Origin of the sequence: Pseudomonas baltica (assembly GCF_014235765.1) — a bacterium.
Lineage (GTDB): Bacteria > Pseudomonadota > Gammaproteobacteria > Pseudomonadales > Pseudomonadaceae > Aquipseudomonas > Aquipseudomonas baltica.
In genome coordinates this window covers 288,358-639,889 of the sequence record NZ_JACMYH010000002.1, presented here as the reverse complement: position 1 = coordinate 639,889, position 351,532 = coordinate 288,358, and the positions used below count along the sequence as shown (strand labels likewise).

313 protein-coding genes, 3 tRNA genes and 8 pseudogenes (1 of these 324 cut by a window edge) are annotated in these 351,532 nt (G+C 62.3%); 143 read left to right on the top strand and 181 right to left on the bottom strand.

Going from position 1 to position 351,532, the window contains the following annotated elements; translation table 11 throughout:
- The first annotated feature begins 207 nt into the window (after positions 1–207).
- Complete coding sequence (gene rhtA, locus H7993_RS12370) at positions 208–1,089, top strand: threonine/homoserine exporter RhtA (protein WP_122475777.1); 882 nt, start codon at positions 208–210, stop codon at positions 1,087–1,089.
- 9 nt (positions 1,090–1,098) lie between these two features.
- On the opposite strand, the gene H7993_RS12365 is transcribed toward rhtA, so the two are convergent.
- On the bottom strand, positions 1,099–2,907 hold the full coding sequence (locus tag H7993_RS12365; RefSeq protein ID WP_185794552.1) for an aminopeptidase P family protein: 1,809 nt from the start codon (positions 2,905–2,907) through the stop codon (positions 1,099–1,101).
- Positions 2,908–3,062: 155 nt separating this feature from the next.
- The gene (locus H7993_RS12360; RefSeq protein WP_122475781.1) at positions 3,063–3,626 is read right to left on the bottom strand and encodes a helix-turn-helix domain-containing protein; all 564 of its coding nucleotides are present in this window, start codon (positions 3,624–3,626) and stop codon (positions 3,063–3,065) included.
- A 190-nt stretch (positions 3,627–3,816) separates the two neighbouring features.
- Here H7993_RS12360 and H7993_RS12355 point away from each other — a divergent pair, with 190 nt between their 5' ends.
- From H7993_RS12355 to H7993_RS12330, 6 genes are read left to right on the top strand one after another with little or no spacing between them, the layout of a single operon-like run.
- Entirely contained in the window at positions 3,817–6,735 is a 2,919-nt protein-coding gene (locus tag H7993_RS12355; protein ID WP_185794551.1) for a monovalent cation/H+ antiporter subunit A, read from the top strand.
- Positions 6,735–7,079, top strand: coding sequence for a Na+/H+ antiporter subunit C (locus H7993_RS12350; RefSeq protein WP_043186251.1), 345 nt, complete (start codon positions 6,735–6,737; stop codon positions 7,077–7,079). The genes H7993_RS12355 and H7993_RS12350 overlap by 1 nt, the downstream gene beginning before the upstream one ends.
- The gene (locus tag H7993_RS12345; protein WP_185794550.1) at positions 7,076–8,755 is read left to right on the top strand and encodes a monovalent cation/H+ antiporter subunit D; all 1,680 of its coding nucleotides are present in this window, start codon (positions 7,076–7,078) and stop codon (positions 8,753–8,755) included. The genes H7993_RS12350 and H7993_RS12345 overlap by 4 nt, the downstream gene beginning before the upstream one ends.
- Entirely contained in the window at positions 8,752–9,240 is a 489-nt protein-coding gene (locus H7993_RS12340) for a Na+/H+ antiporter subunit E (protein WP_185794549.1), read from the top strand. Before H7993_RS12345 ends, H7993_RS12340 begins: the two co-directional genes overlap by 4 nt.
- Entirely contained in the window at positions 9,237–9,515 is a 279-nt protein-coding gene (locus H7993_RS12335) for a K+/H+ antiporter subunit F (protein WP_122475789.1), read from the top strand. Before H7993_RS12340 ends, H7993_RS12335 begins: the two co-directional genes overlap by 4 nt.
- Positions 9,512–9,880, top strand: a complete 369-nt coding sequence (locus tag H7993_RS12330) for a Na+/H+ antiporter subunit G (protein WP_122475791.1) — start codon at positions 9,512–9,514, stop codon at positions 9,878–9,880. Before H7993_RS12335 ends, H7993_RS12330 begins: the two co-directional genes overlap by 4 nt.
- Here the strand turns inward: H7993_RS12330 and H7993_RS12325 are convergent, their stop codons facing one another.
- Together H7993_RS12325 and H7993_RS12320 are read right to left on the bottom strand one after the other, a co-directional pair.
- Complete coding sequence (locus H7993_RS12325; protein WP_185794548.1) at positions 9,881–10,897, bottom strand: ABC transporter substrate-binding protein; 1,017 nt, start codon at positions 10,895–10,897, stop codon at positions 9,881–9,883.
- A 70-nt stretch (positions 10,898–10,967) separates the two neighbouring features.
- Entirely contained in the window at positions 10,968–11,435 is a 468-nt protein-coding gene (locus H7993_RS12320; RefSeq protein ID WP_122475794.1) for a hypothetical protein, read from the bottom strand.
- A gap of 511 nt (positions 11,436–11,946) precedes the next feature.
- Here H7993_RS12320 and H7993_RS12315 point away from each other — a divergent pair.
- On the top strand, positions 11,947–12,183 hold the full coding sequence (locus H7993_RS12315; RefSeq protein WP_122475796.1) for a DUF2789 domain-containing protein: 237 nt from the start codon (positions 11,947–11,949) through the stop codon (positions 12,181–12,183).
- 21 nt (positions 12,184–12,204) lie between these two features.
- On the opposite strand, the gene H7993_RS12310 is transcribed toward H7993_RS12315, so the two are convergent.
- On the bottom strand, positions 12,205–12,609 hold the full coding sequence (locus H7993_RS12310; RefSeq protein WP_122475798.1) for a TraR/DksA family transcriptional regulator: 405 nt from the start codon (positions 12,607–12,609) through the stop codon (positions 12,205–12,207).
- A 298-nt stretch (positions 12,610–12,907) separates the two neighbouring features.
- Here H7993_RS12310 and H7993_RS12305 point away from each other — a divergent pair, with 298 nt between their 5' ends.
- Positions 12,908–13,552: a YceH family protein gene (locus tag H7993_RS12305; RefSeq protein ID WP_185794547.1), complete on the top strand. Its 645-nt coding sequence runs from the start codon at positions 12,908–12,910 to the stop codon at positions 13,550–13,552.
- An 8-nt stretch (positions 13,553–13,560) separates the two neighbouring features.
- Here the strand turns inward: H7993_RS12305 and H7993_RS12300 are convergent, their stop codons facing one another.
- The gene (locus H7993_RS12300) at positions 13,561–14,379 is read right to left on the bottom strand and encodes a shikimate 5-dehydrogenase (protein ID WP_185794546.1); all 819 of its coding nucleotides are present in this window, start codon (positions 14,377–14,379) and stop codon (positions 13,561–13,563) included.
- A 183-nt stretch (positions 14,380–14,562) separates the two neighbouring features.
- Here H7993_RS12300 and H7993_RS12295 point away from each other — a divergent pair, with 183 nt between their 5' ends.
- The 3 genes from H7993_RS12295 (at position 14,563) to pbpG (ending at position 16,373) form a co-directional block, all read left to right on the top strand.
- Complete coding sequence (locus H7993_RS12295; RefSeq protein ID WP_185794545.1) at positions 14,563–14,949, top strand: hypothetical protein; 387 nt, start codon at positions 14,563–14,565, stop codon at positions 14,947–14,949.
- A 112-nt stretch (positions 14,950–15,061) separates the two neighbouring features.
- A complete protein-coding gene (locus tag H7993_RS12290) occupies positions 15,062–15,250 on the top strand; it encodes a hypothetical protein (protein ID WP_122475803.1) in 189 nt (62 codons plus the stop codon).
- A 202-nt stretch (positions 15,251–15,452) separates the two neighbouring features.
- Positions 15,453–16,373 (top strand): D-alanyl-D-alanine endopeptidase, encoded by a 921-nt coding sequence (pbpG, locus tag H7993_RS12285; protein ID WP_122475805.1) that lies wholly within the window; start codon positions 15,453–15,455, stop codon positions 16,371–16,373.
- A gap of 9 nt (positions 16,374–16,382) precedes the next feature.
- On the opposite strand, the gene H7993_RS12280 is transcribed toward pbpG, so the two are convergent.
- Positions 16,383–17,348, bottom strand: a complete 966-nt coding sequence (locus H7993_RS12280; RefSeq protein ID WP_185794544.1) for a sensor domain-containing diguanylate cyclase — start codon at positions 17,346–17,348, stop codon at positions 16,383–16,385.
- A 75-nt stretch (positions 17,349–17,423) separates the two neighbouring features.
- The gene (locus H7993_RS12275) at positions 17,424–17,870 is read right to left on the bottom strand and encodes a hypothetical protein (RefSeq protein ID WP_244647028.1); all 447 of its coding nucleotides are present in this window, start codon (positions 17,868–17,870) and stop codon (positions 17,424–17,426) included.
- Positions 17,871–18,098: 228 nt separating this feature from the next.
- Between H7993_RS12275 and H7993_RS12270 the strand changes: the two genes are divergently transcribed.
- From H7993_RS12270 to H7993_RS12260, 3 genes are read left to right on the top strand one after another with little or no spacing between them, the layout of a single operon-like run.
- Positions 18,099–18,782 carry a response regulator transcription factor gene (locus H7993_RS12270; protein WP_122475810.1) on the top strand — a complete coding sequence of 228 codons (684 nt, stop codon included), beginning with the start codon at positions 18,099–18,101 and terminating at the stop codon, positions 18,780–18,782.
- Entirely contained in the window at positions 18,760–20,151 is a 1,392-nt protein-coding gene (locus tag H7993_RS12265; protein ID WP_185794543.1) for a sensor histidine kinase, read from the top strand. Before H7993_RS12270 ends, H7993_RS12265 begins: the two co-directional genes overlap by 23 nt.
- A gap of 2 nt (positions 20,152–20,153) precedes the next feature.
- A complete protein-coding gene (locus H7993_RS12260; RefSeq protein WP_185794542.1) occupies positions 20,154–20,816 on the top strand; it encodes a response regulator transcription factor in 663 nt (220 codons plus the stop codon).
- A gap of 15 nt (positions 20,817–20,831) precedes the next feature.
- Here H7993_RS12260 and H7993_RS12255 read toward each other — a convergent pair whose 3' ends face one another.
- Complete coding sequence (locus tag H7993_RS12255) at positions 20,832–21,935, bottom strand: DUF1615 domain-containing protein (RefSeq protein WP_122475816.1); 1,104 nt, start codon at positions 21,933–21,935, stop codon at positions 20,832–20,834.
- 102 nt (positions 21,936–22,037) lie between these two features.
- On the opposite strand from H7993_RS12255, the gene H7993_RS12250 reads away from it, so the two are divergent.
- The 3 genes from H7993_RS12250 to H7993_RS12240 all read left to right on the top strand — a co-directional run bounded on the left by H7993_RS12250 (position 22,038) and on the right by H7993_RS12240 (position 25,492).
- On the top strand, positions 22,038–22,436 hold the full coding sequence (locus tag H7993_RS12250) for a hypothetical protein (RefSeq protein WP_185794541.1): 399 nt from the start codon (positions 22,038–22,040) through the stop codon (positions 22,434–22,436).
- Between the two features lie 89 nt (positions 22,437–22,525).
- Positions 22,526–23,299, top strand: coding sequence for a YkgJ family cysteine cluster protein (locus H7993_RS12245; RefSeq protein ID WP_185794540.1), 774 nt, complete (start codon positions 22,526–22,528; stop codon positions 23,297–23,299).
- Positions 23,300–23,380: 81 nt separating this feature from the next.
- The gene (locus tag H7993_RS12240; protein WP_185794539.1) at positions 23,381–25,492 is read left to right on the top strand and encodes a TonB-dependent siderophore receptor; all 2,112 of its coding nucleotides are present in this window, start codon (positions 23,381–23,383) and stop codon (positions 25,490–25,492) included.
- A gap of 63 nt (positions 25,493–25,555) precedes the next feature.
- Here the strand turns inward: H7993_RS12240 and H7993_RS12235 are convergent, their stop codons facing one another.
- On the bottom strand, positions 25,556–27,448 hold the full coding sequence (locus tag H7993_RS12235; RefSeq protein ID WP_185794538.1) for a methyl-accepting chemotaxis protein: 1,893 nt from the start codon (positions 27,446–27,448) through the stop codon (positions 25,556–25,558).
- A 236-nt stretch (positions 27,449–27,684) separates the two neighbouring features.
- Here H7993_RS12235 and H7993_RS12230 point away from each other — a divergent pair, with 236 nt between their 5' ends.
- A complete protein-coding gene (locus H7993_RS12230; RefSeq protein ID WP_185794537.1) occupies positions 27,685–28,218 on the top strand; it encodes a cytochrome b in 534 nt (177 codons plus the stop codon).
- A 22-nt stretch (positions 28,219–28,240) separates the two neighbouring features.
- On the opposite strand, the gene H7993_RS12225 is transcribed toward H7993_RS12230, so the two are convergent.
- Positions 28,241–29,728, bottom strand: a complete 1,488-nt coding sequence (locus H7993_RS12225; protein WP_185794536.1) for a YdgA family protein — start codon at positions 29,726–29,728, stop codon at positions 28,241–28,243.
- Between the two features lie 325 nt (positions 29,729–30,053).
- Here H7993_RS12225 and H7993_RS12220 point away from each other — a divergent pair, with 325 nt between their 5' ends.
- Complete coding sequence (locus H7993_RS12220) at positions 30,054–30,419, top strand: response regulator (RefSeq protein WP_122475828.1); 366 nt, start codon at positions 30,054–30,056, stop codon at positions 30,417–30,419.
- 13 nt (positions 30,420–30,432) lie between these two features.
- Here the strand turns inward: H7993_RS12220 and H7993_RS12215 are convergent, their stop codons facing one another.
- The 3 genes from H7993_RS12215 to H7993_RS12205 all read right to left on the bottom strand — a co-directional run bounded on the left by H7993_RS12215 (position 30,433) and on the right by H7993_RS12205 (position 32,395).
- On the bottom strand, positions 30,433–31,125 hold the full coding sequence (locus H7993_RS12215; protein ID WP_185794535.1) for a GNAT family N-acetyltransferase: 693 nt from the start codon (positions 31,123–31,125) through the stop codon (positions 30,433–30,435).
- Between the two features lie 120 nt (positions 31,126–31,245).
- Complete coding sequence (locus H7993_RS12210; RefSeq protein WP_185794534.1) at positions 31,246–31,998, bottom strand: SDR family oxidoreductase; 753 nt, start codon at positions 31,996–31,998, stop codon at positions 31,246–31,248.
- Between the two features lie 22 nt (positions 31,999–32,020).
- Complete coding sequence (locus tag H7993_RS12205; protein WP_185794533.1) at positions 32,021–32,395, bottom strand: hypothetical protein; 375 nt, start codon at positions 32,393–32,395, stop codon at positions 32,021–32,023.
- 180 nt (positions 32,396–32,575) lie between these two features.
- On the opposite strand from H7993_RS12205, the gene fnr reads away from it, so the two are divergent.
- The 5 genes from fnr (at position 32,576) to H7993_RS12180 (ending at position 36,777) form a co-directional block, all read left to right on the top strand.
- Positions 32,576–33,310: a fumarate/nitrate reduction transcriptional regulator Fnr gene (gene fnr, locus H7993_RS12200; RefSeq protein WP_185794532.1), complete on the top strand. Its 735-nt coding sequence runs from the start codon at positions 32,576–32,578 to the stop codon at positions 33,308–33,310.
- A 76-nt stretch (positions 33,311–33,386) separates the two neighbouring features.
- Positions 33,387–33,935: an adenine phosphoribosyltransferase gene (locus H7993_RS12195; RefSeq protein WP_122475837.1), complete on the top strand. Its 549-nt coding sequence runs from the start codon at positions 33,387–33,389 to the stop codon at positions 33,933–33,935.
- A 107-nt stretch (positions 33,936–34,042) separates the two neighbouring features.
- The gene (locus H7993_RS12190; protein ID WP_185794531.1) at positions 34,043–35,104 is read left to right on the top strand and encodes an SDR family oxidoreductase; all 1,062 of its coding nucleotides are present in this window, start codon (positions 34,043–34,045) and stop codon (positions 35,102–35,104) included.
- A 52-nt stretch (positions 35,105–35,156) separates the two neighbouring features.
- Positions 35,157–35,879: a CatB-related O-acetyltransferase gene (locus H7993_RS12185; RefSeq protein WP_185794530.1), complete on the top strand. Its 723-nt coding sequence runs from the start codon at positions 35,157–35,159 to the stop codon at positions 35,877–35,879.
- A gap of 100 nt (positions 35,880–35,979) precedes the next feature.
- Entirely contained in the window at positions 35,980–36,777 is a 798-nt protein-coding gene (locus H7993_RS12180; RefSeq protein WP_122475843.1) for an SDR family NAD(P)-dependent oxidoreductase, read from the top strand.
- 76 nt (positions 36,778–36,853) lie between these two features.
- Here H7993_RS12180 and H7993_RS12175 read toward each other — a convergent pair.
- Positions 36,854–37,735: pseudogene (locus H7993_RS12175) on the bottom strand (manganese catalase family protein).
- A gap of 364 nt (positions 37,736–38,099) precedes the next feature.
- Entirely contained in the window at positions 38,100–38,999 is a 900-nt protein-coding gene (locus tag H7993_RS12170) for a DUF808 family protein (RefSeq protein ID WP_185794529.1), read from the bottom strand.
- A gap of 159 nt (positions 39,000–39,158) precedes the next feature.
- On the opposite strand from H7993_RS12170, the gene H7993_RS12165 reads away from it, so the two are divergent.
- From H7993_RS12165 to H7993_RS12155, 3 genes are all read left to right on the top strand, one after another.
- On the top strand, positions 39,159–39,764 hold the full coding sequence (locus tag H7993_RS12165; RefSeq protein WP_185794528.1) for a TetR/AcrR family transcriptional regulator: 606 nt from the start codon (positions 39,159–39,161) through the stop codon (positions 39,762–39,764).
- 86 nt (positions 39,765–39,850) lie between these two features.
- Entirely contained in the window at positions 39,851–40,666 is an 816-nt protein-coding gene (locus tag H7993_RS12160) for an ion transporter (RefSeq protein ID WP_122475850.1), read from the top strand.
- Positions 40,667–40,763: 97 nt separating this feature from the next.
- Positions 40,764–41,762: a sulfate ABC transporter substrate-binding protein gene (locus H7993_RS12155; RefSeq protein ID WP_122475851.1), complete on the top strand. Its 999-nt coding sequence runs from the start codon at positions 40,764–40,766 to the stop codon at positions 41,760–41,762.
- 42 nt (positions 41,763–41,804) lie between these two features.
- On the opposite strand, the gene H7993_RS12150 is transcribed toward H7993_RS12155, so the two are convergent.
- From H7993_RS12150 to ccmA, 10 genes are all read right to left on the bottom strand, one after another.
- On the bottom strand, positions 41,805–42,203 hold the full coding sequence (locus tag H7993_RS12150) for a hypothetical protein (RefSeq protein WP_185794527.1): 399 nt from the start codon (positions 42,201–42,203) through the stop codon (positions 41,805–41,807).
- Between the two features lie 9 nt (positions 42,204–42,212).
- Positions 42,213–43,412, bottom strand: coding sequence for a c-type cytochrome biogenesis protein CcmI (gene ccmI, locus H7993_RS12145; RefSeq protein ID WP_185794526.1), 1,200 nt, complete (start codon positions 43,410–43,412; stop codon positions 42,213–42,215).
- Entirely contained in the window at positions 43,409–43,894 is a 486-nt protein-coding gene (locus H7993_RS12140) for a cytochrome c-type biogenesis protein (RefSeq protein WP_244647046.1), read from the bottom strand. Before H7993_RS12140 ends, ccmI begins: the two co-directional genes overlap by 4 nt.
- Positions 43,895–43,896: 2 nt before the next feature.
- Positions 43,897–44,433 carry a DsbE family thiol:disulfide interchange protein gene (locus H7993_RS12135; RefSeq protein WP_185794524.1) on the bottom strand — a complete coding sequence of 179 codons (537 nt, stop codon included), beginning with the start codon at positions 44,431–44,433 and terminating at the stop codon, positions 43,897–43,899.
- The gene (locus H7993_RS12130; RefSeq protein WP_185794567.1) at positions 44,430–46,400 is read right to left on the bottom strand and encodes a heme lyase CcmF/NrfE family subunit; all 1,971 of its coding nucleotides are present in this window, start codon (positions 46,398–46,400) and stop codon (positions 44,430–44,432) included. The genes H7993_RS12135 and H7993_RS12130 overlap by 4 nt, the downstream gene beginning before the upstream one ends.
- Before the next feature lie 11 nt (positions 46,401–46,411).
- Positions 46,412–46,855 (bottom strand): cytochrome c maturation protein CcmE, encoded by a 444-nt coding sequence (gene ccmE / locus H7993_RS12125; RefSeq protein WP_122475863.1) that lies wholly within the window; start codon positions 46,853–46,855, stop codon positions 46,412–46,414.
- Positions 46,852–47,028: a heme exporter protein CcmD gene (ccmD, locus tag H7993_RS12120; protein WP_185794523.1), complete on the bottom strand. Its 177-nt coding sequence runs from the start codon at positions 47,026–47,028 to the stop codon at positions 46,852–46,854. Before ccmD ends, ccmE begins: the two co-directional genes overlap by 4 nt.
- Positions 47,025–47,789: a heme ABC transporter permease gene (locus H7993_RS12115; protein ID WP_185794566.1), complete on the bottom strand. Its 765-nt coding sequence runs from the start codon at positions 47,787–47,789 to the stop codon at positions 47,025–47,027. Before H7993_RS12115 ends, ccmD begins: the two co-directional genes overlap by 4 nt.
- 61 nt (positions 47,790–47,850) lie before the next feature.
- A complete protein-coding gene (gene ccmB / locus H7993_RS12110; protein WP_122475867.1) occupies positions 47,851–48,519 on the bottom strand; it encodes a heme exporter protein CcmB in 669 nt (222 codons plus the stop codon).
- Positions 48,516–49,148, bottom strand: coding sequence for a cytochrome c biogenesis heme-transporting ATPase CcmA (ccmA, locus tag H7993_RS12105; protein ID WP_185794522.1), 633 nt, complete (start codon positions 49,146–49,148; stop codon positions 48,516–48,518). The genes ccmB and ccmA overlap by 4 nt, the downstream gene beginning before the upstream one ends.
- A gap of 171 nt (positions 49,149–49,319) precedes the next feature.
- Between ccmA and fliK the strand changes: the two genes are divergently transcribed.
- From fliK to H7993_RS12090, 3 genes are all read left to right on the top strand, one after another.
- Positions 49,320–50,885 (top strand): flagellar hook-length control protein FliK, encoded by a 1,566-nt coding sequence (gene fliK / locus H7993_RS12100; RefSeq protein WP_185794521.1) that lies wholly within the window; start codon positions 49,320–49,322, stop codon positions 50,883–50,885.
- Complete coding sequence (locus H7993_RS12095; RefSeq protein WP_185794520.1) at positions 50,882–51,202, top strand: EscU/YscU/HrcU family type III secretion system export apparatus switch protein; 321 nt, start codon at positions 50,882–50,884, stop codon at positions 51,200–51,202. Before fliK ends, H7993_RS12095 begins: the two co-directional genes overlap by 4 nt.
- 186 nt (positions 51,203–51,388) lie before the next feature.
- A complete protein-coding gene (locus H7993_RS12090; protein WP_185794519.1) occupies positions 51,389–54,139 on the top strand; it encodes a dermonecrotic toxin domain-containing protein in 2,751 nt (916 codons plus the stop codon).
- 41 nt (positions 54,140–54,180) lie between these two features.
- Here the strand turns inward: H7993_RS12090 and H7993_RS12085 are convergent, their stop codons facing one another.
- The 56 genes and pseudogenes from H7993_RS12085 to H7993_RS11815 form a co-directional block, all read right to left on the bottom strand.
- Positions 54,181–54,573, bottom strand: coding sequence for a DUF2802 domain-containing protein (locus tag H7993_RS12085; RefSeq protein WP_049858773.1), 393 nt, complete (start codon positions 54,571–54,573; stop codon positions 54,181–54,183).
- A complete protein-coding gene (locus H7993_RS12080; protein WP_043186096.1) occupies positions 54,574–55,053 on the bottom strand; it encodes a chemotaxis protein CheW in 480 nt (159 codons plus the stop codon).
- Positions 55,054–55,093: 40 nt separating this feature from the next.
- Positions 55,094–55,957, bottom strand: coding sequence for a CheW domain-containing protein (locus H7993_RS12075; protein WP_185794518.1), 864 nt, complete (start codon positions 55,955–55,957; stop codon positions 55,094–55,096).
- Positions 55,957–56,745: a ParA family protein gene (locus H7993_RS12070; protein ID WP_122475877.1), complete on the bottom strand. Its 789-nt coding sequence runs from the start codon at positions 56,743–56,745 to the stop codon at positions 55,957–55,959. The genes H7993_RS12075 and H7993_RS12070 overlap by 1 nt, the downstream gene beginning before the upstream one ends.
- Positions 56,746–56,800: 55 nt before the next feature.
- Complete coding sequence (motD, locus tag H7993_RS12065) at positions 56,801–57,685, bottom strand: flagellar motor protein MotD (RefSeq protein ID WP_185794517.1); 885 nt, start codon at positions 57,683–57,685, stop codon at positions 56,801–56,803.
- An 11-nt stretch (positions 57,686–57,696) separates the two neighbouring features.
- On the bottom strand, positions 57,697–58,437 hold the full coding sequence (locus tag H7993_RS12060) for a flagellar motor protein (RefSeq protein WP_122475880.1): 741 nt from the start codon (positions 58,435–58,437) through the stop codon (positions 57,697–57,699).
- Positions 58,437–59,561: a protein-glutamate methylesterase/protein-glutamine glutaminase gene (locus H7993_RS12055; RefSeq protein ID WP_185794516.1), complete on the bottom strand. Its 1,125-nt coding sequence runs from the start codon at positions 59,559–59,561 to the stop codon at positions 58,437–58,439. The genes H7993_RS12060 and H7993_RS12055 overlap by 1 nt, the downstream gene beginning before the upstream one ends.
- Before the next feature lie 16 nt (positions 59,562–59,577).
- Entirely contained in the window at positions 59,578–61,752 is a 2,175-nt protein-coding gene (locus H7993_RS12050) for a chemotaxis protein CheA (protein ID WP_185794515.1), read from the bottom strand.
- 58 nt (positions 61,753–61,810) lie between these two features.
- Positions 61,811–62,599 (bottom strand): protein phosphatase CheZ, encoded by a 789-nt coding sequence (locus H7993_RS12045; protein WP_185794514.1) that lies wholly within the window; start codon positions 62,597–62,599, stop codon positions 61,811–61,813.
- Between the two features lie 19 nt (positions 62,600–62,618).
- A complete protein-coding gene (locus tag H7993_RS12040) occupies positions 62,619–62,993 on the bottom strand; it encodes a chemotaxis response regulator CheY (RefSeq protein ID WP_090362272.1) in 375 nt (124 codons plus the stop codon).
- Between the two features lie 213 nt (positions 62,994–63,206).
- On the bottom strand, positions 63,207–63,953 hold the full coding sequence (gene fliA / locus H7993_RS12035; RefSeq protein WP_342345044.1) for an RNA polymerase sigma factor FliA: 747 nt from the start codon (positions 63,951–63,953) through the stop codon (positions 63,207–63,209).
- The gene (gene fleN / locus H7993_RS12030) at positions 63,947–64,780 is read right to left on the bottom strand and encodes a flagellar synthesis regulator FleN (RefSeq protein WP_122475888.1); all 834 of its coding nucleotides are present in this window, start codon (positions 64,778–64,780) and stop codon (positions 63,947–63,949) included. The genes fliA and fleN overlap by 7 nt, the downstream gene beginning before the upstream one ends.
- 118 nt (positions 64,781–64,898) lie before the next feature.
- Positions 64,899–66,218, bottom strand: a complete 1,320-nt coding sequence (gene flhF / locus H7993_RS12025) for a flagellar biosynthesis GTPase FlhF (RefSeq protein WP_185794512.1) — start codon at positions 66,216–66,218, stop codon at positions 64,899–64,901.
- 11 nt (positions 66,219–66,229) lie between these two features.
- The gene (flhA, locus tag H7993_RS12020) at positions 66,230–68,359 is read right to left on the bottom strand and encodes a flagellar biosynthesis protein FlhA (RefSeq protein WP_122476754.1); all 2,130 of its coding nucleotides are present in this window, start codon (positions 68,357–68,359) and stop codon (positions 66,230–66,232) included.
- Between the two features lie 212 nt (positions 68,360–68,571).
- Positions 68,572–69,708 (bottom strand): flagellar biosynthesis protein FlhB, encoded by a 1,137-nt coding sequence (flhB, locus tag H7993_RS12015; RefSeq protein ID WP_122713695.1) that lies wholly within the window; start codon positions 69,706–69,708, stop codon positions 68,572–68,574.
- A 3-nt stretch (positions 69,709–69,711) separates the two neighbouring features.
- Positions 69,712–70,497 carry a flagellar biosynthetic protein FliR gene (fliR, locus tag H7993_RS12010; RefSeq protein ID WP_122475893.1) on the bottom strand — a complete coding sequence of 262 codons (786 nt, stop codon included), beginning with the start codon at positions 70,495–70,497 and terminating at the stop codon, positions 69,712–69,714.
- On the bottom strand, positions 70,497–70,766 hold the full coding sequence (fliQ, locus tag H7993_RS12005; RefSeq protein ID WP_043186065.1) for a flagellar biosynthesis protein FliQ: 270 nt from the start codon (positions 70,764–70,766) through the stop codon (positions 70,497–70,499). Before fliQ ends, fliR begins: the two co-directional genes overlap by 1 nt.
- Positions 70,767–70,793: 27 nt before the next feature.
- A complete protein-coding gene (fliP, locus tag H7993_RS12000; protein ID WP_122475897.1) occupies positions 70,794–71,546 on the bottom strand; it encodes a flagellar type III secretion system pore protein FliP in 753 nt (250 codons plus the stop codon).
- The gene (gene fliO, locus H7993_RS11995; protein WP_185794511.1) at positions 71,546–71,989 is read right to left on the bottom strand and encodes a flagellar biosynthetic protein FliO; all 444 of its coding nucleotides are present in this window, start codon (positions 71,987–71,989) and stop codon (positions 71,546–71,548) included. Before fliO ends, fliP begins: the two co-directional genes overlap by 1 nt.
- Positions 71,989–72,459 (bottom strand): flagellar motor switch protein FliN, encoded by a 471-nt coding sequence (fliN, locus tag H7993_RS11990; protein WP_122475901.1) that lies wholly within the window; start codon positions 72,457–72,459, stop codon positions 71,989–71,991. Before fliN ends, fliO begins: the two co-directional genes overlap by 1 nt.
- Positions 72,460–72,501: 42 nt before the next feature.
- On the bottom strand, positions 72,502–73,470 hold the full coding sequence (fliM, locus tag H7993_RS11985) for a flagellar motor switch protein FliM (protein ID WP_043186057.1): 969 nt from the start codon (positions 73,468–73,470) through the stop codon (positions 72,502–72,504).
- 9 nt (positions 73,471–73,479) lie between these two features.
- Positions 73,480–73,989 carry a flagellar basal body-associated protein FliL gene (gene fliL, locus H7993_RS11980; RefSeq protein WP_185794510.1) on the bottom strand — a complete coding sequence of 170 codons (510 nt, stop codon included), beginning with the start codon at positions 73,987–73,989 and terminating at the stop codon, positions 73,480–73,482.
- Between the two features lie 118 nt (positions 73,990–74,107).
- Positions 74,108–75,451 (bottom strand): flagellar hook-length control protein FliK, encoded by a 1,344-nt coding sequence (locus tag H7993_RS11975; RefSeq protein ID WP_185794509.1) that lies wholly within the window; start codon positions 75,449–75,451, stop codon positions 74,108–74,110.
- Between the two features lie 90 nt (positions 75,452–75,541).
- Positions 75,542–75,886: an Hpt domain-containing protein gene (locus tag H7993_RS11970; RefSeq protein ID WP_185794565.1), complete on the bottom strand. Its 345-nt coding sequence runs from the start codon at positions 75,884–75,886 to the stop codon at positions 75,542–75,544.
- A gap of 66 nt (positions 75,887–75,952) precedes the next feature.
- Positions 75,953–77,662, bottom strand: a complete 1,710-nt coding sequence (locus H7993_RS11965; RefSeq protein WP_185794508.1) for an ATP-binding SpoIIE family protein phosphatase — start codon at positions 77,660–77,662, stop codon at positions 75,953–75,955.
- Positions 77,662–77,985 carry an STAS domain-containing protein gene (locus H7993_RS11960; protein WP_122475908.1) on the bottom strand — a complete coding sequence of 108 codons (324 nt, stop codon included), beginning with the start codon at positions 77,983–77,985 and terminating at the stop codon, positions 77,662–77,664. Before H7993_RS11960 ends, H7993_RS11965 begins: the two co-directional genes overlap by 1 nt.
- 84 nt (positions 77,986–78,069) lie before the next feature.
- The gene (gene fliJ, locus H7993_RS11955; RefSeq protein WP_122475909.1) at positions 78,070–78,519 is read right to left on the bottom strand and encodes a flagellar export protein FliJ; all 450 of its coding nucleotides are present in this window, start codon (positions 78,517–78,519) and stop codon (positions 78,070–78,072) included.
- Positions 78,520–78,525: 6 nt separating this feature from the next.
- The gene (fliI, locus tag H7993_RS11950) at positions 78,526–79,884 is read right to left on the bottom strand and encodes a flagellar protein export ATPase FliI (protein ID WP_122475911.1); all 1,359 of its coding nucleotides are present in this window, start codon (positions 79,882–79,884) and stop codon (positions 78,526–78,528) included.
- Entirely contained in the window at positions 79,874–80,641 is a 768-nt protein-coding gene (gene fliH, locus H7993_RS11945) for a flagellar assembly protein FliH (protein WP_122475912.1), read from the bottom strand. The genes fliI and fliH overlap by 11 nt, the downstream gene beginning before the upstream one ends.
- Positions 80,642–80,740: 99 nt before the next feature.
- Positions 80,741–81,760: a flagellar motor switch protein FliG gene (fliG, locus tag H7993_RS11940; protein WP_043193255.1), complete on the bottom strand. Its 1,020-nt coding sequence runs from the start codon at positions 81,758–81,760 to the stop codon at positions 80,741–80,743.
- Positions 81,753–83,540 carry a flagellar basal-body MS-ring/collar protein FliF gene (gene fliF, locus H7993_RS11935; protein ID WP_185794507.1) on the bottom strand — a complete coding sequence of 596 codons (1,788 nt, stop codon included), beginning with the start codon at positions 83,538–83,540 and terminating at the stop codon, positions 81,753–81,755. Before fliF ends, fliG begins: the two co-directional genes overlap by 8 nt.
- Positions 83,541–83,554: 14 nt before the next feature.
- Complete coding sequence (fliE, locus tag H7993_RS11930; RefSeq protein WP_122475915.1) at positions 83,555–83,881, bottom strand: flagellar hook-basal body complex protein FliE; 327 nt, start codon at positions 83,879–83,881, stop codon at positions 83,555–83,557.
- A gap of 151 nt (positions 83,882–84,032) precedes the next feature.
- Positions 84,033–85,442: a sigma-54-dependent transcriptional regulator gene (locus tag H7993_RS11925; protein ID WP_185794506.1), complete on the bottom strand. Its 1,410-nt coding sequence runs from the start codon at positions 85,440–85,442 to the stop codon at positions 84,033–84,035.
- Entirely contained in the window at positions 85,439–86,656 is a 1,218-nt protein-coding gene (locus tag H7993_RS11920; RefSeq protein ID WP_185794505.1) for a sensor histidine kinase, read from the bottom strand. Before H7993_RS11920 ends, H7993_RS11925 begins: the two co-directional genes overlap by 4 nt.
- Positions 86,657–86,881: 225 nt before the next feature.
- Positions 86,882–88,363 carry a sigma-54 dependent transcriptional regulator gene (locus tag H7993_RS11915; RefSeq protein WP_122475920.1) on the bottom strand — a complete coding sequence of 494 codons (1,482 nt, stop codon included), beginning with the start codon at positions 88,361–88,363 and terminating at the stop codon, positions 86,882–86,884.
- A gap of 152 nt (positions 88,364–88,515) precedes the next feature.
- On the bottom strand, positions 88,516–88,809 hold the full coding sequence (locus H7993_RS11910; RefSeq protein WP_122475922.1) for a flagellar protein FliT: 294 nt from the start codon (positions 88,807–88,809) through the stop codon (positions 88,516–88,518).
- Positions 88,810–88,819: 10 nt separating this feature from the next.
- Positions 88,820–89,227 (bottom strand): flagellar export chaperone FliS, encoded by a 408-nt coding sequence (gene fliS, locus H7993_RS11905; RefSeq protein ID WP_122475924.1) that lies wholly within the window; start codon positions 89,225–89,227, stop codon positions 88,820–88,822.
- A gap of 204 nt (positions 89,228–89,431) precedes the next feature.
- Positions 89,432–90,898, bottom strand: a complete 1,467-nt coding sequence (gene fliD / locus H7993_RS11900) for a flagellar filament capping protein FliD (protein WP_206683022.1) — start codon at positions 90,896–90,898, stop codon at positions 89,432–89,434.
- A gap of 80 nt (positions 90,899–90,978) precedes the next feature.
- Positions 90,979–91,329, bottom strand: a complete 351-nt coding sequence (locus tag H7993_RS11895) for a flagellar protein FlaG (protein WP_185794504.1) — start codon at positions 91,327–91,329, stop codon at positions 90,979–90,981.
- A 71-nt stretch (positions 91,330–91,400) separates the two neighbouring features.
- Complete coding sequence (locus tag H7993_RS11890; protein WP_185794503.1) at positions 91,401–92,822, bottom strand: flagellin; 1,422 nt, start codon at positions 92,820–92,822, stop codon at positions 91,401–91,403.
- A gap of 530 nt (positions 92,823–93,352) precedes the next feature.
- Positions 93,353–94,279, bottom strand: coding sequence for a ketoacyl-ACP synthase III (locus H7993_RS11885; RefSeq protein ID WP_122475930.1), 927 nt, complete (start codon positions 94,277–94,279; stop codon positions 93,353–93,355).
- A gap of 270 nt (positions 94,280–94,549) precedes the next feature.
- Entirely contained in the window at positions 94,550–96,133 is a 1,584-nt protein-coding gene (locus H7993_RS11880; RefSeq protein ID WP_185794502.1) for a flagellar hook-associated protein 3, read from the bottom strand.
- Positions 96,134–96,146: 13 nt separating this feature from the next.
- Positions 96,147–98,189, bottom strand: coding sequence for a flagellar hook-associated protein FlgK (gene flgK / locus H7993_RS11875; RefSeq protein ID WP_185794501.1), 2,043 nt, complete (start codon positions 98,187–98,189; stop codon positions 96,147–96,149).
- 11 nt (positions 98,190–98,200) lie between these two features.
- Positions 98,201–98,953, bottom strand: a pseudogene (gene flgJ / locus H7993_RS20950) (flagellar assembly peptidoglycan hydrolase FlgJ); the annotation flags it as partial.
- Between the two features lie 195 nt (positions 98,954–99,148).
- Positions 99,149–99,238 (bottom strand): annotated as a pseudogene (locus tag H7993_RS20945) (rod-binding protein); the annotation flags it as partial.
- Between the two features lie 176 nt (positions 99,239–99,414).
- A complete protein-coding gene (locus H7993_RS11865; protein ID WP_122475937.1) occupies positions 99,415–100,524 on the bottom strand; it encodes a flagellar basal body P-ring protein FlgI in 1,110 nt (369 codons plus the stop codon).
- Positions 100,525–100,536: 12 nt separating this feature from the next.
- The gene (gene flgH, locus H7993_RS11860) at positions 100,537–101,232 is read right to left on the bottom strand and encodes a flagellar basal body L-ring protein FlgH (RefSeq protein ID WP_043186005.1); all 696 of its coding nucleotides are present in this window, start codon (positions 101,230–101,232) and stop codon (positions 100,537–100,539) included.
- 70 nt (positions 101,233–101,302) lie between these two features.
- Entirely contained in the window at positions 101,303–102,088 is a 786-nt protein-coding gene (gene flgG, locus H7993_RS11855; protein WP_043186004.1) for a flagellar basal-body rod protein FlgG, read from the bottom strand.
- 49 nt (positions 102,089–102,137) lie between these two features.
- Positions 102,138–102,875 (bottom strand): flagellar basal body rod protein FlgF, encoded by a 738-nt coding sequence (locus H7993_RS11850; RefSeq protein WP_122475939.1) that lies wholly within the window; start codon positions 102,873–102,875, stop codon positions 102,138–102,140.
- A 233-nt stretch (positions 102,876–103,108) separates the two neighbouring features.
- Positions 103,109–103,294, bottom strand: a complete 186-nt coding sequence (locus tag H7993_RS11845) for a hypothetical protein (RefSeq protein WP_185794569.1) — start codon at positions 103,292–103,294, stop codon at positions 103,109–103,111.
- Positions 103,295–103,307: 13 nt separating this feature from the next.
- Positions 103,308–104,618, bottom strand: coding sequence for a flagellar hook protein FlgE (gene flgE, locus H7993_RS11840; RefSeq protein WP_122475942.1), 1,311 nt, complete (start codon positions 104,616–104,618; stop codon positions 103,308–103,310).
- 28 nt (positions 104,619–104,646) lie between these two features.
- The gene (flgD, locus tag H7993_RS11835) at positions 104,647–105,348 is read right to left on the bottom strand and encodes a flagellar hook assembly protein FlgD (protein WP_122475944.1); all 702 of its coding nucleotides are present in this window, start codon (positions 105,346–105,348) and stop codon (positions 104,647–104,649) included.
- A gap of 15 nt (positions 105,349–105,363) precedes the next feature.
- Positions 105,364–105,807, bottom strand: coding sequence for a flagellar basal body rod protein FlgC (flgC, locus tag H7993_RS11830; RefSeq protein WP_122713719.1), 444 nt, complete (start codon positions 105,805–105,807; stop codon positions 105,364–105,366).
- Positions 105,808–105,810: 3 nt separating this feature from the next.
- Positions 105,811–106,218, bottom strand: a complete 408-nt coding sequence (flgB, locus tag H7993_RS11825) for a flagellar basal body rod protein FlgB (RefSeq protein WP_185794499.1) — start codon at positions 106,216–106,218, stop codon at positions 105,811–105,813.
- Between the two features lie 235 nt (positions 106,219–106,453).
- Positions 106,454–107,281: a protein-glutamate O-methyltransferase CheR gene (cheR, locus tag H7993_RS11820; RefSeq protein WP_122476757.1), complete on the bottom strand. Its 828-nt coding sequence runs from the start codon at positions 107,279–107,281 to the stop codon at positions 106,454–106,456.
- A 48-nt stretch (positions 107,282–107,329) separates the two neighbouring features.
- Complete coding sequence (locus tag H7993_RS11815) at positions 107,330–108,256, bottom strand: chemotaxis protein CheV (RefSeq protein ID WP_122475949.1); 927 nt, start codon at positions 108,254–108,256, stop codon at positions 107,330–107,332.
- A gap of 58 nt (positions 108,257–108,314) precedes the next feature.
- On the opposite strand from H7993_RS11815, the gene flgA reads away from it, so the two are divergent.
- The 4 genes from flgA to H7993_RS11795 all read left to right on the top strand — a co-directional run bounded on the left by flgA (position 108,315) and on the right by H7993_RS11795 (position 110,815).
- The gene (gene flgA, locus H7993_RS11810) at positions 108,315–109,067 is read left to right on the top strand and encodes a flagellar basal body P-ring formation chaperone FlgA (protein WP_185794498.1); all 753 of its coding nucleotides are present in this window, start codon (positions 108,315–108,317) and stop codon (positions 109,065–109,067) included.
- A 149-nt stretch (positions 109,068–109,216) separates the two neighbouring features.
- A complete protein-coding gene (gene flgM, locus H7993_RS11805) occupies positions 109,217–109,522 on the top strand; it encodes a flagellar biosynthesis anti-sigma factor FlgM (RefSeq protein WP_122475953.1) in 306 nt (101 codons plus the stop codon).
- Between the two features lie 49 nt (positions 109,523–109,571).
- Entirely contained in the window at positions 109,572–110,039 is a 468-nt protein-coding gene (locus tag H7993_RS11800; RefSeq protein WP_122713723.1) for a flagella synthesis protein FlgN, read from the top strand.
- Positions 110,040–110,068: 29 nt separating this feature from the next.
- Positions 110,069–110,815, top strand: a complete 747-nt coding sequence (locus H7993_RS11795; protein WP_122475956.1) for a flagellar regulator YcgR PilZN domain-containing protein — start codon at positions 110,069–110,071, stop codon at positions 110,813–110,815.
- Positions 110,816–110,851: 36 nt separating this feature from the next.
- Here H7993_RS11795 and H7993_RS11790 read toward each other — a convergent pair whose 3' ends face one another.
- Together H7993_RS11790 and H7993_RS11785 are read right to left on the bottom strand one after the other, a co-directional pair.
- Entirely contained in the window at positions 110,852–112,144 is a 1,293-nt protein-coding gene (locus H7993_RS11790) for an MFS transporter (RefSeq protein WP_185794497.1), read from the bottom strand.
- Positions 112,145–112,259: 115 nt separating this feature from the next.
- Positions 112,260–113,501 (bottom strand): glutamine synthetase family protein, encoded by a 1,242-nt coding sequence (locus H7993_RS11785; RefSeq protein ID WP_185794563.1) that lies wholly within the window; start codon positions 113,499–113,501, stop codon positions 112,260–112,262.
- A gap of 309 nt (positions 113,502–113,810) precedes the next feature.
- Between H7993_RS11785 and H7993_RS11780 the strand changes: the two genes are divergently transcribed.
- Both H7993_RS11780 and H7993_RS11775 read left to right on the top strand, forming a co-directional pair.
- Positions 113,811–114,536, top strand: a complete 726-nt coding sequence (locus tag H7993_RS11780; protein WP_185794496.1) for a helix-turn-helix domain-containing protein — start codon at positions 113,811–113,813, stop codon at positions 114,534–114,536.
- 108 nt (positions 114,537–114,644) lie between these two features.
- On the top strand, positions 114,645–115,085 hold the full coding sequence (locus H7993_RS11775) for a winged helix-turn-helix domain-containing protein (RefSeq protein ID WP_185794495.1): 441 nt from the start codon (positions 114,645–114,647) through the stop codon (positions 115,083–115,085).
- Here the strand turns inward: H7993_RS11775 and H7993_RS11770 are convergent.
- The 4 genes from H7993_RS11770 to H7993_RS11755 all read right to left on the bottom strand — a co-directional run bounded on the left by H7993_RS11770 (position 115,082) and on the right by H7993_RS11755 (position 139,073).
- On the bottom strand, positions 115,082–116,332 hold the full coding sequence (locus H7993_RS11770; RefSeq protein ID WP_122713729.1) for an HlyD family type I secretion periplasmic adaptor subunit: 1,251 nt from the start codon (positions 116,330–116,332) through the stop codon (positions 115,082–115,084). The genes H7993_RS11775 and H7993_RS11770 overlap by 4 nt on opposite strands.
- Before the next feature lie 14 nt (positions 116,333–116,346).
- On the bottom strand, positions 116,347–118,527 hold the full coding sequence (locus tag H7993_RS11765) for a type I secretion system permease/ATPase (protein WP_185794494.1): 2,181 nt from the start codon (positions 118,525–118,527) through the stop codon (positions 116,347–116,349).
- Positions 118,524–120,026 carry a TolC family outer membrane protein gene (locus H7993_RS11760; protein ID WP_425312004.1) on the bottom strand — a complete coding sequence of 501 codons (1,503 nt, stop codon included), beginning with the start codon at positions 120,024–120,026 and terminating at the stop codon, positions 118,524–118,526. Before H7993_RS11760 ends, H7993_RS11765 begins: the two co-directional genes overlap by 4 nt.
- A gap of 102 nt (positions 120,027–120,128) precedes the next feature.
- The gene (locus H7993_RS11755; RefSeq protein ID WP_185794493.1) at positions 120,129–139,073 is read right to left on the bottom strand and encodes a BapA/Bap/LapF family large adhesin; all 18,945 of its coding nucleotides are present in this window, start codon (positions 139,071–139,073) and stop codon (positions 120,129–120,131) included.
- 604 nt (positions 139,074–139,677) lie between these two features.
- On the opposite strand from H7993_RS11755, the gene H7993_RS11750 reads away from it, so the two are divergent.
- Both H7993_RS11750 and zapE read left to right on the top strand, forming a co-directional pair.
- Positions 139,678–140,820 (top strand): M14 family metallopeptidase, encoded by a 1,143-nt coding sequence (locus H7993_RS11750; protein ID WP_342345042.1) that lies wholly within the window; start codon positions 139,678–139,680, stop codon positions 140,818–140,820.
- A 46-nt stretch (positions 140,821–140,866) separates the two neighbouring features.
- A complete protein-coding gene (gene zapE / locus H7993_RS11745; protein ID WP_425312008.1) occupies positions 140,867–141,964 on the top strand; it encodes a cell division protein ZapE in 1,098 nt (365 codons plus the stop codon).
- 11 nt (positions 141,965–141,975) lie between these two features.
- Here the strand turns inward: zapE and H7993_RS11740 are convergent, their stop codons facing one another.
- Positions 141,976–143,853: an AMP-binding protein gene (locus H7993_RS11740; RefSeq protein WP_185794491.1), complete on the bottom strand. Its 1,878-nt coding sequence runs from the start codon at positions 143,851–143,853 to the stop codon at positions 141,976–141,978.
- A 157-nt stretch (positions 143,854–144,010) separates the two neighbouring features.
- Here H7993_RS11740 and H7993_RS11735 point away from each other — a divergent pair, with 157 nt between their 5' ends.
- Positions 144,011–145,297 carry a leucine-rich repeat-containing protein kinase family protein gene (locus H7993_RS11735; RefSeq protein WP_185794490.1) on the top strand — a complete coding sequence of 429 codons (1,287 nt, stop codon included), beginning with the start codon at positions 144,011–144,013 and terminating at the stop codon, positions 145,295–145,297.
- A 301-nt stretch (positions 145,298–145,598) separates the two neighbouring features.
- Here H7993_RS11735 and H7993_RS11730 read toward each other — a convergent pair whose 3' ends face one another.
- Both H7993_RS11730 and H7993_RS11725 read right to left on the bottom strand, forming a co-directional pair.
- On the bottom strand, positions 145,599–146,303 hold the full coding sequence (locus H7993_RS11730; protein ID WP_122475984.1) for a YebC/PmpR family DNA-binding transcriptional regulator: 705 nt from the start codon (positions 146,301–146,303) through the stop codon (positions 145,599–145,601).
- Between the two features lie 113 nt (positions 146,304–146,416).
- Positions 146,417–146,968, bottom strand: a complete 552-nt coding sequence (locus H7993_RS11725; RefSeq protein WP_122475985.1) for an NADPH-dependent FMN reductase — start codon at positions 146,966–146,968, stop codon at positions 146,417–146,419.
- 175 nt (positions 146,969–147,143) lie between these two features.
- On the opposite strand from H7993_RS11725, the gene H7993_RS11720 reads away from it, so the two are divergent.
- Together H7993_RS11720 and H7993_RS11715 are read left to right on the top strand one after the other, a co-directional pair.
- Positions 147,144–147,353, top strand: a complete 210-nt coding sequence (locus H7993_RS11720) for a hypothetical protein (protein WP_122713739.1) — start codon at positions 147,144–147,146, stop codon at positions 147,351–147,353.
- 61 nt (positions 147,354–147,414) lie between these two features.
- Positions 147,415–148,317: a LysR family transcriptional regulator gene (locus tag H7993_RS11715; RefSeq protein ID WP_185794489.1), complete on the top strand. Its 903-nt coding sequence runs from the start codon at positions 147,415–147,417 to the stop codon at positions 148,315–148,317.
- Here H7993_RS11715 and H7993_RS11710 read toward each other — a convergent pair.
- The 4 genes from H7993_RS11710 to H7993_RS11695 form a co-directional block, all read right to left on the bottom strand.
- Positions 148,300–148,884, bottom strand: coding sequence for a GNAT family N-acetyltransferase (locus H7993_RS11710; RefSeq protein ID WP_342345041.1), 585 nt, complete (start codon positions 148,882–148,884; stop codon positions 148,300–148,302). The two genes, H7993_RS11715 and H7993_RS11710, sit on opposite strands and share 18 nt — an antisense overlap.
- A gap of 6 nt (positions 148,885–148,890) precedes the next feature.
- Complete coding sequence (gene dnaQ / locus H7993_RS11705; protein ID WP_122713741.1) at positions 148,891–149,622, bottom strand: DNA polymerase III subunit epsilon; 732 nt, start codon at positions 149,620–149,622, stop codon at positions 148,891–148,893.
- A 105-nt stretch (positions 149,623–149,727) separates the two neighbouring features.
- Positions 149,728–150,192: a ribonuclease HI gene (rnhA, locus tag H7993_RS11700; protein WP_185794488.1), complete on the bottom strand. Its 465-nt coding sequence runs from the start codon at positions 150,190–150,192 to the stop codon at positions 149,728–149,730.
- A complete protein-coding gene (locus tag H7993_RS11695; RefSeq protein WP_122475993.1) occupies positions 150,192–150,962 on the bottom strand; it encodes a class I SAM-dependent methyltransferase in 771 nt (256 codons plus the stop codon). Before H7993_RS11695 ends, rnhA begins: the two co-directional genes overlap by 1 nt.
- Before the next feature lie 81 nt (positions 150,963–151,043).
- On the opposite strand from H7993_RS11695, the gene gloB reads away from it, so the two are divergent.
- The 8 genes from gloB to fabI all read left to right on the top strand — a co-directional run bounded on the left by gloB (position 151,044) and on the right by fabI (position 161,700).
- Positions 151,044–151,823: a hydroxyacylglutathione hydrolase gene (gene gloB / locus H7993_RS11690; protein WP_185794487.1), complete on the top strand. Its 780-nt coding sequence runs from the start codon at positions 151,044–151,046 to the stop codon at positions 151,821–151,823.
- 99 nt (positions 151,824–151,922) lie between these two features.
- Positions 151,923–153,368: a lytic transglycosylase domain-containing protein gene (locus tag H7993_RS11685; protein ID WP_185794486.1), complete on the top strand. Its 1,446-nt coding sequence runs from the start codon at positions 151,923–151,925 to the stop codon at positions 153,366–153,368.
- Positions 153,369–153,508: 140 nt separating this feature from the next.
- Complete coding sequence (locus H7993_RS11680; RefSeq protein WP_185794485.1) at positions 153,509–155,350, top strand: extracellular solute-binding protein; 1,842 nt, start codon at positions 153,509–153,511, stop codon at positions 155,348–155,350.
- Positions 155,347–157,179, top strand: coding sequence for an extracellular solute-binding protein (locus tag H7993_RS11675; RefSeq protein ID WP_185794484.1), 1,833 nt, complete (start codon positions 155,347–155,349; stop codon positions 157,177–157,179). The genes H7993_RS11680 and H7993_RS11675 overlap by 4 nt, the downstream gene beginning before the upstream one ends.
- Position 157,180: 1 nt before the next feature.
- The gene (locus H7993_RS11670) at positions 157,181–158,254 is read left to right on the top strand and encodes a microcin C ABC transporter permease YejB (protein WP_122476002.1); all 1,074 of its coding nucleotides are present in this window, start codon (positions 157,181–157,183) and stop codon (positions 158,252–158,254) included.
- A 1-nt stretch (position 158,255) separates the two neighbouring features.
- Positions 158,256–159,275, top strand: coding sequence for an ABC transporter permease (locus tag H7993_RS11665; RefSeq protein WP_185794483.1), 1,020 nt, complete (start codon positions 158,256–158,258; stop codon positions 159,273–159,275).
- A 1-nt stretch (position 159,276) separates the two neighbouring features.
- Complete coding sequence (locus tag H7993_RS11660) at positions 159,277–160,887, top strand: ABC transporter ATP-binding protein (RefSeq protein WP_185794482.1); 1,611 nt, start codon at positions 159,277–159,279, stop codon at positions 160,885–160,887.
- 18 nt (positions 160,888–160,905) lie between these two features.
- Positions 160,906–161,700 carry an enoyl-ACP reductase FabI gene (gene fabI, locus H7993_RS11655; protein ID WP_122476006.1) on the top strand — a complete coding sequence of 265 codons (795 nt, stop codon included), beginning with the start codon at positions 160,906–160,908 and terminating at the stop codon, positions 161,698–161,700.
- A 170-nt stretch (positions 161,701–161,870) separates the two neighbouring features.
- On the opposite strand, the gene H7993_RS11650 is transcribed toward fabI, so the two are convergent.
- From H7993_RS11650 to tig, 6 genes are all read right to left on the bottom strand, one after another.
- Positions 161,871–163,745, bottom strand: a complete 1,875-nt coding sequence (locus tag H7993_RS11650; RefSeq protein ID WP_185794481.1) for a SurA N-terminal domain-containing protein — start codon at positions 163,743–163,745, stop codon at positions 161,871–161,873.
- Positions 163,746–163,916: 171 nt separating this feature from the next.
- The gene (locus H7993_RS11645; protein ID WP_049858847.1) at positions 163,917–164,189 is read right to left on the bottom strand and encodes an HU family DNA-binding protein; all 273 of its coding nucleotides are present in this window, start codon (positions 164,187–164,189) and stop codon (positions 163,917–163,919) included.
- Between the two features lie 143 nt (positions 164,190–164,332).
- Positions 164,333–166,729: an endopeptidase La gene (lon, locus tag H7993_RS11640; protein ID WP_185794480.1), complete on the bottom strand. Its 2,397-nt coding sequence runs from the start codon at positions 166,727–166,729 to the stop codon at positions 164,333–164,335.
- Positions 166,730–166,880: 151 nt separating this feature from the next.
- Positions 166,881–168,167 carry an ATP-dependent Clp protease ATP-binding subunit ClpX gene (gene clpX, locus H7993_RS11635; RefSeq protein WP_122476011.1) on the bottom strand — a complete coding sequence of 429 codons (1,287 nt, stop codon included), beginning with the start codon at positions 168,165–168,167 and terminating at the stop codon, positions 166,881–166,883.
- 104 nt (positions 168,168–168,271) lie between these two features.
- Positions 168,272–168,913, bottom strand: a complete 642-nt coding sequence (gene clpP, locus H7993_RS11630; protein ID WP_122476013.1) for an ATP-dependent Clp endopeptidase proteolytic subunit ClpP — start codon at positions 168,911–168,913, stop codon at positions 168,272–168,274.
- A gap of 91 nt (positions 168,914–169,004) precedes the next feature.
- Positions 169,005–170,315 carry a trigger factor gene (gene tig / locus H7993_RS11625; RefSeq protein WP_185794479.1) on the bottom strand — a complete coding sequence of 437 codons (1,311 nt, stop codon included), beginning with the start codon at positions 170,313–170,315 and terminating at the stop codon, positions 169,005–169,007.
- A gap of 312 nt (positions 170,316–170,627) precedes the next feature.
- Between tig and H7993_RS11620 the strand changes: the two genes are divergently transcribed.
- A complete protein-coding gene (locus H7993_RS11620) occupies positions 170,628–172,796 on the top strand; it encodes a GAF domain-containing protein (RefSeq protein ID WP_185794478.1) in 2,169 nt (722 codons plus the stop codon).
- Between the two features lie 85 nt (positions 172,797–172,881).
- On the opposite strand, the gene H7993_RS11615 is transcribed toward H7993_RS11620, so the two are convergent.
- The 3 genes from H7993_RS11615 to H7993_RS11605 form a co-directional block, all read right to left on the bottom strand.
- A tRNA-Leu gene (locus H7993_RS11615) sits at positions 172,882–172,966 on the bottom strand.
- A gap of 57 nt (positions 172,967–173,023) precedes the next feature.
- A tRNA-His gene (locus tag H7993_RS11610) sits at positions 173,024–173,099 on the bottom strand.
- A gap of 41 nt (positions 173,100–173,140) precedes the next feature.
- Positions 173,141–173,217, bottom strand: a tRNA-Arg gene (locus H7993_RS11605).
- A 290-nt stretch (positions 173,218–173,507) separates the two neighbouring features.
- On the opposite strand from H7993_RS11605, the gene folD reads away from it, so the two are divergent.
- On the top strand, positions 173,508–174,362 hold the full coding sequence (gene folD / locus H7993_RS11600) for a bifunctional methylenetetrahydrofolate dehydrogenase/methenyltetrahydrofolate cyclohydrolase FolD (protein ID WP_185794477.1): 855 nt from the start codon (positions 173,508–173,510) through the stop codon (positions 174,360–174,362).
- A gap of 279 nt (positions 174,363–174,641) precedes the next feature.
- Here folD and H7993_RS11595 read toward each other — a convergent pair whose 3' ends face one another.
- Genes H7993_RS11595 through H7993_RS11570 form a run of 6 tightly spaced genes read right to left on the bottom strand, consistent with a single transcriptional unit; the run spans position 174,642 to position 180,579 of the window.
- Positions 174,642–176,387 carry an ABC transporter substrate-binding protein gene (locus tag H7993_RS11595; protein ID WP_122713755.1) on the bottom strand — a complete coding sequence of 582 codons (1,746 nt, stop codon included), beginning with the start codon at positions 176,385–176,387 and terminating at the stop codon, positions 174,642–174,644.
- Between the two features lie 46 nt (positions 176,388–176,433).
- A complete protein-coding gene (locus H7993_RS11590; protein WP_122476019.1) occupies positions 176,434–176,706 on the bottom strand; it encodes a DUF2160 domain-containing protein in 273 nt (90 codons plus the stop codon).
- A gap of 10 nt (positions 176,707–176,716) precedes the next feature.
- Complete coding sequence (locus tag H7993_RS11585; protein ID WP_122476020.1) at positions 176,717–177,517, bottom strand: carbohydrate ABC transporter permease; 801 nt, start codon at positions 177,515–177,517, stop codon at positions 176,717–176,719.
- A gap of 7 nt (positions 177,518–177,524) precedes the next feature.
- Positions 177,525–178,391, bottom strand: coding sequence for a carbohydrate ABC transporter permease (locus tag H7993_RS11580; protein WP_185794476.1), 867 nt, complete (start codon positions 178,389–178,391; stop codon positions 177,525–177,527).
- Positions 178,388–179,485 (bottom strand): ABC transporter ATP-binding protein, encoded by a 1,098-nt coding sequence (locus H7993_RS11575; protein WP_185794475.1) that lies wholly within the window; start codon positions 179,483–179,485, stop codon positions 178,388–178,390. The genes H7993_RS11580 and H7993_RS11575 overlap by 4 nt, the downstream gene beginning before the upstream one ends.
- Positions 179,485–180,579, bottom strand: coding sequence for an ABC transporter ATP-binding protein (locus tag H7993_RS11570; protein ID WP_122476025.1), 1,095 nt, complete (start codon positions 180,577–180,579; stop codon positions 179,485–179,487). The genes H7993_RS11575 and H7993_RS11570 overlap by 1 nt, the downstream gene beginning before the upstream one ends.
- Positions 180,580–180,835: 256 nt before the next feature.
- Between H7993_RS11570 and H7993_RS11565 the strand changes: the two are divergent.
- A pseudogene (locus H7993_RS11565) lies at positions 180,836–182,620 on the top strand (sigma-54-dependent Fis family transcriptional regulator); the annotation flags it as partial.
- Between the two features lie 24 nt (positions 182,621–182,644).
- Here the strand turns inward: H7993_RS11565 and H7993_RS11560 are convergent.
- Positions 182,645–183,475 carry an IclR family transcriptional regulator gene (locus H7993_RS11560; RefSeq protein ID WP_185794473.1) on the bottom strand — a complete coding sequence of 277 codons (831 nt, stop codon included), beginning with the start codon at positions 183,473–183,475 and terminating at the stop codon, positions 182,645–182,647.
- A 232-nt stretch (positions 183,476–183,707) separates the two neighbouring features.
- On the opposite strand from H7993_RS11560, the gene H7993_RS11555 reads away from it, so the two are divergent.
- The 7 genes from H7993_RS11555 to H7993_RS11525 are packed head-to-tail and all read left to right on the top strand — an operon-like array spanning position 183,708 to position 190,191.
- On the top strand, positions 183,708–184,733 hold the full coding sequence (locus H7993_RS11555; RefSeq protein ID WP_185794472.1) for an ABC transporter ATP-binding protein: 1,026 nt from the start codon (positions 183,708–183,710) through the stop codon (positions 184,731–184,733).
- A complete protein-coding gene (locus H7993_RS11550; RefSeq protein WP_185794471.1) occupies positions 184,730–185,575 on the top strand; it encodes an ABC transporter permease in 846 nt (281 codons plus the stop codon). The genes H7993_RS11555 and H7993_RS11550 overlap by 4 nt, the downstream gene beginning before the upstream one ends.
- A 3-nt stretch (positions 185,576–185,578) precedes the next feature.
- Positions 185,579–186,373 (top strand): ABC transporter permease, encoded by a 795-nt coding sequence (locus H7993_RS11545; RefSeq protein WP_122476031.1) that lies wholly within the window; start codon positions 185,579–185,581, stop codon positions 186,371–186,373.
- Entirely contained in the window at positions 186,373–186,663 is a 291-nt protein-coding gene (locus H7993_RS11540; protein ID WP_185794470.1) for a (2Fe-2S)-binding protein, read from the top strand. The genes H7993_RS11545 and H7993_RS11540 overlap by 1 nt, the downstream gene beginning before the upstream one ends.
- Positions 186,660–188,015, top strand: coding sequence for an FAD-dependent oxidoreductase (locus H7993_RS11535; RefSeq protein WP_185794469.1), 1,356 nt, complete (start codon positions 186,660–186,662; stop codon positions 188,013–188,015). The genes H7993_RS11540 and H7993_RS11535 overlap by 4 nt, the downstream gene beginning before the upstream one ends.
- A complete protein-coding gene (locus tag H7993_RS11530) occupies positions 188,012–189,154 on the top strand; it encodes an NAD(P)/FAD-dependent oxidoreductase (RefSeq protein ID WP_185794468.1) in 1,143 nt (380 codons plus the stop codon). The genes H7993_RS11535 and H7993_RS11530 overlap by 4 nt, the downstream gene beginning before the upstream one ends.
- Positions 189,151–190,191 carry an ABC transporter substrate-binding protein gene (locus H7993_RS11525; protein ID WP_122713767.1) on the top strand — a complete coding sequence of 347 codons (1,041 nt, stop codon included), beginning with the start codon at positions 189,151–189,153 and terminating at the stop codon, positions 190,189–190,191. Before H7993_RS11530 ends, H7993_RS11525 begins: the two co-directional genes overlap by 4 nt.
- 157 nt (positions 190,192–190,348) lie before the next feature.
- Here the strand turns inward: H7993_RS11525 and cysS are convergent, their stop codons facing one another.
- Positions 190,349–191,731 carry a cysteine--tRNA ligase gene (cysS, locus tag H7993_RS11520; RefSeq protein ID WP_185794467.1) on the bottom strand — a complete coding sequence of 461 codons (1,383 nt, stop codon included), beginning with the start codon at positions 191,729–191,731 and terminating at the stop codon, positions 190,349–190,351.
- Between the two features lie 29 nt (positions 191,732–191,760).
- Positions 191,761–193,458 carry a glutamine--tRNA ligase/YqeY domain fusion protein gene (locus tag H7993_RS11515; RefSeq protein ID WP_122713769.1) on the bottom strand — a complete coding sequence of 566 codons (1,698 nt, stop codon included), beginning with the start codon at positions 193,456–193,458 and terminating at the stop codon, positions 191,761–191,763.
- 229 nt (positions 193,459–193,687) lie between these two features.
- On the opposite strand from H7993_RS11515, the gene H7993_RS11510 reads away from it, so the two are divergent.
- Positions 193,688–194,191 carry a peptidylprolyl isomerase gene (locus H7993_RS11510; protein ID WP_122476043.1) on the top strand — a complete coding sequence of 168 codons (504 nt, stop codon included), beginning with the start codon at positions 193,688–193,690 and terminating at the stop codon, positions 194,189–194,191.
- Positions 194,188–194,922, top strand: a complete 735-nt coding sequence (lpxH, locus tag H7993_RS11505; RefSeq protein WP_185794466.1) for a UDP-2,3-diacylglucosamine diphosphatase — start codon at positions 194,188–194,190, stop codon at positions 194,920–194,922. The genes H7993_RS11510 and lpxH overlap by 4 nt, the downstream gene beginning before the upstream one ends.
- A 100-nt stretch (positions 194,923–195,022) precedes the next feature.
- Here the strand turns inward: lpxH and H7993_RS11500 are convergent, their stop codons facing one another.
- The 3 genes from H7993_RS11500 to H7993_RS11490 all read right to left on the bottom strand — a co-directional run bounded on the left by H7993_RS11500 (position 195,023) and on the right by H7993_RS11490 (position 198,390).
- Positions 195,023–196,555, bottom strand: coding sequence for a DHA2 family efflux MFS transporter permease subunit (locus H7993_RS11500; protein ID WP_122476047.1), 1,533 nt, complete (start codon positions 196,553–196,555; stop codon positions 195,023–195,025).
- 57 nt (positions 196,556–196,612) lie between these two features.
- Positions 196,613–197,845 carry an HlyD/EmrA/EmrK family protein gene (locus tag H7993_RS11495; protein WP_185794465.1) on the bottom strand — a complete coding sequence of 411 codons (1,233 nt, stop codon included), beginning with the start codon at positions 197,843–197,845 and terminating at the stop codon, positions 196,613–196,615.
- 71 nt (positions 197,846–197,916) lie between these two features.
- The gene (locus H7993_RS11490) at positions 197,917–198,390 is read right to left on the bottom strand and encodes a MarR family winged helix-turn-helix transcriptional regulator (protein ID WP_185794464.1); all 474 of its coding nucleotides are present in this window, start codon (positions 198,388–198,390) and stop codon (positions 197,917–197,919) included.
- Positions 198,391–198,657: 267 nt separating this feature from the next.
- Between H7993_RS11490 and dacB the strand changes: the two genes are divergently transcribed.
- Positions 198,658–200,118 (top strand): D-alanyl-D-alanine carboxypeptidase/D-alanyl-D-alanine endopeptidase, encoded by a 1,461-nt coding sequence (gene dacB / locus H7993_RS11485; protein ID WP_185794463.1) that lies wholly within the window; start codon positions 198,658–198,660, stop codon positions 200,116–200,118.
- 63 nt (positions 200,119–200,181) lie between these two features.
- Here the strand turns inward: dacB and rlmKL are convergent, their stop codons facing one another.
- Positions 200,182–202,458 carry a bifunctional 23S rRNA (guanine(2069)-N(7))-methyltransferase RlmK/23S rRNA (guanine(2445)-N(2))-methyltransferase RlmL gene (rlmKL, locus tag H7993_RS11480; protein WP_122476053.1) on the bottom strand — a complete coding sequence of 759 codons (2,277 nt, stop codon included), beginning with the start codon at positions 202,456–202,458 and terminating at the stop codon, positions 200,182–200,184.
- Between the two features lie 533 nt (positions 202,459–202,991).
- Between rlmKL and rmf the strand changes: the two genes are divergently transcribed.
- Entirely contained in the window at positions 202,992–203,207 is a 216-nt protein-coding gene (rmf, locus tag H7993_RS11475; RefSeq protein WP_008368461.1) for a ribosome modulation factor, read from the top strand.
- An 88-nt stretch (positions 203,208–203,295) separates the two neighbouring features.
- Here the strand turns inward: rmf and H7993_RS11470 are convergent, their stop codons facing one another.
- The 9 genes from H7993_RS11470 to ppsA all read right to left on the bottom strand — a co-directional run bounded on the left by H7993_RS11470 (position 203,296) and on the right by ppsA (position 212,621).
- Positions 203,296–204,324: a quinone-dependent dihydroorotate dehydrogenase gene (locus H7993_RS11470; RefSeq protein WP_185794462.1), complete on the bottom strand. Its 1,029-nt coding sequence runs from the start codon at positions 204,322–204,324 to the stop codon at positions 203,296–203,298.
- Between the two features lie 147 nt (positions 204,325–204,471).
- Positions 204,472–205,509 (bottom strand): OmpA family protein, encoded by a 1,038-nt coding sequence (locus H7993_RS11465; RefSeq protein ID WP_185794461.1) that lies wholly within the window; start codon positions 205,507–205,509, stop codon positions 204,472–204,474.
- Positions 205,510–205,612: 103 nt separating this feature from the next.
- On the bottom strand, positions 205,613–206,203 hold the full coding sequence (gene sigX, locus H7993_RS11460; protein WP_122476059.1) for an RNA polymerase sigma factor SigX: 591 nt from the start codon (positions 206,201–206,203) through the stop codon (positions 205,613–205,615).
- A gap of 103 nt (positions 206,204–206,306) precedes the next feature.
- On the bottom strand, positions 206,307–207,131 hold the full coding sequence (locus H7993_RS11455) for a mechanosensitive ion channel family protein (RefSeq protein WP_185794460.1): 825 nt from the start codon (positions 207,129–207,131) through the stop codon (positions 206,307–206,309).
- Between the two features lie 3 nt (positions 207,132–207,134).
- Positions 207,135–207,377 (bottom strand): CrfX protein, encoded by a 243-nt coding sequence (locus H7993_RS11450; RefSeq protein ID WP_122476063.1) that lies wholly within the window; start codon positions 207,375–207,377, stop codon positions 207,135–207,137.
- A gap of 84 nt (positions 207,378–207,461) precedes the next feature.
- Positions 207,462–208,457 (bottom strand): zinc transporter ZntB, encoded by a 996-nt coding sequence (locus H7993_RS11445; protein WP_185794459.1) that lies wholly within the window; start codon positions 208,455–208,457, stop codon positions 207,462–207,464.
- A gap of 27 nt (positions 208,458–208,484) precedes the next feature.
- Complete coding sequence (gene rraA / locus H7993_RS11440; RefSeq protein WP_122476067.1) at positions 208,485–208,970, bottom strand: ribonuclease E activity regulator RraA; 486 nt, start codon at positions 208,968–208,970, stop codon at positions 208,485–208,487.
- Between the two features lie 84 nt (positions 208,971–209,054).
- A complete protein-coding gene (locus H7993_RS11435; protein ID WP_122476068.1) occupies positions 209,055–210,041 on the bottom strand; it encodes an alpha/beta fold hydrolase in 987 nt (328 codons plus the stop codon).
- A gap of 204 nt (positions 210,042–210,245) precedes the next feature.
- Entirely contained in the window at positions 210,246–212,621 is a 2,376-nt protein-coding gene (gene ppsA, locus H7993_RS11430; protein WP_122800229.1) for a phosphoenolpyruvate synthase, read from the bottom strand.
- A 175-nt stretch (positions 212,622–212,796) separates the two neighbouring features.
- On the opposite strand from ppsA, the gene ppsR reads away from it, so the two are divergent.
- From ppsR to H7993_RS11400, 6 genes are all read left to right on the top strand, one after another.
- Positions 212,797–213,615, top strand: a complete 819-nt coding sequence (gene ppsR / locus H7993_RS11425) for a posphoenolpyruvate synthetase regulatory kinase/phosphorylase PpsR (RefSeq protein ID WP_122476071.1) — start codon at positions 212,797–212,799, stop codon at positions 213,613–213,615.
- Between the two features lie 194 nt (positions 213,616–213,809).
- Positions 213,810–214,361 (top strand): retropepsin-like aspartic peptidase RloA, encoded by a 552-nt coding sequence (gene rloA / locus H7993_RS11420; RefSeq protein ID WP_185794458.1) that lies wholly within the window; start codon positions 213,810–213,812, stop codon positions 214,359–214,361.
- A gap of 5 nt (positions 214,362–214,366) precedes the next feature.
- Positions 214,367–215,902, top strand: coding sequence for an osmotic stress tolerance membrane protein RloB (gene rloB / locus H7993_RS11415; protein ID WP_185794457.1), 1,536 nt, complete (start codon positions 214,367–214,369; stop codon positions 215,900–215,902).
- Positions 215,902–216,888 carry an alpha-L-glutamate ligase-like protein gene (locus H7993_RS11410; protein ID WP_185794456.1) on the top strand — a complete coding sequence of 329 codons (987 nt, stop codon included), beginning with the start codon at positions 215,902–215,904 and terminating at the stop codon, positions 216,886–216,888. The genes rloB and H7993_RS11410 overlap by 1 nt, the downstream gene beginning before the upstream one ends.
- 79 nt (positions 216,889–216,967) lie before the next feature.
- The gene (gene pabB / locus H7993_RS11405; RefSeq protein ID WP_185794455.1) at positions 216,968–218,311 is read left to right on the top strand and encodes an aminodeoxychorismate synthase component I; all 1,344 of its coding nucleotides are present in this window, start codon (positions 216,968–216,970) and stop codon (positions 218,309–218,311) included.
- Positions 218,312–218,394: 83 nt separating this feature from the next.
- On the top strand, positions 218,395–219,129 hold the full coding sequence (locus H7993_RS11400; RefSeq protein ID WP_122476079.1) for a phosphoadenylyl-sulfate reductase: 735 nt from the start codon (positions 218,395–218,397) through the stop codon (positions 219,127–219,129).
- Positions 219,130–219,177: 48 nt separating this feature from the next.
- Here H7993_RS11400 and cysB read toward each other — a convergent pair whose 3' ends face one another.
- Positions 219,178–220,152 carry an HTH-type transcriptional regulator CysB gene (cysB, locus tag H7993_RS11395; protein ID WP_043185743.1) on the bottom strand — a complete coding sequence of 325 codons (975 nt, stop codon included), beginning with the start codon at positions 220,150–220,152 and terminating at the stop codon, positions 219,178–219,180.
- A 121-nt stretch (positions 220,153–220,273) separates the two neighbouring features.
- Positions 220,274–220,774 carry a universal stress protein gene (locus H7993_RS11390; RefSeq protein WP_185794454.1) on the bottom strand — a complete coding sequence of 167 codons (501 nt, stop codon included), beginning with the start codon at positions 220,772–220,774 and terminating at the stop codon, positions 220,274–220,276.
- A gap of 214 nt (positions 220,775–220,988) precedes the next feature.
- Here H7993_RS11390 and H7993_RS11385 point away from each other — a divergent pair, with 214 nt between their 5' ends.
- On the top strand, positions 220,989–222,062 hold the full coding sequence (locus H7993_RS11385) for a 3-deoxy-7-phosphoheptulonate synthase (protein ID WP_122476765.1): 1,074 nt from the start codon (positions 220,989–220,991) through the stop codon (positions 222,060–222,062).
- Between the two features lie 66 nt (positions 222,063–222,128).
- Here the strand turns inward: H7993_RS11385 and H7993_RS11380 are convergent, their stop codons facing one another.
- Positions 222,129–222,410 carry a GNAT family N-acetyltransferase gene (locus tag H7993_RS11380; protein WP_122476082.1) on the bottom strand — a complete coding sequence of 94 codons (282 nt, stop codon included), beginning with the start codon at positions 222,408–222,410 and terminating at the stop codon, positions 222,129–222,131.
- Positions 222,411–222,879: 469 nt separating this feature from the next.
- Here H7993_RS11380 and H7993_RS11375 point away from each other — a divergent pair, with 469 nt between their 5' ends.
- Complete coding sequence (locus H7993_RS11375) at positions 222,880–223,131, top strand: Lpp/OprI family alanine-zipper lipoprotein (protein WP_122476084.1); 252 nt, start codon at positions 222,880–222,882, stop codon at positions 223,129–223,131.
- Positions 223,132–223,201: 70 nt separating this feature from the next.
- Here H7993_RS11375 and H7993_RS11370 read toward each other — a convergent pair whose 3' ends face one another.
- The 3 genes from H7993_RS11370 to H7993_RS11360 all read right to left on the bottom strand — a co-directional run bounded on the left by H7993_RS11370 (position 223,202) and on the right by H7993_RS11360 (position 225,218).
- Positions 223,202–224,170 carry a L,D-transpeptidase family protein gene (locus H7993_RS11370; protein WP_185794453.1) on the bottom strand — a complete coding sequence of 323 codons (969 nt, stop codon included), beginning with the start codon at positions 224,168–224,170 and terminating at the stop codon, positions 223,202–223,204.
- 92 nt (positions 224,171–224,262) lie between these two features.
- A complete protein-coding gene (locus H7993_RS11365; RefSeq protein WP_122476088.1) occupies positions 224,263–224,556 on the bottom strand; it encodes a hypothetical protein in 294 nt (97 codons plus the stop codon).
- 56 nt (positions 224,557–224,612) lie between these two features.
- The gene (locus tag H7993_RS11360; RefSeq protein WP_185794452.1) at positions 224,613–225,218 is read right to left on the bottom strand and encodes an arylesterase; all 606 of its coding nucleotides are present in this window, start codon (positions 225,216–225,218) and stop codon (positions 224,613–224,615) included.
- Between the two features lie 11 nt (positions 225,219–225,229).
- Between H7993_RS11360 and H7993_RS11355 the strand changes: the two genes are divergently transcribed.
- Together H7993_RS11355 and H7993_RS11350 are read left to right on the top strand one after the other, a co-directional pair.
- Positions 225,230–225,913, top strand: coding sequence for an ABC transporter ATP-binding protein (locus H7993_RS11355; protein ID WP_185794451.1), 684 nt, complete (start codon positions 225,230–225,232; stop codon positions 225,911–225,913).
- A complete protein-coding gene (locus tag H7993_RS11350; RefSeq protein WP_185794450.1) occupies positions 225,913–228,417 on the top strand; it encodes an ABC transporter permease in 2,505 nt (834 codons plus the stop codon). The genes H7993_RS11355 and H7993_RS11350 overlap by 1 nt, the downstream gene beginning before the upstream one ends.
- A 15-nt stretch (positions 228,418–228,432) precedes the next feature.
- Here the strand turns inward: H7993_RS11350 and H7993_RS11345 are convergent, their stop codons facing one another.
- The 3 genes from H7993_RS11345 to H7993_RS11335 all read right to left on the bottom strand — a co-directional run bounded on the left by H7993_RS11345 (position 228,433) and on the right by H7993_RS11335 (position 230,928).
- Complete coding sequence (locus H7993_RS11345) at positions 228,433–228,741, bottom strand: class I SAM-dependent methyltransferase (protein ID WP_122713797.1); 309 nt, start codon at positions 228,739–228,741, stop codon at positions 228,433–228,435.
- A gap of 219 nt (positions 228,742–228,960) precedes the next feature.
- On the bottom strand, positions 228,961–229,437 hold the full coding sequence (greB, locus tag H7993_RS11340) for a transcription elongation factor GreB (RefSeq protein ID WP_122476096.1): 477 nt from the start codon (positions 229,435–229,437) through the stop codon (positions 228,961–228,963).
- Between the two features lie 69 nt (positions 229,438–229,506).
- A complete protein-coding gene (locus H7993_RS11335) occupies positions 229,507–230,928 on the bottom strand; it encodes an MltF family protein (RefSeq protein ID WP_185794449.1) in 1,422 nt (473 codons plus the stop codon).
- A 121-nt stretch (positions 230,929–231,049) separates the two neighbouring features.
- Here H7993_RS11335 and H7993_RS11330 point away from each other — a divergent pair, with 121 nt between their 5' ends.
- Both H7993_RS11330 and H7993_RS11325 read left to right on the top strand, forming a co-directional pair.
- Positions 231,050–231,895: a TatD family hydrolase gene (locus H7993_RS11330; RefSeq protein ID WP_185794448.1), complete on the top strand. Its 846-nt coding sequence runs from the start codon at positions 231,050–231,052 to the stop codon at positions 231,893–231,895.
- Between the two features lie 174 nt (positions 231,896–232,069).
- The gene (locus tag H7993_RS11325; RefSeq protein WP_122476099.1) at positions 232,070–232,315 is read left to right on the top strand and encodes a hypothetical protein; all 246 of its coding nucleotides are present in this window, start codon (positions 232,070–232,072) and stop codon (positions 232,313–232,315) included.
- Here the strand turns inward: H7993_RS11325 and H7993_RS11320 are convergent.
- The 11 genes and pseudogenes from H7993_RS11320 to H7993_RS11270 all read right to left on the bottom strand — a co-directional run bounded on the left by H7993_RS11320 (position 232,284) and on the right by H7993_RS11270 (position 244,991).
- A complete protein-coding gene (locus H7993_RS11320) occupies positions 232,284–233,078 on the bottom strand; it encodes an acyl-CoA thioesterase (RefSeq protein ID WP_185794447.1) in 795 nt (264 codons plus the stop codon). The genes H7993_RS11325 and H7993_RS11320 overlap by 32 nt on opposite strands.
- A 112-nt stretch (positions 233,079–233,190) precedes the next feature.
- Positions 233,191–235,176, bottom strand: a complete 1,986-nt coding sequence (locus H7993_RS11315; RefSeq protein WP_185794446.1) for a transglutaminase TgpA family protein — start codon at positions 235,174–235,176, stop codon at positions 233,191–233,193.
- Complete coding sequence (locus tag H7993_RS11310; RefSeq protein ID WP_425312002.1) at positions 235,173–236,156, bottom strand: DUF58 domain-containing protein; 984 nt, start codon at positions 236,154–236,156, stop codon at positions 235,173–235,175. The genes H7993_RS11315 and H7993_RS11310 overlap by 4 nt, the downstream gene beginning before the upstream one ends.
- A pseudogene (locus H7993_RS11305) lies at positions 236,126–236,720 on the bottom strand (AAA family ATPase). The gene H7993_RS11310 and the pseudogene H7993_RS11305 overlap by 31 nt, the downstream one beginning before the upstream one ends.
- Positions 236,721–236,797: 77 nt before the next feature.
- Entirely contained in the window at positions 236,798–237,076 is a 279-nt protein-coding gene (locus tag H7993_RS11300; protein ID WP_122476107.1) for a hypothetical protein, read from the bottom strand.
- 105 nt (positions 237,077–237,181) lie between these two features.
- Entirely contained in the window at positions 237,182–237,904 is a 723-nt protein-coding gene (locus H7993_RS11295; RefSeq protein WP_185794445.1) for a response regulator, read from the bottom strand.
- Positions 237,905–237,906: 2 nt separating this feature from the next.
- Positions 237,907–240,543, bottom strand: coding sequence for a sensor histidine kinase (locus H7993_RS11290; RefSeq protein ID WP_185794444.1), 2,637 nt, complete (start codon positions 240,541–240,543; stop codon positions 237,907–237,909).
- Positions 240,544–240,558: 15 nt separating this feature from the next.
- The gene (gene kdpC, locus H7993_RS11285; protein ID WP_185794443.1) at positions 240,559–241,119 is read right to left on the bottom strand and encodes a potassium-transporting ATPase subunit KdpC; all 561 of its coding nucleotides are present in this window, start codon (positions 241,117–241,119) and stop codon (positions 240,559–240,561) included.
- Positions 241,120–241,135: 16 nt separating this feature from the next.
- The gene (kdpB, locus tag H7993_RS11280) at positions 241,136–243,190 is read right to left on the bottom strand and encodes a potassium-transporting ATPase subunit KdpB (RefSeq protein WP_185794442.1); all 2,055 of its coding nucleotides are present in this window, start codon (positions 243,188–243,190) and stop codon (positions 241,136–241,138) included.
- Positions 243,191–243,200: 10 nt separating this feature from the next.
- The gene (gene kdpA, locus H7993_RS11275) at positions 243,201–244,895 is read right to left on the bottom strand and encodes a potassium-transporting ATPase subunit KdpA (RefSeq protein WP_185794441.1); all 1,695 of its coding nucleotides are present in this window, start codon (positions 244,893–244,895) and stop codon (positions 243,201–243,203) included.
- Positions 244,896–244,901: 6 nt separating this feature from the next.
- Positions 244,902–244,991 carry a potassium-transporting ATPase subunit F gene (locus H7993_RS11270; protein WP_082223535.1) on the bottom strand — a complete coding sequence of 30 codons (90 nt, stop codon included), beginning with the start codon at positions 244,989–244,991 and terminating at the stop codon, positions 244,902–244,904.
- A 198-nt stretch (positions 244,992–245,189) separates the two neighbouring features.
- Here H7993_RS11270 and H7993_RS11265 point away from each other — a divergent pair, with 198 nt between their 5' ends.
- Together H7993_RS11265 and H7993_RS11260 are read left to right on the top strand one after the other, a co-directional pair.
- Positions 245,190–246,431, top strand: coding sequence for an exonuclease SbcCD subunit D C-terminal domain-containing protein (locus tag H7993_RS11265; RefSeq protein ID WP_185794440.1), 1,242 nt, complete (start codon positions 245,190–245,192; stop codon positions 246,429–246,431).
- Entirely contained in the window at positions 246,428–250,060 is a 3,633-nt protein-coding gene (locus tag H7993_RS11260) for an AAA family ATPase (protein WP_185794439.1), read from the top strand. The genes H7993_RS11265 and H7993_RS11260 overlap by 4 nt, the downstream gene beginning before the upstream one ends.
- A 57-nt stretch (positions 250,061–250,117) precedes the next feature.
- Here H7993_RS11260 and H7993_RS11255 read toward each other — a convergent pair whose 3' ends face one another.
- From H7993_RS11255 to H7993_RS11240, 4 genes are all read right to left on the bottom strand, one after another.
- The gene (locus H7993_RS11255) at positions 250,118–251,275 is read right to left on the bottom strand and encodes a lactonase family protein (protein ID WP_185794438.1); all 1,158 of its coding nucleotides are present in this window, start codon (positions 251,273–251,275) and stop codon (positions 250,118–250,120) included.
- A gap of 103 nt (positions 251,276–251,378) precedes the next feature.
- The gene (locus H7993_RS11250) at positions 251,379–251,660 is read right to left on the bottom strand and encodes a DUF5629 family protein (protein ID WP_185794437.1); all 282 of its coding nucleotides are present in this window, start codon (positions 251,658–251,660) and stop codon (positions 251,379–251,381) included.
- Positions 251,661–251,733: 73 nt separating this feature from the next.
- The gene (gene araD1, locus H7993_RS11245) at positions 251,734–252,723 is read right to left on the bottom strand and encodes an AraD1 family protein (RefSeq protein WP_185794436.1); all 990 of its coding nucleotides are present in this window, start codon (positions 252,721–252,723) and stop codon (positions 251,734–251,736) included.
- Positions 252,724–252,744: 21 nt separating this feature from the next.
- Positions 252,745–254,055 (bottom strand): MFS transporter, encoded by a 1,311-nt coding sequence (locus H7993_RS11240; RefSeq protein WP_185794435.1) that lies wholly within the window; start codon positions 254,053–254,055, stop codon positions 252,745–252,747.
- 206 nt (positions 254,056–254,261) lie between these two features.
- On the opposite strand from H7993_RS11240, the gene H7993_RS11235 reads away from it, so the two are divergent.
- A complete protein-coding gene (locus H7993_RS11235) occupies positions 254,262–256,001 on the top strand; it encodes an IlvD/Edd family dehydratase (protein ID WP_185794434.1) in 1,740 nt (579 codons plus the stop codon).
- A 184-nt stretch (positions 256,002–256,185) separates the two neighbouring features.
- Here H7993_RS11235 and H7993_RS11230 read toward each other — a convergent pair whose 3' ends face one another.
- Positions 256,186–256,755 carry an elongation factor P gene (locus H7993_RS11230; protein WP_049858924.1) on the bottom strand — a complete coding sequence of 190 codons (570 nt, stop codon included), beginning with the start codon at positions 256,753–256,755 and terminating at the stop codon, positions 256,186–256,188.
- A gap of 49 nt (positions 256,756–256,804) precedes the next feature.
- The gene (gene earP, locus H7993_RS11225) at positions 256,805–257,947 is read right to left on the bottom strand and encodes an elongation factor P maturation arginine rhamnosyltransferase EarP (RefSeq protein ID WP_185794433.1); all 1,143 of its coding nucleotides are present in this window, start codon (positions 257,945–257,947) and stop codon (positions 256,805–256,807) included.
- 122 nt (positions 257,948–258,069) lie between these two features.
- Between earP and H7993_RS11220 the strand changes: the two genes are divergently transcribed.
- Positions 258,070–258,534: a GreA/GreB family elongation factor gene (locus tag H7993_RS11220; protein ID WP_185794432.1), complete on the top strand. Its 465-nt coding sequence runs from the start codon at positions 258,070–258,072 to the stop codon at positions 258,532–258,534.
- A gap of 396 nt (positions 258,535–258,930) precedes the next feature.
- Here the strand turns inward: H7993_RS11220 and H7993_RS11215 are convergent, their stop codons facing one another.
- Both H7993_RS11215 and H7993_RS11210 read right to left on the bottom strand, forming a co-directional pair.
- Positions 258,931–261,354 carry a glucose/quinate/shikimate family membrane-bound PQQ-dependent dehydrogenase gene (locus tag H7993_RS11215; protein ID WP_185794431.1) on the bottom strand — a complete coding sequence of 808 codons (2,424 nt, stop codon included), beginning with the start codon at positions 261,352–261,354 and terminating at the stop codon, positions 258,931–258,933.
- 293 nt (positions 261,355–261,647) lie between these two features.
- The gene (locus H7993_RS11210; RefSeq protein WP_185794430.1) at positions 261,648–262,073 is read right to left on the bottom strand and encodes a cell wall hydrolase; all 426 of its coding nucleotides are present in this window, start codon (positions 262,071–262,073) and stop codon (positions 261,648–261,650) included.
- 287 nt (positions 262,074–262,360) lie between these two features.
- Between H7993_RS11210 and H7993_RS11205 the strand changes: the two genes are divergently transcribed.
- Entirely contained in the window at positions 262,361–264,475 is a 2,115-nt protein-coding gene (locus H7993_RS11205; protein ID WP_185794429.1) for an ATP-binding protein, read from the top strand.
- Between the two features lie 186 nt (positions 264,476–264,661).
- Positions 264,662–265,123 carry a PA2169 family four-helix-bundle protein gene (locus tag H7993_RS11200; RefSeq protein ID WP_122476136.1) on the top strand — a complete coding sequence of 154 codons (462 nt, stop codon included), beginning with the start codon at positions 264,662–264,664 and terminating at the stop codon, positions 265,121–265,123.
- A 94-nt stretch (positions 265,124–265,217) separates the two neighbouring features.
- On the opposite strand, the gene H7993_RS11195 is transcribed toward H7993_RS11200, so the two are convergent.
- From H7993_RS11195 to H7993_RS11185, 3 genes are all read right to left on the bottom strand, one after another.
- Positions 265,218–265,865, bottom strand: a complete 648-nt coding sequence (locus H7993_RS11195) for a S1 family serine peptidase (protein ID WP_185794428.1) — start codon at positions 265,863–265,865, stop codon at positions 265,218–265,220.
- A 493-nt stretch (positions 265,866–266,358) separates the two neighbouring features.
- The gene (locus H7993_RS11190) at positions 266,359–267,282 is read right to left on the bottom strand and encodes a LysR family transcriptional regulator (protein WP_122476139.1); all 924 of its coding nucleotides are present in this window, start codon (positions 267,280–267,282) and stop codon (positions 266,359–266,361) included.
- Positions 267,279–268,253, bottom strand: coding sequence for a quinone oxidoreductase family protein (locus H7993_RS11185; protein WP_185794427.1), 975 nt, complete (start codon positions 268,251–268,253; stop codon positions 267,279–267,281). Before H7993_RS11185 ends, H7993_RS11190 begins: the two co-directional genes overlap by 4 nt.
- A gap of 213 nt (positions 268,254–268,466) precedes the next feature.
- On the opposite strand from H7993_RS11185, the gene H7993_RS11180 reads away from it, so the two are divergent.
- The 15 genes from H7993_RS11180 (at position 268,467) to H7993_RS11110 (ending at position 284,659) form a co-directional block, all read left to right on the top strand.
- Entirely contained in the window at positions 268,467–269,486 is a 1,020-nt protein-coding gene (locus H7993_RS11180) for an AraC family transcriptional regulator (protein WP_185794426.1), read from the top strand.
- A gap of 219 nt (positions 269,487–269,705) precedes the next feature.
- Complete coding sequence (locus tag H7993_RS11175) at positions 269,706–271,094, top strand: MFS transporter (RefSeq protein ID WP_185794425.1); 1,389 nt, start codon at positions 269,706–269,708, stop codon at positions 271,092–271,094.
- A gap of 12 nt (positions 271,095–271,106) precedes the next feature.
- A complete protein-coding gene (locus H7993_RS11170) occupies positions 271,107–271,847 on the top strand; it encodes a nitroreductase (RefSeq protein WP_122476147.1) in 741 nt (246 codons plus the stop codon).
- Complete coding sequence (locus H7993_RS11165; protein WP_185794424.1) at positions 271,844–273,496, top strand: AMP-binding protein; 1,653 nt, start codon at positions 271,844–271,846, stop codon at positions 273,494–273,496. The genes H7993_RS11170 and H7993_RS11165 overlap by 4 nt, the downstream gene beginning before the upstream one ends.
- 488 nt (positions 273,497–273,984) lie before the next feature.
- A complete protein-coding gene (locus tag H7993_RS11160) occupies positions 273,985–275,223 on the top strand; it encodes an urea ABC transporter substrate-binding protein (protein WP_122476150.1) in 1,239 nt (412 codons plus the stop codon).
- Positions 275,224–275,233: 10 nt separating this feature from the next.
- The gene (locus H7993_RS11155) at positions 275,234–276,103 is read left to right on the top strand and encodes an ABC transporter permease subunit (RefSeq protein WP_185794423.1); all 870 of its coding nucleotides are present in this window, start codon (positions 275,234–275,236) and stop codon (positions 276,101–276,103) included.
- Positions 276,103–277,134 carry an ABC transporter permease subunit gene (locus tag H7993_RS11150; RefSeq protein WP_185794422.1) on the top strand — a complete coding sequence of 344 codons (1,032 nt, stop codon included), beginning with the start codon at positions 276,103–276,105 and terminating at the stop codon, positions 277,132–277,134. Before H7993_RS11155 ends, H7993_RS11150 begins: the two co-directional genes overlap by 1 nt.
- Positions 277,131–277,856 (top strand): ATP-binding cassette domain-containing protein, encoded by a 726-nt coding sequence (locus H7993_RS11145; protein ID WP_185794421.1) that lies wholly within the window; start codon positions 277,131–277,133, stop codon positions 277,854–277,856. Before H7993_RS11150 ends, H7993_RS11145 begins: the two co-directional genes overlap by 4 nt.
- Positions 277,849–278,553 carry an ABC transporter ATP-binding protein gene (locus H7993_RS11140; protein WP_185794420.1) on the top strand — a complete coding sequence of 235 codons (705 nt, stop codon included), beginning with the start codon at positions 277,849–277,851 and terminating at the stop codon, positions 278,551–278,553. Before H7993_RS11145 ends, H7993_RS11140 begins: the two co-directional genes overlap by 8 nt.
- A gap of 12 nt (positions 278,554–278,565) precedes the next feature.
- Entirely contained in the window at positions 278,566–280,086 is a 1,521-nt protein-coding gene (locus H7993_RS11135; RefSeq protein ID WP_185794419.1) for an amidase, read from the top strand.
- A complete protein-coding gene (locus tag H7993_RS11130; protein WP_185794418.1) occupies positions 280,083–281,207 on the top strand; it encodes a transporter substrate-binding domain-containing protein in 1,125 nt (374 codons plus the stop codon). Before H7993_RS11135 ends, H7993_RS11130 begins: the two co-directional genes overlap by 4 nt.
- A 16-nt stretch (positions 281,208–281,223) precedes the next feature.
- Positions 281,224–281,838: an ANTAR domain-containing response regulator gene (locus tag H7993_RS11125; protein WP_185794417.1), complete on the top strand. Its 615-nt coding sequence runs from the start codon at positions 281,224–281,226 to the stop codon at positions 281,836–281,838.
- 48 nt (positions 281,839–281,886) lie between these two features.
- Positions 281,887–283,038, top strand: coding sequence for an iron-containing alcohol dehydrogenase (locus tag H7993_RS11120; protein WP_185794416.1), 1,152 nt, complete (start codon positions 281,887–281,889; stop codon positions 283,036–283,038).
- Between the two features lie 188 nt (positions 283,039–283,226).
- Entirely contained in the window at positions 283,227–283,862 is a 636-nt protein-coding gene (locus H7993_RS11115) for a hypothetical protein (protein ID WP_185794415.1), read from the top strand.
- A 14-nt stretch (positions 283,863–283,876) separates the two neighbouring features.
- Positions 283,877–284,659, top strand: coding sequence for a DODA-type extradiol aromatic ring-opening family dioxygenase (locus tag H7993_RS11110; protein WP_185794414.1), 783 nt, complete (start codon positions 283,877–283,879; stop codon positions 284,657–284,659).
- A 66-nt stretch (positions 284,660–284,725) separates the two neighbouring features.
- Here H7993_RS11110 and H7993_RS11105 read toward each other — a convergent pair whose 3' ends face one another.
- Positions 284,726–285,016, bottom strand: a complete 291-nt coding sequence (locus tag H7993_RS11105) for a type II toxin-antitoxin system RelE/ParE family toxin (RefSeq protein ID WP_185794413.1) — start codon at positions 285,014–285,016, stop codon at positions 284,726–284,728.
- On the bottom strand, positions 284,979–285,242 hold the full coding sequence (locus tag H7993_RS11100; RefSeq protein ID WP_122476172.1) for a CopG family ribbon-helix-helix protein: 264 nt from the start codon (positions 285,240–285,242) through the stop codon (positions 284,979–284,981). Before H7993_RS11100 ends, H7993_RS11105 begins: the two co-directional genes overlap by 38 nt.
- Before the next feature lie 240 nt (positions 285,243–285,482).
- On the opposite strand from H7993_RS11100, the gene H7993_RS11095 reads away from it, so the two are divergent.
- The 5 genes from H7993_RS11095 to H7993_RS11075 all read left to right on the top strand — a co-directional run bounded on the left by H7993_RS11095 (position 285,483) and on the right by H7993_RS11075 (position 287,709).
- On the top strand, positions 285,483–286,094 hold the full coding sequence (locus tag H7993_RS11095) for a LysE family translocator (protein WP_185794412.1): 612 nt from the start codon (positions 285,483–285,485) through the stop codon (positions 286,092–286,094).
- Between the two features lie 201 nt (positions 286,095–286,295).
- Complete coding sequence (locus H7993_RS11090; RefSeq protein WP_122476176.1) at positions 286,296–286,550, top strand: AbrB/MazE/SpoVT family DNA-binding domain-containing protein; 255 nt, start codon at positions 286,296–286,298, stop codon at positions 286,548–286,550.
- Positions 286,547–286,894 carry a type II toxin-antitoxin system ChpB family toxin gene (locus H7993_RS11085; protein WP_185794411.1) on the top strand — a complete coding sequence of 116 codons (348 nt, stop codon included), beginning with the start codon at positions 286,547–286,549 and terminating at the stop codon, positions 286,892–286,894. The genes H7993_RS11090 and H7993_RS11085 overlap by 4 nt, the downstream gene beginning before the upstream one ends.
- Positions 286,895–286,991: 97 nt before the next feature.
- Positions 286,992–287,378, top strand: a complete 387-nt coding sequence (locus H7993_RS11080) for a hypothetical protein (protein ID WP_185794410.1) — start codon at positions 286,992–286,994, stop codon at positions 287,376–287,378.
- A gap of 106 nt (positions 287,379–287,484) precedes the next feature.
- Complete coding sequence (locus H7993_RS11075; RefSeq protein WP_185794409.1) at positions 287,485–287,709, top strand: YgdI/YgdR family lipoprotein; 225 nt, start codon at positions 287,485–287,487, stop codon at positions 287,707–287,709.
- Here the strand turns inward: H7993_RS11075 and H7993_RS11070 are convergent.
- Positions 287,687–288,604 (bottom strand): DMT family transporter, encoded by a 918-nt coding sequence (locus tag H7993_RS11070; RefSeq protein ID WP_185794408.1) that lies wholly within the window; start codon positions 288,602–288,604, stop codon positions 287,687–287,689. The genes H7993_RS11075 and H7993_RS11070 overlap by 23 nt on opposite strands.
- An 89-nt stretch (positions 288,605–288,693) precedes the next feature.
- On the opposite strand from H7993_RS11070, the gene H7993_RS11065 reads away from it, so the two are divergent.
- On the top strand, positions 288,694–290,025 hold the full coding sequence (locus H7993_RS11065; protein ID WP_185794407.1) for an aminotransferase-like domain-containing protein: 1,332 nt from the start codon (positions 288,694–288,696) through the stop codon (positions 290,023–290,025).
- Positions 290,026–290,113: 88 nt separating this feature from the next.
- Here H7993_RS11065 and H7993_RS11060 read toward each other — a convergent pair whose 3' ends face one another.
- Positions 290,114–290,419 carry a hypothetical protein gene (locus H7993_RS11060; RefSeq protein WP_185794406.1) on the bottom strand — a complete coding sequence of 102 codons (306 nt, stop codon included), beginning with the start codon at positions 290,417–290,419 and terminating at the stop codon, positions 290,114–290,116.
- Positions 290,420–290,771: 352 nt separating this feature from the next.
- Here H7993_RS11060 and H7993_RS11055 point away from each other — a divergent pair, with 352 nt between their 5' ends.
- Positions 290,772–291,512: an AraC family transcriptional regulator gene (locus tag H7993_RS11055; protein WP_185794405.1), complete on the top strand. Its 741-nt coding sequence runs from the start codon at positions 290,772–290,774 to the stop codon at positions 291,510–291,512.
- A 68-nt stretch (positions 291,513–291,580) separates the two neighbouring features.
- Positions 291,581–292,522 carry a DMT family transporter gene (locus H7993_RS11050; RefSeq protein WP_185794404.1) on the top strand — a complete coding sequence of 314 codons (942 nt, stop codon included), beginning with the start codon at positions 291,581–291,583 and terminating at the stop codon, positions 292,520–292,522.
- A 68-nt stretch (positions 292,523–292,590) separates the two neighbouring features.
- Here the strand turns inward: H7993_RS11050 and H7993_RS11045 are convergent, their stop codons facing one another.
- On the bottom strand, positions 292,591–293,100 hold the full coding sequence (locus H7993_RS11045) for an SRPBCC family protein (protein WP_185794403.1): 510 nt from the start codon (positions 293,098–293,100) through the stop codon (positions 292,591–292,593).
- A gap of 88 nt (positions 293,101–293,188) precedes the next feature.
- On the opposite strand from H7993_RS11045, the gene H7993_RS11040 reads away from it, so the two are divergent.
- Both H7993_RS11040 and H7993_RS11035 read left to right on the top strand, forming a co-directional pair.
- Positions 293,189–294,097, top strand: coding sequence for a LysR family transcriptional regulator (locus H7993_RS11040; protein WP_185794402.1), 909 nt, complete (start codon positions 293,189–293,191; stop codon positions 294,095–294,097).
- A 505-nt stretch (positions 294,098–294,602) separates the two neighbouring features.
- Positions 294,603–295,190 (top strand): LysE family translocator, encoded by a 588-nt coding sequence (locus H7993_RS11035; RefSeq protein ID WP_185794401.1) that lies wholly within the window; start codon positions 294,603–294,605, stop codon positions 295,188–295,190.
- Here the strand turns inward: H7993_RS11035 and H7993_RS11030 are convergent.
- Complete coding sequence (locus H7993_RS11030; protein ID WP_244647025.1) at positions 295,141–295,989, bottom strand: AraC family transcriptional regulator; 849 nt, start codon at positions 295,987–295,989, stop codon at positions 295,141–295,143. The genes H7993_RS11035 and H7993_RS11030 overlap by 50 nt on opposite strands.
- Positions 295,990–296,269: 280 nt before the next feature.
- On the opposite strand from H7993_RS11030, the gene H7993_RS11025 reads away from it, so the two are divergent.
- The 4 genes from H7993_RS11025 (at position 296,270) to H7993_RS11010 (ending at position 298,450) form a co-directional block, all read left to right on the top strand.
- Positions 296,270–296,530, top strand: a complete 261-nt coding sequence (locus H7993_RS11025; RefSeq protein WP_122713851.1) for a type B 50S ribosomal protein L31 — start codon at positions 296,270–296,272, stop codon at positions 296,528–296,530.
- A gap of 159 nt (positions 296,531–296,689) precedes the next feature.
- Positions 296,690–297,022, top strand: a complete 333-nt coding sequence (locus H7993_RS11020; RefSeq protein WP_185794399.1) for a hypothetical protein — start codon at positions 296,690–296,692, stop codon at positions 297,020–297,022.
- A 108-nt stretch (positions 297,023–297,130) separates the two neighbouring features.
- Complete coding sequence (locus tag H7993_RS11015) at positions 297,131–297,583, top strand: hypothetical protein (protein ID WP_185794398.1); 453 nt, start codon at positions 297,131–297,133, stop codon at positions 297,581–297,583.
- Between the two features lie 135 nt (positions 297,584–297,718).
- Positions 297,719–298,450, top strand: a complete 732-nt coding sequence (locus H7993_RS11010; protein WP_185794397.1) for a carbon-nitrogen hydrolase family protein — start codon at positions 297,719–297,721, stop codon at positions 298,448–298,450.
- Positions 298,451–298,523: 73 nt separating this feature from the next.
- Here H7993_RS11010 and yfcF read toward each other — a convergent pair whose 3' ends face one another.
- The 3 genes from yfcF to H7993_RS10995 form a co-directional block, all read right to left on the bottom strand.
- A complete protein-coding gene (yfcF, locus tag H7993_RS11005; protein ID WP_185794396.1) occupies positions 298,524–299,162 on the bottom strand; it encodes a glutathione transferase in 639 nt (212 codons plus the stop codon).
- Positions 299,163–299,617: 455 nt separating this feature from the next.
- Positions 299,618–300,061: a hypothetical protein gene (locus H7993_RS11000; protein WP_122476218.1), complete on the bottom strand. Its 444-nt coding sequence runs from the start codon at positions 300,059–300,061 to the stop codon at positions 299,618–299,620.
- Between the two features lie 262 nt (positions 300,062–300,323).
- Positions 300,324–300,581 carry a DUF3077 domain-containing protein gene (locus H7993_RS10995; RefSeq protein ID WP_185794395.1) on the bottom strand — a complete coding sequence of 86 codons (258 nt, stop codon included), beginning with the start codon at positions 300,579–300,581 and terminating at the stop codon, positions 300,324–300,326.
- Between the two features lie 114 nt (positions 300,582–300,695).
- Here H7993_RS10995 and H7993_RS10990 point away from each other — a divergent pair, with 114 nt between their 5' ends.
- The 6 genes and pseudogenes from H7993_RS10990 to H7993_RS10965 all read left to right on the top strand — a co-directional run bounded on the left by H7993_RS10990 (position 300,696) and on the right by H7993_RS10965 (position 305,741).
- Positions 300,696–300,941, top strand: a complete 246-nt coding sequence (locus H7993_RS10990) for a hypothetical protein (RefSeq protein ID WP_185794394.1) — start codon at positions 300,696–300,698, stop codon at positions 300,939–300,941.
- 417 nt (positions 300,942–301,358) lie between these two features.
- A complete protein-coding gene (locus tag H7993_RS10985) occupies positions 301,359–302,408 on the top strand; it encodes an amidohydrolase family protein (RefSeq protein WP_342345040.1) in 1,050 nt (349 codons plus the stop codon).
- Positions 302,405–302,965, top strand: a pseudogene (locus tag H7993_RS10980) (non-canonical purine NTP pyrophosphatase). The gene H7993_RS10985 and the pseudogene H7993_RS10980 overlap by 4 nt, the downstream one beginning before the upstream one ends.
- Positions 302,962–303,759: an SIR2 family protein gene (locus H7993_RS10975; RefSeq protein WP_185794392.1), complete on the top strand. Its 798-nt coding sequence runs from the start codon at positions 302,962–302,964 to the stop codon at positions 303,757–303,759. The pseudogene H7993_RS10980 and the gene H7993_RS10975 overlap by 4 nt, the downstream one beginning before the upstream one ends.
- 24 nt (positions 303,760–303,783) lie before the next feature.
- Positions 303,784–304,653, top strand: a complete 870-nt coding sequence (locus tag H7993_RS10970) for a DUF2971 domain-containing protein (RefSeq protein WP_185794391.1) — start codon at positions 303,784–303,786, stop codon at positions 304,651–304,653.
- 164 nt (positions 304,654–304,817) lie between these two features.
- Positions 304,818–305,741: an SMEK domain-containing protein gene (locus H7993_RS10965; RefSeq protein WP_185794390.1), complete on the top strand. Its 924-nt coding sequence runs from the start codon at positions 304,818–304,820 to the stop codon at positions 305,739–305,741.
- A gap of 225 nt (positions 305,742–305,966) precedes the next feature.
- Here the strand turns inward: H7993_RS10965 and H7993_RS10960 are convergent, their stop codons facing one another.
- Entirely contained in the window at positions 305,967–307,583 is a 1,617-nt protein-coding gene (locus H7993_RS10960) for an AAA family ATPase (RefSeq protein WP_185794389.1), read from the bottom strand.
- 528 nt (positions 307,584–308,111) lie between these two features.
- Positions 308,112–308,486: a MerR family transcriptional regulator gene (locus tag H7993_RS10955; RefSeq protein ID WP_185794388.1), complete on the bottom strand. Its 375-nt coding sequence runs from the start codon at positions 308,484–308,486 to the stop codon at positions 308,112–308,114.
- A 73-nt stretch (positions 308,487–308,559) separates the two neighbouring features.
- Between H7993_RS10955 and H7993_RS10950 the strand changes: the two genes are divergently transcribed.
- Positions 308,560–309,009: a hypothetical protein gene (locus H7993_RS10950; protein WP_185794387.1), complete on the top strand. Its 450-nt coding sequence runs from the start codon at positions 308,560–308,562 to the stop codon at positions 309,007–309,009.
- Between the two features lie 12 nt (positions 309,010–309,021).
- Here H7993_RS10950 and H7993_RS10945 read toward each other — a convergent pair whose 3' ends face one another.
- Positions 309,022–310,629 (bottom strand): PQQ-dependent sugar dehydrogenase, encoded by a 1,608-nt coding sequence (locus H7993_RS10945; RefSeq protein WP_185794386.1) that lies wholly within the window; start codon positions 310,627–310,629, stop codon positions 309,022–309,024.
- A gap of 76 nt (positions 310,630–310,705) precedes the next feature.
- On the bottom strand, positions 310,706–311,089 hold the full coding sequence (locus H7993_RS10940) for a tautomerase family protein (RefSeq protein ID WP_185794385.1): 384 nt from the start codon (positions 311,087–311,089) through the stop codon (positions 310,706–310,708).
- Between the two features lie 94 nt (positions 311,090–311,183).
- Here H7993_RS10940 and H7993_RS10935 point away from each other — a divergent pair, with 94 nt between their 5' ends.
- The 3 genes from H7993_RS10935 (at position 311,184) to H7993_RS10925 (ending at position 313,549) form a co-directional block, all read left to right on the top strand.
- The gene (locus tag H7993_RS10935; protein ID WP_185794384.1) at positions 311,184–312,026 is read left to right on the top strand and encodes a LysR family transcriptional regulator; all 843 of its coding nucleotides are present in this window, start codon (positions 311,184–311,186) and stop codon (positions 312,024–312,026) included.
- A 122-nt stretch (positions 312,027–312,148) separates the two neighbouring features.
- Positions 312,149–312,850 carry a glutathione S-transferase family protein gene (locus H7993_RS10930; RefSeq protein WP_185794383.1) on the top strand — a complete coding sequence of 234 codons (702 nt, stop codon included), beginning with the start codon at positions 312,149–312,151 and terminating at the stop codon, positions 312,848–312,850.
- A gap of 129 nt (positions 312,851–312,979) precedes the next feature.
- Positions 312,980–313,549 (top strand): TetR/AcrR family transcriptional regulator, encoded by a 570-nt coding sequence (locus H7993_RS10925; RefSeq protein ID WP_185794382.1) that lies wholly within the window; start codon positions 312,980–312,982, stop codon positions 313,547–313,549.
- Positions 313,550–313,569: 20 nt separating this feature from the next.
- On the opposite strand, the gene H7993_RS10920 is transcribed toward H7993_RS10925, so the two are convergent.
- The gene (locus H7993_RS10920; RefSeq protein ID WP_185794381.1) at positions 313,570–314,439 is read right to left on the bottom strand and encodes a helix-turn-helix domain-containing protein; all 870 of its coding nucleotides are present in this window, start codon (positions 314,437–314,439) and stop codon (positions 313,570–313,572) included.
- A gap of 156 nt (positions 314,440–314,595) precedes the next feature.
- On the opposite strand from H7993_RS10920, the gene pobA reads away from it, so the two are divergent.
- Positions 314,596–315,780, top strand: coding sequence for a 4-hydroxybenzoate 3-monooxygenase (pobA, locus tag H7993_RS10915; protein ID WP_185794380.1), 1,185 nt, complete (start codon positions 314,596–314,598; stop codon positions 315,778–315,780).
- Positions 315,781–315,849: 69 nt separating this feature from the next.
- Positions 315,850–317,412, top strand: a complete 1,563-nt coding sequence (locus tag H7993_RS10910) for a sensor domain-containing diguanylate cyclase (RefSeq protein ID WP_244647022.1) — start codon at positions 315,850–315,852, stop codon at positions 317,410–317,412.
- Positions 317,413–317,475: 63 nt separating this feature from the next.
- On the opposite strand, the gene H7993_RS20940 is transcribed toward H7993_RS10910, so the two are convergent.
- The 6 genes and pseudogenes from H7993_RS20940 to H7993_RS10885 all read right to left on the bottom strand — a co-directional run bounded on the left by H7993_RS20940 (position 317,476) and on the right by H7993_RS10885 (position 323,833).
- Positions 317,476–318,318: a methyl-accepting chemotaxis protein gene (locus H7993_RS20940; protein ID WP_425312007.1), complete on the bottom strand. Its 843-nt coding sequence runs from the start codon at positions 318,316–318,318 to the stop codon at positions 317,476–317,478.
- Positions 318,319–318,333: 15 nt separating this feature from the next.
- Positions 318,334–319,458, bottom strand: a pseudogene (locus tag H7993_RS20935) (HAMP domain-containing protein); the annotation flags it as partial.
- A 142-nt stretch (positions 319,459–319,600) separates the two neighbouring features.
- The gene (gene araD1 / locus H7993_RS10900) at positions 319,601–320,596 is read right to left on the bottom strand and encodes an AraD1 family protein (protein WP_185794377.1); all 996 of its coding nucleotides are present in this window, start codon (positions 320,594–320,596) and stop codon (positions 319,601–319,603) included.
- A 53-nt stretch (positions 320,597–320,649) separates the two neighbouring features.
- Positions 320,650–321,825, bottom strand: coding sequence for an L-rhamnonate dehydratase (locus H7993_RS10895; RefSeq protein WP_122476260.1), 1,176 nt, complete (start codon positions 321,823–321,825; stop codon positions 320,650–320,652).
- Positions 321,822–322,880, bottom strand: a complete 1,059-nt coding sequence (locus H7993_RS10890) for a 4-hydroxythreonine-4-phosphate dehydrogenase PdxA (protein ID WP_185794376.1) — start codon at positions 322,878–322,880, stop codon at positions 321,822–321,824. The genes H7993_RS10895 and H7993_RS10890 overlap by 4 nt, the downstream gene beginning before the upstream one ends.
- A complete protein-coding gene (locus tag H7993_RS10885; protein ID WP_185794375.1) occupies positions 322,877–323,833 on the bottom strand; it encodes an amidohydrolase family protein in 957 nt (318 codons plus the stop codon). Before H7993_RS10885 ends, H7993_RS10890 begins: the two co-directional genes overlap by 4 nt.
- A 398-nt stretch (positions 323,834–324,231) precedes the next feature.
- On the opposite strand from H7993_RS10885, the gene H7993_RS10880 reads away from it, so the two are divergent.
- From H7993_RS10880 to H7993_RS10820, 13 genes and pseudogenes are all read left to right on the top strand, one after another.
- Positions 324,232–325,248, top strand: a complete 1,017-nt coding sequence (locus tag H7993_RS10880; protein WP_185794374.1) for a tripartite tricarboxylate transporter substrate binding protein — start codon at positions 324,232–324,234, stop codon at positions 325,246–325,248.
- A 52-nt stretch (positions 325,249–325,300) separates the two neighbouring features.
- Positions 325,301–325,834 carry a tripartite tricarboxylate transporter TctB family protein gene (locus tag H7993_RS10875; RefSeq protein WP_185794373.1) on the top strand — a complete coding sequence of 178 codons (534 nt, stop codon included), beginning with the start codon at positions 325,301–325,303 and terminating at the stop codon, positions 325,832–325,834.
- Complete coding sequence (locus H7993_RS10870) at positions 325,831–327,360, top strand: tripartite tricarboxylate transporter permease (protein ID WP_185794372.1); 1,530 nt, start codon at positions 325,831–325,833, stop codon at positions 327,358–327,360. The genes H7993_RS10875 and H7993_RS10870 overlap by 4 nt, the downstream gene beginning before the upstream one ends.
- Before the next feature lie 69 nt (positions 327,361–327,429).
- Positions 327,430–328,371 (top strand): LysR family transcriptional regulator, encoded by a 942-nt coding sequence (locus H7993_RS10865; protein ID WP_122476272.1) that lies wholly within the window; start codon positions 327,430–327,432, stop codon positions 328,369–328,371.
- A 214-nt stretch (positions 328,372–328,585) separates the two neighbouring features.
- Positions 328,586–329,788 (top strand): pyridoxal phosphate-dependent aminotransferase, encoded by a 1,203-nt coding sequence (locus H7993_RS10860; RefSeq protein WP_185794371.1) that lies wholly within the window; start codon positions 328,586–328,588, stop codon positions 329,786–329,788.
- A gap of 52 nt (positions 329,789–329,840) precedes the next feature.
- On the top strand, positions 329,841–330,740 hold the full coding sequence (locus tag H7993_RS10855) for a transporter substrate-binding domain-containing protein (protein ID WP_185794370.1): 900 nt from the start codon (positions 329,841–329,843) through the stop codon (positions 330,738–330,740).
- Between the two features lie 98 nt (positions 330,741–330,838).
- The gene (locus H7993_RS10850; protein WP_122794977.1) at positions 330,839–331,567 is read left to right on the top strand and encodes an amino acid ABC transporter permease; all 729 of its coding nucleotides are present in this window, start codon (positions 330,839–330,841) and stop codon (positions 331,565–331,567) included.
- A gap of 3 nt (positions 331,568–331,570) precedes the next feature.
- On the top strand, positions 331,571–332,257 hold the full coding sequence (locus H7993_RS10845; protein ID WP_122476280.1) for an amino acid ABC transporter permease: 687 nt from the start codon (positions 331,571–331,573) through the stop codon (positions 332,255–332,257).
- The gene (locus H7993_RS10840; protein ID WP_185794369.1) at positions 332,254–332,982 is read left to right on the top strand and encodes an amino acid ABC transporter ATP-binding protein; all 729 of its coding nucleotides are present in this window, start codon (positions 332,254–332,256) and stop codon (positions 332,980–332,982) included. Before H7993_RS10845 ends, H7993_RS10840 begins: the two co-directional genes overlap by 4 nt.
- Positions 332,983–333,023: 41 nt before the next feature.
- Positions 333,024–333,272: pseudogene (locus tag H7993_RS10835) on the top strand (integrase core domain-containing protein); the annotation flags it as partial.
- A gap of 50 nt (positions 333,273–333,322) precedes the next feature.
- A complete protein-coding gene (locus tag H7993_RS10830; protein ID WP_185794368.1) occupies positions 333,323–334,309 on the top strand; it encodes a DUF2971 domain-containing protein in 987 nt (328 codons plus the stop codon).
- 70 nt (positions 334,310–334,379) lie between these two features.
- Positions 334,380–334,661, top strand: a complete 282-nt coding sequence (locus tag H7993_RS10825) for a hypothetical protein (RefSeq protein WP_122476287.1) — start codon at positions 334,380–334,382, stop codon at positions 334,659–334,661.
- Positions 334,662–335,371: 710 nt separating this feature from the next.
- The gene (locus H7993_RS10820; RefSeq protein ID WP_185794367.1) at positions 335,372–336,595 is read left to right on the top strand and encodes a tyrosine-type recombinase/integrase; all 1,224 of its coding nucleotides are present in this window, start codon (positions 335,372–335,374) and stop codon (positions 336,593–336,595) included.
- Positions 336,596–337,224: 629 nt separating this feature from the next.
- Here the strand turns inward: H7993_RS10820 and H7993_RS10815 are convergent.
- The 4 genes from H7993_RS10815 to H7993_RS10800 all read right to left on the bottom strand — a co-directional run bounded on the left by H7993_RS10815 (position 337,225) and on the right by H7993_RS10800 (position 341,768).
- Positions 337,225–338,385 (bottom strand): L-talarate/galactarate dehydratase, encoded by a 1,161-nt coding sequence (locus tag H7993_RS10815; protein ID WP_185794366.1) that lies wholly within the window; start codon positions 338,383–338,385, stop codon positions 337,225–337,227.
- Positions 338,386–338,705: 320 nt separating this feature from the next.
- Positions 338,706–340,226, bottom strand: coding sequence for a tripartite tricarboxylate transporter permease (locus tag H7993_RS10810; RefSeq protein WP_185794365.1), 1,521 nt, complete (start codon positions 340,224–340,226; stop codon positions 338,706–338,708).
- An 11-nt stretch (positions 340,227–340,237) separates the two neighbouring features.
- Positions 340,238–340,729, bottom strand: a complete 492-nt coding sequence (locus H7993_RS10805; RefSeq protein WP_185794364.1) for a tripartite tricarboxylate transporter TctB family protein — start codon at positions 340,727–340,729, stop codon at positions 340,238–340,240.
- A gap of 64 nt (positions 340,730–340,793) precedes the next feature.
- A complete protein-coding gene (locus tag H7993_RS10800) occupies positions 340,794–341,768 on the bottom strand; it encodes a tripartite tricarboxylate transporter substrate binding protein (protein WP_185794363.1) in 975 nt (324 codons plus the stop codon).
- Between the two features lie 850 nt (positions 341,769–342,618).
- Here H7993_RS10800 and H7993_RS10795 point away from each other — a divergent pair.
- From H7993_RS10795 to H7993_RS10765, 7 genes are all read left to right on the top strand, one after another.
- Entirely contained in the window at positions 342,619–344,037 is a 1,419-nt protein-coding gene (locus H7993_RS10795) for an FAD-binding oxidoreductase (protein ID WP_185794362.1), read from the top strand.
- 192 nt (positions 344,038–344,229) lie between these two features.
- Positions 344,230–345,186, top strand: coding sequence for a TAXI family TRAP transporter solute-binding subunit (locus tag H7993_RS10790; RefSeq protein ID WP_185794361.1), 957 nt, complete (start codon positions 344,230–344,232; stop codon positions 345,184–345,186).
- A gap of 77 nt (positions 345,187–345,263) precedes the next feature.
- A complete protein-coding gene (locus H7993_RS10785) occupies positions 345,264–347,291 on the top strand; it encodes a TRAP transporter permease (protein WP_185794360.1) in 2,028 nt (675 codons plus the stop codon).
- Positions 347,288–347,668, top strand: coding sequence for a DUF1850 domain-containing protein (locus H7993_RS10780; RefSeq protein WP_185794359.1), 381 nt, complete (start codon positions 347,288–347,290; stop codon positions 347,666–347,668). Before H7993_RS10785 ends, H7993_RS10780 begins: the two co-directional genes overlap by 4 nt.
- Positions 347,669–347,980: 312 nt before the next feature.
- Entirely contained in the window at positions 347,981–349,249 is a 1,269-nt protein-coding gene (locus H7993_RS10775) for a DUF2254 domain-containing protein (RefSeq protein WP_185794358.1), read from the top strand.
- A gap of 359 nt (positions 349,250–349,608) precedes the next feature.
- Entirely contained in the window at positions 349,609–351,489 is a 1,881-nt protein-coding gene (locus H7993_RS10770) for a DUF294 nucleotidyltransferase-like domain-containing protein (RefSeq protein ID WP_185794357.1), read from the top strand.
- Positions 351,486–351,532, top strand: the beginning of a protein-coding gene (locus tag H7993_RS10765) for a 3'-5' exonuclease (protein ID WP_185794356.1). The gene runs 673 nt beyond the window's last position; the window shows 47 of its 720 coding nt (coding positions 1–47); the start codon lies at positions 351,486–351,488; its stop codon lies beyond the right edge, outside the window. The genes H7993_RS10770 and H7993_RS10765 overlap by 4 nt, the downstream gene beginning before the upstream one ends.

The following is a 351,532-nucleotide window of genomic DNA, read 5'->3' as shown; positions in this document are numbered from 1 at the left end:
AAACGGCCAACTCATTGATTAACAAGGAGTTTATCGTTTCGGCTGCGCCGGAAGTGGGGCGAATTATAGAGTGATTCCGGCGGGCGTCAATAGCCAATACGGAGAAAGTTCAGCAAATATAAAAATGGGCAATATATTGCTCATTTCATCCGCCTTGGCCATGATACGCCGCACGCATGCCTTTCACACCTGCCAAGTAGCCGACACATGACTCCGCCTTCGCTGACTACCAAGCTCTACCCTATCGCTCTACTTCTTATAGCCATGGCGTCCATCCAGACTGGTGCCTCGCTGGCCAAGGGCATGTTTCCGTTGATAGGTGCACAAGGTACGACCGCCTTGCGTCTGATCTTCGCCAGCCTGTTCATGCTGGTACTGCTGCGCCCATGGCGCGCCAAGCTGACCTGGACAACGCTGCAGACGGTGATGATCTACGGTATCGCTCTGGGCTGCATGAACCTGCTCTTCTATATGTCGCTGCGCACCGTACCGCTGGGGATCGCCGTGGCCCTGGAATTCACCGGGCCGTTGGCGGTAGCCATTCTGGCTTCGCGCAAGGCTGTGGATTTTGCCTGGGTTGCCCTGGCAGTCGTCGGACTGCTGCTATTGATACCCATGGGAGAGGCGCAGGCAGGGCTCGATCCGGTCGGCGTCTGCTATGCGCTGGGGGCTGGCGTGTGCTGGGCGCTGTACATTCTGTACGGGCAGAAGGCCGGTGCCGACAATGGCGTGCAGACCGCCGCACTGGGTGTGATGATCGCTGCGGTGTTCATCGCGCCGATCGGTATTGCGCATGCGGGCAGCGCCTTGCTCGACATGGCATTGATACCAACTGCCATCGCCGTGGCAATCCTGTCCACGGCGCTACCCTACAGCCTCGAAATGGTCGCACTGACGCGCTTGCCTGCGCGAACCTTCGGTACGTTGATGAGCATGGAGCCGGCCATCGGAGCGCTGTCGGGGCTGTTGTTCCTGCATGAAGTGCTGAGCACTACCCAATGGCTGGCCATAGGCGCGATCATCATGGCCTCAGTCGGAGCCACGCTGACGATTCGTGCCGAACATGCACCTGCCGTGGCCGCCGACTGATCTGGCTCTTCACACGGGTAGAGTGCGCTCACGCAGCCACTCCAATGGGGCGCCTGCCAGCAACGGCGCCACTCGCCGGGCCACTTCGGCATGGTAGTCGTTGAGCCATCGGCGCTCAGCTGTCGACAATTCGTGAACATCTATGCAGCGCGTATCGATCGGGCATAGGGTCAAGGTTTCGAAGTCGAGGAACTGGCCAAAGTCGCTTTTGCCGGCTTCGCGGGTGAGGACCAGGTTCTCGATACGCACACCCCAAGACCCAGGACGGTAGGTCCCCGGTTCGATCGATGTGATCATCCCCGGCAGCATGGCCGTCTGCGGTGTCGTCGCGGCTTGATAGGCGATGACTTGCGGCCCTTCGTGAACATTCATGAAATAACCCACCCCATGGCCAGTGCCGTGCCCATAGTCGACCTGATCGGCCCAGATCGGCGCGCGTGCGATGGCATCGAGCAAGGGTGAAAGGATTCCCTTGGGAAAAGTGGCGCGTGACAGGGCGATCATGCCTTGCAGCACCCTGGTGCAATCCGCCCGCTGTTGCGCCGTGGGCGCACCGACCGGAATCATCCGGGTTATGTCGGTAGTGCCACCTAGATATTGGCCACCGGAGTCGATCAACAGCAGACCATCACCCTCGATCACGGCATGGGCCTGTTCGGTGGCGCGGTAATGCGGCATTGCACCGTTGGCGTTGAACGCCGCAATGGTCGAGAAGCTGAGCGAGACAAAATTGGGTCGACGCGCGCGCGCAGCCGTCAGCCGCTCGTCGATGGTCAATTCGGTTATACGTTCGCAGCCCCAGGCACCGTCCAGCCATGCGAAGAACTCGCACAGTGCCGCCCCGTCCTGCTCCATGGCATGGCGGATATGTTCCGCTTCGGGTGCGGTCTTGCGCGATTTGCTCAGGGTGGTTGGATTGAGTGCTTCTACCAGGGCCACACCCGTCCCGAGGTTTTCGATGATGCCAACGGTGACGCGGGCCGGGTCGAGCAACAGCTTTTCGTCTACCGGCACAGCGGCCAGCGCCGATGCGATGTCGGTGTAGTCGCGAACCTCGATGCCGTCCTGCTCCAGGCTGTCGCGCACGCTGCTATCGACCCTGGACAGCGCAGTGAACAGCGTGGCCGAGCGCTCGCCGATCAAGGCGAATGCGACGAATACCGGGTTATAGGGTACGTCCGACCCGCGCAGGTCAAACAGCCAGGCGATGTCGTCAAGGGTTGCCAGCAAGTGCCAATGGGCGCCGTGCGCCTGAATCTGCTCGCGCAGCGTCTTCAGTTTTTCGCCGCGCTCGCGCACAGCGTAGGGTGCGGCGTGTGCGTAGACCGATTGCGCTGGCAGTGCCGGGCGATCGAGCCAGGCCTGAGCGAAAAGGTCGGTATCGGTACGCAGTGACGCACCTGTCTGCTGGAGCTTTTCTCGCAACTGCCGTGCGGCGGCGATTGCCATGACCGCGCCGTCGACTGCGACCGTGCCGCCTGCGCGCACCTGAGTGCCCAGCCAATCCAGTGGGCCCGGTTGCCCGGCGATCAGCTTGACCAATTCAATGCCGCTGTCGGCGAGTTCGACCCGTGCCTGCTCCCAGTAGCGGCTGTCGGCCCAGAGACCGGCGAACTCGGCGGTCACGATCAGGGTTCCGACCGAGCCCTGGAACCCGGACAACCATTGGCGGGCCTGCCAGTGCTCCGGCAGGTATTCGGATAGATGCGGGTCCGCCGAAGGTACCAGCAAGGCATCTATGCCCTCGCGGAGCATGAGCGCGCGCATGTCGCGCAAGCGCTCGGCAACGGGTAAGCGGGCGGAAGGTGTCAGGCTCATTCGGGCTCCGGTTCGGGTGCTGGATCTTTTAGGCAGATGTTGGAGGCAAATCGTGTGGACGGATAATGGCGAAGGCAGCACCGCGGGGCAACCTCGAGAAAGGACGCTTCGCACCTGCTCGACGGCGTTGCGGTCACCTTGCAGCCTGGAGGAGTTCAGATGACGACGTTACGTACGAAGCGGACAGCCGTTTCGCTGTCGTTGCGGTACGCGTAGGGCTGATTGCTCGGGTAGACGAAAAACTCGCCGGCCGCGAGTTCGCGGGTGCGGCCCGCCAATATGATGGTGAGGCGTCCCTCGCAGACGTAGATCTGCTCGCTCCAACCTTCGGCGTCCGCCTCCGATGCATAGGATTCGCCGGGCTGCAGCAGCCATTCCCAGAGTTCTACCTCCTTGCTGGCCACCGTACTGGCCAGGAGTACAGCCCTGCTGCCCGGCAAGGTGCCGACCCACGCCAGCTCGTTGATACGGCTGGGGTCGCGGTTCTCGCCAGGCTGGATGAGGTCGCTGAAGGCAACCTCCAGCGCTTGCGCGACGCGATCCAGAGTGGTCAGGCTGACGTTGTTGTCGCCGGCTTCGATGGCCACCAGCATGCGGCGACTGACACCGGACTGTTCCGCGAGAGCCGCTTGGGAAAGTCCGGCGGCCTGACGCAAGCGCCGCACGTTATGGCTGACATGCTGAAGCACCGAAGCTTTGGAACTGGGGTCTTTGACCAAAGGGTTTCGCGCTCGCTGTGAGTAGTCCCGCTGATCGACGCAATCCTGGCGGAGCTAACGGTGGTAAAAATTTGTCATAAAAAAACAAGTCGTTACAGCATGCCTGTACGATTCTGCCACAGCTTGCGGGTTGGTGATCAACCAGTGACCCCGTATGATCGTTTTCAATATTCCTGCAGATTAGAAGCCTATGTCCTTGATAGTACTATTGCTTCTGCCCTTCGTAGGCAGTTGCGTGGCAGCCATTCTGCCGCACAACGCGCGCAACGCCGAATCGCTTCTGGCTGGACTGGTAGCCTTGGTCGGCACGGTACAGGTAGCCATGCTGTATCCGCAAATCGCCAACGGCGGTGTGATACGCGAGGAATTCCTCTGGCTGCCCAGTCTCGGGCTCAACCTGGTGCTGCGCCTGGACGGGTTTGCCTGGCTCTTTTCCCTGCTGGTGCTGGGCATCGGCACGCTGGTCGCGCTCTATGCGCGCTACTACATGTCGCCGCAAGATCCAGTACCACGTTTCTTCGCCTTCTTCCTGGCCTTCATGGGCGCCATGCTAGGCCTGGTGATCTCCGGCAACCTGATCCAGATGGTGTTCTTCTGGGAATTGACCAGCCTGTTCTCCTTTCTTCTGATCGGTTACTGGCATCATCGCGCCGATGCACGCCGCGGCGCCTACATGGCGCTCATGGTGACCGGCGCAGGTGGCCTGTGCCTGCTGGCCGGGGTGCTGCTGCTGGGTCATATCGTCGGCAGCTACGACCTGGACAAGGTGCTCGTGGCGGGCAACGTCATCCGCGCGCACGGCCTGTATCCGGTCATGCTGACTCTGGTCCTGCTGGGTGCGCTTACCAAGAGCGCACAGTTTCCGTTCCATTTCTGGCTACCCCATGCGATGGCCGCGCCTACACCGGTTTCCGCTTATCTGCACTCGGCAACCATGGTCAAGGCCGGGGTGTTTCTGCTGGCGCGGTTGTGGCCATCGCTTTCGGGCAGCGAGCAATGGTTCTGGATAGTGAGTGGGGCGGGAGCATGTACCCTCGTGCTGGGTGCCTATGCGGCGATGTTCCAGAACGACCTTAAAGGCCTGCTTGCCTACTCGACGATCAGCCACCTGGGCCTGATCACCCTGCTGCTGGGGCTCAACAGCCCGCTGGCAGCCGTGGCGGCGGTGTTCCACATTCTCAATCATGCGACGTTCAAGGCGTCGCTGTTCATGGCAGCGGGCATCATTGACCACGAGAGCGGCACGCGGGACATACGCCGCTTGAGCGGGCTTTTCCGTCTGATTCCGTTCACGGCCACGCTGGCCATGGTCGCAAGCGCGTCCATGGCCGGTGTGCCGTTGATGAACGGCTTCCTGTCCAAGGAAATGTTCTTCGCCGAAACGGTGTTCATAAGCTCCACCGCCTGGGTCGAGATCGCTCTGCCCGTGGTGGCGACGCTGGCCGGTATCTTCAGCGTCGCCTATTCATTGCGCTTCACGGTGGACGTATTCTTCGGTCCGAAAGCGACCGATCTACCCCATGTGCCCCACGAACCACCGCGCTGGATGCGTGCGCCGGTTGAGTTGCTCGTGCTGACCTGCCTGGTGGTCGGCATCTTTCCCGCGCAATCGGTGGCGCCGTTCCTTGCTGCTGCAGCATTGCCGGTAGTGGGCGGCGAGCTGCCCGAATACAGCCTGGCTATCTGGCATGGCTGGAACGCGCCGATGGTCATGAGCCTGATCGCAATGGGCGCGGGGGTGCTGCTCTACGTACTGTTGCGCAATCAGTTCCGTCATGGTCGCCTGCGTTATCCACCGGTGATCGAACGCTTCAATGGCAAGCGCCTGTTCGAGCGTTCGCAGGTGGTGATGATGCGGCTGGCGCGAAGGGCGGAGCTGCTGTTGACTACCCGACGCCTGCAGGCGCAGTTGTTCATGCTGGTGCTGGTCGCCGTACTGGCGGGGATGGCGCCGATGCTCTACAGCGGCCTGAGCTGGGGTGATCGACCGAAAATTCCAGGTTCGGGCGTGTTCGTGATTCTCTGGATGATTGCCATTGCCTGTGCGCTGGGCGCCGCCTGGCAGGCGAAATACCACCGGTTGGCTGCGCTGACCATGGTCAGCGTGTGCGGGCTGATGACCTGCGTCACCTTCGTCTGGTTCTCGGCGCCTGATCTGGCGCTCACTCAGCTGGTGGTGGAAGTGGTCACCACGGTATTGATATTGCTGGGCCTGCGCTGGCTGCCTCGGCGGATCGAGGAAGTCGCACCGTCACGAGCCACTCTCGACCGCGCCAAGCTGCGGCGCCTGCGCGATCTGGTGCTGGCCCTGGTCGTGGGCGGCGGCATGGCGCTGTTGTCCTATTCGATGCTCACCCGTGCAACACCCAACTTCATTTCCGAGTTCTACCTGAGCCGTGCCCTGCCCCAGGGCGGCGGGACCAACGTGGTCAACGTCATGCTGGTGGATTTCCGCGGTTTCGACACCCTGGGCGAGATCACGGTCCTTGCCGCCGTGGCACTGACCGTGTTCGCCCTGCTGCGACGCTTCCGCCCACCCAAGGAGAGCATGCAGTTGCCTGCGCAGCAGCGCTCGTTGGCACCCGACGTGGTTACCGACCTCATCAACCCACGTGGCGCGGACGATACGGCCCTGGGTTTCATGATGGTTCCAGCGGTTCTGGTCCGCCTGTTGCTGCCGGTGGCCGTGATCGTGTCGATGTACCTGTTCATGCGCGGACACAATCAACCGGGTGGGGGCTTCGTCGCCGGCCTGGTGCTGTCGGTGGCGTTCATCCTGCAGTACATGGTGGCAGGCACGCAGTGGGTCGAGGCCCAGATGCGACTGCGTCCCTTGCGCTGGATGGGTACCGGACTGCTGTTCGCGACCGTCACCGGATTGGGTGCGATTGCACTGGGCTATCCATTCCTGACGACGCACACCGCGCACCTGCACTTGCCGCTGCTGGGTGACTTGCACGTGGCCAGCGCGCTGTTTTTCGACATTGGTGTATTCACCGTGGTAGTGGGTTCGACCCTGCTGATCCTGACCGCCCTGGGCCACCAGTCGGTGCGTGGTCATCGCCCGTCGAGCCTGCCCAAGGGCATCGCCCCCAAAGGAGCCGTCTGATGGAAGAAGTGATTGCAATCGCGATCGGCGTCCTGGCTGCGTCAGGTGTCTGGTTGATCCTGCGTCCGCGGACGTTCCAGGTGGTCATGGGCCTTTGCCTGTTGTCCTACGGGGTGAACCTATTCATCTTCAGCATGGGCAGCCTGTTCATCGGCAAGGAGCCGATCATCAAGGAAGGTGTGCCGCAGGACCTGCTCAACTACACCGACCCCCTGCCCCAGGCACTGGTGCTGACGGCCATCGTCATCAGTTTTGCGATGACTGCGTTGTTCCTGGTGGTGTTGCTGGCATCGCGGGGCCTCACCGGCACTGACCACGTAGACGGCCGGGAGCCCAAGGAATGAGCTGGATGCCCCATCTGATCGTCGCGCCCATCGTGCTGCCGTTGTTCACGGCAGCAGTGATGATGCTGCTCGGAGAAAAACACCGTCCGCTGAAAGCGCGGATCAACGTCATTTCCAGCATGCTGGGACTGGCAATCGCCTGTTACCTGATGTGGTGGGTGCAGGACCAAGGCCAGGCCAGCTCGATTGGCGTGTACCTGCCCGGCAACTGGCAGGTGCCATTCGGTATCGTGCTGGTGGTGGACAGGCTCTCGGCATTGATGCTGGTGCTGACGGGCATCGTCGGGGTCTGCGCCCTGCTGTTCGCCATGGCGCGCTGGGATCGGGCCGGCGCCAGCTTCCATGCGTTGTTCCAGATTCAGCTGATGGGGCTCTACGGAGCGTTCCTGACGGCTGACCTGTTCAATCTGTTCGTGTTCTTCGAAGTGCTCCTGGCCGCGTCCTACGGCCTGATGCTGCACGGCTCCGGCAGGGCCCGAGTATCGGCAGGGCTGCACTACATCGCCATCAACCTGCTTGCCTCGTCGCTGTTCCTGATCGGCGCGGCGATGATCTACGGCGTCACCGGCACCCTGAACATGGCTGACCTGGCGTTGAAGATTCCGCTGGTGCCCGAGGCGGATCGCGGCTTGCTGCATGCCGGTGCGGCCATTCTGGCGACGGCCTTCCTGGCCAAGGCCGGCATGTGGCCGTTGAATTTCTGGCTGGTGCCGGCCTATTCCGCCGCCAGTGCCCCGGTTGCGGCCCTCTTTGCGATCATGACCAAAGTGGGTTTCTACACCCTGCTGCGGCTGTGGACACTGTTGTTCTCCGGACAGGCCGGGGCCTCGGCGCACTTCGGTGGCCAGTGGTTGATCTACGGTGGGCTGGCGACCATCGCCGTGGCCGCAGTGTGCATCGTTGCCGCGCAGCGCCTGGAGCGCATGGCCAGCCTGAGCATCATGGTGTCGGCCGGTATTCTGCTGGCGGCCATCGGTTTCGGGCAGAGTGGACTGATCGGCGCTGCGCTGTTCTATCTGGTCAGCTCGACATTGGCGCTCAGCGCCCTGTTCCTGCTGGCCGAGTTGATCGAGCGCTCGCGCTCGGCCAACGAAATCCCGCTGGAGTACGATGCCGACCCGCTGCCAGCAGCAGTCGAGGCCTTGCATCCACCCAAGGGCATCAACCTGGATGACGAGCAGAAAGCCGTGGTGGGTCAGGTGATCCCATGGACCATGGCCTTCCTGGGTTTGAGCTTCATTGCCTGCGCACTGCTGATCATCGGCATGCCGCCGCTCTCCGGCTTCATTGGCAAGCTGAACCTGATTTCCGCACTGTTCAACCCGCAGGGTCTGGGTGTTGCCAGCGAGCAGACCCTGAGTGCAACCGCATGGGCCTACCTGGCGTTGCTGATTCTCTCAGGGCTGGCGTCGTTGATCGCGCTGGCACGGGTCGGCATGCAGCGCTTCTGGACGCCCCACGAGCGGCCTTCGCCGTTGCTGCGACTCAACGAATGCGTGCCGATCATGGTCTTGCTGGGGCTTTGCGTCATGTTGGCGATGCGCGCCGAGCCACTGTTGCGGTACACGGCGGACACGGCGGCGATGCTCGACGATCCCAAGCAATACGTGATGACCGTGCTGGGCGCTCAGCCAATACCCAGCCCGACTGCTGCCAGCCTGGAGGGTGAACCATGAGCCGCCTGTTCCCCGCCCCTCTTTTGTCCATTGCCCTTGCCGCACTATGGCTGCTGCTCAATGTGTCCCTGAGCGCCGGGAACCTGTTGCTGGCCGCGCTGCTTGGGTGGCTGGCGCCGTTGCTGATGTCGCCCCTGCGGCCTCAGGCGGTACGGATCCGTCGGCCCATGGTGGTGCTGAAACTGCTGCTGCGCGTAGGTGGCGGCGTGCTGGTTTCCAACCTGCAGGTATTCTGGCGGGTGTGGACAATGGACGTTCGCGCGCCCCGCTCGGCCTTCATCGAGATTCCGCTGCAGTTGCACAATGCCAACGGCTTGGCCGCCCTCGCGGCCGTCGCCACCGTCATTCCCGGCACCGTGTGGTCCGAACTGGCTCTGGATCGCAGCGTCCTGTTGATGCATGTGCTGGATCTGGATGACGAGGCGCAGTTCATCAAGGAATTCAAAGACACCTACGAACGCCCGCTGATGGAGATTTTCCAATGAGCGCATTGCTGTCCAATGCCATTGTCGCGAGCCTGTTCATCTTTGCCCTGGCCATGTTGCTGACCCTGGTGAGACTGTTCCGGGGACCGTCGGCCCAGGATCGGGTACTGGCCCTGGATTACCTGTATATCCTGGCGATGCTGGTCATGCTGGTGCTGGGTATACGCTACGCCAGTGACACCTATTTCGAGGCAGCGCTGCTGATCGCCCTGTTCGGTTTCGTGGGCTCGTTTGCGCTGGCCAAATTCCTGCTGCGCGGAGAAGTCATCGAATGAATTCGGTACAGATACTGCCGTTCTGGGTGGAGGTGGCCACAGCGGTATTGCTGCTGGCCAGCAGCGTGTTCGCCTTCACCGGCGCCTTGGGGCTGCTGCGCTTCAAGGACTACTTCCAACGCATGCACCCGCCCGCGCTGGCGTCGACATTGGGCGCCTGGTGCGTGGCGCTGGCTTCGATCTTGTACTTTTCCTGGCTCAAGCACGGGCCAGTGGTGCATGCCTGGCTCATCCCGATTCTGCTGTCGATCACCGTGCCAGTGACCACGCTGCTGCTGGCTCGGGCCGCGCTGTTCCGCAAGCGTACCGCGGGGGAAGCGGTGCCTGCCGAAGTCAGCAGCCACCGCAGCGACAGTGGTCACTGACTACTTGAGGCTGGCGCTGACCTTGCTGGCGACCTCTTCGGGTAGCCATGCCTTCCACACGTCTGGATGATCTTTCATGAACGCCTCGCTGGCCTGGCGAGGCGATGTGCGGGCTTCGCTCATGTCGGCCAGGGCCTTGTTCAGGGGATCGATGGGAAGATCGACCTTGGCGAACAAGTCGACCAGCTGCGGATACTCCTGCTGGAACGCCTTCGACACCCCTATGGACAGCTTGGAAGGTAGAGAGCGGCTCGGCAGCGGCGCAGGGTTGTCGGCATCGGTCAGAGTGCCCCAGGCCTTGGCATCGAACGGCGGTTCTTCGAGCTGGATAAGCTTGTAACGCCCCAGCAGCGGCGTCGGCGACCAATAGTAGAAGAGCACCGGTTTGCCGCGACGGATCGACGACGCGATTTCGGCATCCAAGGCAGCGCCGGAGCCCGAACGGAAATTGACATAATCGTCAGTCAGCTTGTAAGCCTTGAGTTTCTGCGCGTTGACGACTTCGGACGTCCAGCCGATCGGGCTATTGAGAAAGCGGCCCTTGTCGGGACTTTCCGGGTCCTTGAAGACGTCCTTGTAGCGCGCCAGGTCGGCGACGCTGCGCAGCTCTGGCGCGAGCGGTTTGATGCCCTTGGCGGCGTCACCCTTGACCACGTACTCGGGAACGAACCAGCCCTCGGTAGCGCCCTTGACGGTATCGCCCACGCCGATAACCTTGCCCTCGGCTTCGGCCTTGACCCACACCGGGCTGCGCCCCGCCCACTCTTCGGCAATGACCTGGATGTCGTTCTTGGCCAGGGCCGTTTCCAGGGTGATGGTCGTGCCGGGCTGGGTGTCGGTGGGCAGATCGTAGCCCTTCTCGACGATGTAGCGCAGCAGTTCGGTGATGAAGCTGCCGCTTTCCCAGTTCAGATCGGCGAAGTGTATGGGCGCCGGCTGCGCGTGAGCCGGGATGGCTGCAGTCGATAGCCAGAAGCCGGCGCCACAAGCGGCCAGCCAGGCACGTAGTCCTTTCATGCGGGGTTCCTCGGTAAACAGTCGATGACTTGGGTAAGTCAACTTACTGTAGCGCAGGTTCCCCGAGGCGTTACTCGCTGGCCTTGAAGGCCAACTCACCCTTGCGCCACTTCGCCGCCTTGGCGGTTGCCGCCTTCAAGGTCTTGCCGAGGTTTTCCTCGATGCGCTCGTGGGCGGCGAATACCAGCATCACCGTCTGGCCTTCCTTGAACACGATGCCCTCGCCCTGCGCCATGCTGACGAAGGCATACTCGCCGAGCCCGTAAACGGTAAGCTTGATGTCGCGAAACTTGAGTTCGAACTTGCCACCTTCGCGACTGGGCAAGACCGCGGCGCGAAAATGGTCGCCTACTTTGAGTTCGAGCCTGGGTTTGTCATCGACCACCAGTGCGGACTCGGTATCGAGTTCGGCCATATAGATGCCTTCAGCGCTTTGTTCGGTGACATAGACGAAACGCGACTGAAAGAGTTTGACCAACTTCGCACGCAAGTCGCCGAGCACAAACAGTGCGTGCATATCCAGATTACTTACTGCCAATGAAGAATCCTCAAATCGAAACACAGACTACCGAACGCTGTTCGCGTGGTAATAACCTGAAGACGCGGGGAGCGCCGAACGGTCGGCGGCACGTGCAATGACTGCCACCGACCTGCTAACGAAAGACTAAAGGATCGAACCTTGATCCGGGATGCGCAGCGTCGACCCTGCTGCAGGGAAAATTGCCGATGACCGCGAAGGAAAAAGGCAGGCCTGGCCATGTGTGGCTGAGCGGCGCCGGAGCTGCATCGAGCAGCCGGCGACCAACATGATCCGAGCGATGATGCGCATGACGGTGATCTGCCGCGAATAGTACCGAATCGAACCCCGCCGCGGTCAAGAAGTTTGTTGCATGGCTGCGGCCTGGACGGAAAACGGTGCACAGGCCAGTGCTTCTGTCCGTCAGTACTGCAGACAAATCCGGCATCGCATGCGAACTCTGGCGAGGGCCTCGCCTCAGATACTGGGTAACCTTTCAATCATGGCCGGAAACGGCCGCAGAGGAGTCATCATGGATCTGCCGAACCCAAGCCTTACTGGCCTTTTCGATCAACTGGGCCTGGCCAGCGACGAGGCCGATATTCAGAAATTCATTGCCGAGCATCAGCTGGATCAAGACACCAAGCTGATAGATGCGCCCTTCTGGAGTGAACAGCAACGCAACTTCTTGAAAGAAGAGCTGCACAGCGACGCAGAATGGGCGCCCATCGTCGATGAGCTCAACGTGGCATTGCATCCGCAGGCGTAAGAGGTGCCTGCGCGGGCGTGATCATGCCTGACGCTGATGCTTGTCGATCTGCTCGTGGCGCTCTTGCGCCTCGATGCAGTATTTAGTGGTGGGGCTGATCAGCAGACGCTTGAGACCGATCGGCTCGCCACTGTCGTCGCACCAGCCGAAGCTGTCGTCGTTGATCCGGCCCAGGGCCATTTCCAATTGCGGCAGCAGGCGCTGGTCGCGATCGATGACATTGACCAGCCAGTGGCGCTCCTCTTCCACGGAAGCGGCATCGGCGGGATCGGCCGGCGTGTCCAGGCTTTCAATGGCTACACGGCTTTGCTCGATACGCTCTTGGGTCTCGATCTTCATGGCCTGCAACAGCTCGGTGAAGTAGGCCAGTTGCTCGGCGTTCATGTAGTCATCAGCCGGCATGGCCAGCAACTTTTCCTTTGTCATTGATTTCTCTGCAAACGAATAATGCGCTAGGGCAAAACAGGAAGCTCGCGACGCCGGAAGCGACGCAGGCAGAATTCTTCAAGCACCACAGGGCACATGGTCAAGAGGGGCGGCAGTCTAAGGCCGGTTTTGACGCGCAGCAACCCCAAATTTGGCGCCCGCCCGGGTGATGACGTGCCGTCGCGCGCATAGCCGCGCCACGGGCGGCGGCGGGCGGCCGGGCAGACGTCTTTTCGCGCGGCTTTTATAGCATACTGGCCGTCTATGATTGCCTGCGATGATTGCTTGGGGTTTCGCCATGACCGACGTTGAAACAAACGCTTCCGAACCACTGCAGCTCGACGCCATCGATATCCGCGTGCTGGGCGCGCTGATCGAGAAGCAGGCCAGCAATCCGGAAACCTATCCGCTGACGCTCAATGCGCTGGTACTGGCCTGCAACCAGAAGACCAGTCGCGAGCCAGTGAGCCAGTACACCCAGGGGCAGATCGGGCAGAGCCTGCGCGCACTGGAAGGCCGGCAGATGACCCGACTGGTGATGGGCAGCCGTGCCGATCGCTGGGAACACCGGCTGGACAAGGCACTCGAGCTGGTGCCCGCCCAGGTCATCCTGATGGGCCTGATGTTCCTGCGGGGACCGCAGACCGTTGGCGAGCTGCTGTCGCGCAGTGCCCGCCTGCACGACTTCGAGGACAGCGAGCAGATCTTGCATCAACTCGAGCGCTTGATCAGCCGCGGTTTCGCGGTGCATGTGCCGCGCCAGGCAGGCCAGCGCGAAGATCGTTACTCCCACGCCCTGGGCGATCCGGCTGCCATTGACGCAATCATGAACGCCCGTGCTGTGACACTCGAGCGCGTCGGTTCGCGGCCTGACGATACCCGCCTCGACGAGCTGGAGGCACGCATCGCCGCACTGGAAGAGCGCCTGTCGAGACTGGAGTGACGCGCTGATCAGGTGCGGGCGTACTCGGTTGCCAGACGCAGTTGCTCGGCCGTTGGCCGCACGCCGGTATACAACACGAACTGTTCCAGGGCTTGGATGGCAATGACTTCCAGACCGGTGATCACCGGTTTGTCCAGTTCGCCCGCAGCCTTGATCAATGGTGTCTGCCAGGGCAACGCGACCACATCGAATACCCGCTGCGCCGCTTCTATGGCGGCGGTCTCGAACGACAGCTCGTCGGCTTGCTCGCCGCCGGCCATGCCGATCGGTGTGACGTTGACCAGCAATTGCGGGCGCGAATCGCCCAGCTCGGCCTGCCAGGGATAACCGCAGGCGTCGGCCAACGCGCGGCCGGTTTCGTAGTTGCGAGCGATGATCAAGCCATTGCGCAGACCAGCGTCGCGAAATGCCGAAGCCACGGCCTTGGCCATCCCGCCGCTGCCACGCAGGGCAAAGGTGGTGTCGGGATCGACGCCGTGCGTGTCGAGCAGTTGGCGGATGGCCAGGTAGTCCGTGTTGTAGGCCTTGAGGTGGCCGTTGTCGTTGACGATGGTATTGATCGACTCGATGGCCGCTGCCGACGCATCCAGCTCGTCCACCAGGGGTATGCAGGCTTCCTTGAATGGCATCGACACGCCGCAGCCACGGATGCCCAGGGCGCGCATGCCGCCGATGGCGGCTGGCAGGTCGCGCGTGGTCATGGCCTTGTAGTAGTAGTCGAGACCCAACTGGTCGTACAGGTGATTGTGGAAGCGCACCCCGAACGTTCCGGGACGCGCGGCGAGGGACATGCACAGGGTGGTATCGCGGTTGGGAGAAATGGACATCGGTCGCCTCCGGGCGGCGTGTGACGTATGAAAGCGGGCTGACGACGCCATGCCCTTACACAAAATTTACCCATGGACAGGGACGCTTTCGACTGATTTTTTGTCATAGTCGTGTTCCCGGCGAAATGCTTTGGACCTATCGCAGGTTCGAACGCCAGGGGTGCGAAACACGAGGAATCTATCATGATGCGTCAACTTCCCAAGATCGCTCTGTTGATCGGCTCGCTGGCGATGGCCAGCCAGGCCTCGGCGCACGGCGGCGGCTGGCAGGGTGCCGGGCCGGGAATACTGGGCGCGGTATTGGGTGCGGCCGTGGTCGGCGCGGTGGTCACCTCCAATGCACCGCAGCGGGTCTATGTGGAGCAGCAACCGGTGTATGTGCAAAGCCCGCCACCGGTGTATGTGCAGCAACCTGTCTATGTACAGCAGCCGGTGTATGTCCAGTCGCAGCCGGTGTATGCACAGCCCTACCCCGTGTATGCAGCACCACCGCCGCCGCGTGGTTACTACGGGCCACCGCGCGGCTACTATGGGCCTCCGCCGGTCTACTACGGCCCGCCGCGCTGGTGAGTCGCGCGGTGTGAGCGCGATAGGGATTGTCGATGGTGACTATCGAGCAAGGTGATTTCTAAGGTGCGGGTCGATTTCGTAAGGTGGTCGGCAGGAACCACGGAGGTCTCTCATGCCTGTATTAAGAATCATGTCGGTAGTCGGCAGTGCAGTCCCGGAAAAGTTGCGCGATCTGGGTCTTCTGGCGTGCTGGTACGTAGTGCGCGACGGCGAGGCAATCAGCGGCCCCCTGCCCTCCCTGCCCCACGCCAAGCAAGCGTACGCCACACTCACTGCGGCGCAGCACCCTCAGTTGGCCTGAGTCATTGCGCTTGCGACAAAGCCCCGCCTTGCGGGGCTTTTCATCGGACATCGAGCTGGATGAGCTTTTCTTCACGCGGTGCATCCCGACAAGCGCGACAATCGGCAGGCGCTTTGCCATACTTCCGATGTGTGACATTCGACACTCTCGACCCCGCCTCGATCATCAGCCCGATCTACCTCTTTTTCAGTGAGCGCTCCGCGTGAAGACCCCGCTATCTCTTTTCAGCCTGTGGCTGGCCTTGACCACCTTCGTCGTCGCCCCGAACCTGCAAGCGGCGGAAAAAGCCGCCATCCCGCGTGACCCATCGCAGTTGCACCTGGCCTCGGGCAGTGCCCTACTGATCGATCTGCAGACCAACAAAGTGGTCTACGAGAACAACGCCGACCATGTGGTACCCATCGCGTCGGTGACCAAATTGATGACGGGCATGGTGGTGCTGGATGCCAAGCAGTCCATGAGCGAAGTGATTTCGGTGGACATCAGCCAGAACAAGGAAATGAAGGGTGTGTTTTCGCGGGTCAAGCTCGGCAGCGAGCTGAATCGCCGGGACATGCTGCTCATTACTTTGATGTCTTCCGAGAACCGTGCGGCGTCGAGCCTCGCGCATCACTATCCGGGTGGCTACGGTGCGTTCATTGCGGCGATGAATGCCAAGGCTCGCTCGTTGGGCATGACCCATACCCGCTATGTCGAGCCCACCGGGCTGTCCACCAGCAACGTCTCGACCGCACGCGACCTGACCAAGCTGCTGGTGGCGGCGCAGCAGTATCCGCTGCTGAGCGAGCTGAGCACCACGCGGGAAAAGACCGTGGCGTTCAAGAAACCCAGCTATACATTGGGCTTCCATAACACCGATCATTTGATCAACAAGGACGACTGGGACATCAAGATCACCAAGACCGGCTTCACCAACATGGCCGGCCACTGCCTGGTGCTGGTGACGCGAATGGGAGGTCGACCGGTGGCCATGGTGATCCTCGATGCTTTCGGCAAGTACACCCACTTTGCCGACGCCAGCCGCCTGCGCAAATGGGTGGAAACCGGCAAGAGCAGTGCACCGCCGGCGGTGGCGATGGACTACAAGGCGCAGAAGAAGCAAATGCGTCAGGCCGCGGACTGACCGCGCCGATCACGAACGCCGAGCGGCCTGCTTGCGGGCATACATGGCGCCGTCGGCATCGGCCAGCAGACGCTTTACGCTGTCGTGACGCCCGGGGTCGTACTCGATGCGACCCACGCTGTAGGTGATCGAATAGCGCCCTTGCAGCTCGGCGTTGGCGTCAGCCAGGGCTCGGCCCAGGCGCTCGATGACCGCATCGCCTGCGGCGGCATTGGAGCCCAGCAGCAGCGCGACGAATTCGTCCCCGCCCATTCTTCCGACGATGTCCATTTCCCTGAGCACTCTGCGCAATACCTGGGCGAACGTGACCAGGGCGCGGTCGCCTTCGGCGTGGCCAAAGGTGTCGTTGATGACCTTGAAGCGATCGAGGTCGAAGAACAGCAGCGACGCTGGCGTGCCCATGCGCCTGCACATGCTCAAGGCATGCTCGGCCAGGGCTTCGAACCCGCGCCGGTTGGACAGCTGGGTGAGGTCGTCGATGCTGGCCAGCTGCAAGGCGGCGATCTCGCGCTCGGCCATGCTCGCCAGGTCCAGCAGCAGGCCGCGTTCCTCGGCGTCGAGGACCCTCGGCCGGGTATCGAGCAGACACAACGTTCCGACGTTGCTGCCATTGCCCACTTTCAGCGGGCAGCCGGCATAGAAGCGGATCCGGGGTTCACCGGTCACCAACGGGTTGTCGTGGAAACGCTCGTCGCTGCCGGCATCGGGGATCATGAGGATCTGGTCGCTGAGGATGGCATGGGCGCAGAACGAGACATCTCGCGGCGTTTCAGTGGCGGCCATGCCCTGGCACGACTTGAACCACTGGCGGTCGCTGTCCACCAGGCTGACCAAGGCAATGGGCACGTCGAACAGCCGCCTGGCCAGGCGGGTAAGACGGTCGAAACGCTCCTCGGGCCGAGTGTCGAGAATGTTCAGCGCATGCAGGGCGTGTACACGCTCTTCTTCATGCACAGGCTTGGCAGGCGCCAGCATTGGGGAGCTCCTCGGTGATGTCTGCCCCTAGCCTAGCTCATGGACCAGGGGTTTATAAGTAGCCTGGGGTGGACGTCAAGCCGTGGTACTGACCATGGAACCGGCGGTGCTGCTGCCGGATTGCTGCATGGCCTGAAGCAGCCCAGCGGTGGCGGTCTGCAACGCCGCAGAGGTGGCGACCACCTGCGCCTGGATGGCGGCCACGGAGGCTGCCTTGCTTTCTTCGCTTTGCTGGCTGGCCTGGATGCGCGCCATCTCCTGCTGCTGTTCCTGAAGCTGCTTCTGCAACTCGGCAATCTGCTTTTGCAGCGCCTTGATCGTGTCCGATGTACCACTGCTGCCCTGGGCTGCGCCCGCGCCGCCAGCGCCACCGACCGGCGCACCTTTCTCGGTCGCGGCGGGCGCGGCAGCGGTCTGCGTCGCCTCGCTGTCGGCGACCGCCGTGGGCGCCGGCGCGGCAGTGTTGATGGGGGCAGACGGGCGAATGCTCAAAGTGCTGGCGATGTTGCTCAAGGCGTTCATGACGAGTGCGTCCCTATAGGCTGTGACCGTTGCATCGGCCGGACACGGCCAGGCTTTAGCAACACTGCACAGGAACCGTGCTATCCGTCGGCCTGCGGCCTTGGAAGCGCCCTGGGGTTACCCAGAAAGGATGAGGTGGCGCAAGATGAAAAAAACTTCAACGAGCCGTGCGTGGATTGTTGTCACAATGCCGCCATCCTCAGCAGACATCATCGGGTAGAGACCAACATGACGCGCGTACTGACCATCGAAGACGATGCCGTGACCGCCAGGGAGATCGTGGCGGAACTGAGCAGCCATGGCCTGCAGGTCGACTGGGTGGACAACGGCCGCGAAGGGCTGGTCAAGGCGGTGAGCGGCAACTACGACGTGATCACCCTGGATCGCATGCTGCCCGAGCTGGACGGCCTGGCCATCGTGACGACCCTGCGCACCATCGGCGTGAGCACGCCCATTCTGATGATCAGCGCGTTGTCGGATGTCGACGAGCGCGTACGCGGACTGCGTGCCGGTGGCGATGACTACCTGACCAAGCCGTTCGCCTCGGACGAGATGGCGGCTCGGGTCGAGGTGCTGCTGCGCCGCAACAACCCCGTGGCCGCCGCCGACAACACGCTGCGCGTCGCCGACCTGACCCTGGATTTGATGACACGCGAAGCACGCCGTGGCGAACAGGCGCTGAACCTGCTGCCCACCGAATACAAGCTGCTGGAATTTCTGATGCGCAATGCCGGGCAGATCCTGACGCGCATGATGATCTTCGAAGAAGTCTGGGGTTATCACTTCGATCCGGGCACCAACCTGATCGACGTGCACATTGGCCGCTTGCGCAAGAAGATCGACCCACCGGGCACCGCACCGTTGATCAAGACCGTGCGAGGCTCCGGCTATGTCATTGCCGAACCTGTCTAAAGGCTGGCGTTCTTCCAGCAGTCGGCTGCTGGCGCTCTACAGCTTTCTGTTCGTGGCCTGGAGCAGCATTCTCATGGGGGTGTTGTACTACGAGGTCTCGACCTACCTCGCCGACCTGGCGCGGCACTCCCTGATGCAGCGTCAACATCTGTTCTCGCGGTTCCACGGTGAAGCGCTGAACGAGGCGCTGGCTGCCAGCGAAGCATTCGATGATCGCACCTTCGATGCCTATGGCCTGTTCGACCTGCAACTGCGGCCGTTGTCCGGCCAGCTGCTGCAAGTGCCGCGGGGCCTGCCGCTGGACGGTCGCATCCACGACCTGGACAGCTGCCTGGACAGCGCCAACCCGCAGATGCCGCAGAACAGCTGCGACGCGGTGGCCATGCGTACACTCGATGGTCGCTGGCTAGTGCTGGTACGCGACAACGGTTCGTTGTTCGCGGTGACCCACATCATTCTGCGCGCACTGCTGTGGGGGATTTCGCTGACGATCATTCCCGGGATCGCCGGCTGGCACCTGCTGCGACGCAGGCCATTGCGGCGCATCCGCGCCATCGAGGCCCGTGCCGATGCGATCGTTGCCGGTGATCTGACCACTCGCCTGCCGCTCTCGGACCGCCGGGACGAATTGGACATGCTGGCGGCGATCGTCAATGCGATGCTCGAACGCATCGAGCAACTGATGATCGAGGTCAAGGGCGTCTGCGACAACATTGCCCATGACTTGCGTACCCCCCTGACCCGCCTGCGCGCCCAGTTGTATCGCATCCAGCAGGAGGCGCCGGCGGATTCGCGCCAAGCGTTGCAACTGGACGATGTGATCGCTGAAGCCGACACGCTGATGGCGCGTTTTCGTGGGCTGTTGCGCATCTCGGAAATCGAAGACCACCGCCGACGTTCCGGCTTCATTTCCTTCGACCCGCAACCGCTGCTGCACGAACTGCACGACTTCTATCTGCCTTTGGCCGAGGACGAGGGCATCAATCTGCGTCTGGACGTGCCCGACACGCTGCCGATGCTGAATGGCGATCGCGCGCTGCTGTTCGAAGCCGTGGGCAACCTGCTCAGCAATGCCATCAAGTTCACTCCGGCGCACGGTCTGGTGGTGCTTGGCGCCACGGCGGAAAACGGCGCCACACGTTTGGAAATCAGCGACAGCGGACCGGGTATCGCACCAGAGGAGCGCGAAGCGATCTTTCAACGCTTTTATCGTTGCGAAGCCGACGGCCAGCACAGCGGCTTCGGCCTGGGGCTGTCGATCGTTGCTGCGGTGGTCAAGCTGCATGGGTTTACCCTCGAAGTGGGCAGCAGCGAACAAGGTGGCACGCGGATGACCCTGTGGTGCCGACAAAGCAAGGCATTGGTGTGAACATGAACCTGCTCTATATCAGCGACACGCCCGACAACGCCCTGCAAGGCGCATTGGCGGAACACGCCACAACGCTGCACACGGTCGATACGGCCACAGCAGCGCAGGCGCTTGTGCCAGGCCAATATGGGTTCATCGTGCTGGCACTGGAACGCTCTGGCCAGGGCGCGCTGGAGCACTGCCTGGCACACCGGGGCAGCGCTGCACTGATGGTGCTGCTGGCCGGCGACGACCGTCAGGCCCGTATCGCCGCCCTGCGCGCCGGGGCCGATGCGTGCCTGGCGCAGCCGGTCGCCACAGCCGAGGTGCTGGCGCGTCTGCAGGCACTGTCCCGTGCGCGGCCGCGCGCCCCTGCCCTGCCGCCTTCACGCCTGTGGTTGTCGCCATCGCGGCTGATGGTCGGACGCGGCAAGCGCCAGCAGAGCCTGACCGTCAGCGAGCATCGCTTGCTGGCGATGCTGGCAAGCAACCCTGGCGCGGTCAGCCGGCAGTTCATCGAGCAGCAATTGTGGGGCGCAGGCCAGGCGCCGAAGACGGCGCTGATCGAGCGACACGTGTGCAACCTTCGTCGCAAGCTGGCCCAGCTCGATTGCCCCGAAGCCCTGCAGACCCTGCGCGGCTTTGGCTACAGCCTGGCCGAGCCGCTGCTGCTGCGCGCCGACTAAGCAAACCCGGGGCCCTCAGCGGGCGCGCAGCATGCAGCGGGCGTAGCGCTCGTCCACCCGTTGGGCAAACCAGGCCGTGGTCAGGTTGCGGGTGATCTTCGGGCTCTGCAGTTTGATGCCCGGAAGGATTGCCCGCGGAACCGGCTTGCCGGCAGCCTTGTCGGCCAGGGCGAAGGTACGCTCGAATAGCGTGGTCTTTTCGAAATCCAGGGTTTCACCTTCCTCGAGGGCACGGCGAATGTCGCGGTCGTTCATGTTCAAGCGGTTGCCAAGATTGCGTACCGCCAGCTCGGTGTTGCTGGCGGCGCTGGAGTCGTAGCGAATCAGGTCGCCGTCGAGCGCCAGACGGCCGCCGGACAACTGGTTCACGGCATTCTGGAACGCCGCATTGCGGCTTGCGTACCAGCCGGCGTTGAAATCGGCGAAGCGGTACAACGGACGTTCGTAGCTGGCCGGATAGCCAAGCAGATGGGCAATGCCGAAATACATGCCGCCGCGCCGGGTGAACACTTCGCGGCGAATCGAACCGTCCACGGTGTAGGGGTAGCGCGCGCGGTGCTTCTCGGCGAAGTCGATGCTGACCTGCATCGGCCCGCCGGTGCGGACTGGGTTGAACGTGCCGAACAGCTGCCTGCCCAAGGGCACCATGCCGGTGAAGTCGTCGAAGATTTCGCTGAGCTGTTTCTCCGAGCGCGCAGCCTCCAGTCGTTGCGCATAGGACTTGCCGTCGACCGAGCGAATGCCAAGCGCAGCGTCGACGAGAAAGCCCGGTACATGCACCCGACCGGCGCGGCGGTCGATTTCCTGGCGGGCGATCTTGCCCAGCCCCGGCACGCTGGGGTCGACCTGGAAGGTGGACTCCTGCTCGGCCACGGCCAGCACCGCGCACAGGTTTTCATCGCTGCCCGGGATGCCCTGCACGTTCAGGGCCGTTTCGATATCGGCAGCCCAGCCCTCGCGGTCGGTGACCTTGGCGGGCAGCAGCTGCACGAGCTTGGCACGCACCTGTTCGGGCGAAGGTGCCGGGGGTTGGTTGCTGCGTTGACTGGAACAGGCGGCGAGCAATACAAGGAGGATGCTCAGTGCGCCATGGCGCACGGCGAGCCGGCTTCTGGACATGTAAGGCCTTGGGAACGGATGGATTTGCGCCAGTATGGACGAGGCCCCGGCATGTCGACAGCCCCAGTGCAAATACCCCGCAGTCTGGCTATGCTTGCGCTCATGACCATGGCCCCTGCCACTCGCCAACCCTGCCCACCCGGCGCTTGCATCTGCGAGCGCGAACGCCTGCACGCGGTTCCCGATGCCGACCTGCGCATCCTGCGCCTGACCCGCGATGAAGAAAAGCGCCTGCTCGAACGGCTGGAGAACGTGGACAGCCTGGATGACCTGCGGCGCTTGCAGCAGCGTATCTTCGACCAGCTCGGCCTGCGTGTCGAAGTCACGCCTGGCTCGAGCACGGTGCGCAGCATGCGTGGCATCGCTATCCACCTCGACGCGCTGCCGGGACTGTGCCGCAAGACGCGGCAAGCGATCCCGGCCGCTATCCGTCGCGGCCTGGAAAAGAACCCCCAGGTGGCCTACCGGCTGCTCGACGCCCACGACCTGCTGGGCGGCTGAAGGGAGCTGGCACGGAATCTGCTCCGGTCCAGTTCATCAGTGTCGAAACGCCATGTTTTCGTCACTCTTTCCGAACAGACGGGGTTGGCATGGACACACGTTTTTCTTGCACCGGTTGTGGCAAATGCTGCAGTGACCATCACGTACCGCTGACGCTGTCCGAGGCGCGCCATTGGGCGGAAGACGGCGGCCAGTTGATCGTGTTGCTCGAAGCCTTCCTGGAAAACGGCCCCGGGCTGCACAGCCTGAACCTCAGCCACGCGCAACAGGAACATGCCAGACGGCGTTCGCTGCCCGTGCTGTGCGGCAGCGCGCCCGCCTACGTCTCGATCACCTTCGCCGCCTACAACGTCGGACCTTGCCGCAACCTGAATGCCGACAATCGCTGCGGCATCTATGCCGAGCGGCCGCTGGTGTGCCGGATCTATCCGATGGAGATCAACCCGCACATTCCACTGCGTCCGGACATGAAGGATTGCCCGACCGAAGCCTGGGCCACTGGCTCTGCGTTGATTGCCGGTGGGCATTTGGTCGACGCGCCGCTGGCGGCGTTGATCGAGCAGTCGCGTCAGGCCGACCGTGACGACATCGCTGCCAAGGCGCAGGTGTGCGCGCAGCTGGGCATCCACACTGCTGCGCTCAAGGGCGATGGCTTCACCACTTACCTGCCGCCGCCTGCCGCTTTCCTCGCGGCGCTGCGCGAGGTCGACACCATGCCGATGCTGACGAATAACTTGTTGACGCGCTGGGACCTGCACGTCCCGGATGAAGACCTGGCACGGCGCCTGGCCGAAACCGGCGCGATGATCGCCGCCATCCTGGCTGACGACGCCATGTTCATTTCGCTGCGCCGGGTGGCCTGAGCAGCGCAAACGCGCAGATGGGAGATGCACGTCGCGAATCATTACGTTATATTATAACTATAACATAATGGATCGTTGCACATGCGCTCACCTCGTTTTGCCCCCATGGCCGGCCTCGCCTTCAGCGTACTGGGGATGCCCGCCTACGCCGAAACCTCGCCCGAAACCCTCGAACTGGAAGCCATCAGCGTCACGGCGGGTGGCGATATGGAAACCGCGACCGGTCCGGTCACCGGCTACCGCGCGACCCGTTCGGGCAGCGCGACCAAGACCGATACCGCGATCAAGGACGTTCCCCAAGCGGTCAGCGTGATCCCGGTCCAGGTGCTTCAGGACCTGGGCAGCAGCAATGTGGAACGTGCCCTGCAATACGCCGGGGGTGTGTCCCAGCAGAACAACTTCGGCGGCCTGACGCTTTACGAATACAGCGTGCGCGGCTTCAGCACCTCGGAATTCTACCGCGACGGCTTCAGCGCCAACCGCGGCTACCCTGCGACCCCGGACGTTTCCAGCATCGAACGCATCGAGGTGCTCAAGGGCCCGGCTGCCAGCCTGTACGGACGTGGCGATCCCGGCGGCACGGTCAACATCGTCAGCAAGAAACCCCAGGCCGAATCCTTCGCGCGCCTGTACGGCAGCGCCGGCTCCTGGGACCGCTATCGCACCAGCCTGGACCTGAACACCCCGCTCGATGCCGAGGGCCAGGTGCTGAGCCGGGTCAACCTGGCGGTGGAAGACAACCACAGCTTCCGTGACCATGTGCAGAACGAGCGGGTGTACGTGGCACCATCGCTGAGCTGGCAGCTGGATCCGGACACCTCCTTGCTGGTGGAGGCCGAGCTGGTGCGCCACCAATCGGTGTTCGACCGCGGGGTGGTAGCGCCGGGCAATGGCTGGGGTGGAGGCTCGCGCCGGACCTTTCTCGGCGAGCCCAACGACGGCTTCATCGACAACGACAACAACCGCATCCAGGCCGCGCTGGAACACCGGCTCAACGACGACTGGCAACTGCGCGTGGCCAGCCACTACAAACAGGGCGAGCTGAGCGGCGATGCCAGTGAGGCACGCGCGCTCAACGCTGACGGCCATACGGTCAATCGGCGCTTTCGAGAGCGCGACATGGATTGGCACGACAGCATCAGCCAGGTCGAGCTGCGCGGTTTCCTCGACACGGCCAGGGTGCAGCATGAACTGTTGATTGGCAGCGAATATGAGGATTACCGCAAGAACGAACGGGTGACCGCCACCGCAGGTGCCTACCGAATCGACATCTTCGACCCGGTGTACGGCCAGCCCAAACCCACAGGCGCGCGGTCGGGCTCGGATTTTCGCGAGCATGTGCGCAGCCACGCGCTGAACCTGCAGGATCAACTGGTGTTCAGCGACAAACTGCGCGGCATGCTGGGCGTGCGCTATGAACATTTCGAACAGCGCATCGCCGACTACACTACCGGCAATCGCAACCTGCAGCGCCAGGATGCTTTCACCCAGCGCGCCGGGCTGCTCTACCAACTCACGCCGCAATGGGGGCTGTTCGCCAATGCCTCGACGTCGTTCAAGCCCAACAGCGGGCTGGATGCCGGCGGCAAGTCGTTCGACCCTGAAGAAGGCATGGGCTACGAGGCGGGGCTCAAGGCCGAGTTGTTCGACGAGCGCCTGAGCGCGACCCTGGCGGCGTTTCACATCGACAAAGAGAACGTGCTGGCGCTGGACCCGGCGAGCAACCTCAATCGCGCCATCGGCAAGGCACGCAGCCAGGGCGTCGACTTGCAGTTCAGTGGCCAGCTGACCGACTCACTACGCGTGATCGGCGCCTACGCCTGGATCGACGCCGAGGTCACCGAGGGCGACGCCAGCGTGCCCAAGGGCAGCCGCCTGCTTGGCGTGGCACGCAACAGCGCCAGCCTGCTGGGCGTCCATGAGTTTCAGGACGGGCCGTTGCGCGGTTCCGATATCGGCGCCGCGTTCACCTATGTAGGGGATCGGTCCGGCGAGTCCGGGGGCCGTTTCGAGTTGCCCGCCTATCACACGGTCGATTTGCTCGCGCATTACAAGGCCAGCGACAAGGTCACCCTGGGGGTCAACCTGAACAACCTGTTCGACGAAAAGTACTTCGAGCGATCCTACAGCAACTACTGGGCGATGCCCGGCGAGCCGCGCAACCTGACCTTGAGCGTTGCCGTGGATATGTAGAGGGCGGTTGCCCGTACGACGGCCTCATCCCTGAAGGCCGCCCTACCGGCGCACACCCAGGCGTCAGATGCGGAAACTACCGACCAGTTGCTTGAGCCGCAGGGCCTGCTGTTCGAGGTCGGCGCACGCACGCAGGGTGGACTGCAGGTTTTCCACACCTTCCTGGTTGAGGGTGTTGATCTCGGTGATATCGACGTTGATCGATTCCACCACCGCAGTCTGCTCCTCGGTAGCGGTGGCCACCGACTGGTTCATGCCATCGATTTCGCCGATGCGCTGGGTCACGCTGACCAGACGCTCACCGGCCTGATTGGCGATGGTGACGCTGGACTCGCTCTGGCCCTGGCTTTCGTTCATCAGGATGACCGCCTGGCGAGCGCCCACCTGCAACTGCTCGATCATGCCCTGAACCTGCTGTGCCGATTCCTGGGTGCGGTGCGCGAGGTTACGGACTTCGTCGGCGACCACGGCAAAGCCCCGCCCGGCTTCGCCGGCGCGCGCCGCTTCGATCGCCGCATTGAGCGCAAGCAGGTTGGTCTGCTGTGAAATGCTGGTGATCACTTCCAGGATCTGACCGATGTTGACGGTGCTGGCGTTCAGGCTTTCGATGTTGCTGCACGAGCCGCTGATCTTTTGCGACAGCACGTTCATGGCGCTGATGGTCTGGCCGACCACCGCCTGGCCATCGGCGGCCAGGCTGCGCGCGGCACTGGAGTGCTGCGAAGCCAGGGCGGCGTTCTGGGCAATTTCCTGCGCGGCGGCGCCCAGTTCGTTGATGGCGGCGGCCACGCTGCTGGTGCGGTTGACCTGCTGATCGGAGTTGAGCATCGAGGAGTTCGAGGCACTGACCACGCGCAACGCCACTTCGTTGACCTGGCCAGTGGCCGAGGCTACCTCGCGGATCGAGTCATGGATGCGTTCGACGAAACGGTTGAACGAAAGCGCCAGGGCGCCGAACTCATCGGCGCTGTGCAGGGTGAGCCGACGGGTCAGGTCGCCCTCGCCTTCGGCGATGTCGTGCATGGCCCGGCCCATTGCGTGCAAAGGCTGCATCAGCAGGCGAATGAGCATGCCAAGCAAGGCGATGGTAAGGACCACGGCAATGACCGTAGCGATCACCGCCGAGCTGCGAAACTGGCTGAGCATCGAGTAGGCCTTGGCCTTGTCCATGCTCAAACCGATGTACCAGTCGACCGAAGGCAGCCCCTCGACCTTGGCGAAGGTCACGATGGACGGACGGCCATCGCGTTCGACCTCGGTGACGTCGCTGCCGATGCGCGGTGTGTGCTGAGGGTACACGTCCTTGAGTGACTTCATCACCAACTGGTTGTCGGGGTGGACCAGGATCTTGCCGTCGGCGCTGACCAGAAAGGCGTAGCCACTGCCGTCGAAGTCCAGCGAGTTGATGGTCTTGACCAGCGTCTCGAGGCTCAGATCCCCGCCCACTACACCGACCGGCTGACCATTGGCGCTCAGCGATGGGGTGGCGATAGTGAGGATGGTCTTGCCGTTCGCGGCATCGACGTAAGGTTCGGTGAGGATGGTCCGGCGCGCGTTCATGGCGTCGGTGTACCAGGGACGGGTGCGCGCATCGTAGCCTTCGGGCATGGTATCGGGCGGCTCGAGGAAATAACCTCCCGAGACATTGCCCAGATAGGCAAACTCGAAGTTGGCCAGCAAGGTCTTCTGCTTGAGCAACGCGCCTATGGCCTCGGGACTGGGGTTGAGGGCAACGCTCTCGGCCAGGGTTTCGGCCAGCAGGATGCGTCCCGAGAGCCAGTGCTGGATGTTCGTGGCAGTGCCACTGCCCATTTCGTGCAGATAGCTTTCAAGGTCGGCACGAATGGCATTGCGCTGCAGGTAATCGTTATAGAACGTGAACAACGCGAAGGCTGCGGTCACGATGAGCGAAGCGGCCAGGAGAATCTTGTGGCTGAATTTCAGGGTTTTTTGCATGGCCGGTAGGTCCGCTGTGATGTTGCACGGGCTATCGGCAAATGTGTGACAGTATTTAGCGTGGATCCAATAATAGCCTGATGCCACTAGTTATTTCCGACTGTCGGTAGTTATTTCCATGACACGATGTGTCGGATTTGACTGACGGCTGGGCTTTGACCAACAGTGAGCAGCGCACGGGTCGATCGGTCCAACCGGGCACCGCAGGTGAGTGTCACGTCTTGAGGAGTGAGTGCATGGCTATCGAACGCTACAACGGCTTTGCCCAGGCCCTGCATTGGCTGACGGTCGCTGCGCTGTGCCTGGTGCTGCCGTGCGTGTGGGTAGCGGAGAATTTTCCGCCCGGTCCGGTACGGGTGCTCTGGTACCTGACACATGAATCCATGGGCATCAGTGTCGCCCTTCTGGTGCTGATCCGGCTGACCTGGCGCTGGCGCCACCGGGCGCCAGCCTATCGAGCGGAGATCGGTGCCGGTACGCGGGTATTGGCCCATCTGAATCATGGCTTGCTGTACGCCGTGTTACTGACCATGCCAGTGACCGGCTACCTGATGGCCGGCAATGGCCAGGACGTGCCGTTTTTCGGGCTGGTGTCGCTGCCTGGGTTCGTCCAGAACGAGGCGCTGGGTAAATTCGCCAACACCGTACATGTGTGGGGGCAATTCGCGCTGTACGGATTGATCATCATGCATGTCGCCGCCACGGTATGGCACGTGGCGGTGCGCCGGGACGGCATGCTCGAGCGGATGCTGCCGCCGCAACGCGACTGACGCGTACGGCGGCCGCCTGCCGTCAGCGCTGACCGATGCTGCTGAACTGTCCGAGCATCTGCGCGAACTGCGACAGGGGCATCTTCTGGCCGTTGAAATCCACCACGGCATCGCTGTAACGCAGGCTGGCACGTAAATGCTCGCCTTCGTCCTTGACCAGCCCGAGCATCTGCCCCAGCCCGGCGACGGTAGCGCTCAGATCCCGTCCGGCCTGTTCCACACGGGCCGGGTCCGTCTGCCCCTGGAGCCTGGCCTGCAGGCTGCCGACGTCTGCCAGCATCGGCTTGGACAGTTGCAGATCCGCCTGCACATTGGCGATGAGTGCGGGCCAATAGGCTGGCGAGCCAGGTTTGGCCGGCGCGGGATTGGCCAGGCGAGCCGTCATGCTCAAATGACTTTCGCCGTGGTCGGTGGCCAGGCTCAAGCGTTCCAATTGCAACTGGGGCTTGGCATCCAGCAGCCTGCCGATGAGCGTTTCCAATTGTTGCCGCTGGGCAATGCTCAAGCGCAAGGGTGGCAATGTTCCATCTGGCAAAGGTGTCTGCCACTGCGGCGCGATGACCGTTCGATAGAAATCACCGAATTCCCGACTGGCAACGATATCGAGGTTGGCCAGCTTGATGCTCATCTGCAGCGCGCCGACTGGTCGGCTGGCATAGTTCACGGCGCCGATACTGTAGCTGGCCTGGACGTCAAGCTTGCCCTCCACTTCCTGCATCAGGCCGGAAGCGGCAAGGTTTTCCACCTGGACGGGGGCGATCTCGGCGCCCTGCAGACTGGCCTGGGCCAGTTTGAGTTCCGAGTGCCCCAGGTACAGGCCAGAGGTACCCAGGGTGCCGCCGGTATCGAAGCTCAAGCCTTTGAATTGCGCCTGCAGGCGACCTGCCTGGCCTTCGATGTCGGCCAGCAGTTCTTCGCTGCGGCCGGTCAGGCTGTAATGGCTGGCGTCGGCGCTCAACACCAGGCGGGCGTTCAAGCCGGAAAATTTCACGGTGTCGTTGCCCTCGCGGGCGTCGAGCGGCAACAGTTGCAGGCGCGTGTCACTGGCACCGTCGTAACCGATGCTGGCCTGACCGCGCAACGGCGGCTGCTCCTGACTCATGGCAAACCAGGCTTGGGTGTCGGCGTTGCGCTCGAGGGCGAAGTTGCTCGCGGCCATCACCGGCATCAACCTGAACGTTTTCAGGTGTGACCAGGGCAGCGGCCCGTGCTCGATATGATCGATCAGCAACAACTCGCGGTTTTCGGGCCCACCCTCGGCCTGCATGCCGTGAAGTCTGAGTCGGTAGTGCGCGGTGCTGGTGAAGAAATACCGCTCCAGGGACAGCAATTCGATCTGCATGCCCGGCTGGCCGTCGACGCTGAAGGAGGCAGCCAATTCGCGATTGGCCTGCTCGATGGCATTGCCGAGGACCGGCTCCAACTGGGTGCCAGTATACCAGGCGCCACCCAGGGTGGCGGCCGCAGCCATGACGACGATGCCGGCGATGATGCCTGTTGCTTTGTTCATGATCGGACTCATTCGAAAGAATACCGCTGCACCCGCAGCACTGCCGCCCAGGGCGCTAGCAAAACGGCCACGGCGCAGCGCCGGGCCGCAGGTTAGCACCTGCGCTTAGTCACCGGCCAGCCAGGCAGTGGCTCGTCCGACGGCAAATTGCTACCGATAATGACTTTGGTCGCGGCCGCGGAAACGCGCCGTTCTCTTTGCATATCCGTAACTTGTGCGCAACAGTTTATGCCCTTTCGTCAGTCTTTTTTTTAAGGCACAGAACCCTTGCGCGTTGCGTCAGTCGACTGTTCAGACGCTTACGCATCATTGAAGGGACGCCCCCATGACTACCGCCTCCATTCTAGTCCTTGAAGATGAGGACCTTATCCGCCTCCTGCTGACGACGGTGCTCGAAGATGCAGGTTTCGAGGTGACGGCATTCGCAACCGCCGACCAAGGCTACGACTTTCTCGAGACGCATCCGGGAGAAGTCAACATGGTCGTCAGCGATATCCGTATGCCGGGGCATATGGACGGCTACGACTTGAGCAAGATGGCCGCCGAGCGCTGGCCTACCCTGCCGATTCTGTTGACCTCCGGTTACTCGGGTCGCGACCTGGATCTGGGGCCGAATGTTCAGTTTCTGCCAAAGCCGTGGACCAACGAACGGCTGTTGAGCAAGGTGACGACCTCACTGCACATGCATTGATGGGTAAAGCACCTCAACATGGCTTGCCTTGCAGGGCATCCCTGGCGAATGTCGCTGCCTGGCGCGTCATTTGGTCGAGCTGGCGGTCACGTTTTCGTTCGGCCTCGAGCATGGCTTTACGCCCATGCTGATTGAGCAGATAGGCATGAATCTGGCGGACCTCCAGCGAAGCGTAGACAGGTGCGACATCCAGCACGGCAATGGGTTGGTCGGTTGCCCCGCCATCGCTGCTCAGCTTGACCTGCGGGCCCTGCGCGCCGATCACCTGAAAGCCCAGATTCTCGAACCAGGGCACCTTGCCCACTACGCACGCCAGTTCGACGTGGGCATGACGCACCCGGATGGCCTCGACTAACGCCCGCGCCACTCCCTGCCTGCGCCGCGCCATGCGCACTGCCATGTAGGCCACCGTGCACACTGCGGGGTCATGGGCGGCTCGCAGGAACAAGGCGAAGCCGTCGAGCGTTTCCGGTTGCGCAGGGTCGAACGCCAGCACCAGCTCCGGTATTACCTCACGCCCTCCGGCCATCGCTTCCAGGTACAGATGCACTTCATAGCCGACGCCGTATTGGTACAGCTGGTACAAAGGGTTGCTCGGGGTGATGCCCAGGCTGCTGATGTCGGTAAGGTAGTCGACCACAATCTGCAGCAATTGGCTCTTGACGTCTTCGGACGGCGCGCAGGTGGAGTGATGGATCAGTGACATCGGTAGCAAGGCTCCGGCAGGACGTACACAGGTGAAAGTGCACGAATGATAAACCGTACCTTGCCTGGATCGACAGTGGCACGTGCCCGCCAGACAGGCGACGGGCTGGCAGAGCGCACTTCAGCCGCGGCCAACGAACGGCATGTTGGTCGCCATGACGGTCATGTTGAGTACGTTGGCCGATAGAGGCAGCTTGGCGATATAGCGAACCGCGTCGACAACGTGAACCATATCGACCATGGGTTCGACGGCGATGTCGCCATTGGCCTGGCGAACACCCTTGGTCATGCGCGCCGACAAATCGGTGAGGGCGTTGCCAATGTCGATCTGGCTGCAGGCGATGTTGAACTCGCGACCATCGAGCGCAAGGCTTTTGGTAATGCCGAGCACGGCGTGCTTGCTGGCGGTATAGGGCATGCTGAAACTGCGTGGCGTGTGCGCCGAGATCGACCCGTTGTTGATGATCCGGCCACCTTGCGGCTGCTGTCGGCGCATCAACCCGAACGCCGCGCGACAACACAGAAAAACCCCGGTGACGTTGGTCTGCAGTACGTCGGCCCATTTGGCCACGTCCAGCTCGTCGATGGGCACTGCGGGCGCGCCGATGCCGGCATTGTTGAAGATGACGTCAAGGCGCCCGTAAGTCTCTTCGACCCTGGCGAACAACGCGTCCACGCTGGCACTGTCACGCACATCGGCCGCCACGGCCAGGGCTTCACCGCCCTGCTCGGCGATCTTCCGAGCCACGGCCTGCACGGTCTCCAGACGTCTGCCTGCCAGCACCACGCAGAAGCCGTCGGCTGCCAAACCGAGGGCCGTTGCCTGGCCAATGCCGCTGCCGGCACCTGTCACCAACGCTATCTTCTTCGACATACTTGTCTCTCCGGTTTCAGGATCAGTTGCTGTCCGCTGCGCGCCCCTTGCGTTCCTGGATCATCTGCTCACCGCTTTGCTGGCGCTGCTGCTGGAGCATATCGCCGCCTTCAGGCGATGCCGAGGGCGCAGGCCTTGGGATCGTACTCGAACTTCGAGTGGCCGGCGCGCGATTCATGCTGCTGGAGGGGTTGCGCGTGGTGTTGGCCTGGGGCTGCGCAGTGCCGGGTGTCGAGGCGGTGCCAGGTGCCGGGGCCGTGGTGCTTGCGGGGCTGGCAGCGGAACCCGCCGCCGGGCTCGAGGCACTGACGCCCGGCGCAGCACCCACACCGCACGAGGCAGCGAAGAGCATTCCAACCAGGCCGGTGTACTTCAGGGCGTGCAAGAGCGCTTTCATGGATGCTTACCTCGGGCAATGACGTGATGGGTTTCCTGTTGTAGCTGAGCCCGTTGGCCACCTGTAGTTCCCTGGGTGCGCCGAGCGTGCAGGCGGTTGTTGGCTTGCAGGCGCGCGGCTGGGTTACCCTTGCAGGGATGAACTTGCACTTATCAATACGTTTCAACAAGGATCGAAGCAATGTCCGAGCCGGCGAAAAACCGCGCCCCTCATCAGGCCCACTGCAAGGACTGCAGCCTGGCGCCGCTGTGCCTGCCGCTGTCACTGGAACTGGCCGACATGGATGCGCTGGACGACATCATCAAGCGCGGCCGCCCGCTGAAGAAGGGTGAGTTCCTGTTTCGCCAGGGGGAAGCCTTCGCAGCCGTATATGCCGTGCGTTCCGGTGCGTTGAAGACTTTCAGCCTGAGCGACAGGGGTGAAGAGCAGATCACCGGATTTCATCTGCCCAGCGAACTGCTGGGGTTGTCCGGGATGGACCGCCTGGTGTATCCGGTGACCGCGCAGGCACAGGAAACCACGTCGGTGTGCGAGATTCCTTTCGAACGCCTCGACGAGCTGTCGGTGCAGCTGCCGCAGCTGCGTCGCCAGCTCATGCGGGTGATGAGTCGCGAGATCCGCGACGATCAACAAATGATGCTGCTGCTGTCGAAAAAGACCGCCGAGGAGCGTATCGCGACCTTCCTGGCCAATCTGTCGGCCCGGCACACTGCACGCGGCTACTCGGCGGTGCAGTTTCGTCTGAGCATGTCGCGCAACGAGATCGGCAACTTCCTGGGCATGGCGATGGAAACGGTGTCACGGGTGCTCACTCGGTTCCAGCACGGTGGGCTGCTCGAAGCGCACGGCAAGGAAGTACGCATCCTCGATGCGCAACGCCTGTGCGCCGTGGCCGGTGGCACGGTGCTCGAATGAGCACGCCAGGTGGGGCAGTACTGGCCACCACTGAGGGTTATACTGCACGACCCCTGCCCTGCCAGAGCTACGACCGATGGTTTTCGACGAACACAGCTTCAAATCCCTGATCCGCCCTGTGCCGGATTTCCCCAAGCCCGGCGTGGTGTTTCGTGACATCACCCCGCTGTTCCAGTCGCCCAAGGCTCTGCGCCTGGTAATCGACAGTTTCGTGCACCGCTACATCGACGCCCCGTTCAGCCATATCGGCGCCATGGATGCGCGCGGTTTTCTGATCGGTTCCATCGTTGCCCACCAGCTGAACAAGCCGCTGATCCTGTTCCGCAAGCAAGGCAAGCTGCCCGCCCATGTGCTGAGCGAGGGTTACCAGACCGAATACGGCGAAGCGTTCCTGGAGGTGCATGCCGACAGCCTGTGCGAAGGCGACTCGCTGGTGCTGTTCGACGACTTGATCGCCACCGGCGGCACCCTGATCGCCGCGGCCAATCTGGTTCGGCGCATGGGGGCCGAGGTGTTCGAGGCCGCCGCGATCATCGACCTGCCCGAGTTGCAAGGCTCGCAGCGTCTGCAGGACGCCGGCGTGGGCACCTTCTGCCTGACCCGCTTCGCGCTCGACGAGCGCTAGCGCTCGTTGCAGCACCACTGCGACGTCGCACCACAGGCCATCCGATGCAGTCCCCGACGGAATGTTGCGGTCCACATCCACAGCATCCACTCACACCTGGAGACGACATGACTCATTCTGCATTGGTAGTAGGCGCAAGCGGTATCGTCGGCAGCGCGACTTCGCGACTGCTGCTGGATCAGGGTTGGCAGGTTGCCGGACTGGCGCGCAAGCCCAACGTGGCCGAAGGGGTTACCCCTGTGCAGGCCGACCTGATGGACCCAGCCTCCCTGGCCACGGCACTGGCCGAGCTGAAGCCCAGCCACGTGTTCTTGACCACGTGGGCTCGCCAGGATACCGAAGCGGAGAATATCCGTGTCAACGCCGCCATGGTGCGCAACGTGCTCGATGCGCTGCGCGCGGCGGGCAGCGTCAAGCATGTAGCCTTGGTGACCGGCCTCAAGCACTACCTGGGCCCGTTCGAAAACTACGGCAAGGGCAGCCTGCCACAGACACCCTTCCGTGAGGAACAAGGCCGCCTGGACGTCGAGAATTTCTATTACGCCCAGGAAGACGAAGTGTTCGCCGCCGCCGAGCGCGATGGCTTCACCTGGAGCGTGCATCGCCCCCACACCATCACCGGTGTCGCGGTGGGCAACGCCATGAACATGGCAACCACCCTGGCGGTGTACGCGTCGATCTGCAAGGCCACCGGGCGGCCGTTCGTGTTCCCCGGTTCGCGCGTGCAGTGGGACAGCCTGACGGACATGACCGATGCTCGCCTACTGGCCAAACAACTGCTGTGGGCCAGCACGACGCCTGCCGCGGCCAATCAGGCGTTCAACGTGACCAACGGCGACGTGTTTCGCTGGAGCTGGATGTGGCAGCAGATCGCCGACTGGTTCGGTGTGCAGGCTTCGCCCTTTCCCCAGCAGGTCACGCCCCTGGCCGAGCAGATGGCCGACGATGCGGCGGTGTGGCAGCAGCTGGCTCAGGAGCATGGCCTGCTGGAAGCCGATATCGACCGCCTGGTTTCACCATGGCACACCGACGCCGACCTGGGCCGGCCCATCGAAGTGGTGACCGACGTTTCCAAGAGCCGCCGCTTGGGCTTCAAGGAGTTCCAGGCCAGTGACCAGGCGTTCTTCGATGTGTTCGAGAAGCTGCGCAGCGAGCGTTTGATTCCCTGAGGCGACGTATGAGATATGCTGGCGGTCTGCCTCACTGATTCGGACCCACGCAATGAACGTTCTCAAACGCGCCCTGCTCGACCGCAAGCTGAAGAAGGCCCTGGCGGCACGCAAGTGTCGCCTTGACTGCGGCAGCCGGGGCCTGCGCAATGGTATCGAGCTGACCCTGGAAGAAGGCGTCAAGCTGCATGACGTCAAGCTGTTCGGGCAGCGCCTGAGCATTGGTGCACACACCGCCATCATGAGCGGTGCCGAGTTGCACGAGGTGTCCGAAATCGGACGCTACTGCTCGATTGCGGCCGGCACGGTCATCGGTCACAGCCGCCAGTCCCACCCGCTGGGCTGGCTGTCTACCCATAGCAAGCTCTTTGCCCTGCGGGCGGCTCGGACTCCCGAAGTCGCCGGCTACTACGTCAGTACCCCGACCACCCTGGGCCATGACGTGTGGATCGGGCGCGACGCCATGCTCATGGACGGGATCAGCATCGGCACGGGTGCCGTGGTTGGGGCTCAGTCGCTTGTGAACAAGGACGTACCGCCTTACGCCATCGTCGCCGGCACGCCGGCACGGGTTATTCGCTACCGCTTCGACCCCGAAACCATCGAGCGGCTGCTGGCCAGCCAGTGGTGGGAACTGCCGCCCGAGGCACTGGCGGAACTGCCAATGGAACAGCCCCAGGCGCTGCTCGAGACGCTGGCCGACACGCCTCCAGCCAGCCTGAAGCCGCGCAGGATCAAGCTGCACAGCGCAACATGGCGCATCGAAATGCTCTGACCTGCGGCAGCTGCCGGCTCTCATCCATGAAGAATGATTGAATCCCGGCTGTGACGTGCCTGTCTCAACTGCACATTCATTGCGCGAACGAGAGGCCGGTATGGACCTGGGAATCAAGGGGCGTGTGGCGCTCATCACTGGCGGCAGCGGCGGCCTGGGCCTGGCAACAGCGAGGCTGCTGGGTGAGGAAGGCGTTTTTGTCGTGTTGAGCGACAACGATGCAGACAAGCTCGAGCAAGTAGCCGCCCTGTTGCCCGAGACAGTGCTGAGCGTGGTAGCCGATGTGACCGACCAGCAGCAAGTCGACCATCTCGTGGCTCAAGCCGAAGCACGCTTTGGCCAGATCGACATTGTCGTCCACACCGCTGGCGTCACCGGGGCCAAGGGCGACCCACTGGCTTTGTCCGACGCCGATTACCAGGAAGCCTGGAGCACTGACTTCTTTTCCGCCGTCCGCGTGGCGCGGGCCACCATTCCGAAAATGCGTGAGCGAGAGTGGGGACGTTTTGTCTGCATTACCTCGGAGAATGCGGTGCAACCGTACTGGGAGGAAGCGGTGTACAACGTGGCCAAGGCTGCGCTGGCGGCGTTCGTCAAGAACCTGTCCTACAAGGAAGCGGGATTCGGCGTGCTGTGCAACACCGTCGCGCCTGCCTTCATCGAGACGCCCATGACCGATGGCATGATGGAGCAGCGCGCGCAGCAGATGGGCACCTCATTCGAGGAGGCGATCGAGAGTTTTCTCGAAGAGGAACGCCCTGGCATCGTGCAAAAACGTCGGGGCAAGGCCGAGGAAGTCGCTGCGGTGATCGCGCTGCTGGTGTCGGAGAGAGCGTCATTCGTCAATGGCAGCAATGTGCGCGTCGACGGTGGCTCGGTGACAGCCGTGCAGAACTGAAACCTGTGATGAAAAAACCTCCCGGCAGGCGTACTGCAGGGAGGTTTTTTCTTGCAGCGCGATAGCCGAGCGGCAATCAGGCCAAATCGTTTTGCGCCTTGCCAGAACCCAGGTCCGCGCCGGTAACCGGGTTGGCGTCCGGATCGGACTCGGTACGCAACTTCAACGCTTCCAGCACCTTGGCATCCTTGGCGCTCAATACCACCGACGCACTGCCGTCACCGCCGTCCACGGCCGGTTCCGGCTCGGCCACGAACTCCCACTCTTCACCCTGGTTCCACGGGCCGCGTACATTGGGTTCGCCGGACATATTGAAGTACTTGTTGGTGAACTCCGGCATGCCTGGCAACTTGCCTTGGGGAAAGTTGGGTTGAATGGCATGCAATGCGTTTTCGAATGACAACTGGTGGGCGATTTCCCGAGTCATCAAGAATCCCAATGCTTCTTTCACGCCTGGATCGTCGGTGACATTCATCAAGCGCTCGTAAACAATCTTTGCCCGTGATTCAGCGGCAATATTGGAGCGCATATCGGCAGTCGGTTCGCCAATGGTATCTATATAAGCAGCGGTCCAAGGAACGCCTGCGGAGTTCGTCAGGGGAGCACCGGCGCCATACAGCAGGCTGGTGATATGGGAATCATTGCCCGCACCATTGATTGCACGGTACAACTCGCCTTCTTCCTGAACACCTTCTGCCAACTGGCCTTTTGCGCCCTTGTTGAGCATGACGATGATCGAACCGACGATCTCCAGATGGCTGAGTTCCTCGGTGGCGATGGACATCAGCAGATCCTTGCGGCCCGGATCATCCTCGGCCAGGGCCTAGGTAAAGTAACGTGCCGCCGCGGCCAGTTCACCCTGGGCACCGCCGAATTGCTCCAGCAACAGGTTGGCCAAACCTGGATTGGGTGCCGCGACACGCACTGTGTATTGCAAACGCTTGTTGTGCAAGAACATTGTGGTTTCCTCAGGCTGATCTAATTATGAATCGGCACACGCTCGCTTCCGATGGAGAGGAGACTTCGGAACAGCACCATCATAGGTAGGAAACAACAACACCCGGTTAATCCCATTTAATTGTCGCTACCGGATCAATGGTTGTATGGGCAAAGAATAACTACTGGCCTATTGATTTGAACAACAGCACTCATAGTTTGCGTGCGATATATATTAAATAGTTTAAAACTTACACCTATACCACGCACCAATACCGACCCTGTAGCAGCGGCTCAAGCCGCGTCAGCGGCCCACACGGTGAGCCGGGAGCACACTGTCGCGCCCAGACTCAGCATGCCCCGCCGCCACGATGACATTCGACCCGTCAGTGGGATTTCCCGAAGAGTTTCTTGCCCAGGCTGACCACTGCCAATACGGCGGCGCCGGTAAGAATGCCGGTCAGCGCGTCGACCAGAGTGCTGGCCACCGTGCCCATCAGCCCGCCGCCAGCCAGCGCCACCGCCGCCTCACTGACGTGATGCACGAACGGCAGGCCATGCGCGATGATTCCGCCGCCCACCAGAAACATGGCAATGGTGCCCAGTATCGACAGTACCTTCATCAGCACGGGCGCCAACCACAGCAGCCCGTTGCCCAGCGCCTGACTGGCCGCGCCGGTCTTCTGCTTGAGGTAGAGGCCAACGTCGTCGAGCTTGACGATGCCGGCCACCAGCCCATAGACACCTACGGTGATCAGCACAGCAGTGATCACCAGCACGCCGACCTGGTCCAGGAAGGGCCTCGTGGACACCACGCCCAATGCCAGCACGATGATCTCCGCCGAGAGGATGAAGTCGGTGCGCACCGCACCTTTGATCTTGTCCTTCTCGAACGCCACCATGTCGACCTTGGCATCGGCCATGGCGGCCTTGCGCTGCTCGAGGTCGGCGGCCGAATCCTTGTGCAGGAACTTGTGCACGACCTTCTCGAAGCCTTCGAAGCACAGGTACGCGCCGCCGATCATCAACAGCGGCGTGATCAGCCAGGGCGCGAATGCGCTGATCAACAGCGCTGCCGGTACCAGGATCGCCTTGTTCAGCAGGGAACCCTTGGCCACCGCCCAGACCACCGGCAGTTCACGGTCCGCCTTGACCCCGGTGACCTGTTGGGCATTGAGCGCCAGATCGTCGCCCAGCACCCCGGCGGTTTTCTTCGCGGCCAGGGAAACGTCGTCGAGCAGAGTCGCGATATCGTCGAGAAGCGTCAGCAAATTGCCTGCGGCCACGGGGAGCATCCTCATGAGTAAGTTAGGTGGCTGACGCACGGGGGTCGGCTAAGTTCCCTGCCGGGCCATTGTTGAGGGCTCGGCAACGCCGGTGCTACCATCGCGGACCCTGCAGCACAGCTGGGGTCCACCGCGCAGAAACAAGGACTTTTGCCCACCATGAGCAGTATTCGCGAGCGCAACAAGGCACTGATTCTGCGCGCGGCCAGTGAGGAATTCGCCGACAAGGGTTTCGCCGCCGCCAAGACCCACGACATCGCCAGCAAGGCCGGCGTGCCCAAGCCCAACGTCTACTACTACTTCAAGTCCAAGGAAAACCTCTACCGCGAGGTGCTGGAAAGCATCATCGAGCCGATCCTGCAGGCGTCCACGCCGTTCGATACGGCAGGCGAGCCGCAGGAGGTGCTGCGTGCCTATATCCGCTCCAAGATCCATATCTCCCGCGCCCTGCCCTTCGCCTCGAAAGTGTTCGCCAGCGAAATCATGCATGGCGCGCCGCACCTGAGCGCCGATCAGGTGGAGCTGCTCAATGCCCAGGCCCGGCACAACATCCAGTGCCTGCAGACCTGGATCGATCGCGGCCAGATCGCCCCGGTCGACCCCCATCACCTGATGTTCAGCATCTGGGCCGCAACCCAGACCTACGCCGACTTCGATTGGCAGATCGCTTCGATCACCGGCAAGGCGAAACTGGACGACGCCGATTACGAAGCCGCCATCGACACCATCACGCGCCTGGTGCTCAAAGGCTGTACGCCGGATTAGCCCAGGCTGGGCAAGGCTTGGCGCACGGCCTTGCACCCGCGCGGCAAAGCTCCTACGCTGTGCGCCTCTTCGGGAAGCACCTTTCTATGACCACTCTGCGTGATCGCCTGTACGTCGTCGTTTTTCAAAGCGACACCCCTGCCGGACGGCGCTTCGACAAGACCTTGTTGCTGATCATCCTCGCCAGCCTGCTGGTGGTGATCATCGACAGCGTCGAGACCGTCCACAGCCAGTATGCCGACCTGTTCGCCTGGATCGAATGGGGCTTCACTTTCATCTTCGCCGTCGAATACCTGCTGCGCCTGTACTGTTCGCCCAAGCCTCTGCGCTACGCGTTCAGCTTCTACGGCCTGATCGACCTGCTGGCGATCGTGCCCGGCATCCTGGCCATCTACTACAGCGACGCCCAGTACCTGATGATCGTGCGCGTGGTGCGCATGCTGCGGATCTTTCGCGTACTCAAGCTCAGCCCTTATCTGAAGCAGGCCAACTACCTGCTGGCAGCCCTGCGCGGCAGCAAGCAGAAGATCATCGTGTTTCTGGTCAGCGTCAGCACCCTGGTCACGGTATTCGGGACTTTGATGTATGTGGTCGAAGGGCCGCAGAACGGCTTCGCCAACATTCCCACCGGCATCTACTGGGCCATCGTCACCCTGACCACCGTCGGCTACGGCGACATCGTGCCGACCACGCCGATCGGCCAGGTGCTCTCGGCCATGGTGATGATCACCGGTTATTCGATCATCGCAGTGCCCACCGGCATCTTTACCGCCGAACTGGCCAACGCCATGCGTGGCGAGGGCCTGCAGCACGAGTGCGCGGTGTGTCACAAAGGCAGCCATGAGCAGGCAGCGTCCTTCTGCTCGCAATGCGGCAATGCCTTGTTCAAAAAAGCGCTATAAGCACAGCAGTTTTTGATCTAACCGTGCCCATCATGTCGAGGTAGCCGCGCAGGCATAATGCCGCCTATTTCCAAGAACGCTCGAAGAGGGAACTGCAGTGAAGAAATTGATCGGTGCCTCGCTGTTGGCGGCAGGCTTGACCCTGACCGGCCTGGCCCAGGCCGCCCCCAGCCTGCTCAACGTCTCGTACGACGTGATGCGCGACTTCTACAAGGACTACAACAGCGCCTTCCAGAAACACTGGCAGGCTGAACACAACGAAGCGATCACCGTGCAGATGTCCTTCGGCGGTTCGAGCAAGCAGGCGCGCTCGGTGATCGATGGCCTGCCGGCCGATGTCATCACCATGAACATGGCCACCGACATCAATGCCTTGGCCGACAATGGCAAGCTGGTGCCTGACAACTGGGTCACGCGCCTGCCAAACAACAGTGCACCGTTCACCTCGGCGACCGTGTTCATCGTCCGCAAGGGCAACCCCAAGGCGCTCAAGGACTGGCCCGACCTGCTCAAGGACGGCGTGCAGGTCATCGTCCCCAACCCCAAGACGTCCGGCAACGGCCGCTACACCTACCTGTCGGCGTGGGGCTATGTGCTGAAGAACGGCGGCGACGAAAACAAGGCCCGCGACTTCGTCGGCAAGCTGTTCAAGCAGGCGCCGGTACTCGACACCGGCGGCCGCGGTGCAACCACTACGTTCATGACCAACCAGATCGGCGATGTGCTGATCACCTTCGAGAACGAAGCGGAAATGATCGCCCGCGAGTTCGGCCGCGATCAGTTCGAAGTGGTCTACCCCAGCGTGTCCGCCGAAGCCGAGCCGCCGGTCAGCGTGGTCGACAAGGTGGTCGACCGCAAAGGCACGCGCGCCGCAGCCGATGAATACCTGAAGTACCTGTGGTCGCCCGAAGGCCAGGAGATCGCTGCAAACAACTACCTGCGCCCCCGCGACCCTGCGGTGTTGGCCAAGTACACCGACCGCTTCCCAAAGGTTGAATTCCTCTCGGTGGAGAAGACCTTCGGCGACTGGCGCAGCGTGCAGAAGACCCACTTCAACGACGGTGGCGTGTTCGACCAGATCTATACCGGCCAGTAACGGCGGTCAACGCTGGCTGGCCTGCTTCACGCCGGCCAGGGTTCAGGGATGCATGCGCCCCAAGCCAGCCGGCACACCGGTGGTGTCGGTGGCTTCCCAGGGCCCCTTGGGACTGGTGGCCCAGCTCCAGCCATCATTCCACCGGTAGTAGGTACGCTGCCGGTAGTAGGTGTCGGGCTGATCCTCAAGCACGTAGACGCCCAGGCTCGGGTCCCAGTGACTGGCACCACCGGGCGGCGGCGCGAAGCTGGCCGAGGTGCGTGGCAGGGGCTTGGGTGCAGGCGGTGTGGGCGGCGCAGGCGGGGGCGGCGCCGTGCTCGGTCCGGCTGGTGGCAGGGTCTGCACCGGCGGCCGGGGCTCCGGTTCGGACGGGCGCTGTACGGCGCAGGCACTCATGCCCAGGGCCAGGCCGATCACGGCCATTCGAGCTAAACGGTTCATGGCATCTCTCTAAAGGTCGGGACTGTCGATCATCAATTGCTGCACGGCGGCGCTGTCACTGGCAATCGGCGCACCGCGTGCCAGCCATTCGCCCTGAGTGGGCTGGCCGGCCCTGGATATCCGGGCGATGAGTTGGACTTCGGCAAAGTTCGACAGTTTCAGCTGTGGCATCATCGCGTCGCTGTCCGCCAGCTCGACCTGCGCCGGGAGGTCAGCGACCGTCAGGCGCTTGACCGCCAGCGGCATCGGTGGCCCGGACACCGCGCGAGCAAAGACGAACACGCTGTCACCCGGCTGCACCTTGGCGGCCAGCGCGGGCGCCAGCGTCACCCGCACCTTCAACCCGGCGCGCGCTGGCGTGGGCCGCGAGGCTGGCGGTGTGTCGGCGGACGCCAGTTGGCTACGAGCGCGCGCGATTCCACCCTGCAACGCCGTGCGCGCCGGGTCCGCATCCGGCAACGTTGCCAGCAGCCGCTCCCAGTAGCCGATGGCTTGTTCGAAGCGCTGACTCTCGAAGGCGGCGATGCCGAGCAAGCCAAGGCTGGTCGGCTCCTTCGGATCGCCCAGCAGGGCTTCGTCGGTCAACGCCTGGATGGGTTCGGACCACTGCCTGCCCGCAGCAAAATACAGCGCCTGCGCCCACTGCCCCAATACCTCGGGCTGCCGCCCGGTCAGGGACGCCGCACGCTCGAACAGCGCGGCTGCTTGCGCTGGGCGATTCTGCGCCATGTAGGTTCGTCCCAGGATGTAAAGGCCCTCTACGGCCTCTGGCTGCATCTGCACCGCCTGCTCCAGGCGCGCCGTCATCTGCGCCACGGACGTGGGCGGCACGGCGAACTCGCGGCTCAACTCGACCTGGTCGCTGGCGCCGTAATGCAGGTACAGCACCAGCCCCAGGACCGGCACCAGCAGCGCCGCAGCCAGCGGAACCGCGCGGCCCAGGCGAACATCCGAAGCCGTCTGGCTGCCGTCGGTATCGGTAAGCAGCTCACGGGCCGCTTCCGCCTGGCCGCTTTCCAGCTGTGCGGGAGTCAGTACACCCGCCCTTTGCTGGGTGTTCAGCTCGGCCAGTCGCTCTTGGTACAGCGCCACGTTGAGTGCCCTACGATCTTGCTCGGGCTGCTCGCGACGAGCCCGCAGCAACGGCACCAGCACGAAACTCAGTGCTACCAGCAGCAACACCCCGGCAGCGAGCCAGAAATCGATCATGGGCGGTCTTCATCCAGCGGTTTTTGGGCAAGCAAGTCAGCCAGGCGAGCCCGCTCGCCCGGGTCGAGATCGCGCGGGCTGGTGGCCGGTTGCCGACGTCGGCGGCGCACCGTCACCGCGATCACCCCCACGCCGGCCACGAGCAACGCCGCCGGGCCGAACCAGAGCAGCCCGGTGCGCGCGGTCAGCGCCGGTCTGTAGCGGACGAATTCGCCATAGCGGTCGACCATGAACTCGATGATCTGCTCGTCGCTCTTGCCTTCGGTCAACAGCCGATGGATCTCCCGGCGCAGGTCGCCGGCAATGGGCGCATTGGAGTCGGCGATGTCCTGGTTCTGGCACTTCGGACAACGCAACTGCTGAGTCAACTGGTGAAAGCGCTCGCGCAAGTCGTCATTGGCGAACCTATAGGTGTCGATGGCGGCGTGCGACGCTCCGGCCAGGCTCGACAGCAGCATGCAGGTCAGCAGCCAGCGTTTCAGGTTCATGGTCGGGCCTCGTCGAGCAGCGCCTGGTACAGCGGCGCCAACTGCTCGCGCCATACGGTCTGGTCGATGACACCCACCCACTTGTGGCGAATCACCCCGCGGGCGTCGATGAGAAAGGTCTCCGGCGCGCCGTATACGCCCAGATCCAGGCCCAGAGTGCCGTCCTTGTCATTGATGTCCAGCGCGTAGGGGTTGTGATAGTCCGCCAACCAGCGGCGCGCGGCTGCGTTGTCATCCTTGTAGTTGATGCCGTAGATCAGCACGCCCTGCCGGGCCAGCGTGTTGAGCAGCGGATGCTCGACCCGACAGGCCACGCACCAGGTGCCCCAGACATTGACCAGTGCGGGTTTGCCCAGCAGGTCGGCGCGGGTCAATGTCCGTTCGCCCGGGGTATCGGCCAGGCTGAACACGGGAAACGGCTTGCCGATCAGCGCCGACGGCAGCTGTGCCGGGTCCAGGTGGAGGCCGCGGTAAAGCAGCACCGCCACTATCAGGAATGCGCCCAAGGGCAGCGCCAGCAGCCAACGCTTCATGCCGGGGCTCCTTTGCCGAGTACGTCACGCACGCGCGCTTTGACCTTGAGCCGATAGCGCTTGTCCAGCGCGGCGAGCAATCCCCCCAGCCCCGTCAGCAACCCGCCCAGCCAGATCCAGCGTACGAACGGCTTGACGTGGATGCGTACGGCCCACGCACCGTTTTCCAGCGGTTCACCCAGGGCAACGTAGAGGTCGCGGGTAAAACCGGCGTCGATGCCTGCCTCGGTCATCACCGATTGCTGAACGGTGTACAAACGCTTTTCGGGATGCAGCAAGCTGACCTGTATACCCTCGCGCAGGACCTGGACGCTGCCACGCTGAGCGGTGAAATTCGGCCCGCGATGAGACTCGGCACCGTTGAAGATGAATTGATAGCCACCCAGTTCCACTGCATCGCCCGGTGCCATGCGCAGGTCGCGCTGGGCACTGTCGTGGCTAGACAGCACCACGCCCAAGGCACAGACGGCGATGCCCAAGTGGGCCAGTTGCATGCCCCAGTAGCTGCGCGGCAAGCCAGCCAGGCCTCGGCGAAGGCCCGTGTGACGGGTCTTGTCGTGCAGGTCGCGGGCACCGGCCAGCAGCACCCAGGCAGCCAGCGCAAAGATGGTCAATACCGGCCAGGCAAAATCCCCTAGGCACCACGCTGCCAGCGGCGCCAGCACGGCACTGCCAATCAGTACTGGCACCAGCATGCCGCGCAGCCAGGCCGTGGGTGTGTGTTTCCATCGCACCAGCACACCGACCGCCATGGTCAGCATCAGCAGCGCCATCAAGGGCACGAACAGCGCATTGAAATAGGGTGGGCCGACCGACAGCTTGGCGCCGGTCAGGGCATCCAGGGCCAGCGGATACAACGTACCCAGCAGAATCATGGAGGCGGCTACCAGCAGAATCAGGTTGTTGCCCAGCAGCAGGGTTTCGCGCGACCACAGGCCGAAGCCCACGTGACTCTTGACCACCGGCGCGCGCAGCGCAAACAGGGTCAGCGAACCACCCACCACGAACAACAGGAAGATCAGGATGAACACCCCCCGCGTTGGGTCGGACGCGAACGCGTGCACCGAGGTCAGCACGCCCGAGCGCACCAGGAACGTTCCCAGCAGGCTCAGGGAAAACGCGGCGATGGCCAGCAGCACCGTCCAGCTCTTGAACACGCCGCGCTTCTCGGTGACCGCCAGCGAATGGATCAGCGCGGTACCCACCAGCCAGGGCATGAACGAGGCGTTCTCCACCGGGTCCCAGAACCACCAGCCGCCCCAGCCCAGTTCGTAGTACGCCCACCATGAGCCCAGGGTGATGCCGATACCCAGAAAGCTCCATGCCACCATCGTCCAGGGACGTGACCAGCGTGCCCAGGCCGCGTCCAGCTTGCCGCCCAGCAGCGCGGCAATGGCGAAGGCAAAGGCCACCGAAAAACCGACGTAGCCCATGTACAGCATGGGCGGGTGAACGATCAGGCCGATGTCCTGCAGCAAGGGGTTGAGGTCGCGGCCGTTGGCGGGAATCTGCGGCAGCACCCGAGCGAAGGGATTGGACGTCAGGATCAGGAACAGCAGGAAGCCGACGCTGATCATGCCCATCACTGCCAGCACCCGCGCCAGCATCACCTGCGGCAACTGCCGCGAGCCGATCGACACGGCGAAGGTCCAGCCGCCCAGGATCAGCGCCCACAGCAGCAACGAGCCCTCGTGTGCACCCCATACCGCGCTGAACTTGTAGTACCAGGGCAAGGCGCTGTTGGAGTTTTCGGCCACGTAGCGCACGGAAAAGTCGTCGTTGAGGAAACTTGCGGCCAGGCAGGCGAACGCCAGCACCAAGAACGTGAACTGGCCCCACGCAGCTGGCCGCGCCAGGCCCATCCACAGCCGGTCGCCGCGCCAGGCACCAACCAACGGCACACTGGCCTGCACCAGGGCCAGACACAGCGCCAGGATCATCGACAATTGGCCCAGTTCGGGCACCAGCAGTGCAGCGATCATGGCGAAGCTTCCATTCGGCCGGAGTCTTTCAAGGCTTTGGTGACTTCCGGGGGCATGTATTTCTCGTCGTGCTTGGCCAGTACCTCGTCCGCCTGCACCACGCCGGCAGCGTTCAGGGTGCCGAGGGCGACGATACCCTGCCCCTCGCGAAACAGGTCGGGGAGGATGCCGCGGTAGGTGATGGTGACGCTGCGCTGGAAGTCGGTAACCACGAAGCGGACATCCAGCGAGTCGCCGGAACGCTGCAGCGAGCCCCGCTCGACCATGCCGCCGGCGCGAATGCGCGTGCCCACCGGCGCCTCGCCATTGGCGATCTGGGTCGGCGTGTAGAACAGGTTGATGTTCTGCTGCAATGCACCCAGGGCCAGGCCCACGGCAAGCGCGACACCTGCCACCAGGGCGAGGATGAGCGTCAGGCGTTTTTTGCGTAGCGGATTCACGGTCGACCCTCCCGGCGCAGACGTCGCGCTCCCTGTTGCAGGTGACGTCGCCGGGCCAGCAGCGGTCCGGCCACGTTGACCACCAGCACCAGCAGGCACAGGCCATAGGCCGACCAGACGTAGACGCCGTGGCGCCCCATGCTCAGAAACTCGCCGAACGAATCGAAGCTCATGGCGCGGCCTTCGTTTTCAAGGCACCGGCCAGGTACTCCCGGACCCAGCGGCTGCGGGCTTCGCGTCTGAGCACCTCCAGGCGCATGCGCAACAACAGCACGGCGCCGAAGAAACAGTAGAAGCCGAGCACCGTGAGCAGCAGCGGCAACCACATCTGCGCGGGCATCGCCGGTTTTTCGGTCAGGCTGAACGTGGCGCCCTGATGCAGGGTGTTCCACCACTGCACCGAATACTTGATGATCGGAATGTTGACCACGCCAACGATGGCCAGTACCGCACAGGCCTTGGCCGCGTTCTCGCGGTTGCCGATGGCCTGCCCCAGGGCAAGCAGCCCCAGGTAGAGGAACAGCAGGATGAGCATGGAGGTCAGGCGCGCATCCCAGACCCACCAACTGCCCCACGTCGGTTTGCCCCAGATGGCGCCCGTGGCCAGCGCCAACACGGTCATCCAGGCGCCCACCGGTGCAGCGCATTGCAGCGCGATGTCGGCGATCTTCATCTTCCACACCAGCCCCACCACGCCGGCCAGCGCCATCATCACGTAGCAGGACTGGGCAAGCATGGCTGCTGGCACGTGAATGTAGATGATGCGAAAACTGTTGCCCTGCTGGTAATCCGGCGGCGCGAAAGCCAGCCCCCAGACAACGCCCGTGCCGATCAGCAGTGCCGCCGCCGCGCTCAACCACGGCAGCAGGCGTCCGCTCAGGGCATGGAATGCCTTGGGCGAGCCGAGCTTGTGAAACCACGTCCAGTTCATCACCTTGTTTTTCATGACCCCGTATCCAAAAGCATGAGCCAGACGCACACGCGGCCTGGCCCGTTCATTCGCCGACACTGATCTTCAGCCCCGCCGCGATGGCGAAAGGCGCCAAGGTCACCGACAACGCTGTCAGGCTGCCCAGCCACAACAGGTAACCTGTGGCTGGCAGCTGCTGCAACGACGCCTGCAGGGCGCCACTTCCCAGAATCAGCACCGGGATGTACAACGGCAGCGTCAGCAGCGCCAACAGCAGGCCGCCGCGCTTGAGCCCGACCGTCAACGCCGCCCCCACTGCGCCGAGCAGGCTGAGCACCGGGGTGCCGAGCAGCAACGACAGCAACAGCACCGGCAGGCAGCGCTCGGGCAGCCCGAGCATCAGCGCCAGCAGCGGGGAAACGAGCACCAGCGCCAGCCCGGAAAACAGCCAGTGCACCAGCACCTTGGCCAGCACCAGCAAGGGCAGTGGATGTTCGGACAATATCCATTGTTCCAGCGAACCGTCCTCCAGATCGCTGCGAAACAGGCCGTCGAGTGACAGCAGCACGGCCAGCAGTGCCGCTACCCATACCAGGCCGGGGGAAAGACCTTGCAGCACTTGCATCTGCGGACCCACGGCCAGCGGGAACAGCGCGATGACGAGGGCGAAAAACACCAGCGGGTTGGCCAGCTCGGCGGGCCGTCGACACAGCAGCCGTGCTTCGCGCTTGAGCAACAGGACGAAAACACTCATGCCGCCTGCGCGTCCAGTTCCAGCCGCCGGTAGCTGCCGGGGGTCTGCGCCAGCAGATGATGGGTGGTCAGCACGACCATGCCGCCTCGCTCGCAGTGTCCAACCAGGTGCCGTTCCAACTGCTCCACTGCCTGTGCATCGAGTGCAGTGAACGGCTCGTCGAGAATCCACAGCGGCGGGCCGGGCAGATGCAGACGAGCAAGCGCCACGCGGCGCCGCTGGCCGGCTGAAAGCCGGTGACACGGCACGTCTTCGAAACCGCGCAGGCCGATGGCCGCCAATGCCGCCCAGATGCGCTCGCGACTGGCCGGGGTGTGCAGCGCGCAGAGCCAGGCCAGGTTTTCCTCGGCGCTGAGTGTCTCGTTGATGCCGGGCGCATGGCCGATCCATACCAGCGGGCAGCCACGTTCGCGCCGGTGTGCGGTCTGCGCCTGCGCCGTCAGGGCGACCTGCCCTTCAGCGGGCTGCATCAACCCGGCCAGCAGGCGCAGCAGGCTGGTCTTGCCACAGCCGTTGGGGCCGCACACCTGAAGCATGTCGCCGGCTGCCACCTGCACCTGCAGACGCTCGAACAGCAGCCGCCCATCGCGCTCGCAGGATAGATCGGTGGCATCCAGGTATGGGGTCAAGACTCGGCCTTATGAAATCGGATCGCACGTCACGGCGTCGAGCCGTGTTCAAGTTCTGCAGGGCATGGCCGCTATACTTCCATGGCACTGTATAGCAGAGCCGGCCGCAGTGGCCGCGCATTATACATGCGCAGCTCACGCCCAAGGGCGCAACCGACACAGGTTTCATCCATGCCTGACCTGATCAGCAACCTAGCCGCGCTGCCGTCTGCCAACGGAGCCGCGCGCGCCAGTGCCTCGAACACCGAGATGGTGAAGATCACCCAGCCACTGGACAACCTGCTGGCTTTGGGCGAGACAGTCGACGCCGAGGTGGTGTCGGTCAAGGCCGGCGCCCAGGACTTTCAACTGCTGTTGCGCCTGAGCCTGGCCGGTGGCGGGGTGGCGACGATCACCGCCAGCAGCCTGCAACCGCTGCCCCAGGGCACTGCATTGCTGGTTTCGCATCTGGCCGGCGGCGCGGCCCTGGTCGCCACCCAGGAGCGCGGCAACGGCGCCCCGCTGACCCTGACCCGCATCGACACCCAGGCATTGCCGGTGGGCACGCTGTTGCAGGGCAAGGTCAGCAGCAGCCAGATGCTGCCGCAGATCGCCGGGCAGCCGGCGGTGTATCGGGCCATGGTGACCCTGCTCAACACCGCTCAGGCGGGCAATATCCTGGCCATCGAGAGCCCTCAGCCGCTGCGCCTGGGCAGCCTGCTCAGCGCCCAGGTGATGAGCGACCGCAGCCTGAATTTCGTGCCCTTGAGCGGGCGCATGGACCAACTGGCCGTGGCCCAGCAATTGGGCGCCCAGCAAGCTCGGCAGGGTTCCTTGGACAGCCTCCTGAGCGCGGTGCAGAGCCTGCGGCAGAACCCGGAACTCGCGCCACCGACGCGGGCGGGCCTGGAGCGCCTGTTGGCCAGCTTGCCGGACATGCAGCAAATGGCCGACCCGAAAACCGTTGCACAGGCCGTGGTCGCCAGCGGCGCATTCCTGGAAGCCAATCTGCTCAACGGCCAACCGGCACCCGATCTCAAGTCGGCGCTGCTGCGCCTGATGGCGCAGATCGCGCCTGCTGCGGTGCCCAATCCGGCGGCGCAACCGGCCGTGGCGGCCAATGTGCTCGCTCAGGTGCTGCCGGGGCGCGTGCGCAATGCCCTGAATGCCTGGGGGCAGGTCAGCGAAAAAATCGTCCCGGCAAGCTTTCCCCTGCCCGCCCGCACGGCGCAGAAAAGCGAAGGCGAAGACGATCTCGAACACCTGCTGCGCCTGGCCGGTGCGGCGGTGGCGCGCCTGCAGAGTCATCAGCTCGCTGGCCTGGAACAGACCGGGCGTACCCCAGATGGCGCCACGCAGACCACCTGGCAACTGGAGATCCCCATGCGCCACCTACACGATTTCATCCCGCTGCAGGTCAAGGTGCAACGCGAAGACCCGCCACCGGACCAACAGCCCCACGACAAGAACGAGCTCAGGCCCGCCCAGGAAAAGATCTGGCGCCTGGACCTGGCCTTCGATCTGGATGCACTGGGCCCGCTGCAGGTGCAGGCGCAACTGGCCCACGGCAGCCTCTCCAGCCAGTTATGGGCGCAACGACCAGCCACCGCCCTGCTCATCGAAAACCAACTGGACAATCTGCGGCAGCGCCTGCAGGCCAGCGGTTTGAACGTGGCCGATCTGCAGTGCCATCAAGGCACCGCCCCCCAAGGCGCTCGTACGCGACTGGAACAACGCTGGGTGGATGAAACCGCATGAACGAACGAGCCCCGCGCCAAGCCATCGCCCTGCGCTACGACGGCCAGAAGGCACCTATCCTCACTGCCAAGGGCGACGATGAGCTGGCTGAAGCGATCCTGGCCATGGCGCGCGAATACGAAGTACCGGTGTATGAAAATGCCGAGCTGGTGAAGATGCTGGCACGCATGGAACTGGGCGACAGCATCCCCCACGAGTTGTACCTGACCATCGCAGAGATCATCGCCTTTGCCTGGCACCTGCAAGGCAAGACCCCTTCCGGCTTCGAACTGGCGCCTGCGCCGGCCGAGCGAGACATCACGCCCAAGGCCTTGTAGCGCCTGGGCCAGAAGGCTTTTTCCACCCCTTGAATCGAGTCTACGGCGATCGCGTCGATAGCCTTTACCGGGCCGGTTTGCTATCGGTACCGGCGGCGGCCGCCCTAAATAGTTACCACGTCCACCCGATGCGCCGAACGAATCATGGCCTGGCACGACTTTCCGTGCTCTGAAAGGAATACCGCCATGACTTCCCGATTCATCAGCCCGCAGGGTGTGCAAGCCGTCCGCGACGCCCTCCAGGATTACCCCAGGCCCGATCGCGCCGCTGCCGATGCGGTACGCAAGTGGGCGTCGAAACAGGGCCTGGAGCTGAATCCGGACAAGGTCGACGCCGTTACCCTGCACTATCGATTCAAAGGCCAGCGCTGCATCGCCAAGGTCGTGCGCAAGCTGACCATGACCCAGGCGCTGCTGTCGAACTGGCAGGGCGAATCGAACAATGATCTGATCGGCGCCGCCCTGCATGCTGCTTGGGCCGGCACCCCGCCGCCCTACCCGATCACCCTGGTCGACCATCTGGATGAAAAGGGTTTGTTCGACTATGGCAGCGAGTACCTGGTGTACAACGGCCTGTACCGGCAGACATCGTCGGCGGGCTACGACCCGGCCAACCACGTACGCCTTCCTGCCGAAGAGTTTCAACGCTTCATCTGGCACATGGACTTCCAGACGCCCTACAAGCACATGCTCAAGGGCTACTGGAAAAACGGACTGCAAGCCTACCGCGATGCGGCCAAAGTCAACTTCATCGCGGCCTGCAACAGGCAGACGAGCCACGCGAGCCTGAGCGATGCCGGTCGGGTTCTGGCCTGGCAGATTGCAGGCCTGCTGCCGCGGCCTCATGCCGTACACGTCGCCTGCCTGAATATCTACGGCTATGCAGCGACCAATCTGCTGTGCCTGAAAAACACTGCGACCGGGCTGACGGTGCTGTACATACCCGGCAACAGCTCGCCGTTCCACGAATTCACCGACGAATCGTCGATGAAGCGGTGGGTGGCCAAGCACTGCAAGCATCCACACACGCGTCGAGCGCTCGAAGCACACTTTCCACCCGGCGACGAAGCCGACACGCTGGGTTTCAGTGGCCTCGCCACCGCGCTTACGGGTCTGGGCCTGTACCCCGCCTACCACCATTTCGATCCCGACAGACATCCCGGTTTCGCCACCAGCGGTTTGTGGGTACCCGAGGATACGGTCAACTACCGGACGAGCTACTACAGCCCGCCCATCGAAGGCGACCTGTTCATGGCCATGGCCCGCCAACAGAAGAAACGCAGCGAGCAGGACGCCGCGTTCATCATCGACACCGACAGCTCGGTAACCCAGGAAAAGTGGCGCGGCTACTTCACTTCGGCCATCAACACCCTGGCCCCGATCGCGATGGTGGTGCCGGAACTGGCGCCAATCTTTGCCTTGGGCGGCCTTGCTCAACTAGGCCTTGGGCTGGATCGGGCAATCAACGGGAAAAACCTGGAGCAGCGCGCCGCCGGCGCCGGCGATGCGGTCTGGGGCATGCTCAATGCAACCCCACTGCTGCACCTGCAGATTCCCCAAAGACCGGCAATCTTCCGCTTCAAGCGTGCCGAGTTCGTCATCCCGGCACGCATCAACGGCCAGCTCGGCTACCCGCTGAGCCCGGTGCAGGCCCCGCACCTTGCGGCCCTGGAGCCAGTTCTGGAGACCGCCTTCAGCCTGCCGCAATCGGTGCAACCCGTGGCCGGGGCGGACCAGGCGCTTAGCGATGCCATCATTCGCGTGCCCAGCTACAGTGGCAGGCACGACCTTCTGGAATGTGAAATAGACGGATACGTCGCTGCCGTTCACTACGATGTGGAGCGTGACGCCTTCGTCCAGAGCACCGACCTCAACGAGATCGATCCGCCGTGCTACGTGGCGCCGCAGCCTGGCGGGCGCTCGCTGTCGCGGTTGCCGAACGTCGCGCGGCCCGTCACCGACGCCCAGCGCGCGCAGACCCTACGGGCGCTGGGGGTCGATCTGACACTGCCGCTGAGCCTTGGCGAACTGCGCCCACCGGTCATGAAAGCCATCGCGAAGAAAATCTCCTGCCTGTGGGTCGGCGACAAGGTCATCAGCGCTGCCTTGCTGGAAAACGTAGGACGCAATGCCGCCCTGCTGCGCGACAGCAGTTACCAATACCGCCTGTTCCTTTCCACGACCTCACCGCAAGCCTATGCGCGCAATGTCGAGCTGTTGGCCCAGCATGCGCCCTCGCTGCGGGTCATCCCGTTCGAACCGCATCCGCTGTACACGGCGTTCAAACGCAGTCGCTATTTTCGGCAATACCAGGCGGCCATCGAAGGCAACGGCGGAATCGCCACCAACTACGCTTCGGCATCCGACGTGCTGCGCTATCGAATTCTGAAAAGCGAAGGCGGCCTGTACATGGATATGGACGACAGCATCCTCGCACCCGGAGAGAAAACCCCCATGGGGCAGCTGGCCGAACCCATCGATAGCGTACCGCTGCGCACGTCGGACCGAGGCCTGATCCTTTCGGTGCCCCTGTCCAATGAAACCCTGGGCATGAACATCCAGTTCGGCAACAGCATGATCGGCAGCCACGCGGGCAATCCGACCCTGGATGCAGTGTCGCAAACGATGCTGGAGCGCTTCGAGGCGCAGCCACGGTTCTACGATAGCCGTCCGGATCGGGCAACCGATCCCGAAGGCTTCCAGCGTTATGCCATTACCTTGAACCACATCAGCGGGCCCGGTGCACTCAACCACACCATCAGCCAGCGGTTGCTTGAGCTGGCGCAGTACCGCGAAGCGTGGAACCTGGCGGCGTTGCCGATCCGCGACATCAACGGCGTCCTCGACTGGTCGGGGTTCAACGATGCGTATCAGACACTCACGCCACTCAACCGCTTTTCGCGGGTAGGCAGCAGCCTGAGCTGGACCCACACCTGAGTGACACCGCCGGATGCTGACGAGCAACAGGCGCTGGGCGCTCAGCCGCGGTGCAGTTTGCTCATCAGCTCGGCCTCGGCCTGGGTGAGGCCGCAGGCCTGGGTCAGCTCATCCACCGACGCGCCCATGGCCACCAACTTGCCCGCCTGGGCAAACGACAGGCTGCCGGGGTCGCGTTGCTCGAGCTGGGCCAGCTTCTCCGGCAATGGCCCAACCACCGCGCGCAACTCGTGCAGTGCTTCGCCCAGGCGCACGTTGAGATTCTGGTAGTCGTCCAGGCGCTTGGTCAGCTCGCGCAGCCGCTGATCGCGCAGCGCATCGCCTGCCGCCTGTTCAGCAGCCAGCAGGCGCTGGCTTTTCTGGTAGGACAGGAACAGCGAGACCGTTCCAACCCACAGCACCGCCAGCAGGACGACTGCAACCTCGAAGATCAATCAGATATTCTCCAGCTCGGACCACTCTTCTTCGGACATCATCTTGTCCAGCTCGACAAGAATCAGCAGTTCGCCATTCTTGTTGCACACGCCCTGAATGAACTTGGCCGACTCGTCGTTACCGACGTTGGGCGCCGTTTCGACTTCGGACTGGCGCAGGTAGACAACCTCGGCGACGCTGTCGACCAGAATCCCTACCACCTGCTTGTCGGCCTCGATGATGACGATGCGCGTATTGTCGCTGACATCGCTGGAATCCAGACCGAAGCGCTGACGCGTATCGATCACCGTGACCACGTTACCGCGCAGGTTGATGATACCCAACACGTAGCTGGGCGCACCCGGCACCGGTGCGATTTCGGTGTAGCGCAACACTTCCTGCACCTGCATCACATTGATGCCGTAGGTTTCATTGTCCAGACGGAAGGTGACCCACTGCAGGATCGGATCTTCGGAACCTTGGGCGGACGACTTCTTCATGCTACTAACCCCTCAAATGCCATGACGGCGGCGTGTTCATTCAATTCTTGACGATAGCGGTGGTGGCGGCAGGCTTGCCTGGCGCCGAGGCGACTGGACGCAGATGGCGTGCGCCGCCACTGGCGATCAGCTCGGCCAGTTCGGCGACGTCCAGCAGCGCGCACATGTGTTCGATGACGGTTCCCGCCAGCCATGGCCGCTGGCCGCGCTGACTGCGCCACTTGATCTCGTTGGGGTCCAGGCGCAGCGAGCGGCTGACCTGGTGCACGGCCAGACCCCACTCGTAGCCCTGCACCGAAATCACGTACTGCAACCCCTGGCGGAAATCGTCGCGGTAGCGATCGGGCATCACCCAACGCGCGGTGTCGAGCACTTTCAGGTTGCCACTGTTGCTGGGCAGGATGCCGAGAAACCAGTCGGGCTGGCCGAACAGCGGCGTCAGGGTCTGGCCAGCCAATGCATAGATCGAACCCAGGCACACCAGCGGCACGGCCAGGGTCAGCCCGGCAACGTCGAACAGCAGGCACTCGAACGGCTCGGCGGCCCAGCTGGGGCGGCCATCTACGGTTACCGAGAGCGGCTGCAGACTTGCCGACGGCAGATGGACATCGACCACCGGTGCGACCAGCGCCGACTCGGCTGACGAGATTGAATCGGCAATGGGCGTGGGCACCTGCCCCTGCACCGGCGGCGAAAGCACTGGCACTGGCACTGGTACCGGCTGCAGGCTTGCAGCATCGCGCACCTGTTCCTCGAGCACGGCTGCCTGGAACTCGTCGAGTCTGTCCAGGCCGGCGTCGAGATCGAGCGCTTCGAACGCCTCGGTGGCTTCATGCAACAGGCCGTCCAGGTAGGACTGCAAGGCCACCTGGGGCCGTTGGGCAATATCGACGGGACGGTTCATCAGGCTACCTGCGCGACGAGTTGTTGGGCCAGCAAATGCTTGAGCAAGGCCCGGTAGGCGACCACGGCCCGGCTCTTGCCGTCGAAGCGCGAGGGTGTCTGTCCGGCCCGGCTGGCGTCGCGCAGACGCGTGTCGACCGGGATGTAACCCGGCCATATGTGCTGTGGGTAATCGTCGCGCAAGGTGCGCAGGGTGCTCAGCGACGCCTGGGTACGACGGTCGAACAACGTCGGAACGATGCTGTATGGCAGGGCCTGACGGCGCGAACGGTTGATCATGGTCAAGGTGCTGACCATGCGCTCCAGGCCTTTGACTGCCAGGTGCTCGGTCTGTACCGGGATCACCAGTTGCTGGCTCGCCGCCAATGCATTGACCATGAGCACGCCCAGCAGCGGCGGGCTGTCAATCACGGCGTAGTCGAAGTCCTGCCACAGTTGCGCCAGGGTCTTGGCAATCACCAGGCCCAGGCCGCTCTGCCCCGGTTGCTGGCGCTCCAGCGTCGCCAATGCGGTGCTCGAAGGCAGCAACGAGACGTTGGCCTCGCCGGTCGGCAGCAGCAGTTGATGAGCCAGGCCTGGCGGCACGGCGCCCTTGTGCAGGAACAGGTCGTAACAGCTGTGCGCCAGTTCATCGGGGTTGTGCCCGAAATAACTGGTCATCGAGCCATGCGGATCGAGATCGACCATGACCACGCGCTTGCCCGCCTCGGCGAGCAAACCGGCCAAGGCGATCGAAGTCGTGGTCTTGCCTACCCCGCCTTTTTGATTGGCTACTGCCCAGACTCTCATGGTGATAATTTCCCCTCGGTAAATGGCGCACTACCGAGATAGTGAAGCTTTCGGGTTATGGGCCGGGCGGCGGACTTTTGACAGACCCAGGCGCGGACGGCACGGTTAAGGGCGTCTTTGCAGTTTGTGTGCCAGCCCGGCGCAATGCTGCATCCGGCTGGGCGTTGGCGCTGCCAGAACTGGTGATGCTGCGACGCACGTCAAGGTTGCGCGAAATGACCAGCACCACCCGACGGTTGCGCCCTCTTCCATCGGCGCTGGCGTTGTCGGCCACCGGCTGGAACTCACCATAACCGACCGCCGCCATGCGCCGCGGGTCGATGCCTTCCATGGCCATCATGCGCACAATGCTCGCTGCCCGAGCGGTCGACAGCTCCCAGTTGGTCGGGAACTGCGCAGTGCTGATGGGCAGGTTGTCGGTGAAACCCTCGACATGAACCGGATTGTCGAAGGGCTTGAGAATGCCCGCCACCTTGTCGACGATGGCGAACGCCATGTCGCTGGGCATGGCATCGCCACTGCCGAACAGCAGGCTGGACTTGAGTTCGATCTCGATCCACAGCTCGTTGCCGCGCACGGTCAGTTGATCCGAAGCAATCAGGTCGCCGAACGCCTGACGGACATTGTCGGCAATGGTCTGCAATGGGTCGACCGCCTCGCCGATGGCCGCTTCCGATTGCTCGCTGTCGGTGACCAGCGGCTGCACAGGACGGGTGGTCAAGGGTCGCTCCTCGCCGATCGGGATGGGCCTGACGCTACGGTCCGGGTCGCTGAACACCCCCACCAGCGCCTGCGACAAGACCTTGTACTTGCCTTCGTTGACCGACGAGATCGAATACATCACCACGAAGAAAGCGAACAGCAGGGTGATGAAATCGGCATAGGACACCAACCAGCGTTCGTGGTTTTCCGGCTCTTCGAGGCGACGACGACGGGCCATGCCATGCTCTCCTAGTCGAGGTAGCCTTGCAGCTTCATTTCGATCGAGCGTGGGTTCTCACCTTCGGCGATGGACAGCAGCCCTTCGAGCAGCATTTCCCGATAGGCCGCCTGACGCTGGGCGAGCGCCTTGAGCTTGTGCGCCACCGGCAGCAAAAGCAGGTTGGCGCTGGCTACACCGTAGATGGTCGCCACGAACGCCACCGCGATGCCGTTGCCCAGCTGGCTGGGGTCGGCCAGGTTGCCCATGACGTGGATCAAGCCCATCACCGCACCGATGATGCCGATGGTGGGCGCATAGCCACCCATGCTTTCGAACACCTTGGCCGCCTGCAAATCACGGGTTTCACGGTTGTACAGATCGACTTCGAGCACGCTGCGGATGGCCGCGGCCTCGGCGCCATCGACCAGCAACTGAAGCCCCTTTCGTGCGTAGTCGTCGGGCTCGGCTTCGGCACTGGCTTCCAGCCCGAGCAAACCTTCCTTGCGCGAGACCAGGCTCCAGTTCACCACACGATCGATACCGCCGGCCATGTCGATCCTGGGCGGAAAGAGAATCCAGCGCACATTGTGCAGTGCGCGCTTGAACGCACTCATGGGCGACTGGATCAGCGCCGCCGCCAGCGTGCCACCGACCACGATCAGCGCGGCAGGACCATTGAGCAGCGCCGACAGGTGGCCACCCTCGAGAAAATTGCCACCGATGATGGCAACGAACGCGAGGATGATCCCGATCAGGCTGAGTACATCCATCAGCCGCACGCCTCGACCAGGTGCCGGCCAATGTCGTCGAGGCTGTAGATGGCGTCGGCCAGGCCAGCCTTGACGATGGCCATGGGCATGCCGTAGATCACGCAGCTTGCTTCGTCCTGGGCCCAGATGTGACTGCCGCCCTGCTTGAGCAGGCGCGCGCCCTCTCGACCGTCGGCGCCCATGCCGGTAAGCACCACCGCCAGGACCTTGTCGCCGTAGGACTTGGCCGCCGAACCAAACGTGATGTCCACGCAGGGTTTGTAGTTCAGGCGCTCGTCACCGGGCAGAATCTTCACCGCGCCGCGGCCGTCGATCATCATCTGCTTGCCGCCGGGCGCCAGCAATGCCAGCCCGGGACGCAGCACGTCGCCGTCCTCGGCTTCCTTGACGCTGATCCGGCACAGCTTGTCGAGGCGCTCGGCGAACGCGCGAGTGAAGGCGGCCGGCATGTGCTGGACGAGCACGATCGGCGTTGGAAAATGTGCCGGCAGCTGGGTCAGCACGCGCTGAAGCGCCACCGGCCCTCCGGTGGAAGTGCCGATGGCCACCAGTTTGTAAGGCTTGCGCCGCGGCGTCGCACTGCTGGCGGTCGGCGCCGGCGCCCGCACCGGCGTCACCGGTGCGGGCGTACGCGTTGGCACGGGCCGCGACGGTGTCAGGGCGGCTGTAGAGGCCGCGGCCGCGAGCGCCGGAGCGGGCGTGGCCATGTGCGCACCCAGCCGGCGGTTGCTGCGCGAGAGTGTGTGGATCTTCTCGCAGAGCATCTGTTTGACCTTCTCGGGGTTGCGAGAAATGTCTTCGAAATTCTTCGGCAGGTAATCCACCGCCCCCGCGTCGAGGGCGTCGAGGGTTACCCGCGCGCCCTCGTGGGTGAGGGAGGAAAACATCAGGACCGGGGTGGGACAGCGCTGCATGATATGACGCACGGCAGTGATGCCGTCCATCATCGGCATCTCGTAGTCCATGGTGATCACATCGGGTTTGAGCGCCAGGGCCTGATCGATCGCTTCGCGGCCATTGGTAGCGGTCCCGACCACCTGGATGGTGGGGTCCGACGAAAGAATTTCCGAGACGCGGCGGCGGAAAAAACCGGAATCATCCACCACCAGGACCTTGACTGCCATAAACACTCCACTACGATCAGATACGCCGTGCGGCGTAGCGCTTGAGCATGCTCGGTACATCGAGGATCAAGGCGATTCGGCCGTCACCAGTGATGGTCGCGCCGGACATGCCGGGCGTGCCCTGCAGCATCTTGCCCAGCGGCTTGATCACCACTTCTTCCTGCCCGACCAGTTGGTCGACCACGAAACCGATGCGTTGGGTGCCGACCGACAGGATGACCACGTGGCCCTCGCCCTGCTCCTCGTGGGCCGCCGACTTGACCAGCCAGCGCTTGAGGTAGAACAACGGCAGCGCCTTGTCGCGCACGATGACCACTTCCTGGCCATCGACGACGTTGGTGCGCGAGAGGTCCAGGTGGAAGATCTCGTTGACGTTGACCAGCGGGAAGGCGAACGCCTGGTTGCCCAGCATCACCATCAGCGTCGGCATGATTGCCAGGGTCAGCGGCACCTTGATGACGATCTTCGAGCCTTGGTCCTTGGCCGAGTAGATGTTGATCGAGCCATTCAGCTGGCTGATCTTGGTCTTGACCACGTCCATGCCGACGCCGCGGCCCGACACGTCGGAAATTTCCGTCTTGGTGGAAAAGCCCGGCGCGAAAATCAGGTTGTAGCAGTCGGACTCGCTGAGGCGGTCGGCGGCGTCGCGGTCCATCAGGCCCTTTTCCACGGCCTTGGCGCGCAGGACCGCAGGGTCCATGCCCTTGCCGTCATCGCTGATCGACAAGAGGATATGGTCGCCTTCCTGCTCCGCCGACAACACCACGCGCCCACCGCGCGCCTTGCCGTTGCGTTCGCGCTCTTCCGGCGTCTCGATGCCGTGGTCGACGGCGTTGCGCACCAAGTGCACCAACGGGTCGGCCAGGGCCTCGACGAGATTCTTGTCCAGGTCGGTTTCTTCACCGACCAGTTCCAGGTTGATTTCCTTCTTCAACTGCCGCGCCAGGTCGCGGACCAGCCGCGGGAAGCGTCCGAAGACCTTCTTGATCGGCTGCATGCGCGTCTTCATGACGGCCGTCTGCAGGTCGGCCGTGACCACGTCCAGGTTCGATACGGCCTTGGACATGGCTTCGTCGCTGCTGTTGGCGCCCAGGCGCACCAGGCGGTTGCGCACCAGCACCAGTTCGCCGACCATGTTCATGATTTCGTCCAGGCGCGCGGTGTCGACCCGTACGGTCGTCTCGGCTTCGCTGGCAACCGGTTTCTCGGCCACCGGTGCACGTGCAGGGGCTGCCTCGACCTTGCGCGGTGCCGCCACCGGCGCGGGCGCGGCCGGAGCCGGCTGCGTCTCGGGCAGGCTGGCGACATCGCTGAACTTGCCCTTGCCATGCAGTTGGTCGAGCAGTGATTCGAACTCGTCGTCGGTGATCTGGTCGCTCGTGGGAGCCTGAGCCTGCGCCTGGGCAGGCGGTGGCGTGACCGCATCGGCAGTGAACGTACCCTTGCCATGCAACTGGTCGAGCAGCGCCTCGAACTCGTCGTCGGTGATCTCGTCGCCAGACGCACCCACGGCAGCCTGCGCCGAAGCGGCTGGCGATGCCGCAGCCGGCGCTAGCGCATCGACCGCGAACTGACCCTTGCCGTGCAGCTGGTCGAGCAGCGACTCGAATTCGTCGTCGGTGATATCGTCGCTGGCCGCGCCGTGCTGTGCAGCAGCGGACGCGGTGGGCGCGGCGGCCTGCGCTTTGGCCGCGCTCAAGGAATCGAGCAATTGCTCGAACTCGCTGTCGGTGATGTCTTCGCCCGGCGTCGAGGCGGGCGCCGCAACGGGCACCGCCACGGACGGCGCAACGACCGCCGCAGCCGGTTCGGCCAGGCGCGCCAGGGCATCGAGCAACTGGGGGCTGGCCGGCGTGACCGGGGAGCGTTCACGCACCTCGGTGAACATGCCGTTGACCGCGTCCAGCGCTTCGAGAACGACATCCATGAGTTCGGCGTCGACCCGGCGCTCACCTTTGCGCAAGATGTCGAAGACGTTCTCGGCGATATGGCAGCACTCCACCAGCTCGTTGAGCTGGAGGAAGCCGGCGCCGCCTTTTACAGTGTGAAAACCGCGAAAAATTGCATTGAGCAAGTCGGCATCATCGGGACGGCTTTCCAGCTCGACCAGTTGTTCGGACAGTTGCTCGAGAATTTCGCCGGCCTCTACCAGGAAATCCTGAAGGATTTCTTCGTCGGCGCCGAAGCTCATGTGGATGCTCCCTGGAATACGTGATTAACGGTCAACACAGTCAGGCGCAGGCGGTGGCCTAGAAGCCCAGACTGGACAGCAGATCGTCGACATCGTCCTGACCGGATACGACGTCTTCACGTTTATCGGCATGGATCTGCGGACCTTCACCCTTGGCGGGATGTTTTTCTTGATCTTTTTCGGCGCGGAGCTGTTCGTGATCATGCTGGATGCCGGCGAAGCGATCGACCTGGCTGGCCATCAGGACCAGTTTGAGCAGGTTGCTCTCCACTTCGGTGACCAGCGCGGTGACACGCTTGATGACCTGGCCGGTGAGGTCCTGATAATCCTGGGCCAGCACGATGTCGTTGAGGTGGCTGGCGACTTCGCGATTGCCCTGCTCGCTGCGGGTCAGGAAGCTGTCGACCCGGCGCGCCAGTTCGCGGAACTCGTCGGCGGCCACTTCGCGGCGCATGAAGCGCTGCCAGTCGGCGCTCAAGGCACTGGCTTCGGCACTCAGCGTATTGAGCACCGGGGTGCTCTGCTCGACCAGATCCATGGTGCGATTGGCCGCGTTTTCGGTCAGGCGTACCACATACGACAGACGTTCGGTCGCGTCGGTGATCTGCGAAACCTCTTCGGCCTGGGGGATGTTCGGATCGATCTGGAAACTGACGATTGCGCTGTGCAGCTCGCGCGTAAGCTTGCCCACTTCCTGATACAGGCCGCGATCGCGGGTCTGGTTCAGTTCGTGGATCAATTGCACCGCGTCGCCGAAACGGCCTTTTTCAAGGCTGTCGACCAGCTCCACGGCGTGTTTTTTCAGGGTCGACTCGAAGTCCCCCAACGTGCTTTGTTTGTGGTCCATTGCGCCCCCATTGCAGACTTCAGCTATTGACGCGCTCGAAAATCTTTTCGATTTTTTCTTTCAGCACTTGCGCAGTGAAAGGCTTGACCACATACCCGTTGACCCCGGCCTGGGCGGCTTCGATGATCTGCTCGCGCTTGGCCTCGGCGGTGACCATCAGCACCGGCAGGTGCTTGAGGCGATCGTCGGCGCGCACCTGGCGCAGCAGGTCGATGCCGGACATGCCAGGCATGTTCCAGTCGGTGACGAGAAAATCGAAGTTGCCGCTGTGCAACATCGGCAAGGCGGTGTTGCCATCGTCGGCCTCGGCGGTGTTGGTGAAGCCCAGGTCACGCAGCAGGTTCTTGATGATGCGCCGCATCGTCGAGAAATCGTCGACGATGAGGATTTTCATGTTCTTGTCCAATTAGACCTCCAGCAGTCTTGAACACGCCCAGCCCCTGGACGTGCATAACAATCGAATTCGCCTGAGCCACTTGCCGCTGCAGATCGCCTACCCGCGCTACGCCAGCGGGCCTCTTCACGGACAGAGCCCGCTTCCACGGTCTCGACCTGTGTGGGAGCGGGCTCTGCCCGCGACAAAGCCCGCACCGGTCTTGCCGTTCCTTCAGCGTGCCCGCCATTCCCCCAGGCGCCCGCGAAGTCGCGCCGCGCACTGGCTGTGCAACTGGCTTACCCGCGATTCGCTGACACCCAGTACCTCGCCGATTTCCTTGAGGTTCAGCTCTTCGTCGTAATACAACGACAGGACCAGCTTCTCGCGCTCGGGCAGGTTGGCGATGGCCTCGGCCAGCGCGCTTTGAAAGCGTTCGTCCTCGAGATCCCGCGAGGGCTCCAGCGAACCGCTGGCGCCGTCTTCGTGCAGGCCCTCGTGCTCACCGTCCTGCAGCAGATCGTCGAAACTGAACAAGCGGCTGCCCAGGGTATCGTTCAGGATCCCGTAGTAATCATCCAGACTCAGACTAAGTTCGGCAGCGATCTCGTGATCTTTAGCGTCGCGACCGGTTTTCGACTCGATTCGGCGAATGGCATCACTGACCATGCGGGTATTGCGGTGCACCGAACGCGGCGCCCAGTCGCCCTTGCGCACTTCGTCGAGCATGGCGCCGCGGATACGAATACCGGCGTAGGTCTCGAAACTGGCCCCCTTGCTCGAGTCGTACTTGGTCGAGACCTCCAGCAGACCGATCATGCCGGCCTGGATCAGGTCTTCCACCTGCACGCTGGCTGGCAGACGCGCCAGCAGGTGATAGGCGATACGCTTGACCAGCGGCGCGTATTGCTCGATCAGCTGATGCTGCTGCGAGTCGCGCGACGCCTTGCTGTACATACGGTATCCGCTGGCACTCATGATACGGGCCCTGCGCTGGTTTGCTGGACCAGGCGTTCGACGAAGAACTCCAGGTGGCCACGGGGGTTGGCCGGCAAAGGCCAGGTGTCTACTTTCTGCGCGATCGCCTTGAAGGCCAGCGAGCATTTGGAACGGGGGAACGCCTCGTACACGGCGCGCTGCTTCTGCACGGCCTTGCGCACCGACTCATCGTAGGGCACGGCGCCGACGTACTGCAGGGCAACGTCGAGGAAGCGATCGGTCACCTTGGTCAGCTTGGCGAACAGATTGCGCCCTTCCTGGGGGCTCTGCGCCATGTTGGCCAGGACCCGGAAGCGGTTCATGCCGTAATCGCGGTTGAGCAGCTTGATCAAGGCGTAGGCATCGGTGATCGAGGTGGGCTCGTCGCATACCACGAGCAGGACTTCCTGGGCGGCGCGGACAAAGCTCACTACCGATTCGCCGATACCGGCGGCGGTGTCGATGATCAGTACGTCGAGGTTGTCGCCCACATCGCTGAAGGCCTGGATCAGGCCGGCATGCTGGGCCGGGCTCAACTGCACCATGCTCTGGGTACCCGAGGCTGCCGGCACGACACGGATGCCGCCGGGGCCCTGCAACATCACGTCGCGCAGTTCGCAGCGACCTTCGATCACATCGGCCAGGGTGCGCTTGGGGGTCAGGCCCAGCAACACGTCGACGTTGGCCAGGCCAAGGTCGGCGTCCAGCAACATGACCCGGCGGCCGAGCTCGGCCAACGCCAGGGACAAGTTCACTGACACATTAGTCTTGCCGACGCCACCTTTGCCGCCGGTCACCGCGATCACCTGTACGGGATGCATGCTGCCCATGTTCGTTCTTTACCTTGTCTAGACCGAGGCCACACGAGTGGCTGCCAGTTCGATTGCTCGAGTGTTTCCTGGCAACCCTACGATGCAGGAAGAGTGTGTTTGCATAACGTTCTTCACCTCAGCCAACTCGCTTGTCGGGGCTGTGGTAGAGACCCGCGAACATATCGGCCATAGCCTCTTCGCTGGGCTCTTCTTGCATTTGCACGCTCACTGCGCGGCTGACCAACTGGTGCCGGCGCGGCAAATGCAAGTCATCGGGAATGCGCGGCCCATCGGTAAGATAGGCAATCGGCAGTTCCTGACTGATGGCCAGGCTCAGCACTTCGCCGAGACAGGCCGTTTCATCCAGTTTGGTCAGGATGCACCCGGCCAGACCGCAACGCTTGTAGCTATGGTACGCCGCGCTGAGCACCTGCTTCTGGCTGGTAGTAGCCAGCACGAGGTAGTTGCGCGCATTGATCCCGCGTCCGGCCAGGCTTTCGAGCTGCATGCGCAGGGCCGGATCGCTGGCTTGCAGGCCAGCGGTGTCGATCAATACCACGCGCTTGCGCAGCAGGGGTTCCAGGGCCTGTACCAATGACTGGCCCGGATCGACCTGAGTCACCGATACATTGAGAATGCGGCCCAGGGTCTTGAGTTGTTCCTGGGCACCGATGCGAAAGCTGTCCATGCTCACCAGCGCCACGCTCTGGGAACCGTACTTGAGCACATAACGGGCCGCCAGCTTGGCCAGGGTGGTGGTCTTGCCCATGCCAGCCGGGCCGACCATGGCGATCACGCCACCTTCTTCGAGCGGTTCCACTTCCGGTGTACGGATCATACGCGCCAAGTGCGCCAGCAGCATCCGCCATGCCTGCCGAGGTTCGTTGATTTCGCTGGTCAGGCTGAGCAGCTCGCGAGCGATCGGGCCGGACAAGCCGATGCGCTGCAAACGACGCCACAGATTCGCCTGCGCCGGCTTGCTGCCTTGCAGCTGGGTCCAGGCCAGGGAGCCCAGCTGCACTTCCAGCAGTTGGCGCAAACCGTTGAGTTCGGAACGCATGGAATCGAAAAGACGTTGGTCGACGGCAGGCTGTGGCGCCGGGGCCACCTGCACACGCGGGGGCTCTTCGCGACGCGGCTCGACCAGCGGCTCGGCGGCGGTCAACGGCAGGCCGGCAACCAGCTGGCGGTTGGTGGCCGCATCGCTCTCGCCACGGGTGCTCAGCTCGGCCTGGGCCGAAACGATGCGCGATTGGGTCTTGCGCAGCTCTTCTTCCAACTCGAGGTTGGGCACGCGCGGCGCCAGGGCCGACAGCTTGTAGTCCAGCGCTGCGGTCAGCTCGACGCCGCCGGCGATGCGACGGTTGCCAATGATGGCAGCGTCGGCGCCCAGCTCATCGCGGACCAATTTCATGGCCTGACGCATGTCGGCGGCGAAAAATCGCTTCACTTGCATAACCCACTACCTCAGCCGTTGGGCCCTACTGTCGCAACGATGGTGACTTGCTTGTTATCAGGGATTTCCTGATAGGCCAGTACGTGAAGGTTGGGGATCGCCAGGCGACCGAAGCGTGACAGCATCGCGCGGACCGGACCGGCCACCAGCAGTATCACCGGTTGGCCCTGCATCTCCTGCCGCTGCGCCGCATCGATCAGGGATCTCTGCAGTTTTTCCGCCATGCTCGGTTCCAGCAAAACGCCTTCTTCCTGACCCTGACCAGCCTTCTGAAGACTATTTAGCAATATCTGTTCCAACCTTGGTTCCAGCGTGATGACAGGCAGCTCCGACTCAATGCCTACAATGCTTTGCACGATTGCGCGGGACAAACCGACCCTGACGGCCTGAACCAGCGCGGCGGTATCTTGACTCCGATGCCCGTTGTTGGCGATGGCTTCTGCGATGCTGCGGATGTCGCGTACGGGTACCTGCTCTGCCAGCAGGGCCTGCAGGACCTTGAGCAGCGAAGACAGCGAAAGGATGCCCGGAACCAGCTCTTCGGCCAGCTTGGGCGAGCCTTTTGCCAGAACTTGCAGCAATTGTTGCACTTCTTCGTGGCCGATCAGCTCATGGGCATGCTTCTGCAGAATCTGGTTCAAGTGCGTGGCCACTACCGTACTGGCATCGACCACCGTGTAGCCCAGCGACTGCGCCTGGCTGCGCAGGTTGACGTCGATCCAGACCGCGTCCAGACCAAACGCCGGATCCTTGGCGGTGATGCCGTTCAACGAGCCGAACACCTGACCGGGGTTGATTGCCAGCTCGCGATCCGGGTAGATCTCGGCTTCGGCGAGGATCACCCCCATGAGCGTCAAACGATAGGCGCTGGGCGCCAGGTCGAGGTTGTCGCGAATATGCACGGTAGGCATCAGGAAGCCCAGGTCCTGGGACAGCTTCTTGCGTACGCCCTTGATCCGCGCCAGCAATTGGCCGCCTTGATTGCGGTCCACCAGCGGGATCAAACGGTAGCCAACTTCCAGGCCGATCATGTCGATGGGCGTCACGTCATCCCAGCCCAGTTCCTTGGTTTCCTGGGTGCGCGTCGGTGAAGGCAGCAGCTCTTGTTGGCGCTGCACTTCGGCCTGGGCCTGGACCTTGACGTCGTTCTGCTTTTTCCACAAAAGGTAGGCACCACCACCGGCGATGGCACCCAGGGTGATAAAGGCCATGTGCGGCATTCCGGGCACCATGCCCATGATCACCATCAGCGCGCCGGAGACGGCCAGTGCCTTGGGCGAGGCGAACATCTGCCGCTGGATCTGCTTGCCCATCTCCTCGGAGCCTGAAGCACGGGTCACCATGATGGCTGCCGCGGTGGACAGCAACAGCGATGGCAACTGAGCGACCAGGCCGTCACCGATGGTCAACAGGGCGTACACCTTGCCTGCCTCGGCGAATGGCATGTTGTGTTGCAACATGCCCACCAGCATGCCGCCGATCAGGTTGATGAACAGGATCAGCAGACCGGCGATGGCGTCGCCACGGACGAACTTGCTGGCACCGTCCATCGAGCCGTAGAACTCGGCTTCGGCGGCCACTTCGGTACGACGCGCCTTGGCCTGGTTCTGATCGATGAGGCCGGCGTTGAGGTCGGCGTCGATGGCCATCTGCTTGCCGGGCATGGCATCCAGGGTGAACCGCGCGCTCACTTCGGAGATGCGCCCGGCGCCCTTGGTGACCACCACGAAGTTGATGATCATGAGGATGGCGAACACCACGATACCGACGATGTAGTTACCGCCGATCACCACCTCACCGAATGCCTGGACCACTTTACCTGCGGCGGCATGGCCTTCCTGGCCGTGCAGCATGATCACCCGCGTCGACGCCACGTTGAGTGCAAGGCGCAGCAGCGTGGCCACCAGCAGGATGGTCGGGAACACGGCGAAGTCCAGCGGACGCAGCGCGTACACGCACACCAGCAGCACGACGATGGACAAGGCGATGTTGAAGGTGAAGAACACGTCCAGCAGCAGTGCCGGGATCGGCAGCATCATCATCGCCAGCATCACCAGCAACAGCAGCGGCACGCCAAGGTTGCCGCGGCCAAGGCCGACGATGTTGCTGCGAGCGGTGTTGATTAATTGAGAGCGATCCACCGACATTCCCCACTTCCCCAAGCGAACTTTTGACGCGCCAGGCGTCTTGCCAAGGGGTAGTGCAAGAAGGGGTCCAACTTTTGCCGGAGGGGGTTAAAGATTATCGAGGGGCTGCCGAGATGGAGTGAAATCGATCTATCGGGGGCGCGGCCTTCGCGGGCAGAGCCCGCTCCCACAGGGTATCGACCTGCCCGCGAAGGGCGCGACGCGGTCTAACTGTCCCGCTGTAGATCCGGCGGGATCGGCAGGTCCTGCAACGGATCGGGACGCTTGCCTCGCCCGGCCTGGTACTGGCGGATCTGGTAGACATAGGCAAGCACCTGCGCCACCGCCAGGTACAACCCCGCAGGAATCTGCTGTTCGATCTCGGTGGAATAGAAGATCGAACGCGCCAGGGCCGGTGACTCCAGCACCTGGATGCGATGCTCGTTGCCGATCTCGCGAATTTTCAAGGCAATGAAGTCCGAGCCCTTGGCCAGCAATACCGGCGCATTGCCCTTCTCCGGATCGTATTTCAACGCCACCGCGTAGTGAGTCGGGTTGGTGATGATCACGTCCGCTTCGGGAATCGCCGTCATCATCCGGCGCTGCGACATTTCGCGCTGCAACTGGCGTACCCGCCCCTTTACCTCGGGCCGGCCTTCGGAGTCCTTGTGCTCGTCCTTGACCTCCTGCTTGGTCATCATCAGCTTCTGTTTGCTGCTGTAGAGCTGGAACGGCACGTCCACGGCGGCAATCAACGCCAGCCCACAGGACATCCACAAGGCGCTCCAGCCGACCAGCTGCACGCTGTGGATGATCGCCATTTCCAGCGGCTCGTTGGCAATCGCAAGCAGGTCGGTACGGTCTTTGGCCAGCACCATCATGGCAACGATCAGGGTGATGGCGAACTTGGCCAGCGCCTTCAGCAATTCGGTCAATGCATGCATGGAGAACATGCGCTTGAGGCCGGCGGCCGGGTTCATGCGGCTGAACTTGGGCGCCATGGAGCTGGCGGCGAACAACCAGCCGCCCAGCGCGACCGGGCCGATCAGCGCCGCCAGCAGCAAGGTCAGCAGAATCGGCTGGGTCGCCAGAATCGCCACCTTGCCCGACTGCAGCAGAAAAATGCCCATGTAGCGCTCATCGAGCAACACCTCGCGGCTCAAGGTGAAGTTGCTGCGCATCAGTTCCAGCAGGCTTTGCGCAAGATGGCCGCCGAACGCCAGCAGCGCGCCGCACCCGGCGACCATCACTGCCAGCGTGTTGAGCTCCTTGGAACGGGCGATCTCGCCCTTCTCGCGCGAATCCTTCTTGCGCTTGTCCGTGGGGTCTTCTGTCTTGTCCGCACCGCTTTCGCTTTCGGCCATTGCCTACTCCGCTCGCGCCAATTCGCGCAGCCACTGCAGGGCGTTGGCCGCCAGCGGCTGATACTGGTTGAGAATGTCGCCCAGGCTGACCCACAGGATGAACATCCCCAGCACCAGGGTCAGCGGGAAACCGATGGAAAAGATGTTCAGTTGAGGCGCCGCGCGGGTCATCACGCCGAAGGCAATGTTGACCACCAGCAAGGCTGTGATGGCAGGCAGCACCAGCAACACCCCGGCGCCCAGCACCCAGCCCATGCGCAGCACCACGTCCCAGTAGTGCGCGGTCAGCAGGCCGCCGCCGATGGGCAGCGTGGTGAAGCTCTCGGTGAGCACCTCGAACACCACCAGATGGCCGTTCATGGACAGGAACACCAGGGTCACCAGCATGCTGAAGAACTGGCCGATCACGGCCACGGACACGCCGTTGGTGGGGTCGACCATGGACGCGAAGGCCATGCCCATCTGGATCGCGAGAATCTGCCCGGCAACGGTAAAGGCCTGGAACAGGAACTGCAGCGAGAAACCGAACAGCGCGCCGATGATGATCTGTTCGGCCACCAGCAGCAGCGCCTGGCCGCTGATCGCATCCACCGTGGGCGCTGGCGGCAATCCCGGCACGATGACCACGGTAATGGCCACGGCCACGTACAGGCGCACGCGCTGCGGCAGTACCTGGGTGCCGAAGATCGGCATGGTCATCAGCATCGAGGCCACGCGGAACAGCGGCAGGATGAAGCTGGCCACCCAGCCGCCGATCTGCGCATCGGTCAATTGCAGCAGCGGCTGCATCAGCCGATCACCTGCGGAATATTGGAGTACAGGGTAGTGATGTACTCCATGAAGGTGCGCACCATCCATGGCCCGATGACGATCAGCGTCACCAGCATGACCAGCAGGCGCGGAAGGAAGCTCAGGGTCTGTTCGTTGATCTGCGTGGCGGCCTGGAACATGGCGATGATCAGGCCGACGATCAGGCTCGGCAAAACCAGGATCGCGACCATCACGGTGGTCAGCCACAGCGCTTCGCGAAACAGGTCGACGGCGACTTCCGGGGTCATGGATTCACGCTCCTGTGAAAGGCAAAGTCATACACCACCGAAACTCCCGGCCAGGGTCCCGATGATCAGCGCCCAGCCATCGACCAGCACGAACAGCATGATCTTGAACGGCAGCGAGATGATCAGCGGCGACAGCATCATCATACCCATGGCCATCAGCACACTGGCGACCACCAGGTCGATGATCAGGAACGGAATGAAGATCATGAAGCCGATCTGGAACGCCGTTTTCAGCTCGGAGGTGACGAACGCCGGCACCAGGATGGTCAGCGGCGCCTGGTCGGCGCTGGCGATGTCGGTGCGCTTGGACAGCCGCATGAACAGCTCCAGGTCGCTCTGCCGGGTCTGAGCCAGCATGAAGTCCTTGATCGGGCCCTCGGCACGTGCCACGGCATCCTGGGCGCTGAGTTGTTCACTCAGATAGGGTTGCAGGGCCTGCTGGTTCACCTTGTCGAACACCGGCGCCATGATGAACATGGTCAGGAACAGCGCCATGCCGGTCAACAGCTGGTTGGACGGCGTCTGTTGCAGGCCCAGTGCCTGGCGCAGGATGGAAAAGACGATGATGATACGTGTGAAGCTGGTCATCAACATGACGAACGCCGGAATGAAACTCAGCGCCGTCATGATCAACAGGATCTGCAGATTGACCGAATACTCCTGCTGGCCGTTGGCACCGCTGGTCATGGTCAATGCCGGAATCTGCAGCGGATCGGCGGCCATGGCCAGGGGCGCCACCAACAGCAGGCCCAGCGGCAGGACAGTGCGCAACACACCCATCACTTCTTATCCTTCTGGTCCTTGCCCAGCAGTTCCATCAGGCGCTGGGCGAATTCGGGTGTGGCCTGGGTGGTTCGGTCGGGTGGCTGCACCGGCGTGCTCATCACGTGCAGCGCGCTGATGCGCCCCGGGCTGACACCCAGCAGGATCTGCTCCTCGCCCACTTGCACCAGCACCAGCCGATCACGTGGCCCCAGCGCCTTGGCGCCAATCACGTCGATGACCTGGCCCTGGCGCGGCGCCGCCTGGTGCACGCGCCGCATCAGCCACGCCAGGGCGAAGATCAAGGCCACCACCGCCAGCAGCCCCAGCACGGTCTGGGTCAACTGACCGGCCAGGCCAGTGCCTCCCGACGCCACCACCGGCGCCGCAGCAGGGGCCACTTCCAGCGCTGCCAGGGCGACCACGGGCAAGAGCAGCAAGGCCCACAGGAACCGGCCCATCACCGCAGCTTCTTGATGCGTTCGCTGGGGCTGATCACGTCGGTCAGGCGAATGCCGAACTTCTCGTTGACCACCACCACTTCGCCATGGGCGATCAAGGTGCCGTTGACCAGCACGTCCAACGCCTCGCCGGCCAGACGGTCGAGCTCGATCACCGAGCCCTGGTTGAGCTGCAGCAAATTGCGGATGCTGATATCGGTCGCCCCAACCTCCATGGAAATGGTCACCGGGATATCCAGGATCACATCGAGGTTCGGGCCCTCGAGCGTGACCGGGCCGTTACCCGATTTGGGCGAACTGCCGAACTCCTCCATCGGCAGGCGGGAGGAACTCGAACTGCCGCGCGTATCGGCGGCCAACAGCGCGTCGATATCGTCCTGCCCGGCATCCCCGGACTCATCCAGAGCCGCCGCCCATTCATCGGCGAGCGCCTGGTCTTCGGCAGAAATTGTCTCATCTTGATCAGCCATCAGTGGTCCTCGACGGGCATCTAAATCATCAGGTCAAACCGATCAGCGACGCTCGATCGGTTCGATAACTTGTAAAGCCAGGTTGCCTTTGTGCGAGCCAAGCTTGGCTTTGAAAGAAGGCACGCCATTGGCACGCAGGATCAACTCTTCCGGCAGTTCCACCGGGATCACGTCGCCGGGCTGCATGTGGAGAATATCGCGCAGCTTGAGCTGACGCCGCGCCACGGTGGCGCTCAGGGGAACGCTGACATCCAGGACATCTTCGCGCAGGGCCTTGCTCCAGCGCTCGTCCTGGTCGTCCAGGTCGGACTGGAAACCGGCATCGAGCATCTCGCGCACGGGCTCGATCATCGAGTACGGCATGGTCACGTGCAGGTCCCCACCGCCGCCATCGAGTTCGATGTGGAAGGTGGAGACCACGACCGCCTCGCTGGGACCGACGATGTTGGCCATGGCCGGGTTGACCTCCGAGTTGATGTACTCGAAGTTGACTTCCATGATGGCCTGCCAGGCTTCCTTCATGTCGAGAAAAGCCTGGTCCAGCACCATGCGTACCACGCGCAGCTCGGTAGGGGTGAACTCGCGGCCCTCGATCTTGGCGTGGCGGCCGTCACCGCCGAAGAAATTGTCGACCAGCTTGAACACCAGCTTGGCATCCAGAATGAACAGGCCAGTGCCGCGCAGCGGCTTGATCTTCACCAGGTTGAGGCTGGTCGGTACGTACAGCGAATGCACGTACTCGCCGAACTTCATCACCTGCACGCCGCCTACCGCCACATCGGCAGAACGACGCAACAGATTGAACATGCTGATGCGGGTGTAGCGAGCGAAGCGCTCGTTGATCATTTCCAGCGTCGGCATGCGCCCACGCACGATGCGATCCTGAGTGGTCAGGTCGTAGCTCCTGATCCCCCCGGGCTCGCCATTGCCTTCGGTTTGCACCAGGCCATCGTCGACGCCATGCAGCAGCGCATCGATCTCGTCCTGGGACAGCAGGTCCTGTACGGCCATGAGTTGTTCCTACTGCAATACGAAGTTAGTGAAGAGCACCTGGTCGATCACGGGCTTGCCCACTTCTTTCTGCGCCACTTCCTGAACGCTCGCGGTAGCTTTCTGGCGAAGCATTTCCTGGCCGATCGGCGTGGTCAAGGTTTCGAACGGCTGCCCGGAAAACAGCATGACCAGATTATTGCGGATGACCGGCGTGTGCACCTTCAGAGCATCCATGTCGGCCTTGTCCCGCGCCTGCAAGACGATGCTGACCTGCATGTAGCGATCACGACCGTTCTGCTTGAAGTTGACCACGAAGGCGGGTGTCAGGGGCTCGTAGATCGCCGCAGGTTTGGTGTGGGTAGCATCTGCCGTGGCCTTGTCCGCGGGCGCCTCGGCGGGTTTGTGCATGAGGAACCAGGTCGCCCCGACCGACAGGCCGACGGCCAGCAGCAAGCCCACGACCAGCAGGATGATCAGCTTGAGTTTGCCCTTGCCTTCCTTGGCTGCGGGTTCCTTTGCTTCTTCGGTCTTTGCCATGCCAATAATCCGTCACCATTGAGGGGTAAGCGTACCCATGGCGACGATGGAGCAAGGGTTATGCCAACAATCCTGTGGGCTCGATTTCGAGCCTGGCAACCGACCCCTTCAGGCACTGTCAGGCGTAGTAATCCACAGCGCTGGTCCCCAGCACCGTGCCGGAGGTCAGGGGCTGCGCAGCCGCGACGGCGGGCTCGGCGGAATCGAGCGCGTCCGCACCAGAGCGTGCGCCACCCGTGCGGCGGCTCTGTTGCGCCTGCTGCTCGCCTTGGGACTGACGGGACTGGTCGGAAACGTTGACGTCCAGCTGCCCCATGCCCTGCTGGTTGAACATGTCCTTGAGCCGATGCTGCTGGCTCTCCAATGCCTCACGCACGCCGATATGGGCGCTGGTGAAGGTCACTTGGGTCTGCTGGTCCGGGGTGATGTCGACGCGAATGTCCAGGCGCCCCAGTTCCGCCGGTGTCAGTTGGATGTCGGCTGATTTCAAGTTCTGGCTGGACAGGTACATGACCCGGTTGACCAGGCCTTCGGTCCATCCTGACTGCTGCATGGCCAACGGCTGGCCCAGCGGGCTGGCCAGCGGTGCCGCAGTGCCGGTCTTGGCCGTGGTCGACTGGGTCAAGGCCTGCAGGCGGTCGGCGAAGTTATCGAGGCGGCTGTCGCTGGCCGTTGCGTCGGCATCCTTCAAGCCCCCGCCGATCAAACCAGCAAAACCGTCATCGCCGCCCTCACCCGCTTCGCCTGCCGACTCCTTGCTCACCATGGCCGCCAGACCATTGACGAAATTGCCTTCTATACCCTGCTCGCCTGCCTTCGAGGGATCGCCCGATGACGTTTGGCTGGCATGTGCAGAGGTAGTGCCATTATTTTTGGCCGTCTGCTCCAGGGCCAGGCGCAGCGCCGGCAAATCGGCAAGCACGTCTTGAGCTGGATCGAAATCCTCGCCAGCGCCGACGCTATCGCTGTCCGCCGGGCTGAGAGCGGCCACTGCCGGTGGCGGCACCTGGGCCAGTGCCGGATTGGCAGCGGGATCGGCCGGGATGGGTACCGCGGCAGGATCGACCGGTGCCGCAGCAGCGCTAACGCTGGGATCGTCCTTGTCGGCGGTATCGCTGACCTTGTCGTCGTCCTTGGCGGCGGGCTTGTCGGTTTTGTCGGTCTTGTCGAGCTTCTCAGGCTTGTCGGCCTTGGCAACTGGCAACTTCTTGCCGCTATCGGCAACCGCCGGGTTGGCGCCGGCCGCCTTCGAGGCCGGCGGCGTGACGGTTTCCCGTGGGGCACTCGGCGCAGGCTCGGTCCGCGGCTTGACCGCGACTTCGTGGTTTTGACGGGCATAGAGATCGGCGAAACGTGGCGCCGAATCGTTGTCCGCTGCACTGGGCCTGGCCGCGCCGGTGACCGAGGTGGCGCGAGCAGCGGCGCCCAGTTGCAGCAACAAAGGGTTTGAAGCGACAGCCATGAAGATCTCCCCGATACGGTGGCGTTAACGCTGATTGCCATGGAGAAAGCAAGTATCGGGCCAGCGAGGAACCAGCAACGTCAACGACGCTCAACCTGCAAAGCGCGCGCGCTCCTGCGAGTACAGTTGAAGGACCAGGACGAATTCGCGGTCGATCCGCTGTACATAAGCATCCACACCCTCCAGCGCGCCTTGTCGGCAGTACTGCTCGAGCTCGCTGCACAACTGCGCCAGGCGCAGGGCGCCCATGTTGCTGCTGCTGCCCTTGAAGCTGTGGGCGGCATGGCCCAGTTCGACCAGATCGTGGGACCGGTGCAGTTCGTTCAAGCGCAGTTGCGAGTCGCTCAGGAAGGTGTCGAGCAACAGAGGGTATTCATCCTCCATGACCTCTTGCAGGGCCTCGAGGGCCGTGGGGTCTACATGGGGCTTTTGCAGTGCTTCAGCCAGTTGTTCTTCAGCCAATTGTTCGATGGGCACTTGTTCGCTCCTTGATCAAGCCGATTACGCTTGAGACTCCCAGGTAAATTCGACGTGCGCGCTGCGCCCGTCTTCCGACCAGCCCGCGCTGTGGCTCAGTTGGCGGACCAGATTGACACCACGCCCAGACAGTCCGTGCACGCTCGGCGGCTTCGCCAGGACCTGTTTCGGATCGAATCCCTTGCCGCTGTCTTCGACCACGATTCTCAGGACTCCGCCAACCCCGTGCGGGCGTATCTGCAAGTGTATGCGTATATAGCCCTCTTCCAAAGCCGCCAGGCGATCGTTACGCAACGCGTAGTACTGGGCGAATCCGGTGGCATCGCACTTGAGCGCGGAATCGAGGCCGAGTACGCCATGCTCCAGCGCGTTGGAGTATAACTCGGCAAACACGCTGTACAGCTCTCCACTCTGCGGACGCAGGCCGTGAATTTCCTGCAGCAATTGCAGGATGTACGGCAAGGGATTGAAGCGGCGCAAGGTGTCGGCACGAAACTCGAACATGGCCGACCAGTCGAGCGGGCTCGACTGGCCGCTGTCGGAATAGATCAGGCTGGCCGGGGGCTGGCGCTCGGCGTCGATCAATGCCAGCTGCACCATGCTCACATCGTCGCGCGATTCACCGCGGAAATCATGCAAAGCCTGCAGGATGCCTTCGAACAGCGACTCAGGGTCCTTGTGCGTGTCGAAGACGCGTTCGAGCCTCTCCACACCGAAAGACTGCTCTTGCGCATTGCTGGTTTCGATGACGCCGTCGGACAGCAGCAGAACTCGATCGCCCGGCGCCAGCGGCCAGACCTCGGTCTGGTCCTCGAAACGGGTGGCCGGCAATACGCCCAGCGGCAGATGACGCGACACCAGCGCGACACGCGCCGAGCCATCCTGGCGGTGCAGGTAGCCGTCGGGCATGCCGCCGTTCCAGACTTCAACCGTGCAACGCTGGAAGCTCAGGCGCAACATGGTGGCGCAGCAGAACATGTCCACCGGCAGGATCCGCTTGAGCTTGGCGTTCATCTCGCGAAGAATCTCGTTGAGCCCGTAGCCCTTCGCCGTCATGCCATAGAACACCTCGGCCAAGGGCATCGCGCCCACCGCCGCCGGCAGCCCGTGCCCGGTGAAATCACCGAGCAGCACATGCATGTCGCCCGAAGGCGTGTAGGCAGCCAGCAGCAGGTCGCCATTGAACAGCGCATAGGGCGACTGCAGGTAACGCACGTTGGGGGCGTCGAGGCATCCGGAATGGGCGATCTGGTCGAACACCGCCTTGGCCACGCGCTGCTCGTTGAGCAGGTAGTCATGGTGGCGGGTGATCAGGTCTCGCTGCTCGAGCACCGTGGCCTGCAAGCGGCGCAGGCGATCCATTGCCTTGATCTTGGCGGCCAGGATCACCTGGTTGTAGGGCTTGGCCAGAAAATCGTCGCCACCGGCGTCCAGACAACGCACCAGCGCCTGTTCTTCGGTCAGCGAGGTCAGGAAGATCACCGGCACCAGGGCCTCACCGGCCAGCTGCTTGATGGCACGCGCAGCCTCGAAGCCGTCCATGACCGGCATCATGGCATCGAGCAGCACCAACTGCGGACGCTGCTGGCGGAACACTTCGACCGCCTCCTGGCCGTTGCTGGCCGTGATCACCGCATGCCCCTGACGTCGCACGATGCTGGACAGCAGCATGCGGTCGGTCATGTTGTCGTCGGCGATCAGGACCGTCAGTGCTTCCTCGTTGGCTGGCTGCATCAGGAGATCTTGAACAACTTGTCGAAATTGGAGATCGCCAGGATCTTGCGCACGTCGGGAGAAATGTTCATCAGTGCGATGTCGGCGTTGTCGCCCCCGGCGTGGTCGCGCAACAACAGCAGCATGCCCAGGGCCGAGCTATCCATGTAGGTAGTGTTCTTCAGGTCGATGACATAACGGCTGGGCTTGCCGGCACGCTCGTCTTCGTAGGCTTCGCGAAACTGCTGGTGCAGGCTGAAATCGAACCGGCCCGAAATGGCCACCGATGACGTATTGCTTTCAGGGTCGAAGGTCTGGGTGACAGAACTCTGGGTTACAGCCATGTATTAATGCTCCTTGGGTGTGCCTTGCAGGCCAGATGTAGCACCGCTCTGCAGAGCGTTCAACGGGGTACTGACAAATTCCGGCTAAAAGTTCTCGTGCCTGGGCAGGCGTTGCGACAACTCGTCGAGCAGCCGCTGTTCCCGCTTGTCCTCCAACTGCCTGGCCTCGAGGATATAGCGCTGCACCAGCTTGCGCAGCCCTTCCACTCGAGCATAGGCCTGTTGCCAGGTGGCGCGCGCATTGTTCAAGTTGTTCTGATGCCACGCAAGGCTCTGTTTCTGCTGGCCGACGGCCGTTTCCAACTGGTTGAGAAAGCGCTGATAGTTCAACAACCATTGCCCGGACACGCCACGACTGCCGTTGCTGATCCACTGTTGCTGGTAGTCGTTGCGGAAGCGTTCGAGCTCGGCCAGCTTGGCTTCGGCCAGGCTCACCTGGCCCTGGAAATGCCCCAGCCGCTGGGCAGCCTTGCGCTCGGTGCTTTCGGCCATTTCCACCACGGGCGCCAGGCGCGCCGCACGACTCATCGCCATCGTCGCTTACCCCGGTGCCACGGGCGTGAACACTGCCGCCAGGCGCTCGGCGCTGGCCTGCAGGCTTTCATTGTCGTTCAGACCCTGGCGCAGGTAGCGCACCAGTTGCGGCTGAAGGGCAATGGCCAGGTCGGTCTCGCGATCGCCGCCGGCCACGTAGGCACCGACGCTGATCAAGTCGCGGCTCTGCTGGTAGCGCGACCACAGCTGCTTGAACTGCTGGGCCTGGGCCAGATGCTGGGGGCTGACCACGCTGGGCATCACCCGGCTGATCGACGCTTCGATATCGATGGCCGGGTAATGTCCTTCTTCGGCCAGGCGCCGCGACAGCACGATGTGGCCATCGAGTACACCCCGTGCCGAGTCGGCGATCGGGTCCTGCTGGTCGTCGCCTTCGGACAACACCGTATAGAACGCGGTGATCGAGCCGCCCCCGGCCTCGGCATTGCCGGCCCGCTCGACCAGCTTGGGCAGCTTGGCGAAAACAGAGGGCGGATAGCCCTTGGTGGCAGGTGGCTCGCCGATAGCCAGGGCGATTTCCCGCTGGGCCTGGGCAAAACGGGTCAGAGAGTCCATCAGCAGGAGGACGTTCTTGCCCTTGTCGCGGAAATATTCGGCAATGCGGGTGCAGTACATGGCCGCGCGCAGACGCATCAGCGGGGCTTCGTCGGCCGGCGATGCCACCACCACCGAACGGCGCAGGCCCTCCTCGCCCAAGGTGTGTTCGATGAACTCCTTGACCTCGCGGCCGCGCTCGCCGATCAGCCCGACGACGATGATGTCGGCCTCGGTGAAGCGCGTCATCATGCCCAGCAGCACACTCTTGCCCACGCCGGTACCGGCGAACAGACCCAGGCGCTGGCCACGGCCCACGGTCAACAAGCCATTGATGCTGCGAATGCCGACATCCAGTGGCTGGCTGATGGGATCACGCTTGAGCGGGTTGATGGTGGGCCCGTCCATGGGGATCCAGTCCTCGGCCTTCATGCCGCCCTTGCCGTCCAGCGCACGGCCGGCGCCGTCGAGAATGCGTCCGAGCATGCTCATGCCCATGGGCAGGCGCCCGGTATCGGCAACCGGGACCACCCGCGCGCCAGGCGCGATGCCGCTCACGCTGCCCACCGGCATCAGGTAGATCTTGCTGCCGGAAAAGCCCATGACTTCCGCTTCAACCTGCACCGGCTGGTCGCTGTCGTCGTTGATGACCACACAGCGACTGCCCATGGCGGCACGCAACCCTTCGGCCTCCAGGGTGAGCCCGACCATGCGCAGCAGGCGGCCTTCGACGATTGGCTGGCGCGGCAGGTCGATGGCCGCCTCGTAGGTGCCCAGGCGCTTGCCGAAGCTGGTGCGATCAAGCTTCATCGGGCTCACCCAGCTCGATGGTGATGTCGGCCGGGGCCGGGTGCATGTTCTGCTCGTGCAGTTGGTCGAACAGCTGGGCAATGGCCTGGGTGATGCGCGTCTCCATGCTGGCATCGATGCGACTGTGCTCGGTTTCGATACGGCAGCCACCGGGCTGCAGCGCGTCGTCTTCCTGGATGCGCCAGTTTTCCTCGTGCTTCTCCCGCAATGACTTGATCTGCTCGAAATCCTGGGGGTTGATGAAGATGCGGATGTTGTTGGCGCCCATGGGCAACAACTTGAGCGCCTCACGCAGTACTTTCTCGATCTGGCTGGAATCGGTGACCAATTCGCGGCGAATGACCTGTCGGGCGATGTGCCCTACCAGCTCGACCAGGGATTTTTCGATCTGGGTGTCCTGATCGGCGATGGGCGTCAGCAGGTGCCCCAACAGCCGGTCGAACTGGACGAGCTTGCTGGCCAGTGCGGCCTCGGCTTCCTGACGCACTTTGAGCTGGGTACTGTGAAAGCCTTCTTTTTCGCCGGTGGCGAAACCCTCGTTGTAGGCTTCCTGGCGAATGGCTTCGAGTTCTTCCAGGGTGATGGGCTGGACCTCGTCGAGGGGAACCTCTTCGATCTCCTCGACCGACACCGGCGCCAGCACCACCTCGACGGCGGGCCGTTCGGGATCGAAACTGGGCAACGCCCACAGGTCGGCGCTGCGCGCGTCGACGGCGCGGATCAGTTCACTGACGGGTTCTTGCGGGGGGCGGGACATGGCTTGCGATTCCTGGCGCCTGGGTGCGAAGTGGGGTCGCTCGGAGCCGACCACCCCAGGGTGGCCAGCCTCCACGACAGAGGTCCGGGAGAGGGACGATTAGATCATCTCTTCCCCACCCTTGCCACCCAACACGATTTCACCGGCCTCGGCCATGCGCCGGGCAATGGTGAGCACTTCCTTCTGCGCCGACTCGACATCGCTGACCCGCACTGGCCCCTTGGCCTCGAGGTCGTCGCGCAGCAGTTCGGCCGCGCGCTTGGACATGTTCTTGAAGATCTTTTCGCGCACGCCTTCGTCGGCGCCCTTGAGCGCGACCACCAGTACGTCGGAAGATACTTCGCGCAACAGCGCCTGAATGCCGCGATCGTCGACATCCTTGAGATTGTTGAAAACGAACATCAGGTCTTCGATCTGCCCGGACAGCTCTTCATCGACCTCGCGTATGGAGTCCATCAACTGGCCCTCGGACGAGCTGTCGAGGAAGTTCATGATGTCGGCGGCGCGCTTGACCCCACCCAGCGTGGTCCGCGTTGCGTTGGAGTTGCCGGAGAACTGTTTCTCCAGAATGGTATTGAGCTCTTTGAGCGCCGCAGGCTGTACGGTGTTCAGCGAAGACACGCGCAGGATGATGTCCAGGCGCGCCTTGTGCTCGAAATGCGCCAGCACTTCGCCGGCCTGGTCGGGGTCGAGGTAGGCCACGACGATCGACTGGATCTGCGGGTGTTCGTAGCGAATCACATCGGCCACGGCGCGGGGTTCCATCCATTTCAGGCTGTCCAGGCCGCTGGTGTTGCCGCCCAGCAGAATTCGGTCGATCAGGCCGTTGGCCTTGTCTTCGCCAAGGGCCGAGGTGAGCATCTTGCGGATGTAGTTGTCGGAACCCACGCCCAGGCCGGTCTGGTCGCCGACCACGGTGACGAACTCGCTCATCACCTGCTCGACCTGCTCTCGGTGCACATTGCGCATCTGCGCCATGGCCACGCCCACGCGCTGGACCTCCTTGGGACCCATGTGGCGAAGAACCTGCGCCGCGTCGGTTTCACCCAGCGACAGCAGAAGAATGGCGGCCTTGTCGACCTTGGTCAGCTTGGGGGTGACGGCTTGTGAACTACTCATCGGCATTGATCCACTCTTTCACGACCTGGGCCACTCGGCCCGGGTCTTCGGCCACAAGACTCTTGATTGCATTCAGTTGGGCGTCATAGCCCTCGGTCGGGCTGGGCAGCAGAATGCTCTGCGGCCCACCCAGGCTGACCCTATCGTTGGCCAGCTCGCTGTCCATGCCCAGGGCGGCCACACCGCCCACCCCGCCGACGGCACCAAGTTCGCCATCGCCCGGCCTGGATTTGCCACCACCGGTGATGTTGGTCAGCACCGGGCGCAACACGCCGAACACCAGGACCAGGATGAACAGCACGCCCAGCGCCTGTTTCATGATGTCCCAGAACCAGGGTTCCTTGTAGAACGCAGGCTCGGTGATGACTTCCGCCGAGTTGGGCGCGAACGGTACGTTGATCACGGTCACGCTGTCGCCACGGCTCGCATCGAAGCCCACGGCATCCTGTACCAGACGGGTGAAACGGGCCAGCTCCTGGGCATTCCAGGGCGCCAGGGTCACGGTGCCGTCGGCCGGGTTGACCTTGGCCTGGTCATCGACCACCACGGCGACCGACAACCGGATCAGGCGACCCTGCTGCTGCTTGGTGTGGCTGATGGAGCGGTCGAGCTCGAAATTCTTGGTCGACTGCTGACGCTTGTCGGCCGGATACGGCGCCAGCATCGGCTGGCCGGTGGCCGGATCCATGATCTGCTGGCCATTGGCGTCGAGCAGCGGCTGGCCTGGTTGGATCGCGCCGGCAGCTGCCTGACCCTGGGCGGCATTCTGCGGTGCAGTGGCCGGGCCCGGTGGCTGGTTGCTCAAAGCGCCGGGCACACCCGATGGGCCCGAACCGCTGGAACGTTGCTCGCTGGTGGACTGCTCGCTGCGCAGTGCCGGCTGGTCCGGGTTGAACTGCTCGGAGGTCGACTCGACCGCGCTGAAATCCAGGTCCGCCGACACCTCGGCCTTGAACCGATCACTGCCCACCACCGGTTGCAGTATGTTGTGGACACGCTGGGTCAGCATGCTTTCCATGCGGCGACTGTAGTCGTACTGCTTGCCGGCCATGGTCAACGCGTTGTCTTCCAGCTGCGCCGACAGCAGGGTGCCCTTCTGGTCGACGACCGACACGTTGGACTTGTTCAGTTCCGGCACGCTGGTCGCCACCAGATTGACGATGGCCGCGACCTGGCCGGCGTCCAGGGTCCGGTTGGGGTACATTTCCACCAGCACCGAGGCGGTTGGCTTGCGTTCGTCACGGACGAACACCGAACTCTTCGGGATGGCCAGGTGCACGCGCGCAGCCCGGATATTGTTCAGGCTGCCGATGGTGCGGGCCAGCTCCCCTTCCAGGCTGCGGCGGTAGCGCGCCGTTTCCATGAACTGGCTGGTGCCCAGGCCTTGTTCCTTGTCGAGCGACTCGTAGCCGACGTTGCCGTCGCTGGGTGCAACGCCGGCCGAGGCCAGGGCGATGCGCGCACGCGACTGGTCGTCGGCCTTGACCAGCAAGGCGCCGGAGTTGGGTTCCACGGTATAGGGAATGTTGGCCGTGGTCAGGGTGTCGATCACCTGCTTGGTGTCCATGCCCGCCAGGCTACCGTACAGCGGCCGGTAGTCGGGTTGCTGCGACCAGAGCACCACGGCAAAGCCGATCGCGACGCTCGCAGCCAGGCCGACCAACAGGCCGACCTGACGCAGCATGGTCATCTGCGACAGATTCTGCAGGACAGACAAGCCCATGAGCGGCGATTTGTTGCCGCTCTTGGCAGGGAGGTTATCGGTGGTCGCTTCAGCCATGACTCAATTCGTCCTCAGACCGGCATCTGCATGATGTCTTGGTATGCCTGGACCAGCTTGTTGCGCACTTGGGTCAAGGCTTGGAACGAGACACTGGCTTTCTGCGAAGCGACCATCACATCGGTAAGGTCGACGCCGCTCTTGCCGATCTCGAAAGCAGTGGCCAGTTGGCTGGAAGCACCCTGCACGTCCGCGACCTTGTTGATGGCGCCGCCGAGCATGTCGGCAAAGCTGCTGGCGCCAACTTCCGGCGCCGCAACCGCCGCAGGCCTGGCCATGGCGTCCGCCTGCATGGCGCGCATGTCCAGCATCAAGCGGTTGAATTCAATACCTTGGCTCATGGGTGACCCTCTGCGACGACCTGCGTTTTTTTGACACTGCTGCATTCACTACAGAGGTAGTAGCAAGGAGGGTGCCAGTTGCAGTCGCAGGCTTGCGAAACAGATCGATGGCGACGAATCGCCGCAGTCGCTGCCAGTCAGCGGGCGTCCGTCACGAGGCGAACAGACTGGCCTCCACGTCCATTCCGGCATCGCGCATCTGCGCCAGCTTGTAGCGCAGCGTCCGTGGACTGATGCCCAGGCGCTCGGCGGCTTCCTTGCGGCGGCCGCGCTCGCTGCGCAGGGTGTCGATGATCATTTCGAATTCCCGTCGGCGCAGATCGTCCTCCAACGCGCCGGCCGGCAGCCCGACCGGGGCCTGGGTTTCCAACGGCAGTGCTGGGGCTCGGGCTTGCACCGCCAGGCTCAACGGCGGCAGCGGTGCCGCGCCTGCAGGCCCGGCCAGGCAGAAGTCGGCTGCCTGGATCAAGCCGCCGTGCTGCAGGATCAAGGCGCGCTGAATGGCGTTGTCCAACTCGCGAACGTTGCCCGGCCACGGATGATCGAGCAGGCACTGTTCGGCCGGTGGCGAGAAACGCACAGGCGCGTGCTTCATCTTGTCGACATGGCGGTCCAACAAGCGTCGCGCCAGCGGCAGGATATCGGCGCGGCGCTCGCGCAGAGGTGTCCACGCCAGCGGGAAGACCGAAAGACGGTAGAACAGGTCTTCGCGAAAGCGCCCCGCCGCCACGTCGGCCGCCAGGTTGCGGTTGGTGGTGGCGATGACGCGTATGTCCAGGGCAATGGGTTTGCGCGCGCCGACGCGCTCGACCTCACGCTCCTGCAACACACGCAACAGCTTGGCCTGCAGGCCCAGCGGCATCTCGGAAATTTCATCGAGCAACAAGGTGCCGCCATCGGCCTGCTCGAACTTGCCCGCCTGCGCCGCGACAGCGCCGGTGAACGCGCCCTTCTCGTGGCCAAACAGCGTGGCTTCGAGCATATTGTCGGGAATCGCCGCGCAATTGATGGCGACGAACGCCTGTTCTGCGCGCCGCGACTGCTGGTGAATGTAGCGTGCCAGCACTTCCTTGCCGGTGCCTGATTCACCGGATATCAGCACCGTGGAATCACTGCGTGCAACCCGTGCCGCCAGCTCGAGCAAGGCGAGGCTGGCGGGCTCCAGTGCGACCGGGCCGTGATCGGTACCGGCCGGGACCAGGCCGCGGCCATGCCGGGTCACCAAGTCGAGCAGCGCGCGCGGCTCGAAGGGCTTGACCAGGTAGTCCGCCGCGCCCTGGCGCATGGCATCCACCGCACGCTCGACGGCGCCATGGGCCGTCATCAGCAACACCGGCAGTTGCGGCTGCCGGGCGCGCAGCCTGGCAAGCAACTGGTGCCCATCGATACCGGGCATGTTGACGTCGCTGACCACGATCCCGAAGGGCTCGCGCGCCACTGCCAACAATGCTTCCTCGGCACAGGTCACCGCCTCGAATTCGAAGCCACCCAGCTCCAGCGTATCGCCCAGCGCCTCGCGCAGGGCCCGGTCGTCCTCGACCAACAGCACCTTGATGCTCATGGAGCGCGCTCCTGCAGGGCCACCAATGGCAGGGTCAAAGTGGCGCAGCAGCCGCGGCCAAGCGTGGAGCGCAGTATCAACTCGCCTTGATGCGCCCTTGCCACGGCCTTGACCACCGACAGGCCGAGCCCGGTACCGGTGGGCTTGGTGGTGAAGAACGGCTCACCGAGCCGCGCCAGCGTTGCCGGAGCCATGCCAGGCCCATCGTCACTGACGCAAAGGCGCAGGGTGTCGTCGCGCGCATACAGATGGACCTTCAGCCGTGCCTCGCCGGCGCTGGCCTGGATGGCGTTGTCGATCAGGTTGAGTACCGCGCCCACCAAGGTATCCTTGTTGCACAGCAACTCGCCGGCATGGCTGTCGCACTGCCAACGCACGGCAACATTGTGCACATGGGGCTGGGCGGCGGCCTGCAGGGCCTGCAGCAACTGGCGGGGCGTGAGGCGATCGGGCAGCGGCAGCTCGCCGCGGGCGAACACCAGCATGTCGCGAACCTGGTTTTCCAGTTCGTGCAGACGCTCCTTGAGGCGTCCAGCGAAGCGCTGCTGGGTCTGCACCGGCAGTGGTTTTTCGGTCAGGTGACTGGCGTACAACAGCGCTGCCGACAGCGGCGTGCGTATCTGGTGGGCCAGCGAGGCCATCATCCGGCCCAGTGACGACAGGCGCTCACTGCGCGCCACTTCGCTCTGCAGACGGCGGGTCTCGGTCAGATCGGTAAGCAACACCAATTGACCAGGCTCGGCGTCCAGCGAGCGGGTGGAAATCGACAGACGCCGCCCATCGATCAAAGAGATTTCATGACCGTCGTCGCGGCGTGGCGCGAAACTGCGGACGATCACCTCGCGCCACAGTTCGCCTTCCAGAGGCGCACCCAGCATATTCGCGGCTGCCGGGTTGGCTTCGCGCACACGACCATGCCCATCGATGACGATGACGCCGCCGGGCAACAGATCGAGCAGGTTCTGCAGGCGATTGGCAAGCCGTTCCTTTTCCGCCAGTTCGGCCAGGCGCTGGGCGCTGACCACTTCCAGCTCACCCTTGAGCGATGCCACGCGCGCCTCGAGCAGGCTGTAGGAGTCGCTCAAGCGGTCGGACATCTGGTCGAACAGGACGAACGCCTGGTCCAGCCCCTGGCGGCTGTCGGATGGCGCTACGGACACGGAAGCGTCGCTGCGGGGCATGGGCGCGGAGGGCTGGATAGCGGCCTGTGGCATGGGTCTCTCTCACTTGGCTCACCGTCAAAAACGGTATCGTGAAAGGGATAAAAGCAATAGCCGTGCCGAATGAAACCCTGCGGGCTGCGAGCGCCGCAAGGAACAGTCGAATGGCACAGGGAAAGTCTGGGAGTTCAAGCGCTTGGCGCGCTTTGCCGGAAACGGCAGATGTTGTATGAAGCATGGCCACTGCCTGCAGGGCAGCGGCCGGTCGAGCCGCAGGCGTCAATCGTCTGCCTGTTGCTCTTCGCCCTCGCCTTCGCGTCGGCTCATGCCGTACTTGCGCATCTTCTCCACCAGGGTGGTACGGCGGATGCGCAGACGTTCCGCAGCGCGGGCGACGATACCATTGGCATCGTCCAGCGCCTGCTGGATCAAACCCTGTTCCAATCCGCCCAGGTAGTCCTTGAGGTCGAGCCCCTCGGGCGGCAGCATGGCGCTGGAAGCGAAGTCGGGCGTATGGCCGTTGATTGCCACACGCTCTTCCAGATCGCTGCGCAGGCTGTCGACCAATTGCTCGTCTTCGTCGTCGACGTAGCGAAATTTCTTCGGCAACTCGACCACGCCAATCACACCATACGGATGCATGATCGCCATCCGCTCGACCAGGTTGGCTAATTCACGCACGTTGCCCGGCCAGCCATGGCGGCAGAGCGACATGATGGCTGCCGAGTTGAAGCGGATCGACCCACGCTTTTCATGCTCCATGCGCGAGATCAGCTCGTTCATCAACAGCGGGATGTCTTCCACGCGCTCGCGCAGCGGGGCCATCTCGATGGGGAACACGTTGAGGCGGTAATACAGGTCTTCACGGAACGTGCCGACCTCGATCATGCTTTCCAGATTCTTGTGCGTGGCCGCAATGATGCGCACATCGATGCTCTGGGTCTTGTTGCTGCCCACGCGCTCGAATGTCCGTTCCTGTAACACTCGCAGCAGTTTGACCTGCATCGGCAACGGCATGTCGCCGATTTCGTCGAGGAACAGGGTACCGCCGTTGGCCAACTCGAAGCGGCCGGCGCGGCTGGTGATCGCGCCGGTGAAAGCGCCCTTCTCGTGACCGAACAGCTCGCTTTCGAGCAACTCGGCCGGAATCGCGCCACAGTTCACCGGCACGAACGGCGCATCGCGACGCTTGGAATGGTAGTGCAGGTTGCGCGCGACCACTTCCTTGCCGGTACCCGACTCGCCGAGGATGAGCACGCTGGCATCGGTATCGGCCACTTGCTGCATCATCTGGCGCACATGCTGGATGGCGCGGCTGGTGCCCACCAGGCTGCGGAACAGGTTGGGTTCGCGCTGACGGCCGCGCTCGCGGGCCTGGTCGTACATCTCGCGATAGACCTGGGCACGGTGCAGCGAATCGAGCAGCTTGCTGTAGCTGGGCGGCATCTCCAGGTGCGACAGCACGCGACGACGCAGGTCGTCGGGCAGCTCGACGGCACCTGGCTCGCCCAGCAGCAACACCGGCAGGAACTCGTCCCAGTTGGCGAGCGTCTTCAGCAGGCCGGCAAGGTTGCCCGAAGACACCTCCCCCACCAGGACGCAGAGCACCTCGCGGCTGGACGACAGCGCGTCGACCGACATCTGCCAGTCAGCGCTGCCACAGGCCAGGTTCTCTTCGCCAAGAAAGTTCAGGATGACCGCCAGATCCCGGCGGCGAACGCTATCGTCATCGATCAGCAGAATTTTGGTTTCACGCCACATGCAATAGCAACTTCCCTAGTCAACTCGAAGCCCGAAAGGGCGCTTTCGACGTTTTTGGCCATGGTTTCAGCTAACAGACGCCAGACGAATCGTAACAGCCACTAGTAAAGGCAAAAAAATCGACTTAGTCAAATTTATGGCGCAATGGGCTGTCAGCGGAACAGATGGTAAACCTTTGCAGCGTTCTTCGCTTGGGTGAACTGTGACATTTCGTCGACAACTGACTGACGCGCTAATCGAGTGACGTTGAGTAATTGACGGTAGACCTCGAGCAGATCCTCGAGGTGACTGCGCAACTGCACTGGGTCTTCCGGGACTTCCTGCAATACGCTGTCGACACAAGCCCGGCATTCGATGTCCAGAACGCCGATCGCGTCCCAATCGCCTGCCTGCATGGCGTCTACCAAGGCGTGGCGAGTCTGCTGAATCCGCTGTAGTGCACTCATGGCAAACTCCTCAGGCCGGCTGTGCCGATTCGTGGCTGGCGATGGCGTCCCAACCGCTCTTGACGGTGATCATCAGCCGGGCGACTTCGTCGATCAACTGCGGATCATTCTTGATGTTGGCTTCGGTCAGGCGGCCGGACATGTAGGCGTAAAGGTCGTCGAGGTCCTTGATGGATTGCGACTCGCCGGCCTTGCTTGGATCCAGCCCCTGGCGCAGGCCACCAATGATGGCCACGGCCTTGCCGAGCATCTCGCCCTTCTGCGATACCTGACCACGGCTCAGCGCACCCTTGGCCTGGGCCATGCGATCGAGACTGCCCTGCATCAGCATCTGCACCAGCCGATGCGGCGTGGCTTCGGATGTCTGGGCATGGGAATCGACCTTCTGGTATTGGCTCAGCGCTCTCATGGCGTTCATTGCGGCGGACCTCGTAACACATGATTTGATGTTGTATCGCTTGGTTACTATGTCGTCGCGCCGAGGCAAAACTTTAGCCGAGTGAAGGGAATATGCGTACATGCATGCCATCGGGTGGGCAATGCCTTCGATCTAGGTGCGATCGAGTAAAAAACTGATATGCAAAGGCCCGAAATGAGCCGGGCCTTTGGGTTGCACGATGCATCAGTCGTTGTCGGAGTTGTTCAGCGCATTGAGCGTGGTCATGATGCTCTTGCTCGTAGCGTTGAGCTGCGCGACGAGGGTGTCCATGGCGGTGTACTTGGCATTCAAGGTGTCCGTCAGGTTCTTGATCCGACGATCCAGGGACAACTGCTGCTCGGTCAGTTTGGTCAGCGTGCCGGAGAGCGAGTCCGAACGCGAAGCGAGAATGCCGCCTTTCACCGCATAGGCATCGGTCGCCGTGGTCATGCGCGAAAGCAAGCCATCCTTGCCCGTGAACATGTCCTGGATGGCCGCCACGTTGGCGGTATCGGCCATGGCCTTGCTCCACTTGGCGTCATCCATCGCCAGCAGACCGGTCTTACGGTCGGTGTTGATCCCGAACTGCGACAGGGTCAGCTTGCTTGAGCTCGAGGAGGTGACCAGTTCGGTGCGCATCGCCTGGATCATATGACGCACGGTGGAATCGCCGGTCAGCCCTCCCCCACTCGTTGTGCCGTCGGCACCGATGGTGACCTTGGTCAAGGTATTGAGCTGGGTCATCAATGCGTTGTAGGCGTCCACGAACCCGGTGGTGGCTTTCTTCAGGGTATCGGTGTTGGTGCTGACGGAGATGGTCGACTTGCTGCCGGCCTCCAACAACTTGAGCGACACGCCACTGATGGCCGCAGCTACTGTGTTGGTCGAAGACTCCATCTCGATGCCGTCGATCTTGTAGACGGCATTGACCGGTTCGGTCACGGTGGTGGAAGCGGTCAATTTGCCGAGGCCGCTGTCGGCACTCGCGGTCATGGTGATCTCGGTGCCTTTGCCGGTGGTCGACGAACTCAGGACCAGGCGCGAGCCACTGGCGTCGGTGAGGATGTTGGCACTGATACCGCGACCCACCATCTGGGTGTTGATCAGATCGCGCGTCTGCGCCAACGTCGCACCCGCCGGAATGCTGATCTCACTGTCCTTGTAGGACTGGGTGATCGTCAGGGTCTGGGGCGTCGACGTGGCGTTGACCACGGCGTCGCTCTTGTCGGCATAAACGCCGGAAGAAATCTTCGAAGCGCTGGCAAGGCTTGTCACTTCCAGCGAGTAGGTACCGTCGGAAGCGGAATCGGTTACGGTCACCGAAGCAGCCTTGTCGTTGGACGAGGCACCCGTCAGGCCACTGAAGTTCGAGGCCTTGTTCATCGCGGCAACGGCGGTGCGATACGTTTCGAGCGCGCTGGTGACGGTGCCCACGGCGGTCAAGGTGGTCGTGGTGGTCAGCGTCTGCGTATCGATCTGCTTTTGCTTGGGCGCTTTTTCGGCATTCACCAAGGCGGTGACAATGGCATCGGTGTCGATACCCGAGCCTACACCACTGGATTTGATCGCCCCGCTGGTGCTGGTCGTACTGGTGGTGCTCTTGGCGGGGGTGGTAGCCGCGGTAGTCGCGGCGGTGTTCGTGGTACCGGTAGTGGAGGAAACAGTAGCCATCGGTATCTCCTAGAATCGAGTCAGGCATGTTTTTGACGGATACCGCCCCAAGCACACCCAGCTACATTTTTCGTGCCAGCTCAGATGGTCGCGTCGAGCAGACCGCTGCGACCCTCTGCCAGGCTCTGCGCCAACTTGAGCGCGGCCTCGGTTGGTAACTGACGAATGATTTCACCGCTGTCCGTAGCGATGACCTTGACCACGACGGCATGCGTCGAGTCGTCGATGGAGAATTCCAGGTTGCGCTGTGCGGTATTCACATGCGCCTGGAGGTCCTTCACCGCTTGTTCCAATTCGGCCCGCTCGGGAGTCCCCGACTCGACCGCGGGTTCATCCTGCTTGACCTGCCGGGCAGGCAGGGAGGCGGCGCTCGCTGGCGCTGGCGCTGACGTGGCGGCAAGAGGCAATCTTGCAGTAACGCTCATGTCCATGTTGATCACCCCGAAAATCAAAAAACGGAAGGGTGCGTGGGCACCCTTCCGTCAGTCAGCCAGGGGCCGTATTACTGAAGCAGCTTCAGTACGGACGATGGCAGCTGGTTGGCCTGGGACAGGATCGCGGTGGATGCCTGCTGCAGGGTTTGCTGCTTGGTCAGTTCAGCGGTTTCCGAAGCGAAGTCGGCGTCCTGCACGCGGCTACGGGCAGCGCTGGAGTTTTCCGAGATGCTCTGCAGGTTGGAAACGGTGCTGTCGAAGCGGTTCTGGATCGCACCGAGGTCCGCACGTTGCGAGTCGATGTTGGAGATTGCCTTGTCGATGGCAGCCAACGCTTTCTGAGAGTCTTCAGCGGTGGTGATATTGCTGTCGCTGATGGTTTTCAGCTCGGAAGTCTTGGCTGCGCCGCCGAAGTAGCTGGTCAAAGCTGCAGCACCGCCCGTGGTACCGCCCAGTACGGAGAATGCCTTGCTCGAGTCCAGCGACACGTCGCCGGTCACTACCATGTCATTCACGATGGCCGTAGGCGTGCCTTCGCTGCTAGCGACGAGCAGGTCGCCAGCGGTACCGCCAAACCCAGAGAAACTGATGTTTTCACCGGAGGCAGAAGTAACCGAAAGGGTTTTCGCTTTCGAGTCATAGTCGACTGTGACGCCGAGTTTGGAAGCGTTGGATGACAGCTGGTCAGCCAAGCCTTCCAGAGACGTGACACCCGTCAAGGTAACGTCCGAGCCGCCTACCGACATGGTGACGCTCGCAGGAGCGGTCAAGGTGTCGGTGGCGAGGCTGAGGCTGGCGGTCGTCTTGGCGGTAGCGCTCAGACCGGAGATAGCGCCATTGAGCTTGGATGCAACGTCCTTGGCCGAAGCGCCGTCGGCGATGGTGACGTTTACGTCCTGGCCGTTACCGACCAAGCGAAGGTCACCACCGGTTTTTGCAGTTGCAGTCGGTACGCCAGAAGTGGTGCCGATCTGGTTGGTGCCCAGCTTGTTGGCCGAGATGTCACCCAGGGTCACGTTGATGGTTTCGTTGGCATTGGCGCCGATCTGGAAGGCGGTGGTACCGAAAGAGCCGTCAAGCAGGTTACGACCACCGAAAGTAGTGGTAGTAGAAATACGGGTCAGTTCCGACGTCAGCTGCGAGTACTCGGACTGCAGGGAAGAACGGTCTTCGCTGCTGTTCGAACCGTTCGCCGACTGCAGGGCCAGTTCACGCATACGCTGCAGGATGTTGGTGGATTCCTGCATCGCGCCTTCAGCGGTCTGGGCGATGGAGATGCCGTCGTTGGCGTTCTTCACTGCGACCGACAGGCCGTTGATCTGGCTGGTCAGACGGTTGGAGATCTGCAGCCCGGCGGCGTCGTCCTTGGCGCTGTTGATTTTCAGGCCCGAGGAAAGACGGGTCATCGAGGTGCTCAGCGCATCGGAAGCCTTGTTCAGGTTTTTCTGAACGGTCAAGGAAGCGGTGTTGGTGTTTACGGATAAGGCCATGACAAATTCCTCGGGGTTGTTAGCTGTGGCTTCCGGCCCTGGCGAGCGCCGGGTGTGGCCTAGAGAACCTTCGTAGTAGTTATCGTCGGTTCAGCGCTTTGCTTGAGGGCGATTGCAATGTTTTTTCGCCTTCAAGCCGCTGTAGCCGGAAAAAGCAAGCGTTGGCTTGATCTCTCTTGATAACTGTTTCGTCCGAGGAAGGGGGAACTTGAGGGGAATGGACAGCGATAGCGCGAATTTCTGGCGTCAACGGATCAACGGTAGCAGTGGCCCGAATCGCGCCACGGTTGCCGCCGTGTGCATGCAAGAGCGCGGCGAGCCCGGACGCGGCTTGCGCCGCTGCTACAGCGGATCGCTGTATCCGCAGCAGCAGCGCAACCCGCGTCAACGGACAACGCCGCATTTGTAGCAGCGGCGCAAGCCACGTAGGCGGGCAACGCGGTATCCGCAGCAGCGGCGCAATCCGCATCAACGGACAACGCCGCATTTGTAGCAGCGGCGCAAGCCGCGTCGGCGGGCAACGCGGTGGATCAGGGGCGGTAGATGAGCGCCGAGCCCCAGGACAGGCCGACACCGAAGCCGCTCAGGGCAACGCGCTTCCAGGCGGAGTCGAGAATGTGCTTTTCCAGCAGTAGCGGGATACTGCTGGACACCGTGTTGCCGGTTTCGACCATGTCCTTGATGAACTTCTCCGGCTCTTCCTCGAAACGCCGGGCTACCGCATCGACGATCGCCGCACTGCCCTGGTGGATGCAGTAGGCGTCGACGTCGGCGCTGGTCAGGCCCGACTCATCGAGCAATTCGTGCAGATGCGCCGGGACTTTCAGCAGAGCGAAGTTGAACACCTGCCGACCGTTCATGAAAAACACGCCATCGGTGACCTTCAGGTGTGGGGCGCCGGAACCATCGGTACCGAACTTGGCCTTGCCCAGCTGCCAGGGCGCGTCCTCGCCCATCCAGGTGGCGGTGGCCGCGTCGCCGAACAGCATGGTGGTGTTGCGATCCTCGGGGTCGACGATCTTGGAGTACGGGTCGGCGGTGATCAGCAGGCCGTTCTTCAAGCCAGCCGCTTCCATGAAGCCCTTGAGCGCATAGATGCCGTACACATAGCCCGAGCAACCCAGGCTGATGTCGAACGCCGCAACGTTGGTCGACAGGCCGAGCTTGTCCTGAACGATAGCTGCGGTGTGTGGCAGGCCCTCCTCGTCCCCGTTCTGGGTGACGACGATCAAGGCGTCGATGGACTCGCGGGACAGCTGCGGATTGCTGGCGAACAAGGCGTTGGCCGCTTCCACGCAGAGGTCGGAGGTTTCCTGGTCGTCGGACTTGCGCGGCAGGAAGGCCGAACCGATCTTGCCGATGATGAAATCTTCATCCTTGGCGAATTTGGCACCTTGGGCGTAGTTGTCCAGGCCTTCGGCAGGCACGTAACTCGCGATGCTTTTTATGCCAATCATTGTGGCTTCCCAATACAAAGGTAGCTGGAGGCCATTACGCGGAGCGTTTGCGCAATGCCATCGAAAAGGGTGTCAGGCGGCGTCGGCCCAGGTAAGACGACGCCACTGCTGCCAGAAACGAAGCAGCTGCAGGCCGCTGATTCAGCGGCCCGGCAATACATAAGTGTGAAGATGCACGATTCGACCCATTGGTCACACAGGTATTGTGCCATAGGCGGTAGGAAATGGCGCGCGGCGGGGTCGTGCGAGACGGGGCCTGCGCCCCGCCGATCAGAGTTTGTTGAACAGACTCAGCTGGGAGATCTTCGCGAAGGCCAGCTGCGAAGCCTGCAGCATGGTCTGTTGCAGACTCAAGGTCACCGATGCGGTGGCAAAGTCAGTGTCGGAAATCGCCGACTGCGTGCTCTTGTTGGCCAACGCCAGGCTGACGTTCTCGTCGTTCTGGATAGCCAGCGAGTTGAGCCGCGCACCGATCTGCCCACGAGAGATGTCGATGTTCTCGTTGGCGCTGGCCAGGTTGCCCAACGCCGAGTCGGTGGCGTTCTTCAATGCCAGCGCGGATCTGGCGTCGGTCACCGGTAGCTCAAGGGCTGACTTGAGCTGATGCAGCGTATCCAGCACGTTCTGGGTCTTGTGGCTGTTCGCGTTGACACTGAAGCTGTCGCCCGCGCCGGCCTGGCCCGAAACAGTGAAGGTCACCCCCGCCGCCGTGATCGAACTGCCAGCGGCACCGACAACCACTGCTCCCTTGCCAATGGCTTGGCTGGAATCGGTCAGTGGTTGGGCATAGACCTCGTACTCGCTGTCGCTGGTGAACTTGATCACCGCCCCGCCAGCCGGGAAAGCTGCGGAATAGCGATCGGCATCGGTCACGTTCGCGCTGGTCAGCTGCGCCGTGGAGGTGTTGGCCGCGTTGCGCGTCGAACTGATGCTGTCCGGCTTGCTGCCCAGGCTGAACGTGCGCCCTGCCATGTCGGCATCGGCAACGGTGCCCAGCGCGCTCTGCTTGGCCGCCACGTCGATGTCGAACTCCACACCGTACAGGCTGATAGTGGTACCACCGTCGGCCTTCGGGTCAAAGGTGCCGTTGCCAGTGACCTGCGAGGTCACATCCTGGTTCTTGCTGTTGGTGAGGGTGAACTGGGTGCTGCTGGTGAACGTCAGCTTGTACGGCTGGCCGTCGGTGAACGCCTTGTTGTAGGTGGTCAGCGATTCGAGGCGGCCGTCGGACACGGTCACCAGGCCGTCGTCGACCACCGGTGCGGTCATGGTGGTTTGCGTACGGCTGGTGTTCACCGCTGTTTCCAGGATGCCGTAGCCGGTGTCGTTGGTCGCCAGTTGCAGGGTATCGGACACCTGCAGGCTGAGCTGGGTCTGGTCGCCCTGGTAGGTATAGCTGCCGTCGCTGTTCTGCACATAAGGCGGCGTGCTGGTCTTGGATCCGGAGAACATGTACTGGCCGTTGGCGTCCTTGGTGTTGAGCAGGCCAAGGACGTTTTTCTCGATCTCGCCGATTTCGCTGGCAATCGAGGTGCGATCGGCATCGCTCAGGCCACCGTTACCGGCCTGAATCGTCAATTCCTGGGCCCGCTGCAAGGCCGTAGTGATGCTGTCGAGCACACTCTCTTCCTGGGTCAGCGAGTTGGTAACGCTGGTCATGTTGCCGCTGTACTGGGTCAGCAAGGTGCTCTGCTGCTGCAGTTGCAACAGTTTGGCGGCACCGACCGGGTCGTCTCCGGCACTCTGGATGCGATTGCCTGAGCTGATCTGCGCCTGGGTCTTGGCGGTGTCCGAGAAATTCTTGGAATAGCCGGTCGCGCTGGTCTCGAAATACTGAGAAGTGGAAATTCGCATGGTCGACTATTCCTTAGAGGGCGTTGATCAGGACGCTGAATGTTTCCTGCGCAGCCTTGATGATCTGCGAGGACGCCGTGTAGTACTGCTGGAACTTCACCAGGGAGGCGGCTTCGTCGTCCAGGTTGACACCCGATACCGAGTCGCGGTTGGTCTTGGCCTGGGTCAGCACGGCCCCCGTGGCCTTGGTGTCGACGGTGGCCTGGCTGGCCTTGGCGCCAACCCGCTCCACCAGCGAAGCATAGGCACTGGTGAAGCTCATGCCGGGGTTGCCCGCCGTCGCGCCAACCGTGGCCTTGGTCTGCAACCCCAGCAATTGCGTGGCATTGCGGTTGTCGGACTTGCCATCGGCGTTGAACGACACGGTGTAGCTGTCGTTGACCGCAGGCGTGCCGCCCACGGTGGTGTCGAAACTGAAGGTGAGCTGCTTGCCGTCGGCGCCGTTGACGGGCTTGCCGTCGGCACCTACCACCGGCACGGTCAGGCTCAGGTTGTTGCTCTGGCCAGGCACGATGGTACCGCTGCCAATACTGGTGCCTGACGCGTTGAACAGACTGTAGCTCTGCGCACCGTCGGTGGTCTTGCCGAACACCAGCTTGACCGGCGACGAGGTTTCGATGCCGCTCTGCAACTGGCTCAGGGCCGTGCCACTGTAGATGTCCAGCTTGCTGCCCAGCACCGGCTGGGTGAAGGTGCCGGTGCCCGAGTTGCCGACGGTCGCCGTGCCGGTGAGCGGCGCGGCAAAAGCCAGCTTGTTCGAATCGGTGAGTGTGGTGGTGATAGCGCTCGCGCCGCTGCGCGTCGGTGTGACGACGAAGCTGTCGCCGCTGGCAACCTTGCCGTTCAGGCCCAGGGTGACACCGTCGATCACGGGTGCAGGATTGCTGCCCAGGTCGAAGCTGCCCATCGAGGTGCCGTCCGAACGGGTCACGCTGTAGGCGGTGGTGCTGCTGAACTTGACGTTGTAGTCGTAGATGCTCAGCTTGCTGGAGTCGGCAACGGTAACGCTCAGGTTGCCCGAACCTGCGCTGTTGGTGGACGCCGCCAGGCTGCGGTTGGCCGTGGCGGTGGCGCTGTTGATGCTGGCGAATACCGACGAACCGAAGTCACCGTTGAGGTCGATACCCTTGCCCAACTGGCCGTTCAAGGTGTCGCTCACGACAATGGCGGTGCGCCCCAGCTCGTTGATTGCCGGGTTCAGCGCATCGCTGCGAAAGCGCAGCAGGCCGCCGATCTCGCCGCCGGTGGTGACCGAAGTCACGTCGGTGCTGTAGCCCTGATACTGGATGGTCAGGCCATACTGGCTCTTGTCGGCCACACCGGGTGTGGCCACCAGCGAATTGGCCGAGCTGCCGGTCACCAGCGACTGCCCCGAGCCCAGGTAGACGTCGTAGTTGCCGTCACGCTGCTGCACGCTCACACCGACCAGCTCGTTGAGCTGGCGAACGTTTTCGTTGCGCGCATCGAGCAGGCTGTTGGGCGTGGAACCGGTGCCCGACATCTCGGTGATCTGCCGGTTGAGTTCGGCGATGTTGCCGCTCAGCTTGTTGACCTGGCCGGTCAGGGTGGTCAACGACGCATTGATGCTGTCGTTCTGCTGGCTGAACTGCGACGAAATCGAATTGAAGCGATTGCTCAGGGTTTGCGCCTGGGTCAGCAGCAGTTGCCGCGACGAGGTATCGCTCGGGTTCGCCGCTGCGGTCTGCACGGCGGAAAAGAAGCTGCTGAGCACGGCGCTGATACCCGTGCTGCCATCGGACAGCAGTTTGTCGATGCTGTTGATCTGAGTGCTGTACGCGCTCGCGTCGTTGCTCAACGCAGTGCTGGTCTGCAGTTGGGTATCCATATAGCTGCTGTAGATACGGCGCACGTCGGAGATCGTGGTGCCGGTGCCCAGATAGCCCACGCCGATGTTCTGCAAGCCACTGGCAGTGTTCACCACCGACTGCCGGGAATAGCCCGCAGTCGCGACGTTGGCGATGTTGTTACCGGTGGTCGCCAGGGATGCCTGGCTGGACGCCAGACCGGACAGCCCAATGGAGATCAGATTCGACATGGGTTCAAACCTTATAGATTCGTGGTAGCGCTGGTGCTGCTGCGAGCGTAGTTCTCATAGCCTTGCATCTGCTTGGCGATGGAAGAGATCTTGCTGGCGTAGTTCGGGTCGGTGGCGTAGCCGGCCTTCTGCAGTTCCTTGACGAATTGTTCGGGGTTGTCCGCGGACTTGACCACGCCTTGGTAGCGATCGTTGTTCTGCAACAGGCTGACCAGGTCGTGGAAGCTGTCTTCGTACGAGGTGTATGAGCGGAAATCGGCGGTTTCCTTGACCATCTGGCCGTCGCGGAATTCGCTGGTGATCGCGCGGGCGTTCTCGCCTTTCCAGTTGCCGGTGGCCTTGATGCCGAACAGGTTGTGGCTGCTGCTGCCGTCGTCGGCGCGCATGATCGATTTGCCCCAGCCGGTTTCCAGCGCCGCCTGGGCGACCAGCACCTTGGGGTCGACACCGATGCGCGCAGCGGCTTTTTCGGCCATCGGCAGCATGGTCGCGATGAACTCGTCGGACGAGGCGAACGCGCGCTTGGCCGGGGCCAGGGGCGGCTGGGCGACGCTCTTCGCCAGGCTGCTGCCCTCGAACGCAGCGCCGCTGCGCACGGTCTTGGCAAGGCTGTTGAGCGGTGCATCGGCCGCAACGTTGATGAGGTTCTTGCTGCCGCTGGCAGCCCCTGCTTCGGTGGCCGCCGACGGCACGATGCCGGCCACCAGACGGTCGGCAAGCTTGCTGGGCAGCGAAAGACGACGCTGGTTGAGCAAGGCGATGTCGTTGTGGCCGACGCTGCCGGCGGCCTTGGCATCGGCCGAGGCGTCGCGAGTGGCGCCCAGTGGCTTGTTTAGGCTGTTGTCGGCATGGGCGAACGGATTCGCGCCGGCACGGGCCACGCCCTTGGTCTTGGACAACTGGCGCATGAGCACGTCCTGCAGGCCGATACCGCCACCTTCCTTGGAGAGGGTCACGGACAGCTGCTGGTCGTACATCGACTGGTACTGCTTGGTGGTTTCGGTGTTCAGCGGGTTGTCCTTGGCCAACACGTCATTTGCCGAACGCATGGACTTGAGCATTTCACCGAGGAACAGCGACTCGAATTCCTGGGCCACCTTGCGCAGGTTGGCCTCGCTGTCGCGATCCCCGACTTTCAACGAGCTCAGGCGATTGAGGTCTGTGTAAGCCCCCGAATCCCGTGTTCCCGATACTCCACCATTCGGCATTTCCATCAGCTGTTACCTCAAATCACGATCAGGTCGGCCTGCAATGCGCCGGCCTGTTTCAGGGCTTCGAGAATGGCCATCAAGTCACCGGGCGCTGCCCCCACCTGGTTGACCGCGCGGACGATCTCGTCGAGCGTGGTGCCAGGGCCAAACTTGAACATCGGTTTGGCTTCCTGCTGGGCGCTGACCCGCGAACGTGGCACCACCGCCGTTTCGCCACCGGACAAAGGCCCTGGCTGGCTGACGATCGGGTCTTCGGTAATGGTCACCGTCAGGCTGCCGTGGGTCACTGCCGCAGGCGATACCTTGACGTTCTGGCCAATCACGATGGTGCCGGTGCGCGAATTGATGATCACCTTGGCCACCGCCTGCCCTACGTCGACATCGAGGTTCTCGAGGATCGACAGGTAGTCCACGCGCTGGCTGGGGTCGACCGGAGCAGTGACGCGCACCGAGCCCCCGTCAATAGCCTGTGCAACTCCCGGGCCAAGAAGCTCGTTGATCTTGTCGACGATGTGTTTGGCGGTCGTGAAGTCCGAGCGGTTGAGGTTCAGCGTCAGGCTGTTGCCCTGATTGAAGCCACTGGGCACGGCACGCTCGACGCTGGCACCGCCAGGAATCCGTCCTGCCGACGGCACATTGACGGTGATTTTCGACCCGTCGCGGCCTTCGGCGTCAAAACCACCGACGACCAGGTTGCCTTGGGCGATTGCGTAGACGTTGCCGTCGATACCCTTGAGCGGGGTCATCAGCAGGCTGCCGCCACGCAGGCTTTTCGAGTTGCCGATGGACGACACGGTGATGTCGACCACCTGTCCCGGCTTGGCGAACGCTGGCAGGTCGGCATGGATCGACACGGCGGCGACGTTCTTGAGCTGCACGTTGCCCGAGCCCGGCGGCACCTTGATGCCGAACTGGGAGAGCATGTTGTTGAAGGTCTGCAGGGTGAATGGCGTCTGCGTGGTCTGGTCGCCGGTGCCATTGAGGCCCACGACCAGGCCATAGCCGATCAGCTGGTTGGTGCGCACGCCGGAAATGCTGGCGATGTCCTTGAGGCGCTCGGCCTGAACGCCGAACGCGGCGGACAACAGCAGGGCAGCGGCGATCAGGTGTTTGAAGTTGAGCATGGACGGGCGCACTCAGAAAGGAAACAGTGGACTGGCAAAGAACCGGTCGAACCAACCCGGCTGACTGGCCTCGGCAAACGAACCGGTGCCCGAATAGGTGATGCGCGCATCGGCTACCCGCGTCGAGGACACGGTGTTGTCGGTGGCAATGTCGTCGGCGCGGACCAGACCGGAAATGCGCACCAGCTCTTCGCCGGTGTTGAGCGTCATCCACTTCTCGCCGCGAACCGAGATGATGCCGTTGGGCAGCACGTCGGCCACCGTTACCGTGACCGAACCGGTCAGGCTGTTGTTCTGTGCTGCCGCCGCGGTGCCGTTGGTGGCGCGAGTGCCGCTGTAGCCTGCATTGAGGCTCAGGTCGCCACTGCCCAGCGGGTTGTTGGTGTTCACACCCGCTCCGAACAGCGAGGTCAGGCCCAGGCTGTTGTTGCTGTCCTTGCCGACCTTGGAGTTGGCGCTCTTGCTGGCACTGGTCCGCTCGTTGAGGGTGATGGTGATGATATCGCCCACGCGGAACGCCTTGCGGTCGCTGTACAGGTTCTGCTCGAAGCCGGCCTGGTAGATCGAGCCGTTGTTGGCGGCGGCAGGCATCGGAGTGCGCGGCAGCACCGGGGCGTAGTACGGGTCGTTGGGCTTGGCCGGCGGCGCGACGCAACCGGTCAGCAAGGCCATTCCACTCAGGGCAAGAACAATCGAGACACGACGCATGACACAGACCTCACGGTGTAGCCGGCGCACGCGGCGCCCAGGTAGCTTGGGGATTACGGATGGACCCGAATTACAGGTTCTGGGTCAGGTTCTGCAGCATCTGGTCGGCAGTGGAGATGACCTTGGAGTTCATCTCGTAGGCACGCTGGGTGGTGATCATGTTGACCAGCTCTTCCACAGTGCTCACGTTGGAGTTTTCCAGAGTGTTCTGCAGTACCGTACCGGCGCCGTTCAGGCCGGGCGTTGCCACTTGCGGCGCGCCGCTGGAGGCGGTTTCCAGGAACAGGTTGCCACCGATGGCCTGCAGGCCGGCCGGGTTGATGAAGTCGGCGGTCTGCAGGTTGCCGATCACCTGCGAAGCGGCGTTGCCGGCGGTGGTGATGGACACGGTGCCGTCGGTGCCTACGGTGAAAGTCTGCGCTTCGTTGGGAACGACGATGGCAGGTTCCAGCGCCAGGCCCTGGGCGGTGACGATCTGGCCGTCGGAGTTCAGGTGGAAGGTACCGTCACGCGTGTAGGAAACGGTGCCGTCAGGCTGCATCACCTGAAAGAAGCCGCGACCGTTGATGGCCATGTCCAGCGGCTGGTCGGTGGTCTGCAGGCTGCCGGCGGTGAAGTTCTTCTGGGTGCCGACAATGCGCACACCGGTACCAACCTGCAGGCCCGACGGCAGTTCGCTGTCCTGGGTCGACTGGGCACCGGGCTGACGTTTGATCTGGTAGAGCAGGTCCTGGAATTCGGCGCGATCGCGCTTGAAACCCGTGGTCGACACGTTCGCCAGGTTGTTGGAAATCGTGGTCAGGTTGGTGTCCTGAGCCTGGAGGCCGGTCTTGCTGACCCATAGTGCTGGAAGCATGTGTCTTCTCCTGGAGCGCCTGGTTTACGGCGCGATCGCTACGCTGGAATTAGATTTGCAAGACCCGGGCCATGGCCTCGTCGCCTTCTTTGGCGGTGCTCATCATCTTGATGTGCAGTTCGAACTGCTTGGAGAGCGCCAGCACGGAGGTCATTTCCTCGACCGCATTGACGTTGCTCGCTTCCAGGAAGCCGGACTCGACGCGGACCGCAGCGTCGGCAGGTGCCGGTTGGCCGCTGGAGGTGTGGATCAGACCGTCCAGGCCCTTGGTCAGGGTTTTCACGTCCGGATTGACCAGCTTGATGCGGTCGACCTGGGCCATGACGTTGGGAGCCTGCCCCAGACCACGAATACTGATGGTGCCGTCCATGCCGATCTCGATTTTCTCGTCGGGCGGCACGGCGATCGGACCGCCGTTGCCCATGACCGGCAAACCATTGCCGGCGCGCAGCACACCGAGCGCGTCGACGTTCATGCTGGCGGTGCGGACGTAGGCTTCGCCGCCGTCGGGTGTCTGTACGGCGATGAAGCCGTTGCCGCCCACCGCGACGTCCAGGTCCCGGCCGGTTTCCTGCAGCGCGCCGCCACTGAAATCGGTGGCCGGACGTTCGGTCAGGGCATAGGCCCGCGAAGGAAAGGTATCGCCGAACACCGGCATGGAACGCGCCTGTTCCAGGTCACGCTTAAAGCCGGTGGTGGAAATGTTGGCCAGGTTGTTGGCATGCGCCTTCTGCGCCAGCGCGTTCTGGCTGGCACCGGTCATTGCCACATAGAGCATCTTGTCCACAGTTGTCTCCCTCGACGGGCGAATGCCGTCTACTGCTGTACTGAGAGAGGTAGAGCAATATGCGGGCCAACTTTGCCAATACGGCTACAGCCCCTCTAGGACGGGGGTTGCAGCGATGCGGCCGAAGCTCACTGAAAGCTTGACGCCGAAAAGTCGGCGCCGGATTGCCGCTAGCGGCAACGGGAGAATGGATTTACGTCGCGACATCAGGGCGAGGCTCGACGGCGCCGTCTTCAACGACGGCAGCCGGCGTTGGTGAACGGCCCGGCGAAGCGACGGTAATGCGGGCCAGGGTCGACCTGACTGCACAGGTAGCGGCCGCTCGCCAGGCTCTGGTAGGTGTACCAGGGCGCGGGCGCCGCCACGGCCATCGCGCAGGTTGCGGCGATGGCCAGGGCTGCACACAGACACCGGATCACTGCCCTGCCCTCATCAGGTCATCTGGATGATGGTCTGCATCACGGTGCTTTCGGTGGAAATGGTCTTGGCGTTCGCCTGGTAGTTGCTCTGCGCCTTGATCAGGTTCACCAGCTCGGCCGTCAGGTCGACGTTGGAGTCTTCCAGCGCCTGGGACTGCAGGTTGCCCATGACACCGGTATCGGGCGTACCGATCACGGCGGTACCGGAAGCGAACGACTCCTTCCAGTTGGTGCCGCCATTGGGCGCCAGGCCTTGCATGTTGGCGAAGCTGGCCATGGCCACCTGACCGATGACCTTGTTCTGGCCATTGGTGAAGTTGGCGAACATGTTGCCCGTGCCGTCCACCGACAGACCGGTCAGCTCACCTGTGGCGTAGCCGTCCTGGGTCTTGGCCGAGGTGGCCGATGCCGAGTTGTATTGCGTGGTCGCCAGCATGTCCAACGCCACGCCACCGGCATTGGCCGTCGCGCCGTTGGGTGTCCAGGTGCCATCGGCGCCACGGGTGGAAGGCACCCAGCCGGCAAGGTTGAAGCTCTTGTCGGCGTTGATGCCCAGGCCACCAGGCACGTTACCCTGAGCGGGCACGATGAGGCTGCCGTCGGACTTGAAGCTCAAGGTATTGACCAACGGCGTGGTGGCGGTCGGATCGGACGGATTGCGACCGTCGATGGTGGTGTGCATGGTCCAGCTGTTGGCCGTGGCATCCTTGACGAAGTACTGGTTCATCTGGTGGGCGTTGCCCAAGCTGTCGTACACATCGGTGTTGAACGTGTAGTTGTAGCTCTTGACGTTGCTCGGGTCGAACGGCGTGATGGTTGCCTGCGGAGCGCTGGAGTTGAGGTTGACGGTTTCGGCGATCTTCGAGGTCGCCTTGGGCTGCAGGTTCGCAGAGTCGATTTTCAGATTGGTCAGCACGCCCGTCTGCACCACGCCGTCCTGGGCGTTGTAGCCCTGCAGGTTGTTGCCGCTCACGTCGACGACGTTGCCGTCCTTGTCGCTGTAGAAGGCACCGGCACGGGTGTAGAGCTTCTGGCCACCATCGTTGAGCACGAAGAAGCCGTTGCCGTTGATCGCCAGGTCGAGGCTCTGCCCGGTCGAGGCGATGTTGCCCTGGGTGAACTGCTGCGACACGGCCGCGGTGGTCACACCGCTGCCCACGCTGGTCTTGCCGGCCGTGGCGCGAATGGACGCGGCGTACTGGTCGGCGAATTCCGCGCGCGAGGATTTGAAGCCGGTGGTCGCGACGTTGGCAATGTTGTTGCCGGTGACGTTGAGCGCCTTGTTGGCTGCCGAAAGACCGCTGAGGCCGATATTGAAAGTCATGCTGTACTCCTGCGCCGGACGAAGCGGCTCAAATTCCGATGGTTTGGACTTTCGACAGCGCAACGCTACCCAGTCCAGCGAGGTTGAGGGTCAGTTCACCGCCGTTGGTGCCCATGGTGACGCTGTTCACCGTGGCTGGAAGGTAGGTGCTCATGGCCGTGGCGGTACCGTCGACGGTGGCTGCAGCCTTGAAGGTGTAGGTGCCGGCAGCGGCAACCGCGCCGTTGCTGTCCTTGCCATCCCAGGTGAAGGCGGCGTTGCCGGCGGACTGGCTGCCCAGATCGATATTGCGCACCAGGTCACCTTTGGCGTCGTAGACGCCGACCGTGGTGTTGCTGCTCGACGAGGTCAGCGCCACCGAGCCGGTGAGGCCCTTGGTGGGGTCGACCACGGCGGTATCGGTCTGGGCGATGACCGAGCGGCCGACCAGCGACGAGGCCTGCAGCGCCTGGGACGATTGGTAGTTGTTGACGATGGTGCCCACCGACGCATTCAGGCTCTGCATGCTTTCCAGGCTGCTGAACTGCGCCAGCTGGGCGACGAACTCGCCGTTGTCCTGGGGATCGAGGGGGTTCTGGTTCTGCATCTGGGTCACCAGCAGCTGCAGGAACGCGTCCTTGCCCAACGCACTGCCGGCGGTGCCGGTCGAGCTGTCGGTGCTGCTGGTGGTCTTCTGCAATGAGTCCAGGACCGAGGCGCTCACGCCATTGTTAATGCTGGTAGTCGTCATCTGCGCTCGCCTCTATCACTGACCCAGGGTCAGCACCTTCTGCATCATGGTCTTTGCGGTATTCATCAGTTCGGCGTTGGTCTGGAAGGAACGACTGGCCGAGATCATGTCGGCCATTTCCTCGACCACGTTGACGTTCGGGTAGTAGACGTAGCCATCCTTGTTCGCCGCCGGGTGATTGGGCTCGTAGCGCGCTTCCAGATCGCTCTGGTCCTCGACCACGCCGGTGACCTGCACACCCTGCCCCGCCGAATCCTGGTCCTGGAACAGCGAACCGCTGTCGCCGGCCTGCTGGCCCTGAAGCATGGTGGCGAACACCGGATGCCGTGCGCGGTAGGTCTGGTCGATGCTGGACGACACGGTTTCGGCGTTGGCGATGTTGCTCGCCACGGTGTTCAGGCGCGTGGTCTGCGCACTCATGCCGCTACCGGCAATGTTGAAGACGCTGGCAAGGGACATGGCTTAATCTCCGCGAAGGGCCGATACCAGCCCTTTGAACTTGCTGTTGAGCAGGGTGAAACTGGCCTGGAAGTTGACCGAGTTCTCGGCGTAGTTCGACTGCTCGATCTGCGCATCGACGGTGTTCTGGTCCAGCGAAGGCTGCGTGGAAATGCGGTACTGCAAGGTCTCGTCGCCCGAGCTGAAGCCCTGGGCGGCGATGTGCTTGCTGCTGGTGGTCTGCAGGCCGAAGGCACCTTTGCCGTTCTGCTCGCTCTGCGCTGCCAGCACCGAGGCGAAGTCCAGGTCCCGAGCTTTGTAGTTGGGCGTGTCGGCGTTGGCGATGTTGTTGGCCAGCACTTCGGCACGCTTGGCGCGGAAGCCCAAGGCCTGCTCGTGAATGCCCAGCGCTTTGTCGAAACTGATGCTCATGTTGGTACCTATGCGGCAGACCAGATGGTTCGTGCAGGATAGATAGCAATCAGTGTGCCAAGTCTCAAAAAGCCCGTCCCATGCGGGTTGCGGGCCTATCAGGCGTTGGGTGATGCCAGAAAAGCGGCAAGAAATTTCCGCTGGAGGGGAAAAGCGGCAACGCTGGCGCCAGAAAAATTGCCGCCCGTGCGCCTTGGTCGCACGCCTGGGTAAAGGAAGCGCGCCAGGCGCAAGATCACTTGGCCTGGTAGATGATGCCGGGGCTGCACTGCACCATCTGATACAGCTCGGGCAAGCCGTTCAAGGCTTCGGATGCACCCAGGAACAGGTACCCGCCCGGCTTGAGGGTGCCATGGATACGGGTGAGGATGTCTTTCTTGACCTGTGCGGAAAAGTAGATCAGCACGTTGCGGCAGAACACGATGTCGAACTTGCCCAACGCCGCATAGCTGTCGAGCAGGTTGAACGCACGAAACTCGACGCGACTGCGGATGGGCGCCTTGACCGCCCAGCGCCCTGGCGTCTTGGGATCGAAATAGCGCTGCAGCCGCTCCTGGGAGAGGCCGCGGCCGATCGCCAGGCTGTCGTACTCACCACTCTTGCAGTTGGTCAGCATGCTGCCGGACAGGTCGGTGGCAACGATCTGCACGCCCGATTTCAGCTGTCCCAGGTTGCTGCGCTCGAACTCGTCGATGGTCATCGACAGCGAATAGGGTTCCTGGCCGGACGAGCACGCCGCCGACCAGATACGCAGGCGTGCGCCGGGGCTGGCCTTGATGCTTTCGGGCAAAACCTTGTTCTTCATCACTTCGAAGGGATAGGTGTCGCGAAACCACAGGGTTTCGTTGGTGGTCATGGCGTCCACCACCTGCTCGCGCAGACCGCTGCGCGGCTGGGTCTGGATACGCTGCACCAGTTCGCCCAGGGACTTGATGCCCTGCTGCTCCATCAGCTTGTTCAGGCGGCTGGCAACGAGGTACTGCTTGTTCTCGCCCAAGAGAATGCCACAGGCTTTTTCCAGGAAGACCCGGAACTGATCAAAATCCAAATTACCCGTAGACACGGTGCCGCCTCTTGCTGGTTCGGTAGGCCGGGCGCTGGCGCCCGGCATTCATACTGCTGCCTTGATGCGATCGACGACCCGTGCCGCCAGGTCGTCGGGGCGGAACTTGGCAAGGAAATCGTCGGCGCCGACCTTCTTGACCATGGCCTGGTTGAACACCCCTGACAACGACGTATGCAGAATGATGTGCAGCTTCTGCATGCGTGGGTCGCTGCGGATCTCGGCGGTCAGCGTGTAGCCGTCCATCTCCGGCATCTCAATGTCGGAGATCAGCATGAGGAATTCCTCCTCCGGACGCTTGCCCTCGTCGACCATCTTGCGCAGGTATTCCAAGGCCTGGCGACCGTCGTTCAAGGCCACCACTTCTACCCCCACGGTCTGCAGGCAACGGGTCACCTGCTTGCGTGCCACCGATGAATCGTCGACGGTCAACACGCGCAGGGAAACGGCCTTGCTGTGCGTCTCCTCGTCGACCACGCCAACCGAGATCGCTTCGGAGGTCGGCGCCACTTCGGCGAGGATTTTCTCGACGTCGATGATCTCCACCAACTGGTTATCCACGCGGGTGACGGCCGTCAGGTAGTGATCGCGGCCGGTGCCCCTGGGTGGCGGATGGATCTCTTCCCAGTTCATGTTGACGATACGTTCCACCGAATGCACCAGAAAGCCCTGAATCTTGGTGTTGTACTCGGTGATGATGACGAAGGTATCGGTCGATGCCACAAGGCCCGCAGCACCCGTGGCCATGTCCAGATCGAGGATCGGGATGGTCGCGCCACGGATGTTGGCCACGCCGCGAACCACCGGGTTGGACTTCGGCAATACCGTCAGTTTGGGGCATTGCAGCACCTCCCTGACCTTGAAGACGTTGATCCCGTAGAGCTGCTTGCCATTGAGGCGAAACAACAACAGCTCCAGGCGATTCTGCCCAACCAGCTGCGTGCGCTGGTTCACCGAATCCATTACACCCGCCATGCCCAAACTCCTCTTGCGACCCGCTCGATATCGGCACGGGCCTTGCTATTAGCACTGCATGAACGCAAAAACGACAGTTTCTCGACACATCGCCGCGTATTTATTCTGGGCCGTTGCCACGGTGGGTGGCGCGGTGCTCGGCAGTGCGGCGCGCGCCGACAATGTCACATTGCCCGAACAGCTTATCGGTGTCACCCAGGGTTTTCTTGAGTTCACTGTTGAAGATTATCTGGCGACCTCGCAAATCCAGGGCCGCTACGAGATCGAAGTGAACAATCTCGACCCGCGTTTGCGCATGCCCGGTTGCGACCGGCAGCTGTCGGCCAGCCTGGAAAGCCCGGCGCAACCGATGGGCCGAGTGACCGTACGAGTGCGCTGCGAAGGCGCTGCGCCGTGGACGGTATTCGTTCCGGCGCAGGTCCGGCTGTTTCGCGAGGTGGTGACCACCACCCGACCCTTGAAGCGCGACAGCGTGTTGACGGAGGCCGACGTGGCGTTGCGCGAACGCGACGTCGGCGCCATGGGTCAAGGCTTCCTGGTCTCGCTGGACGAGGCCGTGGGCATGAAGCTGATCCGACCGACGGTGATCGACCAGGTGCTCACGCCGGTATTCCTCGAGCAACAGGCCCTGGTGCTCAAGGGTGATCAGGTGGTGATCATTGCCCGCAGCGGCACCCTGGCGGTCCGCATGCCGGGCGAAGCGCTGGCGCAGGGCGGCATGAGCGAGCAGATACGCGTACGCAACCTGAACTCCAAACGGGTGGTCAAGGCGCGCGTCACCGGGCCTGGACAAGTGGAAGTAGCGATGTAAAAGCTGGCCGGCGAACCGGAGTTTTCCTACACTAGGGGCCTACACGGGCCCGTAGCCGCGGCATCGGGCATTTGCGAAACAGCGCCTAAAGTTAATCGGGATTTGGCCGAAAACAAGGCAAGCGTCCAAATACCCAGAGGTTCAGAACAATGGTTATCGACTTCAACCGAGTGGGCAACTCGCCGTCAGTGCAGGGTACTTCGCGTACCAGCCCTGCCAAGGAAGTGGCCGCCGACACGGCCGTGCCAAGCACGCCCGCCGTGAAGAGCGGGGAACCGGTCACCTTGAGCGATCAGGCCCAGCAAATGCAGAAAATCACCGACAAGCTGAGCGATCAGCCCACTGTCAACAGCGCCCGCGTCGCCGAGCTCAAGCAGGCTATCGCCGAGGGCAGCTATAAAGTCGACAGCGAGCGCGTTGCCAGCAAAATGCTCAATTTCGAAGCCCAGCGCTAGCCCAGTCTAGGCGCCGGGGTTTCTGGACGCGTCAACGCCAGGGCTCACCATGCACGATCAAACGCTGTTGCAGCTGATTGAAGAAGACCTCCCGTACGCAGGGCAGCTGCTCGAGCTGCTGCGCGACGAGTCGCAGGCGTTGCAGAGCCGCGACATGGAGCTTCTGGAAACGATTCTGGCGCAGAAGCAGTCATTGATCGTGCTGCTCGAGCAGAACGGACGCCGGCGTAGCCAGTTGCTCATGCAGCTTGGCCTGTCGGCGGATCGCGATGGCCTGCAGGCACTGGCACGCCAGTCGCACTTGGGCGATGCGTTGCTGGCCCGCGGCGATGCGCTGAGTCAGTTGCTCGCGCAGTGCCAGGCCATCAATGCGCAGGTGGGCCAAGGCATCGTGCGCCAGCAGGTGGCGACCGCCAACCAGATCCGCATACTTACTGGCGCCGAGCCACCGTCGCTCTACAACAGCCGTGGCTCGACCGCGCGAATGGCCACCTACCGCGCCCTCAGCCAGGCCTGACCTGTGTGTTCCCCGGAGTAGACCAGAACGTGTCAAACGCATCGAACGTGGAAGACGCACCGCAACCGCCCAAGGTGCTTGCCACACCCCTGGAAGTCGCCGCCAACCTGCGCATGCTCCAGGAAAGCCACGACCCCCTGATCATCACTTTTCACGAGCGCACCCTGCGCTGCCAGAGCTTTCTGGTGGAAGTGGACCGGGACAACCTGCGCATCGTCCTCGATGAAATGATTCCCCGCGAAGGCGAGAAATACCTGGAAGCAGGTGAAGGGTTCAAGGTCGAAGGCTTTCATGACGGCGTTCGCGTTGCCTGGGAAAGCCATGGCCACTGGACCATCACCCAGAAGCAGGGCAGCCGCTGCTATGTCGGCGCGCTGCCTGGCCAGGTGGTCTACCACCAGCGCCGCAATGCCTTTCGTGCCGCACTCAAGCTGTCGCAACTGGTCGATGTGGAAATCGCCGGCAGTCGGCTGAAGAGCACGCTGGTGGGGAAGCTGCTCGACATCTCGGCCCATGGCTGCAAGCTGCGCTTCGAGGGCGACATCGCCGAGCGGTTGCAACTGGGGCAGATCTACGAGCGCTTCAGCGCCGGCCTTCCCTTCGGCGCCATGAATACGGCGGTCGAGCTGCGCCACCTGCATTTCGAGGAGCGCATCGACACCACTTTCGTGGGCGTGCGCTTCCACAATATCCCGGGGCTGATGCAGCGGCAGCTCGAGCGCTTCGTGCATCAGTTGCAGCGCGACGCACAGCGCTTCGACCGGGACGATTTCTAAACCCGGGCCGCGCCCCGAGCGCGGCCCGGCGGCACCCTAGCCAGCCTTGACCGGCTCTTCTTCGGCAGGTTCGGTGTTCTGCATCTGTTCCTGCACCATGTGCTCATCCACCCGCGGGTCCAACGCTGCGGCCAACGGCGAGTTGGCGGCCGGCATGGCCACGTGATGCAACGGTGCGTCGTCCACGACGTGCAGGTTGGTCACTGCCTTCGGCCTGATCCGCCATACCAGCACCACGGCGAAAAAGCTGAAAAAGGCATACAGCATCTGGCTGCCGAACTGCTTCATCAGCACCCCTGCCACCAATGGCCCGATACAGGCGCCGACACCGTAGGTCACCAAAAGCATGGCGGTCAGCGAAACACGCCGATCGGCCTCCACATGGTCGTTGGAAAACGCCACGGCCAACGGGTACAGCGAGAACTGCAGCAGCGACACCAGGAAGCCGGCGGCGAACAGCACCTCCAGCGGCACGGCCGGAATCAGCGCCAGCGGCAGCGCGGCAATGGCGATACCGACTGCCACGCAGCGGATCAGCAGCGCACGGTCGTAACGGTCCGACAGCCAGCCCAACGGCCACTGCACCAGCAACCCGGCGAAAATGCACGAACCCATGAACAAGCCGACCTGCTCGGTGCTCAAGCCCTGCGCCGAGGCATACAGTGGCGCCAGACCGTAGAACGAGCCGACGATCAGGCCTGAGCCCAGCACGGTGCTCAGTGACTGCGGCACACGACTGATGAAGAAGCGTGGCTCCATGGGCGCCGGGTGCATGGGCGCAGGGTGAATGCGCCGCGTCAGAGCCACAGGCACCAGGCACAGGGCGAAGCACAGCGCGACCAGCATGAGCAGTTCCAGCCCCAATTGCGGATGCACCACCAGAATCAGCTGGCCCAGGACCAGGCCCAGGTAGGAAGCGATCATGTAGCCGCTGAACACCGCTCCGCGCTGCTTGCTGTCGGCCTGCTCGTTGAGCCAGCTTTCGATCACCATGTACTGGCACATCATGCCCAGACCGACGATGACCCGCAGGAACAGCCAGGCTGGCAGGTAGTTCACCAGGCCATGGCCCAGCACGGCGGCGCCGACGATACCGGCGCAGGTGGCATAGGCACGGATATGGCCCACGCGGGCGATCAACCTGTGGCCGATCTTGCCGCCCAGGGCCAGGCCGAAATAGTTGGCGGCCATCAGCGCACCCACCCACAGGCTGTCGACCTGCTCGGCCGACAGGCGCAGGGCCAGGTAGGTACTCAACAAGCCAGAGCCGATCAGCATCATCAGTGAGGCGAAGTACAGGGCTCGAAAGTTTTTCCAGATTTGGCGCATTGCAGGTCCGCGGTAAAGGGTGTCGGAACGATCGGTTCACAGGCAACGCCCTTTTCCGCCACCTCGGCTGAGCGCGGCGGGGAAAATCGTCACCTGCATACAAGCTGTTGCAGGATCAAGCTTGGGCCGCCAGCACCCGGCGTTCCCAAGGAGTGATTTCGTCGAAGAAACTCGCCAGCTCCAGGGTCTTGGTCGCAATGTAGCCTTCGATGAACACATTGCCGAACAGTTCCCTGGCCAACGGGCTGCGCTTGAGACGCTCCAGGGCCGCATGCAAGGTACATGGCAACGACAATTCTTCCGGCACGGCAAGGTCGCCCTGCATGGGCTGCGAGGGCTCGAGCCGGTGTTCGATGCCGTGCAGGCCGGCGGCGAGGCTGGCGGCGATGGCCAGGTAGGGATTGGCATCGGCGCCGGGCAGACGGTTCTCGACCCTGCGGGCGCAGGCAGCGCTGGCCGGTATGCGCAGCCCGGCGGCGCGGTTGTCATGGGACCAGCAGGCATTGTTGGGCGACGCATAGGGCTGACACAGGCGCTGGTAGGAATTCACGTTGGGCGCCAGCAGCGCAGTGAAATCGGCCATGGCCGCCTGTTGCCCGCCGATGAAATGACGGAAGGTGTCGGTGGGCTGGTCATGGGCATCGTTGAACACGTTGAGGCCACTGTCCAGCGCCACCACGCTCTGATGAATGTGCATCGAGCTGCCAGCCACCCGCGCCAGCGGCTTGGCCATGCACACCACGCTCAGCCCATGCTTGAGCCCGACTTCCTTGAGCAAGTGCTTGAACAGGAAGGTTTGGTCGGCGAGCAGCAGCGGATCACCATGCAGCAGGTTGATCTCGAACTGGCTGACGCCCATTTCGTGCATCACCGTGTCGCGCGGCAGCCCCAGCGCTGCCATGCTGCGACAGACCTCGTTGAAAAACGGCCGCAAGCCATTGTTGGACCCCACGCTGAACGCACTGCTGCCATCCTCGCGTCGGCCATCCAGCCCGATCGGCGCCTGGAACGGCAGTGACGGATCGGGATTGGCGGCGAAGACGAAGAATTCCAGCTCGGTCGCTACCACCGGGGCCAAGCCCAGGCGCGCATAGCGTGCAACCACTGTCTTGAGCAGACCGCGGGTCGACAGCGGGGATGACCCGCCGGTCAACTCCTCGGCATCGCAGACCACCCAGGCACGGGGCGGCTCGCTCCAGGGCAGGCGCTGCAACCGAGTAGGGTCGGCCACCAGTGCGACGTCGCCGTCGTCGGCGCCGTAGTAGCGGCTGGGCGGATAACCGCCCATGATGCATTGCAGCAGCACGCCGCTGGCCAGTTGCAGACGACGACCCTCCAGGAACCCTTCTGCCGTCATGACCTTGCCTCGCGGTACGCCATTGAGATCAGGTGTGACGCATTCGATTTCATCGACACCGCTCAAACGCTCGGCGACCGTACGCAGTCCTTCGCTACTCATTTCTCTGCCCTTGACGCTCAATGCCGTACTCGGCGATGTACACAAAATACGCAACGCAGCGGGCGGGTGACAAGCCACCTGCAGGAAGCGTTGCGAACAAGTCGCTTGCCGATAGCGTAGCGCCAGTACACAGTGTAGTGACTTGGATCCAAGCAGCTCGATGCTGCGCCTTGTTCGTCGGCTCGGCGAACAGCAGGAATGATACACATGGATGTTTTGGCTGCACTGTTTCACCCGCTTGAACCGCGTCTTCTCATGCTTTGCAGCGATACCTCACGGAGCGACTCGCTCGAGCGCTGCCTTCACCACCTTTCCCTGCCCGTCGAGGGCCTGCAGCCGGACTTGCAGCCGACATTCGACTACGAAAAGAGCCGGCACAAGGCCATTCTCGTCGAGCCTGCCCGTGGCGAACGACAACAGGGCGTCCGCTGGGTCGACGACATCCGTCGAGGCAACAGCTGGGCGTCGGTGCTGGTCGCCCTGACCGGCGCCGACGCCGCCATTCGCCAAGCCTACCAACACGCAGGGGCCGACCACGTGCTGCGATTGCCGGGCCCGGAGCAGGAGCGCGAAGCATTCTATCTCGCGCTGTTCCAGAACCCCGACTACTGGAATCTGGCCCCACCGGTGCTGGATCCCGTACGTCTGTGCCTGGAAGACGCGACGCGACGCCTGGACCTGACCTTTGTGCAGGTTCAGGTGGTCCTGGCGCTGCTCTACGCCCCTCATCACCAGCTGAGCTTCGACGATCTGGCGCAACTGCTGGGGCTTAATATGCGCACCTACGACGTGCGGGTGGTGGAGAAATTCGTCAGTCGCCTGCGCAGCAGCATTCGCCGAGCCTTCGGCACCCATGTCATCCAGAGCGTACGCGGCACCGGCTACCGCCTGATTCGCGGCTGCATCTCGCCCCCGCCCATCGCCTTTCGCTGAAAAGCGTTTTTCGACTGACCGATGGCCATTGGCGATTTTTTCAAAGCGTACTAGCCTTGAATTGATAGAGAAATTGGATCCAGCACCACGTTTTGAAGGAACGACCCCATGCCTACGGACCTTGGCAACAAATATTCTTCCGTCTATACGCAGCTCTATACGGCCCATCAAACAGCGGATGACGCGCAGCTCGCACACGGCCGCTGGTGGTTCAACGACATCGACCGAACCCTGACCCAGAACGGTATCAGCGTGGCCTTGACGCGCACCGAGTGCTCGCTGCTGAGCCTGCTCGCCTTCAGCAGCGAGCGGGTGGTCAGCAAGGAAGCGCTGATCGCCGGACTGGGCAAGAACCCCAGTCAGTACAACGGTCTGGAAATGTCCCTGAGCCGCCTGCAAAGCAAGTTTGGCCAATGCAGCGGTGGCGAACGCCTGATCCGCTCGGTACGCAACCGCGGCTATTGCCTGGCCCAGGTGGTGCGTTCGGCGTATTGCCCGAGCTGGAAATCGCCGGGGGGCCAGGCTGCCGAGCCCCCCTGCTCTTCCTAGCGTTCGCGCAGGGCTTCCTTGGCCCTGTTCAGCGGCTTTATCAAATAATCCAGCACTGTCTTGTGGCCTGTGGTGATGTCGACCGTGGCGATCATGCCGGGGACGATGGCAAACTTCTTCCCGGCCTTGTTCTCCAGCGAGTCGGAATCGGTGCGGATGAACACTCGGTAATAGAACACCTCGGGTTTCACTTCATCCTGGATGGTATCGGGCGAGATGGTCACCACCCGGCCGTCGAGCCCGCCGTAGATCGAATAGTCATAGGCGGTGATCTTTACCTTGGCTTGCTGATCGGGATGAATGAAAGCGATATCGCGGGGTGAAATTCTCGCTTCGATCAGCAAGCGCTCGTCCAGCGGCACGATCTGCATCAATTGGCCATTGGGCGGCACCACGCCGCCGATGGTGGTGACTTCGATGTCCTTGACGATGCCACGCACGGGCGAGCGCAGGGTCAGGCGCGACACCGAATCGGAGCGGCCCTTGAGCACCGCGGTCAGGGTTTCCACATCGGCATTGGCCTTGGCCAGCTCCTCGCGGGCCCGCACCATGTAATCGGAACGGGCTTCGGTGAGCTTGAGCTCGAGCTCAGAGCGCTGCCGATTCAGCCGCAGTACTTCCACCCGGCTGGCCGCACCGGTTCTGGCCAGGTTTTCGGTGATCTGCAATTCGCTGCGCACCAGCCGCAGGGATTCGTTGATGCCGGCCAACGAGTCATCCAGGCCACGACGGCGAACGTTGTACAGCTCGGTTTCGGCCTTGAGCAAAGCCGGATAGGCGTCGAGCTCGGCCGGGAATTTCAGGGGCTTGAGCCCCACTTCGGCCTGCAGGCGGGCGACACTGGCCAAGGTCGCGCGGTATTTCGCCGCGCTCTCGCCGAAGTTGGATTCGGTCTTGGTCGGGTCCAGCTGGGCCAGCACCTGACCGCGTTCGACGATCGCCCCTTCGGTCACGTTCATCTCGGCCACGATGCCACCTTCGAGCGACTGGATCAGCTGTTCCCGCGAGCTGGGAATGACTTTGCCGGTGCCGGTGGAGACTTCCACGACCTCGAAGAAGAATGCCCAGACGAAGAACGCCAGCAGCATCGCCACCGCGACCCACACCACGCGGGTCGCACGCACCACGGTGGAGTCGTCGACACCGTCCTGGTAATACGACTGGCCCGGCGCACCGTCTTCGCTGAGCAGCGGGATGCGCTTGAATTCACCGGAGCCCAGCACCTTGAAAGACTTGCCTGTATCCATTGCCCTGCCCTCCTTCATTGAGCCGCGCCCTTGGGACGCGACAGTCTGGCGATGGCGTTTTCCTTGGTGTCGTCGATCACCACCTGACCGTTGTCGACCACGATGATCCGGTCGACCAGGGCCAGCACACTGGTGCGATGGGTGGCAACGATGATCGTGCGGCCCTGGCCCCAGGTCGCCAGGTTCTGGATCAGCCGGCGTTCGGTGGTTTCGTCCAGCGACGCAGTGGGCTCGTCGAGCAGCAGGATATGCGGCTGGCGGATCAGCAGACGCGACAGCAACAGCGATTGGCGCTGACCACCGGACAGGCCGAGGCCGCCTTCGAGAATCAAGTGATCCATGCCGGTCGGGCACTGGCGCACGAAATCCAGCGCGCCGGTGATTTCCAGAGCAGCGATGATCTCCTGATCCGACGCTTGCCCGGCACCCATGATCAGGTTCTCGCGCAGGCTGCCGTGAAACAGCCGCGAGTTCTGCGTGAGCAGACCGATGTCGCGGCGCACGTCGGCCGGGTCGATATGGCCCAGGGCAACGCCGTCGAGGCTGATGCTGCCGCCGCTCAGGTCCAGGCCGCCAGCCAGGGCCTGGAGCAAGGTCGACTTGCCGGCACCGTTGCGGCCAAGCACGGCGATGCGCTCGCCTGGTGCGATGCTCAACTCGTTGACGGTCAGTGCCGGGGTACGTGCCTCCTCGCTGTACTTGAAGCTGGCGCGCTTGAGCTCGTAGCGCCCGCCGATCACCGGCAGGTGCACGCGCTGGGCGCCTTCGGGGTGATCGACCGGCAGCAGCATCAAGCGGTTGAGGCCTTCGAGGGCAACCTTGGCCTGCTGCCAGCGGGTCAGCACATGGGTCAGCTGCGACACCGGCGCCATCATCCGCGAGGCCAGAATCGAGGCGGCCACCAGGCTACCGGTGGTGAGGTCGCCGGCAATCACCATGGGCGCGCCGAACACGATGACGATGGCGAACACCGCGCTCTGCACGTTCTGCGTCCACGCCACCAGGCCGTTGGTCAAAGTGCGCAGGCGCAGGCTGCTGTCTGCCGCCACGGCGTTGTAGTGGTTCCATTGCTGCTGGAAGCGCTGCTCGGCCTGCAGGCTCTTGATGTCGTCCATGCCCTGCACGGTTTCTACCAGCATGGCGTTGCGCAGCGCTGATTCGCGCATGGATTCGTTGGCCAATCGCGCCAGCTTGCGCTGGGCCATCAGCCCAGGCACCACCATCGCCACCAGTGCGCACAGGGGAATCAGCACCAGTGGCCCGCCGATCAGGTAGAACACCACCAGGAAGATCAGGAAGAACGGCAGGTCGGCCAGTGCCGTGGCAGTGCTGGAGGTGATCAGGTCACGCAGCGATTCGAGTTCGCGCAACTGCGAAATGAACGAACCGGTGGACTTGGGCCGCGCCGAGTTGCGCAGGCGCATCGCGTGGCCGAAGACCAGGTCGCTGACACGCAGGTCGGCGCGCTTGCCGAGCAGGTCGGTGATCTTCATGCGCATGATGCGCATGATGAAGTCGAAGGTGATCGCCAGCAGCACGCCGCCGAACAGCACGTACAGGGTGGGGAGCGATTCGGCCGGGATCACCCGGTCGTATACCTGCATGGAGAACAACACCCCGCCCAGGCCGAGGATGTTGGCCACCAGCGAGGCCAGCATGACGTGCCCGTAGGGCCTGAGGTCGCGCAGCACGATCTTGCGGAACCAGTGCTCGTCGTAGGGCTTGATGTAGTCGTTGGTGCGCACGTCGCTGACCGGCCGCGCCGGACGCAGGATCACCGTGCGCAGGGCGTTGTCGAGCAGGGTCTGGCGGTCGATGCTGCTCTGCAGCCCTTGGTCACCGCTGTAGGCGATGCCGATCTGCTCGTCGTCGCCGAGCACCTGGATGATGCCGACCTGACCGTCCTTGAGCTGCACCACCAGCGGCGTGCGCCACTGGGTCAGGGTGGTGGGGTCGTAGCGGGCGAACTTGATCGTCAGCCCGGCCTGCCGGGCCATCTGCCGCAGGACGTCCTCTACGCTGGAATCGTCGGCACGCAGCGATGCGATACGCACGTTTTCCGCCGAGCACTCCAGGCGGTAGTGACGCGCCACACCGAGGATCGCGTCGAGCCAGACCCGGTAGTCCTGGCGCGAGAAGGTTTGCGCGGGTTGTACCGATTCCGCGTCCAGGGGCAGGTTCACGGCATCGTTCATGGCAGTATCTCCACGCCTTGGATGGTGCTTTGATCGATCCGGTAGGCACTGCGCAGGGCGCCAGTGCTGTACAGGCAGTCCACCTGCAGGCGGCGCAGGTCAGCCTCGGTGTTGGCCAGGTCGAAGCGCGACTGGTGGATCTCCTGTTCGGCGTTGAGCAGGTCGAGCAGTGGCCGCGTGCCCAACTCCAGGTATTGCTGGCCGTACAGCTCGCGGGCTTCGGAAATGCTGCCCTGGCGCGACTGCAGCGAGCCGAGCCGGCGGTCCAGGCTGGCAGTTTGCGCCTGCGCTTCGAACAAGCCCTGGCGGGCCTGCAGGCGGGCGGCATCTTCGGCCGAGTCGGCGGCAGTCAGGGCATAGGTAGCTGCGGCGGTACGCGCGGTGGTGGCACCGCCCTGGTAGAACGGCACGTCGAGGTTGATGAAGATGCCTGCCTGGGTACGGTCGATATTGGAATTGTTGCTGTTGTAGTTGCTGTCCAGGTAGTGGTTCAGCGTGGGGTCGACCGATAGCGTCGGCAGCCCATCGGCACGGGCCTGGCGAATGGCCGCCTGGGCCTCGACCCGTTGCGCGTTGGCTACCAGGATGCCGGGCAAGGCGTTCATGTCCGGTTCTGCAGCGTTGCAGGAGGCCAGCAGCGACGGCGGAAAATCGTCGTTGACGTCGAACGGCGCGGCGCGTCCTACCAGGTTGATGAGGTTGGCTCGCCAGCGGTTGTACAGCGCCTGATACTGCAGCAGGGTGGCACGCGCGCCGTCTTCTCGGGACCTGGCCTGGACCACGTCCGAACGCGTGGCGGCGCCCATGTCGCTGCGCTGACGTGCCAGCTCGGCAATGCCGGCGATGCCCTTGATCTGCTCGCGAGCGACCTGCAGCAGGCGTTGATAGCGCTGCACCTCGATGTAGGCCTGGGAGGTGTCGCGTGCCACCTGATCGATGCTCAGCAGTACCTGCGCCTGACTGCGGGCGACGCGGGCCTTGGCGACGTCGACCGCACTGTCGACCTTGCCGAAGTCGTAGAGCATCTGCTTGAGCGAGATGTTCACCGCCTGGCTGGTGCCATTGCCACCGTAGGAACTGTCGAGACCACCACGCAGCCCGCCGGTGATGCGTGGATAGTAGCCGGCACGCGCCACGTTGATGCCTTCACCCTGCTGGTACAGGGTGCCGATCGCCTCGCCGATGCTCGGATGCCATTCCACCGCCAGGCGGACGGCCTGGACCAGGCCCAGCTGGGTGCCGGAGGCCGGCGCGGCCAGATCGGAATCGTCGAGCCTGGCCCCCGCCGCCGTTGCAGCGGACGCAATCGCAGGCCTGGCGACATTGCGTGGATGCGGCCGAGCGGTCTGCTCGGGGCGGGTTTCCAAGCGGCTCGGGCTGATGACCTTGAGCCCGGGTTCGAGGGTGTCTGCGGCATGTGCCGGCAGGCTGTAGAGCGGTGTGATGCCCAGTGCCAGAACGGCCACTGAAATATGTGTCGCCAAAGAGGTGCACTTCAAGCCAATCCCCCACTTCCTGTTCTTGATGGCACGCCCGATTCAGGCGGCGTGCGACTTCCTGCCGCGACGCCGGGCCCGCAGGCCCGACGCTGGTAGCGGGTATCAGACGACACTGATACCGCTCTGGACCCACAGATGGTGCGAGGGGTCCTCCTGGGGAGTGTAGACGTTGTACTGCACGCCGTTGTCCGTCTGTGTGGCGCCCGGCGCCCAGGTTGCGCCGGTCATGTGCACGGTGTCGTGGCTGTCGCCCAGGATCAGTAGCTTGTCGGTGCTGGCGTCGGTGACCGACAGCAGGTCGCTCAAGCTCAAGGTCAGATTGACCTTGCTGGACTGGTTCAGGTCGATGACCTCGATGTTGTTGATGCGTGCTGCCAGGTTGCTCAGGTCGATGTCGGCATCGCCACCGCTCCACTTCAGCGTATCGGTCCCGGCACCGCCGTCGACCGAGGCGAACGTCTGGTCGTAGATGACGATGGTGTCGTTGCCGTCGTGACCGTGCAAGGTCAGCGCCCCGCCTTGGGCGCCATCGAGCAGATCATCGCCCGAAGTGCCTTGCGGGTCGTGCCGGTCGCTGCCGGCAACGGCAGCGTGATCGGCGCTGGTGTCGTCACTGGTGAACGACGCCAGGCGCGCGAAGGTGGCCGGCGTGGCGGCGTTGTTGAGGTTGATGGTCAGGGTGGCGGTATCACTGGCTCCGGTGGGGTGGTTGAGTTGATAGGTGAACACGTCGGTCTGGCCAATAACGGCGCTGCCCTGATTCAAAGTCGGTGTATAGGCATAGCTGCCATCGGCATTGACCAGCAGCGCGCCATGGGCACCGGCAATGGTGACGCCGTTGACCCCAGGCAGAACGAAGGCGCCGGCACTCAGCACGCTGAGCGAGGTGTACGAGGAACCCAGTACATCGGCGCCCGCCCCGGTCAGCAGGTTGCCCACCGCCGTGGTGGCGCTGCCGACCACGAAGGTGCTGGTGGACGTCGCCTCCTGACGTACTGCGGCGGTGTAGCTCGATGCCACTCCCAGGCCACCGTTGGTGACGACCAGGCGGTAGGTGCCGGCAGTCTGGTCCTCGACGCGCACACCCAGGCCAGCGCTGCCGATCGCGATCAGGTTGGCACCCGAATAGGACCCTACCTGAACATAGGTGCCGTTGGCCTGCAGCTTGGACAGCACGAAGTTGACCGGCGACAGCAGCGACAGGCCGCTGCCGGTGACCGACAAGGTCAGGTCGCTCAAGGTGTTCGGCGCCACGGTGAACGTGAACTCGCCGCGACCGCCGAGCAAGCTGCTGTCATAGCGACCGATCGTGGCCGTGGTGTCGGTGAACTGGCCGACCAGGCTCAAGGCACTCGCTGCGGTGTCATTGATGGCATCCACCAGCGTGGCGTTGGCGGCCAGGTTGTTGGGGTTCCACACTTCGTTGACGTTGGCGCTGTCGATGCGCACGTACAGATGGGCCGTCGAGCTCAAGCCATTGGGGTGCACCAACTGGTACTGGAAGTCTTCGACCTTGCCCACGCTGGCGACTGCCCCGCTCGGGTTGTAGGTGTACTTGCCGGTACTGTCGATGGTCAGTTGGCCGTACAGGCCCTGCACCATGGTGCCCGCACCGGCCGTCACGTAGGTGCCGTTCTTGAGTACCTGCAACACCGCACCGTTGTCCGGCCCGGTGCGGTCGGCCAGGCCGTTCACACCGGGATCGGTGATGACGTTACCGTCCAACGGTGCCGGGGTGCCGGTGAACTGGGTCAGGCTGGTGGTCACGAACTGGATCTGCGTGGTCAGGCTGTCGAGCAGCGAAACCAGACTGCTGGCGACCGTCAGGCGATAGTTGCCGGCTTGCAGCAAGCCTATGTCGGCCTGCACCTGGTTAGTCCCCAGCCCGATCAGATTGAGCAACTGCGGATTGGTCGTGCTGTTGGCCAGGGTTATCCAGTTACCGGCGGCGTTCTGCACCTCCAGAGCGAAGGCCGAAGCTGGCAGCACACCGAGCAAGGCGTTGTTGGTCACCGTGATCAACGGATCGGTCACGGTACCGGCAGCCACCGTGAAACCGAACGCCTTCACCTGGCCCAGCAGCAGGCTGACGCTGGTGTTGGTGTACTCGCTGGCCACCGTGACCGGCGTGATGTTGACCGTAGCGGTTGCCAGGTTGTTGGAGGCGATCACCGGTTCGTTGACGTCGATGTCCGGTGCCACCACAGCCGCGCCGGCGCTGACGTTGCCGCGCCCGTCGGTGAGCGTGACACTCAGGCGCTCGCCGTTGATCTGCGCGGCGTTCAAGGCCACGGTGAAGGTGCCATCAGCCCCCACGGTGACCGGCGCTACGTTGAGCACGACGCCGTTGGCAGCCTTGACGCTGACCGTGGCGCCCGGCTCGCCGGTACCGCGCAGGGTCAGGCCATCGCCCGCCACTACCAGCCCGGTGGCCAGGCTCGGTGGGGTCAGGTCCGGCGCGGTGGTGGTGGCCGTCGGCGAAACGTTGGCGGCGGCATCGGCCTGGCTGACGGTCAGCACCTGGCTGTTGATCTGCGCGGCATTGAGGGTAACGCTGTAGGTGCCGTTGGCGGCGACCAGCGCCGTGCCCAGCACGCTGGCGCCACTGCGCACGGTGACGGTGGCCCCCGCCTCGCCGGTGCCCGACACCACTGTGCCGCTGGCACTGATAGTGGCGGTTGGCGCAGCCGGTGGCGTGGTGTCGGCCACACCTAGTTGGCCCGCTGCGGACACGTTGCCGGCCGCATCGGTGAGGGTCACGCGCAGCGCGCCTCCGTTGAGCTGCGGCGCAGCCAGTGTCACCGTGAACAGACCCAGCGCATTCACCGGCCCCTCGGCCAGCAGAGCGTTGTTGGCCCCGTAGACCTTGACGGTGCTGTTGGCTTCGCCGACGCCGCTCAGGCTCACACCGCCGACCAGCAACAGTGCGGTCGGTGCGTTCGGCGCGGTGGCATCACGGGCCGTGAGTGTGGTGATCGGCGACGTCAGCCCGGCGGCATCGGTCTGCACCACGGTCAGTTGCTGACCATTGAGCTGCGCGGCGCTGAGGCCGACGCTGAAGTTGCCGCTGGCATCGACCACGGCGTTGCCCAATGCCACGCCGCCAACGTTGACGGTCACCCGCGCGCCGGCCTCGCCCTGCCCGCTCACGCTGCTGCCATTGGTGGCCAGCGCGACGTTGACCAGCGCCGTCGGTGGGGTGGTGTCGAGTGCCAGGAACGGCGTGCCCACCGACACATTGCCGGCGGCATCGGCCAGCTTGACGCTGAGCAGTTGGCCATTGAGTTGCGGGCTGCTCAACGTGACCGCGAAGGTGCCGTTGGGCAGCACGGTGGCCGTGCCGATGGCAACCCCTGCAGCGTTGTAGACGGTGGCGATGGCACCGGCTTCACCGGTACCGCTGAGGGTCTGCCCGGCATTGCTCAGGCCGGTGATCACCGGTGCCACGGGTGCGACGATATCGGGCGCGGCGATGCTGACCGCCGTGGACACGTTCTGCGCGGCATCCACCTGCACCGCCGTCAGGGTACCGCCGTTGGCCTGGGCCACTGGCAGTACCACGGCGAAGCTGCCGTTCAAACCGACCACGCCAGTGCCTACCACCACGCCGGCGGCATTGGTGACCCGCACGGTGGCGCCCACCTCGCCCCGGCCGGTAACCAGCGTTCCGGTACCGTTGACGTCCAGTGCGGTGATGGGCACCGGCGCGGTGCTGTCGACCGAGGTGTAGAAGGTCGCGATCGACGTAAGCGCGCCTTTGGTGGCGTGCAGTTCGAGCACCTGGCCGTTGGCCTGGGGTGGATTGAGCGTCACGGTAAAGGTGGTACCGGTGGTGACACCGGTGCCGAGCACGGTCCCGGCGGCGTTGCGCACCACCACGGTAGTGCCCGCCTCGGTGGTGCCGGTCAGGGTCACGCCGTTGCTGGTGATGGTGCTGACCTGCGGCGCGGCCGGTGGCAGCTCCACAGGAATGTTCAACGAGGCGATAGCCGAAGGATTGCCCGCCGCATCGGTCTGGATCACGGTCAACAGCTGACCACCGAGGGCAGCCGGCAGCAGCGGCACCTGGAAGTTGCCATTGACGTCGACCACCGCCGTGCCAAGCACCACAGGGGTCTGCCCGACCAGCAACCCGACAGTCACGGTCGCCCCGGCCTCGCCCTTGCCGGTGAGCACGGTGCCAGCGGCATTCACCACCAGTTGCGTGGCCAGGCTCGGTGGGGTGATATCGGGAACGGTCAAACGTGCCAGCGCGGATTTGTTGCCAGCGGCATCCTGGGCGTACACCTCCAGCGTCCCGCCATTGAGTTGTGCCAGGCTCAGCGGCACGCTGAAGGTGCCATTGGCGCCGACCAGAACGTTGCCCAGCGCAGCGCCCTGAGCGTTGCTCACGAACACTCTCGCGCCCGCCTCCGCCGTGCCGTTGAACAGCAGACCGTTGGCGCTCAGGCCCAGCCCCGCCGGCAGCGCCGGTGGGGTCAGGTCAGGGGCGTTGACGGTGACCCCGGCAGAGGTGTTCCCCGCAGCGTCGCGCTGGACCAGCAGCAAGGCTTCGAAGTTGGTCTGCGGGGTGCTCAGGGTCACGTTGAAGGTGCCGTCTGCGGCGACCACGGCGGTGCCCAGTGTCGCGTTCAGCGGACCGGTGACGGTCACCGTCGCGCCGGCTTCGCCACGCCCGGTGACGATACGACCGTCGGCGCTGACCGCCGTCAGGGTCAATGCCAGTGGCGCGGTGACATCCGGTACGGCAAAGTTGAACGGCAGCGAGACGTTGCCAGCCACGTCGGCCTGGGTCACGACAAGCACCTGGCCGTTGAGTTGAGGGGTAGCCAGGTTGACGGTGAAATTACCGTCGACATCGGCAGTCGCCGCGCCAATCTGCACACCCAGCACGTTCTTGACCACGATGCGCGCGAGCGCTTCGCCGCTGCCGGTCAGTTGCAGGCCGCTGGTCGATACCGCCAGGTTGACCAGTGCGGTCGGAGCCTGGAGATCGCTGGCAGTAATGGTGACCGCAGCGGAGGCGTTGCCGGCGGCATCGACCTGGCGGACGCTGAGCACTTCACCGTTGATCTGCGCCACGCCGAGCGTGACGCTGTAGGTGCCATCGGCGTTGACCGTGCCGGTGCCCACCGACACATTGAGGTTGTTGCGGATGATCAACTGCGCGCCGGGCTCGCCGGTACCGGTGAGCAGCGTGCCGGTCGCGTTCAGCGCCAGAATGGTCGGCGCCGCCGGCGGCGTGGTGTCGCCGGCCAGCAGGCTGCCTGGGCCCGAGACATTGCCAGCCGCGTCGGTCAGCGTCACCACCAGCGACTGACCGTTGAGCTGCGCCGGCAACGTCACCTGGAAGGTACCATCGGCCGCTACGGTGGTCGCCGTGCCCAGGGTCACGCCTGCCGCGTTCTTCACCAGCACGGTGGCATTGGCTTCGCCCACGCCACTGAGCACGGTACCGCTGGCATTGAGCAGCAGTTGCGTCGGCGCAGCCGGTGGGGTCAGGTCCGGAGCGAAGATCGGGGTGTTCGCACCCACGTTGCCGGACACATCCGTCTGGGCCACGGTCAGCGGCTGATTGTTGATCTGCGCCGGCGACAGGGTCACAACGAAGCTGTTGTCGGCTGCCACCTGGGCGCTGCCCAAGACTACACCGGCGGCGTCGCGCACGGTCACCGTGGCGCCAGGCTCTCCCCGGCCGGTGACAGTGGCCCCGGTGGTGAGGTTGATTGCAACCTGGGTCAGCAATTCGGGTGCAGTGGTGTCCGGCGAATTGATCGTCCCGATCGGCGAGACATTGCCTGCGGCATCGGTCTGCACCAGGTTCAGAAGCTCGCCGGTGATCACCGCTGGCGTCAGAGTGACGCTGAAATTGCCCGCCGCCGAGACCGCGCCGCTGCCCAGTAAGGTACCGTCCAGCCGGGTCACGCTGACCACGGCACCGGGCTCGCCCTTGCCGGTCAACAGGCTGGTCAATGCGCCGTCATTGCTGATGGCGATATTGGTCAAAGGCACCGGTGCGGTGGTGTCGCCCGCCAGAACGGCGCCCGGCACCGACACGTTGCCCGCGGCATCGGTCAGGGTCACGCCCAGGGCCTGGCCGTTGACCTGCGCCTGGCTCAACACCACCTGGAAGCTGCCATCGAGCAGGACCGTGGCGGTGCCCAGAATGACGTTCTGAGCGTTGGTGACCGTAACCACTGCACCCGGTTCGCCCGTGCCGGTCAGCACCAGGCCCTGGTTGATGACCGCCAGATCGGCCGGCGCTGCGGGTGGCGTACGGTCGCCGGCGAGCGTGACGAGGGGCAGCGAAGCGTTGCCGGCCAGGTCGGTCTGCACCACGCTCAAGGCTTGGCCGTTGAGTTGTGGCGTGGCCAGGTTGGCGACGAACACCCCTGTCACTGCGACCACGGCGGTGCCCAACATCACGTTGCCAGGGCCAGTGATCACCACGGTTGCACCGGCTTCGCCGCGCCCGCTCAGCACCGTGCCGTCGAGGCTGACCGACAGTGCGCCAAGGTTGGTGGGGGCGGTCACGTCCGGCGCCGTCAATTGCGCCGGCAGCGAGGTCAGCGCGCCGTCGGCGGCCGTGACCTGGAGGATCTCGCCATTGAGCTGGGCAGCAGAAAGCTGCAACTGGAAGGCGCCGCTGCCATCGACGATCGCAGTGCCCAGAACGGTCCCCTGCAGGTTGCGCACGGTGATCAGGTTGCCGACATCACCCTGGCCCACCAACTGCAGGCCATCAGTGCTGAGCAGCAGTGCGGTCGGTACATCCGGGCCATTGGTGTCCGGTGTGGTGACCGTAACGACGGTCGAAACGTTGCCGGCCGGGTCGGCCTGGGTGACGCTGAGCAAGGTGCGGTCGCCGGAAATCGGATTGAGCGTCACGGTGAAATTGCCGTTGCCATCGACCGTGGCCGTGCCGACCGAAATACCGCCCACGCCGAGTACGGTGACTTGCGCGCCGATTTCGCCCTTACCGGTCAGCAGCGCGCCGTCGGCGCTGACCACAAGGTCGGTGACCGGGTTCGGCACAGTGGTGTCGGGTGCGACCACGAGGGTGGTCGACGACACGTTGCCCGCCGCGTCGGTAGAGGTGACCAGCAAGGTCTGGCCATTGGTCTGCGCCGCCCCCAGAACGACTTGGTAGCTGCCGTTGGGCGCGACCGTGGCGGTGCCCAGCACATTGCCCTGGGCATCGCTGACGATCACCGTGACCACGGTGCCCGGTTCCGCAACTCCCACCACTGCCCCGCCGTTGAGGTCGACGGCAGCGGTAGGAGCCACAGGCGGCGTGCTGTCCACCGCCGGCACCAGCGCCGTTGGCGAAAGGTTGCCGGCCACATCGGTCTGCGACACCGCAAGGTTGCCGCCGCCCAGTTGCGCGACCGCGAACGGTACGGTGAAGGTGCCGGTAACGCCGATGACGACGCTGCCCAGCGCAGTACCATCGGGCGCGAGTACGGTAACGGTGGCGCCCACTTCGCCGCGACCGGTCAGTTGGGTGCCATCGGCACTGGCCAGCAGATCGGTCAGTGCGCTCGGCGCGGTCAGGTCGAGGGCCTGCACCTGCGCAGGCACCGAGACCAGCGCACCGAGGTTGGCAACCACTTCCAGCTGTTCGCCGTTGAGCTGCGGGCTCGACAGCGCGACCGTGAAAGCACCGTTGCCATCGGCCACCGCGGTGCCCAGCACCACGCCGGTGGCACTGCGTACGGTCACGGTATTGCCAGCATCGGCCAGACCGCTCAGCTGCAGGCCGTTGCCACTGAGCAGCAGCGCGCTGGGTTGGTCCGGGCCGGTGCCATCGGGTGCGGTTACGTCCACGTCGTCCGACGCGTTACCCGCGGCATCTTCTTGTAGGACGGTGAGCACGTCCCCTGGGGCGACAGGGGCAGTGAGGGTGATGAGGAAGCTGCCCGTGGCACCGACCACGCCGATACCGATCACGGTGCCGCCCGCGTCGCGCACGGTCACCTCGGCAGCCGGCTCGCCGCGGCCAGCCAGCAGATCGCCGTTCGGGCTGATCACCAGCGCGGTGACCGGCGCAGGTGGGGTGGTGTCCAGCGCGAACAGCGTGGTGCTGGCGGACACGTTGCCGGCGGCATCGGTGGTGGTCACCAGCAAGGTCTGGCCGTTGGCCTGCGCGGTGCCCAGGTCGACCTCGTAGCTGCCATCGGCGGCCACCGTGGCAGTGCCCAGCACATTGCCTTGAGCATCGCTGACGATGACCGTGACCCGCGTGCCGGGTTCGGCGGTGCCGGTCACCAGGGTGCCGGCAGGATTGAGCACCGCTGCGGGAGCGTCGGGCAGCGTGCTGTCGCGAGCAACCACGATCACGGCTGTGGATGGGTTGTTGCCGCCGTCCACCTGCACGGCACTGAGCACCTGACCATTGGTCTGCGCGACGTTCAGCGACACGGTAAAGGCGCCGGTGACGCCGACCGTCGCCGTGCCCAGCACGGCGTTGTCGGGGCCCCGAATGGTGACGATCGAGCCGGCCTCGCCGCGCCCGGTGACCTGGGTGCCGTCGAGGCTGACCAGCAGGTTGCTGATCAGGCCGGGCGGCGTGGTGTCGGCCACCGTGATCAGCGCAGGCAGCGATACCAGTGCGCCGCTGGTGGCGATGACTTCGAGGGTTTCACCATTGGTCTGGGCCGCGTTCAGTGCGACCTGGAAATTGCCCGTGGCGTCCACCACTGCCGTGCCCAGTACCACGCCCGTCACGCTGCGCACGGTAATGGTGTTGCCGACATCGCCCTGCCCGCTGAGGGTCAGGCCGTTGCCGCCCAGCAGCAGCGCCGTGGGTTGATCGGGACCGTTGACATCCGGGGCGACCACGACGGTTGCCGTCGACACGTTGCGGGCCGCATCGGTCAAGGTGACGTTGAGCACCTCGTTTTCGCTGGCGGCGCGCAGCAGCACGACTGTGAAAATACCGTTCGGACCGACCGCTGCGGTGCCGAGCACGTCGCCGTTGACGGCAAGCACGGTGGCAGTGCTGCCGATTTCGCCTTGGCCAACCACGGTCAGACCATCAAGGCTGACGCCCAAGGCAATGGGCGCATCCGGCGCGGTGAGGTCGGCGGCGATCACGGTGATGCTGGTCGAGGTGTTGCCGGCGGCATCGGTCGACGTGACCAGCAGCGTCTGGCCGTTGGTTTGCGGGAACGCCAGGTCGACCTGGAAGGTGCCGTTGGCCGCGACCGTGGCCGTGCCCAGCACATTGCCCTGGGCGTCACTGACCACGACCGAGACCACGCTGCCGGGTTCTGCCTTGCCGATCACCGCCCCGCCCTGCGGCGTGAGCACCACATCGGTCGGCGCTGCCGGCGCCTGCAGGTCCGGTGCGATCAGCGTGACGTTGGCGGAGAAATTGCCGGCGGCATCGACCTGGCTGACAGTGAGCTGCTGCAGGTTTACCTGAGGATTGTTCAGCGTGATGGTGAACTGCCCGCTGGCATTGACGTCGGCGCGGCCCAGCTCGGTGTTGCCGAGCAATACGCGAACCGAAGCACCGGCCTCGCCGCGACCGCTGACCACCAGGCCATCGGCGCTGATGAGCACTTCGCTGAGCGCGGTGGGCGGAGTAATGTCCGGCGCCTGCAGCGCAACCGGCACCGAGGCGTTGCCGGCCGCGTCGGTCTGCAGCACGTCCAGAAGCTGGCCGTTGGCCTGGGGAGAATCGAGCACCAGACTGAACGTGCCATTGGCGGCAACCACGGCCGAGCCGAGCACGGTGCCGGCGACGCTGGTGACGGTGACGGTCGCACCCGCTTCGCCGCGCCCGGTGATCAGGCTGCCGTCGGCGTTGATGACAGGCGCCACCACCGCCACCGGTGCAAGGGTGTCGCGGCCAACCACACTGCCCACCACGGACAGGTTGCCCGCGCTGTCGCCGAGGGTGACCCTCAGAGTACCGCCGTCGATCTGCGGCGCGTCCAGGGTGATCTGGAACGTGCCGTTGGCGTTCACGGTGCCGGTGCCGACCTGGACGCCCAGGGCGTTGCGCACCACCACGTTGGCACCCGCCTCGCCGGCGCCGGTCAACACTGTGCCGACATCGTTGAGCACCAGCGCGACCGGCGCTGCGGGCGCGGTCAGGTCAGGCGCGATCAGGGTCACGCCCAGCGACAGGTTGCCGGCCGCATCGGCCTGGGTCACGGTGAGCACCTGAAGGTTGGTCTGGGCCGGCACCAGGTTGACCGTGAAGGTGCCGTCCGTGGCCACCGTGGCGGTGCCGACAGACTGGTTCAGCGCGTTGCGCACGGTGACTTGCGCGCCTGCCTCGCCGTTGCCGGTAACCAGCGCGCCGTTGGCGCTGAGCTGGACGTTGGCAAGCAGGTCGGGCGCGGTGGTGTCTCCGGCAGTCAGCGACACCGGAATCGAGACACGACCAATCGCGTCACTGGCCTGCACGCTCAGCACTTCGCCGTTGCGTTGCGGGGCATCGAGCAGGATGCTGAACGTACCCAACGCATTGACCGTACCACTGCCCAGCAGCACGCCCGTGGTACTGGTAACGCGGATGAGCGCCCCCGCCGAACCGGTGCCGGTCAGGATCGCGCCTTCCAGGGTCAGCAGCAGATTGGCCGGAGCGATCGGCGCACCGCCGTCCGGGCCGTTGACCTGCGCCGGCAGCGAGGGGTTGCCGGCGGCATCGGTTTCGATCACGGTCAGCACGTCGCTGAGGGTGGCGGGCCGGTTCAAGGTAATCAGGAAAGTACCGTTCGCGTTCACCGTGCCGGTGCCGAGCAGATCGCCGTTGGCGGCGGTGATGCGCACCGTGGCATTGGCCTCGCCCGAGCCGCTGAGCAAGGTGCCGTCGGCGCTGACCACCAGATTGCTGACCGCGACCGGTGGGGTGATGTCGGCTGCCAGCAGGGTGGCCGACGCCGAGGTATTGCCTGCGGCATCGGTGGCCGTGACGCGCAGGGCCTGGCCATTGGCCTGGGCAGACGCCAGGGTAATGGCGAAGGTGCCATCGCTGCCGGCAACGCCGCTGCCGATGACTTGGCCCTGGGCTCCGGTGATGCTGACGGTAGCACCTGCCTCGGTGACACCCGAAAGCAGCGTACCCGCCAGGCTCAGCGACAGCCCGGTAGGCACTGCCGGAGCGGTGATGTCGGCTGCCTGCAGGCTGAAGGTAGGCGAGACGTTGCTGGCGGCGTCGACCTGCACCAGCGACAACGTCTGACCATTGAGTTGCGGACTGCTCAAAATGACAGTGAAGCTGCCGTCCGCGGCCACCACAGTGCTGCCCAACGACACACCGGCGGCACTGCGCACGGTCACATTGGCTCCCGCCTCACCCGTACCACTGACCAGCCGTCCGTCGTTGCTGAGCACGACGTTGAGCAGCGCGGTCGGCGCGGTGGTGTCCGGGGCGCTCAGCGGTGTGGCTGGCGAGGTGTTGCCCGCCGCATCGCTCTGCGTGACGGCCAACAGTTGGCCGGCTGCCTGCGGCGTGTCCAGGCTGATCTGGAAGCGGCCATTGGCGCCTACCACGCCACTGCCGACGAGGTCGCCGTTGGCATTTCTGATTTGAACGGTTGCACCGATCTCGCCGGTACCACTGAGCGACGACCCGGTGCTGTCGAGTACCAGCGCAGCGGGCGCCAACGGAGCCAGGGTATCGCCTGCCTGCACGCTGACCACTGCCGACTCGTTGCCGGCCGGGTCGCGTTGCGACAGAGTAAGGGTCTGGCCATTGTTCTGGGCTTGATTCAGGTTGACGCTGAACAGACCATTTGCATCGACCACGCCGGTGCCCAGCACCGCGCCATTGCTGGCGAACACGGTAACCGTGGCACCTGCTTCGCCACGCCCGCTGACCACCAGGCCATCGGCGCTTACCAGCGGCTGCAGCACGCTGCCGGGCAGGGTCAGGTCCGGTGCGGTCACAGTGGCCGGCACCGAACTGTTGCCCGCCCCGTCGACCTGGTTGACCTGCAAGCGTTGCGCATCTATCTGCGGCGGCGTCAGCGTCACACTGAACTGCCCGCTGATGCCGACGATGGCCGTGGCAATCGTCACGCCGGCCGGGTTGAGTACGGTGACCGTGGCGCCTGCTTCGCCGCGCCCGGTGATCAGGCTGCCGTCATTGCTGATGACGACATTGGTCAGCGCCGGAGCTGTGCTGTCGATGGCGGTAAGCTGGCCGGGCAGCGAATTGAAGCCACCGCTGCTGGCCACGACATCCAGTTGCTCGCCATTGGTCTGCGCCGCGCTCAAGGTCAGCTGGAACGTGCCATCGGCATTGACCGTAGTGGTGCCCAGCACGCCAGTGGGGCCGCGCACGGTGATGGTATTGCCCGCGTCGGCAATACCGCTCAGGCGCAGACCGTCGGCGCTGAGCACCAGCGCGGTAGGTTGATCGGGCCCGTTGGCGTCGGGCACCGTCACGCTGGCGGGCAGCGAAACATTGTCGAAACGGTCGGTGAGCGTCACGCTCAGCACGGCGTTCTGTGCGACGGGTGTCAGGGTGACCAGGAAGCTGCCAGTCGGCCCGACGGTGCCGGTACCGATCTGCGTGCCTTGGGCATCGAACACGGTGACCGTGGCACCGGCTTCGCCTTTGCCGGCCAACAGCGTACCTGCAGGATTGACCGCAAGGTCGGTGGCCAGGTTGGGCGCGGTGAGGTCGGCGGCAATGACGGTGATCGAGGTGGACACGTTGCCGGCGGCATCGGTGGAGGTCACCAGCAGCGTCTGGCCATTGGTCTGCGGCGTGTTCAGGTTGACCTGGAAAGTGCCGTTGGCGGCGACGGTCGCAGTGCCCAGCACATTGCCCTGGGCGTCACTGACCACCACCGACACCACTGTGCCCGGCTCGGCCTGGCCGGTGACGGCCGAGCCTTGCGCGGTCAGCACGACGTTGGTGGGCGCGCTCGGCGCCTGCAGGTCAGGCGCAGTCAGGTTGACGTTGGCCGACAGGTTGCCGGCGGCATCGGCCTGGGTCACGGTGAGCGACTGCAGATTGATCTGCGGCGTGCTCAGGGTGACCGAGAAGCGCCCATCGGCGCCGACCGTCGCAGTGCCCAGTTCGCCACCGGCACTGGTCAATACCCGCACGGTCGCCCCCGCTTCACCCACACCGGTGACGACCGCGCCGTTGGCGCTGATGGCAACAGTGCTCAAAGCGATGGGCGCGGTCACGTCGGCGGCGACCAGCGCCACCGGCAGCGACAGGTTGCCCGCAGCGTCCACCTGCTGCACATCGAGCACCTCGCCATTGGCTTGCGCAGGTACCAGATTGACAACGAAGCTGCCGGTTGCACCGACGACGGCGCTGCCAAGCACCGCGCCATTGGCTGCGGTCACGCTGACCGTCGCGCCCACTTCACCCTTGCCGGTCAGCAGCGTGCCCGCCACATTGAGCTGCAGGCCGGTCACCACGCCCGGTGCGGTAACGTCGGCGACAGGCAGCGCCGCCGAGGGCGAAACGTTGCCTGCCGCGTCCGTCAACGTCACTTGCAAAGTGGTGCCGGTCAGCTGCGCCGTGGTCAGGGTGATCTGGAACGTGCCGTTGGCGGCCACGCTACCGTTGCCGATGATCACGCCCGCTGCATCACGCACGGCGACTGTGGTGCCCGCCTCGCCGACACCGCTGAGCACCGTGCCCAAAGCGTTCAGGCTCAAGCCCGACGCAGCCAGCGGAGCGGTGAAGTCCGGAGCAGTCACGCTGACCGCGGCCGAGACATTGCCACCCGGATCGGTCTGGGTGGCGGTCAGTACCTGACGGTCGATCAGTGCCGGGGTGAAAGCGATGCTGAAGGTGCCATCGCTGCCGACCGTGCCGGTGCCGAGCAATTGGCCCTGGGCGCCGCGCACGTTGACCGTGGCACCGGCCTCACCCGTACCGTTCAAGGTGCTGCCATTGGCGCTGAGCTGGACGTTGTCGAGGGCATCGGGTGGAGTGACGTCCAGCGCCGTGAGCAGGGTCGGCACCGACACGCGCACGCCGTCGCTGGCCTGCACGCTGAGCAGCTCGCCGTTGTTCTGCGCCGGCGAAAGGGTCAGGCTGAACTGGCCGGAGGCATTGACCACGGCCGAGCCGAGTACTGCGCCTTGCGCATCGACGACGGTCACGGTGTTGCCGGCCAGAGCAGTACCGGTGAGCGTCACGCCATCGAGGCTGATCACCAGGTTGCCGGGGGCCGCCGGCTCGTTGCCGTCCGGCCCGTTGACAGTCACGGGTGGCGACGCATTGCCGGCCGCATCGGTCTCGATCACGTTGAGGACGTCGCTCTGCAGCGCCGCACGATTCAGTGCAATGACGAAAATACCATTGGCACCGACGGTGCCGGTGCCGATCAGGTCGCCGTTGGCGGCCCGCACCGCGACGCTGGCGCCCACTTCACCGGTGCCCGACAGCGTCAGGCCATTTGCGCTGATCGCCAGGTTGCCGACCGCAAGCGGCGCGGTGGTGTCGGCGGCGACCAGGGTGCTGGCCGCCGAGCTGTTGCTGGCCGCATCGGTGGCCACGGCCTTGAGGCTCTGGCCATTGGTCTGGGCCGCGCTCAAGGTAATGCTGAAGGTTCCATTGGCTGCCACTGTGCCGGTGCCCAGCAGCGTGCCTTGTGCATTGGTGATGCGCACGGTGGCGCCCGCCTCGCCGGTACCGGTCAGCACCAGCCCGCTGGCGTCCAGCGCCAGGGCCGCCGGGGCGCCGGGCGCAGTCACATCGGCAGCGGTGACGAAGGTGGTCGGCGAGACGTTGCCGCTTGGGTCGGTCTGGGCGGCGCCCAGGCGTTCGCCGTTGACTTGAGCGCTGGCCAGGCCAACGCTGAAGGTGCCATCACTGCCCACCACGGCGCTGCCAAGGACGGCGCCGTTGGCCGCGCGAACGGTGACCGTGGCCCCGCTCTCACCCGTACCGGTCACGCTCAGTCCATCACGGCTCAGGAGCACATTGGCCAAGGCACCGGGAGCGGTGCTGTCAGCGGCGGTGATCGCTACCGGCACCGAAGTCTGGCCGGCGCCGTCAGTCTGGGTGACCTCCAGCAACTGGCCGTTGGCCTGGGCCGGGGACAGGCTGACCTGGAACGTACCGTTAGCCGCGACCACGGCATTGCCCAGCTCGACGCCATTGGCACCGACCACGCGCACCGTGGCACCCGCCTCGCCCACGCCGGTCAATACGGTTCCGCTGCCGTTGAGCTGCAAGGCACCGGGTGCGCCAGGCGCATCGGTGTCGGGTGCTTGCGCAAGGGCGATGGGCGAGCGGTTGCCGGCAGCGTCGCTCTGGCTGACGCTGAGGTTCTGGCCGTTGGTCTGGGCGGCGTTCAGGGTGAGGCTGAACAAGCCGTCGCTGCCCACCGTTGCCGTGCCCAGCGCGACGCCGTTCGGCGCGAGCACCGTAACGGTGGCGCCGACTTCGCCGCGTCCGGTCAGGGTCAGGCCGTCGTTGCTCACGGCCAATTGCGAGAGCGCGGCCGGTGCGGTCAGGTCGGGCGCGGTCAGGTCGACGGCGGTGGCGCTGTTGCCCGATACATCGGTCTGGCTGACCTGAAGCTGCTGGGCATTCAGTTGCGGTGGGTTCAAGGCGACGCTGAAGGTACCGTCGGTGGCGACGGTGCCGGTACCGATCACCGCACCGTTGGCGCCCCGCACGGTGACGCTGGCGCCCGCTTCACCGCTACCGGTCACGGTGCTGCCATTGGCACTGATGGCGACGCCGCTCACCGGGTCAGGCGCGGTCGAATCGAGGGCGGTGATTTCGACCGGCACCGAGGCTTCGCCCAGCGCATCGGTGGCGACCACCGACAGCACTTCACCGTTGGTCTGGGCTTGGGTCAGGGTAATGACGAACGTGCCGTTGGCGGCCACGATGGCTGTGCCCAGCAGGTTGCCCTGCGGGCCGAAGACGTTGACGGTGTTGCCGGCGCTGCCGGTGCCGGTCAACTGCAGCCCATCGCTGCTCAATGCCAGATTGCCAGGCGTGCCCGGGCCAATCGCGTCGGGTGCCGTGATGAAGACCGGGGTCGAGACGTTCGCGGCGGCGTCGGCTTGCACCGCGCTGAGCAGGTCGCCTTCGACGGCGGCCGGCGCCAGCGCCGTGCTGAAATTGCCGTTGGCGCCGACGGTGGCGATGCCGATCACCACGCCTGCAGCATTGCTGATGGTCACCGTGGCACCCGGCTCGCCGCGCCCGGTCAGGGTCAGGCCGTCGGCGCTGATCAGCAGGTTGGTGACCGCATTCGGCGCGGTGGTATCCGGCGCCGTAAAGGGAACCGATGGCGAGCTGTTGCCGGCCGCATCCACGGCGCTCAACGTCAGTGCCTGGCCGTTGGCCTGGGCACTCGACAGGGTTACCTGGAAAGTGCCGTCGGCCGCAACCAGCGCCGTGCCCAGCACCGTGCCCGCCGCATTCTTGACCGACACCGTGGTACCGGCCTCAGCCACACCCGAGAGCACGGTACCGCCGGCATTCAGAGCCAGGTTGCTCGGCGCCACCGGTGCTTCCAGATCAGGTGCGGTCAGGGCGACATTGGCCGAGGCATTGCCGGCGGCGTCCTGTTGACCGATGAGCAGCGCCTGGCCGTTGGTCTGTGGCGGAGCCAGGGACAGGTTGAAGGTACCATCGGCAGCCACCACGCCAGTGGTCAGCAGCACCCCGCCCGCGCCACTGACAGTGATGGTATCGCCCGGTTGGCCACGGCCGCTCACCAGGCTGCCGTCGGCACTGATAGCCACTTCGCTGAGGTCCACGCCGGCGGTGATGTCCGGCGCCGTCGCCGGTACCGCAACCGAAGGATTGCCGGCGGCATCGGTCTGGCTGACGCTGAGCACTTGTCCATCGGCCTGGGCCGGGGACAGGCTCACAACGAAATTGCCAGCGGCATTGACCGTAGCAGTGCCTACCACGTTGCCCTGGGCATTGCGCACGGTCACGGTGGCGCCAGGCTCGCCGATACCGGTCAGGGTCGTGCCATCGGCATTGAAACCGATGTTGCCGACGGCGGCTGGCGCTGTGCTGTCGGGCGCAACGAAGGGCACCGGCACCGAGGTTTCGTTATCGAAATCGGTGGCTATCAGGGTCAGTGTCTCGCCGTTGGTCTGGGCCTGGCCGAGGGTAATCGAGAAGCTGCCATCGACGTTGACGATGGCGCTGCCCAGCAACACGCCCTGGCTGGTGAAGACACGCACGGTATCGCCGGCATTGCCGGTACCTGTCAGGGTCAGTCCGTCCTGGCTCAGGTTGAGGTTGTCTGGGGTGCCGGGGCCGATGTCATCAGGCACCAACATGCTGAACGTGGAGGTGACGTTACCGTTCTCGTCGGTCTGCGTGGCAGTGATCGGTTCATTGGGGGTGAGGCGCAGGGCAAAACGGATGAAAAAGCGGCCGAAAGCATTCACCACTGCGCTGCCGATGGCGTCGCCAGCGGCGTTGGTGATGGTCACGGTGTCGCCGGCCTGGCCACGGCCGCCGCAAGAGAAACCATCGGCGCTGACGACGAAATCGGTGATCGGTTCGGACACGCTGAGGTCCGGCACCTGCAACTGGCCAGGCAGCGACGCATTGCCCGCCGCATCGGTGGCCACCACGCTGAGGGTTTCGCCGTCGATCTGGGCAGCGCTCAAGGTGATCTGGAAGATGCCGCTGGCGTTGGCCGTACCGGTGCCGAGCAGTTTGCCGGCAGCGTCGCGCACCGCCACGGTAGCGCCTGCTTCGGCACGTCCGCTGAGCAGCAACCCGCTGCCGTCAATGCTCAAATTGCTCGGCGCAGACGGGGCCTCGATGTCCGGGGCCAGCACGTTGGCGGGCAACGAAACATTGCCTGAGGCGTCGGTCAGGGTAACGCCCAGGACCTGCCCGTTGGCCTGTGCAGGACTGAGATCGACGCGGAAATTGCCGCTGGCATCCACGGTCCCGGTGGCAATCAGGTTACCGGCCGCATCGGTGACATTGACCACCGTGCCGGCCTCACCGCGACCGGTCAGCACGCTGCCATTGGCGCTGACGGCCAGGCCGGTCGGCGCGTTTGGAGCGGTGGTGTCGGGGGTTGGGTCAGGCGTTGGGTCAGGCGTAGGGCCAGGGGTCAGGTCAGGCGCGATCAGGCCTGCGGCGGGCGATTGGTTGCCCGCTGCATCGGTTTGCGTGGCGCTCAAGGCTTCGCCGTTGATCTGCGGCGGGGTCAGGGTCAGGTTGAACGTGCCGTCGGCCGCTACCACGGCCGAGCCCAGGACCACGCCGGTGGCCGTGGTCACGGTGACGGTAGCGCCGGGCTCGCCGGTGCCGGTCAAGGTGCTGCCATCGGGACTGAGCGCCAGCGCACCGGGCGCTGCGGGCGCAGTGATATCGGGTGCGGTGATGACCACCGGGTCCGAACTGTTGCCCGAGCCGTCGGTGATGATCACTTCCAGCGATTCACCATTGGCCTGAGGCGTGGGGAACGCCACCTGGAAATTGCCATCGGCACCCACGGTGCCGCTGCCGACCACGTTGCCTTGGGCATCGCGAATGATCACCGAGGCATTGCTTTCGGCGCTGCCCGAAACGCTGCTGCCATCGGCGGCGAAACCGAGCCCGGTCGGGGCGCCCGGTGCCGTCGTATCAACGGGCGGTACTGGTTCCACGGGCGGTACGGGCGCGCCGCCGCCACCACCGCCGCCGCCTCCGCCGCCCACTGCAGCCGTGGTGGCGCCTACGCCTACCAGGCCGAACGCAGCGAGCAACCAGCCAGGCGTGGCACCGCTGGCGGCCGCACCGGCCAGCAGCAATTCGTCCACGGTCGAGGCTTCGGAGAAGGTAAAGCCGGTGAAGGGTTCACCGTAGTTGGCCTGCCAGAGAAAACCGTCCTGGCCTTCGAAGACCAATTCACTCTGCTGCCCGGCCGCATCGACCTTGAAGAAGTCTCCGAGCGTTATCTGCTCGCCGGATTTGAGGGTGATGGTCAGGTTGTTGCCGGAACGCGTGGCCGAAGCGACATCGCTGGGATCCACTGGCAGTTTAACCAGACTGGTATCCAACAGCTTTATATTGCCCCAGGCGATTTCCGAGGTGCTTTGCGCCGACTTCGCAGCAACAACGATACTGTCCATACCTACTCCTAGCAGATTCTTGCAGTGCATTACGGGGCACTACACAAACAACTTCACTCACACTGGGCGCCGACCGACGCCAGTGATTCAAGGTCTCTTCTAGTACTTGTCCCGAACGGGATGCTGCACACTGGGGCGATTCATCCGTAACAGCCCGGCTGCACGATGAACAATTGACAATTTTCCATGACGAGCCCACCTTAAACTTTTAACTGCTTGTTTTAGATCGACTTATGCAAAACCTTAAACTTGATTACTGCTTTATGGCGCTGCGCCATCTATTGGTTAGGCTAGTACGTGATGCTACTCAAGAGCTGACGATTTATAACAATTCTTGAATATCACATCGCCATCATTGGAAGGAGTGGAGGCGAATTCAGTGGCGCGATATTAGTTTGCGCAACAAGTAAGGGTAGATAATCGATTCATCACTCATTGAAGCGCTTGCGCGATTTGCATGTTGCAGGTGCGCAGGCGAACGCTCCCTCACGCCCATCGTCCTGGCACATGAAGATCACCCCCTGAAGTGAGTGCGCTAGTTGCGAAGTGGCCCAGCGCTCGGTGTACAGTGGGCGGTACAAGAACTCACCCACAGGACCCTACCGTGACCCGCCCAGCCCCGCTGATCAGCGCCGACTTCGATAGCGGCAACATCGAAGCCATCGACCTACGCGACCCTCTCGACATCCAGCTGGCGATTCGTCCCGACCGGCAGAGCCCACACTTTCAGTGGTTTCACTTCAAGGCTGCCGAGCTGCAGGTCGGGCAACGCTACGAGTTCACGCTGCAGAACGCTGCGCAGTCTTCCTATAACAATGCCTGGCACGGCTACCACGCGGTGGCGTCCTGCGACCAACAGACCTGGTTCCGCGTGCCCAGTACGTTCGATGGCCAGGCACTGCGGTTCGGTCTGGACGCTCAGGGCAGCGAGATGTGGTTTGCCTATTTCGAGCCCTACAGCCGGCAGCGGCACGACGCCCTGATCAATCGCGCGATCACCCAGGCGGGCCTGCAACTGCTGGCTGTCGGGCAAAGCTGCGAGGGGCGGGAAATACCGTTGCTGCGCAAAGGCGACGGTGCGCCCGGCAAGCGTCGGCTGTGGCTGATCGCCCAGCAGCATCCTGGCGAACACATGGCGCAGTGGTTCATGGAGGGCGTGATCGACCGCCTGCAGGCGAATGATCCGCAGATTCAGGCCCTGCTGGCGGTGGCCGATCTGTACCTGGTGCCGAACATGAATCCCGACGGCGCCTTCCACGGCCACCTGCGCACCAACGCCCGCGGTCGCGACCTCAACCGTGCCTGGCAAGACTCCAGCGCCGAATACACCCCCGAGGTGTTCTTCGTGCAGCAGCAGATGGACAAGCACGGTGTCGACCTGTTCATCGACGCCCATGGCGATGAGGAAATCCCGTACGTGTTCACCGCGGCCTGCGAGGGAAATCCCGGCTATACACCGCGCATCGCCCAGCTGGAGCAGACCTTTCGCGACCTGCTGTGTGATCGTACGGCGGATTTCCAGGCGGTACACGGCTACACCCGCGACAAGCCGGGCGAGGCCAACATGACTCTCGCCTGCAACAGCGTCGGCGAGAGATTCGACTGCCTGTCGCTGACCCTGGAAATGCCGTTCAAGGATCACGATGCGGCTCCCGATGCGCTTACCGGCTGGAACGGCCAGCGCTCGGCGCGACTGGGCGGCGATGTGCTGAGCGTGCTGGCGCAGATGGCGCCTAACTTGCGTTGACCCCCACGTTGCTCAAGGAGCGCCCCGATTGACCGCACCGCCGTCGCTGCTCGCCTTGTACAGGCGTCTGTTCAAACCTGAACGTAACGCCCAGCCCTGCGCCAACACTGGCCACGCCGGTGGCGCACTGCGCGCCTGGTTCGACGAGCGCGCCCGGCAGGCGGGCTATACGCTGGGCGCCGATCAGGCGCGGGTCATCGACAGCATGGCCGAGCGCATGCCCGCGTTGCTGCAGGGCACGCCGGCGAGCGGTCTGTACCTGTACGGGGCCGTGGGGCGCGGCAAGAGCTGGCTGCTCGACGGCCTGTTCCGCGCCGCCCCTGTGGATGAGAAACGCCGCCTGCATTTCCATGATTTCTTCGCCAAGCTGCATCAGGGCATGTTCCATCACGGCCAGGCCGATGATCCGCTGGCCAGCACCCTGGATGAACTGCTCGATAACTGCCGCCTGCTGTGTTTCGACGAATTCCACGTGCACGACATCGGCGACGCCATGCTGATCACGCGCTTGTTCAAGGCGCTGTTCGACCGCGGCATCCTCCTGGTAGTGACCTCCAATTACCCGCCGGAAGGCCTGCTGCCCAATCCGCTCTATCACCAGCGCTTTTTGCCCGTCATCGAACTGATCAATGCGCGCATGCAGGTGCTCGAAGTCGGCGGCGCCACCGACTACCGCAGCCTGGCCCAGTCAGGTGCACAGCAGTGTTTCACCCGCGGTCACTATGTATGGCCGGGCACGGCGGCACAGCGTGCGCTGCTGCAACTGCCGCCCGCCGACCTGGCACCGCTGGCGTTCACCGTCGGCCACCGCGAGCTGCGTGCCCGCCTGATCACGGGCGAGCGTATTCATTTCAACTTCGCCGACCTGTGCGAGGAACCGACCGCTGTCATTGATTACCTGGCCCTGTGCAAGCGTTTCCAGCACTGGAGCATTGACCATCTGCCGATGCTGGACGACTGCTCGACCGCCGTGCAGCAGCGCTTCATCAACCTCATCGACGTGCTGTACGACCAGGAGAAGACACTGATACTGGTCAGCGAGCGGCCCCTGGCAGAGAGCCTGGCAGGGTCGGTCATCGACCTGATGCGCACACGCAGTCGATTGGGGCAGCTGACCATGCTGGGCGAGCCACCGCGCCGGTAGCTCGTCCTCACCTAGCGCGCAGCGAGCACCTGGGCGATTTCCTCCAGTATCGCCGGGTCATCGATGGTCGAAGGTGCGACGAACACCTCTTGCGCAGCGATCTTGCGCAGCACCGCCCGCAGGATCTTCCCCGAACGCGTCTTGGGCAGGCGCTTGACCACCAGCACCCGCTGCAGGCATGCCAGCGCCCCGATGGATTCGCGTACCTGCGCGACCAACTGTGCCTGCAGCACGGACGGACTCACCGCGCTGCCGTCCTTGAGCACCACCAGCGCCAGCGGCACCTCGCCCTTGATCTCATCGTTGACGCCGATGACGGCGCATTCCGCCACGTCGGCATGGCGGGCCACCAGGTCTTCCATTTCCCCGGTCGACAGCCGATGGCCCGAGACGTTGATGACATCGTCGGTGCGCCCCATGATGTGGACATAGCCGTCGGCATCCAGGTAGCCACCGTCGCCGGTGTGGTAATAGCCGGGGTAGCGCTCCAGATAGCTTTGTAGGTAGCGCGGGTGATCGCCCCACAAGGTCTGGCTGCAACCGGGAGGCAACGGCAGCGCGATGACGATTGCGCCTTGCTCGCCGGGCGCCATCAGCTCGCCTTGCTCATCCAGTACCTGAACGTGATAGCCCGGCACCGCTCGGTTGCTCGAGCCCACCCGCACGGCCGAGCCTTCCAGGCCCATGCAGGGCGCGGTCACAGGCCACCCCGTCTCGGTCTGCCACCAGTGATCGTGAACCGGCTTGCCGGTTTGCGCTTCGAGCCAGCGATGAGTGCTGGAGTCGAGCTTCTCGCCGGCCAGGAACAGCTGCCGCAGCGAACTCAGGTCGTAACCGCGCAGCAGCAACCCCTCGGGGTCTTCCTTGCGGATGGCACGCATTGCAGTGGGCGCGCAGAACAGCGCGTTGACGCCATACTGCTCGACCACGCGCCAATAGCTGCCGGCATCCGGCGTACGAATGGGCTTGCCCTCGTAGAGCACGCTGGTACAGCCGCACATCAGCGGCCCGTAGACGATCAGCGAGTGGCCAACCACCCAACCGACATCGGAAATTCCCCACCAGACATCGCCTGCGCGCATGCCGTAGATGGCGCCCATGGCGAAGGTCAGGGCCACCGCGTTACCACCGGTTTCGCGCACGATGCCCTTGGGTTTGCCGGTGGTGCCGGAGGTGTACATCACGTACAGCGGATCGCCGCTGGCCATGTCCACGGCCGCTGCGGGCGCAGCATCGGCCAGCTGTGCCTGCCAGTCCAGATCGCGGCCGTCCTGCAGTGTCGCCAAAGCCTGCGGACGTTGCAGCACCAGCACCTGTGCGGGAGCATGGCGAGCCAGGCCCATGGCCTTGTCCACCAGCGGCTTGTAGGCAATCACCCGGTCGAATTCCACACCGCACGAGGCGGTGAGCAGCAATTTGGGCCGGCAGTCGTCGATGCGCAGCGCCAGTTCATTGGCAGCGAAGCCGCCGAACACCACCGAGTGCACCGCGCCGATCCGCGCGCAGGCCAGCATCGCCATGGCAGCCTCGGGCACCATCGGCATGTAGACCACCACGCCATCGCCCTTGGCCACCCCCAGGCGGGTGAGCACGCCCGCCAGCCGCGCCACCTGGTCGAGCAGCTGCTGATAGGTGAAGCGTTGCTGTACGCCGGTTACCGGCGAGTCGTAGATCAGCGCTGTCTGTGCGCCGCGACCCAGTGCCACTTGCCGGTCCAGGCACAGATAGCTGGTATTCAGACGGCCATCGGCAAACCAGCGATGGGTGCCGTCGGGCTTTACGTCGAGCACCTGCTGCGGCGGGTGCGACCAGGCGACCGCGCGGGCCTGTTCTGCCCAGAAACCGGCGGGGTCGGAAATGGAGCGTTCGTACGCTTGCTCATAGTTCATCGGTAGCCAACCCTGGATTGTTGTTATTGAAGGGCGAGCGTTGAGTATGGCTGGGGTTGGCCGAGCTGCCAGCCGACCAAGGTCGAACGTCGAACGTGGCGTGGCGCGCACGAACCGCTATGATGGCCACCGCGATTTCCTTGATGACGGTTGTCCCATGAATACCCTCGAGCTGCTCGAAGCCGGCCATTTGGCTGGCGCCACCCGCCTGGACCTGGCCTGCGGCCTGACCGAATTTCCCCAGGCCATCTTCACCCTGGCCGACAGCCTGGAGGTGCTCAACCTCAGCGGCAACGCCCTGACCCGGCTACCGGATGACCTGCACCGGCTGCACAAGCTCAAGGTACTGTTCTGCTCGGACAATCCGTTCACCGAGCTGCCCGCCTGCATCGGTCGCTGCCCGCAGTTGAGCATGGTCGGCTTCAAGGCCAACCGGATCGAACACGTACCTGCGCAGGCGCTGCCGCCACAGCTGCGCTGGCTGATTCTCACCGACAACCGCATCGAGCGTTTGCCCGACGCGCTGGGTGACTGCCTGCACCTGCAGAAACTGATGCTCTCGGGCAACCGTCTGCAGGCCTTGCCCGAGCGGCTGGCCCAGCTGGAAAACCTCGAGCTGCTGCGGCTGTCGGCGAACCGCCTGCCGGCCTTGCCCGACTGGCTGCTGCGCCTGCCACGGCTGGCCTGGCTGGCGTATGCCGGGAACCCCATGAGCGAAGCCTTCACCACACCCCACAGCGAGGGCACACGCGGGCACATCGCCTGGAGCGACCTGCGCCTGGACGAGCGTCTGGGCGAAGGGGCTTCGGGCATCATCTATCGTGCACACCTGGAAAGCGGGCAGCCGGTGGCGGTAAAGCTGTACAAGGGCGCGATGACCAGCGATGGCTCGCCGGTCAACGAGATGAATGCGTGCATGGCTGCGGGCGAACATCCGCAGTTGATCGAGGTGCTGGGACGCTTGAGCGGGCATCCCGACGGCACTGCGGGGCTGGTCATGGCGCTGATCGATCAGTCGTTCGCCAACCTGGCGGGTCCGCCCAGCCTGGCTTCTTGCACGCGCGACATCTACTCGGCCGATTTCGCCATTGATCGCGATGCCCTGTTGCGCCTGCTGCGGGGTATGGCCGGAGTCGGCGCCCATCTGCATGCGCGCGGGATCAACCATGGGGACTTCTACGCCCACAACGTGCTGTGGCGCGACAGTGGCGAATGCCTGTTCGGCGATTTCGGCGGCGCCTCGTTCTACCCCGGCGACGATGGCGAGGTATCGCAAGCGCTGGAGCGGATCGAAGTTCGCGCCTTCGGTTTGCTGCTCGAGGAGCTGCTGACGCGCTGCACTGAAACCGACGACGGCTTGTGGGCCTTGCAACGCGAGTGCGTCCAGCCCCAAGTGCTGGCCCGCCCCAGCTTCGCGCAAGTCACCCAGCGCCTGGGTACCTGAGGTATCCCCGACGCGCCCGAGTGACCCCGGACGCGGCTCGCGCCGCTGCTACACGGGCGGCGCCAACCCGGTACACCGCGCGCACACAACCCCTGTAGCAGCGGCGCAAGCCGCGTCGGCGGCCTGCGCACTCTGCCTGACGCACCGCGGCGAACCCGGACGCGGCTCGCGCCGCTGCTACACAGGCAGCGCAAACCCGGAACACCGCGCGCGCACAACCCCTGTAGCAGCGGCGCAAGCCGCGTCGGCGGTTTCTACAATCCAGCTGTCACAGCGCGATGTACCCGGACGCGGTTACCGATCAGCCGGCTAGGCCGACGTAGACGTTTTGCACGTCGTCGTTGCCGTCGATGGCGTCGAGGAAGTCTTCCACCTCGGCCAACTGCGCGGCGTCATCCAGCGTCACCGGGTTTTTCGGCACGTAGCCGATCTTCGCCGACACCACCGTAAAACCCTGCCCCGGCAGCGCCTTGCACACCGCGTCCAGATCGGTGGTTTCGGTCAGGAACAGGAACGCGCCCTCGTCGCCCTCCTCGACCTCCTGCGCACCGGCCTCGATGGCCGCTTCCTCGGCATCGACGTCGGCCGAATCAGGCGTTGCTTCGATCATGCCGTAGTGATGGAAATCCCAAGAGACCGAACCCTCGGCGCCCAGGGTGCCCTTGCGAAACAGCACGCGAATCTGCGAAACGGTGCGGTTGACGTTGTCGGTCAGGCACTCGACGATGACCGGCACCTGGTGCGGGGCAAAGCCTTCGTACTTGACCAATGTGTAGTTGACCGCGTCGTCGCCTACGCCGGCGCCCTTCTTGATGGCACGCTCCAGCGTCTCGCGGGTCATCGAGGCCTTCTTGGCCTGTTCGATCACCAACCGCAGGCGGGCGTTGGTGTCCGGATCGGTACCGGAACGCGCCGCGATCGAAATTTCCTTGGACAGCTTGCCGAAGATCCGCCCCTTGGCGTTGGCTGCTGCTTCGCGATGTTTAGCTTTCCACTGTGCGCCCATTTACCCGCTCTCTTGTTCGCTCGACCCATGCGCAGGCGACTGCAGCCCGCGCGTTGCGGCGCAGTTTACCTGCCCATCGCAAGCGCATCGACCAAAATTCTCCGGGCGCAACATCAACCCACGCGGGCCACCCACTTGCCGAAGCCGTCGATGAAACCCTGCAGGAACGGCCGGCTCTTCTCCACCACCTGACCGTTCTCGTCGAACAGCCCACCTGCGTGACCCAGGTACGCTTCGGGCTGCTGCATCATTGCCACGTCGAGGAACACCATGCACTGGCGCAGATGCTGGTTGGCGCCAAAGCCGCCTACCGCACCGGGCGAGACGCTGATGACCGCGCCCGGCTTGCCAGTGAAGTGGCTTTGGCCGTAAGGGCGCGAGCCCACGTCGATCGCGTTTTTCAACGGTGCGGGCACCGAGCGGTTGTACTCGGGGGTGACGAACAGCACCGCATCGGCTTCGCCCAACGCCTGGCGAAAGGTGGTATAAGCAGCGGGTGGGGTGACATCGATGTCTTCGTTGTAGAGCGGCAAATCGCCGATCTCCACGATTTTCAACGTCAGGTTGTCAGGTGCCATGGCCTGCAGCGCCAGCGCCACCTTGCGGTTGATCGACTCTTTTCTGAGGCTGCCGACCAGTACCGCAACCGAATAGACCTTGCTCATGCCTGTACCCCTGTGATGAATGAACCGAGGGCTAGTTATAGATGACTTGGCCCGGTTTGTCCGCCATCGGTCAGGCGCTCGCACTATTTTTTCTCGCAGGCAAAACTACCTGAATAAACAGGGGTCTACAGTGCCAGCGAGATACACGCAAAATTCTTCAGAGGTTGGAACTAAAATGGCGGTAGTCCTGGTTGGGCAATTTCATGCACGCGATGCGGAAGGTCGTATCTATCCGGTGCATGAGTTTCAGGAGTCGACCCCGGCGGTCGAAGGCAGTGCGCCGACCCGTACCTACAAGCTGGCCATCGGCGATCGAGTCAACCACTTGGGCGACGACCGTTTCCAACTGGTACAGAGCGGCGTGGAAATCATCCGAATCCCTTGACTGTCCGTGCACCCATTAACGCTGACACGCCCCCCGCGTTGTTAGCCGGTAGGGAACGCGCATGAGACTGCGCCATATCGAAATCATCCAGGCGCTCTGCCAGACCGGCGAACTCAAGAGCGCTGCGCAAATGCTCGACCTTCCCGTGCAGACCCTCGAACAGAACTTGCAGGACGCCGAGCGAAAGCTGGGCTTCCTGCTGTTTGCGCGGGCCCGTGGGAGGTTCCAGCCGACCCCGGAAACCCTGCGCATGCAGGCTGCCATCGCCAACGTGCAAACTCAGGCGGACCGCCTGCAACGCCTGGCCGACAGCCTGCGCGAGCATCAGGATCCCGGACTGCACGTGGTGTGCACAGCGTCCCTGGCCCACCAGTTGCTGCCGCAGAGCATCGCTGCCCTGCGCCGACGCTTTCGTGAAACCCCGTGCACGCTGGGTGTGCAGAATACCGATGCCATGGTGCGCAGCCTGTTGCTGCAGCAGACCGACGTCGGCCTGAGCCTGCACAGTCCCAAGCACGCGTCCATTACCAGCCAGGTGCTGGCCGAAGGCAAACTGCAGTTGCTCGCCCCTCAAGGCTGGCTCTCCCCCAAGCATCGCTACATCGCACTGCATGAACTGGCGGGACAGGCAATGATCGGTCTGGAGGGGGAAGACCCGCTAAGCCTGGTGCTGGAACACAAGCTTCAAGCGCTGAATCCGCCCCCACGCATCCAGACTCGCGTGCAGACCTACCAGATGATGCGCAGCATGGTCGAGGCCGGCGAAGGGCTGGCCATCGTCGATCCTTTTACCGCAGCGGGTGCGCGTGCCCAGGGGCTGGATACGTGTCCGCTGTCACCCGCCGTGCCGGTCACTCTCTATGCTCTTACGCGCAGTGAGGCATCGGTTTGCGCGGCGGAAAAGACCCTGCTCGAAATCATCGCGCACAACGCGCAGACGTTGCTCTCACCCGTCCGCGAATAACGTGTACCAGAACAGCGCCGTTTCGTGGCTGGCCGCATCGATGGCTTGATAGCGCAGGTAGTCGATGCCACCCAGCCTGAAACCACAGCGCTCGTACAGCCGGCACGCTGGCAGGTTGTTGTTCTGGGTTTCCAGCATGATGCCTGGCAGACCCTGCTTGACCGCCCAGAAACGCACCACATCGAGCAGCGCCTTGGCCACGCCCTGCCCGCGCGCCAACGCATCGACCGCCAGCTCGTCGACATAGGCAAGGTTGTTCCAGTGACGGCTGACCACCACATGACCGACGGCCTGCTCACCGAGCCACGCCACGAAGATGGCACCGCCGGCCTCGGGTTGGCGATAGCGGGCGAACTCGGCAGGGTCTATGCCGTAGTCCTTGCGATAGACACGCACCGTCCTGAGCGGCCATTGGGCGACTGGCTGGTTGAACACGGGGGATACATAGCCACAGACCTGGGCACTGAAATCGGCGCCCAGCACGTAGTCGTCGAAACGCTCATCAGCCAGGCGAATGCACGGCTGGCTATCGGTCAAGCCACTGGCGGGGCCGTTCGCAGGCGACACAGCGGGCTACGCGCCCAACTGCGTCCAGAGCGCATCGGCCCCGGCAGCTTTGGCGATAACCTGCAGACGTGCCAGGTGCTCGTCGAGCTCGGCCTGGCTGGCGCGGATGATCGCCGTGGGCCGGCGATCCGCCGGCAGTCGGCGGATCTCGCTGCCCTGCTTGCCGCCGCCATCGCCATCGCTGGCGTTGCCTGCCAGCGAGAGGCTGGTCTGGCCACCGGTCATGGCCAGGTAGACGTCCGCAAGAATCTCGGAGTCGAGCAACGCGCCGTGCAGCTCACGCCCGGAGTTGTCGATGCCATAGCGCTTGCACAGCGCATCGAGGCTGTTGCGTTGCCCCGGATGGCGCTCGCGGGCCATCGCCAGGCTGTCGATCACCGTGCAGTACTCTGCAATGTTGGCCCGCTCGGGCATGCCGGCGATCTTGAACTCGTTGTTCAGGAAGCCCACGTCGAAGGTCGCGTTGTGCGCGATGATCTGCGCGCCCTGGATGAACTCGTAGAGTTCGTCGGCGACCTCGGCGAAACGCGGCTTGCCCACCAGAAACTCGTCGGTGATGCCGTGGACGCCGATGGCGCCCTCGTCACTGGGCCGGTCCGGTTGTACATAGACGTGAAAATTGCGCCCGGTCAAACGCCGCCCCATCAGTTCGACGCAGCCGATCTCGATCACCCTATGGCCATCGGTGACCGGCATACCGGTGGTTTCGGTGTCGAATACTACGGAACGAACGGCCATGGGCAGAAAACTCTCGAGCAGGGTGAGCGAAGATCAAGGTGGAGCGATGAGCCTGAACGGCAACCGGTGAAACTCTAGCACAGCGCAGCAGGGGCTCCTATCGGGTTACCGGGCCGCCTGGGCCGGGCGCATGCCACGCACTTCATCGACCCCACGGTTGGCCAGGTCGTCGGCGCGCTCGTTGCCCGCATGACCGTTGTGGCCGCGTACCCACTGCCACTTGACCTGATGGCGATTGACCTGCTCGTCGAGCTGCTGCCAGAGGTCGGCATTCTTCACCGGCTGCTTGGCGGCGGTTTTCCAGCCGCGCTTTTTCCAGTTGACCATCCACTCGTTGATGCCTTTCATCACGTACTCGGAGTCGGTCACCAGCAGCACGTCGCAGCCGCGCTTGAGTTCCTGCAGCCCGCGAATGGCCGCCGTCAGCTCCATGCGGTTGTTGGTGGTGGTGCTTTCGCCGCCCCACAACTCTTTCTCCACACCCTTGCACACCAGCAATGCCCCCCAGCCGCCGGGGCCAGGATTGCCTTTGCAGGCGCCGTCGGTGAAGATTTCCACAGTGTCACTCATCAGGCTTTTCCATCGATGTTCGAATTGTCTCGGTTGACCTTGGCCATCGGCAGCGGCAGCAACTTGCCCATTGGCTCGCGGCGTTGCTGCACCAATGGCCGCAGGCCTACCACCATCTTGCGCGCAACCAATATATAGAAGCCCCCACCGCCACTCTGCCACTTGCCGGCGACGCGTTCGAGGCCGGCCAGGCGCGCCTGCCAGCGGGGCGAGGCAAGCGGCGGACGATAACACCCGAACCGGCGTTTCTCCAGCCCGAAGCCGAGCAGGTTCAGCCAGTCGGCCACCCGCGAAGCGGAGAAGCAGCGCGCCTTGTGCAGCCCGTCCTTGGCGAACACCCGGCGCGCGCCCCAGGCGCTCCACGGGTTGATGCCGACGATCAGCAGGTGCCCACCCGGCCGCACCGCGCTGGCCGCTTCGCGCAGCAGGCCGTGGGGCGAGAGGCTGAAATCCAGCCCGTGCTGCAGCACCACGACGTCCGCGGCATGTTCGCCCAGCGGCCAGGCCTGCTCTTCGCACACGATCTCGACGCCTGGAAAGGGCGCACCCATGCGCACGTTGCGGTGGATTTGCCCGGCCACCGGCGGTGGCTCGGCGCTGGGGCCGTAATGCACCAGATAGCCGCCGAAGAAGCGCGCCAGCTCTTCTTCGAGCAAGCGCTGTTCTTCGCGCAGCAGCAACTGGCCGTGCGGCCCGGCGAACCATTCGCGGGCCTGGCCGATCAGGGCCAGCCACTGTGGGTCGGCCTGGGCAAAGGCGGTATCGGTCATGACGATCTCCCACACTGAGGTTCACCTAATGCCGACGGGGCACTAAGATGGACCATTAATCGAAATCAAGCGAACCGAGCCATGATACAGATTCACGCGCTGAACGCTTTCTCCGACAACTACATCTGGTTGTTACAAGACACTGCGGCGCGCCAGTGCGCGGTCGTCGATCCGGGCGACGCCGAGCCGGTCGAGCGGTGGCTCGACGCCCATCCCGACATGCGCCTGACCGATATCCTCGTCACCCATCACCACAACGATCACGTCGGCGGCGTTCAGGCGCTCAAGCGGCGCACCGGCGCGCACGTCAGCGGGCCGGCACAGGAATCGATCCCGGCGCGCGACCGCGCCCTGCGCGAGGGTGACAGCCTGGACGTACTCGGCCTGCACCTGCAGGTCCATGACGTGCCGGGGCATACTGCGGGGCACATCGCCTTCTACCACCTGAGCGACACGCAGCCGCTGCTGTTCCCCGGCGACACCCTGTTCGCCGCCGGATGCGGGCGGTTGTTCGAAGGCACGGCGCAGCAGATGCACGCGTCGCTGTCGCGCCTGGCCGGGCTGCCCGATGACACCCTGGTCTACAGCGCCCATGAATACACCCTGAGCAACCTGAAATTCGCCAGCGCGGTAGAACCCGGCAATCCGGACATCGCCGAGCGTCTGGAAGAGGTCACTGCGCTGCGCCAGCGCGATGCGATCACCCTGCCCACCTCGATCGGCCTGGAAAAGCGCACGAACCCGTTTCTGCGGGCCGCTGAAACATCCGTTAAACAAAAAGCAGACGAACGGGCCGGAACCTCTCACAGCACGGCGCAGGCGGTGTTTGCAACCTTGCGTAGTTGGAAAGATAAGTTCTGAAGGGCACTGATTTGTGTCGGAAATTTCTCAAAGGTTGACCGGCCTTCGGTCACTTTCTAGAATCGCCCGACATTTTCGCGCGGAACTATCCTCCAGCCAATGTCGTCATCCATACGTAAAACCATCAAGTCCGACGCATTGACGCGACTGGCCCAGGCGATCGCGGTCACGCTGTGCGCCGGCCTGGCCGGCTGCCAGAGCACCGCGAGCGTGTCCTCGGGCGCCGCCCCGGACGCCCGCCCCCATGCCCTGACCGCACACGTGCGGCCCAAGCCGATTTTCGTCAACCAGAGCCAGCCCAAGAAAGCCCCCCAGGACGTATGGGAGCGTATTCGCGACGGTTTCCAGCTGCAAGACAGCATTGCCATGAACCCGCGCGTCGAACAGCAGCGCCTGTGGTTCGTCAGCAACCCATCGTTCCTGGAAAGTGCCAGCGGCCGTGGCAGCCTGTACATGCACTACATCGTCGAGCGCCTGGAAGAACGCGACATGCCGCTGGAACTGGCGCTGCTGCCGGTCATCGAAAGCGCCTTCAACCCGATGGCCTATTCGCGCTCCGATGCCTCCGGGCTGTGGCAGTTCATTCCGTCCACCGGCCGCTACTTCAACCTGCGCCAGACCAACTTCTACGACGGTCGTCGCGATGTCACCGCCTCCACGGGTGCGGCGCTGGACTACCTGAGCAAGCTGCACGAGATGTTCAACGGCGACTGGCTGCTGGCCCTGGCGGCCTACAACGCCGGCGAAGGCACGGTCAGCCGCGCCATGGAGCGCAACGAAAAGCTCGGCCTGCCGACTGACTACTGGAACCTGCCATTGCCGCAGGAGACCCGTGACTACGTGCCCAAGCTGCTCGCCCTGGCCGAACTGGTGCAATCGCCCCAAGCCTACGGCGTAAATCTGAACCCGATCGCCAACCAACCGTACTTCGACGTGGTGGAGGTCAACCAGCGCGTCGACCTGTCCCGCGTCGCGGCACTGGCCGGCATCGACGAAGACGAGATGTTCCAGCTCAATCCGGCATTCAAGAAGCGCGTCACCATGGAGCCCACCCAGCACCTGCTGGTGCCCACGGCCAAGGCGCAGTTGCTGACCGCCAGCCTGTCGAACATGAAGCCCGAAGAACTGCTGACCCTGGCACCCGCCCAGCGCGTCTTCGACGAAGTGGCGGTGGTGCAGCCCAGCCGGCCCAAGTCGTACACCGTGCGGCGCGGCGACAACCTGGCGTCCATCGCCAAGGCCAACAAGGTCGATACCCGCGACCTGCAGCGCTGGAACCGCCTGACCGGCAAGAACCTCAAGGCTGGCCAGACCCTGGTCATGCAGGCCGAAACCCCGGCCAAGGGCCGCCTGGCGGCCAAGGCTGGCTCGGCTGCCAGCGATGCGCAGAAGACCACCACCTACAAGGTGCGCAAGGGCGACTCGCTGTACCTGGTCGCCAAGCGCTTCAACGTCGAGATGCAGCATCTCAAGCGCTGGAATCCGCGCAGCGGCCACGCGCTCAAGCCTGGCCAGACCCTTACGGTCTACCTCAACCGCCGCTGAGTGCGCGCTGACCTGGAACGCTCCCCCTGAGGAGCGTTCCAGCGCCAGCTTAACGCCATCACCACTCTTCTTCCTGCTGAGACAAACTGTTACTGTAAGCGCAACAAAGTCATCGCCGACCGGTTCGGATTCATGAATTGATGTGTCCCCTTCCCTTCCGCCTGCTGGCCTGCCTGCTGGGCCTTGCGTTGAGCGCCTGCGCCAACGCGACGATCATCCAAAGCCACGGCTATGCGCAATTCGGAACGCTCAAATACCCGGCACGCTTCAGCCACTTCGATTGGGTCAACGCCGATGCGCCCAAGGGTGGCACGTTGCGGACGATGGCCTTCGGTACGTTCGACACGCTCAACCCCTATACTTTCAAGGGCACCAGTCCGGTCCAGACCGCGAACTTCCTGCAGTACGGCATCAACGAGCTGAACGAGCCGTTGATGGTAGGTACCGGCCAGTACGCGCCTTCGGGGGACGAGCCCAGCTCCAGCTATGGTCTCATTGCCCAGTCGGTGGAATACAACGAAAGCCGCAGCTGGGTGGTGTTCAATCTCAGGCCGCAGGCGCGGTTCAACGACGGCCACCCGATCACCAGCGCCGACGTGGCGTTCTCGTACCGTACCTTGCTGACCCAGGGCCATCCGATGTACCGCACCAACCTGCAGGAAGTGCTGCGGGTCGATGTGCTGAGCCCGACTCGCATCCGCTTCGTGTTCAAGCGCTCGGGCAATCCGCTGCTGATCCTGCGCCTGGGCGAACTGCCGATCCTGCCCAAGCATTACTGGCAAGGTCGGGACTTCCAGGCGACCACTTTCGAGGCGCCGGTGACCAGCGGCCCCTATCGCATCAAGCAGGTGGTACCGGGCAGAAGGCTGGTGCTGGAACGGGATCGAAACTGGTGGGGCAAGGATCTGCCGGTGAATCGCGGCAAATACAATTTCGATCGCATGGAGGTCGAGTTCTACCGCGACAGCGACGTGGCCTTCGAAGCGTTCAAGGCCGGCGAGTTCGACATCTACATCGAGCACCAGGCGAAGAACTGGACCAACGGCTATGACTTTCCCGCAGTGCGTCGCGGCGATGTGATCAAGGCGCAGATCCCCCACAAGATCCCGACGCAGACCCAAGGCCTGTTCTTCAATACTCGCCGCCCGGCCTACAGCGACCCCCGCGTGCGCCAAGCACTGGGGCTGTTGCTGGATTTCGAATGGACCAACCGCGCGCTGTTCAGCGGCGCGTATCGGCGCTCCGAGAGCTATTACCCCAATAGCGAATTCGCCGCCACCGGCCTGCCCGGCGGCAAGGAACGCCTGCTGCTGTCGGCGTACAAAAACGCACTGAGCCCGGCCCTCTTTCTGGAAGCGCCGAGCATGCCCGGTACCGACGGCAACGGCATTCCTCGAGCCACCTTGCGCCAGGCCCTGAAGCTGCTTGGGGATGCCGGCTGGACGCTGCAGGGCGACCGTCTGCGCAATGCCGCAGGCCAGCCGTTGCGCCTGGAAATCCTGCTGGTCAATTCCAATCTGGAGCGCATCCTGGGGCCCTATGTCGCCAACCTGGCCAGTATCGGCGTGCAGGCCAACCTGCGCAGCGTCGATCGCGCGCAATACAAACAGCGCCTGGACCAGTTCGATTTCGACATGATCTCGCTGACCCTGCCGCAGACCCTCAGCCCGGGCCTCGAGCAATGGCAGTACTTTCACTCCAGCCAGGCCGCCGTGCGCGGCAGCAAGAACTATGCAGGCATTGCCGACCCGGTGGTCGATCGCCTGCTCGAGCAACTGCTCGGCGCCCAGAGCCGTGACGACCAGGTAGCCGCCGCCAGGGCACTGGACCGCGTGCTGCTGTCGCAGCACTACATGGTGGCCAACTGGTACCTGGACTACCACCGCCTGGCGTACCGCAGCCGGTTGGCATTCGTCACTACACCGCCGTACACCCTGGGCCTGAGTGCCTGGTGGGTCAAGCCTACGGAGAAGAGTCAATGATGCCATTACCTGCTTTGGCCAGAGCCCTCGGCGCATGCGCGCTGAGCCTTGCGGCCAGCCTGGCGCAGGCCGCGCCCCAGCATGCCCTCACCCTGTACGACGAAGCACCGAAATACCCGGCCGGCTTCCAGCACTACGACTACGTCAACCCCGACGCGCCAAAGGGCGGCACCTTTCGCCAGAAAGGCGTGGGTAGCTTCGACAGCCTCAATCCCTTCATCAGCAAGGGCGTGCCTGCCGACGACATGGACCTTAACTACGATACCCTGGCGCGGCAAAGCCTGGACGAGCCGTTTACCGAGTATGGCTTGGTCGCCGGGCGTATCGAGAAAGCCCCGGACAACAGTTGGGTGCGCTTCTACCTGCGCCCCGAAGCGCGTTTCCACGATGGCCGGCCGATGCACGCCGAAGACGTCGTGTTCAGTTTCCAGACCCTGATCCAGAGCGGCTCGCCGCTGTATCGCAGCTACTACGCCGACGTCGCCGAAGTGGTCGCCGAAGACCCGCAACGGGTGCTGTTCAAGTTCAAGCACAGCAACAATCGCGAGCTGCCACTGATCCTCGGTCAACTACCGGTACTGCCCAAGCACTTCTGGGAAGGCCGCGATTTCACCAAGGGCAGCCTGGACATTCCGCTGGGCAGCGGGCCCTACAGGGTGGCAGAGGTCAAGGCCGGTCGCTCGATACGTTACGAGCGGGTCAAGGACTATTGGGCACGCGACCTGCCGATGAACCGCGGCATGTTCAACTTCGACGTGCTCGACATCCAGTACTACCGCGACAGTACCGTGGCGCTGGAAGCCATGAAGGCCGGACAGTTCGACTACTGGCTCGAAAGCAGCGCGAAGAACTGGGCCACCGCCTACGACATTCCCGCAGTCCGCGAAAAGCGCCTGATCCGCGAAGAAATACCCAACGGCAACCCGACCGGCATGCAGGGCTTCGTGTTCAACCTGCGCAAGCCGCTGTTCCAGGACGTGCGCGTGCGCGAAGCCCTGGCCCTGGTGTTCGATTTCGAGTGGACCAACAAACAGCTGTTCAACGGCGCCTACACGCGCACCGACAGCTTTTTCGAGAACTCCGACATGGCGGCCTCGGGCCTGCCAAGCCCCGCCGAACTGAAGATTCTCGAACCGCTGCGCGGGCAGATTCCCGAACGAGTCTTCGATACACCGTTCAACAACCCGGTCACCGACGCCAGCGGCATGCTGCGCGAGCAGCAGCGTCGCGCCTACAAACTGCTGCAGGAAGCGGGTTGGCGCATCGTCGACGACAAGATGGTCGATGCCCGGGGCACACCGGTGAAGATCGAGTTCCTGCTGACCCAGGCCGATTTCGACCGGGTGCTGCTGCCGTACAAGCGCAACCTCGCCGACCTGGGTATCGAACTGGTGATCCGCCGCGTCGACGTCTCCCAGTACATCACCCGCATTCGTTCGCGCGACTTCGACATGATGGTCGGCAGTTTTTCCCAGTCCACCTCGCCCGGCAACGAGCAGCGCGAGTTCTGGGCCAGCTCCAGCGCCGACAAGCCTGGCAGCCGCAACTACATCGGGCTCAGGGACCCGGCCATCGACAGCCTGGTGGAGAGCCTGATCAATGCCACCTCGCGCCAGGACCTGGTCGATCACGCCCGGGCCCTGGACCGCGTCCTGCTCTGGGGCCACTACGTGGTCCCCAACTGGCACATCAAGACCTGGCGCGTGGCGTACTGGAACCACATCGGCCACCCGGCCATCACGCCACGCTACGACGTGGGCCTGCAGACCTGGTGGAGCAAGCCCCACGCCACGCCGGCGGTAACCCCCACGCCTTCCGAGACGCCCTGACATGCTGGCCTATACCCTGCGCCGACTGCTGCTCATCATTCCTACCCTGCTGGGCATCCTGATCATCAACTTCGCCATCATCCAGGCCGCGCCTGGCGGGCCGGTGGAACAGATGATCGCCAAGCTCGAAGGCTTCGACGGCGCCACCAGCCGCATCGCCGGCGGTGGAGCCGAAGTGGCGGTCGCCGGTTCCAGCTACCGCGGCGCGCAGGGCCTGGACCCGGCGCTGGTGAAGGAAATCGAGAAGATGTACGGCTTCGACAAGCCAGCCCCCGAGCGCCTGTGGATCATGATCAAGAACTATGCGCAGCTGGATTTCGGTACCAGCTTCTTCCGCGATGCCAAGGTCATCGACCTGATCGTGGAAAAGATGCCGGTGTCGATCTCGCTGGGCCTGTGGAGCACCCTGATCATGTACCTGGTGTCTATTCCCCTGGGCATCGCCAAGGCCACCCGCCACGGCAGCCATTTCGACGTCTGGACCAGCTCGGCGATCATCATCGGCTATGCCATTCCCGCCTTCCTGTTCGCCATCCTGCTGATCGTGGTGTTCGCCGGCGGCAGCTACCTGGACTGGTTCCCGCTGCGCGGCCTGACGTCCAACAATTTCGAGGAGCTGAGCTGGAGCGGCAAGGTGCTGGACTACTTCTGGCACCTGGTGCTGCCCGTCGGCGCCCTGGTGATCGGCCACTTCGCCACCATGACGCTGCTGACCAAGAACAGTTTCCTCGACGAAATCGGCAAGCAATACGTGGTCACCGCCAAGGCCAAGGGGCTGAGCAATCGCCGCGTGCTGTACGGCCACGTGTTCCGCAATGCCATGCTGCTGGTGATCGCCGGCTTCCCCTCGGCCTTCATCGGCATCTTCTTCACCGGGTCCCTGCTGGTCGAAGTGATCTTCTCCCTCGACGGCCTGGGGCTGATGAGCTTCGAGGCGGCGATCAACCGCGATTACCCGGTGGTGTTCGGCACCCTGTTCATCTTTACTTTGCTGGGGCTGGTGGTGAAATTGATCGGCGACCTTACCTACACCCTGGTCGATCCACGCATCGACTTCGGCCATCGGGAGCACTGAGATGAACCTGTCTCCCCTCAATCGACGCCGCTTCGAGCGCTTCAAGGCCAACAAGCGCGGCTGGTGGTCGCTGTGGCTGTTTCTGCTGCTGTTCGGCCTGAGCCTGGGCGCCGAACTGATCGCCAACGACAAACCGCTGGCGGTGCGCTACGACGGCGAGTGGTATTTCCCTGCCTTCAAACGCTACCCGGAAACGACGTTCGGCGGCGAATTCCCCCTCGAAGCCAACTACAAAAGTCCCTACCTGCGCGAACTGCTGGCGGCCAAGGACAGCTGGACGCTCTGGGCGCCGATCCCGTTCAGCTACCAGAGCATCAACTACGACCTCAGGGTACCGGCACCGGCGCCGCCTTCCGCGCAGAACTGGCTGGGCACCGACGACCAGGGGCGCGACGTGCTGGCGCGGGTCATCTATGGCTTCCGCATCTCGGTCCTGTTCGCCCTGACGCTGACCATCGCCAGCTCGATCATCGGGGTCATCGCCGGTGCGCTGCAGGGCTTCTATGGCGGCTGGGTGGACCTGGCAGGCCAGCGTTTCCTGGAGATCTGGTCCGGCCTGCCGGTGCTGTACCTGCTGATCATCCTGGCCAGCTTCGTGCAACCCAATTTCTGGTGGCTGCTGGGCATCATGCTGCTGTTTTCCTGGATGAGCCTGGTGGACGTGGTGCGCGCCGAATTCCTGCGTGGCCGCAATCTTGAATACGTGCGTGCAGCCCGCGCGCTGGGCATGCAGAACGGCGCGATCATGTTCCGCCACATCCTGCCCAACGCCATGGTCTCGACCATGACTTTCATGCCGTTCATCCTGACGGGCGCGATCGGCACCCTGACCGCCCTGGATTTTCTCGGCTTCGGCCTGCCTGCCGGTTCGCCATCGCTGGGTGAGCTGGTCGCCCAGGGCAAGTCCAACCTGCAGGCGCCCTGGCTGGGCATCAGTGCTTTCACCGTGCTGGCGCTGATGCTCAGCCTGCTGGTGTTCATTGGCGAATCGGCCCGTGACGCCTTCGACCCGAGGAAATGACATGAGCCAGGACAATCTGATCGAGGTCCGCGACCTGGCCGTCGAGTTCGTCGCAGGCGAAAGTCGGCAACGGGTGGTCGAACACATCAGCTTCGATATCCGCCGTGGCGAAACCCTCGCGCTGGTGGGTGAAAGCGGCTCGGGCAAGTCGGTGACTGCGCACTCCATCCTGCGCCTGCTGCCCTACCCGCTCGCCCAGCACCCCAGCGGCACCATCGTCTACAACGGCCGCGACCTGCTCACGCTCCCGGAAAAGCAGCTCAGGCACATCCGTGGCAACCGCATCGCGATGATCTTCCAGGAGCCGATGAGCTCGCTCAATCCGCTGCACAACATCGGCAAACAGATCGGTGAAGTGCTGGCCCTGCACAAAGGGCTCACCGGGGCTGCCGCTGTCCGGCGCACCCTGGAATTGCTCGAGCTGGTCGGCATCGGCGAACCGCACAAGCGCCTCAAGGCGTTGCCGCACGAATTGTCCGGCGGCCAGCGTCAGCGGGTGATGATCGCCATGGCCCTGGCCAACGAGCCTGAACTGCTGATTGCCGACGAGCCCACTACCGCACTCGACGTGACCGTGCAGCTGAAGATTCTCGAACTGCTCAAGGAGCTGCAGGCGCGACTGGGCATGGCCTTGCTGCTGATCAGCCATGACCTCAACCTGGTGAAGCGAATTGCGCACCGGGTATGTGTCATGCAGCGCGGTCGCATCGTCGAACAGGCTACGTGCGAAGAATTGTTTCGAGCGCCACAGCATCCGTACACCCAGGTTCTGCTGGGTGCCGAACCCAGTGGCGAGCCGGCGGCCACTGCGGTCGGCGAGCCGATACTGGCGGTCGACGCCTTGCGCGTGTGGTTCCCGATCAAGAAGGGATTGCTGGGCCGTACCGTGGATCACGTCAAGGCCGTCGATGGCATCCAGTTCACCCTGCCCCGTGGGCAGACCCTGGGTATCGTTGGCGAAAGCGGCTCGGGCAAGTCCACGCTGGGCCTGGCGATCATGCGCTTGATCGCCAGCCGTGGCTCGATCCAGTTCCAGGGCACCGCGCTGGACGGCTTGGCCCAGCAGCAGGTACGACCGCTGCGCAAGCAGATGCAGGTGGTCTTCCAGGACCCGTTCGGCAGCCTCAGCCCACGCATGAGCGTGAGCCAGATCGTCGGCGAAGGCCTGCGAATACACAAGATCGGCAACGAAGCCGAGCAGGAACAGGCTATCATTGCCGCGCTCGAGGAGGTTGGGCTGGACCCGAAGACCCGCCATCGTTACCCTCACGAGTTCTCCGGCGGGCAACGGCAACGTATCGCCATTGCCCGGGCCTTGGTTTTGAAACCGGCGTTGATCCTGCTGGACGAGCCCACATCGGCGCTCGACCGCACCGTTCAACGCCAGGTAGTGGAGCTGTTGCGTTCACTGCAACTGAAATACAACCTGACCTATTTGTTTATCAGCCACGACCTGGCGGTAGTCAAAGCCTTGAGCCACCAACTGATGGTGATCCGGCACGGTCAGGTCGTCGAACAAGGGGCGGCGCGGGCTATCTTTGCCGCGCCGCAGCACCCTTATACACAGCAGCTGTTGGAAGCAGCCTTCTTGGCCCCAACGGCTGTCGATTAACCTGAAGAGGAACAACACATGGGTTTTCTCGCCGGTAAGCGCGTCCTGATCGTCGGTGTCGCCAGCAAACTGTCCATCGCATCCGGCATCGCTGCCGCCATGCATCGCGAGGGTGCTGAACTTGCCTTCACCTACCAGAACGAAAAGCTCAAGGGCCGCGTCGAAGAATTCGCCGCTGGCTGGGGCTCGAGCGCCGATCTGTGCTTCCCTTGCGACGTCGCCAGCGATGCTGAGATCGCCTCGGTCTTCGAAGCCCTGAGCAAGAAGTGGGATGGCCTCGACGTCATCGTTCACTCCGTCGGTTTTGCCCCGGGCGACCAGCTCGATGGCGACTTCACCCAAGCCACCACCCGCGAAGGCTTCCGCATCGCCCACGACATCAGCGCCTACAGCTTCGTGGCACTGGCCAAGGCCGGTCGCGACATGATGAAAGGCCGCAATGGCAGCCTGCTGACCCTGTCGTACCTGGGCGCCGAGCGCACCATGCCCAACTACAACGTCATGGGCATGGCCAAGGCTTCGCTGGAAGCCGGCGTGCGTTACCTGGCCGGTTCCCTGGGCCCGGAAGGCACTCGCGTCAACGCCGTATCGGCGGGTCCGATCCGCACTCTGGCAGCGTCGGGCATCAAGAACTTCCGCAAGATGCTCTCCGCCAACCAGGCGCAGACCCCGCTGCGTCGCAACGTCACCATCGACGAAGTCGGCAACGCCGGCGCGTTCCTGTGCTCGGACCTGGCGTCGGGCATCAGTGGCGAAATCATGTACGTGGACGGCGGCTTCAACACCACCGCCATGGGTGATATCGAAGAGTAAGTCGTCAGGCTGCACTCGATCGAAGAAAACGCCGCTCACCTCGAGCGGCGTTTTTTTACCTGAGATTCAGAAATCTCCGTAGGAGCGGTCATCGGCCGCGAAAGGGTGCCGCCGATGCCTGGACAAACAAAAGGCCGCATACGCGGCCTTTTGTTCAAACATCCATCACCTCAATACTTGGTGATGTCCGCCTTGGTTTCCAGCAACTTGCGGTACGCGGCAAAATCCTGCTGCCCCATACGCGACGCCAGGAACCGGCGATACTGGGTCTTCTCTTCATCACTGGGCGCAGCAGCCTCGTTCACGCCGTCCAGGCGCAGAATCACGAAGCTGCCATCCTTGAGCGACACACTGGTGAACTCGGGCTTCTCCTTGGCTTGTGGCTTGGGCATGCGGAACAGCGCCTGCAGCTCAGCCGGCTCGATGCCGTCCTGACCGCGCGTGACCGCCTCCAGCACTTTCCACGACTGCCCGTCCTGACGGGCCGCCAACGGCACCTTGCCGTCACGCAGACCGGCCAGCAACGCTTCGCCCTTGGCCTTCACCTGGGCTGCAGCGTGCTGCCTGGCCAACTCGGTGCGGATCGGCCCGGATACGGCTTCCAGCGGCAGCTGCGCAGGCTTGCGATGCTCCTTCACACGCACCACGACCATGGTTTCCGGATCCAGCTCGAGCGCGGCGCTGTTAGAACCCTCTTCCAGCACTTCGGGGCTGAACGCAGCCTGGACCACCGCGCGACTGGCCGTGACGCCCTGGCTGCCGCCGTCCCTGCCGAATGGCTCGGAGGTCTGCACCTTGAGGCCCAGCTCCTGAGCCGGCTGACCGAGGTCGGAGGCTTCGAACGCCGAGTCTTCCAACTGCTTGGTGGCGGTGACGAAGCGCTGTTCCACTTCCTGGGTCTTGAGGTCGCTGGTGAGCTTGGCCTTGAGGCTGGCAAAGGTCGGTACGTCCGGCGCCTGCACGTCTTCAAGCTTGATCAGGTGCCAGCCGAAATCGGTGCGCACCGGCGCCGACACCTGGCCCTTGCTCAAGGCATTGAGCGCCGTTTCGAACGCCGGGTCGTACACGCCATTGCCGGCGAAGCCGAGATCGCCGCCATTGTTGGCCGAGCCTGGGTCCTGTGAGACTTCCTTGGCCAGCTTGGCAAAGTCCTCGCCCTTGTCCAGGCGCGCCTGGACTTCCTCGATCCTGGCCTTGGCCTGCGCGTCATCGAGCTTGTCGTTGACTTCGATCAGGATGTGCGCGGCACGGCGCTGCTCGGACAGGTTGGCGATCTCTTTCTGGTAGGCGTCCTGGAGATCCTCGTCCTTCACGGTGATCTGGTCGAAGAACGAAGACTTCTTCAATTCGACATAGTCGATGACCACCTGATCGGGACTCATGAACTCCTTGGCGTGCTCGTCGTAGTGCGCCTTGATCTCCTCGTCGGTCACCTTGGTCGCCGACGGGTCAGCCTTGAAGGTCAACGAAGCGAAATCGCGGGTCTGCTTCTCGAGACGGGCGAAAGCGGCAACCTGCTCGTCGGTCACGAAGCTGCTGCCTGCCAGGCCGGCGCGCAGCTGGCTGATGAGCATCTCTTCGGAAAGCATCTGGCGGAACTGCAAACGGCCATAACCCATCTGGCGGATGACCTGGTCGAAACGTTCGGCGCTGAACTTGCCGTCAACCTGGAATTCCGGTGTCTGCAGCATGATCTGGTCGAGCGCGCCTTCGGAGAAGGCGAACTTGGCGTCATGTGCGCCTTGCAGCAGCAACTTGCGGTCGATCAGGCCCTTGAGGGCCGCTTCGCGCAGCATCTTGTCGTCGAGCAGGGCCGGATCGAAATCCTTGCCCAGCTGTTGCATCAGCTGGCGACGTTGCATCTCGGTGGCCTGGCTGAGCTCGTTCAAGGTGATCTCGTCACCGTTGACCTTGGCAGCGTCCTGGCTGTGGCTGGCGGCCTGGAAGATCGCGTCGAAACCGGTAAGCGCCATCAACACGATGATCAAACCGATGATGGTCTTGGCAATCCAGCCCTGGGAGTTATCCCTGATGTTCTGCAGCATGCATCCCCCGAAAACGGTCGTACAGATAGAGCGACCGCGGAGAGTAATAGGAATCCGGATAGAAGAAAGGCGCATCCGAGGATGCGCCTTCTCGTAACTCGCGGAGCTTGCTCAGCTCCACTCCTGTTGCCGGCATGGCCTGGCAGCAGGTAGCAAAGGCGTGGCCGAAGCTTAGTTGACAGCTTCTTTCAGGGCTTTACCGGCTTTGAAGCTGGGCTTCTTGGCAGCCGCGATTTCCAGCGCCTTGCCGGTTTGCGGGTTGCGACCGGTACGCGCCGGGCGATCAGTCACGGAGAACGTACCGAAACCTACCAACACAACCGAATCACCGGATTTCAAGGCGCCCGTAACGGATTCGATCACGGCGTCCAGCGCCTTGCCAGCTGTAGCCTTGGAGATATCAGCAGATGCGGCGATTGCGTCAATCAGTTCCGACTTGTTCACTATAAGTCCCCTTATATCGATATTTTGAGTTGTTTCTAAGTATGTGGTGAAACGTGCGCCGGGTGGCTGTCGAGACAGCAAGTGCCGCTTTATAACAAGGGCTCTAAAAAACTGTCAAGAAAGCCACCCAGTCAAATCAAGGCTCAATGCGTGCTGATTCGTTCCTTGGAATCCGTATCGCGTTTCTCATCCTTGGCGACAATCTCGGGAGCCACATCGGGCAAGGGCTCAGGCGCGTATTGCAGCGCAATTTGCAGGACTTCGTCAATCCATTTAACAGGTTTAATCTGCAGATCCTGTTTGATATTGTCGGGAATTTCCTTGAGATCGCGCACGTTTTCTTCAGGGATGATTACAGTCTTGATTCCACCACGATGCGCCGCCAGCAACTTCTCTTTGAGGCCACCGATGGCCAATACCTGGCCACGCAGGGTGATCTCGCCGGTCATGGCGACATCGGCGCGCACCGGAATCTTGGTCAGTGCCGAGACCAGCGCAGTGCACATGCCCACACCTGCACTCGGACCGTCCTTGGGCGTGGCGCCTTCGGGCATGTGGATATGCGTGTCGTGCTTCTCGTGGAAGTCCGGCGCGATACCCAGGCTCTTGGCCCGGCTGCGTACCACCGTCTGCGCCGCCGTGATGGACTCGACCATCACGTCACCCAGCGAACCGGTCTTGATCAACTGGCCCTTGCCGGGAACCACGGCAGCCTCGATGGTCAGCAACTCGCCGCCCACCTGAGTCCAGGCAAGGCCGGTGACCTGACCCACCTGGTCCTGCTGCTCTGCCAGGCCGTAGCGGAACTTGCGCACGCCCAGCAAGTGCTCCAGCGATTCGGCGGTGACCTTGACGGTGAATTTCTTCAGGTGTGCATGTTCCTTCACCACCTTGCGGCAGATCTTGGCGATCTGACGCTCCAGGCCTCGCACGCCCGCTTCGCGGGTGTAGTAGCGAATGATGTCGCGGATCGCCTCGACGTCGATCTCGACTTCGGATTTTTTCAAGCCGTTGGCTTCGATCTGCTTGGGCGACAGGTACTTGATCGCGATGTTGATCTTCTCGTCTTCGGTGTAGCCGGGCAGACGGATCACTTCCATCCGGTCGAGCAACGCCGGCGGAATGTTCATCGAGTTCGAGGTGCACAGGAACATCACGTCGGAAAGGTCGTAGTCGACTTCCAGGTAGTGATCGTTGAAATTATGGTTCTGCTCTGGATCGAGCACTTCCAGCAGCGCCGAGGCCGGATCGCCGCGCATGTCGCTGCCCATCTTGTCGATCTCGTCGAGCAGGAACAGCGGATTGCGGACCCCTACCTTGGTCATCTTCTGAATCAGACGACCAGGCATCGAACCGATGTAGGTACGACGGTGACCGCGAATCTCGGCTTCGTCGCGAACACCGCCCAAGGCCATGCGCACGAACTTGCGGTTGGTGGCATGGGCGATGGATTCGGCCAGGGAGGTCTTGCCCACACCGGGCGGCCCGACCAGGCACAGCACCGGGCCACGGATTTTCTTCACGCGCTTTTGCACGGCGAGGTATTCGAGGATGCGTTCCTTGACCTCTTCGAGCCCGTAGTGATCGGCATCCAGAATGCTTTCGGCACGTGCCAGGTCGAGGCGCACCTTGCTCTGCGCCTGCCAAGGCACCTGCACCAGCCAGTCGATGTAAGTTCGCACCACCGTTGCTTCTGCAGACATCGGCGACATCTGCTTGAGCTTGTTCAACTCGGCCGTGGCCTTGGCCAGGGCGTCCTTGGGCAGGCCCGCCGCGTCGATGCGCTTTTTCAGCTCTTCGACTTCGTTGTGCCCTTCCTCGCCATCGCCCAGCTCTTTCTGAATGGCCTTCATCTGCTCGTTCAGATAGTACTCGCGCTGGCTGCGCTCCATCTGCTTCTTGACCCGCCCGCGAATGCGCTTCTCGACCTGCAGCAGGTCGATCTCGGCATCCAGCAGTGCCAGAACGTGTTCGACACGCGCCGGCAACTCGATGATCTCGAGGATCTCCTGCTTCTGTTCGATTTTCAGCGCCATGTGCGCGGCCATGGTGTCGACCAGGCGGCCAGGCTCATCGATGCTGTTCAGCGAGGACAGCACCTCGGCAGGGACCTTCTTGCCCAACTGCACGTACTGCTCGAACTGACCCAGCAGCGTGCGCACGAACACTTCGGACTCGCGATCCGGCGCATCGACTTCGTCGATCAATTGCACTTCGGCGCGAACGTGGCCGTTGATCTCCAGGAACTGCTCGACGCTGCCGCGCTGCTCGCCTTCGACCAGCACCTTGACGGTGCCGTCAGGCAGCTTGAGTAGCTGCAGAACGGTGGCAACGGTACCGACACGGTACAGGGCGTCCTCACCTGGATCATCATCGGCGGGATTCTTCTGCGCGAGCAAAAGGATCTGCTTTTCGCCAGACATCGCCGCCTCGAGGGCTTCGATGGACTTCTCACGACCCACAAACAGCGGGATAACCATATGCGGATAGACGACGACATCACGCAATGGCAGGAGAGGCAATTCGATGGTTGTCTTCATGATTTCGCCTCTACAGCGGCCCCGAAGGCCGTAAACAGATGGAATTGAGCATGCCTTCAATGTGGGGGCTCGCCCCGCAAAAAACAAGTTCACTGTCTGAAAAACGAAAGGGGCCCGTAGGCCCCTTCCTTGTTCCAGCTCAGATTGTCGATCAGGCGTCGGGTGCAGCCTTCGCCGGCGGCTCGCTGTTTTCGTAGATCAACAGCGGCTTGGACGTCCCTTCGATCACGCTCTCATCGATGACCACTTTGCTTACATCGGTCTGCGAAGGAATTTCATACATGGTGTCGAGCAGAACGCCTTCGAGAATCGAACGCAGGCCTCGCGCACCAGTCTTGCGCTCAAGAGCACGACGAGCAACGGACTTCAAGGCATCGCTGCGGAACTCGAGATCCACGCCTTCCATTTCGAACAACTTGCCGTACTGCTTGGTCAGCGCGTTCTTCGGTTCGGTAAGGATCTGGATCAATGCCGCCTCGTCCAGTTCGTCCAGCGTTGCCAGAACCGGCAGACGACCGACGAACTCGGGGATCAGCCCGAACTTGACCAGATCGTCCGGCTCCACTTCACGCAGCGACTCGCCGACCTTCTTGCCTTCCTGCTTGCTGCGCACCTGGGCACCGAAACCGATACCGCCCTGGGTGGAGCGATTCTGGATGACTTTTTCCAGGCCGGAAAATGCACCACCACAGATGAACAGGATGTTGCGCGTGTCGACCTGCAGAAACTCCTGCTGAGGATGCTTGCGACCACCTTGCGGCGGTACCGAGGCCACGGTGCCCTCGATCAGCTTCAACAGCGCCTGCTGCACGCCTTCGCCCGAAACGTCACGGGTGATGGACGGGTTGTCCGACTTGCGCGAAATCTTGTCGATTTCGTCGATGTAGACGATGCCCATCTGGGCTTTCTCTACGTCGTAGTCGCACTTCTGCAGCAGCTTCTGGATGATGTTCTCGACGTCCTCACCCACGTAACCGGCTTCGGTCAGGGTGGTGGCATCGGCGATGGTGAACGGCACGTTGAGCAGGCGAGCCAGAGTTTCAGCCAGCAAGGTCTTGCCCGAACCGGTCGGGCCGATCAGCAGGATGTTGCTCTTGCCAAGCTCGACGTCGTCGTTCTTCTTGTCACGCTGGTTCAGGCGCTTGTAGTGGTTGTACACCGCTACCGCCAGAACCTTCTTCGCGCGCTCCTGGCCAATCACGTACTGATCCAGGATGCCGCTTATTTCTTTGGGCGAGGGCAATTTATGCGCGCTGCTCTCGGCCTGGGCTTCCTGCACCTCCTCGCGGATGATGTCGTTGCACAGGTCGACGCACTCGTCGCAGATAAAGACCGAGGGGCCGGCAATCAATTTGCGCACTTCATGCTGGCTTTTGCCACAGAAGGAGCAATAGAGCAGCTTGTTGCCGTTGTCCTCGCCGTTGCGGGTGTCAGTCATTCGATCGATCCAAATCCGATAGGCTTGCAACACAAGATGAAGGCTATTGCGGGCTTTTTCAAGCCCACAGGTGGCTGACATGGCCACCACCCCCATCTGGCTGCTTAGGCGGGCAAGTTGCGCTTGGACATCACAGAGTCGATCAGACCGTAATCGACCGCACGCTCGGCGCTCATGAAATTGTCGCGGTTGGTGTCCTTCTCGATGGTCTCGATGCTCTGGCCGGTGTGGTGCGCCAGCAGCGAATTGAGACGCTCGCGAATGAACAGGATTTCCTTGGCATGGATCTCGATGTCCGAGGCCTGGCCCTGGAAACCGCCCAGCGGCTGGTGAATCATCATGCGCGAGTTGGGCAGGCAGTGACGCTTGCCCGCGGCGCCACCGGCAAGCAGGAACGCGCCCATGCTGCAGGCCTGGCCGATGCAGGTGGTGGACACGTCCGGCTTGATGAACTGCATGGTGTCGTAGATCGACATCCCCGCCGTCACCGACCCGCCTGGTGAGTTGATGTAGAGATGGATGTCCTTGTCCGGGTTTTCCGCCTCAAGGAACAGCAACTGCGCGGCGACCAGGTTGGCCATGTAGTCTTCCACAGGGCCGATCAGGAAGATCACTCGTTCCTTGAGCAGGCGCGAGTAGATGTCGTACGCACGTTCGCCACGAGCCGATTGCTCGATAACCATCGGGACCAGGCCGCCTGCGGCCTGGATGTCAGAGCTCTGCTGAATATAAGAATTGCGGGACATGTCTCGCACTCACTCCCAAATAGTCATGTCTTGAATACGCATAAGCCAGCGCGAAGGCTGGCTTATGGTGTTTTCGAACCTCAGAGAACGATCACTCGGCTTGTGCTGCTTCCGCCGGCTTGACCGCTTCTTCGTAAGAGACCGACTTGTCGGTCACCTTGGCTTTCTGCAGAACAGTATCCACAACTTGTTCTTCCAGCACAACCGAACGGACTTCGTTCAGCTGCTCATCATTTTTGTAGTACCACGATACAACTTGCTCAGGCTCCTGGTAGGCCGAGGCCATTTCCTGGATCAGCTCGCGCACGCGTGCTTCGTCCGGCTTGAGTTCGTTCTGCTTGACCACTTCGGCGACGATCAGGCCCAGCACGACGCGACGCTTGGCCTGCTCGGTGAACAGCTCGGCCGGCAATTGGTCAGGCTTGATGTTGCCGCCAAACTGCTGCACGGCTTGAACGCGCAGACGGTCGACTTCGTTGTCGAGCAGCGCCTTTGGCACTTCGATCGGGTTGGTCGATACCAGACCGTCCATGACCTGATTCTTGATCTTGGCCTTGATTGCCTGACGCAGCTCGCGCTCCATGTTCTTGCGAACTTCGGCGCGGAAGCCGTCGAGACCGGTTTCCTTGATGCCGAACTGGCCGAAGAACTCTTCGTTCAGCTCTGGCAGTTTGGCTTCGGAAACGCTGTTGACGGTGACGGTAAACTCGGCGGCCTTGCCGGCCAGCTCGAGGTTCTGGTAGTCCTCGGGGAAGCTCAGGCTCAGAACCTTCTCTTCACCGGCCTTGGCGCCGACCAGGCCGTCTTCGAAACCAGGAATCATGCGGCCCGAACCCAGAACCAGCTGGGTACCTTTGGCCGAACCACCGGAGAACTCTTCGCCTTCGATCTTGCCGACGAAGTCGATGTTCAGCTGGTCTTCGGTCTGCGCGGCGCGATCGGTCTGCTCGTAGCGTACGTTCTGCTTGCGCAGCACTTCGAGCATGTTGTCCAGGTCGCTGTCGGCGACGTCGGCGCTCAGGCGCTCGACTTCGATGCTGTCGAACGCGCCGACTTCGAACTCGGGGAACACTTCGAAGGTGGCGATGTATTCCAGGTCCTTGCCCTTCTCGAACACTTTCGGCTCGACGGCGGGTGCGCCGGCTGGGTTGAGCTTCTGCTCGACCACGGCTTCATAGAAGGAAGCCTGGATGACGTTGCCCAGGGCTTCCTGGCGCGCGTCAGCCTCGTAGCGCTGACGGATGACGCTCATAGGCACCTTGCCTGGACGGAAGCCCGGGATCTTGGCGTTACGGGCGGTCTGTTGCAGACGCTTGTTGACTTCGGCCTCGATGCGCTCGGCGGGAACGCCGATGGTCATGCGGCGCTCGAGAGCGGAAGTGTTTTCAACAGAAACTTGCATGGATTTTCCTCGTTGCACAGACGTTAGCCGGCCATTTCCGACCCCAGATCAAGGGCAAGCATTCTAGAGGCTCGAACTCAAGAAGTCACCCTATGCACATGGATGCGCACAAAGTCGCTGCAGAAACCGTCAAACGGCAGCAAAAGAAGGCTGGTCCAGGCCTGCAAATGCCCTGACAGACAAGTTTTGCAAGATAATCTCAGGCTCGCTGGTATCCTATGCAAAGGATAAAGCCATTACCTTGCACTTCCACGTGGAGATCTCGGCCATTCTGTCGCTTCCCGTAGCAACCTCTATTCTTGCAGGACCCTCATGGCCATAAGCCCTGACACGCCGGTCTCCCTCGCCAATTGCGAGGACGAGCCCATTCATCGGCCCGGGGCCATTCAGCCTCACGGCGCGCTGATCGCACTGGACGGCGAAGGTCGCGTGCTGACTCGCAGCGCCAACCTGATGGCCATCACCGGATTGGATGTATTGCCGGGCACTACCCCGAACAGCGAACTGCTGGGCGCCGATGCCCTTGCCTTGATCGCCGAGGGCCTTGCCAGCAGTGATCCCTGGGCAAACAGCGTCGAGAGCGTCCTGCTCGGTCGCCTGTTCGACGTGATTGCCCATCGCCATCTGCAGGTTCTGTATCTGGAGTTCGAGCCGCGTCGGACCGCCAGCGGCTCGTTCAGCCAGTTCGCCCTGTACGCGCAGCGCATCATCAGCCAGATGCAGAACCGCCATGACATCGACGCACTGCTGAGCCGTGTGACGGCTGAGATCCGCAACATGACAGGTTTCGACCGGGTCATGGCCTACCGCTTTCGCCCCGACCTGTCTGGCGAAGTCATCGCCGAGGCCCACCGCGAAGACCTCGAGAGCTACCTGGGTCAGCGCTACCCGGCATCGGACATCCCTGCCCAGGCACGCCTGCTTTATATACTCAACCCGATTCGCCTGATCGCCGATGTGGCCTATGCGCCAGCGCCATTGACGCCGTCTCTCGACCCACGGACCGGCCAGCCGTTCGACCTCAGCTTCAGCACCCTGCGCAGCGTTTCGCCGATTCACTGCGAATACCTGACCAACATGGGCGTGCGCGCCTCGATGAGCGTGTCGATCGTCGTCGGCGGCAAGCTGTGGGGGCTGTTCTCCTGCCATCACATGGCACCCAAGACGATGGCGCATCCATTGCGCATGTCTTTTCAGGTCATCTCGCAGGTGTGCAGCGCGCTGGTCGAGCGGCTGGAGCACAACCTGGCCACCCAGACCTTGAAGCAGGCGAGCGACCAGCAACAAAAACTCATGACCCTGGCGCGCGACTCCGAGGACCTGGTCAGTGCATTGGCGGGCGAGCCGGACAACATTGCCGCGCTGATACCCTGCGATGGCGCCGCAGTGGTCATGTCGGGTCGCACCCAAAGCATCGGCGGGCACTTCGACCCACTGTGTCGCCAGGTGCTGGAGCACGTCGAGCAGGACCCGAACCTCGAGGTCTTCCACACCGACAATTGGCAGGGTTCAGAGAGTGAACGTAATACCAGCGGCTACTGCGGCATTCTGGCGGTCCGTTTCCATCGCCAGGAATCGGGCTGGGTGATGTGGCTGCGCAAGGAAGAAATCAACAATGTGCGCTGGGGCGGCAAGCCGGAGAAAATCATCAAGGTCGGGCCGTCCGGGCCACGCCTGACGCCACGGGGCTCCTTCGAGGCTTGGGAAGAAGTGGTGCGTGGGCGTTCGGCCAACTGGGGCGATACCGATATCACCATTGCCGAGAAGCTGCGCCGCGACCTGGTCGAATTGTGCCTGAGCCGTGCCAGCGAGATCGATGGCATGCGTCAGCGCCTGATCGCCATGCTCGGCCATGACCTGCGCAATCCGCTGCAGTCGATTTCCATGGCTGCGGCCATGTTGTCCTCGAGCGAGACGCGCGACACCGAACTGCGCAAGCACATCAGCCACTCCAGTGGTCGCATGGAACGGCTGATCAGCCAGATCCTTGAGATGAGCCGCCTGCAGTCCGGCCTCGGCATCATGGTCACTCGGGTTGAAACCGATCTGTCGGCGCTGGTCGAAAGCATCGTCGATGAGACAGCGGTGGCTTTCCCTGGCCTGACCATCGAGGCACGCATCCAACCGGATGTGCGCGCCATGGTCGATCCGGACCGCTACGCGCAGGTCATCACCAACCTGCTGGGCAACGCCCGCTACCATGGCACGCCGGATACGCCGGTACTGATCAGCTTGAGCACGGAGCAAAACAACACGCGGCTGTCGGTCCTCAACCAGACCACCCCGGTGGCCCCCGAGCGCCTGTCGACGCTGTTCCAGCCGTTCAAGCCGCACAGCAGTGAAAACCTGCGCAACAAGAACGGCCTGGGGATCGGGCTGTACATTTCTCAGGCCATCGCGGTTGCGCACAGTGGCAACCTGAGCGTCGAGCAGAACGGCAATGTCATCACCTTCAGCATGGTCCAGCCCGTGGAGGCGTGACTCGTCGACTGAAACGCAGACACGAAAAAGCCGCCCGAAGGCGGCTTTCACGTTGCGCAGCAGGCCTAGGCCTGGCTGTACGGGTTGGTGCGGACGAAGAGACTCGAACTCTTACACCTTGCGGCGCTGGAACCTAAATCCAGTGTGTCTACCAATTCCACCACGTCCGCGTGTAGCTTTTAAAGCAAAGGCGCCGGATCGGTAAGAATCGGGCGCCTTTCGGAATATGGGGTGGACGATGGGGATCGAACCCACGACAACAGGAGTCACAATCCTGTGCTCTACCAACTGAGCTACGCCCACCATATTGCGTTTACTGCGTTACTTGTGCCAAAGCTGCCTAATGGCGCACCCGGCAGGACTCGAACCTGCGACCATCCGCTTAGAAGGCGGATGCTCTATCCAGCTGAGCTACGGGCGCTTTTGAGTCTGTAGTCCTTGCAGATTACAAATCCAGAGCTTCAGTCGGTGATGACAAACAAGCCTTGAAACCGCCTGTTTTGCTCTACCTTCTTCACCAGTGCTAGGCCCTGCCCGACAAGTGCGACGAATGTTATAGGCGAGCCTTGGGGTCGTCAACTCTTTTTTGAAAAAAATTCATTTAATTAAAGGGCTTAGGAGGTTTCGCGAAGCAAGCGCCTTTGCCCTGGGCGTGCGACATGCGAGAATGCGCGCACATTTTCATTCCTTTTCGATGGTTAATCACGCGTCATGACTGCACAACTTATCGACGGCAAGACGATCGCCGCCAACCTGCGTCGGCAGATCGCTCATCAGGTTGCCGAGCGTCGTCGGCAAGGCCTGCGCACGCCGGGCCTTGCGGTGATTCTGGTGGGTACCGACCCCGCGTCCCAGGTCTATGTTTCGCACAAGCGCAAGGACTGCGAGGAAGTCGGTTTCGTTTCCCGGGCCTTCGACCTGCCGAGCACCACCTCGCAGCTTGAGCTCGAGACGCTGATCGACACGCTTAACGCCGACACCGAGATCGACGGCATTCTGTTGCAGTTGCCGCTGCCCGAGCATCTGGACGCCTCGCTGCTGCTCGAGCGCATCCGTCCGGACAAGGACGTCGATGGTTTCCATCCCTATAACGTCGGCCGCCTGGCCCAGCGCATTCCGTTGCTGCGTCCGTGCACGCCCAAGGGCATCATGGCCCTGCTGGAAAGCACTGGCCAGGATCTGTATGGCATGGACGCGGTAGTGGTGGGTGCCTCCAACATCGTTGGCCGGCCGATGGCCATGGAGTTGCTGCTGGCAGGCTGCACCGTGACCGTGACCCATCGGTTCACCAAGGACCTGGCAGGCCACGTGGGCCGCGCCGATCTGGTGGTGGTTGCCGCGGGCAAGCCAGGGCTGGTGAAGGGCGAATGGATCAAGGAAGGTGCGATCGTGATCGACGTGGGCATCAACCGTCAGGCCGATGGCAAGCTGGTGGGCGACGTGGTGTATGACACTGCCCTGCCCCGTGCCGGCTGGATCACTCCAGTCCCAGGCGGCGTAGGTCCGATGACCCGCGCCTGCCTGCTGGAAAACACCCTGTATGCAGCAGAAACGCTGCACCAGTGATATAAACCCTGATGCGCGCTGTATCCGATGCACCGCAGCGCGGCTATCGCGGCCGCTGACCGCTCCTACGGGGGTATCCATCTTCCGTAGGAGCGGCCTGTGGCCGCGAAAAGGACAGCGCGGTGTGGCAGGCCAATCGGAGCGCGGCTTTCGCGGCCGCTGACAGCTCCTACGGGGGCATCCATCTTCCGTAGGAGCGGCCTGTGGCCGCGAAAAGAACGGCGAGGTGTGGCAGGCCAATCGGAGCGCGGCTTTCCTGGCCGCTGACCGCGCCTGCGGCTACTTTCTTGCATCCTCCCACGACTTGACCAGTTCGGCGTAGCCCACGGTTTGACCCTGAGGCTTTTCGTTGGCCAGTTTGGGCTTGGGTGCGCCGGGCTGGTCGAACCAGTACTGGGCGTCGCGCTCGGGGTTCATCTTCGGCCCGCACACGGGTTGCACCTTGCTGCGTTCCAGGCGCGTCATGATCGCATCCTGATCCTTGGCCAGGCCATCGAGCGCCTGCTGTGGGGTCTTCTCGCCGCTGGCTGCCTCGGAAATGTGGCTCCACCACAATTGCGCCAGACGCGGATAGTCAGGCACGTTGGTGCCGGTCGGGGTCCATTGCACGCGAGCCGGGCTGCGGTAGAACTCCACCAGGCCACCCAGCTTGGGTGCCAGATCGGTCATGGCCTGGGAATTGATGTCCGATTCGCGAATCGGCGTCAGGCCGACGATGGTCTTTTTCAGCGAGACCGTCTTCGACGTCACGAACTGCGCGTACAGCCAGGCTGCCAGGCGCTGTTTCTCGGGCGTCGACTTGAGGAAGGTCCAGGCGCCGGTGTCCTGATACCCCAGCTTCATGCCCTCTTCCCAGTACGGGCCCTTGGGCGAAGGTGCCATGCGCCATTTCGGCGTGCCATCGCCATTCATCACCGGCAGGCCAGGCTTGGTCATGTCTGCAGTGAAGGCGGTGTACCAGAAGATCTGCTGGGCGATGTTGCCCTGGGCCGGTACCGGACCGGATTCGGAAAAGGTCATGCCCTGAGCTTCGGGTGGTGCATAGGCACGCATCCAGTCGACGTATTTCTGCGTCGCATAGACGGCTGCCGGGCCGTTGGTGTCGCCGCCACGGGTCACGCTGGAACCCACCGGATGGCAGTCCTCCACGCGAATGCCCCACTCGTCCACCGGCAAGCCGTTGGGCAGGCCCTTGTCGCCACCGCCGGCCATGGAGAACCAGGCATCGGTGAAGCGCCAACCCAGCGAGGGGTCTTTCTTGCCGTAGTCCATGTGCCCGTAGATGCGTTTGCCGTCGATCTCCTTGACGTCCTCGGAGAAGAACTTGGCGATGTCCTCGTAAGCCGACCAGTTGACCGGGACACCGAGCTCGTAGCCGTAGATTTCCTTGAACTTCTTCTTCAGTTCCGGGCGCTCGAACCAGTCGGCACGGAACCAGTACAGGTTGGCGAATTGCTGGTCGGGCAGTTGATAGACCTTGCCGTCGGGCGCGGTGGTGAACGAGATGCCGATGAAATCCTTGAGGTCGAGGGTCGGCGAGGTGGCCTTCTTGCCCTCGGGACTGGCCATCATGTCGGTGATCGATTCGCTCTTGCCGTAGCGAAAGTGGGTACCGATCAAATCCGAATCGTTGACCCAGCCATCGTAGATGTTCTTGTCCGACTGCATCTGCGTCTGCAGCTTCTCGACCACATCGCCTTCCTGCAACAGGTCGTGGGTGAGCTTGATCCCGGTGATCTCGCTGAACGCCTTGGCCAGGGTCTTGGCTTCGTATTCATGGGTGGTGAGGGTTTCGGACACCACGTTGATGCTCATGCCTCGGAACGGCTTGGCGGCCTCGATGAACCATTGCATCTCCGCCATCTGCTGCTCGGGCGTGAGGGTGGACGGCTTGAATTCGGCGCCTACCCATTTCTTCGCCGCGTCTTCATAGGCATCCGCCCAAGCCGCGGCGCTCAGCCCGGCACACGCCAGCGCGGTCGCCAGGGCAATGCTATGTCGCAGTTTGTTGTTGTTCTTGTACATAGTGACCTCCTGTTTGGAATTTTTGCGTCGCGCAGACCCGTGTGGCTCAGCCCCAACGCATTACCGCCAGCAACCACACCAGGGACAGCGCCGAGGCGACCCAGATGCTCCAGTCGGTAACGCCGATCACCAGCAGGTGCAGGTAGGCGCTACCGAGAAGACCGATGAACAACCGATCGCCGCGAGTGGTCGCGATCGGCAGGAACCCGCGCCGCTCGGTGCAGGGCGAGCGCAATTCGTAGAACGTCATGCCGGCGAGCAACAGCGCGATGGCGCCGAAGAACAGGGCAGTCGGTAGAGTCCAGGCCATCCACTCCATCACAGGCTCCTCATACGCGGCCCAGGGCGAAGCCCTTGGCCACATGGTTGCGAACGAACCAGATCACCAGCATGCCGGGCACGATGGTCAGCACGCCGGCCGCGGCCAGCACACCCCAGTCGATGCCCGAGGCTGAAACGGTACGGGTCATCACCGCCGCGATCGGCTTGGCATTGACCGAAGTCAGGGTGCGCGCCAGGAGCAATTCCACCCACGAGAACATGAAGCAGAAGAAGGCCGTTACACCAATACCCGAGCCAATCAGAGGCATGAAGATCTTCACGAAGAATTTCGGAAAGCTGTAGCCATCGATGTAGGCGGTTTCGTCGATCTCCTTCGGCACGCCGGACATGAAGCCTTCGAGAATCCACACCGCCAGCGGTACGTTGAACAGGCAGTGCGCGAGCGCGACGGCGATGTGCGTGTCGAACAGGCCGATGGATGAGTACAGCTGGAAGAACGGCAGCAGGAACACCGCAGGCGGCGCCATGCGGTTGGTCAGCAGCCAGAAGAACAGGTGCTTGTCGCCTAGAAAGCGGTAACGCGAAAACGCATAGGCCGCCGGCAGCGCGACGCTGAGCGAGATCAGCGTGTTGAGGCTCACGTAGTACAGCGAATTGATGTAGCCGGTGTACCAGCTCGGGTCGGTGAAGATCACCCGGTAGTTGGCCAGGGTGAACTCATGGGGAAACAGCGTCAGCCCGCCGAGGATTTCACCGTTGCTCTTGAACGACATGTTCAGCAACCAGTAGATGGGCACCAGCAAAAACAGGATGTACAGCAGCAGGGGAATCAGTTTGCGTTTGCTCATGGCTGCCTCAACCTTGCTTGTCGTTGTGGGTCATGGCGGTATAGAACAGCCATGACACCAGCAGGATGATCAGGAAGTACACCAGCGAGAAGGCCGCGGCCGGGCCCAGGTCGAACTGACCCACGGCCATCTGCGTCAGGGTCTGGCTGAGGAACGTGGTGGCGTTGCCCGGCCCGCCACCGGTCAGCACGAAGGGTTCGGTGTAGATCATGAAGCTGTCCATGAAGCGCAGCATGACCGCGATCAACAGCACGCTTTTCATCTTCGGCAACTGGATGTGCCGGAACACCGCCCAGTTCGAGGCGCGGTCGATACGCGCAGCCTGGTAGTACACGTCGGGGATGGCGCGCAGGCCCGAATAGCACAGCAGCGCCACCAGCGAAGTCCAGTGCCACACATCCATGACCAGCACCGTGACCCAGGCGTCCACAGTGTTGGACGCATAGTTGTAGCTGATGCCCATGGCGTTGAGCGTGTAGCCCAGCAAGCCGATGTCGGCGCGGCCGAAGATCTGCCAGATGGTGCCCACCACGTTCCACGGAATCAGCAGCGGAATGGCCATGACGATCAGGCACAGCGACGACCAGCGGCCCTTGGCCGGCATGGTCAGGGCGATGGCGATGCCCAGCGGTATCTCGATCAGCAGCACGCAGCCCGAATAGATGAACTGGCGCAGCAGCGAATCGTGCAGGCGTGGGTCCTGCAGGACCTGGCGGTACCAGTCGGAGCCGACGAAGTAGCGGCTGGATTGGTCGAAGATGTCCTGCACCGAATAGTTGACCACGGTCATCATTGGAATCACGGCGCTGAACGCCACCAGCAGGAACACCGGCAGCACCAGCCACCAGGCCTTGTTGTTCTGGACCTTGTTCATGGGTTCACCTCCAGCAGACGGTCATCGGCATAGACCATCAGCCACTGCGCGGGAAAACTGATGAACACCGTGCCCTCGGGCACGGTGCGGTCCTCGGGCAAACGCACCTTGAAGGTCTGGCCGCCGAGCAGCAGGGTGAGAATCTTGTAGGTGCCCAGGTCTTCCAGATGGACCCGTTCGCTGTGCAGGGCCGCCTCGAAGCCTTCGTCCCAGACCCGGATGAACTCGGGACGGATGCCGATCTGCAGGCGTTGCCAGCCGCCCTGGGCAATGCGCGCCTGCAAGGCCTCCGACAAGGGCACATGAATGCCGCCGAAACCGACCCCACCACGCTCGGGCTGGACATCGACGAGGTTCATGCCGGGGCTGCCGATGAAGTAGCCGACGAAGGTGTGCGCCGGTCGTTCGAACAGCTCGCGCGGAGTGCCGAACTGGACGATCTGACCGCCGTACATGACCGCGATCTTGTCGGCGAAGGTGGATGCCTCGAGCTGGTCGTGGGTGACGTAGACCATGGTGATGTTGAACTGCTCGTGGATCTGCTTGAGCTTGCGCCGCAGTTTCCATTTCAGGTGCGGGTCGATGACCGTCAGCGGTTCATCGAAGAGGATCGCCGAGACGTCGTCGCGTACCAGGCCACGGCCCATCGACACCTTTTGCTTCTCGTCGGCGCTGAGGTTGCGCGCCTTGCGCTGCAGCAGGCGCTGCAGGTCGAGCACTTCGGCCACTTCCTGTACCCGAGCGCGAACCTGTTCCTCGGACTTGCCCTGATTACGCAAGGGGAATGCCAGGTTGTCGAATACCGTCATGGTGTCGTACACCACCGGGAACTGGAACACCTGAGCGATGTTGCGCTGCTCGGGCGGCAGTTCGTTGACCACTTTGCCGTCGAACAGCACCTGCCCGTGGGACGGGCTGAGCAACCCGGAAATGATGTTGAGCAAGGTGGATTTGCCGCACCCGGACGGGCCGAGCAAGGCATAGGCGCCGCCCTGCTCCCAGATGTGATCCATCTCGCGGATGGCATAGTCTTCGGGCCCCGCCGGGTGGGCGCTGTAGCTGTGGGCCAGGTGCTGCAGGCGTATCTCGGCCATCAGGCAGCCCTCGCTACACGCAGGCCGGGGGCCTGGACCAGTTGCCCGTCGAGCTGGAATACGAACAGCTTGTGGGTCGGGATGTACACCGGGATGGCTGCGTCCACCGCATAGTCGTGGACGCCCGGCAGGTGCAGCACCAGCGAAAAGTACTCGTTGCGTACGTGCAGGAAGGTTTCCGAGCCGCTGATTTCCGCAAGTTCCACGGTGACCGCCAGCTCCAGGTCATCGTCGTTGCTGGGTGTCAGGCCGATGTGGCTGGGTCGTACGCCGAAGCGGTAATCGCCATCGGGGACCCCGGACAAGTCGAGATTGCGCGCGAAGTGCACGAAGTTGGCGAAGCTGACCTCCTGGCCACCGATGCGACCTTCGATCAGGTTGATCGGCGGTTCGGAAAACAGCTCGGCCGCCAGCACCGTGGCTGGCCGGTGGTAGACCTCCGGCGTTCTGCCACTCTGGATCACCCGCCCCTCGTGAAGAATGGTGGTGGTGCCGCCCAACGCCAGGGCTTCGTTGGGCTCGGTGGTGGCGTACACGGCAATGGTATGGCGGGTCAGGAACAGTTCGCGCATTTCGAAACGAAGTTCTTCGCGCAGCTTGTAGTCCAGGTTTACCAGCGGTTCGTCGAACAGGATCAGCTCGGCATCCTTGACCAGCGCGCGGGCCATGGCCGTGCGTTGTTGCTGACCACCGGACAATTCCAGCGGGTGGCGCTTGAGGAACGGCTCGATACGCAACATGCGTGCGGTCTGCAGCACACGCTCCTCGATCTGCTCGCGGGCCATGCCAGCCTGGCGCAGCGGCGAGGCAATGTTGTCGAAGACGGTCATGGTCGGGTAGTTGATGAACTGCTGGTAGACCATGGAGACGTTGCGCTGGCGCACCGGCTTGCCGGTCACGTCCACACCGTTCATCAACACCCGGCCCTGGTCGGGTTTGTCCAGGCCGGCCATCAGGCGCATCAAGCTGGTCTTGCCGGACAACGTGCGCCCCAGGAGGACATTGAACGAACCGGGTTCCAGCACCAGCGATGCATTGTCGATGTACAGCTGGTTTTCCACACGACGAGTGACCTGCTCGAGCACAAGGGACATGGTGGCGCCTTTTTTATTATTGGAAGCGGTTGCGGCTTCGCATCGGTACGACTGCTGGCAAACCCAGAGCGATAAGCGTGCCAATTGCCGCCAGTCAAGGCTGAAAGCGCCAGCCAAACGGTTCGAGGGTATGTGTCACAGGCAAGCGGGGTTCATCACTGAACAAAAATGAACGCCTGGCGCATTGACAATGAACAACCGTGAACAACACTGCATGAACAAAAACAACAAGGCCGTGTGCCGGGATACTCGAACCATGTCCGTATCCAATCCAATGCTTGCCCATGACCGGCTCATCCACGACTCCTGGGCACGCTGTCGCGAAGCGGGGCTTGAGCACCATCACGCGCCGCGCTTCGAGCCGCTGCCACGGCCCGCGCTGCAACAGATGCTCGAACGCCACCAGGCGCTGCTGCACACCACCCATCGCGAGGTGTTGCCCTACTACGAACACATCCTGGGCAATTCGCGCTGCCTGATTCGGCTGGCCGACCCGCAGGCGCGCGTGCTCAGGTCGTGGGGAGAGCAGCCGGGCGCTACCCACAGCCATGCAGGTTTCGTCCCCGGCGCGTCCTGGCTGGAAACATCGGCCGGGACCAATCCGATCGGCACTGCGCTGGCCTGCCGCCAGGCCGTGCACGTCGAGCCCGACGAGCACTTTCTGCTTGCCAACCGCTTGATGAACGGCTCGGCGTCACCGATCTTCGACGCGCAACGGCGAATGGTCGCGGTGCTGGACGTTTCCAGCGACAGTCACCTGCCGCCTTCGCACACGCTCGGGCTGGTGAAGATGATGAGCCAGACGGTGGAGAATCGCCTGATTCTCGAGGCGTTCGCCGACCGGCATCACCAATTGATCTTCAATACCGGAGTCAACAACCTCGACAGCCAGTGGGCCGGACTGCTGGTGTTCGACGACAACGGTTGCGTGCTGGCGGCCAATCGTCGTGCCGACAGCCTGCTGGGTGTCGAGCTTCCGGGGTTGACCGTGCAGCAGGTGTTCCGACTGACGCCGCAGGCACTGCTCGACCACCCGCCGGAGCGCACGTTCGCCCTGCAACCGCCAGGGCGCAACCGGTTGCAGTGTCTGCTCAAGAAGCCGGTTTTACCGTGCCCGGCGCCGGCTGCAGCGCACCGTGGCACCGACCCGCGCCTGGACAAAGCCATGCAACAGGGTCTGCGCCTGCTGGAAAAGGACGTGCCGTTGTTGCTGCGCGGTGACACCGGTACCGGCAAGGAAGTGCTGGTCAAGGCTCTGCACCGGGCCAGCAGCCGCGCGTCGTGCCCGCTGATTGCGGTCAACTGTGCGGCGATTCCCGCCGAGCTGGTGGAGTCGGAACTGTTTGGCTACGAGCGTGGTGCCTTCACCGGTGCCAGCCAGAAGGGCAGCCCTGGCCTGGTGCGCAAGGCCGACAAGGGCATTCTGTTCCTCGACGAGATCGGCGACATGCCGTTGCCGACCCAGGCGCGGCTGCTGCGCGTATTGCAGGAGCGCTGCATCCAGCCGCTGGGCTGTGGCGACCCGATACCGGTCGACATTCGTCTGATTTCCGCGACCCATGAGGATCTGCGCCAGCGGGTGCAGGCCGGCCTGTTCCGCGAAGACCTCTACTACCGCCTGGCTGGCATGACCCTGCACCTGCCGACCCTGCACGCGCGCAGCGACAAGCGCGAGCTCATCGAACAGGTGTGGGAGTCGCACCGCGAACCCCAGCAGAGTGCCGGTTTCAGCGCCGAGGTGTGGGCCGCATTCATGGCCCACCCATGGCCTGGCAACGTGCGTCAGTTGTCTGCGGTGGTCAAGGTCGCCCTGGTCCTGGCCGATGAGGAGGTGATAGGCCTGGACCATCTGCCCGAGGATTTTCTTCGCGAGGCGAGCCAGCTGCCGGCGCAGGAACAGGCCTTGCCGCGCCCGCTGCTGACCCTGGCCAAGGTCAGTGACCTGGGCGAACTGCTGCAGGCCAGCGACGGCAACATCTCGCGCCTTGCGCGACGTCTGGGGGTCAGCCGCAACACGCTGTACAAGCGCCTGCGCGAACAGGGCCACGCCGGGCACGGCGGCCCGTCAGACCTTGCCGAAGGTCTGCGAGGGCCTGCGCAGGGTCGGGTCGAAGGGGTTCAGCCGTGGGCCGATGGCAGCAGCTTCGCGCTTGAGCAGTTCGACCACGGTGGGTAGACGGTCGGGGCCAAGTCGATCGCTGATGGTGGCAACACTGAGGGCCGCCACCGCGTGGCCGTTGCGGTCGAGTATCGGCACCGCCAGGCCCGCCATGCCGGGCAGCACGCCGGTGTTGCGCGCGGCATAGCCGAGCTTGCGCACGCTGTCGACTTCCGAACGCAACAGCACCTCGTCGTACAGGTGCAGGTCCCTGAGCCGGGGCAGGTTGTAGTGGATCACGGTTTCGCGCTCGTCTTCGGGCAGGAACGCGAGGATCGCCAGGCTGCCTTGCCCTACCCCCAGCGCAACGCGGCCACCGATGTCGCCGGTGAAGGTGCGTATCGGGTAGGGCCCTTCGCTGCGGTCCAGGCAGATGGCATCGAAGCCACTGCGCGCCAGCAGAAACAGCGAGTCACCCAAAGACGCCGACAGCCGCAGCAGGCTGGGGCGCGCCAGTTCGCGCAGGTTGCTGCCATTGCCGGCGCGGGCGGCCAGGGCGAAGAACTCCAGGCTCAGCCGATAGCGCTTGCTGCGTACATCCTGCTCGACCATGCCCTCCTCTACCAGCCCGCGCAACAGGCGGTGCGTTGTGGGTTGCGACAGGCCGATGCGCTCGGCGAGCTGGATGACGCGCTCGCCCTCGGTGGGCGCTGCCGACAATCCACGCAATACGGCAAACAACCGGGAGACACCGCCTGTGCCTGGCTCAGAATTCCGCTCAGTGGAATCTTTATTCATGTTTTATTCATCCGATTTCATTGAAAGGATTATTCCGAAAATAACCGTCCGCTCAGTGAAATAAGCGCTTTCGCCATCCTAGTCTTCGTCCTACTCTGCGTCCACGGGGCGAGACCAACAATAGCCGGCAGCCGACTCAGAACGAGCGCCACCCCATTGCAGGACCCCTTTCGCCTCTGCCCTCGATCAACGCACCGCACATGCGGCCGACAACGACAGGTGGAACGCAGCCATGGCCTTTCTCGAACTTCAAGCACTGTGCAAACGCTACGGACCCGTGCAGGCCGTGGTGGCGACCGACCTGAGCGTCAGCCAGGGCGAGTTCGTCTCGCTGCTCGGCCCTTCGGGTTGCGGCAAGACCACAACGCTGCAGATGATCGCCGGCTTCGTCGATGTCACCAGCGGCCGGATCGTGCTCGACGGCCGCGATATCACCCATGCCAAACCCAGCAGCCGTGGCCTTGGCGTGGTATTCCAGAGCTACGCGCTGTTTCCGCACATGAGCGTGCGCGACAACGTGGCCTTCGGCCTGAAGATGCGCAAGGTTGGCAGCAGCGACATCCGCACCCGTGTCGACCAGGTGCTGGCGCTGGTGCGCCTGACCGCCCATGCCGAGCGTTACCCACGCGAGCTGTCCGGGGGCCAGCGCCAGCGGGTGGCCCTGGCTCGGGCCTTGGTGATCCAGCCGCCGGTGCTGCTGCTCGACGAGCCATTGTCCAACCTCGACGCGAGCCTGCGCGAGGAAATGCAGTTCGAGATTCGCCGCATCCAGTGTGAAGTCGGCATCACCACGCTGATGGTGACCCACGACCAGGCCGAAGCCTTATCGATCAGCGACCGGGTGGTGGTGATGCAAGCCGGTCAGGTCACCCAGATCGACGAGCCCTACAAGCTCTACGAGCACCCGCGCACGCCGTTCATTTCCGGTTTCGTCGGCAAGGCCAACCTGCTGCCCGGCGAGTACGACGCGCTGGGCCAGCCCCAGGTCTTGGCACAGGCCGGGGAAGGCGAACTGATGTTGAGCCTGCGCCCGGAGAAGATCGATTTCTGCAACGCCGGTGATGGGCGCATCCAGGGCCGTATCGTGACCCGCTATTTTCTCGGCAGCCAGTGGCTGTACCGCTTGGAAACGGTGCTCGGCGAGATCACCGTGGTGCGTCGCAACGATGGCAGCGCACCGCTGGCCACCGGCGTCACCGTCGGCCTGGACTGGCCGGGCGAGCTGCTTCGCGTGCTCGCCAGCGAGGCCTGCGCATGAGCCGCGGATACCTGCTGTCGGCGCCGGCGCTGGCGCTGTTCGTCGGTCTGCTGATCGTCCCGCTGGGGCTGACCCTGGTGCTGTCGTTCAACCTGTTCGACTACGAAGTGGGGGTCAAGAGCGACAGCTACACGCTGGCCAACTACGCCGCCCTGCTCAGCGACGGCTATTTCTACGAGATTTTCTGGCGGACCTTCTGGATCAGCGCTCTGGTGACCCTGCTGTGCGTGGTGATCGGCGTGCCGGAGGCTTACATCCTCAGCCGCATGGGCACGCCGTGGCGCTCGATCTTCCTGATTCTGATCCTGACCCCGCTGCTGATTTCGGTGGTGGTGCGCGCCTTCGGCTGGAGCCTCTTGCTGGGCGCCGATGGCCTGATCAACCAGGCTATCGCAGCGCTGGGCGGGCGGCCGCTGAAAATGCTCTATACGCCCTTTGCGGTGATTCTGGCGCTGGTGCATGTGATGTTGCCGTTCATGATCATTCCGGTCTGGACCTCGCTGCAGAAGCTCGACCCGGCTGCCGAGCAGGCGGCGCAATCGCTGGGCGCAAGCCAGGCCAAGGTGATGCGCCTGGTGGTGCTGCCGCAGATCATGCCCGGCGTGCTGTCGGGCACGCTGATCGTCTTCGGTCTGGCGGCCAGCTCGTTCGCCATTCCCGGGCTGCTCGGCGGGCGCCGCTTGAAGATGGTCGCCACGGTGGTCTACGACCAGTACCTGTCGGAACTCAACTGGCCCATGGGCGCAACCATTGCCGTGGCGCTGTTGCTGGCCAATCTGCTGATCATGCTGTCCTGGAACCGCCTGGTCGAAGGTCGCTACAAGAAAGCCCTGGGGGAATGATCGATGTCCAAGAACGGTCCGTTGGCCCTGTCGTTTCATGCCTTGGTGGTGGTGTTCATGCTGGCCCCGCTGGTGGTGGTGTGCCTGGTGGCGTTCACCCCGGAGAACACCCTCACCCTGCCCACCTCCGGGTTTTCCCTGCGCTGGTTCCGCGCCGTGTTCGAGCGCGCCGATTTCATCGATGCGTTCTATAACAGCCTGATCCTGGCCGTGGTGGCTGCAACCCTGGCGACCCTGATCGCCGTACCGGCGGCGCTGGCGATCACCCGCTATCACTTTCCGGGACGCGACTTTCTCAATGCGCTGTTTCTGTCGCCGATCATCATTCCGCACCTGGTGCTGGGCGTGGCGATGCTGCGCCTGTTCGCGCTGATGGGGGTCAATGGCAGCTTTGTCTGGCTGATGCTGGCCCATGTGGTGGTGATCACGCCTTATGTGCTGCGTCTGGTGATCGCCGCCGCCATCGGCATCGACCGCAGCGCCGAGCAGGCGGCGGAATCGCTGGGCGCCAGCCGTTTCACCCTGTTTCGTCAGATCACTCTGCCGATGATCCTGCCGGGGGTGGCCGGGGGCTGGCTGCTGGCGTTCATCAACAGCTTCGACGAGGTGACCCTGTCGATCTTCGTTACATCGCCCGCCACCCAGACCCTGCCGGTGCGCATGTACGTGTACGCCACCGAGTCCATCGACCCGATGATGGCGGCGGTGTCGGCGCTGGTGATCGCCTTGACCGCGGCGACCATGATTCTGCTCGACCGGGTGTATGGCCTGGACCGCGTACTGGTAGGGAAAAACTGATGGCTTTGTTCAAGCGGCTGGCCGAACTCGATCGGCCTTCGGTGCCGTTCACCCTCGACGGACAGGCCGTGAGCGGCCTGGCGGGGGATACCCTGCTCACCGCCGTGCTGACCTGCGCCGACCATGTGCGTGGTAGCGACTTCAGTGCCCAGGCCCGCGCCGGTTTTTGCCTGATGGGTGCCTGTCAGGACTGTTGGGTTCGATTGGGCGACGGTCGTCGCGTACGTGCCTGCGCCACGCCCTTGGAAGCGGGCATGCAGGTCGACCGCGACCTGGGGCGGCGCTCGTGAGCGCGGTGGTGATCGTGGGCGCCGGACCGGCAGGCATTCGCGCGGCGCAGACCCTGGCCGCCCATGGCCTGCGCCCGTGCCTGGTGGACGAAGCCTTGCAGGGCGGCGGCCAGGTCTATCGCCGAGCACCGGGCAACTTTCAACGTCCTGCCAGCCAGCTCTATGGCTTCGAAGCGCGCAAGGCAGGTGCGGTGCATCAGGCGCTGGACGCGCTGCGCGGGCAGATCGACTACCGGCCCGACACATTGGTGTGGAACGCCGAGGATGGCCACCTGCACACGCTGAACCAGCAGCGCGTCGGCACCGTCAAGTATGACCGCCTGTTGATCGCCACCGGCGCTACCGACCGCATCCTGCCGGTGCCGGGTTGGACCTTGCCCGGCGTGTACAGCCTCGGCGCCGCGCAGATCGCGCTCAAGGCCCAGGGTTGCGCCATCGGCGAACGAGTGGTCTTCGCGGGCAGCGGGCCGTTGCTGTACCTGGTGGCCTATCAGTACGCGAAGGCCGGCGCACGGGTGCTGGCCGTGCTGGACAGCTCGCCCTTCGGTGCCCAGGTCGCTGCCCTGCCCCGTCTGTTGCTTCAGCCTGCGACCCTGGCCAAGGGCCTGTACTACCGGGCCTGGCTAACTGCCCACGGGATCGCCGTACATCAGGGCGCGACCCTGGTCGAGGTCGTCGGCGAGCAAAAAGTCGAAGCTGTCACCTGGCAACGCGCTGGCAGCCGGCACAGCCTGGCCTGCGATGGACTGGCCTTCGCCCATGCTTTGCGCAGCGAAACGCAACTGGCCGACCTGCTCGGCTGCCAATTCACTTGGAGCCCGCTCAATCGCGCCTGGTTGCCGAGCCGCGATCGAGCCGGGCGCAGCAGCGTGCCGAGCGTGTACCTGGCCGGCGACGGTGCCGGGATCATGGGCGCCGATGCGGCGGAAATGGCCGGCGAGCGCGCAGCATTGGCCCTGCTCGAAGACATGGGCATCACCATTGACAGCGAACGTGGCCCACAGCTCGAGCGACGGCTGGCGCGCATCCAGGGGTTTCGCGTCGGCCTGGAAGCCGCATTCCCGTTCCCCGAGCAGTGGGCCAGCCAGGCCCCCGACGACTTGATGCTGTGCCGATGCGAGGAAATCAGCGTCGGCGAAGTTCGCCAGGTGGTCGCTCAGGGCCACACCGATATCAACCGGGTCAAGGCCCATTGCCGGGTCGGCATGGGCAGGTGCCAGGGGCGCATGTGCGGCAGTGCAGCGGTGGAAATCATCGCTCAGGCGGCCGCGTGTGCACCGCAGGAAGTGGGTCGCCTGCGCGCCCAGGCGCCCATCAAGCCGCTGCCCTTCGGTGTGGAGGTGCAGCCTTGAGCCAGGTCTGCGAAACCGATGTGATCATCGTCGGCGGCGGAATCGTCGGTGCTTCGGCAGCCTTGATGCTGGCGCTGCGCGGTCAGCGGGTGGTATTGCTGGAGCGCGACTTCTGCGGCTCGCGGTCCAGCGGCGTGAACTACGGTGGCGTGCGCCGTCAGGGCCGTTCGCTGGTGCAAATGCCGCTGTCGCAGCGCGCCCATGAACTGTGGAGCGACCTGCCCGGGCTGATCGGCATCGACGGCGAGTACGTGCGTTCCGGTCATCTCAAGCTGGCCCGCAGCGACGCCGACATGGCCCGTCTGCAAGCCTGGGCCGACGCCGCCGCGGGTTTCGATCTGGGTGTGGAGCTGCTCGATCGTGGTCAGTTGCGCCAGCGTTTTGCCTGGGTGGGCGACGTGGCCGTGGGTGCGTCGCTGTGCAGCGCCGATGGGCATGCCAACCCACGCCTGGTATCGCCCGCCTTCGCGGCAGCGGCCAGGCGTGCCGGTGCACGGATCGTCGAGCAGGTGCAGCCGTTGGCCTTCGACCATGACGGCCAGGCGTTCGTGCTGGCCTGCAGCAACGGCGAACGGCTGCGCGCGCCCTGGCTGCTCAACTGTGCCGGGGCCTGGGCGAACCACATCGCCGAACAGTTCGGCGAGCAGGTACCGATGACCAGCGGCCACCCGGCAATGCTGGTGACCGAACCGCTGCCTGTGGTCATGGACGTCAGCACCGGGGTCGAGGGCGGTGGCATCTACGCGCGCCAGGTGGCACGGGGCAATTGCGTGCTCGGCGGCGGGCAGGGTTTCGCCGTGGACCCGTTGCGGGCGCGCCCCGGCCAGCTGGCGACCCTGGATATCCTGCGCAACGCCGTCGAGTTGTATCCGTTCCTGCACGGTGCACAGGCGATCCGTACCTGGAGCGGGACCGAAGGTTATCTGCCCGATCGCGAGCCCGTGATCGGACACAGCCAGGTACAACCGGGCCTGATCCACGCCTTCGGCTTTGCCGGGGCCGGTTTCCAGATCGGCCCCGCCGTCGGTGAAGCCCTGTCGCAACTGGTCGTCGAAGGCCGCAGCCGGGCGCCGATCGACGCGTTTTCCATCCAACGCTTTTCTCCCCTTGAACTGCATAAAGGAAGGTCGCTTTCATGAAGCCAGTCAAACGTACGGTTCACGCACTCTCCCTCGCTGCCCTGCTGGCCGCCACCGGCGCTCAGGCCGGGCCCACGCTCTACCTGGGCATGAACGGCGGCACCATGGAACGCTTATACGCCGACAAGGTGCTGCCAGCGTTCGAGCAGGCCAACGATGTGAAGGTGGTCATCGTGCCGGGCACCTCTTCGGACATTCTCGCCAAGGTTCAGGCGAGCAAGGACAATCCGCAGATCCACGTGATGTTCCTCGATGACGGCATCATGTACCGCGCCATTTCCATGGGCCTGTGCGACACCTTGCAGGACAGCGATGGCCTGGCGGCGATACCGGCCAAGGCCCGGATCAAGGATCAAGCGGCCGCAGTCAGCCTGGGCGTGACCGGGCTGGCCTACAACACGCGCCTGTTCAAGAAGAATGGCTGGGCGGCGCCGACTTCGTGGATGGACATGGCCGACAGCCGCTTCAAGGAAAAACTGGTGTTCCAGTCGCTGGCGTCATCGACCTTCGGGCTGCACGGCTTCCTGATGTTCAACCGGCTGCAGGGTGGCAGCGAAACCGACGTCGAGCCGGGGTTCAAGGCGTGGCCCAAGACGGTAGGCCCGAATGTGCTGGAGTACATTGCCAGTTCGGCGAAGATCTCTGAGATGGTGCAGACCGACGAGGCCGCGTTGTTTCCGCTCACACCGACTCAGGTGACCGCCTTGAAACTGCGCGGTGTACCGGTTGAGTACGCGCAACCCAAGGAGGGCGCGGTGGTGCTCAACGTGGCGGAGTGCGTGATCGCCAAGAACGACCAGCCCGAGCTGGCCCAGAAGCTGGCGGCCTACCTGCTGAGCCCCGAGGCCCAGGCACCGGCACTGGAGGAAGGCGATCAGATACCGTCCAACCCCAATACCCCAACCACCGACAAGACCCGTGGGCAGGTGCAGGCGATGGAGAAATACCTGGAAACGGCAGTGGCCATCGACTGGGATCAGGTCAACCAGCTGCGCCCCGCCTGGAACGCCCGCTGGAGCCGCTCGATCGAGCGCTAGGCCATGCACCGAGTCGCCCGGTCCGCGGCCGATGACCGCTCCTACGCAAAATCCGTAGGAGCGGTCCGTGGCCGCGAAAGGCGCGACGCGGTCCAACTGGTACACCGCAGTGCCCGGTTCGCGGCCGATGACCGCTCCTACGGGGAATGTTGCTGTATCAGTCCGCCAGGCGCCAGGTCGTGACACCTTTGCTGTCTTCCAATACCACACCCATGGCGGTCAACTCGTCGCGGATGCGGTCGGATTCGGCCCAGTCCTTGCCCGCTCGTGCCGCCAGACGTGCGGCGATGAGGGTGTCCACCTGGGCCGCATCGACGCGACCGGCAGCGCCGGCCTGGAGGAATTCGTCGGAATCGAGCTGCAATACCCCGAGCAGGTCGCCCAGTTCGCGCAAACGACCGGCCAAGCCCGCAGCTGCGTCGACATCACTGTCACGCAAACGGTTGATCTCGCGCACCAGATCGAACAACACGGCGCAGGCTTCCGGCGTACCGAAGTCATCGTTCATGGCATTGGCAAAGCGCTCGACGAACAGCTCGCCCCCCGCTGCCGCCACTTTCGGCAAGCCCTTGAGCGCATGGTAGAACCGCTCCAGCGCGCCCTTGGCTTCCTTCAGGCTGTCTTCGGAATAGTTGATCGAACTGCGGTAATGGCTGGAAACCAGCAGGTAGCGCACCACCTCGGGCTGATACTTCTCCAGCACATCGCGAATGGTGAAGAAGTTGTTCAGCGACTTGGACATCTTCTCGCCGTTGATGCGGATCATCCCACAGTGCAACCAGGCGTTGGCGTACGGCTTGCCGGTGGCCGCCTCGCTCTGGGCGATCTCGTTCTCGTGGTGCGGGAATTCCAGGTCGTTGCCGCCACCATGAATATCGAAGGTGTCGCCCAGGCAGCAGGTCGACATCACCGAGCACTCGATATGCCAGCCAGGACGGCCAGGGCCCCAGGGCGACTCCCAGCTCGGCTCGCCTGGCTTGACGCCCTTCCACAGGACGAAATCGAGGGGGTCCTGCTTGGCCTCTTCCACTTCGATGCGCGCCCCGATGCGCAGGTCTTCGATCTTCTTGCGCGACAGTTTGCCGTAGCCTTGGAACTTGCCGACCCGGTAGTACACGTCGCCGTTGCCCGGCGCATAGGCATAGCCCTTGTCGATCAAGGTCTGGATCATCGCCAGCATGCCCGGGATGTGCTCGGTGGCACGCGGCTCCTGATCCGGCTTGAGGATGTTCAGGCGCGCCTCGTCCTCGTGCATCGCATCGATCATGCGCGCGGTCAGGGCATCGAAGCTTTCGCCGTTGTCCCGCGCACGGTTGATGATTTTGTCGTCGATGTCGGTGATGTTGCGCACGTAGGTCAGCTCATAGCCGCTGTAGCGCAACCAGCGCGTGACCAGATCGAACGCGACCATGCTGCGACCGTGGCCCAGGTGGCAGTAGTCGTACACGGTCATGCCGCACACGTACATGCGCACCTTGTTGCCATCCAGCGGCGTGAAGACCTCTTTGCTCTTGCTCAGCGTGTTGTAGATGTTCAGCACAACGATTCCTCAACTTGGCCTGGCGAGGCTCAGCCCCACGAGTCACGCAGGGTGACGGTACGGTTGAACACCGGACGACCCGGTTGCGTGTCGACCAGGTCGGCGCAGAAATAGCCTTCGCGTTCGAACTGGAAACGATCCTCCGGCGCCGCGTTGGCCAGCGACGGTTCGGCGCGGCAGCCACGCAGTACCTGCAGGGAGTCGGGATTGATGTTGTCGAGGAACGTCGCGCCGTCTTCGGCCTTCTCCGGGTTGGCCGAGCGGAACAGGCGATCGTACAGGCGTACTTCACACTCGACGCTGGCCGCGGCCGGAACCCAGTGGATCACGCCCTTGACCTTGCGCCCTTCCGGATTCTTGCCCAGGGTGTCCGGGTCGTACGAGCAGCGCAGTTCGACGATGTTGCCGTCGGCATCCTTGATCGCTTCGTCGGCACGGATCACGTAACTGCCACGCAGGCGTACTTCGCCGTTGGGTTCCAGGCGCTTGTAGCCCTTGGGCGGCTCTTCCATGAAGTCGTCGCGGTCGATGTACAGCTCGCGCTCGAACGGCAACGCGCGCACGCCCATGTCTTCCTTGGGATGGCGCGGCAGCTCGAGCTGCTCGACCTGGCCTTCGGGATAGTTGGTGATCACTACCTTGAGCGGGCGCAGCACGCACATGGCGCGCGGTGCGTTGCGGTCGAGGTCGTCACGGATGCTGAATTCGAGCATCGACATGTCGACCACGCCATCGGAACGGTTGGTGCCGATCATGTCGCAGAAGTTGCGGATCGACGCCGGGGTGTAGCCGCGACGGCGGAAACCGGAGAGGGTCGACATGCGCGGATCGTCCCAGCCCTGCACGTGCTGTTCGTCGACCAGCTGCTTGAGCTTGCGCTTGGAAGTCAGCGTGTAATTGAGGTTCAGGCGGCTGAACTCGTACTGACGCGGGTGCGCCGGCACCGACAGATGGTCGAGGAACCATTCGTACAGCGGACGATGCCCTTCGAATTCCAGGGTGCAGATGGAGTGCGTGATGCCTTCGATGGCGTCGGACTGACCGTGGGTGAAGTCGTAGTTGGGGTAGATGCACCACGCATCGCCGGTCTGGTGGTGATGGGCGTGGCGGATGCGGTAGAGAATCGGGTCGCGCAGGTTCATGTTCGGCGAGGCCATGTCGATCCGCGCACGCAGTACGCGCTCGCCGTCCTTGAACTCGCCCGCCTTCATGCGCGCGAACAGGTCGAGGTTTTCCTCGACGCTGCGCTCGCGGAACGGGCTGTTGCGGCCAGGCTCGGTCAGGTTGCCGCGGTACTCGCGCGCCTGCTCGGGGGTCAGGTCGCAGACGTAGGCGTCGCCCTGCTTGATCAGCTCCACGGCCCAATCGTGCAGCTGGTCGAAGTATTGCGAGGCGTAACGCTCTTCACCGGCCCACTCGAAGCCCAGCCACTTGATGTCGCGCTTGATGGCGTCGATGTATTCCTGATCTTCCTTGGCCGGATTGGTGTCGTCGAAACGCAGGTTGCAGACACCGCCGAATTCCTGCGCCAGGCCGAAGTTCACGCAGATCGACTTGGCATGGCCGATGTGCAGATAACCGTTGGGCTCGGGCGGAAAGCGGGTAACGATCTGGCTGTGCTTGCCGGCGTCCAGGTCGGCCTGGACGATCGGGCGCAGGAAGTTGGCGGGCACGGCAGGGCCATTGCCTTTGGAGTTGGGAGCGTTGTCGGCGGTGGGCTTGCTCATTGGAATCCTTGAACGAACGATGCGGCGGCAGCCAGGGTAGGCCGACCAAATCAAAGCGCTTATCATAGCCGAAGCGGTCAACCGGCTGACAGGCCAGCCCCGACAAACTATCGGGTAAATCCTGCAGCGCGGCAAAAAACAGCCTTTGAATAGGCATCGTCGCCTGTAAACTGGGCGCCGTCGCTAGCGAATTTCCACAGAACATTCTCCACAGAACAGAGAGAGACCCATGTCCAAAGTCAAACTGACCACCAACCACGGCGTCATCGTCCTGCAACTGAACGCCGAAAAGGCCCCGCTGACCGTGGCCAACTTCCTCGAGTACGTGCAGGCCGGCCACTACGAAAACACCGTGTTCCACCGCGTGATCGGCAACTTCATGATCCAGGGCGGCGGTTTCGAGCCTGGCATGAAAGAGAAGAAGGACAAGCGCCCGAGCATCCAGAACGAAGCCGACAATGGCTTGCCGAACAAGAAGTACTCGGTGGCCATGGCCCGCACCATGGAGCCGCATTCGGCTTCGGCGCAGTTCTTCATCAACGTGGGCGACAACAGCTTCCTCAACCACACCGCGAAAACCACCCAGGGTTGGGGCTATGCGGTGTTCGGTGAAGTGGTCGAAGGCCAGGACGTGGTCGACAAGATCAAGGGCGTGTCCACCACCTCCAAGGCCGGTCACCAGGACGTACCCGCTGAAGACGTGATCATCGAGAAAGCCGAGATCGCTGAGTGATACTGCTGATCTCCGATCTGCACTTGCAGGAAGAACGCCCGGACATTACCCGGGCGTTTCTGGATTTCCTCGGCGGGCGTGCGCGCTCAGCCGAGGCGCTGTACATTCTGGGCGACTTCTTCGAAGCCTGGATCGGCGACGACGCCATGACCCCTTTCCAATCGTCCATCTGCGCAGCGCTGCGTGCGCTCAGCGACGGTGGCACGAAGATTTTCCTGATGCACGGCAACCGCGACTTCCTGATCGGCTCGAGCTTCCGCAGGAAGGCCGGTTGCAGCCTGCTGGCGGACCCGAGCGTGGTGCGCTTGAACGGCCAGCCGGTGCTGTTGATGCACGGCGACAGCCTGTGCACGCGCGACGAAGGCTACATGCGCCTGCGCCGCGTGCTGCGCAACCCGCTGACCCTGTTCGTCCTGCGCAACCTGCCGCTGGGCACGCGCCACAAGCTTGCCCGCAAGCTGCGCAGTGAAAGCCGGGCGCAGACCCAGATGAAAGCCCATGACATCGTCGATGTCACCCCTGAAGAGGTGCCGCGGGTGATGCGCCAACACGGTGTGGCCACCCTGATTCACGGGCATACCCATCGTCCGGCAGTGCATGAGCTGCAGATCGGTGATCTGCCGGCACAGCGTATCGTGCTGGGGGACTGGGATCGTCAAGGGTGGGTGCTGCAGGTGGATGACCGGGGCTTCAACCTGGCGCCGTTCGATTTCCCGGCGCCGGCGGTCTGATACACCGCGCTGTCCTGTTCGCGGCCACTGACCGCTCCTACAGGTAGATCGCGGTGCCTCCGTAGGAGCGGTCAGTGGCCGCGAACAGGCGCCACGGTTTTCAATGCCCACCACCGGCAGCCGGCCCGGCCTTGGCGGTGAACGGTGGCTTGGCCAGCCAGACCAACAGCACCAGCCCGGCGAAGATCCATCCCATCAGGGTGAAATAGTCCACCGTACTCAACATGTAGGCCTGGCTGTTGACCATCTGCTCCATCCGCGCATACGCCTGAGGCGTGTTGCCGCCCATTTGCTCCAGCGCATGGCGGGTTACCGGATCGTAGGTACTGATGCTCTCGGTCAGGTAGGCATGATGCTGATCGGCGCGGCGAATCCAGATCCAGGTCGTCAACGATGCGGCGAAACTGCCACCCAGCGTACGCAGGAACGTCGCCAGGCCCGACCCGTCGGCAATCTGCTGCGGTGGCAGGTCCGACAGCAGAATGCTCAAGGTGGGCATGAAGAACAGCGCCACGCCGGCGCCCATGAACAGCTGCACCAGTGCCACATGCTGGAAGTCCACCTGGCTGTTGAAACCGGCACGCATGAAGCAACTGGTACCGATAGCCACGAACGCGAGGCCCGCGAGCAGACGCAAATCGAACTTGTGCGCGTACTTGCCGACAAAGGGCGACATCAGCACCGGCAGGATACCGATAGGTGCCACCGCCAGGCCCGCCCAGGTGGCGGTGTAGCCCATCTGGGTCTGCAGCCACTGCGGCAGGATCAGGTTGATGCCGAAAAACCCGGCATAGCCGAACACCAGCACCAAGGTACCGATGCGGAAGTTGCGGAACGCGAACAGTCGCAGGTTCACCACTGGATGCTCATCGGTCAGCTCCCAGATGACGAACGCCGTCAAGGCTACGGCCGATATGACCGAGCCGACGATGATGAACCCGGACTCGAACCAGTCCAGATCGTTGCCCTTGTCCAGCACCACCTGCAATGCACCGACGCCGATGATCAACGTGATCAGGCCGACATAGTCCATGGGCTGCCTGCTCAGGTGCACCGGCCGCTTGGCCATCTGCTGACGCACCACAGCACAGGCGAACAAGCCGATGGGAATATTGATGAAGAAGATCCACGGCCAGCTGTAGCTGTCGGTGATCCAGCCACCCAGAATCGGCCCGGCGATCGGCGCCACCACCGTTACCATCGCCAACAGCGCCAGGGCCATGCCGCGCTTGGCCGGTGGATACACGGCGATCAGCAGGGTTTGCGTCATCGGGTACAACGGCCCTGCCACCAGCCCCTGCACCACGCGAAAGCCGACCAGCTCGGGCATCGAGGTGGAAATACCGCACAGGAACGAGGCCAGCACGAACAACAGCGTGGCCCAGAGAAACAGCTTCACTTCACCGAAGCGTCGACTCAGCCAGCCGGTCAGTGGCAAGGCGATGGCGTTGCTCACCGCAAACGAAGTGATGACCCAGGTGCCCTGCTCGGAGCTGACCCCCAGGTTGCCGGAAATGGTCGGCAGAGCGACGTTGGCGATGGTGGTGTCGAGCACCTGCATGAAGGTCGCCAGCGACAGGCCGATGGTGCAGAGCAACAGGCTTGGCGGCGTGAACGAGGCTTTGGAATCCATGATCCACCCTTTGCAATGCGATGCCGCGCCCGCCCTTCAGGGCCCGGCGCAGGCGAATCAGCGCGTGGCCGTGGTACCGGGCGCTGCGCTGTTGTCGTGGATCAACTGGACGATCATGGCGTCCGCCTCACCCAACTGCTTGTCGTAGACATTGGTGGTGAAGGACGCCTGCTGCGGGGGTTGCTGGGCCAATACCGGCCCGCTCTGGTCGTGCAGATTCACATCGACCACCGTCGACAGGCCGATGCGCAGCGGGTGCTCGCGCAACTGCGCGGGATTGATGTGCACCCGCACCGGCACCCGTTGCACGATCTTGATCCAGTTGCCCGTGGCGTTCTGCGCCGGCAGCAGGGCGAACGCACTGCCGGTACCGGCGCCCAGGCTGTCGATGGTGCCGCTGTACTTCACCTCGTCGCCGTACAGGTCGCTGGTGATGTCCACCGGCTGGCCGATGCGCATGTGGCGCAGCTGGGTTTCCTTGAAATTGGCGTCGATCCACAGCTGGTCGAGCGGGATCACCGCCATGGTCGCGGTGCCCGGCTCGATGCGCTGCCCCAATTGCACGGTGCGCTTGGCCACATAGCCGGTCACCGGGGCGATCAAGGTGGTGCGGGCATGGGCCAGATAGGCCTGGCGCAACTGCGCTGCCGCAGCGCGTACGTCGGGATGATTGGACACCTGCGTGGCATCCACCAGCGCGGTCGAAGTTGCCAGTTGCTGCTGGGTGTTGCTCAAGGCGCTTTGCGCGGAAATCAGATCGTCGTGGGCATGGGAAAGCTCTTCCTGCGAGATCGCCCCGTCGGACGCCAGGTTCTTGCGTCGGCCATAGTTGTCCTGCGCGCGTTGCACTTCTGCCTTGCGTGCAGCGACCTGGGCTTTCATGCCGTCGACGTTGCTATACAAGCCACGCACCTGGCGTACCGCCTTGGCCAGGTTGGCCTGGGCATTCTGCAGGTCGATCTGCGAATCGTTCGGGTCGAACTGCACCAGCGGCTGGCCCTCGTGGACCAGGTCGCCGTCGTCGGCGCCGATACTGATCACCGTGCCCGTGGTCAACGGGGTGATTTCCACCACGTTGCCATTCACGTAGGCATCATCGGTGCTTTCGCTCCAGCGCCCGTACAGCGTGTACCAGGCCCAGACGCCCAGACCGCCGAGTACCACCAGGGCGAGCAGGATGAACAGCCAGAGCTTGCGCTTGCGACGGTTGCCCGGCGCCTTGTCGTTGGCCGACGGCGCTGCGGGCGGTTGCTGGGTGGCATTGGAATCAGTGGCAGTGGCATTGGCCATGGCAGTTCACCTGAAAGGGTTCGGTCGGTGTTGCATCGAGCAGGTCGGTCCGGGGTCTCACGGCGGCGGGTTCACCCAGCGGCGGTACCCAGCGCCAACAGAGGGTCCCCGGAAGCCTGCAGCAGCTTCGTGAGAATCCGTTCCAATTCGACGATTTCTTCGCGTTCGAGCATGCCCACCAGCTCGTTCATGGCATTGGCACCGATGACCGGCAAGCGTGCCGCCAGTGCCTGCCCCTCTTCGGTCAGCACCAGCTGCACCTGGCGTCGATCGGCGGCGCTGCGCTGGCGCCTGATCAGCTGCTTGTGTTCCAGGCGGTCGAGCATGCGTGTCATCGAACCGCTGTCCAGCGCCAGGTAGCGGGACATTTCCGCCGGTGTGTCGATACCGAACCGCGCATTGATGATCAGCACCTTGAATTGCGCCGCGGTTACCCCGTAAGGCATTAGGTGCGCGTCCAGCAGACGGTCCTTCAACGCCGATCCACGGCCCAGCAGCAGGCCCAGATTGCAGGTATGGAAGGTCTCGGGGGTGTAGTGATTCATGGGCTGGCAAGCTGTCCCGACAGTGTGAACACATCTTCGAAACATAATGTTACTGCTTAGGCAGACAATGTCAAGGCAATGGTTAGCTTGCTAACAGATAGATCTGTCGGTCGCTTTCACTGGAAAAATTCACCCGATCCCGATCGTGGCTGGCCAAAGCACGCAACGCTTGGGGCATAATGCTGGCGTTTCACCCGTAGTGGGGGTCTTCATTTCCTTATATGGCCCTCGTTTTCGTCACCCCTCGCCTGCAGGGTTTTCACGCACATGATCAAATCTCTTCGTCCAATACTGCTCGCCGGCCTGATGTTGCCACTGGCATTTCCCATCGCTGCCGCCCCCCTTAACACCACCCTGCCGCCCAAGGTTCAGCAAGCCATCAAGGCCAGCAAGCTGCAGAACGATGCACTGTCACTGGTCATGCTGCCGCTCAACGGCCCCGGCAGCCCGACCGTGTTCAACGCCGACGTGTCAGTCAACCCGGCCTCGACCATGAAGCTGGTCACCACCTATGCAGCACTCGAGTTGCTGGGGCCGACCTACCAGTGGAAGACCGAATTCTTTACCGACGGCACCCTGAGCAACGGCGTGCTCAACGGCAACCTCTACCTCAAGGGCGGCGGCGACCCCAAGCTGAACATGGAAAAGCTCTGGCTGCTCATGCGCGACCTGCGCGCCAACGGCGTGCGCCAGGTGACGGGTGACCTGGTGCTGGACCGCAGCCATTTCGTGCAGCCGCAACTGCCAGCGTTCAACGACGACGGCGGCGACGAAAACGCACCGTTCCTGGTGCGTCCGGATTCGCTGCTGGTCAACCTCAAGGCGCTGCGCTTCGTCACCCGCAACGACACCGGCAAGGTGCTGGTGTCGGTCGAACCGCCGATCGCGACCATCCGCATCGACAACCAGGTCAAGGCCCTGCCCGGCACCAAGTGCACGGGCGACGTGCGCTACAACCCGATCACCCAGGCCGACGGCATGACCGTGGTGGTCAGCGGCCAGTTGGCCGAGGGCTGCAGCTCGCAAACCTACCTGTCGCTGCTCGACCACCAAAGCTATGCAGCCGGCGCGGTGCGGGCCATCTGGAACGAACTGGGCGGCAGCATCCAGGGCGGCGACCGTCTAGGGGCCGTGCCGAAGAGCGCGCGAGTACTGGCGCGGGCGTTTTCGCCGGATCTGGTGGAAATCATTCGCGACATCAACAAGTACAGCAACAACACCATGGCTCAGCAGCTGTTCCTCAGCCTGGGCGAGCGCTATCGCAACGAGGCCGACGGCGACGACGCCAAGGCCGCGCAGCGGGTGATTCGTGGGTGGCTAGCGAAAAAGGGCATCACCGCATCGCATCTGGTGATGGAGAACGGCTCGGGGCTGTCGCGTGACGAGCGCGTCAGCGCGCGGGAGATGGCCACCTTGCTGCAGGCGGCCTGGAAAAGTCCGTACGCTGCCGAGTTCATGGCGTCGATGCCGATCGTCGGCATGGACGGCACCATGCGCAAGCGCCTCAAGCGCACGGCCCTGCAAGGTGAAGGCCACATCAAGACCGGCACCCTGAACACCGTTCGCGCCATCGCCGGCTACAGCCGCGACAGCAATGGCAACACCTGGGCGGTGGTCGCCATTCTCAACGACCCACGCCCGTGGGGCGCCTCGTCGGTACTGGATCAGGCACTGCTGGATCTGTATTCGCAGCCAAAAGCCGCGTCTACTTCGCCCAACATCCAGTAATCCACCCAAACCCTCTGGAAGGGGGGCGCGCTGCTTGCAAAGGCAGCGCCCCCTCTCGGTGAATCACCGCGCCTGAATCTTCCAGGCCCGGTGGATCTTGCCGTTGCGCGCGAAATCCTGATCCACTGTCTGCGCCGTGATGTCCTCGACCGCATAGCGCTCTGCCAAATTGGCGTCCAGCTGGAACTTGCGGAAGTTGTTGGAGAAATACACCACGCCCCCCGGTGCCAACCTTGCGACCGCCAGGTCCAGCAGCTCGACGTGGTCGCGCTGCACATCGAACACCCCTTCCATGCGCTTGGAATTGGAGAAGGTCGGCGGGTCGATGAAAATCATGTCGTATTCGTCACGACTGGCCTGTAGCCAGGCCATCACATCGCCCTGCTCCAGGCGGTTCTTGTCCGAGAAACCATTGAGCGACAGGTTGCGCCGTGCCCAATCCAGATAGGTCTTGGACAGGTCGACGCTGGTCGTGCTGCGCGCACCGCCCTTGGCCGCATGCACGCTCGCCGTGGCGGTGTAGCAGAACAGGTTGAGGAAACGCTTGCCCGCTGCCTCTTTCTGAATGCGCAGGCGCATTGGCCGATGATCGAGAAACAGCCCGGTATCCAGGTAGTCCGTCAGGTTCACCAACAACTGCACGCCGCCCTCCTGCACCTGGGTGAACTGGCCCTGAGCGCTCTGGCGCTCGTATTGGCGCGTCCCGCTCTGGCGCTCGCGGCGCTTGATGATGACCCGGCTCTTGTCGATGTTCAGTGCCTGCGGAATCGCCGCCAGGGCGTCGTACAGGCGTGCCGAAGCCTTCTCAGGGTCGATCGACTTGGGCGCGGCGTATTCCTGCACGTGCACCCAATCGTGGTACAGATCGATGGCCATGGCATATTCAGGCATGTCCGCATCGTACACACGGTAGCAATCGATACCCTCGCGACGTGCCCATTTGCCCAGGGTCTTGAGGTTCTTCTGCAAGCGGTTGGCGAACATCTGCCCGCCTTCGCTCAGCCGCGCCTGTTCAACCACGGGCGCGGGCGCCGGGGCCGGCTTGACTGGGTTGCCGTTCTTGTTCACTCGTGCATACGGATCGGCCAGCGCTGGCGCGGTATCCACCTGCTCGGCTTGCTCACGCGCGGCCTGGCGCTGCTCGGGCGTACGTCGCTCACCGGTGACGAACTGATCTGGCAGCACCTTGATCAATAGCAGCTTGCACGGCAACGGGCCGTTCCAGAACGAATACTGCTTGTGGCTGCGGATACCCATGCGCTTGCCCAGGTCGGGGGCACCGGTGAACACCGCCGCTTCCCAGTTCAGGCAGGCCTGGCGCAGGCGTTCGCCCAGGTTCTGGTACAGGTACAGCAAGCTGGCCTCATCGCCCAGCCGCTCGCCGTACGGCGGGTTGCAGATGACCAGGCCTTTCTGGTTGTGATCGGGACGCGGCTCGAACGTCGCCACCTCGCCCTGGTAGATCTTGATCCAGTCGCTGAGGCCGGCGCGTTCCACGTTGTTGCGGCCTGGCTGGATCAACCGCGGGTCGGCTTCGTAGCCGCGAATCCACGAGGCTGGCTTGGCCAACCCGGCTTCGGCCCTTGCCAGCGCCTCGTCGTGCAGCTTGCGCCAGGTGGCCGGAACATGACCGAGCCAGGCGCTGAAGCCCCAGCGCGTACGCTTGAGGTTGGGTGCGATGTCGGCGGCAATCATGGCCGCCTCTACCAGAAAGGTCCCCACACCACACATCGGGTCGGCCAGTGCGCCGCCCTCGGCGGCGATGCGCGGCCAGCCCGCACGAATCAGAATGGCGGCTGCAAGGTTTTCCTTGAGCGGCGCAGCGCCTTGCTGCAGGCGGTAGCCACGCTGGTGTAGGCTGTGTCCGGACAGATCGAGCGAGAGGATCGCCTCGCCGCGGTCCAGGCGCAGATGGACGCGCAGGTCCGGGTTGAGCTTGTCGACGCTGGGACGCTCGCCACTGGGCGTGCGCAGCTTGTCGACAATGGCATCCTTGACCTTCAGCGCACCGAAGTGAGTGTTGTCGATGCCCGAACCATGCCCGCTGAATTCCACGGCCAGGGTGCCGTCGGGCAGCAGGTGGTCCTGCCACTCGACATCCAGAACGCCGTGATAGAGGTCTTCGGCATCTTTCATGGCAAAGCGCTTGAGCACCAGCAGCACGCGGTTGCCCAGCCGCGACCACAGGCACAGCCGGTAGGCGGTTTCCATGTCGGCCATGCCGCGCACTGCGGAGGTGTGCTCGCGGGTTTCTTCCAGGCCCAGGGCGGTGGCTTCTTCGGCAAGCAAGCCTTCGAGGCCCTTGGGGCATGTGAGAAACAGTTCAAAACGGTCCGACATGGTACTTCCTGGCCCATTTGGGCATTGATGAGACGGCAAGCGCATTGCCGTCTCGAGGTTCAACCAGGCGCCTTACGCAATGGAGCGCCCGAGCGACACCACCGTGGTGTCAATCCACCCCACCCGCCGCCTTGATAAGCGAGAAGCCGGGGCAGAACCTGATTCTGCTGAAAAAGGCATCGCCTGCGCGACCCTTCGTCGATTTTTCACGTCACTGGAATCGAGATGATTCGCAATGGCATATTGACCTCATTGCATACTGCAAGCCTTGTCTTGGACGGGCTAGCAGTCGAGTGAAGCTTGAAGCACCTGCTTACTTATTGCCCATACCGCGAAATGGTTACGTGCTTATGACAAAACGATCATTCACATCGCGCAGTTCAACGTTTAGAAATCACCTCAGGTCGTCGCCGCAATGGCGAAGACATCACTGCTCGCCACGCCGGCAGCGAGCGCGATACCGGCAGATCATCTGCCTGGCCTCACACGAGGCCAACGGGACATTACAGTCAATAGACAGAGGGCAACACCCTATGAGAAGACTTAAGCGTGATCCGTTGGAACGAGCATTTCTACGCGGATACCAGTATGGCATCCATGGCAAATCCCGCGAGCTTTGCCCTTTTACTCTACCGTCGGTACGCCAAGCCTGGATCAACGGCTGGCGCGAAGGACGCGGCGACAACTGGGACGGTATGACCGGCACTGCGGGGATCCATAGGCTCAACGAACTTCACGCCGTCGGCTGACACTCTTTTTCCTTTTCACCATGCACGCCCAACCAGGGCGGCGGGCTAGCGCCCAGGGGCCTCTGCGAGGCCCCTATCGCGCCTCGAATCATTGCCTGGCGCGAAGCGCCGCGATAGCGTCCACCGACTCGCGGATCAGTGCAGGCCCCTTGTAGATGAAGCCCGAATAAATCTGCACCAGACTGGCACCCGCGGCGATTTTTTCGGCCGCATGCCCACCCTCTGTGATCCCGCCTGCTGCAATGATCGGCAATCTGCCGTTCAAGGTCTGCGCCAGCACCTTGACGATGTGAGTGCTTTGCTCCCGCACCGGCGCTCCCGACAACCCACCGGCTTCGTCTGCGTGAACCAGCCCCTCGACACCGACCCGGCTGAGGGTGGTATTGGTGGCGATCACTGCATCCATACCTGCGTCGACCAGCGCCTGCGCCACCAGTGCGGTTTCTTCATCGCTCATGTCCGGGGCGATCTTGATCGCCAACGGCACATGCCGGCCACTTTGCCCGGCCAACACCACGCGCCGTGCTGCCAGCGTGTCTAGCAACTGCTTGAGCGAGTCACCGAACTGCAGGCTGCGCAGGCCGGCGGTATTGGGCGAGCTGATGTTGACGGTGATGTAGCTGGCGTGGTCGTAGACCTTGTCCAGACAGATCAGGTAGTCGTCCACGGCGCGCTCGACCGGGGTGGTGAGGTTCTTGCCGATATTGATACCCAGCACGCCCCGATACTTGGCCGCCTTGACGCGCTCGACCAGGTTGTCGACACCCAGGTTGTTGAAGCCCATGCGGTTGATGATTGCGCAGGCTTCAGGCAGGCGAAACAAACGCGGCTTTGGATTGCCCGGCTGTGGACGTGGGGTCACCGTGCCGATTTCCACCGAGCCGAAACCCAGCCGGGAGAAGCCGTCGATGGCCGCACCGTTCTTGTCCAGCCCCGCTGCCAGCCCCACCGGATTGTCGAACTGCAGACCCATGACCGTGACCGGCAGGCGCGCCGGCGGCTTGGCGAGCAGGCCATTGAGACCCAGACGGCCACCGGCGCCGATAAGGTCCAGCGACAAGTCATGGGAGGTTTCAGCGGACAATTTGAACAGCAGCTGGCGGGCCAGATTGTACATAGGCGGGCTTGGCTCCGAGGAAGCGATAGAGGGGTGCGATTGTGCCAGATCCGCGGCCGGTTAGGTATGGTGGCGGGTGGCACAGGCCAAATCGCAGGCAAAGAAAAGCCCGACATGAGCCGGGCTTTTCGTTGAAGCGGTAGCTAATTACTTAGCTTGAGCTTCTACTTCAGCTTCTACGCGACGGTTTACAGCGCGGCCAGCGTCGGTGGCGTTGTCAGCCACTGGGCGGGTTTCGCCGTAGCCAACCGAATTTACGCGGTTGGATTCAACACCGTACTGATTGGTCAGCACTTGCTTGACAGCATTAGCGCGACGCTCGGACAGCTTCTGATTGTAAGCATCAGGACCGACGGAGTCAGTGTGACCTTCAACAGTGGTGGTGGTCTGTGGGTACTGCTTCATGAAGTCAGCCAGGTTCTTGATATCGCCGTAGCTGTTGGTCTTCACGACCGACTTGTCGAAGTCGAACTTGACGTCCAGCTCAACGCGAACGGTTTCGGCGACGGCTGGGCAGCCATCGGCGTCAACGGTAACGTTGGCAGGGGTGTCAGGGCACTTGTCGACGTTGTCGCAGACGCCGTCGTTGTCGGAGTCAGCGCAGACTTCAGCCACTGGAGCTGGAGCAGCGGCTGGAGCAGGCTTGGAGCCGCCACCGAAGTTCACGCCGATACCGACGCTTGGCGCCCACTCGGTGTCGCCTTGGTCGATGTTGTACTGAGCTTCAACACCGGCACGGGCGTAGAAGTTGTCAGTGAAGTACAGCTTGGCACCGCCGCCCAGGTTGGCGAAGGTGGAACCGTTACGGCCGTTGCGATCGTTCTGACCGATGCTTTGGTCAGAGAAACCAGCCGAAACGTACGGACGCAGCATGTCGCCTGGCTTGTTGAAGTGGTACAGAGCGTCCAGAGCTGTGTTGGAGCCCTTGATGTTCTTGCCGCTGTCGCTGCGAACGTTGTGGACTTCGTCGTAACCCAGACGCAATTCAACGTCGTCGGTCAGGAAGTAACCAACCGAGCCACCGAACAGGTTGCCGTCGTTTTTGAAGTCGCGAGCGCTGTCGTAGTATTCTTTCTTGGCGAAGCCTTCGATTTCAACTGCGCCTTGGCCTTGTGCCAATACGCCGAATGAAGTTGCGGCAACGAGAGAACCAATGGCAAGGCCCAAGGTGTTTTTCAGTTTCATCCGTTAAATCCCCATCTGGTGATTGTTAAGCGCCCCTCATCCGGGGCAGCTTGACGGCAAGTCTAGCAGACCTTGCCGGTAGGTTAGAGACCTTTGCGCCGAACTAAGTTTCGGACAGGTCTGCAAATTTATCGCGGAGCTTATCTAAAGCCCGCTTGTACCGCATTTTGGTGGCGCTCAAGCCCATGTGCATGATGTCGGCGATTTCCTGGAATTCCAGCTCCGCGACGAATCGCAGCACAAGAATCTCCCGGTCTATCGGGTTCACGAACACCAGCCATCGGTCGAGACCACCGCGCTCCTCCGACTTGGGCGCCTTCTCTTCGGATGCCTCCTCGAGCGGATCGAGACTCAGGGCATCCATCAAGCGGCGCTTGCGCCTTTCCTTCCGGTACTGCGTGATGCATTCGTTATAGGTGATGCTGTAAAGCCACGTCTTGAATTTCGACTTACCCTCGAAATTCTTTAGCCCGTACAGCACCTTCAACATCACTTCCTGACAGACATCGTCAGCGTCACGATCGTTCCCTAAATATCTTGCACAGACGTTGAAGAGGGTTCGCTGGTAGCGACGCATCAGCTCTTCATAGGCCCGCGTGACATGGAACAGCTCCTCGTGCGAACGCGCCACCAACTCCTCGTCAGAGAGCTCGCGGGGGTCGTAGCGCACGGGCAGCGTATGTACTTTATTCAAAACAGGTCGGCCCGAAGGTCAGGTCCCCGAAGGTCAGGTCATTGTCCGCCAAGGCATGATCGCTCAGCCTTTTTGCGGCGGCATACATTAGCAAAACGTTGACCTATCGGCTACTCACCCGCTGTTCCAGCAGCTCGCGGTTGGACATCGAAACCAGCTCGCCGTCGTCGGTCATCACTGTCGTCTTGACGGTGCCGATTTCCTCGATCTGCCCTTCGACCCCTCCAACCTGCACCTGCTGGCCCACTTGAAACAGTTCCCGCACGTAGATCCCGGCCAGTATCTGACTGGCGATTTCACGGCTGCCCAACCCCATGGCCAGTGCTGCGGCCAGACCAACGGTAATCAAGGCGATGACGATCACGTGGTTCAGCAGGTCGGTCTTGACCTCCAGCTGGCTGATGGCCACCGAAATGCTGATGATGATCACCAACCACTGCGCCACACGTCCCAGGCCACCTGCGTAATCGAGCCCTACCCCTTCGGCAGCGCCGCGGACCACGCCATTGACCAGTTGCGCCAGCAGTACACCGACCAGCAACACCAGGGCTGCACCGAACACCTTGGGCAGGTACAGCGCCAGCATGTCCAGGGTCGCCGAAACCCGCTGCAGCCCCAGCGACTCGGCGGCCGACACCAGGAAAATCAACAGTACGAACCAATAGACGATCTTGCCGATGAGGGTCGAGATCGGCACCCTGAGGCCGCCACGGCCCAGCAGTTTGGTCAGGCCGGTCCCCGCCATCAGGCGGTCGAGCCCGAACTTGGCCAGCAGCTTGGACAACAACGTGTCGAGCAGCTTGGCGACCAGGAAGCCCAGCAGTACCACCACCAACGCCCCGAACAGGTTGGGGATGAAATTGGCGACCTTGGTCCACAGGGCAGTCATCGCCGCCACCAGGCTTTGAGTCCAGGGGTCCAGTTCCATTGATCAATCAGCCTTATCCGCAGCGGCGGAATCCGTACGACGAGACACCGGCGCGATATTCGCCGAACCACTGTTCACCGCGATCATGAATGCCTGACCCCAGCGCCCTATCAGGCTGAAGAGATCGCCCGCGCCAACCTGGCGATTGGCGGTCTTGAGCACTCTCCCCAGCGCGGCGCGGTCGTCGCGACCCGGCGCGTGAGCGTTGAGCATGTCTCGCAGGGATTCTTCGAACGGATCAGGCATGCATACCTCGCGAATTTCATTCAAAGACGAGACCCTGCGGCGGTGAGTCACAAAGGTCTCGGCGAGCACAGGGTAAATTCCGTGTCAGACCCAGCGCAAGCGTCGAAACAACAACCACTGGCCCAACGCTACGGCCACCATCAATGCGCAGGCAATGGTGAAACCATAGGGGCTGTCGGAACCGGGAATGCCGCCGACGTTGATGCCCAGCAGACCGGTCAGAAAGCTCATCGGCAGAAAGATCCCGGTGATGATGCCGAAGCGATACATGGTGCGGTTCATGCGCTCGCTCTGACGCCGGTCTTCGGCCTCGAGCACCAGCCCCACGCGCTCGCGCGCCAGTTCCAGCTCTTCCAGATAACGGGTCAGGCTGTTGTTGAGTTCGTTCCAGTAGTCGGCGTCGTCGTCGACGAACCAGGGCACCTTGTTGCGCGCCAACTGGCCAAAGATATCGCGTTGCGGCGCGAGGAAGCGCCGCAGTCCGGCCGCCCTTCGACGCAGCTGCAAAATGCTGCCGTGCTCGGGCGTGTACCGTTCGTCGGCGTCGAGTTTGTCTTCCTCCATATCGACGATGTCGGAGAGGTCTTCGACCAGTGCCTGGACCTTTTCGGTCAAGTGCTGAGCCAGGTACAGAATCAACTCCGAAGCGGTTTTCGGGCCCTTGCAGGCGGCGAACTGTTCGAGCATGTCGTCGGTCGCGCGCAATGGCCGCAGTCGCAGGGAAATGATGCGCTGGGCCTGGGCGAAGATCCGCACCGAGACCATGTCCTCGGGCTCGGCCCCTGGATTGAGATTGACCCCACGCAGGAACAGCAGCAGTTCATCGTCGGGCAACGGGACCAGGCGCGGGCGGGTGTTTTCCTCCAGCAGCAGGTCGCAGCTGAATTCGCTCAGGCCACTATTGCGGCGCAACCAGTCACGGGTCTGGGGATGGCTGCGGTCCCAGTGCAGCCACAGGCTCTGGTGAGGTTGCAGCTGCAGCCCGTCGATATCGGTCCGGGCAACCGACCGCGCACCTCCCTTGCCGTCCAGCAACAGGGCATGCACCAGCCCCCATTGCGCATTTTCTTCCTCGTACATCGTGTCCCCGTTACTGATGGAAAATTGTCATTCGGGCATGCTCAACGCCTCTGGCGAGACGATGATGCCGTTGTTGTCGGCATACAGATAGTGGCCGGGAACGAATGTGACACCGGCGAAGCTGACCTTCACATCGAGATCACCCAGACCCCGCTTGACGGTCGGCATCGGATGGCTGGCCAGGGCCTGCACACCGACATCGGTTTGCGCGAGCATGTCGACGTCACGCACGCACCCATAGATGACCAGGCCTTCCCAACCGTTCTCCGCGGCTTTCTGGGCGAGCATGTCGCCCAGCAGCGCCTTGCGCAGCGAGCCTCCACCGTCGACCACCAGCACCTTGCCGGTGCCATCCAGAGCCACCTGCTCGCGTACTCGCGAGTTGTCTTCGAAGGTCTTGATGGTGACGATCTGGCCGCCGAAGGAGTCGCGGCCACCGAAATTGCTGAACATCGGCTCGAGCACCTCGACGTCGGGGTAGGCATCACACAGGTCGGGGGTCAGATAGTGCATGGCATTGCTCCTGGGGCGAATGGCGGCTGCAAGAGCCAGTAGCCTGCACCGGACGCGGCGCGGCCCTCACAGCCTAGACCATGCTCAGGTCGTCGCCAACGGTGTCGCGCCGGGCAGCAGCGGCCGGTAGGGGTCGCTCAGCCAGGTCCCGACCAGCGGCCAGACCTCGGCCTGGGCTTGCGCGCTGACCAGCATGCGCACGTGGTCGAAGTCGTCGCCGAAGCCCTGGGCGCGGCCCAGGTTGACGAACTGGTTGTGGCTCCCGGCAAATTGCTCGAACAGCTGGCGGCAGTCCCAGCTTGGATCCTGCAGGTCACCGACCGCCGCAACGGCGAGGATGGGCAGCTTCACTTCGCCCAGCCCCTGCCACCAGTCCCGCTCGGCATCGCCGAAACGGCCGAACAGGCCTTTCCAGCGCATCCATTCCAGGCCAACGCCCACCGGCTCGTCTTCCGGGCCGCGTTTGAGGCGGGCCCCGGAAATGTGTGGATAGCGCTTGAGCAGGCGGCGCGCAGCCCAGTTCAGCGGAGGAATCCGCAACTGCCAGTGACGTCGACTGACCTGGGCACCGAACAGGGCCGCAGACGCTGCCAGATCGCCTTGCAGATAGCCGCCACCCAGGGCGGCGGCCAGGGTGATGCCGCCGAGCGAATGCCCGATCCAATGCGGCGTCTGAGCACTGACCTCGGCGACGAACGCACCGATGACCGGAAGATCGTAGCGGGCGTAGTCGGCCACGGTATTGCTGGCGTAGTGCTGGTTGCGCGGCGACAGCCCGTGGCCGCGCATTTCGGCTATCCATACGTCGAACCCGCGACGTGCCAGCCAAGGCCCCAGGCCTATGCCCTTGGGCGAGTACCAGAAGCGCCGGTTGGAAAAGCTGCCATGCAGAAGGATCACCGGCACCCCGCGAGCACCAGGTTGATCGGCCAGGCCCAGGCGCGTCAACGCCAGCTCGACGCTAGGGTCGGGGCTGTTGGCGGCCTTGATGCGGTAGATGTCTTCGCTGAGGTCGCCGCGACGCTCGGCACTGAGCAGCGCGACGGGAAAAAGGGTACTGCTGCTTTGCATAAGGCACTTGCGTCTGAATGAATGGGGCTGTAACCGGGGCGAAGGCCGCGTCGGTATTGATCTGTGCGTGAAGGGCAGGATCAAGGGCGACGCGGCTTGCGCCGCTGCTACAGGGGACTGGGGTGTTTGAAAGGACACACCGGTCTGGGGTGATACAGGGGACCGGGGTGCCGGAAAGAACACACCGGTCTGGGGTGGGACGGCTTAAACGGCACTTTCCTTTTCGGCCAGGAAGAACCAGGTTTCCAGGACCGAGTCCGGGTTCAGCGACACGCTTTCGATGCCCTGCTCCATCAGCCATTTGGCCAGATCGGGGTGATCGGACGGGCCCTGGCCACAGATGCCGATGTACTTGCCGGCCTTGTTGCAGGCCTGGATGGCGTTGGCCAGCAGCTTCTTGACCGCCGGGTTACGCTCGTCGAACAGGTGGGCAATGATCCCCGAGTCGCGGTCCAGGCCGAGGGTGAGCTGAGTGAGGTCGTTGGAGCCGATCGAGAAGCCGTCGAAGAACTCTAGGAACTCGTCGGCCAGGATGGCGTTGGACGGCAGCTCGCACATCATGATGATGCGCAGACCGTTGTCGCCGCGGGCCAGGCCATTCTCGGCGAGCAGGTCGATCACCTGCGACGCTTCGCCCAGGGTGCGCACGAACGGCACCATGATCTCGACGTTGGTCAGGCCCATTTCGTTTCGCACCCGCTTCATCGCCCGGCATTCGAGCTCGAAGCAGTCACGGAACGACTCGCTGATGTAGCGCGACGCCCCGCGGAAGCCCAGCATCGGGTTCTCTTCCTCCGGCTCGTAGAGCTTGCCGCCGATCAGGTTGGCGTATTCGTTGGACTTGAAGTCGGACAGCCGAACGATGACTTTTTTCGGCCAGAAGGCCGCAGCCAGGGTGCTGATGCCCTCGACCAGCTTGTCGACGTAGAAATTCACCGGGTCGCTGTAGCCGGCCACACGCTTGTCGACGCTGTCCTTGATTTCCGGGGTCAGGGTGTCGTAGTTGAGCAGCGCCTTGGGGTGCACGCCGATCATCCGGTTGATGATGAACTCCAGACGCGCCAGGCCGACACCGGCATTGGGCAACTGAGCGAAATCGAAGGCGCGATCCGGGTTGCCGACGTTCATCATGATCTTGAATGGCAGCTCGGGCATGGCGTCGACCGAATTCTGCTTGATGTCGAAGCCCAGTTCGCCCTCGAAGATGTAGCCGGTGTCGCCCTCGGCGCAGGACACCGTCACGCCCTGGCCGTCCTGGAGCAGTTGCGTGGCGTTGCCGCAGCCCACCACTGCCGGAATGCCCAGTTCGCGGGCGATGATCGCAGCGTGGCAGGTTCGCCCGCCGCGATTGGTGACGATGGCACTGGCGCGTTTCATCACCGGTTCCCAATCCGGGTCGGTCATGTCCGAAACCAGCACGTCACCGGCCTGGACCTTGTCCATCTCGGAGACGTCGTGAATGATGCGGACCTTGCCGGCGCCGATGCGCTGGCCGATAGCGCGGCCCTCGACCAGCACGGTGCCCTTTTCCTTGAGCAGGTAGCGTTCCATCACGTTGGCGCTGGAGCGGCTCTTCACTGTCTCCGGGCGCGCCTGGACGATGTACAGCTGGCCGTCGTCGCCGTCCTGGGCCCACTCGATGTCCATCGGCCGGCCGTAGTGCTTCTCGATGATCATCGCCTGCTTGGCCAGCTCGCTGACCTGCGCATCGGTCAGGCAGAAACGCGCACGTTCGGCCTTGTCGACGTCCACCACCTTGACCGAGCGTCCGGCGCGCGCTTCGTCGCCGTAGACCATCTTGATCGCCTTGCTGCCCAGGTTGCGCCGCAGGATCGCCGGACGACCGGCCTCCAGGGTGTGCTTGTGCACATAGAATTCGTCGGGGTTCACCGCGCCTTGCACCACGGTCTCGCCCAGGCCGTAGGCGCCGGTGATGAACACCACGTCACGGAACCCGGACTCGGTGTCCAAAGTGAACATCACCCCGGCAGTGCCGGTTTCCGAACGCACCATGCGCTGCACGCCGGCCGACAGGGCAACCAGCTTGTGGTCGAAGCCCTGGTGCACGCGGTAGGCAATGGCGCGGTCGTTGAACAGCGAGGCAAAGACTTCCTTGGCCGCGCGAATGACGTTCTCGACACCGCGGATATTGAGGAAGGTTTCCTGCTGGCCGGCAAAGGAGGCATCGGGCAGGTCTTCGGCGGTGGCCGAGGAACGCACGGCAACGGCGATGTCCGGGTTGCCCTTGGACAGCTCGGCGAAGGCGATGCGGATCTCTTCGTTGAGACGCTCGGGGAACTCGGCCTCCATGACCCACTGGCGGATCTGCGCGCCGGTGCGAGCCAGGGCATTGACGTCGTCCACGTCGAGCGCATCGAGGGCCGCGTGGATCTGCTCGTTGAGCCCGCTCAGGTCGAGGAAGTCGCGATAGGCCTGGGCGGTGGTGGCAAAGCCGCCAGGCACCGACACGCCGGCACCAGCCAGATTGCTGATCATCTCGCCCAGGGACGCATTCTTGCCCCCCACGTGTTCCACATCATTGTTGCCAAGCTTATCGAGGGAAACTACGTACTCTACCAAGGTGATCTCTCCACTGACTGGGTTGGAAAAGCTCGGGATGCCCGGCGCGAATCGTCGCACGCGGGGGGGCTGTGGCCGCAGCCTCGGAAATGAACGAGAATGCCTGGCAATGCTGGCCGTCAATCGGGCCTATCATATCCAAGAATCGTCAGTTGCCTAAGGGCCGGGGCGCACAATGAAACGATCTGCATTCTTCATCTCCGACGGTACCGGCATTACCGCCGAAACGCTGGGGCAAAGTCTACTGGCGCAGTTCGAAAACATTACCTTCAGCAAGTTCACGCGGCCCTATATCGACAGCGTGGACAAGGCTCGGGCCATGGTACAGCAAATCAATAACTGCGCCGAAAAGGACGGTGTGCGACCGATCATCTTCGACACCATCGTCAATCAGGACATCCGCGAGATCCTCGCCACCTCCAACGGCTTCATGATCGACATCTTCTCGACCTTCCTCGCCCCGCTGGAAATGGAGCTCAGCGCACATTCCTCGTACTCGGTGGGCAAGTCCCACTCCATTGCGCACAATGCCAACTACATGGAACGCATCGAAGCGGTCAACTTCGCGCTGGACAACGACGACGGCGCCAGAACCCACTACTACGACAAGGCCGACCTGATCCTGGTGGGCGTGTCGCGCTGCGGCAAGACCCCGACCTGCCTGTACATGGCCATGCAATTCGGCATCCGCGCCGCCAACTACCCGCTGACCGAAGACGACATGGAGCGCCTGCAGTTGCCACCTGCGCTCAGGGCCCACCAGCACAAGCTGTTCGGCCTGACCATCGACCCCGATCGACTCACCGCGATCCGCCACGAACGCAAGCCCAACAGTCGTTACGCCAGCTTCGCCCAGTGCGAGTTCGAGGTGCGCGAGGTGGAAGGTCTGTTTCGCCGCGAGAACATTCCGAACATCGACTCGACCCATTTTTCGGTGGAAGAAATCTCCGCCAAGATCCTTGTCGAGAAAGGCGTCGAACGGCGCTTCAAATAGGCACCTGCACCCGTGACGCCCACCCCTGCCGAGCGGTCGACCCTCGAACTTCACGGTCGATTCGCACTCCAAGGCCTCGCCCGACCGTGCCTGCGCTGGCGGCACGAAAGCACCGTGCTAGAATGCGGTGCTCTCTTCCTGTTACCCGCGAAACGTTTTTGCGGTGCCCGATTCGGTATTCATAATTTCAATTCATGACTCTCAAACCCCTCTCCCGCCTGTTCAGCCTTTTATTCATTCCGTTCATTCCGGGCCTGGGCCTGGCTGCCGAAAAGACCACCTACGGCTTGAACGAGTACGTGCAGTTGACCGACATCGACCTGCGGGTCGCCGCCAAACTCGATACGGGCGCATTGACCGCCTCGCTCAGTGCCCGTGACATCAAGCGTTTCAAGCGCAATGGCCAACCCTGGGTGCGCTTCTACCTGGCGATCGACAATGCCCATTCCCACCCCATCGAGCGGCCGCTGGTGCGCGTGAGCTCCATCAAGCGACGCGCCGACGATTGTGAATGCAGTGCCCGCGAACGCAAGACCCACACCCAGCGGCCGGTGATCGAACTCGACGTGTGCATGGGCCATACCCAGCGCCGCATCGAAGTCAACCTCACCGACCGCACCGCATTCGACTACCCGCTGCTGATCGGCTCCGACGCGCTCACCCGCTTCGATGCGCTGGTCGACCCCAGCCGCAAACACGCTGCCGGCAAACCCGCCTGCGCCACTGTCGCCACCATCGCAGAGTAATTTCAATGCGCGCTCTAACCCTGCACTTGAAGATCCTGATCACCGCGCTGGTGGGGCTGGGCATCGCCATCACCGCCTATCAGATCCTCGTACTCGGCATCCCGGTGACCGAAGACGAAACCGACGATCTGTGGAACATCGACGCCAAGGTCGAATTCGTCGCCAGCGCCAAGGACCCGGTGAAGGTGCAGATGTTCGTGCCGCCACTGAGTCGTGACTATGTAAGCCTCAACGAGAGCTTCATCTCCAACAACTACGGGGTCAGCGTCAATCGTCTGGACGGCAACCGCAAGGTGACCTGGTCGGCCCGGCGCGCTTCGGGCAACCAGACGCTGTACTACCGCCTGGTGCTGACCAAGCGCTACAGCGGCGAAAAAATCAAGGTCAAGGGGCCGATCTTCCGCGACAGCCTGGCCGTGGAAGGCCCGGAAAAGATCGCCGCCGAAGCGTTGCTGGCGCCCATCCGCCAGCATTCGGCCGATGTCGAAACCTTCGTCGGCGAAACCATCAAGCGGGTCAACAATCTGGCCGACGACAACGTCAAGCTGCTGCTGGCCGGCGACACCTCGACCTTGCACAAGGCGCGCATCATCGACCTGCTGCTGTCCATCGCCCACGTGCCGATGGAAAAGGTCCATACCGTGCGCCTGCTCGCCGACCAGGCGCAGACACCGGAACTGTGGCTGCGCAGCTTCAACGGCAACGACTGGCTGTACTTCAACCCCGATACCGGCGAGCAGGGCCTGCCCGAGGATCGCCTGCTGTGGTGGACGGGTGACGAAAACCTGGTGAGCGTCGAGGGTGGCCGCAAGGCAACCGTCACCTTCACCATGAACAACAGCGAGATGAACGCCATTCGCCTGGCCAAGCTGACCGACGAGAACACCGACGCCGACTTCCTCGAGTACAGCCTGTACGGCCTGCCGCTGCAGACCCAGCAGACCTTCATGATCATGGTGATGATCCCGATCGGCGTGCTGGTGATTCTGATCCTGCGCAACCTAATCGGCATCCAGACCCTGGGCACCTTCACTCCGGTGCTGATCGCCCTGGCGTTCCGCGAAACCCAGCTGGGCTTCGGCATCATCCTGTTCACGGTGATCACCGCGCTGGGACTGTCGCTGCGCTCCTACCTGGAACACCTGAAGCTGCAGATGCTGCCCAGGCTGTCCGTGGTGCTCACTTTCGTCGTGGTGCTGATTGCCGCGATCAGCCTGTTCAGCCACAAGCTGGGCCTGGAGCGCGGGCTGTCGGTGGCGCTGTTCCCGATGGTGATCCTGACCATGACCATCGAGCGTTTGTCGATCACCTGGGAAGAGCGCGGCAGCGGGCATGCCTTGAAGGTCGCGGTGGGCACGCTGGTCGCCGCCTCCCTGGCGCATATCCTGATGAGCGTGCCGGAGCTGGTGTACTTCGTGTTCACCTTCCCGGCGATCCTGCTGATCCTGGTGGGCTTCATGCTCGCCATGGGCCGCTACCGCGGCTACCGGCTGACCGAACTGGTGCGTTTCAAGGCCTTTCTCAAGCAGGCCGACTCCTGATGTTCGGCCTGTGGAAAACCTGGAAAGCGCTGGAGGCCCGCGGCATCATGGGCATCAACCGGCGTAACGCCGACTATGTGCTCAAGTACAACCGGCGCAGCCTGTACCCCATCGTCGACGACAAGATCATCACCAAGGAACGCGCCATCGCGGCGGGTATCCATGTGCCCGAGATGTTCGGGGTGATCTCCACGGAAAAACAGATCGATCGCCTCGACGAGATCATCGGCGGGCGCAGTGACTTCGTGGTCAAGCCGGCCCAGGGCGCTGGCGGTGACGGCATCCTGGTGGTCGCCGACCGCTTCGAGGAGCGCTTTCGGACCGTGTCGGGCAAGATCATCAGCCGCGAAGACATCGAGCACCAGATTTCCAGCATCCTCACCGGCCTGTATTCGCTGGGCGGGCACCGTGACCGCGCGCTGATCGAATACCGGGTCATTCCCGACCAGATCTTCAAGAGCATCAGCTACGAAGGCGTACCGGACATCCGCATCATCGTGCTGATGGGCTACCCGGTAATGGCCATGCTGCGCTTGCCGACCCGGCAGTCGGGCGGCAAGGCCAACCTGCACCAGGGCGCCATCGGCGTCGGCGTCGACCTGGCCACGGGCGTGACCTTGCGCGGCACCTGGCTGAACAACATCATCAGCAAGCACCCTGACACCACCAACGCCGTGGACGGTGTGCAGTTGCCCAACTGGGACGGCTTCATGCGCCTGGCCGCCGGCTGCTTCGAATTGTGCGGGCTGGGCTACATCGGCGTCGACATGGTCCTGGACCAGGAGAAAGGCCCGCTGATCCTGGAGCTCAACGCCCGCCCCGGGCTGAACATCCAGATTGCCAACGACTGCGGCCTGACCCTGCGCACCCAGGCCGTGGAAAAACACCTGGAAGCGCTGGCGGGCGAAGGCCTCGTGGAAACCGTCGAAGAGCGCACGCGCTTCGTCCAGGCACTGTTCGGTCATGTGCCCGCAGCAGTGAGCTGAGCGCGGACGCCACGCCACCCGCACACGCGGCGCCCGGCTGCATTACAATCCCAGCCCCGCTACTGGCCACCGACCTATCATGCCAACCTGCTCGCTTCACGCCCTGCCCTACCTGGCCGACCCGGCGCCCTATTTCGCTGCGGTTCGCCACGCGCCTGGCGCGGTGCTGCTCGACAGCGCGCAGCCGATCGCCCAGCGCGGCCGCTTCGACCTGATCAGCGCCTGGCCGTTGCAGACCCTCGGCGTCCAGGCCGGTGAGTCCGGCCAACAGTACCTGCAACGGGCCCGTGTCGCGCTGGCCGAATTGGGCCAGGCGCAATTGCCCGACGGCTGCGAGTTACCCTTCGCCGGAGGGCTGATCGGCTACCTGAGCTACGATTTCGGCCGCAGGCTGGAGACCCTGCCAGCGCCCAACCACGACGACCTCGACCTGCCGCACGCCAGCCTGGGCCTCTACGCCTGGGCGCTGATCAGCGACCATCGCCGGCAGACCAGCGAATTGATGTTCCATCCCGCGCTGGGTGCAGGCGAACGGCAACGCTTGATCGACCTGTTCGCCCAACCGGCCGCGCTCGAAGCCCCGGCCTTCCGGCTGCACGCCTCGATGACACCGGACCGAACCCCGGAGCAGTACCGGCGGGCATTCGAAAAGGTGCAGGCCTACATCCAGGCCGGAGACTGCTATCAGGTCAATCTGACCCAGCGTTTTCGTGCCGCCTGCGCAGGCGACCCGTGGGCCGCTTATCAGGCCGTGCGCGCTGCCTGCTCTACGCCGTTTTCCGGCTACCTGCAGTTGGCTGGCGGCGCAGCCTTGTTGAGCTTTTCGCCAGAGCGTTTCATCAAGGTCACGGCTGGTCATGTCGAAACCCGGCCGATCAAGGGCACCCGCCCGCGCAGCCTCGACCGCGAAGAAGACGCGCGCCAGGGTCGCGAGCTGCTGGCCAGTGCCAAGGACCGCTCGGAGAACCTGATGATCGTCGACCTGCTGCGCAATGACCTGGGCCGAAGCTGCCGGATCGGCTCGGTGCGGGTGCCGCAGCTGTTCGCGCTGGAGAGCTATCCGAACGTTCATCACCTGGTCAGCGCCGTGACCGGTGAGTTGGCCGCGGACAAGGACTGTCTGGACCTGCTCGCCGGCAGTTTTCCCGGTGGCTCGATCACCGGCGCGCCGAAGATCCGCGCCATGCAGATCATCGACGAAGTGGAACCGACCCAACGCGCCATCTACTGTGGTTCGTTGCTGTACCTGGATGTGCGCGGTGAAATGGACAGCTCCATCGCCATCCGTACCTTGCTGGTCAAGGACGGCCAGGTCTGCTGCTGGGGCGGTGGCGCGATCGTGGCCGACTCGCAGTGGCAGGCCGAATACGAAGAGTCGATCTTCAAGGTGAGCGTGCTGCTGGATACCCTCGCGGGGCTCTGAACCGGGTCATGTCGCCCGGTGTTTTTTTGTTACCATTGCGCCACATAGAGCGCCAAGCGCCACTTTGACCAGGAAGCCGCCTGATGAGCCAACCCTTCGATGTCGCCGACATGGCGACGACCTACGCGAACAAGTCCCCGCAGGACATTCTCAAGCTCGCCTTCGCCCACTTCGGCGACGACCTCTGGATTTCCTTCAGCGGTGCCGAAGACGTGGTGCTGGTGGACATGGCCTGGAAACTGAACAAGAACGTCAAGGTGTTCAGCCTGGACACCGGCCGCCTGCACCCGGAAACCTATCGCTTCATCGAGCAGGTCCGCGATCACTACCAGATCACCATTGAACTGGTCTCGCCGGACAACGCGCTGCTGGACCCCTTCGTCAAGCAAAAGGGACTGTTCAGCTTTTATCGCGATGGTCATGGCGAGTGCTGTGGTATCCGCAAGATCGAGCCGCTGCGGCGCAAGCTGTCCACCGTCAGCGCCTGGGCCACCGGCCAGCGGCGCGATCAGAGCCCAGGCACCCGTAGCCAGGTAGCGGCGGTGGAAGTGGACGGCGCGTTTTCGACGGCCGAGCGCACGCTGTACAAGTTCAACCCCTTGGCGCAGATGAGCAGCGAAGAGGTGTGGGGCTACATCCGCATGCTCGAACTGCCCTTCAATAGCCTGCACGAGCGCGGCTTCATCAGTATCGGCTGCGAGCCCTGCACGCGGCCGGTGCTGCCCAACCAACACGAGCGCGAGGGGCGCTGGTGGTGGGAGGAAGCCACGCAAAAGGAATGCGGGCTGCACGCGGGCAATCTGATCGCCAAGACCTGAGCCACGCGACGCCGCTCGGGCATGGAATGCCTGGGAACGGCGGCGCAATCAATGCTCGGGCAACTCTACACCTTCGAACAAGGCTTCCAGTTCCTGCTTGTTGTGGCACTGGATGGCCTTGGCCATGACCTCGCGGGTGAGGTGCGGCGCGAACTTCTCGATGAAGTCGCACATGAAGCCGCGCAGAAAGGTGCCACGGCGGAAGCCGATGCGGGTCACGCTGGATTCGAACAGGTGATCGGCGTCGAGCACCACCAGGTCGTTGTCGAGCTTGGTATCGACCGCCATCTTGGCCACGATGCCCACACCCAGGCCCAGTCGAACATAGGTCTTGATGACGTCGGCATCGGCGGCGGTGAACACCACCTTCGGCGCCAGGCCGCGCCGCGAGAACGCTTCGTCGAGCTTGGAGCGACCGGTGAAACCGAACACGTAGGTGACGATCGGGTACTCGGCCAGTGCTTCGAGCGTCAGCTTCGGCACCTTGGTCAGCGGATGCCCCTGGGGCACCGCAATGCAGCGGTTCCAGCGGTAGCACGGCATCATGATCAGGTCGCCGAACGAGTCCAGCCCTTCGGTGGCAATGGCGAAGTCGACGGTACCGTCGGCGGCCATTTCGGCAATCTGCATCGGCGAGCCCTGATGCATGTGCAGGGCCACATCCGGGTACTGCTTGATGAAGCTGCTGATCACCGTCGGCAATGCATAACGGGCCTGGGTGTGGGTGGTGGCGATGGAGAGCGTGCCCTTCTTCTCGTTGGAGAACTCCTGGGCGATCTGCTTGATGCTTTCCACCTTGCGCAGGATCTCGCCGGCGGTGGTGATGATGCGTTCACCAGCCGGGGTGACGCGGGTCAGGTGTTTGCCACTGCGTGCGAAGACTTCAACACCCAATTCGTCTTCCAGCAGACGGATCTGCTTGCTGATACCTGGCTGCGAGGTATACAGGCTTTGCGCCGTGGCGGAGACGTTGAGGTCATGATGCGCTACCTCCCAGATGTAGCGCAGTTGCTGAAGCTTCATATGAATCCCTCACACAGGAAAAACCGCCAGTCATCGGCGACGGGTTATAACTATATTAAAGGTTGTAACAATAAATCTAGAACTTTTTATTAAATTTGTAGGAAAAATAACCAACCCAGACTCATCCTCTGGGTCGGCTGCGGTGCTCGGTCAGGGGCACCATGTAGACCGGCACCGGGGACAGCTGCAGCACGCGGGCTGCGGTGCGCCCCAGGGGAACGTCAACCGTGGCAGCGTGGCTGTGACTGCCGAATACCAGCAAGTCCACCGCCAGGCGCTGCGCCTGGTCAAGGATGACCTCGGCTGGATCCCCTTGCCTCACGCGCACGGCGCGGATCAAGGCCAGGCCTGGCTCGTCGTCGCCCAGGTCGCTGCGCAGGCTCTGCAGGACCTTCTCCTCGATCCCGGCCATGACGGTATTGAGCCCTTGATTGTGCAGGCGGTCGAGCGTGGACTCGTCCAGGTAACTTTGCAGCACCGATTCGGCGATCAGGCCCATCGGCTCCACGGCATGGATGACATACAGCTGCGCGTTGAAACTGCGCGCCAGGGCTACGGCGTGCTGCATGACGAACGGGGCATATACCCCCAGGTCAGTGGCGTACAGCATGGAGCGGATCATGCGACCTCCGAAGTAGCCAATGCGACAGGCATACTTGAGCGTAGCAGTGCCGCCCGCCGTGCACCGGTCGTCGGCGCATGGCAATGGCACAAATCCGTTGTCTGCATGCGCTCTAACGCGCTAAGGTTCGACTCCCCCGCCGCTCATAATCATGCTGTGCCTCGCCGTGCGGGGTTCGCTGGCGGCCGGCACCCGTGACCTGACGAGTAACACGATGGCTGACCTACCGATCGACGACCTAAACGTCGCTTCCAACGAAACCCTCATCACCCCTGCGCAGCTGAAGCGGGAAATCCCGCTCAGTGCCGCCGCGCACACCACCGTGGCCGCTGGCCGTGAAGTGGTGCGCGATATTCTCGATGGGCGTGACCATCGCCTGTTCGTGGTCATCGGCCCGTGCTCGATCCACGACATCGATGCAGCGCACGAATATGCGCGCAGGCTCAAAGCGCTGGCCGCCGAAGTCTCGGACACCCTGTACCTGGTCATGCGCGTGTACTTCGAAAAGCCGCGCACCACGGTGGGCTGGAAAGGCCTGATCAACGATCCGTACCTGGACGACTCGTTCAAGATCCAGGACGGTCTGCACATCGGTCGGAAACTGCTGCTGGATCTGGCCGAAATGGGCCTGCCTACCGCGACCGAGGCGCTGGACCCGATTTCGCCGCAGTACCTGCAGGACCTGATCAGTTGGTCGGCCATCGGCGCGCGCACCACCGAATCGCAAACCCACCGTGAAATGGCTTCGGGCCTGTCCTCGGCCGTGGGCTTCAAGAACGGTACCGACGGCGGCCTGACCGTGGCCATCAACGCGTTGCAGTCGGTGTCCAGTGCGCATCGGTTTCTGGGCATCAACCAGGAAGGTGGCGTATCCATCGTCACCACCAAGGGCAATGCCTACGGCCACGTGGTGCTGCGCGGCGGCAACGGCAAGCCCAACTACGACTCGGTCAGCGTGGCGGTGTGCGAGCAGGCGCTGGAAAAAGCAGGCATCAAGGCCAACATCATGGTCGACTGCAGCCACGCCAACTCCAACAAGGACCCGGCACTGCAACCGCTGGTGATGGAGAACGTGGCCAATCAGATCCTGGAAGGCAACCAGTCGATCATCGGCCTGATGGTGGAAAGCCATTTGAATTGGGGCAGTCAGTCGATTCCCAAGGACTTGGGCGACCTGCAGTACGGCGTATCGGTCACCGATGCGTGCATCGACTGGGCCAGCACTGAAAAGACACTGCGCAGCATGCACGCCAAACTCAAGGATGTGTTGCCCAAGCGTAGCCGCTGAAGCCAAGGGCCGGGTCAATAGCTTCCACTGACCCGGCCTTGCGGCATGCAGATGCAGCCTGGCTTTCTACAGCTTGGCCGCACGGCGCTGGTGGCGTTCCATGTAGCGCTCGACATAGGAGCACGACGGGATCACCGTGTAGCCATGGCTCTCGGCGTAGTCCAGAGCCTGCTCGGTAAGTGCCGCAGCAATGCCCCGGCCGCGCAAGGCATTGGGTACGAAGGTGCGGTAGATGTCCAGGGTCTGTTTGCCCAGGTCCATGTAGGTGAGGTACGCACGGTGGCCGTCGATATTGATTTCGAACTGGTGACCGGCCTGGTCGTGGTGGATCGAAAGCGCCTCGCTCATCGCGTTTCCTCGCGGGTCTTGGATTTAGACCTCTACCTTACCGCTCTTTGTACAACGAAGAAACAGTTGCGCAGGCCTGTGCCGATTTTGTCATCAAACGCAATCGTGATGCCTGCAGCGGCAGCAAACAACATCAGCGTACAGGCGAGTTGATTGTCTTCGCCGCAACTCATTTTCGACTTCCCGGCCACCCCTCAACTGCGTGCGGCCGAAGACATTTAAACCCTGCCTTAGTTCATGCATCAGGCAATTACGCGATGCACTTGCGCACGCCCCTGGGTTGCGCCCAACCAGCGCTAGACCGTGGTTTGCGGCTTACGTTCCGCACCTCGGGGCATGGGTGGATTTTTTTTCATCTCTTGCGCTGCGTCCGTTTACTTACTACAAGTAATGAGTAGTATGTACGGCGGCTAGTTTCTCATTCATGAGAAATGGCTACTTAAAAGAATGTCCTTCGAAGGGGAACACAATGAACAATGCTCTGAAATTCTCTGCACTGGCCCTGGCCGCCGTTCTGGCTACCGGTTGCAGCAGCGCAACCAAAGAAACCGAAGCTCGCCTGACCGCTACCGAAGACGCCGCTGCGCGCTCGCAAGCCCGTGCCGACGAAGCCTACCGCAAGGCTGACGAAGCGCTGACCGCCGCTCAGAAAGCCCAGCAGACTGCCGACGAAGCCAACGAGCGCGCTCTGCGCATGCTCGACAAGGCCAGCCGCAAGTAACAGCCTTTTCCGAGGCTGTAAAAAAACCGACCCAATGGGTCGGTTTTTTTATGGGCGCAGCAGCAGCCGACTAGGGTGCGGGCGGGCTGCCGGGCGCGCTGCTGATCATCGGGACACCCGCCCCGGCAATTTCGACCGGCAGGCCGTCTTCGGCGGCGACCACATCACGGACCACGTCCCAGTTCATCTTGATGTCCGGGGCGAAGTCGCGACGGTTGAGCAACGCATTGATGACGGCGGTGTGCCTGTCCAGGGTCACCGGATCACCCTTGTCGGTCAGTTGCGCGTGGGCTTCCAGGTACACCTTGCCGCCGCTCATGCCGAACTTGTAGGACTCGTTCATGATGCGCACGCCAGTTCCAACCGGCACCATGCTGGCCAGCTCCAGCACGTTGTCGTTGTACATGCGGAAGCAGCCATGACTGGTGCGCATGCCGATGCCGAACTGCTTGTTCGAGCCGTGAATCAGGTAGCCCGGCAGGCCGAGGGTGAATTTGAAAGGCCCCAGCGGGTTGTCCGGGCCGGCAGGCACCACATTGGGCAGCGGATCACCGTCTGCAGCATGCTCGGCCTTGATCGAGGCCGGCGGCGTCCAGGTCGGATTCGGGGTCTTGGCGATGATCTTGGTGTGCGCGATGGGCGAGCCCCACCCTTCCCGGCCAATCCCCAGCGGATAGGTACGCACGACGTCCTCGCCCTTGGGGTAATAGTAGAGGCGGTACTCGGCCAGGTTGATGACGATGCCCTCGCGCGGACCCGGCGGCAAAATGAAGCGAGTCGGCAGGACAATCTGTGTACCAGCACCTGGCAGCCAAGGGTCGACGCCAGGATTGGCGTCGACCATTTCCAGATAGCCGAGGTCATTGGCCGTCGCGATGTCGGCGAAGGTGTCCTCGTACTTGGCGGTGATGGTCTGCACCTGGCCGATGATGTCTTCACCCGCAGGTGGCAACGGGAATTCCAGCGCCATGGCCGGCGTCGCTGCGAATGCGGCGGCCAGCAACAGGCTGCGGGTGAGGACGGAAAGGCTCGGCGGCATCCAGGAAATCCTTGGTCGAACTGAACGGGACAATGCCCCGATTGTACGCGCAGTTGCCGGGCGCGTGTAGACGGGGGCCGTCAGGACGCCGATCAGGGGATCGACTGCAGCTCGGGCCATACCGGTCGTGTGCCCTTGCGCTGGGCGAACAGGATGGCCCGGCACAGTTTGCACAGCCGCTGGTCACGAAAGATCAGCTTGTGCACTTCCAGCCAGCGCGGCTGGGCCGGGAGCAAGGTTCCACACAGGGTGCGATCCACCGAACCGCCCAGCTCCAGCTGACGCGCAGCCAGGTGCACGCGACTTTCCTGGCAGGCGAACAGGTCCAGCTGATCGTCGGGCTCGATCAATTGATAGGCAAACAGGGACCAGGCGGGACGCGGCATCGGGGGCTCCAAACAGGGGGCGCCACATTAGCCGAAAGCCCGCGCGCAGAAAAGCGTCAAAGCAAGGGTTTGAGCGTCGGCCAGACGTTTTCCAGCAGTTTGCCCTGGGCGCCAGCCGTGGGATGCACGCCGTCGGCCTGCATCAGTGTCGGCACCCCGCCGACCCCTTCGAGCAGAAATGGCACCAGGGCCACTTTTTTCTCTTCTGCCAGCGTGTGATAGACCTGGGCGAACGACTGGGTGTAACGCGCGCCGTAGTTGGGCGGCAACTGCATGCCCAGCAACAGGACCTCGGCGCCGGCCTTGCGGGAGACCTCGATCATCGACGCAAGATTCTGTTGCAATTGCGTTACGGGCATCCCGCGCAGGCCATCGTTGCCACCCAGCTCGAGCACGACCAGGTCCGGCTTGTGCGCTGCAAGCAGCGCGGGCAGCCGCGCCGAGCCATTGGCCGAGGTGTCGCCAGTGATCGAAGCGTTGACCACCTTGTCGCTGAAACCCTGCTGTTCCAGGCGCTGCTCGAGCAGCGCGACCCAGCCGGCACGGGTATCCAGGCCGAAAGCCGCGCTGATACTATCGCCAACGATCAGTACCGTACCTGCCGCTGCATTCTGGGCGGCCAACATCAGGCCCAGGCCAGCACTCATCAACCACATTCGCATCGGGACTCTCCATGGGCGCAAGCATTCTTACAGCGCGGAACCTTAGCAAAGTGGTCACCAGCGCGGAAGGTGAACTGACCATTCTGCACGAACTCTCGCTGGAATTGGCCAAAGGCGACAGCCTGGCCATCGTCGGCGCATCGGGTTCGGGCAAGTCTACCCTGCTCGGCCTGCTGGCCGGCCTCGACCTGCCCAGTGCGGGCAGCGTGACCCTGGCCGGCCAGGACCTGAGCACCCTCGACGAAGACCAGCGCGCGCGGGTACGAGCCGAACACGTCGGTTTCGTGTTTCAGTCGTTCCAACTGCTCGACAGCCTCAATGCCCTGGAGAACGTGATGCTGCCGCTGGAGCTCGACGGCCGCAAGGATGCCCGCGAACATGCGCGCACGTTGCTCGAACGGGTCGGCCTGGGCCAGCGTCTGACCCACTCGCCGCGCCAGCTCTCGGGCGGCGAACAACAGCGTGTCGCCATCGCCCGCGCATTCGCGGCCGAACCGGATGTGCTGTTCGCCGACGAGCCCACCGGCAATCTCGACAGCCATACCGGCGAGCGCATCAGCGACCTGCTGTTCGAGCTCAACAAGGAACGCGGTACCACCTTGGTGCTGGTAACCCACGACGAACGCCTGGCGCATCGCTGCCACCGCCTGATCCGCCTTGATGCCGGGCGCCTCGTCGCGCCCCTGGAGCCCTGATGGCCGGCCTGCCGATGTTGCGACTGGTGGCCCTTGCTGCCCGTCAGCTGTTGCGTGATGCGCGTTCCGGCGAGCTGCGCGTGCTGTTCTTCGCCTTGCTGGTGGCGGTTGCTGCCAGTACCGCAATCGGCTACTTCGGAGCACGCCTCAACGGCGCGATGCAGTTGCGCGCCACCGAGTTTCTCGGCGCAGACCTGATCCTGCAGGGCAGCAGCCCGGCGCGTCAGGAGCAGATCGATGCAGGCATCAACGCTGGCCTGGATCATGCGCGGGTAGTGGAATTCGCCAGCGTGATTGCCGCCGACAGTGGTATCCAGCTGTCCAGCGTCAAAGCGGTCGATGAGGCCTATCCCTTGCGCGGCGAGCTCAAGAGCGCAGCGCAGCCGTATGGCGAGGAAACCGCTGGGGACGGGCCCAGGCCCGGCGAGGCGTGGGCCGAGTCACGGCTGCTGGCCGCGCTGAACCTGAAAGTGGGCGATACCCTGGATGTAGGCAGCAAGACCTTGCGCCTGGCACGGGTGCTGACTTACGAGCCGGACCGTGCCGGCAATTTCTACAGCCTCACGCCCCGGGTGATGATCAACCTGCAGGACCTGGCTGCGACCAATGTAGTGCAACCGGGCAGCCGGGTGACCTACCGTGAACTGTGGCGCGGCGCTCCCGAACGGTTGGCCGGTTATCAGAAGCAGCTGGAGCCGGGACTCGAACCCAACCAGCGCCTGCGTGATGCCAGGGACAGCAACCAGCAGATCGGCGGCGCCCTGGGCAAGGCCGAGCGCTACCTGAACATGGCGAGCCTGGTGGCAGTGCTGTTGGCCGGCGTGGCAGTGGCCATGTCGGCCAGCCGCTTCGCCGCGCGACGTTTCGATGCCAGCGCCCTGCTGCGCTGCCTCGGCCTGTCGCGGCGCGAGGTGATGCTGATGTTCTGCGTGCAGCTGGCCCTGCTGGGGCTGCTGGCGTGCCTGAGCGGCGCGCTGATCGGCTGGCTGGCGCAGCTGGTGCTGTTCCAGATGCTGCACGGACTGCTGCCAGCCGTGGTACCGGCCGGAGGGCTGTTTCCTGCGCTGGCCGGCATCGGCACCGGGCTGGTGGCGCTGGCCGGTTTCGCCCTGCCGCCCCTGGCGGCCTTGGGCGCGGTGCCGCCCTTGCGCGTGCTGCGTCGTGATTTGCTGCCAGTGCCGCCAAGCACCTGGCTGGTGTATGGCACCGCGCTGCTGGCGTTGGGCTTGATCATGTGGCGGTTGAGCCTGGACCTGGTGCTGACGTTCGCCCTGCTCGCCGGCGGCCTGTTGGCGGCGCTGATCCTGGGTGGTCTGTTGTTGCTGGCTTTGAAAAGCCTGCGCCGCTTGCTGGCGCGTTCACCCCTGCCATGGCGCCTGGGGCTCGGGCAACTGCTGCGCCATCCCCTGGCGGCTGCCGGGCAGGCGTTGGCCTTCGGCCTGATCCTGCTGGCAATGACACTGATCGCACTGCTGCGCGGCGAGCTGCTGGACAACTGGCAGAACCAGCTACCCGAGGACGCGCCGAACTATTTCGCCCTGAACATCCTGCCGGACGAGCGCGATGCCTTTGCCGGCCACCTGCAGCAGGCCGGCGCCCGCTCGGCGCCGCTGTACCCGGTCATGCCGGGGCGTCTGGTCGACATCAACGATGCACCAGTGCAGGAGCTGGTCGAAAAAGACTCGCGCGGTGAACGCGCGGTGCAGCGGGACCTGAGCCTGACCTGGGCCGAGCACCTGCCCAATGGCAACCGGATAACCGCCGGGCAATGGTGGAATGCGGCCCAGCGCTCTGACGTACCTGGCGTGTCGGTCGAAGAAGGGGTGGCGCAGAGTCTGCATCTCAAGCTTGGCGACCGTCTGACGTTCAATATCGGCGGCTCCAACCGCGATGCCGTGGTCACCAGCCTGCGCACGGTGGACTGGAACAACTTCCAGCCCAACTTCTTCATGATCTTCCAGCCCGGCACGTTCGACGACCTACCGACCACCTACCTGACCAGCTTCTATATTGCGCCTGGTCATGATTCACAGGTGGTCGAACTGTCCAGGGCATTCCCGGCGGCCACCATTCTGGGGGTCGAGGCGCTGCTGGAGCAGCTGCGCAGCATCCTCGCCCAGGTGACCCTGGCGGTGGAGTACGTGCTGCTGTTCGTGCTGGCAGCGGGCATGGCGGTGTTGTTTTCCGGGCTGCAGGCCACGCTGGACGAACGCATCCGCCAAGGCGCGCTGCTCCGTGCGCTGGGTGCCGAGCGCAAGCTGCTGGTCAAGGCGCGGCGCATCGAGTTCGGACTGCTGGGCGCCGCCAGTGGTGTGCTGGCAGCACTGGGCAGCGAGTTGATCAGCTTCGTGCTGTATCGCTACGCCTTCGATCTGGTCTGGACGCCGCACCCCTGGCTGCTCTGCTTGCCATTGATCGGCGCGCTGCTGGTGGGTGGCGCCGGGGTGTTCGGCACCCGTCGAGCCCTCAACGCAAGCCCGTTGCAGGTGCTCAGGGAAGGCTGAAACGCCGCGGGCGATTCAGCGCAGCGTGATGAGCCCCTGCCGGGCGATGCGCACGGCATGGGCAATCACTTCGTGGGCGTCTCGGGCCGACGGTGCCTGGATCACGGCCAGCTCGAAGCTGTTGTCGGGCAGGCTCTTCAAGGCACTGTGCTGGTCGATGAAACGCGCCACGAACGCACCGGGCTTGCCACGGCGACGCGGCCAGCCATCGAGGCTGCGCAGCAGGTTCGGCTGATGCTGGCCAACCAGCAGGATACGGGGATTGCGCAGGGACGGGCTGGCCGGGATCGGCGCAAGGCAAACGATGGGACGGGGACAGTTCATGATGGTGTTCTCAGCCTCGACCGCTTCATGTGGGAGAGCTGGGCAGCGGTGGGAGGCATCACCGAACCAGCGCTTTAGCGGTATTTCGAGGGCTCGTGAAAACCCCCAGGCGCCCCGCAAGTAGCTGTCTAAATCGGCGCATGAGCGGTAATCCTAGTGAACGGGCAGGCACGAGTCAACCGCCTGACTCGCAGGGCTTGCGACGGATGCGCACCGGATTCAAGCAGGCTTGTAGGAAATCTGGTTTACGTACCAGAGCGCTTCGCCATCGGGGATCTGCACGACAATGTCGTCGCCCTCCTGCTTCTTCAGCAGGGCACGGGCCATGGGTGAGTCGATGGAGATATAGTCATTGCGGCCATAGATCTCGTCATAGCCAACGATGCGGAATGTCTTGCGCGCGCCCTCATCGTTCTCGATCTCGACCCAGGCACCGAAGAATACCCGCCCTTCCTGTTCGCGCGAATAATCGACGACCTTGACGTCTTCCAGGCGCTTGCGCAGGTAGCGCACCCGGCGATCGATCTCGCGCAGCAGTTTCTTGTTGTACTGGTAGTCGGCGTTCTCACTGCGATCGCCCAGCGATGCTGCCCAGGCGACCTTCTGCGTAATCTCCGGACGATAGACGCGCCACAGATGATCGAGTTCGGCCCTCAATGCCTCGTGCCCTTCACGGGTAATGATGTTCGTTGCCAACACGGTCTCCAGCCAGGCTCAAAGCCGTAGCCTACAGCAAACGCCCTGCCCTGCCAGTACGCCGGGCGTTCAGCGAGCAGACGCCAGCTTGCGGGCGCCGGGCTCCAGTGAGTCGCGTTCGCGAGCGAATGCCAGGTAGTACTTGTTCACACTGTTGACATAGCTCACCGAGGCCATGCCCATCTGCTCCATGGCGATGCGTTCGGTCTGGAAAAACCATTGATCGGGGTTGAGGCCGCGGCGGCGGGCCTCCTTGCGCATTGCCTGCACCCGCTCAGGGCCCATGTTGTAGGCGGCCAGGGTGAAGGCCATGCGTTCACGTTCGTTGAGTTTGTTGCTGGAAAAGAACTTGCGGCGAATCATCGCCAGGTATTTGGCCCCGGCCTGCACGTTGTTGTCGAGGTTCTGGATATTGCCCACGCCCACCCGCCGCGCCGCCGAGGGGGTGATCTGCAGCAGGCCGGTCGCGCCGCCACCACCACGGGCGGCCGGATCGAGCTTGGATTCCTTGAAGGCCAGCGCCGCGAGGTTGAGCCAGTCCATGTGCTGCTCGCGGGCGTGCCGCTGAAGCACCGGGCGCAGCTTTTCGAGGCGCTGGCGGTCGCTGCGGGCCAGTGGATAGTGAACCTTGTACAAGCCGCGGTAGACCTTGACGAAGGCGGCATCCTGGTCGCTCGGCGCCTTGTAAGAGGCCAGGAAGCGATCGACGCTGGCGCCCAGCTGCGGTGCGTCGCGGCGCACGTACCAGCTGACCGAGCCCGGTGCGCTGAGCACCACGCGACGGTCTACCCGCAGTCGCGGCATGACCTTGGCCCAACGCTCGGCGATGGGCAGTTCGACTACGGTCAACGGGTAGATCCCGGCTTGAACCATCTCCAGTACGTCTTCTGCGGCCAGGCTTGGGTCGACCCATTCGATGTCGATGGGCGCCAGCTTGCGCAACGCCAGTTTCTGGTTCAAGCGTTCGATTGCAGCGCCTGCGGCGCTGCCGTTGGACAGGGCCAGGGTCTTGCCGGCCAATTGTTCGACCCGTACGTAACGCCGCCCGCCTTTGCCGCCCACCAGCACGAAAGGCACATTGGCGACCACCGCATCGCTGACCGCGACCTTGCTGGAAGGATGCAGCTCCATCAACTCGCCCGGCGCGACCAGGTCGCCTTCGCCGCGCTGCAGGGCGCCGAGCAGTTGCTCCTTGGCGCGCGGGATGATCTTGAGCTGCAGCGCCTGGCCTTTGCCGGCATGAGCATTGAGATAACCTTGAAAAGCCTGCAGGCGGTGGTATTCGACGCCAATGGCCTGACCGCGAACCTGACCAGAGCTGTTGCGGCTCTGGTTGACCAGCACGCGCAATACCTTGCTCGACTGGATCTGCGCCAGGTCGCGGACCTTGGCCGGGTGCGCCGCCAGCGGTGGCCCCGCCGGACGAGCGGCCGCGGCCGAGGGCAGCCCGAGGGCCAGGCAGAGCATGACAATCAGTGATCTAAGGCCCATGGTTCCCCGGCAATGTCCTGAGCAGCCCCTCACGGACCGCCACAACCTTTTGAAGTTCTTGGCTTTCTTGCCAATCGCCAAGCTCTGGTATGCTTTTCGCCTCCTGCTTCGAGGTAGCACCATGCAACTCATCGATATCGGCGTCAACCTTACCAACGACAGCTTCGCGCAGAAGCACGAGGCGGTTCTGCAGAGGGCCTACGAGGCCGGAGTCTGTCAGCTGGTGCTCACCGGGACCAGCGTCGAAGGCAGCGAACAGGCGCTGCAACTGTGCCAGCGGTGGGATGAGTCGGGCGAGCGGCTGTTCAGCACTGCGGGCATTCATCCACACAGCGCCAGCGAGTGGAACGGCGACAGCGCCGCACGCCTGCGCGACCTGCTGCGCCTGCCGCAGGTGAAGGCCGTAGGCGAATGCGGCCTGGATTTCAATCGAGATTTCTCGCCGCGCCCACAGCAGGAAAAGGTGCTGCAGGAGCATCTGGCCCTGGCCGTGGAGCTGCAGCTGCCAGTATTCCTCCACGAGCGCGACGCCCACCAGCGCCTGCTGGACATTCTCAAGGACTACCGCGACCACCTGCCTGCTGCCGTGGTGCACTGCTTTACCGGCGAGCGCCAGGCGTTGTTCGGCTATCTGGACCTGGACCTGCACATCGGTATCACCGGCTGGATCTGCGACGAGCGTCGCGGCACCCACCTGCACCCGCTGGTGGGCAGCATTCCTGCCGCGCGGTTGATGCTCGAGAGCGATGCCCCGTACCTGCTGCCGCGCACCTTGCGCCCCAAGCCCAAGAGCGGCCGCAACGAGCCGGCCTTCCTCACTGAGGTCCTGCGTGAAGTGGCCCTGCATCGCGGTGAAAGCGTGGCCGAACTGGCGCTGAGCACGACGGCCTGCGCGCGGGCGTTTTTCGCCCTGCCTGAAATCCCCAGCGCCGCAGCTGGCCTCTATGGCGCCGATAGCGAAGCTTGATTCGCGGCCAATGCCAGGGCTGACTATTATCGTTCTCAACTGATCCGGACCAGGATAGAGCTGAACAATTCGCCGGTGGCAGGACTCTACAGGTCATGCCATCCAGAAATGGCTCAAGCGACATCGTCTTGTTGATCCAGGTCCCGTTGCACCGCGCCCAGGGAGCATTGAGCCATGAACGACACCACCGCATTGAAGATCGTCAACGACCCGAACAACGGCCTGCGTGTGTCGCGCGCCATTGCCCTGCCATTGCTGGCTCTTTCAGCCTTGATGCTGGTCGATGCCGCCGCCTGTGCCAGCATTGGCGAAGCGGCCATCGGTGTCATTGGCCTGGTCGCCGCGTTCGCCCTGGGCCGCGGCCAGCGTGAACCCAGCCAGGCCGAGCTCAGCCAAAAACTGTCACCGTCTGCCGGCTGATAGCCAGCAGCTCCCCCTCGGGGTTCCACATGGCCGCAGAGGTGTGCCCGTAGCCATCGCGGGCATGCTCGATCAGGGCCTGGTAGCGGCACCAGTCGCCGCTGCGCATTGCAGGCATCGGTTGAATGAACTCGATAGTCCAGGTCAGGCTGCTGCCAGGTGCAGGCTTGCTCAAATAGGGCAGCAATGCAGGCGGCCAGGCGTCGCCCAATACCAGTAACAACGCTTCGGTGATTGGCTCATCGCGATCATGCTCACGCAGCTGCATCCATCCGCCGATACCGGCGACCGGCGTATTGCTGAATGGCAGCGCGCCGATTCCCCAGCGCATGTCCAGATGGCGAATGTACTCCGGCGTCACCCCAGGCAGGTAGGGCAACGCCGTGGATTGCTCCAGCGTTTTCATGGCCGGTACCGGCACTGCGCTGAGGGTGATCGCCGATTCGCGCGGTAGACCGAAGCTGGCCTGGACCACGGTCATGGTGCGTCCGTTCTGCACTGCCCGCGCCAGCACCGAGGTCACCGCACTGCCCTCGCGCAATATTTCCACCTGTAGATCCATGGGGACTTCCAGTTCGGCTGGCCCTACGAACGTGATCGCCATCGAACGCACCGGCCGGCCAGGGACCTGCGCCGCCATGGCCTCGTGCAGCAAAGCGGCCATGAGCCCGCCGTAGCAGGCGCGACCCTGGCTCCATTCGCGAGGTACGGTAACGCTGTGGGGTGGACGTCGTGCGCTTGCCAGCAAGTCGCGAAGGTTCATGGGCCGGCCTTGGGGTGGTTGTCGATGGGCTTGATGGTAGACAGCTCGGCGTCAGCGCGCAGCTTTCATATCGGCCAATTTCCAGTTCAAGCGGTCGTCGAGGCATGCTGCGCTACGAAGTCACGCGCCCAGCCGTACGGCCCAGTTGCCGGCGCAAGCGGGTCAGCGCAGCACGCAATTGCTCGCGCGAAACCGGTCGACCGCCATAGCGCTGGGCCATGAAGGCGTAGGCGAAGGTCAGGATTGCCTCGCTTTGCGCGGGCAAATGAACGGCTGCGCGCTCGGCGAAGGCCATGGCGCCCTCGCCGGCATGGCGCACCAGGCCACGACGGCGCAACAGGCGCTCGAACGCTGCGAACTCCTTGAGCTGCGGATCGACCCGCCGGCGCCAGGGCTTGAGCAGCCAGACACTGGCCAGCAGCATGAACGACAGCCCGCCGATCGGCAGCGCCCAGCGTTGCAGGCCCTGGAACCAGCGGGCGAGAAATTCGATCTGGCGCTCGCCCTGATACTCCAGCACCCAGCGCTGCCATCCGTAGTTGAGGTTGTCCCATTGCAGGCGCAGGTCGTTGAGCCAGGTCATATGAGGGTAGCGCAGCGGCGAAAAGGGTGAGCCGGCAAGGAATTCCTCGTCGGCCGACAGCGCCTGCTGCAGGCCCTGCTCGACCCGCGCCGGGGCCACCGCCGCAGTGGGATCGGCCCGTTGCCAGCCGGTGCCTGCCTGCCAGTATTCGACCCAGGCATGGGCTTCGAACTGGCGCACGGTCAGGTAATTGCCCGCCGGGTTGAGTTCGCCGCCCTGGTAGCCGGCCACCACCCGCGCGGGCACCCCTGCCACACGCAAGGCATAGACCATGGCCCCGGCGTAGTGGGCGCAGAAGCCGCGCCGGCTGTCGAACATGAATTCGTCGATACTGTCGCGGCCCAGTACTGGCGGATTGAGCGTGTAGTGAAAAGGCAGTTCGCGAAACTGCCGCAGCATTTCATCCACCAGTGCCTGAGGCGTGTCGAAACGGGCACGCAGACCCTGTGCCCACTGGCGCGTGCGCGGATCGCCCTGGGCCGGCAGTTGCAGCGCGGTACGCAGCGCCGGGGCGGCCAACTGCGGCTCGCGAATCACCTGCGGCCACGACGTCACCGCGTACATCAGTGGCTGGTCGACCGGACGGCGGCGCTGCAGGCGGCCATCGCTCAACTGGCGCACGCCGGGCAGCGCGGTACGTGCCACGTCCAGCGCAAACAACCAGGGCTTGCCGCTGGGCTGCTGGATGATCTGATAATCCAGGGACGGACCCGTTGGCTGCCAATCCGCTGCCAGTTGGGTCTGGATCCACGGCGACTGGCTCCAGGTCCGGCCGTCGTAGACATCCAGGCTCAGGGCACGCCAATAGAGGTCGCGCTTGGCCGGTATGGCGCCGTCGAAGCTGGCACGAAAGGCTACTTCGCCGGACTGGCTGAGACTGGCGACGTCGGCCGGGCTCATGCTTTCCGACAGGCCGGTCACGCCCTGGCCCGGCTTGGGCAGCGGCAGCGACCAGAGCGGTTCCAGGCGTGGGAAGAACACGAACAACAGCAGCATCAGCGGCAGTGCCTGCAACACCAGGCTGCCCGCCAGTTTCAACGTCGCCATGGGCCGGGCAATCAGCTGGGTCTGCTGCAGACCGATCAGGGCCGCCATTAAGGCCAGCAGCGGCAACACGCTGTAGAGCGCCCAGCCCAGGCTGGCATCGAACAGATAGGCCACTGCCAGACAGAACAAGCCGAGGAAAATCACCACGCGGGCGTCGCGGGCAGTCTGCATCTCCAGCAGCTTGAGCAGGAACGCCGCCACCAGCAGCGCGGCGGTGGCCTCCAGGCCCACCCAGGTGCCGCTGGACAGATAGACGCCGGCGGCCACCGCGAGCATCAGCGCCACCTTGATCAGCCGCCCCGGATAGCGCGCACGCATGCGAAACACCTGCACGCGCCACAGCGTGCAACCCAACCACAAGCCCAGCAGCCACAACGGCACGTGCCACCACAGCGGTACCAGTACCAGCGATTGTGCCAGCAGCAGCCAGGTCAGGCTGACGCGCGGAATGGCGACGGGCGTACTCATGGCTGCTCTCCAAACAGCGCCAACGCCCGCAGGCACGCTTCGCGATGAGCATCGCCGCTGTCGGTGTCGAGGCGATTGCCGGGCAGCTGCAAGGCGAACGGTCGCTGCTCGCGGGACAGGGTCAGTACCCAGTAGCAGAGCCGCGACAAGCGCTGTTCGACATCGCCGCCCAGTGCCACGAAGTCCAGGCACAGCTCCTGGCCGCGAAGGTCGGCGAAGTCCTTGACCAGCAGTCCTTCACCGCGCGACCAGGCCTTCCAGTGCATTCGCCGCCAGGAATCACCGGGCTGGTATGGCTTGAGGCCTTGGAAATCATCCACGCCCTGGCCGTGCAGACGCTGCGCCTGGTCTTCGATGTCGGCCGATTCGCTGTGCAGCGTTGGCACTTCGCCTTGCAGGGGCTGGGGATACACCAGCACGCGCTGGCCCAGATCGACCCAGGTCCAGGCCATCAGCACTCCCAATGGAAAGCTGGTTTCCACGCGCATGCGCGGTGCTACCAGCCAGCCGCGGCGCTCGGTAGGCAGGCTCAATTCCAGCGCCTGTACATGATCGGGGGCAACGTCGCTGCGTTGCAGTTGCCGGGCATCCCAGCCAACGCCAATGGCCTGGTGCTCCTTGCCGCCGCTTTCCAGGCGCAAGCCAAAGCGTGCCTGCTCGCCGACGAACACCGAAGTGGCGCCGTTGCCACTGACGAGCAACCCACTAAGGTTGCGATAGGTGTGCAGGATGGCCACGACGAACACCGAACCCAGCAGGAACACCAAGGCGTAGGCCAGGCTGTTCTGGTAGTTGATCGCGGCGAGGAATATCAGCAGCAAGACGACGATGAAGCCCGTTCCGCTGCGGCTGGGGAAGATGAAGATTCGGCGCTGATCCAGCTCGATGCGCGGCGCCGCTGGCAGCCGACGCACCTGCCAGCGCCGCCAGCGCTCGCCCAGCAGACGCTTCACAGCGCAGGCACCTCCCGCAGCAGCCACTGCACCAGCGCCCCGCCACCTTGTCCGGCGGGGTCGGCGCGCTCGCGCAGGCGATGACTGGCCACCGACGGCAGCACGGCTTGCACGTCCTCGGGAATCACGTAGTCGCGGCCGATCAGCAACGCCCAGGCCTTGGCGGCAGCAAGCAGCGCCAGACTGCCACGCGGCGACAGCCCGTAGGCAAACTGGGGCTGGCTGCGGGTAGCTTCCACCAGGCGCAGTACGTAATCCACCAAAGCGTCGCTGGCGCGTACCGTCCGCCAGCACCAGTTCGGCGAAGATCGGCCCGGGGTGGAACACGAAGCGGCCGGTGTCTTTGTCGAACACCGAAGTGCCGAGGATGTCGCTGGGCAACAGATCGGAAGTGAACTGGATGCGCTGGAAACTCAGGCCCAGCACCTTGGCCAGGGTGTGGCTCAAGATAGTCTTGCCCATGCCGGGCAGGTCCTCGATGAGCAGATGACCGTCGGCGATCAGGCAGGTCATCGCCAGGCGAACCTGGGTTTCCTTGCCCAGCAAGACTTCGTTGACCGCTTGCAGGCACTCATCCAGTCGACTGCGCATGGCAGACACTCCGTGTCGATACTACGTCTGCAGAACGCGCCCGGCGCCTTGCGGCGACCTTGGGCGACTACCGTACTTCAACGTCCGGCGCGTGACTCACGAATGTAGAACCGCGCCTTCTCGGCCTTGCTGGTGCAGCCTTCGAAGGCTTCGAACTGTTGCTGGGTCTTGGCCCCGGTGAGCAGGGACAGGGCCTTGGAATAGCTGACGGTTCCGGCCAGGCCCTCGGCCTTGGCCAGATCGAGTTCATGCCAGGCACCATCGAGCTGGGTGGCGCAGCTATCGCGGTAGGCGGTCTTGCCGGCACAACCACTCAAGGCCAGTGCCACCAGTGGCACACAGATCCAGGCTTTCATCGATGACACCTCGGGAAAAACATCAGGGTAATGCTGGGTCAGACGGTATGCCATCTAAAAAGTGCCGTTGCCAGGACCACGGTTTGCCATTGTGGGAGTGGCATGTCAGTCGGGGCTTGCCAGTCGGTAGCCTACGCCAGGCTCGGTGACGATGAAGCGCGGCGCGGCTGGGTCGTCGTCCAGCTTCTGGCGCAGGTGGCCGACGACGATGCGCAGGTAGTGGGTGTCGTCGACATGGGTGGGGCCCCAGATATCCTTGAGCAGCTGCTGCTGGGTGATGACGCGCCCTGGATGGCGCGCCAGTTGTGCCAGCACTGCATATTCCTTGCGGGTCAGGGCCACCGGCGCGTCGTTGAGGATGACTCGGCGCAACGCCAGGTCGACCTGCAGAGGCCCCAATTGCAAGGCAGACTCCAAGGTTTCGCTGCCGCTGGACTGACGCAACAGCGCACGGACTCTGGCGAGGAACTCCTGAATGCCGAAGGGCTTGGTCACGTAGTCGTTGGCGCCACCGTCCAGGGCCTGGACCTTCTGCGCCTCGCTGGCGCGGACCGAGAGCACCAGAACCGGCACGGTACTCCACTGGCGCAGCTGCTCGAGCACCTGCTGGCCGTCCATGTCCGGCAGACCGAGGTCCAGCACCACCAGGTCGGGGCGCATCAGGGCGGCCTGGCTCAGGCCCTCGGCGCCGGTGCCCGCTTCGATCACCTTGTAGCCCTGTGATGCCAGGCTGATGCGCAGGAACTTGCGAATCTGCGGCTCGTCGTCGATGACCAGAAGCGTGTTGGCCAGGGCGTTGCTGGCCCCAGAGGTGCTGGAAAGGTTCATGCTCAGGTGTCCGGGTCTGCGCCCGGTTGAGCGCGCAGTGGCAAGCATAAGGCGATGCAGGTGCCTTGGCCATCGATGCCGCTGGTCACTTCGACACGACCGCCATGGGCGCCAACCATGCCCTGACAGATCGCCAGGCCCAGCCCCGTGCCCTGCCCGCCCCGATCACCCCGAGCAGCGGTGTAGAACATGTCGAATATCTTCGCCCGCTCGGCTTCGGGAATGCCGGGGCCCTCGTCGCTGACCGCCAGCACCAGGCTGTCGTCGCGCACGCTGGCCGACACCTGCAGGCGCCCGCCGAGCGGCGAGAACCGAGCGGCATTCTCCAGCACATTGACCAAGGCCTGCTCGATCAGCGCCGCATGCACATGCAGCAGGGGCAGTTGCGCAGGCACCTGCACCTGGACCTGCAACGGCGCCAGGGGTGCGCGCAGCCGAGCCACGGCGCTGGCGACGATATCGCCGGCTGCCACCCAGTCCCGAGCCAGCTTGAGGGCGCCGTGGCCCAGGCGCGTCATGTCCAGCAGGTTCTGAATGTAGCGGTCCAGGCGCTCGGCTTCGTCACGGGTGACTTCGAGCAAGGCCTGGCGATCGTCCGGCGCCAGCGCCGTGCCCAGGGCCAGCAGGCTGTCGATACTGCCGCGCATGGCCGTCAGCGGTGTGCGCAAGTCATGGGACACCGAGGCCAGCAAGGCACTGCGCAACTGTTCAGTTTCACCGTGCAGGCGCGCCGCCTCCAGGTCATGGGCCAGGTTGGCCCGCGCCAGTGCCTGGGCCACCGGCTGCACCAGCGCCTCGAGCAAGCGTCGACCATGGCCGTCGAGCCGCCCGGGCTGTCGCTCGCTCACCGCCAGCAGCGCCAGCACCTGCCCTTCCAGGGTCAGCGGCAACCACCACCAGCGCCCGGCGGGCAACGTCGCCGTGCCCAGCCCAGCCGGCTGGGCATGGTTGCCGGCCCACTGCGCGGCGGCCAGTTCGGTGGTCGAGAACTGCGCTGTGCTGCTGTGGGCCACCTTCCAGCCCTGCTCGCCGCGCTCGAGCAGACAGATGTCCAGCCCAGGCCAACCGTGCAAGTGCTGCGCGGCCGCGCTGAACACCGCCTGGCGGTCGGTCGCCGCCGCCAGCAGCCGGGACAGTTCCAGCAGTTGCGCGGTGTGCGCCTGGGTTTCGCGCAGGGCACTGAGCTGCTGACGCTGGCGTGCCGCCAGATTGCCCGTGAGCGCCGCCATCAACAGAAAGAACAGCAGGGTCAAGACGTCTTCCTGACGCTGGATGCTCAGGGAAAAGTTGGGCGGAATGAACAGAAAGTCGTACGCCAGGAACGACAGCGCCGCGCAGCTGAGCGCCGGCCCCGGGCTGCTGCGTACCGCCACCAGCAGCACTGCGGCGAGAAATACCAGAGAGATATTGGGCAGGTCCAGCACCTGCGCCACCGCCCAGGCCAGTCCGCTGGCCAGCAGCGTGGCGGTCAGCGCCAGGGCATATTCGCGCCGGCGTCCAACGGGCCGCGCACGGCGTGGTTGCGGCGCATGTTCTTGAGTCCGCGCCAGTACGTTGATCTCGATGCCGCTGGGCTGGCGCAGCAAGCGCTCGGCCAGGCCCGCGCCGAAGCGGCGTCGACGCGACTGGCCGACCAGCACCAGATTGGCGCGACGGTCGGCGGCATGCTGCAGCAAGGTCCTGGCCACTTCCGCATCGCGCAGCTCCACCACCTCGCCGCCCAGGCGTTCGGCCATCTGCTGGGCCAGCTGCAGGCGCTGGCGCGCCGCTTCGTCGAGTAGCGCGCCGTTATCCACATGGACCACCGACCAAGGCAGATGGCGGCGACGCGCGACGCGGCTGGCGTGGCGCACCAGGCGCTCGGCCTGCTCGTCGCCGGCAATGCCCACCAGCAGCCGTCCCCGGACGCTGGGAGCCTGCTGGCCGAGGCTGCGATAACCTTCGTGCAGATCGTCGTCGACCTGGGCCGCCGCTGTTTGCATGGCCAGCTCGCGCAGGGCGCTGAGATTGGTCTGGGTGAAGAACGCGTCGATGGCCGCCCGCGCCTGCTCGGGCACGTACACCTTGCCCTCGCGCAGGCGTTCGAGCAGCTCGCGCGGCGGCAGGTCGATCAGCAGCAGATCGTCGGCTTCCTGCACCACCCAGTCGGGCAGGGTTTCGCGCACCTGCACGCCGGTGATCGTCTGGACCTGGTCGTTCAGGCTTTCCAGGTGTTGCACGTTGACCGTGGTGTAGACGTCGATACCGGCGGCGAGCAGCTCCTGCACGTCCTGCCAGCGCTTGGCGTGGCGGCTGCCGGGGGCATTGCTGTGCGCCAGTTCGTCGACCAGCACCAGGGCCGGGCGGGCAGCGAGCACCGCGTCCAGGTCCATTTCCTCCAGCATCACGTCGCGGTACTGGCAACGCAGCAGCGCCTGCTGAGGCAGGCCGACCAGCAGCGCTTCGGTTTCTGCACGACCGTGGGTCTGTACCACCGCGGCCAGTACGGTGATGCCCTGACGCTGACGGGCATGGGCGGCCTGCAGCATGGCGTAGGTCTTGCCAACGCCGGGGGCGGCGCCAAGAAACACTTTCAAACGCCCACGCCCAGTGCTGGGCAAGGCAGCCAGCAAGGCATCGGCGCGGCCGGAATCACTCATGGCGCAGGCTCGTCATCATCGGGACTGCGACGGTAGCCGATCCAGCGCCTGGTTCAAAGCCAGTACGTTGACCACGGCCGGGCCGACGAGGGGCGCTTCGGTATGTGCCTGCACCAGCGCGCGCAGGGCTGACTCGGCGAGGCCGCGCTCGCGTGCCACCCGTGGCACCTGGTAGTTCACCGCCGCCGGTGGCAGATGAGGGTCCAGGCCGCTGGCCGAGGTGGTCAACAGCGCCAGCGGAACCGGACCTTGCTGCGCATCGAACTGTTGATCGGCCTGCGCCAGCACGCGAGTGCCCAGTGCGGGATTGCTCGGCGCCAGGTTGCTCGCACCGCTGGCCAGTGTGCCGTAGTCCGCCGCCGAAGGCCGTGAATGAAACCAACGCTCATCGGTAAAGGCCTGGGCGAGCAAAGCGGAACCGCGCACCTCGCCCTGCGCATCGCGCACCAGGCTACCGTTGGCCTGGGTAGAGAATGCCAACTGGCCTACCCCCCACACCAGCAGTGGATAGGCCGCGCCAGTGAGCAGGGTCATCGACAGAATCAGGCTCAAGGCCGGACGCAACAAACTGTTCATCATTCAAGCTCCAGGGTCAGACCAGATGCAATGCAGTGAGGACGAGGTCAATGGCCTTGATGCCGATGAAGGGCACCACCAGGCCACCCAGGCCATAGATCAGCACGTTGCGCCGCAACAACTGCGCAGCGCTGTTGGCCTGCACCCGCACACCGCGCAGGGCCAGGGGAATCAACACGATGATGATCAAGGCGTTGAAGACGATGGCCGAAAGGATCGCGCTTTGCGGGCTGGCCAGGTTCATCACGTTGAGCACGCCCAGGGACGGATACACCGCGGCAAAGAGTGCCGGCAGGATGGCGAAATACTTGGCGACGTCGTTGGCGATGGAAAAGGTGGTCAGCGCGCCGCGGGTGACCAACAGTTCCTTGCCGATGCGCACGATGTCCAGCAACTTGGTCGGGTCGCTGTCCAGATCGACCATGTTGGCCGCCTCGCGTGCAGCCTGGGTACCGTCGTTCATTGCCACGCCGACGTCGGCCTGGGCCAGCGCCGGTGCGTCGTTGGCGCCATCGCCGCACATCGCCACCAGCCGCCCATCGGCCTGTTCCTGGCGAATGCGCGCCAGCTTCTTCTGCGGCGTGGCCTCGGCCAGCACATCGTCGACGCCGGCTTCGGCGGCGATGGCCGCCGCGGTCAGTGGGTTGTCGCCGGTCACCATGACGGTGCGGATGCCCAGCTTGCGCAACTGCTCGAAGCGCTCGCGAATGCCCGGCTTGACCACATCCTTCAAGTGGATCGCCCCCAGCAATTGCTTGTCTCGGCACACCAGCAGCGGCGTGCCGCCACTTTGCGCGATGCGCTCGATATGGTCGGCCAGTGCGGCCGGAAGCTGCGCCCTGGACTGGCCGATGTAGGCCAGCAGCGAGTCGACTGCGCCCTTGCGGTAGCACTGCTGGTCGAGGTCGACGCCGGACAGGCGCGTCTGCGCGCTGAACGGCACCGACTGCCAGCGCTCGGCGGACGGCTCGTCGACGCTGAACAACGGACGGATGAACTCGACCACCGAACGCCCTTCCGCCGTCTCGTCGCCCAGCGACGCCAACAGCGCGCCTTCGGCCATTTGCGCATCGCTGACGCCGGGGGCGGCGTACAAAGCGCTGCACCGGCGGTTGCCGAAGGTAATGGTGCCGGTCTTGTCGAGCAGCAGCACATGGACGTCGCCGGCCGCTTCAACCGCGCGGCCGGACTTGGCCACGACGTTGAGCCTCACCAGGCGGTCCATGCCGGCGATGCCGATGGCCGACAGCAGGCCGGCGATGGTGGTCGGAATCAGCGTCACCAGCAGCGCCAGGAGGAACACCAGGGGCAAGCTGTGCCCGGAGAAGCGGGCGAAGGGCTGCAGGGTCACCACCACCAGCAGGAAGACCATGGTCAGGCCGATGAGCAGGATGTCCAGCGCCACTTCGTTGGGGGTCTTCTGGCGCTTCGCACCTTCCACCAGCGCAATCATCCGGTCCAGGGTCGATTCGCCGGGGTCGGTGCTGATCTCGATCAGCAGCCAGTCGGACACCACCAGGGTGTTGCCGGTGACCGCCGAGCGATCGCCGCCCGACTCGCGGATCACCGGCGCCGATTCGCCCGTGATGGCGGCTTCGTTGACCGCAGCGATGCCCTCACGCACCTCGCCGTCGCCGGGGATCATCTGCCCGGCTTCGACCCGCACCACATCGCCCTTGCGCAGCACAGTGGCGGCGACGGTTTCGAAACTGCCGTCGGCGCACTGTCGGCGTGCCTGCAAGCCCTGGCTGCCCGCTTTCAAGCTGTCGGCGCGCGCCCTGCCGCGGCCCTCGGCCAAGGCTTCGGCAAAATTGGCAAACAGCAGGGTAAACCACAGCCACACGGCGATCTGTACGGCGACCGCGGCTGGCACCGCCGGGTCGGGCAGCAGGCACAGGCCGGTGGTCAGTACGGCGCACAACTCCACCACCAACAGCACAGGGCTGCGCAGCAGTCGCCGCGGGTCGAGCTTGACGAAGGCCTGCAGCAGCGCCGGTCGCCACAAGGCACCCAGGGTGGCCCCGGCGGGCGGTGATGGTTGCGTGGCAGCGGCAACGGTCGATCGGTTCATTGTCCAGGCCTCAGAAATGCAGGTTCAAGTGCTCGGCGATCGGCCCCAGGGCCAGCACCGGCAGGAAAGTCAGGCCGCCCACTATCAGCAGGGTCACGGTCAGCAGGGTGATGAACAGCAGGCCATGGGTGGCGAAGCTGTCGGCGCTGGGCGCACTGGCGTTCTTGCTGGCCAGCGCCCCGGCCAGGGCAAGTACCGGCAGGATGTAGCCGAAGCGCCCGATCAGCATGCCCAGGCCCAGCATCAGGTTGTGAAAGGCGGTGTTGGCGGACAGGCCGGCGAAGGCCGAACCGTTGTTGGCGCTGGCCGAGGTGTAGGCATACAGCAACTGCGTGAAGCCATGGGGGCCCGGATTGCTCACGGCGCTCGCCGGCCCCGGCAGGCTGACGGCGATGGCGCTGAGCACCAGCACGCCGACCGGCATCACCAGCAGGCTCGCCACCAGCCAGCGGACCTCGCGTGCCTGCAGCTTCTTGCCCAGGTACTCGGGGGTTCGACCGATCATCAGTCCGGCCAGGAACACGGTCAGCAGCACGTTGAGCAGCATGCCGTAGAGACCGGCGCCAACGCCGCCGAAAATCACCTCGCCGAGCATCATGTTGACCAGAGCGACCATCCCGGAGAGCGGGTTGAGGCTGTCGTGCATGGCATTGACCGAACCGTTCGAGGCGGCCGTGGTGGTCACCGACCAGAGCACACTGGCCGTGGTGCCGAAGCGGCTTTCCTTGCCTTCCAGCGGGGCCGCCTGCTCGACCATGGCGCTGGCCAGCAGCGGGTTGGGTTGCTGCTCGGCATACAGCGACAAGCCGATGCCCAGCAGCAACAGGGTCAGCATGCAGGCCAGAATCGCCCGGCTCTGGCGCAGGTCCTTGACGTAATGGCCGAAGGTGAAGACCAAGGCGGCCGGGATGGTCAGAATGGCTGCCAATTCGAACAGATTGCTCCACGCCGTGGGATTCTCGAACGGATGCGCCGAGTTGACCCCGAAGAATCCGCCGCCGTTGGTGCCCAACTGCTTGATGGCGATCTGGCTTGCAGCCGGGCCGAGCGGGATGGTCTGCGCGTTGCCTTGCAGGGTCAGCGCTTCCACGTACGGGGCGAACGTCTGCGGCACGCCCTGCCATAGAAGGAACACGGCCAGCAGCAGCGCCAGCGGCAGCAGGCCATACAATGTGGCGCGGGTCACATCGACCCAGAAGTTGCCAAGAGTACTGGCCGAGCGCCGGCTGATGCCGCGACACAGCGCTACCAGCACGGCCAGGCCGGTTGCGGCGCTGAGGAAATTCTGCACACCCAGCCCGGCCATCTGGCTGAGGTAGCTGAGCGAGGTTTCGCCGCTGTAGGCCTGCCAGTTGGTGTTGGCCATGAAGCTGACGGCGGTGTTGAACGCCAGGGTCCACTCCTGGCCAGGCAGGTGCTGGGGATTGAGCGGCAGGTAGCCTTGCAGCATGAGCAGGGCGAACAACACGCCGAACCCGGCCAGATTGAAGGCGAGCAGAGCCAGGGCGTAGCGCTGCCAACTCTGCTGCTGTTGCGGGTCGATACCGGCGAACCGGTAGCAAAGCCTTTCCACTGGCTGCAGCGGTACGCTGAGCCAGGTGCGCTGGCCTTCCATGACTTTGTAGTAGAAACGTCCAAGCCAGGGCGCGGGCAGCAACACCAGGGCGAGGAAGGCCGCTATCAGTGCGAAATCGTGACTGTGCATGACCGACTAGCCTCCACTGGCGCGCAAGAGGGCGACGAGCAGGTACACGAACAAGCCGATGGCCAGCAGCAGGAACAGGCCGTCCAGAACAGACATGAGCAATATCTCCAGGCACGGCGGGCGCCGCTTGTCGACATTCTCCAAGGCCTGGGCGTAAAGGCGCGAGATCGATACCCCGGCGTCGCCGTAAAGAACGCGTAAAGATCGGTGGGTCACATCCTGCCCAGCGCGGCGCATGGGAACGCCGGGGCCGAACGGCTATCATGGCGGCCTTCCCTGCCCCCTGGAGCCTTCATGCGCCTGTTCCACACCTCCGACTGGCACCTCGGCCAAAGCCTGCACGGTCAGGAGCGCGACTTCGAACACGCAAGCTTCCTGCGCTGGTTGCTGCGCCAGCTCGCCGAGCGCCAACCCGACGTGCTGCTGGTGGCAGGCGATATCTTCGACACGGTCAACCCGCCCGTGCGCGCCCAGGAGCGCTTGTACAACTTCATCGTCAGCGCCCACGAGCAGCAGCCGCAGCTGACCATCGTGATGATCGCCGGCAACCATGACTCGGGTTCGCGCATCGAACTGCCCGGGCCGTTGATGCGCCGCCTGCGCACCCACGCGCTGGGCCGGGTGATGTGGCTCGAGGATGGCCGCCTCGACAGCGAACGGCTGTTGCTGCCGCTGCCCGATGCCAAGGGCGAAGTGCAAGCCTGGTGCCTGGCCCTGCCCTTCCTGCGCCCTGCCGAGGTGACCGGCGCAGCCCTGGGCGAGGATTACCTGCAGGGCATCGCCCGTGTGCACGAAATGCTGATTGCCGCCGCCAATGCCCGACGCTCGTCGGGGCAGGCGCTGATTGCCATCAGCCATGCGCACATGGCCGGCGGTTCGGTGTCGATGGAGTCCGAGCGCAGCCTGGTGATCGGCAGCGCCGAGGCCCTGCCGGCCAGCCTGTTCGATGCCAGCATCAGCTACGTTGCCCTGGGCCATCTGCACAAGCCGCAGAAGGTCAACGGCGAATCGCGCATTCGCTACAGCGGTTCACCCATCCCGCTGTCATTTTCCGAAATCGAATACCCGCATCAGATCCTCGAGATCGAATGCGCTGGCGAGCAACTGGTGAGTGTGGAACCGATCCTCATCCCACGCGCCGTCGACCTGTTGCGCATCGGCCCGGCGCCCTTGCCGCAGGTGCGCGAACAGTTACAGCAACTGCCGGACGTGGACCTGTTGGCCGACCTCCTGAGCTACCCCTGGCTGGAAGTGCGAGTGGTACTCGACGAGCCACAACCGGACCTGCGCCAGCACATCGAAACCGCCCTGCAAGGCAAGGCCGTGCGTCTGGTGCGGATCGCCGCCGAATACGCCGGGCGCGCCAACGCCGACAACGAAGACGTCGGTGCCTTGATCGAACTGGATCAGCTCAGCCCCCACGAATTGTTCAGCCGCGCCTGGCTGGACAGTTATGGCAGCGAGGTGGACGAACAGACCCTGGATGACTTTGCTCGGTTGTTGCAGGAAGTGCAGTTGGAGGGCGAAACCCCATGAAGATCCTGGCCATTCGCCTGAAGAACCTGGCCTCGCTGGCCGGTCCGTTCGAATTGGATTTCACTGCCGAACCACTGGCCAGTGCTGGTCTGTTCGCCATTACTGGCCCCACCGGCGCGGGCAAGAGCACTTTGCTCGATGCCCTGTGCCTGGCCTTGTTCGGCGCCGTGCCGCGCCTGGGCAACGCGTCGCAGAGCGCCAAGGTGCCGGACGCCGATGGCGAGATCGGCAGTTACGACCCGCGCACCTTGTTGCGTCGTGGTACCGGGGCAGGCTACGCGGAAGTGGATTTCCTCGGCGTCGACGGTCGTCGCTATCGCGCGCGCTGGGAAGCCAACCGCGCACGGGACAAACCCGGCGGCAAGTTGCAGAACAGCCGGCAGTCGCTGCGCGACCTGGACAACGACCAGCTACTGGCCAGCCAGAAAGGTGAATACAAGCAACTGCTCGAGGCTCGCCTGGGGCTCAACTTCGAACAGTTCACCCGTGCGGTGATGTTGGCGCAGAGCGAGTTCAGTGCCTTTCTCAAGGCCGATGACAACGAGCGCAGCGAGCTGCTGGAAAAGCTTACCGACACGGCGCTGTACACGCGCCTGGGCAAGCGCGCCTTCGAAAAGAGCCGCGACGCCCGCGAGCAGCTCAAGCACTGGCAAGACCAGGCCACCGGCATCGCGCCACTGGCGGTCGAGGCCCGTACGGCCCTGGACCTGGAGTTCCAGAGCGCCAGCGAGCAACTGCGCCAGCAGCAAGCGCGCCTCAAGGAGGTGGAACGGCAGCAGCAGTGGCACCGCGAAGACCAGCGCCTGACCGACGACTGCCAGGCGGCACGGCAGCAGGTGGAAGACGCGTCCCAGGCGTGGGAAGCAGGCGCCGAGCAGCGTTTCCAACTGCACATGCTCGAACAACTGGCACCGCAACGCTACCTGTTCGGCCGCGAGCAGGAAGTGCACACCCAACTCCTGCCCTTGGCCGAACGCATCGAGCTGTCGCGTTCGCGGCAGCAACAGCAAGCGCTGCAGCGCCAGCAACTGGACGAGCAACGCGAACAGGCCGAGCGCACGCTGCATCAGGCGTTGGCGCAACAGGCCGAAGCGCAGCCCCGGTTGCAGCAGGCCTTCGACGAGCAGTCGAACCGGAGCCGATTGCAGGCCGAGCTCGAACCCCTGAATCCGGCGCTGGCCGAAGCAGAGCGGCAGCTTTCGTCCGGGGCGCAGGCGTTGCTGGGCATGGAGCAGCAACAGGCCGAGACTGGCAAACGCCTGCAGCAGGTCGCCGACTCGCTCGAACGCAGCGCCGAGCTGGCACCGCTGGCCACCACCTGGAACGCCTACCTGCCACGCCTGCAGCACGTGGTGACGCTGAGCAGTCGCCTGCGCCAGGGTCAGACCGAGCTGCCAGACTTGCAGGCTCAGGCACACGCCACACAGACGAGCCTGGAAGCGCATCAAACAGACCTTGCCCGCGTCTTTCAGCATGCCCCGTGCGGCGTCGAGGAGCTGCCTGAGCGCTTGCAGCAACTGACCCAGCGTCTGCAACAGCAACGCCTGGCGCTGGGCGGTGTACAGGAACTGGAACGGCTGTGGCAGCGGCGCAACGCTGTCCAGGAACGTCTTGAACAAGGACGCCAGCAGCAGGCCACCTTGCTGGCCCGGCGCGAGCAACTGACCGCGCAGGGGCTGGAGGTCCGCGCGGCCCACGAACACGCCGAGCAAGCCCTGACGTTGACCCTGCAACTGCTCGAACGCCAGCGCCTGGCGCGCAGCGAAAGCGTCGAACAGTTGCGCGAACGGTTGCAGCCCGAACAGCCCTGCCCGGTCTGTGGCAGTGTCGAGCACCCCTATCACGCTCCCGAGGCGCTGTTGCAGGCGCTATCGGCGCACGATGACGATGAAGAGCAACGCGCGCGCGCTGCGCTGAAGCCGCTGTCCGAACGCCTGATCGAGCTGCGTACCGAAGTCGGCGCGCTGATCGAGCAGCACAAGCAGCTCAAGGCGCAGGAGCAACAATTGCTCGACCAGCCGGATGGCGCCGAATTGGCCCGGCATCCGCTCTACCCTGCCCTTGCCGACGCCGAGCAGGCGGATGACTGGCTGCGCGACACCGTGGCCAGCCACACTCGCCTGATCGATGAGGATGAACGGCAGCAGAACAGCCTGCTGGCCTTGCAACAGCAGGCAACCACCTTGCAGCGCGCCGTGGCGCAAGCTGGGGAAACCAGCCAGCAGGCGCGGCAGACGCTGCAGGCGCATCAGGCCCACGTTGACGCCGACCGGCAACGGCTCGACGAAGAGCTGCAGGCGTTGGCCAGCCAGTTGCCCGCCGCTCGCCTGCAGGCCCTGCGCGAGCAACCGGCACAGACGTTCATGGCGCTGGAGCAGAGCATCGGCGAGCGTCTGGCGCAGATCGAGCAGCGGGACGAGGAACAGGCCGAGTTCGACACCCGCGCGCGCCGCATCGAGCAGGCCCGCAGCGAGCATGCGCGGCACCGAACCGACTGCGAGCAGCAACGCCTGCGGGTCGCGGCACTGTCCACGCACCTGCAGACCTGCGAAGCACGGCTGCGCGAATTGCTGGGCGAGCATGCCCAGGCTGCCGCCTGGCAGACGGCCTTGCACGATCAGGTCGAGACGGCGCGCGAGCAGGAACGGCAAGTCGACCGCCAGCAACAGGATCTACGAACCCAGACAGTGCAGACCGCCAGCGCCCTGGAGGCCGACACTCAGCAGCAGGCCCAACTGCAGCGAGCCCTGGCCGACGTGCAGCAAGCCCTGCACGCCTGGCGCGAGCAGCGTCCGCAACTGGACGACGATGGGTTGCGGGCACTGCTCGCCATCGATGAACCCCAGGTCGATGCGCTGCGCAGCCGCCTGCAAACCACGGAAAGGGCCTTGGAACAGGCGCGCATCCGCCTGCACGAACGCGAACAGCGCCAGCAGGCCCATCGCGCAGAGCTCGACGCGATCGCCAGCGCCGAAGCACTGGACGCACAACACGCCGCCCTGCTGCTGGACGCCGAACGGCAGGAACATCACTGCGCCGAACTGCGCGCCCGGCAGACCGAAGACCAGCGCCGGCACGGTGCCAACCAGGCCCTGCAGACGCAGATTGCCGAGGCCGATGCGCTCTACCAGCGCTGCGCGCGACTGGCGGCGCTGATCGGCTCGGCCGAGGGCGATCGCTTCCGCAAGATTGCCCAGGCCTACAACCTCGACCTGCTGGTGCACCACGCCAACGTGCAACTGCGCCAGCTGGTGCGGCGCTACCGGCTCAAGCGCGGCGGCAGCATGCTCGGGTTACTGGTGCTGGACACGGAAATGGGCGACGAACTGCGCTCGGTGCATTCGTTGTCGGGCGGGGAAACGTTTCTGGTTTCACTGGCATTGGCTTTGGGCCTGGCGTCGATGGCCTCGAGCACACTGCGCATCGAGTCGCTGTTCATCGACGAAGGCTTCGGCAGCCTGGATCCCGAGTCGCTGCAGCTGGCCATGGACGCCCTCGACGGCCTGCAGGCGCAGGGCCGCAAGGTGGCAGTGATTTCCCACGTGCAGGAGATGCACGAGCGCATTCCGGTGCAGATTCAGGTGCGGCGCCTGGGCAACGGCTTGAGCAGCGTGCAGGTCACCGGCTGAGGCGGCGTTCCCACGGTTGCGCCTACTGCCGCGCAGCCGGGGGTCAACGGCCGACCATCATCGGGTGAGGAATTTTACGTCCGAGGGGGCATCCTGCGCGAAGCGCTGCACCGTCTCACCCAGCTTGCCGGTGCTCGCATCGCGCCTGAGCACGGTGATCTGGTTGCTTTTCTGGTTGGCGATCAACAGGAAGTGGCCGGTGGGGTCGAGGGTGAATTCACGCGGATGATCGCCGTCTACGTCACGACGCTGGATTTCCTCGAGCTGGCCATTGCCGGCTGCAACGCTGAACACCAGCATCTGATTCGCCGTGCCGCGGTTGCTCACATAGAGAAAGCGGCCATCGGCCGACAGGTGCAACGCGCCGCTTGCGCTTTGCTTGCCGGCCGTGCCCAGTTCGAGCAGTTGCTGGCGTACCAGGTTGCCGTCCCTGACGTCGAACATGGCCAGTTGACCGCTCATTTCCAGGGTCAGGTAGGCGTGCTTGCCATCGCGACTGAACAGCAGATGACGCGGGCCACTGCCGTCCGGCAGCTGGACCGAGGCAGGTTGCGCCGGCACCAGTGGGCGCTCGGCAGACTCGGGCTGGTAGCGGTACACGTACACCCGGTCGGCGCCCAGGTCGCTGGCATAGACGTAGTTGCCAGAGGGCAGCGATACCACCGAATGCACATGCGGCCCGGCCTGACGCTCGGGATTCACCTGGCTGGCAACGTGCTTGAGCTGTTGCACCACCTCGCTGAGCGTGCCGTTCTCGGCCACCTTGAACACGCTCAGGCTGCCACCTGGATTGGCGTTCACGGCATAGTTGGAAACGAACAGGTAGCGCCCGTCCTGGCTCAGGCTGGAATGGGTCGGTTCATCGCCCCGGGTGGCCACCTGGCTGACCTGGCTGAGTTCGTGGGTGTTGCCGTCCACTGTGAAACTGCTGACTTTGCCGACCACTTCTTTCTGCCCGGGGCCGTTTTCGTTGACCACGAACAGACGCCGCTGGTCCTGGGACAAGGTCAGCCAGGATGGGTTGGAACTCTTGAATGTCTGCCGTGGCTGCGCCTCGATCTGGCCAGTGGTGCTGTCGAAGGCATAGCGGTAGATGCCTTCGCTGGCACCCTGGGTATAGGTGCCTACCAGCAGGTCATATTTGTCGGCAGCGCCGGCGTGCAGTGAGGTCAGGGCCAAACCGTTGACAAGCATAGATAGCAGAACTCGCTTCATGAAGGTCTCTCCGAGCCTGTTGTGAGTGGCCGATTTTTCGTGGCACCGAATGTTGTAGCGGCAGCAGGAGCAAACGTGGATCGGTCTCTACAGACCGCAGCGTTCAAGCCTGGGTTTCATCTTCATCTTCATCGTCGCGGGCCGAGAACGCACTGAGGCACGTCAGCTGGTGCGAGACGCCGGCCTGGCTGATGACGAAGCTGTTCGGTTCGGCGCCGGGCTGGGCGGCCTGCTGTTCTTGCAGGGTGAACTGCCAGCGCTTGAGTTCGCGACCGTCCATGCACTGGATGTGCAGGGTGTGCTCCTCGTCGAAGGAAAAATCGAAGGCGTGCAGGGTGTCGATCAGCAGCATGTCGCAGGTTTGCAGCGCGATAGGCAGGCTCATGGTCGGATCTCCGGGGGTGATATCCGACCATGATAACCGCGATGCGCGCCTCTGGCCTGCTCGCCAGTACGCGCTACAGGATGCCCACGTTGCCCGGTGCGAAAGCGGCCTCGGCCTGGCCGACGCTGTTCACCAAAGGCGCGCCGAAGGCGGGCAGGCTGATTTCGAACTGGTCACCCAGCTGGGTGACGACGCCGTCGGCGAACGACAGCGTGGCGGTGCCGAAGAAATGCACATGCACGTCGCCAGGATTGAGAAACTGCGCGTACTTGAAATGGTGGTACTCGAGGTTGTCGAAGCTGTGGCACATGTTCGCTTCGCCACTGAGGAATTCCTTCTCCCAGATCACCTCGCCAGCCCGGCGGATACGGCTGGTGCCGACAAGGTGCTCGGGCAGCTCACCCACGCGCAGCTCGGGGCCGTAGCTGCAGCTGCGCAGCTTGGAATGGGCGAGGTAAAGGTAGTTCTTGCGCTCCATCACGTGGTCGGAGAACTCATTGCCCAGGGCGAACCCCACGCGATACGGCCGTCGATCCGGGCCGATCACGTACAGCCCACCCAGCTCGGGCTCTTCGCCGGCGTCCTCGGCAAACGGCGGCACCGGGAATGCCTGGCCGGGCCGCACGACAATGCTGCCATCGCCTTTGTAGAACCACTCCGGCTGCACGCCAGGCCGGCCTGCAGCAGGCTTGCCGCCCTCCACGCCCCACTGGAACACTTTCATGCTGTCGGTAACGGCGGCGTCACCGCTTTGCTGGTGCATCTTGTCGCGGGTGGCGGCGCTGCCCAGGTGGGTCAGGCCGGTGCCGGTCACCAGCATATGGGCCGGGTCGGGGTGATCCAGAGGCGCGAGAACGCGACCCTGTTCGAGCAGCTGCGCGTAATCATGCTGTTCACCCAGGCCACACCCGTCCACCGCCTGGGCCAAGCCGTGGCCTGCGGCAATGGCGTTCATGGCCAGCTCGCGGACACTGTGGGCGCCGCGCACTTCGTGCACGCGGTCGCCATCGACCAACCCCACCCGACGTTGCCCGTCTTTCAATTCGAATTGCACCAGATGCATGATCGCTTCCTCTTGCTGAATTCAGGTACGGGCGCTGGCGGCGAACGCATCGGCCGGCAACACGTGGCGGCGCTCCAGGAGCTGGTAGACCACTGCGGTCAGCAGTAGCCCGAACACCATCACGCCGCTGAGAAAATACAGGCCGCTGGCCAGGTTGCCGGTGTACTCCTTGAGTGCGCCGATCACGAACGGCCCGATGTAGCCGCCCAGGTTGCCCACCGAGTTGATCAGGGCAATGCCCGCCGCCGCACTGGCACCGGCGAAGAAGCGGCCCGGCAGGGTCCAGAACACCGCCGTGCAGGAGAACAGGCTGAACGCGACCAGGCACAAAGCCGCCAGCTGCGCCGCCGGCACACTCAGCCAGGCGCTGAGAAACAGGCCGACAGCGCCCAGCACGTACAGCACGGCCAGGTGACCGTAGCGGTCGTTGAGGCGATCGGAACTGCGCGGGATGAGCAACAGACCGACGATGCCGAATACATAAGGCACCGACGACACGAAACCGGTGGTCAGGTCACTGCCACCGAACTGTTTGATCAGGGTCGGCAACCACAGGCCCAGGCCATAGATGCTCAAGGTGACCGGCAGGTAGAACAACGCCAGCAGCAACACGCGAAAATCCTTGAGCGCGTGCAGTGGGTTGCCATGCCGGGTCTGCCCATAGGCCTGCAGGTCCTTCTCGAGTTCGTCGGCCAGCCAGTTCTTTTCCTCCTGGTTCATCCATTTGACCTGCTGCGGGCCGTCGGGCAGCCAGCGCAGCACCGGCCAGGTGAGCAGGATGGCCGGGGTACCGATGACGATGAACAGCCACTGCCAGCCATGCAGGCCCTGTACGCCGTCCATGCCCAGCAGGGCACCGGACACTGGCCCGGTGATCATCATGGCGATGGGCTGGGACAGGATGAACAGGCCGAGGATCTTGCCGCGATGACGGACCGGAAACCACTGCGTGATGTAGTACAGCACGCCGGGGAAGAAGCCCGCTTCGGCAGCGCCCAGCAGAAAGCGCATGACATAGAAGCTGTGCGGCCCCTGCACGAAGGCCATGCCGATGGTGATGGCGCCCCAGGTGATCATGATGCGCGCGAACCAGCGGCGTGCGCCGAAGCGTTCGAGCATCAGGTTGCTGGGAATTTCCAGGAGGAAGTAGCCGATGAAGAACAAGCCGGCACCCAGGCCGTAGGCCGCATCGCCGATGCCCACGTCTGCGCCCATGTGCAGCTTGGCGAAGCCCACTGCGGAGCGATCCACGTAGGCGATCAGGTACAGCAGAATCAGGAACGGAATCAATTTGAAGGTGATGCGGCGTATAAGCCCCAATTCCTGGCTCATGGGATTGATCTCCACTTTCTTGTTCTTATGGTCGTTGACGTGCGACGGCTGTACGGACACTCGCCGGTGTCTCGCTGAAACCTGCAGCCCTCATTGAAATCGACTTTATAGTATTACTATTTACTGCACAAGCTCTTCCAATCGTCGTTTCAATGGCCTATTTTTAGGGCATACACAAAAACAAGTCTTACAATAAGGGAGCCACCATGCCTGATAACAAAACGCCCCTGCGCTCGGCCCAATGGTTCGGTACGGCAGACAAGAACGGCTTCATGTACCGCAGCTGGATGAAGAACCAAGGCATCGCCGACCACCAGTTCAACGGCAAGCCGATCATCGGCATCTGCAACACCTGGTCCGAGCTGACGCCGTGCAACGCCCACTTCCGTACCATCGCCGAACACGTCAAGCGGGGCGTGATCGAAGCCGGTGGTTTTCCGGTGGAATTCCCGGTGTTCTCCAATGGCGAGTCCAACCTGCGGCCCACGGCGATGCTGACCCGCAACCTGGCGAGCATGGACGTCGAGGAAGCCATTCGCGGCAACCCGATCGACGGCGTGGTGCTGCTCACCGGCTGCGACAAGACCACCCCTGCCCTGCTGATGGGCGCGGCGAGCTGCGACGTACCGGCCATCGTGGTCACGGGCGGGCCGATGCTCAACGGCAAGCACAAGGGCCGCGACATCGGTGCCGGCACCATCGTCTGGCAGATGCATGAGTCGTACAAGGCCGGCCAGATCAGCCTGGACGAATTTCTCTCCGCCGAAGCCGGCATGTCGCGCTCGGCCGGTACCTGCAACACCATGGGCACGGCCTCCACCATGGCCTGCATGGCCGAAGCACTGGGCACCTCGCTGCCGCACAATGCGGCCATTCCGGCGGTGGATTCGCGCCGCTACGTGCTGGCGCACATGTCCGGCATGCGGGCGGTGGCGATGGTCCGCGAAGACTTGCGCCTGTCCAAGATTCTGACTAAAGAGGCGTTCGAGAACGCCATCCGGGTGAATGCGGCCATTGGCGGATCGACCAATGCGGTGATCCATCTCAAGGCGATTGCCGGGCGTATCGGCGTCGAGCTGGAGCTCGACGACTGGACCCGGATCGGCCGTGGCACGCCGACCCTGGTGGACCTGCAGCCCTCCGGGCGCTTCCTGATGGAAGAGTTCTACTATGCCGGCGGCCTGCCAGCCGTGCTGCGACGCCTGGGTGAAAACGGCCTGATTCCTCATCCAGATGCTTTGACGGTCAACGGTCAGTCACTGTGGCAGAACGTGCAGAATTCGCCGATCTATGGCGAGGACGAGGTGATCCGCGCTATCGACAACCCATTGGTGGCCGACGGCGGAATCTGCGTGTTACGCGGTAACCTGGCGCCGCTGGGGGCAGTGCTCAAGCCCTCGGCCGCGACCCCGGCGCTGATGACCCATCGCGGCCGCGCAGTGGTGTTCGAAAACTTCGACATGTACAAGGCACGCATCAACGATCCGGACCTGGACGTGGACGCCAGCTCCATCCTGGTCATGAAGAACTGTGGACCCAAGGGTTATCCAGGCATGGCCGAGGTCGGCAACATGGGCCTGCCGGCCAAACTGCTCGCGCAGGGAGTGACCGACATGGTGCGCATTTCGGATGCGCGCATGAGCGGCACGGCCTACGGCACGGTGGTGCTGCACGTAGCGCCTGAAGCCGCCGCCGGGGGCCCGCTGGCAGTGGTTCGCGAGGGTGATTTCATCGAGCTGGACTGCGCCAGCGGGCGGTTGCACCTGGACATCTCCGACAGCGAGCTGCAGGGCCGCCTGGCCGATTGGCAGGCACCGGCGCAATCGTTGCTGGTGGGCGGCTATCGGCAGCTGTACATCGACCACGTGATGCAGGCAGACCAGGGCTGTGATTTCGATTTCCTGGTCGGCTGTCGAGGCGCCGAGGTGCCCAGGCATTCGCATTGACCCCCCCGCCCCACCGGCCTGTAGGAGCGGCCAGTGGCCGCGAAAAGAGCACCGCGGTGTGACAGGTATACCGCGGTGAATTTTTCGCGGCCGATGACCGCTCCTACGGAATAGGCGGTGATTGGGCATAAAAAAACCCGACTCCAGGTCGGGTTTTTGCATCGCAGTCAAGCAGGCCGGAAGCTTACTTGGCGCGACCTTTGTACGAACCGCCTTCACGGGTGTCGATCTCGATCATGTCGCCGATCTCGATGAAGTCCGCAACGCTCAGCTCGGTACCGTTCTTCAGTTTGGCAGGCTTCATCACCTTGCCCGAAGTGTCGCCGCGAGCGGAACCTTCGGTGTAGTCGACCTGGCGCACGATGGTGGTCGGCAGCTCGACGCTGACCAGACGCTCTTCGAAGAACACGGCTTCGCAGACGTCGGTCATGCCTTCTTCGACGAACGGCAGAACGGCCTCGATGTCTTCGGCGTTCAGTTCGTACATGGTGTAGTCGGTGGTATCCATGAACGTGTAGCTGTCACCGCTGATGAACGACAGGGTCGCTTCCTTGCGGTCCAGGATCACGTCGTCCAGCTTGTCGTCGGCACTGTAGACGGTTTCGGTCTTGTAGCCGGTCAGCAGGTTCTTCAGCTTGGTCTTCATGATCGCGCTGTTACGGCCCGACTTGGTGAATTCAGCTTTCTGAACCAACCAAGGGTCGTTGTCGATACGGATCACGGTACCGGGTTTCAGTTCTTTACCAGTTTTCATTACGAATATCCGAATTTGGATGGTGATTTACAAAAATCTAGGCCGCGTATCATAGCCAATTTCGGTAAAACTGCACCAGCGTCGTTGCAAGATCAGGCTGAGCGGCCTGTGTGACGCACCATTGCCGTGCGTGCGCGACCAGTTCCGGCCAGTGCCGAATGGCCTCGCGCCATGCCGGGCCGATGTCGGCGCCCTCCACGCTCTGGTTCCAGGCCCGCCACAGCCCGCGCAACGCGGCGTAGGCTGCGGGCGAGAGGCCCTGGCCGTAGCGATCGAGAAACGCCTCGAGTTTTTCCCAGTGCGCGTATTCCTCCTGGACGTAGATATGCCAGACCATCGGTGCGGCCGCCCACTGGGCGCGAACGAACGAGTCCTCACCGCGCACGGCATTGAAATCGCAGCACCACAGCAGCCGGTCGTACTCGCTCTGACGGACGAACGGCAGCACCTGCACCTTCAGGCTGCCCCGTTGTACCTGGCTGCCGACGTCCAGCGATGCCTCGCCCAACCATTGGCGCACGTCGGCCAGCACTCGGCCTTCGGGGACCAGCAGGTGGTTGCTGCGCGTGTCATCGGCCAGGGCATCCAGCCACGACCCCAGCCCGCTGTGCTCATAGGCGAACAACGACACCAGGCGGGCATCGGGCTCGGGCTCGACGCCCAGCCCGGCCAGAAACGTCTGTCGCGCTGCGGGATCGGCTTCGAAGGCCTCGCGGTGCTCGACCAGGCAGGCTTCGCGCAGCAAACCTCCGGTACCGGTGGTGAAGCCGGGAAAGAAGAAGAACTTGCGCAGCCCGCCCGGCTGCGGCGACGGCAGACCATGGCAGCCATCGACCCAGGTTTCGGCGCTGAGGTAATCAAGGTTCAACCACAACGGGGACCGGCTGCGCGCTGCCATGGCGTCGACGTATTCAGGCGGCAGCTTGCAGGCGAAGGCACCTACCACCACATCGGAAACCTCGGTGGCCTGCCATTCGCCGCGCCAATGGCGGACTTCCACGCCGTCGTGCCACTGCTGCGGCTGTTCGGCGCTGGCGGCAGGCCACAGACGGGCGAATGGCACCAAGTCGTCGACCCACAGGCGCACCTGCATACCGTGTTCGACCTGCAGTTGGCGGGCCAGGCGCCAGGTGATGCCGATGTCGCCGTAGTTGTCCACGACCGTGCAGAAAATGTCCCAGGTGGCCTTCATGGCTGACTCCAACGAAAACGTTTACACAAAGCCGGCTATTGTCCGCATAAACGTCCGCGCACAGAAGCACTAAAGGCGGTTCGTGCGACAATTGCCCGCTCGTTCCCACCGTCAGTCCAACCATGAACAAACCTGCCCTGTTGCAAGCCATCATCGAACGCCTGACCGTTGATCTGGACGTGGCTCAGCGTGCCGCGCAGACGGCCTATGAAACCGCCACCCATGAAGAGAACGTGGCCGAGAACAAGTACGACACGCTCGGGTTGGAGGCGTCCTACCTGGCCACCGGGCAAGCGCGGCGCATGGAAGAGATTCGCCACGGGCTGGCGAAATTCCGTGCACTGCAGTTGCGTGATCTTCAGGCAGGGATCGAACTGGGCGCACTGGTGGCGCTGGATTCTGAAAGCGGTGTGCGCCAGTGGTTTTTCCTGGGGCCCGATGCGGCGGGGTTGAAGCTGGATTTCGAAGGCTGCACGGTCATGGTCATCACCCCGCGCTCGCCATTGGGGCAAAGCCTGTTGGGCAAGAGCGTGGATGACGAAGTCAGCATGGCGGGCAATGTTCAGGTCATTGCCCAGGTGATTTGACGCCCGGCGCAAGTAGACACACCGCGTGAACCGTTGACGCGGCTTGCCTGGTACACCGCGTGCAACATTGACGCTGCGATCCCCTGTAGCAGCGGCGCAAGCCGCGTCCGGCCTCGACGCGGATTGTCTGATACACCGCATGCGCCGCCGACGCGGCTCGCGCCGCTGCTACAGGGATGGTGCAAGCCGCGTCTGTGTGCAATGCGGTTTGCCTGATATACCGCATGCGCCGCTGCTACAGGGATGGTGCAAGTCGCCTCAGTGTGCAACGCGGTTTGTTTGGCACACCGCGTGCAACATTGACGCTGCGATCCCCTGTAGCAGCGGCGCGAGCCGCGTCCGGCCTCGGCGCGGTTTGCCGGGTACACGGCGAGTGCCGTGCACGCGGCGTGGGGGTTACTTCTTGTCGGGCAGCGCGTAGGCGATCACGTAGTCACCGCGATCCGGCGACTGGCGCGCACCACCAGCGGTGATGACCACGTACTGCTTGCCCGTCTTGGGCGAAACGAAGGTCATCGGGCCGCCCTGGCTGCCAACCGGCAGACGAGCCTTCCAGGCCTCTTCACCGGTGGCCGAGTTGAACGCACGCAGGTAGTAATCCTGGGTACCGGCAATGAACACCAGGCCGCCCTGGGTCGACAGCGTGCCGCCCAGCGTCGGCATGCCGATTGGAAGCGGCAGGTGCATTTTCACCCCCATCGGCCCGGTATCCTCCACGGTCCCCACTGGCACCTGCCAGGCAACTTTCTGGGTCTTCATGTCGATTGCGGTCAAGGTACCGAACGGCGGCGCCTGGCACGGAATGCCGGCGATGGACAGGAAGCGGTTCTTGTTCACCGCATACGGCGTGCCCTTGAGCGGTACCGCACCCATGCCGGTGTTGAGCGCTTCGCCACCTGAAGACGCCTTGGCATCCTTCTGCTGAGGCACCATCTGTACCCACAGGCCCAGACGCATGTCATTCACGAAGATGAAGCCATGCACCGGGTCGGTCGACAGGCTGCCCCAGTTCATCCCGCCCAGAGACCCCGGGAAGCTGAGCGACACATCGGTACCCGGCGCGGTGTACAGACCCTCATAGCGCATTTTCTTGAACGAGATCCGGCACAGCATCTGGTCGAACGGAGTCGCACCCCACATGTCCGACTCGGTCAGGTGTTGCGCGCCGATCTGCGGCATGCCCACCGATAACGGCTGGGTCTTGGCATAGGGTTCGCCAGGAATGTCCGAGCCCTTGACTGGAATGTCCTGCACGGCGGTCAGCGGTTGACCGGTCGCGCGGTCCAGCACATAGATCTGCCCCGCCTTGGTGCCGATCACCACGGCCGGCACACTGCTGCCGTCAGGCTTGGGGAAGTCCATCAGGGTTGGCTGCATGGGCAGGTCGAAGTCCCAGAGGTCGTTGCGCACGGTCTGGTAGACCCACTTCTCTTCACCGGTGGTCGCGTTCAACGCCAGGATCGAAGCACCGTAGCGGTGATTCAGCGGCGTGCGCTCGACACCGTAGATATCGGTCGACGAACTGCCCATGGGCAGGAACACGGTGTTCATCTTCGGATCGTACGACATCGGTGCCCAACTGTTGGGCGTGCTGCGCACATAGGTGTTGTCGCCGGTCGGCGCCTGCTTGTCCTCGGGGTTGCCCGGATCGAACGCCCAGCGCATTTCGCCAGTGACCACATCGAAACCGCGGATCACACCGCCCGGCATGTCGGCCTGGACGTTGTCGGCGACGCGACCACCGACCACTACCGTGGTACCGGCCATCAACGGCGCGGAGGACAACTGATAGTAGGAATCCGGGACATTCCCCAGGCCCGCTTTCAGGTCCACCTGACCCTTGTTGCCAAAACCTTCACAGAACTCACCCGTGTCGGCATCCACGGCAATCAGGCGAGCATCGATGGTGTTGGTCAACAAGCGACGCTGGCAATTGGCACCCGGCGCGACCGCAACGGCCTTGACCGGCGTATTGCCTTCGCTCGACTCCACCACCGCACTGCTGGCGTCGAAGTAGGCCAGGCCACGGCAACGCTGCCAGACCGCAGCCTGAGCATTGATCTGGTTTTTCCACAGCTCTTTGCCGGTGTCGGCGTTCAGCGCAATGATGTTGTTGTGCGGAGTGCAGATGAACACCTTGTCACCCACCTGCAGCGGCGTGGCCTGGTCTTCAGCGCCGTTGCCATTGCTGATGGCGACGTCACCGGTGTGGTAGGTCCAGGCCGGAACCAGATCGGCGACGTTGCCGCGATTGATCTGGTCGAGAGCGGCGAAGCGGTTGCCGCCTTCATCGTTGCCGTAATGGGCCCAGTCCTTCTGCGCGTTGGCCGGCGTGACCTGAGTCAGGCCTGGGCCTTCGCCGGTCGGGGCGACCGAGGCATGCGGCACGAACATGCCGGCGGCGCCCGCCACGACGGCCACGGCCAGCAGCGCGCCGAGCGCATAGCCGGCGCGACCGCCGTTCAGCCCATTGGCGCGACGCAAGGTCGGATAGGCCAGTGCCACCACCAGGCTCAGCACGCCGAGCGCGAACAGACGGGAAATCTGCGGCCAGAAGTTGAGCCCGGCGTCGACCAGCGCCCAGATCACCGACAGCACCATGACCGCTGCGAACAGCCATGCGCCGAGCAGGCGTGACTTGAATAGGGCAATGGCGGCGACGGTCATGCCCAGGCCGGCCAGCAGGAAATACCAGCTGCCGCCCAAGGTGGCCAGGTAGCCACCACCAGCCAGGTAGAGCAGTCCGAATACGAGTACGCCCAAGGCAGCGACCCAGATGGGCCAGCGGCGCACCGCTGGTGAAGGTTGAGGCTTAGTCATGTTGCATGATCCTGTTGACGCATGAACGTTTCTGGAAGGTTGAGCAAAGTGTAGGCAAGCCTGTGCGACATGCTTGTCGGGACGATGTCGGTGAGTACTTCCACGACCTGAACGGCCTCCCGGCCGTGTTCCACAAAGGCTGCCGGGTGCCGCCACAGCATTAACTAATTAGTTAGTTACGCAACGATATCAAAAAAAACCGGCAGCTGCGACAAATCGCCCTAGCGCTGGCCGGTGAAACACTGTTGCGCAGATTGTAACGCTGCCTCGGGCTTGCCCCACGGCACGTGGGATCACGGCACATCCCTGAAGAACGCGTGACCGCCCAACACCAGCGTACAGGTCGCTCCGGCTGCCCAGGCCGGTGGCCTGGGCATGCGCAACGCATGGTAATGCGTGGCCCCGTCGGTGGGATCCGCCGTACCGCCGGCGATGACCTGTTCGGCCACCATCAGTGCCTGGGCCCATTGCGCCTGCGCAATGGGCCGAGCGCCGCTGACACAGGGGTAATTGGGATCATCAGGGTTCCAGCAGCTGAACTGCCAGGGTTTATGGCACACGCCGATGTAGCCCTCGCCCCACCAGGATCGGCGGTTGGCATCATGCACACGGTTGCGGATGACCCACGCCACCGCTATCTGCCCGGCGATGCCTTCGCCACGAGCCTCCCCCCATAGCGTTCGCGCAACGACGTCGTGTACCTGCTGAATGTGTGTCATGGTGATCTCTGCGTATGAATGGCCAAGGCGGCAAGGCTGGGCGAAGCGTCGCGACAGTCCCGATTGCCTTGCCCGCGTGGCCAGATTGCTGAGCTCCACGAGGGTTTGCCAGCCGGCAGCGATTCCCCGCCTGCCAAGTCGTGGCTGCAGTTTCCCGTGGCGAGGGTCGATGCCAAAGGCTTGAGAATTGGCGGCATTGGCTCTACAAATGTCATCGCCATGCCCGGTCCGTCGCCCCGCGCCGACCTGCCCTCGATCGACCATCCCATCACGGAGTCCCATTGCCGATGCACGCACCCGACGACGACCTGGATACCGGTGCCCACACCTCCGGCTGGGGACTGAGCCGTCTGCATGCCGCAACATCGGTCAGGTGGGTGGCCAAGCTGTTGTCGTGGGTGGCCCTGCTCACCGGTGCCACCGCGCTCTGCGAATACCTGCTGGGCCAGCCATTGCTGGGCTATCTGGTGCCGGGCCTGATGGGCATGTCGCCGTTGACCGCCATGGCGCTTTGCGCTCTGGCGCTTTCCAGCCTTCTGGGACGTCGCGCGCGACCCAGCTGGTTGCTTGCGGGCCTGGCTTCGAGCAGCGCATTCGCCTTGCTGGGCACACACCTGTTGCTCGGTGCAGACGTCTTGAGCCCGGCGGTGAACGCCTGGCTGTTTCCGCCTTCGGCGCTCCTGGTCGGTAGCGTTTCGCCGGCCACGGCGAGCTGCCTGGCTTTGCTGGGCGTGGCCCGCATGGCCCAGTTGGCTGGCCGCCACAAAGCCTGCGATGTACTTGCCCTGCTCGCCTTCGGCCTGGCCGGCATTGGCCTGCTGGGCTATGCCTACGGCGTCAAGGATTTGTACTCGGTGCTGCTGTTCAATGCCATGGCGGTCCACACCGCTGCAGCGCTGGCCTGCCTGGCTGTTTCAACGATGCTTTTTCAGGCCGATCAGGGTTGGCTTAACGTGGTCACGCTAAGCAACCGTGCAGGCGCAGTCACCCGTCGGCAATTGCTGCTCACGGCCATCCTGCCAGTGATCGGCTGGCTGTTGCTGTCGGCCATCAACGCTCGCGCCATCGGTGCGCCCGCCGCCCTGGCCCTGGTGGTGGCGACGGTGTTTCTGCCGCTGGTCATCCTGATCATCAAGGACGGCCGGGTCACGGCGCGCCTGGACCTGCAACGGCAGAAGCAGCGTCGCCTGGAAACCACCATCAGGCAGCGTCTGGAACTGGAGCTGGATCAGAAGCGCGCCGAACTGGAACAGGAGTCGGCGCAACGCATCGTCGCCGAACAGGTGATGAACCGCGCCCAACGCCTGGATGCAATCGGACAACTGACGGGCGGTATCGCCCACGATTTCAACAACCTGCTGATGGGCATTTCAGGCAACCTCGAGCTGCTGCATCGCCATGTAGAGAGTGATCCCAAGGCCTCGAAGTACGTGACTCGGGCGACGCTGTCCACGGAAAAGGGCATTCGCCTGACCGGGCAGCTGCTGGCGTTCTCGCGTACGCAACGGCTGAACGTATCGGCAGTCAGCCTTGCCGACACCGTCACTGCGGCCTTCGAACTGGTTGGCAACGCGCTGGGCCCCGACATCAATATCGACATGCAGACGCCTGACCGTAGCCTGTTCGTCAGCACCGACCCCCTGCAATTGGAAATGGCCATACTCAACCTCGCCCTGAACGCCAGGGACGCGATGCCCGACGGCGGCTGGTTCACCGTCAAATGCTCGCCGACTGCTCCGCCGGGTACACCGCCCAGCGTATCGATCCGGGTCAGCGACAGTGGTACCGGCATGTCCGCGGAAGTGCTGGCCAAGGCGTGCGAGCCGTTCTTCACCACCAAGGAATCGGGCCGCGGCACCGGGCTGGGCCTGGCGCAGGTCTACGGCCTGTGCCGTCAATGTGGCGGCGACCTGAAGATCACCAGTGAACCGGGCCAAGGCTCGACCTTCGAACTGGTACTGCCCATGGCCGAGCGTCCACGCGCGAATTCCATCAACCCGCAGCCGACCAGCGTCACGGTGGCGCTCGCCCCTCTCGCCCAACCGGTGCTGGTGGTCGACGATGACGACGCAGTGCGCACGGTGCTGGTCGACGATCTGCGAGTGCGGGGCTATCAGGTGCTCGAAGCCGATCGTGGCGGCAAGGCCCTGGCGATACTGGGCAACACGCGCTGCGCCGCGGCGGTCATCGATTTCCTGATGCCCGAGATGAACGGCGCCGAACTGGCGCGCAAGGCACGCCAGCTCGTGCCCCAGTTACCGATCATCTTCATCAGTGGCTATGCCGACACCCTTGCACTGGATGCCATCGCCGGCGCCGTGGTGCTGCGCAAGCCGTTCGAACTCGACGAGCTGGACCGACTGGTCAGGGAGTTGGCCGGCGCGCCTGGGCCCGATGCCTGACGGCGACGGACATTTGGCCGATTTGCGATCCACGACAACGTGCCGGAAAAGACTGGCAAGCCGCCCATTTCAAAAAAATCGGAACCTTCCGCCAAACAGGGCGACCTAAACACAGCGTACGTACCATGCCTACGCCATGGCTGCCTCTTGGGTCTGAGCCAGACCGTCCACCAAGGAGATTTTGAAATGACCGACGCTCATAAAGAAACGATCAAGGTACTCAACGACCTCATCGAAACATCGAAAGATGGTGAGGCTGGTTTCAAGGATCTCGCCGAAAACACCAACAACCCTGAGCTGAAGGCAGTCTTCGCAGCCGCCGCTTCCGACACCGCCAGCGGTGCTGCAGAACTGCAGAACGAAGTACGCAAGCTCGGTGGCGAACCCGAAACCACCACCAGCGTTGCAGGCGATCTGCACCGTCGTTGGGTCGACCTGAAGTCGGCCATCACCGGCAAGGACGACGTCGCACTGCTCAACGAAGCAGAGCGCGGCGAAGACGTTGCCAAGAAGAGCTACACCAAAGCGCTGGAAAACCATGACGTGACCCCTGAGGTACGCGCCGTGATCCAGAAGCAGTTCGATGGCGTCATGCGCAACCATGACAAGATCAAGGCACTGCGTGACGCAGCTCGCGCTCAGAAATGAGTGAGGGGCTTGGGCGGCTGCCAAGGCCGCCCGAGCCGTGCTTCTTCCGCAACGTCCCCCGCCTTGACAACACCCCCGCCTCCACCCGATCCCCTCAACGTGTCACATAGCCCATGACTGGGGCCGGTACTTTGACGTCGCCCTGAAAGCGATGCCATTCCTTGTCGATTTCCTTGTAGCTCATGAACACACTCACCCGCTTGGCGTCGGCCAGGTCGGTATTGGTCATGGACTGGGTGTAGCGCGTCGGCACGAATGCCACCGTGATACCGACTACCGAGCCGTCATCCGCATACACCGGACCACCCGACATGCCCATGGCGCTCGGACCATCGTGAATGGAATAGAGCACGCCATCGTTGAGGTTGCTGAGCAGCAACTTGCCTTCCTTCACCTTGCCGCTGCCTTTGACGGGCATCAACAGTGGACTGAAGCCGACGGCGGTGACGTTTTCGCCGACCGATGCCTGACGCCAGTGGGGAGCCGCAGCAGCCTTGCGCTTGATGAAGACCACATCGCCACGACCACGGTGCGCAACGTCACTGAGGTAAGGGGTGTGCTTGGCAGAAACCGCGTAATCCTCATTCCATTGCACGGCCGAGGCCTGATACAGGAGAGGGGCGGGAAGACTCGAGGTGACCATGAAAGCGTCTTTGTAGGCGGCATCGCTGACAAAGGGAGTTGGGATGCCATTGCAGCCGGACAGAAGCAGGCCGAACATCAGGCAGATAGATCGATTCATCGTATTCCAGTGTAGCAATCCCATTTCTGGGACTATTGAAGCAACCTTGCTTGCGTGGTTCTCATCCCTCTGGACAAGAATAGGTTCGCGTGCGCGAGCGTTTGTAAAGACCCTGGAAACCGGCGCGTTGATGCCGTGCGCTACGCGGTGTTCCAGGCCGCCATTGTTCCCTGGCGATCCTGTCGGATCGTGACTGACAGCGTGATCGGGTGTTGGTGGGCATGATCGCGAAGCATTGCGAGCCTTCGAACGACACGTCCGGCCAACCAAAACCACAACGCTCCAAAATTCAGGACGTAGTGGCCGATGATGCCATTATGACATCACCCATCTTTCACCGGCAACCGAAATAATGGCACATGGCCATTTCTTTTGCTTGCACAGTGAAAGGGGTATCGGACGGATCGAGGAAGTCTTTAATATCAATATGCTACTACTGTGACGTGGTTCCGATTTCGTTGGCGGACGCCAGCATGACCCTTGCGCCGCACATCTACTCCCAAGGCGGCCCATCGACGAAGTGCGATTCGATCCAGGCCTTGAATGCCAGGACGGTCGCTGCCGGAAACTTCGAAGAGGGTCGTATCAGGTAGATTCCGCCCACTGAGTCCAATCGCCAGTCGGGCAGTATCTGAACCAGGTCGCCGGACGCCAGCTGGCGGCTCATCAGCCATTCGCCCGCACCCAGAATGCCCGTGCCGGCCATTGCGGCGCTGAGCAGGGTTTCGCTGTCGTTGGATGTCAGGGTGCCTTGCGTGGTCACGCTTTCCTGACGGTCTGCGCGGTGCAGCTTCCATTCCGGAAACGAGGCCAGCCCGCTGAAACGCAGGCAGTTGTGCCTGACCAGATCTGCAGGCATCAGCGGCATGCCGCAGCGTTCCACGTAGGCAGGGGATGCACAGAGAATGCGGCGATGGTCGCAGAGCTTGTTGGCAATCAGTCGGCTGTCTTCCAGCTCGCCGATGCGCAGGGCCAGGTCATAGCCTTGCTCGATGATGTCGACGACGTGCTCGCTGTAGTCGGCAACGATCGACACACCGGGGTGTGCGCTCAAGAACTCGGGCAACAACGGGGCCACCCACAGGCGCCCCATGGCCGCTGGCAGCGCCAGGCGCAGGACCCCGCGCACCTGGGAAACGCCTGACGTGGCCTGCTGCTCGGCTTCGACGATCTGGCTCAGGGCTGAGCGCAGGCGCTGTTCCAGCTTGGCGCCGACTTCGGTAATCCGGACCTGGCGAGTGGAACGCTCCATGAGGCGCACGCCCAGCCGCTTTTCCATGGCGGCCAGACGCTTGGAGATCACCGTAGGATGACGCTGGAGCAAGCGACCGGCAGCGACGAACGAGCCTTGGCTGGCCACGGCCAGGAAGGCGGCGATCTCGTCGCTGTGCTGACTGTCGAGCAGGTCCGGGGTCATGGGGCGAGAATGATCGCCCCCGCGGACTGACCCGATTCGAGCGCCTCATGGGCGCGAGCCGCTTCGGTCAAGGGGTAGGTCTTCCAGATCCGCGGGGTGATGATGCCCGCCTCGACTGCCGCCAGGACGTCGGCTGCGCGCTCCTGGTATTCGGCGGTGGAAGCCGTGTGCGCGACGATGGAAGGCCGGGTCAGGAACAGCGAGCCCTTGCCGTTGAGGGTCGAAAGCTCGACCGCGCCGGGCGCACCCGACGATGCGCCGAACGACACCATCAGGCCGCGCGGACGCAGGCTGTCCAGCGACGCTTCGAAGGAGATACGACCAATCGGGTCGTAGACCACATCGACCTTGCGGCCCTGGGTGAGCTTCGCCACGTCCGCGGCGAGCGTGGCCGCATCGAATACCAGCACCTCGTCGCAGCCCACCGCCTTTGCCCGCTCGACGCTCTCGGGTTTGGACACCACACCGATGACGTACGCCCCCAGATGTTTGGCCCACTGCCCCATGATCTGGCCCAGGCCGCCGGCGACGCCGTACAGCAGCATCGTCGTACCGGGGCCTACCGGGTAGGTGGATTTCAACAGGTACTGTGCAGTGATGCCTTTGAACAACACGGCCGCGGCCTGCTCGAAGCTGACCCCGGCCGGCAGCTTCACCAGCCGTTCGGCCGGATAGAGCCTTTGCGCTGCATAGCCGCCCAAGGGCCCGGTGGCATAGGCGACGCGGTCGCCTGGCTGCACGTTGGTCACCCCTGGCCCCACCGAGATCACGGTGCCCGCGCCTTCCAGGCCCAAGCCGGACGGCAGCGGTACCTTGACCGCACCATTGCGCTGGGTGACATCCAGGTAGTTCACGCCCACGGCCGCCTGCTGCAGCCACGCCTGCCCTTCGCCCGGCGCCTGCTCGACCACGGTGTCTTCCCACAGCACGGAGGAATCACCGGGTTGATTGAAACGGATCACTGCGGCCATGTCGTTCACCAGTCGGTCAATAGTGCCGACGAGTATGGAAACGCGCCCAGCGTTACACAAGACGGTGAATCTGCAGTATATACCTGCACTGGGTGCAGCAATGATCAGATGACGATTGACCTGTTGTGCCCGGACCGATTGCCTGTCGTTGCAGGTTTGTTTACCGTTCAGGCCGCGGGTCGACACTCGGTGCATCGCTCACAGGGACACGTCATGGCTGTAGTTGCAGACAAAGGCACGACTTCCATAGGCCTGGTGCACGAAGCCCTGCACGGTGCAGTGCAGCGCGGATTCGACATCCAGCCGGTGCTGCGAGACGCGGGCATCGACCCAGGGTTGCTCGATGCGCCCCAGGCCAGAGTCTCCGCAGTCGCGTTTTCTCGACTCTGGATTGCGCTGGCCAATGCGCTGGACGACGAGTTTTTCGCCATCGACAGCCACCCGCTGCGCAGAGGCAGCTTTCGCCTCATGTGCCACGTGGCCTTGAGCTGCCACTCGCTGGAGCAGGCGCTGCGGCGGATCCTGATGTTTCTGCGCAGCGCCCTGGACGATGTCTACGGCGAGCTGACGTACGAAGACAACTCGGCGGTGCTGGTCATTCACGACCACGGCGTGGAAAGACGCCTGTTCAGCTATGGCACCTGGCTGATCCTGGTGCACGGACTGCTCTGCTGGCTGGGCGGGCGGCGCTTGCCTATCCAAAGCATCGGCTTCCGGCCGGCCCAACCTTTGGACGACAGCGACTACCGCCTGCGCTTTTGCGAGTCGCTGGTGTTCGGTGTCGCCCAGACCACCGTCCGGTTCGATCGCAGCCTCCTCGCCCTCAAGGTCGTGCAGACACCCGCAACCCTCACACCCTTCCTGGAAGAGTCGCCCGGCAATTTGCTGGTCAAGTATCGGAACGATGAAAGCACGGGAGCAAAGGTTCGTCAGAAGCTGCGCGGTGTGGATCCGGAGGACTGGCCCGAGTTCGACAAGTTGGCAAAATCGCTGGGCACGTCGAGTTCGACGCTGCAACGACGGTTGCACATCGAAGGCTTGAGCTACCAGCGCCTGAAAGATGATCTTCGTCGGGACATGGCCATCCATCTGCTGGGCCGTGAAGAGCTGACGGTCGTGGAAGTCGCACTGCAAACCGGTTTTCAGGATGCCAGTGCCTTCCATCGCGCGTTCAAGAAGTGGACGGGCGTAAGTCCCGGCTGCTATCGCCGCAACGAAGCCGATGAAACGTAGGCCTCACTGCTCCCCCTTCTGAAAGATTCACGATCCGTCCCTTTCCTGTCCCCACCCCGGACTGTCCAAACACCCCAATCAGAACGACGACTTTGGACATGGGCGTAGGCCATGCCGGCGCCTACGATAGCCGAACCCCAGCCATGGCCGCTGCCTATGGCCTGGTCGGCAGAACACCTGTGCACTTCAAAACAAAAATAAAACCGAAGGAGACACGCTATGCAACCCGTGAACGTTTTCGCGCTGGCAAAGGATTCAAGGTTCAACCGCTTCCATGGCCTGATCCTGTTCTGGTGCGTGCTCATCCTGATCATCGACGGCTATGACCTCGCCGTTGTGGGTGCGGCGCTGCCGGCCATCATGAAGGACATGAACATCGAGGCGACCAGTGCCGGCATCATGGCCGGCTCGGCGCTGTTCGGCACCATGCTCGGGGCAATTTTTCTCGGCACGCTGGCCGATCGCATCGGTCGGCCGAAAATGACGGCCATCTGCGTTGCGCTGTTCAGTCTGTTCACTGCGGGTGCCGGGCTGACCAACGACCCCATCAGCTTCAGCATCATGCGTTTCATCGCGGGGCTGGGCATTGGCGGCGTGCTGCCGATCTGCACCGCGCAGATGGGCGAGTTTTCGCCGTTGAAACTGCGCACACGCCTGGTGACGCTGGTATTCGCCGGTTATTCCGTCGGTGGCATCCTGGTAGCCCTTACCGCAAAACAGCTGATTGAAAGTCATGGCTGGCAATGGGTGTTCTACGTCGCGGGCCTGCCCGTGATCCTCATCCCGTTCATTCTCAAAAGCATGCCTGACTCCATCGGCTACATGCTCAAACAGGGCCAGCAGGACGCACTCAGGGAGGTGGCGCGAAAGCTCGATCCCGGCAACATGATTCCCGACGATGCGGTGATGGCCGGCAACCCGGAGATCCTCGACAAACAGGATTCCCCCGTGCGCAACCTGTTCGCCGATGGCCGCGGTTTCAGCACGGTCATGATCTGGGCGGCATTCATGACCGGGTTGTTCATGGTCTACGCGCTGAACTCCTGGCTGACCAAGCTGATGGCGATGGCGGGTTTCAGCCTGGGTTCGGCACTGAATTTCGTGATCGTGTTCAACGTCGGTGCCATTGTCGGCGCGCTGGGCGGTGGCTGGCTGGGCGACAGGTTCAACATCAAGCGTGTGCTGGTGTGCTTCTACATCGTCGGCGCCCTGGCGCTGGTCATGCTTGCCTACACCCGCTCGCCGGGCCTGCTCTACGCCGTGGTGTTCACGGTCGGCGCATCGACCTTGGGTACGCAACTGCTGGCCTACGCCTACGCCGGCGATTTCTACCCTTCGACCATCAGGGCCACCGGCGTCGGCTTTGCATCGGGCGTGGGCCGCATAGGCGCCATCGTGGCCCCGGTACTGATCGGTTGGTTGATCTCGATGCACTTGCCGCTGGAGCAGAACTTCATGGCCATCGCCCTTGCCGGGCTGATCGGTGCGGCGGCGGTTTCGCTGATCAATCAGTCCCTCGCCGATTCTTCCCAGGCACGCTCGACCCGCCGCGCGCCATCGGCCACCGACAGTGCGGCCTTGAATCCTGCAACCTCCAAATCCACCTGACTGGGGGCACTTATGAATCGACTGTCTCAACCGCCGTCAAGCCCCGCCCTGGTTGTGGAGGCTGTGGACTGGGCGATCAGGTCTCGGCGCAGCATCAGGGCTTTTCTTCCCGACCCCGTGGCCCAGGAAGACGTGGAAAGCATCCTCGATGTCGCCCGGTTCTGCGCGACGGGCGTGAACATGCAGCCTTGGCGTGTGCACGTGGTCACCGGCGACGCCAAACGGCAGCTGTCCAACGCCATAGCGGATATAGACAACGATCCCGCCCATGCCAACCAGCTGCTCGACCCCTACGAGTACTACCCCAGAGAGTGGGTGACGCCCTATGCGGACAGGAAAAAGAAAGTCGGCTGGGAGCTGTACGGGCTGCTGGGCATCGCCAAGGGCGACAAGCAGCGCATGCATGAGCAGCACGGCCGCAACTACCGGTTCTTCGATGCGCCGGTAGGCCTGCTGTTCACCATCGACCGCGTGCTTCAGCAAGGAAGCCTGCTGGATTACGGCATGTTCCTGCAGAGCGTGATGGTGGCTGCCAGGGCTCGCGGGTTGCACACGTGCCCTCAGGCCGCCTTTCTGAAGTATCACCACGTCATCGCCGAAGTCCTTGGCATTCCCGACGAGCAAATGCTGGTCTGCGGCATGAGCCTGGGCTATGCGGACGCGTCCAGTGTCGAGAACGAGCTGGTCACCGAGCGCGAACCGGTCAGTGCATTCACCACCTTTCATCACAATAACAAAGAGACTCGCCCATGAAGCCTGCAGCCCTCAACGAGTGCCTCGACAAGACCCCGGCCAATCACCTCCCCCTGACCCCGTTGGGGTTTCTGGAAAGGGCTGCGTTGGCCCATCCGACACGGGCTGCGGTGGTGTATGGACCCATCACGCGGACTTGGGCGCAGACGCGCGAGCGCTGCTTGCGACTGGCCAGTGCTCTGGTCGCTCGAGGATTGGGCGCTGGCGATACCGTCTCCATCCTGTGCCCGAATACGCCGGCCATGCTCGAAGCGCATTTTGGCATCCCGTTATCAGGCGCAGTGCTCAACACCATCAACTGCCGGCTCGATGCCGAAGGCGTGGCGTTCATTCTCAGGCATGCCGAGTCCAAGGCCATTCTGGTGGATCGCGAATACGCAAGCCTGGTTGCGGCGGCGCTCGAGCGGCTGGATCAGGCGCTGATCGTGATCGATATCGACGACCCCTTCGCGCCGTTGGGGCCATCGATCGGCGTGGTGGGTTATGAAGAGCTGCTCGCCAACGGCGATCCGGACTTCGCCGGCGTCTGGCCTGTCGATGAATGGCACCCTATCGCCCTGAACTACACCTCCGGTACCACGGGCGATCCCAAGGGGGTCGTCACCAGCCACCGCGCGACCTATCTGATGAGCCTGCTGCAGATGACCAACTGGCCGCTGCCGCGTGCGCCGCGCTACCTGTGGACGCTGCCGATGTTCCACGCCAACGGTTGGTGTTTTACCTGGGCGATCACCGCAGCGGCGGGCACTCATGTGTGCATGCGCAAGGTCAGTGCCGAGGCCGTGTTCGATGCCATCGATACCCACGGTGTGGACCATTTCTGCGCCGCACCCGTGGTCATGGCCATGATTGCCGATGCGCGTGATCGCGAGGTGTTGCGATCACCTGTGCGCGTGCTCACGGCCGGCTCCCCTCCACCGGCTTCGGTGCTCAGCGCGGTGGTTGCACTGGGCTTCGACGTGGATCATGTCTACGGCATCACCGAGGTATCCGGCACCCCGGTGAGCTGCGTGTGGCAAGACGGCTGGGACGCGCTGACGGACAGCGAACAACGCGCATTCCGGGTTCGCCAGGGCACGCGAGCGGCAACGTTCGAAGGGATGATGGTGGCGGATCCGGACACCTTGATCGCGGTGCCGCACGATGGTGTCACCACCGGCGAACTGTTGCTGCGCGGCAATACCGTGATGATGGGATATCTGAAGAACGCGTCGGCCACCGGCAAGGCCTTCGCGGGTGGATGGTTTCATACCGGGGACATCGCGGTGGTGCACGAAGGCGGCTACGTGCAAATCACCGATCGTTCCAAGGATGTCATCATCTCAGGCGGCGAGAACATCTCCTCGATCGAAGTCGAGGATGTCATCCACTGCCATCCCAGCGTCCTGCACGCGGCTGTCGTGGCCCAGCCCGACGACAAATGGGGTGAGGTGCCGTGCGCGTTCATCGAGCTGAAGGCCGGTGTCGCGGCGCCCACCGGTGCCGAGCTCATCGCGTTCTGCCAAACGCGCCTGGCCAGGTTCAAATGCCCGCGACAGGTCATCTTCACGGAACTGCCGAAGACGGCCACGGGCAAAATCCAGAAATTCGTGCTGCGCGAGCGCGCAGGCAGCAAGGCTGCCATCTCGAGGCTCGCGTCCGGAGGGTGAAGCCGTTCGTAGGTGTGCGTTCAATACAGAGGGGCAGTGTTCGACCCATGCTGAGCACTGCCTCCCCTGTTACCCATCAGTTGGACCCTGCCCGGTTTGAGTGCAGGATTCCCATTCTGGAGCACACTATTGCGCTCTCAAAAGCGCACCAACAGAAAATATTTAGTGAAAACATCCAGTTACTGACAGCGGCCTGATTATTGCTTCGTTTGAGACGTTGCGCCCCACGCGACATCTGTTTCCTCCAGCGGCCCTCATGCCCTGGGCGACCCGGCCCCAACGATGCGGCTGCGGTCACAAGCGAAACGCTCGACACCCGTTCAGCCGACAGCGTCGTCGGTACGTGAGATCAGGCCCTACCCCCCTCGCCTGCATCTCATCCAGCCCCCACTCCATTCCTGTTTCCCGGTGCTTGCACGGGCAGCCCCTTCGGCTGTGCGCAAACCGGCAGGCGATGGCACGCAGGGCTGGTTCCAGGAGCACTGAGCATGGCTATCAATCGTCGTACCTTCCTGCGTTCGTCCGCCATTTCCGCTGCCGCACTGTCGGCGCTGAGCTTCAAGAGCCTGTCGGCCTTCGCCGCCGACGACGCCATCAAGATCGCCTCGCTGTACGACAGCTCGGGTGGCCTGGACATCTATGGCAAGCCGATCGTGGACGCGCTGACATTCGCCACCGAGGAACTCAATGCCCAGGGCGGCCTGCTCGGTCGGCCGTTGAACCTGATCAAGTACGACACCCAGTCCAACATGCAGCTGTACGCGCAGTACGCCCAGCAGGCGGCGCTCAAGGATCGTGCCGCCGTGGTGCACGCGGGCATCACTTCGGCGTCACGCGAAGTGGTACGGCCGGTACTGGACCGCTACAAGACGCTGTACTTCTACGACAACCAGTACGAAGGCGGCGTGTGCGATCGCAATTTCTTCGGCACCGGCGTGACGCCGGGGCAGACCGTGGAGAAGCTGGTGTCCCACGTGACCCAGAAGTGGGGCAAGAAGGTCTACATCGTCGCGGCGGACTACAACTACGGGCAGATCGTCACCGCCTGGGTGAAGAAGTACGTCGAGCAGGCCGGTGGGTCGAGCGTGGGTATCGAGTTCTTCCCGCTGGACGTGACCAACTTCGGCGCGACCATTTCGAAGATCCAGGAAGCCAAGCCGGACTTCGTCTGGTCGGCCCTGGTCGGTGGCGCGCACATGTCGTTCTACCGCCAGTGGAAGGCCGCCGGCATGACCGGCAAGCTGCCGATCGCCTCGACCACCTTCGCCGGTGGCAACGAGCACATCGTGCTCTCGCCCGAAGAGTGCAACGGCATCCTGATCTGCCAGAACTACGTGCAGGAACTGCAGACCCCGCTCAACACGGCGTTCGTCGAACGCTTCCACAAGCGCTTCGGCGCCGACTACCCGTACATCACCGAACTGGCCATGGGCGCCTACCAGGGCATGATGCTGTGGGCCGAGGGCGTGCGCCAGGCCGGTTCGATCGAACGCATGGCGGTCATCGAAGCGCTGGAGAAAGGCATCAGCCTGGACCTGCCCAGCGGCAAGGTCAGCATCGACCCGGCCACCCACCACTGCATTCTGGACGTGCACATCGCCGAGGTGCGCGATCGCCGCCTCGAGGTGGTTGAAAGCTTCGCCCAGCAGGCCCCTTCGGACACCGCCGCGGTTTGCGACCTGATCAAGAACCCCCGTGATGCCAAGCAATACAGCATCGCGCTGTAAGGAGACGGACATGGATTGGGCTGCGATTTTTTCCCTGCAGATAGTCGGTGCCATCGCCACGCTGGTGCTGCTCAGCATCGGCCTGGCGGTGGTGTTCGGCATGATGAAGATCATCAACCTGGCGCATGGCGAGTTCATGATGCTCGGCGGTTACGTGGCCGTCCTGGCCACCCACCACTGGCACGTGCCGATCTGGATCTCGATCCTGGTGCTGGCGCCGCTCACCGTGGGCCTGTTCGGCATGCTGGTCGAGCGCCTGCTGATACGCCACCTCTACGGCCGCATGATCGACACCATGCTGGCCACCTGGGGCCTGAGCCTGGGGCTGACCGGTGCGGCGACCATGCTGTTCGGCAACACCACGGTGGGCATCAGTTCACCGTTGCCGGGCATTACCCTGGGCGCCTATCAAACCAGTGGCTACGGACTGTTCGTGATTGCCGTGGCCGTGGCGGTCCTGCTGGGCCTGTGGGCGCTGCTGCGCTTCACCCAGTTTGGCCTGTGCGCGCGGGCGACCATGCAGAACGCCAAGATGGCTGCCGCCCTGGGCGCCAACCCCGGGCGCATCTACAGCCTTACCTTTGGCCTGGGTGCGGCCTTGGCCGGGCTCGGCGGCGCGGTCCTCGCGCCACTCACCGGGGTGATCCCGACGCTGGGCGCCAGCTACATCGCCAAGGCCTTCATCACCGTGATCGGCGGCGGCAGCGCGGTCATCACCGGCACGCTGAGTGCGGCCGGCGCGTTCGGCGTCATCAGCCAAGTGGTGACCTTCTTCAGTACCCCGGTGTTCGGTGAAGTGGCCCTGCTGCTGGCCGCCATCGTGCTGATCCGCGTGTTGCCCCAAGGCATCACCGGTCGTTTCTTTCGGAGGGCGTTCTGATGCCTGTCGCATTTCGTGATCTGCTGCCGGTGCTGGGCTGTGTGCTCGCCGCCGTGCTGGTCGGCGTTCTACCGCAGTGGCTGGACCTGTTCACCCTGCTCTCGCTGACCATCTACCTGGTCATGGCCTTGCTGGCGCTGAGCCTGGCGTTCATCTGGGGCTTTGGCGGCATCCTGTGTTTCGGCCAGGCTGCGTTCTTCGGCCTGGGTGCCTATGCCTATGCCATCGGCGTGCTGAACATCGGCGACAGCACCTGGCCGGTGCTGCTGGCCATTGCCGTACCCGCACTGTTCGCCGCGGCCATGGGCTATTTCATGTTCTATGGCGGCATCAGTGATGTGTACCTGGGCGTGATCACCTTGGCGGTGACGTTGATTCTGTTCAACGTGATGAACTCCACCTCGGGCAGCGAATACCACATCGGCAGCGCGCTGCTGGGTGGTTTCAATGGCATTCCGGCGATCCCGACGCTCAACGTGCCGTTCGATCCGCAGCGCGTGCTGGAACCTGAAACCCTGTTCCAGGTGATCGGCGGCGCCTTGATTCTCTGCTACCTGGGCCTGCGCGGGCTGCTCGCCAGCCGCTTCGGCAAGGTGGTCGTGGCCATCCGTGAAAACGAACAGCGTGCCGGGCTGCTGGGCTACGACACGCGCCTGCACAAGCTGATCGTGTTCAGCCTGGGCGGCGGCATTGCCGGGCTGGCGGGATGCCTGTTCGCCAACTGGGGTGCGTTCGTCAGCCCGGGCGTGTTTGGCCTGGCACAGTCGGCGCAGATCATCATCTGGGTCATCGTCGGCGGCCGCGGCACCTTGTTCGGGCCGATCCTGGCGTGCATCGGCCTGCAGGCACTGATGGCGCGACTGGGTGAACAGCAAACGGTCGACAGCGGCCTGGTGCTGGGCGCGATTCTGCTGACCTTTGTCATGCTGCTGCCGCGCGGCCTCCTGCCAAGCCTGGGGGCTTTGGCCTCGCGCCTCTTCAAGCGCCGCCCGCCGCCCAGCCCTGTCGTGCCACCGGAGAGCGTCGTATGAGCGTGCTACTGCAAACCCAGGGCCTGGGGGTCAGTTTCGGGGGTGTTCACGCCGTCAAGGCAGTGGACTTCACCCTTCACAGCGGTGAGCTGCGCTGCCTCATCGGCCCCAACGGGGCGGGTAAAAGCACCTTTTTCAAACTGCTCAGTGGGCAGTTGAAGCCGACCCACGGCACCTGCCACTTTCAGGCCAGGCGCATCAGCGGCCTGCCCCCGCACCGCATCGCCCGCATGGGTATCGGCATCAAGACCCAGACGCCCAGCGTGTTCGACGGCCTGGATGTATTCGAGAACCTGCGGCTGGCCGCCAGCCGTACGCAGAGCGCCGATCAGGCCCGGCAAAGCGCCGAACACACCCTGCAGCGCATCGACCTGGCCGAGCACCGTCATCGTCTGGTCGGCGACCTGGCCCACGGTAAGCGCCAATGGGTCGAGCTGGGCATGATCCTGGCCTCGCGGCCGACGTTGGTGCTGCTGGACGAGCCGGCCGCCGGCATGACCTATCAGGAAGTGCGCAAGACCGCCGAGCTGATCAAGGAGATCAATGCGCACAGCACCGTGGTGGTGGTCGAGCACGACATGGAGTTCATTCGCCTGATCGCCGGCACGGTCACCGTGTTCAACCAGGGGGCCATTCTCGCCCAGGGCAGCTTTGCCGAGGTGACCCAGGACCCGTTGGTGCGCGAAGCCTATCTGGGCAAACAGGAGATCAAACATGCTTGAAGTCAACGGATTGTGTTCCGGCTACGGGCGCGTGCCGGTGTTGCGCGACATCGGTCTGCGCAGCGCCACCGACAGCTGCATCGGCGTGCTCGGCCGTAACGGCATGGGCAAGACCACCCTGCTGCGCGCGCTGATCGGCGAGTTGCCGGCGCTGTCAGGCAGCGTGCGGTTCGCCGGCCACGACCTGAGCCGCGCCGATGCCAGCCAACGCGCACGCGCCGGCATCGGCTACGTGCCCCAGGGCCGGCAGATCTTTCCGTTTCTCACCGTGGGTGAAAACCTGCGCATGGGCTGCGTGAAGCACTTCGCCGAGGCCGGCGCCACCATCGAGCGGATCCTGACGTATTTCCCGCGGCTGCAACGGCTGCTCGACCAGCCCGGCGGCGCGTTGTCGGGCGGCGAACAACAGCTGCTGGCCCTGGCTCGCTGCCTGTGCGGCAACCCGAAGCTGATTCTGCTCGATGAACCGACCGAGGGCATCCAGCCCTCCATCTGCGACGAGATCATCGAAACCCTGCAGCGCCTGCGTCGCGAACAGGGCCTGGGGATCATTCTGGTGGAGCAGGACATCGACTTCCTGACGGCGCTGGCCGACCGCATCCTGATCATCGAGAACGGTCGACTGGTCGATGAAGTCGACCCTGCCAGCACCACCACCGAAGCGCTTGCCGAGCGTTTCATGGGCTTTCATTCTTAAGGATTCATCGTCATGTCCATTCAACGTCCAACCCAGGCCGAGCTTGCCGAAACCGGCAACCAACTGGGCCTGCATCTGCCAGCGCCGTTACTGGCGCAGTATGCCGACATCCTCGAAGCGGTCTGGCAGGACTATGACCGCCTGGATCAGCTGCAACCGGTCAGCCTGCCGCAGCGGTATCCCAGGAATGCCGGGCAGATTCCCGCCCCGGCGCAAAACCCCTACAACGCCTGGTACGTACGCACCGACCTGCACGGCGCTGCCGACGGCACCCTGAGCGGCAAGCGCATTGCCCTCAAGGACAACATCTGCCTGGCCGGTGTGCCCATGATGAATGGTTCGTCGACCCTGCAGGGTTACGTGCCCGATGTCGACGCCACCGTGGCCACGCGCGTGCTGGACGCCGGCGGCAGCATTCTGGGCAAGGCCCATTGCGAGTTTTTCTGCGTCTCGGGCAGCAGCCACACCAACGCCACCGGCGCAGTGCACAACCCGCGCAACCCAGGGCATTCCACCGGGGGGTCGTCGTCGGGGTGCGCCGCGCTGATCGTCGCCGGTGAAGTGGACCTGGCCATCGGCACCGATCAAGGCGGCTCGGTGCGCATTCCAGCGGCCTACTCGGGCATCTACGGCATGAAGCCGACCCACGGCTTGGTGCCCTACACCGGCATCATGCCCATCGAAATGACCCTGGACCACGCTGGCGTCATGAGCGCCACGGTGGCCGACAACGCACTGATGCTCGAGGTGCTGGCCGGCGCCGACGGCCTGGATCCGCGCCAGGATCGGCAGATGCCGGTGCAGGCCTATACCCAGGCCCTGGGCGCAGGTGTTGCGGGCCTGCGCATCGGCGTGGTCAGCGAGGGCTTCGGCCACGCCAATTCCGAAGCCGATGTCGACGCCGCCGTGCGCCGCGCTGCCGGTCTGTTCGCCGAATGGGGCGCGCTGGTGGAAGAGGTTTCCATCCCCCTGCACGCACTGGGCCATGCCATCTGGACACCGATTGCCGTGGAGGGCACCACGCAGCTGCTGCGCGGCTACAATTATGGTTCCAATTGGAAGGGCTTGTACGTGGAGAGCCTGATGCGCGCGCAACAAGACTGGCAACAGCAGGCCGACGCCTTCCCTCACGATCTGAAAACCTGCCTGCTGGCAGGCCACTATGCCCATCAGCGATTCGCCGGCCAGTACTATGCCAAGGCGCAGAACGCCGCACGCCAGCTGCGCGCCGCCTACGACGAGCAGTTGGCCCGCTACGATCTGCTGCTGATGCCGACCGTGCCGCTCAAGGCGCCCAAGCTTCCCGCAGCCGATGCCACGCCCGCAACCTGGGTTACCCGTGCCCTGGAAATGAACGCCAACACCGCACCGTTCGATGTGACCGGCCATCCGGCCATGTCGATTCCCTGCGGGCTGGCGCAAGGGTTGCCGGTGGGTTTGATGCTGATCGCCCGCGATTACCATGAGGCGACCCTTTACCAGGCTGCGCATCACTTCGAACAGCATATCGATTGGGAAAGCCTGACCTCATGAGCGGCGAAGACTACAAGGTAGGCCTGCTGTTTTCCCGGGCCAGCCTGACGGCGGCGTCGGAAACCGCCCAGGCCAACGCCACGCACTTGGCCATCGCCGAAATCAACGACGACGGCGGCCTCGGCGGTCGGCGCCTGCAGGCCGTCGACGGCGATCCCGGCGCCGACCCGAACGACTACCGCGACAGCGCGCTGCGCCTGTGCGACCAGCAACAGGTGCAGGTGCTGTTCGGCACGCACATGTCGAGCACACGCAAGGTCGTTCTGCCGGTGGTCGAAAGCCGTCGTCGATTGCTGTTCTACCCAACCCTGTACGAAGGTTTCGAATACTCGCCGTACTGCTTCTATACCGGCTCGGCACCCAACCAGAACTCGCTGCAGCTGGCCCGCTACGTGCTGGAAACCCATGGCGGGCGGGTGCTGTTCGTCGGGGGCTCGTATGTCTACCCCTACGAATCGAACCGCATCATGCGCGAGCTGTTCGAACAGGCCGGCGGCGAGGTCGTCGACGAGATCTACCTGCCTTTCCACGCCACCGCCGAAGATTTCGACCGGGTCATGCAGCGGGTGCGCGAAACCGCTCCCGACGCCATCTACTCGACCATCGTCGGCAGCGACATTCCGTCGCTGCACCGCGCCTATCGCCAGGCGGGGTTCGATCCTGCGGTCGTGCCCATCGTCAGCCTGGCCACCAACGAGGTCGACGTGCAAGCCATGAGCGACGAGGAAGCCGAAGGCCACATCTCCGCCGCGCCCTGGTTCTCGACCTTGCAGACGCCGGCCAGCCAGGCGTTCGTGGCACGCTACCGTGCGCGCTTCGGCGAACACGCCGCGATTACCTCGGGTGCCGAAGCGGCCTACTTTCAGGTTCATCTGTTCGCGCAAGCCGCGCGCCGCGCGTGCGACGACTCAGTGCAGGCCCTGCGCGAAGCACTGGCCGGGGCAAGCTTCGAGGCGCCTCAAGGCACCGTGCAGATCGACGCCCAGACCCAGCACACCTGGCTGTGGCCGCGCATCGCCCGGCTCGACCAGCGACGGCGATTCCAGCTGGTGCTGGAGAGCGCCGAAGCCGTGCAGCCTAGCCCCTATATGGTCGACTATCAGATGGACGTGCAGCCATGACCTGCCGGAGGCCGAGATGACCAGCGCGCCGTCCCTGCTGCGCGAACTCAAGGGCCTGCGCGTACTGGTGATTCACCCACAGGACGGTGAGGCACGCATCGTGCTCGACCAACTGCAGCGCATCGGCTGCATCGTCGAACAACGCTGGCCGGTGCCCACCACGCTGCCCGAAGCGGTCGACGTGGTGCTGCTGGCCGTGGAACTGAGCCAGCGGTTGAACACGCAAACCTTGGTGGAAGGCCTGAGCGAGCAGGCGCCGCCAATCATCGCCGTGGTCGGTTACGAGAACCCGTCGATGCTGCAACTGGTGCTGGAGACGCAACCGGCGGCGGTCATCGAGCGGCCCCTGCGGCCCTTCGGCCTGCTGACCCAGTTGCTGATGGCGCGGGCCGCCTGGCGGGCGCGCATCGACATGCTCGCCGAGTTGCGCAAGCTGCAAAGCCGGCAACCGGCCGTGTCGAAAATCTCCATGGCCAAGGCGCTGTTGATGGCGCGCCATCGCCTGGGCGAGAACGATGCCCATCGGCGCCTGCAACGCGAAGCCATGACGCGCCGCACCAGCATGGAGGCCATCGCCCAGCAGATCATCGATGCCGATCAACCTGCCGAACCCGAACCGCCGCTGCCGTAGCCCTGCGCTGAAACAGCGCCCCCAACCACAAGAATACGAGGTCACCCCATGCAAGGATTCACCTTCAGCAGCACTGCCCACCTCATCTGCGCCACCGGCAGCGCCGCCGCCCTGGCCGAACAGTGCGTCAGCCGCGGCGCCCAGCGGGTATTGCTGGTCACCGATGCCGGCATCCTCAAGCACGGCCTGCTCGACAGCGTGCTGCCGGGCTTCGCCACTGCGGGCATCGAACTGGCGGTGTACAGCGACGTGCTCGCCGATCCGGCAGAGGCCCTGGTGCTGGCAGCCACCGAGCAGGCCCGGGGCATGCAAGCCGACCTGATCGTCGGCTTCGGCGGCGGCAGCTCCATGGACACCGCCAAACTGGTCGCCTACCTGGCACACCCTGGGCAGCGGCAGAGCCTGAGCGACATCTACGGCGTGAACCAGGCCACCGGCCCGCGTTTGCCATTGATTCAGGTACCCACCACCGCGGGCACGGGTTCGGAAGTCACGCCCATCTCCATCGTCACCACGGCCACCGGCAAGTCCGGCGTGGTGGCGAACCAGCTGTTGCCGGACCTGGCAATTCTCGACGCGCAATTGACCATCGGCCTGCCCGCCCCGGTCACCGCTGCCACCGGCATCGACGCCATGGTGCATGCCATCGAGGCCTACACCAGCAAGCACCGCAAGAACCCGCTCTCCGACCTGCTGGCGCGCGAAGCCTTGCGCCTGTTGGCGGCGAACCTGGAACGCGCGGTCAATAAACCGCAGGACCTGGAAGCCCGCCAGGCGATGTTGCTGGGTGCCTGCCTGGCCGGCCAGGCCTTCGCCAACGCACCCGTCGCGGCCGTGCACGCCCTGGCCTACCCACTGGGCGTCAGCTTCCACCTGCCCCACGGCCTGTCCAATGCGCTGGTACTGCAGCAAGTGCTGCGCTTCAACCTGCCGGCCGCCCAAGACCTGTACGCCCAGCTGGCGCCCTTGGTGCTGGGCGATCGCCTGCAACCGGGCGATGCGGCGCAGCAGTTCATCGACGAACTGCTCAGGCTTCATATGGCCACCGGCCTGCCGCTGCGCCTGGGTGATGCCGGAGTGACCCGCGAGAGCCTGCCGGAACTGGCTCGCAGCGCAATGCTGCAACAGCGCCTGCTGGTCAACAACCCGCGCGAAGTCAGCGAGGCCGATGCACTGGCGATCTATACCGCGGCGTTCTAGGTCGCGGCCGAACACCGCGCCTCCCGTGCTGCACGGCAGACAGCCCCATACCAAGGGGCTGTCTGCCTGCGAGCAACCCATCGCATCAACTCCATCAATGTTTACTATCGTGAAAGTCCGCTTTCTTTTCGCGGTGCCAGACGTTTATATGCGCGACTTATAGCAACTGTCTCGCTTTGGAGCTTCACGTGTACGCCCGCCCTGATTTGAAATACTCGCTTCTGTTCGCTTTGGCCAAATGTTCGATTGCTGGCTTGTCGTTTGCCATGGTGTGGTTGGACATCGCAGTCTTTCATACCGATATCCTTGAAATATCGTTTACCGAGATCACCCAGGAGCTCATGCTCGCGCTGTGCGCCCTGTTGTTCTGGAGCGCACCGGGACCGGCCCGCAAAGGCGGCTTCGAATACCTCGCCGCAGGATTTTTCGCCTGCCTGCTGACCCGCGAGCTGGACGGCCTGTTCGACCCCATCAGTCACAGCGCCTGGCTGTGGCCTTTCCTGGCTATCGCTGCAGTCGCCATAGGCAGGGCGGAAAGTGCCAGGCACAGACGGCAAACTCTGCAGTCCCTGGGCGCTTTCCTGCGCACGCCAACGTTCGCCGCGCTGGCCACCGGCTTCGCGGTGCTGATCTTTTCCAGGATCTTCGGCATGGGTGCGTTCTGGCACCAGGTCATGGGTGACGGCTACCAGCGCCTGGCGAAAACCACGGCCGAAGAAGGTGTGGAGCTGCTGGCATATGGCATCTGGCTGTGCGCCAGCTTCGAGTACTGGGTCAAATGCCGGCTTGGCGAAAGCTGGAGTCCTCAAACCGCAATGTCTTGATGTGGAGTCCGCTGATGACTATTCGATCGCCCGTACTGTTCGTGTCCCATGGTTCCCCCATGTTCGCGGTCGAGCCCGGCCTGGCGGGCAAACACCTGGCCGAGCTGGGTCGTGAGCTGACGCGGCCCGACGCCATCGTCATTCTTTCCCCGCACTGGATGACCCGCGGCGACATCCGCGTGACCGCTAGTGCAGCCCCGCCGACGATTCACGATTTCGGCGGCTTCCCCGACGCCCTGTATCGGATTCAATACCCAGCCCCGGGCGCACCGGCCCTGGCCGCGCGGATTGTCGACATGCTGCAGGCCGGCGGCTGGCAATCCCGCCTGGATGCCGAGCGGGGCCTGGACCACGGGGCCTGGGTACCGCTGCTGTATCTGGCGCCGGACGCGGACATACCGGTCATCCAAGTTTCCATGCCCGCTGCGCTCGATACTCATCAGGCCTGGAAGCTCGGCCAGGCGCTCAAACCACTGCGCGACATGAACGTATTGATCGTGGCGTCCGGCAGCCTGACGCACAACCTCTACGAATTCCGTGGCGCAACGCCCCATGGCGCGCAATACGTCAAGGATTTCGCCGCCTGGACGGCGAAGACCCTGGTCTCGGGTGATCTGCACGCGCTGCTGGACTACCGGCAATACGCCCCCTCCGCAGAACGCGCGCACCCCACGGACGAGCACTTCATGCCGTTGTTCATCGCACTCGGCGCGGCGGGTGAGCAGTATGAAACGCGGGTGATCGAGGGCGGCGTCGAGTATGGGGTGTTGGCGATGGACAGTTATTTGTTCACGTAAAGCAGCAAGCGTGAGCTACACGGGCGGCCACTGGAATGGCCAGCCCTGCCGAAGTGGAACGTTCCGCTACCAATCCTCACTGCGCTCTGCGTGTTGGTGCAAGATTCGATACACCAGAATGGCATTGCCTTTCAGGGTGTAGATCGCACGGTAGGGATACTTCGCAAAGATCAACTCACGGCAATCGGGGATGCCCGACGCCTTGCCCAGTTGAGGAAACGCCTCCAGCTGGCTCAAACCATCCAACATCTGAAAAATGGTTTCTTCTGCTTTTTCAGGTCCTCTGAGCGCTTCGTAGTGCTCATGAATACCGTCGAGATCACTCGCCGCCTTGCTGGTTAATGCGACTTTCGGCACGCGCCACCCACTTAGCCTTTACGGCATCCAAATCGACCAGATTGCCTGCCTCTGCATCTGCGATGCCTTCGGCTACAGCACGGAAATGCCACGACTCGGATTCCACATAGCGAGCCAAAGCACGTTTCAAATGGTATTGACGATCTCGATCGGTGGCTTCGGCGAGCTGATCGAGCTGATCGATCAGCTCGGCTTCCACACGGAAAGAAAGAACGGGCGAACCCATGGCAGTACTCCTGGCACTTTTGTTTACGATGTATACGTTTACGCGCAACGTACACACTACCGATTGGAAGCTGCTTGAGCAATCCCTGTCGTGACTGATCCGGAAGTCAGCTGCTGTTTTCGAATACCAGGCTGCTGAAAAGCCTGGCGTGTACTGGTTAAATCACCACTGGCTGTACCGTATTACTTGCCAATTTGTCAGGTAGTTTCACTGCTACAACAACCCAGAGACCATACGGACATGCTCATCGACCTCCTGCCTGCCTTCGCCCTCTTCGCTCTGGTGTCGTCCATCACCCCAGGCCCGAACAACACCATGCTGCTGGCCTCGGGGGTGAACTTCGGTTTCCTGCGCACCATTCCCCATGCCTTGGGCATCAGCCTGGGGTTCATGCTATTGGTGCTGGCGGTAGGATTGGGCCTGGGTGAAACATTCACTGCCGTGCCCTGGACCTACACCGCCCTGCGCTGGATAGGCGCGGCCTACCTGCTTTACCTGGCATGGTGCATCGCCACCTCTGGGAGCATGAGCGAGGCGGGAGAACAGAACAGCACACCCATGACCTTCCTCGGCGCCGCCGCCTTTCAATGGGTCAACCCTAAAGCCTGGGTAATGGCGGTTGGCGCCATCACCACCTATGTGCCGGCGCAGGGTTACGTCTATAACGTGATGGTCATCGCTGCAGTGTTTGCACTGGTCAACCTGCCGAGCGTGTGCGTCTGGGCAGGTTTCGGCAGTGTGTTGCGCAACGTGCTGCGCGTGCCGCGCTGGTTGCGCTTGTTCAACTGGGGCATGGCGGGGTTGCTGGTGCTGTCGTTGTATCCGTTGCTGCAGAGCCCGGCGCCGGTGTGAGGTGTTGGAAAGTCATCCGCGTATTAGCGTTCAGGCGATGTATTAGGCTATTCCCTGATGGCCCAGTCTTGGGATATGCAATGTAGGCGACGGTTTTACAACGCGCTTTTGAGCTAGCATTGTAGATACTATGTTTATACAAAACGCTTGTAACTGGCTCGCCATGTATCTACAATGTGTACACTTTTTCAGGAGGTTGCCATGGAAGTCAAAGTGCAGCAGTGGGGCAATAGCGCGGCGATTCGCCTGCCAGCAACTGTGCTCAAGATGATGAATCTGGTCAGTGGCGATGTGCTGAAACTCGATGTGTCCGCCGAGGTTATGACCCTCAAGCCTGCGAAGGCCAAGCCGCGTTACTCGCTGGCCGAGCTGATGGCGCAGTGTGACTTGAGCGCGCCGGAACCTGCCGACATGGCAGCGTGGGATGCCATGTCAGCCGTTGGGCGTGAAGCGTGAGACGGGCCAAATTCAACCGTGGCGACATTGTGCGCCTGAACCTGAACCCCACCGCCGGCCGTGAGCAGCAAGGCGATTTTCGTCCAGCGCTGATCATTTCGCCTGCGGCCTTCAACGTATCGGGCTTGGTGCTGATCGCACCCATCACCCAAGGCGGGGATTTTGCCCGCCATGCCGGTTTTGCCGTGCCACTAAGCGGTTCCGGCACGGAGACGCAAGGCGTGGTGTTGTGCAATCAACTGCGCACCGTTGACCTTGAGGCTCGTGGAGGCAAACGCGTAGAGACGGTCCCCGAGGTGGTGATGGACGACGTACTGGCCCGCATTCAGGTGTTGATCGAGTAAGGAAAACAATACCAGCGCCGGCCCTCGCGGAAGAATCCATTGGAAAATACGCTGCACTATCGGCAGCGACACCCACCGGCCCACACTGGAAAGACCCATGAAATACAGCATCCTGGCTTCGCTATTGGCTTTGAGCCTGAACGCATCGGCCGCTCAACAGAGTCTTGATTTACCCAGTTGCGACATCAAAGCCCAGCGCGAGCTGGTGGGCGAAATAGGTGGCAAGATCACCGACCCTCGACAGGCCCACATCTCGGTACGAGCCAACATTCTCAGCGCGGACATCGGCACCACGCGAAAAGCCCGCAAGATCAGCCAAGCTCAAGCCGACCGTATGATCGAACGTGTCGAAGTCGTCCGTCATCAAACCGACCAATTCGTACATCAGCAGGGCTTCTTGAGCGCAGCGGAAAAAGCCAGTTTCGACCGAGAGTTCGACAGCCTCGCCATGCAGTTGTGCAAGCAGAAGAGTCGGAGTGAATAGGTCGATGGTATTCTCACAACGCGTATAAAACGCCCGACTCACAACACCGCAGCTCATCAAAGAAGAGCATCCGCAACCCAGCGAATCGATCGAAGAAGGTCACCTCATGAAACTGAAAGCTTTTTACTATTGCACTGCTTTCCTGTGCGCGGCTACGTTGGCTGGTTGCTCCACCAACACGGTCGTTACGTTGCAGGACGGAACGCAGTACATCACCAAGGATGTACCTGACGCCAAAACGAAAGACGGCTTCTATGAGTTCGAAGATGTTTCGGGCAAGCAGGTAAGGGTCAAGGCAGACGAAGTGGCTACCGTGAAGGAAGAGGATTGATCCTGCCGTAACGCCGCGCCCCGGCGACACAGAGGATCACCGCTACTGTGACGCCGAACATGCCAAGGCTGACCTGTTCGTGCAGCAGTACCGCGGCCAGTGCCAGGCCAAAAAATGGTTGAAGCAGTTGTAGCTGGCCGACAGCAGCGGTGCCGCCCTGCACCAGGCCGCGGTACCAGAACACGAAGCCGATCAGCATGCTGAACAGCGACACGTAAGCCAGGCTCAACCACGCCGGTGTGCTGATGCCGGAAAACGAAGCGGGCTCCAACCATACTGTCAGTGGCATCACGACCGGCAGCGCCAACACCAGCGCCCAGCAGATCACCTGCCAACCACCCAACGTTTTGGAAATTTTTGCCCCTTCGGCGTAGCCGAGGCCGCAGGCAAGAATCGCCAAGAGCATCAGAATGTCGCCGGTCAGTGAGGCGGTCAGCCCTTGGGTAACGGCAAACCCGACGACTATCAGACTGCCCAGCACCGAGAAAAACCAGAACACCGCCCCAGGGCGCTCACCACCCCGCACTACGCCGAACGCAGCAGTCGCCAGTGGCAACAGGCCGACGAACACAATGGAATGGGCCGAGGTCACGTGCTGCAACGCCAGTGCAGTCAGCAGCGGAAAACCGATCACCACGCCCATTGCCACGATGATCAAAGGCAATAGGTGCTGACGTACCGGTCGCCGTTCCTTGAACAGCAAGAGCAGGCACAGCGCGAGCACGCCGGCGATGGCTGCCCGTGCCACGGTCAGAAATACCGGGTCGAATTCCAGCACAGCGATGCGAGTAGCGGGCAGTGAACCGCTGAAGATCACGACACCGATGAGGCCATTGACCATCCCGCTCGCGGGTTTCACTGTCGCCTGGCTGTGCACGTCAGAGGTGCGTTCCATTGAGTGTCCACTCCATGTCAGGTTGCATGTAGCGCATCGTATGACCGACTATCGTGACAATCAAAAAATTGTCATGGATACACTTCAAGATGGCTCGCTCCCGATACAAGTCGCTGGTAGATACCTTTGCAGCCGACATCCGCGCCGGGCGTCTGCCTCCCGGCGCGCGCTTGCCGACACACCGCCAACTCGCAGCGACCAATGGATTGGCCTTGGTCACCGCCAGCCGGGTGTATGCAGAACTAGAGGCCATGGGGCTGGTCAGCGGCGAGACCGGGCGCGGGACGTTCGTGCGGGAAACCTCACTGCCGCCCGGCCAAGGTATCGATCAGCCGGACATTGCCGCGGGCGTGATCGACCTCAATTTCAACTATCCCGCCATGCCGGGGCAGGCCGACCTGTTGCGCAGTGCGTTGCGCCAACTGGCATTGTCCGGCGATCTGGAAGCGCATTTACGCTATCAGCCACATGCGGGGCGCTTGCATGAACGGGCCTCGATCGCCCGTCATCTGATCCACCGTGGCGTCACGGTGGATCCCGAGCAGATTCTGATCGTCAGCGGCGCGCAACACGGTTTGGCGGTCAGCCTGATGGCATTGTTGAAACCTGGAGACGTGATCGCGGCAGATGCGTTGACCTATCCTGGGTTCAAGGTGCTGGCCAAGACATTGCACCTTGAAGTGGTGCCCATTCCCGCCACCGCACAGGGGCCGGATCTCGATGCCCTCGCCTCGCTCTGCCGCCGTCGTTCGGTGCGCGCCGTGTACACCATGCCTACGCTGCACAATCCGTTGGGTTGGGTGCTGCCTGCCGATCAGCGCGAGCGCTTGGTGGCGATCGCCCGCGCGCATGATCTGATGATCATTGAAGACGCAGCCTACGCGTTTCTGGCGCAAGATCCGCCGCCACCCATCATTGAGTTGGCGCCTGAAAGAACGTATTACGTGTCAGGGTTTTCCAAGAACATCGCCACCGGCTTGCGCGTCGGCTTCGTCGCAGCTCCTGCGCATCGAGTGGACGCGTTGAAGCGCACGGTCAAGGCCACGACCTGGAACACATCCGGCGTCATGACCGCCATCACCTGTGCCTGGCTCGACGATGGCACGGTCGACGCGCTGGAGACGCAAAAGCGCGCGGACGCGCAGGCCCGGCAGGCGTTGGCTGACACGTTGTTGTCAGGGTTGCCGGTGGTGCGTCATCCATCTTCGTACTTTCTATGGCTGCCGTTGGCGGAGGATGCAAGGGCGGATCAAATCGCTCTGGAACTGATGCGCGAGCATGTATCGGTCTCGACGGCCGAGCCGTTTTCGATCTCGGTGCACGTCCCTCATGCACTACGGCTGGCGCTTGGGTCGGTGAGCATGGACGCCCTGGGTGAGGCACTGGGCACCGTGAAGCGGGTGGTGGGGGCGTATATCTGATCCCAGTTCACCCAGGTAAGAAAACGAGACACCACGTCGTCTACTCGACCGCCGAATGCGATATGAGGTGAGTTTGGACATGTGGCAATCAAACACGTTTGATTGCGTACATAAAAGCAAAAACAGCCAGGATCTTGAAAGTTGCCAAAAACCCTTTAAGGGCCAAAGAATACCACTCTGTTCCTTCAACACAGTCCATGCACTGCAGCGACGCAGGCGAGCTTCCTGACTTCTTGAACTCCAGTTCGCGGCAGTAGCCATAAAACATGAAAGACCAGAGAAGCATGACCGCGCCCAATGCTTTGATCTTGTCTCTGGATGAGTAGATGACCTCTGGCTCAAGAAGGTAAACCACGCCTGCCAAGACAAAAATCAACATGCCCACATAAGCCATTTTTTTTCGGCACCTTGGCGACGCCCGAAAATTGTTGAATACATCGAAAGGATGAAATGTACGGTCCCTCTGTAATCTATCTTCGAGGGAAACCAAATAGCCGGAGCAAAAAGCAAGCATCCCAATAATAAGAACAAGGATCATATGAAGCCCCGCATTAGCAAAACTGGGCAGAACACCGATCTACCATTTCCCGATCAGGCTGTGGCTCCCACGACCTCAATACTAACACCGGTACCCGCCATCGGAATATGATGCGGCAGTGGTGTCAACGCCCCCTTCTCGCGCGATCCATCGCCCGGCTCGGGTGCTAAAATCCCTCGTCCCTGGACTCCGCCCGAGTGATGCACTCATGCTCCTGAATCTCGAAATCCGCAGCTATGAGTGTGAAAACCCTCATCACTCCCACGATCATGCTCAATTGGTCCTGCCGGTTCGTGGCCAGATGGAAATCGATGTAGACGGTCGCGGCGGGAGCATCGATCAGTCATTGGCCGCCGTGGTGAGGCCAGGCTCGGTGCACTCTCAGCTCAGCCGCGCAGACAGCTGTTTTCTGGTGCTGGACTGCGCGCCGGCTCTGCTGGAGACACTTCAGATGGAGCATCTGGCTCGAAAGACGTACGTACCTATCTCCCCTGCGACACGACGGCTCATCGAGTTCGCCGAGCTCATCGGCAACAAGCGACTAGCCTTGGACGCTCCACAGTTGAGCTCGCTGCTTCTCTCATCTCTCGGCCCTGACACCTACAGTTCCCCATCCGCCATCGAGCAACTGGTCGCTCGCTTGCGGGCTAACCCGGGGGCAAACTGGAGCAACGAGGTCATGGCCCAGGCTGCAAACATGAGCATGAGTCAAATGCACCAGCGATTTCGGCAAATGTTTGGAATGAGTCCTCAGGCCTGGTTGACGGGGTTACGCATCCAGGAAGCTCAGAGATGGCTGCGTGGCACTTCCTTGCCGATCGCCGAGATTGCCTTGCGTACAGGGTTTTCCGATCAGGCATCGCTGACTCGAACCATGCAACGTGTAAGCGCCGTCACTCCGGCGGTCTATCGCAAAGCGCAAAAGCATTCTGGGATAAAAATCCCGTAGTTACCGACAATACTCTCCTGGTTCGGCGCTTCAGACTTTCCCCGTTCAAGCTACGGAGCACGGGTGGAATGTTTACTGATCAGTCGCTGTTGAAGGGTATTGTTTATGGTGTTTGCGCGGGACTGTGCTGGGGAGTGATTTTTCTTGGGCCACAGCTCACGCAAGGCTTGAGCGGCCTGCAATTCGCAGTGCTTCGATTTCTTTTTTACGGTGCGATTTCAGCTGTTCTGCTTATGTCCCGGTGGCGGGAGTTGTGCGCAAACCTTACTCGAGCCGATTGGAAGTCACTCTTCTGGCTCAGCCTGATCGGGAATCTCGTTTACTACGCGCTGGTAGGTACCGGGGTGCAACTGGTGGGAATTGCGACGACGTCACTGATTGTCGGGCTCATCCCCGTGTTGCTGACCTTGGCAGGTCGGCACGACACCAATGCCGTCTCCCTGCGCAGACTCGCCCCCTCGCTGTGCTGCGCAATGGCCGGCGTTGTACTTATCAGTTGGCATGCACTGATCAATGGCGACACGCCTGAAACATCGACAGCCATTGCGGGTATTCTCTGCGCCACAGGTGCGTTGGTTGCGTGGACTTGGTTCGCCGTCCGCAATGCTCGGCGGCTGATTCAGCTCACCAGCATTTCCTCCAATGACTGGGCACTGCTGACCGGCATCATGACGGGCGCTCAGTCGTTGCTCTTGGCGGTGCCTGTGCTGGTTTTTCAGGCAGATGCCCATGGCAGTTCAGAATGGCTGCATTTTTTTCTGGTGGCCTGTGGTGTAGCCCTTCTTTCTTCGGTTATTGGGGGCGCGTGCTGGAATCAGGCAAGTCGGCTTCTGCCGTTGGCACTTAGCGGGCAAGTGCTGGTGATCGAGACGCTGGCAGCGTTGGCTTTTGGATTTCTATGGGAGCATCGGTTACCCGATACGTACGAGATAGCGGCCATTGCGTTGCTGGTCGCCGGGGTTGTCTGGTGTCTGAATTGTCATCGTGCTCCTCCTACACTTGCAAGCTGATCAAACCCGCTCGTGAACATGGGCAACGGATGTGCTGATCTGCCGAACTGACGGCCAAGCGAATTCAATCACTGACCGATGGACTTCGCAGCGTTGACCAAGCCATCCAGCCAGTCCTGATGGCCATTGATCATCGGATTTGGTTTGGCTTTGGCTAGATCCTGCGCAGGTTTGCCCTTCTGGGTCTCTTGGGTAAGGATGCGCACCCGTCCATGGGGCAGATCCTCGATCAGCCAGGCATGATGAACATCCAGACGTGTCTCGCCTTCACCCGCCCAGCCATGCCAGGCAATCCGGCCAGGTTCGGTCGAGGTGGGCGGCACATGCTCGGTGCACAGCGCCTCGACGGGAAACCCGAAAGTCTCGAAATAGAAGCGCACGCCCTTGGCCAGATCCGGCCCAACGGGATCGTGAAAGCGCACGTTTGCAGAGTTCGCGTAGTACGAAGGCCACCGCTGGGCCTGACTCAATAGCGGCCACACTTGTGCAGGGCTCAAACCCGCAACGATCACTTCGTTGGAAACGAAGTTTTCAGTGAAACCGGGCAAAAAGCCCTCGGGCCAAATGATTTCGTTCATGGACGACTCGGTAGGTGATGGATGGAATAGCGCCATGATCGGTGTAAGCTTGGAATAACGCCAATCGCGATTTTTTATCCAGCACATCATGAATACTGATATCAGAAACCTGGACCTGAACCTGCTCAAGGCCCTCGATGCGCTGCTAGATGAGCGCAGCGTCACCCGTGCAGCCGAAAGGCTGGCACTGACCCAACCCGCCGTCAGTGGCATGCTCAACCGACTGCGGGAAAGCTTCGACGATCCGCTTTTCGTGCGCGCCCAGCGTGGCATCGTACCGACGTTGCGAGCCGAGCAATTGGCGGCACCGGTCAAGCAACTGCTGGCTGATGTCGAAGCCTTGCTACAACCCCAGGGGTTCGATCCGCTCAATGCCAACCTGACCCTTCGTCTGGCGTCGACTGACTATGCGTTGCGCGCAGTCGTCGTGCCGTTCTTGCGTGCGCTGAGGGAACGGGCTCCGAACATCCGGGTTGCGGTTCAACCCGCTGATGATCAGCAGCTTGCCTCCCAGATGGACCAGGGTGATATCGACGTGGCGCTGGTCACACCCGACACAACACCCGCAGGGCTACATGCTGCCCCGTTGTTCGATGAGCAATACGTCTGCGTCATGAGAACTGACCACCCTGATGCGCTGAACGGCACGATCTCACTGGATCGTTTTTGCGCCGTGAATCACGTATTGGTTTCGCCCTCCGGTGGAGGATTTCGAGGCGTGACAGACATTGCCCTCGAACGCATTGGCCGGACACGTCGAGTCATCTCATCGGTGACCAGCTTCTTGATTCTCCCGGAACTGCTGATGCAGAGCGACCTGATTGCCGTGGTCCCCCGGCGCTTGGTGCTGCATCAAAATGGCCTGTGCCTGATGAAACCCCCGGTCGAGATTCCCGGCTTCAGCAAGACGCTGGTCTGGCATGAAAGGACGCACCGCGATGCAGGCCATGAGTGGATACGTTCGCTTCTGCTCGAAACAATTGAATCGCTTGACTGACGAGGGCATGAAAAGAACGGATTCACTGAGTAAGCACCCATCGATTCGGCCAGAAACAAACGTCCTGTATGCAGCAATCTGCTGTCTTCATTGAGACGGACGCACTCCCGATGCTCGGCAATCTGATAAAGCTGACTTAAGCAACGGATCGGTAATCCGATTGGCCTTGCTCAGCACTTCGTCCAGTAACGGCTCAATGAGCCCGGGCGCAGACAGCGGCCGGTACACGCTTTTGCTGATATCTACCGCATGCTGACGAATCCGCCCTTCATCGGCAGGGTTGGGCAGCAGGTTTTCTGCCAGTGGCGCAATTGTGGCGCGATTTCGAGAATCGCGCCAATTTCTAGCGCGATTTATGGCGCGCTCTGCAGAATCGCGCCAACTGTCTTGGACGTTGCAGGAAACCAACACCGGCAACGACAGCGTCCGGGAGCAATTTCCTTCAATACAGCCCCTCCCATGATCTCTACCGTCAGTGCTCCCTCACCCGTATTGAAGGTGCCTGATGAGTATCGTCGTTTCCATGGCCGTGTTTGCGTTGGCCTCTTCCATAAGCCCCGGCCCGGTCAACTTGGTCTCTTTGAGTTGCGGTGCACACCACGGACTGCGGGCCGCCCTGCCCCACGTCACGGGGGCGACTCTGGGGTTCATCCTGCTGCTTTTGCTCATGGGTCTGGGAATGCACGAGGTGCTGAACCGCTGGCCATGGTTGACGCAGCTGATTCGCATGGCCGGCGTGATATTCCTGCTGTACCTGGCCTACAGGCTGGCAAGCAGTGACGGGCGATTGGACACGGCGCACGTGCAGACCCGACCCTCCGCCTTCACCGGCGCGCTGATGCAATGGCTCAATCCGAAAGCGTGGCTCGCGTGCCTTGCAGGCATGGGCGCCTTCGTTGCCGATGGCGATGTGCGAATGGTGTGGATGTTCGCACTGATCTATCTGGTGGTGTGCTGGCTATCACTGGCCAGTTGGGCCTGGGCCGGTGCCTCGTTGCGCGACTACCTGAACAACGCTGCCAGACTGCGCGGGTTCAATCGCGTCATGGCCGCGCTGCTCGGGGGCTGCGCGGTGTATCTATTGCTTGAGTAGGCACACCGCGATAGTGCCCTGGCGTCGTCGCCAAGGCGCGCTTGAACAGCCGCTGCAAGTGCGCTTGATCCGCAAAACCAACGCGCGCCGCGACCTGGGCGATGTCCTCCCCCGGGCGCAGGCCATCGCGGGCCAACTTGAGGCGGCAATCAATCAAGTACCCATGAGGCGTAAGCCCATGGCACGCTTTAAACGCGCGGATCAGATAGGAAGGTGAAAGCTGTACGGCCGACGCTATATCCTCCAGCCGCAGTGCATCAGCGCAATGCTCACGGATGAATTCCGCTGCCTGGGCCATCTTGTGCGGTTCACTTTTGGCGTCATTGCTGACCGGCTGCAACCGCTTGACCAATCGCTGGAAGAACCCCAGCGTTGCACCCTGCATGATATTTGGCGGGCAGTCGCTGGCCGTGAGCGTGCGGTACAGATCGTCCAGCTCGTCAAACAGACTGACGTCGGCGCTATAGGTCTGCGCAAAAGGCACGAAGTCTTTTTGCGTACCGGAACCCGGCTGTTGCAGCGTCGCGAGCCACTGGGCATCCACGTAGAACATGCGGTATGCCCAAGGCTGTTCGTGCACGGGATTGCAGGCATGAACCACACCGGGATTCATGAGCACCACGCTGCCGGCACTGATCAGGCGGCTACTGTCGCCGTTCAGGTAAGTGCTCTGCCCCTGCATGATCGCGCCAATGGAAAACGTCGAGTGAGAGTGGCGCGCGTGGCTGAACGTGCGACCGTCCTCGACGTTGCGGATTTCAAGGTGTGCGAGCGCAGGATGACGCCAGTAGTGAGACATAGGTACTTCCATCCCGTGGGGCTGGCATGCAGAAAGGGGCAGCGTTGCCGTTGGGCACGATTGAGCTTCATCCTGAGCTTATACCCAGGGTCCGCTCTCGGCCAACTGCTGTCGTGAGGGCAACTAATGAGTAGCGATGCTAAGCCGGCGCACTCATTGCTACTGCGTAACAAGCACGCCGTTGGCGCTACCCTAAAAGAGATCAGCAAGTGAGTACTGGAAAAATCATCCACCAATATGTTACGGTATAACATATTATTACTCACCTGAGGCGATGACTATGAAACCTGGAATCCACCCTGACTACCGTACGGTCCTGTTCCACGATACGGCTGCGGACGTCTATTTCCTGATCGGTTCGACAGTAGAAACGGATCGAACCCAGACCCATACGGATGGCAACGTGTACCCGTATGTCGCCCTCGATGTCTCGAGTGCTTCACACCCTGTCTACACCGGCCAGGTCCGCAAGACACAGGCGGAAGGCCGCATTGCCGGGTTCAACAAGCGTTTTGCCGGGTTCGCGTCGAACAACAAGTGACCCCTCATAACCAGTGTCGCTGATGCCAGTGCGCCCCCCCTGGCTTTGGTCTTGGCGAGACGTCCGCTCGGCTGCACGTCACGTACCGTGGTGCCAAGCCCTCTATCGCGACAGTATGCAGTTAGACTGTGCACACATTTCAGGCATGGATCCCGAGCCGTGAGCGTGATTCTGATCAGCATTGTGTGCATCATCTTCTGGACCACTGTGTCATGGCTCTCAGGCACTGCGGAGCCGTGGGACGCAGCGGGTTACTGGACCACTGTCTACCCTGCGGCGCTGGTGCTGTCAGCCATTCTGGGGGCAATGTTTCTACGCTTCAGCCTGATAGCAGGCGCGATAGTCATGTTTGCCCAACTCCCGGTGGTCGTAGTGTCTGCCGGCGTTTCGCCCTTGCTGGCTGCGGGGGTCATCTATGTCGCCCTTCTCTCCATTCCTGCAATGATGATCTCTTGGGTATCCGGGAAACTGCGGCTTTTTTGCAGCGGTTGAATAGCGGCAGGCTGCTGGCCCCTCTGCTCGGAATTGATCCTTACAGTATCGGGTGATGAGGCATCGGAGATGCTTCGATGGCCAATATCCTCGATAAGGAGATGCGAGATGAAGGATCAGGACAACCATGCGCTAGTGAGCACGTTGATATTCCCCATTGCTCCCATCGTGGTGATTTTCGCGCTTTCGGCTCTCTGCGCAGATATGTGGCACGCAGCCCATTACACGCCAGGCGAAGATGGTGGTGAAGCTGAGCCTGCCATGGCGCTTATTCTGATACCGCTGCTGCTGACGATATTCGCCATGGTCCTTGCAGGAATGACAGCACTCAATCGCTGGGTCGCCCGACGGTTCGCGCCGGGCGTCTGGTGGCGCCTCGCAATGGCCATTCCGCGAGTGCTGCTGGCGGGCCTGTCACTGCTGCTTTTTCTCGTCTCCGCTGGTTTCTTCATGGGCGACGTGACGGCCATAGGACACTGGCAGGTAGTTTGCGCCTGGATCGCCTGCCTCATGGTAGTAGCGACGTTCGTTGTTCAGCAGTATCGCCGCCTGACTGAATGAACATCCTATGCCAATCACTCCCTGCCCCATGCATTTTCAAAATGCCGATGATCGTGCAGCATGCATTTATGATTCGGAGATTATCGAGCGCGGGCTGTGTGGTGCTAGAACTGACCTACTTATGGACCAAAGGAAATGAAGCTGATTGCCGCGCAAATTCGCTCCGTAGCGGGAGACTATGAAAAGAACATTGCCAAACACATCAAGGCCGTCCACACAGCTGCGGGCCACGGTGCCAATGTCGTGGTTTTTCCCGAGCTTTCCCTCACCGGCTACGAACCCAAGCTCGCCGAAGCCCTGGCGTTGTATCCAACCGATAGCTGCCTTGACGTGTTCCAGCGATTGAGCGACCAGTATGGAATGCTCATCGCCGTTGGTGCGCCAACCAAGGGGCTTGAAGGCACCGAGATCAGCATGATCAGTTTCCAGCCCGGGCTTGCGCGGACGTGTTACTCGAAACAGCATCTGCACGCGGATGAACTGCCCTACTTCGCTCCGGGCTCCCAACCGTTGGTGCTGAACCACGCGGGCTCTATCCTGGCGCCCGCCATTTGCTACGAATCACTGCAACCCATCCACGCCGAAGAAGCCCCACAGTCTGGCGCTCAGGTGTATCTGGCGAGCGTGGCCAAGTCCGCAAGAGGCGTTGCGCTGGCGAACAGTCACTATCCGATGATTGCGAAAAGGTACTCCATGGCAGTGGTAATGGCGAACTGCGTAGGCGCCGCCGACGACTTCGTGGCGGCGGGTGGTTCTTCGATCTGGAACAGTCGAGGTGAAGGCCTCTGCAGTGCTGGTGCAGATCATGAAGCGTTGATTGCGTATGACATGGAGACTGGCGAAGTGGGTGTTTTTAGCCTGGTTTGATACCTACTCATACGCTCTCTGGTCCAAGAATGACCGATTGCTTTTCTCCAAAGCAGCCAGCGGCGCCCAATGGCTACCCCGCAGTTGAAAGCGGCGGGCGTTCGAGTGCAACCCACTCCTGCACGCTGGGACGCTGCCATTGACGTTGCGCATACTCCACCAACGCTGAAGGCACAGTATCGCCATTAAGTATCAGCCGGTTGAGCATGAGCGCCAGATCGACATCGACTATCGACCATTGCCCGAAAAGATTTTCTACGCCTTCTTTGAGCAAGGCTTGCGCCGTATAGAACAACTTGTCCGCTGACTCACGAGCCGTCGGCGACAAAGGGCCATATTGCTGACCATAGAAAACCCCAACGGTGGAGCGCTCCTGCCTGATGGGCAGCAGATCGCTGCGGATCCAGGCCTGAACCTGCCGAGCTTTTGCCAGCAGCCGAACGTCTTTTGGATAAATCGGCACTTCGGGGTAGGCGCTGTCCAGATACTCCGTGATCGCTGAAGATTCCGACAAGGCAAAATCTCCATCCACCAGCGTGGGGACCCTCTGGGTTTGCGAGAGAACAGCGTAGGCATCTGCCTGGTGTTCAAATTTCTGCAGGTCGACTGCGCTCATCGCAAAATCGATACCCTTCTCGCGCAATGCAACAAACACCGACAGGGCATAGGGGCTGGTGAACTGCGAATCGACGTACAAGTGCAAACGGCTCATGGACTGATCTCCTTATGCAGAAGACTCCACGCTACGAGATTAGGCCGAGAGAGGGAAATCAATGATTTTCATGGGGGTATTCTTTGTGGGAATGAGCGGTGTTGGGCGTTGGTCTGGATAGGCTAGGGTCTGGGTCGATAGTACCCAGCCCACGCGTTTATCGGCTCAGGCGAGTACCGACTCGGTGCGGACCATGGCAGTCTCGAGGTACGAATCAAGCGGCCCAGTGGCTACGCGATTCCAGACCAGGCGTTTAAAGGTTGGCACAAGTGACAGCTTGTTTGATATCATAGCCTCGTCAGCACAGACCGGAACCTTCGCTTGAAGGGGTGTTGATTTCGGAGTGAAAGCTCTCCCAGCCAGTGTGCGGGATAAGGCGCAAGCCGAAAGAACAAGCCTATATTGAGACACGCAAAAAGCCCCTGTGCGCAAGCACAGGGGCTTTTTGCTTCCTGTCACACCGACTTTCCTTTATTGCGCATCTCCAGTACGTAACGCGTGTTGAATGCTTTCCCTTTGGGCAGCGAGTGGCGACCCCAGGTATCAACCTCATAAGCGCTGATGACGTGCATTCGCAATAGATTCGTCGTTTCGGCGGGCTTGGTGATGGAAAAGAAAATCGCGTAATCATGTAGATCCAGACAAAAGTACCTCTGGCCACTGTTCTTGCTGTTATGCGGCACTACCATTCCGGTATAGAAGCGGCGCTCTATGTAGTCACGCAGCTGGGTGCTACAGTGGTACCGCGAAGGGCAGAAATATCTATGTTCATGCTTGTGCCGCAGCGGCTCACCGTTGCCTTTATCGTCCGTGAAGCAATGAAAGCCGAATTCGAAACGGACGGTCAGCTGGTTACCAGCCACCTCGAAGGTCATCTCGAACGGCTGCAAATGCGCCATACTCTTGGTAACACCGTTGATGACCAGATGATTCCATTGCATGTTCAGTAGCAGTCCAAGCGCCCTGTGAAGCGGGGGTTGTATCGTTGCTGAGACAGATTGCATTCCGCGTCCAGGTAGACCTTTCCAACATACCGAGATGAGCCATCACTTGATGCCAGAATATCCCTGCGGTTGGCATGCCGTGTGGCTGCTTTGGCTGCGTTGCGAAACTTGTGTTTGGCGCGATCAACAGAATGAATCGCGCCAATCTCCTTCCAAGTCACTCACCGCGAATCAACAACGCATCTACCAATGCCTTCGCCCCCTCGATGCAATGCACCGTGGCGCCAACCAGTCCTGGATCCAACACCCGGGCATCGCACATTTTAGATGCCGAAGCATGGGCGCATGTCAGCAGATGGGACAATTGCGTCAAGGCATCTTCCAGGGCAACACCCGAGTTGACGCTGAATATCGGCTGCTGGTCCGAGCCATGGCGGCCGAACGGCAAGAGGTTGGTTTCCGTGATTTCGATCATGGTCAATCTCCTTATCTACGATGAACACGCCAACAGGCCTACCCATAGGCAGGCACCTATGGGAGCAAGCCCTGCCCACAGGCGGGCATCTGTGGGAGCGGGCTCTGCCCGCGAATGCCGCGCCACGGTCTATGTCCGCCAGAACTGCCAAAAGCGCCGCAGCGGCTGACTCTCGCGCTGCGCATTTCTCCGCGCCTGCTCCATCAACGCACGCTGACGCTAGAAACGCTCGGCCAGCACACGGCCATCGGTTTCAGAAAAGTCTGTCGGGAAATGAAACAACGGGTGATCGGAAGGAAGATCGACAACGGGTGGACGGGGGTCGGCTTGACCATGATGCAACTCCTGACGGCCGATTGAACCGCCACCTCCCGCTGCGAAACGGAAAAGGGTGGCAGCTGTACGCGGGTTCGCAGACCGGACCGTCAGGCACCCGGCGCACCCAAAGGTGCCCCACGCACAGCCGCCATAGATCGACACTGTAGGCGAAAAAAAACGCCGACAATGGGTATGGAGGCGCTGCGCGCCTGACGAATTGTTCGGGCTGCGAAACCCGGTCGCTGAATTGGCAGCGACGGGTGTGAGGTTAGCGGAGGTCGTGGGGGATGGCAAGGTTGGGGGGGAAGGCGTTGCTGGTCCCAGGCGATGGTTGAACGACCGCTTTCGGCCAATAGCAGCCGCTCATGAGTGTCAATAGAATCAGGGGCAGCTAGAATGCCGCCTAGCCTCGCTGCGCTCTCAGCAGCAATTAGTGGTAAGCGAGAACAAGGAGGTTATGTGCATCATGAAGAAATAACTCAGTCCTGGTTCTGCGGCGAACGCTGGAGTGGAACTGAAGCACCTCGACCGGACAGTGTTTCGGAGATCGTCCTCGATAAAGGTGAGCTTCACATTCATCTGAACGGGGCAGTGCCAGCAAAAACAGTTCTAGAGATTTTGGCGGATGAAGGAACCGAAATTACCACGGACTTTAATCCTGAACGAGATCTTGTGCGCCGGTCACCATGTTCTTCACTGGCAGAGTATTTAGTACCGTGGCAGTTGTTACGGAGGCTACCAAAGCGGGAAGAAAACCTTCGGCGCCTTGTAGGTGCTGCAGTGAGTAATCTGCATGCCAACGGCGTCCGCTTCGTTGAGCTTAGAAGTAGTGTGCTTTACCTTGCCGCTATTCAAGAGTGCTCAGTACCCGAAGCACTTCACCGGCTAATCACCTGTATAAATCAGGCGACCAAACTTTATGCAATGCAGTGGGGGCTAGTCTTGACGGTCACCCGCGGTGACTATAGCTCAGTTCATCTTGCAGCCCTACTTTCGGCCTACGATGCACTGGGTAGGCCTAAACATATCGTTGGTATTGATCTCGCTGGAGATGAGGACATCCCTTATCCCACTGAACTGCCTAGTTTGTTCAGAAAAGCAAAAGACGACTTTGGTCTCGGCATAACTATCCATGCTGGTGAAACGGGCCGTTCAGAAAATGTAAGGACGGCCATTGATCTATTTGGAGCCGATCGCATTGGCCATGGTACTGCGGCCGGGAGTGATCCTACGCTAATGGAGCTTCTAGCAAAGCGAGATGTTTGCGTAGAGGTTTGCTTAATCAGCAATCGGTTGACCGGTGCGGTACCACCGGAGAAAGCTCATCCCCTACGTGATTTTTATGAGCATGGCGTACCGTTTGTAATCTGCTCAGATAACCCCGCGATACATGAACGAGGGCTGAATGAGGATCATGCAACTGCATTGGCCGAAGGACTTCCGGCTCGGGCACTTCGCGAACAATACACACAAGCTAAGCGTTACTCCTTCATCAAGGGCATTTCATGAAGATCAGATTTTTGTCAGGAAATCAGCACAAGCTCAATGAGGTGCGCAAGATTCTTGAGCCAGCTGGCGTAGAAGTAATTGCTGTCAGGGAGAAGATTGAAGAACTGCAAACTGAGGATGTAGTACGTCTTGTTCGTGACAAACTTTCAAAAGCGTTCGCACTGATTGGCAGACCCTTATTTGTGGAGCACACAGGGCTCTATCTGACAGGAATGAACGGGCTACCTGCGGGTCTGACACAGATATTCTGGGACAAGCTTGAAGCCGACAAATTCACGACTTTAGTACAAGGTCTCGGTGATGCTTCTGTGACCGCGAAAACGGTTCTTGGATATTGTGATGGCCGACAGATTCATATTTTTTCAGGTGAAGTACACGGAATGGTCCCTGCGATCCCTACAGGGCCCTGAGATTTCCAGTGGGACTGCGTGTTCGTACCAAACGGATACACGGAGACGTTTGCAGAAATGGGGGATCGCAAGAACGAAATCTCGATGAGGCGCAAAGCTTTAGACGCCTTCGCCGTATTCTTAAAAGCAGCAAAGGGGGCGACATGAAGGCAGAACTGTTGCATGCATATCAGACAGGCAAGCTCGTTCTCTTCGCCGGCGCAGGAGTGTCCGCGAATCTTGGCCTCCCATCTTGGGGGGAGCTCATTTCTAGGCTTGCCACTGAACTAGGCTACGACCCACAGATCTTCTCCTCATACGGCAGTCACCTTGCCTTGGCTGAGTTCTACCGCAGAAAGAAAGGCACATTGGGACCGCTTCGGAGCTGGATGGACCGGGAGTGGCACAAGCCAGGCATTGATGTCGGTGGTTCAGAGATTCATAGGCTCATCGCCCAAGGTAACTTCTCGAAGATATATACGACGAATTACGACCGATGGATCGAGCTTGCGCACGATTATTACGGGACTGCCTACACCAAGGTTGCGAGCGTATCGGATCTCGTAACGGTGCATGATGGCCATCGTCAGATCATCAAGTTCCACGGGGACTTTGACGACGATGCTTCTATTGTCCTTGATGAAACCAGCTATTACGAACGTCTCGACTTTGAATCACCACTGGATATCAAGCTTCGGCACGACGTGCTGGGTAACTCCGTGCTGTTCATCGGTTATAGCATTACCGATCTCAATATTCGGTTGCTCTTCTATCGTTTGACGAAGATGTGGGGCAGCCATGCTCTCGCTGCAGCGCGCCCTAAGTCGTATCTCTTCACGAATCGCCCCAATCCGGTGGCTGAAGAGGTGCTTGGGCACTGGGGTATAGAGATGTTGGTGTCAGAAGAAGATGACAGAGAGACTGCGCTGGCAGAATTTCTTGCTGAGCTAGTTCAGCAGTAGTAACCCTATATCAGGAACGACTTGATGAGCCGCTTTTACCACTACACCAGTCAGGTTGGATTGCTTGGCATCCTGAGTTCAAAATCGATTTGGTGCACAAATGCTTTATTTTTAAACGATCCTACTGAATTTAAGCATGCCATCCAGCATGGCAAACAGATGGCAAATCGGCTGTATGAAGACGACTATGATGAGCGTTTTGGTTGGCAACTTCGGCATGAGCTGGAATCGACAGCCGCTGACGATCTTTACGTTTCCTCGTTCAGCGAGCGGCCAGATTTGCTTAGTCAGTGGCGAGGCTACTGCCCCGGAGGCAACGGTTACTGTTTAGGCTTCGATCGTGAAGCGCTTGAAGACTATTGTGCTGCAAATGGGATGCGTTTAGAAAAGTGCCTGTATAGCCATGATGATCAGCTGGGAGCCGTGGCTGAAATCATTGCCGCAGCGCTGCGTGAATTCCCTACGATGCCTATATGCCGCGAGGGATTTCACGGTTTGGAATCCAAAGAGAAAGTCGATGTTATGGCGAGGTATTGGGCCCACCTTGAGGGGGCTGGTGCCCAGCAAGCTAAAAGCATCATTTCTACCGCTTGCGAAATGTTAATCGAGTTGGCGCCTAGGTTTAAGCATGAAGGATTTCATGAGGAGGCGGAATGGAGAATAATTACCAATGAGCCCGCCCGCCAGATCCTATACAGGCCTGGACCTTCATACGTCGTGCCATACATTTCGCTGGACTTACTGGAGCATAACAAGCACGCTCTCTGCGAGGTAATCGTAGGCCCAAACCCAAATCAAGACCGGGCCCGGAAGGCAGCGGAGATTGTATTGCGCGCTGCGGGTTATGATCCGAGCATCGTCAGTTCCTCCTGCGTACCATTCAACTACTGGTGATCTAACCGCATATTGAATCGCCCACAGTTCAGAGAACATTTCTGAGCTTCAACTTTTGGGCGGGTTCTGCCTGTCGGGCTGGCTGATTTGGGTCGATTTTAGCTTGTCGCGACAGGCAGAAAACGGCCAGAAGCTGTCATTTACAAAAAAGGAGAGAGATAGCTATGCTATTGAGACAAACTTTGATTGACGAAGTCCGTCTTGGACTTGCGGTTTTGCAGGGATACATCCGGCCAGGAGGCCCACTAAATCTAACCGACATCAACATTCATGCGGAAGATTTTGTAGGTAGGGTTCTAAATTCATTATACGGTTGGAGTCTGGTTAACACGAATACCGTGAAGTCGAACTACCCATGCATAGACCTACTCGACAAAGATAAGGAGATAGGAGTCCAAGTTACCTCTGAGCAGGGTGTAGGAAAAATTAATGTTACCTATTCCTGCTGTGCCAATCAACTCATCGGCACCATAACCAAACTATATATATTCTCTTTGATTCCAAAACAGGGCACCTACGCGCTCAAAAAAAACATCGGAAGTACGATTTCTTTTAGTAAAGAAAATATTTTGGACTTCGATGACGTACTCAAAAAAATCAAGGCGAGTCCGGACGACAAGGTTCTTGATGTTCATAGCTACGTTGTGAGTCAGATGCCAGCCGTGTTTGCAAGCTCCCGATCCAAAATGCAGGCGTCCCGTCGCGAAATCACGTCTTGTTTAAAAATATTAAATAGAGAAGTGCTCAAGGCGCCGGAAAGATTCGAGCACCCCATAAAAATGTTTGATGCAATAAAAGAAATACGGATCGACTTACAGAAGATTGGCGCGAGCAGAATTGCGTCTGCGACGGTGGCAGCTGAGTTTGAAAAAATCACCGAGGAGCTACGTCAGTGCTACTACAAAATAATTGATGAATTTCCATATTTTTCAGACTTTCCGAAAGGAAGTCACCCGCCTTACGATAAGTTCAGGGCAGACGATTATGGACGGTCGATCAAACTGATGATGGAAATTCGTCATCCAATCAATTGCAGTATTGCAGCGATTGAGAACGAGTTGAAAGCTATCGATGCAGCTTTAGCTTAGACCGACGATGAGGCCGATCCTGTATCGCGCGCGTCCATTTATTGGAAGTGTTGTGGTACGTCCGCTCTGGGTCGATAGCCGTCGCCGTGGGTGACCGCTATCGACCCATAGCAGCCGCTCATAGGTCTAGATTTATTAACATGAGACGGGCGCAGCGACTGCGTCCGCCCACATCTAGAAATAGGGCTAAAAAATCTACAGCGAACGGAGTGAGGAAGTCCGTGGTTAGCTTGCTTGCACCGGAGGTAGTACTCCTTTGAACGCTGCGACTAAGCCGGAAGCGCCTACCACATCTCGTAGCATCCTGGTTAACCACCCCTCAAAGGAAGCCAGTCTCGTCTGTTTCAAGTGTTGAGCGGCAAGGGCGAGCATTCCTTTGTTATCGTAAATGGTCAGCAGGCTAGGCAAGTCACCATTTGCCAAGGCGTCCTGAATCTTCTTGGTCGCGCCTGCTGCGATGCCCGCGATATCCAAGGCAGCGGTTTGGGAGGCATACTCCGAAAGTAATTCATCAATGCTCTTTGGCCCCGAAAGGTCGACCTTTTTAAGTGCCCGATCGATTCGTCTCCGACAGTATCTCACCACGACGTCGTCTATTGCCGCTTGCGATTGCAAGGTGTTAAAGATCGCCGTCTGCAATTTGGACAAATGTTGTTCGAGATCCGCCCCGGTATAGCCTTCGGTTTGCGCGATAACACGGCTGACTTCGGGTAGCAGAATTAGGTTTTCAACCTCGGATACCGGCAGCGGGTATACGCTCAAACCATTCAAATACTGGATTTCGTCTGAGGTGTAGTCATCAGCATCGACAATTCCCGCGCAGGTGGCACGTGTGAGTTGAGCATTCGCGCGCATGGTGACTACGGCATGCACGACTTGTTCGCACGAGCCCCGTGGTATCACAGTCCATTCCGAATAGCAGCACCGATAGATTGCGAGATCCAGACTTGTCCCGGCGCCCTCCACGAACAAAATTGGGCGACGGCTGCCAAGTATCAGAGTTGTCACTTCTTCACTAAACCCGGTGTCGTCCGGAACACTTTCTATCGTCCAAGAAGGCGCAGAGCTGTACGACTTGATGACGTATTTTTGGGCTGCTCGGGTCGCAGCGAAGTGCAAATCATGAGTGATGAAGATAAATGCGCAATCCTTTCGCGAGGCTTCAATTTCGTCCCAGAGACTCGACATAACAGATGGGTGAACGTGCAATTCAGGTTCATCAATTATGAGAAGAGAAGATTCTGCGGCGACCAGTGCTTGTGCTAGAAGATAGAAAATTGCGCGTTCTCCATCACTCATGTCCGATGCGGGATAAGTCCCGGAACCGCCGCCAACCGAGACTTGGATGTCATCACCAGAAATAACCAATTGCCGGTGGGGAAGAAGGCGTTGCCAGATGTCCGAAAGGGTTTCGAACCTTGTTGGCATCGCTTGTGTGAGCGTACCGGACCTAGCCTTGCTGTGCGTATCCAAGGTTGTGACCGACTGGTCTGCGAATAGAGCTTGAAGCAGACTGTCGAAGTCGTTCAGCATCCCCACTGCGGGCTTTGAATCCGCCCACCGACTTCCCGGGCGGTGAGCTATTGTTGCGTTTTCATGTTCCCATCCAAATCGGAGCTTTCGGAGCGCCTCGATACCACGAATTTTGGGTACGGCAGGATCGAGCCTGAGGGCCCGATGAGCCGAAATGCGGTGAGCAGCAATACCTGCTGCATCTTCAATGAAAACAGCTAAACGGGTTTTTCCTGACCCATTTGCCCCGACGAAAATAACTGACGAGCCAAGCTCGACAGCTATAGGAGTCTGCTGATCAGAATTAGGAATTTGAAAAGTGAACGTCAAGTGGAAACTCCCTGTGTGGTGGCATTAACGGAGGCAGGCGTACGTTAGCCCACTTTCTCCCGTCCTGAGGCTCATTTCTCGCTGCGGCCGATCCAGGCACCGAACCTGAATTAGCCATCCTACAAGCGACATGGTACTCGCTCGGATGTCCGCTGTTGGCCGAAAGCAGCCCTTTCCGCACGGAGTCATCGACCGCCAGTGATTTACACCATTCGCAGCCTTGCTCCAAACGACAGCTGCTACCCTCAGAGATCTTTCACCTCAAACATCTGCCGCACGCCGGAAGAAGACCACTCTCGAAGCAAATACCTACCCCATGCGGATAAGGCTATCAACTGGATCGACATCTTCAAAGCTCTTAAAGCGGGACCGGCGGCTGTTATCGAACGCATTCCCGAAACCCTGCACCAAACGCCCGAGCAGGGGTTCTGGATACACCTAGATGTTGCTGATCTAAGTCCTGCTGACCGTTCCACACAACCCGCCCCACGCCACCCTCCTTGAACCCCGGCACCAGCAAAACATCATTCAAGACGCAGCAATCTGACCAGCCCCCATCAGCGGACAAACCTGCACGGCTCGCTCAGCCAATAGTTTGCGCAGATCATGCATTTGTCCAATGCGCTCGTCCAACAAAGCGATTTTCTCAGCAAATAATTTCGCCAGCAGATCGGTGGAAGCTTCTTCGCCAGTCCATAGCAGCGGTAGATTTTCACCGATCTCCCGCAGTGAAAATCCCAACTGTTGCGCCAGCTTGATATACCCAACCAGTTGCAGCGTCTGCTCGGCGTAAAACCGATAGCCGTTGGCAGCACGACCCGGCTTGATCAAGCCTTTCTCTTCGTAGAACCTCAGGGTATCGACTGACACGCCCGCCTTCGCTGCCACTTCTCCGATCTTCACCCGTCAATTCTCCGTTTGACTCTGGACCTAACTCCAGGCTTTAGCCTGCAAGCTCCAACTGTGAGGGGTGAATATGATCAGCGTAAATAGAAATCTACAGATCGTTCGGGCCAGTGCTGTTTACGATCTTGTGGTCACTGCAGGCTTCATGACGCCTTGGACGGCATTGCTGGTTTTTGAAGGATTCGCAGCGCTGTCCGCTGCGCTGGCGTTGGGCCGAGCGGTCCCCACGCTGGACATCACCGCAATGCTGTTCGCCAACCTGCTGGGCAGCATCGTGGTGGTCTGGTCGATATGGCGGCTGGTGCAACCCAGCCGCAGCGTTGGTTTGTATGACGCACTGGCGAGAGTGCTGTTCGCTGCCTGGCAACTGTTTGCAGTGGCTCACGGCGCCAGTTTTCTGATTCTGGGCTTCACGGTTTTCGAAGTGGCCTTTGCCATCGCGCAACTGCTGCCAACACATAATCCACGAGCGGTTCAAACGCAGGCAAGCCCTGAGGGTTCTGGTCTCGGTGCGCGGTAGCCAAAAGTCTCGCTATGGCATCACTCGCAACAGCTTCGCATCGACCCCATCGGTCAGCACGTAGATCGACCCATCGGGAGCTCCTTTGACGTCGCGCATGCGCTCGTCCAGTTCGCCCAGCAGCAGTTGCTGACCGACGATCTGCTGGCCGTTACGCACAACGCGGCGCACGGCACGCTCCTTGAGTGACGGGACCAGCAAGTCGCCTTGCCATTGGGGAAACAGCGGACCGTCGTAAATGGCCAAGCCAGCGGGTGCAATCGACGGTGTCCACTCCAGGAGTGCGTTCTGGTAGCCAGGCAAACGGGTGAATGGCGTTATTTTCGCAAACGGGTAGTCGATACCGCCCGTGACGATGGGCCAGCCGTAGTTGGCGCCCGGCACGATGCGGTTGACCTCGTCGCCGCCGCGCGCGCCATGCTCGGTGATCAGCAAATCGCCCGTGGTGGGATCAACGGCGATGCCCTGCACATTGCGGTGGCCAAGGCTGTAGATCTCCGGAGCCACGTCGGTTTTACCCATGAAAGGGTTATCCGCCGGCGGGTGGCCCTCGCGGTCGATTCTGACCAGGGTGCCCAGATCGTTCGCAGGATTCTGCGCTTCTTCTCGCCGCTCGCTGCCGTCGCCCAGCGCAAGCACCAGGGTCTGGTCGCGAAGAAAGGCAATGCGCCCGCCGTTGTTGCCGGCGCGAGGCTTGAGCGTGGAGCTGAACAGCACGCGTACGTCGTCGAGCCGATCATTCGCCAACGTGGCACGCACAAGGCGCGTGCCGTTCGCACCGGCTTCGCCATAAGCCATGGTCAGGTAAAGCCAACCGTTGTGTTCGAACTGCGGATCCAGCGCGACCTCCATCAATCCCGCGGTACCGCCCTGCTGAAAGATGGGCGGCAGCCCGTCGAGCTTGATCTGCGCAGACGCGCCATCGGCAGCGATGGCGAGGAGCCGCCCTTGCATCTCTGTGACCAGGACGCGGCCGTCTGGAAGAAACGCCACCGACCATGGGCGGTTCAGGCCCGTCGCGACGGTCTGGACCTTGTAGCTGGCGGAATCTACCCTCGCTGGCGTATCGCCGGTGCCAGGGGCCATGGCGAAGAACAACATGGCGGGCGCAGCGATGAGAACCGCCACCACACCCGCCTGACGCCACTCCCCTCCTCGGCTCGACGAACGAGCAGTCATGACCGAAGGCGCGCTCAGACGCGCATAAAGCCACCCGCCAACGATCCCCGTCAGCGACATCAGCACATGGCCAACCGCCGTGCGGGTGCCCGGCAATGCGGGCATCGGAATCACCGAGCGCATCAGCCAGAAGACGAAACCCAGCCCACACACGCTGGCCGTGATGAAACCGAGCCTGCGCCAGGAAGGTGGGATGAAACGCAGCACCCAATGGCCTGCCAACACCGCGAAAGACAGCGCCAAAAAGGCTATGCCGGCCATGACTGGAGCAAACCGCGCAAGGTCTTCGAGCGTGGTCCAGAGTCGAACCGACAAGGTCACCGGCGCGCCGAGGCGAATCAGTTCGGCGAGGTTGAGCTGAGTCTGCACGACGCTGGCAATGGCACCCGTCGCCAGCGCGGCGACGAGCAATGCCCTTATGTAGTGGATCGCGGCCTTCATTCGATGCCTTCTCTGCCTGGCTTTCAATGCTTGGAGATTAACCGCAAACACTGCACGCCAGCACTCAAAAACCAGCCTACCCGCGGCCCTTCGCGCGATCGGCCTGAGTCCGCCCGTCATACCCCCAATCGGTTGCCGGATGCTCCTTTACAACGATGTAGGTCGCCGGGTGAAGGTCCGGCAGGGCCCGTCGGAGCAACGACATGGCACTTGCGATAAACGCAGTTTTTTCCTCTTCCGAGTTCGTCCCTGCGGTCACGCTGACCTCGAGATGCGCCGCCGCCGGCTGTTCATCAGCGCCGACGGTCCAGCGATGTGCCCCCGGCACTTCGATCAGCACCGAAGTGAGGTCCCGGCGTTTGCCCAGGGCTTTGGCGACCAGGTCAGTCAATTCGGTGCACAGCTGGCGGCCCTGGTCGAGAGACGGCTCGTGCGACAGCGTAAGTCTGGCAAAAGGCATTTTCGTTCTCCTGGCGGTGATGGAGATCGAAGTCTATTTGAGGAAAACGAAACTATACTCAAGACTTTCCACACCCCAGGTTTGAGTTTTCCTCATGATTGCGGACATTCCCTCCCCTTTGCTTCGCACCTTCGTGGCGGTGGTCGATGGTGGCTCGCTGGCCGCGGCGGCCACGCGCATTGCGCGCAGTGAGTCGGCGCTCAGCCTGCAGATCGCCCGTCTTGAAGGCATCGTGCGCCAGCCGCTGTTCGACAGGGATGGCCGGGCCTTGCGGCTCAACACTGCCGGGGGGCTTTTGCTGGGCCATGCGCGCTCGATCCTGAGTCGCATAGACGCCGCACGTGCGGAGCTTGCGCCGGACACCGCGGCGCCGGTTCGACTCGGTGTCGTGCAGGATTTCGTGGCAGGGGTATTGCGCCCCACGCTTGCGGACGTCCTCGTCGCGACCCCTGGTGCTGCTTTTTCAATTGTCGTGGCCAGCACGGCAGAACTGCTGCAGGCCATAGGCGAGGACCGCATCGACGCCGCCTTGTGTGCGGGTGAGCCGTTTGGCGGCAGCGTGGTCACCCGGCTTCCCATGAAGTGGTTCGGCAACCCGGATCTGCTGCTCGGTGACGTGGTACCGCTGGTGGGCATTACCCTGCCCTGCCCGTTTCTGCTGGCCGCGCAGCGGGTGCTGGACGCCGCCGGGCGTCCGTGGCGCATGGTGCTGACCACGCCGAGCCTCGATGGCGTACGTGCGGCGGTCGAAGCAGGACTGGGGATTACCTGCCGCACCGAAGCGGGCTTCTGCCGACCGGCGATGGCGGGCACAGCGCTGCCGCCCCTGCCGGAGATCGCCTATTCCATCGTTGAGCGACGTCGGGACGATGCAGGTAACCGCCTGGCCGTCAGCAGAATGCGAGAGCACCTTGAAGCCGTGGCGCATCACTCGTAAAAAGGCGAACCGTTATACCTAACAAACGTTAGGTAGCCTATTGACGCGCTCTCAAGAGGCGCCTATGGTCTGTCTACCTAACAAGCGTTAGGCCAGACTGCTCAACTCTTCAGGACCCACCCATGACTTCCAAACTGCAGCTCTTCACCTCCCCCTCGGCTTTCCCCAACCCGCAGCGCCTGCGGTTGTTCATGCACGAAAAGGGCATTGCCGATCAGTTCGATGAAGTCATCTACGACATGGCGCCGGGTGGGCAGCAGCGCGGTTGGCGCCATCTGAACATGAATCCATGGGGTGAAACGCCGACCTTGCAGTTGGCCGATGGCAGCTACCTGGCGGAAACGGCGGCCATCGCGCGTTACCTCGACCAGTCCTATCCGGGACGCAAGATCATGGGCGAAAACGCGCTGGAACAGGGCCTGGACACCATGTGGGACAACCGCATCTGGGTGCATATCCTCTATCGCATCGTCACCGCGTTCCACGTGCTGCACACCGGCCTGGGCTTCAAGCTCGAACTGACCAAGAACGAAGCGTGGGGTGAGCACTGTCGCAAGGAGGCGCTGATGCATGCCGCCCTGGTCAATCGTCATCTGGCTGACGGCCGTGAATGGCTGCTCGGCGGTGCCGAGCCGACGTTTGCCGACATCACTTTGGCAACCGCCATCGCCTTCTCCAAGTTCCCGGTCAACGCCACTCCGCTGGATGAGCGTTTCGAGCATCTGGACAGCTACTGGCAGCGCTGGCAGCAACGGCCAGCCTTCCAGGCGGCCTACGCTGACCGCAACAGCGGCATACCAGAGCTGGATTCGCCTACCGTCTGACAGCTCACGATGGGTAGCCGCTATCGAGGCCGTCACTACCTGGCGGCCTCGGTACGCGTCATGCCGAGCCCTTTTGCTTTAAGATGCCGCGCTTCCCGAGAACTCGTCCGACGCACGAAAGGCACCCCAATGAGCAGCAACGCCCGCGAGGCCATACTCCTGGCTGCCCGAAACATTGCCCAGTCACAAGGCTACAACGGGCTGAATTTTCGTGACCTGGCGAATGAAGTCGGGATCAAGCCGGCCAGTATCTACTACCACTTTCCGAGCAAGGCCGACCTCGGCGTTGCCGTTGCCCGGCGCTATTGGGAAGACGGTGCGGCTGCGCTGGAAACCATTTCCGAGCAGACCCCCAACCCTGTGGAAGCGCTGCAGCGCTTCCCCGAGATCTTTCGGCGCTCGCTGGAGGCTGACAACCGGCTTTGCCTGGGCAGCTTCGTGGGCGCTGAAACCGATAACCTTCCCCCGGCCATGGCCGAGGAAATCCAGGCCTTCGCGCAGGTGAACATTGCCTGGTTGAGCCGGCTGCTGGTCGAGGCGCACGTGTGCGAACCGGCTGCAAGCGAGGTGCGTGCGCGGGCTATCTTTTCGGCAGTGGCCGGCGCTCAACTGGTTGCCAGAAGCCGCTCGGACATCTCGCTGTTCGATACGCTGATCGAGGCCTATCAGGCTTACGGGCCCCTGCCCCCCCGTCAGTAGCCTTCAGGGCCTGACACCCACTACCGCTGCACGCGAAACTGTTTCGGTGATTGCCCCGTACAGCGTTTGAAAAAGCGCGAGAAGTAGGCCGGGTCGGAGAACCCAAGGTTGTCGGACACCTCGGCGATGGTCATGCTGGTGTAGACCAGATCGCGCTTGGCCTCCAGCAGCAATCGCTGGTTGATCATCTGCAATGCAGATTGCCCCGCGAGGCGCCGACACAGCGCGTTGAGATGGGCATTGCCGATGCCGAGCGTCGCGGCATAGTGGTCGATAGGCAGGTGTTCACGAAACCGCAGTTCCAGTGTCTTGATGAAGACCTGCAGATAGTCGCGCCCACGATCGACTTGCAAGGTGTCCGACGAGGACAGTGCCTGTTTGCGCCGACTGAGCCAGATCGACAGGATCGTGATCAAGGATTGCAGCATTGCATCGCGGCCCGATTGCTGTTGGTTGTACTCCTGGGCAAGGGCTGAAAACAGCGTGTCCAGATATGCGCGCTCGGCACCGACCGGATAACACACAGCCGTGGTCAGCACCGGGCTGCCGAGCAAGGCGCCGAGCTGATGGGCCAAGGGCAGCGCCAGGCTGAGCACGTGGCCCTGGGTGTCGGCGGAAAACTTGAAGGTGTGCACGCTCAGCGCTGGAACGACCTGCAGCGAAGGAGAATCGACGAGATTGACCTCGTCCTCGACCTTCAACGTGGCCTGCCCTGCCTGCACGTACAACAGTTGCACCAGATCGCTGTGCCGATGGGGTTTTATTTCCCAGCCATGCAGCTTGCTCCGCTCGGGAATCGACTCGCAATGGATCAGGTCTGGCGTTGGCCAGGCCCCGGTTTCGCCGTACAGCTTGAACACCGGAACGGGCGCGGCGAGCGATTTCGACATTGTGTCTTCTCCCTTGCAACGATCCGCCGAAAGTCCATGAAATATGCCGGATATTGCCTTCTTATCTCAAGTCTGCTCATCAAAAATACAGGGGACAACAATAAAAATGTACTGCAAGGGGTCACGCCCGCAGTCGCACCTCACAGGGCTGCTCACATGAAAACTCAAGTCGCTATTATCGGCGCCGGTCCGTCCGGCCTTCTGCTCGGCCAACTGTTGCATCGTGCGGGTATCGACAACGTCATCGTCGAACGCAAGGACCCCGACTACATCCTCTCGCGGATTCGTGCCGGCGTGCTCGAGCAAGGCACCGTCGACCTGCTGCGCGAAGCCTCGGTCAGCGCGCGTATGGACGCCGAGGGTCTGGTGCACGATGGGTTCGAACTGGCGTTCGATGGACGCAGTGAACGCATCGACCTCAGCGCACTGACCGGCGGCAAAACGGTGATGGTCTACGGCCAGACCGAAGTCACCCGCGACCTGATGCAGGCCCGGGCCGCCGCCGGCGCGCTGACGGTCTACGAGGCCGACCAGGTTCAGCCCCATGACATGAACAGCGACAGCCCGTACCTGACCTTCCAGCACAACGGCGAGACGGTTCGCCTGGACTGCGACTACATCGCCGGCTGCGATGGCTTTCATGGCGTGTCGCGGCAAGCGATCCCGGCAGAGGCCCTGAGCGTCTTCGAACGCACCTACCCCTTCGGCTGGCTAGGTATTCTGGCCGACACACCGCCGGTCAACCACGAATTGATCTACGCCAACCATGAGCGTGGCTTCGCCTTGTGCAGCATGCGTTCGGCAACGCGTACCCGTTACTACCTGCAGGTGGGTGCAGAGGAACAGGTCGAGGACTGGTCCGATCAGCGCTTCTGGGATGAACTGAAGCGTCGCCTGCCCGCGCCTGTCGCAGAGCGGCTGGTGACCGGCCCGTCCATTGAAAAGAGCATCGCGCCGTTACGCAGTTTCGTGGTGGAGCCGATGCAATACGGCCGTTTGTTTCTACTCGGCGACGCCGCCCACATCGTCCCGCCCACGGGAGCCAAAGGCCTGAACCTGGCGGCCAGCGATGTCAGCACCCTGTATCGCATCCTGCTCAAGGTCTATCGCGAAGGGCGTACCGACCTGCTGCAGAAGTACTCGCACATCTGCCTGCGCCGCGTCTGGAAAGCCGAACGGTTCTCTTGGTGGATGACCTCGATGCTGCACCGTTTCCCTGATACGGATGCCTTCGGACAGCGTATGCAGCAGACCGAACTGGACTACTTCGTGGGTTCGCCTGCCGGCCGCCAGACCATCGCCGAGAACTACGTCGGGTTGCCGTATGAAGACATAGAATGAATGCGAGCTTCCAGTGCGGTACGGAAACTGCATTGATCTCGCTTTGCCGCCAAGCCAATGACGCCTTTTATGAAACCAAGCGACTTTACCCCAGCCAGACTATCGCCGTCGTTGCTGAGCAAAGCCCTGATAGGCTTCATTGCATTGGTGTGTCTATCCTTGGGTCTGGCAACTGCGTGGCAAATGAGTTTGTCCCGGGAAGAACGTCTGGCGGCCGCCAAAGTTGCAGTTTCCAATATCGTCCGTGCCGCCGAACAGCAAGCTCAAGATACGGTGCGACAAGCTGACAATACCTTGCGTGATCTTGTGGAACGCGTAGAGCACGACGGGCTTGCGATCGACGCGCGAGCGCGGTTGGCGAAGCTGATGGCGGCAAACGTGTCGAACGTCGAGGCTGTCCAGGGGCTCTTCATCTTCGATGCCCAGGGCAACTGGATAGTCAACTCGTTCTCCGAGATTCAAACCCACGATAACGGTGATCGTCCTTATTTCATCTATCACCGCGATCACAGTGATACCGCCACGCGAATCGGCTCCATCGTGAAAAGTCGCATCACCGGGGATATGGTCATTCCGATCAGCCGACGTATCAATGGCGCTGATGGCACTTTTGCCGGTGTGGCATTGGCCACGGTGCCCGTTGCCTATTTCCAGACGTTCTTCGAACGAATGGATGTAGACGACCAGGGCGTTATTTTCCTGGCCCTGAACAACGGTGACCTGCTGGCCCGGCGCCCTACCCTGACGGCGCTGATGACCACCAACATTGCCAAAGGCGATATTTTCTCGCGCTATCTGCCCGAGAGTGACAGCGGTATTGCCGTGACCAGATCTTTGGTGGACGGTGTGGAAAGGATCTATGCCTACCGCCGGGTCACCGGCCTGCCTATCGTCGCGGCTGCGGGTGTCTCATCCCAACACGTATTCGCCCCCTGGTGGGCATATGCCTATCGGTCGGCGGGGCTGATTGCCCTGATCTGCCTTGCCTTGATAGGGTTGAGCGTCTTGCTGTACAAGCAGATCCAGCAACTGATAACGGCGGAAAGCGAGCTGCAAGGCGCCCAGAATGAATTGGAAACAATCGCGCAAACCGACAGCCTGACGCAGTTGCCCAACCGACGTCGCTTCGACTTTGCCGTGCGCCAGGAATGGGCACGAGCCAGCCGCAATCGCTCGACGCTGGCGATCATCCTGTTGGACATCGATTGGTTCAAGCAATACAACGACCAGTACGGGCATGTCCGAGGCGATGACTGCCTCATGGAAGTCGCCAGCCTCATAGGCAGTGCGGTGCACCGAGCCGGGGATCTGGCGGCGCGTTATGGTGGCGAGGAGTTCGTGATTCTGCTACCGGAAACGGATCTTGCCGGCGCGCTCAGCGTTGCCGAAAAGGTCAGGCTGTCCATTTTCAATGCCGGCATCGAGCATTCAGCCAGTGCGTTGGGTAACGTCACTGTCAGCTTGGGCGTGGTGGCAATCAACGCACCCAAACACGACGCCTATACCGCGGCCCTGAAGGAGGCGGACAGGCTTCTGTATCGCGCCAAAAACCGAGGCCGAAACCGTGTCGAGGCGAACGAGCTGCCTGGTGCGCAAGCAACCGGTTCATACGTTAGCAGCCTGGTGACTTAGGGCAGCTGCCCTGGGTTATCCCGAGCGAGGGCTGCCGTCCGTCACCGCAGCCCCAGCCCGTCCTCACACCTTGAAGCGTCGTACCACAGCGATCAGATTGGCATTGGATGCGGCGAGCGCAGACGTGCTCTTCTCGGTCTGCGCGCCTCCTGCCACCAGGTCCTCGACTATCTGCCGCACCGCTACCATGTTGCGGTTGACCTCTTCACTGACGGCGCTCTGCTCTTCAGCTGCGGTGGCTATCTGCGTACTGAGGTCGTTGATGCACACAACCGATTCGGTCATCGCATCCAAGCCTTCGTTCACCCTGGAGGTCTTGTCGACCGTGGCCTGACAGCGCGCCTTGGTGCTCTCCATCGCCACCACGGCAGCACTGACACCCTGCTGCAGACGGTTGAGCATTTCATTGATTTCCGAGGTGCTGGACTGGGTACGCCCTGCCAAGGCCCTCACTTCATCGGCAACCACTGCAAAACCGCGGCCTTGTTCACCTGCGCGCGCCGCCTCGATCGCAGCGTTGAGCGCGAGTAGATTGGTCTGCCCGGCAATGTCACCAATCACGCCCAGTACAGAATTGATACGCTGGGCATCGTGTTCCATGGCCCTGACCTTGGTAGTGGCGTCTTCCACTTCCGAGATCAGTTCGCGGACACTGCTCGAGGCATCTTCGACCACCACTTTTGAATGCCGGGCCTTCTCGCTCGCCACCTGGGTCATGCTCGCGGTTTGAGCGGCATTGCGGGCGACGTCATCGGCGGTGGAGCTCATCTCGGTGATGGCCGTCACCGCTTGATCGGTTTCATTGGCGTGGCGAGTCAGAATGCTGTTGGTGCCGCGCGACTGTCCGCGTAGCTGCTCGATACCCTCGGCAATCAAAGAAGACGAGTCGGACACTTCACTGATCATTTTCTGCAAATAGACGATGAAGCGGTTGATCGAGTGGCCCACTGCGCCAACTTCGTCCTCGGCGCGAATGACGATGCGCTTGGTCAGGTCGGCATCGCCGGCCGACAACGTATCGATGTTGGTCTTGAGCACCGCCAGGCGGTTCATCAGTTGCCTGAGGGCGAACACGATGACCAGCAGCATGATGACCACCATCGGGATCTGCAGCATCGCCAGGGTCTTGAGCACATGGCTGCTTTGCGCCGTCAGCACTTCAGTGGGTTGGGCTACCGCCATCTGCCACGGCGTGCCTTCGACGGGCATCAGGAACAAGGTGTATTGCTTGCCATCGCTGCCGACAAACGTCGAACGCGTGGCACCGGGGCTTTTCAGCAAACCCTGCAGTGCTGCCGCAAAGGGGTATTGGCCAGCCAGGTCGCCGAGATTCTTCAGTACGTTGTTGCCTAGAATCTCCGGCTGGTTGCTCAGGACTTTGCCGTCGCTTTCGACGATCATCAGTTGCGCGTTGATCTCGCGCTCTTTCTGCGCGATCAGCTCATTGAAGAAGCCCAATGTCACATCGATGGTCGCGACGCCATAGGCCGCGCCGTCCTTGGTAATGGCCATCGCGCAGTTGGTGCGCGGCTCCGGGCTGGCATCGTCCTGGTAGGCCGAGGCCCAGTTGCACTGCCCCGCAGGGGCCTTGAGCCCACCGAGGTACCAGGACTGCTCGAAGTAGTTTTTCGATTCAGGCGAGTTCCAGTGAGTGTTGACTATCAACTTGCCGCTGGCATCGCGGTGATAGAACGTACTGTGCTTGGCCCGGCCCACGGTACGTTTGTCGGGAAGCGGCCAGATACCTCCGCCGAATACCTTCGACTCGCCGTACTGGTTGACCATGCTGGGCAGCAGGCGGTCGATACTGTCGCTGTCCAGTTGCGCAACCGTCTCGGTAATCACCCGCTGCTGCGCCTGCACCCGTGCCAACTCGCGCTTGATGACGGCACTGATCTCCCCTGCCTCAGTGACCAACTTGCGTTCATCGGTGCCTGTAAGGCTGGGCGTGATGAAGTAATTGACCCCTATCGCCGTCAGCACCGCGACGAGCAGAACGAAGCCTACGAAAGTAGCGGTATAGCGAGTTTGAATGGTGTGCAGCATGAGGGGCGCATCCGCAAGGTGTGGAGTTATTGATCTTGTATAACCTTATCGGCGCGGAACTTTGTCGCATGAGTGCAAGCCCTGATAAAACGTGAACATCTCGGTTCATCAGGAGCGTGCACGGCTTGCTTATACAGTGCGATCAGAGCGCGTTCACCTGACCGATCGCCAAAGGCTCGGCGCTTTCGCCGATGCCGTTTTCCAGAGGTGCGCCAAACGCATCAAGGCTGATCTGGAAGCGATCACCCGGCTGGGTTTTCACGCCGTCGGCAAACGACAGTGTCGCGGTGCCGAAGTAATGCACGTGGACATCGCCCGGACGCAGGAACTGCGCGTATTTGAAGTGATGGAATTCAAGGTTGGCGAGGCTGTGGCACATGTTGTCTTCGCCGCTGAGAAACTCCTTTTCCCAGAGCGTTTCGCCGTTGCGAATGATGCGGCTGGTGCCGGCAAGATGCGCTGGCAATGCACCCACGCGCAGTTCCGGACCGTAGGCGCAGAAGCGTAATTTGGAATGGGCAAGGTAGAGGTAGTTGCGCCGCTCCATGACATGGTCGGAGAACTCGTTGCCCAGGGCATAGCCGACGCGGTACGGCTGGCCATCCTCACCAATCACATACAGCCCGGTAAGTTCCGGTTCTTCGCCGGCATCTTCGGCGAAGGGTGGAACGGGAAAATCGGCCCCCGGCCGCACGACGATGCTGCCGTCACCCTTGTAGAACCATTCCGGTTGCGCGCCGGCTTGGCCTTCTGCCGGTTTGCCGCCTTCCAGGCCCCATTTGAAGATGCGCATGGTGTCGGTCATGCCGGCTTCGACGGCGCCCTCTTGCTGGTGCATCTTGTCGCGCGCCGAAGCGCTGCCCAGGTGGGTCAGGCCGGTGCCGCTGATCAGGCAATGCGCAGGGTCTTCGTGATCGAGCGGCGGCAATAAGCGGCGCTCTTGCAACAACTGCGCATAGTCCGGACCCGGTCGCGTGCCACGGGCGGCCACTTCATCGGCCAGGCCGTGGTGACCGCGAATGGCCGCAAGAGCGAGCTCGCGGGTCGTGCGGGTATCATTGACCACCTGGACGTGGGCGCCCTCGACAACGCCAACCTGGCGTCCCCCGTCGGTGTTTTCGAATTGAATCAGACGCATGTGTGGCCTCCGGAACGTCATGGTTGGCGCCGCCCGCAAGCGGCGCCAAAGGGTCACTCGATGATGTTGAAGTCGCTCAGGTATTCATCGGAGATTTCCAGGCCCAGACCCGGGGTATTGTCGTCGAGCTGAATGTAGCCGTTGACCGGTTGTGGCTCGCCCTTGAACACGTAATAGAAGAGTTCATTGCCCACCTCGACATCGAACACCGGGAAGAACTCGGCCATCGGCGACGCCGTGGTCGACATGGTCAGGTGATAGTTGTGCATTTGCCCGGCGTGCGGGATGACGGGCACCGACCAGGCTTCGGCCATGGCGTTGATCTTGCGGGCAGCGGTGATGCCACCGACACGGTTGGTGTCGTACTGGATCACGTCGATCGCACGGCGTTCGAGCAAGTCCTTGAAACCGTAGGAAGTGAATTCGTGCTCACCGCCGGAGATCGGCATGATGCCCATCTTCTTCAGCTCGATGTAGCCTTCGATGTCGTCGGCAATCACCGGCTCTTCGAGCCAGCGCGGTTCGAACTCGGCGAGCTTGGGCAGCATGCGACGGGCGTATTCCAGGGTCCAGCCCATGTAGCACTCGAGCATGATATCGACGTCGGGGCCGGCCAGTTCACGCAGGGCGCGCACTTGTTCGATGTTCTTGCGCATGCCGGCCGGGCCGTCTTTCGGGCCATAGCCGAAACGCATTTTCAGCGCGGTGAAGCCCTGGTTCAAATAGCCCTGAGCCTCTTCGAGAAACAGGTCGAGGTTGTCATTGGCGTAGAGCTTGGAGGCGTAGGTCCAGATCTTTTCCTTGGTACGGCCACCCAGCAGTTTGAACACCGGTTTGTTGACCGCCTTGCCCATGATGTCCCAGATCGCGATGTCGATTGCCGAGATCGCCGCCATGCCGATGCCCTTGCGGCCCCAGGCGTGGCTCTGGCGGTACATTTTCTGCCAGATGTACTCGTTGTCGAACGGGTCTTCACCTATGGCGATCGGCGCCAGATAGGTGTCGATGATTTCCTTGGCCACACGTGGCGCCAGGGCGCAGTTACCGATGCCGACCAGACCGGTGTCGGTCTCCACTTCCACCACCAGCCAGCCGTGGAAACGGAACGAGCCCATGGCGTCGCCGCGCTCGAACAGAATGTCACTGGCGTTGGTGCAGAAGTGCGCCTGGGGCGGAACGACTTTGCCTTTCCACTCGAAAACGCGGGTACGGATGGCTTTGATTTTCATGGATTCAGGTTCCTTGCGCTGCCGGTTTCTTGTAATTGTCGAGTCGTGTTCAGTAGCTGTTGCCCGCCCATCCGGCAGGCAATTTCGAACGCTTGGCGAATGGCGCCGACATTGGCTTTGCCCTGCCCGGCAATATCGAACGCGGTGCCGTGGGCCGGGGTGGTGATCGGGATCGGCAAGCCGCCCTGCACCGTTACGCCGCGGGAGAAGCCCATCAGCTTGATCGCGATCTGCCCTTGGTCGTGGTACATCGTGACCACTGCGTCGAAGGCACTGGCATCGCCCTGGACCTTGAGGAAAATCGTATCGCCCGGATACGGGCCTTCCGCGGCAATACCCATGGCCTGCGCCGAACGCACTGCCGGGCCGATGATGTCCAGCTCCTCGCGGCCAAACGAGCCGTTGTCGCCGTTGTGTGGGTTCAGCCCACAGACGCCGATGCGCGGTTTTGCCAGGCCACTGCGCTTGAGCGCGGTGTCGATCAGCTGAATCGCTTCGATCACCCTGGTCTGCGAGAGCAGGCCCGGCACGTCGGCCAGGGCAACGTGCGAGGTCACGCGCGAGGTCCACAGGTTGTCGAGCACGTTGAATTCGCAGAACGGCCCATCGAAGCCCAGCAACTCGGCGAACCAATGCAGCTCATCGCTGTGGGCCATGCCGGCCATGTGCAGCGAGGTCTTGTTCAACGGGCCGAACAGCACGGCATTGGTAGTGCCGGCTTCGGTCAAGCGCAACGCCTGTTCAAGGGTGTCGAGGCTGTAGCGACCGCCGATGACACTGGCTTCACTGCGGGCAAATTCGCCCACGGTGTCGCCGCGAAAGTCATACAACAGGGGCGTGTCATCGGCGAACGACAACTGCTCCAGCGACTCCACGCGGCGGTAGGGAAATTCCATTCCGGCAATGCGCATGCCGCGCTGCATTTCCGCTTCGTCGGCGATCAGGATCACGTTGGCCTGGCTGCGCACCGAGGGCTCGGCGAGCAGCCGTGCGATCAGTTCCGGGCCGATGCCCGCCGGGTCGCCAAGGACCATGGCGATGGATGTCTTGTTCATGCTTCACTCCTCAAGGGTTCAGGCCGTGTCCGGTCAAGGGTGCCCGGCTCGCAGCGATACACGCGCTGCGCATTGCTGTAGAACAAACGTTCCTGATCGGCCAGGGGCAGATCGGCAACGATGGATTTGAATCCGTTGTAGATGACGTCGAACGAGCCACAGAGGCTGTCCACCGGAAAATTGCTGGCGAACATCACGCGGTGGGTGCCGAACATCGCGATCACCTCGCGCACGATCCAGGCGTTGTCCTTGGCCCGCCATGCCTGGCGCAGCTGGCCGAGGCCTGACACCTTCACCTGCACGTTCGGCCACTGAGCCAGCCGCGCCATGGCCAGCCGCCAGGCGGCGAGGCCTTCGGCGCTGCGATCATTGGGCAAGCCGGCATGGTTGAGAATAAGCGTGGTGCCCGGAAAATCCCGCGCCAGCCATTCCGCCTCATGCAGATTCCACCACGGTGTCTGCAGGTCGAAATGCAAGCCCAGCCCTTGCAGCACGGCATAACTGCGCCGCCAGCGCTCGTCGCTCATCAGGCTGCGGACGTGCCCGACCTGCGCCCTTGTGGTCGGGCCTCCAGGCTTGTGGCGCACGCTGCGCACGCATTTGTAGGAGGCTTGCTCGGCCAGTACGGCGGCGGCCTCGGGATGATCCAGCCAGGCTTGCGCGACGATTGCATTGGGCAAACCGTAGCGGCGGGCGAGTTGTTCGACGAAGCGGGTTTCGCCCACCGGGTCCTGCGGGTCCCATTCCGATTCGATGTACACCGTCTGCACGACCTGGTGAGTACCGGTATCGGCGAGGTAATCGTCGGGCAGGTAGCTGCGTTTGATCGCGCTGTAATCGCCATAGCGGAACGCGACACTGGCATCGGCTGCCAGCCACGGATGGGGATTGATCGAAGGATCCCAGAAATGATGATGGGCATCGATGATCGGACCGTTCCACAGCTCGGCCATGGCGCACCTCATTGGTGATTTATTGTTCTTTTGATTGATCGTTCTTCTGGGTGCAGCCCACCGCAAAACACGGCATTGGCGAGCACTATCGAAGGCTCCCCGATAACCGTCCAATCAAAACTTGGAATAGAGCGATAGCCTGGAGTTATCTCAACGGGGTTTTCGCGTGTCTGCGGATGGGTTGCAGCGAGCCTGAGTTTCTTATGAAATGGCTCTGGACCGGCACTTACACCCTGCTGCGTGGTTTCCTGCGAGGCTAGCTATAACCCCTGGTTATCGGTGTATGTATTGTTTTGACTAGACGCGGAGCCTGCACCTTCCCACACTCAGTCCAGGCTTGCGGTTCGACCGCTCAGACAAGTCACTTATAACAACTACAAGAAAACGAGGCTCTTTCCATGCGAAATGCATTCGTCCGTCGCACATCCCTTCTCATGCTCGGCTGCTCCATGGCCGCTGCCGGCGCTTTTCCAGCGCTCGCCACGGCGGCCTGGCAACCGGACAAGAATGTCGAAATCGTCGTCGCGGGTGGGCCCGGGGGCGGCACCGACCAGTTGGGCCGCCTGATTCAGTCGATCATCTCCACGCACAAGCTGCTCGACGTCAACACCATCGTCCTCAACAAGGGTGGCGGCAATGGCGCCGAAGCGTTTCTCGACCTGAAGATGAACAAGGGCGATCCGGAAAAACTGGTGATCGGCACCAACAACATCTACCTGCTGCCGCTGGTGGCCAAGCTCGGTTACCAATGGCAGGAACTGACGCCTGTGGCGGCCGTCGCCGAGGATGACTTCATCCTGTGGAGCTACAAGGACGCGCCATGGAAAGACGCCAAAGGCTTCTACCAGGCGGCCCAGGCTGACCCTGCGAAAATGCGCATGGGCGGCAGTCAATCCAAGGATGTCGACCAGACATTGACCTTGCTGCTGAACCAGACCAACAACAGCAAGCTGGTCTACATCCCGTTCAAGAGTGGCAGCGAAGCCGCGACCCAACTGGCCGGCAAGCACATCGCCGCCAACGTCAACAACCCCAGCGAAAGCATCAGCCAATGGCGCGGCGACCAGATCGAGCCGCTCTGCGTGTTCAGTAAAGAGCGCATGACCTACACCGACAAAGTGGCCGGCGACAAATCCTGGGCCGACGTACCGACCTGTTACGAACAAGGCCTGGGCATCGATCAATATCGCTTTCCGCGCACCGTGTTCATGCCAGGCGACGTAACCGCCGAACAGCGCGCGTTCTATGTCGAACTGATGCGCAAAGTCACCGAGACGCCGGAGTTCAAGGCCTACGTCAAGCAGAATGCATTGGTACCGACCTTCCTCGAAGGCGAGCCGCTGACCGCCTACATCGAAAAAGACACCGCCCGCGTGACACCGGTGTTCAAGGAAGCCGGCTGGCTGAAAAACTGAGTCGCCTGCGGCCGTCCACCTGAGGACGGCCGTCATCTGCTGGAGGTGTTTCATGTCCCATTCTTCGGATTCACCGGCGCTGGTCGGCACCCGCTGGGTCGAACTTGGCCTGACACTCTTCACCACGCTGATAGGCGTGGTGGTGATGTTCGGCAGCGTCGAACAGGGTATCGGCTGGGGCGACTCCGGCCCCGAGCCGGGTTACTTCCCTTTCTACATTGGCCTGCTGCTCAGCGCCGCCAGCCTGGGCAACGGCGTGTTGACCCTGGTGCGCTGGAAAGCGCTGAGCGTTGCGTTCGTCAGCCGCAGCGCCTTTGGCCAGGTGTTGTCGGTGTTCATCCCGATTGCCCTGTTCGTCGGCGCGATGCCGCTGGTGGGCATCTATGTGTCATCGGCCTGCTTCATTGCCTGGTTCATGTGGAGTGACAAGGCACGCGCCACGCCCTACAGCAAATGGAAGATCGCAGGCATCTCCCTCGGTGCAGTGCTTGCCAGCTACCTGATCTTTGCGCTGTGGTTCAAGGTCCCGCTGGATGGCGGTCCATTGGGCGAATGGATTGCCCAGACCGCGAGATATTTCAAATGAGCGAATTCGATTCCTTGTTGCAGGGCATGAACCTGATCCTGACCCCGGGCCACATCGGCCTGATGGTGATCGGCGTGCTGCTGGGTATTCTGGTGGGGGTGTTGCCCGGTCTCGGCGCGCCCAACGGCGTGGCGTTGTTGTTGCCGCTGACATTCACCATGTCGCCGGTGTCGGCGATCATTCTGCTGTCGTGCATGTACTGGGGTGCGCTGTTCGGCGGCTCGATCACCTCGATTCTGTTCAACATACCCGGCGAGCCGTCATCGGTGGCGACCACCTTCGACGGCTACCCGATGGCCCGCGAAGGCCGTGCTGCCGAAGCACTGACCGCCGCGTTCAGCTCGGCGCTGATCGGTGCCCTCGCCGGTGTCTTGCTGCTGACGTTCCTGTCGACACGCATCGCCGAGTTCGCCATGTCCTTCAGTTCGCCGGAGTTCTTTGCGGTGTATCTGCTAGCGTTCTGCACGTTCATCGGCATGAGCAAGAATCCACCCCTGAAAACCGTGGTCGCCATGATGATCGGCTTCGCCATGGCAGCCGTCGGCATGGACACGGTGTCCGGCAACCTGCGCCTGACGTTCGACCAACCGATCCTGATGACCGGGATCAGCTTCGAAGTGGCGGTGATCGGCCTGTTCGGCATCGGTGAGATTCTCTGCACCGTCGAGGAAGGCCTGGTGTTTCGCGGTGAGCATGCGCGTATCACACCGATGGTCATCCTGCGCACCTGGGCCAAGCTGCCGCGGTACTGGTGGACGATCGTGCGCAGCACCCTGGTGGGTTGCTGGATGGGCATCACCCCGGGCGGGCCGACGGCCGCCTCGTTCATGAGCTACAGCCTGGCGCGGCGTTTCTCGAAAAACCGGGAAAACTTCGGCAAGGGTGAACTCGAAGGCGTGATCGCCCCGGAAACCGCCGACCACGCGGCAGGCACCAGCGCGCTGCTGCCGATGCTGACCCTGGGCATTCCCGGCTCGGCAACCGCGGCAGTGATGCTCGGTGGTTTGATGATCTGGGGCCTTCACCCCGGGCCGACGCTGTTCGTCGAGCAGCATGACTTTGTCTGGGGGCTGATTGCGAGCATGTACCTGGGCAACGTGGTGAGCCTGATCGTGGTGCTGGCCACCGTGCCGCTGTTCGCTTCGATCCTGCGCATTCCGTTCTCGATCATCGCGCCGATCATCATCATGGTCTGCGCCATCGGCGCGTACTCGGTGCACAACTCGTTCTTCGACGTGGTGTTGATGCTGGGCTTCGGCGCCCTGGGTTACCTGTTCAAAAAGCTGGGCTACCCGATTGCGCCGCTGGTGCTGGCAGCGGTGTTGGGCGACAAGGCGGAAGATGCGTTCCGGCAGTCGATGCTGTTCTCGGACGGTCACATCGGCATCTTCTGGTCCAACCCATTGGTGGGCGGCTTGACCACGGCGGCTCTGCTGATGCTGTTCTGGCCGCTGATCTCCAAAGTGCTGCAAACCATGCTGGGCCTGCGCAAATCCCAATTGCCGAAGACAAAATCGGTGCTGTGACACGCCGTGCTGGCAACGCCTGGCATTTGTTGTCAGGCTTGCCGCAGTTCATTTTCGCGAGCCCGGCCCATGACCCGAATTCCTGATGCCAACGTGATCCACGGCCGCCTGCGCCTGCGCCAACTGCGGCTGATGCTGACGCTGCAGGAATTCGGTTCATTGCGCCGCGCCGCCGATCATATCGGCATGACCCAACCCGCCGCGACCAAGATGCTGCACGAGGCCGAGGATCTGCTCGGTGTCGAACTCTTCGAGCGCCTGCCACGCGGCATGCGCCCTACGCCGTTCGGCGAAACCGTCACTTACTACGCGCGCATGGTCTTCGCTGAATTGAGCGGCATGCGCGAGGAGCTGGTGGCGCTGGAATCCGGCAACCTCGGCCGGGTCGCCGTCGGTGCGATTCCGGCACTGGCCTCGGGCTTGTTGACCCGCACCATCGCCACCTTGAAACAAAGCCACCCTCGCCTGTCGATGAGCATTCAGGTCGACACCAGCGACGTGCTGGTGCAGGCGCTGTTGCAGGATCAACTGGACATCGTGCTGGGGCGGATTCCGGCCGGCGCCAGGGCCGAAGAACTGTTGTTCGACAGCCTGGGTGAGGAAGCCCTGTGCGTGATCGCCGGCGCACAACATCCTTTGTCCAAGGAGAAACAGCTGAGTTGGGCCGAGTTGCAGAACATGACCTGGGTGTTGCAACAACACCCCAGCCCGATGCGCTCGATCATCAATCAGGTGTTTCACAACGCGCGCGTGGACATCCCCAGCAGCATCGTCGAAACCACCTCGATCATGACCTTGCTGTCCTTGGTACAGCAGACCGACATGCTCGGCGTCACCCCGGTGTCGGTGGTCGAGGACTATCCCGGACGACATCTGCTGGCGGTGTTGCCAATCAAGTTCGAAGCACGCCTGCCACCGTTCGGGCTCATCACCCGACGCCATCGCATCCAATCGTCAGCGATGCAGGCGTTCATGAACTCGGTGCGCGCGGAGCACGCGTTGGTCAAATGAGCGGCGAGAAGAATCGAGCACACTGATGAATAGACCGCGCAAATTAAACGTTTGAGAGCTTCGCGTGACGTTGGCAACGCCCTTTTCAAAGTGCTGAACTTTTAGGTATTTGAGCGATTGCAGAGGGCGCCGCCCGTGTCATACTACGTCCTACAACTAGAACGACAGGATGTCTCAAAGGCCCTGGCGCACGACCAAAGGAAGGCTGTTTTTCATGAATTTTGAAAGCGAACGCGTCCGCCAAATCTCCTCGTCCCCCAGCATGGTCATCTCCATGCGTGCCAAGCAGTTGTCCAGCGAAGGTCGCGACATCGTCGACATGAGCCTGGGCGAACCCGACTTCGACACCCCTGCGCATATCATCGAGGCCGCGCATCAGGCGATGCTCGACGGGCACACTCGCTATACCGCACCGCAGGGCACCCTGCCCTTGCGCAAGGCCATCGTCGCCAAGTTTCAGCGCGACAACGGCCTGTCTTATAGCGTCGACGAAATCACCGTCGGCAACGGTGCCAAGCAGGTGATCTACAACACCTTCGTTGCAACCCTGGAACCCGGCGACGAAGTGGTCATACCCGCGCCCTATTGGGTGTCGTACTCAGACATCGTCACCTTGAACGGCGGCGTGGTACGGATCATTCCCTGTGGCATCGATGCAGGCTTCAAGCTCACGCCGCAGGCCCTGCAAAGCGCGTTGAACGACAAGAGTCGCTGGCTGATTCTCAACTCGCCGTCCAACCCCTGCGGGGCGATCTACTCTGAGGCCGAGTTGCAGGCACTGGGCAAGGTGCTGGAGGACTTCCCCAATGTGCTGGTGATGTCCGATGAAATCTACGAGCACGTGCTGCTCGCCGACCAGCCTTTCGTGTCATTTGCCAGCGCCTGCCCGCACCTGCGCGAACGCACCCTGCTGATCAACGGCGTGGCCAAGGCCTACGCCATGACGGGCTGGCGTATCGGCTACGGCGCAGGGCCCAAAGGTCTGATCGCCGCCATCAGCAAGATCCAGTCACAGAGCACTTCCGGCGCGAGCGCCATCAGTCAGGAAGCGTCCCGCGCAGCGCTCGAAGGCCCGCAGGATTTCGTCAGCCGTTGCGCCAGGGAATACGCCCAGCGCGGCAAGCTGCTGGTAGACGGCCTGAGCCAATGCCCGGGCCTGCGCCTGAGCGCGCCGGCCGGTGCGTTCTACGCTTTTCCGGAATGCAGCCAGTTGTTCGGCCGCACCACGGCGCAAGGCCAGGTGCTCGAGGACGACGTAGCACTGTCGGCCTACCTGCTCGATCACGCCGGTGTCGCCGTCGTGCCGGGCGCGGCGTTCGGCATGCCAGGGTACTTCCGACTGTCATTTGCCACTTCACGCGAACAGATAACCAAAGCTGTCGTTGCCATTCGCGAAGCGCTTTCGGCCCTGCGCTGACGCTATCGCTTTTCGTTGTGCCAAAGCTGCCATAACAACATCGGAGATCTACATGCTCGATCAAAAGAAACAGCTGCTTGCCCTGGTTGTCGCGGTTTGCCTGGGTGCCAGCGCTGCGCAGGCTGAAGAACTGACCGGTACACTGAAAAAAATCAAGGAAGTGGGCACTGTCACGCTGGGCTACCGCGATGCGTCGCTGCCTTTCTCCTATCTCAACGACGCCCAGCAGCCTATCGGCTACAGCATCGAGCTGTGCAAGAAAATCGTCGACCAGATCAAGGTCAAGGTCGGTGAGCCCAACCTCAAGACCGAGTACGTATCGGTCGTTGCCGCCACCCGTACCCCGCTGCTGATCAATGGCACCATCGACATGGAGTGCGGCGTTACCACCAACACCGTCGAGCGTCAGAAGCAGATCGGTTTCCTGCTGACCAGCTACATCGCCAGCGCCAAATACGCCGTGAAGAAAACCGCTGGCATCAACAGCGTGGCCGATCTGAAAGGTAAGTCGGTGGTCGTGATCACCGGTGGCAGCGGCGAGTGGATCACGAAGAACCTGGACCGCGAAAAACAGCTGGGCTTGAAAATCCTCAACGCCAAGGACGGCGGCGAAGCCTTCCTGATGCTGGAAACCGGCCGCGCCGTGGCCTATATCAACGACGACGTGCAACTGATGGCAACCATCGCGCAAAGCCGCAGCCCGGACGCCTACGCCTTGCTGCCTGAGCCGATGTCGGCCGAACCCTACGCCATCGGCATCCGCAAGAACGACCCTCAATTCAAGACCTTCGCCGACGATGTGCTGCGCAACCTGTACAGCACCGGTGTGATCGATACGCTGTACCCGACCTGGTTCCAGCAGCCGATCCCGCCGAAAAACGCCACGATCAACCTGCCAATGAGCGATGCATTGAAGCAAGCCATCGCCAACCCGAACGACACCGGCGTCTGACCCGCCCCCTTCACGCCAGGCAGTGACGCGGCTCACATACGCCGCGCCGCTGCGCGCCTGGCTGCATGCAGTGCTTCTCCCTGAACGTTGGTGTTGGCATGGATTACAACTGGAACTGGAGCGTGTTCTGGGATTTTGCTCCCGGAGAATCCGCCTCGTATTTGCATTGGTTGGTCACCGGCACGAGCTGGACCCTGGCGACCACCCTCCTCGCGTTCACCCTGGCATTTCTGATTGGCGGCTTGGTGGGTACGTTGCGTACCAGTACCGTGCGCCCGTTGGTATGGCTGGGCAACCTGTATACCGAGGTGTTTCGCAATATCCCACTGCTGGTGCAGATGTTCATCTGCTTCTTCGTGGTCCCCGAACTGCTACCCCTCTCCTGGGGCGACTACCTCAAGCAAGACCTGCCCTACCCGTCTTTCTTCAGTGCCGTCGTGGCCCTGACCCTGTTCACCTCGGCCAAGCTTTCCGAGCTGTTCAAGGCGGGCATCGAGTCGGTCGCCTACGGCCAGCGCGGCGCGGCGCTCGCCCTCGGCTTGCGGCCCACCCAGATGTACCTGAACGTACTGCTGCCGCAGGCGATCCGCGTGGTGTTCCCACCGCTGACGTCCGAAGCACTCAACACCCTGAAAAACTCTTCGGTAGCGCTGACCATCGGCTTGATGGAGCTGACCGCGCAGGCGCGTAACGTCAGCGAATACTCGTTCAATACCTTTGAAGCCTTTACCGCGGCAACGGTGATCTACGTGGCCATTTCACTGCTGATGACGTTCGTCATGGGTCGTATCGAAAGCTCCCTGGCCGTTCGCGGCGCGACGAGGTAAGTCATGTTCGATCTAGACCCCAGTGTCATCGTGCGAGCCATGCCCGCACTGTGGAACGGCCTGAAGTTCACCTTGTTGCTGACGCTGGTGGCGATGTCGGTGGGCATCGTTGTCGGCACCCTGCTGGCACTGATGCGCTTGTCGGGCAACCGCGTGATGCGCGGCTTCGCCCTGGGCTACGTCACGGTCATGCGCAGCATTCCGCTGGTGCTGGTGATCTTCTGGTTCTACTTTTTGATGCCGCTGCTGCTGCAGATGACGTTCCACACCGAACGCCCCGTGCAGATAGGCCCGGTGGTGACTGCCTTCGTGACGTTCTGCATGTTCGAGGCGGCCTACTACAGCGAAATCATCCGCGGCGGCATCCAGAGTATCTCCGGCGGCCAGAAGCAAGCAGCCCAGGCCCTGGGCCTGCGCCCGTCGCAAGCGATGCTTTACGTGATCCTGCCGCAAGCACTGCGGCGCATGCTGCCGTTGCTGCTGACCCAGACCATCATCCTGTTTCAGGACACCTCGCTGGTGTACGTGCTGTCGATCGCGGACTTCACCGGCGCAGCCAGCAAATTCGCCCAGCGCGACGGACGCCTGGTGGAGTTGTACCTGTTCGTGGCCCTGGTGTACCTGGTGATCTGCTACCTGCTGTCGCGGCTCAGTAAACGCCTGAAAAGAAGCACGGAGAGAACCGCATGATCCAGATGAAAAACCTGAGCAAGTGGTACGGCGATTTCCAGGTCCTGAAAGACTGCACGACCCAGCTGTCGCGCGGCGAGGTGATGGTGGTGTGCGGGCCGTCCGGCTCGGGCAAGAGCACCCTGATCAAGTGCGTGAACGGTTTGGAGCCGGTGCAGGAAGGACAGATCTCGATTGACGGCCAACCGGTCACCGGCCGCGGTGTCGACCTGCCGAAACTGCGTGCCCGAGTGGGCATGGTCTTCCAGCATTTCGAGCTATTCCCGCACCTGACTATCGTGGAGAACCTCAACCTGGCGCAGATCAAGGTGCTCAAGCGCGATGTCACCACCGCCACCAGCAAGAGCACGGCACTTCTGGAGCGCGTGGGCCTCAAGGCCCATGCGCACAAGTACCCCATTCAGCTGTCCGGTGGCCAACAGCAACGAGTCGCCATTGCCCGCGCCCTGGCCATGGACCCCATCGCCATGTTGTTCGATGAACCCACCTCGGCGCTCGACCCGGAAATGGTCAACGAGGTGCTGGATGTGATGGTGCAACTGGCAGGCGAAGGCATGACCATGATGTGCGTCACCCACGAGATGGGGTTCGCCCGGAAGGTCGCCGACCGCATCGTGTTCATGGACGGCGGCGAAATCATCGAGGACGTCAAATCCGAAGAGTTCTTCAGCGCGCCCCGCTCCGATCGTGCTCGCAGCTTTCTGTCGAAGATCTTGCAGCATTGAGTGCGGGGATGGTGCGCCTGCTGGGCCGGCCCATAGGGTGATACCGCTGGACACGGAGCGTGAGTCGGCGCGGCAACTGCCATGATAATGCGCCGATGGAGCGGGTATTTCACAGTCTAAAAAGCGAATGGATATCGACGGTGGGCTACATGAGCGCTGCGTTGGCTAAACAAGATATCAGTCGTTTCCTGATGAAACGGTACAACTGGCGACGACCGCATCAGTTCAATGAGGGCTTGGCATCTGCCGTTGTCGAGAAAAAACTTAACGCAGTGTCCGGGATCAGTTGATCCGCTACAAAATGACATTGAGCCAATTGATTAAAACCATAGAGGTTTAGATGGATACAAATATAGGATTTCATGACGCAGATAACTCTGTGCTAGATAATTTGGATCTAATACACAAATTCAAGCCTTACAGTGATAGCACTCTGGAAATGATTGCAGAAAGCTATTTGTGGTTTGCATCGCTTCGTAGCCTGAATGATCCGTTCGAAGGGGGTTTAAGTTATAAGTATGATCCAGGGCTAACCCTAGATCAAATATTGTATTCGGAGTTTGCTTTTTGTACTGATGATACAAATATAGATTGTGAGCATACAGCGATACAAGCAGAACTCAAGGAATATCAGAAAAACCCCACTGATTATATAGACAGAAAAAGAGAAGAACACAAAAAAAGTTTTGAGCGCTCAGTTGTAGATAACACAAAGAACTACGGTTATTTCTGCGCTCTAAGTGCTCCTAAGATCGATGAAGTGGCTAATGACATTACTATTAATACTGACCAACAAAGGCTTAATCAGGTTCGTAGGAACCAAGAGGACATAAGCCTTTGGAGTCATTATGGGGATGGCTTGCGAGGTATCAGGATAACCTACGACCCACTAAAACTAAAGCAAATGCAAAATATCAGTACTGCACTTGTTACATATCAGGACAATCCGGAGCCAATCGATGCAATCTATGAAGTTCGCAGACGAAAAGGCTACTGGAAGGAGAGATGGAATCATATACAAAGCCTGACTATGTTCAATACCAAAGCTACATTATGGGCAAATGAGCGTGAAGTTAGAATCAGGACCGGCAGTCAAGGTAAGGTCCGGATAATGCCAGATTCAATTAAGTGTGTTACGTTCGGCGAAAAGATGCCTAAGTATCGAAGGGTATTAATAATAGCCGCAACTATACAACACAACCCTAATGCAACTTTTTATGAAGCTCGCATTAGTAAAGACGAGTTCAAGATCGAATACACCGAATATGAAGTACCACCTTTGGTGTATTCGCCAGTGCAGCCAGCTTCTGAGAATCAAAGAATCTGATTCTTTTTATGCGTTAATAACGTGCAGCATGCCCCTTGATTCAAGCCCATCGCCCGGGCGGAGTAATCCCATGACCGAACAGCCAAAAAGCGTGGACAGTATCGCGGTGCCGCTACTCAAGCAGGACACACGAGCAGGCGTGAGTGGCTACACGCTGGATCTGCTCTCCAAGCTTACCGGCCTTAGCAGGACAGGAGTTATTCACCTGGCCCTGCGACAGATGGCCGACCGGTATTTGCACAAGTACGACATGGACGACGGCCCGCTGAGTGACGCTCAGCACACTGCAATACTCCTCGCCAGCCGCGCCACGAGCATCCCGGCCGATCACTTCACCAAAAGGCTGTTTTAGGTCGCTGAGGGCTGCTAGGGTATAAAAAGATATCAATCACCCAATGCATTCAGCATTGTTAACAAGCGCATACGCGATGACCGATGGAAATTCACCATCGAGCGCAAAAAGATGCTCGACCGCCCATTTTCCATATCATCCGACACCGGGGCTGAAGGCATAGCAGTCTGCGCGCGAATCGAGCAGCAGATGGATGCCGGCCTCATCCCACCAGAAATCCGCGACCGCGCTACGGCGACCACGGACTAGGTGGAAACCATCCTACAGACGGCGCGCCGCTATGAGCTCGCGATGACGGTATCGGACTCTATGTAGTGGTCTACCAGACCGGCCACCTTTTCAGCGAAAATGATCGCTACCTAGAGGTGTTGGATGAGCGGACAACGACGTACCGTTGCCAACCAACGAATCCTGAATTTGATTGAAAGCAGTGTACAGCCCAACGGATGACTACTTGTCCAGAAACCAAAAACCCCCGAAGCGCTGGACGCTCCGGGGGTTTTTGACGTATCGAATATGGCGGTGAAGAAGTCCGCCATCGGCTCATCCTGTTTTGTCCCACAACGTCCGAGGAAGCTAGGTAAATCGGGCCTCTCAGCCTATCATACCGTCCAAAGACGTCCGGTAAGATATCACTGTATCCATCTAAAAATGTGGGAACAAATGGGGGAACGATTCTCCCGGGCTTGTAGGAGTGTGAGTACAACGTCATGGGTAAACTCAACCCGAAGCAAATTGAAAACCTAACGACCTCAGGGACCTACGAAGATGGCGAAGGTCTCAGAATGGTCGTCAAACCGACCGGGAAGAAGTACTGGGTTCTGAGGTACCAACTGGCGGGTAAACGACGGGAAATGGGCCTAGGCAGTTTTCCTACGATCACGTTGAAGAAAGCGCGAGAAGCTGCGGCCGAACATCGAAAAATGCTTAGCCAAGAGATCGATCCGCTGGTGAGCAGGGATGCTGAACGAAAAGCATCGCGACTTGCCGAGGAAGCTCGGCAGGCGCGCGCTATCAGCTTCAGAACGGTAGCAGAAGACTATATTGCGGCACATAAAGCGGGATGGAAGAATGCGAAGCACAGTCAGCAATGGCTGAACACGCTGACCACCTATGCCTTTCCGGTGATTGGGGACACGCCAACGGAAGAGGTCACAACTGAGCAAATCTTGAGAATCCTTACTCCGATCTGGCACACAAAGCCTGAAACAGCGTCAAGAGTTCGTAACAGAATGGAGATGGTGCTCGATGCAGCAAAGGCAAGGCGCCTCCGAGACGGTGAAAATCCAGCCCGCTGGCGCGGGCATTTGGACAAGCTTCTTCCATCACGTTCAAAAGTGAAATCGGTAGTACATCATCCTGCTTTGCCATGGCGCGAACTGCCAGGTTTCATCAGCCGCATCAAGGCTAGGGACGAGCCCACCTACAAAGCAATGTTGCTTACCATTTTGACGGCTTGCCGAACAAATGAGTGCTTGGCAGCAACGTGGGATGAGATTGACCTGAAGAATGCGGTTTGGAAAATCCCAGCTCATCGCATGAAGGCTGGCAAGGAGCACCGGATCCCCTTGAGTCAGCCGGCATGTGACGTGTTGTGCTGCTTGATTAGGATCAAAGACAACCCCTACGTCTTTCCCAGCACCCAGAAAGGGAAGCATCTCTCGAATGTGGCCATGCTGATGGGGCTACGGTATCTGGAGCGTGGAGATCTTACTATGCATGGATTTCGCTCGACGTTCAGGGACTGGTCAGCGGAGGCGACAAGTTATCCTCGTGAGGTCTGTGAGCAGGCATTGGCGCACAGTCGGCAGGACAAGGTGGAAGCGGCATACTTCAGAACCGATCTGTTTGAGAAGCGCCGTGCGATGATGGAGGAATGGGCGGAATACGGATGTTCTATAGAGACGGGCAAAAAGCAGATCTCCGGGCCGTAGGCTCGGGAGTTTCCTCTGTTTTTGCCTTGATTCACTGGATTTCGTCAATAAAATCGGCCAAGAGCAGACTTTAGCGCGGAGAATTAACCTTCGAATCTCCCGTATTACGAACACCATGTATGCATGACCCAAACTCAGTATCACGAAAGAGTGTAGTGGCCCAATTAAACTAGATATCCATTTAGGCGAGAGTGCTCGCCATAAAGGGGCACCGGTTCGCCAAGCAACGACGTACCTTGGCGCCAGCTCAAACACGAAGCTGCTAGCTTGGTGCTTGGTTAAAGCTGCAGCCTTACCAAAGCAGCCCATTCACGTGGAATAGTTGAGCCAGCCTTATGTCATTGGGTAAACCAGGTCCAGCAGAAATGTGGTGGTGTCCCGCCGATCGTAAGATTCTGACTCAATAGCAATGAAAAATTCGAGAGCTGGAAGCCCGGATCAAACGGCTGGACCGGGAACAATTAATCTTAAAAAGAACGAGCGTGCTCTTGATGATCCACAAACACGAGCGTTCACATCAATCACCTCCCCTCTTTCGGAGGTGTTTCTTCAATTAATTATGAGCCTGAATGCACGCGGAGTAAATTGGCCGCCCGGTGTGCAACACACATTAGGTGGCCAAATGTTCTTCAAGGGCGAATGCCAACCTCAGCTTCTTGCGCTGTCCACAGTTTGACTTGCTCGCTTAGTGTCAGCCCCAACCCCGGACGCGTAGGAACCATCATACGACCGTCACGGGTTTCCAGACGCTCATTGAAGAGCGGCTCAAGCCATTCGAAATGTTCGACCCAGGGCTCGGTGGGGTACGCGGCCGCCAAGTGAACGTGTAGCTCCATGGCAAAATGCGGAGCCAACATAAGTCCCGCTTGCTCGGCCATTGAGGCCACCTTCAGGTAAGGGGTGATGCCACCTACTCGTGGTGCATCGGGCATCAGGAAGTCAGCGCCGCGGTGCTTGATAAACTCGGCGTGCTCGGCAACGCTGGTAAGCATTTCGCCCGTGGCAATAGGCGTATCGAAATGTTGAGTCAAAGCCGCGTGGCCTTCAACGTCATAGCAATCCAGCGGCTCCTCAATCCAGATCAGGTTGTACTCTTCGAATTGGCGGCACATGCGCTGGGCAGTCGGGCGATCCCATTGCTGGTTGGCATCAACCATCAGAGGGAAGCTGTCCCCTAGATGCTTGCGCACGGTGCTGACACGCTCCATATCGATGGCACAATCCGGCTGCCCTACTTTCAGTTTTATACCACCAATGCCTTTTTCGCGGGACAGATCGGTGTTCTTCATCAACTGGTCAAGCGGAGTGTGAAGGAAACCGCCCGAGGTGTTGTAGCAGCGTATCGAATCACGTTGTGCGCCGAGCAATCGGGCTAACGACAAGCTGGCGCGCTTGGCTTTCAAATCCCATAGTGCCACGTCGAAGGCACCGATGGCCTGAGTGGACATGCCGCTGCGGCCTACCGACGCACCGGCCCAGCACAGTTTGGTCCAAAGCTTGGAAATGTCACTGGGGTTCTCACCAATCAGCGCCGGTGCTATTTCCTTGGCGTGCGCGAATTGACCCGGCCCGCCTGCACGCTTCGAGTAGCTAAAACCTAGGCCACGGTGACCATCAATGGTTTCGATTTCTGCGAATAGGATGGCGATTTCGGTCATCGGCTTTTGCCGTCCTGTTAGTACTTTGGCATCGCTGATGGGAGTGGCCAAAGGCAGGACTACCGACGATACCCGAACCCAGGCAATGCGATCATCGTCGGAGGATTTCATAGATTCTTGTCGTGCAAGCATGCAGCTCTCCTTAACATTGATTAGGTCTTGAAAGAGATCAGGTGCGAGGTTGTGACGATGTGTTGTTAATTGGAGCGCCTTCGACAGGGTTCACTGGAAGCTCTTCAAACCCGTCCAATTGCAGAGGCTTGAGTGGCCCGGCAACAAACAAGTAAGAAAAGCACCCAGTAACCCTATACCCGCGACTTACATCAGTGCAGCATTGAAGGATCCCGGCCGGTCATTCATTACGCCAATGCCGATATGGATAACAATGCTGGGTAGTTTGCCGCAGAGGTTGAACATCCCGCCGCTTTCGCTCTAACTTAACGTCCTCGACATCAAGTGCGCAAAATCTCGTCGATCGCACTCTTCTTCGGGCGCATGGCGCTGTAGACCTGCCATATGATGAAAACCAGCGCCAGCCCGAGGAACGAGGCGGCGATAGGGTTGGCAAGGAATGCGAGAAAATTGCCATCCGACAGCATCAATCCGCGACGCAAGTTGGTTTCAGCCATAGGCCCGAGAATGAAGCCGATAATAAACGGCGCTGCGGGCATGCCCGCCTTGACGAAGCCATAGCCAAGGACACCGAACAATAAAATCGACCAGACATCGAACAGGCGGCTGGACAAACCGAAGGCTCCGACCACACAGAGCACCAGAATGATGGGCAGCAGAATGTGTTTTGGCACATCCAGCAGTTTGATGAACAGGCGCAGGCCGTAAAATTCCATGAACAGCATCATGAAGGTAGCGACGATCAATGCAGCAAAAATCGTGTACACCAGCGGACCCTGGCTGATAAACAACAGCGGCCCTGGTTGGATACCGTGTATCAGAAAACCGCCCAGCATGATTGCGGTAACGGTGTCACCGGGAATACCTAGGGTCATCAAGGGCATCATGGCACCGCCGATACCTGCGTTATTGGCCGTTTCACTGGCCACGACCCCACCAATGTTACCTTTGCCATAGGAATCTGGATCTTTGGCGCGCTTCTTGGCGATGATGTACGCCACCAGATTTGAAGTGCCCGCACCAATACCTGGCAAGATGCCAATCCCCAAACCTATTAGCCCGGAGCGAAAAGCATTGGGAATCTCCTGACGGAACTCTTTGAGTGAAAAACCGAAGCCTTTTATGTTTTTCATGCTCACTGAGCGTGCCTTGCCTTGTTTGGCGTGTCGGCCGTTTTCCGCAAGCTTGATAATCTCGGCCACCGCAAACATACCGATCATCACGGTGAGCATGGAAAAACCACCGTTCAGTTCAGGGAAGCCGAAGGTGAAGCGGCGGATCGCTTCAACCGGAGCAATACCGACGGTAGAAACGGCAAAACCCAATGCACCTGCGAATAACCCTTTGGCCATGGACCCCGCAGACAGCGTGGCAATCAGAGTCAAGGAAAACACCGCGATCGCAAAATATTCATGAGGACCGAAACGCAATGCGACCTTGGCTAGCTGCGGAGCGATGAACATCAGCGCTGCAATACTGAACAGGGTACCCAGGAAGGAGAAGACGATGCCGATGCCTAGCGCCTTGACGCCGTGGCCCTGCTCCATCAGGGGGCCACCATCGAACACCGTTGCAATTGATGAGGGCGTTCCGGGGATCTTGAGCAAGATCGCTGAAATGAGACCGCCCGATGTGGCTCCGATGAACAGCGCCACCAACAACGAAAGACCGGCTTGAGGCCCCATGGTAAATGTCAGCGGAAGGCACAGTGCGACGGCCATGGTGGCAGAGAGACCAGGCACGGCACCGAAGACGATGCCCACGGCCACGCCTATGGCCATGAGCAACATGATATTGAGTGAGAAAACAGCACCGAAGCCTTGCTGTAACAAGTCGAGCATGCTCGATACTCCTAGAAATTCATCAGGCCAGCGGGCAGCATCAAATCGAAGGCCTCGCGGAACAGCAGGTAGATGACGGCTGAGGTCGCCAGGGCGATCAGGGCGTAAGTTATATGTCGTACCTTATGATCGTGCGGCGTCAACACGATGAACTGCAGATACAAATAGACCACGGTCATGATTGGAAAGCCGACCGGATTCATCAACGCGATATAGCCCACGATCAGCGCCAGCGTCTTGACCACGGTTTTCACATCAATCGCAGTACTCGCCTTCTCGGTATCGATCTGTGGAAGGTTGTTGGCCGGAGCTTGAGGTGCAGAAAAAGCGCTGACGAGCTGTATCACCGCAAGGAGGCAGAGCATTCCGGCTAACAGGGCTGGAACGAAAGCGGCATCGATACCGGAATGGGTCGGTAATTTAAGCGTCATCAATAAGTAGCCTAGAGCAGTGCCAAGCATGGCAGCGCCGATAATCAGCTCTTTTTTATTGCAGGTAGCCATCAAAAGCCCTCGATAAACAGTCCAGGCGCAACGGGCTAGTGATAAGGCCAGCCCGTCTCAAGTGTCACTTGTTGCGCAGAATATCCTTGAATTGCATGAAGTCTTCGCGGGTTTTGGCGAGAATTTCTTTGGACGCTTCGGTGCCGTAATAAGCAACTGGCTGCTTGAACTTCTTCAGCTCCTCGGCGTATTCGGGCATCTCGCTGATCTGCTTCATGATGTCAGCCATCTTGCTCACAATCGCTACGTCAGTGCCCTTCGGAAACGCTACGACATAGGGCTTGTCGATGGTGAAGTCGACACCTTGCTCTTTGAAGGTTGGGACGTTGCCCAGCATAGCGTTGCGTTCCTCATTAGGCTGACCAAGAGCGACCATTTGCCCTCCGTTGACGTAGTCCTGTACCGAGCCGTAGCTGATGGCGCCGAGGTCGATACGCGCGCCAAGCAGTGCGACAACTTTCTCCGATACGGTGCCTGCATCAACCATTTTCAGTTTGACGCCAGTGATCTTCTCGAACATCAGGCCCTGAATATGTGAGAAGTTTCCCATCTCGGTGCCGTAGGTAATGCTTTCTGGCTTGGCCTTGGCTTTGGCGATCAAGTCCTTGACGCTGGCCACTCCGGATTGAGTCGAAGCTACGAACACCGCGCCCTTGTCGACCCCGGCGATGCAAGAAACGTCAAACGCTTCGAAGCTGTCATCAGACAGCCCTGCCACTTCGTTAACGATCAGTTGACCTGGGTGTGTGAAGAGGATGGTGTTACCGTCCGCAGCTGCGCTTTTCACCTGCTCAGCCGCTAAGGTGCCACCGCCTCCGGCGACGTTGGTCACCACCATGGTCTTGCCGGTAATCTTGTTGAAATACTTCGCCATCATCCGTGCATTGAAATCGGTATCGCCGCCGGGGTTGGCGATAACGACGACCTGCACCGGGCGGTTCGGCCATTTCACCTCCGCAGCGAAGGCCATGCTGTTTGAGCTGATAGCACCCATGCCAATAAGAGCGGAGAGGAGAGAGACGCGAAGTGTTTTTATCATTGAAATGCTCCGGTTTTAGAAAGCTGACCGAACTTGCGAGCCCGGCGAAGTTTGTAACTCGTTGTTTCAGCGTATTGATTCACATACGTGCACAGCTGTTGACGACGGTGCATCAGGCACTCAGGCGCGTACGCCATGGCGGAGATCGCTGCCGCGCAGATCACAGGCAGTGAGTCGACACCCGGCACCTGTACACACGATCGTCTGCGAACTGCTGGATCGCAAAGACCTGTGTGGAGAGATTGGGAAGTAACGGGGTCCTGCTCCGCCGGGGATTGCAGCCGCACCGCAGCATGATTTTGCAGTGACCTTGGATGGGTTAGACGCCGGATGGAGGAATACCGCGTGCTGCGTTCAAGACGCGTGACGAGGGACGTCAGCATGATCTGAGCCTCTTTATTCTTATTGGATTGTCATACGTTGTCGTACGACTTAATCTTTTGTACCAAGCAGGCGATCTGCTGTCAATGTGCAATCGGCAGGTAAAAAATACCCGCCGACTGCCTATCGCGAAATCCGAATAACCAACGCTCTGGTTCGCATGGCTGGAAGCGGGTGGAGGATAACTTGCCACGTCAAATCATCGGCCTTTGGGGTAGCCTAGTTAAGACCTGCGTCAATTTGGAGGTGATCACCACGCCAATTGTGGTTTGCTATCTGCTCAATCGCGCCGGCTCGTTCGATTCGGCGTCGGTTTACGTCGCGGCCCATGCTCTGCTGACGGAGTTTTCTATCTAGTCGTGGGGGTCCTTACTACCAGAACGATCTGGAGAACGGGTCGAGCGGTTCGATCGTAAAGGATTGAATTTATCCTTTTGCATTTTCGGCTAAAAATAAGAGGGAGCGTGTCATGAGTCACTTGAGCGAAGCATTCACACGAGCACTTGAGCAGGTGGTTGGCTCGGCGGGCCTGATCCAGGACCCAGAGCGCATGAACAGCTATTTGAGTGACTGGCGCAACGCCTATCGTGGCAAAGCCGCACTGGTGGTGCGTCCAGCCAGCACCGCTGAAGTCGCTGAGGTAGTACGTTTGTGCCGAGAGGCCAGCGTGGCATTGGTACCCCAAGGGGGCAATACCGGCTTGTGCGGAGGCTCGATTCCAGACGATTCAGGTACCCAGGTCGTATTATCACTGACGCGCATGAGCGCGATTCGGGCCATCGACGTGGCAAATGAAACCATCACAGTAGAAGCCGGGGTAATCCTGCAACGCTTGCAGGAAGCTGCCACTGAGGTGGGCCGCCTGTTTCCGCTCTCACTGGGCGCCGAAGGCAGCTGCACCGTGGGTGGCAACATGGCGACCAACGCAGGGGGCACCGCAGTATTACGCTATGGCAATATGCGTGACCTGACCTTGGGGCTTGAAGTGGTGCTCGCCGATGGACGTGTGTGGGATGGTTTACGCGGCCTGCGCAAGGACAATACAGGCTACGACCTCAAGCACCTGTTCATAGGTTCGGAGGGAACGCTGGGAATCATCACTGCTGCCGTGCTCAAACTGTTCCCTGCAGTGCATAGCCTGACCACTGCGTGGGTGGCGTTGCCAAGCCCACAGGCGGCGGTCGACTTGATCGGCCGCATGCGCACACTGTGTGGCGATCGCCTGACCGGATTTGAACTGATGTCCCGCCAAAGCGTGGAATTCGTTCTGCAGCACGTGACGGGTTGCAACGATCCGTTTAACGAAGTTCACCCTTGGTACGTGTTGATCGAGCTCAGCGACACTCTGGTTAACGCGAACCTGGCCCAAATGCTGGAAGACGGCCTAGGCGAAGCGTTGGCACAAGGTGAAGCACTCGACGCCGTCGTTGCCAGCAACGATGCGCAGGTCGCGGCACTATGGGCATTACGCGAGGGCATATCGGAAGCCCAGAACCATGAAGGCCCTAGCCTGAAACACGATATCAGCGTGCCTGTGAGCAGTATTCCCGCATTCATTGAGGCAACTGACCGCAAGCTCAAGGACGCTTTCCCAGGCGTGCGAATCGTCGCTTACGGTCACGTTGGCGACGGCAACCTGCATTACAACATCAGCAAACCAGTAGGCACAGGGGATGTACCTTTCAAAGCCCATGCCGACGCGATCATGCACGTTATTTACGATGCAACGATAGCGTTTGCAGGGAGTATCAGCGCTGAACATGGCCTCGGGCAAGCCAAGCGAGAGGCTGCCCAGCATTACAAAGGGGCCGTGGAACTGGAACTGATGCGAACCCTTAAGCAAGCCCTTGACCCGGTTGGTTTGATGAATCCCGGCAAACTGCTTTAGCTCCGTGCCCGCACCACTGGTTTGAGGATGTGATGACGTTTCAAGCGCTTTGATGAAGCGTTGTCTTTCCTACAGACCCACGTGATGACTGCTGCAATCCAAGAAGCGGTTAACAAGTCACCACCTTTTTCGTCTGCATCAACTACAGTGCAATGACTCTGGATAAAGCCATAACAAGACGGAGCATTCTCAATGCGAGTACCAAAACGCTTTACCTGGCTGGCCGCTGCGGCAACCCTGACATTCGCGACCAACGCTGCACAGGCTGCACCCGTGTTTATCAATGTACTCACCGGTGGCACGAGCGGGGTTTATTATCCGATCGGGGTTGCCCTTTCACAAATCTATGGTGAAGCGATACCCGGCGTGAAGACCTCGGTTCAAGCCACCAAAGCGTCAGTGGAGAATTTAAACCTGCTGCAGTCCGGACGTGGCGAATTGGCTTTTGCCCTCGGTGATTCGGTTGCCGACGCCAAAAATGGTGTGGAAGACGCAGGCTTCAAGGTACCACTGACCAAGTTACGCGCCATCGCCGGGGCCTATCCCAATTACATTCAAATTGTGGCCAGTAAGGAATCAGGCATCAAGACACTGGCCGACCTGAAAGGCAAAACCGTGTCGGTCGGGGCGCCAAAGTCAGGTACGGAGCTGAATGCACGGGCGATCTTCAAAGCGGCCGGATTGACCTATGCAGACATGGGCAAAGTGCAATACCTGCCCTTCGCTGAATCTGTCGAGCTGATCAAAAACCGCCAGTTGGACGCCACACTTCAGTCCTCCGGGTTGGGCATGGCCGCCATTCGCGACCTGTCCTCGGTCATGCCGTTAAACTATGTCTCGATCCCCACCGACGTGGTGGATAAAATTGGAAACGCCGCCTATCAGAGCGCAATGATTCCAGCCAATACCTATGATGGACAACCAGAGGCAGTACCGACGGTTGCGATCACTAATATTCTTGTTACCCGTGCGGATGTTCCGGATGAGGTTGCCTATGAAATGGCCAGACTGATCTTCGAAAACCTCACGCGTCTGGGTAACTCTCACTCAGCAGCGAAAGATATTACGCTGGAAAATGCCGCGAAGAATCTTCCCATCCCACTGCATCCGGGTGCCGAGCGTTACTACAAAGAAAAGGGTGTGCTCTAAACAGGCAAGGTGCTGCGCATTTTGTCGCAGCACGGGCACATCGGTCGAGTTCAATGCGGTCATGAGGCAGGCAGCACATGAGTGAAGATCAGCACGGCATTCCCGCGAACCCGCGGGACTGGCCAAGAACCTTGTTTTATGTGGCGCTTGCGTTTTCGGTCTTTCAGATCATCACCGCAGCGTTTGCACCCATCTCCAGCCAGATATTAAGGGCCGTTCACGTTGGCTTCCTGCTTTGGGTGGTTTTTCTGAGTTATCCGGCTTATGGCAAAGAACGGCCTTGCCAACCTTTGTCCTGGGTACTCAGCCTGGCCGGTATTGCCACCGCACTCTATCAGTGGGTATTTGAGGCGGATCTGATTCAGCGATCTGGCGACCTGACAACCAGCGACATGGTGATCGGGCTGACCTTGATTGCACTGGTGTTCGAGGCTGCCCGGCGGGTAATGGGGATCGCACTTCCAGTGATCTGTGGACTGTTTCTGGCTTATGGCCTATTGGGGGAATACTTGCCCGGTCATCTGGCCCACCGAGGATACGGCTTCGACCAGATCGTTAACCAGTTGTCTTTTGGTACCGAAGGGTTGTACGGAACACCCACTTACGTATCCGCCACCTATATTTTCCTGTTCATCCTGTTTGGTGCATTTCTTGAACAGGCTGGCATGATCAAACTGTTCACCGATTTCGCTATGGGACTGTTCGGCCATAAAACCGGGGGGCCTGCGAAGGTAGCAGTTGTTTCTTCAGCACTGATGGGCACTATCACCGGCTCGGGCATCGCCAATGTCGTCACCACAGGGCAGTTCACTATTCCGCTGATGAAACGCTTCGGCTACCGCGCAGCCTTCGCTGGCGGAGTGGAAGCTACCTCAAGCATGGGCAGCCAACTGATGCCGCCGGTGATGGGCGCAGTGGCGTTCATCATGGCTGAAACTATCAACGTACCTTTTGTGGAGATCGCCAAGGCTGCATTGATTCCCGCTATCCTCTATTTCGGCTCGGTGTTCTGGATGGTTCATCTGGAGGCCAAACGCTCTAACCTTCAAGGACTGCCCAAAGATCAATGCCCCAGTGCGCTGGGAGCAGTAAAAGATAACTGGTACCTGCTGATCCCACTTCTGGTGCTGGTCTATCTACTGTTTTCCGGCCGCACACCTCTGTTCTCCGGGATGGTAGGGCTGGCATTGACCGCCATTGTGATTCTCGGCTCCGCGATCATCCTGAGGGTGTCCAGCTTTGCTTTACGCTGCGCATTCTGGATTGCGTTGGGGGTGCTATGCGTCGGCTTTTTCCAGTTAGGAATCGCGGTGATCTTTGCGGTCATAGCGGTCCTAGTGGCGGTGTGTTGGTTCATCAAGGGCGGCCGGGAGACCCTGACCATTTGCCTGCATGCGCTGGTTGATGGCGCACGTCACGCTGTACCGGTAGGGATTGCATGTGCATTGGTCGGTATCATCATCGGCGTGGTTTCGCTTACCGGGGTTGCATCGACCTTCGCTGGCTATGTTTTAGCAATTGGCCGTGACAATCTGCTGCTGTCGCTGATCCTGACCATGATCACTTGCCTGGTTTTGGGCATGGGCATCCCAACAATCCCTAACTACATCATTACCAGTTCAATCGCAGCGCCGGCCCTTTTGGAACTGGGCGTTCCACTAATTGTGTCGCACATGTTCGTGTTCTATTTTGGCATCCTCGCGGACCTAACTCCACCGGTCGCACTCGCCTGCTTTGCCGCTGCACCGATTGCAAAGGAGACAGGATTCAAGATAAGCCTATGGGCAGTACGCATCGCGCTAGCTGGGTTTGTCATTCCATTCATGGCGGTCTATAACCCGGCGCTCATGCTGCAAGGTGACAACCTGTGGATGACCGCGTACATGCTGATCAAGACGACTTTGGCCGTGGGCCTCTGGGGCATGGCCTCCACCGGTTATCTACAACAGAAAATGCCAGTATGGGAACGCTCATTCAGTTTCATCGCCGGGGCGTTATTGGTAGTGGCTCTGCCGCTCACTGATGAGATCGGCTTTGGGCTGGGCTTGTTAGTGATCGGCCAGCATTACTGGCGTGCTCGTCAGTCAGGCTTGGCGAAGGCATGATCGGTTTGTGTATGGGCTTTGCCGGCGTCGTGTGGGCACAACTCCCTCTTTCCCATTTCACGCTTGCCTGGACCCACACCATTGAAAAAATCCGCTGGGAAGAAGACTATCGCGTCATAGAACAGGGGCTGCTGCTGGGTGAGGCCCGGATTCGTGGAGCTGGCGCGGGCATGGAGATCCCGCCAGACGCGCTGCTTCAAAACGGCAGCTGGCATTACCACCGTCAACTGCCGCCCCTGCAGCCACTCAAGCTTGCTCGCACCCCGGAAGCTGGTGACTTCCAGCTGTGTTTCGATGAGACCTGCCATTTGATGAGCGAATGGGTAGGAGCACCCAATAGCCGTGACGCGTTTATAGAGCTCTGGCCCTGTAAATAAGATCACTTCAAGCTTAGTGCGATAATCCCGAGGCTACTCAACTAAGCATGAAGGTCTCGCGCTGAACAGACCGGTCTACCGAAAAATCTTGTCGCTGCATGACGCCTAGCTGGGGCTGATAACATCCGGGAAGCTGATCCAGACAGGCCGCATACTATTGGCGATTTCGTGCTTCTCAATTCTCGCCTGCGCTTGCTCTGCGTCCGCAGTGTCTGACTTGCTATGAGGCTCGTTCATCATCAGAAATCCACCCAGTCATTAGTTGCTGCAGATATCATCCAACTCTCCCTCAGGTAACAGCGGAGTTCCGCAATGGTAGCTCGGTGGCAATGGCTGTTGATTCGGACGACCAGACGTCTGTGGTTCAGAGCGGGAATGTTTTCCCTTCTGGGCGTTGTGACAGCATTGCTGGCCGTCGTTCTCAGAGACCACATTCCTATAGACTTGCCAGGTAAAATAGGCGCTGATGCCGTGGACAAGATTCTCGGCATCATCGCGTCCAGCATGCTGGCCGTCACTACATTTTCGCTCAGCACCATGGTCACGGCTTATGGAGCAGCCAGCACGGGGACCACTCCACGCGCCACAACACTCGTTATAGAGGACTCGACCACTCAGAACGCGCTGTCTACCTTCATTGGGTCCTTTCTGTTTAGCCTGGTCGGCATCATCGCTCTAAGCACAGGTGCGTATGGCGCTCAAGGCCGGGTCATCTTGTTCGCAGTCACACTCGCTGTGGTGGTGCTGATCGTCTACACCTTGCTGCGATGGATCGACCATCTGTCCAGGCTTGGCCGGGTAGGTGAGACGATCGACCGGGTCGAGGCCGCCACCATCAGTGCCCTCACTGAGCGCCGCCGAGTGCCTTACCTAGGCGGACGCGCCTACCCGGAGAAACCGGTGCAGGGGCTGCCACTGGTCCCGATTCAGAGTCGGGAGGTGGGATACGTGCAGCACATAGACGTGCCCGCGCTGGACGCTTTCGCACATAAACATGCTGCGCTGATTTATCTTGAGATACTGCCCGGCAGCTTTGTAAACGAGGGCGAGCTGCTGGCAAGGGTGATGAGAGCGAGCACCGAGCCTCTGAATGAATCGCAGATGAAGCAAATTATGTCCGCTATCACCCTTGGCGTTCGTAGAACCTTTGAGCATGACCCTCGTTTTGGTTTGTCCGTATTGTCCGAGATCGCGTCGAGGGCGCTTTCACCCGCCGTGAATGACCCGGGCACAGCAATCGATGTCATCGGCAGGGGAATCCGCGCGTTCAATGCCCAGGCGAGGTCTGACACGCTGGAAAAGCATGAAGCACAGTGCAATTGCGTGCATGTGCGCGGACTGTCAGTGGAAGACATGTTTTATGATTTCTTTTCGCCGATTGCGCGTGACGGTGCAGCACTCATTGAGGTCAACATTCGTCTTGTCAAAGCTCTTGCAAGCCTTTCTCACTCCAGCCCGGCTTTATACGCCGACGTAGGTGCCCGTCATATCGGCGTCATCGTGGAACGGGCGGAGGCGGCAATGACGCTTGAGGCTGACAAAGCGCGATTGAGAGCGTGTATTGCCGCCTTGCTTTCTTGATACCCGCCATTAGCCTTGGTGAGCCGTGCTCATGTCACATACCGTCTGTTGAGCAACGCTAGTACCGGAGTGATGCTGAGAAATACTGCGACGGTGTCCAACATCGTTCTACAAGCTCCATGTATGTGTGGATGAGGACGTAGCGGTGAAGTGCAACACACTCGTTATGTCGTGCACGCTGCAGTTCAACATTAACTTGAGCAAATCACAGTCCATGCCAGGTCCGCCATCTCAGCTCCCTTGAGGTTCAGACTTGTGTCTTGCATAAAGATGTGATCCCGTAGGAATGATGGCAGGCAGCATCAGTATCTCTGATGAGGCGAAGCTTTTAGGCCTTGTCCAGCTCGATATGAGGTTTCATGCAAGTTGAAATAGAAGAAATCAGCAACCACTTGCTCCGTTTCGCGCCTTTCGACGTTCTTCCAAAGGAAGTGGTCGAGACCATCGCACGGCACATTGAAGTCAGCTATTTCAAAGCCGGCAGCGAGATTCTCAAGGCAGGCGCCACCATCCAGGACCTGCATTATTTGCGCAGCGGTGCGGTTGAGATCTACCGCCGTAACGGCGAGCTGTATAACCGATTGGTCGAAGGCGACATCTTCGGCCAAGCTGGGCTTCTGCGAAGTAACAAAGTGCGCTTTCCGGCAAGAGCGCTCGAAGATAGCCTCATCTACTTCATTCCGGCGCATGTGTTCGCAGAACTCTGCGCGCACCATGACGCCTTCGCTGACTTCGTCGAAGCCGAAGGCCACTCCAGGCTAAAGTCCGCTGTGGAGGCCCAGGGTCGAGCCAGCGAGTTGACTCAACTTCGATGCCGCGCGTTGCTGTCACGCTCACTGGTTTGGGTAGCCTCTGATGTCTGCGTAGGGGACGCGGCCAGGATGATGTCTGAGCAAAGCGTGGCGTGTGTGGTGGTAATGACACCTGCCGGGCAAGAAGGATCCCAGATCTGTGGCATTGTCACCGACCGGGACCTGCGTACCAGGGTAGTGGCAGCCGGGCTCGACGGCGAGCGAACTTCCGTCAGCGAAATCATGACAAAAGATCCCGTGTCGATCAACGCTGACGATTCGGTTTTTGAAGCCATGCTGGTAATGCTGCGCCGCAATATTCACCATTTGCCTGTACTGAGGCATGGCAGACCCGCAGGGCTGATCAACCTGTCGGACATCATCCGCTACGAGTCTCACAGCAGCCTGTACCTAGTCAGCAGAATATCCAACCAGACGTCTGTAGAAGGCCTGCGATCACTGCTGACGGATCTGAGAGGTACCTACATTCGCATGGTCCGCGATGGCGCCACGGCTCATATGATCGGCAGCGCGATCTCTGGAATCGGCAGGGCGTTTACCCAACGCCTGCTTGAACTAGCCGAAAAAAAATACGGCCCGCCGCCAGTGCCCTACTGTTTTATGGTGCTGGGTTCGATGGCGCGCGACGAGCAACTGCTGGTGACGGATCAGGACAATGCGCTCGTCCTGGACGATAGCTACGACGCGACCCTGCATGATGGGTACTTTCGCAACCTTGCGACCTTTGTGAGCGATGGTCTGGCCGCATGCGGCTACAGCTATTGCAAGGGCGGCATCATGGCGACCAATGAGCAATGGCGCCAACCCATCAGCGTGTGGCGCAATTACTTCCGGCAATGGATAGAAAAACCAAGCCCTTCGGCCCTGTTGCACAGTTGCATCTTTTTTGATCTAGACGGGGTTTACGGTAAGCCCGACCTTATTCAGGAACTCAAGGTACTGTGCGCCAGCCAATCCTCGAGCAGCCCCGGCTTTCTGAGCGCACTGGCAAGGATTGCGCTCAACCGCACTCCTCCCTTGGGTTTCTTCCGCACGTTTGTCGTCGAAACGGACGGCCAGCAAAAACGCATCATCAATCTCAAAGGACGGGGCACTGCACCGCTGACCGATCTCATCCGTATCCACGCACTCGCCTGCGGCAGCACGGCACAAAACTCGTTTGATCGGCTGGACGCGATTGCAGCAGCCAATATGATGCCACCCGATGCCGTGAAGCACTTAAGGTATGCCCTCGAATTCCTGTCCATGGTACGCATCCGGCATCAGGCAGATGCGCTGGAGCACGGCATTACCCCTGACAACTACATAGAGCCCGAGCGTTTCACTCACAGCGAACGGCACAATCTCAAAGAAGCGTTTCAAGTGCTCAGCAACGGTCAGAACTTTCTGCGCTTTCGGTATCCGCCCAAGGGACGATTGCCAAAATGACAATAGCCTACCCCAGCACTGATGCCGTTCTGGACTGGCCAGC

What these genes read in the sequence shown, in the direction of transcription:
- rhtA (WP_122475777.1), top strand. Translation starts at nt 208, where the DNA reads ATGACTCCGCCTTCGCTGACTACCAAGCTCTACCCTATCGCTCTACTT.
- H7993_RS12365 (WP_185794552.1), bottom strand. Translation starts at nt 2,907, where the DNA reads ATGAGCCTGACACCTTCCGCCCGCTTACCCGTTGCCGAGCGCTTGCGC.
- H7993_RS12355 (WP_185794551.1), top strand. Translation starts at nt 3,817, where the DNA reads ATGTCCTTGATAGTACTATTGCTTCTGCCCTTCGTAGGCAGTTGCGTG.
- H7993_RS12350 (WP_043186251.1), top strand. Translation starts at nt 6,735, where the DNA reads ATGGAAGAAGTGATTGCAATCGCGATCGGCGTCCTGGCTGCGTCAGGT.
- H7993_RS12345 (WP_185794550.1), top strand. Translation starts at nt 7,076, where the DNA reads ATGAGCTGGATGCCCCATCTGATCGTCGCGCCCATCGTGCTGCCGTTG.
- H7993_RS12340 (WP_185794549.1), top strand. Translation starts at nt 8,752, where the DNA reads ATGAGCCGCCTGTTCCCCGCCCCTCTTTTGTCCATTGCCCTTGCCGCA.
- H7993_RS12335 (WP_122475789.1), top strand. Translation starts at nt 9,237, where the DNA reads ATGAGCGCATTGCTGTCCAATGCCATTGTCGCGAGCCTGTTCATCTTT.
- H7993_RS12330 (WP_122475791.1), top strand. Translation starts at nt 9,512, where the DNA reads ATGAATTCGGTACAGATACTGCCGTTCTGGGTGGAGGTGGCCACAGCG.
- H7993_RS12325 (WP_185794548.1), bottom strand. Translation starts at nt 10,897, where the DNA reads ATGAAAGGACTACGTGCCTGGCTGGCCGCTTGTGGCGCCGGCTTCTGG.
- H7993_RS12315 (WP_122475796.1), top strand. Translation starts at nt 11,947, where the DNA reads ATGGATCTGCCGAACCCAAGCCTTACTGGCCTTTTCGATCAACTGGGC.
- H7993_RS12310 (WP_122475798.1), bottom strand. Translation starts at nt 12,609, where the DNA reads ATGACAAAGGAAAAGTTGCTGGCCATGCCGGCTGATGACTACATGAAC.
- H7993_RS12305 (WP_185794547.1), top strand. Translation starts at nt 12,908, where the DNA reads ATGACCGACGTTGAAACAAACGCTTCCGAACCACTGCAGCTCGACGCC.
- H7993_RS12300 (WP_185794546.1), bottom strand. Translation starts at nt 14,379, where the DNA reads ATGTCCATTTCTCCCAACCGCGATACCACCCTGTGCATGTCCCTCGCC.
- H7993_RS12295 (WP_185794545.1), top strand. Translation starts at nt 14,563, where the DNA reads ATGATGCGTCAACTTCCCAAGATCGCTCTGTTGATCGGCTCGCTGGCG.
- H7993_RS12290 (WP_122475803.1), top strand. Translation starts at nt 15,062, where the DNA reads ATGCCTGTATTAAGAATCATGTCGGTAGTCGGCAGTGCAGTCCCGGAA.
- H7993_RS12280 (WP_185794544.1), bottom strand. Translation starts at nt 17,348, where the DNA reads ATGCTGGCGCCTGCCAAGCCTGTGCATGAAGAAGAGCGTGTACACGCC.
- H7993_RS12275 (WP_244647028.1), bottom strand. Translation starts at nt 17,870, where the DNA reads ATGAACGCCTTGAGCAACATCGCCAGCACTTTGAGCATTCGCCCGTCT.
- H7993_RS12270 (WP_122475810.1), top strand. Translation starts at nt 18,099, where the DNA reads ATGACGCGCGTACTGACCATCGAAGACGATGCCGTGACCGCCAGGGAG.
- H7993_RS12265 (WP_185794543.1), top strand. Translation starts at nt 18,760, where the DNA reads ATGTCATTGCCGAACCTGTCTAAAGGCTGGCGTTCTTCCAGCAGTCGG.
- H7993_RS12260 (WP_185794542.1), top strand. Translation starts at nt 20,154, where the DNA reads ATGAACCTGCTCTATATCAGCGACACGCCCGACAACGCCCTGCAAGGC.
- H7993_RS12255 (WP_122475816.1), bottom strand. Translation starts at nt 21,935, where the DNA reads ATGTCCAGAAGCCGGCTCGCCGTGCGCCATGGCGCACTGAGCATCCTC.
- H7993_RS12250 (WP_185794541.1), top strand. Translation starts at nt 22,038, where the DNA reads ATGACCATGGCCCCTGCCACTCGCCAACCCTGCCCACCCGGCGCTTGC.
- H7993_RS12245 (WP_185794540.1), top strand. Translation starts at nt 22,526, where the DNA reads ATGGACACACGTTTTTCTTGCACCGGTTGTGGCAAATGCTGCAGTGAC.
- H7993_RS12240 (WP_185794539.1), top strand. Translation starts at nt 23,381, where the DNA reads ATGCGCTCACCTCGTTTTGCCCCCATGGCCGGCCTCGCCTTCAGCGTA.
- H7993_RS12235 (WP_185794538.1), bottom strand. Translation starts at nt 27,448, where the DNA reads ATGCAAAAAACCCTGAAATTCAGCCACAAGATTCTCCTGGCCGCTTCG.
- H7993_RS12230 (WP_185794537.1), top strand. Translation starts at nt 27,685, where the DNA reads ATGGCTATCGAACGCTACAACGGCTTTGCCCAGGCCCTGCATTGGCTG.
- H7993_RS12225 (WP_185794536.1), bottom strand. Translation starts at nt 29,728, where the DNA reads ATGAACAAAGCAACAGGCATCATCGCCGGCATCGTCGTCATGGCTGCG.
- H7993_RS12220 (WP_122475828.1), top strand. Translation starts at nt 30,054, where the DNA reads ATGACTACCGCCTCCATTCTAGTCCTTGAAGATGAGGACCTTATCCGC.
- H7993_RS12215 (WP_185794535.1), bottom strand. Translation starts at nt 31,125, where the DNA reads ATGTCACTGATCCATCACTCCACCTGCGCGCCGTCCGAAGACGTCAAG.
- H7993_RS12210 (WP_185794534.1), bottom strand. Translation starts at nt 31,998, where the DNA reads ATGTCGAAGAAGATAGCGTTGGTGACAGGTGCCGGCAGCGGCATTGGC.
- H7993_RS12205 (WP_185794533.1), bottom strand. Translation starts at nt 32,395, where the DNA reads ATGAAAGCGCTCTTGCACGCCCTGAAGTACACCGGCCTGGTTGGAATG.
- fnr (WP_185794532.1), top strand. Translation starts at nt 32,576, where the DNA reads ATGTCCGAGCCGGCGAAAAACCGCGCCCCTCATCAGGCCCACTGCAAG.
- H7993_RS12195 (WP_122475837.1), top strand. Translation starts at nt 33,387, where the DNA reads ATGGTTTTCGACGAACACAGCTTCAAATCCCTGATCCGCCCTGTGCCG.
- H7993_RS12190 (WP_185794531.1), top strand. Translation starts at nt 34,043, where the DNA reads ATGACTCATTCTGCATTGGTAGTAGGCGCAAGCGGTATCGTCGGCAGC.
- H7993_RS12185 (WP_185794530.1), top strand. Translation starts at nt 35,157, where the DNA reads ATGAACGTTCTCAAACGCGCCCTGCTCGACCGCAAGCTGAAGAAGGCC.
- H7993_RS12180 (WP_122475843.1), top strand. Translation starts at nt 35,980, where the DNA reads ATGGACCTGGGAATCAAGGGGCGTGTGGCGCTCATCACTGGCGGCAGC.
- H7993_RS12165 (WP_185794528.1), top strand. Translation starts at nt 39,159, where the DNA reads ATGAGCAGTATTCGCGAGCGCAACAAGGCACTGATTCTGCGCGCGGCC.
- H7993_RS12160 (WP_122475850.1), top strand. Translation starts at nt 39,851, where the DNA reads ATGACCACTCTGCGTGATCGCCTGTACGTCGTCGTTTTTCAAAGCGAC.
- H7993_RS12150 (WP_185794527.1), bottom strand. Translation starts at nt 42,203, where the DNA reads ATGAACCGTTTAGCTCGAATGGCCGTGATCGGCCTGGCCCTGGGCATG.
- ccmI (WP_185794526.1), bottom strand. Translation starts at nt 43,412, where the DNA reads ATGATCGATTTCTGGCTCGCTGCCGGGGTGTTGCTGCTGGTAGCACTG.
- H7993_RS12135 (WP_185794524.1), bottom strand. Translation starts at nt 44,433, where the DNA reads ATGAAGCGTTGGCTGCTGGCGCTGCCCTTGGGCGCATTCCTGATAGTG.
- ccmD (WP_185794523.1), bottom strand. Translation starts at nt 47,028, where the DNA reads ATGAGCTTCGATTCGTTCGGCGAGTTTCTGAGCATGGGGCGCCACGGC.
- ccmB (WP_122475867.1), bottom strand. Translation starts at nt 48,519, where the DNA reads ATGAGTGTTTTCGTCCTGTTGCTCAAGCGCGAAGCACGGCTGCTGTGT.
- fliK (WP_185794521.1), top strand. Translation starts at nt 49,320, where the DNA reads ATGCCTGACCTGATCAGCAACCTAGCCGCGCTGCCGTCTGCCAACGGA.
- H7993_RS12095 (WP_185794520.1), top strand. Translation starts at nt 50,882, where the DNA reads ATGAACGAACGAGCCCCGCGCCAAGCCATCGCCCTGCGCTACGACGGC.
- H7993_RS12090 (WP_185794519.1), top strand. Translation starts at nt 51,389, where the DNA reads ATGACTTCCCGATTCATCAGCCCGCAGGGTGTGCAAGCCGTCCGCGAC.
- H7993_RS12080 (WP_043186096.1), bottom strand. Translation starts at nt 55,053, where the DNA reads ATGAAGAAGTCGTCCGCCCAAGGTTCCGAAGATCCGATCCTGCAGTGG.
- H7993_RS12075 (WP_185794518.1), bottom strand. Translation starts at nt 55,957, where the DNA reads ATGAACCGTCCCGTCGATATTGCCCAACGGCCCCAGGTGGCCTTGCAG.
- H7993_RS12070 (WP_122475877.1), bottom strand. Translation starts at nt 56,745, where the DNA reads ATGAGAGTCTGGGCAGTAGCCAATCAAAAAGGCGGGGTAGGCAAGACC.
- motD (WP_185794517.1), bottom strand. Translation starts at nt 57,685, where the DNA reads ATGGCCCGTCGTCGTCGCCTCGAAGAGCCGGAAAACCACGAACGCTGG.
- H7993_RS12060 (WP_122475880.1), bottom strand. Translation starts at nt 58,437, where the DNA reads ATGGATGTACTCAGCCTGATCGGGATCATCCTCGCGTTCGTTGCCATC.
- H7993_RS12055 (WP_185794516.1), bottom strand. Translation starts at nt 59,561, where the DNA reads ATGGCAGTCAAGGTCCTGGTGGTGGATGATTCCGGTTTTTTCCGCCGC.
- H7993_RS12050 (WP_185794515.1), bottom strand. Translation starts at nt 61,752, where the DNA reads ATGAGCTTCGGCGCCGACGAAGAAATCCTTCAGGATTTCCTGGTAGAG.
- H7993_RS12045 (WP_185794514.1), bottom strand. Translation starts at nt 62,599, where the DNA reads ATGGACCACAAACAAAGCACGTTGGGGGACTTCGAGTCGACCCTGAAA.
- H7993_RS12040 (WP_090362272.1), bottom strand. Translation starts at nt 62,993, where the DNA reads ATGAAAATCCTCATCGTCGACGATTTCTCGACGATGCGGCGCATCATC.
- fleN (WP_122475888.1), bottom strand. Translation starts at nt 64,780, where the DNA reads ATGGGCAGCATGCATCCCGTACAGGTGATCGCGGTGACCGGCGGCAAA.
- flhF (WP_185794512.1), bottom strand. Translation starts at nt 66,218, where the DNA reads ATGCAAGTGAAGCGATTTTTCGCCGCCGACATGCGTCAGGCCATGAAA.
- flhB (WP_122713695.1), bottom strand. Translation starts at nt 69,708, where the DNA reads ATGGCCGAAAGCGAAAGCGGTGCGGACAAGACAGAAGACCCCACGGAC.
- fliR (WP_122475893.1), bottom strand. Translation starts at nt 70,497, where the DNA reads ATGCAGCCGCTGCTGCAATTGACCGATGCGCAGATCGGCGGCTGGGTG.
- fliQ (WP_043186065.1), bottom strand. Translation starts at nt 70,766, where the DNA reads ATGACCCCGGAAGTCGCCGTCGACCTGTTTCGCGAAGCGCTGTGGCTG.
- fliP (WP_122475897.1), bottom strand. Translation starts at nt 71,546, where the DNA reads ATGGGTGTGTTGCGCACTGTCCTGCCGCTGGGCCTGCTGTTGGTGGCG.
- fliO (WP_185794511.1), bottom strand. Translation starts at nt 71,989, where the DNA reads ATGGGCCGGTTCCTGTGGGCCTTGCTGCTCTTGCCCGTGGTCGCCCTG.
- fliN (WP_122475901.1), bottom strand. Translation starts at nt 72,459, where the DNA reads ATGGCTGATCAAGATGAGACAATTTCTGCCGAAGACCAGGCGCTCGCC.
- fliM (WP_043186057.1), bottom strand. Translation starts at nt 73,470, where the DNA reads ATGGCCGTACAGGACCTGCTGTCCCAGGACGAGATCGATGCGCTGCTG.
- fliL (WP_185794510.1), bottom strand. Translation starts at nt 73,989, where the DNA reads ATGGCAAAGACCGAAGAAGCAAAGGAACCCGCAGCCAAGGAAGGCAAG.
- H7993_RS11975 (WP_185794509.1), bottom strand. Translation starts at nt 75,451, where the DNA reads ATGGCTGTCGCTTCAAACCCTTTGTTGCTGCAACTGGGCGCCGCTGCT.
- H7993_RS11965 (WP_185794508.1), bottom strand. Translation starts at nt 77,662, where the DNA reads ATGCAGCCAGCCAACGAGGAAGCACTGACGGTCCTGATCGCCGACGAC.
- H7993_RS11960 (WP_122475908.1), bottom strand. Translation starts at nt 77,985, where the DNA reads ATGGCTGTAACCCAGAGTTCTGTCACCCAGACCTTCGACCCTGAAAGC.
- fliJ (WP_122475909.1), bottom strand. Translation starts at nt 78,519, where the DNA reads ATGGCGATGAGTCGTGCGGCGCGCCTGGCGCCCGTGGTGGAAATGGCC.
- fliI (WP_122475911.1), bottom strand. Translation starts at nt 79,884, where the DNA reads ATGAAGCTTGATCGCACCAGCTTCGGCAAGCGCCTGGGCACCTACGAG.
- fliH (WP_122475912.1), bottom strand. Translation starts at nt 80,641, where the DNA reads ATGTCCCGCCCCCCGCAAGAACCCGTCAGTGAACTGATCCGCGCCGTC.
- fliG (WP_043193255.1), bottom strand. Translation starts at nt 81,760, where the DNA reads ATGAGTAGTTCACAAGCCGTCACCCCCAAGCTGACCAAGGTCGACAAG.
- fliF (WP_185794507.1), bottom strand. Translation starts at nt 83,540, where the DNA reads ATGGCTGAAGCGACCACCGATAACCTCCCTGCCAAGAGCGGCAACAAA.
- fliE (WP_122475915.1), bottom strand. Translation starts at nt 83,881, where the DNA reads ATGAGCCAAGGTATTGAATTCAACCGCTTGATGCTGGACATGCGCGCC.
- H7993_RS11925 (WP_185794506.1), bottom strand. Translation starts at nt 85,442, where the DNA reads ATGAGCATCAAGGTGCTGTTGGTCGAGGACGACCGGGCCCTGCGCGAG.
- H7993_RS11920 (WP_185794505.1), bottom strand. Translation starts at nt 86,656, where the DNA reads ATGCCACAGGCCGCTATCCAGCCCTCCGCGCCCATGCCCCGCAGCGAC.
- H7993_RS11915 (WP_122475920.1), bottom strand. Translation starts at nt 88,363, where the DNA reads ATGTGGCGTGAAACCAAAATTCTGCTGATCGATGACGATAGCGTTCGC.
- H7993_RS11910 (WP_122475922.1), bottom strand. Translation starts at nt 88,809, where the DNA reads ATGAGTGCACTACAGCGGATTCAGCAGACTCGCCACGCCTTGGTAGAC.
- fliS (WP_122475924.1), bottom strand. Translation starts at nt 89,227, where the DNA reads ATGAACGCCATGAGAGCGCTGAGCCAATACCAGAAGGTCGATTCCCAT.
- fliD (WP_206683022.1), bottom strand. Translation starts at nt 90,898, where the DNA reads ATGGCTACTGTTTCCTCCACTACCGGTACCACGAACACCGCCGCGACT.
- H7993_RS11895 (WP_185794504.1), bottom strand. Translation starts at nt 91,329, where the DNA reads ATGGACATGAGCGTTACTGCAAGATTGCCTCTTGCCGCCACGTCAGCG.
- H7993_RS11890 (WP_185794503.1), bottom strand. Translation starts at nt 92,822, where the DNA reads ATGGCCTTATCCGTAAACACCAACACCGCTTCCTTGACCGTTCAGAAA.
- H7993_RS11885 (WP_122475930.1), bottom strand. Translation starts at nt 94,279, where the DNA reads ATGATTGGCATAAAAAGCATCGCGAGTTACGTGCCTGCCGAAGGCCTG.
- H7993_RS11880 (WP_185794502.1), bottom strand. Translation starts at nt 96,133, where the DNA reads ATGCGAATTTCCACTTCTCAGTATTTCGAGACCAGCGCGACCGGCTAT.
- flgK (WP_185794501.1), bottom strand. Translation starts at nt 98,189, where the DNA reads ATGTCGAATCTGATCTCCATTGGGCTGTCCGGTCTGGCGTCCAGCCAG.
- H7993_RS11865 (WP_122475937.1), bottom strand. Translation starts at nt 100,524, where the DNA reads ATGCTCAACTTCAAACACCTGATCGCCGCTGCCCTGCTGTTGTCCGCC.
- flgH (WP_043186005.1), bottom strand. Translation starts at nt 101,232, where the DNA reads ATGCGTCGTGTCTCGATTGTTCTTGCCCTGAGTGGAATGGCCTTGCTG.
- flgG (WP_043186004.1), bottom strand. Translation starts at nt 102,088, where the DNA reads ATGCTTCCAGCACTATGGGTCAGCAAGACCGGCCTCCAGGCTCAGGAC.
- flgE (WP_122475942.1), bottom strand. Translation starts at nt 104,618, where the DNA reads ATGACTTTCAATATCGGCCTCAGCGGTCTTTCGGCAGCCAACAAGGCG.
- flgD (WP_122475944.1), bottom strand. Translation starts at nt 105,348, where the DNA reads ATGACGACTACCAGCATTAACAATGGCGTGAGCGCCTCGGTCCTGGAC.
- flgC (WP_122713719.1), bottom strand. Translation starts at nt 105,807, where the DNA reads ATGTCCCTTGCCAGCGTCTTCAACATTGCCGGTAGCGGCATGAGTGCG.
- flgB (WP_185794499.1), bottom strand. Translation starts at nt 106,218, where the DNA reads ATGAGCATCAGTTTCGACAAAGCGCTGGGCATTCACGAGCAGGCCTTG.
- H7993_RS11815 (WP_122475949.1), bottom strand. Translation starts at nt 108,256, where the DNA reads ATGGCGGGTGTAATGGATTCGGTGAACCAGCGCACGCAGCTGGTTGGG.
- flgA (WP_185794498.1), top strand. Translation starts at nt 108,315, where the DNA reads ATGAACGCAAAAACGACAGTTTCTCGACACATCGCCGCGTATTTATTC.
- flgM (WP_122475953.1), top strand. Translation starts at nt 109,217, where the DNA reads ATGGTTATCGACTTCAACCGAGTGGGCAACTCGCCGTCAGTGCAGGGT.
- H7993_RS11800 (WP_122713723.1), top strand. Translation starts at nt 109,572, where the DNA reads ATGCACGATCAAACGCTGTTGCAGCTGATTGAAGAAGACCTCCCGTAC.
- H7993_RS11790 (WP_185794497.1), bottom strand. Translation starts at nt 112,144, where the DNA reads ATGCGCCAAATCTGGAAAAACTTTCGAGCCCTGTACTTCGCCTCACTG.
- H7993_RS11785 (WP_185794563.1), bottom strand. Translation starts at nt 113,501, where the DNA reads ATGACGGCAGAAGGGTTCCTGGAGGGTCGTCGTCTGCAACTGGCCAGC.
- H7993_RS11780 (WP_185794496.1), top strand. Translation starts at nt 113,811, where the DNA reads ATGGATGTTTTGGCTGCACTGTTTCACCCGCTTGAACCGCGTCTTCTC.
- H7993_RS11775 (WP_185794495.1), top strand. Translation starts at nt 114,645, where the DNA reads ATGCCTACGGACCTTGGCAACAAATATTCTTCCGTCTATACGCAGCTC.
- H7993_RS11770 (WP_122713729.1), bottom strand. Translation starts at nt 116,332, where the DNA reads ATGGATACAGGCAAGTCTTTCAAGGTGCTGGGCTCCGGTGAATTCAAG.
- H7993_RS11765 (WP_185794494.1), bottom strand. Translation starts at nt 118,527, where the DNA reads ATGAACGATGCCGTGAACCTGCCCCTGGACGCGGAATCGGTACAACCC.
- H7993_RS11755 (WP_185794493.1), bottom strand. Translation starts at nt 139,073, where the DNA reads ATGGACAGTATCGTTGTTGCTGCGAAGTCGGCGCAAAGCACCTCGGAA.
- H7993_RS11740 (WP_185794491.1), bottom strand. Translation starts at nt 143,853, where the DNA reads ATGAACTATGAGCAAGCGTACGAACGCTCCATTTCCGACCCCGCCGGT.
- H7993_RS11735 (WP_185794490.1), top strand. Translation starts at nt 144,011, where the DNA reads ATGAATACCCTCGAGCTGCTCGAAGCCGGCCATTTGGCTGGCGCCACC.
- H7993_RS11730 (WP_122475984.1), bottom strand. Translation starts at nt 146,303, where the DNA reads ATGGGCGCACAGTGGAAAGCTAAACATCGCGAAGCAGCAGCCAACGCC.
- H7993_RS11725 (WP_122475985.1), bottom strand. Translation starts at nt 146,968, where the DNA reads ATGAGCAAGGTCTATTCGGTTGCGGTACTGGTCGGCAGCCTCAGAAAA.
- H7993_RS11720 (WP_122713739.1), top strand. Translation starts at nt 147,144, where the DNA reads ATGGCGGTAGTCCTGGTTGGGCAATTTCATGCACGCGATGCGGAAGGT.
- H7993_RS11715 (WP_185794489.1), top strand. Translation starts at nt 147,415, where the DNA reads ATGAGACTGCGCCATATCGAAATCATCCAGGCGCTCTGCCAGACCGGC.
- dnaQ (WP_122713741.1), bottom strand. Translation starts at nt 149,622, where the DNA reads ATGGCCGTTCGTTCCGTAGTATTCGACACCGAAACCACCGGTATGCCG.
- rnhA (WP_185794488.1), bottom strand. Translation starts at nt 150,192, where the DNA reads ATGAGTGACACTGTGGAAATCTTCACCGACGGCGCCTGCAAAGGCAAT.
- H7993_RS11695 (WP_122475993.1), bottom strand. Translation starts at nt 150,962, where the DNA reads ATGACCGATACCGCCTTTGCCCAGGCCGACCCACAGTGGCTGGCCCTG.
- gloB (WP_185794487.1), top strand. Translation starts at nt 151,044, where the DNA reads ATGATACAGATTCACGCGCTGAACGCTTTCTCCGACAACTACATCTGG.
- H7993_RS11685 (WP_185794486.1), top strand. Translation starts at nt 151,923, where the DNA reads ATGTCGTCATCCATACGTAAAACCATCAAGTCCGACGCATTGACGCGA.
- H7993_RS11680 (WP_185794485.1), top strand. Translation starts at nt 153,509, where the DNA reads ATGTGTCCCCTTCCCTTCCGCCTGCTGGCCTGCCTGCTGGGCCTTGCG.
- H7993_RS11675 (WP_185794484.1), top strand. Translation starts at nt 155,347, where the DNA reads ATGATGCCATTACCTGCTTTGGCCAGAGCCCTCGGCGCATGCGCGCTG.
- H7993_RS11670 (WP_122476002.1), top strand. Translation starts at nt 157,181, where the DNA reads ATGCTGGCCTATACCCTGCGCCGACTGCTGCTCATCATTCCTACCCTG.
- H7993_RS11665 (WP_185794483.1), top strand. Translation starts at nt 158,256, where the DNA reads ATGAACCTGTCTCCCCTCAATCGACGCCGCTTCGAGCGCTTCAAGGCC.
- H7993_RS11660 (WP_185794482.1), top strand. Translation starts at nt 159,277, where the DNA reads ATGAGCCAGGACAATCTGATCGAGGTCCGCGACCTGGCCGTCGAGTTC.
- fabI (WP_122476006.1), top strand. Translation starts at nt 160,906, where the DNA reads ATGGGTTTTCTCGCCGGTAAGCGCGTCCTGATCGTCGGTGTCGCCAGC.
- H7993_RS11650 (WP_185794481.1), bottom strand. Translation starts at nt 163,745, where the DNA reads ATGCTGCAGAACATCAGGGATAACTCCCAGGGCTGGATTGCCAAGACC.
- lon (WP_185794480.1), bottom strand. Translation starts at nt 166,729, where the DNA reads ATGAAGACAACCATCGAATTGCCTCTCCTGCCATTGCGTGATGTCGTC.
- clpX (WP_122476011.1), bottom strand. Translation starts at nt 168,167, where the DNA reads ATGACTGACACCCGCAACGGCGAGGACAACGGCAACAAGCTGCTCTAT.
- clpP (WP_122476013.1), bottom strand. Translation starts at nt 168,913, where the DNA reads ATGTCCCGCAATTCTTATATTCAGCAGAGCTCTGACATCCAGGCCGCA.
- tig (WP_185794479.1), bottom strand. Translation starts at nt 170,315, where the DNA reads ATGCAAGTTTCTGTTGAAAACACTTCCGCTCTCGAGCGCCGCATGACC.
- H7993_RS11620 (WP_185794478.1), top strand. Translation starts at nt 170,628, where the DNA reads ATGGCCATAAGCCCTGACACGCCGGTCTCCCTCGCCAATTGCGAGGAC.
- folD (WP_185794477.1), top strand. Translation starts at nt 173,508, where the DNA reads ATGACTGCACAACTTATCGACGGCAAGACGATCGCCGCCAACCTGCGT.
- H7993_RS11595 (WP_122713755.1), bottom strand. Translation starts at nt 176,387, where the DNA reads ATGTACAAGAACAACAACAAACTGCGACATAGCATTGCCCTGGCGACC.
- H7993_RS11590 (WP_122476019.1), bottom strand. Translation starts at nt 176,706, where the DNA reads ATGGAGTGGATGGCCTGGACTCTACCGACTGCCCTGTTCTTCGGCGCC.
- H7993_RS11585 (WP_122476020.1), bottom strand. Translation starts at nt 177,517, where the DNA reads ATGAGCAAACGCAAACTGATTCCCCTGCTGCTGTACATCCTGTTTTTG.
- H7993_RS11580 (WP_185794476.1), bottom strand. Translation starts at nt 178,391, where the DNA reads ATGAACAAGGTCCAGAACAACAAGGCCTGGTGGCTGGTGCTGCCGGTG.
- H7993_RS11575 (WP_185794475.1), bottom strand. Translation starts at nt 179,485, where the DNA reads ATGGCCGAGATACGCCTGCAGCACCTGGCCCACAGCTACAGCGCCCAC.
- H7993_RS11570 (WP_122476025.1), bottom strand. Translation starts at nt 180,579, where the DNA reads ATGTCCCTTGTGCTCGAGCAGGTCACTCGTCGTGTGGAAAACCAGCTG.
- H7993_RS11560 (WP_185794473.1), bottom strand. Translation starts at nt 183,475, where the DNA reads ATGAATAAAGATTCCACTGAGCGGAATTCTGAGCCAGGCACAGGCGGT.
- H7993_RS11555 (WP_185794472.1), top strand. Translation starts at nt 183,708, where the DNA reads ATGGCCTTTCTCGAACTTCAAGCACTGTGCAAACGCTACGGACCCGTG.
- H7993_RS11550 (WP_185794471.1), top strand. Translation starts at nt 184,730, where the DNA reads ATGAGCCGCGGATACCTGCTGTCGGCGCCGGCGCTGGCGCTGTTCGTC.
- H7993_RS11545 (WP_122476031.1), top strand. Translation starts at nt 185,579, where the DNA reads ATGTCCAAGAACGGTCCGTTGGCCCTGTCGTTTCATGCCTTGGTGGTG.
- H7993_RS11540 (WP_185794470.1), top strand. Translation starts at nt 186,373, where the DNA reads ATGGCTTTGTTCAAGCGGCTGGCCGAACTCGATCGGCCTTCGGTGCCG.
- H7993_RS11525 (WP_122713767.1), top strand. Translation starts at nt 189,151, where the DNA reads ATGAAGCCAGTCAAACGTACGGTTCACGCACTCTCCCTCGCTGCCCTG.
- H7993_RS11515 (WP_122713769.1), bottom strand. Translation starts at nt 193,458, where the DNA reads ATGAGCAAGCCCACCGCCGACAACGCTCCCAACTCCAAAGGCAATGGC.
- H7993_RS11510 (WP_122476043.1), top strand. Translation starts at nt 193,688, where the DNA reads ATGTCCAAAGTCAAACTGACCACCAACCACGGCGTCATCGTCCTGCAA.
- H7993_RS11500 (WP_122476047.1), bottom strand. Translation starts at nt 196,555, where the DNA reads ATGGATTCCAAAGCCTCGTTCACGCCGCCAAGCCTGTTGCTCTGCACC.
- H7993_RS11495 (WP_185794465.1), bottom strand. Translation starts at nt 197,845, where the DNA reads ATGGCCAATGCCACTGCCACTGATTCCAATGCCACCCAGCAACCGCCC.
- H7993_RS11490 (WP_185794464.1), bottom strand. Translation starts at nt 198,390, where the DNA reads ATGAATCACTACACCCCCGAGACCTTCCATACCTGCAATCTGGGCCTG.
- dacB (WP_185794463.1), top strand. Translation starts at nt 198,658, where the DNA reads ATGATCAAATCTCTTCGTCCAATACTGCTCGCCGGCCTGATGTTGCCA.
- rlmKL (WP_122476053.1), bottom strand. Translation starts at nt 202,458, where the DNA reads ATGTCGGACCGTTTTGAACTGTTTCTCACATGCCCCAAGGGCCTCGAA.
- rmf (WP_008368461.1), top strand. Translation starts at nt 202,992, where the DNA reads ATGAGAAGACTTAAGCGTGATCCGTTGGAACGAGCATTTCTACGCGGA.
- H7993_RS11470 (WP_185794462.1), bottom strand. Translation starts at nt 204,324, where the DNA reads ATGTACAATCTGGCCCGCCAGCTGCTGTTCAAATTGTCCGCTGAAACC.
- H7993_RS11465 (WP_185794461.1), bottom strand. Translation starts at nt 205,509, where the DNA reads ATGAAACTGAAAAACACCTTGGGCCTTGCCATTGGTTCTCTCGTTGCC.
- H7993_RS11455 (WP_185794460.1), bottom strand. Translation starts at nt 207,131, where the DNA reads ATGGAACTGGACCCCTGGACTCAAAGCCTGGTGGCGGCGATGACTGCC.
- H7993_RS11450 (WP_122476063.1), bottom strand. Translation starts at nt 207,377, where the DNA reads ATGCCTGATCCGTTCGAAGAATCCCTGCGAGACATGCTCAACGCTCAC.
- H7993_RS11445 (WP_185794459.1), bottom strand. Translation starts at nt 208,457, where the DNA reads ATGTACGAGGAAGAAAATGCGCAATGGGGGCTGGTGCATGCCCTGTTG.
- rraA (WP_122476067.1), bottom strand. Translation starts at nt 208,970, where the DNA reads ATGCACTATCTGACCCCCGACCTGTGTGATGCCTACCCCGACGTCGAG.
- H7993_RS11435 (WP_122476068.1), bottom strand. Translation starts at nt 210,041, where the DNA reads ATGCAAAGCAGCAGTACCCTTTTTCCCGTCGCGCTGCTCAGTGCCGAG.
- ppsR (WP_122476071.1), top strand. Translation starts at nt 212,797, where the DNA reads ATGAAACGATCTGCATTCTTCATCTCCGACGGTACCGGCATTACCGCC.
- rloA (WP_185794458.1), top strand. Translation starts at nt 213,810, where the DNA reads ATGACTCTCAAACCCCTCTCCCGCCTGTTCAGCCTTTTATTCATTCCG.
- rloB (WP_185794457.1), top strand. Translation starts at nt 214,367, where the DNA reads ATGCGCGCTCTAACCCTGCACTTGAAGATCCTGATCACCGCGCTGGTG.
- H7993_RS11410 (WP_185794456.1), top strand. Translation starts at nt 215,902, where the DNA reads ATGTTCGGCCTGTGGAAAACCTGGAAAGCGCTGGAGGCCCGCGGCATC.
- pabB (WP_185794455.1), top strand. Translation starts at nt 216,968, where the DNA reads ATGCCAACCTGCTCGCTTCACGCCCTGCCCTACCTGGCCGACCCGGCG.
- H7993_RS11400 (WP_122476079.1), top strand. Translation starts at nt 218,395, where the DNA reads ATGAGCCAACCCTTCGATGTCGCCGACATGGCGACGACCTACGCGAAC.
- cysB (WP_043185743.1), bottom strand. Translation starts at nt 220,152, where the DNA reads ATGAAGCTTCAGCAACTGCGCTACATCTGGGAGGTAGCGCATCATGAC.
- H7993_RS11390 (WP_185794454.1), bottom strand. Translation starts at nt 220,774, where the DNA reads ATGATCCGCTCCATGCTGTACGCCACTGACCTGGGGGTATATGCCCCG.
- H7993_RS11385 (WP_122476765.1), top strand. Translation starts at nt 220,989, where the DNA reads ATGGCTGACCTACCGATCGACGACCTAAACGTCGCTTCCAACGAAACC.
- H7993_RS11380 (WP_122476082.1), bottom strand. Translation starts at nt 222,410, where the DNA reads ATGAGCGAGGCGCTTTCGATCCACCACGACCAGGCCGGTCACCAGTTC.
- H7993_RS11375 (WP_122476084.1), top strand. Translation starts at nt 222,880, where the DNA reads ATGAACAATGCTCTGAAATTCTCTGCACTGGCCCTGGCCGCCGTTCTG.
- H7993_RS11370 (WP_185794453.1), bottom strand. Translation starts at nt 224,170, where the DNA reads ATGCCGCCGAGCCTTTCCGTCCTCACCCGCAGCCTGTTGCTGGCCGCC.
- H7993_RS11365 (WP_122476088.1), bottom strand. Translation starts at nt 224,556, where the DNA reads ATGCCGCGTCCCGCCTGGTCCCTGTTTGCCTATCAATTGATCGAGCCC.
- H7993_RS11360 (WP_185794452.1), bottom strand. Translation starts at nt 225,218, where the DNA reads ATGCGAATGTGGTTGATGAGTGCTGGCCTGGGCCTGATGTTGGCCGCC.
- H7993_RS11355 (WP_185794451.1), top strand. Translation starts at nt 225,230, where the DNA reads ATGGGCGCAAGCATTCTTACAGCGCGGAACCTTAGCAAAGTGGTCACC.
- H7993_RS11350 (WP_185794450.1), top strand. Translation starts at nt 225,913, where the DNA reads ATGGCCGGCCTGCCGATGTTGCGACTGGTGGCCCTTGCTGCCCGTCAG.
- H7993_RS11345 (WP_122713797.1), bottom strand. Translation starts at nt 228,741, where the DNA reads ATGAACTGTCCCCGTCCCATCGTTTGCCTTGCGCCGATCCCGGCCAGC.
- H7993_RS11335 (WP_185794449.1), bottom strand. Translation starts at nt 230,928, where the DNA reads ATGGGCCTTAGATCACTGATTGTCATGCTCTGCCTGGCCCTCGGGCTG.
- H7993_RS11330 (WP_185794448.1), top strand. Translation starts at nt 231,050, where the DNA reads ATGCAACTCATCGATATCGGCGTCAACCTTACCAACGACAGCTTCGCG.
- H7993_RS11325 (WP_122476099.1), top strand. Translation starts at nt 232,070, where the DNA reads ATGAACGACACCACCGCATTGAAGATCGTCAACGACCCGAACAACGGC.
- H7993_RS11320 (WP_185794447.1), bottom strand. Translation starts at nt 233,078, where the DNA reads ATGAACCTTCGCGACTTGCTGGCAAGCGCACGACGTCCACCCCACAGC.
- H7993_RS11315 (WP_185794446.1), bottom strand. Translation starts at nt 235,176, where the DNA reads ATGAGTACGCCCGTCGCCATTCCGCGCGTCAGCCTGACCTGGCTGCTG.
- H7993_RS11300 (WP_122476107.1), bottom strand. Translation starts at nt 237,076, where the DNA reads ATGAAAGCCTGGATCTGTGTGCCACTGGTGGCACTGGCCTTGAGTGGT.
- H7993_RS11295 (WP_185794445.1), bottom strand. Translation starts at nt 237,904, where the DNA reads ATGAACCTTTCCAGCACCTCTGGGGCCAGCAACGCCCTGGCCAACACG.
- H7993_RS11290 (WP_185794444.1), bottom strand. Translation starts at nt 240,543, where the DNA reads ATGAGTGATTCCGGCCGCGCCGATGCCTTGCTGGCTGCCTTGCCCAGC.
- kdpC (WP_185794443.1), bottom strand. Translation starts at nt 241,119, where the DNA reads ATGAACAGTTTGTTGCGTCCGGCCTTGAGCCTGATTCTGTCGATGACC.
- kdpB (WP_185794442.1), bottom strand. Translation starts at nt 243,190, where the DNA reads ATGAACCGATCGACCGTTGCCGCTGCCACGCAACCATCACCGCCCGCC.
- kdpA (WP_185794441.1), bottom strand. Translation starts at nt 244,895, where the DNA reads ATGCACAGTCACGATTTCGCACTGATAGCGGCCTTCCTCGCCCTGGTG.
- H7993_RS11270 (WP_082223535.1), bottom strand. Translation starts at nt 244,991, where the DNA reads ATGTCTGTTCTGGACGGCCTGTTCCTGCTGCTGGCCATCGGCTTGTTC.
- H7993_RS11265 (WP_185794440.1), top strand. Translation starts at nt 245,190, where the DNA reads ATGCGCCTGTTCCACACCTCCGACTGGCACCTCGGCCAAAGCCTGCAC.
- H7993_RS11260 (WP_185794439.1), top strand. Translation starts at nt 246,428, where the DNA reads ATGAAGATCCTGGCCATTCGCCTGAAGAACCTGGCCTCGCTGGCCGGT.
- H7993_RS11255 (WP_185794438.1), bottom strand. Translation starts at nt 251,275, where the DNA reads ATGAAGCGAGTTCTGCTATCTATGCTTGTCAACGGTTTGGCCCTGACC.
- H7993_RS11250 (WP_185794437.1), bottom strand. Translation starts at nt 251,660, where the DNA reads ATGAGCCTGCCTATCGCGCTGCAAACCTGCGACATGCTGCTGATCGAC.
- araD1 (WP_185794436.1), bottom strand. Translation starts at nt 252,723, where the DNA reads ATGCATCTGGTGCAATTCGAATTGAAAGACGGGCAACGTCGGGTGGGG.
- H7993_RS11240 (WP_185794435.1), bottom strand. Translation starts at nt 254,055, where the DNA reads ATGAGCCAGGAATTGGGGCTTATACGCCGCATCACCTTCAAATTGATT.
- H7993_RS11235 (WP_185794434.1), top strand. Translation starts at nt 254,262, where the DNA reads ATGCCTGATAACAAAACGCCCCTGCGCTCGGCCCAATGGTTCGGTACG.
- H7993_RS11230 (WP_049858924.1), bottom strand. Translation starts at nt 256,755, where the DNA reads ATGAAAACTGGTAAAGAACTGAAACCCGGTACCGTGATCCGTATCGAC.
- earP (WP_185794433.1), bottom strand. Translation starts at nt 257,947, where the DNA reads ATGAAGGCCACCTGGGACATTTTCTGCACGGTCGTGGACAACTACGGC.
- H7993_RS11220 (WP_185794432.1), top strand. Translation starts at nt 258,070, where the DNA reads ATGAACAAACCTGCCCTGTTGCAAGCCATCATCGAACGCCTGACCGTT.
- H7993_RS11215 (WP_185794431.1), bottom strand. Translation starts at nt 261,354, where the DNA reads ATGACTAAGCCTCAACCTTCACCAGCGGTGCGCCGCTGGCCCATCTGG.
- H7993_RS11210 (WP_185794430.1), bottom strand. Translation starts at nt 262,073, where the DNA reads ATGACACACATTCAGCAGGTACACGACGTCGTTGCGCGAACGCTATGG.
- H7993_RS11205 (WP_185794429.1), top strand. Translation starts at nt 262,361, where the DNA reads ATGCACGCACCCGACGACGACCTGGATACCGGTGCCCACACCTCCGGC.
- H7993_RS11200 (WP_122476136.1), top strand. Translation starts at nt 264,662, where the DNA reads ATGACCGACGCTCATAAAGAAACGATCAAGGTACTCAACGACCTCATC.
- H7993_RS11195 (WP_185794428.1), bottom strand. Translation starts at nt 265,865, where the DNA reads ATGAATCGATCTATCTGCCTGATGTTCGGCCTGCTTCTGTCCGGCTGC.
- H7993_RS11190 (WP_122476139.1), bottom strand. Translation starts at nt 267,282, where the DNA reads ATGACCCCGGACCTGCTCGACAGTCAGCACAGCGACGAGATCGCCGCC.
- H7993_RS11185 (WP_185794427.1), bottom strand. Translation starts at nt 268,253, where the DNA reads ATGGCCGCAGTGATCCGTTTCAATCAACCCGGTGATTCCTCCGTGCTG.
- H7993_RS11180 (WP_185794426.1), top strand. Translation starts at nt 268,467, where the DNA reads ATGGCTGTAGTTGCAGACAAAGGCACGACTTCCATAGGCCTGGTGCAC.
- H7993_RS11175 (WP_185794425.1), top strand. Translation starts at nt 269,706, where the DNA reads ATGCAACCCGTGAACGTTTTCGCGCTGGCAAAGGATTCAAGGTTCAAC.
- H7993_RS11170 (WP_122476147.1), top strand. Translation starts at nt 271,107, where the DNA reads ATGAATCGACTGTCTCAACCGCCGTCAAGCCCCGCCCTGGTTGTGGAG.
- H7993_RS11165 (WP_185794424.1), top strand. Translation starts at nt 271,844, where the DNA reads ATGAAGCCTGCAGCCCTCAACGAGTGCCTCGACAAGACCCCGGCCAAT.
- H7993_RS11160 (WP_122476150.1), top strand. Translation starts at nt 273,985, where the DNA reads ATGGCTATCAATCGTCGTACCTTCCTGCGTTCGTCCGCCATTTCCGCT.
- H7993_RS11155 (WP_185794423.1), top strand. Translation starts at nt 275,234, where the DNA reads ATGGATTGGGCTGCGATTTTTTCCCTGCAGATAGTCGGTGCCATCGCC.
- H7993_RS11150 (WP_185794422.1), top strand. Translation starts at nt 276,103, where the DNA reads ATGCCTGTCGCATTTCGTGATCTGCTGCCGGTGCTGGGCTGTGTGCTC.
- H7993_RS11145 (WP_185794421.1), top strand. Translation starts at nt 277,131, where the DNA reads ATGAGCGTGCTACTGCAAACCCAGGGCCTGGGGGTCAGTTTCGGGGGT.
- H7993_RS11140 (WP_185794420.1), top strand. Translation starts at nt 277,849, where the DNA reads ATGCTTGAAGTCAACGGATTGTGTTCCGGCTACGGGCGCGTGCCGGTG.
- H7993_RS11135 (WP_185794419.1), top strand. Translation starts at nt 278,566, where the DNA reads ATGTCCATTCAACGTCCAACCCAGGCCGAGCTTGCCGAAACCGGCAAC.
- H7993_RS11130 (WP_185794418.1), top strand. Translation starts at nt 280,083, where the DNA reads ATGAGCGGCGAAGACTACAAGGTAGGCCTGCTGTTTTCCCGGGCCAGC.
- H7993_RS11125 (WP_185794417.1), top strand. Translation starts at nt 281,224, where the DNA reads ATGACCAGCGCGCCGTCCCTGCTGCGCGAACTCAAGGGCCTGCGCGTA.
- H7993_RS11120 (WP_185794416.1), top strand. Translation starts at nt 281,887, where the DNA reads ATGCAAGGATTCACCTTCAGCAGCACTGCCCACCTCATCTGCGCCACC.
- H7993_RS11110 (WP_185794414.1), top strand. Translation starts at nt 283,877, where the DNA reads ATGACTATTCGATCGCCCGTACTGTTCGTGTCCCATGGTTCCCCCATG.
- H7993_RS11100 (WP_122476172.1), bottom strand. Translation starts at nt 285,242, where the DNA reads ATGGGTTCGCCCGTTCTTTCTTTCCGTGTGGAAGCCGAGCTGATCGAT.
- H7993_RS11095 (WP_185794412.1), top strand. Translation starts at nt 285,483, where the DNA reads ATGCTCATCGACCTCCTGCCTGCCTTCGCCCTCTTCGCTCTGGTGTCG.
- H7993_RS11090 (WP_122476176.1), top strand. Translation starts at nt 286,296, where the DNA reads ATGGAAGTCAAAGTGCAGCAGTGGGGCAATAGCGCGGCGATTCGCCTG.
- H7993_RS11080 (WP_185794410.1), top strand. Translation starts at nt 286,992, where the DNA reads ATGAAATACAGCATCCTGGCTTCGCTATTGGCTTTGAGCCTGAACGCA.
- H7993_RS11075 (WP_185794409.1), top strand. Translation starts at nt 287,485, where the DNA reads ATGAAACTGAAAGCTTTTTACTATTGCACTGCTTTCCTGTGCGCGGCT.
- H7993_RS11070 (WP_185794408.1), bottom strand. Translation starts at nt 288,604, where the DNA reads ATGGAACGCACCTCTGACGTGCACAGCCAGGCGACAGTGAAACCCGCG.
- H7993_RS11065 (WP_185794407.1), top strand. Translation starts at nt 288,694, where the DNA reads ATGGCTCGCTCCCGATACAAGTCGCTGGTAGATACCTTTGCAGCCGAC.
- H7993_RS11060 (WP_185794406.1), bottom strand. Translation starts at nt 290,419, where the DNA reads ATGGCTTATGTGGGCATGTTGATTTTTGTCTTGGCAGGCGTGGTTTAC.
- H7993_RS11055 (WP_185794405.1), top strand. Translation starts at nt 290,772, where the DNA reads ATGCTCCTGAATCTCGAAATCCGCAGCTATGAGTGTGAAAACCCTCAT.
- H7993_RS11050 (WP_185794404.1), top strand. Translation starts at nt 291,581, where the DNA reads ATGTTTACTGATCAGTCGCTGTTGAAGGGTATTGTTTATGGTGTTTGC.
- H7993_RS11045 (WP_185794403.1), bottom strand. Translation starts at nt 293,100, where the DNA reads ATGAACGAAATCATTTGGCCCGAGGGCTTTTTGCCCGGTTTCACTGAA.
- H7993_RS11040 (WP_185794402.1), top strand. Translation starts at nt 293,189, where the DNA reads ATGAATACTGATATCAGAAACCTGGACCTGAACCTGCTCAAGGCCCTC.
- H7993_RS11035 (WP_185794401.1), top strand. Translation starts at nt 294,603, where the DNA reads ATGAGTATCGTCGTTTCCATGGCCGTGTTTGCGTTGGCCTCTTCCATA.
- H7993_RS11030 (WP_244647025.1), bottom strand. Translation starts at nt 295,989, where the DNA reads ATGTCTCACTACTGGCGTCATCCTGCGCTCGCACACCTTGAAATCCGC.
- H7993_RS11025 (WP_122713851.1), top strand. Translation starts at nt 296,270, where the DNA reads ATGAAACCTGGAATCCACCCTGACTACCGTACGGTCCTGTTCCACGAT.
- H7993_RS11015 (WP_185794398.1), top strand. Translation starts at nt 297,131, where the DNA reads ATGAAGGATCAGGACAACCATGCGCTAGTGAGCACGTTGATATTCCCC.
- H7993_RS11010 (WP_185794397.1), top strand. Translation starts at nt 297,719, where the DNA reads ATGAAGCTGATTGCCGCGCAAATTCGCTCCGTAGCGGGAGACTATGAA.
- yfcF (WP_185794396.1), bottom strand. Translation starts at nt 299,162, where the DNA reads ATGAGCCGTTTGCACTTGTACGTCGATTCGCAGTTCACCAGCCCCTAT.
- H7993_RS11000 (WP_122476218.1), bottom strand. Translation starts at nt 300,061, where the DNA reads ATGGCGCATTTGCAGCCGTTCGAGATGACCTTCGAGGTGGCTGGTAAC.
- H7993_RS10995 (WP_185794395.1), bottom strand. Translation starts at nt 300,581, where the DNA reads ATGATCGAAATCACGGAAACCAACCTCTTGCCGTTCGGCCGCCATGGC.
- H7993_RS10990 (WP_185794394.1), top strand. Translation starts at nt 300,696, where the DNA reads ATGCCGCGCCACGGTCTATGTCCGCCAGAACTGCCAAAAGCGCCGCAG.
- H7993_RS10975 (WP_185794392.1), top strand. Translation starts at nt 302,962, where the DNA reads ATGAAGGCAGAACTGTTGCATGCATATCAGACAGGCAAGCTCGTTCTC.
- H7993_RS10970 (WP_185794391.1), top strand. Translation starts at nt 303,784, where the DNA reads ATGAGCCGCTTTTACCACTACACCAGTCAGGTTGGATTGCTTGGCATC.
- H7993_RS10965 (WP_185794390.1), top strand. Translation starts at nt 304,818, where the DNA reads ATGCTATTGAGACAAACTTTGATTGACGAAGTCCGTCTTGGACTTGCG.
- H7993_RS10950 (WP_185794387.1), top strand. Translation starts at nt 308,560, where the DNA reads ATGATCAGCGTAAATAGAAATCTACAGATCGTTCGGGCCAGTGCTGTT.
- H7993_RS10945 (WP_185794386.1), bottom strand. Translation starts at nt 310,629, where the DNA reads ATGAAGGCCGCGATCCACTACATAAGGGCATTGCTCGTCGCCGCGCTG.
- H7993_RS10940 (WP_185794385.1), bottom strand. Translation starts at nt 311,089, where the DNA reads ATGCCTTTTGCCAGACTTACGCTGTCGCACGAGCCGTCTCTCGACCAG.
- H7993_RS10935 (WP_185794384.1), top strand. Translation starts at nt 311,184, where the DNA reads ATGATTGCGGACATTCCCTCCCCTTTGCTTCGCACCTTCGTGGCGGTG.
- H7993_RS10930 (WP_185794383.1), top strand. Translation starts at nt 312,149, where the DNA reads ATGACTTCCAAACTGCAGCTCTTCACCTCCCCCTCGGCTTTCCCCAAC.
- H7993_RS10925 (WP_185794382.1), top strand. Translation starts at nt 312,980, where the DNA reads ATGAGCAGCAACGCCCGCGAGGCCATACTCCTGGCTGCCCGAAACATT.
- H7993_RS10920 (WP_185794381.1), bottom strand. Translation starts at nt 314,439, where the DNA reads ATGTCGAAATCGCTCGCCGCGCCCGTTCCGGTGTTCAAGCTGTACGGC.
- pobA (WP_185794380.1), top strand. Translation starts at nt 314,596, where the DNA reads ATGAAAACTCAAGTCGCTATTATCGGCGCCGGTCCGTCCGGCCTTCTG.
- H7993_RS10910 (WP_244647022.1), top strand. Translation starts at nt 315,850, where the DNA reads ATGAAACCAAGCGACTTTACCCCAGCCAGACTATCGCCGTCGTTGCTG.
- H7993_RS20940 (WP_425312007.1), bottom strand. Translation starts at nt 318,318, where the DNA reads ATGATCAGTGAAGTGTCCGACTCGTCTTCTTTGATTGCCGAGGGTATC.
- araD1 (WP_185794377.1), bottom strand. Translation starts at nt 320,596, where the DNA reads ATGCGTCTGATTCAATTCGAAAACACCGACGGGGGACGCCAGGTTGGC.
- H7993_RS10895 (WP_122476260.1), bottom strand. Translation starts at nt 321,825, where the DNA reads ATGAAAATCAAAGCCATCCGTACCCGCGTTTTCGAGTGGAAAGGCAAA.
- H7993_RS10890 (WP_185794376.1), bottom strand. Translation starts at nt 322,880, where the DNA reads ATGAACAAGACATCCATCGCCATGGTCCTTGGCGACCCGGCGGGCATC.
- H7993_RS10885 (WP_185794375.1), bottom strand. Translation starts at nt 323,833, where the DNA reads ATGGCCGAGCTGTGGAACGGTCCGATCATCGATGCCCATCATCATTTC.
- H7993_RS10880 (WP_185794374.1), top strand. Translation starts at nt 324,232, where the DNA reads ATGCGAAATGCATTCGTCCGTCGCACATCCCTTCTCATGCTCGGCTGC.
- H7993_RS10875 (WP_185794373.1), top strand. Translation starts at nt 325,301, where the DNA reads ATGTCCCATTCTTCGGATTCACCGGCGCTGGTCGGCACCCGCTGGGTC.
- H7993_RS10870 (WP_185794372.1), top strand. Translation starts at nt 325,831, where the DNA reads ATGAGCGAATTCGATTCCTTGTTGCAGGGCATGAACCTGATCCTGACC.
- H7993_RS10865 (WP_122476272.1), top strand. Translation starts at nt 327,430, where the DNA reads ATGACCCGAATTCCTGATGCCAACGTGATCCACGGCCGCCTGCGCCTG.
- H7993_RS10860 (WP_185794371.1), top strand. Translation starts at nt 328,586, where the DNA reads ATGAATTTTGAAAGCGAACGCGTCCGCCAAATCTCCTCGTCCCCCAGC.
- H7993_RS10855 (WP_185794370.1), top strand. Translation starts at nt 329,841, where the DNA reads ATGCTCGATCAAAAGAAACAGCTGCTTGCCCTGGTTGTCGCGGTTTGC.
- H7993_RS10850 (WP_122794977.1), top strand. Translation starts at nt 330,839, where the DNA reads ATGGATTACAACTGGAACTGGAGCGTGTTCTGGGATTTTGCTCCCGGA.
- H7993_RS10845 (WP_122476280.1), top strand. Translation starts at nt 331,571, where the DNA reads ATGTTCGATCTAGACCCCAGTGTCATCGTGCGAGCCATGCCCGCACTG.
- H7993_RS10840 (WP_185794369.1), top strand. Translation starts at nt 332,254, where the DNA reads ATGATCCAGATGAAAAACCTGAGCAAGTGGTACGGCGATTTCCAGGTC.
- H7993_RS10830 (WP_185794368.1), top strand. Translation starts at nt 333,323, where the DNA reads ATGGATACAAATATAGGATTTCATGACGCAGATAACTCTGTGCTAGAT.
- H7993_RS10825 (WP_122476287.1), top strand. Translation starts at nt 334,380, where the DNA reads ATGACCGAACAGCCAAAAAGCGTGGACAGTATCGCGGTGCCGCTACTC.
- H7993_RS10820 (WP_185794367.1), top strand. Translation starts at nt 335,372, where the DNA reads ATGGGTAAACTCAACCCGAAGCAAATTGAAAACCTAACGACCTCAGGG.
- H7993_RS10815 (WP_185794366.1), bottom strand. Translation starts at nt 338,385, where the DNA reads ATGCTTGCACGACAAGAATCTATGAAATCCTCCGACGATGATCGCATT.
- H7993_RS10810 (WP_185794365.1), bottom strand. Translation starts at nt 340,226, where the DNA reads ATGCTCGACTTGTTACAGCAAGGCTTCGGTGCTGTTTTCTCACTCAAT.
- H7993_RS10805 (WP_185794364.1), bottom strand. Translation starts at nt 340,729, where the DNA reads ATGGCTACCTGCAATAAAAAAGAGCTGATTATCGGCGCTGCCATGCTT.
- H7993_RS10800 (WP_185794363.1), bottom strand. Translation starts at nt 341,768, where the DNA reads ATGATAAAAACACTTCGCGTCTCTCTCCTCTCCGCTCTTATTGGCATG.
- H7993_RS10795 (WP_185794362.1), top strand. Translation starts at nt 342,619, where the DNA reads ATGAGTCACTTGAGCGAAGCATTCACACGAGCACTTGAGCAGGTGGTT.
- H7993_RS10790 (WP_185794361.1), top strand. Translation starts at nt 344,230, where the DNA reads ATGCGAGTACCAAAACGCTTTACCTGGCTGGCCGCTGCGGCAACCCTG.
- H7993_RS10785 (WP_185794360.1), top strand. Translation starts at nt 345,264, where the DNA reads ATGAGTGAAGATCAGCACGGCATTCCCGCGAACCCGCGGGACTGGCCA.
- H7993_RS10780 (WP_185794359.1), top strand. Translation starts at nt 347,288, where the DNA reads ATGATCGGTTTGTGTATGGGCTTTGCCGGCGTCGTGTGGGCACAACTC.
- H7993_RS10775 (WP_185794358.1), top strand. Translation starts at nt 347,981, where the DNA reads ATGGTAGCTCGGTGGCAATGGCTGTTGATTCGGACGACCAGACGTCTG.
- H7993_RS10770 (WP_185794357.1), top strand. Translation starts at nt 349,609, where the DNA reads ATGCAAGTTGAAATAGAAGAAATCAGCAACCACTTGCTCCGTTTCGCG.